Annotated in this window: 414 protein-coding genes, 3 tRNA genes, 1 other RNA gene, 6 pseudogenes and 1 other annotated feature (1 of these 425 only partly in view); of the genes and pseudogenes, 248 read left to right on the forward strand and 176 right to left on the reverse strand. The window is 51.8% G+C overall.

Features of this window, described 5'->3' with window-relative positions; translation table 11 throughout:
- Nucleotides 1–144: 144 nt before the first annotated feature.
- Nucleotides 145–1,233 carry a glycosyltransferase gene (locus tag NC856_RS00005; protein WP_264088354.1) on the reverse strand — a complete coding sequence of 363 codons (1,089 nt, stop codon included), beginning with the start codon at nt 1,231–1,233 and terminating at the stop codon, nt 145–147.
- Between the two features lie 204 nt (nt 1,234–1,437).
- On the opposite strand from NC856_RS00005, the gene NC856_RS00010 reads away from it, so the two are divergent.
- The 5 genes and pseudogenes from NC856_RS00010 (at nt 1,438) to phoH (ending at nt 5,538) form a co-directional block, all read left to right on the forward strand.
- A complete protein-coding gene (locus tag NC856_RS00010) occupies nt 1,438–1,638 on the forward strand; it encodes a hypothetical protein (protein ID WP_264088355.1) in 201 nt (66 codons plus the stop codon).
- Between the two features lie 107 nt (nt 1,639–1,745).
- Nucleotides 1,746–2,671, forward strand: a pseudogene (locus tag NC856_RS00015) (Rpn family recombination-promoting nuclease/putative transposase).
- 242 nt (nt 2,672–2,913) lie between these two features.
- Entirely contained in the window at nt 2,914–3,636 is a 723-nt protein-coding gene (locus NC856_RS00020; protein ID WP_264088356.1) for an RNA polymerase sigma factor FliA, read from the forward strand.
- Between the two features lie 51 nt (nt 3,637–3,687).
- Nucleotides 3,688–4,197 carry a flagella biosynthesis regulatory protein FliZ gene (gene fliZ, locus NC856_RS00025; RefSeq protein WP_264088358.1) on the forward strand — a complete coding sequence of 170 codons (510 nt, stop codon included), beginning with the start codon at nt 3,688–3,690 and terminating at the stop codon, nt 4,195–4,197.
- A 552-nt stretch (nt 4,198–4,749) separates the two neighbouring features.
- Nucleotides 4,750–5,538: a phosphate starvation-inducible protein PhoH gene (gene phoH, locus NC856_RS00030; protein WP_264088359.1), complete on the forward strand. Its 789-nt coding sequence runs from the start codon at nt 4,750–4,752 to the stop codon at nt 5,536–5,538.
- A 78-nt stretch (nt 5,539–5,616) separates the two neighbouring features.
- On the opposite strand, the gene NC856_RS00035 is transcribed toward phoH, so the two are convergent.
- The 3 genes from NC856_RS00035 to NC856_RS00045 form a co-directional block, all read right to left on the reverse strand.
- Nucleotides 5,617–5,706, reverse strand: a tRNA-Ser gene (locus NC856_RS00035).
- 224 nt (nt 5,707–5,930) lie between these two features.
- Nucleotides 5,931–6,569: an RpiB/LacA/LacB family sugar-phosphate isomerase gene (locus NC856_RS00040; RefSeq protein WP_264088360.1), complete on the reverse strand. Its 639-nt coding sequence runs from the start codon at nt 6,567–6,569 to the stop codon at nt 5,931–5,933.
- 237 nt (nt 6,570–6,806) lie between these two features.
- A complete protein-coding gene (locus NC856_RS00045) occupies nt 6,807–8,846 on the reverse strand; it encodes a choline transporter (RefSeq protein WP_264088361.1) in 2,040 nt (679 codons plus the stop codon).
- A gap of 339 nt (nt 8,847–9,185) precedes the next feature.
- Between NC856_RS00045 and betI the strand changes: the two genes are divergently transcribed.
- The 4 genes from betI (at nt 9,186) to NC856_RS00065 (ending at nt 13,770) form a co-directional block, all read left to right on the forward strand.
- Nucleotides 9,186–9,773 carry a transcriptional regulator BetI gene (gene betI, locus NC856_RS00050; RefSeq protein ID WP_264088362.1) on the forward strand — a complete coding sequence of 196 codons (588 nt, stop codon included), beginning with the start codon at nt 9,186–9,188 and terminating at the stop codon, nt 9,771–9,773.
- Between the two features lie 37 nt (nt 9,774–9,810).
- Nucleotides 9,811–11,283 (forward strand): betaine-aldehyde dehydrogenase, encoded by a 1,473-nt coding sequence (betB, locus tag NC856_RS00055; RefSeq protein ID WP_264088363.1) that lies wholly within the window; start codon nt 9,811–9,813, stop codon nt 11,281–11,283.
- 19 nt (nt 11,284–11,302) lie between these two features.
- Nucleotides 11,303–12,970, forward strand: coding sequence for a choline dehydrogenase (betA, locus tag NC856_RS00060; protein WP_264088364.1), 1,668 nt, complete (start codon nt 11,303–11,305; stop codon nt 12,968–12,970).
- A gap of 134 nt (nt 12,971–13,104) precedes the next feature.
- The gene (locus NC856_RS00065; RefSeq protein ID WP_264088365.1) at nt 13,105–13,770 is read left to right on the forward strand and encodes a tellurite resistance TerB family protein; all 666 of its coding nucleotides are present in this window, start codon (nt 13,105–13,107) and stop codon (nt 13,768–13,770) included.
- A 69-nt stretch (nt 13,771–13,839) separates the two neighbouring features.
- Here NC856_RS00065 and fabA read toward each other — a convergent pair whose 3' ends face one another.
- Both fabA and NC856_RS00075 read right to left on the reverse strand, forming a co-directional pair.
- Nucleotides 13,840–14,358 (reverse strand): bifunctional 3-hydroxydecanoyl-ACP dehydratase/trans-2-decenoyl-ACP isomerase, encoded by a 519-nt coding sequence (gene fabA, locus NC856_RS00070; RefSeq protein ID WP_264088366.1) that lies wholly within the window; start codon nt 14,356–14,358, stop codon nt 13,840–13,842.
- A 91-nt stretch (nt 14,359–14,449) separates the two neighbouring features.
- The gene (locus NC856_RS00075; RefSeq protein WP_264088367.1) at nt 14,450–16,177 is read right to left on the reverse strand and encodes a Lon protease family protein; all 1,728 of its coding nucleotides are present in this window, start codon (nt 16,175–16,177) and stop codon (nt 14,450–14,452) included.
- 198 nt (nt 16,178–16,375) lie between these two features.
- Here NC856_RS00075 and matP point away from each other — a divergent pair, with 198 nt between their 5' ends.
- The gene (matP, locus tag NC856_RS00080) at nt 16,376–16,831 is read left to right on the forward strand and encodes a macrodomain Ter protein MatP (RefSeq protein ID WP_264088871.1); all 456 of its coding nucleotides are present in this window, start codon (nt 16,376–16,378) and stop codon (nt 16,829–16,831) included.
- Between the two features lie 75 nt (nt 16,832–16,906).
- Here the strand turns inward: matP and ompA are convergent, their stop codons facing one another.
- On the reverse strand, nt 16,907–17,983 hold the full coding sequence (ompA, locus tag NC856_RS00085; protein WP_264088368.1) for a porin OmpA: 1,077 nt from the start codon (nt 17,981–17,983) through the stop codon (nt 16,907–16,909).
- Nucleotides 17,984–18,350: 367 nt separating this feature from the next.
- Complete coding sequence (gene sulA / locus NC856_RS00090) at nt 18,351–18,857, reverse strand: SOS-induced cell division inhibitor SulA (protein ID WP_264088369.1); 507 nt, start codon at nt 18,855–18,857, stop codon at nt 18,351–18,353.
- A gap of 223 nt (nt 18,858–19,080) precedes the next feature.
- Here sulA and NC856_RS00095 point away from each other — a divergent pair, with 223 nt between their 5' ends.
- The gene (locus NC856_RS00095) at nt 19,081–19,707 is read left to right on the forward strand and encodes a TfoX/Sxy family DNA transformation protein (protein ID WP_264088370.1); all 627 of its coding nucleotides are present in this window, start codon (nt 19,081–19,083) and stop codon (nt 19,705–19,707) included.
- Between the two features lie 18 nt (nt 19,708–19,725).
- Here NC856_RS00095 and yccS read toward each other — a convergent pair whose 3' ends face one another.
- A complete protein-coding gene (yccS, locus tag NC856_RS00100) occupies nt 19,726–21,870 on the reverse strand; it encodes a YccS family putative transporter (protein ID WP_264088371.1) in 2,145 nt (714 codons plus the stop codon).
- Between the two features lie 20 nt (nt 21,871–21,890).
- Entirely contained in the window at nt 21,891–22,337 is a 447-nt protein-coding gene (locus tag NC856_RS00105; RefSeq protein WP_264088372.1) for a YccF domain-containing protein, read from the reverse strand.
- Between the two features lie 167 nt (nt 22,338–22,504).
- Between NC856_RS00105 and helD the strand changes: the two genes are divergently transcribed.
- Nucleotides 22,505–24,562, forward strand: coding sequence for a DNA helicase IV (helD, locus tag NC856_RS00110; protein ID WP_264088373.1), 2,058 nt, complete (start codon nt 22,505–22,507; stop codon nt 24,560–24,562).
- Between the two features lie 53 nt (nt 24,563–24,615).
- Here the strand turns inward: helD and NC856_RS00115 are convergent, their stop codons facing one another.
- The gene (locus tag NC856_RS00115) at nt 24,616–25,074 is read right to left on the reverse strand and encodes a methylglyoxal synthase (RefSeq protein ID WP_264088374.1); all 459 of its coding nucleotides are present in this window, start codon (nt 25,072–25,074) and stop codon (nt 24,616–24,618) included.
- Nucleotides 25,075–25,287: 213 nt separating this feature from the next.
- Here NC856_RS00115 and NC856_RS00120 point away from each other — a divergent pair, with 213 nt between their 5' ends.
- Nucleotides 25,288–25,707, forward strand: a complete 420-nt coding sequence (locus NC856_RS00120) for a CoA-binding protein (protein ID WP_264088872.1) — start codon at nt 25,288–25,290, stop codon at nt 25,705–25,707.
- Nucleotides 25,708–25,788: 81 nt separating this feature from the next.
- Here NC856_RS00120 and hspQ read toward each other — a convergent pair whose 3' ends face one another.
- Nucleotides 25,789–26,097: a heat shock protein HspQ gene (hspQ, locus tag NC856_RS00125; protein ID WP_264088375.1), complete on the reverse strand. Its 309-nt coding sequence runs from the start codon at nt 26,095–26,097 to the stop codon at nt 25,789–25,791.
- 212 nt (nt 26,098–26,309) lie between these two features.
- Here hspQ and yccX point away from each other — a divergent pair, with 212 nt between their 5' ends.
- Entirely contained in the window at nt 26,310–26,588 is a 279-nt protein-coding gene (yccX, locus tag NC856_RS00130) for an acylphosphatase (RefSeq protein ID WP_264088376.1), read from the forward strand.
- Nucleotides 26,589–26,591: 3 nt separating this feature from the next.
- On the opposite strand, the gene tusE is transcribed toward yccX, so the two are convergent.
- Nucleotides 26,592–26,921, reverse strand: coding sequence for a sulfurtransferase TusE (gene tusE / locus NC856_RS00135; RefSeq protein WP_264088873.1), 330 nt, complete (start codon nt 26,919–26,921; stop codon nt 26,592–26,594).
- Between the two features lie 126 nt (nt 26,922–27,047).
- Nucleotides 27,048–27,707, reverse strand: coding sequence for an FtsH protease modulator YccA (gene yccA, locus NC856_RS00140; protein WP_264088377.1), 660 nt, complete (start codon nt 27,705–27,707; stop codon nt 27,048–27,050).
- Nucleotides 27,708–27,932: 225 nt separating this feature from the next.
- On the opposite strand from yccA, the gene NC856_RS00145 reads away from it, so the two are divergent.
- Nucleotides 27,933–28,020 (forward strand) — tRNA-Ser (locus tag NC856_RS00145).
- A gap of 209 nt (nt 28,021–28,229) precedes the next feature.
- Here NC856_RS00145 and NC856_RS00150 read toward each other — a convergent pair.
- Nucleotides 28,230–28,541 carry a hypothetical protein gene (locus NC856_RS00150; protein WP_264088378.1) on the reverse strand — a complete coding sequence of 104 codons (312 nt, stop codon included), beginning with the start codon at nt 28,539–28,541 and terminating at the stop codon, nt 28,230–28,232.
- Nucleotides 28,542–28,813: 272 nt separating this feature from the next.
- Nucleotides 28,814–29,074, reverse strand: a complete 261-nt coding sequence (locus tag NC856_RS00155) for a biofilm development regulator YmgB/AriR family protein (RefSeq protein WP_264088380.1) — start codon at nt 29,072–29,074, stop codon at nt 28,814–28,816.
- Nucleotides 29,075–29,838: 764 nt separating this feature from the next.
- On the opposite strand from NC856_RS00155, the gene NC856_RS00160 reads away from it, so the two are divergent.
- The gene (locus tag NC856_RS00160) at nt 29,839–30,267 is read left to right on the forward strand and encodes a universal stress protein (protein ID WP_264088381.1); all 429 of its coding nucleotides are present in this window, start codon (nt 29,839–29,841) and stop codon (nt 30,265–30,267) included.
- Between the two features lie 45 nt (nt 30,268–30,312).
- Here the strand turns inward: NC856_RS00160 and NC856_RS00165 are convergent, their stop codons facing one another.
- Together NC856_RS00165 and NC856_RS00170 are read right to left on the reverse strand one after the other, a co-directional pair.
- Nucleotides 30,313–30,579, reverse strand: a complete 267-nt coding sequence (locus NC856_RS00165; RefSeq protein ID WP_264088383.1) for a DksA/TraR family C4-type zinc finger protein — start codon at nt 30,577–30,579, stop codon at nt 30,313–30,315.
- Between the two features lie 121 nt (nt 30,580–30,700).
- Nucleotides 30,701–30,886 (reverse strand): GhoT/OrtT family toxin, encoded by a 186-nt coding sequence (locus NC856_RS00170; protein ID WP_264088384.1) that lies wholly within the window; start codon nt 30,884–30,886, stop codon nt 30,701–30,703.
- A gap of 252 nt (nt 30,887–31,138) precedes the next feature.
- Between NC856_RS00170 and NC856_RS00175 the strand changes: the two genes are divergently transcribed.
- The 5 genes from NC856_RS00175 to mdoH all read left to right on the forward strand — a co-directional run bounded on the left by NC856_RS00175 (nt 31,139) and on the right by mdoH (nt 38,747).
- Entirely contained in the window at nt 31,139–31,417 is a 279-nt protein-coding gene (locus NC856_RS00175; protein WP_264088385.1) for a hypothetical protein, read from the forward strand.
- A 152-nt stretch (nt 31,418–31,569) separates the two neighbouring features.
- Nucleotides 31,570–31,839, forward strand: coding sequence for a hypothetical protein (locus tag NC856_RS00180; RefSeq protein ID WP_264088387.1), 270 nt, complete (start codon nt 31,570–31,572; stop codon nt 31,837–31,839).
- Between the two features lie 670 nt (nt 31,840–32,509).
- The gene (locus tag NC856_RS00185) at nt 32,510–34,180 is read left to right on the forward strand and encodes a methyl-accepting chemotaxis protein (protein WP_264088388.1); all 1,671 of its coding nucleotides are present in this window, start codon (nt 32,510–32,512) and stop codon (nt 34,178–34,180) included.
- Nucleotides 34,181–34,696: 516 nt separating this feature from the next.
- A complete protein-coding gene (locus tag NC856_RS00190; protein ID WP_264088874.1) occupies nt 34,697–36,205 on the forward strand; it encodes a glucan biosynthesis protein G in 1,509 nt (502 codons plus the stop codon).
- Entirely contained in the window at nt 36,198–38,747 is a 2,550-nt protein-coding gene (gene mdoH / locus NC856_RS00195) for a glucans biosynthesis glucosyltransferase MdoH (RefSeq protein ID WP_264088389.1), read from the forward strand. Before NC856_RS00190 ends, mdoH begins: the two co-directional genes overlap by 8 nt.
- Nucleotides 38,748–38,808: 61 nt before the next feature.
- Here the strand turns inward: mdoH and mdtG are convergent, their stop codons facing one another.
- From mdtG to NC856_RS00210, 3 genes are all read right to left on the reverse strand, one after another.
- The gene (mdtG, locus tag NC856_RS00200) at nt 38,809–40,035 is read right to left on the reverse strand and encodes a multidrug efflux MFS transporter MdtG (RefSeq protein WP_264088390.1); all 1,227 of its coding nucleotides are present in this window, start codon (nt 40,033–40,035) and stop codon (nt 38,809–38,811) included.
- 212 nt (nt 40,036–40,247) lie between these two features.
- Complete coding sequence (locus NC856_RS00205) at nt 40,248–41,168, reverse strand: Kdo(2)-lipid IV(A) acyltransferase (protein WP_264088391.1); 921 nt, start codon at nt 41,166–41,168, stop codon at nt 40,248–40,250.
- A 358-nt stretch (nt 41,169–41,526) separates the two neighbouring features.
- Nucleotides 41,527–42,621 carry an NADH:flavin oxidoreductase/NADH oxidase gene (locus tag NC856_RS00210; RefSeq protein WP_264088392.1) on the reverse strand — a complete coding sequence of 365 codons (1,095 nt, stop codon included), beginning with the start codon at nt 42,619–42,621 and terminating at the stop codon, nt 41,527–41,529.
- A 228-nt stretch (nt 42,622–42,849) separates the two neighbouring features.
- Here NC856_RS00210 and trhO point away from each other — a divergent pair, with 228 nt between their 5' ends.
- Nucleotides 42,850–43,908, forward strand: a complete 1,059-nt coding sequence (gene trhO, locus NC856_RS00215; RefSeq protein ID WP_264088393.1) for an oxygen-dependent tRNA uridine(34) hydroxylase TrhO — start codon at nt 42,850–42,852, stop codon at nt 43,906–43,908.
- A gap of 71 nt (nt 43,909–43,979) precedes the next feature.
- Here trhO and NC856_RS00220 read toward each other — a convergent pair whose 3' ends face one another.
- The 6 genes from NC856_RS00220 to pyrC form a co-directional block, all read right to left on the reverse strand.
- A complete protein-coding gene (locus NC856_RS00220; RefSeq protein ID WP_264088875.1) occupies nt 43,980–44,558 on the reverse strand; it encodes a YceI family protein in 579 nt (192 codons plus the stop codon).
- A gap of 29 nt (nt 44,559–44,587) precedes the next feature.
- Nucleotides 44,588–45,142, reverse strand: coding sequence for a cytochrome b (locus tag NC856_RS00225; RefSeq protein ID WP_264088394.1), 555 nt, complete (start codon nt 45,140–45,142; stop codon nt 44,588–44,590).
- Nucleotides 45,143–45,588: 446 nt separating this feature from the next.
- The gene (bssS, locus tag NC856_RS00230; RefSeq protein WP_113868045.1) at nt 45,589–45,843 is read right to left on the reverse strand and encodes a biofilm formation regulator BssS; all 255 of its coding nucleotides are present in this window, start codon (nt 45,841–45,843) and stop codon (nt 45,589–45,591) included.
- A 214-nt stretch (nt 45,844–46,057) separates the two neighbouring features.
- On the reverse strand, nt 46,058–46,315 hold the full coding sequence (locus tag NC856_RS00235) for a hypothetical protein (RefSeq protein WP_109053203.1): 258 nt from the start codon (nt 46,313–46,315) through the stop codon (nt 46,058–46,060).
- 200 nt (nt 46,316–46,515) lie between these two features.
- Nucleotides 46,516–46,755: a DNA damage-inducible protein I gene (gene dinI / locus NC856_RS00240; protein WP_264088395.1), complete on the reverse strand. Its 240-nt coding sequence runs from the start codon at nt 46,753–46,755 to the stop codon at nt 46,516–46,518.
- 102 nt (nt 46,756–46,857) lie between these two features.
- A complete protein-coding gene (gene pyrC, locus NC856_RS00245; RefSeq protein ID WP_264088396.1) occupies nt 46,858–47,901 on the reverse strand; it encodes a dihydroorotase in 1,044 nt (347 codons plus the stop codon).
- Between the two features lie 186 nt (nt 47,902–48,087).
- Between pyrC and NC856_RS00250 the strand changes: the two genes are divergently transcribed.
- Entirely contained in the window at nt 48,088–48,375 is a 288-nt protein-coding gene (locus tag NC856_RS00250; protein ID WP_264088397.1) for a putative quinol monooxygenase, read from the forward strand.
- Between the two features lie 68 nt (nt 48,376–48,443).
- Here NC856_RS00250 and rne read toward each other — a convergent pair whose 3' ends face one another.
- The gene (rne, locus tag NC856_RS00255; RefSeq protein WP_264088398.1) at nt 48,444–51,713 is read right to left on the reverse strand and encodes a ribonuclease E; all 3,270 of its coding nucleotides are present in this window, start codon (nt 51,711–51,713) and stop codon (nt 48,444–48,446) included.
- Nucleotides 51,714–52,295: 582 nt separating this feature from the next.
- On the opposite strand from rne, the gene rluC reads away from it, so the two are divergent.
- Nucleotides 52,296–53,255 (forward strand): 23S rRNA pseudouridine(955/2504/2580) synthase RluC, encoded by a 960-nt coding sequence (gene rluC, locus NC856_RS00260; RefSeq protein WP_264088399.1) that lies wholly within the window; start codon nt 52,296–52,298, stop codon nt 53,253–53,255.
- Between the two features lie 45 nt (nt 53,256–53,300).
- Here the strand turns inward: rluC and NC856_RS00265 are convergent, their stop codons facing one another.
- On the reverse strand, nt 53,301–53,888 hold the full coding sequence (locus tag NC856_RS00265; RefSeq protein ID WP_264088400.1) for a Maf family protein: 588 nt from the start codon (nt 53,886–53,888) through the stop codon (nt 53,301–53,303).
- A gap of 140 nt (nt 53,889–54,028) precedes the next feature.
- On the opposite strand from NC856_RS00265, the gene yceD reads away from it, so the two are divergent.
- The 22 genes from yceD to NC856_RS00375 all read left to right on the forward strand — a co-directional run bounded on the left by yceD (nt 54,029) and on the right by NC856_RS00375 (nt 73,124).
- Nucleotides 54,029–54,550, forward strand: coding sequence for a 23S rRNA accumulation protein YceD (yceD, locus tag NC856_RS00270; RefSeq protein ID WP_264088402.1), 522 nt, complete (start codon nt 54,029–54,031; stop codon nt 54,548–54,550).
- Between the two features lie 16 nt (nt 54,551–54,566).
- A complete protein-coding gene (gene rpmF, locus NC856_RS00275) occupies nt 54,567–54,737 on the forward strand; it encodes a 50S ribosomal protein L32 (protein ID WP_009112338.1) in 171 nt (56 codons plus the stop codon).
- Nucleotides 54,738–54,766: 29 nt separating this feature from the next.
- The gene (gene plsX / locus NC856_RS00280; protein ID WP_264088403.1) at nt 54,767–55,813 is read left to right on the forward strand and encodes a phosphate acyltransferase PlsX; all 1,047 of its coding nucleotides are present in this window, start codon (nt 54,767–54,769) and stop codon (nt 55,811–55,813) included.
- A 6-nt stretch (nt 55,814–55,819) separates the two neighbouring features.
- Entirely contained in the window at nt 55,820–56,773 is a 954-nt protein-coding gene (locus NC856_RS00285; protein WP_264088404.1) for a beta-ketoacyl-ACP synthase III, read from the forward strand.
- Nucleotides 56,774–56,790: 17 nt separating this feature from the next.
- Entirely contained in the window at nt 56,791–57,720 is a 930-nt protein-coding gene (gene fabD, locus NC856_RS00290; protein WP_264088405.1) for an ACP S-malonyltransferase, read from the forward strand.
- A gap of 14 nt (nt 57,721–57,734) precedes the next feature.
- Entirely contained in the window at nt 57,735–58,469 is a 735-nt protein-coding gene (gene fabG, locus NC856_RS00295; RefSeq protein ID WP_264088406.1) for a 3-oxoacyl-ACP reductase FabG, read from the forward strand.
- A gap of 153 nt (nt 58,470–58,622) precedes the next feature.
- Nucleotides 58,623–58,859, forward strand: coding sequence for an acyl carrier protein (gene acpP / locus NC856_RS00300; RefSeq protein WP_005970506.1), 237 nt, complete (start codon nt 58,623–58,625; stop codon nt 58,857–58,859).
- An 81-nt stretch (nt 58,860–58,940) separates the two neighbouring features.
- Nucleotides 58,941–60,182: a beta-ketoacyl-ACP synthase II gene (gene fabF, locus NC856_RS00305; RefSeq protein WP_264088407.1), complete on the forward strand. Its 1,242-nt coding sequence runs from the start codon at nt 58,941–58,943 to the stop codon at nt 60,180–60,182.
- 174 nt (nt 60,183–60,356) lie between these two features.
- Nucleotides 60,357–61,154 carry an aminodeoxychorismate lyase gene (pabC, locus tag NC856_RS00310; protein WP_264088408.1) on the forward strand — a complete coding sequence of 266 codons (798 nt, stop codon included), beginning with the start codon at nt 60,357–60,359 and terminating at the stop codon, nt 61,152–61,154.
- Nucleotides 61,155–61,168: 14 nt separating this feature from the next.
- Complete coding sequence (mltG, locus tag NC856_RS00315; RefSeq protein WP_264088409.1) at nt 61,169–62,188, forward strand: endolytic transglycosylase MltG; 1,020 nt, start codon at nt 61,169–61,171, stop codon at nt 62,186–62,188.
- Nucleotides 62,178–62,849: a dTMP kinase gene (gene tmk / locus NC856_RS00320; RefSeq protein WP_264088410.1), complete on the forward strand. Its 672-nt coding sequence runs from the start codon at nt 62,178–62,180 to the stop codon at nt 62,847–62,849. Before mltG ends, tmk begins: the two co-directional genes overlap by 11 nt.
- The gene (gene holB, locus NC856_RS00325; protein ID WP_264088411.1) at nt 62,849–63,862 is read left to right on the forward strand and encodes a DNA polymerase III subunit delta'; all 1,014 of its coding nucleotides are present in this window, start codon (nt 62,849–62,851) and stop codon (nt 63,860–63,862) included. Before tmk ends, holB begins: the two co-directional genes overlap by 1 nt.
- Before the next feature lie 19 nt (nt 63,863–63,881).
- Nucleotides 63,882–64,679 (forward strand): metal-dependent hydrolase, encoded by a 798-nt coding sequence (locus tag NC856_RS00330; RefSeq protein WP_264088412.1) that lies wholly within the window; start codon nt 63,882–63,884, stop codon nt 64,677–64,679.
- A gap of 312 nt (nt 64,680–64,991) precedes the next feature.
- Nucleotides 64,992–66,425 carry a PTS glucose transporter subunit IIBC gene (gene ptsG, locus NC856_RS00335; protein ID WP_264088413.1) on the forward strand — a complete coding sequence of 478 codons (1,434 nt, stop codon included), beginning with the start codon at nt 64,992–64,994 and terminating at the stop codon, nt 66,423–66,425.
- 258 nt (nt 66,426–66,683) lie between these two features.
- Nucleotides 66,684–67,034, forward strand: coding sequence for a purine nucleoside phosphoramidase (gene hinT, locus NC856_RS00340; RefSeq protein ID WP_264088414.1), 351 nt, complete (start codon nt 66,684–66,686; stop codon nt 67,032–67,034).
- Between the two features lie 11 nt (nt 67,035–67,045).
- Nucleotides 67,046–67,429 (forward strand): YcfL family protein, encoded by a 384-nt coding sequence (locus NC856_RS00345; RefSeq protein WP_264088415.1) that lies wholly within the window; start codon nt 67,046–67,048, stop codon nt 67,427–67,429.
- 21 nt (nt 67,430–67,450) lie between these two features.
- Nucleotides 67,451–68,023, forward strand: a complete 573-nt coding sequence (lpoB, locus tag NC856_RS00350) for a penicillin-binding protein activator LpoB (protein ID WP_264088416.1) — start codon at nt 67,451–67,453, stop codon at nt 68,021–68,023.
- Nucleotides 68,004–68,864 carry a thiamine kinase gene (gene thiK / locus NC856_RS00355; protein ID WP_264088417.1) on the forward strand — a complete coding sequence of 287 codons (861 nt, stop codon included), beginning with the start codon at nt 68,004–68,006 and terminating at the stop codon, nt 68,862–68,864. The genes lpoB and thiK overlap by 20 nt, the downstream gene beginning before the upstream one ends.
- Before the next feature lie 72 nt (nt 68,865–68,936).
- Entirely contained in the window at nt 68,937–69,959 is a 1,023-nt protein-coding gene (nagZ, locus tag NC856_RS00360) for a beta-N-acetylhexosaminidase (RefSeq protein WP_264088418.1), read from the forward strand.
- 78 nt (nt 69,960–70,037) lie between these two features.
- Nucleotides 70,038–70,580 carry an alpha/beta hydrolase YcfP gene (gene ycfP, locus NC856_RS00365; protein ID WP_113867995.1) on the forward strand — a complete coding sequence of 181 codons (543 nt, stop codon included), beginning with the start codon at nt 70,038–70,040 and terminating at the stop codon, nt 70,578–70,580.
- A gap of 304 nt (nt 70,581–70,884) precedes the next feature.
- Nucleotides 70,885–72,189 carry an NAD(P)/FAD-dependent oxidoreductase gene (locus NC856_RS00370; protein ID WP_264088419.1) on the forward strand — a complete coding sequence of 435 codons (1,305 nt, stop codon included), beginning with the start codon at nt 70,885–70,887 and terminating at the stop codon, nt 72,187–72,189.
- 395 nt (nt 72,190–72,584) lie between these two features.
- Nucleotides 72,585–73,124, forward strand: a complete 540-nt coding sequence (locus tag NC856_RS00375) for a glycine zipper 2TM domain-containing protein (RefSeq protein WP_264088420.1) — start codon at nt 72,585–72,587, stop codon at nt 73,122–73,124.
- Between the two features lie 110 nt (nt 73,125–73,234).
- Here the strand turns inward: NC856_RS00375 and NC856_RS00380 are convergent, their stop codons facing one another.
- Both NC856_RS00380 and mfd read right to left on the reverse strand, forming a co-directional pair.
- Complete coding sequence (locus NC856_RS00380) at nt 73,235–74,149, reverse strand: glutamate/aspartate ABC transporter substrate-binding protein (RefSeq protein ID WP_264088421.1); 915 nt, start codon at nt 74,147–74,149, stop codon at nt 73,235–73,237.
- A 71-nt stretch (nt 74,150–74,220) separates the two neighbouring features.
- Entirely contained in the window at nt 74,221–77,685 is a 3,465-nt protein-coding gene (gene mfd / locus NC856_RS00385; protein WP_264088423.1) for a transcription-repair coupling factor, read from the reverse strand.
- Nucleotides 77,686–77,822: 137 nt separating this feature from the next.
- Between mfd and lolC the strand changes: the two genes are divergently transcribed.
- The 11 genes from lolC to NC856_RS00440 all read left to right on the forward strand — a co-directional run bounded on the left by lolC (nt 77,823) and on the right by NC856_RS00440 (nt 88,782).
- Complete coding sequence (gene lolC, locus NC856_RS00390) at nt 77,823–79,025, forward strand: lipoprotein-releasing ABC transporter permease subunit LolC (RefSeq protein ID WP_264088425.1); 1,203 nt, start codon at nt 77,823–77,825, stop codon at nt 79,023–79,025.
- Complete coding sequence (gene lolD / locus NC856_RS00395; protein ID WP_264088426.1) at nt 79,018–79,725, forward strand: lipoprotein-releasing ABC transporter ATP-binding protein LolD; 708 nt, start codon at nt 79,018–79,020, stop codon at nt 79,723–79,725. The genes lolC and lolD overlap by 8 nt, the downstream gene beginning before the upstream one ends.
- Nucleotides 79,722–80,969 (forward strand): lipoprotein-releasing ABC transporter permease subunit LolE, encoded by a 1,248-nt coding sequence (lolE, locus tag NC856_RS00400; protein ID WP_264088428.1) that lies wholly within the window; start codon nt 79,722–79,724, stop codon nt 80,967–80,969. Before lolD ends, lolE begins: the two co-directional genes overlap by 4 nt.
- Nucleotides 80,970–81,089: 120 nt before the next feature.
- On the forward strand, nt 81,090–82,004 hold the full coding sequence (gene nagK / locus NC856_RS00405) for an N-acetylglucosamine kinase (protein ID WP_264088429.1): 915 nt from the start codon (nt 81,090–81,092) through the stop codon (nt 82,002–82,004).
- Between the two features lie 11 nt (nt 82,005–82,015).
- The gene (gene cobB, locus NC856_RS00410; protein ID WP_264088430.1) at nt 82,016–82,846 is read left to right on the forward strand and encodes a Sir2 family NAD+-dependent deacetylase; all 831 of its coding nucleotides are present in this window, start codon (nt 82,016–82,018) and stop codon (nt 82,844–82,846) included.
- A 392-nt stretch (nt 82,847–83,238) separates the two neighbouring features.
- On the forward strand, nt 83,239–84,240 hold the full coding sequence (btuC, locus tag NC856_RS00415) for a vitamin B12 ABC transporter permease BtuC (RefSeq protein WP_264088431.1): 1,002 nt from the start codon (nt 83,239–83,241) through the stop codon (nt 84,238–84,240).
- A 59-nt stretch (nt 84,241–84,299) separates the two neighbouring features.
- A complete protein-coding gene (locus NC856_RS00420) occupies nt 84,300–84,851 on the forward strand; it encodes a glutathione peroxidase (RefSeq protein ID WP_264088433.1) in 552 nt (183 codons plus the stop codon).
- Entirely contained in the window at nt 84,852–85,685 is an 834-nt protein-coding gene (gene btuD / locus NC856_RS00425; protein WP_264088434.1) for a vitamin B12 ABC transporter ATP-binding protein BtuD, read from the forward strand.
- Between the two features lie 72 nt (nt 85,686–85,757).
- A complete protein-coding gene (locus NC856_RS00430; RefSeq protein ID WP_264088435.1) occupies nt 85,758–86,228 on the forward strand; it encodes an NlpC/P60 family protein in 471 nt (156 codons plus the stop codon).
- A 271-nt stretch (nt 86,229–86,499) separates the two neighbouring features.
- Nucleotides 86,500–87,222 carry an EAL domain-containing protein gene (locus NC856_RS00435; protein WP_264088436.1) on the forward strand — a complete coding sequence of 241 codons (723 nt, stop codon included), beginning with the start codon at nt 86,500–86,502 and terminating at the stop codon, nt 87,220–87,222.
- A gap of 117 nt (nt 87,223–87,339) precedes the next feature.
- Nucleotides 87,340–88,782, forward strand: coding sequence for a protein adenylyltransferase SelO (locus NC856_RS00440; protein WP_264088876.1), 1,443 nt, complete (start codon nt 87,340–87,342; stop codon nt 88,780–88,782).
- 10 nt (nt 88,783–88,792) lie between these two features.
- On the opposite strand, the gene NC856_RS00445 is transcribed toward NC856_RS00440, so the two are convergent.
- The 5 genes from NC856_RS00445 to ppsR all read right to left on the reverse strand — a co-directional run bounded on the left by NC856_RS00445 (nt 88,793) and on the right by ppsR (nt 93,462).
- Nucleotides 88,793–89,593 carry a heme ABC transporter ATP-binding protein gene (locus NC856_RS00445; protein WP_264088437.1) on the reverse strand — a complete coding sequence of 267 codons (801 nt, stop codon included), beginning with the start codon at nt 89,591–89,593 and terminating at the stop codon, nt 88,793–88,795.
- On the reverse strand, nt 89,586–90,590 hold the full coding sequence (locus NC856_RS00450; RefSeq protein ID WP_264088438.1) for a FecCD family ABC transporter permease: 1,005 nt from the start codon (nt 90,588–90,590) through the stop codon (nt 89,586–89,588). Before NC856_RS00450 ends, NC856_RS00445 begins: the two co-directional genes overlap by 8 nt.
- Entirely contained in the window at nt 90,587–91,405 is an 819-nt protein-coding gene (locus tag NC856_RS00455) for a heme/hemin ABC transporter substrate-binding protein (protein WP_264088439.1), read from the reverse strand. The genes NC856_RS00450 and NC856_RS00455 overlap by 4 nt, the downstream gene beginning before the upstream one ends.
- Nucleotides 91,402–92,454 (reverse strand): hemin-degrading factor, encoded by a 1,053-nt coding sequence (locus NC856_RS00460; protein WP_264088440.1) that lies wholly within the window; start codon nt 92,452–92,454, stop codon nt 91,402–91,404. Before NC856_RS00460 ends, NC856_RS00455 begins: the two co-directional genes overlap by 4 nt.
- A gap of 186 nt (nt 92,455–92,640) precedes the next feature.
- Nucleotides 92,641–93,462 (reverse strand): posphoenolpyruvate synthetase regulatory kinase/phosphorylase PpsR, encoded by an 822-nt coding sequence (gene ppsR, locus NC856_RS00465; protein WP_113866306.1) that lies wholly within the window; start codon nt 93,460–93,462, stop codon nt 92,641–92,643.
- 316 nt (nt 93,463–93,778) lie between these two features.
- On the opposite strand from ppsR, the gene ppsA reads away from it, so the two are divergent.
- Nucleotides 93,779–96,157 carry a phosphoenolpyruvate synthase gene (gene ppsA, locus NC856_RS00470; protein ID WP_264088441.1) on the forward strand — a complete coding sequence of 793 codons (2,379 nt, stop codon included), beginning with the start codon at nt 93,779–93,781 and terminating at the stop codon, nt 96,155–96,157.
- An 88-nt stretch (nt 96,158–96,245) separates the two neighbouring features.
- Here the strand turns inward: ppsA and apbE are convergent, their stop codons facing one another.
- The 3 genes from apbE to ydiK all read right to left on the reverse strand — a co-directional run bounded on the left by apbE (nt 96,246) and on the right by ydiK (nt 98,937).
- Nucleotides 96,246–97,289 (reverse strand): FAD:protein FMN transferase ApbE, encoded by a 1,044-nt coding sequence (apbE, locus tag NC856_RS00475; RefSeq protein ID WP_264088442.1) that lies wholly within the window; start codon nt 97,287–97,289, stop codon nt 96,246–96,248.
- A gap of 188 nt (nt 97,290–97,477) precedes the next feature.
- Nucleotides 97,478–97,584: antisense sRNA RprA (rprA, locus tag NC856_RS00480), an RNA gene on the reverse strand.
- 243 nt (nt 97,585–97,827) lie between these two features.
- Nucleotides 97,828–98,937 (reverse strand): AI-2E family transporter YdiK, encoded by a 1,110-nt coding sequence (ydiK, locus tag NC856_RS00485; RefSeq protein WP_264088443.1) that lies wholly within the window; start codon nt 98,935–98,937, stop codon nt 97,828–97,830.
- Between the two features lie 349 nt (nt 98,938–99,286).
- Between ydiK and ydiJ the strand changes: the two genes are divergently transcribed.
- Nucleotides 99,287–102,340 carry a D-2-hydroxyglutarate dehydrogenase YdiJ gene (gene ydiJ / locus NC856_RS00490; protein WP_264088444.1) on the forward strand — a complete coding sequence of 1,018 codons (3,054 nt, stop codon included), beginning with the start codon at nt 99,287–99,289 and terminating at the stop codon, nt 102,338–102,340.
- The gene (gene menI / locus NC856_RS00495) at nt 102,340–102,756 is read left to right on the forward strand and encodes a 1,4-dihydroxy-2-naphthoyl-CoA hydrolase (protein WP_264088445.1); all 417 of its coding nucleotides are present in this window, start codon (nt 102,340–102,342) and stop codon (nt 102,754–102,756) included. Before ydiJ ends, menI begins: the two co-directional genes overlap by 1 nt.
- Nucleotides 102,757–102,812: 56 nt before the next feature.
- Here the strand turns inward: menI and NC856_RS00500 are convergent, their stop codons facing one another.
- Nucleotides 102,813–103,214: a hypothetical protein gene (locus NC856_RS00500; protein ID WP_264088446.1), complete on the reverse strand. Its 402-nt coding sequence runs from the start codon at nt 103,212–103,214 to the stop codon at nt 102,813–102,815.
- A gap of 423 nt (nt 103,215–103,637) precedes the next feature.
- Here NC856_RS00500 and sufA point away from each other — a divergent pair, with 423 nt between their 5' ends.
- From sufA to NC856_RS00535, 7 genes are all read left to right on the forward strand, one after another.
- Nucleotides 103,638–104,009, forward strand: a complete 372-nt coding sequence (gene sufA / locus NC856_RS00505) for a Fe-S cluster assembly scaffold SufA (protein ID WP_264088447.1) — start codon at nt 103,638–103,640, stop codon at nt 104,007–104,009.
- A 13-nt stretch (nt 104,010–104,022) separates the two neighbouring features.
- Nucleotides 104,023–105,519: a Fe-S cluster assembly protein SufB gene (gene sufB, locus NC856_RS00510; protein ID WP_264088448.1), complete on the forward strand. Its 1,497-nt coding sequence runs from the start codon at nt 104,023–104,025 to the stop codon at nt 105,517–105,519.
- Nucleotides 105,520–105,610: 91 nt separating this feature from the next.
- Nucleotides 105,611–106,357 carry a Fe-S cluster assembly ATPase SufC gene (gene sufC, locus NC856_RS00515; protein ID WP_113866324.1) on the forward strand — a complete coding sequence of 249 codons (747 nt, stop codon included), beginning with the start codon at nt 105,611–105,613 and terminating at the stop codon, nt 106,355–106,357.
- Nucleotides 106,332–107,663: a Fe-S cluster assembly protein SufD gene (sufD, locus tag NC856_RS00520; RefSeq protein ID WP_264088449.1), complete on the forward strand. Its 1,332-nt coding sequence runs from the start codon at nt 106,332–106,334 to the stop codon at nt 107,661–107,663. The genes sufC and sufD overlap by 26 nt, the downstream gene beginning before the upstream one ends.
- Nucleotides 107,660–108,883, forward strand: a complete 1,224-nt coding sequence (gene sufS / locus NC856_RS00525) for a cysteine desulfurase SufS (protein ID WP_264088450.1) — start codon at nt 107,660–107,662, stop codon at nt 108,881–108,883. The genes sufD and sufS overlap by 4 nt, the downstream gene beginning before the upstream one ends.
- A 31-nt stretch (nt 108,884–108,914) precedes the next feature.
- Nucleotides 108,915–109,334 (forward strand): cysteine desulfuration protein SufE, encoded by a 420-nt coding sequence (gene sufE, locus NC856_RS00530; protein WP_264088451.1) that lies wholly within the window; start codon nt 108,915–108,917, stop codon nt 109,332–109,334.
- A 358-nt stretch (nt 109,335–109,692) separates the two neighbouring features.
- Nucleotides 109,693–110,721 carry a L,D-transpeptidase family protein gene (locus tag NC856_RS00535; RefSeq protein ID WP_264088452.1) on the forward strand — a complete coding sequence of 343 codons (1,029 nt, stop codon included), beginning with the start codon at nt 109,693–109,695 and terminating at the stop codon, nt 110,719–110,721.
- A gap of 191 nt (nt 110,722–110,912) precedes the next feature.
- Here the strand turns inward: NC856_RS00535 and NC856_RS00540 are convergent, their stop codons facing one another.
- Nucleotides 110,913–111,149, reverse strand: a complete 237-nt coding sequence (locus NC856_RS00540; protein WP_005970385.1) for a major outer membrane lipoprotein — start codon at nt 111,147–111,149, stop codon at nt 110,913–110,915.
- Nucleotides 111,150–111,466: 317 nt separating this feature from the next.
- Nucleotides 111,467–112,879 carry a pyruvate kinase PykF gene (gene pykF, locus NC856_RS00545; protein WP_264088453.1) on the reverse strand — a complete coding sequence of 471 codons (1,413 nt, stop codon included), beginning with the start codon at nt 112,877–112,879 and terminating at the stop codon, nt 111,467–111,469.
- Nucleotides 112,880–113,506: 627 nt separating this feature from the next.
- Between pykF and licT (NC856_RS00550) the strand changes: the two genes are divergently transcribed.
- From licT (NC856_RS00550) to NC856_RS00585, 8 genes and pseudogenes are all read left to right on the forward strand, one after another.
- Nucleotides 113,507–114,370, forward strand: a complete 864-nt coding sequence (gene licT, locus NC856_RS00550; RefSeq protein ID WP_264088454.1) for a BglG family transcription antiterminator LicT — start codon at nt 113,507–113,509, stop codon at nt 114,368–114,370.
- A 272-nt stretch (nt 114,371–114,642) separates the two neighbouring features.
- Nucleotides 114,643–116,535 (forward strand): PTS beta-glucoside transporter subunit IIABC, encoded by a 1,893-nt coding sequence (gene bglF / locus NC856_RS00555; RefSeq protein WP_264088455.1) that lies wholly within the window; start codon nt 114,643–114,645, stop codon nt 116,533–116,535.
- A 40-nt stretch (nt 116,536–116,575) separates the two neighbouring features.
- Nucleotides 116,576–117,976, forward strand: a complete 1,401-nt coding sequence (ascB, locus tag NC856_RS00560) for a 6-phospho-beta-glucosidase (protein WP_264088456.1) — start codon at nt 116,576–116,578, stop codon at nt 117,974–117,976.
- A 77-nt stretch (nt 117,977–118,053) separates the two neighbouring features.
- Nucleotides 118,054–119,739, forward strand: a complete 1,686-nt coding sequence (locus tag NC856_RS00565) for an alpha-L-rhamnosidase-related protein (protein WP_264088457.1) — start codon at nt 118,054–118,056, stop codon at nt 119,737–119,739.
- Nucleotides 119,740–119,875: 136 nt separating this feature from the next.
- The gene (locus tag NC856_RS00570) at nt 119,876–121,534 is read left to right on the forward strand and encodes a carbohydrate porin (RefSeq protein WP_264088458.1); all 1,659 of its coding nucleotides are present in this window, start codon (nt 119,876–119,878) and stop codon (nt 121,532–121,534) included.
- Nucleotides 121,535–121,684: 150 nt separating this feature from the next.
- Nucleotides 121,685–122,713 carry a nucleoside hydrolase gene (locus NC856_RS00575; RefSeq protein ID WP_264088459.1) on the forward strand — a complete coding sequence of 343 codons (1,029 nt, stop codon included), beginning with the start codon at nt 121,685–121,687 and terminating at the stop codon, nt 122,711–122,713.
- Between the two features lie 124 nt (nt 122,714–122,837).
- A pseudogene (locus NC856_RS00580) lies at nt 122,838–122,981 on the forward strand (beta-galactosidase); the annotation flags it as partial.
- A gap of 200 nt (nt 122,982–123,181) precedes the next feature.
- Nucleotides 123,182–123,419: pseudogene (locus NC856_RS00585) on the forward strand (contractile injection system protein, VgrG/Pvc8 family); the annotation flags it as partial.
- Nucleotides 123,420–123,541: 122 nt separating this feature from the next.
- Here the strand turns inward: NC856_RS00585 and NC856_RS00590 are convergent.
- From NC856_RS00590 to NC856_RS00625, 8 genes are all read right to left on the reverse strand, one after another.
- Entirely contained in the window at nt 123,542–125,194 is a 1,653-nt protein-coding gene (locus tag NC856_RS00590; protein ID WP_264088461.1) for an alpha,alpha-trehalase, read from the reverse strand.
- Nucleotides 125,195–125,493: 299 nt separating this feature from the next.
- Nucleotides 125,494–126,918: an alpha,alpha-trehalose-phosphate synthase gene (gene otsA, locus NC856_RS00595; protein ID WP_264088462.1), complete on the reverse strand. Its 1,425-nt coding sequence runs from the start codon at nt 126,916–126,918 to the stop codon at nt 125,494–125,496.
- Complete coding sequence (gene otsB, locus NC856_RS00600) at nt 126,915–127,715, reverse strand: trehalose-phosphatase (RefSeq protein WP_264088463.1); 801 nt, start codon at nt 127,713–127,715, stop codon at nt 126,915–126,917. Before otsB ends, otsA begins: the two co-directional genes overlap by 4 nt.
- A gap of 546 nt (nt 127,716–128,261) precedes the next feature.
- Nucleotides 128,262–128,338, reverse strand: a tRNA-Val gene (locus NC856_RS00605).
- A gap of 203 nt (nt 128,339–128,541) precedes the next feature.
- Complete coding sequence (licT, locus tag NC856_RS00610; protein ID WP_264088877.1) at nt 128,542–129,378, reverse strand: BglG family transcription antiterminator LicT; 837 nt, start codon at nt 129,376–129,378, stop codon at nt 128,542–128,544.
- A gap of 218 nt (nt 129,379–129,596) precedes the next feature.
- Nucleotides 129,597–130,631, reverse strand: a complete 1,035-nt coding sequence (locus tag NC856_RS00615) for a Gfo/Idh/MocA family oxidoreductase (RefSeq protein ID WP_264088464.1) — start codon at nt 130,629–130,631, stop codon at nt 129,597–129,599.
- 2 nt (nt 130,632–130,633) lie between these two features.
- The gene (locus NC856_RS00620) at nt 130,634–131,599 is read right to left on the reverse strand and encodes a Gfo/Idh/MocA family protein (protein ID WP_264088466.1); all 966 of its coding nucleotides are present in this window, start codon (nt 131,597–131,599) and stop codon (nt 130,634–130,636) included.
- A 39-nt stretch (nt 131,600–131,638) separates the two neighbouring features.
- Nucleotides 131,639–133,030, reverse strand: a complete 1,392-nt coding sequence (locus NC856_RS00625; protein ID WP_264088467.1) for a PTS transporter subunit EIIC — start codon at nt 133,028–133,030, stop codon at nt 131,639–131,641.
- Nucleotides 133,031–133,287: 257 nt separating this feature from the next.
- Between NC856_RS00625 and NC856_RS00630 the strand changes: the two genes are divergently transcribed.
- Together NC856_RS00630 and NC856_RS00635 are read left to right on the forward strand one after the other, a co-directional pair.
- The gene (locus NC856_RS00630) at nt 133,288–134,208 is read left to right on the forward strand and encodes a LysR family transcriptional regulator (RefSeq protein WP_264088468.1); all 921 of its coding nucleotides are present in this window, start codon (nt 133,288–133,290) and stop codon (nt 134,206–134,208) included.
- A 120-nt stretch (nt 134,209–134,328) separates the two neighbouring features.
- On the forward strand, nt 134,329–134,526 hold the full coding sequence (locus NC856_RS00635; protein WP_264088469.1) for a tautomerase family protein: 198 nt from the start codon (nt 134,329–134,331) through the stop codon (nt 134,524–134,526).
- Nucleotides 134,527–134,625: 99 nt separating this feature from the next.
- Here the strand turns inward: NC856_RS00635 and NC856_RS00640 are convergent, their stop codons facing one another.
- Both NC856_RS00640 and NC856_RS00645 read right to left on the reverse strand, forming a co-directional pair.
- Complete coding sequence (locus tag NC856_RS00640) at nt 134,626–135,543, reverse strand: LysR family transcriptional regulator (protein WP_264088470.1); 918 nt, start codon at nt 135,541–135,543, stop codon at nt 134,626–134,628.
- Nucleotides 135,544–135,684: 141 nt separating this feature from the next.
- Nucleotides 135,685–136,371: a TetR/AcrR family transcriptional regulator gene (locus NC856_RS00645; RefSeq protein WP_264088471.1), complete on the reverse strand. Its 687-nt coding sequence runs from the start codon at nt 136,369–136,371 to the stop codon at nt 135,685–135,687.
- Between the two features lie 365 nt (nt 136,372–136,736).
- Here NC856_RS00645 and NC856_RS00650 point away from each other — a divergent pair, with 365 nt between their 5' ends.
- Together NC856_RS00650 and ygjG are read left to right on the forward strand one after the other, a co-directional pair.
- Complete coding sequence (locus NC856_RS00650; protein WP_264088472.1) at nt 136,737–137,534, forward strand: MipA/OmpV family protein; 798 nt, start codon at nt 136,737–136,739, stop codon at nt 137,532–137,534.
- A gap of 373 nt (nt 137,535–137,907) precedes the next feature.
- The gene (ygjG, locus tag NC856_RS00655) at nt 137,908–139,314 is read left to right on the forward strand and encodes a putrescine aminotransferase (RefSeq protein WP_264088473.1); all 1,407 of its coding nucleotides are present in this window, start codon (nt 137,908–137,910) and stop codon (nt 139,312–139,314) included.
- A gap of 167 nt (nt 139,315–139,481) precedes the next feature.
- Here ygjG and NC856_RS00660 read toward each other — a convergent pair whose 3' ends face one another.
- The 8 genes from NC856_RS00660 to NC856_RS00695 form a co-directional block, all read right to left on the reverse strand.
- On the reverse strand, nt 139,482–140,414 hold the full coding sequence (locus tag NC856_RS00660) for an ABC transporter substrate-binding protein (RefSeq protein ID WP_264088474.1): 933 nt from the start codon (nt 140,412–140,414) through the stop codon (nt 139,482–139,484).
- A gap of 10 nt (nt 140,415–140,424) precedes the next feature.
- Nucleotides 140,425–141,459, reverse strand: coding sequence for a FecCD family ABC transporter permease (locus tag NC856_RS00665; protein WP_264088475.1), 1,035 nt, complete (start codon nt 141,457–141,459; stop codon nt 140,425–140,427).
- Complete coding sequence (locus tag NC856_RS00670; protein WP_264088476.1) at nt 141,456–142,448, reverse strand: FecCD family ABC transporter permease; 993 nt, start codon at nt 142,446–142,448, stop codon at nt 141,456–141,458. The genes NC856_RS00665 and NC856_RS00670 overlap by 4 nt, the downstream gene beginning before the upstream one ends.
- Nucleotides 142,445–143,284 (reverse strand): ABC transporter ATP-binding protein, encoded by an 840-nt coding sequence (locus NC856_RS00675; RefSeq protein WP_264088477.1) that lies wholly within the window; start codon nt 143,282–143,284, stop codon nt 142,445–142,447. Before NC856_RS00675 ends, NC856_RS00670 begins: the two co-directional genes overlap by 4 nt.
- A 31-nt stretch (nt 143,285–143,315) precedes the next feature.
- The gene (locus tag NC856_RS00680) at nt 143,316–145,679 is read right to left on the reverse strand and encodes a TonB-dependent siderophore receptor (RefSeq protein ID WP_264088478.1); all 2,364 of its coding nucleotides are present in this window, start codon (nt 145,677–145,679) and stop codon (nt 143,316–143,318) included.
- Between the two features lie 154 nt (nt 145,680–145,833).
- Entirely contained in the window at nt 145,834–146,862 is a 1,029-nt protein-coding gene (locus NC856_RS00685) for a FecR family protein (RefSeq protein WP_264088480.1), read from the reverse strand.
- Nucleotides 146,863–146,878: 16 nt separating this feature from the next.
- A complete protein-coding gene (locus NC856_RS00690; RefSeq protein ID WP_264088481.1) occupies nt 146,879–147,391 on the reverse strand; it encodes a sigma-70 family RNA polymerase sigma factor in 513 nt (170 codons plus the stop codon).
- 282 nt (nt 147,392–147,673) lie between these two features.
- On the reverse strand, nt 147,674–148,573 hold the full coding sequence (locus tag NC856_RS00695; RefSeq protein WP_264088482.1) for an AEC family transporter: 900 nt from the start codon (nt 148,571–148,573) through the stop codon (nt 147,674–147,676).
- A 186-nt stretch (nt 148,574–148,759) separates the two neighbouring features.
- Between NC856_RS00695 and NC856_RS00700 the strand changes: the two genes are divergently transcribed.
- From NC856_RS00700 to NC856_RS00730, 7 genes are all read left to right on the forward strand, one after another.
- On the forward strand, nt 148,760–149,680 hold the full coding sequence (locus tag NC856_RS00700) for a LysR family transcriptional regulator (RefSeq protein WP_264088483.1): 921 nt from the start codon (nt 148,760–148,762) through the stop codon (nt 149,678–149,680).
- Nucleotides 149,681–149,830: 150 nt separating this feature from the next.
- The gene (locus tag NC856_RS00705) at nt 149,831–150,754 is read left to right on the forward strand and encodes an N-carbamoyl-D-amino-acid hydrolase (protein WP_264088484.1); all 924 of its coding nucleotides are present in this window, start codon (nt 149,831–149,833) and stop codon (nt 150,752–150,754) included.
- Nucleotides 150,755–150,865: 111 nt separating this feature from the next.
- A complete protein-coding gene (locus NC856_RS00710) occupies nt 150,866–152,464 on the forward strand; it encodes an ABC transporter substrate-binding protein (protein WP_264088485.1) in 1,599 nt (532 codons plus the stop codon).
- Between the two features lie 32 nt (nt 152,465–152,496).
- The gene (locus NC856_RS00715) at nt 152,497–153,438 is read left to right on the forward strand and encodes an ABC transporter permease (protein ID WP_264088486.1); all 942 of its coding nucleotides are present in this window, start codon (nt 152,497–152,499) and stop codon (nt 153,436–153,438) included.
- 10 nt (nt 153,439–153,448) lie between these two features.
- Complete coding sequence (locus NC856_RS00720) at nt 153,449–154,327, forward strand: ABC transporter permease (protein ID WP_264088487.1); 879 nt, start codon at nt 153,449–153,451, stop codon at nt 154,325–154,327.
- Nucleotides 154,324–155,967: an ABC transporter ATP-binding protein gene (locus tag NC856_RS00725; RefSeq protein ID WP_264088488.1), complete on the forward strand. Its 1,644-nt coding sequence runs from the start codon at nt 154,324–154,326 to the stop codon at nt 155,965–155,967. Before NC856_RS00720 ends, NC856_RS00725 begins: the two co-directional genes overlap by 4 nt.
- 2 nt (nt 155,968–155,969) lie before the next feature.
- Nucleotides 155,970–157,418: an N-acyl-D-amino-acid deacylase family protein gene (locus NC856_RS00730; RefSeq protein WP_264088489.1), complete on the forward strand. Its 1,449-nt coding sequence runs from the start codon at nt 155,970–155,972 to the stop codon at nt 157,416–157,418.
- Nucleotides 157,419–157,469: 51 nt separating this feature from the next.
- Here NC856_RS00730 and NC856_RS00735 read toward each other — a convergent pair whose 3' ends face one another.
- Nucleotides 157,470–158,843, reverse strand: coding sequence for an MATE family efflux transporter (locus NC856_RS00735; RefSeq protein ID WP_264088490.1), 1,374 nt, complete (start codon nt 158,841–158,843; stop codon nt 157,470–157,472).
- Nucleotides 158,844–159,136: 293 nt separating this feature from the next.
- On the opposite strand from NC856_RS00735, the gene NC856_RS00740 reads away from it, so the two are divergent.
- Nucleotides 159,137–159,772, forward strand: a complete 636-nt coding sequence (locus NC856_RS00740) for a riboflavin synthase subunit alpha (RefSeq protein ID WP_264088491.1) — start codon at nt 159,137–159,139, stop codon at nt 159,770–159,772.
- Between the two features lie 51 nt (nt 159,773–159,823).
- Here the strand turns inward: NC856_RS00740 and cfa are convergent, their stop codons facing one another.
- Both cfa and purR read right to left on the reverse strand, forming a co-directional pair.
- On the reverse strand, nt 159,824–160,975 hold the full coding sequence (gene cfa / locus NC856_RS00745; RefSeq protein WP_264088492.1) for a cyclopropane fatty acyl phospholipid synthase: 1,152 nt from the start codon (nt 160,973–160,975) through the stop codon (nt 159,824–159,826).
- Nucleotides 160,976–161,328: 353 nt separating this feature from the next.
- On the reverse strand, nt 161,329–162,360 hold the full coding sequence (gene purR / locus NC856_RS00750) for an HTH-type transcriptional repressor PurR (protein ID WP_264088493.1): 1,032 nt from the start codon (nt 162,358–162,360) through the stop codon (nt 161,329–161,331).
- A 386-nt stretch (nt 162,361–162,746) separates the two neighbouring features.
- On the opposite strand from purR, the gene cydH reads away from it, so the two are divergent.
- Nucleotides 162,747–162,836: a cytochrome bd-I oxidase subunit CydH gene (cydH, locus tag NC856_RS00755; protein WP_264088494.1), complete on the forward strand. Its 90-nt coding sequence runs from the start codon at nt 162,747–162,749 to the stop codon at nt 162,834–162,836.
- A gap of 130 nt (nt 162,837–162,966) precedes the next feature.
- On the opposite strand, the gene NC856_RS00760 is transcribed toward cydH, so the two are convergent.
- Nucleotides 162,967–163,755 (reverse strand): C40 family peptidase, encoded by a 789-nt coding sequence (locus NC856_RS00760; protein ID WP_264088495.1) that lies wholly within the window; start codon nt 163,753–163,755, stop codon nt 162,967–162,969.
- Nucleotides 163,756–164,108: 353 nt separating this feature from the next.
- On the opposite strand from NC856_RS00760, the gene NC856_RS00765 reads away from it, so the two are divergent.
- Nucleotides 164,109–164,459, forward strand: a complete 351-nt coding sequence (locus NC856_RS00765; protein ID WP_264088496.1) for a Grx4 family monothiol glutaredoxin — start codon at nt 164,109–164,111, stop codon at nt 164,457–164,459.
- Nucleotides 164,460–164,528: 69 nt separating this feature from the next.
- On the opposite strand, the gene rnt is transcribed toward NC856_RS00765, so the two are convergent.
- Nucleotides 164,529–165,200 carry a ribonuclease T gene (gene rnt / locus NC856_RS00770; RefSeq protein WP_264088497.1) on the reverse strand — a complete coding sequence of 224 codons (672 nt, stop codon included), beginning with the start codon at nt 165,198–165,200 and terminating at the stop codon, nt 164,529–164,531.
- Nucleotides 165,201–165,377: 177 nt separating this feature from the next.
- On the reverse strand, nt 165,378–165,785 hold the full coding sequence (gene gloA / locus NC856_RS00775; protein ID WP_264088498.1) for a lactoylglutathione lyase: 408 nt from the start codon (nt 165,783–165,785) through the stop codon (nt 165,378–165,380).
- Between the two features lie 401 nt (nt 165,786–166,186).
- On the opposite strand from gloA, the gene NC856_RS00780 reads away from it, so the two are divergent.
- Both NC856_RS00780 and slyA read left to right on the forward strand, forming a co-directional pair.
- Nucleotides 166,187–166,426, forward strand: a complete 240-nt coding sequence (locus NC856_RS00780; RefSeq protein WP_264088499.1) for a DUF1289 domain-containing protein — start codon at nt 166,187–166,189, stop codon at nt 166,424–166,426.
- Between the two features lie 174 nt (nt 166,427–166,600).
- Nucleotides 166,601–167,041, forward strand: coding sequence for a transcriptional regulator SlyA (gene slyA, locus NC856_RS00785; protein WP_264088500.1), 441 nt, complete (start codon nt 166,601–166,603; stop codon nt 167,039–167,041).
- Between the two features lie 122 nt (nt 167,042–167,163).
- On the opposite strand, the gene NC856_RS00790 is transcribed toward slyA, so the two are convergent.
- Entirely contained in the window at nt 167,164–167,631 is a 468-nt protein-coding gene (locus NC856_RS00790) for an outer membrane lipoprotein (RefSeq protein ID WP_264088501.1), read from the reverse strand.
- 232 nt (nt 167,632–167,863) lie between these two features.
- Here NC856_RS00790 and anmK point away from each other — a divergent pair, with 232 nt between their 5' ends.
- From anmK to pdxY, 5 genes are all read left to right on the forward strand, one after another.
- Nucleotides 167,864–168,976 carry an anhydro-N-acetylmuramic acid kinase gene (gene anmK / locus NC856_RS00795; RefSeq protein WP_264088502.1) on the forward strand — a complete coding sequence of 371 codons (1,113 nt, stop codon included), beginning with the start codon at nt 167,864–167,866 and terminating at the stop codon, nt 168,974–168,976.
- A 114-nt stretch (nt 168,977–169,090) separates the two neighbouring features.
- Nucleotides 169,091–169,399, forward strand: coding sequence for an MliC family protein (locus NC856_RS00800; RefSeq protein WP_264088503.1), 309 nt, complete (start codon nt 169,091–169,093; stop codon nt 169,397–169,399).
- Nucleotides 169,400–169,512: 113 nt separating this feature from the next.
- Nucleotides 169,513–170,196, forward strand: a complete 684-nt coding sequence (pdxH, locus tag NC856_RS00805; protein ID WP_264088504.1) for a pyridoxamine 5'-phosphate oxidase — start codon at nt 169,513–169,515, stop codon at nt 170,194–170,196.
- Nucleotides 170,197–170,421: 225 nt separating this feature from the next.
- Nucleotides 170,422–171,699, forward strand: coding sequence for a tyrosine--tRNA ligase (gene tyrS / locus NC856_RS00810; RefSeq protein ID WP_264088505.1), 1,278 nt, complete (start codon nt 170,422–170,424; stop codon nt 171,697–171,699).
- A 90-nt stretch (nt 171,700–171,789) separates the two neighbouring features.
- A complete protein-coding gene (gene pdxY, locus NC856_RS00815; RefSeq protein WP_264088506.1) occupies nt 171,790–172,647 on the forward strand; it encodes a pyridoxal kinase PdxY in 858 nt (285 codons plus the stop codon).
- 49 nt (nt 172,648–172,696) lie between these two features.
- Here pdxY and gstA read toward each other — a convergent pair whose 3' ends face one another.
- Nucleotides 172,697–173,305: a glutathione transferase GstA gene (gstA, locus tag NC856_RS00820; protein ID WP_264088508.1), complete on the reverse strand. Its 609-nt coding sequence runs from the start codon at nt 173,303–173,305 to the stop codon at nt 172,697–172,699.
- Between the two features lie 463 nt (nt 173,306–173,768).
- Here gstA and acnA point away from each other — a divergent pair, with 463 nt between their 5' ends.
- Together acnA and NC856_RS00830 are read left to right on the forward strand one after the other, a co-directional pair.
- On the forward strand, nt 173,769–176,441 hold the full coding sequence (gene acnA, locus NC856_RS00825; RefSeq protein WP_264088509.1) for an aconitate hydratase AcnA: 2,673 nt from the start codon (nt 173,769–173,771) through the stop codon (nt 176,439–176,441).
- A gap of 133 nt (nt 176,442–176,574) precedes the next feature.
- Entirely contained in the window at nt 176,575–178,215 is a 1,641-nt protein-coding gene (locus tag NC856_RS00830; RefSeq protein WP_264088511.1) for an ABC transporter substrate-binding protein, read from the forward strand.
- A 46-nt stretch (nt 178,216–178,261) separates the two neighbouring features.
- Here the strand turns inward: NC856_RS00830 and ribA are convergent, their stop codons facing one another.
- Nucleotides 178,262–178,855, reverse strand: coding sequence for a GTP cyclohydrolase II (gene ribA, locus NC856_RS00835; protein WP_264088512.1), 594 nt, complete (start codon nt 178,853–178,855; stop codon nt 178,262–178,264).
- A gap of 203 nt (nt 178,856–179,058) precedes the next feature.
- Here ribA and pgpB point away from each other — a divergent pair, with 203 nt between their 5' ends.
- The 5 genes from pgpB (at nt 179,059) to yciH (ending at nt 183,056) form a co-directional block, all read left to right on the forward strand.
- The gene (gene pgpB, locus NC856_RS00840) at nt 179,059–179,826 is read left to right on the forward strand and encodes a phosphatidylglycerophosphatase B (protein ID WP_264088513.1); all 768 of its coding nucleotides are present in this window, start codon (nt 179,059–179,061) and stop codon (nt 179,824–179,826) included.
- A gap of 374 nt (nt 179,827–180,200) precedes the next feature.
- The gene (locus tag NC856_RS00845) at nt 180,201–180,509 is read left to right on the forward strand and encodes a LapA family protein (RefSeq protein ID WP_264088514.1); all 309 of its coding nucleotides are present in this window, start codon (nt 180,201–180,203) and stop codon (nt 180,507–180,509) included.
- A gap of 13 nt (nt 180,510–180,522) precedes the next feature.
- Complete coding sequence (gene lapB, locus NC856_RS00850; RefSeq protein ID WP_264088515.1) at nt 180,523–181,692, forward strand: lipopolysaccharide assembly protein LapB; 1,170 nt, start codon at nt 180,523–180,525, stop codon at nt 181,690–181,692.
- A gap of 294 nt (nt 181,693–181,986) precedes the next feature.
- Nucleotides 181,987–182,730, forward strand: coding sequence for an orotidine-5'-phosphate decarboxylase (gene pyrF / locus NC856_RS00855; protein ID WP_264088516.1), 744 nt, complete (start codon nt 181,987–181,989; stop codon nt 182,728–182,730).
- Nucleotides 182,727–183,056: a stress response translation initiation inhibitor YciH gene (gene yciH, locus NC856_RS00860; protein WP_264088517.1), complete on the forward strand. Its 330-nt coding sequence runs from the start codon at nt 182,727–182,729 to the stop codon at nt 183,054–183,056. The genes pyrF and yciH overlap by 4 nt, the downstream gene beginning before the upstream one ends.
- Nucleotides 183,057–183,104: 48 nt before the next feature.
- Here the strand turns inward: yciH and osmB are convergent, their stop codons facing one another.
- Nucleotides 183,105–183,317, reverse strand: a complete 213-nt coding sequence (gene osmB, locus NC856_RS00865) for an osmotically-inducible lipoprotein OsmB (RefSeq protein ID WP_039359270.1) — start codon at nt 183,315–183,317, stop codon at nt 183,105–183,107.
- A gap of 340 nt (nt 183,318–183,657) precedes the next feature.
- On the opposite strand from osmB, the gene araD reads away from it, so the two are divergent.
- On the forward strand, nt 183,658–184,353 hold the full coding sequence (gene araD, locus NC856_RS00870) for an L-ribulose-5-phosphate 4-epimerase (protein ID WP_264088518.1): 696 nt from the start codon (nt 183,658–183,660) through the stop codon (nt 184,351–184,353).
- Between the two features lie 82 nt (nt 184,354–184,435).
- On the opposite strand, the gene NC856_RS00875 is transcribed toward araD, so the two are convergent.
- Together NC856_RS00875 and NC856_RS00880 are read right to left on the reverse strand one after the other, a co-directional pair.
- A complete protein-coding gene (locus NC856_RS00875) occupies nt 184,436–186,502 on the reverse strand; it encodes a carbon starvation CstA family protein (protein WP_264088519.1) in 2,067 nt (688 codons plus the stop codon).
- A gap of 222 nt (nt 186,503–186,724) precedes the next feature.
- Nucleotides 186,725–188,659 carry an exoribonuclease II gene (locus NC856_RS00880; RefSeq protein WP_264088520.1) on the reverse strand — a complete coding sequence of 645 codons (1,935 nt, stop codon included), beginning with the start codon at nt 188,657–188,659 and terminating at the stop codon, nt 186,725–186,727.
- A 506-nt stretch (nt 188,660–189,165) separates the two neighbouring features.
- Here NC856_RS00880 and NC856_RS00885 point away from each other — a divergent pair.
- Nucleotides 189,166–192,006, forward strand: a complete 2,841-nt coding sequence (locus NC856_RS00885) for a flavocytochrome c (RefSeq protein ID WP_264088521.1) — start codon at nt 189,166–189,168, stop codon at nt 192,004–192,006.
- A gap of 93 nt (nt 192,007–192,099) precedes the next feature.
- Nucleotides 192,100–193,080, forward strand: a complete 981-nt coding sequence (locus NC856_RS00890) for an FAD:protein FMN transferase (protein ID WP_264088523.1) — start codon at nt 192,100–192,102, stop codon at nt 193,078–193,080.
- Nucleotides 193,081–193,134: 54 nt separating this feature from the next.
- On the opposite strand, the gene fabI is transcribed toward NC856_RS00890, so the two are convergent.
- The 6 genes from fabI to sapA form a co-directional block, all read right to left on the reverse strand.
- Nucleotides 193,135–193,923 carry an enoyl-ACP reductase FabI gene (fabI, locus tag NC856_RS00895; RefSeq protein ID WP_264088524.1) on the reverse strand — a complete coding sequence of 263 codons (789 nt, stop codon included), beginning with the start codon at nt 193,921–193,923 and terminating at the stop codon, nt 193,135–193,137.
- 166 nt (nt 193,924–194,089) lie between these two features.
- Nucleotides 194,090–194,905 carry a putrescine export ABC transporter ATP-binding protein SapF gene (gene sapF / locus NC856_RS00900; RefSeq protein WP_264088525.1) on the reverse strand — a complete coding sequence of 272 codons (816 nt, stop codon included), beginning with the start codon at nt 194,903–194,905 and terminating at the stop codon, nt 194,090–194,092.
- Nucleotides 194,905–195,897 carry a putrescine export ABC transporter ATP-binding protein SapD gene (gene sapD / locus NC856_RS00905; protein WP_264088526.1) on the reverse strand — a complete coding sequence of 331 codons (993 nt, stop codon included), beginning with the start codon at nt 195,895–195,897 and terminating at the stop codon, nt 194,905–194,907. The genes sapF and sapD overlap by 1 nt, the downstream gene beginning before the upstream one ends.
- Before the next feature lie 16 nt (nt 195,898–195,913).
- On the reverse strand, nt 195,914–196,804 hold the full coding sequence (sapC, locus tag NC856_RS00910; protein ID WP_264088527.1) for a putrescine export ABC transporter permease SapC: 891 nt from the start codon (nt 196,802–196,804) through the stop codon (nt 195,914–195,916).
- Nucleotides 196,791–197,756 carry a putrescine export ABC transporter permease SapB gene (gene sapB, locus NC856_RS00915; protein WP_264088528.1) on the reverse strand — a complete coding sequence of 322 codons (966 nt, stop codon included), beginning with the start codon at nt 197,754–197,756 and terminating at the stop codon, nt 196,791–196,793. Before sapB ends, sapC begins: the two co-directional genes overlap by 14 nt.
- Nucleotides 197,753–199,432, reverse strand: a complete 1,680-nt coding sequence (gene sapA, locus NC856_RS00920) for an ABC transporter substrate-binding protein SapA (RefSeq protein ID WP_264088529.1) — start codon at nt 199,430–199,432, stop codon at nt 197,753–197,755. Before sapA ends, sapB begins: the two co-directional genes overlap by 4 nt.
- Before the next feature lie 411 nt (nt 199,433–199,843).
- Here sapA and NC856_RS00925 point away from each other — a divergent pair, with 411 nt between their 5' ends.
- The 3 genes from NC856_RS00925 (at nt 199,844) to NC856_RS00935 (ending at nt 204,175) form a co-directional block, all read left to right on the forward strand.
- Nucleotides 199,844–201,013 (forward strand): iron-containing alcohol dehydrogenase, encoded by a 1,170-nt coding sequence (locus NC856_RS00925; protein WP_404802299.1) that lies wholly within the window; start codon nt 199,844–199,846, stop codon nt 201,011–201,013.
- A 343-nt stretch (nt 201,014–201,356) separates the two neighbouring features.
- Nucleotides 201,357–202,229 carry a hypothetical protein gene (locus NC856_RS00930; RefSeq protein ID WP_264088532.1) on the forward strand — a complete coding sequence of 291 codons (873 nt, stop codon included), beginning with the start codon at nt 201,357–201,359 and terminating at the stop codon, nt 202,227–202,229.
- A gap of 395 nt (nt 202,230–202,624) precedes the next feature.
- Nucleotides 202,625–204,175, forward strand: coding sequence for a cellulase family glycosylhydrolase (locus tag NC856_RS00935; RefSeq protein WP_264088533.1), 1,551 nt, complete (start codon nt 202,625–202,627; stop codon nt 204,173–204,175).
- Nucleotides 204,176–204,255: 80 nt separating this feature from the next.
- Here NC856_RS00935 and pspF read toward each other — a convergent pair whose 3' ends face one another.
- On the reverse strand, nt 204,256–205,248 hold the full coding sequence (gene pspF / locus NC856_RS00940; RefSeq protein WP_264088534.1) for a phage shock protein operon transcriptional activator: 993 nt from the start codon (nt 205,246–205,248) through the stop codon (nt 204,256–204,258).
- Nucleotides 205,249–205,469: 221 nt separating this feature from the next.
- Between pspF and pspA the strand changes: the two genes are divergently transcribed.
- The 6 genes from pspA to tyrR all read left to right on the forward strand — a co-directional run bounded on the left by pspA (nt 205,470) and on the right by tyrR (nt 211,299).
- A complete protein-coding gene (gene pspA, locus NC856_RS00945) occupies nt 205,470–206,135 on the forward strand; it encodes a phage shock protein PspA (protein WP_264088535.1) in 666 nt (221 codons plus the stop codon).
- Between the two features lie 71 nt (nt 206,136–206,206).
- The gene (gene pspB / locus NC856_RS00950) at nt 206,207–206,434 is read left to right on the forward strand and encodes an envelope stress response membrane protein PspB (protein WP_137713526.1); all 228 of its coding nucleotides are present in this window, start codon (nt 206,207–206,209) and stop codon (nt 206,432–206,434) included.
- On the forward strand, nt 206,434–206,799 hold the full coding sequence (pspC, locus tag NC856_RS00955) for an envelope stress response membrane protein PspC (RefSeq protein WP_264088536.1): 366 nt from the start codon (nt 206,434–206,436) through the stop codon (nt 206,797–206,799). The genes pspB and pspC overlap by 1 nt, the downstream gene beginning before the upstream one ends.
- 362 nt (nt 206,800–207,161) lie before the next feature.
- Nucleotides 207,162–208,559: a YcjX family GTP-binding protein gene (locus NC856_RS00960; RefSeq protein WP_264088537.1), complete on the forward strand. Its 1,398-nt coding sequence runs from the start codon at nt 207,162–207,164 to the stop codon at nt 208,557–208,559.
- Complete coding sequence (locus tag NC856_RS00965) at nt 208,556–209,599, forward strand: YcjF family protein (protein WP_264088538.1); 1,044 nt, start codon at nt 208,556–208,558, stop codon at nt 209,597–209,599. The genes NC856_RS00960 and NC856_RS00965 overlap by 4 nt, the downstream gene beginning before the upstream one ends.
- A 131-nt stretch (nt 209,600–209,730) precedes the next feature.
- A complete protein-coding gene (gene tyrR / locus NC856_RS00970; RefSeq protein WP_264088539.1) occupies nt 209,731–211,299 on the forward strand; it encodes a transcriptional regulator TyrR in 1,569 nt (522 codons plus the stop codon).
- 34 nt (nt 211,300–211,333) lie between these two features.
- Here the strand turns inward: tyrR and tpx are convergent, their stop codons facing one another.
- Nucleotides 211,334–211,837, reverse strand: a complete 504-nt coding sequence (gene tpx, locus NC856_RS00975; protein ID WP_264088540.1) for a thiol peroxidase — start codon at nt 211,835–211,837, stop codon at nt 211,334–211,336.
- Nucleotides 211,838–212,228: 391 nt separating this feature from the next.
- Here tpx and NC856_RS00980 point away from each other — a divergent pair, with 391 nt between their 5' ends.
- Both NC856_RS00980 and zntB read left to right on the forward strand, forming a co-directional pair.
- The gene (locus NC856_RS00980; protein WP_404802295.1) at nt 212,229–213,848 is read left to right on the forward strand and encodes a peptide ABC transporter substrate-binding protein; all 1,620 of its coding nucleotides are present in this window, start codon (nt 212,229–212,231) and stop codon (nt 213,846–213,848) included.
- 7 nt (nt 213,849–213,855) lie between these two features.
- Entirely contained in the window at nt 213,856–214,839 is a 984-nt protein-coding gene (zntB, locus tag NC856_RS00985; RefSeq protein WP_264088541.1) for a zinc transporter ZntB, read from the forward strand.
- A gap of 276 nt (nt 214,840–215,115) precedes the next feature.
- Here zntB and ttcA read toward each other — a convergent pair whose 3' ends face one another.
- Nucleotides 215,116–216,051, reverse strand: a complete 936-nt coding sequence (gene ttcA, locus NC856_RS00990) for a tRNA 2-thiocytidine(32) synthetase TtcA (RefSeq protein ID WP_264088542.1) — start codon at nt 216,049–216,051, stop codon at nt 215,116–215,118.
- 255 nt (nt 216,052–216,306) lie between these two features.
- Here ttcA and NC856_RS00995 point away from each other — a divergent pair, with 255 nt between their 5' ends.
- Together NC856_RS00995 and NC856_RS01000 are read left to right on the forward strand one after the other, a co-directional pair.
- Nucleotides 216,307–216,852 (forward strand): flavin reductase family protein, encoded by a 546-nt coding sequence (locus NC856_RS00995; RefSeq protein ID WP_264088543.1) that lies wholly within the window; start codon nt 216,307–216,309, stop codon nt 216,850–216,852.
- Between the two features lie 183 nt (nt 216,853–217,035).
- On the forward strand, nt 217,036–217,320 hold the full coding sequence (locus tag NC856_RS01000) for a putative hemolysin (protein ID WP_113868318.1): 285 nt from the start codon (nt 217,036–217,038) through the stop codon (nt 217,318–217,320).
- Between the two features lie 36 nt (nt 217,321–217,356).
- Here NC856_RS01000 and NC856_RS01005 read toward each other — a convergent pair whose 3' ends face one another.
- Together NC856_RS01005 and NC856_RS01010 are read right to left on the reverse strand one after the other, a co-directional pair.
- Nucleotides 217,357–218,349: a 2-hydroxyacid dehydrogenase gene (locus NC856_RS01005; RefSeq protein WP_264088544.1), complete on the reverse strand. Its 993-nt coding sequence runs from the start codon at nt 218,347–218,349 to the stop codon at nt 217,357–217,359.
- Nucleotides 218,350–218,455: 106 nt separating this feature from the next.
- Complete coding sequence (locus NC856_RS01010) at nt 218,456–220,009, reverse strand: methyl-accepting chemotaxis protein (RefSeq protein ID WP_264088545.1); 1,554 nt, start codon at nt 220,007–220,009, stop codon at nt 218,456–218,458.
- A gap of 461 nt (nt 220,010–220,470) precedes the next feature.
- Here NC856_RS01010 and NC856_RS01015 point away from each other — a divergent pair, with 461 nt between their 5' ends.
- Both NC856_RS01015 and NC856_RS01020 read left to right on the forward strand, forming a co-directional pair.
- Nucleotides 220,471–223,059, forward strand: coding sequence for a YdbH family protein (locus NC856_RS01015; RefSeq protein ID WP_264088546.1), 2,589 nt, complete (start codon nt 220,471–220,473; stop codon nt 223,057–223,059).
- Nucleotides 223,060–223,074: 15 nt separating this feature from the next.
- Nucleotides 223,075–223,308: a YnbE family lipoprotein gene (locus NC856_RS01020; protein ID WP_264088548.1), complete on the forward strand. Its 234-nt coding sequence runs from the start codon at nt 223,075–223,077 to the stop codon at nt 223,306–223,308.
- Nucleotides 223,309–223,373: 65 nt separating this feature from the next.
- On the opposite strand, the gene azoR is transcribed toward NC856_RS01020, so the two are convergent.
- Nucleotides 223,374–223,979 carry an FMN-dependent NADH-azoreductase gene (azoR, locus tag NC856_RS01025; RefSeq protein WP_264088549.1) on the reverse strand — a complete coding sequence of 202 codons (606 nt, stop codon included), beginning with the start codon at nt 223,977–223,979 and terminating at the stop codon, nt 223,374–223,376.
- 265 nt (nt 223,980–224,244) lie between these two features.
- Between azoR and hrpA the strand changes: the two genes are divergently transcribed.
- Entirely contained in the window at nt 224,245–228,132 is a 3,888-nt protein-coding gene (gene hrpA, locus NC856_RS01030; protein WP_264088550.1) for an ATP-dependent RNA helicase HrpA, read from the forward strand.
- Between the two features lie 84 nt (nt 228,133–228,216).
- Here the strand turns inward: hrpA and NC856_RS01035 are convergent, their stop codons facing one another.
- The 6 genes from NC856_RS01035 to NC856_RS01060 all read right to left on the reverse strand — a co-directional run bounded on the left by NC856_RS01035 (nt 228,217) and on the right by NC856_RS01060 (nt 236,234).
- A complete protein-coding gene (locus NC856_RS01035) occupies nt 228,217–229,044 on the reverse strand; it encodes an EcsC family protein (RefSeq protein ID WP_264088551.1) in 828 nt (275 codons plus the stop codon).
- Between the two features lie 92 nt (nt 229,045–229,136).
- Complete coding sequence (locus NC856_RS01040) at nt 229,137–230,906, reverse strand: sensor domain-containing phosphodiesterase (RefSeq protein ID WP_264088552.1); 1,770 nt, start codon at nt 230,904–230,906, stop codon at nt 229,137–229,139.
- Nucleotides 230,907–231,139: 233 nt separating this feature from the next.
- On the reverse strand, nt 231,140–231,967 hold the full coding sequence (locus NC856_RS01045; RefSeq protein WP_264088553.1) for a trypsin-like serine peptidase: 828 nt from the start codon (nt 231,965–231,967) through the stop codon (nt 231,140–231,142).
- A 282-nt stretch (nt 231,968–232,249) separates the two neighbouring features.
- The gene (gene asr, locus NC856_RS01050) at nt 232,250–232,501 is read right to left on the reverse strand and encodes an acid resistance repetitive basic protein Asr (protein ID WP_264088554.1); all 252 of its coding nucleotides are present in this window, start codon (nt 232,499–232,501) and stop codon (nt 232,250–232,252) included.
- 215 nt (nt 232,502–232,716) lie between these two features.
- Nucleotides 232,717–234,843 carry an alpha-galactosidase gene (locus NC856_RS01055; RefSeq protein WP_264088555.1) on the reverse strand — a complete coding sequence of 709 codons (2,127 nt, stop codon included), beginning with the start codon at nt 234,841–234,843 and terminating at the stop codon, nt 232,717–232,719.
- A 92-nt stretch (nt 234,844–234,935) separates the two neighbouring features.
- A complete protein-coding gene (locus NC856_RS01060; protein ID WP_264088556.1) occupies nt 234,936–236,234 on the reverse strand; it encodes an MFS transporter in 1,299 nt (432 codons plus the stop codon).
- Between the two features lie 437 nt (nt 236,235–236,671).
- On the opposite strand from NC856_RS01060, the gene NC856_RS01065 reads away from it, so the two are divergent.
- Nucleotides 236,672–237,682, forward strand: coding sequence for a LacI family DNA-binding transcriptional regulator (locus NC856_RS01065; RefSeq protein ID WP_264088557.1), 1,011 nt, complete (start codon nt 236,672–236,674; stop codon nt 237,680–237,682).
- Here NC856_RS01065 and rstB read toward each other — a convergent pair.
- Both rstB and rstA read right to left on the reverse strand, forming a co-directional pair.
- Nucleotides 237,625–238,998 (reverse strand): two-component system sensor histidine kinase RstB, encoded by a 1,374-nt coding sequence (gene rstB, locus NC856_RS01070; RefSeq protein WP_264088558.1) that lies wholly within the window; start codon nt 238,996–238,998, stop codon nt 237,625–237,627. The genes NC856_RS01065 and rstB overlap by 58 nt on opposite strands.
- Nucleotides 238,995–239,729: a two-component system response regulator RstA gene (gene rstA, locus NC856_RS01075; protein WP_264088559.1), complete on the reverse strand. Its 735-nt coding sequence runs from the start codon at nt 239,727–239,729 to the stop codon at nt 238,995–238,997. Before rstA ends, rstB begins: the two co-directional genes overlap by 4 nt.
- Nucleotides 239,730–239,988: 259 nt before the next feature.
- Here rstA and NC856_RS01080 point away from each other — a divergent pair, with 259 nt between their 5' ends.
- Complete coding sequence (locus NC856_RS01080) at nt 239,989–240,408, forward strand: hypothetical protein (protein ID WP_264088560.1); 420 nt, start codon at nt 239,989–239,991, stop codon at nt 240,406–240,408.
- 52 nt (nt 240,409–240,460) lie between these two features.
- On the opposite strand, the gene dauA is transcribed toward NC856_RS01080, so the two are convergent.
- From dauA to NC856_RS01095, 3 genes are all read right to left on the reverse strand, one after another.
- Nucleotides 240,461–242,179 (reverse strand): C4-dicarboxylic acid transporter DauA, encoded by a 1,719-nt coding sequence (dauA, locus tag NC856_RS01085; RefSeq protein WP_264088561.1) that lies wholly within the window; start codon nt 242,177–242,179, stop codon nt 240,461–240,463.
- 164 nt (nt 242,180–242,343) lie between these two features.
- Nucleotides 242,344–243,438 carry a sodium-potassium/proton antiporter ChaA gene (gene chaA, locus NC856_RS01090; RefSeq protein WP_264088562.1) on the reverse strand — a complete coding sequence of 365 codons (1,095 nt, stop codon included), beginning with the start codon at nt 243,436–243,438 and terminating at the stop codon, nt 242,344–242,346.
- Nucleotides 243,439–243,690: 252 nt separating this feature from the next.
- Nucleotides 243,691–244,524 carry a siderophore-interacting protein gene (locus tag NC856_RS01095; RefSeq protein ID WP_264088563.1) on the reverse strand — a complete coding sequence of 278 codons (834 nt, stop codon included), beginning with the start codon at nt 244,522–244,524 and terminating at the stop codon, nt 243,691–243,693.
- A gap of 281 nt (nt 244,525–244,805) precedes the next feature.
- Between NC856_RS01095 and NC856_RS01100 the strand changes: the two genes are divergently transcribed.
- Nucleotides 244,806–245,474, forward strand: coding sequence for a gamma-glutamylcyclotransferase (locus tag NC856_RS01100; RefSeq protein WP_264088564.1), 669 nt, complete (start codon nt 244,806–244,808; stop codon nt 245,472–245,474).
- A 97-nt stretch (nt 245,475–245,571) separates the two neighbouring features.
- Here the strand turns inward: NC856_RS01100 and NC856_RS01105 are convergent, their stop codons facing one another.
- Together NC856_RS01105 and NC856_RS01110 are read right to left on the reverse strand one after the other, a co-directional pair.
- Nucleotides 245,572–246,615, reverse strand: coding sequence for a DUF481 domain-containing protein (locus NC856_RS01105; protein WP_264088565.1), 1,044 nt, complete (start codon nt 246,613–246,615; stop codon nt 245,572–245,574).
- 283 nt (nt 246,616–246,898) lie between these two features.
- Nucleotides 246,899–248,179, reverse strand: coding sequence for an acyltransferase family protein (locus NC856_RS01110; protein WP_264088566.1), 1,281 nt, complete (start codon nt 248,177–248,179; stop codon nt 246,899–246,901).
- Between the two features lie 321 nt (nt 248,180–248,500).
- Between NC856_RS01110 and umuD the strand changes: the two genes are divergently transcribed.
- From umuD to NC856_RS01130, 4 genes are all read left to right on the forward strand, one after another.
- Complete coding sequence (gene umuD, locus NC856_RS01115; RefSeq protein WP_264088567.1) at nt 248,501–248,920, forward strand: translesion error-prone DNA polymerase V autoproteolytic subunit; 420 nt, start codon at nt 248,501–248,503, stop codon at nt 248,918–248,920.
- Nucleotides 248,920–250,185 (forward strand): translesion error-prone DNA polymerase V subunit UmuC, encoded by a 1,266-nt coding sequence (umuC, locus tag NC856_RS01120; RefSeq protein WP_264088568.1) that lies wholly within the window; start codon nt 248,920–248,922, stop codon nt 250,183–250,185. The genes umuD and umuC overlap by 1 nt, the downstream gene beginning before the upstream one ends.
- Nucleotides 250,182–251,027, forward strand: a complete 846-nt coding sequence (gene cho, locus NC856_RS01125; RefSeq protein WP_264088569.1) for an excinuclease Cho — start codon at nt 250,182–250,184, stop codon at nt 251,025–251,027. Before umuC ends, cho begins: the two co-directional genes overlap by 4 nt.
- 154 nt (nt 251,028–251,181) lie before the next feature.
- Nucleotides 251,182–251,430, forward strand: coding sequence for a GlsB/YeaQ/YmgE family stress response membrane protein (locus NC856_RS01130; protein WP_264088570.1), 249 nt, complete (start codon nt 251,182–251,184; stop codon nt 251,428–251,430).
- Nucleotides 251,431–251,478: 48 nt separating this feature from the next.
- Here the strand turns inward: NC856_RS01130 and NC856_RS01135 are convergent, their stop codons facing one another.
- Together NC856_RS01135 and pdxR are read right to left on the reverse strand one after the other, a co-directional pair.
- Nucleotides 251,479–252,573: an ABC transporter ATP-binding protein gene (locus NC856_RS01135; protein WP_264088571.1), complete on the reverse strand. Its 1,095-nt coding sequence runs from the start codon at nt 252,571–252,573 to the stop codon at nt 251,479–251,481.
- Between the two features lie 159 nt (nt 252,574–252,732).
- The gene (gene pdxR, locus NC856_RS01140) at nt 252,733–254,232 is read right to left on the reverse strand and encodes a MocR-like pyridoxine biosynthesis transcription factor PdxR (RefSeq protein WP_264088572.1); all 1,500 of its coding nucleotides are present in this window, start codon (nt 254,230–254,232) and stop codon (nt 252,733–252,735) included.
- A 167-nt stretch (nt 254,233–254,399) separates the two neighbouring features.
- Here pdxR and NC856_RS01145 point away from each other — a divergent pair, with 167 nt between their 5' ends.
- The 8 genes from NC856_RS01145 (at nt 254,400) to NC856_RS01180 (ending at nt 264,227) form a co-directional block, all read left to right on the forward strand.
- The gene (locus NC856_RS01145; protein ID WP_264088573.1) at nt 254,400–255,665 is read left to right on the forward strand and encodes a 4-aminobutyrate--2-oxoglutarate transaminase; all 1,266 of its coding nucleotides are present in this window, start codon (nt 254,400–254,402) and stop codon (nt 255,663–255,665) included.
- Between the two features lie 10 nt (nt 255,666–255,675).
- Entirely contained in the window at nt 255,676–257,130 is a 1,455-nt protein-coding gene (locus NC856_RS01150) for an NAD-dependent succinate-semialdehyde dehydrogenase (RefSeq protein ID WP_264088574.1), read from the forward strand.
- 342 nt (nt 257,131–257,472) lie between these two features.
- Nucleotides 257,473–258,519 (forward strand): ABC transporter substrate-binding protein, encoded by a 1,047-nt coding sequence (locus tag NC856_RS01155; protein ID WP_264088575.1) that lies wholly within the window; start codon nt 257,473–257,475, stop codon nt 258,517–258,519.
- A 278-nt stretch (nt 258,520–258,797) separates the two neighbouring features.
- Nucleotides 258,798–260,069, forward strand: coding sequence for an ABC transporter permease (locus NC856_RS01160; RefSeq protein WP_264088576.1), 1,272 nt, complete (start codon nt 258,798–258,800; stop codon nt 260,067–260,069).
- Nucleotides 260,070–260,164: 95 nt separating this feature from the next.
- Nucleotides 260,165–260,983 carry an ABC transporter permease gene (locus NC856_RS01165; protein ID WP_113865260.1) on the forward strand — a complete coding sequence of 273 codons (819 nt, stop codon included), beginning with the start codon at nt 260,165–260,167 and terminating at the stop codon, nt 260,981–260,983.
- 151 nt (nt 260,984–261,134) lie between these two features.
- Nucleotides 261,135–261,869 (forward strand): SDR family NAD(P)-dependent oxidoreductase, encoded by a 735-nt coding sequence (locus tag NC856_RS01170; RefSeq protein WP_264088577.1) that lies wholly within the window; start codon nt 261,135–261,137, stop codon nt 261,867–261,869.
- Nucleotides 261,862–262,944, forward strand: a complete 1,083-nt coding sequence (locus NC856_RS01175; RefSeq protein WP_264088578.1) for a phosphotransferase — start codon at nt 261,862–261,864, stop codon at nt 262,942–262,944. Before NC856_RS01170 ends, NC856_RS01175 begins: the two co-directional genes overlap by 8 nt.
- On the forward strand, nt 262,941–264,227 hold the full coding sequence (locus NC856_RS01180; RefSeq protein ID WP_264088580.1) for an aspartate aminotransferase family protein: 1,287 nt from the start codon (nt 262,941–262,943) through the stop codon (nt 264,225–264,227). The genes NC856_RS01175 and NC856_RS01180 overlap by 4 nt, the downstream gene beginning before the upstream one ends.
- Before the next feature lie 29 nt (nt 264,228–264,256).
- On the opposite strand, the gene sctU is transcribed toward NC856_RS01180, so the two are convergent.
- Genes sctU through sctW form a run of 11 tightly spaced genes read right to left on the reverse strand, consistent with a single transcriptional unit; the run spans nt 264,257 to nt 274,708 of the window.
- Complete coding sequence (sctU, locus tag NC856_RS01185; RefSeq protein WP_264088581.1) at nt 264,257–265,336, reverse strand: type III secretion system export apparatus subunit SctU; 1,080 nt, start codon at nt 265,334–265,336, stop codon at nt 264,257–264,259.
- A 14-nt stretch (nt 265,337–265,350) separates the two neighbouring features.
- Nucleotides 265,351–266,151, reverse strand: coding sequence for a type III secretion system export apparatus subunit SctT (gene sctT, locus NC856_RS01190; protein WP_264088582.1), 801 nt, complete (start codon nt 266,149–266,151; stop codon nt 265,351–265,353).
- A 9-nt stretch (nt 266,152–266,160) separates the two neighbouring features.
- On the reverse strand, nt 266,161–266,421 hold the full coding sequence (gene sctS, locus NC856_RS01195) for a type III secretion system export apparatus subunit SctS (protein ID WP_264088583.1): 261 nt from the start codon (nt 266,419–266,421) through the stop codon (nt 266,161–266,163).
- Nucleotides 266,422–266,428: 7 nt separating this feature from the next.
- On the reverse strand, nt 266,429–267,082 hold the full coding sequence (gene sctR, locus NC856_RS01200; protein WP_264088584.1) for a type III secretion system export apparatus subunit SctR: 654 nt from the start codon (nt 267,080–267,082) through the stop codon (nt 266,429–266,431).
- Nucleotides 267,079–268,191, reverse strand: coding sequence for a type III secretion system cytoplasmic ring protein SctQ (gene sctQ / locus NC856_RS01205; RefSeq protein WP_264088585.1), 1,113 nt, complete (start codon nt 268,189–268,191; stop codon nt 267,079–267,081). Before sctQ ends, sctR begins: the two co-directional genes overlap by 4 nt.
- Nucleotides 268,188–268,688 carry a type III secretion system HrpP C-terminal domain-containing protein gene (locus NC856_RS01210; RefSeq protein WP_264088586.1) on the reverse strand — a complete coding sequence of 167 codons (501 nt, stop codon included), beginning with the start codon at nt 268,686–268,688 and terminating at the stop codon, nt 268,188–268,190. Before NC856_RS01210 ends, sctQ begins: the two co-directional genes overlap by 4 nt.
- The gene (locus tag NC856_RS01215; protein ID WP_264088587.1) at nt 268,685–269,122 is read right to left on the reverse strand and encodes a type III secretion protein; all 438 of its coding nucleotides are present in this window, start codon (nt 269,120–269,122) and stop codon (nt 268,685–268,687) included. The genes NC856_RS01210 and NC856_RS01215 overlap by 4 nt, the downstream gene beginning before the upstream one ends.
- Nucleotides 269,112–270,482 (reverse strand): type III secretion system ATPase SctN, encoded by a 1,371-nt coding sequence (gene sctN / locus NC856_RS01220; protein WP_264088588.1) that lies wholly within the window; start codon nt 270,480–270,482, stop codon nt 269,112–269,114. Before sctN ends, NC856_RS01215 begins: the two co-directional genes overlap by 11 nt.
- On the reverse strand, nt 270,483–271,451 hold the full coding sequence (locus NC856_RS01225) for an FHA domain-containing protein (RefSeq protein ID WP_264088589.1): 969 nt from the start codon (nt 271,449–271,451) through the stop codon (nt 270,483–270,485).
- Between the two features lie 9 nt (nt 271,452–271,460).
- Nucleotides 271,461–273,563: a type III secretion system export apparatus subunit SctV gene (gene sctV / locus NC856_RS01230; RefSeq protein WP_264088590.1), complete on the reverse strand. Its 2,103-nt coding sequence runs from the start codon at nt 273,561–273,563 to the stop codon at nt 271,461–271,463.
- Nucleotides 273,560–274,708, reverse strand: coding sequence for a type III secretion system gatekeeper subunit SctW (gene sctW, locus NC856_RS01235; protein ID WP_264088591.1), 1,149 nt, complete (start codon nt 274,706–274,708; stop codon nt 273,560–273,562). Before sctW ends, sctV begins: the two co-directional genes overlap by 4 nt.
- Nucleotides 274,709–275,009: 301 nt before the next feature.
- Between sctW and NC856_RS01240 the strand changes: the two genes are divergently transcribed.
- From NC856_RS01240 to NC856_RS01310, 15 genes are all read left to right on the forward strand, one after another.
- Entirely contained in the window at nt 275,010–275,555 is a 546-nt protein-coding gene (locus NC856_RS01240; RefSeq protein WP_264088592.1) for an RNA polymerase sigma factor, read from the forward strand.
- A gap of 147 nt (nt 275,556–275,702) precedes the next feature.
- A complete protein-coding gene (locus tag NC856_RS01245; RefSeq protein WP_264088593.1) occupies nt 275,703–277,229 on the forward strand; it encodes a PAS domain-containing sensor histidine kinase in 1,527 nt (508 codons plus the stop codon).
- Nucleotides 277,208–277,849, forward strand: a complete 642-nt coding sequence (locus NC856_RS01250; RefSeq protein ID WP_264088594.1) for a response regulator — start codon at nt 277,208–277,210, stop codon at nt 277,847–277,849. The genes NC856_RS01245 and NC856_RS01250 overlap by 22 nt, the downstream gene beginning before the upstream one ends.
- 620 nt (nt 277,850–278,469) lie before the next feature.
- A complete protein-coding gene (locus NC856_RS01255; RefSeq protein ID WP_264088596.1) occupies nt 278,470–279,420 on the forward strand; it encodes a sigma 54-interacting transcriptional regulator in 951 nt (316 codons plus the stop codon).
- A 153-nt stretch (nt 279,421–279,573) separates the two neighbouring features.
- Nucleotides 279,574–279,780 (forward strand): hypothetical protein, encoded by a 207-nt coding sequence (locus tag NC856_RS01260; protein WP_264088597.1) that lies wholly within the window; start codon nt 279,574–279,576, stop codon nt 279,778–279,780.
- A gap of 69 nt (nt 279,781–279,849) precedes the next feature.
- Nucleotides 279,850–280,221 (forward strand): EscI/YscI/HrpB family type III secretion system inner rod protein, encoded by a 372-nt coding sequence (locus NC856_RS01265; RefSeq protein ID WP_264088598.1) that lies wholly within the window; start codon nt 279,850–279,852, stop codon nt 280,219–280,221.
- Between the two features lie 6 nt (nt 280,222–280,227).
- The gene (gene sctJ / locus NC856_RS01270) at nt 280,228–280,998 is read left to right on the forward strand and encodes a type III secretion system inner membrane ring lipoprotein SctJ (RefSeq protein ID WP_264088599.1); all 771 of its coding nucleotides are present in this window, start codon (nt 280,228–280,230) and stop codon (nt 280,996–280,998) included.
- A gap of 51 nt (nt 280,999–281,049) precedes the next feature.
- Nucleotides 281,050–281,634: a type III secretion protein gene (locus tag NC856_RS01275; protein ID WP_264088600.1), complete on the forward strand. Its 585-nt coding sequence runs from the start codon at nt 281,050–281,052 to the stop codon at nt 281,632–281,634.
- 9 nt (nt 281,635–281,643) lie between these two features.
- Nucleotides 281,644–282,261: a type III secretion system stator protein SctL gene (gene sctL, locus NC856_RS01280; protein WP_264088601.1), complete on the forward strand. Its 618-nt coding sequence runs from the start codon at nt 281,644–281,646 to the stop codon at nt 282,259–282,261.
- 58 nt (nt 282,262–282,319) lie between these two features.
- On the forward strand, nt 282,320–282,544 hold the full coding sequence (locus tag NC856_RS01285) for a type III secretion protein HrpF (protein WP_113865238.1): 225 nt from the start codon (nt 282,320–282,322) through the stop codon (nt 282,542–282,544).
- Nucleotides 282,531–282,965 carry a type III secretion system chaperone gene (locus NC856_RS01290; RefSeq protein ID WP_264088602.1) on the forward strand — a complete coding sequence of 145 codons (435 nt, stop codon included), beginning with the start codon at nt 282,531–282,533 and terminating at the stop codon, nt 282,963–282,965. Before NC856_RS01285 ends, NC856_RS01290 begins: the two co-directional genes overlap by 14 nt.
- Nucleotides 282,958–284,994, forward strand: coding sequence for a type III secretion system outer membrane ring subunit SctC (gene sctC, locus NC856_RS01295; RefSeq protein ID WP_264088603.1), 2,037 nt, complete (start codon nt 282,958–282,960; stop codon nt 284,992–284,994). Before NC856_RS01290 ends, sctC begins: the two co-directional genes overlap by 8 nt.
- 30 nt (nt 284,995–285,024) lie before the next feature.
- On the forward strand, nt 285,025–285,261 hold the full coding sequence (gene hrpT, locus NC856_RS01300; RefSeq protein ID WP_404802296.1) for an HrpT family type III secretion system protein: 237 nt from the start codon (nt 285,025–285,027) through the stop codon (nt 285,259–285,261).
- Entirely contained in the window at nt 285,254–285,607 is a 354-nt protein-coding gene (locus NC856_RS01305) for a type III secretion protein (protein WP_264088604.1), read from the forward strand. The genes hrpT and NC856_RS01305 overlap by 8 nt, the downstream gene beginning before the upstream one ends.
- Nucleotides 285,608–285,779: 172 nt before the next feature.
- Nucleotides 285,780–287,153 (forward strand): harpin HrpZ family protein, encoded by a 1,374-nt coding sequence (locus NC856_RS01310; protein ID WP_264088605.1) that lies wholly within the window; start codon nt 285,780–285,782, stop codon nt 287,151–287,153.
- 59 nt (nt 287,154–287,212) lie between these two features.
- Here the strand turns inward: NC856_RS01310 and NC856_RS01315 are convergent, their stop codons facing one another.
- Complete coding sequence (locus NC856_RS01315; RefSeq protein ID WP_264088606.1) at nt 287,213–288,433, reverse strand: LacI family DNA-binding transcriptional regulator; 1,221 nt, start codon at nt 288,431–288,433, stop codon at nt 287,213–287,215.
- 267 nt (nt 288,434–288,700) lie between these two features.
- On the opposite strand from NC856_RS01315, the gene NC856_RS01320 reads away from it, so the two are divergent.
- Genes NC856_RS01320 through NC856_RS01330 form a run of 3 tightly spaced genes read left to right on the forward strand, consistent with a single transcriptional unit; the run spans nt 288,701 to nt 290,728 of the window.
- Nucleotides 288,701–289,144 carry a PTS sugar transporter subunit IIA gene (locus tag NC856_RS01320; protein ID WP_264088607.1) on the forward strand — a complete coding sequence of 148 codons (444 nt, stop codon included), beginning with the start codon at nt 288,701–288,703 and terminating at the stop codon, nt 289,142–289,144.
- A 22-nt stretch (nt 289,145–289,166) separates the two neighbouring features.
- Nucleotides 289,167–289,466 carry a PTS sugar transporter subunit IIB gene (locus NC856_RS01325; protein WP_264088608.1) on the forward strand — a complete coding sequence of 100 codons (300 nt, stop codon included), beginning with the start codon at nt 289,167–289,169 and terminating at the stop codon, nt 289,464–289,466.
- Between the two features lie 2 nt (nt 289,467–289,468).
- Nucleotides 289,469–290,728, forward strand: a complete 1,260-nt coding sequence (locus NC856_RS01330; protein ID WP_264088609.1) for a PTS ascorbate transporter subunit IIC — start codon at nt 289,469–289,471, stop codon at nt 290,726–290,728.
- A 59-nt stretch (nt 290,729–290,787) separates the two neighbouring features.
- On the opposite strand, the gene NC856_RS01335 is transcribed toward NC856_RS01330, so the two are convergent.
- The gene (locus NC856_RS01335) at nt 290,788–291,132 is read right to left on the reverse strand and encodes a DNA-binding protein (protein ID WP_264088610.1); all 345 of its coding nucleotides are present in this window, start codon (nt 291,130–291,132) and stop codon (nt 290,788–290,790) included.
- A 1-nt stretch (nt 291,133) separates the two neighbouring features.
- Nucleotides 291,134–292,648: a pectate lyase gene (locus NC856_RS01340; RefSeq protein WP_264088611.1), complete on the reverse strand. Its 1,515-nt coding sequence runs from the start codon at nt 292,646–292,648 to the stop codon at nt 291,134–291,136.
- Between the two features lie 284 nt (nt 292,649–292,932).
- On the opposite strand from NC856_RS01340, the gene NC856_RS01345 reads away from it, so the two are divergent.
- Both NC856_RS01345 and NC856_RS01350 read left to right on the forward strand, forming a co-directional pair.
- Nucleotides 292,933–298,086 carry an AvrE-family type 3 secretion system effector gene (locus NC856_RS01345; RefSeq protein ID WP_264088612.1) on the forward strand — a complete coding sequence of 1,718 codons (5,154 nt, stop codon included), beginning with the start codon at nt 292,933–292,935 and terminating at the stop codon, nt 298,084–298,086.
- 22 nt (nt 298,087–298,108) lie between these two features.
- Nucleotides 298,109–298,531, forward strand: a complete 423-nt coding sequence (locus tag NC856_RS01350) for a type III secretion system chaperone (protein WP_264088882.1) — start codon at nt 298,109–298,111, stop codon at nt 298,529–298,531.
- Between the two features lie 63 nt (nt 298,532–298,594).
- Here the strand turns inward: NC856_RS01350 and NC856_RS01355 are convergent, their stop codons facing one another.
- Entirely contained in the window at nt 298,595–299,266 is a 672-nt protein-coding gene (locus tag NC856_RS01355; protein ID WP_264088614.1) for a GntR family transcriptional regulator, read from the reverse strand.
- Between the two features lie 957 nt (nt 299,267–300,223).
- Between NC856_RS01355 and NC856_RS01360 the strand changes: the two genes are divergently transcribed.
- Nucleotides 300,224–301,108: a LysR family transcriptional regulator gene (locus NC856_RS01360; protein WP_264088615.1), complete on the forward strand. Its 885-nt coding sequence runs from the start codon at nt 300,224–300,226 to the stop codon at nt 301,106–301,108.
- Nucleotides 301,109–301,193: 85 nt separating this feature from the next.
- On the opposite strand, the pseudogene NC856_RS01365 reads toward NC856_RS01360, so the two are convergent.
- Nucleotides 301,194–301,304 (reverse strand): annotated as a pseudogene (locus NC856_RS01365) (IS5/IS1182 family transposase); the annotation flags it as partial.
- A gap of 334 nt (nt 301,305–301,638) precedes the next feature.
- Here NC856_RS01365 and NC856_RS01370 point away from each other — a divergent pair.
- The 12 genes from NC856_RS01370 to NC856_RS01425 all read left to right on the forward strand — a co-directional run bounded on the left by NC856_RS01370 (nt 301,639) and on the right by NC856_RS01425 (nt 313,762).
- The gene (locus tag NC856_RS01370; RefSeq protein WP_264088616.1) at nt 301,639–303,042 is read left to right on the forward strand and encodes an MFS transporter; all 1,404 of its coding nucleotides are present in this window, start codon (nt 301,639–301,641) and stop codon (nt 303,040–303,042) included.
- A 23-nt stretch (nt 303,043–303,065) separates the two neighbouring features.
- On the forward strand, nt 303,066–303,428 hold the full coding sequence (locus NC856_RS01375) for a 5-carboxymethyl-2-hydroxymuconate Delta-isomerase (protein ID WP_264088618.1): 363 nt from the start codon (nt 303,066–303,068) through the stop codon (nt 303,426–303,428).
- A 24-nt stretch (nt 303,429–303,452) separates the two neighbouring features.
- Nucleotides 303,453–304,169, forward strand: a complete 717-nt coding sequence (locus NC856_RS01380) for an SDR family oxidoreductase (RefSeq protein ID WP_264088619.1) — start codon at nt 303,453–303,455, stop codon at nt 304,167–304,169.
- Nucleotides 304,170–304,235: 66 nt separating this feature from the next.
- The gene (locus tag NC856_RS01385; RefSeq protein ID WP_264088620.1) at nt 304,236–305,222 is read left to right on the forward strand and encodes an aldo/keto reductase; all 987 of its coding nucleotides are present in this window, start codon (nt 304,236–304,238) and stop codon (nt 305,220–305,222) included.
- Nucleotides 305,223–305,267: 45 nt separating this feature from the next.
- Nucleotides 305,268–306,938, forward strand: a complete 1,671-nt coding sequence (locus tag NC856_RS01390) for a GH3 auxin-responsive promoter family protein (protein WP_264088621.1) — start codon at nt 305,268–305,270, stop codon at nt 306,936–306,938.
- 23 nt (nt 306,939–306,961) lie between these two features.
- Nucleotides 306,962–307,813: a lysophospholipase gene (locus tag NC856_RS01395; RefSeq protein ID WP_264088622.1), complete on the forward strand. Its 852-nt coding sequence runs from the start codon at nt 306,962–306,964 to the stop codon at nt 307,811–307,813.
- Nucleotides 307,806–308,978 carry an enolase C-terminal domain-like protein gene (locus NC856_RS01400; protein ID WP_264088623.1) on the forward strand — a complete coding sequence of 391 codons (1,173 nt, stop codon included), beginning with the start codon at nt 307,806–307,808 and terminating at the stop codon, nt 308,976–308,978. Before NC856_RS01395 ends, NC856_RS01400 begins: the two co-directional genes overlap by 8 nt.
- A 7-nt stretch (nt 308,979–308,985) precedes the next feature.
- On the forward strand, nt 308,986–310,713 hold the full coding sequence (locus NC856_RS01405) for a thiamine pyrophosphate-binding protein (RefSeq protein ID WP_264088624.1): 1,728 nt from the start codon (nt 308,986–308,988) through the stop codon (nt 310,711–310,713).
- Nucleotides 310,714–310,730: 17 nt separating this feature from the next.
- The gene (locus NC856_RS01410) at nt 310,731–311,624 is read left to right on the forward strand and encodes a hypothetical protein (protein ID WP_264088625.1); all 894 of its coding nucleotides are present in this window, start codon (nt 310,731–310,733) and stop codon (nt 311,622–311,624) included.
- Nucleotides 311,621–312,886 carry a phthiocerol/phthiodiolone dimycocerosyl transferase family protein gene (locus tag NC856_RS01415; protein WP_264088626.1) on the forward strand — a complete coding sequence of 422 codons (1,266 nt, stop codon included), beginning with the start codon at nt 311,621–311,623 and terminating at the stop codon, nt 312,884–312,886. The genes NC856_RS01410 and NC856_RS01415 overlap by 4 nt, the downstream gene beginning before the upstream one ends.
- 23 nt (nt 312,887–312,909) lie before the next feature.
- Complete coding sequence (locus NC856_RS01420) at nt 312,910–313,455, forward strand: TetR/AcrR family transcriptional regulator (protein ID WP_264088627.1); 546 nt, start codon at nt 312,910–312,912, stop codon at nt 313,453–313,455.
- Nucleotides 313,456–313,474: 19 nt separating this feature from the next.
- Nucleotides 313,475–313,762, forward strand: coding sequence for a chorismate mutase (locus tag NC856_RS01425; RefSeq protein WP_264088628.1), 288 nt, complete (start codon nt 313,475–313,477; stop codon nt 313,760–313,762).
- Nucleotides 313,763–313,904: 142 nt separating this feature from the next.
- Here NC856_RS01425 and NC856_RS01430 read toward each other — a convergent pair whose 3' ends face one another.
- From NC856_RS01430 to NC856_RS01440, 3 genes are all read right to left on the reverse strand, one after another.
- Nucleotides 313,905–314,528, reverse strand: a complete 624-nt coding sequence (locus tag NC856_RS01430) for an AvrPphF family type III effector (protein ID WP_264088629.1) — start codon at nt 314,526–314,528, stop codon at nt 313,905–313,907.
- Nucleotides 314,521–314,928, reverse strand: coding sequence for a CesT family type III secretion system chaperone (locus NC856_RS01435; protein WP_264088630.1), 408 nt, complete (start codon nt 314,926–314,928; stop codon nt 314,521–314,523). Before NC856_RS01435 ends, NC856_RS01430 begins: the two co-directional genes overlap by 8 nt.
- A 130-nt stretch (nt 314,929–315,058) precedes the next feature.
- Nucleotides 315,059–315,235: a hypothetical protein gene (locus NC856_RS01440; protein ID WP_264088631.1), complete on the reverse strand. Its 177-nt coding sequence runs from the start codon at nt 315,233–315,235 to the stop codon at nt 315,059–315,061.
- Nucleotides 315,236–315,569: 334 nt separating this feature from the next.
- Here NC856_RS01440 and atzF point away from each other — a divergent pair, with 334 nt between their 5' ends.
- The 12 genes from atzF (at nt 315,570) to NC856_RS01500 (ending at nt 331,803) form a co-directional block, all read left to right on the forward strand.
- The gene (atzF, locus tag NC856_RS01445) at nt 315,570–317,372 is read left to right on the forward strand and encodes an allophanate hydrolase (RefSeq protein ID WP_264088632.1); all 1,803 of its coding nucleotides are present in this window, start codon (nt 315,570–315,572) and stop codon (nt 317,370–317,372) included.
- Nucleotides 317,365–320,979, forward strand: a complete 3,615-nt coding sequence (uca, locus tag NC856_RS01450) for an urea carboxylase (protein ID WP_264088633.1) — start codon at nt 317,365–317,367, stop codon at nt 320,977–320,979. The genes atzF and uca overlap by 8 nt, the downstream gene beginning before the upstream one ends.
- Before the next feature lie 54 nt (nt 320,980–321,033).
- Nucleotides 321,034–322,302, forward strand: coding sequence for an urea ABC transporter substrate-binding protein (urtA, locus tag NC856_RS01455; protein WP_264088634.1), 1,269 nt, complete (start codon nt 321,034–321,036; stop codon nt 322,300–322,302).
- Between the two features lie 81 nt (nt 322,303–322,383).
- Nucleotides 322,384–323,958 carry an urea ABC transporter permease subunit UrtB gene (gene urtB / locus NC856_RS01460; protein ID WP_264088635.1) on the forward strand — a complete coding sequence of 525 codons (1,575 nt, stop codon included), beginning with the start codon at nt 322,384–322,386 and terminating at the stop codon, nt 323,956–323,958.
- On the forward strand, nt 323,958–325,034 hold the full coding sequence (urtC, locus tag NC856_RS01465) for an urea ABC transporter permease subunit UrtC (RefSeq protein ID WP_264088637.1): 1,077 nt from the start codon (nt 323,958–323,960) through the stop codon (nt 325,032–325,034). Before urtB ends, urtC begins: the two co-directional genes overlap by 1 nt.
- Nucleotides 325,027–325,818 carry an urea ABC transporter ATP-binding protein UrtD gene (urtD, locus tag NC856_RS01470; RefSeq protein ID WP_264088638.1) on the forward strand — a complete coding sequence of 264 codons (792 nt, stop codon included), beginning with the start codon at nt 325,027–325,029 and terminating at the stop codon, nt 325,816–325,818. Before urtC ends, urtD begins: the two co-directional genes overlap by 8 nt.
- 1 nt (nt 325,819) lies before the next feature.
- Nucleotides 325,820–326,518, forward strand: coding sequence for an urea ABC transporter ATP-binding subunit UrtE (urtE, locus tag NC856_RS01475; protein WP_264088639.1), 699 nt, complete (start codon nt 325,820–325,822; stop codon nt 326,516–326,518).
- A 324-nt stretch (nt 326,519–326,842) separates the two neighbouring features.
- Nucleotides 326,843–327,727, forward strand: coding sequence for a nitrogenase iron protein (gene nifH, locus NC856_RS01480; RefSeq protein ID WP_113865220.1), 885 nt, complete (start codon nt 326,843–326,845; stop codon nt 327,725–327,727).
- A gap of 11 nt (nt 327,728–327,738) precedes the next feature.
- Entirely contained in the window at nt 327,739–329,193 is a 1,455-nt protein-coding gene (gene nifD / locus NC856_RS01485; RefSeq protein WP_264088640.1) for a nitrogenase molybdenum-iron protein alpha chain, read from the forward strand.
- Between the two features lie 53 nt (nt 329,194–329,246).
- Nucleotides 329,247–330,812 (forward strand): nitrogenase molybdenum-iron protein subunit beta, encoded by a 1,566-nt coding sequence (gene nifK / locus NC856_RS01490; RefSeq protein WP_264088641.1) that lies wholly within the window; start codon nt 329,247–329,249, stop codon nt 330,810–330,812.
- Nucleotides 330,813–330,870: 58 nt separating this feature from the next.
- Nucleotides 330,871–331,086, forward strand: coding sequence for a putative nitrogen fixation protein NifT (gene nifT, locus NC856_RS01495; RefSeq protein ID WP_113865217.1), 216 nt, complete (start codon nt 330,871–330,873; stop codon nt 331,084–331,086).
- 45 nt (nt 331,087–331,131) lie between these two features.
- Complete coding sequence (locus NC856_RS01500; RefSeq protein WP_404802297.1) at nt 331,132–331,803, forward strand: NifB/NifX family molybdenum-iron cluster-binding protein; 672 nt, start codon at nt 331,132–331,134, stop codon at nt 331,801–331,803.
- 447 nt (nt 331,804–332,250) lie between these two features.
- Here NC856_RS01500 and NC856_RS01505 read toward each other — a convergent pair whose 3' ends face one another.
- Nucleotides 332,251–332,799 carry an E3 ubiquitin--protein ligase gene (locus NC856_RS01505; protein WP_264088642.1) on the reverse strand — a complete coding sequence of 183 codons (549 nt, stop codon included), beginning with the start codon at nt 332,797–332,799 and terminating at the stop codon, nt 332,251–332,253.
- Nucleotides 332,800–333,087: 288 nt separating this feature from the next.
- On the opposite strand from NC856_RS01505, the gene nifE reads away from it, so the two are divergent.
- From nifE to nifM, 10 genes are all read left to right on the forward strand, one after another.
- Nucleotides 333,088–334,464 (forward strand): nitrogenase iron-molybdenum cofactor biosynthesis protein NifE, encoded by a 1,377-nt coding sequence (nifE, locus tag NC856_RS01510; protein ID WP_264088643.1) that lies wholly within the window; start codon nt 333,088–333,090, stop codon nt 334,462–334,464.
- A gap of 15 nt (nt 334,465–334,479) precedes the next feature.
- A complete protein-coding gene (gene nifN / locus NC856_RS01515; RefSeq protein WP_264088644.1) occupies nt 334,480–335,868 on the forward strand; it encodes a nitrogenase iron-molybdenum cofactor biosynthesis protein NifN in 1,389 nt (462 codons plus the stop codon).
- Nucleotides 335,865–336,323, forward strand: coding sequence for a NifB/NifX family molybdenum-iron cluster-binding protein (locus NC856_RS01520; RefSeq protein WP_264088645.1), 459 nt, complete (start codon nt 335,865–335,867; stop codon nt 336,321–336,323). Before nifN ends, NC856_RS01520 begins: the two co-directional genes overlap by 4 nt.
- Before the next feature lie 161 nt (nt 336,324–336,484).
- Nucleotides 336,485–336,802 (forward strand): hypothetical protein, encoded by a 318-nt coding sequence (locus NC856_RS01525; protein WP_264088646.1) that lies wholly within the window; start codon nt 336,485–336,487, stop codon nt 336,800–336,802.
- Nucleotides 336,803–336,827: 25 nt separating this feature from the next.
- Nucleotides 336,828–337,697 carry a Fe-S cluster assembly protein NifU gene (gene nifU, locus NC856_RS01530; protein ID WP_264088647.1) on the forward strand — a complete coding sequence of 290 codons (870 nt, stop codon included), beginning with the start codon at nt 336,828–336,830 and terminating at the stop codon, nt 337,695–337,697.
- 11 nt (nt 337,698–337,708) lie between these two features.
- Entirely contained in the window at nt 337,709–338,899 is a 1,191-nt protein-coding gene (gene nifS / locus NC856_RS01535) for a cysteine desulfurase NifS (protein WP_264088648.1), read from the forward strand.
- A gap of 17 nt (nt 338,900–338,916) precedes the next feature.
- Entirely contained in the window at nt 338,917–340,062 is a 1,146-nt protein-coding gene (nifV, locus tag NC856_RS01540) for a homocitrate synthase (RefSeq protein ID WP_264088649.1), read from the forward strand.
- Between the two features lie 28 nt (nt 340,063–340,090).
- Complete coding sequence (locus NC856_RS01545) at nt 340,091–340,438, forward strand: nitrogenase-stabilizing/protective protein NifW (protein ID WP_264088650.1); 348 nt, start codon at nt 340,091–340,093, stop codon at nt 340,436–340,438.
- Nucleotides 340,435–340,887: a nitrogen fixation protein NifZ gene (locus NC856_RS01550; protein ID WP_264088651.1), complete on the forward strand. Its 453-nt coding sequence runs from the start codon at nt 340,435–340,437 to the stop codon at nt 340,885–340,887. The genes NC856_RS01545 and NC856_RS01550 overlap by 4 nt, the downstream gene beginning before the upstream one ends.
- Nucleotides 340,868–341,725, forward strand: a complete 858-nt coding sequence (gene nifM, locus NC856_RS01555; RefSeq protein WP_264088653.1) for a nitrogen fixation protein NifM — start codon at nt 340,868–340,870, stop codon at nt 341,723–341,725. Before NC856_RS01550 ends, nifM begins: the two co-directional genes overlap by 20 nt.
- 17 nt (nt 341,726–341,742) lie before the next feature.
- Here nifM and NC856_RS01560 read toward each other — a convergent pair whose 3' ends face one another.
- Genes NC856_RS01560 through NC856_RS01585 form a run of 6 tightly spaced genes read right to left on the reverse strand, consistent with a single transcriptional unit; the run spans nt 341,743 to nt 346,928 of the window.
- Nucleotides 341,743–342,393, reverse strand: a complete 651-nt coding sequence (locus NC856_RS01560; RefSeq protein WP_264088654.1) for an HAD family hydrolase — start codon at nt 342,391–342,393, stop codon at nt 341,743–341,745.
- On the reverse strand, nt 342,390–343,382 hold the full coding sequence (locus NC856_RS01565; RefSeq protein WP_264088655.1) for an ABC transporter ATP-binding protein: 993 nt from the start codon (nt 343,380–343,382) through the stop codon (nt 342,390–342,392). The genes NC856_RS01560 and NC856_RS01565 overlap by 4 nt, the downstream gene beginning before the upstream one ends.
- A 4-nt stretch (nt 343,383–343,386) precedes the next feature.
- Nucleotides 343,387–344,172: an ABC transporter permease gene (locus NC856_RS01570; RefSeq protein ID WP_264088656.1), complete on the reverse strand. Its 786-nt coding sequence runs from the start codon at nt 344,170–344,172 to the stop codon at nt 343,387–343,389.
- 42 nt (nt 344,173–344,214) lie between these two features.
- Nucleotides 344,215–345,054, reverse strand: a complete 840-nt coding sequence (locus NC856_RS01575) for an ABC transporter permease (protein WP_264088657.1) — start codon at nt 345,052–345,054, stop codon at nt 344,215–344,217.
- A complete protein-coding gene (locus NC856_RS01580) occupies nt 345,051–345,848 on the reverse strand; it encodes an alkaline phosphatase family protein (RefSeq protein ID WP_264088658.1) in 798 nt (265 codons plus the stop codon). The genes NC856_RS01575 and NC856_RS01580 overlap by 4 nt, the downstream gene beginning before the upstream one ends.
- 15 nt (nt 345,849–345,863) lie before the next feature.
- Nucleotides 345,864–346,928, reverse strand: a complete 1,065-nt coding sequence (locus NC856_RS01585; protein ID WP_264088659.1) for an ABC transporter substrate-binding protein — start codon at nt 346,926–346,928, stop codon at nt 345,864–345,866.
- Nucleotides 346,929–347,119: 191 nt separating this feature from the next.
- On the opposite strand from NC856_RS01585, the gene NC856_RS01590 reads away from it, so the two are divergent.
- Nucleotides 347,120–347,860, forward strand: coding sequence for a UTRA domain-containing protein (locus NC856_RS01590; RefSeq protein WP_404802300.1), 741 nt, complete (start codon nt 347,120–347,122; stop codon nt 347,858–347,860).
- Nucleotides 347,861–347,913: 53 nt separating this feature from the next.
- Here the strand turns inward: NC856_RS01590 and NC856_RS01595 are convergent, their stop codons facing one another.
- From NC856_RS01595 to rsxA (NC856_RS01630), 8 genes are read right to left on the reverse strand one after another with little or no spacing between them, the layout of a single operon-like run.
- The gene (locus tag NC856_RS01595) at nt 347,914–348,441 is read right to left on the reverse strand and encodes a flavodoxin (protein ID WP_264088660.1); all 528 of its coding nucleotides are present in this window, start codon (nt 348,439–348,441) and stop codon (nt 347,914–347,916) included.
- A 43-nt stretch (nt 348,442–348,484) separates the two neighbouring features.
- Nucleotides 348,485–348,748, reverse strand: a complete 264-nt coding sequence (locus tag NC856_RS01600) for an RnfH family protein (protein ID WP_264088661.1) — start codon at nt 348,746–348,748, stop codon at nt 348,485–348,487.
- Nucleotides 348,748–349,479, reverse strand: a complete 732-nt coding sequence (locus NC856_RS01605) for an electron transport complex subunit E (protein ID WP_264088662.1) — start codon at nt 349,477–349,479, stop codon at nt 348,748–348,750. Before NC856_RS01605 ends, NC856_RS01600 begins: the two co-directional genes overlap by 1 nt.
- Entirely contained in the window at nt 349,472–350,122 is a 651-nt protein-coding gene (gene rsxG, locus NC856_RS01610) for an electron transport complex subunit RsxG (protein ID WP_264088663.1), read from the reverse strand. The genes NC856_RS01605 and rsxG (NC856_RS01610) overlap by 8 nt, the downstream gene beginning before the upstream one ends.
- Before the next feature lies 1 nt (nt 350,123).
- Complete coding sequence (locus tag NC856_RS01615) at nt 350,124–351,095, reverse strand: RnfABCDGE type electron transport complex subunit D (RefSeq protein WP_264088664.1); 972 nt, start codon at nt 351,093–351,095, stop codon at nt 350,124–350,126.
- Nucleotides 351,089–352,537, reverse strand: a complete 1,449-nt coding sequence (rsxC, locus tag NC856_RS01620) for an electron transport complex subunit RsxC (RefSeq protein WP_264088665.1) — start codon at nt 352,535–352,537, stop codon at nt 351,089–351,091. The genes NC856_RS01615 and rsxC (NC856_RS01620) overlap by 7 nt, the downstream gene beginning before the upstream one ends.
- Nucleotides 352,530–353,072: an RnfABCDGE type electron transport complex subunit B gene (locus tag NC856_RS01625; protein ID WP_264088666.1), complete on the reverse strand. Its 543-nt coding sequence runs from the start codon at nt 353,070–353,072 to the stop codon at nt 352,530–352,532. Before NC856_RS01625 ends, rsxC (NC856_RS01620) begins: the two co-directional genes overlap by 8 nt.
- Nucleotides 353,073–353,081: 9 nt before the next feature.
- Nucleotides 353,082–353,660: an electron transport complex subunit RsxA gene (rsxA, locus tag NC856_RS01630; RefSeq protein ID WP_264088668.1), complete on the reverse strand. Its 579-nt coding sequence runs from the start codon at nt 353,658–353,660 to the stop codon at nt 353,082–353,084.
- A gap of 331 nt (nt 353,661–353,991) precedes the next feature.
- On the opposite strand from rsxA (NC856_RS01630), the gene nifL reads away from it, so the two are divergent.
- The 5 genes from nifL (at nt 353,992) to NC856_RS01655 (ending at nt 359,997) form a co-directional block, all read left to right on the forward strand.
- The gene (gene nifL, locus NC856_RS01635; protein ID WP_264088669.1) at nt 353,992–355,476 is read left to right on the forward strand and encodes a nitrogen fixation negative regulator NifL; all 1,485 of its coding nucleotides are present in this window, start codon (nt 353,992–353,994) and stop codon (nt 355,474–355,476) included.
- The gene (gene nifA, locus NC856_RS01640) at nt 355,477–357,066 is read left to right on the forward strand and encodes a nif-specific transcriptional activator NifA (protein WP_264088670.1); all 1,590 of its coding nucleotides are present in this window, start codon (nt 355,477–355,479) and stop codon (nt 357,064–357,066) included. It begins immediately after the preceding gene.
- Between the two features lie 353 nt (nt 357,067–357,419).
- Nucleotides 357,420–357,842 carry a hypothetical protein gene (locus NC856_RS01645; RefSeq protein ID WP_264088671.1) on the forward strand — a complete coding sequence of 141 codons (423 nt, stop codon included), beginning with the start codon at nt 357,420–357,422 and terminating at the stop codon, nt 357,840–357,842.
- A gap of 233 nt (nt 357,843–358,075) precedes the next feature.
- Nucleotides 358,076–359,473 (forward strand): nitrogenase cofactor biosynthesis protein NifB, encoded by a 1,398-nt coding sequence (gene nifB / locus NC856_RS01650; RefSeq protein WP_264088672.1) that lies wholly within the window; start codon nt 358,076–358,078, stop codon nt 359,471–359,473.
- Entirely contained in the window at nt 359,473–359,997 is a 525-nt protein-coding gene (locus NC856_RS01655; RefSeq protein WP_264088885.1) for a nitrogen fixation protein NifQ, read from the forward strand. The genes nifB and NC856_RS01655 overlap by 1 nt, the downstream gene beginning before the upstream one ends.
- Before the next feature lie 21 nt (nt 359,998–360,018).
- Here the strand turns inward: NC856_RS01655 and NC856_RS01660 are convergent, their stop codons facing one another.
- Complete coding sequence (locus tag NC856_RS01660) at nt 360,019–360,939, reverse strand: LysR family transcriptional regulator (protein ID WP_264088673.1); 921 nt, start codon at nt 360,937–360,939, stop codon at nt 360,019–360,021.
- Nucleotides 360,940–361,076: 137 nt separating this feature from the next.
- Here NC856_RS01660 and NC856_RS01665 point away from each other — a divergent pair, with 137 nt between their 5' ends.
- Nucleotides 361,077–362,084 carry a zinc-binding alcohol dehydrogenase family protein gene (locus NC856_RS01665; RefSeq protein WP_264088674.1) on the forward strand — a complete coding sequence of 336 codons (1,008 nt, stop codon included), beginning with the start codon at nt 361,077–361,079 and terminating at the stop codon, nt 362,082–362,084.
- A 115-nt stretch (nt 362,085–362,199) separates the two neighbouring features.
- Complete coding sequence (locus NC856_RS01670; protein ID WP_264088675.1) at nt 362,200–362,796, forward strand: hypothetical protein; 597 nt, start codon at nt 362,200–362,202, stop codon at nt 362,794–362,796.
- A gap of 209 nt (nt 362,797–363,005) precedes the next feature.
- Here the strand turns inward: NC856_RS01670 and ychF are convergent, their stop codons facing one another.
- Together ychF and pth are read right to left on the reverse strand one after the other, a co-directional pair.
- Nucleotides 363,006–364,097 (reverse strand): redox-regulated ATPase YchF, encoded by a 1,092-nt coding sequence (ychF, locus tag NC856_RS01675; protein WP_264088676.1) that lies wholly within the window; start codon nt 364,095–364,097, stop codon nt 363,006–363,008.
- Between the two features lie 130 nt (nt 364,098–364,227).
- A complete protein-coding gene (pth, locus tag NC856_RS01680; protein WP_264088677.1) occupies nt 364,228–364,866 on the reverse strand; it encodes an aminoacyl-tRNA hydrolase in 639 nt (212 codons plus the stop codon).
- A 244-nt stretch (nt 364,867–365,110) separates the two neighbouring features.
- Here pth and ychH point away from each other — a divergent pair, with 244 nt between their 5' ends.
- The gene (ychH, locus tag NC856_RS01685; RefSeq protein ID WP_264088678.1) at nt 365,111–365,380 is read left to right on the forward strand and encodes a stress-induced protein YchH; all 270 of its coding nucleotides are present in this window, start codon (nt 365,111–365,113) and stop codon (nt 365,378–365,380) included.
- 178 nt (nt 365,381–365,558) lie between these two features.
- On the opposite strand, the gene prs is transcribed toward ychH, so the two are convergent.
- The 3 genes from prs to lolB all read right to left on the reverse strand — a co-directional run bounded on the left by prs (nt 365,559) and on the right by lolB (nt 368,164).
- Entirely contained in the window at nt 365,559–366,506 is a 948-nt protein-coding gene (gene prs / locus NC856_RS01690; RefSeq protein ID WP_264088679.1) for a ribose-phosphate diphosphokinase, read from the reverse strand.
- A 146-nt stretch (nt 366,507–366,652) separates the two neighbouring features.
- Nucleotides 366,653–367,537: a 4-(cytidine 5'-diphospho)-2-C-methyl-D-erythritol kinase gene (gene ispE, locus NC856_RS01695; RefSeq protein ID WP_264088680.1), complete on the reverse strand. Its 885-nt coding sequence runs from the start codon at nt 367,535–367,537 to the stop codon at nt 366,653–366,655.
- A gap of 3 nt (nt 367,538–367,540) precedes the next feature.
- Complete coding sequence (gene lolB / locus NC856_RS01700) at nt 367,541–368,164, reverse strand: lipoprotein insertase outer membrane protein LolB (RefSeq protein ID WP_264088681.1); 624 nt, start codon at nt 368,162–368,164, stop codon at nt 367,541–367,543.
- A gap of 233 nt (nt 368,165–368,397) precedes the next feature.
- On the opposite strand from lolB, the gene hemA reads away from it, so the two are divergent.
- The 7 genes from hemA to NC856_RS01735 all read left to right on the forward strand — a co-directional run bounded on the left by hemA (nt 368,398) and on the right by NC856_RS01735 (nt 376,153).
- Nucleotides 368,398–369,654 (forward strand): glutamyl-tRNA reductase, encoded by a 1,257-nt coding sequence (gene hemA / locus NC856_RS01705; protein WP_264088682.1) that lies wholly within the window; start codon nt 368,398–368,400, stop codon nt 369,652–369,654.
- A 34-nt stretch (nt 369,655–369,688) separates the two neighbouring features.
- The gene (gene prfA, locus NC856_RS01710) at nt 369,689–370,771 is read left to right on the forward strand and encodes a peptide chain release factor 1 (RefSeq protein WP_264088683.1); all 1,083 of its coding nucleotides are present in this window, start codon (nt 369,689–369,691) and stop codon (nt 370,769–370,771) included.
- Nucleotides 370,771–371,616 carry a peptide chain release factor N(5)-glutamine methyltransferase gene (prmC, locus tag NC856_RS01715; RefSeq protein WP_264088684.1) on the forward strand — a complete coding sequence of 282 codons (846 nt, stop codon included), beginning with the start codon at nt 370,771–370,773 and terminating at the stop codon, nt 371,614–371,616. The genes prfA and prmC overlap by 1 nt, the downstream gene beginning before the upstream one ends.
- A gap of 269 nt (nt 371,617–371,885) precedes the next feature.
- Nucleotides 371,886–372,695: an invasion regulator SirB1 gene (gene sirB1 / locus NC856_RS01720; protein ID WP_264088685.1), complete on the forward strand. Its 810-nt coding sequence runs from the start codon at nt 371,886–371,888 to the stop codon at nt 372,693–372,695.
- Between the two features lie 62 nt (nt 372,696–372,757).
- Nucleotides 372,758–373,612: a 3-deoxy-8-phosphooctulonate synthase gene (gene kdsA, locus NC856_RS01725; protein WP_264088686.1), complete on the forward strand. Its 855-nt coding sequence runs from the start codon at nt 372,758–372,760 to the stop codon at nt 373,610–373,612.
- Nucleotides 373,613–374,046: 434 nt separating this feature from the next.
- Nucleotides 374,047–375,543, forward strand: coding sequence for a catalase (locus NC856_RS01730; RefSeq protein WP_264088887.1), 1,497 nt, complete (start codon nt 374,047–374,049; stop codon nt 375,541–375,543).
- 67 nt (nt 375,544–375,610) lie between these two features.
- Nucleotides 375,611–376,153: an ankyrin repeat domain-containing protein gene (locus tag NC856_RS01735; protein WP_264088687.1), complete on the forward strand. Its 543-nt coding sequence runs from the start codon at nt 375,611–375,613 to the stop codon at nt 376,151–376,153.
- A gap of 74 nt (nt 376,154–376,227) precedes the next feature.
- On the opposite strand, the gene ydgH is transcribed toward NC856_RS01735, so the two are convergent.
- Complete coding sequence (gene ydgH / locus NC856_RS01740) at nt 376,228–377,178, reverse strand: DUF1471 family protein YdgH (protein ID WP_264088688.1); 951 nt, start codon at nt 377,176–377,178, stop codon at nt 376,228–376,230.
- 577 nt (nt 377,179–377,755) lie between these two features.
- Here ydgH and pntA point away from each other — a divergent pair.
- Both pntA and pntB read left to right on the forward strand, forming a co-directional pair.
- Nucleotides 377,756–379,285 (forward strand): Re/Si-specific NAD(P)(+) transhydrogenase subunit alpha, encoded by a 1,530-nt coding sequence (gene pntA / locus NC856_RS01745; protein WP_264088689.1) that lies wholly within the window; start codon nt 377,756–377,758, stop codon nt 379,283–379,285.
- 10 nt (nt 379,286–379,295) lie between these two features.
- Nucleotides 379,296–380,684, forward strand: a complete 1,389-nt coding sequence (gene pntB / locus NC856_RS01750; RefSeq protein WP_264088690.1) for a Re/Si-specific NAD(P)(+) transhydrogenase subunit beta — start codon at nt 379,296–379,298, stop codon at nt 380,682–380,684.
- A gap of 96 nt (nt 380,685–380,780) precedes the next feature.
- Here the strand turns inward: pntB and uspE are convergent, their stop codons facing one another.
- The 9 genes from uspE to NC856_RS01795 all read right to left on the reverse strand — a co-directional run bounded on the left by uspE (nt 380,781) and on the right by NC856_RS01795 (nt 392,569).
- Nucleotides 380,781–381,737, reverse strand: coding sequence for a universal stress protein UspE (gene uspE / locus NC856_RS01755; protein WP_264088691.1), 957 nt, complete (start codon nt 381,735–381,737; stop codon nt 380,781–380,783).
- A gap of 123 nt (nt 381,738–381,860) precedes the next feature.
- On the reverse strand, nt 381,861–382,613 hold the full coding sequence (gene fnr, locus NC856_RS01760) for a fumarate/nitrate reduction transcriptional regulator Fnr (protein WP_113865170.1): 753 nt from the start codon (nt 382,611–382,613) through the stop codon (nt 381,861–381,863).
- A 172-nt stretch (nt 382,614–382,785) separates the two neighbouring features.
- Entirely contained in the window at nt 382,786–383,319 is a 534-nt protein-coding gene (gene ogt, locus NC856_RS01765) for a methylated-DNA--[protein]-cysteine S-methyltransferase (RefSeq protein WP_264088692.1), read from the reverse strand.
- A gap of 226 nt (nt 383,320–383,545) precedes the next feature.
- Nucleotides 383,546–384,070: a superoxide dismutase [Cu-Zn] SodC gene (gene sodC / locus NC856_RS01770; RefSeq protein ID WP_264088693.1), complete on the reverse strand. Its 525-nt coding sequence runs from the start codon at nt 384,068–384,070 to the stop codon at nt 383,546–383,548.
- Nucleotides 384,071–384,279: 209 nt separating this feature from the next.
- Nucleotides 384,280–386,751 (reverse strand): putative virulence factor, encoded by a 2,472-nt coding sequence (locus NC856_RS01775; protein ID WP_264088694.1) that lies wholly within the window; start codon nt 386,749–386,751, stop codon nt 384,280–384,282.
- Nucleotides 386,748–389,735, reverse strand: coding sequence for a virulence factor SrfB (locus tag NC856_RS01780; protein ID WP_264088695.1), 2,988 nt, complete (start codon nt 389,733–389,735; stop codon nt 386,748–386,750). The genes NC856_RS01775 and NC856_RS01780 overlap by 4 nt, the downstream gene beginning before the upstream one ends.
- Nucleotides 389,735–391,132, reverse strand: a complete 1,398-nt coding sequence (locus tag NC856_RS01785) for an SrfA family protein (protein ID WP_264088696.1) — start codon at nt 391,130–391,132, stop codon at nt 389,735–389,737. Before NC856_RS01785 ends, NC856_RS01780 begins: the two co-directional genes overlap by 1 nt.
- A 326-nt stretch (nt 391,133–391,458) precedes the next feature.
- Nucleotides 391,459–391,725: a DUF3811 domain-containing protein gene (locus NC856_RS01790; protein ID WP_264088697.1), complete on the reverse strand. Its 267-nt coding sequence runs from the start codon at nt 391,723–391,725 to the stop codon at nt 391,459–391,461.
- A gap of 154 nt (nt 391,726–391,879) precedes the next feature.
- A complete protein-coding gene (locus NC856_RS01795) occupies nt 391,880–392,569 on the reverse strand; it encodes an expansin EXLX1 family cellulose-binding protein (RefSeq protein ID WP_264088698.1) in 690 nt (229 codons plus the stop codon).
- A gap of 407 nt (nt 392,570–392,976) precedes the next feature.
- On the opposite strand from NC856_RS01795, the pseudogene NC856_RS01800 reads away from it, so the two are divergent.
- A pseudogene (locus NC856_RS01800) lies at nt 392,977–393,078 on the forward strand (DUF1493 family protein); the annotation flags it as partial.
- Nucleotides 393,079–393,192: 114 nt separating this feature from the next.
- On the opposite strand, the gene NC856_RS01805 reads toward NC856_RS01800, so the two are convergent.
- From NC856_RS01805 to pdxK, 3 genes are all read right to left on the reverse strand, one after another.
- Nucleotides 393,193–393,654 carry an RES family NAD+ phosphorylase gene (locus NC856_RS01805; protein ID WP_264088699.1) on the reverse strand — a complete coding sequence of 154 codons (462 nt, stop codon included), beginning with the start codon at nt 393,652–393,654 and terminating at the stop codon, nt 393,193–393,195.
- A complete protein-coding gene (gene parS, locus NC856_RS01810; RefSeq protein ID WP_264088700.1) occupies nt 393,651–394,094 on the reverse strand; it encodes a type II RES/Xre toxin-antitoxin system antitoxin in 444 nt (147 codons plus the stop codon). The genes NC856_RS01805 and parS overlap by 4 nt, the downstream gene beginning before the upstream one ends.
- A gap of 140 nt (nt 394,095–394,234) precedes the next feature.
- Nucleotides 394,235–395,095, reverse strand: a complete 861-nt coding sequence (gene pdxK, locus NC856_RS01815) for a pyridoxine/pyridoxal/pyridoxamine kinase (protein WP_264088701.1) — start codon at nt 395,093–395,095, stop codon at nt 394,235–394,237.
- Nucleotides 395,096–395,409: 314 nt separating this feature from the next.
- On the opposite strand from pdxK, the gene NC856_RS01820 reads away from it, so the two are divergent.
- From NC856_RS01820 to NC856_RS01840, 5 genes are all read left to right on the forward strand, one after another.
- Entirely contained in the window at nt 395,410–396,255 is an 846-nt protein-coding gene (locus NC856_RS01820; RefSeq protein WP_264088702.1) for a mannosyl-3-phosphoglycerate phosphatase-related protein, read from the forward strand.
- Nucleotides 396,256–396,277: 22 nt separating this feature from the next.
- Complete coding sequence (locus NC856_RS01825) at nt 396,278–397,495, forward strand: glycosyltransferase family protein (RefSeq protein ID WP_264088703.1); 1,218 nt, start codon at nt 396,278–396,280, stop codon at nt 397,493–397,495.
- A gap of 86 nt (nt 397,496–397,581) precedes the next feature.
- On the forward strand, nt 397,582–398,331 hold the full coding sequence (gene ydfG, locus NC856_RS01830; RefSeq protein WP_264088704.1) for a bifunctional NADP-dependent 3-hydroxy acid dehydrogenase/3-hydroxypropionate dehydrogenase YdfG: 750 nt from the start codon (nt 397,582–397,584) through the stop codon (nt 398,329–398,331).
- A gap of 158 nt (nt 398,332–398,489) precedes the next feature.
- Nucleotides 398,490–398,840: a DUF1283 family protein gene (locus tag NC856_RS01835; RefSeq protein WP_264088705.1), complete on the forward strand. Its 351-nt coding sequence runs from the start codon at nt 398,490–398,492 to the stop codon at nt 398,838–398,840.
- Between the two features lie 95 nt (nt 398,841–398,935).
- Complete coding sequence (locus NC856_RS01840; RefSeq protein ID WP_264088706.1) at nt 398,936–399,238, forward strand: DUF1161 domain-containing protein; 303 nt, start codon at nt 398,936–398,938, stop codon at nt 399,236–399,238.
- Nucleotides 399,239–399,321: 83 nt separating this feature from the next.
- On the opposite strand, the gene bioD is transcribed toward NC856_RS01840, so the two are convergent.
- The 3 genes from bioD to NC856_RS01855 all read right to left on the reverse strand — a co-directional run bounded on the left by bioD (nt 399,322) and on the right by NC856_RS01855 (nt 402,477).
- A complete protein-coding gene (bioD, locus tag NC856_RS01845) occupies nt 399,322–399,987 on the reverse strand; it encodes a dethiobiotin synthase (RefSeq protein ID WP_264088707.1) in 666 nt (221 codons plus the stop codon).
- Nucleotides 399,988–400,167: 180 nt separating this feature from the next.
- A complete protein-coding gene (gene mlc / locus NC856_RS01850; RefSeq protein ID WP_264088708.1) occupies nt 400,168–401,385 on the reverse strand; it encodes a sugar metabolism global transcriptional regulator Mlc in 1,218 nt (405 codons plus the stop codon).
- Nucleotides 401,386–401,580: 195 nt separating this feature from the next.
- Complete coding sequence (locus NC856_RS01855; protein ID WP_264088709.1) at nt 401,581–402,477, reverse strand: LysR family transcriptional regulator; 897 nt, start codon at nt 402,475–402,477, stop codon at nt 401,581–401,583.
- 108 nt (nt 402,478–402,585) lie between these two features.
- Between NC856_RS01855 and NC856_RS01860 the strand changes: the two genes are divergently transcribed.
- Nucleotides 402,586–403,848: an MFS transporter gene (locus NC856_RS01860; RefSeq protein WP_264088889.1), complete on the forward strand. Its 1,263-nt coding sequence runs from the start codon at nt 402,586–402,588 to the stop codon at nt 403,846–403,848.
- 43 nt (nt 403,849–403,891) lie between these two features.
- Here NC856_RS01860 and NC856_RS01865 read toward each other — a convergent pair whose 3' ends face one another.
- Together NC856_RS01865 and fumC are read right to left on the reverse strand one after the other, a co-directional pair.
- Nucleotides 403,892–404,548, reverse strand: a complete 657-nt coding sequence (locus NC856_RS01865; protein ID WP_264088710.1) for a YopT-type cysteine protease domain-containing protein — start codon at nt 404,546–404,548, stop codon at nt 403,892–403,894.
- Nucleotides 404,549–404,774: 226 nt separating this feature from the next.
- Nucleotides 404,775–406,172 carry a class II fumarate hydratase gene (fumC, locus tag NC856_RS01870; RefSeq protein ID WP_264088711.1) on the reverse strand — a complete coding sequence of 466 codons (1,398 nt, stop codon included), beginning with the start codon at nt 406,170–406,172 and terminating at the stop codon, nt 404,775–404,777.
- Nucleotides 406,173–406,343: 171 nt separating this feature from the next.
- Here fumC and manA point away from each other — a divergent pair, with 171 nt between their 5' ends.
- From manA to add, 4 genes are all read left to right on the forward strand, one after another.
- A complete protein-coding gene (gene manA, locus NC856_RS01875; RefSeq protein WP_264088712.1) occupies nt 406,344–407,513 on the forward strand; it encodes a mannose-6-phosphate isomerase in 1,170 nt (389 codons plus the stop codon).
- Nucleotides 407,514–407,639: 126 nt separating this feature from the next.
- Nucleotides 407,640–409,187, forward strand: coding sequence for a YdgA family protein (locus NC856_RS01880; RefSeq protein ID WP_264088713.1), 1,548 nt, complete (start codon nt 407,640–407,642; stop codon nt 409,185–409,187).
- A 100-nt stretch (nt 409,188–409,287) separates the two neighbouring features.
- Nucleotides 409,288–410,262, forward strand: coding sequence for an arsenic resistance protein (locus NC856_RS01885; RefSeq protein WP_264088714.1), 975 nt, complete (start codon nt 409,288–409,290; stop codon nt 410,260–410,262).
- A gap of 133 nt (nt 410,263–410,395) precedes the next feature.
- Nucleotides 410,396–411,412, forward strand: a complete 1,017-nt coding sequence (gene add / locus NC856_RS01890) for an adenosine deaminase (protein WP_264088715.1) — start codon at nt 410,396–410,398, stop codon at nt 411,410–411,412.
- A gap of 72 nt (nt 411,413–411,484) precedes the next feature.
- On the opposite strand, the gene NC856_RS01895 is transcribed toward add, so the two are convergent.
- Both NC856_RS01895 and NC856_RS01900 read right to left on the reverse strand, forming a co-directional pair.
- Complete coding sequence (locus tag NC856_RS01895; protein ID WP_264088716.1) at nt 411,485–412,807, reverse strand: 6-phospho-alpha-glucosidase; 1,323 nt, start codon at nt 412,805–412,807, stop codon at nt 411,485–411,487.
- Nucleotides 412,804–414,387: an alpha-glucoside-specific PTS transporter subunit IIBC gene (locus tag NC856_RS01900; protein WP_264088717.1), complete on the reverse strand. Its 1,584-nt coding sequence runs from the start codon at nt 414,385–414,387 to the stop codon at nt 412,804–412,806. Before NC856_RS01900 ends, NC856_RS01895 begins: the two co-directional genes overlap by 4 nt.
- 303 nt (nt 414,388–414,690) lie before the next feature.
- Here NC856_RS01900 and NC856_RS01905 point away from each other — a divergent pair, with 303 nt between their 5' ends.
- Nucleotides 414,691–415,401, forward strand: a complete 711-nt coding sequence (locus NC856_RS01905; protein WP_264088718.1) for a GntR family transcriptional regulator — start codon at nt 414,691–414,693, stop codon at nt 415,399–415,401.
- A gap of 91 nt (nt 415,402–415,492) precedes the next feature.
- Here NC856_RS01905 and NC856_RS01910 read toward each other — a convergent pair whose 3' ends face one another.
- The 6 genes from NC856_RS01910 to NC856_RS01935 all read right to left on the reverse strand — a co-directional run bounded on the left by NC856_RS01910 (nt 415,493) and on the right by NC856_RS01935 (nt 423,538).
- A complete protein-coding gene (locus tag NC856_RS01910; protein ID WP_264088890.1) occupies nt 415,493–417,193 on the reverse strand; it encodes a glycoside hydrolase family 13 protein in 1,701 nt (566 codons plus the stop codon).
- A gap of 610 nt (nt 417,194–417,803) precedes the next feature.
- Nucleotides 417,804–418,850: an oxidoreductase gene (locus NC856_RS01915; protein ID WP_264088719.1), complete on the reverse strand. Its 1,047-nt coding sequence runs from the start codon at nt 418,848–418,850 to the stop codon at nt 417,804–417,806.
- A 100-nt stretch (nt 418,851–418,950) separates the two neighbouring features.
- The gene (gene araC / locus NC856_RS01920; RefSeq protein WP_264088720.1) at nt 418,951–419,886 is read right to left on the reverse strand and encodes an arabinose operon transcriptional regulator AraC; all 936 of its coding nucleotides are present in this window, start codon (nt 419,884–419,886) and stop codon (nt 418,951–418,953) included.
- A 24-nt stretch (nt 419,887–419,910) separates the two neighbouring features.
- Nucleotides 419,911–420,897 carry an L-arabinose ABC transporter permease AraH gene (gene araH, locus NC856_RS01925; protein ID WP_264088721.1) on the reverse strand — a complete coding sequence of 329 codons (987 nt, stop codon included), beginning with the start codon at nt 420,895–420,897 and terminating at the stop codon, nt 419,911–419,913.
- 18 nt (nt 420,898–420,915) lie between these two features.
- Nucleotides 420,916–422,439 (reverse strand): L-arabinose ABC transporter ATP-binding protein AraG, encoded by a 1,524-nt coding sequence (gene araG / locus NC856_RS01930; RefSeq protein WP_264088722.1) that lies wholly within the window; start codon nt 422,437–422,439, stop codon nt 420,916–420,918.
- Nucleotides 422,440–422,554: 115 nt separating this feature from the next.
- Nucleotides 422,555–423,538 carry an arabinose ABC transporter substrate-binding protein gene (locus tag NC856_RS01935; RefSeq protein WP_264088723.1) on the reverse strand — a complete coding sequence of 328 codons (984 nt, stop codon included), beginning with the start codon at nt 423,536–423,538 and terminating at the stop codon, nt 422,555–422,557.
- 374 nt (nt 423,539–423,912) lie between these two features.
- Here NC856_RS01935 and NC856_RS01940 point away from each other — a divergent pair, with 374 nt between their 5' ends.
- From NC856_RS01940 to nth, 10 genes are all read left to right on the forward strand, one after another.
- The gene (locus NC856_RS01940; RefSeq protein WP_264088725.1) at nt 423,913–425,598 is read left to right on the forward strand and encodes a ribulokinase; all 1,686 of its coding nucleotides are present in this window, start codon (nt 423,913–423,915) and stop codon (nt 425,596–425,598) included.
- A 47-nt stretch (nt 425,599–425,645) separates the two neighbouring features.
- Nucleotides 425,646–427,151 carry an L-arabinose isomerase gene (gene araA / locus NC856_RS01945; protein WP_264088726.1) on the forward strand — a complete coding sequence of 502 codons (1,506 nt, stop codon included), beginning with the start codon at nt 425,646–425,648 and terminating at the stop codon, nt 427,149–427,151.
- A gap of 163 nt (nt 427,152–427,314) precedes the next feature.
- The gene (ydgT, locus tag NC856_RS01950; RefSeq protein ID WP_113867250.1) at nt 427,315–427,530 is read left to right on the forward strand and encodes a transcription modulator YdgT; all 216 of its coding nucleotides are present in this window, start codon (nt 427,315–427,317) and stop codon (nt 427,528–427,530) included.
- Nucleotides 427,531–427,747: 217 nt separating this feature from the next.
- Entirely contained in the window at nt 427,748–428,329 is a 582-nt protein-coding gene (rsxA, locus tag NC856_RS01955) for an electron transport complex subunit RsxA (RefSeq protein ID WP_264088727.1), read from the forward strand.
- A complete protein-coding gene (gene rsxB / locus NC856_RS01960; RefSeq protein ID WP_264088728.1) occupies nt 428,329–428,907 on the forward strand; it encodes an electron transport complex subunit RsxB in 579 nt (192 codons plus the stop codon). The genes rsxA (NC856_RS01955) and rsxB overlap by 1 nt, the downstream gene beginning before the upstream one ends.
- A complete protein-coding gene (rsxC, locus tag NC856_RS01965) occupies nt 428,900–430,939 on the forward strand; it encodes an electron transport complex subunit RsxC (RefSeq protein WP_264088729.1) in 2,040 nt (679 codons plus the stop codon). Before rsxB ends, rsxC (NC856_RS01965) begins: the two co-directional genes overlap by 8 nt.
- Complete coding sequence (gene rsxD, locus NC856_RS01970) at nt 430,940–431,995, forward strand: electron transport complex subunit RsxD (protein ID WP_264088730.1); 1,056 nt, start codon at nt 430,940–430,942, stop codon at nt 431,993–431,995.
- 9 nt (nt 431,996–432,004) lie between these two features.
- On the forward strand, nt 432,005–432,634 hold the full coding sequence (rsxG, locus tag NC856_RS01975; protein WP_264088731.1) for an electron transport complex subunit RsxG: 630 nt from the start codon (nt 432,005–432,007) through the stop codon (nt 432,632–432,634).
- On the forward strand, nt 432,631–433,332 hold the full coding sequence (locus tag NC856_RS01980) for an electron transport complex subunit E (RefSeq protein ID WP_264088732.1): 702 nt from the start codon (nt 432,631–432,633) through the stop codon (nt 433,330–433,332). Before rsxG (NC856_RS01975) ends, NC856_RS01980 begins: the two co-directional genes overlap by 4 nt.
- A complete protein-coding gene (nth, locus tag NC856_RS01985; RefSeq protein WP_264088733.1) occupies nt 433,329–433,964 on the forward strand; it encodes an endonuclease III in 636 nt (211 codons plus the stop codon). Before NC856_RS01980 ends, nth begins: the two co-directional genes overlap by 4 nt.
- A 94-nt stretch (nt 433,965–434,058) precedes the next feature.
- Here nth and cysB read toward each other — a convergent pair whose 3' ends face one another.
- Together cysB and topA are read right to left on the reverse strand one after the other, a co-directional pair.
- On the reverse strand, nt 434,059–435,033 hold the full coding sequence (gene cysB / locus NC856_RS01990) for an HTH-type transcriptional regulator CysB (protein WP_264088735.1): 975 nt from the start codon (nt 435,031–435,033) through the stop codon (nt 434,059–434,061).
- Nucleotides 435,034–435,359: 326 nt separating this feature from the next.
- Nucleotides 435,360–437,957: a type I DNA topoisomerase gene (gene topA, locus NC856_RS01995; protein ID WP_264088736.1), complete on the reverse strand. Its 2,598-nt coding sequence runs from the start codon at nt 437,955–437,957 to the stop codon at nt 435,360–435,362.
- Between the two features lie 525 nt (nt 437,958–438,482).
- Here topA and NC856_RS02000 point away from each other — a divergent pair.
- The gene (locus NC856_RS02000) at nt 438,483–438,752 is read left to right on the forward strand and encodes a YciN family protein (protein ID WP_264088737.1); all 270 of its coding nucleotides are present in this window, start codon (nt 438,483–438,485) and stop codon (nt 438,750–438,752) included.
- Nucleotides 438,753–438,806: 54 nt separating this feature from the next.
- Here NC856_RS02000 and sohB read toward each other — a convergent pair whose 3' ends face one another.
- Nucleotides 438,807–439,853: a protease SohB gene (sohB, locus tag NC856_RS02005; RefSeq protein WP_264088738.1), complete on the reverse strand. Its 1,047-nt coding sequence runs from the start codon at nt 439,851–439,853 to the stop codon at nt 438,807–438,809.
- A 371-nt stretch (nt 439,854–440,224) separates the two neighbouring features.
- Between sohB and NC856_RS02010 the strand changes: the two genes are divergently transcribed.
- Nucleotides 440,225–440,986 (forward strand): YciK family oxidoreductase, encoded by a 762-nt coding sequence (locus NC856_RS02010; RefSeq protein WP_264088739.1) that lies wholly within the window; start codon nt 440,225–440,227, stop codon nt 440,984–440,986.
- A 17-nt stretch (nt 440,987–441,003) separates the two neighbouring features.
- Nucleotides 441,004–441,594, forward strand: a complete 591-nt coding sequence (gene cobO, locus NC856_RS02015) for a cob(I)yrinic acid a,c-diamide adenosyltransferase (RefSeq protein ID WP_264088740.1) — start codon at nt 441,004–441,006, stop codon at nt 441,592–441,594.
- 57 nt (nt 441,595–441,651) lie between these two features.
- Here cobO and rluB read toward each other — a convergent pair whose 3' ends face one another.
- The 3 genes from rluB to rnm all read right to left on the reverse strand — a co-directional run bounded on the left by rluB (nt 441,652) and on the right by rnm (nt 444,280).
- Complete coding sequence (rluB, locus tag NC856_RS02020; protein WP_264088741.1) at nt 441,652–442,536, reverse strand: 23S rRNA pseudouridine(2605) synthase RluB; 885 nt, start codon at nt 442,534–442,536, stop codon at nt 441,652–441,654.
- Between the two features lie 186 nt (nt 442,537–442,722).
- On the reverse strand, nt 442,723–443,343 hold the full coding sequence (locus tag NC856_RS02025; RefSeq protein ID WP_264088742.1) for an L-threonylcarbamoyladenylate synthase: 621 nt from the start codon (nt 443,341–443,343) through the stop codon (nt 442,723–442,725).
- Nucleotides 443,344–443,368: 25 nt separating this feature from the next.
- A complete protein-coding gene (gene rnm, locus NC856_RS02030; protein ID WP_404802301.1) occupies nt 443,369–444,280 on the reverse strand; it encodes an RNase RNM in 912 nt (303 codons plus the stop codon).
- Nucleotides 444,281–444,482: 202 nt separating this feature from the next.
- Nucleotides 444,483–444,587: a sequence feature (Trp leader region), on the forward strand.
- Nucleotides 444,588–444,622: 35 nt separating this feature from the next.
- Between rnm and NC856_RS02035 the strand changes: the two genes are divergently transcribed.
- The 5 genes and pseudogenes from NC856_RS02035 to trpA all read left to right on the forward strand — a co-directional run bounded on the left by NC856_RS02035 (nt 444,623) and on the right by trpA (nt 451,239).
- Entirely contained in the window at nt 444,623–446,185 is a 1,563-nt protein-coding gene (locus tag NC856_RS02035) for an anthranilate synthase component 1 (RefSeq protein ID WP_264088743.1), read from the forward strand.
- Nucleotides 446,185–447,809: pseudogene (gene trpD, locus NC856_RS02040) on the forward strand (bifunctional anthranilate synthase glutamate amidotransferase component TrpG/anthranilate phosphoribosyltransferase TrpD). Before NC856_RS02035 ends, trpD begins: the two are co-directional and overlap by 1 nt.
- A 22-nt stretch (nt 447,810–447,831) precedes the next feature.
- Entirely contained in the window at nt 447,832–449,193 is a 1,362-nt protein-coding gene (gene trpCF / locus NC856_RS02045) for a bifunctional indole-3-glycerol-phosphate synthase TrpC/phosphoribosylanthranilate isomerase TrpF (protein ID WP_264088893.1), read from the forward strand.
- Between the two features lie 43 nt (nt 449,194–449,236).
- Nucleotides 449,237–450,430 (forward strand): tryptophan synthase subunit beta, encoded by a 1,194-nt coding sequence (gene trpB, locus NC856_RS02050; protein WP_264088896.1) that lies wholly within the window; start codon nt 449,237–449,239, stop codon nt 450,428–450,430.
- A complete protein-coding gene (gene trpA / locus NC856_RS02055; RefSeq protein ID WP_264088744.1) occupies nt 450,430–451,239 on the forward strand; it encodes a tryptophan synthase subunit alpha in 810 nt (269 codons plus the stop codon). Before trpB ends, trpA begins: the two co-directional genes overlap by 1 nt.
- 63 nt (nt 451,240–451,302) lie before the next feature.
- Here the strand turns inward: trpA and ompW are convergent, their stop codons facing one another.
- Nucleotides 451,303–451,935 carry an outer membrane protein OmpW gene (gene ompW / locus NC856_RS02060; RefSeq protein ID WP_264088745.1) on the reverse strand — a complete coding sequence of 211 codons (633 nt, stop codon included), beginning with the start codon at nt 451,933–451,935 and terminating at the stop codon, nt 451,303–451,305.
- A 283-nt stretch (nt 451,936–452,218) separates the two neighbouring features.
- Here ompW and NC856_RS02065 point away from each other — a divergent pair, with 283 nt between their 5' ends.
- The 4 genes from NC856_RS02065 (at nt 452,219) to yciA (ending at nt 454,690) form a co-directional block, all read left to right on the forward strand.
- Nucleotides 452,219–452,599: a YkgJ family cysteine cluster protein gene (locus NC856_RS02065; RefSeq protein ID WP_264088746.1), complete on the forward strand. Its 381-nt coding sequence runs from the start codon at nt 452,219–452,221 to the stop codon at nt 452,597–452,599.
- 94 nt (nt 452,600–452,693) lie between these two features.
- Nucleotides 452,694–453,443, forward strand: a complete 750-nt coding sequence (locus NC856_RS02070) for a YciC family protein (RefSeq protein ID WP_264088747.1) — start codon at nt 452,694–452,696, stop codon at nt 453,441–453,443.
- A 192-nt stretch (nt 453,444–453,635) separates the two neighbouring features.
- The gene (locus tag NC856_RS02075) at nt 453,636–454,196 is read left to right on the forward strand and encodes a septation protein A (protein ID WP_264088748.1); all 561 of its coding nucleotides are present in this window, start codon (nt 453,636–453,638) and stop codon (nt 454,194–454,196) included.
- 68 nt (nt 454,197–454,264) lie between these two features.
- A complete protein-coding gene (yciA, locus tag NC856_RS02080; RefSeq protein ID WP_264088749.1) occupies nt 454,265–454,690 on the forward strand; it encodes an acyl-CoA thioester hydrolase YciA in 426 nt (141 codons plus the stop codon).
- Nucleotides 454,691–454,785: 95 nt separating this feature from the next.
- On the opposite strand, the gene tonB is transcribed toward yciA, so the two are convergent.
- Nucleotides 454,786–455,556, reverse strand: a complete 771-nt coding sequence (tonB, locus tag NC856_RS02085) for a TonB system transport protein TonB (RefSeq protein ID WP_264088750.1) — start codon at nt 455,554–455,556, stop codon at nt 454,786–454,788.
- A gap of 205 nt (nt 455,557–455,761) precedes the next feature.
- On the opposite strand from tonB, the gene NC856_RS02090 reads away from it, so the two are divergent.
- On the forward strand, nt 455,762–456,058 hold the full coding sequence (locus tag NC856_RS02090; protein ID WP_264088751.1) for a YciI family protein: 297 nt from the start codon (nt 455,762–455,764) through the stop codon (nt 456,056–456,058).
- A gap of 141 nt (nt 456,059–456,199) precedes the next feature.
- Complete coding sequence (locus tag NC856_RS02095; protein ID WP_264088752.1) at nt 456,200–457,861, forward strand: methyl-accepting chemotaxis protein; 1,662 nt, start codon at nt 456,200–456,202, stop codon at nt 457,859–457,861.
- Nucleotides 457,862–457,873: 12 nt separating this feature from the next.
- On the opposite strand, the gene NC856_RS02100 is transcribed toward NC856_RS02095, so the two are convergent.
- Entirely contained in the window at nt 457,874–458,050 is a 177-nt protein-coding gene (locus NC856_RS02100) for a YciY family protein (protein ID WP_264088753.1), read from the reverse strand.
- Nucleotides 458,051–458,245: 195 nt separating this feature from the next.
- Here NC856_RS02100 and cls point away from each other — a divergent pair, with 195 nt between their 5' ends.
- Entirely contained in the window at nt 458,246–459,706 is a 1,461-nt protein-coding gene (gene cls, locus NC856_RS02105; protein WP_264088755.1) for a cardiolipin synthase, read from the forward strand.
- A gap of 56 nt (nt 459,707–459,762) precedes the next feature.
- Nucleotides 459,763–460,086, forward strand: coding sequence for an HI1450 family dsDNA-mimic protein (locus NC856_RS02110; RefSeq protein WP_264088756.1), 324 nt, complete (start codon nt 459,763–459,765; stop codon nt 460,084–460,086).
- Nucleotides 460,087–460,155: 69 nt separating this feature from the next.
- On the opposite strand, the gene oppF is transcribed toward NC856_RS02110, so the two are convergent.
- Together oppF and oppD are read right to left on the reverse strand one after the other, a co-directional pair.
- Nucleotides 460,156–461,184: a murein tripeptide/oligopeptide ABC transporter ATP binding protein OppF gene (gene oppF / locus NC856_RS02115; protein ID WP_264088757.1), complete on the reverse strand. Its 1,029-nt coding sequence runs from the start codon at nt 461,182–461,184 to the stop codon at nt 460,156–460,158.
- Nucleotides 461,181–461,373 carry the end of an ABC transporter ATP-binding protein gene (gene oppD / locus NC856_RS02120; RefSeq protein WP_264088758.1) on the reverse strand. 803 nt of this gene lie beyond the right edge of the window, so 193 of the gene's 996 nt are visible here — the last part of the coding sequence; its start codon lies beyond the right edge, outside the window — the gene reads right to left on this strand; it ends in the stop codon at nt 461,181–461,183. Before oppD ends, oppF begins: the two co-directional genes overlap by 4 nt.

The following is a 461,373-nucleotide window of genomic DNA, read 5'->3' on the forward strand; positions in this document are numbered from 1 at the left end:
TTTATTATTGAGTTCGGTGACCGCCTGAGCGCTCACCTTTAATACGATGGCAGTTACACAGAATTACGGACAGGCTCCTCAAGTCTGAGCTTGTATTTTCGCCATGATACTTAAAATGATGCCATCACTGATAGTTGAGTGATATTATCGAACACGATTTATTCCCTCAAGCGCAAGTTTATAATTTCCGCATTTCTGATAATACTCTAATGCCTCAGGCTTCATGCCAAAACACTCGAGTATTACTGCTATATTATAATTAGCCTTGTAGGTATTAACTCCTTTTTTACGACCCGATTCCATTCTTGTACATAATTGAAACGTATCTATGGCATTCTGGAAGTCAGCATTGTTCATAAGTATTAATGCCTTTAAGAATATGAAATCAGTAGAAGTGCAAAAGTCTTCATATTTTAAAATTTCTAACGCTTTTTCATATTGTGCTGTGTTAATCAGACAATAGCCATAACACTCTATTAGCACTTCATTATAGTCATGATAGCGATCTTTCTGTAAGTGAAGAGATGTCTCAAAGCTTTTTTCTGCCAATGCATAATTCTTGTCTAAATAGTAACTTTTCCCTAACTGGTAATAAAGATAAGGATCATCTTTTGATTCATCTATGGCCCGTTGAAGTAACGTAATATTTCGGCTAATCTTATTTTTACTCTCTATTATATCTTTTATGTAACCGCTGTGTATAAATGAGAGTGGTGCGTCAAAACGCCCATCGGGTACTTCGTCGGTTTTTTTACATATCTGTTCGTGAATAATACCAACGAATTCATAGTGAGATTTATCAAAAAGGCGACTGATGCGTTCTTTGATAAAATCTTTTTCACTTGTACTTTCATCGTTGGTGATGCTAACGATCTCTATCGTACCTATGTTAGTTGGATAGCTGCTGATTTGTTCTGAAAGCATAGCGTTATCTATCTTATCGAGTACTTCATCTGCATCAACAACCAACACCCAATCATATTTTGCAAATTGCAGGGAGTAATTTCTTGCTGCGGAGAAATCGGCTATCCATTGAAAATCATAAATTTTATTAGTGAAACGGCTGGCGATTTCCTTCGAGTCGTCGATTGAACCGGTATCAACAACAACAATGTCATCGAAATATTGCGCAAGGGAGCGGAGAGAATTCTCCAGATGCTGCGCTTCATCTTTAACGATCATACAGACGGATATCATTAAAGGTGCGTTGACGGTTTTTTTAGGATTTTGCATATCGGGCATAACCATACATTAGGGTGACGTTGGAGAAGCAGTCTATGCATAAGCTGCTACGTACTATACTATTAGCAAGCTAATCCCCCCAAGCTTTAATTCATCTATCATATCGTAAATTCTGGCAAGAATGCTATTCTTGATTTGAAATGTTCTGTATTTCCTCTTAACCAAAATCGCTGCTTTTTTATAAGTGATTGTTATTTGTCCTTAGTATACAAATTAGGTGCTGGTGCAGGAAAATCAGGTGCCGGAGACAGTGTCGGCGTTATTGCAGCGATGATAAAATATTATAATGAGAATTACTTTATTTTAAATGCCGAGGATATGAATAGTCTCTTCTTTGTTTGGTATTCGCCGGTTGAGATTAATAAAGATAAATCATCAGCAATGGACTTTCAGTAACACATATAATTTTCTGCGAGACGCTTCCACACTTTTCATCCTACCGCTTTCCTGATATTGCCAATCCGCTAAGGTATCTGGCGACTATCATCACAGGGAAGCGGGCCATGCAATCGCACGATGCGATCTTCAAACAATTCCTCGGCATATTGCTATCGCACGGGATTTTCTCTCCATCCATCTGCCGTCGGATATTCAGGCGCACTGTGATTTCAATACGCTGAAACGGGAATCCGCTTCATTTGTGGATGAAAAACTGCGTTCCCGTGTATCGGATATGCTTTATTCGCTGCATACCACACAGGGGAAAGGCTATATTTATTGCGTAATTGAGCATCAGAGCAAACCGGATAAACTGATGGCGTTTCGGTTGTTGCGTTATGCGCTGGCGGCGATGCAGCAACATCTTTCACAGGGAAACGGAACCCTGCCGCTGGTGGTGCCGCTGCTGTTTTATCATGGCGAGCGTCTTCCGTATCCTTACAGCCTGAACTGGCTGGAAAGTTTCAGCGATCCGGCGCTGGCGCGACAACTGTATACCACTGGGTTCCCCTTAGTGGATTTAACCGTGATCCCGGATGAAGAGATCAAAACCCATCGCCGGGTAGCGCTGCTGGAACTGGTGCAAAAGCATATTCGCACGCGTGATATGTTGGAATTGGCGCGGTATATTGGGATGTTGATGGAATTGTGGTCATTGCCCTTGACGCAACAGCGGGCGTTGATGTTTTATATCATGCAAGCAGGGCAGACAGCCGATTTATCATCGTTTATTGAAACGCTGGAAACGTATCCGGGAGGGGAGCAAATGGCAACGATTGCACAGGAGTTATTTGAGAAAGGCGTGCGACACGGAAAAGAAAAGTGGCTGGCTGAAGGGTTGGAGCAAGGCTTAGAACAGGGCATGAAAGCCAGTGCGTTACGCATTGCCCGTCAGTTACTGAAAAACGGGATGACGCCGCAACAGGTACAGCAGATGACGGACCTGTCCGATGATGATATGCGGACAGTGATATCCTCGGTAAAAGAGTAATTTTCTGCGCGACACTGCCACACTTTTAACCACGCCGCTTTGAGCCTAAGGCATCGCCATAGACAAGCGGCGCGTGGCAACCTCATGACAAATTGGATGAGAAAATGGATACTGTCTTTTAAATCTGACAGGCTTCCCGTATCCTAAATAACCCCTCTTTTACGTCCCTATTCATGCAATTGGTAACTCTACGCAAAAGCATAATAGTGTCGATAACATTATTATCGTAGGTATTTGTCACTGTGAGCGATCTGTATACCGCCGAAGGCACAATGGATAAGAACTCCCTTTGGAAGCGCTATGTTCCGTTAGTGCGCCATGAGGCATTGCGTTTACAGGTTCGTCTCCCCGCGAGCGTTGAGTTGGATGATTTACTTCAGGCTGGCGGTATCGGCTTACTCAGCGCCGTTGAGCGTTATGATTCGTTACAGGGTACGGCGTTTACGACGTATGCGGTGCAACGAATTCGTGGCTCAATGTTGGATGAATTGCGTAGTCGCGACTGGGCTCCACGGAGCGTGCGGCGTAATGCGCGGGAAGTGGCACAGGCGATGCAACGGGCTGAACAGCAGCTTGGCAGAACGCCCACCGAGCAGGAAGTGGCGCAGTCTTTGGATATCACGTTAGAAGAATATCGTCAGATTTTGTTGGATACGAACAATAGCCAACTCTTTTCTTATGATGAATGGCGTGAAGAACACGGCGATAGCGCGGAAGCCCTGCTGGAAGGCAATGAAGATGCCAATCCGTTGCACCAACTGATGGAAGGTAATTTGCGTCATCGGGTTATGGATGCGATAGAAAACCTGCCTGAACGCGAAAAGTTGGTGCTGACGCTTTACTACCAGGAAGAACTGAACTTGAAAGAGATCGGTGCGGTTTTGGAAGTAGGGGAGTCACGCGTGAGTCAGTTGCATAGCCAGGCGATAAAGCGCCTGCGCGTAAAATTAATGAATGATGTTTAATTTAGCTGCGTAGGAATATTGTTATACAATATATTTTCATGGAATGGATTCATGCCTCAATCAATTCGGAAGAAACAGCTTCTCAGCCGTTATCTGAAAGATTTCAAACATAAACAAACACATTGCTCTCACTGTAATAAAGAACTCGACCGCGTTTCATTGGTTTTACGTAATCAATTGATTAATAAAAAATCTATTGGCAGTATTGATCGGCTAATTGATAACGAAGTCTGGGCAGATTTACAACAGGAGCTAATACCCCTCTGTCGCTTTTGTAGCGAAATATTATGCAATACGCAGACTAGCTATTTCAATATTCGAGCCTTCACCCAATACCTTATTGAGCAAACGGAAGTTAGACATAGCACGATGCGTGAATATGTCATTCGCCTGCGCCGTTTAGACGAGTTGTTAGTGGTTAAAAAATATCCAATCGATACGTTCGCCAAAGACAATGTACAACAGTGTATTTGTGATTTTTTTCCCGATCTTGAACAAAACATTTATCGCAGCGCATTGAGAAAATATGATCAGTATTTGGCCTGGCAGAAACATTACTGATCAGATTTATGCGTTTTTCGATAATGCATGTTGTGAAATTGTCGCGTGCCGACTATACGTAAATGTTATGACAGTGTAAAAAAGCTTGCAAAGTAGAGGCAAACTATTGCACTGTCATACTACTGAAATCATTTGGTTCTAATTTCTGGTTGATGATTAACAGTGGTTCTTAATACGGTCAATCATTATTCATCGGAATAGTCGTTGTCACAGTGAGGAACGCGAATGGTAATGTCCTTATCGGGACTAAATAGTCGAAACCAACATTCTGGTCTTCTGACTCGCCGATGCGAGGGGTTTCTTTCCCACTTATTTCCTGCTCTGTGTTTCTTATCGTTCTCTCCCTTTTCCAACCTTTCTTTTCTGTCCGAACGTTTCTCATCGGTTCTACCCTTCAGCGTGTTTTCGTTTGGCGCGATGGGGAACGTAATCTATTTTATTAATCCACACTGGTTCTTTATCGGCTTAATAAGGAAGCCAACCTCGTTTGTGAGTGAAGCGTCACGCGCTGTTCGGCAGCGCGGTAAGTGAAACAAACTGTAAGGTGCCGCTATGGGAAGACAAAAAGCAGTGATCAAAGCTCGTCGTGAAGCGAAACGCGTTATACGTCGTGAATCACGTAGTCACCGTCAACGTGAGGAAGAGTCGGTCACTTCTCTGGTTCATATGGGTGGGATTGAATCAATAGGTATGGCGCGGGAGAACCGCGACACGTCTGTGATTGAAGCCCGTACAACAGCCCAGGAGCATTACTTGTCTGCAATAGAGAATAAACAGTTGATTTTCGCCACAGGAGAAGCAGGGTGTGGCAAAACGTTTCTGAGTGCGGCTAAGGCTGCGGAAGCACTCATTCATAAAGAGGTTGAACGTATTATTGTAACAAGACCGGTATTACAGGCTGATGAGGATCTCGGTTTTTTACCGGGCGATATTGCCGAAAAATTCGCCCCTTATTTCCGCCCGGTATATGACGTATTGTTGCGGAGATTGGGGGCATCATTCATGCAGTATTGTTTACGACCGGAAATAGCCAAAGTAGAGATTGCGCCGTTTGCCTATATGCGCGGGCGGACTTTTGAGAATGCGGTGGTTATTCTGGATGAAGCGCAAAACGTGACGGTGAACCAAATGAAAATGTTCCTGACGCGTTTGGGAGAGAATGTGACGGTAATTGTGAATGGCGATGTCACACAATGTGATTTGCCCTCAGGGGTTAAATCCGGGTTACGCGACGCCCTTGAGCGGTTTGCCGAAGATGATTTAATCGGTATCGTCTCTTTTGGTAAGCAGGATTGTGTTCGCTCTGAACTGTGTCAGCGGACGCTTAATGCCTATGATTAACCACTAGCGGGATCCCCGCGCCGGCGGGATAACAAAAAAACGCCCCTGACTTGCGTCAAGGGCGTTTTTTTATCTATATGGCGGTGAGGGAGGGATTCGAACCCTCGATACGTTTTCACGTATACACACTTTCCAGGCGTGCTCCTTCAGCCTCTCGGACACCTCACCGGATTGTTGCCGTGTAGACGGCAACGGGGCGCTACTATAGGGAGTCGCTCTACTTCGGTCAAGTAGTATTTATCTGTTTTGGAACATCTGGTTAAGCATTGAACGTTGACGAGAGGGCAATAATCAGAAAGCAGGAAAAGTCACCATGAAAACACAGGGAAGAAGGCAATAAAAAAGTCACAAGCGCTCTTGTTTGTGACTTTTTGCATGCTAAGTGAGCTTAGTTAAGCCAACAGACTTTTGATGAAGCGGGTCAGGACTTCATCCTTGCTGTTTGCGAAGAAATATTCCTGAAATTTAGGGCCTGCGATGGTGCCTTTTACCAGATCCTGATCCAAATTTTTCAGGATAGTAATCAAATCGTTAAAGGCGACGGCTTTCACGGCATCAAGAATCTTTTTGTTGCGCTGTTGCGGCGCAACGCGATCGCTGGGGTAGCCTTTACCGCCTTCTTCTTTGAACAACTGGGTGAACAAGTTTTCCAGATTCAATTCCGCGCCCCAGCCGAAACCTTTGGCATACGGCAGAGATATCGCGTTGCCGTTGTTGATCTGGGAGAACAGGTAAGCATCAGAAGGGTCAACAGCCAGCCCGCAAAGTACGCCAGGGAATGCATTACAGGCCAACATTGCGCCCTGACCAGTACCACAACCAGTTACCACGAAATCAGCGGCGCCGGCATTGAGCAGGATGGCGGCCAGAATGCCGTTCTGAATGTAGGTAAGCTGTGCGGCGTCTTCTACCGTGTATTGACCGTAGTTGTATACAGTGTGGCCCAGAGGTTCAACGGCTTTGCTCAGTGCTGCGGCAATAATCGCGTTTTTAGCGGCTTGACTGTTCTCGTTAATCAATGCAATTTTCATGTTCGTTCCTTTTTTATGACGGACAAGTACATTTTTTAAAACTGTATTTCAATTTAATTTAATCAGTATACCGTTTCAAAAATAAAGCGCAAACCGTCACGTCAAAGAATGAGTCGTGACGCGTAGAATGCGATGAAATTGCTGTCAGCGAGAATAAAAAAGAAGGAAAACGTTCGAAGTAATTAATTGATAATATTGTATTTATGGCGCTGTATCACAGCGCCATATCAGCAAGGGTCAGGCGTCGGGGAACGTCAGGGTGTTGCCGGGCGATTCCCGGTTGATATGCAGGAAGTTCAGGTGACGTTCGTACTGATCCAGAATGTCATTAATAACCTGCTCCTTGCTGTAGTCCATCAAATCATTCCCTTGACTTCCTTCCAGCAAGAACGTTTCCAGACGATAGTAATGTGATTTTCCAGAGCGTGCCCGATAGGTGAACGCCGGGATGCTATAGCGTTGAGGCCAGATTTGATACAGAAAGTTCTGCTCATCGCCTAAATCGACCAGAAGTTCAAGATGGTTAAGCCGTTCGTCTTCAACCGGAGGAAGTTCGTTAACCTGCACATGGGCGCCGCGCAACGTCAATTCATGAGCAACATCCTGCATGGCGGGGGCACAGACATTATCCAGCATTTTCTGGGTATAGGTCGTACCGGGAAAATTCATCACGCGTGAAATTCGTTGTTTCCAGTTCAGGCGATCATCGCCCGATATAGGCATCGGTGCGAAGGATTGCAAGGCGCTGGCTTTGCGATAATCTTCTACCCGCAGCGATTTATATAAACCCGCCATGATGAAGAAAATAACGAAGCTGAAAGGTAACCCCATAATCACGGTGGTGTTCTGTAACGCGGACACGCCATTGGTCATCAGCATGGCCAGCGTCAGCAGACCGATAGCGACAGACCAGAAAATACGCAGCCAGTTTGGTGCATCATTATTAATGTCGGCCAAACGAGAAGTAAAGTTGCCCAACACCAGCGAACCGGAATCTGCCGACGTAACATAAAACAATAGCCCGGTAATGGTAGCGACGGAAGCGCTCAGGCTAAAAGCGGGATACTGCGCCAGCAGACTATAGAATCCGCGTTCTGGATATTGAATCACCTCGTTGGCAAAATCGAGATTGCCATGAATGACCTGATACAGCGCGCTGTTGCCAAAAATGGACAACCACAACAGGGTGAACACAAACGGGATAATCAGGGTGCCGACAACGAATTGTCGAATGGTGCGGCCACGTGAAATACGCGCCAGAAACAGGCCGACGAACGGCGCCCAGGCGACCCACCAGGCCCAGAAAAACAGCGTCCAGCTATTCATCCATTCCGTTGGACGATCAAACGCAAAACTATTCAACGTCATTCCGGTGAATCGGTTGATATAGTCACCCACGTTCAGCACCAGCGCATTGAGCAAAAACGCGGTATCACCCCAGAACAGCAGAAAAAGTATTAATCCCAACGCGAGAAGCACATTCAATTCCGATAGGAAACGAATGCCGCGGTTGACCCCGGAGGTAACGGAGACCGTCGCCATGATAACCGAAAGTAGGATCAACGACGCCTGTACCGTGAGGTTTTCCGGGATCTGGAATAGTACCTTTAAACCATAATTAAGCTGTACCACGCCAATGCCCAGGGTGGTGGCGATACCGAAAATGGTGCCGAGTACGGCTGCGATATCCACGCTGTGTCCGATCGGGCCGTTAATGCGTTTACCAAAAATGGGGTAGAGCGCCGAGCGGATTGTCAGTGGTAGATTATAGCGATAGCTGAAGTAACCCAGCGCGATGCCCATCAGCGCATACATCGACCAACCGGTCAGTCCGTAGTGAAATAGCGTCCATACCATCGCCTGTCGAGCAGCTTCCAGCGTTTGTCCCTGTCCTTCTGGCGGCATCATGTACTGGGTAATGGGCTCGGCGACGGAAAAAAACATCAGGTCAATGCCGATCCCCGCCGCGAACAACATGGCGGCCCAGCTTAACAGACTAAATTCGGGTTTGGACTGTTCCGGCCCAAGTTTGATCGTACCAAAACGGGATGACGCAATAAAAATCACAAAGACGATATAGAGCGTAGCGGCCAGCAGATAGTACCACCCGAATGTGGCGGATACCCAGTTGAGGGTGCGAGTAATCCATATATTGGCGATGTCGTTAAAAAAAATGGTCATCAGCGAGAAAGTAAGGATTAACCCCGCTGATGTATAGAACACGACAGGATTAAGGCGATCCTGAGTGGATTTGGTCGTGATATCGGATGCTGGCATGGTTATCCCCTGCGTTACGCTTTACGAACCTCCAGTCAATTTCTTCAGCAAAGCGTGCTTAGCGCATATCAAGATAGCTTGCGCAGGACATCCGCTGAGTACGCTTACCTGTGAAAATGACGGCAGAATAAAAATTCAAATTTTGACTTTAAATGAGATTTATCACCTGCAAATCAAATGCTTTCGACTATAAGTAATACAAACATTTAACGTTTTGACAATAAAATATATTCATTTTTAATTGAACGTTCAATCAAAAATAAGTTTAATGAATGGCGATGGATCATAAAAAATAGCCTCTGATGATGATTTGCGACACAAAAATCCAGGAGTCGTGCCATGCCTAAAATTGGAATGCAGCCTATCCGACGAAGACAACTTATTGAGGCGACGCTGTCCACGATCAATGAAGTCGGGATGCATGATGCGTCCATCGCGCAGATAGCCCGTCGCGCTGGCGTATCGAACGGCATCATCAGCCATTATTTCCGTGACAAGAACGGCCTGCTGGAAGCCACTATGCGCTATCTGATTAATCACCTGGGTTTGGCGGTCAAACGGAGAATGCAGGCACTTGAGCAGCACACGCCGTGCGAACGTTTACGGGCCATTGCCGCAGGTAATTTTGATGACAGCCAAATCAACAGCGCGGCCATGAAAACCTGGTTGGCGTTTTGGGCGTGCAGTATGCATTCCCCGATGCTTTATCGTTTGCAACAGGTGAACAGTCGGCGACTGTATTCCAACTTGTGCGTCGAATTTGGCCGTTGCATGGCGCGGGAGAGGGCGCGTATAGCAGCCAAAGGCTTGGCTGGGTTGATTGATGGACTATGGTTACGTAGCGCGCTCAGTGGGGAGAAATTCAACCGGGATGAGGCATTGCACATTACTTATCAATACATCGAACAACAACTGGCTGGCGCTTGAACCTGGCGGCCAGGACCGCAATCAGACGGGAGTAGTTATGTCACATTATGGTTTACAGCGGCTCTATATTAATGGGGCCTATGTCGATAGCACCGGCAATGATCGATTGGATGCAATAAATCCCGCCAATGGCGACGTTATCGCTCAGATTCAGGCAGCGACAAGCGAAGATGTGGATCGGGCGGTCACCGCGGCTACCGCAGGGCAAAAAGTCTGGGGCGCGATGACGGCAATGGCGCGTTCACGCATTTTGATGCGTGCGGTAGCTATTTTGCGCGAACGTAATGATGAACTGGCATTGATTGAAACGCATGATACGGGCAAGCCGCTGTCAGAAACCCGTGCTGTCGATATCGTGACCGGCGCGGACGTGCTGGAGTATTACGCTGGATTAATCCCCATGCTCGAAGGCCAGCAGATCCCGCTGCGTGAAAACGCATTTGTCTATACTCGTCGAGAACCTCTGGGCGTAGTGGCTGGCATTGGCGCATGGAATTATCCCATCCAGATAGCGCTGTGGAAATCGGCGCCGGCGCTGGCGGCGGGCAACGCCATGATATTCAAGCCAAGTGAAGTCACCTCGCTGACGGCGTTGAAGCTGGCGGAAATATATACGCAGGCCGGGTTGCCGGATGGTGTCTTCAACGTACTGACCGGAACGGGAAAATCCGTCGGACAGGCGCTGACTACCCATCCCGGTATTGCCAAAGTTTCATTCACCGGCGGCGTTGCCAGCGGAAAACGCGTGATGGCGGATGCGGCAGGCTCGACGCTGAAAGAGGTGACGATGGAGCTTGGCGGCAAATCACCGCTGATTATTTTTGATGATGCCGATCTGGATAAAGCAGCGGATATCGCAATGATGGCGAACTTTTTCAGTTCGGGACAGGTATGCACCAACGGTACGCGAGTGTTTATCCCTCATGCGTTAAAAGCGTCATTCGAACAAAAAATCCTGGCGCGCGTGCAGCGTATGCGGATTGGCGATCCAACCGATAACGCCGTGAATTTTGGTCCGTTGGTCAGCTTTACCCATCGGGAATCCGTCCTACGTTATATCGAGGCAGGCAAGCGCGCGGGCGCGCGGGTGCTTACCGGTGGATACGCTCTTAGCGAACCCGCCTATGCGCAAGGCGCGTATGTCGCACCCACCGTGTTTACCGATTGTCAGGATGATATGCAGATCGTCCGCGAGGAAATCTTCGGCCCTGTCATGAGTATTTTGAGCTATGGCGATGAAGAAGAGGCTATTCGCCGGGCCAATGCGTCCGAATATGGTCTGGCGGCGGGGATAGTGACCCGCGATCTGAATCGTGCTCATCGGAGCATCCATCAACTACAAGCCGGCATCTGCTGGATTAATACATGGGGCGAGTCACCGGCTGAAATGCCTGTGGGCGGTTACAAACATTCCGGTGTCGGGCGTGAAAATGGCGTCACAACGTTGGAACACTATACGCAAATCAAATCAATACAGATTGAACTGGGTGAATTTAGCTCGGTATTTTAAGCGTAGAAGAGGAGAGCCAATGGAATATGATTACATTATTATCGGGGCGGGCTCGGCGGGTAACGTACTGGCGACCCGTTTAACGGAAGATCGCGATGTCACCGTATTGCTGCTTGAGGCAGGCGGGCCTGATTACCGGCTGGATTTTCGTACACAGATGCCGGCGGCGCTGGCTTACCCGCTACAGGGCCGCCGTTATAACTGGGCCTATGAAACCGATCCCGAACCGCATATGAATAATCGCCGTATGGAGTGCGGCCGCGGAAAAGGATTGGGCGGATCATCGCTGATTAACGGCATGTGTTATATCCGGGGCAATGCGATGGATTTCGACAACTGGGCGACGATGCCTGGTTTGGCCGACTGGAGTTATCTGGATTGCCTGCCTTATTTCCGTAAAGCAGAAACGCGTGATATTGGCGCGAATGAGTATCATGGCGAAGAAGGGCCTGTCAGCGTCACCACGCCAAAAACCGGCAATAATGAACTGTTTCACGCGATGGTGGAGGCGGGGGTTCAGGCGGGTTACCCGCAAACCGATGATCTCAATGGCTACCAGCAGGAAGGATTTGGCCCGATGGATCGCACTGTCACACCCAATGGGCGTCGAGCGAGTACCGCGAGAGGCTATCTTGATCAGGCGCGTGATCGTCAGAATCTGACGATTGTGACACATGCGCTAACCGATATCATTATCTTTGAAGGTAAACGGGCTGTGGGCGTCAATTACTTTAAAGGTAATAGCACTGATATTCAGACAGCGCACGCGCGCCGTGAAGTATTACTGTGTGCGGGAGCTATCGCGTCACCACAAATCCTGCAACGTTCGGGCGTTGGGCCGGCGGAATGGCTGAACAGATTGGCTATTCCTGTCGTGCATGATTTACCAGGCGTGGGTGAGAATCTGCAAGATCATTTGGAGATGTATCTGCAATACGCCTGTAAAGAACCGGTATCGCTTTATCCGGCGCTCCAGTGGTTCAACCAGCCGATGATTGGTGCTGAGTGGTTGTTCAAAGGAACGGGGATTGGCGCCAGTAACCAGTTTGAGGCGGGGGGCTTTATTCGTAGCAGCGAAGCGTTCGCCTGGCCAAACATTCAATATCATTTTCTACCAGTCGCCATTAATTACAACGGCAGCAATGCAGTAAAAGAACATGGCTTTCAGGCGCATGTTGGATCGATGCGTTCTCCGAGTCGCGGGCGCATTCGGGTGAAATCCAGACATGCGCATGATCACCCGAGTATTTTATTCAATTATATGTCGACTGAGCAGGACTGGCGAGAGTTCCGCGATGCGATCCGCATCACGCGCGAAATCATGTCGCAACCTGCATTGGATAAATACCGTGGTCGTGAAATCAGTCCCGGCGACAGCGTGCAAACCGATGAGGAGCTTGATGCGTTCATTCGTGCTCATGCCGAAACAGCATTCCATCCATCCTGCTCGTGCAAGATGGGAGAAGATGAGATGGCGGTGGTGGATGGACAAGGCCGCGTCCATGGCGTCGAAGCCTTACGGGTGGTTGATGCATCCATCATGCCGCAAATTATCACTGGCAATCTGAATGCAACGACCATCATGATGGCGGAAAAGATTGCCGATCGAATTCGTGGTCGTCAACCTTTGCCCCGTAGTCAGGTTGCTTATTATGTCGCGGGTGAAGCGCCGGTAAGACGCCTTTAGTCATGCGGCGCCGACTGGATTGCTGATTTGCGCTTATACTTTTCATTGATATACACAACCTGACAAAAAATGTCTTCAGGGCTATTACTATGGGGCAGGTATAAAATCGGCCCCCCATTTCCTGAGGTAGAAAAATGAACAACTGGATGCAACAGATTCAAAATTTATTGAACTCCGGTAGCAATAAGAAAGGCGGCCTTCAAGGTCGCAGCAATGGTAATTTGGGCGATATGTTGAAACCCGCCGCATTTGGTGGGTTGGCAGGCGTTCTGCTGTCGAACAAATCGGCCCGGAAAATGATGGGGTCGTTGGGAAAAAATGCGTTGATTATCGGCGGCAGCGCCGCGGCAGGCGTTGTGCTGTGGAATCAGTATAAGAAGCGTGTGCGCGACACGCATCAGGATGATCCGCAATTTGGCGTACAGGCATCGCCCGAAAATGTGCGGGCGCGTCGTCTGATTCAGGCATTAGTCTTTGCCGCCAAGAGCGATGGTCACATTGACGATATCGAGAAACAGCGTATTGATGAAAATATCCAGCAACTGCAACTGGGCCAAGAGGCGCAGCAATGGGTGCAGGAAGCTATCGCGCAGCCGTTGGATCCTGAATTGTTGGCCAGGGACGTGAAAAATGAGGAAGAAGCGCTGGAAGTGTATTTCCTCAGCAGCGCGGTGATCGATGTTGATCATTTCATGGAGAAAAGCTATCTGGATGCGCTGGCAACATCGCTGAAGATCCCTCAGGATGTGCGTCAGTCCATCGCCGATGAAATGAACAACCAAATAAACCACCAGAAGTAAACGAATTTGCCACAAGATGGCGAGAATAAGACAACGGGCGAAACAGGAATGTGTCGCCCGTTATGGCGATCAGAAGGCGCTGGTATCTTTGAATAACCCGACTTTGAGCTCATTCGCGGTATAGATTAACTGACCATCTACCAAGACTTCGCCATCAGCAATCCCCATGACCAGACGACGATTAATAACGCGCTTGAAGTGGATACGATAAGTCACTTTTTTCGCTGTCGGCAATACCTGCCCGGTGAACTTCACTTCACCCACGCCCAGCGCGCGTCCTTTACCTTCGCCGCCCAGCCAGCCCAAATAGAAGCCGACTAACTGCCACATGGCATCCAGACCCAGGCAGCCCGGCATAACGGGATCGCCAATGAAATGACAGCCAAAAAACCACAGATCAGGGGTGATATCCAGTTCGGCTTCCACATAGCCTTTGCCATGGTGACCGCCATCTTCGGTCATTTTTACCACCCGATCCATCATCAACATGTTCGGGGCTGGTAACTGTGGTCCTTGTGGGCCAAACAGTTCACCGCGGCTGGAGGCAAGAAGATCTTCTTTTGTATAGGATTCGCGTTTATCTACCATGTTCTCTGTAAGCCTTATTTTATTGAAGCACGCAGGTTAGCGTACACCTGTACGCCGGGCAAGTCCGTTACGTCTGGTTAAACCAGTTCAGTTAGCGGAAAAACCAGGGGAAGCGTCGCCGTTCCTGAGGATTTAACTGGCCGATTCGCTCCCGAATGGCTGCCAGTAAACTTGGCTGGTGTTCGTCATCGTAAGCGACATTCGTCAGTAACGATATCGCTTCTGATGCCATTTCTACCGGGTAAAGGTGGAAATGCCCATCACGAACGGCGGCAACCACATCCTGCTGCAAACACAAATGACGCCGATTCGCCGCAGGCAGGATTACACCTTGCTGACCGGTCAGACCACGGCGTTGACAAACTTCAAAGAAACCTTCGATTTTTTCATTTATCCCGCCAATTGGTTGTACATGACCAAACTGATCGACCGAACCGGTTACGGCAATCTGTTGATTAATCGGTTGCAAGGAAAGCGCACTGATAAAAGCGCTGAGTTCCGCCAGTGAAGCGCTGTCTCCATCAACTTCGCCATAGGATTGTTCAAACACCATGGATGCGGATAAAGGGAATTGCTGATCAAGTTGAAGTTCGGCAATCAAAAATGCCTGCATAATCATCATGCCTTTGGCATGCAGATTGCCGCCAAGCTCTGCTTTTCGCTCAACGTCGGTAAATTCACCGTCGCCAGGATGAACCACACAACTAATGCGCGTCGGCTCACCAAACATAATGGGATAGCCGGGATATTCCAGTACGGAAAGACCGTTGACCTGTCCGACAACATATCCTTCGGTTTCGATCAAAATCTGGCCCAGTTCTATCTCATCCTGCATACGCTCGTAGAGATAACCCTCGCGCCAGCGACGGGCTGCTACCGCGTTAATCAGTGTCTGAGCGCTGATTTCCTGATCTTGAGCGTAGAGTGCGACATATTTTAGCTGATGCGTCAGCCATAGCGGACACAACGGCAGGCAACTCTGGTCACCACTATAGCGCACGGACAGATTGACGAATTCAGGCCATGCATCAGCCGATAACAAAGGCAGTTGATTTTCCTGACACAGTGAATTGATGTAGGCACACCAACGTTCCATATCATCGGCATCAATAAGCTGCAACTGTGCTTCAAACTCGCCATAAACCGCCAGGCTGCCTAGCTCTGGCTCCATGTCGTGAATGTCACCCAGGCTTTCCCGATCGCCCAGGATAATCAAACGAACGTTCAATGGCATTGGCGGTATATCGACAGGCAACGGTTTTCGCTCATCCGGCGATTGCCAACGATATATTCCTTCAGTGATGGTCTGTTTCAGACGCAACCACATTAATGGCTGAGCCAGCAATGATCTGGCAGACAGTATCAATGTGCCGCCATTGACCTGATGAATCAATCCAGGATGAAGTGTGATCTCATCCTGAAAATACCGAACACAACCAAATAACTGCTCTGGCTCAATCCATTCCTGATAACAGCAGGCGTGCTGTGCGGCAAAATTATCATCGGCTTGCGTTGCTGGTTCAACACGGACGTGGCGGCCCTCAACCACGTATCGACTGCCGTACAATTCGCTGGCCTCTGACCTGATGGCATTCACCGCATTGGCTATCAGCGCCATATACTCGCTATTTTCCTGTGCTTTTAGCAGCATGAAGCGAGAGGGCGCACGAGAATGGCAAAAAAGCGTCAAACTGTCAGCCAGACGAGGTTGAATGGCGGAGAATTCAGCAGGCGCAAGTTGTGCTGCCTGAGTGAACAATGTTTGATAAGGCGTGTTGTCGGGCAGTAAATGCTGCCATGCAAGTCGGTTACTGGTCAAAGTATCAAATTTAGTCGTCTGAAGGAAAAGCGTGATTATACAAGAATAATGCGGGCTGCACAGAAGGAGAGTCGCCCTATCAAGAATGAAGGCTTGAGTTGTATAAGAAATAGCCTTAAAAAGAAGGTGAAGAAGGTCTACTTTGTCAAAAAACTGTTATTCTATGTAGAACGTTACACGGTCACTGAAGAATTTAATATGAAATATCAACAATTAGAAAATCTTGAGTGTGGGTGGAAATGGAAATATCTGGTGAAAAAACACCGCGAAGGTGAGGAAATCACCCGTTTTATGGAACAAAGCGCGGCAGATGAAGCGGTAAATTTACTGTTGAAAATGGAAAATCAACCTGTGAAGGTGCAGGAGTGGATTGAGCAGTGTATGAATCCGGCATTGGAAAACCGCATGAAGCAAACGATTCGTGCGAGGCGTAAACGCCATTTCAATGCCGAACATCAGCATACCCGCAAGAAATCAATTGATCTGGAGTATCTGGTCTGGCAGAGGTTGGCGGGATTAGCGCAGCGGCGTGGGAATACGTTATCGGAAACGATAGTTCAACTGATAGAAGACGCGGAGCATAAAGAAAAGTATGCCAGTCAGATGTCATCATTAAAGCAAGGGCTTGAAGCCATGCTGAATAAAGAAAGGTAATCTTTAGTGGTATTGATGTTCATGAGACGTTAAACAAAAAAACCTCGCCGAAGCGAGGTTTTTTTCGTCAATAACTTAAGCCTGAGGCTGAGTTACCACGTCTTTGATGCCCTTAACTTCGATCTCTACGCGACGATCCGGAGCCAGACACTCGATCAGTGCAGCACGCGGTTTCACGTTGTCACAAGTAGAACCGGTAACCGGGTTGGATTCACCGTGACCACGAGCAGAGATTTTATTCGCTGGGATACCTTTAGCGATCAGGTAATCAACTACGCTCTGAGCACGTTTTTCAGACAGGCCCTGGTTGTATTGTTCTGAACCTAAACGGTCAGTGAAGCCCAGAACCACAACGGAACCATCTTTAGGATCCATAGAGCTCAACTGAGAGTACAGTTGATCCAGAGATTGCTGGCCTTCTGGTTTCAGCGTTGCTTTGTTGAAGTTGAACAGAACGTCAGATTTCAGCGTGAAACGTTTGGTTTCAACAACTGGAGCCGGAGCCGGGGCTGGTGCCGGAGCGACATAAGCGTCATCCTGACCGAAACGGTAAGAAACACCAACGCTCATCAGCAGGTTGTCAGGACGAGCGCCGACTGTACCTGCGTCACCGATGTTGCTGACCCACTGGTAATCCACACGGGCAGCCCAGTTTCTGTCGAATGCGTATTCAACACCGATTGCCGCCAACGGAGAAACGCCGGTATCGTCGTTGTTACGGTCAAAGCCGCCTTGTGCGGCATGGCTGTCAGTACGCCATACCATACCACCTAAACGGGTATAAACGTCCAGATCAGACATAACCGGGTAGCTCAGTTTGGCAGCCAGTTGAATACCCTGTGCTTTGAAGCTTGCACTGTCAGTGTTTGACGTTGAGGAACCGGCATATTTCAGACGGCCCAGCCAATCATAGCCCATTTCAAAACCCAGGTAAGGGTTGGCCTGATAACCAACGAAAGCACCTGCGCCTAATTTGCTTTTGATAGGGTTGTTGTTAATACCTTCATAACCGTTTCCGTAGAAACCGGTGTCGTGGAATTGAGATACACCCAGTTTACCACCTACATACCAGGTATTATCTTTCGGAGCGGCCTGCGCTACGGTAGCGAAGCCAGCCAGTGCCACTGCAATTGCGATAGCTGTTTTTTTCATTTTGTACGCCTCATTTATCATCCAAATCGGCTATTAACTCGGTTAAGCTAATTGACCTTTGGTTAAAATCCTTTAATAGGAATTTTTTGCTCTTATTTTATGACTCACTGTCAGTCAACTGACGTTATAAAAGAGCAACTCCAGCGAGTTAAAGTCTACAACGTGATGGAAAAGTTACAAGTATGATGTGACTCGCATCATGTAAAAACGAGCAATTCATTCACACTTGCTAACAAATAGTAGATGATTTTGACAGATAATATGAATTTTTTGTTTTGCTTGATCCGTACCGACGCCTCTGGAATAAGGCTGTGCCGGGGTAAACGGCATTTAACCCTGAAAATGACTAAGAAATTTCTTAATTTACTTAATGATACAATGTTGAGTGAATTTTTAGGCTCGGAAAGAGTCTATAGGGGCCGCGATTCGGGGTTTCCGGTCGCATAATGAAGCCATACGTATTGCCAACTTGTGCCGCCTGACGCAACCTGACCCTTTCTTCTTCTGTCAAATCATCTGTTAACCAGCATAGTACGGCACTGTAATTGCCTGTCAGCAACGCTTTTTCCATTGCATCTACCGTCAGTATAGGACTGATATGATGCAATTGAACGATTTTATCCAGCGGCAACCCCGATTGTTGTAACCAGGGACGACTCAGTTTTTGTTGTGGTGATAGCCAAAGCAGCCAACGTGACTGTGCGCCTAATTGCTGTAACAAAGGTAGTAATAAATGCGTAACAATTGGCTGTTCGGCGTTATAAACGATTTCACTGATTATTCCCCCACAGGATGCAGATGAATCCGCAGGACGAGGGTTATTCGCAAGCCTTGATTGTTGTGCGTTGTAAACGCTGAGCGGTTGAGTACGCATAATGAGTTCTACCCATAGTGTTACTGTATGCATATACAGTAACTGCTGTATAAATGAAAATCAACCTGATTTTTTTCAAAGCGCTTCGCATATTCCAAATGCAACATCCGGCAAGTTCATTTTGTGTTTGAAGCCACGTGTACCCTGTGTTTAATTACTTGTTCCTGTTATTGATATTCCAATTTAACAGGGACAGGTTATTTCAATACTAAGGGTTACAGTAATGAAACATTTATGCGAAAAAAGGATTTTGCAATCTAAGCGTTACTTTGCGTCTTTGGGAGATATAACTTCCCGTTCTCAGTTTGGTGGCTACAGCATTGCAGCAAATAAAATAATCTTTGGGGTTGTATTAGCAGGCGAGCTGTACCTGCGAGCAAGTAAAAAAGACATAGCACTTTTCCATGAGCGCAATATGCCGCATCTGGTGTATACCAAGCGTGGCATACCCATTGAGTTGAATTACTATCTGGTCGATGAATCGCTCTGGAGAAATCATTTGCAACTGTTGCAGTTTGCCAGAATGTCGTTAGCGGGCGCCCAGTATGATAAAGCCGCTAAAAACAGTAGTGGACGTTTAAAGGATTTACCTAACTTGAACCACGATCTTGAGCGCTTACTATGGAAGGCTGGCATCAGGAATATTGATGAACTACAGCAGTGCGGCGCCAAAACAAGTTATCTGAAACTGCGTGCCGTCAGCGCCAATCTCAGCGTAAATATACTCCTGGCGCTGGCTGGGGCGATATGTGGAACGCATCAGGCCGCCCTCCCGATCAGGATACGTAATGAATTACTGGAATGGTATGAGCGCAATGCCGAGTCTTTTTTCAAAGGGCATAAGCACTGAGCAAGTGGCATTTTTATGCTAACTATTTTGCAACTTAATCATGCGGTTTTTTAGTTGAGTAAGTTCGGGTAATAGTTCAACAAGTAGCCCAACCTGTTGAAGAATCAATAATTCTTTACTGCCAGGCTCTGCGGACAGGGATTGAATGCGGCTCATCATGGCATTCAGCCCCTGGTTGATGCGCGGGATTTCTGTCTCATCATGATGCAATGCGTCATCCACATAGCGAACCACGTCATCCAGTAATTGTAGAATTTCTGGAGAGGTGATTTTTTCCCGGTGTGCGCCCAGCGTAGAGATATAGCTCAGCAACGTGTGATTCAGACACATAAAGCGAAAAGCGCTATCCAATTTGTTTCTGATGGCGTGGGGTTCTGATGACATATTGGAAACCACTGAGGCTAATTCTGCATCACAGTTGTGGGCATCGCGGCGCGCAATACGGTAGTCCAGGCTATTATCTTTCCCCTCACGGTATTGCAGCATAATGGCATTAAGATAGCGGCCATTGGCAAGCAGTGTTTTATTGATAACCGCTGGCAGCCCGCGAAAACACCAATCCGGCCAGATAAAACTGACCGCTGCCCAGGCAATGGCGCAGCCCAGCAACGTATCAATGACACGCGGCGCGGCGACTTCATATCCTTCACCCAACAGATTAAAACACAACAATACCAATAGGGTAATAAACATGGTGGCATGTGCATATTGTACGTTTCGGAAGGCAAAAAACAGTACGCCGCTGATAACGATCAAGATCAGTTGTCCCTCCAGCGAAGGCACAAAGTACAAAATGGGCAAGCCGAGCAGAATACCTGTCAATGTACCGATGATTCTCAACGCCAGCCTGCGCCGCGTCGCATTGTAGTTAGGTTGGCAGACAAACAGGCTGGTCAGCAGGATCCAGTAACCATGCTCCATACCGGTGACCTGAATAAAGGCATAACCGCTACAGAGCAATACCGACATGCGGATGGCATGACGAAACAGCGCTGACTGTGGTGTCAGATGGCGACTGATCCTCAGGCGAATATCGCTCCAGCTGGTGATTTTGTCATCCGCTAAGGTATTCTCAGGATTACTTTCCCGTTCGATTGCCTGTTCTGATTCTATCGTTGAAAGCTGCGCATCAATCGCCCGTAGATTGTTCAGCAAGTACTGCAAGGCCTTTATTTGCGAGGTATCGGTACTTTGGCTTTCCGAGGCGCGCTTAACTGCGGATTCAAGATGCACGAAAGCCCGTTCTATCCGGCTATCATGTTGATACTTATCGCGTAATAAAATGGATTGCGCCAGTTGCTGACAGGCGCGGGCCTGCATGGAAAGCAGGCGTTGGAAACGGAACAGGAGATCGCTGTAGCGAAATTTTTCTCGCAGTTGCGGATAGTACACATGGGATGAACTGGCACGCTCATGGATGTCCTGAGCCACGAAATAATAATGTAACGTCCGTCGCGTCCCTCGCTGACCGCGGTCTCCGCGCAGTCGGGTAAGTAGCGATGATTTTGTTTGATTCAATGTGGCGACCAACTGGCTATTTACCATGGCGACGTCAATGAGCGGCTGATCGGTTTTGTCCTCAATATCTGGATCAAACAAATTGGCTTTCGCGTCCAGATATCGAGCCAGTTGTTGATAACACTGCGCCAGATTATCTTGCAAAGGGCGGATAGGAAAAATCAGATGCCCAAGCAGGGTAAGCAGATTATACCAGGAAGCGCCGATCAGCAGCATGATGGGTTGCTGATACCAGGTGCTGTAGAGTGATATCCCCAGCATGGTATAGACCGCGATGAGTAACGCGCCAAAGGCGATGGTGGCATAACGTTGCCCTAATGCCCCAAGCAAAATAAAACCGCAGGTTGATAACGCCAGCCCCAGACCAAATAGCCAGGGGTAAGGGAAGAGAAGCTCTATGGAAACCGAAGCAATAAAAAAACAGGTCAGCGTAATAAACAGATTACGCAGACGTCCTGTCAGACGATCGTCCAGATCCGCCAGGGCCGCTGCCACCACGCCCAGCGTTAACGGGATAGTGGCGGTTGGTTGATCAAACCACCAGGGAACGGCGGCCGCACCGGTAAAGGCAATAAGAATGCGGATGTTATATAGCCAATTGCTGTTATAGGTATAGCGGCGGATACCAGACGAAAAAGTGAGCAACGGTCTATCCTCTGGTATGATTAACGAAACTGGCGCCGCGCGTTTTCTTCACGTGCCGCCTGCGCTACTTCAACGGACACCACGCGACGTCCAACGGGCCATAACGCGATGGCGGCGATTTTAAAATTGGCGATGCCCACAGGAATGCCAATGATAGTGATACATTGCGTAATACCGGTAACGATATGTGACAGACACAACCACCAGCCAAAGAAAATAAACCAGAAGATATTCAGCAACGAACCGCCCGCATTGAGAACCGGATTTTTCTCTTCCGGGCGCAGTTCATTGATGTGAATGGCCTCGTTGCCGTAAGGCAGCAATGATAGTTTGGTGATTTCCCAGCACGAGCGGGTTAGCGGTAGCGTAAAGATCAATAGAACACTCACCACTGTCGCCAGCAGCCAGCATAGTGTGGTGAAAAAACCTCCCAGTACGAAATTCAGAATGTTCAATACTGTGCGCATAATCTCTCCTGCATTTCCAGGGTAACCAAAGCCTATGATGATAAAAGAATTATCACATCAAGTGTCAGGATATCCCAACCTGTTTTTAAGGGTAGAGCGTAAATACCGATAACAGGTAGACTACGGTGATAGCGAGTAACATCTCATAATTTTATGGCGCAAACATAATGGAACTTAAATCTACCTCTTTAGGTAAACATTTGGCGCAGCATCCTTATAACCGGGTGAGGCTGCTTAATGCCGGCGTCGAGGTGAGTGGTGACAGGCATGAATACATTATCCCCTTTAATCAACTTATTAACATTCACTGTAAACGCGGGTTGGTATGGGGAGAACTGGAGTTTGAACTGCCCGAGCATAAAGTGGTGCGATTGCACGGAACGGAGTGGCAGGAAACACAGGCGTTCTTTCGTTATTTATTGAAATCCTGGCAAGACTGGAGCAAGGAAATGAGCCAGGTAAGCGCAGGCGTGCTGCAAAAGCAGGCGCATGATATTCATGTGCTGACCCAGCAGGATGGCTGGTTCAGCCGCAAGGCGCTTGCCCGTTTACAGGAAGATATTCACAGCACTTTTGCCTCGCTGCCGCTTCCCGTCGTCCGTCTGGACGAATTTGATGATTGTCGCGATAACTACCGGCTTTGCCTGCAATGGTTGGATCACGGAAACCAGGAGCGGACGAAATGTAATCAGGCGTGGATGGCGCGAGTGCTGGTGGAGCAACAGGCATTCTTCCAGTCGGTGGAAACCACGCCGTTGAATCGCGCCCAGTGTATGGCGGTCATCAATGGTGAAGAGGCCGTGTTGGTGCTTGCTGGCGCCGGTAGTGGCAAAACCTCCGTGCTGGTCGCTCGTGCCGCCTGGTTGCTGCATCGTGGGGAAGCAACGCCCGATCAAATTCTGCTGTTGGCATTTGGCCGCAAAGCAGCGGAAGAAATGAATGAACGTATTCAGTCACGTTTGCATACGGAAGAGATTCAAGCCAAGACCTTCCATGCGCTGGCGTTGCATATTATCCAGCAGAGCAGCCGGAAAGCACCGATGATCAGTCAACTGGAAAGCGACAGTAAAAAGCGACGTGAGTTGCTGATAAAAAACTGGCAGCAACAGTGTACCGAGAAAAAAACACAGGCGAAGGGCTGGCGGCAATGGCTCACGGAAGAACTGGCGTGGGACCTGCCCGACGGTGATTTCTGGCATGATCGCGCATTGGCTGAACGGCTTGCGGGGCGCCTGGAGCGCTGGCTGGGATTGATGCGCATGCATGGCGGCAGTCAGGCTGAAATGATTGAACAGGCTTCAGAAGATATTCGGCCATTGTTTCAACAGCGGGTTCGGCTGATGGCGCCGTTGTTAAAAGCCTGGAAAAAAGCGTTGAAAGATGAAAATGCCGTCGATTTTTCCGGTTTGATTCATCAGGCCGTTAATCTGTTGGACAAAGGCCGGTTTGTCAGCCCGTGGAAACATGTTCTGGTTGATGAGTTTCAGGACATTTCCCCGCAACGAGCCCGCCTACTGGCGGCATTAAGGCGACAGAACAGCAGAACGAGTCTGTTTGCTGTCGGTGATGACTGGCAGGCTATCTATCGTTTCAGCGGGGCCGAACTGACGCTGACAACGGCGTTCGAGCAAAATTTCGGCATCAGCGAGCAGTGCGCGCTGGACACCACCTATCGCTTTAATGAACGTATCGGTGAAGTGGCGAATCAGTTTATACAGCAGAATCCTCATCAACTCAAAAAGCCGCTGAACAGCCTTACCAAAGGTGATAAAAAGGCGGTAACCATCTTGCCGCTTGAGCAACTGGAGGCCTTGCTGGATAAATTAAGCGGCTTTGTGAAACCCGATGAGCGTATTTTGATATTGGCGCGATATCACCATTTGCGGCCCGATATATTGCAGAAAGCCGCGACAAAATGGCCGAATTTGTCTATCGACTTTATGACCGTACACGCCAGTAAGGGCCAACAGGCTGAGTATGTGATTATTGTGGGTATGCATGATGGTAAAGACGGTTTTCCCGCACCGGCGCGGGAATCGGTGCTTGAAGCGGTATTATTGCCTGAAACAGAGGATTTCCCGGATGCTGAAGAGCGGCGTTTACTCTACGTCGCGTTGACCAGAGCCAGGCATCGGGTTTGGTTATTACAGGATACTAAAAATCCATCAGTATTTATTTCACAGCTTCAGCAATTGGGCGTGCCGATACAACGTAAACCGGGATAAACCGATGAAAAAAGCCGACTTGGTATTGTCGGCCTTAATATCGGGATCGGGGCTTATTTCAAGCGATCCTGCAAGTAACGCTGATAATCGGGAATGGAAATTTGTACCGGATTTCTAAACAATTCTGAGTTGATCAGAAAATCGGCTGTTGAACGATTGGTGGCGACCGGGATATTCCAGACGGTGGCCAATCTCAGCAACGCCTTGACGTCTGGATCGTGAGGGACGGCATTCAGTGGATCCCAAAAGAAAATCATCATATCAATTTTGCCCTCGGAGATCAGGGCGCCAACCTGCTGGTCTCCTCCCATCGGGCCGCTCAGCATACTTTTTACGGGCAGGCCGGTATGCAACTGAATCAAATTACCGGTGGTTCCTGTAGCATAAAGCTTATGATCGGCAAGTTGCGTCATGTTGGTCGTAACCCAGTCAAGAAGGGCTTGTTTACAGTGATCGTGGGCAACCAAAGCAATATGTTTGTGTGCGGCAATGGTGCGGGTGGTGAACTCCATGGTTACATCCTTCAATCGGTATGCTAAAGCTAATGGGTTGTACCAACAGATTACGGAAGCGGGGTTTCCGTGCAAAGAGATAAAAAGGAAAAAATGCGAACCGTCGTCAAAAATCCGGCATGAATGCATGGAAAATCGCCACGATGGTGCCATGGTCCTCTACGCTAAAACACGAGGTGTTAAAATGCGAGATATAAAGAGAGGCAGGTCATGATCAAAGATCACGAAATTGAAACTGTACTAAAAACGGTAAAAACCATCGCACTTGTCGGTGCCAGCGAGAAAACAACCCGCCCAAGTTATGGTGTGATGGCATACTTGCTTGAGCAGGGTTATGACGTTATACCAGTCAGTCCAAAGTTGGCCGGACAAAAGTTATTGGGACAACAGGTTTATGCCAGCCTGGAAGACATCCCGCAGCGCATCGATATGGTGGATGTATTCCGTCAACCGGAGGCGGCTTATGAAATTGCTCAACAGGCGATAGCCATCGGTGCAAAAGTTTTATGGTTACAGATCGGCGTCATTAATGAACCGGCGGCTATTCTGGCAAGAGAGGCGGGATTGGCGGTGGTGATGGATCGATGCCCAAAAATTGAAATTCCGCGTTTAAGATTAGAGAAAAAGCCATGAGCCGTTTACCGGTTTGGTTATTTGAACCGGTAAACATTGCGGATGGTCGTTGACGGATAACATCTCTCAGCCAATCTCAACTTAGTGACGAAGTTGCGGGGCTTTGCGTTGAATAACTTCCGCGAGCTCATTTAATGAAGGATGGACATTCGGGTTAACTTCTTCCTGTATCAACTGAGCCTCTGCCAGATAGGTATGAATCGGCTGGCCGTTATCATCTTCCATCACTACGTGATACCAGGGGGCGTTACGCAGTGTGTCATGAGCCTTGATCTCCTCCCATGCCGGGGATTCCAATGAATATTCAGGATCGATATCAATAACGACACCTGGATACCCCAGAAGTTTATGACGGATCTGTTGTCCGATACCAAATTTACAGATAATCATATAATCTCCTGAGCAAACAGTGACACTTTCTACATGGGGGCTTAACGCTTTTTTTCAAGTCGGTTGCAGCGAATTACTATGGATTTTATAAAGTATTCCTCTGCTGACCATCATACTTAGGGTATGGTTTAAATCTGGCGAGGAGACCGTCTGGTGAATAGAATGTCGCTTAGCGGAAACGAGCAGCATGCTGGTAGAAGAGGAGAGTGCGGATGGCAACGTTATCAATCGCCGTCAGTGTTTACGGGGTCGTTCAGGGCGTGGGTTTTCGTTACAGTACCCAGCGCCGTGCCGTCGAACTCGGTGTCAGCGGTTATGTCCGCAATAACGATGACGGGAGTGTGGAGGTTGTCGCTTGTGGTGAGCGGCGCAAGGTTGAACAATTGATTGACTGGTTGAAGAAAGGTGGTCCGCGCAGCGCCAGTGTGGAAAAGGTATTGATCGAACCGTGTGGGATAACCGAATACGATGGTTTTAAAATTCGCTATTAGCGGTCAGATACATTTGACGGGTTTTGGCAAGCCCGCAATCTTGGTCGCTTGTTTCGCCGGCCCTTTCGGGAACAGACGATACAGATAACGACTATTGCCCTTCTCCTCGCCGTATTTTTGCGCCATCGCTTTTACCAGCATACGGATTGCTGGTGAAGTATTGAATTCTAAATAGAATGCCCGGACGAAGCGCACCACTTCCCAATGCGCATCAGTAAGTTGAATGCTCTCTTGCTCTGCCAACCGCAACGCCAGCGTTTCATTCCAGTCAGCGCTGTCCATCAGATATCCCTGTGCATCGGTTTTAATGATACGGCCTTCAAACTCCAAAATAATTCCCCGGATGTAATACGATTGTGCCGAAGTTTAGCAAACTTTTTTCAGGCCAAGAACCTTTGGTTTAGACGAAAAAAAGCTCCAACAGTGTGGAGCTTTTTGAATTTATACCACTAAGGCGAATTAATCGTTACGCATAATGCCCAGAATACTTAACAGGCTGACGAAGATATTGTAGATCGAAACATACAGGCTAACGGTCGCACGAATATAGTTGGTTTCACCGCCGTGGATGATATTACTGGTTTCCCAGAGGATCGCGCCCGCAGAGAACAGGATGAACAGAGTGCTTATTGCCAGATGCAAGGCGGGGATTTGCAGGAACAGATTGGCAATGACTGCCACAATCAATACGACAAAACCTGCCATTAGCATGCCGGACAGAAAAGACATGTCTTTGCGGGTGGTCAAAACATAGGCTGAGCAGCAGAAAAATACCAAGGCCGTGCCGCCCAGAGCCAACATCACGATATCACCTGCGCCAGATGAGATCAGCGTGCTTAAGATGGGACCAAGCGTATATCCCATAAAACCCGTCAACGCAAAAGCTGCCAGAATGCCGGCCGGACTATTTGCCAGTTTGTGGGTCAGGAACATCAAACCATAAAAACCCACCAGCATTAACAGTAAGCCGGGAGCCGGTAAATTAAGTACAGTGCTTGCGGTTGCGGTGACAGCAGAGAAGCCCAGAGTCAGCGACAGCAAAAAATAGGTGTTACGCAACACTTTATGTGTGCTGAGTAGGGCGCTTTCACGTGTAGAGGAAACAACAATACGATCCATATTAGCGACTCTCTCTTTAAGGGGGTCATTATTCAATAGCAAAGAATAAATAGTTACAGATCGTTATTAAAGATGTTTTACCCTTCTTTACGCTATAAATCGCTAAATTTATGAGCGTTATGGCGATTTTACATGCGTTTAGAACCGGGTAGGTTATTTTTCAGGCGATTGAGCGCAATGATACTTTACAAGGTCCGGCACTCTGTTTATAGTGCGCCTCATTGCGGAGGAGTGGCCGAGTGGTTGAAGGCACCGGTCTTGAAAACCGGCGACGCGAAAGCGTTCTAGAGTTCGAATCTCTACTCCTCCGCCAAAAAATTCAACGGGTTAGCTTAGGCTAGCCCGTTTTTTTTTTGCCCTGAAATAGGCCGAAAACGATCTGACCATCTCCCGGTTGGTATCAGGAAATCAGCCTGCTACCGCAGCACCAGGCGGTGTTGTTCAAGATGTTTAGCCTGATGGACGTGGTCAGTACGGATATTGTTCTTATCTATATAGTTCATTTGTATGGTCCATTTGTATTTACAACGGATGTATACCCTGTACTTCATGCTGAAAAACGTAAGGATCGGACAAAAGGCAAAACTTATCATCTTCAGGGTAGGTCACAGCGATATGATAATCCTCACCAGCAAAAGCCTTCACTGCATCAATGTCGGTCCAGTAAGTTGCAAGGAAAAAATGCTCCCAGTCCCCCTGGGCTACTCGTTTGACAAAAGCGCCCTGATTACCTTTGATGCCTTGTGAATGCTTGACACCTGTTAATTGAAGGTGAGTTGCAAAGCCTTCTGCATGCTCCTGTGGCACACACCCATGCCATGTTCTTACTATCATTGTCCGGCTCCAGTCGTAGTAAAACCAATAAATTAACCGAATGAACTAATAACAGGAAGATGTTATCTCTGTTGCGTGCCGGGTATGTAACATTTGATGGGCCGGTGTATGCTGGCAAACCGCGTTGTCATTATTACTCTTATTCAATGTAACAAAAGATGTATATGATAAATAAACTGTCTATTTGTATTAAGAGTTGTCTATATCAGGACAATGAAAGTATATCATCATTGATGAGGCTATTGTTTTTAATTTAAATAACATAAAAATAATTAAATAACAAAGTCATCCTGTGTTTTATGGACGATCTGTTCCAGTAAAGTGCGATATCTGTCTAAAATGATGGGATCTGTCTCAGTATCAATCCTGTGGAGCAACTTGGAAATAATTGCTTTATTTGTCACAGCATCACCGTACTGGATTATTTCATCAACAATATGACCCAGCATTGTAATGTCATTCATTTGATTTTCCGTATTCAAATAGTCTGATATTAGTCTATCGGCTTCTGTTTGAAATGTATTTTCACGCATAAATTATCCTCCAGAATGAACCCGTATTACCTTGGCTGGCATCTGACTCTAAGGACCATCGGAAAAAGGCAAGCCCAAAAAAACGGCCAGCCTGTGATGAGATGACTAAATTAACTTTAGCGTATATAGGGTATAATCCCAAATATTTTTAAAATTAAATTTTTTTAAAGAGATAACAATTGGCTAATGATAATAATAAAATACCAGTTCAATAACCAGGTTGTTGTTTTTTATGTAAATATTTCTATTGGTTGGATTTTTCAGCCAGTCTGATTCAATTCAAGAGATTGGAAAATATTATGGTAAGAATATAAATCAATAAAGATAACTTAACATTTATTATTGTATAAAAACCAGCATAGCCGATTAAATAATGTTGTTGCATGATAGATGTTGCCCAACCGCTCATATCGTTTGATAACGGGATGAATCAATTTATCTTATAACAAACTTGGCGGAGGACATTTTTTCCTAGATGACGACAGCTTCAAAATAAAGTGTTTTATCAGCATGATATGGTTCATGATACAGAAGTCAACGGCGATCTGATCAAAATTATCGACGTAAAACAACTCAGAAAATCCTGGTTATGGGGGGGCATACATTGACGACAATGTGAACGGATCGGCGCGGTTTGGTTTTCAACGGCTGATGGAGCGCAGTTTATTCTATGACAGGAAGTTCACAAAGGTGAACAAGATCATATTTCTCACACATAAGGCAAGCTACGCTTTTTATGTGAAAGGTCATAGTGAGGGGTTGCCATGTATAGCGCTATTTTAGTTCCCGTTGATATTACCGAAGAACAGTTAACCCGTAATGCACTTACCCATGCGGTAAGGTTAGCGAAAATGTCCAACGCTACTATTCATCTTTTTCATGCTCTTCCAGATGCATCCGCTTTTTTATCCGCCTATTCTTTCGGGATGAAGGAATTTGAGAATGAAGCTGTCGTCAAGGCGAATGATAAGCTGAAAGCGCTGGCAAAAAGTATTGATCTTCCGGCATCTCACGTATCGTTCAGTGTGAGTTTCGGTACGCCGCGAGATGAAGCGTTGCAATTGGCGGAAGAGTTAAATGCTGATCTTATCGTGATAGGATCGCGCCGACCTGACGTAAAAACATATCTTCTTGGCTCAAATGCGGCTGCCATTGTGCGACATGCGAAAACGTCGGTACTGGTGATCCGTTAGCACGCAATCGGCTTGTTCAGATTGGCTGAGCAAGCCGAAGTGTTGCTATCTCAGTTGACTGTCTTTACTGCCTCGCCGGTTATAGCCGCTGTTTTGCGTCTGTTTTTTATCAAATTGTTCCTGACACTGGATGCAGTAGCGAACGCCGGGCAACGCATTACGCCGTGCTTCAGGGATCAGCACGCCGCATTCTTCGCAGTGCCGGGCGCTTTGACCATGATTCAACTGACTACGTGCGCGGGCTATCGCATCATCTACCGTCGCATCAATTTGCTCCTGAACGGAACCATCACCTGACCAGCCGCTCGCCATTACTACCTCCTCTGCGTCGAGTCTCTCTATCCTCTCAGTATTGGGGAGATTTTAAGCGATTCAAGCGAACGCCTTGGATTTTTCCAGGATAGAAAAAACGGCCTTCTTTTCCTGACAACCTTTAGAAAATAGAGAAGAGCAACACAACAGGGAAACTTAATGGCCACGTCAGCCCGATTAGCAACGCGGCGAGTAATCGTATGGACCAGGATTTGTCTTTGCTCAGCCGTAAAGTAACCAGCAGCGAAATCGCAAAACCGATGAAGTAAACGAGCTTAATGATTTCCCACACAGAGGAATGTGGCACGGATATTTCCTTTTGTCTTTAACGCTCCCGTATTCTATGCTGTTAATATTTCATGATCAATTTTTAACGCTGTGAATTTATAGACAATAATAAGCAAACAAACGTTTAGGGTTTGCCTGCGGGATAAAGTTTGGCGGATGAGAGAGTCGTCACATTTTATCTGTGACAGAAATATTAATTTTTTGTTTCAATATGGACTTTATTTTAAGACTGTCATAGTTTGATTCTTTATCACACGAGAAAGGTAATAAAATGAGTGAGATATCTAGCCTGTCGTTGAAAATCCCAATGGATTTGAAAGAGAAGATTAAAGCAGCTGCTCTTGAGAAGAATGTCTCCATCAGTGCTGAAGTCTGCGCACGACTACTTAAAAGCTTTGATGAGAGTGAGATTTCATCTGTACCTTCGGCGGAATCTGTTGATAATCAGAGCACCGTAGAAGTGTCCGAGTCGCCACTAACGCAGAAAGAAATCAAAAAAATCAGAGAATTACTGAAGGGCAGGTCAAAGCATTCTTCAAAGAAAAAATAATTCATTATTGTGCGGCACGCTCTGACTCTGCTCTCACTCAGGGTGACAGCGTGCTATTTATTATAAGAAAAATCATTTTTTGCGAGATAGATCAATAAGGTTTACTTTTTTTTGCCGATAAACGCTAATCATTGGATTAGTGGGAGGCAATTATGTTAATGGGAACACTGAAAGAAACCTTGGTTTTCAAGCAAGATGATAATGTGGGTTCCCATAGGTATGAGATCTACAAGAATGACAGTAAAGGCGGTTATTTTGCTGTTATCTACATGCAAAAGAATGTGATTGCGGACGGTTCTTTTTTTATTACCTGGGTAATCGAAAATTCACATCATGATCTTAGATCACATTATATTCCCAATGCCAGGATGGAATGTGAGTCTCACTGGAAAGATAATTACCTTGCCGTGAAGTTATTATAAATTAAGCATCTAATAGAAATAGACGTTTTATTTTTTTCATAAACTGACGTTATTAATAATATCGGTTTGCTATCATGATAAATTCTTCATGAAGAAATGTTATAAATTATTTCAATTTTCACTGGTACATGTTGTTATTCCAACAACTGAGAATAACCCCATTTATCTCATAAACGGGTAAATTATTGATAATTGATCGATTAAATAGATATATAAGTTAAGTTTTTAAAATAAATAAAATATAAAGAATAGTGACTTTGCGCCGATACCACTCACGGTGCATAAAGGAGTTGGTGGGTTCTCCATTTCTTTACCAGCATGATTAATTAATATTTATCACTAAAAGTTACTAATGGGGTTTTATGATCTGCTGTGAGCGCTTTGTTTAATCATTAAGTGGAATTTATGATATTTATCAGTTGATTAGGCTTAATGAGCGCCTTTTTCGCCGTTGGCGATGATATTAATGATATTGTCTCCTGGCGTTTAATTCTGCTTATCACCAAGTTTAATACATGCCAAGCCCGGTATTCAGGGGTTTTTAATATAAAAAGTACATTGAAATTATATATAGGCACTGACCAATAACAGCATCTCATCTGGTTTCTGTAATCAATGATGTGCGTTGGTTTTGGTGCAGATAGATAAAGGATGAATAAAGGAGATTGATATGAGTTTATCCAACTGGCGTATAGGGTATCGACTGGGGGCTGGTTTTTCTTTTTTGCTATTGATGCTGTTGATGGTCGGTGGTATTACGATTTCTAAATTGACTGATTTTCAAAACAAAATGGATAGTATCGTTTCTCAAAGTTATCCGCTGACGCAGAAGGGTAACCAGCTTATTAATGAGTTGAGCAGATTTCTCAATAATCAGCAATTGCTTTTATTGCTCAAATCTCAAACAGAGATCAACCAGCAATTAGTATTGACCAAAGAGAGTTCATCCATAATATCCGGGCTGATGGATGACCTGCAAGAATCGGTCAGTGATGAGAAGTCGCGCGTGATTTTGCAGAGTATCGCGGAGATACGGCGTGACTTTCTTGGTTCGGCGAATAAACTCACCGCCTTTATCCTGGCCGGAAACACTGATGAAGCATCAGCGGAATATTTCAATGTTACCCGTATAAGCCAGCAAAGATACATAGATAAGGTCACTGAGTTTATTGATGTGCAGGATGACAACATGGACATCGCCGCACAAGAAGTGGAGGTCAGCTACCGTGAGACATTAATTCTGCTGACTATCATCATTATCGCCAGTGTGATTATCGGCTTGATCATCGCCACTCTGATTACCCGCAGCGTGACGCATCCTATAAAAGAAGCGCTGGTGGTAGCGGAAAATGTCGCACAAGGCGATTTGACGTCAGAAATTCGTATCAACCGTAAAGATGAAACCGGCATGCTGTTGACGGCGTTGCATCATATGAACATTAGTCTGCGGCAGATTGTCAGCCAAGTCCGGGATGGCGCTGAAACCATTTCGAGCGCGGCGTCACAGATTGCGGCGGGTAATCAGGATCTTTCCGCCAGAACGGAGGAGCAGGCGAGTTCACTGGAGGAAACCGCATCGTCAATGGAGCAATTGACATCCACCATCAAAAATACGGCTGATAACACCGCTCAGGCTACCTCGCTGGCGGCGAACACATCAGAAACGGTACAAAAAAGCGGCGATATGATGTCCAGAGTGACGCAAGAAATGCGCGGCATCAGAGACTCCTCGCAGCGGATGTCAGAAATTATCGGTGTGATTGACGGTATCGCTTTTCAGACCAATATTCTGGCGCTGAATGCTGCTGTGGAGGCGGCCCGTGCGGGCGAGCAGGGCCGGGGGTTTGCAGTCGTCGCCAGCGAAGTCCGTGCGCTGGCGCAACGCAGCGCAACGGCGGCCAAAGAGATCAAAGAGCTAATCGATGATTCTTTTCAAAAGGTTCAGGCGGGTATGGGGCTGGTGGAGGAAACTGGCGTTACGATGAATTCTCTGGTGACGAATGTGCAGGGGGTCAACGGCATCATCAGTGAGATAGCTCAGGCCAGCCGCGAGCAAAGTGATGGCATTAATCAAATCAATTTGGCGGTCGGACAGATCGACACGACCACCCAGCAGAATGCGGCATTGGTCGAAGAATCCGCCGCTGCTGCGCTCTCGTTGCAGGATCAGGCGCATAACCTGACCCAGACAGTCAGTCTTTTCAAACTCGGCGCAGGTTTCACCGGCCCGGCTAGCGGACAAAAGCCGGAGACAGCGGTACTGCTTGCCGCCAAAAGTGCGACGACTACGGGCGAGAAAGAGAAAAAAATCGGGGAGTCAGCAGACTGGACATCGTTCTAATCTGTTTTAACGTAAATTTACCAGACCGCCACTGAATCATTCAATGGCGGTTTTTTCTTATCCATTTCATCAATTCCTCAAAGCGCTGAACAATAAAATCAATCGTCATGTGGGGATTAAATAAGGATTAAGATTTTTCCCATCAGGCGTTTGCCAAAAAAGAATTTTCAGATTGTTCGGACAGCCGATTTTTTGCTGACATATACTGATGAAGAATCGCTGAGACGGTGTATAGTCTGCGATGACAAGCGTTTGAGCGGATTATCAGTCCGGTGGTATTCTTAATGTTGACGGCAATAGGGAATATTTGTTTTCTATTTTTCTGTCTGAAGTGCGCTTTTTTGAGTGCTCTAGTTGTTTAAACGCTGACCTATTATGATGAACCAAGTTGTCGAAAAGCTAACTTATCCTTTAATATGGATTTTAGTTGATTGAAGCACACGTATAGGGGGAGTTGTGCTGGTTAATAAATCTGGAATTAAACAGCGGGTTGTCGGCCTTCGCTGGCTTTCGGCGATGGTTATGTTGTCTTTAAGCGCAACACCGGCTTGGGCATTTTCTATTGACGATGTTGCAAAAGAGGCAGAAAAGCTGGCGGCTAAGAGTTTTGAAGCGCCGAAAAGTAATCTTCCGGCGCAATTTCGGGATATGAAATTTGCGGATTATCAGCAGATTCTTTTTAACAACGAAAAATCATACTGGAACACGTTACAGACGCCATTCAAACTTCAGTTCTACCATCAGGGTATGTATTTTGATACGCCGGTCAAAATTAATGAAGTGACGGCGACGACAGTCAAGGAGATTAAATATTCAACAGATTATTTTAATTTCGGCCCTGTCAAACATGATCCTGAGACGGTGAAGAACCTTGGCTTCGCTGGCTTCAAAATTCTTTATCCCATCAATAAAGCGGATAAGGATGATGAAATCGTCAGTATGCTGGGCGCGAGCTATTTCCGGGTGGTCGGGAAAGGTCAGATCTATGGATTGTCCGCGCGCGGTCTGGCTATCGATACGGCGTTGCCTTCCGGCGAGGAATTTCCTCGTTTCCGTGAATTTTGGATTGAGCGTCCGAAACCGAATGACAAACATCTGGTGATTTTCGCTCTGCTGGATTCGCCGCGTGCGACGGGCGCATACCGCTTCATCGTCTATCCGGGAAGCGATAGTGTGGTCGATGTTCAGTCTAAAGTGTTCTTGCGTGACAACGTCGGCAAACTGGGCGTGGCTCCGCTGACCAGTATGTTCCTGTTTGGGCCGAATCAGCCTTCCCCGACGCTCAACTATCGCCCGGCGCTGCATGACTCCAATGGTCTGTCGATCCATGCCGGTAATGGCGAATGGATTTGGCGTCCGTTGAATAATCCCAAACACTTGTCCGTTAGCACGTATGCGGTAGAAAATCCGAAAGGGTTCGGCCTGTTGCAACGTGGACGTGATTTCTCCGCTTACGAAGATCTGGATGATCGTTATGATCTGCGCCCAAGCGGATGGATCGAGCCGAGAGGCGAATGGGGCAAAGGTAAAGTCGAACTGGTAGAGATTCCGACGGCTGATGAAACCAACGACAATATCGTTGCGTTCTGGACGCCGGATGTGTTGCCTGAAACCGGTAAACCGTTGGAAATGCGTTATCGCCTGCATTTCACCCTTAATGAAGACCAGTTGCATTCGCCGGAAATCGCCTATGTTCAGCAAACCCGTCGTTCTACCGGGGATGTGAAGCAGTCGAATCTGATCCGTCAACCAGATGGTTCCATCGCTTTCCTGGTGGATTTCGTCGGTCCGCAGATGAAGGAGATGGATGAGGCGACGCCTGTCACTTCTCAGGTCAGCATTGGCGACAATGGTGAAATTGTCGAGAACAACGTTCGTTATAACCCGGTGACTAAGGGTTGGCGTCTGACATTGCGTTTACGTGTGAAAGACAACAAGCAGCCGACAGAAATGAGGGCGGCGTTGGTTAATGGTGAAACGACATTGACTGAAACCTGGAGCTATCAGCTACCTGCTAATGAATAAGTCAACTTCTCCTCTCGATTATATTGAAAAATTGCCCTTGTCTGCCGAGCAGACAAGGGTTCTGCATGAAAAGCTCGCGGCATCAGATAACATCGAACAGTCTGTGTTGCATCAGGTTTTGTCCGAAGGCGAACAGGTCAATATTCAGTCAGAAGACGACGCGGCGCTGAAGTCGGTTAAGGCCCGTCTGGAAATGGCCTGGCCTGATGGGTTAAACGGCGGTAAGCAACTGGGTAAAGACAGGGAAGGGCGGACAGCATTGAAGGCTATGCCGACAATTACCCGCTCTTCCATGTTTCCTGATATCTGGCGCACCAATCCGTTGGTACGTTGGTGGGAAAGTCTGCTGGGGCGTTCAGCACCGCCTCGTCGTCATTCCAGCCCGGAAGAAAGAATTGCTGAAAACCGCTGGCGTATGGTCGGTACGATGCGTCGCTATGTTCTGTTGATCCTGACGCTTTTCCAGACGGCGATCGCCACGTGGTACATGAAGACTATCCTGCCTTATCAGGGCTGGGCGCTGATTGACCCGTTCGAAATGGCCGGTCAGCCCTTGACGCGTTCACTGATGCAGATCCTGCCCTATATTCTGCAAAGTGGTATTTTAGTCCTGTTCGCCGTGTTGTTCTGTTGGGTCTCCGCTGGGTTCTGGACGGCCCTGATGGGCTTTTTGCAACTGTTGATCGGACGCGACAAATACAGTATTTCGTCGACTACGGTGGGGGATGAGCCACTCAACCCGGATCATTGCACCGCCCTGATCATGCCTATCTGCAACGAGGATGTTGAGCGCGTGTTCGCGGGGTTGCGTGCTACGTATGAATCGGTGGAAGCGACCGGCATGCTCGATCACTTCGATATCTATGTACTGAGCGACAGCGACGACCCGGATACGTGTATTGCGGAACAAAAAGCCTGGATGGAACTTTGCCGCGATGTTGGCGGCGCAGGGCGTATTTTTTACCGCCGCCGTCGCCGCCGTGTGAAACGTAAGAGTGGCAATATTGATGATTTTTGCCGTCGTTGGGGCAATCAATACAGTTACATGGTGATCCTCGACGCCGACAGTGTCATGAGCGGCGAATGTCTGACATCACTCGTCAGACTGATGGAAGCGAACCCGAACGCAGGGATTATCCAATCTTCGCCGAAAGCGTCGGGCATGGATACTCTCTACGCGCGTTGCCAGCAGTTCGCCACCCGTGTTTATGGGCCGCTGTTCACCGCCGGGCTGCATTTCTGGCAATTGGGTGAATCCCATTACTGGGGACATAACGCCATCATCCGGGTGAAGCCGTTTATTGAACATTGTGCGCTGGCCCCGTTGCCAGGCGAAGGTTCATTTGCCGGCGCTATCCTCTCGCACGACTTTGTTGAAGCGGCGTTGATGCGTCGTGCGGGGTGGGGAGTCTGGATTGCGTATGATTTGCCGGGAAGCTATGAAGAGTTGCCGCCGAACCTGCTGGACGAATTGAAGCGCGACCGCCGTTGGTGTCATGGTAACCTCATGAACTTCCGTCTGTTTCTGGTCAAAGGGATGCATCCGGTACACCGGGCTGTATTCCTTACCGGGGTAATGTCTTATCTGTCAGCGCCGCTATGGTTCATGTTCCTGATGTTATCGACGGCTTTGCAGGTGGTGCATACCTTGATGGAGCCGCAATACTTCCTGCAACCAAGGCAGCTATTTCCTGTCTGGCCGCAATGGAGACCGGAACTCGCCATCGCACTATTCTCAACAACGTTGGTGCTGTTGTTTCTGCCAAAATTGTTAAGTGTCATTTTGATTTGCGCGAAAGGCGCGAAAGCTTATGGCGGCGTGTTCCGTTTATTCGTTTCGTTATGGATAGAAATGTTGTTTTCGGTGCTTCTGGCGCCAGTCAGAATGCTGTTCCATACCGTGTTTGTGGTTAGCGCGTTCCTTGGATGGTCTGTTCAATGGAAGTCGCCGCAGCGTGATGACGACGCCACACCTTGGGGAGAAGCCTTTGTTCGTCACGGTTCCCAATTGGCGTTGGGGCTGGTTTGGGCCATCGGCATGGCGTGGCTGGATCTGCGTTTTCTGTGGTGGCTTGCGCCGATCGTATTCTCATTGATCCTGTCGCCGTTTGTCTCGGTTTACTCCAGCCGTGCCTCATTGGGGCTGGCTTGTAAACGTGCCAAATTATTGCTGATCCCGGAAGAATACGAACCGCCGCGTGAGCTTGTCGCGACGGATAAATATTGCCAGTTGAATCGCCAACGTAAATTGGAGAATGGTTTCATGCAGGCGGTGTTTGATCCTTCCATCAATGCCCTTGCCAGCGCGATGGCTACAGCGCGTCATCGTTTTAGTCTGGCGATTGAGGAGGTGCGTGAGCAGCGTGTTCGTGATGCGCTGAGCCGCAAACCCGAAGATGTTGATAACAAGCAGCGTTTGGCGCTGCTCAGTGATCCGGTGATGATTTCCCGCCTGCATTACCATGTATGGCAGAAACCGGAAGAATATGCGGCCTGGTCTGATGATTACCGGAAACTTCCGGCACCCTTGATCAAAGGCTGAACTTTCCTCAAGCAATAGGTAAAAAGCAACGGCTTGGGCTGTTGCTTTTTTATTTTGTTTTTTATTCTCCCGGCAATTCAACTCTGGATGTGCGGCGTTGCAGGCTGCGCCAGGAATAGATGACATTGATGAAAACGATTAGCGCCGTCACCATAAATACCGCACGGAAGCCATAATTGGCCGAAATTGTCGCGCCGATGATTGGTCCGGTGACATTGCCAATGTCACGGAATGATTGGTTATAGCTGAATATTCTGCCGGCAACCTGATGAGAAGAGTGATAAATCAACAGTGTTTGCACCGCTGGCAGCAATGCGCCGTCTGCTGCGCCCAATAAAAACCGCAGTACGCCCAGTTGCCATGGCGTTTGAACAAATGCCATGGGAATAAGCAGCAGAACAGACAGCATCAACATGGCGATGAGAATACGTTCCGGGCCTATTTTATCGCCCAACCTGCCGAGTCTGGGGGCGCTGAGCAGCGCCGACACGCCGGGGATCGCGGCGATCATGCCGCTGATAAAAGCCAGATTCTGTGTGGTGCCAGCCAGATCGCGAACAAACAGCGTGAGAATGGGCGCGACCGAGCCCGTCGCAACCTGAATAATCAGCGTCGTGATGAATAGGCTCAAAATCAGCCTGGGATTCTTCAGGGACGTCATCACCTGACGCCCGCTGAGCATGTCTTTTTTACGTACTGTGGTAAAGCGTTCCTGCACGAATAACCACGTAATCAGAAAACAGATAAACAGCACGCTGGCAGTGATGAAAAAGACGGGGCGTAACCCGTAGGTATCCGCCAGATAGCCGCCGATCAACGGACCGATTAATGCGCCGCTCACCGCGCCGGTCGATAGCGTTCCCAATGCCCATCCACTCTTATTGCGCGGCACCTGCGTGGCGATCAAGGCATTTGCATTGGGAACAAATCCACCCAGAATGCCAAGCACTGCCCGCAAGAACAAAAACTGCCAGATGTTTTGGGCTAATCCCATCAGGATCATGACGATACACATTCCCAGCGCCGAACGTAGCAGCATCAGTTTGCGGCCTTTGCGATCGGCAAGTCGTCCCCAGAAGGGAGCGGCGATAGCGGAAAAGAGAAATGTGATACTGAAAACAAGCCCTGACCATATGTTTAGCGCGCTATGGCCCGTGATACCGAGTTGTTCGACATACAGGGGGAGGAATGGCATGACAAGGCTGAATGCAACACCGGTGAAAAAGCAACCCAGCCAAGTAACATAAAGGTTACGTTTCCAATCAATCGGTTCCGTTTCTGGCGTCATAATTTTCCGGGCATGTTATGGTTATTTTTGGGTGAAGGGCGAGCGGCAAAGCAAAAATATTACATAGCAGGCAATGGAATGAGTATGAACCGCTTACCGGATATCGGCAAGGTGATCATGCCAGCCTAGCAAAAATGTTTTAATTTTTCAGGTAGATGACGCTGAGACGCTTATCCCTCCACGACGTTGTCGTGGAGGGATAAGCGGAACGATTAATAGAGTGAAGGCTCACCTGCCGGGCGCGTTTTAAAACGACGGTGCAGCCACATGTATTGGTCGGGTGCCAGCATAATATTCTGTTCAACGATTTTGTTCATCCATGCCGCGGTGACGGTTTCGTTTTCCACTGGAATATCCAATTCCGCTGGTTGGATCAGCAATTCGTATCCGCGCCCGTTCGGTAAACGCCGGGGAACAAAAGGCACGATGGCCGGATGTGCTGCTTTGGCCAGCATATAGCTTCCTACTGTCGTCGCCGCTTTATCCACCGCAAACAGGGGAACGAATACGCTACTGCGCGGGCCATAGTCGTGATCCGGCGCGTACCAGATGATTTCCCCTTGCTTTAGCGCCCGAATCATCCCTTTCAGATCTTTACGATCCAGCATGGTTTTATTCGACCGTAGTCTGCCCCAGGTCTGGAGCCAATCAATCAATTTATTATCGTTGGGGCGATAGACACCGATTCCCGCGTTTTTCATGCCGAAGATACGCGCGCCCAGTTCCAGCGTCAGAAAATGCAGACCGATCAGCAGAATGCCGCGATTTTGTTCCCGCAGCGGCTGTATATGCTCAAAACCCTTGACGCTGAACCAACGTTCAATACGCCAGTCGGGCCAGAACCAGGCCATACCGGTTTCAAGCAGGCCCATCCCGACGGCCTCGAAATTCTTTTTGACCAACTCATGGCGTTCCGCCAGTGGCATATCGGGGAAGCAAAGTTCAATATTCCTGGTGGTAATTTCAACACGCCGTGGCAATAAACGCATGGACAGCCGTCCCAGTCGAGTGCCGAACCAATACAGCAAGGGATAAGGCAATAGCACGATGAGATAAAGCATGCCGATACCTAACCAGGTTACCCAGTAACGCGGGTGCAACAGTGAACGATTAAAATAAGGGATTTGTGTCATGGCCTTAGTATCAACATTTTGGTGCGTATCAGCACACATACCGTTAAAAAGAATGAGTATATCCACCATCTTTCAGGTCTGGGGCTACCTTTTCGTCTGCTCACATCGTTGACTATGAGACAAGTAAGCGAGCAGCCGTTTTCGGCGCCTTGAAATCTGTTGGCTATAAAGTGTTACTCAGCAGGGTAAAGTATTGCGGCAGTTTCATAAGAAAACAAATTGGCAACGTGTTTCAGCCTGATTTTTATACAAAAAACGGAGCGGACGTAATGATATCATTTCCTGATGCCGATTTTTAACCTTTGGTGGTATTAAGGCAAGAAAGAACCGGCAACCCATCAGGATTGGCGGTCATGCATTACTGCTTAAATATATCTTTGGCATAACGAGGTTCACTGCGCCAGTATTGCGGCGGCGCAGTGACTTGAACGCCTAGCTTGATCGCCGCATGCCACGGCCAGCGCGGGTTGAACAGCATGGCGCGAGCCAACCCGACAGCATCGGCCTCACCCGTTGCAACAATGGCTTCAGCCTGTTCAGGTTCGGTGATCAACCCGACTGCAATCGTAGTAATGCCGACTTCCTGTTTGATTCGCTGAGCGTAAGGCACCTGATAGTTCGGCGCCGGGTGAATCTGCTGTTTTGCAGACATTCCGCCGCTGGAGACATGAATAAAATCGCAGCCTGATTCATGCAACACTTTACTAAGTTCAAGGGATTGCGCTAAATCCCAGCCCCCATCAACGCCGTCAGTTGCTGAGATTCGCACACCTACCGCTTTATGGGCTGGAAAGACATCACGAACCGCCTGGTAAACTTCCAGCAGCAAACGCAGACGGTTCTGCAATGAGCCGCCATATTCGTCCGTGCGCTGATTGGCCAATGGAGATAGGAACTGATGCAGTAAGTACCCATGAGCGGCGTGAAGTTCTACCAAATCAAAACCGAGACGATCCGCTCGCCTGGCCGATTCAACAAAAGCAGTGATCAACTCGCGAATCTGCTGCTGCGACATCGCGAGCGGCGCATCGTCCGTTTCATCGTAAGGGATGGCCGAGGGCGCCACCGTCTGCCAGCCGCCTTGCTCTGCGCGCAGAAATGCGCGATTGCCCCACGGAACATCTGTTGACGCTTTGCGGCCAGCATGTGCCAGTTGTATACCCAATGGCATGTCTGAGTAGCGCTTTACTGCCTGGATCACTGGCGCGAGCGCCTGTTCAGTCACGTCATCCCATAATCCCAGATCTCTGGGCGAGATGCGTCCTTCCGGTACGACCGCCGTTGCTTCTATGATGAGCAGCCCCGCGCCGGAATGCGAAAGATTTCCCAGATGCATGGTATGCCACGCGGTTGCTTTGCCTTCATCCGCAGAGTATTGGCACATTGGCGCAATGATGATTCGGTTCGGTAGCGTAAGTTGACCAAGCGAAACGGGAGAGAATAGCTGACTCATAGTGACGACCTTAGATTGTGGTTTACCCATTAGATTTGGAGAACACACCCCAGATTAACAGTATGACGTCCTGCGTATAATGCGATTACTATTTCATACTCTCTCTACAATTGCACACACTGACAGTCGTCGCGTGATCAGGTATGATGCGGGCGATTTTGTCCGCCAGAGCGAATTCTGGCGGCGAAAAGCACTCATTTACCTCAATGCAGACAGGAAAAGTACACCATGCCAGTGTTACATAACCGGGTTTCCAATGAGGAACTGAAAGCGCGTATGCTTGCGGAAACCGAGCCGCGCACCACAGTTTCCTTTTATAAATATTTTACGATTGATGAGCCGCAAGCATTTCGCGATCGTCTGTATATTCAATTCGAGCAGTTACAGGTCTTTGGCCGCGTCTACATTGCGTCTGAAGGTATCAATGCGCAAATCAGTGTTCCCAGTAATCAGTTTGAGGCGTTTAAATTGACGCTGTTCAATATGCATCCCGCTCTCGACCAAATTCGGTTGAATATTGCGCTGGACGATGACGGTAAATCATTCTGGGTATTGCGTATGAAGGTGCGCAATCGTATTGTTGCGGATGGCATTGACGACCCCACCTTTAACCCGGCGAATGTTGGCCAGTATCTGCAAGCTGAGCAGGTCAACGCGATGGCGGAGGACCCGAACACGCTATTTGTTGATATGCGTAATCACTATGAATACGAAGTCGGGCATTTTGAAAATGCGCTGGAAGTTCCCTCCGATACGTTTCGTGAACAACTGCCCATGGCGGTAGAAATGCTCAATGATGCGCGTGACAAAAATATCGTCATGTATTGCACCGGGGGCATTCGTTGCGAGAAGGCGAGTGCCTATATGCTGCATCATGGTTTTAAAAATGTTTATCACGTTGAAGGCGGCATTATCGAGTACGCGCGTCAGGCTAAAGCAAAAGGGTTGCCGTTGAAGTTTATTGGTAAAAACTTCGTTTTTGATGAGCGCATGGGAGAGCGTATTTCTGATGATGTGATCGCCCATTGTCATCAGTGCGGCGCGCCCAGCGATAGTCACACCAACTGCCGTAACGAAGGTTGTCATTTGCTGTTTATTCAGTGTCCGGCGTGTGCTGAAAAATACCAGGGATGTTGTAGTCTCAACTGTCAGGAAGAGATGAAGCTTCCACTGGAAGAGCAGCGGGCAAGGCGTAGCGGGCGTGAAAACGGGATGAAGATCTTTAATAAATCGAAAGGATTATTGAAGTCAGCTTTGCGTATTCCCGGCCCATCATTCGATGAGTAGATGAAGCCAGTTTGAAACAAGCCCTTTTATCATAAAAGGGCTTGTCAGGTATTACAGTGGCTACGGCAAACTTATTTCTGACGAACACCTTCGACAGAAATAATCAATTCCACTTCCTGCGATGCGGGACCCAGATCAGTGGTAATATTGAAATCCTTCAGCTTGATAGTGCCTTCAGCTTCAAAACCGGCACGATAACCGCCCCAGGGATCATCACCTTGACCCATCAGTTTCGCTTCCAGTTTCACTGGCTTAGTGACGCCATTCAGCGTCAGATTACCCGTGATATCAAACTCATCATCACCGTCTTTTTTCACTTCAGTAGATGTAAAGGTTGCTTGCGGAAATTTCGTCACATTTAAGAAATCAGCACTGCGAATATGCTTGTCGCGCTCAGCGTGATTGGTATCGACACTGTTGGTATTGATGGTGACATTCACTTTATCTGCCGCAGGGTTCTTTTCATCAAAAGTAAAAGAACCATCGAAATCATTAAAACCACCATAGATCCAGCTGTAGCCGAGATGTTTGATGCGAAATTGAACAAAGGCGTGCTGGCCTTCTTTATCAAATTTGTACTCCGCAGCCAGTGCGGAACTAGCGGAAGCAAGTAAAGAAAAGGCTGTCAGACCCAATAATGTTTTCTTCAGCATTGTTTTTTCTCCATAAATCCAGAAAGTTAAGAGATGTTGCGACCCAACATCCGTTTCAACGTGGTGTCACCATCAATAAAATGGTGCTTTAATGCGGCTAAACCGTGCAGTACTGAGAGCACAACCACCGCCCAGGCAAGATAAAGATGCACGGTGCCTGCGATATCGGCTTGGTCCGTCAAACCGCTTAATGTGGCTGGTACAGAGAACCAGCCAAAAACTGAAATAGGTTGTCCTTCGGCGGTGGAGATCAGATAACCGCTGATTAAAATGCCCAACAGCACGACATACAGAGCGATATGCGCTAGCGTGGCGCCGATGCGTGTAAGAGTGGAATAGCTGCTTAATGGCGCCGGCGGCGGGGAGATGAAGCGCCAGACGATGCGAAAGATGATCAGCGCGAACAGTAGAATGCCGATACTTTTATGAATTTCAGGCGCCAGATGATACCAATCATTATAGTATCCCAATGTTACCATCCATAGCCCTAATGCAAACATGCCATAAATAGTTAGCGCTGATATCCAATGAAGAAGAATGCTGACATGCCCGTAACGGGACGAGGTATTACGCCAAAGCATGGTGATAGCTCCTTGTTACATAGATAACATGATCAACCTGGCAAAAATTAAACATGAAAAAAAACAAATGCAAAATAAAATTTCAAAAAAAATACATTATTGTAACTTTGAGCAAATTTTTTGAATTTAAATTTGAACCTCATTCAATGTAATCAACGTAGATGATAAGGGTATTAAGTTTTTATCAGTTCACGTTTCAATACAGATAAGACAAATCATAGTATCTCAGCATTAAACTCTCCACTTGATCATTTGTCTATTCGCTGAATAATGATGCAGTCCGTGATTATTTATTATGCAGCTTTGAGGAAAATTACGGTGGGGTGATATTAGGATATGACGCTTTGTATTAAAAATAACAACGCCGCCAATAAAGGCGGTGTTGTTATTATAGCCAGGTGATGAGATAAATCCGTACTCAAAAAATTAACGAGCGATATCAACAACTAATGTTTACGGTAGTCACTGGACTGACAATCCGTGGATTCAATCTTTGCAATGCCAGCTTCAAGAATGTATATCAATTGTCTGGCTACATCTGTTGTTAACCATAGCGTGCGGTCAACTTGCGCTTCGTCAGGTGCTTGATCCGAGGTGGACAAGTAGTGTAAACGGATCATCATGGCATCATAACTGTCAACGGTGCTGATGTCCCAACCTACAAGAGGATGTGTCTGAATAACTTCATTTTTTCTATCCATAATTACCCCTTATTGACTAGTTACTAACATGAGTGACTAACGAGGTTTAGGCGGCTCCTTATTTACCAGAGCAACTTAAGTATATCCTTGCATATTTAGTTTATGGAAAATATTTTCAAATTTTTTGCAAAAAAAAATACCAACATAAATTAAAACGCATGAGACAAATATCCATTTACTCCAAATGATAGGCAAGCAGAAAAGGATGAAAAAACTATTCGGTATTTAAACCAGCATTTTTCTCTAGTGTGGCGGCAAACCGGGCAAGATGCTTTTTCATCACTGGATCACGGTTTTCGTTTTGTGATTCCAGCTTCAAGTTGTGAATCATCAGCTGATTTGATTTTTCATCAAGACAGAAGACCAGAGACGAAAAAGCAAGCTCCAGAACGTCGATTTTTCGCTGTTGTTCAGCGATTAACTCCAGCAGTTCCCCGAATGTCATTGCTTCTTCTGGCTTCTCAACTGTCATAATCGGTATCCTCCGTCATACCATAATTATCGTCACATCATCGTCATGACACAAGGGCGAAAGACTTGTATCAATTCACTGTACATAATTTATCATTCATACGCGATTTTCAACAGATAGAACACCGCGCTGGCGACTAAAGCATAGGGCGAAATTGCGTAAACCTTATACTGAGACATACATATTCAGTTTTTTCTTAATCATTCCGACATAAACCAATCATCGGCACTTTCCCAGGTTTCTTGCAGGATTTCAGAGATACGATCTTTATCATCTTTGTTCGCTCCCATGACAGACAGATTATTGGCTCCGGCATAGCGAACCAGAATCGGGGTATCAGGATAATGTTTGTGGATGCGCTGCTCCAGTTCATGCTGAAGCGCTTCTAACGCGCCCGTGGGTAATGGGGATGACTTTGACAGGGTAATTTCTACACGCATGATTGCCTCCGTTTTAACTGTTTATTTATACAGTTGTTGTTGGGAAAGCGCAAGCCGTGCAGGAAATTTTGCCCATCATCCGCAGGATGATGGGCTGTGTGATTAGCGAACCGACCAGTTCAGGCTTTGTCCGGCCAGAAAAGGAACCAATGACTCACTCTCCATGGGAATTTCCTGCGGGAAAGTCACCGGCTCGCGGTAAAGCTCGATCCAGTCTTCATTGACCGGTAAACCGTAGAAACGTGGGCCGTTCAGGGAGCAGAAGGCTTCAAGCTTGCTCAACGCGCCCATTTCATCGAAAACGGTGGCGTAGGCGCTTAATGCGGCTTGGGCGTTAAAGACTCCCGCACAGCCGCAACTGGATTCTTTTCTGTGTCTGCCATGCGGCGCCGAGTCTGTGCCGAGGAACAACCGTTCGCAACCACCGGCCACAGCTTCGCGCAACGCCCGCTGGTGGATATCTCTTTTGAGAATCGGCAGACAATACAGGTGTGGATGTATTCCGCCAACCAACATGTGATTACGATTGAACATTAAATGTTGAGGTGTAATGGTCGCCGCAAGATATTGGTTACCAGAGACAACATATTGTACTGCTTCTTTGGTCGTAATGTGCTCAAGGACGATTTTCAGTTCCGGGAACTGCTGCCGTAATGGATCCAGAATCGATTCAATAAATCTGGCTTCACGATCAAAAATATCAACCGACGGCTCCGTCACTTCACCATGGATCAGTAGCGGCATGCCAATCGCCTGCATCTTTTCCAGAACAGACGCAATATGGGTAATGTTTGTGACGCCGTGGCTGGAGTTGGTGGTGGCATTGGCCGGGTATAATTTGGCTGCGGTAAATACGCCTTGCTCAAAGCCGTTTGCGATCTCAGCGACATCCAGTGAGTCCGTTAAATAACAGGTCATCAAGGGCTGAAAATTATCGCCTTCCGGGATCGCCGCCAGAATGCGTTCTCGATAGGCCGTAGCGCTTGCTACGCTGGTGACGGGCGGCGTCAAATTAGGCATGACGATTGCACGACCGAAAAAGCGACTGGTATAGGGCAGAACCGTTTTCAGCATCAGATCGTCACGTAAGTGAATGTGCCAATCGTCAGGGCGGCGAATTTTTAGCATAGTGGGCTGTGCGGTCATGAAATAACGCTCCGGCGGTCAGTAAAAACATCATCTGTCTGTTGAATATGGGACTGATACGGCGGGGAATAAGAATAAGCGCAAAGCATGGTGAATGCATCCGTTTGTTGATGAATGCTTGAAATTAAGTCGCAATTGGCCTCTCATAGACAGACCTTTTAATCAATCCATAAAGTAAGGATTACCATGGAAATTCGTATCGTTGCCAGTTTGCAAGCGAAAGCCGAGTTTTTAGATGATGTCGCCGCGGCGGTAAAAAGGGTGGTCGAACCCAGCCGTCAGGAGCCAGGTAACCTACAGTATGATCTCCACGAAGAGATCGACGCCCCTGGATCTTTTGTCTTTTTTGAACGTTGGAAAAGTCAGGCGATACTGGACGAACATGATCAAAGCGCACACTTTAAACGCCTAATTGCCGAACTGGACGGTAAAACGGAAAGGATGGAGATAAAGTTGCTTAAATCCCTGGGATAAGCGGGGTAGAGATAAAAAAACACCCGCCAAACGGCGGGTGTTGTATTTTGCAATGAAGCAAATCGGTTTTATTCGCTGATTGCCGTTGGTTTGGTTGCGGGAGCCGTTGCTTTGTTAACTGCGGCATGACCACCTGCGGAGCCTTTTCCGGCAAACTGATACTCAGGACGAACCCAATCGCTATGACGAGCAGGTTCCGGCTGATAATCCGGTGCCGGCGCTTTAGTCATGGGCGCTGTGGCAAGGTGCTTGTAAGCCGGTTTTTCAACGCCAGCGGATGCCGATGGTATCCCCGGTTGAGCGGCAACAATAACCGGTTCCGCATCATGTTTCACCGCAGCCTGAGCAATGTTGTCATCAGCCGCCGGTTCTTCTGACTGGTTGATGGCTTCTGCCGGTTGTTCTTCCGGTATCGCGGCGGTGGCTTCCTCTGCGTGCGTGGAAACGTCTGCAACGGTATCGACGAGATCCTGCACGATGGGTGCGTGCTCTATCTCTTCAGATTCCGCGACAGCGGTTTCTGCCACTGCTGCTTCCATGGCAGGTTTTTCTGCTGTCTCAACAGTCGTAACCGTTTGAACATCCACCGCTTGCGCGGTGCTCTCTTCTGGTTCCTGAGGTACGGACTCAGGCACTTGTTCAGTCGCGATCGCTTGCGCTTGCTCGGCAATTTCCGTGGCGGCTGATGCGCTGGAAGCGGTTTCGCTAATTGTCTGAATGGGAGCATTCTGCACGACGCTTTCAGCGTTCGGCGCGACATCATCGACAATCACCGGCAGAAGTGGCGTGGTTAGCGCCGCCATTTCACTCTCTTGCGAAGCTGAATCAGTCTGGGTCTGCGCGACAGGGTAGCTTACCCACACTTTTCCAGACGCCATTTCCGGCGATGAGGCCGCATATTCCAACGGCATAGGAGATTGCGTCGGATAACGCTCGTCACGATAACGACGACGGCGTTGTCCGCTGACGCGTAAATGACGCGGTGAACGACGCGAACGACGTGGCATACCGCCATTCTCCGCATTCGCACGGTTGGTATCCGTCGATTGATCATTATCGGTTTCGATGTTATCTGCCGCGTTAACGGGTTCGACAGCCGCTTTGACCGGCGCTGGCACAGCCTCCACCGCGACGGCAGGCATCGCATCGACGGCATTCAGTTCGCTTTCGGATTGAACGCGAATTTTTTGCGTCAACTGACGACGTTGACGGCGTTGCATAACCGGAGCGGATTTTTCCTGTTCGCCGCTGTTGTCATCCGTCTCGGCAACGCTCACATTCTGTGCTTTGATTTCCTGCTGTGGCTGACGTTTGTCATCCTGACGACGACGCTGACGTTCTGCGCGTGGTTCACGACGAGGCTGCTCATCCGACGAGATTTTTTCGTCGCCAGTAACCGGCGCTTCAGCAAGGTTCTCCGGGGCCGGACGTTTGTTGCGGCGCTGTTCTTCGCGTGGTTCACGATTATCGCGAGGACCACGATCGCGACGATTGTTACCCTGGCGACGAGAATGACGACGCTCCTGACGCTGGCCTTCGCCGGGGGCGGCGGATGTTGACTTTTGCTCGTCAGTCGCGGCGGTTGCCTCAGCCGGGGTCTCTGCGGCAAAAATACCTTTTAGTGCGCCAAGAACACGGCTGATGAAGCCAGGTTGCGCCGCCGTGGTTGAAGTTGCCGTCGGCGCGGTTTTTGCCGTCTCCGATGCGCGCTCTTCGGCAACCGTTGGCATATCCGGCATGGTAAAGGTTGCCAGCGCCGGTTGTTCCGGCAGCTTGCGCTCAATGGTCTGTTCTTCCTGCAACTGTTGCGCTTCGGTTTCCAGTCGCTGTGGCAACAGGTAGCTGAGCGTCGTTTTTTCTTCGCCTTTACGCACGCGCACCACCGAGTAGTGCGGTGTCTGCATGCCATCGTGTGGAACGATAATGGCGCGAACGCCGCCTTGACGTTTCTCTATCGCATTAACGGCGTCACGTTTCTCATTCAATAGATAGGAAGCGATAGGCACGGGAACAATGGCGTGAACTTCTTTGGTGTTCTCTTTGAGCGCTTCTTCTTCGATCAGCCGCAGAATAGACAACGAGAGCGATTCATTATCACGTACAGTCCCAGTGCCGCTGCAACGAGGGCAAACGTGATGGCTTGACTCGCCCAACGACGGACTCAGGCGCTGACGAGACATTTCCAGCAAACCGAAACGTGAAATGCGGCCAATCTGAATACGAGCGCGATCCTGACGCACCGAATCACGCAAACGGTTCTCAACTTCACGCTGGTGGCGTACCGGCGTCATGTCGATGAAATCGATGACGATCAGTCCGCCCAGATCGCGTAAACGCAACTGGCGGGCAATTTCATCAGCGGCTTCCAGATTGGTATTGAAAGCTGTTTCTTCAATATCGCCGCCGCGGGTGGCGCGGGCGGAGTTGATATCGATGGCCGTCAGCGCCTCCGTGGTATCAATGACGATAGAGCCGCCGGATGGCAGACGCACTTCGCGCTGGAAAGCCGACTCAATCTGGGATTCGATTTGATAATGGCTGAACAGGGGAATTTCACCACTGTACAATTTGATTTTGCTGCTGAAATCGGGACGACCAAGCGCGGAAATGTGCTCTTTGGCCAGATCGAGAATTTTAGGGTTGTCGATCAGGATTTCACCGATATCAGGACGCAGATAGTCGCGGAATGCGCGTACAATGACGTTGCTTTCCTGGTGGATCAGGAACGGCGCAGGGCGCCCTTCCGCCGCTTTTTTGATGGCTTCCCAGTGTTTCAGACGGAAAGCCAAATCCCATTGCAGCGCTTCGGCGGATTTGCCCACGCCAGCGGTACGAACAATCAATCCCATACCGTCCGGCAACTGCAATGAACCTAAGGCTTCTTTCAGTTCCGTGCGGTCATCGCCTTCGATCCGGCGAGAAATTCCGCCAGCGCGCGGGTTGTTCGGCATCAGCACCAAATAGCTGCCGGCCAGACTGATAAACGTTGTCAGTGCTGCGCCTTTGTTGCCTCGCTCTTCCTTATCGACCTGAACAATAACTTCCTGACCTTCGCGCAAGACATCTTTGATGTTGGGACGGCCATGAGAAGCATAGTTATTGGGGAAATATTCGCGAGCGATTTCTTTGAGAGGGAGAAAACCATGTCTTTCAGCGCCATAATCAACAAAAGCGGCTTCAAGGCTGGGTTCAATACGCGTGATTTTACCTTTGTAGATATTTGCTTTCTTTTGCTCATGACCGGGACTTTCGATATCCAGATCATACAGCCGTTGACCATCAACCAAGGCAACACGCAACTCTTCTTGCTGAGTCGCGTTAATCAACATTCTCTTCATCTTTAACTTACTCGTTATTTTTACTTGCATTATTGATAGAGCTGCGGACAAAAGACCCGCATGACCGGAGTGAACCGATGGCCTCGTGGCTTATCGCAGGGACGTCAACCTCCCGGTTGTCGCCTGCATAGAGACGCATGTTTCGGTAGCCTGTGTTTCCTGATGGAAAACAGCGCATTTATTGAGGGAACAGCTTCTGAATAATGTCGCCAGATCTGATTCCATTGGCCGGCCAAGCTGCAACCCGCAGCCCGCTAACTGCTTGATTACACATTACGTCTTACGCCATTGCTGCGTGTTTGTGTTATCAGGCAAACTTAATAATTCCGCAATTTCCCTTGTTTTAATGGAAATCAGCACGGAAAACGCAAAAGCATTATTCCATTGCTGACACTGTTATAGCAAGGTGACTTTGCCTGTCAGTATCAAGATAGTTGTGCTGTCATCACCCAAACTGATAGTGGTTGAGACTAAAATCAGCCAAACCTGTTGGTATAACAATTATCTTCATAAGTCAGACACACAGTTAAGCACAGAAAAAGAAGTGGCGCTATCTGGCTGCTCTATTTAGAATCGCGCATCATGAAAACAGACAATCCTTCAGTACAATTTGTAACGATTTCCGCTGATGAGGCGGGACAGCGCATTGATAACTTTTTGCATACCCGGTTAAAAGGCGTGCCGAAAAGTATGGTTTACCGCATCTTGCGAAAGGGGGAGGTGCGGGTAAATAAAAAGCGGATAAAGCCAGAATATAAATTACTGGCCGGAGATGAAATCCGTATTCCGCCGGTCAGACAAGCGGAACGTGATGAAACGCCGGTTTCCGCCAGCCTTGGTAAAGTCGCGGCGCTGGCTGATTGCATCCTCTATGAAGATGATTATCTGCTGGTGTTGAACAAACCATCCGGTACGGCGGTGCATGGCGGCAGTGGATTGAGTTTCGGCGTGATCGAAGGATTGCGGGCGTTACGTCCCGAAGCGCGCTTTCTGGAACTGGTGCATCGCCTCGACCGTGATACATCCGGTGTGCTGCTGGTAGCCAAAAAGCGTTCGGCGCTGCGTTCGTTGCATGAGCAATTGCGTCTCAAAGGGATGCAGAAGGATTATCTGGCGCTGGTTCGCGGACAGTGGCAGTCGCACTGTAAAGTCGTGCAGGCGCCGCTGCTGAAAAACATTCTTCAAAGCGGCGAGCGTATCGTGCGTGTTAATAGTGAAGGCAAGCCCTCGGAAACGCGCTTTAAGGTGGAAGAGCGCTTTGATGATTTGGCGACATTGGTTCGCGCCAGCCCGATAACCGGTCGGACTCATCAGATTCGCGTGCATACGCAATATGCCGGACACCCCATCGCATTTGACGATCGTTATGGCGAGCGGGAATTCGATCAGCAACTGGCGGGGACGGGGCTGAAACGTCTCTTCCTGCATGCGCAGGCGTTACGTTTTGCGCACCCTGATACCGGGGAGACGCTCAGAATCGAAGCGCCGCTGGATGAACAGTTGCGTCGCTGTCTGCACGTATTGCGTAAAACAAAAACGTAATCTCTCAATCCTGTCGGCCTCCCCTGACCAGGGGAGGCCGACGAGTTAGTCTCTGGACAGCGGGTTCACCCCTTCTTTTTTCAACATCGCGTTCAGCGCTATCAACGGTAAGCCGATCAGCGTATTGGGATCGCGTCCCGATAAGCGGTCGAACAAGGCGATGCCCAATCCTTCGCTTTTAAAACTGCCGGCACAGTGCCAGGGCCGTTCTTTTTCCAGATAGCCGTCAATTTCATCATCCGTCAGCGTCCTGAAATGGACGTCGAACGGTTCAACCACGCTTTGCATGCGTTGTTGCGCACTGTTGAAAAGCGCTAAACCGGTAAAAAAAGAGACGCATTGACCGCTTGCCTGTTGTAATTGGCGCACGGCATTGGGTTTATTGTGCGGCTTGCCGGTAATCTCATCTCCCAGCACACACACCTGATCGGAACCAATAATAAGATGGTTGGGATAGTGCGCCGCTAATGCGCTGGCTTTGCTTTGCGCCAGTCGCGCCACTAATGCCTTCGCATCTTCGCCGGGATACGGGGTTTCATTAATCTCCGGGGCGGCGCAGATAAAAGGAATGCCCAGCTTTTCCAGCAGCATTTTTCGATAAGGTGAGGTGGAAGCGAGAACGATCTGATGCATAATTTTTTTATAAACCGTAGCGTAATGATGAAAGGCATTTTAAACTGTGCGCCGCTCTGGAAGCGAATATTGGTGAAAGGTTGTGCTTCACAGCCTTTTTCTTTGACTCTATGTCGTTACGACGTTAATATGCGCGCCCTATGCAAAAGGTAAAATTACCCTTAACCGTTGATGCGGTTCGCACTGCTCAAAAGCGTTTGGATTATGTTGGTATCTATACGGCTGAACAAGTAATGCGCGTTGCTGCGTCAGTGGTGAGTGTGGACAGTGATGTTCAGGCTTCTTTGTCTTTCCATATTGATAATCAGCGCCTGGCGGTGATTGACGGTAGCGCGGATGTGACGGTGACATTAATGTGCCAACGCTGCGGAAAGCCATTTGAGCATCAGGTTCATGCGACATTTTGTTTTAGCCCGGTCATCAATGATGAACAGGCCGAAGCTTTACCGGAAGCGTATGAACCGATCGACGTTGATGAATTTGGCGAAGTCGATCTGCTGGCAATGATTGAAGATGAAATCATCCTGACGTTGCCTATCGCCCCGGTACATGATTCTGAACACTGTGAAGTGTCCGAAGCGGACATGGTGTTCGGCAAGTTGCCTGAAGAGGCGGAAAAGCCGAATCCGTTTGCCGTATTAGCCAGTTTAAAGCGTAAGTAATTAAGGAGTAAGGTCCATGGCCGTACAACAGAACAAACCTAGCCGTTCCAAACGTGGTATGCGTCGTGCTCACGATGCGCTGACTACCTCTTCTGTATCCGTAGATAAAGTTTCCGGCGAAACTCACCTGCGTCACCACATCACTGCGGACGGTTACTACCGCGGTCGCAAGGTTATTGCCAAGTAATTCTTGCGAATTATTAGCAAGGCAATACTTTGACACGCCTAACTCTGGCGTTAGATGCGATGGGCGGGGACTTCGGTCCCCGCGTAACAGTGCCTGCTGCATTGCAGGCGCTGGCTTCTAATTCTGCTCTCAATCTTTTATTAGTTGGCGATCCCGCTGCGATTACGCCATTACTTGCCAAAGTCGATTCTGAACGATTATCCCGGTTAGAGATTATTCCGGCTGAATCGGTTATTGCCAGTGATGCAAGACCGTCGCAGGCTATCCGGGCCAGTCGCGGAACCTCAATGCGTGTCGCACTTGAACTGATTAAAGACGGAAGAGCGCAAGCTTGCGTCAGTGCGGGCAATACCGGCGCGCTGATGGGGCTGGCGAAGCTTTTGATCAAACCTATCGAGGGGATTGAGCGCCCGGCGCTGGTTTCCATTTTGCCTCATCAGCGGCATGGCAAAACAGTGGTGCTGGATCTGGGCGCCAATGTGGACTGCGACAGCACGATGTTGGTTCAGTTTGCCGTGATGGGCTCTGTGATGGCGGAAGTCGTGCTGGATCTGGACAATCCGCGGGTTGCTTTGCTGAATATTGGCGAAGAAGAGAGTAAAGGTCTCAGTAACATCCGCGATGCGGCAAGCCAATTGAGACATACGCCGTCGATTAACTATATCGGTTATCTTGAAGGCAATGAATTGTTGACAGGAAAGACGGATGTCATGGTTTGTGACGGTTTTGTCGGTAATGTTACCTTGAAGACCATGGAAGGCGTAGTAAGGATGTTTCTATCGCTGCTGAAATCCTCTTCTTCGGGTACTGAGCATAAGTCAACACAGTCCTGGTGGTTGAAGTGGTTGGGTCGTTTGTTACAAAAACGATTGTCAAAGCGTTTCGGTCATTTGAATCCTGACCAATATAATGGCGCATGTCTGTTAGGATTGCGGGGAACCGTAATCAAAAGCCATGGCGCAGCGAATCAGAGAGCGTTTGCCGTTGCCATTGAACAGGCAATGCAGACGGTACGGCGGCAACTGCCAGAGCGAATTGCCGCCCGTCTAGAAGCTGTATTACCCAAGAGTGACTGAGCGTACATGTATACAAAAATAATCGGAACGGGCAGTTATTTGCCTGAGCAAATCAGGACGAACGCTGATTTAGAGAAGATGGTGGAGACGTCTGACGAATGGATCGTGACACGTACCGGCATTCGTGAACGCCGCATTGCCGCGCCAGACGAAAATGTCGCGACCATGGGATGCCATGCCGCGAAAAACGCGCTGGACATGGCGGGCATTGATAAGTCGAAAGTTGGTTTACTGATCGTTGCGACGACATCATCAAACTATGCATTCCCAAGTTCAGCCTGTCAGATCCAGCAATTGCTCGATATAAAAGATACGATCGCCTTTGATTTGGCTGCGGCCTGCGCCGGTTTTACCTATGCTTTAAGCGTAGCCGATCAATATATCAAAAACGGTGCGGTGGATTATGCTTTGGTTATCGGTTCCGATACCTTATCCCGCACGCTGGATCCTGAAGATCGCGGTACGCTTATTCTGTTTGGCGATGGCGCTGGCGCCGTCGTATTGGCGGCATCGGAACAACCGGGCATTCTTACCACCCATCTGCACGCGGATGGTCGCTACGGCGAGTTGCTGACATTGCCGCATCAGGATCGTCACCATCGTGAAACGCCAGCCTACCTGACCATGGCGGGCAATGAAGTCTTTAAAGTGGCGGTGACCGAACTGGCGCATATCGTTGAGGAAACGTTACAGGCTGCTCAGTTGGAGAAAAGCGAATTAGATTGGTTGGTTCCGCATCAGGCTAATTTGCGTATTATCAACGCGACGGCGAAAAAATTAGGGATGGGGATGGATAAAGTGGTTGTGACGCTGGAACGTCATGGCAACACGTCCGCGGCCTCTGTACCCTCCGCTTTGGATGAAGCTGTGCGCGACGGGCGTATCAAGCCTGGCCAACTGGTATTGCTCGAAGCCTTTGGCGGCGGCTTTACCTGGGGTTCCGCACTGATTCGTTTTTGATTAAACAGGATTTTTATATGACGCAATTTGCAATGGTTTTTCCGGGGCAGGGGTCTCAAACTATCGGTATGCTGGCTGAACTGGCCGCGGTCTATCCGGTTGTCGCCGAAACTTTTGCTCAGGCTTCCGACGCGTTGGGTTATGACCTGTGGCAGCTTACCCAACAAGGGCCGGCTGAGGAATTAAATAAAACCTGGCAGACCCAGCCTGCGTTATTGGCCTCTTCCGTGGCGATCTGGCGTGTCTGGCGGCAGCAGGGCGGTAAACGGCCTGCGCTGATGTCCGGTCATAGTCTGGGCGAGTATTCAGCGCTGGTTTGTGCGGGCGTGCTGGATTTCCAACAGGCTGTCCGTCTGGTTGAATTGCGTGGCAAATTTATGCAGGAAGCAGTGCCGGAAGGCACAGGCGCCATGTATGCGATCATCGGTCTTGATAATGAAGCGATCGTCAAAGCGTGCGAAGCGTCCGCACAGGGACAGGTGGTGTCACCCGTAAACTTCAACTCGCCGGGACAGGTTGTTATCGCCGGCAACAAAGAAGCGGTAGAGCGTGCTGGCGTTGCTTGTAAAGCGGCGGGCGCCAAACGCGCCTTGCCGTTGCCCGTCAGCGTACCGTCTCACTGTGCATTGATGGAACCCGCAGCGCAAAGACTGGCAGCGGCGCTTGAGTCCATCGCGTTCCAGACTCCTTCAATTCCTGTGGTCAATAATGTTGACGCGCGTATTGAAACGACGCCGGAAGCGATCCGCAGCGCGCTGGTGCGCCAACTCTATAGCCCGGTTCGCTGGACCGAGTGTGTCGAGTTCATGGCGTCAGAAGGCGTTGAATCACTGCTGGAAGTAGGGCCTGGCAAAGTTCTGACCGGGTTGACGAAACGAATCATCGATACCCTGACAGCCGCTGCGGTGAATGATCCTGCGTCGTTGTCAGCGGCACTTGAAAAATAAGGACGGAGAAAGCAATGAGCTTTGAGGGAAAAGTTGCGCTGGTAACTGGAGCAAGCCGCGGCATAGGTCGCGCGATTGCTGAAACATTGGTTGCCAGGGGCGCGAAAGTCATTGGAACCGCAACCAGCGAAAAAGGGGCTGAAGCCATCAGCGCCTGGCTGGGTGAAAACGGTAAAGGTTTTATGCTGAATGTCGCCGATGCGACGTCAGTCGATAACGTACTGGCGGATATTCGCGCTGAATTCGGTGAAATCGACATTTTGATCAATAACGCCGGAATTACGCGCGATAACCTGTTGATGCGCATGAAAGATGACGAATGGCAGGATATTCTGGATACGAATCTGACATCCGTGTTCCGACTGTCCAAAGCGGTCATGCGTGCTATGATGAAAAAACGTTTTGGCCGCATTATTACTATCGGTTCCGTTGTGGGTTCGATGGGGAACGCGGGGCAGGCAAACTACGCGGCGGCGAAGGCTGGGCTGATTGGTTTCAGCAAATCTCTCGCTCGTGAAGTGGCCTCTCGTGGTATTACGGTAAACGTTGTCGCGCCGGGTTTTATTGAAACTGATATGACTCAGACGTTGACAGAAGAACAGCGCGCAGGCATTTTGAGCCAGGTTCCAGCCAACCGGCTTGGTGATGCTAAAGAAATAGCCAGTGCTGTGGTATTTTTAGCCTCTGACGAGGCGGGTTACATTACCGGTGAAACATTGCATGTCAATGGCGGCCTGTATATGATCTAAAAAATACGAAACTATTTGCGTTATTTGCGGTGATGACCGCAAAATAGCACAAAATCGTGGTTCGACCAGCCGGGATTTTGTTGCATCTTTTTCAACATTTTATACACTACGAAAACCATCGCGAAAGCGAGTTTTGATAGGAAATTTAAGAGTATGAGCACTATCGAAGAACGCGTTAAGAAAATCATCGTTGAACAGCTTGGTGTTAAGCAGGAAGAAGTCGTAAACAATGCTTCTTTCGTTGATGACCTCGGCGCTGATTCTCTTGACACTGTTGAGCTGGTAATGGCCCTGGAAGAAGAATTTGATACTGAAATTCCAGACGAAGAAGCCGAAAAAATCACGACTGTTCAGGCAGCCATTGATTTCATTCAGGCTAACCAGCAGTAAGCGAACATATCTAGGCGGTCACTCGACCGCCTAAGTTTTTTGTCCCGCAGTGTAATTTTTTTCCCTCCCTGGAGGACAAGCGTGTCTAAGCGTCGAGTTGTTGTGACCGGATTGGGCATGTTATCTCCTGTCGGCAATACAGTTGAGTCTACCTGGAGTGCTCTTCTTGCCGGTCAGAGTGGTATCAGCCTGATGGACCATTTCGATACTAGTGCCTACGCAACGCGTTTTGCCGGCTTAGTAAAAGGTTTTAACTATGAGGAATTCATTTCGCGTAAAGAAGCACGCAAAATGGATGCCTTTATCCAATACGGGATCGTGGCGGGTATTCAAGCCATGAAAGATTCCGGTATTGAAGTAACGCAAGAGAACGCATCGCGTATCGGTGCCGCGATTGGCTCAGGCATCGGTGGCCTGGGTTTGATTGAAGAGAACCATAGCTCGCTGGTGAACGGCGGGCCGCGTAAAATCAGTCCGTTCTTCGTGCCTTCAACCATCGTCAATATGGTGGCGGGGCATCTTACCATTATGTACGGTTTGCGTGGCCCCAGCATCTCTATCGCCACGGCTTGTACGTCTGGTGTGCATAACATCGGTCATGCCGCCCGTATCATCGCTTATAACGATGCGGACGTTATGGTGGCGGGGGGCGCGGAAAAAGCCAGTACGCCATTGGGCGTGGGCGGCTTTGGCGCCGCGCGCGCGTTGTCAACCCGCAACGATAACCCGCAGGCGGCAAGCCGACCGTGGGATAAAGACCGTGATGGTTTCGTGCTGGGCGATGGCGCCGGTATGTTGGTGCTGGAAGAGTATGAGCACGCCAAAAAACGCGGCGCTAAAATCTATGCGGAACTGGTCGGCTTTGGTATGAGCAGCGATGCCTACCATATGACGTCTCCGCCGGAAAATGGCGCAGGCGCAGCGCTGGCGATGGAAAATGCGTTGCTTGACGCTGGGATTTCAACCTCTCAGATTGGTTATATCAACGCGCATGGCACTTCAACGCCCGCGGGTGATAAAGCCGAAACGCAGGCCGTCAAGTCGGTGTTTGGCGCAGATGCCAAGCGTGTATTGGTCAGTTCGACGAAATCGATGACCGGTCACTTGCTGGGAGCGGCAGGCGCAATTGAGTCGATTTTCAGTATTCTTGCGCTGCGCGATCAGGCGGTACCGCCCACGATCAATCTGGATAATCCAGATGAAGGTTGCGATCTTGATTTTGTGCCTCATGAAGCACGCCAGGTCAGCAATATGGAATATACGCTGTGTAACTCCTTTGGTTTCGGTGGAACCAACGGTTCACTGGTATTCCGTAAGGCTTGAACATCGTTATCTCGTTAAAAAAACCCGGTCTCCGGGTTTTTTTTTGTCGCCAGCCAACCCCTCTGCGGGCCGACGGTGCGCGTTTTTTGACCCGTCTAAAATCGGATATGGCTGCTTGCCGGGCGGTTTGGTCTACTGGCAATCTGATGACTTTTGGCTGAAAGGAAGAAAGGCATGCGTTGGATAAATGGTCAGCAGCAGGAAATGTTGCCGGTTTCAGACCGTGCCACCCAGTTCGGCGATGGCTGCTTTACCACGGCCAGAGTTGACGAGGGGCGGATTATCTGGCTTGAACGTCATATCGCGCGCTTGCAATATGCGGCTGAACGTCTGATGTTGCCGCTTATTGACTGGACGCAGCTGAGCGCGGAAATGATACAGGCCGCGCAGGGATGTCGGCAAGGCGTGGTAAAAGTCATGCTGACGCGAGGTCAGGGGGGCAGGGGATACGGTGCTCAGGGGGGTACGCAGCCGACGCGCATTGTTATGCAGGCTGACTTTCCCGCGCATTATATCCGCTGGCGTGAGCAGGGCATTAGTTTGAACCTGAGTCCTGTTGCGTTGGCAAAAAATCCACTGCTGGCCGGCATTAAGCATCTCAATCGGCTGGAACAGGTTTTAATTCGACTGCATCTTGATCAGACATCCGCCGATGAGACGCTGGTACTTGACACTTCCGGCGCGCTGGTGGAATGCTGTGCGGCTAATTTATTCTGGCGTAAGGGAAATCAGGTTTATACGCCGGATTTATCCTGTGCCGGGGTTGATGGCGTAGCCCGACAGCATATTCTTTCGCTGCTGGCCGTCGCTGATTTTGAGGTACACATTGTCACTGAACCGTTGGGCACACTCGAAGATGCAGATGAGGTTTTAGTCTGTAATGCATTAATGCCCGTTATTCCCGTAAACCAGGCGCACGTCTGGTGTTATCGCTCCAGAGATCTCTACCGGTTTCTGAGCCCTAACTGTTAGACGATGGTTGATTTATGAAGAGAAAGAAGATTGGTGTACTGGTAGTTGCTTTGCTGCTGTTGGCGAGTCTGCTTCTGTGGCAGAAACTTCAGCGGTTTGCCGGTTCGCCACTTGCGATTGGACAAGAAACGATTTTTACGCTGCCAGCGGGGACGGGGCGTGAAGGGTTGGAAATGTTATTACTGGATCAGAAAATCATAACCGAAGGAACCTTCTTTCCCTGGTTGCTGCGTACCGAGCCGGAACTGGCAAAGTTTAAGGCCGGAACATACCGCTTTACCACTGGCATGACAGTCCGTGAGATGCTGGCGTTGTTAGCCAGCGGAAAAGAAGCACAGTTTTCTATTCGGTTTGTTGAAGGATCGCGACTGAGAGATTGGCTCGAAACCCTGCGTCAATCGCCCTATATTAAACATGAACTGCATGATAAAAGCATGCAGGAAGTGGCGATTGATCTTGGTATAAAAGATAAACCCAACCCGGAAGGATGGTTTTACCCGGATACGTATCTGTATACGGCGAACACTACCGATCGGGCGCTGTTGCAACGTGCTCATCAGCGGATGAAGAACACTGTCGATGAAGTATGGCAGGGTAAAGAAGACGGTTTGCCTTACAAAACGCCGGATGAGTTACTTACTATGGCCTCGATCATTGAGAAAGAAACGGCGGTGAGCGAGGAGCGGTCTCAGGTGGCCTCGGTTTTTGTTAACCGTCTGCGTATCGGCATGCGTTTACAAACCGATCCAACGGTTATTTATGGCATGGGAGAGGCGTACACTGGAACGATCACCCGTAAGGCGCTGGATACGTCAACGCCTTACAATACGTATATCATCTCCGGTCTACCGCCAACGCCGATTGCCATGCCAGGCAGAGCGTCGCTGGAAGCCGCCGCGCATCCGGCTAAAACGTCATATCTCTATTTTGTGGCTGACGGCAAAGGCGGGCACCGTTTCACCACTAACCTTGCCGATCATAACCGTGCTGTAAGGGTATATCGCTCAGCGCTAAAGGAACGGGATGAACAGTAAATTTATTGTTATTGAAGGTTTGGAAGGCGCAGGGAAAACCACCGCCCGTGAGATTGTTGTCGAGACGTTGCGGACATACGGTATACAGGACGTTATTTTCACGCGTGAGCCTGGCGGTACGCCGCTGGCCGAGAAGTTGCGGGAATTGATCAAGCAGGGTATGGCGGATGAAAAGGTGACGGACAAAGCAGAAGTGCTGATGTTGTACGCCGCCAGAGTGCAATTGGTCGATAATGTCATCAAGCCCGCGTTAGCCAACGGTCGGTGGGTGATTGGCGATCGACATGATCTCTCTTCGCAGGCTTATCAGGGTGGAGGTCGCGGCATTGATCCGAAATTGTTGCTGTCATTGCGCGATACCGTGCTGGGCGACTTTCGGCCAGATCTGACGCTTTATCTTGATTTGCCGCCCGCCATCGGGCTGCAACGGGCGCGGGCGCGTGGGGAACTGGATCGTATCGAACAGGAGTCGTTGGCGTTCTTTGAACGTACACGCGCACGCTATCAGGCGTTGGCCGCGCAAGAGCCTGACATCGTCACCATTGATGCATCCCAATCGCTGGAAAACGTCAGTGCGGCTATTCAGGCAACCTTGCGGGAATGGCTGCAACAGCAGGGATTACCTCAACAGCCCGTTGCGCTTTCTCAGGATCGTGACTAATGGATTGGTATCCGTGGCTTAACGCGCCTTACCGTCAGTTGATCGCGCAATATCAGGCGGGGAGAGGACATCATGCCATTTTGCTGCACGCGCTGGCTGGCATGGGCGATGACGCATTGGTCTATGCCTTAAGTCGCTGGCTGATGTGTCAACATCCCGCTGGTATGAAAAGCTGCGGCAAGTGCCACGCCTGTCATTTGATGATCGCGGGGACACACCCTGACTGGTATATGCTCAGCCCGGAAAAAGGGAAGCAGAGCCTGGGCGTTGATGCCGTACGTGACGTGCTGGATAAACTTTATCAGCATTCACGACAAGGCGGCGCTAAAGTGATTTGGCTGCCCTCTGCCGAGCTTTTGACCGAAGCCGCGGCCAATGCGTTGCTGAAGACATTGGAAGAGCCGCCGCAAAGCACCTATTTTCTGTTTGGCTGCCGCGAACCGTCGCGTCTGTTGGCGACGATGCGCAGCCGTTGTCTGTATCAGTATCTGGCGCCACCAGACGAAACCCAGAGCGTGCTATGGTTGAATACGCGTCATAGCAACGATACGCAGGCGATACGCACCGCGCTAAGGCTACAGGCGGGCGCGCCGCTGGCCGCCGAGTCGTTGTTGCGGCCGGAGCGCTGGAAACAACGTGGCGCGTTGTGCCAGGGGGTGTTTGCCTCGCTGGTATCTCGCGATCTGCTTTCGCTAATTTCTCTGCTAAATCATGATGATGTCGATGAGCGTATTCATTGGCTGAGTTCACTGCTGCTGGATGCGATAAAATGGCAGCAAGGCGCGGGTGAACATCGGGTTAATCAGGATCAGGCAATACTGGTTGAACGTTTAGCGCATGAGTCCGCCAACGCCCAATTACAGTATGAACTGCGCCAATGGTTGGTTTGCCGACAAAAGTTATTGACGGTAACCGGTGTTAACCGTGAACTGCTGTTGACGGAACGGCTGCTTGATGCTGAACAGAGCCTGTCCGCCACGGTTCAGCGACATTTTCATCCATTCTCTGCTTAATCTATTTTGGGTAAATATCATGTTGTTAGTTGATTCCCACTGCCACCTTGACGGACTGGATTATCAGTCGTTACATAAAGATGTGTCTGATGTGCTTGAGAAGGCGAAAAGCCGCGAGGTCGGCTTCATTCTGGCGGTAGCGACGACGTTGCCGGGTTTCCGCGCCATGACGGAACAGATCGGCATGCGGGATAACGTGGCGTTTTCCTGCGGTGTCCATCCTTTGAATCAGAATGAACCCTATGACTATGCCGAACTGCGTCAGTTGGCCGCTTCCAGCCAGGTGGTGGCGATGGGAGAAACGGGGCTGGATTATTATTATCAGCAGGAAACCAAAGCGCAGCAGCAGGCGTCTTTTCGCGAACACATTCGTATTGGCAATGATTTGCATAAGCCTGTTATCGTCCATACCCGCGCGGCGCGGGAAGATACTCTCGCCATTCTGAAGGAAGAGCAGGCAGAGAAGTGCGGCGGCGTGCTGCATTGTTTTACCGAAGATCTGGCTACGGCCTGCACACTGCTGGATATGGGGTTCTATATTTCCTTTTCCGGGATTATCACGTTTCGAACTGCGGAAGCACTGCGTGAGGTTGCCCGCTACGTGCCGTTGGATCGCATGCTGATTGAAACCGATTCTCCCTGGTTGGCGCCGGTCCCTTACCGCGGACAGGAAAACCAGCCTGCCTATGTTCGTGATGTGGCGGAATATTTGGCGGTGCTGAAAGGGACGACGCTGGAAACGCTGGCGGCGGTCACGACAGATAACTTTTCCCGGTTGTTCCACATTGATCCCGCACGGTTGACCATTACGCGCTAGTGATCGAAAATAGCGGACTTTTTTTTATCTGTGTAATTAATCATGACTCATAGCGATCCTGACCTGATATTTTCTCGTCAGGATTGGCCATTTTTTAGCTAAATATCACAAACAAGCTTAATTTATGCGCTATTTTGACCTGTCTACTCATGGAAACGTGATAGTAATCAAACATTGAGCATGCTATTTATTTTACTCTGCGTAAAAATTAAAGGGGGCTAAGACACCCCAACATGCAAAGGATTATTTCCTCGCCTTTGCCGATATGCAGTATCAGCAGTAAAGCACTATTACTCAGGAGCACTCTCAATTATGTTTAAGAATGCATTCGCAAACCTACAGAAAGTAGGTAAGTCGTTAATGCTGCCCGTTTCCGTATTGCCTATCGCAGGTATTCTGCTGGGTGTCGGCGCGGCCAATTTTAGCTGGTTACCAGCGGTGGTATCCCACGTTATGGCGGAGGCGGGTGGGTCCGTTTTCGCCAATATGCCGTTAATCTTCGCTATCGGTGTTGCTCTGGGATTTACCAATAACGATGGCGTTTCCGCACTGGCGGCGGTCGTTGCCTACGGCATTATGGTCAAGACCATGGCGGTGGTGGCGCCTCTGGTTCTGCATTTGCCGGCGGCTGAAATTGAAGCTCAGCGGCTGGCGGATACCGGCGTATTGGGCGGGATTATCGCCGGTTCTATCGCCGCGTATATGTTTAACCGCTTTTATCGCATTAAATTGCCGGAATACCTCGGCTTCTTCGCGGGCAAACGCTTTGTTCCGATTATTTCGGGTTTGTTCGCCATTGTGCTTGGTATCGCGCTGTCCTTTATTTGGCCGCCGGTCGGTCGCGCTATTCAGGCATTCTCCCAATGGGGCGCGTATCAGAACCCGGTGCTGGCATTTGGTCTGTATGGTCTGGTAGAACGTTCTTTGGTGCCGTTTGGCTTGCATCATATCTGGAACGTGCCTTTCCAGATGCAGATTGGCGAGTTCACCAACGCAGCCGGTCAGGTGTTCCACGGCGATATTCCGCGTTATATGGCGGGTGACCCGACGGCGGGCAAACTGTCGGGCGGCTTTTTGTTCAAAATGTACGGTCTGCCGGCAGCGGCTATCGCTATCTGGCATTCCGCCAAACCGGAAAACCGCGCCAAAGTCGGCGGTATCATGATTTCCGCGGCATTGACCGCGTTCCTGACCGGTATTACCGAGCCTATCGAGTTCTCTTTCCTGTTCGTGGCGCCGATCCTGTATGTCATCCACGCGATCCTGGCTGGTCTGGCTTTCCCGATCTGTATCCTGTTGGGCATGCGTGACGGCACAAGTTTCTCGCATGGTTTGATCGACTTCGTCGTGTTGAGCGGCAATGGCAGCAAATTGTGGCTGTTCCCTATTGTCGGGCTGGGCTATGCGCTGATTTACTACACGATTTTCCGTGTACTGATCGTCAAGCTGAACCTGAAAACGCCTGGTCGTGAAGACTCGTCTTCGGAGCAGGCCGCTCAGAATGGCTCGGAGATGGCGGCGGCGCTGGTCAGCGCTTTCGGTGGTAAAGACAATATCACCAATCTGGATGCGTGCATTACGCGTCTGCGTGTTAGCGTGGGTGATGTATCAAAAGTGGATCAGGCTGGTTTGAAACAACTGGGGGCTGCCGGGGTGGTGATCGCCGGTTCCGGGGTTCAGGCCATTTTTGGTACCAAATCCGATAACCTGAAAACCGACATGGATGATTACATCCGTCAACACTGATCGGTTGTTGGGAAATATCAGGGGCGTAAGCCCCTTTTTTCATGGTTGCCGTCAGCACGCTTTTGCAGCCAGGGGATTGAACATCTGCGGGGGAATAGCATCCCGCCGGGAGGGAAAGAGAAAAATAGCGTGTGTCAGACCTGTCGTATTTTAATCATCCGCGTCAGAAATAGACGAAGAAGGTTGAAAGAAATGGAATATGTCACTCATACTGCCTACACGACTTTGATCTGCGTTTGTTTAAAAAGGAAATCAATCATGGCTGAAGAAACCATTTTTAGTAAAATCATCCGCCGGGAAATTCCTGCCGATATCGTGTATCAGGACGAACTGGTAACCGCATTTCGTGATATTGCGCCACGCACGCCCACCCATATTCTGATCGTTCCTAATGTACTCATTCCAACCGTCAATGAAGCCAGCGCTGAGCACGAAGCCGCGCTGGGACGCATGATCACCGTCGCCGGAAAGATTGCCCGTCAGGAAGGCATTTCGGATGACGGCTATCGTCTGATTATCAACTGCAACCGTCATGGCGGGCAGGAAGTCTATCATATTCATATGCACCTGCTGGGAGGTCATCCATTGGGGCCTTTGTTGGCTGACTAATGGAGTTTGCGATGCGTAATCCGATGATGCGGTGTTTGTCGCTTTTGTTGATGGCGGGCCTACTGGCGGCGTGCAGCACGCCAAAAGTGCTGACAATCAATGAACGGCAAACGTTGGTAATGGATGCGCCGCTGTTATCTGCCGGTGTTATCGCCGACGCGCCTTCCCTTGGTCTGGAAAACGGTAAACGCCGCGCATCATCCGTGCTCAGCAACGATGCGCAACAGCCTGTCACTGTGCATTACCGTTTCTATTGGTATGATGGCAATGGGCTGGATATTTTGCCGTATGACGATGTACAAACGCTTGTGCTCCCGCCTCAGACGGAAATAACAATTTCTTCAGCGCGCAGCAATCCTGATGTGCGTCAGATCCGCCTTCATCTATTTTTATAATGGTGTGTTGAGAGAGGAAACATGAAAAAGTATCTAGGGGTAGCGCTGGCCGTGTTGGTATTGACGGGGTGTCCGAGTCGTCCGCCGGAGCCTGTTGAACCGCCCGCGACCATTGAGCCTGTCGAACCGCCTGTTCCGGCGACGCCGCCTGGCGAGCAAGTTCCGTCTCCGCCAAAAATTCAAACATTAAACTGGGAAGCCAGCATCAACCCGCTGGTTGCGCAAATGTTGAAAGCGGATGGCGTGACGCAAGGCAGTATCTTGTTGCTGGATAGCGTGAAAAACAACACCAACGGATCGCTGCAAACGGCAAAAGCCAATAGCGCGTTGTATAACGCTTTGTCATCCGGCAATACCTTCGCGCTAGTGCCGCGTGAGCAGTTAGCGGTGGCGAAGCAGACGCTGGGATTATCCGTGGATGACAGTTTAGGTTCGCGCAGCAAGGCCATTGGGCTGGCGCGTTATGTCGGCGCGCAATATGTGCTGTACAGCGACGTGAGCGGCGATGTGAGATCGCCGACGATCGATATGCAGTTGATGCTGGTGCAGACGGGCGAAATTATTTGGTCAGGCAATGAAAGCGTTCAACAGTAAACAGCAACTTACTGAGCTTGTGCGGCACTATTTTCCGGCGGTTGATACCGCCGGTTTTCATTTCGAACCTATCAGCGGTCTCAGCAGTGAAAGCTGGCGTATCTCCGGGCCGGATATCGAATGGTTGGCGCGTCCGCAATCGACATGGGGCCGGCAGACCGGCACTGATCGTCAGCGCGAGTTTCATCTGTTGCGTCAGATGGGCGCCGTTGGATTAGCGCCGCGCCCGCTGCTCTGGCGACGCGGCTGGTTGATCATTGAATGGGTGCCAGGGCGTATCGCCACGGCGGACGAGTTTGCCGATTTGCTGGCCAATGGCGCGTTGGCGAGTATTCTGTCCCGAATTCATCAGCAGCCGTGCAGCGGTTGCCCGTTGGAACTCAGAGCATTGTTTGCCCGACACTGGCAACAGATGGATGCGCGCCGTCGCTCGCCGGCGTTGCTGCGTCTGCATCAGCATTTCCAACGCTCGCCCTGGCCGACGCCATTGGCTTATGCGCCGTTGCACCTGGATGTTCATGCTGAAAATCTGTTGATAACCGAACAGGGTGTGATGCTTATCGATTGGGAATATGCTTCGGACGGAGATATCGCTTTTGAGATGGCTTTTATCTTTCGTGCGAATCAGATGGATACGCCAGCGCAGCTTGATTTTTTAGCGACATATCAGCGGTATCGCCCCGGATTGTCTGCCAGACGGCTCTATCGGCATGTTATGCAATGGTTGCCCTGGGTCGATTATCTGGTCTTGATGTGGTTCGAAGTCCGTTGGCGGCAAACGCGGCAGGACAGATTTTTGCGAGCGCTCCCAGCCTTGCGCCGACAACTGGGGTTAAATTGAATCCCATGCCGGGCAAATGACAAGGGGCGTTTTTTTAATGGGCGTAATTAAACAGCAAAGAATGAGGTTGGTGTGGGTCCGGTAATGTTAGATGTTGCCAGCTATCAGCTGGACGCGGAAGATCGTGAAGTATTGGCGCATCCGCTGGTCGGCGGCGTGATTTTATTTACCCGCAATTTTCATGATGCGGAACAATTGCGCGAACTGGTGCGTCAGATCCGCGCTGCCACGCACACGCGTCTGGTGGTGTCGGTCGATCAGGAGGGGGGACGTGTTCAGCGTTTTCGTGACGGGTTTACCCGGTTACCGGCAGCGCAGGCGTTTGCTGCGTTGAATACGGAAACCGAAGCGCAACGGCTGGCGCAGGAAGCTGGCTGGCTGATGGCGGCAGAGATGATTGCAATGGATATCGATATCAGTTTCGCGCCAGTGCTGGATATTGGTCACCAGAGTGCGGCCATTGGCGAGCGCTCCTTCCATGCCGAACCGCACAAGGCGCTGATGATGGCGCAAAACTTTATTCGTGGTATGCATAATGCGGGAATGAAGGTGACGGGCAAGCATTTCCCCGGTCACGGCGCCGTAAGCGCGGATTCTCATAAGGAAACGCCACACGATCCGCGCCCGCTGGAGACGATCCGTGCGCACGATATGTTTATTTTCAGCCAGTTGATTCAGCAACAGCAACTGGACGCCATCATGCCCGCTCATGTGATTTATACCGAGGCCGATCCGCGTCCGGCCAGCGGCTCAGCGTTCTGGTTAAAACACGTATTGCGTCAGGAGCTCAATTTCAATGGCGTTATTTTTTCCGACGATCTGTCAATGGAAGGTGCGGCGGTGATGGGGGGGTATCCTGAACGCGCTCAGGCTTCGCTGGATGCGGGATGTGACATGATTCTGGTTTGCAATAACCGCGATGGCGCCGTCAGCGTGCTGGATAATCTGTCCCCGGTCAAAGCGCAGCGGTTAGCCAATTTATATCATCAGGGAAAGTATTCCCGCAGGCAGTTGCTGGATTCGCCACGCTGGAAGCTGGCGAATCAGGCACTGACGGCGCTCAGCGAACGCTGGGAAGCGCATAAATCTGCCTGATTACGGGGTAACAAGGCTACACTTTATGCGTGTAGGTGTAAGCCACGGCGTGTGTGTAAAACAGTGGTGAGGATAGCGATGATTATTTATTTACATGGTTTTGACTCAAACAGCCCCGGCAACCACGAAAAAGTGTTACAGCTACAGTTTATCGATGAGGATGTTCAGTTGCTTAGTTATAGCACGTTGCATCCGCGTCATGACATGCAGCACCTGTTGAAACAGGTGGATAAAATGATTCAGCATGCCAACGATGAACGTCCACTGATATGCGGGGTAGGGCTTGGCGGTTTTTGGGCTGAGCGGGTGGGGTTCCTGTGTGATATTCGGCAGGTGATATTCAACCCTAACCTGTTTCCGCAGGAAAACATGATCGGCAAAATCGATCGCCCGGAAGAGTATCTGGATATCGCCACCAAGTGTGTGGCGAATTTCCGTGAGAAGAACCGAGATCGTTGTCTGGTGGTGCTGTCGCGTCAGGACGAAATGCTGGATAGTCAGCGTAGCGCGCAGGTATTAGGTAACTACTATGAAATCGTCTGGGATGAGGTTCAGTCACATAAGTTCAAAAGCATTTCGCCACACCTGCAACGGATGAAGGCGTTTAAGACGCTGGGGTGATGATTTGAATCCATATCCTGTCTCTGTGCTGCAATAGAAGAAAATCCTGCGCTTCCGTGCAGCCGTTTGGCTGGCAACAGTCCATTTTCTTGCGGCACATGATCGGCTAATCGACTGAAAGGCTGATAGGTTTCAGCTTGTGCCTGAAAATAAATTGATATATATCAATTTTGGTATGACCAAATGACCTGCCGTGATATTCTTGCCGAAGATACCAAGTTTAACTTACGCGAACCCTATGTAATATAAGGATATTATTTATTTACCCTTTATTAACTATTGGTTCACATTTTAGGGGGTCATTTTGACATCACCAATCAAAAAAATCGTTATTGTCGGCGGGGGAGCCGGCGGACTTGAACTGGCTACCAGCCTGGGTCATAAGTTAGGCCGCAAGAAGAAAGCGGAAGTGACGCTGGTTGATCGTAATCATAGCCATCTGTGGAAACCGTTGCTGCACGAAGTGGCAACCGGATCGCTGGATGACGATATGGATGCGCTGAGCTATCTGGCCCATGCTCGTCATCACTTCTTCCAGTTCCAGCTTGGCATGTTAACGGATATCGATCGCGAGCAGAAGAACATTCAACTGGCGGAAATCTGCGACGAGCAGGGCGAACTGCTGGTGCCCGCACGCAAAATTCCTTACGACATTCTGGTGATCGCATTAGGCAGTACCTCGAACGACTTTGGTACGCCAGGGGTAAAAGATCACTGTATCTTCCTGGATAACCCCAAACAGGCCCGGCGTTTCCACAACGAAATGCTGAATCTGTTCCTGAAGTTCACGGCCAGGACGGATGAAAAAGAGCAGGTGAATATCGCTATCGTCGGTGGCGGCGCGACCGGCGTTGAACTGTCCGCTGAATTGCATAATGCGGTGAAGCAGCTACACAGCTACGGTTTTGATGGGTTGGGTAAGGAAACGCTGAATGTGACGCTGGTTGAGGCCGGTGAGCGTATCTTGCCTGCATTGCCTGCGCGTATTTCAGCGGCGGCGCATCAGGAACTGACGAATATCGGCGTCCGTGTTCTTACCAAAACCATGGTGACCAGCGCCGAGGCTGGCGGTCTGAATACCAAAGACGGCGAGTTTATTGAGGCTGACCTAATGGTATGGGCCGCCGGGATTAAAGCACCGGATGCAATGAAAGAGATTGCCGGTCTGGAAACCAACCGCATCAACCAACTGGTGGTTGAACCGACATTGCAGACCACTCGTGATCCTGACATTTTCGCCATTGGCGACTGTGCTTCCTGCCCGCAGGAAGGCGGCGGTTTTGTGCCGCCGCGCGCGCAGGCCGCGCACCAGATGGCTTCACGCTGCCATAGCAATATCGTGGCGTTGTTGAACGGGCAAGCGCTGAAGCCGTATGTATATAAAGACCACGGCTCGCTGGTATCGCTGTCCAAGTTCAGTACGGTAGGGAGCTTGATGGGTAACCTGATGCGTGGTTCGGTGATGGTGGAAGGACGCATAGCGCGTTTTGTTTACATTTCCTTATACCGTATGCATCAGATTGCGCTGCATGGTTATGTGAAGACTGGTCTGATGATGCTGGTTGGCGGTATTAACCGGGTGATCCGTCCACGTCTTAAACTGCACTAATTCTCTGATATCGCAGTACCGGGTCAGCGTTTATCGAGCGCCCTTCAATGTCTGTCCTGTCGTTCGAGACAGGACAGACGGTTGTCCCTACGTTTTTCCTCAGAATAAAATAGCGCTTATTACCTATTCACGTTAAGACAATTCTCAAATGATGGTTTTATGTTACGAAAGAGACATTTTTGGTTAATTAGTCTTATTGCGAGGTTAATAAACATTGTGCAGACTTCCCACTGTTTACAGACGGCGTAGCGCGCACGCCGCAAATCCTGAATGACAGTCATTTGGGAGGCGCCATCGGTTCCATCGCGTATCACGCGAGGCGTAATAAAGATAAAGCATCGTTATTACAGGATTGTGGATGGGGAATGCGCGGAAATATATTCGGGAGGTATCCTGTGAACAAATCAATGTTAGCGGGTGTAGGTATCGGTGTCGCTGCGGCATTGGGTGTGGCGGCCGTGGCGAGTATGGATGTTTTCTCATCGAAACCGCAGTATGCGCAGGTACTGACGGCAACACCAATTAAAGAAACGGTGAAAACGCCTCGTCAGGAGTGTCGTAATGTTTCAGTAACCAATCGTCGTCCCGTTCAGGATGAAAACCAGATTGCCGGTTCTGTTCTGGGGGCGGTGGCGGGGGGCGTACTGGGCCACCAGTTCGGCGGCGGACGCGGTAAAGATGTGGCGACGGTTGCGGGCGCGTTAGCGGGCGGCTATGCCGGTAACCGCGTACAAAGCAGCATGCAGGAAAACGATACGTATACGACCACGCAGCAACGTTGCCAGACGGTATACGATAAATCGCAGAAAGTGCTGGGCTATGACGTGACTTATAAAATTGGCGACCAGCAGGGCAAAATCCGCATGGATCGTGATCCTGGAACACAGATTCCAGTGGATAGAAACGGTCAGTTGATTTTGAATCAACAGAGTTAACACCCAGTACGGCTTTTCTTTATGCCGCCCAGATAGCATTTGTTATCCAGGCGGCGTTTTCTTTTATCACGCGCTTGTCGCGCGATATCTGTCTGAAACCATATCGTCGCCTACAGGATACGATCATTCGGTGCTTTGAACAGCGCTTTCATCTCATCCGACATAGTAAAATTCATGTTAATGTTTTTGGGCGGGATCGGCTGAGTAAACCAGCGCTGATACCATTTTTCCGCTTCGCCAGATGTTTGCGCTTCGGCGATAGTCTCATCCATTAGCTTCTTAAAGGCAGGATCGTTCTTGCGCAACATACAGCCATAGGCTTCATTGGATTGCGGCGTCCCAACGATTTCCCATTGATCGGGTTTCTTCGCCTTGGCGCGCTCACCGGCCAGCAACGGATCATCCATGTAAAAGGCCACCGCCCGTCCACTTTCCAGCGTGCGGAAGGCGTCGCTGTGATCCTTGGACGATATGATGCGCATCTTCATGTTGTTTTTATCATTCAACTGGTTGAGCAGAATTTCGTTGGTAGTGCCGGAAGTCGTGGTGACGGGTTTTCCTGACAGATCCTGAAAATCGTTGATGCCGCTGCCTTTTTTAACCAGCAACTTTCCGCCGACGATAAAGATGGAGTTGGAGAAAGCTACCTGCTGCTGACGCTCCGCATTGTTGGTGGTGGAGCCGCATTCAAAATCAATCGTGCCGTTTTGCAGCAGCGGAATCCGCGCCTGTGAGGTAATTGGCACCATTTTTACCGTCAGATTGGGCATAGCCAGTTGTTTTTTTACCGCCTCGACAATCGCATTCGAGTATTCCTGAGAGTAACCGACGACCTTTTGGTTATTGTCATAGTAGGAAAAGGGAACGGAGGATTCACGGTGTCCGACGACGATGGTTCCGGTATCCCTGATTTTTTTGAGCGTATCGCTCTGCGTCATCCCCTGTTCGGCGTTGGCGTCTGCGGCATAGGCGGCATTGGAAGCGATCCCGATCAGCAGTAATGGAACCAGTGTTTGTACTTTCATTGTGTACTCCATTATTATGTGGGAATGCCGCATGAGAACGATTGCTCAGGCGCGCTTCCCAGTCCCCTAGTCTATGCCGCCAACGTATGTTGCGCCATGTTGTTCAATAGCGATCCGATAAATTCAATACGTAGCGGACGGGCGCTGAGGTCTTTAATAAACTTCAGACGCGTCGGGCCATCCAGCCGGTAGGTTCCTGGATCGCGTTGCAGCAAGCCGATCAGATGGGACGGGTCTACGCGATTCTTTTCGCTGAACTCGATAAAACCGCCTTTTTCGTTGCCTTCAATGCGTTTGATGCCCAGTGATTGTGCCTGCTGACGCAGCGCTGCAACCTGCAACAGTTGGCGTGCGGCATCCGGCAGCATGCCGAAACGATCGATAAGCTCGACTTTGAGTTCGTCCAGTTCCGCCGCTGTTTTTGCACTGGCAATACGCTTGTAAAAGGACAACCGGGTGTTGACGTCGGGGATGAAATCCTCAGGCAACAACGCCGGTAAACGCAGTTCAACGTCGGTCTGGCTGCTGATCAGATCTTCCAGCGAGGGTTCGCGTCCGGCTTTCAGCGCATCAACAGCGCTTTCCAGCAACTCCATATATAACGAGAAGCCGACGCTGGTCATTTGTCCGCTCTGATCTTCACCCAGCAATTCCCCGGCGCCGCGAATTTCCAGATCGTGCGTCGCGAGCGCAAAGCCTGCGCCCAGGTCTTCCAGCGAGGCGATCGCTTCCAGACGTTTATGCGCGTCGCTACTCATGGCTTTGGGGTTGGGCGTCAACAGGTATGCATATGCCTGATGATGTGAACGTCCGACGCGGCCACGCAACTGATGCAACTGCGCCAGCCCGAAGTGATCGGCGCGTTCGATGATAATGGTATTGGCGCTGGGAATATCAATCCCGGTTTCGATGATGGTGGTACACACCAGCACATTGAAACGCTGGTGGTGGAAGTCATTCATTACCCGTTCCAGATCACGTTCGCGCATCTGACCGTGACCGATGGCGATACGCGCTTCCGGCACCAGTTCCGCCAGCCGTTGGGCGGCCTTGTCGATATTCTCCACATCGTTATAGAGATAATAGACCTGACCGCCACGCAGCACTTCACGCAGGATAGCTTCGCGAACCACCAGATTATCGTATTCGCGCACGAAGGTTTTCACCGCCAGACGGCGCGCCGGCGGCGTGGCGATAATAGACAGATCGCGCATACCGCTCATGGCCATGTTCAGCGTCCGCGGGATCGGGGTGGCGGTGAGCGTCAGAATATCCACGTTGGCCCGCATCGCTTTGATGCGCTCCTTATGGCGCACGCCGAAACGGTGCTCTTCATCCACAATCAGCAGGCCGAGATCGCGCCAGTTGACGTCGCTCTGCAACAGCTTATGGGTGCCGATCAGGATATCGACTTTACCCTGCTGCGTTTCTTCCAGAATCTGCGTTTGCTCGCGTGCGCTGCGGAAGCGGGAAATCATTTCGATCTTTACCGGCCAGTTGGCAAAGCGATCGCGGAAGTTATCGTAATGCTGTTGCGCCAGCAGGGTGGTGGGCACCAAAACAGCCACTTGTTTATGATTTTCCACCGCCAGAAACGCGGCGCGCATCGCTACTTCGGTTTTACCAAAACCTACATCGCCGCACACCAGACGATCCATTGCCAGCGGTTGACACATATCGCTTAACACGGCGTTGATGGCTTGCGCCTGATCCGGCGTCGTCTCAAAGGGGAAGCTTTCGCAGAAAAGTTGATACTGCGTTTTATCATGTCTGAAGGCAAAACCGCTTTTGGCGGCGCGTTGTGCATAAATATCCAGCAGTTCGGCGGCGACATCCCGCACTTTTTCCGCCGCTTTCTGCCGGGCGCGCGACCAGGCATCGCCGCCGAGTTTATGCAGCGGAGCGCTCTCGTCAGCCCCCCCCGCATAGCGGCTGATGAGATGCAACGAGGATACCGGAACATACAGCTTGTCTTCTCCGACGTAGGTCAGAATCAGGTATTCGGCTTTAATGCCGCCAGCTTCCAGCGTCGTCAATCCGGCATAGCGACCAACCCCGTGTTCAAGGTGCACGACCGGTTGACCGGGGCGAAGCTCCGCCAAATTGCGAATCAAGGTATCAGTATTGATGGTTCGCCGGTTATCCTGACGGCGGCGGCTTACCCGCTCGCCCAACAGGTCGCTTTCGCAGATCAACGCTCGCTGACGCAAGGTATCGATAAAACCATGCTCACTGGCGCCAATGAGCAGACTGGTGGCGCGGCGTTGCGCTTGACTGATGCTGGTAATCGGCGTGGGGCTGAGCTTGATGCGCGCCAGCAAATCCTGCAGGGTTTCCCGCCGGCCTTCACTCTCAACGGAAAAAATCACTTGTCCGTCATGTTGCTCATGAAAAAATTGTTCGATAAAACGACGCAGCGTATCCAGCGGGGCTTTTTGCTGGTGCTGAATCGCCAGATCCGGCAACGGCAGGTAGCCAAGGTTCACGTGGGCCGCTTTTTCCGGCAAGGTATTGGTTCGCAGTTGGATGCGCGGCCAGTTTTTTAACTCGGAAAACAGTTTATCAACCTGCAACCACAGCGTCTCAGGCGCCAGCAGCGGTCGCATCGGGTCAACCCGCCGGCTTTCAAAGCGTTGGCCGATATCCTGCCAGAAGCGTTCCGCGCTCTGCTGAATATCTCCGGTGTTGATGAGCAGCGCATTTTCCGGGAAGTAACTGAACAATGCAGGTAATGGTTGAGTGAAAAATAAGGGTTGCCAGTATTCAATACCGGCGGGCCAAATATTTTTGCTGACCTGTTGGTAAATATGTTCGGCGTCACGGCGTACTTCAAACTGTTCGCGCCACTGACTGCGGAAGCATTCAATCGCGGTTTTATCGGTGGGAAATTCGTGAGCAGGCAACAGCTTGATTTGCGGCACTTCATTTAACGTGCGTTGTGTATCCACATCGAACAGACGCAGGCTGTCGATTTCATCGTCAAAAAAATCAATGCGATAAGGTTCTTCACTTCCCATCGGGAAGAGATCCAGCAGTGCGCCGCGGGTAGCGTATTCGCCGTGCTCCATCACCTGATCGACGCTGCGGTAGCCCGCCTGTTCCAACTGGGTACGCAGTTTATCGCGTGATAAAGGCTGACCTTTTTTCAGCATCAGTGCGTGACCGTGCAGAAACGCATGCGGACATACGCGCTGCATCAGCGTATTGACCGGCAGAACCAGAATGCCGCGCGTCATGTGCGGCAGTTGGTACAAGGTCGAGAGTCGGTTGGAAATGATTTCCTGATGGGGAGAGAAACTATCGTAAGGCAGCGTTTCCCAATCGGCTAAGGTTATTACGCTTTGCTGAGTGAATTGTTGTATTTCATCGCGTAAGCGCAGCGCATTTTGCATATCCGGGGTGATAAGAACCACCAGTCCGTTATGGCGGTCAATGATCTCGGCGCACTCGACGGCGCAAGCCGCACCAGTTAGCTGACCGAGAAGGCGTTGCTCACCCGCTTTGATCGGCAACGTATAACGATATTTTTCAGGCATAATCTGATTATCAGGTCTCGACCCCGACATCCGCTAAGAAAAAGCCGGAGAGTGAGGGTGTTAGGGTTCCATAAAGCAGTACTACCCTTTATTATCCTTGAACACTTTGCTTTGGCAACCTTATCCAGACGGATTTCATGTATCAACCTGTCGCATTATTTATTGGCCTGCGCTACATGCGTGGGCGAGCATCAGACCGCTTCGGGCGGTTTGTCTCCTGGTTATCGGCAATTGGCATCACCCTTGGCGTGATGGCGCTGGTTACCGTTCTTTCCGTCATGAATGGGTTTGAGCGTGAACTGGAGAACAATATTCTGGGGCTGATGCCGCAGGCGTTGATCACAGCCCCACAGGGATCGCTCAATCCTCAGTCCATACCTTCTTCCGCATTAAGCTCGCTTGAGGGCGTGCGTAGAATTGCGCCGTTAACCACCGGCGAGGTGGTGCTGCAAAGCGCCCGCAGCGTATCCGTCGGCGTAATGCTGGGCATAAACCCTGGGGAGCGGGAGCCGTTGTTCCGTTATCTGGTCAACGTGAAGCCGCAAGTGCTGCAATCAGGGAAATATCAGGCGATTGTGGGGGAGCAACTGGCCGCGCAACTGGGCGTCAGGCGCGGTGATCAACTGCGTCTGATGGTGCCGAGCGCCAGCCAGTTGACGCCGATGGGCCGCATTCCCAGCCAACGGATTTTCACGGTGGCCGGGACATTTGCCGCCAACAGCGAAGTGGACGGCTATCAGTTGCTGGTCAATCAGCAGGATGCTTCACGCCTGATGCGTTATCCGGCGGGCAATATTACCGGTTGGCGTCTGTGGCTGGATAAACCGCTGGCGGTGGATGTGTTGAGTACGCAGACGCTGCCAACTGGCGCCGTCTGGAAAGACTGGCGAGAACGGAAAGGCGAGCTTTTTCAGGCCGTCCGTATGGAAAAGAATATGATGGGCTTGTTGCTGAGTCTGATTATTGCGGTGGCGGCGTTCAATATTATTACCTCACTGGGTTTGCTGGTGATGGAAAAGCAAGGAGAGGTCGCTATTCTGCAAACGCAAGGGCTGACCCAACGTCAGATAATGATGGTGTTTATGGTGCAGGGCGGGAGCGCCGGCATTGTTGGGGCATTGCTGGGCGCGATATTGGGCGCATTATTGGCTAGTCAACTTAATACGCTGATGCCCATGTTGGGATTATTGCTTGACGGTGCGGCGTTGCCCGTGGCGATAGATCCGATGCAGGTCGTCACGATTGCGTTGAGCGCCATGCTGATCGCCTTGTTATCCACGTTGTATCCGTCCTGGCGCGCCGCCGCCGTTCACCCCGCTGAGGCTTTACGTTATGAGTGATTTACTGTTATTGCAGTGCAATAACCTGTGCAAACGCTATCAGGAAGGCAAATTGTCAACGGATGTGCTGCGCAATGTCTCTTTTGAGATGCGCGGCGGCGAAATGATGGCGATTGTTGGCAGTTCCGGTTCCGGTAAAAGTACGCTATTGCACCTGTTGGGCGGGTTGGACTCGCCAACGTCCGGCGAGGTGATTTTCAAAGGCCAATCGCTGAGCAAAATGTCGGCAGCCGCCAAATCCGAACTGCGTAACCGCGAACTGGGCTTTATTTATCAGTTTCACCATCTGTTGCCGGATTTTACCGCGCTGGAAAATGTGGCGATGCCGTTGCTGATTGGTCATGTTCCGACGGCGCAGGCGCAGGACAAAGCGCGGGAAATGCTGGCGGCGGTGGGGTTGGAAGCGCGCAGCCATCATCGTTCTTCCGAATTGTCCGGCGGGGAACGTCAGCGCGTCGCCATCGCCAGAGCTTTGGTTAACAGCCCGTCGCTGGTGCTGGCGGATGAACCGACCGGAAACCTTGACCAACGTACCGCCGATACTATCTTTGAACTGCTGGGCGAGTTGAATGTTCGTCAGGGGACGGCGTTTCTGGTTGTGACGCATGATTTGCAACTGGCGGGACGCCTGAGCCGCCAGCTTGAAATGCGGGATGGTCAGTTGCAACAGGCGTTGACGCTGATGGGAGCCAGGCAATGACATTACCTCCGCTTTCCCTGCTGATTGGTCTGCGTTTCAGTCGTGGTCGTCGGCGCGGTGGCATGGTTTCATTGATTTCGGTGATTTCGACCATGGGGATCGCGCTGGGCGTGGCGGTGCTGATCGTCGGACTGAGCGCTATGAACGGTTTTGAGCGCGAGTTGAATAACCGCATTCTGGCGGTGGTGCCGCATGGTGAAATCGAACCCGTCAATCAGCCGTTCGACGGCTGGCAGGCGCTGTTGCCTAAAATCGAACAAGTGCCGGGGGTCGCGGCGGCGGCGCCGTATATTCATTTTACCGGCTTGCTGGAAAACGGCGCTAATTTGCGCGCGATTCAGGTGAAAGGGGTCGATCCGCGGCAAGAGAGCAGTCTGAGCGCGTTGCCGTCGTTTGTGATGAATGGCGCCTGGCAACGTTTTCAGGCTGGTGAGCAGCAGGTGATCATTGGTCAGGGAGTGGCGCAGGCGCTGAATGTGCGGGAAGGCGATTGGGTTACGGTGATGATCCCTAATAGCGATCCCGCGATGAAGCTGATGCAACCCAGGCGCATCCGTCTGCATGTCAGCGGGATTTTGCAATTGAGCGGCCAGCTTGATCACAGTATGGCGTTGATCCCGCTGGCGGATGCGCAGCACTATCTGGATATGGGTGACAGCGTCACGGGAATCGCCATCAAGTCCAAAGATGCGTTTTCCGCCAACAAACTGGTGCGCGAGGCGGGCGAAGTGACGAACGCCTATGTCTCCATTCGTAGTTGGATCGGCACCTATGGCTATATGTATCGTGATATCCAGATGATCCGAACCATCATGTATCTGGCTATGGTGCTGGTGATTAGCGTGGCCTGTTTTAACATTGTGTCTACGCTGGTGATGGCGGTGAAGGATAAAAGCGGCGATATCGCGGTGCTGCGCACGCTGGGCGCCACGGATGGGCTGATCCGGGCTATATTTGTCTGGTATGGCTTGCTGGCCGGTTTGCTGGGAAGTGTCAGCGGCGTGGCGGTGGGCGTGGTGGCGACATTGCAGCTTACCAATATCATCAGTGCGATTGAATCGCTGATCGGTCATCGATTCTTGTCTGGCGATATCTATTTCATTGATTTTTTGCCATCGGAATTGCATGTGACTGATGTGATAAGCGTCCTGGTGACGGCGCTGTTGCTGAGTCTGGTTGCCAGTTGGTATCCGGCGCGGCGCGCCAGCCGGATCGATCCGGCCAGGGTGTTGAGCGGGCAGTAACGATTTATGACGGGCTATTGCCGCCCGTCACTCTTGTCGCCGCCTAAAAATTACGCCCGGAAATTTTTAGGCAGACCGACTTGCTGAGCAGGTATTTCATCATCCATTTAAGGGGCAGTCATGTATTACGGTCTTGACATGGGCGGCACAAAAATCGAATTGGGTGTGTTTGATGCCGAGCTCAACAAAGTATGGCAAAAGCGCGTAAGTACGCCGCGCGACAGTTATGACAATTTGCTGAATACGCTGGTATCGCTGGTCAGAGAAGCCGATGCGCAGACCGGGATGGCGGGTCATGTCGGTATCGGTGTGCCGGGCATGCAAACGGGCGACAACGGCGAGTTGTTTACCGCCAATTTGCCGGCCACGATGGGACGTCCGCTGGGCGCGGATCTGAGCACGCGCTTGCAGCGCGACATTCGCATCAACAACGATGCCAATTGTTTTGTGTTGTCGGAGGCCTGGAATGCCGAATTCCGTTCCTACCCGGTGGTGTTGGGAATGATCCTTGGCACCGGCGTCGGCGGCGGACTGGTGGTCAACGGGCGTCCGATTGACGGGCGCAACGGCATCACCGGCGAGTTCGGGCATTTACGGCTGCCGTTAGATGCGCTGGATGTCATTGGCGTCGATATTCCGCGTGTGAAGTGCGGCTGCGGTCAGTCCGGTTGTATGGAAAACTATATTTCCGGGCGGGGCTTTGAATGGCTATATTCGCATTTCTATCAGGCGTCGTTGCCAGCCGTCACCATCATCAGGCACTATCGCGCGGGCGACGAGAACGCGCTGGCGTTTGTCGATCGCTTCATGGATTTACTGGCGGTCTGTTTGGGCAATTTATTGACTATCTTCGATCCGAACCTGCTGGTGCTGGGGGGCGGGTTATCAAATTTCGACGAGATTTATCAGATATTACCCGCCCGCCTGCCAGCCCGACTGTTGCCGATCGCCAAACTGCCACGAATAGAAAAAGCGCGACATGGCGATGCTGGCGGCGTTCGCGGCGCGGCTTTGTTACACTTAATGGATAATTAGCAGGAGCTTATATGCACACGCATCAACGATTAGGACGTTTTCACAAAGGGAAGCGGATGCGTCAGCAGCGCCTGCGCGCACGTATTTTTCACCGGGATTATATGGCGGCGAGCGAAGTGAAAAAACCACGCGTTGTTGTGTTGACCGGGGCGGGTATTTCCGCCGAATCAGGCATCCGTACGTTTCGTGCGGCCGATGGCCTATGGGAAGAACATCGGGTTGAAGACGTCGCCACACCGGAAGGATTCGAGCGCGATCCGCAACGGGTGCAGGCATTTTACAATGCGCGTCGGCGCCAGCTACAGCAACCGGAGATTGTGCCGAATGCGGCGCATCTGGCATTGGCTAATATGGAAGCCCTGCTGGGCGATAACTTTCTGTTGATTACGCAAAATATCGATAACCTGCATGAACGCGCCGGGAGTCAGCGTGTGATCCATATGCACGGTGAATTGCTGAAAGCGCGTTGTTGCCAGAGCGGGCAGGTGGTTGACTGGAGCGGCGATCTCACGGCGGACGAACGCTGCCACTGCTGTCAGTTTCCTGCGCCTTTGCGTCCGCATATCGTATGGTTTGGCGAAATGCCGCTGTACATGGACAAAATTTATCAGGCGCTGTCACAGGCGGATTACTTTATCGCCATCGGCACATCCGGCCATGTTTATCCCGCCGCGGGCTTTGTGCATGAGGCTCATGCGCACGGCGCCTATACGCTGGAACTGAACCTTGAACCGAGCCAGGTGGAAAGCCAGTTTGACGAAAAAATCTACGGCCCGGCCAGTGTGGTGGTGCCTGAGTTCGTCGGGGGCTGGCTGACACGGCGCAACAGCATCAAGTTTTAATCGTTCGGGTTGGCTGGCCGGGCGATTTTTCGTCGTGTCGTAAACCGTCGTCATGGCACTCATTGACCTGATCGAAAGGCAAGGTAGCGGAGTGATTAAAGAAACAAAATTCACTCTCGCGGCAGTAGCCATGCCTTTCTGCTGGCGTCGTGGGTTTCGATGGCGAATGCGCGGCCCATGTCATGAATTGTCGCAAAATGGTCAACATAGCGTTACCCTCGCGCAGCGTGGAAAACAGGTATTATTCGCACTTTTTAAGCGTAGCCGATATCTGACGGTTCGCCGAAAGATCAATAGCAGATCATGTTTCATAACAGATCATGTACTGATAATCCGTGCCGTACCGAACTCTGCATCGGTATTCGGCGCGGTTGTTTTATTGCTGGTGGATGATGCGACCATTAAATCCGGGGTATAGCCAATTAACACGACAACAGCGCCTTCAGGATCGCTGGCGGCTGGTTATTCTGTTGTCTGTGACCATCGGGATCATGATTGTCAGCCTTTGTGCCGGGGATCGCTGGATTTGGCCGATCGCCTGGCTGGATGATGAGCAGCGGATTTTTATCTGGCAATTGCGTTTGCCCAGAACGCTGGCGGTGATGCTGGTTGGCGCGAGTCTGGCGATGGCGGGCGCGGTGATGCAGGCGATATTCGATAATCCGCTGGCGGAGCCTGGCTTATTGGGCGTCGCCAATGGCGCGGGGGTCGCGCTGGTGCTGACGGTATTGCTGGGGCGGGGACAGTTGCCGGTCTGGATGCTAAGTCTGAGCGCCATTGCCGGTGCATTACTCATCACCTTTCTGCTGCTGCGCTTTGCGCGTCTGCATATTTCTAATGCCCGTCTGTTATTGATTGGTGTGGCGCTGGGCATTATCTGTAGCGCCATTATGACCTGGGCGGTCTATTTCAGTACCAGTCTGGATTTACGCCAACTGATGTACTGGATGATGGGCGGATTCAGCGGCATCGACTGGCGTCATGGCTGGCTGATTGCGGCGCTTTTCCCTTTTCTGGCGTGGCTGAGCCGACAAGGGGCGGTGCTCAACTGGTTGGCATTAGGCGAAATACAGGCGCGCCAGTTAGGGGTTTCCGTCTATCGTTGGCGCAATATTCTGGTGTTGATTATTGGCGCGTTGGTGGGGTTGAGCGTCGCGCTGGCGGGCGTTATCGGCTTTGTCGGCTTGATTATTCCGCATATGCTGCGTCTGCGTGGTTTGACCGATCATCGTTACCTGCTGACCGGCTGCGCACTGGCTGGCGGGGCGATATTGATGCTGGCGGATGCGCTGGCGCGTATCGCGCTGGTTTCCGCAGAGTTGCCGATTGGGGTGGTTACCGCTACGCTGGGATCGCCGTGGTTTATTTGGTTGCTGTTACGGAACCGGCTTTAGTCCCGTGTACCGAACAGCCTGACGGCGTTGATGCATCACAGGATAAAAGGATCAAGATGATGAGTAACGAAATCTATACTATTCCGCTCAAAACGATCACTGGGGAAGAAACCACGCTTGAAGCCTATCAAGGCAAGGTCGCGTTAATCGTCAATGTTGCTTCGCAATGTGGTTTGACCAAGCAATATGACGCACTGGAAAAGATTTACGAAACCTACCGTGATCAGGGGTTTGTGGTGCTGGGGTTCCCCTCGAATGAATTTGCCGGGCAAGAGCCTGGCAGCGACGAAGAGATTCAGGCGTTTTGCCGCGCGACGTTTGGCGTACAATTCCCCATGTTCAGCAAAATCGAAGTCAACGGCGCCAACCGCCATCCGTTGTATCAGGTATTAATCCGCGAACAACCCAAAGCAACCGGTTCGATGTTGAGCGGTTTTTATGCCCGCCTGGTTAATAAAGGCCGCAAACCTGCTCATCCAGAAGATATTTTATGGAATTTTGAAAAATTCCTGATCAATCGTCAGGGGCAGGTTATTCAGCGTTTCTCACCCGACCTGACGCCTGATGATGCAACCATCATCAAAGCGATAGAAGAGGCGTTGGCAAAGTAATTGGCACGGAAAGAAGCGCCGTTATTACGATTGCGACAGGTTGGCGCGCTGACGCGCCTTTCTGCGGTTGATGCCGAATGCGCCGCAGGTGAATTGCTGCATATTATCGGGCCGAATGGCGCCGGTAAAAGTACGTTGCTGGCGCGGGTGGCCGGATTGCTGGCCGGCGAAGGCGAGATCGACCTGTACGGTTTGCCGCTTGCGCGGTTGTCCGCTCAGGATCTGGCGCTTCAGCGCGCTTATCTGGCGCAACAACAACCGCCAATGGCGCTGATGCCGGTATTTCAGTATTTGCGCCTGCACCAACCGCCAACCGCCAGCGCCGCGCGTGTCGAGGAAGTGGTGCATTTTCTTGTGGAACGGCTGGCGCTGGTTGATAAGCTGGCCCGCCCGTTAACCCGGCTCTCCGGCGGCGAGTGGCAGCGGGTTCGGCTGACCGCGGCGCTATTGCAGATTTGGCCGACGCTGAATCCGCATGCCCGCTTGCTATTGCTGGATGAGCCGGCCAATAGTCTGGACGTTGCTCAGCAGGTGGCGCTGGATGAACTATTGCAACAACTTTGCCAGGCCGGTATCACGGTTATTCTTTGCGCCCACGATCTGAATCACAGTCTTCACCATGCCGATCGCGTCTGGTTGCTCGCCGCCGGACGGCTTATTGCGCAGGGAACGGCGGAGGAGGTGATGGCGCCCGCATTGTTATCGCCGGTATTTGGCGTGAGTTTTCAGCGCCACGTTGTCGATGGTCGTCACTGGATTATCCCGCACGGCGCATGCTCAAAATCGGAACAATCGTCTTTACTTGCCAGTTATCCCCGTTCAACGCTAAATTAAGCAAATATATCATTCTGATAGCTAACACTTGCCGGATGTGATCGGCATCGGCGGTTTTTTCAGGTAACGAGCATGATACGGTTAAGACATCTGTTGATATTGGCAAGCCTGATCGTGGTGGGGTGCAGCAGTCATAAAAGCCCGCCGCCAAACGCACGTCTGAGTGATCCCATTATGGTGATCGCGCAGTTAAACGATCAACTCAGTGAATGGTATCGAACGCCTTATCGTTATGGCGGTTTGGATCGCAATGGCGTGGATTGTTCTGGTTTTGTTTACCGGACGTTCCGCGATCGGTTTGGCCTGCAATTACCACGTACCACAGAAGCGCAGACCGAACTGGGTGAGCGGGTCGATCGTGACAGCCTGTTGCCAGGCGATCTGGTTTTTTTCAAAACCGGCAGCCGCGGCAGCGGATTGCATGTGGGCATTTACGATAAAGACGATCAATTTATTCATGCTTCCACCAGTCAGGGCGTCATTCGTTCATCGCTGGATAATGTTTACTGGAAACGGGCATACTGGCAGGCTCGCCGTATCTGATTTTATGCTTACCTGATTTTGCCCAGGTTATTTTTTCGGGGCTGATAACAAAGTTAATAATTAATCAGAAAGTGGAGAAGAGGCTTTTTTTACTCTATAACGTAATAGCGATATGTTTAATCGTTGAGCTATCCGTTGGTTCTTCTTTTTTAAATCACGGGAACGTGATTATCGCCATTCACTGTTTCTATTGTTGGCTGACATCCAAAAGTCATAATAGATATCAATAAATTACCGCCACATTACGATCATTTTACGTTGACAATATTCTATGATTATTCATCTGGACGTCGATTATGTCAGTGACTATGTTTTCTGGCCGGTTTATCGCCTGGACGGTCGGCTTATTGCTGTTGAAATGGTAAGTAGATTTAATGGTTTTTCAGGTAATTTGAGTATGCCGTCAGATATTCTTTTTACTTTATTAAATAAAGAACAACGATATGATTTTATTAATGAACATATTTTATTTATTGAAGATAAAGCCAGTTGGTTTAGCGAAAATAACATTCTTTTAGTGCTACGAACTGATTATGAAATAGCAGATTTATTTATGCAATCCGCGAAGCTTTGTGATTCACTGAGACGCTTTGGCTTCGTTCGATTGGCGATCAATGAGGATTTCCCTGGTTTATCACAAGGAAGAGAGAACGCGGTGATAGTCAGGATGAGTCAGACATTTAATCTCTGGTTGGATAACTTCGGTGGCGGAAAAAGTAATCTAAAGTCGTTGCATGATGGGTTACTGAGCGGCGTTAAAATGGATCAACATTTTGTGGAGCATTTATTATCACGTTCCCCTAATACGCTTATCATAGAACCCTTGTTACGTAATATTAAGTCCTATTATCAAGGCGTAATGATTATCGTCAAAGGCATCAACACCGCTGGATATTTTCATAACGTTAAACAGTTAAATATTGATGCCGTACAAGGTGACTTATGGCCCGCGGTTCACTTTGATGAATTGAAAAAACAGATCAAACTGCCCTGATTTCTCTCCGCTGGCTTTACATAAAACGCGATTGGCGAATACCCTTAATTTCTCTCCGTGTTAATTCTCCTGCCTGCACTCTACACTTTCAATTACAGGAGAAAAAATATGTCGCAAATGCCACAGTTCGTTAATCATTACTTTCAGCAGTTGCCAGGGTTTTACACTGCGCTAAAACCCACGCCGCTTCAGGGCGCCCGTTTGATTTATCACAGCACCGGGCTGGCAAATGAACTGGGGCTCTCTCCGGCCTGGTTTACGCCGGAGAAGCAGGCTATCTGGAGTGGAGAAACGCTACTGCCGGGGATGGCGCCGCTGGCGCAGGTTTATAGCGGACATCAGTTCGGCCTGTGGGCCGGACAGTTAGGCGATGGGCGCGGCATTCTGCTTGGTGAACAACAACTGGCTGATGGCCGCACGCTGGACTGGCATCTCAAGGGCGCCGGACTGACCCCTTATTCGCGTATGGGTGATGGACGCGCAGTATTACGCTCCGTTATCCGCGAATTTCTGGCGTCTGAGGCCATGCACCATTTGGGTATTCCGACGACGCGCGCGCTGACCATCGTCACCAGCGAACAACGCGTGCAGCGAGAGCGGGAAGAACCGGGCGCGATGTTGATGCGCGTGGCGGAAAGTCATGTGCGTTTCGGACATTTCGAGCATTTTTATTATCGCCGGGAACCGGAAAAGGTGCGCCAGTTGGCGGATTATGTCATCGCCCGTCATTGGCCTGCGTGGAAGGATGATGGGCAGCGATACGCCCTGTGGTTCGGCGATGTCGTCGAACGAACCGCGCGCCTGATAGCGCATTGGCAGACGGTCGGTTTTGCGCACGGCGTTATGAATACGGACAACATGTCGATCCTGGGTTTGACGATAGACTACGGCCCTTATGGTTTTCTGGATGACTATCAGCCGGATTATATCTGCAACCATTCTGATCATCAGGGACGTTATGCTTTCGACAATCAGCCAGCCGTCGGGCTGTGGAACCTTCAGCGTCTGGCTCAGGCGCTGTCCGGGTTAATGAGCGTCGATGCGCTGGAGCAGGCATTGGCGCGCTATGAACCCGCGCTGATGCGACAGTATGGTTCGCTGATGCGCGCTAAGCTGGGGTTGTTTACCGCCGACAGTCAGGATAACGACATTCTGGTCGGGTTGTTGCGTTTGCTGCAACAGGAGCGGCGCGACTATACCCGCACCTTCCGCTTATTGGCGGAAAGTGAGAAGCATGCGGCGCTTTCGCCTTTGCGTGATGAGTTTATCGATCGTCAGGCGTTTGATCACTGGTTTAGCCGTTATCGCACACGGTTGATGCGGGAAGAACAGGATGACGCCGAGCGACGGCAACGCATGAAGGCGGCTAATCCGCAATATATTCTGCGCAACTATCTGGCGCAGAACGCCATCGACCGGGCGGAAAAAGACGATATCAGCGTACTGGCGCGTTTGCATCAGGCGTTGTGCCATCCGTATGACGATTTGCCTGAGATGGACGATCTGGCGGCGTTACCGCCAGCGTGGGGTAAGCATCTGATCGTCTCTTGCTCCAGTTGAAACTGACCGCTTACCGGCGCAGGTAAACCTGCGGGATGGGGTATTCCGGGTGCGGGCTGACGTTAAGATCGGCCTGATACCAGCGGGTGAGCACATCGGCTTGCAGTACCTGTTCCGGCGTGCCTTGCGCCACCAACTGACCTTCATGCAGCAGCAGAATTCTGTCGGCGTACAGTGCGGCCAGATTAAGATCGTGCAGGACACAGCACACCGCCAGCGGCTGCTGACGCGTCAGTTGTTTCAACAGACGCAACAGATGCTGCTGATGATACAAATCCAGCGCCGACGTAGGTTCATCCAGAAACAACCAGCCGGGCGTCGGCTGCGGGTGCCAGAGTTGCGCCAGCACGCGGGCCAATTGAACGCGTTGTTGTTCGCCGCCGGACAGATGCCGGTAATCCCTGTCGGCCAACGCCAGACAGCCGGTCTGTTCCATCACCTGCCTGGCCACAGCCTCGTGGTGCTGAGCGCGACCATGCGGCGAGCGTCCCATTAACACCACATCCTGCGCGCTGAAGGCAAATTCCATGCCGCTGTGCTGACGCATCACCGCGCGGGTTTTCGCCAGCGCATTAGGTTGCCATTGGGCAAAGGATTTGCCCGCCAACAGGCACTCGCCCTGTTGCGGCGTCAAATAACCGGTCAATAGCCGCAATAGTGTCGATTTTCCCGCCCCGTTGGGGCCGATAATCGCCACGATTTCACCGCAGTCAACCTCAAGCGAAACATCCTTGATAAGATAACGAACATCTGTGTGAAAACGGAGGCGGCGAGCAATCAGCGACGTTTGGAGAGCAGTAGCGTCAGGCATTGCCGCGTCCTTTATGCTGAACAATCAACCATAAGAAGTAGGGGCCGCCGATCAGACTGCTCAACAAGCCAACGGGTAATTCCGCCGGTGACAGTATCGTGCGAGCCAGCGTATCGGCCACCAGCAACAGACAGGCTCCGCCTAAGGCGGAACCCGGTATCAGCCAGCGGTGATCGGCGCCCAAATGCATGCGGATCAGATGCGGGATAATCAATCCGATAAAACTGATAACGCCGCTGACGGCAACGGCGACGCCGACCAGCAGAGAGCTTAGCAACAGCAAACTGTGTTTGGCGCGCTTCACGTTGACGCCGAGGTAATGAGCTTCCTCATCGCCCAACTGTAACAGATTTAACAGTCGCGCCTGATACAGCGTAATGATAATGGCCGGGATCACCAACGAGCCGGCGATGAGCAGCATCGGCCATTGCGCCTGCCCCAGACTGCCCATGCCCCACAGCGAGAACTGACGCAACTGTTGATCGGTGCTGATGTAAGTCAGGATACCAATGGCGGCGATGCATAACGCGTTCAGCGCGATACCCGCCAGCAATAGCCGCGTGACACCGCCCTGTTCGCAACGATTAAGCATGAAAATGATCACGGTGATCGCCAGACTACCGGCAAAAGCGGCCAGCATTGGGCTGTAAAGCGCCAGCAGCGGAGGCAAACTCAGCGGCAGCACGATGGTCAGCGCCACACACAACGCCGCGCCGCTACTGATCCCCAGCAGGCCGGGATCGGCCAACGGGTTACGAAACAATCCCTGCATGATGGCCCCGGAACAGGCCAGCGCCGCGCCGACCAGTACAGCCAGCAAGACGCGGGGAAGGCGAATATTCAGCCAGATATGCCAGAGCGGATCGTTATATGGCGTTTGCCATAGCATTTTAAACGACAGCGTCAGCGCGCCCAGATTCGACGCGCCGACCATCAGTATCAACAGCAACAGCAATAACGCGGCCAGCCAATAGCGGGGATGAAACCGGCGAATCATTTAATTTTTTCTGCGGTCTGACGCAATTTCGCCATTAATGCCGGCGTATCCAGCGTAAAGCCCAGCATCGCCATATCATCGACGACTAGCAGACGATTGTTTTTACCCGCAGGCGTCAGCGCCAGTCCGGGCAGTTTCCAGACTTGCGCTTCGCCGCCCAGACTTTTCAGCCCCTGAGACGAGATCAAAATCAGATCCGGCGCACTGGCGATCACGCCTTCCTGCGACAGCGGTTGATAACGTTCGACGTTTTGCATGGCGTTTTTCAGGCCGACGCTGCGAATAATGGTATCCGCTGGCGTGTTCTTTCCGGCTGCCATCGCCGTCATACCGCCGTGGCTGAGAACGAACAGGACATTAACCGGCAACGGCGTCTTTGCGACGGCGGCCAGTTGTTGCTGGTAGTTTTCCGCCAGCTTTTTGCCCTCGGCATCCTTGTGCAACGCCTGTGAAATAACGCTGATTTTTTGCGGTACGGTTTCCAGCGCGGGGGCAGCCGGCACTTGGATAACCTGCGTGCCGCTATCCGCAACCTGCTGTAAAACCCGTGACGGTTGAGACAGTTCGCTGGCAAGCACCAGCGACGGCTTCATAGCCAGAATCCCTTCAGTATTGAGCTGGCGCAGGTAACCGACATCCGGCAAGGCGGTGGCGGCTGCGGGGTGCAGACTGGTGCTGTCGCGCGCCACCAGATTTTGCTCCGCGCCCAGCGCATAAATAATCTCGGTGACATCCCCGCCGATGGATACCAGCCGTTCGGCGGCGAACGTACTCAGCGGTAGCGCGATTAATAACGGAAATAACCAGTTTTTCATGCCGCAAGCTCCTTAAGTGGTTTCAGCGCATTAATCTGTTTACGCCAAGATTGCTGTTCCGCGGTGCCTTCGGTGCGTTGTCCGAATAGTTGCGCAATCTGCGTGCCGTCAGCGGCGTACAGTTCCAGGCTGGTGACGATCCCGTCCGCCGTCGGTTTGCGAGTCACCCAGCTTTCGGCGATAGCGTTTTCAATCAGATGCAGGGTGAAATCCTGATTAAAGACGTTAATCCATTCGGCGTGTTGCGCCATGCGTTCTACACGTTCGATCTCGCCGGTGAAAATCTGCACGCAACCGCGGTTGCCGACAAAGACCATGATTTCGTTTTTCGTTTCCTGGGCGGCAAACAGGATCTGTGACAGCGCATCGTTACTCACACGGTAGGCCAACTCATCGCTGACGGAGCGGAAAGCCTGCTGACGGGTGAGATTATAGCGTTTCAGCAGCATGAAGAATTGATGTACATCGGTCATGGCGCGCCAGTCTGCCTCCAATTGCGGATGGGCTGTTGCGGCGGCGTTTGCCATCGGCTCGCCAGTCACCGGGCGGATCGCCAGCGTCGGATTGTCTGTACTGACAAACGTTTCGATAAACTGCCGCCAGGCTGACATCTCGGTGGTTTCGGTGGCATAGACCTTCAGGATGGCATCGCCCTGATGATCAAAGAACTGAATGCTCTGGCGTTCACCGCGAGGCGTCGTCTCGCATAAGGCGAAAGCGAAGGCCCATTGATGCAGGAACAAACGTAAATCCAATCCGCGCGGATTCAGGATCAGCCCCGCGTGACCATCCAGCGACTGATTCTGGTAATAACCAACGTGTTCATGCACCGCATAATGATTACGCGTGATCGACTTGGTATTACCAACCTGTTCCAGTGCGTTCAGCCAGCTTTTGGCACCGCCTTGTAAGCGCTGGGCATCCTGTCCGACGCGCGCGTGCGTCAGTTCCGCTTCGCTGATGCCGAGCAGCGCCGCCAGATCGCGGGCATACTTGCGGGGGTGGGCAATTTTAGCCTGGAGATATTGTTGGTAAATTGAAGTCTGCATTCTCGCTTTCCTATCTTTGGTCTTGGTATCATTTGGAAATGAATGAGAATCATTTTCATGTAACAAAAAAGTTAATCAAGTGAAATTTTCTTAATACGTTCTTAATGCGTTTGTGCGGCGGGACGCGCTGCGGCTCATCTAACTAAATGGCGCACATGTCAGCCACACCGCGAAAATCCACGATGACTAGTACATTCTCCGGCTCATGCCCAGGATATCGATGATTTTGGCGGAAATTTCCTCAACGGAATAATTGGTGGTATTGAGATATTTTATCTGGTGTTTGCGAAACAGCGCCTCAACTTCACTGAGCTCCATTCGGCATTGACGCAGAGACGCATAGCGACTGTTGCCCCGGCGCTCTTCACGGATCGCCGCCAGCCGCTCGGCATCAATAGTCAGACCGAACAGTTTATGTTGATGCGGTTTCAGGGCGTCGGGCAAACGCAGGTTGTCCATATCGTCGGCGATAAAGGGATAATTGGCGGCACGAATACCGAATTGCATTGCCAGATACAAGCTGGTGGGGGTTTTGCCGCAGCGCGACACGCCCAGCAGGATAACCTGCGCCTGATCGAGATTGCGCAACGAAATACCGTCATCATGGGCCAGCGTATAATCGATGGCGGCGATTCGCGCATCATACTTGCTCAGATTATTGGCCGTCAGCCCGTGGGTACGATTGGCGATAGGAGTGGGGGGAACATTCAGTTCTTCCTGCAACGGCGCAACCAGCGCCTGCACGATGTCCTGACAAAATCCTTCGCTGCTAGTGATAATGTCACGCACCGTGGGGGTCACAATCGAGTAAAAAACCAGGGGACGTAAACCGCTTTGTTGGTAGGACACATTGATCTGTTCACAAACCGCTTTGGCGCGTGTTTCACTTTCCACAAAGGGTAAAGTGTAACTCACCGTATTCACCGGAAACTGCGAAAGAACTGCGTGACCCAATACCTCGGCTGTAATGGCGGTACCGTCGGAGACATAAAATACGCTTCTTTCCACATGAACCTCTTGGGGGCTGGTCTTAAGTCAAAACATGTCTTTAGTGACAATAGGAAAAGTCGGGAAAAAAGGCGTTTTCACAATATTTCTTTTAAAACGCCATTTCATTATCTACATGATAAAAGTAGCAATCTTTTACGTTATTGGATTTTTGCCTCGTTAAGCAATAGCTGACGATGAAATCAGTTTTTTTTCCTAGGTTGATCGATTCACCTTTCCATACTTTGTAAAGCGCTATGTTACCCTCAGTAGGGTGAGACGTGTCCTCACAGAACTCTTTCATACCCTATATTGTATGCAGAAAGGATGATTTCCGATGTCCAATAACGGCCCTGATTTGCGTAATGTCCTCTGGTATAACCAGCTTGGTATGCACGACGTTGAACGGGTAGGAGGCAAAAACGCCTCTCTGGGTGAGATGATCACCAACCTTTCAGAACTTGGCGTTGCAGTCCCGAATGGCTTTGCGACAACAGCACAGGCGTTTAATGATTTTCTCAATCAAAGCGGTATCAATCAGCGTATTTATGAATTGCTGGATCACACGGATATTGACGATGTGAATCAACTGGCGAAAGCCGGTACGCAAATTCGTCAGTGGATTATTGATACGCCATTCCAGCCAGCGCTTGAAGCGGCGATCCGCGAGGCGTATCAGCAACTGGCTGATGGCGAGAAGGAGGCCTCTTTTGCCGTGCGCTCTTCCGCGACCGCGGAGGATATGCCGGATGCGTCGTTTGCCGGACAACAAGAAACCTTCCTGAATGTTCAGGGTATTGATGCGGTGATGGTGGCGGTGAAGCATGTGTTTGCCTCGCTGTTCAATGACCGCGCGATTTCTTACCGCGTGCATCAGGGATATGACCATCGCGGCGTGGCGTTATCGGCGGGCGTGCAGCGTATGGTGCGTTCCGATCTGGCGGCGGCGGGCGTCATGTTCACCATTGATACTGAGTCCGGCTTCGATCAGGTGGTATTCATTACCTCGGCGTATGGTCTGGGTGAGATGGTGGTGCAAGGCGCGGTCAACCCGGATGAGTTTTATGTGCACAAACCCACGCTGCTCAATGACAAGCCGGCAATCGTTCGTCGCAATATGGGGTCGAAAAAAATTCGCATGGTGTATGCGGCCAGCCAGGAGCACGGCAAGCAGGTGCGCATCGAAGATGTTCCCGAACAGCAACGTGTCCGCTTTAGTCTGACGGATGACGAAGTGCAGGCGCTGGCGCATCAGGCGCTGTTGATCGAGAAACATTATGGCCGCCCGATGGATATCGAATGGGCGAAAGATGGTCACACGGGCAAACTGTATATTGTGCAGGCACGTCCGGAAACGGTGCGTTCCAACGGTCAGGTGATGGAACGTTATCATCTGCCGAACAGCGGCAAGGTGCTGGCGGAAGGACGCGCGATCGGCCATCGCATTGGCGCCGGTGAAGTCAAAGTGATTCAGGACATCAGCGAAATGCATCTTATCAATGCGGGCGATGTGCTGGTGACGGATATGACCGACCCGGATTGGGAACCGATCATGAAGAAAGCCGCCGCGATTGTCACCAATCGCGGCGGTCGTACCTGTCACGCGGCGATTATTGCGCGTGAACTGGGTATCCCGGCGGTGGTGGGTTGCGGCGATGCCACCGAGCGTCTGCGCAATGGTCAGAAAGTCACCGTCTCTTGTGCGGAAGGCGATACCGGCTATGTTTATCAGGATCTGCTGGACTTCTCCGTCAAGAGTTCGCAGATTGATGAAATGCCCAACCTGCCGCTGAAAATCATGATGAATGTCGGCAACCCCGATCGGGCATTTGATTTCGCCTGTCTGCCAAACGATGGCGTCGGTCTGGCGCGTCTGGAGTTCATCATCAACCGCATGATTGGCGTGCATCCGCGCGCATTGCTGGAATTCGATCAGCAAACGCCGGAACTGCAACGTGAGATCACGGCGCTGATGAATGGCTATGACGATCCGGTGGAGTTCTATGTTGGCCGGCTGACGGAAGGGATTGCAACGCTGGCCGCCGCATTCTGGCCTAAACGGGTTATCGTGCGTTTATCCGATTTTAAATCGAATGAATATGCCAACCTGTTGGGCGGCGAGCGTTATGAACCGGAAGAAGAAAACCCGATGCTGGGCTTCCGTGGCGCAGGCCGCTATGTTTCCCCGGACTTCAAAGCCTGCTTTGCGCTGGAATGCGCAGCGGTAAAACGCGTGCGTAATGATATGGGTCTGAAAAACCTGGAGATCATGATCCCGTTTGTTCGTACCGTCGCCCAGGCGCAAGCGGTTATCGAAGAACTGGCTCGTCAAGGCTTACGGCGTGGTGAAGATGGCCTCAAAATCATCATGATGTGCGAGATCCCCTCCAATGCGTTGCTGGCGGAAGAATTCCTGCAACATTTTGACGGCTTCTCCATCGGTTCGAACGATATGACGCAGTTGGCGTTGGGGTTGGATCGGGATTCCGGCGTGGTCTCCGAACTGTTTGACGAGCGCAATGATGCGGTCAAGGCCCTGCTGTCAATGGCGATCAAAGCCGCCAAAAAACAGGGTAAATATGTCGGCATCTGCGGTCAGGGGCCTTCGGATCATGAGGACTTCGCCATCTGGCTGATGGAGCAGGGGATTGACAGTCTGTCCCTGAACCCGGATACCGTGGTGCAAACCTGGCTGAATCTGGCGGAACATCAGTAATCTTTTGATAAACTGAACCAACGCCCGCTAGCGATAAAGCCACTAGCGGGCGTTTTTTTTCGCCGTCACCGCTATTAATATAATCGTGTTACTGGTTAATCAGGAATGATTTGAACTGTGGCGTCATCACGGCGCTGAAGCCATCGCCTTTCCTGGTGATTAAATAAACCGCCAATCCTTGTTGTTCCGCCAGTTTTAAGGCTTTCTCCGTACCCAGCACCATCAACCCGGTATCCCAGCCATCAGCTTCCAGCGCCGTCGGCGCGATAACCGTGGCGGAAACCAGTTGATGCGTAATCGGTCGCCCGGTGGCGGGGTCGATAACATGGGAGTAACGTTTTCCCTCCAGTTCAAAATAATTACGGTAACTGCCGGAGGTGCTGATGGCGTAGCCCTGTAAATTCACGGCGGCCTGCATCGCATTTTCCTGATCGGTCGGTTTCTGGATGGCCACCCGCCACGGCTTGCCTTCCGCATTGATCCCGCGGCTGGAGATCGCGCCGCCCACAGAAACCAGATAATTGGTAATCCCTTTACGCGCCATCAGTTGCGCCAGCACATCGGCCCCATAGCCTTCGCCCAGCGTGGAGAGATCCACATATAAATCAGGCAGGTCTTTTTGCAGCCATTCGCCGCGTGAATTACTGAGTAACGTCAGGTGCTTCAGTCCCACCTTTTGCTTCGCCAGATCGATCTGTTGCTGGGAAGGGATGGTGACGGGCTGTTTTTGCGGCCCGAATCCCCACAGATTGACCAGCGGCCCAACGGTAATGTCCATCGCGTCATCCGTCGCTCTGCCGATACGCTGTGCCGCCAGAATAATATCCGCCATGCCGTTGCTGATAGGTTGAGGGTCGGTGCCGTGATATTGATTAAATCGTGATAACGTTGAGTGTTGACGGTAGGTGGAGATTTCATCATTGGCCTGTTCCAGCAAGCGTTCAATTTCCTGCTGTAATTGCGTTTTACTCTCAGCCAGATCTCCGCTGATTTTTACACTGTAAAACGTCCCCATCGTCTTACCCTCAATCGTCAGCAAGGGACGCGGCGACGTTTGGGTTGCATTATCACAGGCGGTAAGCAGGCTGAACAGGCAGCCCAGTATTAATCCCTTAACGGCGAGATTGGTCATGAAAACTCCCGGAAATAAAGCGGCACACGGTAACCAATAAAGTAAAGCGGATGAAATGCCAATAACAGATTAACAAAAACAGGATTAACCGCAATTTTCGGTGGGGAATGTCCACCCGCATTGGGTATCGAAACTCGGTTTTGCCCAGGATAAAGAACGAAAGAGAACAGATGAGATTGATAAGCGGGATAAAAAAAAGCCCATCTCAGGGGATGGGCAAAGACTACACACAGCAATTCGTTACTAACTCTGACGAGGAGGAAACCTTATTGACAAACAGTAGGTTGAAAACCAACGCTTGTATTCAGGTTAGGGATTCTGCGGTGTTTAGTCATTAAGAATCATCCTAATGGTTAATTGTTTTTTAACAGTGCGGTGCTGGCAGGCCAGCTACAGTGAGAGAAGTTAGCGTGATAATCGAAAAAACATCACTTCATTAGGAATAATCCCTGATTTAAGCGGTGACACATTAAGGTTTCTTACTGTTAAGTATGAATAATTACGTGGGTGGTTCGACCACCCACATGGACGATGAGCATCAATCTTTGCCGGGATTGTCTGGCGGGGCAACGGCAATGATATTTTCCGGTTCGGGGACTTCTCTCATCCAGGCGAACAGCAGTCGGTAGGAAACCGCCAGTACGACCGGACCAATAAACAAACCGATCATGCCAAAGGCCAGTAAACCGCCGATGACGCCGCAAAGGATCAATAGCATGGGCAGGTCGGCCCCCATGCGGATTAATATGGGACGCAGCACGTTGTCAATTGTGCCGACGATACAACTCCAGACCAGCAGAACCGTACCCCAGGTGGTGTCGCCGCTCCAGTAAAGCCAGATAATGGCCGGGATCAGCACCGGCAGCGGCCCCAACTGGGCAAGGCAGAACAGAAACATCAGGACAGTCAGTAAGATAGTATAGGGAATGCCGGATATCCCCAGCCCGATGCCTCCCAACAATGACTGTACAATGGCGGTGACGACCACGCCCAACGCCACGGCGCGGATTGACTGAGCCGCCAGGATCACCGCGGTATCGCCGCGCTCTTGCCCCAGACGGATGGCAAAATGGCGCACGGATTTGGCGACGGCTTCGCCTTTATAATACAGCAGGGCGCTGAATATCAGCATCAGCCCACAGTGCATCAGGAAGCGGCCCACATGCGCGGCTTGCGCCACCAGCCAGGTAGCGGTTTTGCCAAAGTAAGGCTGAACCTTGGTGAAGATACCGCTGCCGCCGCTTTGCAGCAGCAATTGCCAGCTACTAAAAAGCTTATCGCCAACCAGTGGAATGGCGGTCAGCCAGTCCATTGACGGCGGCCCGATTTTCTCCTGATTAGCACCCCAGTTCATCAAGGCGGAACTGTTGTCCACCACGCTGTTGACCAGGATGGCTATCGGCATGACGAACAGCAGGATCAGCAGTAAGGTCATTACCAGAACCGCCAGTGAACGGCGGCCCCACAGTAGCGCCTGAAGTTTAATCAGCAGTGGCCAGGTGGCGATCACGACCATACACGCCCAGGCAAACCCCAAAATAAAAGGCTGCACCACCCAAAAACAGGCAATAATCATGAAGGTGACAAATAGCAGGCTGAATAATATTCTGGCTAAGTCGAAACGTTGTGGTTGAGAGTGCTTTATCAATTAATGTACCTCATTAAGACTCGAAAACTGTGCCTTCAAACACGACGCCGCTTTTCCAGAGCGATGTAAGCGGCGACAATTTATCATGGGATATTTCCGGGCTTTTTGACAGCCTGTTGAACGTTTTGTTGGTGAAACAGAGGAAACCCGGCATGCTGTAGGTTTTTGCCGATCAAGTTGCGCATCCTTTGCTGAAATATGATATATCCTTCATCCTTCACGTTGCCGGGAGGCGTATTGGCTAGCCTGAACACCATTAGGCGTTGCGCTATCGCCGCCTTCCCGCGCCTTGAAATCAATAATGACATCATTGGCAAATATTACTTTGTACAGACAGGGTCAAACGATAATGATCCCACAGATCTCTCAGTCACCCGGCCTCGTTCAGCCGGTGCTTAATTTTTTGGAAGCCTTGAAGCAAAATGGATTTACTGGCGATACGGCGACAGACTACGCCGATCGGCTGACAATGGCGACAGATAACAGTATCTATCAACTTTTGCCGGATGCGGTGGTTTTTCCCCGTTCCAGCGCGGATGTGGCTATTCTGGCGCGTCTGGCGGGCGAAGCGCGTTTTCTTGGTCTGACATTCACCCCGCGCGGCGGGGGAACCGGCACCAATGGTCAGGCGTTGAATCGCGGCATTGTGGTGGATATGTCCCGCTACATGAACCGTATTCTGGAAATGAATCCTGAGCAAGGGTGGGTGCGGGTCGAAGCCGGCGTGATCAAAGACCAGCTTAACCAATATCTCAAACCCTTTGGCTATTTCTTTGCACCGGAACTTTCCACCAGCAACCGCGCCACGCTGGGCGGGATGATCAATACCGATGCATCGGGGCAGGGTTCGCTGGTTTACGGCAAAACCTCCGATCACGTACTGGGACTACGCGCGTTGCTGCTGGGAGGCGAGATGCTGGATACACAGGCAATGCCGGTGGAACTGGCCGAGCAGTTGGCGCAGGAAGCGTCCGCCGTCGGACGTATTTACCACACGGTGTTGCATCGTTGCCGTGAACAACGGCAACTGATCCTCGATAAATTCCCGCAATTAAATCGTTTCCTCACCGGCTACGATTTACGCCATGTTTTCAGTGATGATTTAAAAACGTTTGATCTAACCCGCATTTTGACCGGTTCGGAAGGGACGCTGGCGTTTATTACCGAAGCGAAACTCGATATCACGCCGTTGCCGAAAGTACGGCGGCTGGTGAATATCAAATATGACTCCTTCAACTCGGCGTTGCGTAATGCGCCGTTCATGGTGGAAGCGCAGGCGTTGTCGGTGGAAACCGTCGATTCAAAAGTGTTGAATCTGGCGCGTGAAGATATTGTCTGGCACTCCGTCAGCGAACTGATTACCGATGTCCCGAATCAGGAGATGCTGGGGCTGAATATCGTTGAGTTTGCCGGGGATGATGAAACCCTGATCGACGGCCAAGTCAAAACCCTGTGCGCACGCCTTGATGAATTGCTGGCCGCGGGTGAAGCCGGGGTGATCGGTTATCAGACCTGCAACGATCTGGCGGGCATTGAGCGTATTTACGGCATGCGTAAGAAAGCGGTCGGTTTGCTGGGCAACAGTAAAGGGCAGGCAAAGCCGATCCCGTTTGCTGAAGATACCTGCGTACCGCCGCAGCATCTGGCGGATTATATCGAAGAGTTTCGCGAGCTTCTGGACCGCCATAATCTGACCTACGGTATGTTTGGTCATGTAGACGCCGGGGTTTTGCATGTTCGTCCGGCGCTGGATATGTGCGATCCGCAGCAGGAAATGCTGATGAAGCAGCTTTCCGATCACGTCGTCGCGCTGACGGCGAAATACGGCGGCCTGCTGTGGGGGGAACACGGCAAAGGCTTCCGCGCCGAATACAGCCCGGCGTTTTTTGGCGCCGAACTGTATGCGGAATTGCGCCGCATCAAGGCGGCATTCGATCCTGATAACCGTCTCAACCCGGGGAAAATCTGTGCGCCGCTGGAAGTCGATGCGCCGATGATGAAAGTTGATGCGGTCAAGCGCGGCACTTACGATCGCACCATCCCGCTGACGGTGCGCACCGCTTTCCGGGGCGCGATGGATTGTAATGGCAACGGGCTATGCTTCAATTTTGATGCCCGCAGCCCGATGTGTCCTTCCATGAAGATCACTGGGAACCGCATCCATTCGCCGAAAGGCCGGGCGACGCTGGTGCGTGAATGGCTGCGGCTGCTGGCGGAGCAAGGCGTCGATCCGTTGGCGCTGGAGAAAATGCTGCCGCGGCAGAAGTTCAGCCTGCGCCTGTTGATTCGAAAAACCCGCAACACTTTGCAAGCGCGTCAGGGCGAGTATGATTTTTCCCATGAAGTGAAAGAGGCGATGTCAGGCTGCCTGGCGTGCAAAGCTTGCTCGACGCAATGTCCGATAAAAATCGACGTGCCGAGCTTCCGTTCCCGCTTTCTTCAGTTGTATCACACCCGTTACTTGCGTCCGATGCGCGATTATCTGGTCGCTGGGGTCGAAAGCTATGCGCCGTTGATGGCGCGCAGTCCCAGGATTTTCAATTTCTTTCTCAACATGCCGTCGGTCAATGCTATGAGTCGCCGACAGATCGGCATGGTGGATTTGCCGTTGCTTTCCTCGCCGTCACTGCGTCAGCAGTTTGCCGGTCACCGTGCGACACAAACTACGTTGGAGCGACTGGAGCAATTGTCCGATGCAGAACGGCAACACTATGTGCTGATCGTGCAGGACCCGTTCACCAGCTATTATGACGCGCAGGTGGTAGCCGATTTTATTCATCTGGCGGAGAAACTGAATTTAAAGCCGGTGCTGCTGCCGTTCTCGCCGAATGGCAAAGCGCAGCACATTAAAGGTTTCCTGCAACGCTTTGCGAAGACGGCGGCCAGAACTTCGGATTTCCTTAATCGAGTGGCGAAACTGGGTATGCCGATGGTGGGCGTCGATCCGGCGCTGGTGCTCTGCTATCGTGATGAATACCGTGAAATTCTGGGTGACAAACGCGGCGATTTTCAGGTGCAACTGGTGCATGAATGGTTGGTGACTGTGCTGGAAGAATATGCGCCCCAGGCGATGACGGGCGAATCGTGGTATCTGTTCGGGCATTGTACGGAAACCACGGCGTTGCCCGCCAGTACCCGGCAGTGGGCCGATATCTTCGCGCGTTTTGGCGCCAGACTGGAAAACGTCAGCGTAGGTTGCTGCGGCATGGCTGGCACCTATGGTCATGAAAGTAAAAATCTGGCGAACTCGCGGGGCATTTATGCGCTGTCCTGGCAACAGGCATTACAGACATTGCCGCAGCAACGTTGCCTGACTACCGGTTATTCCTGCCGTAGCCAGGTCAAGCGCATGGAAGGCCGTGGGTTACGTCATCCGTTACAGGCTTTGTTGGAGATTATTTAATGCTGTGGAAACGACACGTTACGCTCGACCAACTTAATCAGCAAAGTCAGGGCTGCATGATTGGTTTTCTTGGCATCCGCTACACACGCATAGCGGATGATCAGCTTGAAGCGGTAATGCCGGTGGATCCCCGTACTCGCCAGCCGTTTGGTTTGTTGCATGGCGGCGCGTCGGTGGTGCTGGCGGAGTCGCTCGGTTCGGTGGCCGGTTATCTGTGTACCCAAGGGGAGCAACAGGTGGTGGGGATGGAGGTCAATGCCAATCATCTGCGGGCGGTGGTCGACGGCGAGGTGCGCGGCGTGTGTCGCGCATTGCACGCCGGGAGGCGCAATCAGGTCTGGCAGATCGATATTTTCGACAGTCAGGATCGTTTGTGCTGCACATCACGGCTGACTACCGCCGTGATTACGCCATAGCGGTTCAATCCGGCGCCGACCGGGACATCTGACGACGTCCTGGTCGGTTTTACGCGTCAAGGTAGGAAAGGCACGCGTTTGACAAAGTCGGTCTGGAACGCGGTGGCTTTATCCCATGAGCCAAGCATGCTTAACTGATGACAAATCGATTTGAGCGTATTGCGGGCAAAATAGTAACTCTGAACGCGAAAGAGATGGCAGCGCTTCTCATTATTGATCTCTTTAATTAGCCGGTTATGGAGTTTTACCAGCGCATGCAAATAGCTGTCGTCGTCGCCATTGCGCAGACACAGATCGACCATATCCATACAGGCGTTGTGATAACGCCGTAAATGATCAATATTGCTTCCTGGACGATTCAGACGCGCTTCCGCCATATAAAAGTCGACAGTGAGGTCACGGATCTGAAATTTATACTCGTCGATCTGATGCTGTAGCCAGGCATTCATCGAAAGCATGGTTATCAACCCTAAATATTAAATGATAATCATTATCATATTTATAAAAATAGTCGGGATCAATGGGAAAAATGGACTTTTCCCGGCAAAATTTATCCGCAATAGGACAAAATCTTTATTTAGTTTCCCTGTTTTATAAATAGGCATTCGCTATGAATGTTATACTAATGATAATGAATTGATAATATTTGAACGCGAACGGAAATGGCGAAAGGGTGATTTAATCCTTGTTTTTCATGTGGTTAGTTCGCTATGGATCATGTTTTTTCGCATGGCGAATGCGATGCACGGGCATGTGTGCCGTCATCAAAAAACAGCGGTTGGCAATAGCCCTGCGAAACAAGAGGTTGAAGCAAGTTTCATTATCACTAACATTAGAGGAAACCAGCCTGAAACTGGTCGACACGTAATGAGGTATTCGTGATGCAAACGGAAAATGTAGGGACGTTTTCGCTGGAGGAAAACGTCTGGAAAGGATTGACGCTGACCGATAGCGCGGCGAAACAAATCAAGAATTTGATGCAGCAGGATGCTGCAATGCAAGGTTTGCGGCTGGGTGTAAAACAATCCGGCTGCGCCGGATTTGGTTATGTGTTGGATCTGGTTCGTGAATCCGATACGGATGACTTACTGTTCGAACGCGACGGCGCAAAGCTGTATGTGCCGCTAAAAGCGATGCCTTTTATTGATGGCACCGAACTCGATTTTGTCCGTGAGGGGCTGAATCAGGTATTTAAGTTTAATAATCCCAACGCTCAGCATGCCTGTGGATGTGGCGAGAGCTTCGGCATTTAAGTGATGACAAATTATGGCACGTAGCACAGTAGATGTACCTGATGATGTCCAGATCTGGATGGGTGATGGACGCTATAAAGAAGGCTTCTTCACCGAACTGGCAACTGATCAATTGGCGCACGGCATCAACGAGGATGTCGTGCGGGCGATTTCCGCAAAACGCAATGAGCCTGAATGGATGCTGGAGTTCCGCCTGAATGCGTATCGGGCGTGGCTGGAAATGGAAGAACCTCACTGGCTGAAAGCGCATTACGATAAGCTCGACTATCAGGATTATAGCTATTATTCCGCGCCGTCTTGCGGCAGTTGTGATGACACCTGTGGTTCGCAACCGGGCGCGACCCAGCAATCCAGCATTGCGGACGTGAATAATTACCTGACCAGCGAAGTGGAAAATGCCTTCAATCAGCTTGGCGTCCCAGTGCGTGAAGGGAAATCCGTGGCGGTAGACGCCATTTTTGACTCCGTTTCCGTCGCCACTACTTATCGCCATGAACTGGCGGAGCAGGGAATTATTTTCTGTTCCTTCAGCGAAGCCATTCAGGAGCACCCCGATTTAGTGCGTCAGTATCTCGGTACGGTCGTGCCGGCGAATGACAACTTTTTTGCCGCGTTGAATGCGGCGGTCGCGTCTGACGGCACGTTTGTCTATGTACCGAAAGGCGTGCGCTGTCCGATGGAGCTATCCACCTATTTCCGCATTAACGCGGCGAAAACCGGTCAGTTCGAGCGCACCATCCTGATTGCCGACGATGACAGCTACGTCAGTTACATTGAAGGGTGTTCGGCGCCGGTACGTGACTCTTATCAGTTGCATGCGGCGGTGGTGGAAGTCATCGTCAATAAAAACGCGGAAGTGAAATATTCCACGGTGCAGAACTGGTTTTCCGGTAAAGACGCCGAAGGCGGCATTCTGAACTTCGTCACCAAACGCGCGCTGTGTGCGGGCGACTATGCCAAAATGTCCTGGACGCAATCGGAAACCGGTTCGGCCATTACCTGGAAATACCCAAGCGTAGTGTTGCGCGGCGACCATTCGGTTGGCGAGTTCTTCTCTGTCGCGCTGACCAATGGGCGTCAGCAAGCCGATACCGGCACCAAGATGATTCATATCGGCAAGAACACCCGATCAACCATTATCTCCAAAGGGATTTCCGCCGGACACAGCGAGAACACCTATCGCGGTCTGGTGAAGATTATGCCGAGCGCCACCAATGCGCGTAACTTTACCCAGTGCGACTCGATGCTGATTGGCAGCGACAGCGGCGCACATACGTTCCCGTATGTGGAAGTGCGCAATAACACGGCGCAACTGGAGCATGAGGCAACCACTTCGAAGATTGGCGACGATCAACTCTTTTACTGTTTGCAACGTGGTATCAGCGAAGATGACGCGATCTCCATGATCGTTAACGGGTTCTGTAAAGACGTGTTTTCTGAACTGCCGTTGGAATTTGCCGTGGAAGCCCAGAAGTTATTGGCGATTAGCCTGGAACACAGCGTGGGTTGATGCGCGGTTACCGGGGATCTCTCAACAGGGAATAGCATCGGTTACAAAAATGATGAGCGTCGCCAAACAGCCGACGCCGGAAGGATAGAGCATGTTAAGTATTGAAAATTTAAAAGTCAGCGTAGAAGGCAAAGAGATTATTAAAGGGCTGAATCTCGTTGTTAAGCCGGGCGAAGTGCACGCGATTATGGGACCGAACGGTTCAGGGAAAAGCACGCTATCCGCTACGCTGGCTGGTCGTGAAGAATATGAAGTGACTGACGGTACAGTCAGTTTTAACGGGAAGGATTTATTGGCGCTGGCGCCTGAAGATCGCGCTGGCGAAGGCATCTTCATGGCATTTCAGTATCCGGTGGAAATCCCCGGCGTTAGCAACCAGTTCTTTTTGCAAACCGCGGTGAACGCGGTGCGTAAGTACCGTGAGCAGGAGCCGCTGGATCGCTTTGATTTTGCCGATTTTATCGAAGATAAAATCAAACTGCTGAAAATGCCGGAAGATTTGCTGACCCGCTCCGTCAACGTGGGCTTCTCCGGCGGCGAGAAGAAGCGGAATGATATTCTGCAAATGGCGGCCCTTGAACCGGATTTATGCATTCTGGATGAAACCGACTCCGGTCTGGACATTGATGCGCTGAAAATTGTCGCCAACGGCGTGAACGCTCTGCGTAACGAACAGCGCGCTTTTATTATCGTCACGCACTATCAGCGTATTCTGGATTACATCAAACCCGATCATGTACATGTTCTCTATCAGGGACAAATTGTGAAATCCGGGGATTTCTCTCTGGTGAAACAGTTGGAGGAGCAAGGCTATGGCTGGCTTACCGACCAACAATAAAACCAGCGCCAAAGCAGGCATTGAGCAGAAACAGCAACAGGCCCTGCAACAGTGGCACGGTCTGTTTGACAGCGTAACGTCACGTTCATCGGATGCGCACCGGCACTGGCAGGAAGTGCTGCGTCTGGGCTTGCCGCACCGTAAGCACGAGCATTGGAAATATACGCCGCTGGATGGACTGCTGGCGCATGAGTTCGTTGCGTCGCGGCTATCGTCCGTCGCACAGGATACGCGGGATGCGCTGACGCTGCCTATTGATGCCTGGCGTCTGGTGTTTATCGATGGCGTGTTCAGCGAGGCGCTCAGCGACACGCAGTGGGGGCCTTATCAGGTTGAGATTAAATCCGCCCGGACGCCTGGGGAATTTCCCGCCGCCGTCCAGCCGGAAGTTTTCCTGCACCTGACGGAAAGCCTGGCCGCGCAGAGCACGTTGATTCGTCTGGCGGCCAATCGGCAGGCGGAAAAACCCGTGTATCTGCTGCATATCAGCAGCAGCCAGGGCGCGGCGCTGAATACGGTTCATCATCGTCATCACTTGCAGGTTGAACGCGGCGCCAGCGCGAGGATCATTGAACATTACGTCAGTCTGGAGCCGCATGCGCACTTTACCGGCGCGCGCCTGACGATCAGCGCAGATGAAAACAGCCGCGTCAGCCACTACAAACTGGCTTTCGAAGCTGCGGCCAGCTACCACTTTGCGCATAACGATCTGGTGCTGTCCCGTGATGCACAGGTTCGCAGCCACAGTTTCCTGCTGGGCGCGGGGCTGACCCGTCATAACACCAGCGCGCAACTGAATGGCGAAGGCACGAATCTGGTGATCAACAGCCTTATCCTGCCTGTCGGCAGTGAGGTGTGCGACACGCGCACTTATCTGGAACATAACCAGGGGTACGGTGAAAGCCGTCAGTTGCATAAGACCATCGTCAGCGACCGCGCCAAAGCGGTATTCAACGGTATGATCAAAGTCGCGCCCCATGCCCTGAAAACCGACGGACAGATGACCAACAACAACCTGCTGTTGGGACGGCTCGCTGAAGTCGATACCAAACCGCAACTCGAAATTTATGCCGATGATGTGAAGTGCAGCCACGGTGCGACGATAGGGCGCATGGATGAAGAACAACTGTTCTATCTGCGTTCACGCGGCATCACGCAACAGGATGCGCAACAAATGATCATTTTTGCCTTCGCCGCCGAATTGACGGAAGCGATTGAGGATGAGTCGCTGCGCGGTGTGATATTGGAACGTATCGCCCAGCGTTTGCCTGCCACAGCTTTTGCCTCAGAAAAGGCGGCATTATGAGTTATCCCATTGAACAGGTTCGCGCCGATTTTCCACTCCTGGCCCGTGAGGTCAACGGACAACCGTTGGCTTATCTGGACAGCGCCGCCAGCGCGCAGAAACCGCAGGCGGTGATTGAGCGCGAAACGGCTTTCTATCGACATGAATATGCCGCTGTGCACCGCGGCATCCACACACTGAGCGCGCAGGCGACATCGGCGATGGAAGCGGTGCGCGAGCAGGTGGCGGGCTTTATCAATGCGGCCTCGGCAGAAGAGATCGTTTTTGTGCGGGGGACGACGGAAGCCATCAATCTGGTCGCCAACAGTTACGGCCATACTTTTCTGCAAGCGGGCGACAATCTTATCATTACGGAAATGGAACATCATGCCAACATAGTGCCCTGGCAAATGCTGGCCGAGGCGCGGGGAGTGGAGCTCCGCGTGATCCCGTTGGCCTCGGACGGGACGCTGGATCTTGCGTACTTGCCCGCATTGCTTGATGAGCGTACCCGCTTGCTGGCGGTAACGCACATTTCCAACGTGCTTGGCACGTTAAACCCGGTCAAAGATATTATTGCGCAGGCCAAAGCCGCTGGCGCGGTGGTGCTGGTTGATGGCGCCCAGTCGATTATGCATCAGACCATTGATGTCCAGGATCTGGACTGCGACTTCTTTGTCTTTTCGGGACACAAGATCTATGGGCCTTCCGGTATCGGCGTGCTGTACGGCAAACGTGAGCGGTTAGCGGCAATGCCGCCGTGGGAAGGCGGCGGCGCGATGATCCGTCAGGTGAGCCTGCGTAGCGGAACCACTTACGCGGATGCGCCGTGGCGCTTTGAGGCTGGTTCGCCCAATACCGCGGGGATCATGGGATTAGGCGCGGCATTGAATTATGTCGTCGCGTTGGGACGTGATGCGATTCAGCGCTATGAATCCGCGCTGATGCGCTATGCGTTGGAAGCGTTGGTTCAGGTGCCGGATTTAACCCTGTACGGTCCGGCAGAGCGGCATGGCGTGATTGCGTTCAATCTGGGGCAACATCACGCCTACGATGTCGGCAGTTTCCTTGATCAGTATGGCATTGCGATCCGCACCGGCCACCACTGCGCGATGCCCTTGATGGAACACTATGCGGTTCCGAGTATGTGCCGCGCTTCGCTGGCGGTTTATACTACGCGCGAAGAAATAGACCGGCTGGTCGCCGGGTTGCAACGTATCCATCGATTGCTGGGCAACTGAGCCTTGCGCCAGGTTGTCTGGGGAGGAAAAAATGGCAAGTCTGCCGGATGCGCAGAAATTAATCCGTAATTTTTCGCGCTGCCATAACTGGGAAGAAAAGTATCTCTATATTATTGAATTGGGTGCCAGGCTTGAACCATTGCCAGACGCGTGGCGTCAGGCTGAAAACCTGATTGCCGGTTGTCAGAGTCAGGTGTGGATTGTGATGCGTCATGACGAGCAAGGGGTTATCGCCCTGCATGGCGACAGCGATGCCGCTATTGTGAAGGGATTGATCGCCGTGGTGTTCAGTCTTTATCAAGGTCTGACCGCGCAGGAGATTGTTGCGCTGGATGTTCGCCCTTTCTTTGAGGAACTGGCGCTGAATCAACATCTAACGCCATCGCGTTCGCAAGGGCTGGAAGCAATGTTGCGGGCGATCCGCGCCCAGGCCGCGTTGCATATTCAGTAAATTCACCAGGCTGTGAGTCGTAAAGGTGTCAGCCATTTGAAAAAAGAAAATGGCTGATATATATAATTTTTTCTGAGCATGGTTTTATTTATAACAAGCGCCAGTACGTTCCGTCTGGTGCTTTTTATTTTTGGCTTCCTCGTTACACTCTGATATTTCAGAATGTATCCATAGACTTATCTCGACATGAATTTTACGCTACAGTCGGTTTTGTAAAGATTTGCATATCAATGCGTTGATTTATAAATAAAATATGATTTTATTTTGGCAATGCTAATATAGCGGGATACTGGTTGCGATAAAAAGAACCAGAAATCGTTTATTAACTGGCAATTGAGCCTTGATGTAGGGACTTTGTATGAAACGCGCGTTAACTTTACTTGGTATGGTCTTTGCGACATATCTGGCGGGCACCAGCATTGCCAGTGCGACGGAGTATCCATTACCACCACCGAATAGCCGTCTTATCGGTGAAAATATCGCTTACACCGTTCCCCATAATGGTCATTCGCTGGAAGATATTGCGGCGAAATTCAAGATCGGCATGCTGGGGATGCTGGAAGCGAACCCAGGCACTGATCCCTATCTGCCGACGCCAGGTTCCACTCTGACTATTCCCACCCAAATGTTGCTGCCTGATACGCCGCGTGAGGGGATCGTCGTCAATCTGGCGGAACTTCGTTTGTACTACTATCCCAAAGGCAAAAACACCGTCATTGTTTACCCTATCGGAATTGGTCAACAGGGACGCAACACCCCATTGATGACCACCTCGATCAGTGATAAACGCGCCAACCCGACCTGGACGCCGACGGCCAATATTCGTAAACGCTATCTTGAAGAGGAAGGGATCACTCTGCCCGCCGTCGTCCCCGCCGGACCGGATAATCCAATGGGGCGGCACGCCTTGCGGCTTGCCGCGCACGGCGGGGTGTATCTGCTGCATGGCACCAATGCCAATTTCGGCATCGGAATGCGCGTCAGTTCGGGTTGCATCCGTTTGAGAGCGGAAGATATCAAGGCGTTGTTTGATACAGTGCCGGTCGGCACGCGCGTCCAAATCATCAATGACGCTATCAAGACCTCGGTTGAACCAGACGGTAAACGTTATGTCGAGGTGCATCAACCGTTGTCGAAGTCTGATAAAGACGATCCGCAAACCATGCCGATCACCATTACCGCTAAAACCCAGAAATTCATTGAAGCGGGTGATACCGACGCCAAAGCCGTCGCGGATGCTATCGTCCGGCGTTCAGGGATGCCGATTCTGGTGAGCGTGGGGCAGGATATCAATACCTATGAGCCGCCAGTGCAATCCGTGACGGATGACGACGCGAAAACGCCTCAGGCGGCGCCGATTACCGTGATCAATGCTTCCGCGCCTTAATACGAAGAAAACTTGCTGGCGGGCGTTCAGCGCATCAGCAGGTGATGTAGAAGCGGCGATTAATGGCAGGATGTGACTGACAGACGCATCCTGTCACTAAAAAGGGAAGACAGCACAGCGTATTTCTTCAGAAAAAAGCAAAAAAAAATGGCGCACAATGTGCGCCATTTTCACGACTTAAACCAGTTCGATTACTTCTTGTAAGTACGAACTTGGTTATCCAGACGCTGGTTAGCACGAGCTGCGTCATCTTTAGCAGCCTGTACGTCAGAGCGGATTGCGTTCACGTCGTTGCTCAGTTGATCAACTTTAGCGTTCAGAGTCTGAACGTCAGAAGACAGTTGGTCAATTTTAGCATTGCTGGAGCAACCTGCCAGCAGAGTAGAACCCAGAATTACCGCGCCCAGTACCAGTTTAGTACGATTCATTATTAATACCCTCTAGATTGAGTTAATCTCCATGTAGCGTTACAAGTATTACACAAACTTTTTTCTAATGAGAATAAATTTTTGATGAGAACATGCTTAATTTTGATCGTTCGCTCAAAGAAACAGCGAGTTTTACAAAATCATTAAAAAAGTAAGGAAAACAGCGTTATTTTTATCAGACAAGTCTGAGGTATCCGGCAATTAAAATTAGGTTTAGCTGGCGTCATTAATTTGACAAGCGGGTGAGGTTGATAACAACAAAATATAAAAAAGCGCCAACCAAGGCGCTTTTTTAATATGTGTGGACCGTTAACGGTTTACAGGCGGTGTACGGACGCCGTATTGGTGGTGCCGCTTGGCACCAACGCGCCGGAAACCATCACCACAACGTCGCCAGCCTGGGCGAAGCCGCTGTTTAACGCCGCTTCTTTACCGATGCGGTAGAAATCATCGGTAGAGGCGATTTCTTTCACCAGCAACGTATCCACGCCTTTGCTCAGCAATAACTGACGAGCAGTCACTTCGTTGGTGGTCAGCGCCAGGATCCGTGCATTTGGGAAGTACTTACGGATAGACTTCGCTGATTTACCGCCGCTGGTGGCTACGACGATCAACGGTGCATCGAGTTTCTCCGCAGTTTCCACCGCGCCACGGCACACGGCCTCGGTGATCCGCAGTCTACCCAAGGTTTTGATGGTATCCAGACGAGCCTTCATCACCGTATCGGTACGCTGGCAGATGGTCGCCATAATTTTTACCGATTCTAGCGGGTATTTCCCTTTGGCGCTTTCCCCCGACAGCATGACGGCATCGGTGCCATCAATGATGGCGTTCGCCACGTCGCCGGCTTCAGCGCGAGTGGGACGCGGGTTTTTGATCATCGAATCCAGCATTTGCGTAGCGGTGATAACCACTTTCCGTGCCTGATTGCATTTTTCGATCATCATTTTCTGCGCGAAAATAACTTCTTCCACCGGGATTTCAACGCCCAGGTCGCCGCGGGCAACCATAATGCCGTCAGACGCTTCGAGGATTTCGTCGAAATTGTTCAAACCTTCCTGGTTTTCAATTTTGGAAATGATTTGAATGTGCTCGCCGCCGTGCTGTTTCAGGTGCGCGCGAATTTCTTCAACGTCAGAGCGCTTACGGATAAAGGACGCCGCCACAAAATCGACGCCTTGTTCGCAACCGAAAATCAGATCACGTTTGTCTTTTTCAGCCAATGCCGGTAACTGGATGGAAACGCCAGGCAGGTTAACGCCTTTATTTTCACCCAAATCGCCGTTGTTCAACACGATGCAAACCACTTCATTACCATTAATGGCGGTAACTTGCATACCGATCAGACCATCGTCCACCAGCACGGTGTTGCCGACGCTCAGGTCTTGCGTGAAACCGGCATATGTCACGGCAACGCGATCTTTGTTGCCGACGACACCCTGATCGGTGGTGAAAGTGAATGTCTGACCGGCGGTCAGGGATACATCCGCGCCGTTTTCCAGCTTCATGGTACGGATTTCCGGGCCTTTGGTATCCAACAGGATCGCCGCCTGTTTACCGGTTTTCGCTATAACGGCACGCAGATTTTTGATGCGTTGGCCATGCTCTTCATAATCCCCGTGAGAAAAATTCAGGCGCATAACATTCATGCCGGCAGCCAGCATGTTGCTCAGCATCTCTTCTGACTCTGTTTTTGGCCCGATGGTACAAACAATTTTTGTCTTTTTCATACAATAGCTTCTACAAGTTGTGATGGATAAAAAAACCAAGACTCCGATGACAGTCGCAGAGCCGTCCGCGGAGGGAATGCATTGGGAAACAATGTGGATGAGACAGGTTCTTAAAGAGGTAAGTATAGATGGTTGCAGCGAACTGATGAAAGCGTAACCGATCGTCGCGTATAATTAGCGGAAGAACGATAGGCGATGCCATTGAAAGTAGAGTTATTGATAGTGACACGCGGGTTAGCTGAAACCATTCAGTGAAACAACGTTTCGTATTATAATTATTACGCGCTGATAAACAAGCTGCTTAAAGGTAGTAAAGTGAATATTTTGCCGTGTTGACGCAAAAAAACCGACGATTTGTTATTTTTACCGACCTTTGTTGCGCAACTGCCCAGGAAAATAGGCTGCAAACGTACAATGTTGGTGGCTTATTTCTGAATGAAAAAAGTAGATGTAAATAAAATGTTTTTTCTCTCGATCTGTATCACGTTTTTAAGCCATTGGTATTGAGAAGATGGCCGCAAGTGATAGTTTATCCCACATTATGGATTGTTACTGCGTAAGCAGGCAAAACCAGACGTTCGTTTCCTTAAACGAGTGTCTGGTTTTTTTGTTTCCAGGGCTTGAATGATGAAGATTGCCAAGATACTCAATAACAACGTTGTGACCGTGATTGACGAAAACAATAATGAGTCGGTTGTCATGGGCTGCGGGCTGGGTTTCAAAAAGCATACTGGCGATCAGTTGGATGAGTCGCTGATTGAACGTGTGTTTGTCATGAAAAGCGGTGAATTGACATCTCGGTTGCGCGAACTGCTCTCGGAAATTCCGCTGGCGGTGATAACCACAGCGGACAAAATCATTTTGCTGGCGAAGGCGCGCTTGCCGGGCAAGTTACAAAACAGCGTCTATATTTCGCTGACGGATCACTGTCATTTTGCTATTGAACGCCACAAACAGGGCGTGAATATTCGTAATGTGTTGTTGTGGGAGATCAAGCGGCTCTATCCAAAAGAGTTCGGCGTAGGTCTGGAGGCGCTGGATATCATTGAGCAGCGCTTAGCGGTACGTTTACCGGAAGACGAGGCCGGTTTTATTGCTTTGCATCTGGTTAATGCGCAGCTTGACAGTGAAATGCCCGAAGTATTGCAGATTACCAAAATAATGCAGGAAATCCTGAATATTGTTAAATATCAGTTAAAGCTGGATTATGATGAACAGGTATTAAGTTATCATCGGTTTGTCACGCATTTGAAGTTTTTTGCGCAGCGGCTAATTGGACACAATACGGTTTTCAGCGATGATGAGTCCTTACACGATGTGGTCAAGGAAAAATATCTGTTGTCCTATCGTTGTGCGGAAAAAATACAACTGCATATAGAACAACAATATCATTATACTTTGACCAAAGAAGAGTTGATGTTTCTGACTATTCATATTGAGCGAGTCCGAACGGAGTTGCTGGAAAAAAGGGGGGAGGGTGATGAAAAATAAATCTGCTGTTCATCACATAATTTTATCTTTCGTGGATAAAATACTTGCTTGTTTTTCGACTTAGGTAATAAGCTTCATACAAGATTTTTCAGAAAATCAGGATTGTTACTGTTAACAAGTCATTCTTGTTCACAGGCAAAACCTAAATCATTTTTTTCTCCGTTATGTAGCGGCGAGGAAAATGATTTGGGTTTTTTTTATCTAAAAAATAACGTTGCCATTCTGGTAATGTGATGATTTTAATATGTATTTATCAGTTTTAAGGATGGGCGATGAAATACAAGACATTAGCCAATGATATACTCGAAGGGGTCGGGGGACGCAGCAATGTGAATAGTGTATTGCATTGCGCGACACGACTACGTTTTAAATTAAAGGATAGCAAGAAGGCAAATATTTCTGAGCTTAAAGATAACCCAGGCATTATTATGGTGCTTGAAAGCGGCGGCCAGTTTCAGGTTGTGGTGGGTAATCATGTGAGTGAAGTTTATCAGGATTTTCTTGATGTTTCGGGTATAAGCGAATCTTCTAATGCCGATTCAGGTGATCAGGATAGCGATCGTAAGGAAAATATATTTTCCCGCTTTATTGATATTATCGCCGGCATCTTTACCCCATTAATGGGCGTGATGGCGGCTTCCGGGATATTAAAAGGTTTTCTGGCATTAAGCCTGGCTTGTGGTTGGTTAGTGGAAAGCAGCGGAACGTATAAACTTTTATTTGCCGCCAGTGATGCATTGTTTTATTTTTTCCCGATTATTCTTGGTTATACCGCCGGTAAGAAATTTGGCGGTAATACCTTTGTGACCATGGCGATAGGCGGCGCACTGGTGCATCCGACCATGATCGCTGAATTTAACGCCATGGCGACGGCGGATTATCAGCCATTACATTTCTTCGGTATTCCCATTACATTTATCAACTACAGCTCATCGGTTATTCCGATTATTTTCGCCGCATGGGTTTCCTGCAAGCTGGAAAAACCATTGAACGGCCTTCTGCACGTCAATATCCGTAACTTCCTCACGCCAGCCCTGTGCCTGCTCATCACCGTGCCGCTGACGTTTTTAGCCATCGGTCCGGTGACCACCTGGCTAAGCTATCAATTGGCGCATGGCTATCAGTTGATCTATGGCGCTAATCAAACCATCGCCGGCGGTTTTATGGGCGGTCTGTGGCAGATATTCGTCATGTTTGGTCTGCACTGGGGATTCGTACCGCTGATGATCAACAACTTCAGCGCCTTAGGCTATGACACCCTGATCGCGGTGTTGACGCCCGCGGTGCTGGCGCAGGCTGGCTCGGCGCTTGGCGTGTCCCTGCGCGCCAGAGACGCAAAGCTGAAAGGCATCGCTGGTTCTGCGTTTCCGGCGGCGATCTTCGGTATTACCGAACCGGCTATCTATGGCGTCAACCTGCCTTTGCGTCGTCCGTTTATCTTTGGTTGTGTCGGTGGGGCGCTTGGCGGTGCGATCGCCGGTTATTTCGGCACGACACAATATTCTTTCGGCCTACCCAGTATTTTCGCTTTTACGCAAATCATCCCGTCTTCTGGAATGGATATCACCGTCTGGGGCGGCATCATCGGTACGGCTATCGCCTTTGCGTTCGCTACGTTGGCCAGCTATCTGTTTGGGATAAAAGCAGAAGAAAGCGCGCCGCAAGCCCCGGCGGTCGAAGCCAGCCCGGAAGAACGCGCCGCGCCGGTACGTCAGCAATCCATCAGCAGCCCGATCAGCGGGGAAACGCTTCCCTTGGCGCAGGTGAGCGATCAAACGTTTGCCAGTGGCTTGATGGGCAAAGGGATTGCCATCAAGCCGCAGTCCGGTCGAGTGGTTTCGCCGGTCAACGGTACGATCGCATCATTGTTCAAAACCAACCATGCGATTGGCCTGGAGTCGGATGATGGCGCTGAAATATTGATTCACGTCGGCATAGATACCGTAAAATTGAATGGACAGTATTTTACCGCCCACATTAAGACCGGCGATGTGGTGAAACAAGGCGATCTGCTGGTGGAGTTTGATTATCAGGCTATTGAGGCGGCGGGCTATGAAACAACCACCCCGGTGATTATTACCAACAGCGACGATTACATTGATGTGCTGCCGGTAGCGGAAAATCCGGTAGCGGAACAGGCGCCGTTGTTAACGTTAGTTCGCTGATTTAAAACCTTTAACACCCGAATTGGGAAGGAGATTAGAAATGAGTCATCGTTTTCCTGACAGTTTTTTATGGGGCGGCGCGGTTGCGGCCAATCAGGTGGAGGGCGCTTACCTGACGGACGGTAAAGGGTTATCCACCTCCGATTTACAACCACAGGGCGTCTTTGGCGAAATCGTGGAAAGAACTGCGGGCGACAGCGGAATAAAGGATATCGCGATCGATTTTTATCATCGTTATCCAGAAGATATCGCGCTGTTTGCGGAAATGGGCTTCAAGTGTCTGCGCACTTCAATCGCCTGGACGCGCATTTTCCCGCAAGGCGATGAGGAGACGCCGAATGAAGCAGGGCTGGCATTTTATGATCGTCTGTTCGACGAAATGGCCAAACACCACATCCAACCGTTAGTGACGTTGTCACATTATGAAATGCCATATGGTCTGGTAAAAAACTATGGCGGCTGGGGCAACCGTCAGGTTATTGCATTCTTTGAACGCTATGCGCGCACGGTATTTCAGCGCTTTCAACACAAAGTGAAATACTGGCTGACATTCAATGAGATCAATATGTCGCTGCATGCGCCTTTTACCGGCGTCGGCTTGCCGGAGGACAGCAGTAAACAGGCGATATACCAGGCGATTCACCACCAGTTGGTCGCCAGCGCGAAAGCGGTGAAAGCCTGCCATGAAATTATTCCCGATGCGAAAATCGGCAACATGTTGCTGGGAGGCTTGTTGTATCCGTTGACCTGTAAACCGGCGGATGTGCTGGAAACCTTGCAGCAGAACCGGGAATGGATGTTTTTTGGCGATGTACAGGCACGCGGCGCTTACCCTGCCTATATGAAGCGTTTCTTTAAACAGCAGGCTATCGAGTTGCAGGTAACGGATGACGATCGGGATGCGCTAAAAGAAACCGTTGATTTCATTTCCTTTAGCTATTACATGAGCGGTTGTGTGACCACGGATGAAGATCTGAATCAGAAAGCTCGCGCCAATATTCTTAACATGGTGCCGAATCCACATTTGCAAAGTTCGGAATGGGGCTGGCAAATCGACCCCGAAGGCCTGCGCATCCTGTTGAATATGCTGTACGACCGTTATCAGAAACCGCTGTTTATCGTCGAAAACGGCCTGGGCGCCAAAGATGTGATTGAAAGTGACGGCAGTATCAATGATGACTACCGCATTCAATACCTGAACGATCATCTGGTTCAGGTTGCTGAAGCGCTGGAGGATGGTGTCGAGGTGCTGGGGTATACCAGTTGGGGGCCGATCGATTTGGTCAGTGCTTCCACAGCGCAACTGTCTAAACGTTACGGCTTTATTTATGTCGATCGCGACGACCAGGGCAATGGCACGTTGGCGCGTAAGCGCAAAAAAAGTTTTTACTGGTATCGCGAGGTAATTAACAGCAACGGCGCGGCCCTGAAACAGGGTTAACGCTTGCGCATTACCGGTCGGAGTGTTGCCGTGCCGACCGCCAGTTTTACGTTTTATCACTGTTGAACGGTATAAACATGAATAGACGGGAATTACTGGTAAAAGCCGCCGTGATTGCTTCATGTATCAAAGCATGGCCTGTGCGCAGCGCACAGACCGGCGAGGCGTCATCGGTGCGCGCGGGCGTCGTATCGACGCCCGCCCAGCGCTATCTGCAACTGGCTGAAGCGTTAACCCCCGCTTTGCCGGAGATGTCTTATCCGGCGCTGGCGGTCGTGGAGGCGAAGGCGGACAAAAGTCACAGGCTGGGGTACGTCATGCGCAAAACCGCCGGCGTGGAAGCATTAACCCAGCGTACTTTTAAAACTGGAGATAGTTTGATTGTCGATTTCGGCAATCATTACACTGGATTTCTGACATTCTTGTTAGGCTGGAAAGGCGTTTCCTGTGATTCGCCGGCGCGTTTGCGTTTGACCTTTGGTGAAGTGGTCACTGATGTCGCGGAGTCTCTTTATCCTTATAACGGCTGGATTAGCGCCGCCTGGCTACCGGAAGAGATTATTAATGTCGATTTTCTTCCCACGCCGGTCAGGATCGCCCGCCGCCACGCTTTTCGCTATGTGAAAATCGATGTGATGGTGACCTCCTCCAACTTCAGCGTCACATTCGATGATCTTCAGGTTCAGGCGGTGTCATCGGCAGGCGAAGACCAGCACCTTCCGGCGCAGTATGACAGTCCTTTGTGGCGAGATATCGATCAGGCCAGTATTCGGACGCTGCACGAATGTATGCAGACCGTTTTCGAAGATGGCCCGAAGCGCGACCGTCGGTTATGGTTGGGCGATTTGCGCCTACAGGCATTAGTAAATTACATCAGTTTCAACAACACGGATTTAGTGCGCCGTTGCCTTTATTTGTTTGCGGGTCTGCAACGTGATGACGGTTATGTCACGGCATGTGTTTATGAAAAACCCGAACCGAGAACCGGCGAGGTGGTGTTGCTTGATTATGCTGCGCTATTCGGTTGTGTGCTGCTGGATTATTTCCATGCCAGTCAGGATAAAGCAACCGTTGTTGACCTGTGGCCGCTGGCGAAAAAACAAATTGAGTTGCTGTTACAACATGTTAATCAGCAAGGCATCTTTGTTGTGCCGGAAAAAGATTATGTTTTTATTGACTGGAATAGTGGAGAAAATCAGGAGGCGGCAACACAAGGGATAGACAAGCAGGCCGCCATGCAGGGTTTGCTGATTTATAGTTGCCAGCGCGTAGTTGAATTAGGAAAGATCATTCACCCGACAGAGAATATGGATGGGTTGATTGAAAAAATAAGTCAAATGACCGTCGCGGCCAGAAAAGTATTTTACGATCCCTCGCTACAGTTATTTATTAGCGGGGAGAATCGTCAAATATCCTGGGCATCACAAATATGGATGGCCTTAGCTAAGGTATTACCACAGAAAGAAGCCGCAATTTCTTTACAGAAAGTGATGGTGACGTCAGAGGCAATTCGACCGCTGACTCCCTATTTATATCATCATATGGTCGATGCGCTGGTGCAGAGTGGATTAATAGCAGAAGCAAAAAAATTGATCGAAAATTATTGGGGGGGAATGATAAAAGCGGGCGCGGATACCTTTTGGGAAGCGTTTGATCCTGATAATCCTCAGGCTTCACCTTATGGTAGTAAACAAATTAATAGCTATTGTCATGCATGGAGTTGTACACCAAGCTATTTCATTCGCAACCGATTTAAAAAATAGAAAAATACTGATGTTAAACAAGTGCGACTAACGCACGAAAACGCTGTATTGATGAATAGTCGCCAACAGGTACTAAAAATAGTATCAGAAATTCCTTTGTCTTTATTTTATTTATGTACTCTACCTGGAAAATATTATGCGTAATAAACATTACCCTTTAAAGCTTATTGTATTATTAATATCATCAGCTATTTTATCTAATAGTGCGATGGCGGCGACATTAACGATAGAGCAAAGATTAGCGTTATTGGAAAAGGAATTAGCGGAAAATAAACAGGAACTGCAATCGACGAGAAATGAGTTACGGGAATATAAAGCCATTGCCGAGCGCCAGCAAGCACCGATGGCGATAAATAGTAGTAAACCTACGGGTGAAGAACGAATAGTGGTGCAATCCTCCTCGGCCACACAGCCAAAATCAACGGATAAATCATTGACGGCGGCAACAACGACGCCTTCTTCCGGCACCACAGAAAACCGATCGCTGACGCTGTCTGAAATCAGTAAATATGTGAAAGAGGATATCGGGTTTTCTTATACCGGTTATTTCAGGTCAGGCTGGGCGACGGGAACCAACGGTTCACCCAAATCTTACGCGATCGGATCGCTCGGACGCTTCGGTAATGAACATACTGGCTGGTACGATCTTATTTTCAGTCAGCGAGTCTACAACAACGATGGCAAGACCGCGCATGCTGTTGTCAGGCTTGATGGTAATGTAGGGCAGCAATACAGTAGCGCCTGGTTTGGCGATACCAATGGAGAAGACGTGCTCCAGTTTTCTGATATGTACCTGACGACAAAAGGATTCCTTCCTTTTGCGCCGGAAGCGGATTTCTGGGTGGGGAAACATGTCCTGCCGGTGTATGAAATTCAGATGCTGGACTGGAAAAGCGACCGTATATTTGCCAGTGCTGGCGTAGGGATAGAAAACCTGAATGCCGGACCCGGCAAGCTCGATTTTTCATTGACGCGGGAAGATATTGATGTCTATGCAAGGGAATATGAAAATCCCAATATCGGCAGCAATGCGGACAAAACCCAGATGAATACCAATACGTTGGAATTCAGGTATAAAGATATTCCTTTATGGGAGAATGGCGCGTTAACATTCATCGGTAAATATGTCATGGCCAATAAAACCGATGGTCAAAAAGTCAATGAAAATAATGATACCTTCTTTAAAATGAGAGATACGTATCTGGCAACCGCCATATTAAAGCAGGATCTTGATCGCGGTGGATTTAATGAATTCACGCTCCAGTCAGCAAATAATTCCATCGCCAGCGGCTTTGCCCGTTATGATGATTCCAACCCGTCAATCGGACAAGGCGGCAATTATTACGGCGATCATACCGGTGGCAAAGCGTACCGCCTGATTTCTCAAGGAGAAGTATATTTACATGACAAGGTTATTATGGCCAACGCCTTAGTATATTCATGGGGCAACGATATATATAGCTATGAAACCGGCGCCAACAGTGATTTTGACAGCATTCGCACGGTTATTCGTCCTGCCTACATCTGGGATACTTATAATCAGACTGGCGTGGAGTTAGGCTGGTTTACGCAGAAAAACAAGGATAAGAGCGGTGTCAGTTACCGGGAATCCGGTTACAAGACCACCTTGTATCATGCACTGAAAGTCGATACCAGCCTGCTGAATTCCCGGCCTGAAATACGGTTTTACGGCACCTATTTAAAAGTGCTGGATAACGAGCTTTCGTCATTCGAATTCCCGGATAGTAAAAAAGATCAGTTTACCGTTGGCGTTCAGGCCGAGGTCTGGTGGTAACTCCGTTTTCAATCCCGGTATCGTGCTGACGATACCGGTTTTTATCCGTCATCCGGCAAGCGTTTCGCTTGCCGCTACGTTCTCTTTGCCTTGTCATCATGTCAGTTAATGGTACGACAACATATCGACTTACTATTTAAGGAAACGAACATGATTCTGGTTATTCACCGTCGCTGTTCTTTTTGGCTCCGCCGTCTGGCGCTAGGGATGTTGGCATGCAGCGCTTTTTCTGTCGCGGCGGCGCCGCAAGATCTGCCTTTTGATGTGGCGCCGTATAAACAGATACGCGTCATCATCAGCGCCGATGCCAAAAATGAGGCCGACGACGATTTTGCCGTGGCGCATGCCGTACTGACGCCCACCATGAAAGTAAAAGGGCTGATTGCCGCTCACTATGCGCGAACCGCGCCGATGATGCAGCGAGATGGGCAAAACAGCATGCTCGAAAGCTACAACGAGCTGCGGCATTTGATGAAAGTCATGGGGAAAACGTCAATTCCAGTTTATCGCGGCGCGACGCAGGCAATGCAAAAAGGCGAAGCCTCCGCTGCGTTAAGCGAAGGCGCGAAAATGTTGATTGAGGAAGCGCTGAAGACCGACAGCACACCGCTGTTTGTACTGGTCATGGGACCGGTTACCGACATTGCCGCCGCGTTGCGGGCGGAACCGCGCATTGCATCCAAAATGACGGTTGTCTGGATCGGCGGCATGCCTTACCCACAAGGCGGATGGGAATACAATATGTTCAATGATCCCATTGCCGCTAATGAAGTCTTCAAATCATCGGTTCCGTTGTGGCAAGTGCCGCACAATGTTTATATGTCGATGCGCGTCTCACTGGCGGAATTGGCCGCACGCGTTAAACCGCAAGGTGAAGTCGGGGCGTACTTATGGCAGCAACTGATTGATTTCAACAAGATGATTTCCGCTATTGTTAAAGATGTTCCCTGGCCGAAAAGCGAGGTGTGGGTTTTGGGCGATAATCCATCGGTGGCTTTGTTGCTTGATGATCATGAATACCATTACACCTTGCGTGACGCGCCGCTGCTGAATGACGATCTGACCTACGCTCCCCAACCCGGCGCGCGTCAGATACGCGTTTATCATGCCGTTGACGCTCGTTTTACGCTGGAGGATTTTTACGCCAAGTTGATGCTGAGCTATGGGGGTAAAAAATAAGAAAGTCCCTGCGTCACATCATGAAATACAGCGTTCTGGCCTGTGGCGTGTGTCCATTGCTGGGCAGCGCGCAGAATAAACCGGTCGACAATCTGTTGCTCTATGGGGGGCTTACTACGACGAGTACGTGCCCAATGATCGCCTCAATGAAGATATCAGGATGATGAAAGCGGTGGAGATGAATGTGGAGCGTGTCGCGGCGTTCACCTGGAACTCGCTGGAAGTTGAAGAGGGCGTGTTTGATTTCAGCCATATTGATCGGTTTTGAATGCGATGAAGAAAGCCGGAATCAACGTCATCGCCGGAACGCCAACCTATGTCGTACCCAGTTGGCTGGTAAAAAATACCCGGACATTCTGGCGATGACGTCCGCAGGACAATACAAATCCGGCCCGCGCCAGAATATGGATATCATCAATCCTCGTGCTGAGATAGCCGCAAATAAGCGGCACATTCAAGCGAGTGTAAGCGCTTAACCAGCCGTTTGCCTTGTCCTGTCGCTGAACCTGGTCAGCCCCTTGCCGGGTATCGACGTTGGCGCTGTACTGGAACCGCCGTGCGAACTTCTGGTGTGTGGTACGAGAGCGAGCTCAAGCGCCGCGTCAGCGTGATAGTCAGCGCTTTCGCCCAAGAAGGCGACACCGGTTTTCGCCGCACCCGCTATCAGGCGGAAGTGCGTCCCGCGCTGTGGCGCTTAGGCTTAAAACTGCTTAGAGAGAGGGATGGATGGGCACTCGGCTTTGAGTGAGTGCCTGGTGGAAGAATGGCACTGGCAATGACGAGCCGAAAATCATCATTAGAGAAAAACACCGTCAAAGAAGAACATCCTCAGAAATGTTCTCCGTACAGGCCAATCAAGCGGCGCACAACGCCATTCGTCCAGCCGAAACCATCCTGAAGCGGGTATTCGCCCCCGCCGCCTTCACGCGGCATACCGCCAGCGATATGGTATTTTTCAATCAGCTTATGGTGTTGCCGGTAAAAAAGGTTCACCGTGGTTAGCCAACTGCGCGCAATTTCATCGCCAAGTGCATCATTGCCGTACAGTTTAAAGCCCTGAACCGCCATCCATTGCAGCGGCGCCCAACCGTTGGGTTTATCCCATTGTTCACCGGTTTCATACTCGGTTGCCATGAGTCCCCCTGGCGTGAGCAGGCGTGCGCGCACCGCTTCCGCCAATCTGTCGGCCTGTTCGTGGGTGGCGAGCCCCACATAGAGCGGCACGATGCTGGCGGCGGAAAAGAGCGCGATCTGCTGGCGCCGCCAGTCATAGTCGCGAAAACACCCATCCTGCGCATCCCATAGATAACGAGTGACCGCCGTGCGCCGATCTTCCGCTTTCTGGCGAAATAGCGCCTCTGTTTCTCTGTCTCCTTTCAATACAGAGATATTGGCGATGGCGCTCTCCAGCTTGTAAAGAAACGCATTGAGATCCACCGGAATGAACTGTGTCGTGCGAATGCTGGCGAGACGATGGGCATCACGCAGCCAGCGCGACGAGTAGTCCCACCCTGACGCCGCTCCCGCTCGCAGATCCCGATAAACCTCATTCGCCGGTCGACCGGACAGTTTGGCGGTTTCCACATCTTCCAGCCAGGATTCGTCACGCGGGGTGTCTCTGTCATCCCAATAGCGGTTTAGCAGCGCGCCGTCCGGCATCCGCACAACGTGGCGATAAGCCTGATTTGGCGCCAGAGATTCAGCGCCGTCCATCCAGAAAGCATACTCTTTCATCAGATGATCCAGATAGCGCCGGGCGCCGCGCACGCCATCTTCTTCAAATAACTCCACCATCAGCGCGAATACCGGCGGTTGTGAGCGGCTGAGGTAATAGGTGCGATTCCCGTTGGGAATATGACCGTAAGTTTCAATCATCCAGGCGAAATTATCCGCCATACAGCGCAGCAGATCGTTGCGCCCGCTTTCCGCCAACCCCAGCATGGTAAAGTAGGAGTCCCAGTAATAGGTCTCGCTGAAACGGCCACCCGGCACGATATAAGCTTGCGGCAGCGGCAGCAGCGACGACCACGGAATATGATCCTGAGGTTCGCGCGTCAATACGACCCACAGATTATCGATATGCTCTTTGAGGGAATTATCGGGATTGGAGACATACTCATTATCATAGCTTTCCGGTAGCCAGAAATGTTGTTCGACAAATTGCCTCAGATCAAAATCAGGTTCCCTTTTCATCCGGCGGTAGCGCAAGAGAATATCCAGCGGATCGATTTTTGGCGCGCAGTCGGGGAAAGTCTTACTGTCGGCAAAAATACGCGATGACTGCACCTGTGCGAACAGTTCCAGATAGCGATCGGCGGGCGTCAGCGCATCGGATGGCGGCAACCCTTCGATCATTTCTGGTTCGGGTTCCGCTTCGAGCATGCTATCCAGTGTTAACTCGACGGGTTCCGGTTGGTATTGGCGATTTTTGTCGCCATCGGATCCCTCTGATTCAGTAACGTGTAATTTCTGGTTAAACATCTGCTAAGAACCTCAGTATTGCGTTGTAAAAATAGGGATGTCTCTCTATTAAATGTCTCTCTATTAAGTGTAGACAGTTGTTTCATCAGTCATGGCGAAAAGTGTGCTTCCCGTCACATTTTATGATTATCAGCAAAGGCCGGAAAAATAGATAACGTATTATTTATAAAAAGGAAAATAATAACCATCTCCCAATGCGCCACAATAAAATTCGGTTGCAACAATTTATTAATGGCCCCGGTTAACGGGGCAGGAAAGAGAAGGGGTAATCGATGATGGCGGCTGAAACCAGCATGGCGTTACAAGCTTGTCATGCCGGTGGCTGGGCCATGTTCGGCACTGCGTGGCTGGATAGTTCGCAGGTCTTGCAGATAACTTTCACGCCAATGGGTGATATCATTTTTACGCAGTACCGCCATCATGTCGTTATAACGTGTGAGGCGCTCGGCCAGCGGCATGGTTAGCGCTTTATCCAGCGCCGCCGCCACATCATCCCGATCGTAAGGGTTGACGATAAGCGCGGCGGTCAGTTCATTGGCCGCGCCAGCAAAGCGCGATAACACCAGTACGCCCGGATCTTCAGGATCCTGTGCCGCCACATACTCTTTCGCCACCAGATTCATGCCATCACGCAGCGGCGTGACCAGCCCGACATCGGTCAGACGAAATATTTTCATTAGCAGCCGACGGTCGAAATGCTGGTTGAGATAGTAGAGCGGTGTGCGATTCAGGGTGCCGTATTTGCCGTTAATCCGCCCGACTTCCATCTCCAGTTGATGGCGGATATCCTGATAAGCCTGCACATCTCCGCGTGAAGTCGGCGCGATTTGCGAATAGCGAACCTTGCCGCGATGTTGCGGGTAGTGCTCAAGCAACGCTTCATACGCCAGAAAGCGTTCCGGCAGCCCTTTGGTATAATCCAGTCGCTCGCAGGAAATAATGTTTTGCGCATCGCCAAGCTCGCGTTTCATCTCCGCCATTTTGGGCGGCAGCGGCCCTTCCGCCATTTCTTTGATGCTGTCCGGCTCTATGCCTATCGGATAAACTTCCGTCATAAACGTATTCCCGAACGCGCAATAGCTGTCGTTCCCGGACTGCTGCAACGTGGTCAGTTGCCTGAGATTGTCGAGAAACGCGCTCCGGTCGCTTTCCGTCTGGAAGCCGAGCAAATCATATTCGCACATCATTTTCAGCAGTGCTTCGTGCGTGGGCAGCGCGTTGAATATTTCCGGCGTGGGGAAGGGAATATGCAGGAAGAACCCGATACGGTTATTCACGCCAATTTTGCGCAACGCGGCGGCAAACGGCAGTAAATGATAATCATGGATCCACAGAATATCATCCGGCTTGATCAACGGCTGTAACCGCTTCGCCAGCAATTCATTAACCCGACAGTAACCGTCCCAGGCTTCGCGTTGAAACTGCACCAGATCGATACGGTAATGGAATGCCGGCCAGATGACGGCATTGGAGAACTGACAGTAATAAAGATCGTAATCATTTTGGTTGAGCGGAACCGAGGCATAAGTGATGCCGTCGTTTTCGGTCAGACTCAAATCATCCTCTTCTTCCCCGGATATTTCACTTATTTCTCCGTTCCAGCCAAACCATACACCCCCGGTGGTTTTCAATGCATCCAGAATACCTACGGCCAGTCCGCCAGCGCTTGACTTCGACCTGTCAGGAATAGCGATACGGTTAGATACGACAACCAGACGACTCATAACCTTAACTCCTTACCGACGTTATCTTGCTTTAGTTGTAAGAGTAATTGTTCAAGCCAGCCATGAACGTCCGCTACCTGTTTGAGGCGGTAGCGGGCATGGCCTGAACCGTCTCCGACCTTAACGGAAACGCCCTGCATGGCGTTTACTGCCAGAAATCCTCTCTCATCCGTCAGATCATCGCCAACAAAAACCGGAATGCGCCCGGCGAAAGGGGCTTCTTGCATAAAGGCGTCAATCGCCGCGCCTTTATCTATTCCTCGCGGTTTTATCTCCACCACGCACTTACCCGGCTGTAGCGTGAGTTGAGGAAATCGGGCTACGGCGGATTGCGCCAGAGCCAGCACCTGCCGCTGATACTTTCGCGCCTGACGATAGTGCAGTGCGAAGGCCATGCCTTTGGCTTCCAGCAAGGTATCCGGCATGCTGGCCATTCCATGCTCCAGCATCCGCCGCAGGGATTCTGTTACTTCCACCGGCAACATGACGCGATGCAGATCCCCGTCGGCGTCACGCCGTTCGGCGCCGTGTACTCCCGCCAGCGGAAACCTGAGCGGGGCGATCAGTTTATCAAGCTGGTCGATGGGTCGGCCAGATACCAGCGCCAACGCGCCGTAACACGCAACCGACAGCGCTTGCAAATTATTGCGAACAGCGCCAGGGATGACAACCGCTTCCGGTTCTGGTTGAATCTCCGCCAGCGTACCGTCCACATCGAAAAAGAACGCGTATCGTCCACCGCCCAGTACCGGGGGGGAAGGGATCTCTGAGGTGTTTTCCGTGGCAATGGTGGTCAAACCGATTCTCCTGTCTGCAGGCTGTTAGGCGATTTATGGTTGCGATACCGTGGCGCGAGTCAAGTGATGTTTCTGAATCGTCATCGCTTGAAGAGTGTCTGATGCCACGATGAAGAAGGAAAGCGCCGCAACCGAAATAACATGAAGTGAGTTGGCAGGATAAAAAAGCTTATTTTTTGATAAATCCGTTGATATACACGCGACAATTGAATAAACACAAGCCAAAACAGCAACCTGATTGTGAACATCATTATGGTTCAGTATAGACGCCGGCGGATATTTTTCCAGAACATCTAGCCGATCTCAGATCGAACGGTAGCAGCCTAATGACCATTTTTTAGTTCGGCATGATGTTAGCCGCGGATTAAACAGGCGGTCATTTGAATTATATTGTTATTATTTATCAATATGTTAGTGATAAGTATGCCGAATGCTGCTGTTGCGTCTCTATAAGGATGAACAACGCCATAGCGAGAGGTAGGGATAAGTTCTAGGACTTGTGGCTACAGTTATTAAGTTAGCCAGGGACGGCGACAGGACATGAATTGGTACGACCGAGTGGACTCGAACCACCGACCCCCACCATGTCAAGGTGGTGCTCTAACCAACTGAGCTACGGTCGTACAGGATATGTTGGTTCTTATGACAGATAGCCAATGAACTAACATTTTGATTTCAAACGCTTCTTTCTTTCCAGTAACTGGAATGGGCATCATTATGGCGTCGTCCGGGATGGATGGCAAGCCTTTTATCTACCATGATCGGTCAATTGCCGAATGTTTCATCAGATGAGGGCGGGGCAGAACATTACGTGAACAAAACCGGTTTAAATCTGACCATCTTTACGGATCCGTTCGATATGAATGGCAAGAAACATCACTTCTTCTGTTGTTAATTCATACTGATAGTGATTCAGTAGATGCGTTTGAATCGTTTCCGCACAATGCCACGCCTGACCATAATTGATTTTAATCGCAGCGTGTAAATCGGTATCGTCATCCTGAACCGTAGCGCGATTCAACATTCGCTGGGCAAAGAACTTCAGATGCGTAACAAAGCGATGGTAACTTAAGTTATCCTCTTTATATTCCAATTTGAGTTGAAATTTAGTGATATCCAGAACTTCATTAACTATTTGAGTAATATGGATTACCTCAGGCATTTCATTACCGAGTTGTGCCGTGACCAGATGTAATGCGATGAAGCCGGCTTCATCTTCAGTCATTCTGACGCCCAGACGGTTGTCAATAATATCAAGCGCTTCAAGACCCAGTTGATATTCTTTTGGATAAAGGCGCTTTATCTCCCATAACAATACGTTTCTGATATTTATGCCTTTCTTATGACGTTCAAGCGCAAAGTAGCAGTGATCGGTCAGTGAGATATAAATATTTTCCTGCAATTCCCCCAGTTTTTGCTTGGATAAATTGATAATACGATCGCAGGTCGTCATGACGTCAATAGGGATCTGGCCGAGTAGTTCGCTTAATCTGGATGTGATTTCATCGTTTTTTAAAGCAAATACTTTTTCAATTTTGCTGACATCAAGGATATCGCTGGCTTTTTTCTGAAAACCGATACCAAGCCCCATAACGACTTGCTCTCGATGGTTTTCGTCCAAGACCACAACAATATTGTTGTTAATGACTTTGGCAATTTTCATCATAACCTCGAAAAACCTGAAAAAAATCAGATTTTACCTGCCGATGAAGTAACAAATATGCGTGATAAATTAGCACTTTATTCGTTTAAATTCAACATGAAGCAATATTTGGGGTTTTGATTAAAGTGAGAGGGATAATTAGCGTAAACGCAGGATGGAAAAATAACGGTAAGAGCGGGAATGAAGTACAAAAAGCCCCATCATTCCCACGATCACGATTATTTCAGTTGAGCCGTTCCTTCCTCCAGGAAGGATATTTGCAATATCGTCTGCTCATCAGAAACAAATTTTTCTTTACCATTAACGATGGATTCATAAAGCGCATCATGAAAACGTCCATAATCGCCTACTTCGGAAATGACTTTCTCTTCATGATAAGTCCCTTCAGCATCATAATAAATAATGGTTCCGTAATCACTGGGATTATCAATGCCAAAATCAGCGTGATCAGGAAAGTAAAAGAGTTTTAAATGTTCTTCCTGTCGATCTTTTTTCTCTTTAATGAACATCCCGCGTTTACCATAGACGACGAAGCTAGGACGTTCTTTTACTCTGAAGAAGCTGGATTTCACCGATACTTTAACGATGCCATAATATAAATCCAGGTCAAAATAATCATTCATTCTGCCTTCGCCAAGCAACTGGCGAACATCATAATGAATATGATCAGGATTACCAAAATAAGACAATACCTGATCTAAGGTATGACAACCATGACCATATAAGTAGGTATCAACCTGCACATACTTTTTACACTGTTCCGGGACGTAAGGCCGATAATAGTCATAATGCATTTCTACTTCTAACAGATCGCCTAATTTTCCAGATTCAATAACTTTCTGAACCGTGAGGAAATCGCTGTCAAATCTTCTGTTTTGATAGCATTGGATCACCAGATTCTTATTTTTCGCCAATTCGAATAATTCTTTTGCCTGGCTGGTGGTGTGAGTGAAGGGTTTCTCTACCAGACAATGCTTATTGGCATTAAGAACCTGCTTTGCCAGTTCATAATGGGTGACGGCAGGCGTACAGACCACGATCAGATCAATATCGGGATCGTTTAACAGAACATTGATATCGTTTGTGTATATAACATCAGGGATCGCATCCCAGTCTTTTTTCCCTTTACTTGGGGAGTAAATGGTTTTTACGTGAAACTTTTCTTTTCTCTGTAATACAAAAGGTAAATGGTATCTATTGGTGCTTTTACCATTTCCGATATAACCAACGGTAAGTATTTTATCACTTTTCATTTTTAACAACCTCCTTTATTGACTCTCGCGGAATCAATAATATCCAAAGCCATCAGACTGATGTTCAACATAGCATGAGCGCGCTCATAATCCAAATTATCTATGATGTGAGAAAACGCGTTGAACTCATAATATAGCCGGTGTTTATTGTCGTTCCCATCAATTAATTCCGATTCACCCGTATTTTTATTGAACGTGAACGCTTTCAGAATATTCATAGAGCTTTCTATGACAATGTTACCTTCAGTCCCTTGAATCGATATCATAATCGGCGCTTTGCAATCCTTTGCGCCGATACTGGATACTTTGAATTGGCCATAATCTAAATAGAGAATACCACTGGTATCGACTCCTTTTTCAACATTCGCAAAGTATTGCGATGATTTTGGTGAACCAAACAATCCAATAATGGAATGTATGTTATAAATATTCAAATCCATCAATGCACCGCCGTATTTTTTCGGATCGAATGCAGGATGAATGATACCTTGCTTAAAATCCGCATATCTTGATGAATACTGACTGTAATTAAATTGGGCGATTTTTATTTCACCTAGCGCCTTGATTTTTTCTTTCAGTAACGCAAAAGCAGGCAGGTAATGAATATTCATTGCCTCAAGAATTATCAGGTTGTTAGCCTGAGCGATCTGTTGCAATTCAATAAGCTCGGATTTATAAGGAACAATCGGTTTTTCTATAATGACGTGCTTGCCTTTTTCAAGGGCTTTTTTTGCAAAAGAAAAATGTAAATGATTCGGTAGCGCGATATAGATGGTATCAACATCGCTTTGCAGCAGACGGTCATAGTCAACAAAAACGTGGCGGATCCCATAGGTGGCGCTTAATTTATGACCTTCTTCTACGGTGGCTTCTGTTGCCAAAATAGCGACTAACTTGATATCCAGATCGTTGATCGTGGTAAGTAAATCATGAACGATCATTCCGGTACCGATAATTCCAATTTTCATAGATTATCTCTACTTATTTAAGGGTATAATTGATTTTCATTAATCTTTAGGATCATCCCATCCTAAAATTAACGTCATGATAAAGCATAGTATGAAAGATATTATCACTGCGGCAACCGCATAAATTAAATTAGCGTACTCACTGCTTTTCATAAACATTAATATCGCTACCAGAGAAGGCACGCCAAATGAATAGGCTTTAAGCGAAACCATACCGATAAAGACGCCCGTTATACCTGACCCAATCATCGTCGCAATAAAGGGCTTGCGAAGTTTTAATGCCACGCCGTAAATGACAGGTTCGGTTATGCCGGATATCGCCGCGGTGATGAAACCGGAGATAGAAATGGCTTTCAGATTGGTATTTTTGGTTTTCCAGGCAACGGCGGCACTGGCTGCGGAAAATCCGATATTCACCGCCAACATACAAGGCAATACGATGGATTCATGTCCGGTCGTGCCCAATGAACTAATCATATAGGGCACCATCGCCCAATGCATACCTGTAACGATCAAAAATGGCAATATTGCTGAAAAGATACCTAATGTTAACCAGCTAAAACTTCCCTGACTGGCCGAAATAATTATCGACGCGATCCCTGAACCAATAATATTTCCCAATGGCGCCAGCAGAATCAATGAAATAGGAACACAAATCAGTAATATCAACATAGGTTTGAAAATTGTTTTAGCCCATCCTGAAATATACTTATCGGTGATCGGTTCTATTACGGATAAAAAATAGACAATAAGGAAAGCGGGAATGACAGATGAAGCATAATGTGAAGCTACAACAGGCACGGTCAAGAATGACGAATTCCCTTGTGTAAACATCGCAATAAGATCAGGATGAATGAGAATACTGACGATGACGACCGATAACATCGGGCTACATTTCATCTTTATTGCTGCTGAATAAGCCACCATGATGGGCATAAAGTAAAAAGCGGCATCGCTGATTATGCCGAGCAGTTTGATGGTGGGATATTCCGTCGATACATTGAATAGCTCTAAAACCAAGAGAAGTATCTTAATCATCCCGCCGCCAATAAGCACTGGCAGCAGGGAACTCATGGTTCCGGTAATAACATCAAGGATTGAATTTCCGATTTCTTTTATTGAAAAAGTTTTACTGGGTGCTAATTGATTCTCTTTTGGTTCGGCTGACGGGCCGATATTATCATCTACTGCTATCAGTTTCATCAAATCAGTGTAAAAGCGGGATACATCCGTCCCAACGATTACCTGATATTGTCCACCTCGACGCGAGATCCCTATTACGCCGGTGATACTTTTGATGCGCTCATCATCAATTGTATCGTCTTTTTTCAATACAAACCTTAAACGCGTCATGCAATGGGATAGCGAAACAATGTTTTCCACTCCACCTATTTCACGCAGTATGGCTGATGCTGAGTCTACTGTTGTCATAATACAAATCCACCTTGATTTTAGGGGAAAAAAAAACCTGATTTGGCGAAATTTCTATTGAAACGGAAATTTCGCCAAATCAGGTTTTGCCTGCTGTGCAGTCACAATCCACGCACATAGTTTAATAAAAAACTGACGTTGACAATCTCATCAACACAATATTGTGATGAGTATCTCATCACTAACTGAATTACTGTTGCTGCGGATTATGGTAGGCTGCAATGCTTACCTGAAATATTCTTCTTGAGCGTTGAATTATGACCCCTGTACTGCTTGCAGATACGCTGAAAGAAATAACGTATTTTGTCGCGGCGGCAAGTGCGCAAAGTTTCACCGCCGCCGCGGAAGAATTGGGAATAACCAAATCCGCCATTGGCAAAAGTATCCGTCGCCTTGAAGAAAAGCTTGGCACCCCGCTTTTTCATCGCACCACCCGCAAGATAAGTCTGACCACCGAAGGCGCAGCCTATCTGACGAGTTGTCTCAGCGCGCTGGACACACTCAACGCGGCTGAACTGGCGTTACGCTCTAAACTCACAGAACCTTGCGGCACGGTCCGCATTGATATGCCAGCCGCATTCGGCCGTTCCATTATGATGCCTATTTTGTTGGGAATGACCGAACGTTATCCACATCTGAAGCTGACGGTGACTTTCAATGACAAGGTGATTGATCCACTGGATGCGGGATTCGACCTGGCCATACGGTTTGGCGCGATGAAAGATCACCCGGATTTGGTGGCGCGCCAACTTAATAAACAGCATTTGATCCTCTGCGCTTCCCCCGGATATCTGGCTCGCCACGGCGTTCCTCAAACGCTGGAGGATCTTGCTCAACACCGGTGTGTGATGGCATGGCGGGGCGGTTCGCCGCTGAGTTGGTTGATACAAGGCGCGGACGGTCGGGATGTCAAATTCAACCCGACGCCTTTCCATCAGATCAGTGATGGTGATGCCATGATTGAAGCGTGTATTACGGGCGCCGGGATCGTGCAGTTTCCTGAGTTATTGCTGCGACCTTTTATTGAACAACAGACGTTGACACCTATACTGTCGGCGCTTGCGCCATCGCCCACTGAACTGAACGTTATCTGGCCGCGCTCCCGTCACTTATTGCCGGGCGTGCGCTTTATCGTTGATGAGTTGCTGAGATTGTCTGCGCAAAACGCCTTTACCTGATTGTAGAATAATATTCTACTCTGCGTCATCCACTGATATGTTTATCAACTATCGCTGTGAGACTATGCTTCTTCACAATGTCAGCTAAACTGATAAATCAGACCGTAAAGGAGAAATATCATGCCGGTAGTTAATATTCAGATGTTCGATGGTCGTGATAGCGCAAAGGCCGCTATTGCCAAAGACGTGACGGAATCCATTGCCAAACACGCGAATGTCGATCCGCAATATGTGTATGTCATTTTCAATGACGTAAAAACCGAAAACTGGGCGATTTCTGGTGAGATTTTTGCGGAAACATTGAAAAAATCAGGCTGAAAATAGGGTTTGCCTGATGTGTCTATCCTGTCTTTAAATACCGGGCCGTTGTCACCCTCTCAACGACCCGGTATTACTAAGCCGAGCCCGGCGTGGTGACTATTTATTACGTTTACCAAATTCCTCCTTATGACGGTTACCAAATTCCGCCGTCACAAAATCGAGAAAACTTCGTAATTTAGGGGTGAGCCTGCGATCAGGCGCATAGAGCGCATGCAACGGTCGGCTGGGGACATTATAGCCCGCTAATACTCGCACCAGTTCTCCTGTCGCTAGCAAAGGATTAACCAATTCCACGGGTTGCATCATGACTCCCATGCCTGATAACGCCGCGCGAGTCATTGCTTCGCCGCTGTCGATAAGCAAGCGTCCCGTCACCGGGACTTGTACGATGCCGGATGCCGTTTCATATACCCACTGCGTTCTGAGGGTGGTATGGGTAAAGATGAGGCACTCATGGTTTACTAAATCTTGTGGTTGCGTCAGCGGCGGCGCGCTGGCGAGATAGGCTGGCGATGCGCAGGTGACAAGCTGATAAGGAGCAAGTTTTTTAGCCATCAGGCCACTGTCAATTAGTTCTCCGACGCGAAAAACCATATCGTAACCCTCATCGATCAAGTCAACCATACGATTTGACAACGTCAGTTCAATAGAGATATCCGGGTAGGCCTTGAGATAGCGCGGCAGCAACGGGGACAGGGCATTGATGCCGAAAGTCACCGGCGCATTAATGCGCAAGCGTCCGCTGGGTATCGCTCTGGCCTGCGCAGCAAAGGACTCCGCGGCTTCCACTTCGGCGAGGATTATCTTACAGCGTTCGTAAAAATGGCGACCGGACTCCGTTAGGCTGTGTTGCCGGGTGGTGCGATTAATCAGCCGCACGCCCAGATGTTGTTCCAGCATGGAGACATGTTTTCCCACCAATTGCGGTGACATGGTCAACACTTCAGCGGCAGCAGTGAAGGAGCCGGTTTCAACCGCCCGGACAAAGACGCTCATACTGGTCAGTCTATCCATTCCAAACTCGCTGTTTCAAATGTACGCGCAATATCGCTATTTAACCCAATAAGCGTACAGAATAGCGTTATCTGTTATGAAACACACTCAGAACCATGAAAGGACAGCCGCTGTGATGGATAGCGATAATCGGGGGTGTTTTCACTGTGGAAATTCGCGCGCATAAGCGCGCATAAAAACCGTTACCGAACGTGAGGCGATCGCCTTGATTTGCTCGTCGCTCAGTTGGGTTATCACATTGTGTAAACCCGCTTCACTTACCTCTGACTCCAGCAAACCGAAATAATGACAAGCAACCACATGGGGATCGGCGCTGTGAAAATATCCCTTATCAATCAGTGGACTAAAATATTGTTCAAGATGTTTTATGACACGGGACGGGCCTTGCTCGTAGAACTGTCTGCCGATCTCTGGATGCGTCGCTGCCGCGGCAATCATCATACGCCGCACCGCCAGGGTCTGCGGCGTATGAAAATGCGTGAGAATGTACTGGCCGAATTGAGTCAGCGCGTCTTTACAGTCGGCTTCATGGCTGGGGAAAATAAGCGAATCAACGGCATTTTCCGTACTGTTGCCGGTTTGCGGGCCATTTCCGCTGCGGTATAGAAAATTGATGATTTCGTTGTCATGCCCCTGAGACGCTTTAATGATCAACGCGGAAAACAAGGCTTCTTTCGAGTCAAAATAGCGATAGAGGGTGGATTTCGCTCTGCCTGATCTTGCCGCTATCGCATCCATCGTCGACTGTTCAAACCCCGCCTCAAGGAATACCTCAATAGCGGCCTTCAAAAAAGCGTTGCGCACGCTTTCTGTTTTGCTTCTGGACATCAGTGCTCCGTCAAGTTCCTTGCTGCGAAAAAGGGATAATCATTACGAAACGATGCAGTATCGTTCTGGCGTTGTCAAGAAACCGTGCCGGTTGCGCACTAGAGAAAAAATGAGCGGCGCCGCATTTTAATTATTTGATTAAAAAGTATTTATTTTTATTGGCAACCCATTGGAAGTAACAATAGTGAAAGATTAAAGACGTTAAATTGTGGATTGACAATAACAAAACGAAACAGTATCGTTTCGTTTTGTTGGTTAATATAATGTTGCGTATAAACGCAATGGTCAGAGCGATGGATGTGTTTTTCCAGATTTCCGGGGCCCGACGCCCTTGAATGCCTCCTCACGTTAAAAAGGACTATGAAATGAAGCATCACCCCCATTCTTTCAAGCTGGTCGGCGGTTCTGTCTCTGCGGCAATGGCGTTCGCCGTCGCGCTTTCCTGGATGCCGACGGCAGTGGCGCAAACCACGAGCACGGGCGAGGGGCAATCCTCACAATGGGGGCTGGGCGCTGGCGTCGCTGTCGTTCAGAAACCTTATCGTGATATGGATACGGATGTGCTTCCTCTGCCTCTGCTTTCTTATGAAAACCGGTGGATTAGCGCCGCCGTGCCACGGCTGGATCTGAAGCTCAACTCCAGCGAAGCCTTTTCTCTGCGGCTGCGGGCCAAATACGCCGGGGACGGCTACGATGCGGATGACTCTCCGTATCTTTCCGGCATGGAGGATCGCAAGGGCGGCGTCTGGGCAGGGGGCGCAATGATCTGGAAGACCGGTATCGTCGATCTTTCAGCAGAGGTGCTCGGCGACGTTTCCGGCGAGAGTAAAGGCACCCGCGCCAAATTACTGGCGGAACGACGCTTTGCGTCCGGCGCTTTCGGCATCACGCCGCGGATGGGCGTCGAATGGGTCGATAGCAAATTTGTTGATTACTACTATGGTGTGAAAACATCGGAAGTGCGCGCAGACCGCGCTTTCTATGAAGGCGAATCCACCGCCAATGTCGAGGTCGGGGTGCGTATGGACTATACTCTGGCGCGTCGTCATACCCTGTTTCTTGATGCGAGCGCCACCCGGTTCGGCAGCGGCATCAAAGATAGCCCGCTGGTTGATAGTTCCAGCCAAACCGCGCTCAGCGTCGGCTATATTTATCGTTTCTAACGGCAATGTTCATTGCTCATGACGCCGGAACGCCATGAGCAATCATGTTTCCCAGTGGTTGCAACCTTTTCCCCAGGCGTTATATCCCGTCAATCAGGCGCCCCGTTTTGCGTTCGGTTTACCGTGCCTCGTTATCAGGCAATTTGCCCTTTTACGGTGCACATGCTTTGTCGGTGTGCACGTTCGATGCCAGATAACGGATTACATGGGTGAAGATGCTGAGGTTTAAAATGCTGCAAAGAAGCTAAAAAAAATTATTTTGCCCGCAAGAAACAAATTTATCTGCCAAAGTGACATTTTCCGCTGCATATTGGCGTGTTTTGTGCATTAATTAAGCTGATATCATGTGATATCAGTTTCGAAGGAGCATACTTTGTCCAGATTGCACGCAAAACTTAACCCGCTAGAGTGTTCTCAGCAGGCATTGGAATGGATCAATAAAGATACGTTAACGCATGATGAAATGGCTTCACTAAACCGGGAAGTGTTGAACAATTTCCGGGAATATGTCAATCCGGGGTTTCTAGAGTACAGAAAGTCCGTCACCTCAGGGGGCGATTACGGCGCGGTCGAATGGCGTGCCAGCGGTCCCAACACCTTGGTCGATACGCAGGGCAATGAGTACCTTGATTGTCTGGGCGGCTTCGGTATTTTCAGCGTCGGTCATCGTAATCCCACGGTGGTAGAGGCGGTGGAGAAGCAACTGCGTAAACAACCCTTGCATAGTCAGGAATTACTCGATCCCTTGCGATCGATGCTGGCTAAAACGCTGGCGGCGCTCACGCCAGGTAACCTGAAATACAGTTTCTTCAGCAACAGCGGCACCGAGTCCGTTGAAGCGGCGTTGAAACTGGCAAAAGCCTACCAGTCGCCGCGGGGTAAATATACCTTCATCGCCGCGACGGGCGCGTTCCACGGAAAATCGCTGGGGGCGTTGTCCGCGACGGCCAAGTCTGAATTCCGTAAACCTTTTATGCCGTTGATTCCCGGTTTTCACCATGTTCCTTTCGGCGATATTGACGCGATGAGGAAGCAGGTTCATCAATGCCAGAAGACGGGGGACGATGTTGCCGCAATTATCCTTGAGCCAATTCAGGGAGAAGGCGGCGTCATCATCCCGCCGGAAAATTATTTGCCTGAGGTCAGAGCCTTGTGCGATGAAGTGGGGGCATTGCTGATTCTGGATGAGGTGCAAACCGGGATGGGACGTACCGGCAAGATGTTTGCCTGCGAGCATTACGGCGTACAGCCCGACATCCTGTGTCTGGCGAAAGCGCTGGGCGGCGGGGTGATGCCGGTCGGGGCGACGGTGGCGACGGAGAAGGTGTTTTCCGTGCTGTTCGACAACCCGTTTCTGCACACCACCACCTTTGGCGGCAATCCGCTGGCTTGTACCGCGGCGCTGGCGACCATCAAGGTATTGCTGAGCGAAAAATTGCCGGAGAACGCCGCGCATCAAGGGGGATTCTTACTTGACGGTTTTCGTCGTCTGGCCGCCGACTATTCCGATCTGATCGTTGATGTTCGCGGTATGGGGTTGTTGCAGGCGATTGAATTCAGAAAGAATGAGATCGGGTATGCCTTCTCCAGCGAAATGTTCCATAACTACATTTTGGTGGCGGGAACATTGAACAACGCCAAGTCGGTACGGATTGAACCGCCGTTAACCATCACCCGCGAGCAATGCGCGCATGTTCTGCAACAGGCGGAAAATGTGTTGCGGAGGCTAAGAAAGGAAGCCTATTCCGCTCGCCATGAGCGGGAATATGAAGCGGGATAATCCTTGACCCGTCATGCACTTTTATTGACTGCTGAAAGCCAATCGATATCTCGATTGGCTTTTTTTATGCCGCATGTTATGGCGAATTTTGTACAGATAAAGTCAATGCTGGCGGTAATATCCGCACGTGAAAACATGCGTTGCGCATCTTATCCGCTCAGAACGGACTACCTGGCGGCGATGGCGGATTCGACGTTTTTCAGCGTCATTTCCAGCCCTTTAAAGCTCGGTGGATAGACTTCATAGCGCGAAAAACGGAGTACACGTTGATTAACGAACGCCTGCAAAAAATCGCGCGCCCCCGGCGCAATCCGATCGAAATCCCGATCGATGCTCTGTGCGTCTTCGCCCTGATCCGGCAAATACGAGGTAACGATATAGTCCGCGTCAATAGCCTCGATAAGCTCCGCGCCGATGGTCATCCGATCGGTCCCCGCGGGGATGGTATCGATAATCGGCATGCGGCGCAGACCAAGATCGTCCATGACCGTAGTCAGCGCGCCATATTCTTTGAGGATCTGTATCGTCCCGTCGCGGCCATTAACCAGCAACGCCACATAGGTGCCGGGGACAGTCAGCCGCTCGCGCAGCGCGGTCGCCTGCGCAGTGTAACGCTGCTTTAACACATCAAATTCCGCCGTCTTGCCGAGCCAGTCGGCCAGATCCTGATAAAGATCGAGCATTGGGCGGCCCTGTTCCGGGTTAAACAGTAGCGTTGGCGCGATGCTCGACAGTGGCGATCTCAGCGCGGCGTAATCACCGGTGTTGGCGAGAATGAGATCTGGCTTGAGCGCCCGCAGCCGCTCCAAATCCAGTTTCCCATGTATGGACGCCAGCGCGATCTGCGAAAAATCCAGCCCGAACAGCTCGCGTGCGCCGCGCATATACTGGCTGCCGTCGGCGGCAAGCCGCCCGGTACTCGCAATCAGCGGCGCGCCCAGTTCATGCGTCATCACAGTGAGCGTCCAGTCGTGCAGAGAGACGATGCGCAGCGGCTCATCGGGTATATTGACGATATTGCCCGAATGGTCGGTCACGGTGCGCGCCAGGGAGAGCGGCACAGCAAAACAGCAGGCGATAAACAGCAGGATACGCAACATCGTTTTTCTCTTATGTTTGTTTTGCGGTGGCTTTGGCGAAGGCCAGAAAGCCGATGACGCCGACAATGGATACGATCAGGCCCGCCGGGATAATAACTGGTAAAAACAGCGTCCGGCCCGCGATATCCGCCAGCAGTAACAACAGCGCGCCGATCAGCATCGCGACAGGCAACGTCTCGCCGGGGCGATCGGCGACCAGACGCCGCGCGGTGTGCGCGGCAATCAGGCCAACGAAGGCGATCGGGCCCGTCAGCGAAACGATGGGCGCGACCAGCGCGGTCGCCAGCAGAACCAGTAATGGACGCGACCAACGCGGCGCGGCGCCGATAGCGCAGGCTTGCTCGGTGCCCAGCATAAGCGGCGCCATAAGCCGTGGCGCGGCGACCAGCAGAGCGCCAAGCGCGGCAGCCCATTGCGCCAGTCTGCCTGCATCGGCGAATGATACGGCGGTCAGAGAACCGTGGGACCAGGTGATATAGCGGGAAAATTGCGTGATGCCGCCGCTGACCATGACGATCTCGATCAGCGCGCCCAGTGTAACGCTAACGGCCAGCCCAATCAGAATCAGCCCGTTAGCGGCCCGCAGGTTGAATGCCAGGGCCAACACCAGCGCGCCGGTCATCAGCCCGCCAATCAAACCGGTTGCCGCCAGCCATTCGGCTGGAATACCGAACAGCATCGAGCCTAGCAAAATCGACACGCTGACGCCCGGTGAAATGCCAATCAGTCCAGGATCGGCCAGCCCATTGCCGGAAACGACCTGCAACAGGTAACCGGAGGCGGCGACCATCGCGCCGCCGAGCAGGGCGACGATAACGCGCGGCGCGCGGAGTTGCATCAGCGCGTCGGTTTCTGCGTCGCTCTGCGTAACCGGCGACAATAGCCAGCGCAGGATCGCCATCGGTGAGGTATCGGCGGTGCCGAGGCACAGCGCCGCGCCGGACAACAACACCATCACGCCCGCCAGCGCCGCCGTCACGATAATGAAACGACGCGAGAAGGGGAGATGAACTGCGCCCAGCCGAAGAAAGTACCTATGACTCATGCCGTTCGTCTCCGCAATACCATCAGGGTGATGAGCAGAAACGCGATCCCGCCGACCAGCGCCATGATGGTGCCGACGTTGAGCAGTCGGGGAGCCAACAGTATACGCGCCAGAATGTCCGCGCCGGTCAGCAGCGCGCTGCCGAGCAACATGGCCACGGCGAGCGGCAGGCGTCCGCTTTCGCCGACAAACAGCCTGGCGATATGCGGCACGATCAACCCGACAAAACCGATCGGGCCTGCGACAGTCACCGCCAGAACAGGCAGTACTACCGCGGCGGCAAGCGCCAGCCCTTGTATCCATTGCGGATTCACGCCCAGCGCGGCGGCTTGTTCCGCGCCGATCCCCAGTACGTCAAGCGGACGCGACAGGAGAAAAAGCACGACCAGCGCCAGCAGGCCGAACGGCCAGAACACCATCAGCGTCTGGTAGTCGAAAATACCGATATCACCCACCAGCCAGCCTAACATATTGCCGAAGGCGTCCGGGTCGAGCGACAGGATAAAGGCGGTGGCCGATGAAAACAATGTGGCGCTCATGGCGCCGCCAAGAACCAGATTGAGCGGTTCGCGGCGATGCCGCCCCAGCAGATCGGCGGCAAAAAAAGCGAAAATCAATGCGCTAATACCGCCTGCCAGAGCGGGCCAGAGCAAATTCGTACCGGACAGGCCGAGGAAATAGATGCCGCCGACGGAAAAGGCCGCCGCGCCGCTGTTGATGCCGAGCGTTGACGGCGAGACAAGATCATTACGCAGCAGCTTTTGCAGCGTATAGCCCGACGCCGCCAGCATCGCGCCGATGCCGAGCGCCACGACAAGACGCGACAACCGTTGTTTAATGACGACGATATGTGAATAGTTTCGCGGATCGTAATCAAACAGCGCCGCCATCACCACCGTGGGGCTGAGCGGTCGGGCGCCGATGCACAGGTGCAATACCGACAGCATCACCAGACCGAGCGCCGCGGCGGACAGTAGCAGCGCTTTCATAACCTTCTCTCCGCCGATGGTTCCCCGGGAGACACTCTGCTTGCCGACAATGCTGTTGCGGGAATATGGATAACCGCATTACCGATATTTATCGCCTCGGTGCGGATACCATAGACTTTCTCTATCGCCGGGATGGTCAACACCGCCTGCGGCGTGCCGCTGGCCGCTACGTATCCTTGATCCATCAGCACCAGCCGGTCCGCATAAAGACTCGCCTGAGTCAGATCATGCAGCACGGCAACCACGGCGCGGCCATTGCGTGATTCCGCGCGCGCAATGTCGAGCAGCGCGTACTGATGTTTCAGGTCAAGATGATTGGTGGGTTCGTCAAGCAACAGGATCGGCGTATCCTGCGCGAGCGTCATCGCCATACGTACCCGTTGAAGCTGACCGCCGGAAAGCTCGCCGAGGCGTCGCTGCGCGAGATCGGTTACCGCCATTTTTTCCATCGCCAGCGCCACCTGTTCACGATCCTGCGGTGTCTGACGGCGCAGCCAGGATTCATGCGTGTAACGCCCCATGCCGACCAGATCGGCGACGGTCATACCCGCCGGGGCGTCGCCCGACTGAGCGAGCATGGCAAGCTGCGTCGCCAATTGCCGCCGGCTGTAATCGGCTATTGGTTGTCTGTCGATCAGCACCCGGCCTTGCGCGGCGTTCAACAGGCCGGCCAGCACCTTAAGCGCGGTACTTTTGCCGCATCCGTTCGGGCCGATAATCGCCAGAAACTCACCCCGGCGCGCTTCAAGCGTCACCTCGCGCAGCACGGCACGCGTGCCGTAGCTGAAAGAGACGGCCTCCAGCCGCGCGGCGACCGGCAAAACAGCGTTTTCCATTACATTATCCGTATCAAATACATTATCCGTATCAAAACGTGGCCTTGACCGTGGCAAAGACACTACGCGGCGCGCCGGGATGATTTTCGGTGCGGCTGACCGGTGTGGCAATGTACGCCTGGTCGGTCAGGTTGCGGCCAACCAACGAAAACTCCAGGTTTTTATTGAGCTTGTAGGAAACCATGGCGTCCAGCCGGTAGTAACCCGCGACGGAGAAGCTGTTATCGAGATCGCCTTTTCTGGCGCCGACCGCCTGTAGGCCGGAGCCAAATTTCAGGCCGGACAGCGCGCCGCGTTGCAATTCATAGGTTGTCCACAAGCTGCCGCTCCATAGCGGTACGCCGGTCAAGCGATTACCCGCTTCATAATCCTGATCGTGGGTGATGCGCGCATCCAGATAGGCGCTGGAGGCGATAACCCGCCAGCCGGGGGTGATTTCACCGGTAAGGTCGATTTCCACGCCGCGAACGCGCTGTTCGCCGGTGGTTACCGCATAGTCGGAATCCAGTGGGTCGCTGGCTTTAACGTTGGTTTTGGTGATCTGGAACACGGCGGTGGTGAGTGAAAGCCGGTCTGGGATCAGATCGATTTTTACGCCGCTTTCAACCTGCCAACCCTCTTCCGGCGCCAGCGCCAGACCATCACGGGTCTGACCGCTTTGCGGGGCGAAACTTTCCGCATAGCTGGCATACAGCGAAACCGGATTAATCGGTTGATAGACCAGCCCCAGCCGTGTGGTCAGCGCACCGTCATTGATATCCGGCTCGCCATCGCCGATTTTCTGATCCATTTCCTGCCAGACGCGATCGTAGCGTAGTCCCGCCAGCGCCTTCCACTGCGGTGAAAATTCAATCTGATCCTGAAGAAACACCGACGCCATTTTAATATTTTCAACGAAATCCGAGTTTAAACGCGTTGTCGGCATGGCTGCGCCGTAAACCGGATCATAAATATCGATGGGGTCGATATTGGCGCGGTAGGCGGTAAAGTCCATGCGTGAGCGGCTGTACTGCACGCCGCTGAGCAAGGTATGGTCGATAGTGCCGGTGTAGAGTTTCAGTTGCGCTTCCAGTTGGGCGTCAATATTGCGCGAATCTTCTACCCGATCGCTATAGCGGCGGTTAAGCGTGCGGCCATCGTCTTCCAGCGCGCGATAATCTATACCGGTATCATTAACACGGGCATCGTCGTAACGCAGCGAACCGCGTAATGTGAGTTGGTCATTCACGTTATGCTCGGCGCCCAGCGAAATGCGCGTCTTATGCGCGTTGATTTCCGACCATTTCTCGCCAAGAAAACGTTCTGGCGGCAGGCTGACCTGATTGTCTTCACCGACGATCAAACCACGGTCAAAGGGCAGCGTCTGGTTGGTGTAGTCGAGGCCGAAGGTGAAACGCGTCGCGTCGGTCGGCTCCCAGCGCAAGGCGGTGCTGATGAACTGGCGGCTGCTGCGTGAACGGGCATCCTGGAATCCGTCTTCAGTCTGGAGCGCGCCTGACAAGCGGCCGGAAAGCGTTTTAGCGTCATTCAGCGGGCCGTTCACCGTTCCTTCGCCGCGCCAGAAGCCGAAACTCCCGGTTTGCAGCGAGGCATCCCCGCCAAATGTATAACTTGGCTGGCGCGTGACGATATTGATGAGGCCGCCCGGTTGTCCGCGACCGTATAATGCGGAAGCCGGTCCCTTCAATACCTCGATACGCTCCACGTTGGCCAGGTCGAGAAAGGTTTCGGGACGATCGCCTACCGGGTTGAGCATGACGCCGTCGATGGCGTAGGACGGCGATGAAAAACCGCGCACCATAAAGGTTTCCGCCCGGTTGCCGGACGTGCCGCTTTGCTGCACGCCGGAGACGTTCTGTAACGCTTCGCTCAGGCTGGTAGTCTGCCGGTCGGTAATGACAGCACGCGGCACCACCTGAATCGATTGCGGAATATCACGCAACGCGGTATCGGTTTTGGTGCCGGTTGCCGAGCGGGTGGCGCGATAGCCGTTGACCGGGCCGGTTGCGGTTTCCGCCACGGCGGTGACGGTCACGACATCCGATGTTGTGACGTTGTCACTATCCGGTCTGACGATCAATACCGTCGCGGGAGAAATAAACTGGTAGCTTAATCCGGTGCCGGCAAGCAGTCGCGCAACCGCGGCTTGCGGCGTCATGGTTCCCGCCACGCCGGGAGAGAATTGTCCCTGCATGACGGCAGCATCGGCAGAGGTTTGCGTCCCGGTCTGCTGACTGAACAGGAGTAGCGCGTTCTGGAGCGTCTGCGGCGCGATATTTACTGTTTTTAGCTCGCCGATGTTGGCGGGGATAGACGAAACCGCTTGTTGCGCGGTTGCCGATGTGCTGACGCCGAATGTAAGCATCACCGCGCTGATAATCTCTTTTCCTGCCATCCCCTTTTTTCTCATTCTCCAACCCTTGTCGTTTATGCCGTTGAAAAGACGATACGCCGCTATCGCCATGACTCTGATTAAAGAACGAAATAGCGGTGGGATTTTTCAGTGAAAAATGACGTTTTGTGGAAAAATAGTGGAAAGTTAATTTTTATCAACGTGTTGAGATAACGGTAACCCACGGGCTAATTTGCCGTGCGTTGCCGCCGTGCGCCTGGGCGACGGCTCTGAGGGCATCTACTGGCGCGTTAAGATCATAAGCCCCGGTGACTCGCTGTTGCGCCAGCGAACTGTCAGTCAGAAGGATAGCGCCGCGATAATGGCGGCGGATTTCATCCACCACATCCGCAATGGGACGATCTTTGACGATCAACATGCCGGCGCGCCAGCCGCCGACGAATTCCGGCGCATCCTTGCCGCGCTCGACCTGTCCGTTTTTGGCGATACGCACCCAATCACCCGCTTGCAGCGGCGCGCCAATACGCGGCTGGGCCTGCGGCGCGGCGACGGCGACGCGTCCGTGATTCACCGCCACCATTACGCTATCGGTCATTAGCCTGACATCAAAGGCGGTGCCGAGCACGGTCGTGTCCACCGTTCCTGCCGCCACGCGGAAAGGACGCGCCGTATCAGGTTGTACATCGAAATAGGCTTCGCCGGATAGCAGCGTTACCTGCCGCGAGCTGGGTTCGAGCGTCACCTTGATGGCGCTGTCGGCGCCGAGATAGACGGTGCTGCCGTCATCCAGCCGAATCTGACGGGTTTCCGCGATCCCGGTGGCGTAGTCTGCGGCCAGCCATTGGTTGATGGTGGGTTGCAGCAGCACCGCAAGACAGACCACGACCGCCGCCGCCGATAGCGTCAGACGGCGGGAAGCGCCGCGCCAGCGTTGAGACGCAGCCGGATGTTGTGGTGGCGTAAATCGTGCGGCGCGAGTGTGTAGATTCGGCATGTTGCGCGTTTCATCCAGCAGGTTCCAGACATGCTGCGCTTCAAGCCATGCCCGCTCATTTTCCGTGCTGCTGTCGCGCCAGGCGTTGAATCGCGCCATAACATCCGTATCGTTCGGATCTTCCTGTAACGCAATCAGCCAGCCGATAGCATCCTGCTGCGCCTGTTTTTCTTTTTCGTTCGATTGAATGAGATTGCTTCCTATGGAATTGACGGCTTGCCAATAAGCCACTCACATAAATAACGAATCAGCTTGCTGTTTTTTCAGCAAGACGCCGACGACAGTGCGCCAGCCCTTCATAAATCAGCGAATGCGCCAGCGTGACGGAAATATTGAGGTGGGCGGCGATCTCTTTCAATTTGCAGCCATTGAAACGGTGCATTTCAAGCGCGATACGCGTCCGTTCCGGCAGTTCGGCGATGGCTTCCATGATAATACCTAATTCGCGCCGATGCGCGATGATCTCTTCCAGCGACGGCTGTTCTTCGGCGACCGTCTCCATATCCGCATCCGTGTCGAACCGGCGCTTTTCGACTCTGGCGCGCCGGATCCAGTCGATGGCGAGATTACGTATCATACGGCGAAAATAGCCTACCGGTTCATCAAAAGGGCGGTCCGCCGCGGTTGATTTCAGGCGGATAAACGCTTCCTGCACCACGTCTTCACCGTGCGAGCGATCGCCGATGATAGTCGTCGCATAGTCAACAAACTCGGCCCGGTGCGCGAGATAGGTGTTCAGGTTTTTCTCGGTATAGCCCAACGGTTGTTACCTTAATCCCGAAAACGAGAAGACGATGTAGAGATTGGTTGCATTGCCAGACCCGAGTCTATCCGGTCAGGTTCGCGGCGCAGATGCCTGTATTTTATGATTAAACACGCGCCCCCCATCAGGATGGCGGCACGGCGTACTTACGGTGCGGGATTATACTTGATAACAATTATCATTCAATAGATGGTTGATTTCGCCGGGATCGTTCCCGTGGATGCCAGACGCATTACCAGACTGGCGTCACGGCTACACTGGATTGAATGACGGCGTAGCTTAAAGCAGGCTGATTGCCCACATCCATAATGGGAGAGTAGCTATCGACAGCAGCGTGGAAAGACAAATCGCCGAACTGGTGGTCTGACTGTCCTCCCGCGAGCGCGCAAAGCCCAGCACGTTGAGGCCGGAGGGATTGGCAGCCATCAGCACCAGTACGCTGCGTGGCATGCCGCCGATATTCAACAACAGGCAGGTCAGCAGCACCAGCAAAGGCATGGCGAGCAGTTTGGCGACAGTGATGCCGACGACAAGCGCGCTGGGACGCAGACGATAGCCGGAGAGATTGGCGCCGAGCACGATAAGCGCGCAGGGCAGCGCCGCCTGAGCTAACCAGGTCGCCAGCTTCGTGCTCCAGTTCGGCAGCATCAGGTTCGACAGATTGACCGCCGTTCCCAACAGCAGGCCGACAATCATAGGATTGGCGAGGCTGGCGACCAGAATGCCGGGTTTGAACGGTTCGCTGCCTGCGAAGCTGTCGTAGACGCTTTGAGCACTGAACAGCAGCAGACTGTGTACGGCCAGGACGATGAACAACAGCACCAGTCCGTCGTTGCCATACAGCCCTGCTACTATCGCCAGGCCGATCAAGGCATTGTTGGCGAAGGAGGCGGTCAGGCCGAATGGGGTGGAATGGCCCTGCCTGCGATGGACGAACAGGTTGACCACCGCGAAAATGAGTAATGCAGGAATGAAATACGCGATCAGGATCTGGATGTTCAGGCCATTATGCAGCGGCGCGTTGATCATTCCGGTGAACAGCGCCATCGGCATGAACAGTTTGAAAGCAAGGCCGCCTAGTACCTTGTTGGCGTGGGGATCAAGAACGCCACGGCGGGCCAGAGCATAACCGAGCATGATCAGCAGGAAGATAGGCAGGATCGTTTGTGACACGGCCACGGCGGTAACCTCCTAAAAAAGTGGGCTAAATCCTATTATTACCGTGGTGTTTCGCTGCTGTCAGCGCAATATTCGGCCTGTTTATGTCGTTGGCATACTAATTGCTTACTAATTGCTATAGTCACATAACCTGTTGTTAAGCGTTCGGCGGTAGGCGACGCCATCAATTTCACAGAGGTAGGTCGAATGCAATCGCTCAATCTGCGTCAGATCGAGGTCTTTCGGGCCGTTATGATCACCGGTTCGATCAACGGCGCCGCGCAACTTCTATATGTGTCTCAACCTGCGGTCAGCCGGATGCTCTCCCATACCGAGGCGCGTATTGGCTTTCAACTGTTCGAACGGGTTAAGGGACGGTTATACCCTTCCCCAGAAGCGCGTTCTCTCTTCAACGATGTTGAATTGGTCTATCGCGATATTCAGCGCGTCAACACGACATTGCACAATCTGGTTCAGCAGCGCCATGGCGTACTACGCATCGCCAGCAGCCCCAGTCTGGGGCATCAACTGGTGCCGGATGCCATCGCTGCTTTCCGACGGTGCAACGAAGCGATCCTCGTCAGCCTGGAATGTCTGCGCCATGCCTTGTTGCGCGAGCGTCTGCTCGACCGGCAGGCCGACTTCGGGATTTCCCTGTTTCCGATCGATCATCCCAATCTGCGCGCCATTCCTCTGAGTTATATCCGGGTTCTGGTGATATGTCCTGCGGATCATCCGTTGACTCGCGTTCCGGCAAATGATCTGCCAGAAGCGCTGGCGGATGCTGCGTTTATCGGCTATGCCGCGGATACCCCGTTTCACAGTTTCATGAATCAGACGTTCGAACGCGTGGGGCTTCCCTATCGGCCCAGCATTGATGTCGATTCTCCCCACCATGCCTGCGCCCTGGTTAAAAACGGCATCGGTTTTTCCGTCGTCGATGAAATATCCTACCGGGCGTCGGGTTCGGAGCGTATGGCGGTGTTGCCGCTCCTTGATGAAGAACGCCTGACCATCAGCCTGGTGCACCTGCGGCGTGAACCTCTGGCGCAATTTGCGCAGGTATTCGTCGAACATTTGCGCAGCACGCTGGAGGAGGGCGGTTTTCACCTGTTCAAGCTCGATTGACATCAGGTTGGATTAACATCAGTTTCGATTAACATCAGGTTAATCAACACCGACATATTGGCATACGACAGATAAGCTCCTCTTCTCCACAATGACCCTACGCACTGCAACGGTTTGCCGACACCGAGTCGGTCTTGTGGAGGATATGGCATGCGCGAAATCGTTATCGGCGGCGCCCAACTGGGGGCGATCCAAAAAAGCGACTCAAGAGAAAGCGTGGTCCAGCGCATGCTGGCGTTATTGGAACAGGCCCGGCAGCAAGCGTGCGAACTCGTGGTCTTTCCCGAACTGGCCCTGACCACCTTCTTTCCACGGTGGTATATGGAAGATCAGCGGGAAGTTGATACCTGGTTCGAGCGTGAAATGCCGAATGCGGTGACGCGTCCGTTGTTTGATTTTTCCCGCGAGCACGGTATCGCCATCACTTTCGGTTACGCTGAACTAACCCCGGATGGCCATCATTACAACACCTCGATCCTGACCAATCGCCAGGGCGAGATCATAGGGAAATACCGCAAGGTGCATCTGCCGGGGCATGTTGAGTTCGATATTCATCGGGATTTTCAGCACCTGGAAAAGCGCTATTTCGAACCGGGCGACCTGGGTTTCCCGACCTGGGAAAGCCAGAATGCCATAATGGGTATGTGCATCTGCAATGATCGCCGCTGGCCGGAGACTTATCGCGTCATGGGGCTGCAAGGGGTGGAACTGATCACGCTGGGATACAACACGCCGTCGGTAAACGCGCAGAATCGCGGTGAAGATGAAGCGCCGCGGCTGTTTCATTCCGAATTGTGCATGCAGGCCGGCGCGTACCAGAACGCCACATGGGTGGTCGGCGTCGCCAAGGCCGGGATCGAAGACGGTTTTCCACTGATGGGCGGCAGCGTGATCGTCGATCCCAACGGTTTCGTGGTCGCCAAGGCCAAAGGGCAGGATGACGAACTCATCGTCCACCGCTGCGACATGGATCTGTGTCAGTTTGGTAAGAGCACCATCTTCGACTTCGCGCGCCACAGACGTATCGAACATTACGGCATCATTACCCGTCAGACTGGCGTTAAACGCCCCTGAGCCTGAGACCACAAGCCACGCGCCGGCTGCAAACCACGGTCTTGGATATCCGGCGTTGCTTCACACAGCAAGTCCCGACATCAAACATTGCCATTTTGAGGAGTCTTAAGAATGAAAATGTATCCATCCCGTTGTCTGATCGCCAGTCTGTTGTTGCCGTTCGGCATGAGCGCCGCCTTGTTCGCCTCATCCTCCCTGGCTGCGGAGAAAACCCTGTATGCGGTGATGTCGTCATCCTTGCGCGTGCTTGATCCGATCGCGACGACGGCGCAGATCACCCGTAACCACGGTTACATGATTTACGATACCTTGATCGGGATGAACGAGAACTTTGAGCCCAAGCCGCAAATGGCCGACTGGAGCGTTTCGCCAGACGGTCTGACCTACACTTTTACGTTGCGTGACGGTCTGCTTTGGCATGACGGCAAGCCGGTCACCGCCGCGGATTGCGTCGCCTCTATTAAGCGCTGGGCGCGGTACGACGTCGGCGGTCAGTTAATGATGAAGTACACCGCCGCAATTACCGCCACCAACGACAAAACCATCACCCTGACGCTGGCCAAACCTTTCGGCTATGTTCTGCAACTGCTGGCCAAACCTTCGTCAGTCGCGGCATTCATGATGCCGGAGCGGGTTGCCAACACGCCTGACGGCAAAATGATTACCGATTACACCGGTTCCGGCCCGTATAAATTTGTCGCCGGTGAGTTCGATCCCGGTAATCGCGTGGTTTACGAGAAATTCCAGCAATATGTGCCGCGCCAGGAGCCGGCGAGCGGCACCGTGGGCGGTAAAGTGGTCAAAGTCGATCGCGTGGAATGGATCAACATGCCGGACCGTATGACGGCGATTAATGCGTTGTCCTCCGGCGACATCGATTTCATCGAACAGTTGCCGATCGATCTGTTGCCGATGGTGCAAGCCAATCCTGAACTCAAGTCCGGGGTGCTGAGCAAACTGGGAGCGATGACCGGCGGACGGATGAACTTCCTGTATCCGCCGTTCGATAACCCGGACATTCGTCGCGCCGCACTGCTGGCGATGAACCAGAAAGACGTGCTCGATGCATTGGTGGGCAACCCGGAATACTTCAAGCTGTGCGCCTCGGTATTCGGTTGCGGCACGACTCTGGAAACGCAGGCGGGCGGCGAGTCGCTGCTTAACGGCGGCGATCTGGAAGCGGCTAAAGCGCTATTGAAGAAGGCTGGTTATGACGGCACGCCGGTGGTGATCATGCAGCCGACCGACGTGCCGAGTCAGGCGCCGCAACCGGTGGTGGTGGCTCAGGCTTTGCGCAAGGCGGGCTTCAAGGTTGATTTGCAACCAATGGACTGGCAGACGTTGGTATCGCGCCGGGCCAACCAGAATCCGCCGTCACAGGGCGGCTGGAACCTGTTCTTCACTTACTGGAACGCGGAAACCATCTGGAATCCGGTGGTCAATCCGATGCTTGATGGCGGCGGACGTCAGGGCGCCTGGTTTGGCTGGCCGACTGACCCGACGATGAACGAACTGCGGGTGGATTTCGCCACCGCCACCGATCCGGTCAGGCAGAAAACGATTGCGGTGGAGATCCAAAAACGCGCGATGGATCAGGTCAGTTACATCCCGTTAGGCCAGTTTTATGACGTGGCGGTCTGGAACAACCGTATCAGTCACCTGATGGCCGGGCCGTCCACGGTGTTCTGGAACGTCGAGAAAAGCGACTGATTGCGATGTGAATAATGTCTTCGGAGGTCCCTATGCTTGGTTACTTTTTTCGCCGCGTGCTGGCGGCGATCCCGGTGATGTTGGTCGTCGCGTTGTTTGTCTTCCTGTTGTTGCGGCTGTCACCCGGCGACCCGGCGGCGATCATCGCCGGCGATATGGCGACCCCGCAGCAACTGGAGGCCATTCGTGAAAGCCTGGGCCTGAACCAGCCGTTATACCAACAGTTTTTCATGTGGATCTGGCAGTTATTGCAAGGGGACTTCAGCACTTCCCTTATGGCCGATACGCCGGTATTGACCATGATTGGTCAGCGGCTGGAACCCACCCTGAGTCTGGCGCTGGTGGCGATTGTCTTCACCATTGTGATTTCGGTGCCGCTGGGCGTATTGGCGGCCTGGAAGCACGGCACTTGGATCGACAATCTGGTGATGTCTTCGTCGGTGCTGGGTTTCTCCGTGCCGGTATTCGTGATCGGTTATGTGCTGATCTCGGTGTTCGCCATCGAACTGAAGTGGTTGCCGGTTCAGGGATTTAGCAGCATCAGCGCCGGCGTCTGGCCGTTCGCGCAACGTATCGTGTTGCCGGCATTGACCTTATCTTCGGTGTATATCGCGCTGGTGGCCCGCATGACGCGGGCCAGCGTGCTGGAGGTATTGGGCGAAGACTTCATCCGTACCGCCCGCGCCAAGGGACTGTCAGAGATCCATGTGCTGTTCCGTCACGCGCTGCGCAACGCGATGATCCCGATCCTGACGGTGATCGGCACTGGCTTCGCGCTGATGATTTCCGGGGTTGTGGTGACCGAAAGCGTGTTTAACATCCCCGGTTTGGGGCGCTTAATTGTGGATGCGGTGCTGGCCAGGGATTACCCGGTGATTCAGGGGATGATCTTGCTGACCAGCGGGGTGTACGTCGTCATCAATCTGTTGATCGATTTGTCGTATGCGATCAGCGATCCGCGCATTCGTTACTGAGGACATGGCTATGCGTAAACCCGTTTCTCAGTCCTTGCCTGCGTCACGACTTCGACTGATCAAACTGCCGCGTTTGCCGCTGACGTCGGCCATCGCGCTGGTCATGTTGGCGTTGATCGTGACGATGGCGATCTTCGCGCCCTGGATCGCCAATTATGATCCAGTGACACTGTCACCGGGGTTTCGCCTGAAACCGCCCAGCGCCGAATTCTGGCTTGGCACCGACGCTTATGGTCGCGATCTGTTTTCACGCATTGTCTATGGCGCGCGTATCTCACTGATTGTGGGCCTGGGGGTAACGCTGATGAGCGTGCTTATCGGGCTGCCGTTAGGGTTGCTGGCGGGCTATTTCAGGGGGATCGATGCTTTGCTGATGCGGGTGATGGACGGCCTGATGGCGATCCCCGGCATCCTGCTGGCGATCGCCATCGTTTCGCTGAGCAGCGCCGGTATCTGGACCGTCATGATCGCCATCATGGTGCCGGAAATACCGCAGGTGGTGCGTCTGGTGCGCTCCAGAGTGCTGTCGGCCCGCGAAGAACCGTATGTAGAAGCCGCGGTGCTGATGGGCACCTCCAGTTTCAAGATCCTCACCCGGCACCTGATGCCCAATACGCTGGCGCCGCTGATTGTGCAGAGTACCTATATCTGCGCATCGGCGATCCTGACTGAAGCGATTTTGTCGTTTCTCGGCGCGGGCATCGGCACGGAAATTCCGACCTGGGGCAACATCATCGCCGAGGGCCGCGTGTACTTCCAACTCAAGCCTTCGCTGGTGTTGTGGGCGGGGCTGGCTTTGTCGCTGTGTATTTTGTCGATCAATCTGTTGGGCGACACGGTGAGCGACGCCCTTGACCCGCGCCTGAAGAATAAGAAGGGGGCTGCATGAGCGACCGTCAAAACAACATTCTGCGTGTGGAACGCTTATGCGTGAATACCGCGCAAGGCGTTCCGATCCTCCAGGATATCTCATTCGAAATTCATGCCGGGGAGACGGTATGTCTGGTGGGCGAGAGCGGTTCGGGCAAGTCGGTCACGTCGCTGACCACGCTCGGTTTGCTGCCGAAAGATGCGCTCACGGCGGTAAGCGGACGCATTTTGCTGGACGGAGAAGATGTCTTGCAAGTCAGCGCCGGACGGCTCAAGGCGTTACGCGGCAGTCGCATGGCGATGATTTTCCAGGAACCCATGACGGCCCTCAACCCCGTACTCACGGTTGGGCGTCAGATTGACGAAGTGTTGCAAACGCATACCGATCTGAGCGCTTCGGATCGGTATGCGCGGGTAATGGAAGCGTTGGCGCAGGTGCATCTGCCGGACATCAAGCGCATCCATAACGCCTATCCGCATCAGCTTAGCGGCGGTCAGCGCCAGCGCATCATGATCGCGATGGCGCTGGTGCTTGAACCTCGCCTGTTGATTGCCGATGAGCCGACCACGGCGCTTGACGTGACGACTCAGCAACAGATCCTCAAATTGATCCGCGAACTACAGGAAAAGCACGGTACCGCGGTGCTCTTCATCACCCACGACATGGGCGTGGTGGTGGATATCGCCCATCGCGTCTGCGTGATGCGCCGGGGACACATTGTTGAGTCCGGCGCCGTGCGGCAGGTACTGTCTCAACCGCGAGAGGATTATACCAAGTCGCTGCTGGCCGCGGTTCCGAGTCTCATGCCCAGACCGGCGCGTGGTGAGACGGCCCGTGGGCAAGTGGTGCTTGATGTCGTTGAACTGGGTAAAACCTATCCGGCCTCCGGCGGCGCATGGTTCGGGTTGCGCAAACGACGCGAAGGCACGCGTGCGCTGCATGACGTGACCTTTATGCTCAAACGTGGCCGAACGCTGGGTATCGTTGGTGAAAGCGGTTCCGGCAAGTCAACGTTGGCCCGCTGCGTGATGCGTTTGCTGACACCGACGAACGGTGCGGTTCGCATCACCGGCAAGGATATTTCCGAGCTTACCGCAGCCGGATTAAAACCCCATCGTAAACGCATTCAGATGATCTTTCAGGATCCTAACCGGTCGCTCAATCCGCGCATGACCATTGGCCGCAGTCTGGTGGAAGGCCCGATGAACTACGGCGTGTCGTTCGCCCAGGCCTGGGCTCGTGGTCAGGAACTGCTGGAACTGGTCGGATTGCCGGCTGACGCCATTGACCGTTATCCGCATCAGTTTTCCGGGGGACAGCGACAACGCATCGCTATCGCCCGTGCGTTGGCGATGGAACCGGATGTGATCGTCGCCGACGAAGCGGTATCGGCGCTCGACGTCTCTGTACAGTCGCAAGTGCTGCAACTGCTTGACGATATTCAACGGCGCATGCAGATCGCCATTTTGTTCATCACCCACGATTTACGGGTGGCGGCGCAGGTCTGTGATGATGTGCTGGTGATGCAGCGCGGCCAGATCATCGAATACGGTCCGGCGGCCAGCGTACTGGTCAGTCCGCAACAGCCTTACACCCAACAATTGATGGATGCGGTTCCAGGAAAAGGTTGGGACTTCTCGATAGGGCGGAGGATGTGAATATGACGTTTGATGTACTGTTTCGCGATGTCACCGTGGTCGATGGCGTCGGCGCCGCCCCCTATAACGCCGACGTTGCGATCCGCGGCGACCGGATTGCCGCCATCGGCAAGCTTGGCGATGGCATTGCGCAGCGGATTATTGCGGGGGCCGGGCGTTGTCTGATGCCGGGCTTTATTGACGTGCATACGCATGACGACATCAACGTTATTCGTACCCCGGACATGCTGGCCAAGATTTCTCAGGGCGTGACCACAGTGATTGTCGGCAACTGCGGGATCAGCGCCTCGCCGGTAACCCTGACAGGCGCGCCGCCGGACCCGATGAACCTGCTGGGCGTGCAGGATGAATTTGTTTATCCGACCTTCGGCGCCTATGCGGACGCCGTTGAGCATGCACATCCGAGCGTCAACGTCGCGGCATTGATCGGTCATACCGCACTGCGGGCCAACGTGATGGCGCAATTCGATCGTCCGGCGGCGGAGCATGAACTGCAACAGATGCGCGCCGCGCTGGACGCCGCCCTCAACGCCGGAGCCATTGGTCTCAGTTCCGGGTTGGCTTACACCAATGCCAGACAAGCGCCAGCAACTGAAATGCAACGTCTGGTGGATATCGTCGGCGCGCATGGCGCGCTGTATACCACGCACATGCGCAACGAACACGACGGGCTGCTGGATTCGCTGCAAGAGTCGTTCAGTACCGCGCGTCAGGCTGGCGCGGACCTGGTGATCTCTCATCTCAAGTGCGCTGGCGCGGGCAATTGGGGACGAGCGCCGCAAGCCCTGGCCGCGCTGGAAAAAGCCGCCCGCGAGCAGCCGTGCAATTGCGATTGCTATCCCTACGCGGCCAGTTCCACCACACTGGATGCCTGGCGCGTCGATGGCAAGATGGACATCTTTATCACCTGGTCTGAACCGCATCCTGAGATGGCCAGACAGACGCTGAAAGACATTGCCGAACAGTGGGGCATCGACCAATGGCAGGCCACTGAGCGCCTGCGTCCGGCCGGGGCGATCTACCATATGATGAGCGAAGACGATGTACGCATGATTTTGGCGCATCCGCTATCAATGGTGGGTTCAGACGGTTTACCCAACGATCCGAATCCTCATCCGCGGCTTTGGGGGACATTCCCCAGAGTGCTGGCTCACTATTGCCGCGATCTGCAACTGTTCGATGTGGCTGAAGCCGTGCGCAAGATGACGGGGCTGTCGGCTGCACGTTTCCGCCTTCAGGATCGTGGCGTGGTGCGCGAAGGCGCATTCGCCGATCTGACGCTGGTCGACATGAGCAGGATTCAGGACGTCGCCACCTATCGCGACCCCTGCCGACAAGCGCCGGGGATCGATCTGGTGATGGTCAATGGTGTGGTCAGTTATCAGGGCGGGCGCGTGACAGGACGTCAGGGGCGCTTGTTGAAGCGCCAGTCTGCCGCTGGCGTGATGTAAAGGTGCGTGATTTCGCCGCATCACTCGCTAACACAATACCGCGACAAGCCGTTAGCGGGCCGCGCGCGCCAGAATGTCGGCTGGCGGTTGGCGTTGAATCCAGCGAATGCGCGTCACCATCATGATTGCGGCGGCGGTTAACCCGATAATGAATCCACACCAGAAACCTGCCGGTCCCATACGGGGAACGATATGATCGGTTAACGCCAGCACATAACCGCTCGGTAGCCCCAGAACCCAATAGGCGGTAAATGTAATATAAAAGATTGAGCGGGTATCTTTGTATCCGCGCAATACGCCGCTGCCGATCACCTGTACGGCATCGGAGATTTGGTAGATGGCCGCCAGCAACATCAGGTACGACGCCATTGCAACCACGTCAGGATCCTGATTGTAGAGCAAGGCGATAGGTTCGCGCAGCAGCGTGGTGAATATCGCCGTGCAGGTGGCCATGACCACCCCCGTCGCCAGGCCGGTATAGGCTGCGACATACGCAAGCCTGGTGGCGCCTTCGCCCAGCCGGTGGCCGACACGGATCGTGGTGGCTATGCCAATTGACAACGGCAGCACGAACATCAATGAACTAAAGTTCAGGGCTATCTGGTGACCCGCCACATCCACTACCCCCAGGGGAAGCACCAGCAGCGCGACCACGGCAAAGAGCGAGACTTCAAAGAGCAGCGCCAGCGCAATAGGTAAACCGAGCGAGAACAGACGATTCAGCGTTTGCCAGTCTGGTCGGAAGCGCGATTTCTGCAATTTGATGTCGCGCAACCAGACGGCTTTTCTGATATAGGCCATCATCAACAGCATCATGATCCAATACACCACCACCGACGCCACCCCACAGCCAACGCCGCCTAATGCCGGCATGCCGAATTTACCGTAGATAAAGATGTAGTTGATGGGAATATTAATGAGCAGTCCGATAAAACCAATCACCATGCCCGGTTGGGTTTTCGATAGCCCTTCACACTGGCAGCGTAACACCTGATAGAACAGGTAGCCGGGCACGCCCCACAACAGCGCATGCAGGTAGCCGATGGCTTTTTCCGCCAGTTCCGGCGAGCCGTTACTCATCAGGTTGATGATATATTCGCCCTGATATAGCACCGTCATGATAAGCAATGAGATCAGCAGCGCCAGAAAGAAAGATTGTTGAACCTGATGGGCGATGCGCTCCCGGCGGCCAGAACCATTCAACTGCGCCACCACCGGTGTTAACGCCAGCAATAATCCATGACCGAAAAGAATGGCGGGCAGCCAGATGGAGGTTCCGACAGCAACGGCAGCCATATCCGTCGCGCCGTAGGAACCTGCCATGATGGTATCAACTACCCCGATGGAAGTCTGAGAGACTTGCGCAATAATGACAGGGAACGCGAGTGCTAATAATTTGCGCGCCTCTGACAGATAATTCGGCACGAACACCTTCCTTGAATTGACTAACAAAATAACGGGATAATTAAACGCAGATAAACACGATAAATGTCGCCTGATGTGACAAGAGCGTTATTGTAGCGACTTGTCAGAAGTAAACTAGTGTATAGCGACCTAAATTCACAAATTTTTAACGACTGGCAAGGCGTCTGAGGATTAGATTATGGGCCACGAGGTTTGGTTTTCATCGAAAAATCGTGCACACTGCTTGACAGGCATGACTATTCTTCATCTTCATTCCGCATTCTATTTATATCCTTTTTCATGAGGCAAACCGTATGTTTACCGGTATTGTTCAAGGCACCGCGCCGGTGGTGTCCATTGTCGAGAAATCAAATTTTCGCACGCATGTGATCAAACTTTCTCCCGAATTGCTGCCGGGGCTGACGCCAGGCGCGTCAGTGGCGCACAACGGTTGCTGCCTGACAGTGACTTCGGTTGAGGGCGATTGCGTCAGTTTTGATTTAATGAAAGAAACATTGCGGTTGACCAATCTCGGCGACGTGAAGGCGGGCGACTTCGTTAATGTTGAACGCGCGGCGAAAATGGGCGATGAAATTGGCGGGCATGTGATGTCCGGTCATATCATCTGTACAGCGGAAGTGGTGAAAATTCTGGTATCGGAAAATAATCACCAGATTTGGTTCCGTCTGGCCGATGAGTCGCTGATGAAGTATGTGCTGCATAAAGGTTTTATCGGTATTGACGGGATTAGCCTGACAATTGGTGAAGTCACCCGTAGCCGTTTCTGTGTGCATTTGATCCCGGAAACGCTCAACCGCACCACGCTTGGGCAGAAGCGTCTGGGACACCGCGTAAACATTGAAATCGACCCGCAAACCCAGGCGGTGGTGGATACCGTAGAGCGCGTGTTAGCCAGCCAACAGATAAAAGAAGCCGTCAGCGAAGACTAAGACGAAATAAGCCGCGCGGGAATGCTTCCCGGCGGCTTTCTGCGCATTGAATTAGCGCGGCACGCGCAATTCGCCTTCAAAACCATTGGGACTGAAAAGCACCTGCCAAAGCTGGATGTTTCGCGCCCGGAAAGCACCAGCGCAGGAATTCAGGTAGTAACTGAACATACGACGGAAACGCGCGGAATAGCGATCAGAAAGCTGCGGCCAGCTTTGCTGGAAACGTTCATGCCATGCCATTAATGTGCGATCATAATCGGTGCCGAAGTTATGCCAGTCTTCCATAATCATGTGGGGCTCGCTGGCCTGTGCAATATGACGCACGGAAGGCACGCAACCATTGGGGAAGATGTATTTATTCGTCCAGGGATCGACCTGTAAATCGGTTTTATTCGCACCAATGGTGTGCAGTAGAAACAGGCCGTCAGGCTTAAGATTGCGGCTGACGACCCGGAAGTAGGTGTCGTAGTTACGTGGACCGACGTGTTCAAACATCCCGACCGACACCACACGATCAAACTCGTGGTTCAGATCGCGATAATCCTGCAACAAAATAGTGACATCCAGATCCTTGCATCGCTGCTGCGCTAATCTCTGCTGCTCAAGGGAAATCGTTACACCGCAGACGGATACGCCATAACGACGTGCGGCAAACTCCGCCAGACCGCCCCAGCCGCAGCCGATATCCAGCAATGTCATGCCGGGCCGGAGTTGCAGTTTTTCGCAGATCATCTCCAGTTTGTCTTCCTGTGCCTGCTCCAGCGTTTGCGCTTTTTTCCAGTAAGCGCAGGAATACTGCATACAAGGATCGAGCATCATTGAAAACAGATCGTTGCCTAAATCGTAGTGCTCTTTACCAACAATCCATGCGCGCCTTTTCGATTGGAGATTTATCAGGCGGGCCGCGGCGATGCGTAAGATATCTTTCAGGTGGCGGGGAAGCTTTTCATCCAGTCTGGCGCGAAGCACGCGGTGGAAAAACATATCCAGCCGTTCGCATTCCCACCAGCCATCCATATAACTTTCACCCAGCCCTAGTGAGCCTTCGCGCAAGACACGTTTATAGAAATCCGGGTTTTTTACGGTGATATCAAACGGACGTGAACCATTGATTTTGATATCGGCTATACTCAGCATTTCATGCACAATATGGAACCAGGATCCATTAGGGCTATCCAGTTCCTCTACATACGATGAACTCATACCTTACTCCCTACCTTGCCGTCGATAACCTGTCACAAGGAAAACATAGACAATTTTTACCCATAGAGTCGTGGTGGGATATCCCCATCGTCTAGGCTCTGAGCGGTCAGAGAAAAATGAAGAAGCAAAGCCGGTACGCAGATACGTAGTGGCACTCATCCTTAAGGTAAACCCGCGCTATCCGTTGGCACGTAAAATTTAAGGATAGTGAAGAAAAATAAAAATATTCAATTTATGTTGAAGGGTACGGCGATCAGTGTATGACTGCTTCAGCCGATGGACAAGCATAAATTGGCTGAAGCGGCATCAGTAAACATCAGGTAGTTGGCGTGATATAAGTAAATCGTCTGTTATCAGGCGTAACGACGATAATCGCGAAACGGGCCATCGGCCACAGAACGACGTTCAATCAGCGTCGGGTGGACTTCGATGACTTGCGCATCTTCGCGTTTGCTGGTGATACGGTCCAGCAACATTGCGAACGCGGATTGCCCCAGCCGTTCTTTGGGCTGGTGGATGGTGGTCAGCGCCGGGGTGAAAAAGCGGGAATGACGCACATTATCGTAGCCAATGACTGAAATATCCTGCGGCACGCGCAGCCCCAATTCATCAGCGGCACAGATTGCGCCCATCGCCATGATATCGCCGCCGCAGAAAACCGCGGTGGGGCGGTGTTTTTGCGACAAAATCCGGTGCATTGCCTTATAACCGGATTCCGGTTCGAAATCGCCCTGAACCATCCACGCCTCGCGCACGGCGATGTCCGCTTCGCGCAATGCTTTCAAAAAGCCCAGATAACGACCGCTCCCGGTGTTGCGTTCCTGAATCCCCGGGATCGCGCCGATATCCCGATGACCACGCTCGATAAGATAGCGTCCCGCCATATAACCACCCTCAAAGGCGTTGTCGATAATGGTATCGGTAAAATCGCTGTGCGCCTGGCCCCAATCCATGACTACCATCGGAATGCCGCGATACTCTTTCAGCATCGCGAGTAATTCAGGCGGATATTCCGCGCACATGACCAATAAGCCGTCCACGCGTTTTTGCGCCAGCATGGAAAGATAGGCGCGTTGTTTATCGAGGTTGTTGTGCGAGTTGCACAAAATCAGCGTATAACCTTTGGCGTAGCAGCTATTTTCAACGGCTTCAATAATCTCCGCAAAGTAGGGCGCTTCACTTGAGGTTGCCAGCAGCCCGATAGACTTGGTGTGATTGACTTTCAGACTACGGGCGACGGCGCTGGGTGAATAATGCAGTTCTTTAATCGCTGCTCTCACGGCGGCCCTGGTCTCTTCGGCGACGAAACGTGTTTTATTTATCACGTGCGATACGGTTGTGGTCGAAACGCCAGCACGTTTTGCCACATCTTTGATCGTTGCCATCTAAAAATGACTCCTGAACTTAGCTGCTATAGCCGTAAGTATATTGTTAATCGTTTGCTTGCGTGTAATGTGCTTCCCCTTGACGAAAAAACAGGATTTCAGAAAGGGGGTGCCGAATATTATACCTGAAGGGGACAGGGGTGACGTATTTCGACCAGAGCGCAACGCTAGCATAAACAGCGAATTTTGTCCGATTTGCCACGAAAGTGAAAGCGGTAATTTATACTGTTAGTGAGGCACGGCAACGAGATTTTTTATTTAAACTATGGAAAAATCGTTACCGTCCTGTCATTTGACGTATTAAGCCACTTTTCGGGGCTTTCAATCCCAAATGATGATCAGCCGTTAATTCCCATGATTTCAATGCCAAACAAAAGGAGAGACTTATGGATACAGATCTGAAGCTGTCACTGCTGGCAACGGTTGGCGCACTGGTAATGATTATAGTATTCAGCTTTACCGCGGTATTGAACTGACGGGGCTTCGCCTCCCCTTTGTTTTATCGGTATCTGTTCAGACACAGGCTGGCGCGTTCAAACTGTGTCTGAACCGGTTTTCTGTCCAAAGCTATTGCCGAGCGTAAGAAGCGCGGCACCGGCAAAGACGTTAACGCATTGTTTGCGGGGTAACCATCCGGCGTGCGCCGAGATAATGTTCCTGCCAGTAATCTTCATTCAACTTACTAATGCGTATATCCGCTCCGGTGCGTGGCGACTGAATAAATTTGCCATCGCCCAGATAAACCCCGACATGATCCGCCGTTCCGCGACTATTAATGCGAAAGAACACCAAATCGCCGCTTTCCAGTTCATTTTTCTTGATCGGGGCCGCGTCCCGCAAGTGGTACATTGCGTTAGCCGTGCGGGGGATGGGGATGTTAACCACGTCTTTGTAGGCGAAATAAACCAGTCCGCTACAGTCAAAACCGGTCAATGGCGATGAACCTCCCCAGCGATACGGCTTTCCCACCTGACTCATCAATTTGTTTATCGCAGTCAATCTGGCATGTTGATAACGTTTTTTATGCGCGGCGCTCAGGGGTAAACCTTTATTATCCGGCTTTTCTGTTTTCCCCGCGCCCATTTTGTTTTTTAACCCTGACGTTAACCGGATGCGGGGGGATACCTGTTTTATATTACTGACGGCGTGCGACTTTTTGAGCCCTTTTCTAACCAATGCCGGCGTAGAATGTTGGGTTCTTGACGATGTTTTTTTTATTGGCGTTGATGATGATTTTTTACGCTTCGCCGATTTGCTTTTCTTATGATCGCTCTCAATGACGCTTTTCACACTGGTTTTGCGCGGCGTTGAATTGGGGATATCGGGGGCTGCCTGCGACTGACTTAGGAATAGAGGACTAAAAAACAGAATAAAAAGCGTAATAAATAAGCGCATGATAAAGATGACCGAATATAAACCTTGATCGCTCAATCGATACAGTATTCCCGAAAGTGGCGTGATAAAAAAGTGGGAATGGTGAGTTTATTAATACAAAATAATGAAAAAACGTTAATAGTTATTTTTTTGGTGGAATTATCATCTTTGCTGGCGCAAATTTCATCAATGCGGATTATCGCTTGAGGCTGGCGCCACAAGATAAAACCCTACAAAAAATGGCGTTTTTTTGTGGCTACGGCCCTCGGTACAATATAAATTGAGTAGATCGCGTTGTAATGGCTCATCTGACAGAAGCCCGTGGTTAATGCACATGATGTTAGCCATCCTATAAGATTTAAGGAAGCAAGAGAATGACGACAACAACAATTGAAAAGATTCAGCGTCAGATCGCTGAAAACCCGATCCTGCTGTATATGAAAGGTTCGCCCAAGTTGCCGAGTTGCGGCTTCTCCGCGCAAGCAGTACAGGCGTTGTCGGCGTGTGGCGAACGTTTTGCTTATGTCGATATTTTACAGAACCCGGATATTCGCGCTGAACTGCCTAAATACGCCAACTGGCCGACTTTCCCACAATTGTGGGTTGACGGTGAACTGGTCGGGGGCTGCGACATCGTGATTGAAATGTATCAGCGCGGCGAGCTCCAGCAGTTGATTAAAGAAACGGCTGAAAAGCATAAGCCTCAGGCGGAAGATCAGGCATAAAGGCAACGGGTGCAATCGCGCACCCGTTATTTTTTATGGCGGATGTTCTGCCCGCGCCGCGTTTTTTCTTTAACTTGCTTCAGATTCCGCCTCTGACGAGTTCTCACCAAGCGCGATGGGCCATCCGCCCAGACGCTTCCAGCGATTCACCAGTTCACAAAACAGTAATGCCGTCTGATGGGTGTCGTAGAGCGCCGAGTGTGCCTGGCTTGAGTCAAATTCAATCCCCGCGGTAAGGCAGGCCTTCGCCAGAACCGTCTGTCCCAGCACCAACCCGCTCAGTGCTGCGGTATCAAAAGTGGCGAAAGGGTGGAACGGGTTACGTTTCAGGCTACAGCGCTCGGCTGCCGCCATCAGAAAACCGTGATCGAATGTGGCATTGTGCGCGACGATAATCGCCCGGTTGCAACCCTGATCTTTTATCCCTTTGCGCACCACCTTAAAAATTTCATGCAAAGCATCATATTCACTGACCGCACCGCGTAAGGGATTGGAGGGATCAATACCATTGAACGCCAACGCTGCGGGTTCGAGAATCGCGCCCTCAAAAGGCTCAACGTGGAAATGCAACGTCTCATCCGGCTGTAACCAACCATCCGTATCCATTTTTAATGTTATCGCGGCGATTTCCAGCAATGCATCGGTTTTGGCATTAAACCCGGCGGTTTCGACATCAATCACAACCGGATAGAACCCACGGAAACGTCCACTCAGGGCGTTCAGGTCATTTTTATCAGCCATTAGTCTCTTAATCTTTAGCAAAATGCAGCGCACATTATGGCAAATTTTGGTGAGAGATGCAGTAGCCCTGCTTATTTGACAGGATTTTGGCGGGCGGCGGGATGCGGCGGGATAATGTACGGCGAGGAAGGAAGACAGGCGTCAGCCTGCCTGATGCCTGTCGTTGTGTTAAATGACTTAGCTGCCAAGGCCCTGACCAGAGTGTGAATTTTCGATCAGTTCGATTTTATATCCATCGGGATCTTCAACGAAGGCGATAATCGTGGTGCCGCCTTTTACCGGGCCAGCCTCACGCGTAACATTGCCGCCTGCCTGACGGATACGCTCGCATGTGGCGGCGACATCATCGACACCCAATGCAACATGGCCGAAGGCATTTCCCATATCGTAGTGATCGACGCCCCAGTTATACGTTAATTCAATGACCGCGCCTTCGCTTTCATCGGTATAACCGACAAAAGCCAGATTATATTTGTATTCGGTGTTTTCGCTGGTGCGCAGCAGACGCATGCCCAGAACCTTGGTGTAAAAATCGACAGCGCGTTGTAGATCGCCAACACGCAGCATGGTATGAAGTAAGCGCATATTTTCCTCGATTGGCTACTGTGGTTGACCGCAACATTGCGGGTGAAAAAAATCGGCAAGAAAGGAAGTATAGCGTTGCGGGTATGTTGAGTCCAAGCCATTAGCCGGATAGATAAATGAAAACGAATATAGGACATTTAGGACTTCATTGCGCTGGTCGAACGTGAGATATTCGGTGTAGTGTGGCGATGGGCGAGGGCGTCAGTGGTTGTCATGAGTGACGATGCGCATTTAAAAAACAGGGGAGAATGCCGGTAAAAAGGCGTTCAGAACCTATCAGCGTGAAAAAAATCGTCAAATATAACAACGCCTACCTGATTTTTTTTATGGTTACTGATAGCTAAGGCTTGCCAGCCGGAGAGAACAACGCTTCAATAAATAGTGTTGTGGAGGGAGGTTCAGTGCCAGAGCAACTGGAACTTTTTGTTGTCCCCAACCCTTGTCGTGGTGTTTGCCAGTCCGATGAACGTGGATATTGCCGCGGTTGCTTGCGCAGCCGCAACGAGCGTTTTAGTTGGGGGCAAATGAGTGATACGCAAAAACAGGAGGTATTGCGTCTTTGCCGACAGAGAATGAAACGTCTGCAACGTACAGAAAAAACGGCGCCGCCAGTGGAACCGCAGCAGCCATCTTTATTCTGAACTTTAACGCTGGCCAATGTTCAGATAATAAAATAAGTCTGAGACCATTTTTTAGGACTTTTATTTGGTAGAATTGTTTTCACCATAATAATAAAAGCTGTTTTCCATTGTTATAAATCAGAGTTGATTGCAATCCAGGGATATAACTTAGTTCGCTAATTATAAGGAGAGGTGATGGAATTGCCATTAGGATCTGATTTAGCTCGTCTGGTGCGCGTTTGGCGTGCTCTGGTCGATCATCGACTTAAACCGCTGGAATTGACACAAACGCATTGGGTGACGCTACATAATATATATCACCTGCCGCCTGGTCAGTCGCAGATTCAACTGGCTAAAGCGATAGGTATTGAACAGCCGTCATTAGTCAGGACATTAGATCAACTGGAAGATAAGGGATTGATTACCAGACATGTTTGCCCACACGATCGCCGCGCTAAGCGCATTATGCTTACCGAGGCCGCCGAGCCGATTATTCAGGCCGTCAATGACGTAATTAGTCATACTCGTAATGAAGTGTTATTTGGCATCACGCCTGAACAGGTCGATGAATTGGCCTTGCTGATTGCGCGACTGGAAAAGAACATATTGGCTTTGCATGAGAGCCAGGTTCAATAGATTTGCCATAAACCGCAAAAAATAAAAATCCCGCAATGATTATCAAGATTATTATTGATTGTTTTGGCGGGGCTTGATAATTGACGGCAATCGCCGCTTAACGTGGTGATTGCCGTTATATATTAGCGCGGGGAGACGGTAATGCTACGGCCATTGCTTGCCATAGCGACGCGTTGACCTACGCTGAATTTCGTGTCGCCTTGTTTCTGAACGACCATGATGGTATTGCCGTCATCCCTGCGAATTTCCAGTTCAATACCCTGAGCTCGGTTCATGGCGCCGGTCGCGCTTTGACCTGCTACGCCACCTGCCACTGCGCCTGCCGCAGTCGCCAGGCTACGACCAGAACCGCCGCCAATGGTGTTACCCAGAAAGCCACCCAGAACCGCGCCGCCAAGCGCGCCGATGACATTGGAATCTTCACCTGCCTGAATTTGTACCGGACGGGTTGAGACAATAGTACCGTAAGTGACAGTCTGCACCTGTTTGGCTTCGGAGGCGCTATAGACATCTCCCGAAAGCGTACTGGTATTGGCGCAGCCAGCCAGTGTGACACCAGCCAGCGTAACCACAAGCAAACGCTTCATCATAATAAAGACTCCTGTAATGGCGAATATGTCGGGAAGGCAGCGCCTTGGCCGACGAATGTTATACCTGTAAATTATGGTATGGCTTAACATCACATTCCACTCTTTTTACGCTTTTTTGCAGACTATGATAGTGTGCGTAAACCGATGATAAACCAAGCGTGAAATTTTATTGCATCGGCTTTTCTTTGTCGTAATCATCCTTCTTTTTATCCTGCGGGAAAAAGGTTATGAAATGAGATCAGGCAGATACATTGGTGTAATGTCCGGGACCAGTCTTGACGGTGTCGATGTCGTATTGGCGGCTATTGATGAACATACTGTCGCGCAGCAGGCCAGTTATTGCCATCCGATACCCCAGGAGATCAAAAAAGCGGTGCTGGATATGTGTCAGGGGCAAAGGGTAACCCTCGCTGCGCTGGGGCAGTTGGATACTCGTCTGGGATTGCTTTTCGCCGATGCCGTGCAAGCATTGCTCCGGGAAACCGGGCTGAATCCACAGGATGTGACCGCCATTGGTTGCCATGGGCAGACCGTCTGGCATGAGCCGAATGGTGACGCGCCTTGTACCTTACAGATAGGCGATAACAATCGCATCGCCGCGATGACCGGGATTACCACCGTGGGAGATTTTCGTCGCCGTGATCTGGCCTATGGCGGGCAGGGCGCGCCACTGGTTCCTGCTTTCCATCACGCGCTGTTATCGCACCCGAGCGAGCGCCGCATCGTGCTCAATATCGGCGGTATTGCGAATATATCGTTGCTGGTGCCGGGCGCGGCGGTTCGCGGTTATGACACCGGGCCGGGGAATATGCTGCTGGATGCCTGGATCTGGCGTCATTGCGCCAGACCTTATGATAAAGACGCGCAATGGGCTCAGTCAGGACAGGTTAACATATTGTTATTGCAACGATTTCTTTCAGATCCCTATTTTTCTCAACCGGCGCCGAAAAGCACTGGCCGTGAATATTTCAATATGGGGTGGCTGGAGAGAAAACTGGCGGGGCTACCACCAATCGCGCCGCAGGATGTGCAGGCCACGCTGACGGAGTTGACTGCCGTGAGTATCGCCGATCAGGTACTGTTGACCGGCGGTTGCGAGCGTCTTTTGGTGTGCGGCGGCGGCGCCAGAAACCCGCAGACCCTCTTTCGCCTTTCTGCGCTGTTGCCAGGAATTGAAGTCAGCACCACCGATGAATTCGGTGTGAGCGTTGATGATATGGAAGCGCTGGCTTTTGCCTGGCTTGCTTCTCGTACCTTATCCGGGTTGCCGGGTAATCTGCCTTCGGTAACTGGAGCGAGTCAGGAAACGCTGCTTGGCGCCATTTATCCGGTCATAAGAGATTAATCGGATTTTGCTGAGATCTCAGGCGATCGCCTATTGTTAAACTGATGCCATAAAAATGAGATGTTACCGCTTGGTATGCATTTTTCGCACGCCAAAAACAACAGGAGATAAGTCATGCAACGAGTGTTGACGGGGATGGCGCTGGTTCTGTTAAGCGGATGCAGTTACTTCGCCGCTAAACCGACAGTGGAAACGCTGCATTATCAATGTGGAACGATGCCGTTGACGGTCACGATGCTGCCCGGCGAGACGTCGTCGCAGGTGAGTTTCCTGCTGGATGGCGAGCGTCATGTTTTACCTCAGGTGGTATCCGCTTCGGGAGCAAAATACAGCGACGGCACATACACCTTTTGGAGCAAAGGCAATCAGGCCTTTGTACAACGGGGGGAGCGTGTCATCGTTGATGACTGTACTTTGAATTAATCGGAACGTGACGTCATGAGGCAAGCACGCTGCTGATTGAGATTTCCGGGGGACAGGCGCAAAATGAGAGTCACTATGCATTTCTGAATCCGATATTGCCACAGCAGGACATTATGACACAGCAAAGTACACCTTCCGATAAAACACCGCTGATTCAGGACGCCGATATTGCCGACCTGCGCCGTGAATATACGCGCGGAGGCTTGCGTCGCAGCGATCTGACCGATAATCCGCTGGACTTGTTTGAGCGCTGGCTGAGACAGGCTTGCGATGCAAGACTGGCTGACCCGACGGCTATGTCGGTGGCGACCGTCGACGAACAGGGACAACCCTATCAACGTATCGTGTTATTAAAGCATTACGATGAAAAAGGCATGGTGTTTTACACCAATCTTGGCAGCCGTAAAGCGCTTCACCTGGCACACAATTCTCGAATCAGTTTGCTTTTTCCCTGGCATATGCTGGAGCGGCAGGTGATGGTGCTGGGCCGCGCCGAAAAACTGCCGCCGCTGGACGTGCTCAAGTATTTCCACAGTCGCCCCAAGGACAGTCAGATTGGCGCCTGGGTTTCAAAGCAGTCCAGTCGGATTTCGACACGCGGCGTGCTGGAAAGCAAATTCCTTGAGCTGAAACAGAAATTTAAAAATGGCGAGGTGCCGCTCCCCAGTTTCTGGGGCGGTTTTCGCGTCACCATCGATTCAATGGAATTCTGGCAGGGTGGCGAACATCGTCTGCATGATCGGTTTTTCTATCAGCGGCAGGGTGATGGCTGGCAAGTTGATCGTTTAGCGCCCTGATCTTTAAATATCCTCGTTAAACTCTGGCGCTCCTGTCGTGAGCGCTTTATCCTATGGGGTTTCGCGCCAACTGCGTATTTTTTGCCGGAATGGGCGATTAACCCGATGTTTCAGCCCAGAATTTGAACGGGATGATGATAACCAAAGTAAGGTGCGTGGCGGCCGACGAGCAGGCGTCATGCCTTGCATGTCACACTATATTTTTGCATAAAAATGGAGTTATCGATGGCGAGTAGTAACCTGATTAAACAACTGCAAGAGCGGGGCCTGATTGCCCAGGTGACGGACGAGGAAGCGTTGGCGGAGCGACTGGCGCAAGGGCCGGTTGCACTGTATTGCGGCTTCGATCCTACCGCCGACAGCTTGCATTTGGGGCATCTGGTGCCACTGCTTTGCCTGAAGCGCTTCCAGTTAGCGGGACACAAACCCGTAGCGTTGGTCGGCGGGGCGACAGGGTTGATTGGCGACCCAAGCTTCAAAGCGACGGAGCGTAAGCTGAATACGGTGGATACCGTGAGTGAGTGGGTTGAGAAAATCCGCCGTCAGGTGTCGCCGTTTCTGGATTTTGACTGCGGTGAAAACAGCGCGATCGCCGCTAACAACTATGACTGGTTCGGCAGTATGAATGTGCTCGATTTCCTGCGCGATATCGGCAAGCATTTTTCTGTTAACCAGATGATTAATAAAGAAGCCGTCAAACAGCGTTTGAACCGTGACGATGTGGGGATCTCGTTTACCGAGTTCTCCTACAACTTGCTTCAGGGCTATGATTTCGCCTGCCTGAATAAGCAATATCAGGTTGAACTGCAAATTGGCGGCTCCGATCAGTGGGGCAACATTACGTCGGGTATTGATTTGACCCGCCGGATGAATCAGAAGCAGGTCTTTGGTATGACTGTCCCGTTGATCACCAAGTCAGACGGCACCAAATTCGGTAAAACGGAAGGCGGCGCAATCTGGTTGGATGCCAGCAAAACCAGCCCTTACAAATTCTATCAATTCTGGATTAACACCGCGGATGCGGATGTTTACCGTTTCCTGAAATTTTTCACGTTCATGAGTTTGGAAGCGATCAACGCGCTGGAAGAAGAAGACAACAACAGCGGCAAAGCACCGCGCGCGCAGTATGTGCTGGCCGAAGAGGTAACCCGCATGGTTCACGGTGAGGCCGGCTTGTCCGCTGCACGCCGTATCACCCAAAGCCTGTTCTCTGGTTCATTGCAGGATATGACGCAGGATGATTTCGCGCAGTTGGCGCAGGATGGCATGCCGATAATTGAATTGGCGCGCGATGCCGATTTGCAGCAGGCGTTGGTCAGTGCGGCGTTGGTGCCGTCGCGCGGTCAGGCTCGTACCATGATTTCCTCTAACGCGGTGACGATTAACGGTGAAAAACAGGCTAACCCTGAATATATCTTCAGTGAATCCGATCGTCTGTTTGCGCGCTATACGTTGTTGCGTCGAGGCAAAAAGCACTATTGTCTGATCTGCTGGAAAGCATAAGAAAAACCAATAAGGGAGCGTCGGCTCCCTTAATTTTGTCGGTCGGTTATTAACGCGCTGATGCGCAGGCAAGGATTTGAGTCGTTCCTAATGAAAAACATACTTTCCATTCAATCACACGTTGTTTTTGGTCACGCGGGGAATAGCGCCGCCGAGTTTCCGATGCGTCGGATGGGCGCAAACGTTTGGCCGCTGAATACCGTGCAATTTTCCAACCATACGCAATATGGGCGCTGGACCGGTTGTGTGATGCCCGCCAGCCATTTGACGGACATTGTGCAAGGGATGGCGGATATCGACCGTCTGAAAGATTGTGATGCGGTGCTGAGCGGCTATATTGGCTCAGCGGAACAGGGTGAGCATATTTTAGGCATTGTGCGTCAGGTAAAGGCGGCCAATCCAGCGGCGGTATATTTTTGTGATCCGGTAATGGGGACGCCCGAAAAAGGATGCATTGTTGCGCCGGGGGTGGCTGAATTTCACTGCCGCCAGTCGTTACAGGCCGCCGATATGATTGCCCCTAATCTGCCTGAATTGGAACTGCTCGGCGGTAACCGCGTGCATAACGTAGCGCAAGCGGTTGAAACGGCGCGAACACTGTGCTCGCAAGGGCCGAAAATTGTGCTGGTGAAACACCTCAGCCGTGCTGCTTATCGAGATGATAGTTTTGAAATGTTGCTGGTGACGCCGGATGATGCCTGGCATATCAGTCGTCCTCTGGTGGCGTTTGATCGTCAGCCGGTGGGGGTGGGCGACCTGACCAGCGGATTATTGCTGGTGAATTTACTAAAAGGCGTCGCGCTGGACAAAGCGCTGGAACATACCACCGCGGCGGTCTATGAAGTGATGTTGATGACGAAAGAGATGAATGAATACGAATTGCAACTGGTGGCGGCCCAGGACGGCATCGCCAATCCCCGCCATCATTTCCAGGCGGTTCGCGTGTAAAGCTGAGCAAGCCCCGTTTATGGCGGCGGCATAAACGGGGCGACGATTTTTATCCTTTCAGGCGTTCAATTTTGAGCGCCATCGCCACTGACGGACGTTCGGCGATATGGTCGAGATAGGCCGCCAGCGCGGGATAGCGGAACATATCCAGTTTTAATGACTGCGCCCAGCGCATTACGGTAAACAAATAGGCATCCGCAACACTAAAGCGGTTGGCAACCAGATAATTCTGCTCGCTCAATACCAGATTGATATAGCGGAATTTTACCTGCAAGTATTCCACTAATAGTTCTTTGTAGGTTTCCGGGGTGCTGGGACGGAAGATCGGGGTGAAAGTTTTGTGCAGTTCGGCCGCGATATAGTTCAGCCATTCAATGGTGTGATAGCGGGCCACGCTGCCCACCGGTGCAATCAGGTTACAGTGTGGAACCAGATCCGCCACGTATTGGGCGATAGCGACGCCTTCGGTCAGCATGGTGCCATCATCAAGTTGTAGGGCCGGTACGAGTCCTTTCGGGTTGAATTGTAAAAAATCCATGCCATGTTCGGTTTTTTTGGCGCGCAGATCCACCTTTTCAAGTTTGAATTCTAATTTGGATTCCAGCAGCACAATGTGAGTAAAGAGAGAACTGCTTCCGGCTTTGTAAAACAGTTTCATGCAAACCCCTTGATATTATTATTTTATCGATAAGATGATGGCTAAAACGTTTATTCAATAAACATATTATGTGCTTTTACGACAGAACAGTTTTACTGCAAACGGTTTTACTACAAACAGTTCTACTACAGATAATAGGTTGAGGCTGTGAAGCAATTAACTAAACGCAAGTAGTAGATCAACACATCCAGATGAAAGTAAGCGTTAACGTTAAATATATCGTCCAGGACGTTACTATCTTTACTTAATTTATCAGCAACGAAAGTTTTTTTTCCATTTTTATAGGCTCCCTCGCAATAGCATTTTTCAATAGTAAATGGCTATCACTGCATTCATCTCACTTTGTTACGAAAACGTTATGTTTTGTTTGTGTTATCTTTAAGCAAGACCATATGTTCAAGCCGGTTATTAAAGGACTGGCTAACACAGAATAACAATTCGCCACGTCACTTTGGGAGGAAGCATGTCAGTTCATTTTCGCGATACGTGTCTGGATTCTCTGACAGTTCGGCAGCAACCCTACCTTTATTACAGCTTACCTTTGGCCGCCCGGCAGTTGGGTTCACTGGATAGCCTGCCCAAGTCTTTGAAGGTTCTACTGGAAAATCTGTTGCGTCATCTGGATGGGAATACCGTCCAGCTGGCCGATCTACAGGCCGTCGTTTCCTGGCTGAAAACCGGGCATGTCGAGCGGGAAATCGCTTATCGTCCGGCACGAGTGCTGATGCAGGACTTCACCGGCGTACCCGCGGTGGTCGATCTGGCCGCCATGCGCGCCGCGGTGCAACGTCTGGGGGGCGATGTGAAAAAAGTCAATCCGCTGTCGCCCGTGGATCTGGTGATTGACCACTCAGTGACGGTTGACCACTTTGGCGATAAGCAGGCGATGGTGGATAACACGCAACTGGAAATGGTGCGCAACCATGAGCGCTATCAGTTTCTGCGCTGGGGGCAAAAGGCTTTCAGCCACTTTCGAGTGGTGCCGCCGGGAACGGGGATCTGTCATCAGGTGAATCTGGAATATCTGGCTAAGGCGGTCTGGTATGAAACACGCGGCGACAAGGTGATCGCTTATCCCGATACGCTGGTCGGCACTGACTCCCACACCACCATGATTAATGGTCTTGGCGTATTGGGTTGGGGCGTTGGCGGCATTGAAGCCGAGGCAGCCATGCTGGGACAACCGATCTCCATGCTGGTGCCTGATGTCGTTGGCGTCAAACTGAGCGGAAAAATGCGCGAAGGCATTACCGCAACCGATCTGGTGCTGACGGTAACGCAAATGTTGCGAAAACAGGGGGTGGTGGGCAAATTCGTCGAGTTTTATGGTGATGGGCTGGATTATTTACCGCTGGCGGATCGCGCGACTATCGCGAATATGGCGCCGGAATATGGCGCGACCTGCGGTTTTTTTCCGATTGACCAAATCACACTGGACTATATGCGGTTAACCAACCGCAGCGATGAGCAAATCGCCCTGGTGGAAGCCTACAGCAAGCGGCAAGGGTTGTGGCGCAATTCGGGTGACGAACCGGTGTTTACCAGTCAATTGGCATTGGATTTGGGAGACGTGGAAACCAGTCTGGCCGGCCCGAAGCGGCCTCAGGATCGGGTAGCGCTGGCTGATGTGCCGAAGGCGTTCAACGCCAGTAAAGAACTCGACGTGAATACCATAAAAGATCGCCCGGACTATGAAACCTTCGCCCTGGATGGCGAAACGCACCGACTTTATCAGGGCGCGGTCGTCATCGCGGCCATCACGTCCTGTACCAACACCTCCAACCCCAGCGTGTTAATGACCGCGGGGTTGCTGGCGAAGAATGCCGTTAAACGCGGGCTGAAGAAAAAACCGTGGGTGAAAACCTCGCTAGCGCCCGGTTCACGCGTGGTAACCGATTATTATGACAAAGCCGGACTGACGCCTTACCTTGATATGCTGGGATTTAATCTGGTGGGGTATGGCTGCACCACCTGTATCGGCAATTCCGGGCCGTTGCCGGACAGCATTGAGATGGCGATTAAAAAAGGCGACTTAACGGTGGGCGCGGTGCTGTCAGGAAACCGTAACTTTGAGGGGCGTATTCATCCGCTGGTCAAAACCAACTGGTTGGCGTCTCCGCCGCTGGTGGTGGCTTATGCGTTGGCGGGCAACATGAATATCGATCTTACGCGTGAACCGCTGGGCGAAGATCCGCAGGGGAACCCGGTCTACATGCGCGATATCTGGCCTTCCGCGCAGGAAGTGGCCGCCGCCGTATTGAATGTCAGCGCCGATATGTTTCACAAACAGTATTCAGCCGTGTTCGAAGGCACTCAGGAGTGGAAAGATATCGAGGTGGATGACAACCCGACTTATCAATGGCCGCAGGATTCGACTTACATCCGTCAGACGCCTTTCTTCCTTGAAATGGGTAAAACGCCTGAGCCGATAGAAGACATTCATCACGCGCGCATTCTGGCCATTCTGGGCGACTCCGTGACCACCGACCATATCTCTCCCGCCGGAAACATCAAGCGCGACAGCCCGGCTGGACGCTACCTGCTGGAACGCGGCGTAGAAACCAATGAATTCAATTCATATGGTTCACGTCGCGGCAATCATGAAGTGATGATGCGTGGGACGTTCGCCAATATTCGTATCCGTAACGAAATGGTGCCCGGTACCGAGGGGGGGTATACACGTCATGTGCCTTCGCAAAATGAGATGACCATTTACGATGCGGCGATGCGTTATCAGCAGGAAAAGGTGCCATTGGCGTTGTTCGCCGGCAAGGAATATGGCTCTGGTTCCAGTCGTGACTGGGCGGCGAAAGGGCCTCGTTTGCTGGGCGTGCGCGTGGTGATTGCCGAATCGTTTGAGCGTATCCACCGTTCGAACCTGATTGGGATGGGCATTCTACCGCTGGAATTCGAACAGGGCGTCACGCGGAAAACCTTGCGCTTGACCGGGGATGAGCAGATATCCATCACCGGCCTGAACCAGTTGACGCCGGGCGCCACGGTTGATGTCGTTCTTAAGGACAGCGCGGGAAATCGCTCGGTGATAAAAACCCGTTGCCGGATTGATACGCACAATGAACTGACGTATTACCAGAATGACGGCATTCTGCACTATGTGATCCGCAATATGCTGTAACCCGCCTCACTGACGCAGGTTCCCGCCTGCGTCAATTCCTTATATAAGTTATCGTCTTCGGGCAGCGATTCTGGTTATGCTGTGATTGAAGCAAAAAAACGCGATTCATCGTCCAATTATAACAGGAGGTTATATGTCTGATGTCATCAGAAAGCCATTTAGAATATCGTTGCTGCTTTCCTCGCTGGCAATGTGCGCCGTGGCGCCGGTGACGAGTGTGTTTGCGGCAACGGTTCCTGCCGGTGTAACGCTGGCGGCAAAACAGGAACTGGTGCGTGGAAACGGGTCGGAACCGGCGTCGCTCGATCCCCACAAGGTGGAGAGTGATGTGGAAGGACACATCATTAACGATTTTTTTGACAACCTGGTGCGCATCAATGACGACGGCACTGTGCAGCCACGATTGGCGGAGCGTTGGGATAATCAGGATAACACCGTCTGGACGTTCCATCTGCGGCGAGACGCAAAATGGTCGGACGGCACGCCCATCACCGCCGATGATGTGGTTTACAGTTGGCGGCGTCTGAGCGATCCCAAAACACTCTCACCCTACAGTAGTTATGTAGCCGGCATGCATGTAAAAAACGCGGCGGATATTCTGGCCGGGCGGAAAACGCCCGACACGCTGGGTGTTAAAGCGCTGGACAGCCACACGTTTCAGGTAACGCTGGATCGGCCTATCTCCTACTTTCTGGCGATGTCGGCGTTCTACGTGTTGGTGCCGCTGCCGAAGGCGGTTATCGAAAAATATTCCGCGAACTGGACTCAGGTGGGAAACTTTGTCAGCAGCGGGCCTTATACGCTCAGTGAGTGGGTGGTGAATGAGCGCATTGTCGGTAAGCGGAATCGCCAGTATTGGGATGATGCGCGTACCGTGATTGATAAAGTAACCTATCTGCCGATCAGTTCGCCGACGGCGGAGTTAAATCGCTATAAAGCCGGCGAAATCGATATTACCAACACCTTGTCGCCGATTCAGTTTTCCGCATTGCAAAAAGAATTACCGCAAGAAGTTAAGATATCGCCGCTATTAGGCACCTATTTCTATCAGTTCAATACCCAAAAGCCGCCATTCAATGATGCGCGCGTGCGGCGGGCGTTGGATCTCAGCCTGGATAAAACGGTGATTGCCGAAAAAGTGCTGGGCATGGGGCAGAAACCGGCTTATACCCTGCTGCCCCAAAACACCGGCGGTTATACGCGGCAGGCGCCGGAATGGGCGACCTGGACTCAGGCGCAGCGTAACGCGGAAGCGAAAAAATTGATGGAGCAGGCCGGGTTCAACGCGAAAAATCCATTACGTTTCAGTTTGCTCTACAACACCTCCGAAGCCCATCTGCGCGTGGCCATCGCCGCCAGTTCCATGTGGAAGAAAAATCTGGGTGTGGACGTCACGCTACAGAATCAGGAGTGGAAAACCATGCTGGATACGATTCGTTCAGGCAACTACGCGATGGTGAGATACTCCTGGATAGGCGATTACAATGAACCAAGTACCTTCCTGGATATTTTGCAGTCCCATAACAGCAACAATAATTCCAAGTTCAGTAATGCGGATTATGACGCCTTGCTACAACAAGCGCTGACTGAAAACAGCAGGCAGTCGAAACAGGCGATTTATCAACAGGCGCTGACGATCCTGAACCAGCAGATGCCGCTATTGCCGCTCTACTATTATGTTCAATCGCAGATGGTGAAACCTTACATTGGCGGTTTTTCGACCACCATTCGCGGGGAATACTATACGCAGGATATGTATGTGATTAAACATTAAGGGAAAGATCATCGGCGCAACGCGCCGATGCTACCTGAACAGCGGGTTATTTGCTATCCAGCAGGTGGCCCATCTTGGCGGCCTTGGTTGCCAGATAGTGTTCGTTTTTCGGATTGCGACCAACCTGCAATGGCACGCGCTCCACAATATTGATCCCCGCTTCATTAAGAATTTTGACCTTCTGCGGGTTATTGGTCAGTAAACGCACCTCGTTGACGTCCAGTAGTTTGAACATATCCGCGCACAAGGTGAAATCACGCTCGTCGGCGGCAAAACCCAACTGATGATTGGCTTCCACCGTATCGGCGCCCAAATCCTGCAAGGCATAAGCCCGAATTTTATTCAGCAGGCCGATATTGCGTCCTTCCTGACGATGGTATAACAACACGCCACGGCCTTCTTCAGCAATGTGGCTTAGCGCCGCTTCAAGCTGGAAACCGCAATCACAACGCAGGCTAAACAAGGCATCGCCGGTCAGACACTCGGAATGCACTCTGGCCAGTACCGGCGTCGGGTCTGAAATATCGCCATAAACCAATGCAAGATGATCGTGTCCGGTGGCAATTTCTTCAAATCCTACCATCAGGAAATCGCCCCAGGGGGTGGGTAACTTGGCCTCTGCCACCCGTTTTAGCTGCATGTTATTCTCCAAAAAACAAAAATGCTGACGCGCATCCTACTGCCGGATCAGGGGATTGACCAGCAGGAAATGATGGGGCAATCGCTCGCTCATTGACAGAACTGAGAGCTATTTTACGCCATACTGACAGTGCATGTCAGTTTTTCTGATAGTATTGTAAAAAAAATGTTTCCCGGCATCACGCTGAATTATAGGAAGAAAAGATGTTTGAAATCGCCAGAAGAACCACTATCGGTGCGGGGCTGCTGCTTATCATCCCCTGTATTATTTGGATGAGCGGATGGCAATGGCAGCCGGAATATGATGGTTGGTGGGTAAAAGCATTGTTCTGGTCAACCGAAACCGTCACCTCGCCGTGGGGGACGTTGACCAGCGCGGTATTAAGCGTCTGGTTTTTATGGTGTCTGCGTTTCCGGTTAAAGCCCGCGCTGGGGGTGCTGGTGATCATGGTGATTACGGTGCTCATTGGGCAAGGGGTAAAATCCGGGATTAAGGAATGGGTGAAGGAGTCGCGGCCTTTCGTGGTCTGGCTGGAAGAAAAGCATCAGATTGACGATCGCTATTTCTACTCCTTACCGCGCAAAGAGCGCGGCGAACTGGTGCGATCCCAACTGGAAAGCGAACAACAGATCCCGACCTGGTTGCGGCAACACTGGCAGTTTGAAACCGGTTTTGCTTTTCCTTCCGGGCATACTATGTTCGCTGCAACCTGGGCGCTGCTGGCGGTCGGGCTATTGTGGGCGCGGCGGCATTACAAAACCGTCGTGGCGCTGATGATATGGGCCAACGCGGTGATGGTAAGCCGTTTGATTTTAGGTATGCATTGGCCGCGCGATCTGATTGTCGCCACCCTTATCAGTTGGCTGCTGGTGGTGGTCGCCTGCTGGCTGGCTCAGCGCTGGTGCGGTCCGCTGTCATTACAGCGGGAAGAGATCAGTGAGCAGGCCGCCGAGGATAAGGCAGACAACTAACCGTTATCCACCATGGCGCGTGATACAAATGACTGAGATAAATGGAGTGACTCAGCCATTTCTGCTTGTCTCATCCCTTCGCTATAATAAAGCGTAGCGATCTTGACTAATAATCGCTGCTCATCCTGTTTTGACCTGTTTTCCCTCCTGCTGACGCACGATGTCATTTTTATTCAGCCTGGAATAAATAACAAACACAGGCGGCGACGGTGGCGGATATCGTGCAAACGGTATGCCTGGCGGCGGCACGGGGGTTAAGGGAACAAGCGGAAGCGCGAATTTCCCAGTCTGGGTGGGAAATGGTAATTTAATGGGGTTTAGCGCCGAAATTTGGCATAATTCATTTGGTTAATGCGATATCACAGGAAAAGAACGTGAAATATTTGCTGATTTTTTTACTCGTGCTGGCGATATTCATCATTTCTGTCACACTGGGCGCGCATAACGATCAGGTCGTTACGTTTAATTATTTGCTGGCGCAAGGGGATTATCGCGTATCGACGCTGCTTGCCACGCTGTTTGCGCTGGGTTTTGTCCTTGGCTGGGTAATCTGTGGTCTGTTTTATCTGCGTCAACGCATTGCGCTGGGCCGCGCACAACGTAGAATCAAGCGTCTGGAGCAACAACTTTCCGACTCGAACCAGGAAAATGTGACGCCAGCAGCACAGCCTGCCACCCACTAAGGAATTATTTTCTATGTTAGAACTGCTGTTTCTGTTGCTGCCTGTGGCCGCCGCTTACGGCTGGTACATGGGCCGCAGAGGTGCGCAGCAGGATAAAGATCAGGAATCTAACCGTCTGTCGCGTGAGTACGTGACCGGCGTGAACTTCCTGCTCTCTAATCAGCAGGACAAAGCTGTCGAACTTTTCCTGGATATGCTTAAAGACGACAGCAATACCTTTGAGGCTCACCTTACGCTGGGCAATCTGTTCCGTTCTCGCGGTGAAGTGGATCGCGCTATCCGCATTCATCAGGCGTTGACCGAAAGCGCCTCTCTTACGTTTGAACAACGGTTGCTGGCGGTGCAACAGCTTGGGCGGGATTACGTGGCTGCGGGATTGTACGACCGTGCGGAAGAGATTTTCAACCAATTGGTTGATGAAGAGGATTTTCGCCGCAGCGCATTGCAGCAGCTATTGCAGATTCACCAGTCAACCAGTGATTGGCTTAATGCCATCGACGTTGCCGAAAAACTGGTGAAAATGGGTAAAGATGCGCTTCGGGTGGAAATCGCGCATTTTTACTGTGAACTGGCGCTGCTGGCCATGAGCAGCGACGATTTGGATAAGGCGCTGTCGCTGCTGAAAAAAGGCGCGGCGGCGGACAAACAGTGCGCGCGCGCTTCCATCATGATGGGCCGTATTTATATGGCCCGGCAGGACTATGCGCATGCGGTGGATTCGCTGCAACAGGTTCTTGATCAGGATAAAGAACTGGTCAGTGAAACCTTGCCGATTTTGCAAGAGTGCTACCAGCACCTGCAACAACCGCAGAATTGGTCCGATTTTCTCAAGCGTTGCGTTGAGGAGAATACGGGGGCGACCGCCGAACTAATGCTGGCCGATATCCTTGAGCAAGAGCAGGGCGCAGAAGCGGCGCAGCTTTATATCAACCGCCAGCTTCAACGCCATCCCACCATGCGTGTGTTTCATCGACTGATGGATTTTCATTTGCACGAAGCCGAAGACGGCAGAGCGAAAGAGAGCCTGGTGGTGTTACGTGATATGGTTGGCGAGCAGATCCGCACCAAGCCGCGTTATAGCTGCCGCAAATGTGGTTTTACCTCGCAGTCGTTATACTGGCACTGTCCTTCCTGCCGTACCTGGGCAAGCATCAAACCGATCCGTGGATTGGACGGTCAATAAGCCCGGTGCGCCCATCATCACCTTCCCTTGTTGTGCAAAAGACAGTGACGTTTTTTCTTTTTTAGTTACAACATACTGATCACAACATAACATCACCATTCCAGAAGGTACGCGTTAATATCCGCTTAACAGCGGCGGTTCCGGTTCAAATCAGGTAGCCGCAGTAAAAGGGCTGTCATCATGCGAAAGAGGAACAACCGCAACAGGCGGCTGGGATTTCAGGGGCTGGAGATGTAGAATGCGGCGGGGAATTTTTGGCGCGATTAATGGTTTTGCTCAATCAAGAGGTGACATGTGACACACAACAATCTGCAAGGACATAGTCTGACTTCTTCATCCCCGATCATTGTGGCGCTGGACTACGCCGATCAGCAGGCTGCATTGTCATTTGTTGATCGCATCGATCCTCAGGATTGCCGTCTAAAGGTGGGCAAAGAGATGTTTACATTGTTTGGCCCACAGTTTGTGCAGGCGCTGCATCAGCGCGGTTTTGATGTTTTTCTCGATCTGAAATTCCACGATATTCCCAATACGGCGGCGCATGCGGTCGCGGCGGCAGCCGAACTGGGCGTGTGGATGGTGAATGTCCATGCCAGCGGCGGGGCGAGAATGATGAAGGCGGCGAAAGAGGCGTTATTGCCTTATGGCGGCGATGCGCCGTTATTGATTGCCGTGACGGTGCTGACCAGCATGGAAATGGATGATCTGCGAGAATTGGGGATCACCGTCAGTCCGGCGGAGCAGGCGGAAAGGTTGGCGCGACTGACCTCTCATTGTGGTCTTGATGGCGTGGTCTGCTCCGCGCACGAAGCACAGCGTCTGAAAGAGATATGTGGCGATCAATTCAAACTGGTGACGCCGGGCATTCGTCCGGCGGGCAGCGAGGCTGGCGATCAACGCCGTATCATGACGCCGGTTCAGGCTCAGGATGCGGGGGTGGATTATATGGTGATTGGTCGTCCGATTACTCAGTCCAGCGATCCGGCTCAAACGCTGCGGGATATCCGTGCTTCGCTGCGAAGCGAGGTGGCGTCATGAGCAGCAGCGATAACAGCCGTCTGGTGTATTCCACTGAAACTGGACGTATCAAACCGGAAGAAGAGCGAGTAGTTCGTGCGCCAGGCGACGGCATTGTTCGCATTCAGCGGCAGACCAGCGGACGCAAGGGAAAAGGCGTTTGTGTCATCAGCGGTATCGATCTGGATGATGACGCCCTGGGCAAGCTGGCCGCGGAATTAAAGAAAAAATGCGGTTGCGGCGGCGCCGTTAAAGATGGCGTAATTGAGATTCAGGGCGATAAACGCGATTTACTGAAGCAATTGCTTGAAGCCAAAGGAATGAAAGTCAAACTGGCGGGTGGATAAGCATGAATAACAGCAGGCTCGTAAATCAGCCTGCTGTCAGAGAATTCGTTAGTCTACCTGACGGCCAATCAAACCACCGATCGCCGCGCCACCCAATGTACCCAGTGTTCCGCCATCGGTTAAGATGGCACCGCCTACGGCGCCGGCGCCAGCGCCAATTGCTGTGTTACGATCGCGTTTAGACATATTTGAACAGCCAGCCAGAGTAACCGCCAAAGTAATGGCTAATGCAGCAGTAGCAAAACGTTTGTTTAACTTCATGTATTTCCCCTTCTGATTCCTGGCCTCACGCATTTTAAGTGAGGAAAATATCGAAAAATAACTTTTTCACGGTATTAAATAATAACGTGCCGCCATCCTTTGCTTAAAGCGTAGTATATTCATCGGAAAATGGCGTAACAGGTAAAAACTCTTAATTCCCACACATCAATTTATAGATAGCAAGAATTGGTAAAAAACAGAGACTTTTGGCAATGCGCAGCAGGTATTAAATCCTGCGTTGCAGCAGAACGTCACCGGATCTTTAGCGATTTCACCCATAGCGAGGCATGAGCGTGACCGCGAGAATGGCATAATAGTCCTGTCGCTGGTGGAGACCTGCATGTTGGAAGCGCTAAAAAAACAGGTGTTGGATGCTAATCTGGCATTACCTCGGCATCATTTGGTGACATTTACCTGGGGAAATGTCAGCGCGGTGGATCGTCAGCAAGGTCTGATGGTGATCAAGCCATCAGGGGTTGAATATGCGGCGATGACGGTAGACGACATGGCGGTGGTGGATCTGGCAAGCGGGGAAGTCGTGGAAGGCGGAAAAAAACCCTCTTCGGATACTGATACCCACCGTGTGCTGTATCTGGCGTTTGCCGATATTGGCGGTATTGTACACACCCATTCCCGTCATGCCACGATCTGGGCGCAGGCTGGAAAAGATATTCCTGCCTGGGGAACCACCCATGCTGATTATTTCTATGGCGGCATTCCCTGCACGCGCCGGATGACGGACGAAGAGATCAACGGACGTTATGAATGGGAAACAGGCAACGTGATTGTTGAAACCTTCCAGACTCGCCAGCTTTCACCGGCGGATGTGCCTGCGGTTTTAGTCAACTCGCATGGCCCGTTTGCCTGGGGTAAGGATGCCGATCACGCGGTACATAACGCCGTCGTGCTGGAAGAAATCGCTTATATGGGGATTTTTTCGCGTCAGTTGACGCCAGAACTGCGTGATATGCAACAAACCTTGCTGGATAAACACTATCTGCGTAAACACGGTAAAAATGCTTATTACGGACAGTAATTTATAAGCGATTCACGCCGGTAAGCAATCCCTCCGGCGGAGGGATTGCTTTGCAGGATAAATTATGTTGCCGTTGAAATTCTTAACCGTGACCAGACTCTTCACGCAACACAACGGCGGTTTCTTTCGCGGTTGGTTCAGTACTGTTTAATGCCCGACGGATAATAAAGAACGCTGAAATCAGCATCGTGACGGCGACCAGCATAAAGAAACCGCATAGCGCCGCGTTTATCTGGTTGCTGAACACGATGGTTTCCATGTCCTTAATACTTTTGGCGGGCGCGATCAACATGCCTTGTTCAATACCGGCGGCAAAGCGTTTTGCCTGCGCCAGAAAACCGATACTGGGGTTTTCGTGGAAAATCTTCTGCCACCCTGCTGTTATTGAGGTGATGAACAACCATACCGTCGGCAGGATAGTGGCCCACGCATAGCGCTGTTTCTTCATCTTGAACAACACCACCGTACCGAGGATCAACGCCATTGAAGCCAGTATCTGGTTACCGATACCGAACAGCGGCCAGAGTGTATTGATGCCGCCAAGCGGATCGATAACGCCCTGATAGACGAAGAATCCCCAGCCAGCGACAGCAACGGTTGTTCCCGCCAGATTTCCCAGCCATGAGTGGCTGTTCGCCAGACGCGGGATTGCGACGCCCACCAGATCCTGCACCATAAAACGGCAGGCCCGCGTACCGGCATCAACCGCCGTCAGAATAAACAGCGCTTCAAACAGAATAGCGAAGTGATACCAGAACGCCATCATCGCTCGACTGTTGAAAATCTCGGTGATGATATACGCCATGCCGACCGCAAAGGTTGGCGCACCGCCCGCACGGGATAGCACAGAGGCTTCACCAACATCACGCGCGATTGTCGTCAGTTCTTGCGGGGTGATCACGAAGCCCCAACTGTTGATGACTTGCGCGGCGTTTTCCACCGTCGTCCCGATCAGCGCAGCCGGGGCGTTCATGGCGAAATAAATTCCCGGCTCGATGACCGAAGCACAGATCAACGCCATGATCGCGACGAAAGATTCCATCAACATGGCGCCGTAGCCAATAAAACGGATATGGCTTTCACGTTCAACCAGTTTGGGCGTGGTTCCGCTCGATACCAGCGCGTGGAAACCGGAAATCGCGCCACAGGCGATGGTAATAAACAGGAAGGGGAACAGACTGCCTGAGAACACCGGCCCGCTGCCGTCAATAAATCGTGACACCGCCGGCATTTTCATTTCCGGCATGGCAAAGACAATACCGACCGCCAGACCGACGATGACGCCGATTTTCAGGAACGTTGACAGGTAATCACGCGGCGCCAGCAGCAACCAGACCGGGAGCACTGAAGCGATAAAACCGTAGATCACCAGAATCAAGGTTAATGTGGTGCCTTTCAGGGTGAAGAACGGCCCCCAATAAGGATGCGCGGCGACATTGCCGCCATAAACGATCGCCAGCATCATCAGTACAAAGCCAATTAACGAGACTTCCGCGATTTTGCCAGGACGCAGAAAACGCATATACACACCCATAAAGAGCGCGATAGGAATAGTGGCGGCAATGGTGAACACGCCCCACGGACTTTCAGCCAACGCTTTGACTACCACCAACGCCAGCGCGGAGAGAATGATGATCATCACGCCCAGCGCCCCCAGCATGGTAATGATACCGGCGAAAGCGCCTAGTTCCTGTTTGGCCATTTCGCCTAAGGAACGTCCGTCACGGCGTGTCGAGATAAACAGCACCAGAAAATCCTGTACCGCGCCCGCCAGCATCACGCCGACCAGAATCCAGATGGTGCCGGGCAGGAAACCCATTTGCGCCGCCAGAATCGGGCCCACCAGCGGGCCAGCGCCGGCAATAGCCGCAAAATGGTGACCGAACAACACCCATTTATTGGTCGGGACGTAATCGAGTCCATCATTATGTCGCTCGGCTGGCGTCAAACGACGGTCATCCAGTTCAAAGACTTTTTTGGCGATAAATAAACTGTAAAAACGATAAGCAATGCTGTAACACGCCACGGAAGCAACCACCAACCACACGGCATTGACCGGTTCACCACGGCTTAAGGCCAGCATAGCGAAAGCAACGGCTCCCACAATACCGACCAACAGCCAGATCACGATGCTCTTGACATTATTCATAACCACGGCTCCTTCGTATTCAGGAAGAGAGATAGCGCGAATGTTAATGCAATTTAACAATAGTGGGTTTAATGGCGAAGAGAAGAGCAGGGCTGTGAAAATGTGAGCAACAATAAGTTTTTGTAAATAAAATTAAATACAGAGGCAGAGGATAACAGGGTGTTAACCCGCACCTGATACCGATAGCGCAAACTAACGGTATCAGGCGCGGGAGAAGGGGCGTTATGCGGCGGGTTTTGCCAGAATGCTGCGGGTTTCCAGCCGGACTTCCGCGATCATGACATCAAGCGTATCGCCCTGACGGTACACGACGTCGCCTTTGACGGAGACGGTGCCCATCTCCTGGCTGCAAACCAGTTCATCGCGCACGGCGTGGATAAAGGAGGAGGGGATAAACGTCATCGCGCCATTGTCCAGCAGGCGAACGCGCAGACCGCCGCGCGTCACATCCGCGATTTCGGCGGCGAAGCGGGTATCTGTTCCGGCCTTGTCCTTCAGGAAACGGGCATACAACCAGTCGCCGACGTCACGTTCCGCCATACGGTTCAGGCGGCGACGCTCAGCCAATTGAATGGTCACGTCATCGTGCGGTTTTTCCACTGACTGCTGGGTGATCACCGCTTTCAGCAGGCGATGGTTAACCATGTCGCCGTACTTGCGAATCGGTGAGGTCCAGGTGGCATAAGCTTCCAGACCCAGGCCAAAATGCGGCCCCGGCGTGGTGCTGACTTCGGCGAAAGACTGGAAGCGGCGGATACGGCTGTCAAGAAACGACGTGGGTTGAGCATCCAGTTCACGACGCAGCGCACAGAAGCCTTCCAACGTCAGCAACGCCTGCGCGTCGGCTTTGATGCCGTGGGTTTCCAGTACGCTAACCGCCTGTTCGACCGAAGCCGGATCAAATCCGTTGTGAATATTGTAAATGCCGAAACCCAGCTTATCGCGCAGCACCAGCGCCGCGCAGACGTTGGCTGCGATCATCGCTTCTTCTACGATGCGGTTGGCGATGCGGCGCGGTTCAACCACGATATCCAGCACTTCGCCTTTTTCTCCCAGCAGGAAGCGGTAATCCGGGCGATCTTTAAACACCAGCGCATAAGTATTACGCCATTCGTTGCGCGCCAGACAAATGCGTTGCAACAGGCGAATTTGTTCAGCAATAGCGTCGCTGGACGGCTGCCATGCGCCTTTTTCTTCCAGCCAGTCGGAAACCTCGTCATAAACCAGCTTGGCTTTGGATTCGATCCAGGCGGCGAAGAAATGGATATCGTCGCCCAGCGCGCCATCGGCGCCAATAGTCACGCGGCAAGCCAGAACCGGGCGTCGCTCATTTGGCCGCAGCGAGCAGATATCGTCTGACAGCGGACGCGGCAACATCGGAATATTGAAGCCAGGCAGATAGTTGGTGAAAGCCCGCCGACGGGCGATATCATCCAGTTCGCTGCCAGCGGCGACATAGGCGGTCGGATCAGCGATCGCAATAGTCAGTTGCAGCGAACCATCACCATTATCCTGAGCGAACAGGGCATCATCCATATCTTCGGTGCTGGCGCTATCGATGGTGACAAAACTTAGCGCGGTCAGATCTTCACGTATCAGTTCGCCGTCATGACGTTCCGTCGCTTCCGCTTCCGGCGCGGCGCGCTCCAGATTGTGACGTGACAACGTCACCCACCACGGTGCTAACGGATCATCGCCAGTGGTAATGTATTGGGTCAGTTCGGCGTGGAATCCCCGATCGCCTTTCAGCGGATGGCGGCGCATTTCCGCTACCGCCCAGTCACCATCCTGAAACGAATGACTGACATCACGCGCGGCACGGCACGGGATTGCATCCTTCAGCAACGGATGATCGGGGACAATGGACAGACGATCGTCTTTTTTCTGTACACGCCCGACAAAGCGGGTCAGAAATGGTTCGATCAGGGATTCCGGTTCGGCAATCTCACGCTCTTTTTCGGTATGCAGCGTGGCGGTGATGCGATCGCCGTGCATCACCTTTTTCATGTGCGGAGGCGGGATGAAATAACTTTTTTGCGCATCAGCTTCAAGAAAACCAAAGCCTTTGTCAGTGCCTTTGACGACACCTTCAACCCGTGGCGTCTGCGAATGAAGTTGCTGTTTTAGCTGTGCAAGCAGCGGATTATCTTGAAACATAGCGTCCAGAAATACGGTTGTCAGTAGCTCGATTAGCGGCTGACAGTTTTACGCGAATCACGTGCTGGCGGCAAGCATTCCATGTGGTCTGCATCATGCGGATAGAGAGTATTTATCGACGGTTAAAATGTGACTGAGTGCTTTACGCCGTTCGGCACAGGAAAAGGTGCTTTTTAGGTGACAAGCGCTAAATAATGTCAGCCGACGATTAATTCCCTTTTTTGTTACATAAAACGTAAATATTTATGGTTTAATTTCTTTCGAAGATGCAAATATGTTAATAAAAATAGCGTGTATTAACGTTGACAAAAATAATCGCCAATAACCCTACTAAATGTATTTATATGTAGCAGTTAAAATATTAAAAAAACGTTTTATAACATTAAAAAAAACCCATACTTAGTAATTAATAACATTATTAGCCAGCCGAACAAATAACGAAAAAACCATGGCTTTATTGTGCTCTTTTTAAGCGAAATTTTTTATTTTAAAGTGGAGTGTTCACCATGACGGATATTAACCTTGAATTGTTAAAATCTTTCACATTACCCAACGGCGTTACGCTCAAAAATAGAGTGCTTATGGCGCCGATGACCACCTGTAGTGGATTTTTTGATGGGAGTGTTACAAAAGAATTAATCGAATATTATGAGCAGCGGGCCGGCAGTATCGGCACGGTGATTGTGGAATGTTGTTTTGTTGATGATAAGGGGCTGGCTTTCCCCGGCGCGATAGGGATCGATAAAGACGATAAAATCGACGGGCTGGCTAAGATCGCCACGGCAATTAAAGCCAGAGGCTCGAAAGCGGTGCTTCAGATTTACCACGGCGGTCGCATGGTGGAACCACGGTTTATCGGCGGCGCGACGCCGGTGGCGCCCAGCGCGCTGGCAGCGCCCAGAGCGGGTGCGGCGACGCCTGTCGCCTTGACCGGCGATGAAGTGGAGGAAATGGTCGGGAAGTTCGGCGATGCGGTATACCGGGCCATTCAAGCGGGGTTCGACGGCGTGGAAATTCATGGCGCCAACACCTATCTGATCCAGCAATTTTACTCCCCCAATTCCAATCAACGCACCGATAAATGGGGCGGCAGCAGAGATAAACGCGCGCAATTTCCTTTAGCCATTCTGAATATTACTCATGAAATGGTAAATAAATATGCGGATCGTTCATTTATTATCGGTTATCGCTTTTCGCCCGAAGAAATAGAAGAACCCGGCATTCGTTTTGACGACACGTTATATTTGTTAGAGAAACTGGCGGAAAAAGGCCTGGATTATGTCCACTTTTCCATGGGGAATATTTTACGTCCGTCACTGAACGATATTGATGATCCCACGCCGTTGATTAAAAAATATGTCGCCCGGCGCTCCGCCAAACTTGCCGAAATTCCGGTTATCGGCGTCGGCGAAATTGTGAATAAAACGGACGCCGAAACTGCGCTGGAAAATGGTTATGACCTGATCGCGGTGGGCAGAGGGTGTATCGCTTATCCTGATTGGACTGATCGAATTGCCGACGCGCAAAATATCGAGCTTTATATCAATAGCGATAAACGTGAAGCGTTAATGATCCCGGAACCCTTATGGCGTTTCTCCCTGGTGGAAGCGATGATTCGGGATGTGAATCTAACCGGCAAGAAATTCAAAGCCGGGGTATATCAGGAAAAAGTACAGGATGAAAGCGGCGAACTGAAGGTGAATGTCAGCTTTGAACCTGATCGAATAAAAAATATTGAACTGGCGGATAACGCCGGGATCGATGAATCGTTGCTGATCAGTTTCGACGTGATCAGAAGCCGGATTCTGGACACCAACAGTCCGCATGTCGATGCGGTAACCGGCGCGACGGCGCAAAGTGAAGCGATTAAGAAAGCGGTAACCAAAGCGATGGTGAAATCCTGCAAGGAAGCCATTCTTGAGGAGGGCGGCAACCCCGATGAGCAGCAGGAAGTCGATGTTGTGGTGATCGGCAGTGGCGGGGCGGGACTGGCGGCGGCGATCCAGGCTAGCGAAGCGGGCGCCAGCGTCATCATCATCGAAAAAATGCCGGTTATCGGCGGTAATACCATCAAGGCATCAGCCGGTATGAATGCCGCTGAAACGGTTTTCCAGAAAATCAAAGGTATTGATGATAGCCGGACGCTGTTCTACAACGAGACGTTGAAAAGCGGCCAACACAAAAACAATCCGACGCTGGTGAAATATTTTGTCGAGCATGCCGCCAACGCGATCGACTGGCTTGCCGATCACGATATCGAACTGAGCGATATCACCACCACTGGCGGGATGAGCATCGACAGAACGCATCGGCCCGCCAGCGGCGCGGCGGTCGGCGGCTATTTGATCAGCGGTCTGGTGAAAAACATCAACAAGCGCAATATTGATGTCATGCTGGATACCACGGTGACGGAAATCCTTCAGGAACATGGCCGGGTAAGCGGTGTGCGCATCCTTGATGATGAGAATGAAGAGAAAATCATTGCAACCAAAGCCGTTATTGTGGCGACAGGCGGTTTCAGCGCTAATTCGTCGATGGTGGTTAACTATCGCCCTGATTTGGATGGGTTTGTGACAACCAACCATAAAGGGGCGACCGGCGGCGGTATTCGTCTGTTGCAGCAAATGGGCGCCGACACCGTTGATATGGGCGAAATCCAAACGCATCCGACGGTGGAGCAAACGACTTCTTATCTGATATCGGAATCGATTCGCGGCGGCGGCGCAATCCTGGTTTCACAGCGCGGCGAAAGGTTTTTCAATGAACTGGAAACCCGCGACAAGGTTTCCGCGGCTATTGTCGGTCTGCCGGAAAAATTCGCCTATATTCTGTTCGATGAGCAGGTGAGAAAGCGTAATATGGCGGTCGAGGAATATGTTTCGCAAGGGTTGAGCGTGAGTGGACAAAGCATTGCTGAACTGGCGGAAAAACTGGATATTGATCTGGCGACGTTGCAAGCGACCATCAACCGCTACAATGTGTTTGTCAATAACAAGCATGACGACGATTTCGGCAGAACGACCGGTATGCGCGACCCGCTCGATAGCGCGCCCTTCTATGCCATCAGAGTCGCGCCCGGCGTTCACCATACTATGGGCGGCGTGGTGATCAATGCCGATACAGAAGTGCTCAATAGCGGCAAACAGGCTATCCCCGGCGTCTATGCCGCCGGAGAAGTGGTCGGCGGTATTCATGGCGCCAACCGCATTGGCGGCAATGCCGTGGCGGATATCATTATTTTCGGTATTCGCTCCGGTATGCAGGCCGCCGTCTATGCGAAATCATCGGATAACGTGACGCAGGTGGATTTTGAAGGAGCGGATGTTCCATTAAAAGCTGTTTCATAAACGTTTGAATGAGTTAATTGCAAGACAGGGAGTGCGTCCGTCAGGACGCCTCTCTTTGTTTATTCCGCCACCTCATCCGCCGACCTGTCTATCATGAAATCTGTCAGTGAAATCTATTCCTATACCGCTCATCTAATGGGCAGCCCGATAGTGTTGAAAATGTTTGTGCATGATGAAACGCTGGTTAAACAGGTATTTCACCATATCAGGCAGCTTGAAGATCGTCTGACCGTCAATCGGTCGCAGTCGGAGGTGATGAGCGTCAATTACGCGGCGGGGCAACATTTCGTAACGGTCAGCCCCCTGGTTTTCAGCCTCATCAAACAAGCGAAAGCCGCCAGCCTGATAAACGGCAGTTGCTTTAATCTCGCCATTGGCCCGGTAGTGAAACTATGGAAAATAGGATTTAACGGTTGCGCCGTGCCTGATGCGAAAAAAATAGCTAGCGCACTGGCATTGACCAATCCTGAGCATGTGATGCTGAATGAGGAAGACCGCGCTGTTTTTCTGGCGCAGGCAGGGATGGAAATCGATTTAGGCGCGATCGCCAAAGGATATATTGCGGATCGCATCAGAAGTTTGCTGTACCAGTGTGGGGTTTATCACGCGGTAATCAATCTTGGCGGTAATGTCCTTGCCATTGGCCGCTCATTGACGCAAGGGTACTGGAGCGTCGGGCTGCAAAGGCCGTTCGCGCAGCGGGATGATTTGCTGGGGGTGATCCGGGTGATTAATAAGTCGGTGGTGACGTCTGGCGTTTATGAGCGTTTTTTTACCATTGATGACCAGGTGTACCACCACATCTTAAATCCCGTCACTGGCTACCCGCTGGATAATGAACTGCATAGCGTCACCATTATCTCGGACAACTCTATTGACGGCGATATTTATTCTACGTTGCTCTATGGCATGGGCGTCGATGACGGTATCGCGTATTTACGCACCAGACCGGATATTGAAGCCATTTTCGTGACCAAAAATAAACAGATAATTCTTTCTTCTCAACAACATTTCGAGTTTGAACGGCTAAACGCCGGGTACTCGCTTATCAGGGGGAGCAGGCAGGAAATATAAAAATGCCCCAACAGTGTGGGGCAGAGGACATCGTATTGCTAGCGAAATGGAATGTTAATCCAATTCTAACTCACTCATCGCGGTGATGTTGAAACCACCATCGACGTGCAGCACTTCACCGGAAATACCGGCAGCCAGATCGGAGCACAGGAAGGCGGCTGAGTTACCGACATCCTCAATGGTCACCACCCGGCGGATTGGCGTAACCGCTTCACAGTGAGACAGCATCTTCTTGAAGTTTTTAATGCCAGAGGCAGCCAGTGTACGGATCGGGCCGGCTGAGATGGCGTTGACGCGCACGCCCTGCGCACCCATGGCGTTTGCCATATAACGCACGTTCGCTTCCAGAGAGGCTTTTGCCAGACCCATCACGTTGTAGTTAGGAATGGCGCGTTCTGCGCCCAGATAGGACAGCGTGACCAGCGCAGAATGAGGATTCAGCATTTTACGACAGGCTTTGGCCATCGCGACAAAGCTATAAGAACTGATATCGTGCGCAACGCCGAAACCTTCGCGGGTTACGGCATCAATATAGTCGCCGTCAAGCTGATCGCCCGGCGCATAAGCAATGGAGTGAACGAAGCCATCAAAGTTTGGCCATACGTTAGCCAATTCAGCAAACAGCGCTTCAATACTTGCATCTTCCGCGACATCACAGGGCAGAACAATGCTTGATCCCAGTTCGCTGGCAAAGTCTTCAACGCGAGATTTCAGTTTATCGTTTTGATACGTGAACGCCAGTTCAGCACCTTCACGGTGCATCGCCTGCGCGATACCGAATGCAATGGAACGGTTACTGGCAACACCAGTTACCAGAATGCGCTTACCGGTAAGAAAACCCATAGCAGTAATCCTTGTGATCATTGTTGCAGCGATCATCAGCGATTACGTAATCAGTTAATGATGATCGAAGTGAATAAACCGGGCGATTCTACCATGCCTGAGGCCGATAAGGGTACTCCGAGCAGTATCGACCTTTTTTGTCTGTTTCTTCAGCATCAAAACGCGCTTAAAGCTGAGCGCCGTCACGCCGCCAGGCATCGGCGCTCAGCGCTTCACCAAAGTGGCTGGCGATCAGGCGCTTGGTCAGATCGTGCAGCGGCGAGGCCAGCACTTCGGCGGTACTGCCGCGTTCGACCACCTCTCCGGCGTGCATCACCAGAATCTGATCGCTGATATGTTTCATCATTCCCAGATGCTGCGTCACGTAAATATAAGAGATGCCGTGTTTTTCCTGAAGTTCCAGCATCAGGTTGATGATTTGTGAGCGCATGGACATATCCAGCGAGGCCAGCGCTTCATCCGCCACAATGACTTTAGGTTGCAGGATCAGGGCGCGCGCCAGACCGACACGCTGTTTCTGACCGGGAGCCAGCGCATGGGGATAGTAGTAAGCGTGATCGGGGCGCAGACCGACCTGTTGCAGCGTCTGGTTAATGGCTTTTTCACGCGCCTGAGGCGTGAGATCGGTATTAAGCCGCAGCGGTACATCCAGCAACTGCCCGATGCGCTGGCGCGGATTGAGCGCATTGCCCGCATCCTGAAAGATCATACGGATTCGCTGGCTGCGGTAACGATAATCACCATAATGCAAAGGATGATCGTCGATCAGCAATTCGCCTGAGGTCGGTGCCACCATGCCGGACAACATTTTCGCCAGCGTGGATTTTCCTGAACCGTTTTCTCCGATGATCGCCAACGTCTGGCGTTCACGTAAGGTAAAGCTGACGGACTTCACGGCCTCAACATGTTGCCGACGAAACAATCCGGTTCGATAGCGGAATGTTTTGGTCAGATTACGGGCTTCCAGCAAAGTTTCAACCATCAGGATTCCTCCATGTTGAGCGGAAAGTGGCAGGCGTACCAATGGTTTTTCACCGGGAGCAGCAGCGGGGTTTGCATGCATTGTTTCTGCGAATAAGGGCAGCGAGGCCCCAGACGGCATCCCACAGGCAAATGCTCCAGTGATGGGATCGCGCCCGGCAGCGTGTTCAGCCGACTCTTATGCGGCAACGAACGGCCAAAATCCGGCATCGCCCGAATCAATGCCTGGGTGTAAGGGTGGTGCGGCGCGCTAATCAGATCTTCGCTGGTCGCGCTTTCCACCGTCTGACCGCAGTAAAGTACATTGATTCTATCGGCCCATTTGCTCATGGTTTGCAGGTCATGGCTAATCAGCAAAATGGTCGTGTTGTTATTCTGATTCAGACGCGACAGCAGACGAAAAATCTGCGCCTGAGTCGTCGATTCCATCGCGTTGGTGGGTTCATCGGCAATGAGCAGACGCGGTTGGTTCGCCAGTGCAATGGCGATCATCACTTTCTGGCATTCTCCGTCGCTCAGTTCGTAGGGATAGCTGCCCATGATGTCTTTATGATCTTTGATGCCGACGCGGTGCAGCAACTCGATAGCCCGGCGTTTGCGCCAGTTGAGGCGCTGCCACCAATGGCCTTTGTAGGTCCAGCCGGGGATGGCCTGCATCAGTTGTCGCCCAATGCTTTCGGATGGATCGAGACAGGACTGCGGTTCCTGAAAAATCATGGAGACATTGTGTCCCACCAGTTTGCGTCGCTCGCGTGACGACAGTCGCAGCAAGTCGATATCGTCAAAACGGAAGCGATCGGCGGTTACCCGCCAGTTATCTTTGGTGATCCCACAAATGGCTTTGGCAATCAGACTTTTACCAGAGCCTGATTCCCCCACCAGCCCGCGAATTTCCCCTTCGTTTAACGTCATGCTGACCCGATCTACGGCTTTGATCGCGCCATCAGGGGTTAGAAATTCAATGGTCAGATTACGAATATCAAGGAGTGGCATAATTTCGTCTCCGCCATTATTCCGTTTCAGCGATCAGGGCGCGGCGGATGCCATCGCCCAGCAGGTTGACGATCAGCACGCTCAGGGTAATGGCGGCGCCGGGCAACATGACGGTCCACGGCGCGGCATACACCAGTTCCAACGAGTTGCCGAGCATGGCTCCCCATTCGGTGGTGGGAAGCTGCGCGCCCAGATCGAGAAAACCTAACGCGGCAATGTCCAAAATGGCGATGGACAAGGCGCGGGTGAACTCGGAAACCAACAAGGCGGCAATATTCGGCAAGACCACATACCAGATGATATAACGAGTTGAAGCGCCATCAAGCCGGGCGGCGATGACATACTCTTTGTTCATCTCATCATGCACCGCGCTGTAGATGGTTCGCACCATGCGAGGCAACAGCGCCAGCCATACCGCCAACATCGCGTGTTCGAGTTTGGGGCCGATGAATGCAATCACCACAATCGCCAGCAGCAACGACGGAATGGATAACAACGTATCAAGAATATGATTGAGCATCGCGGAGCGCAGGCCATGCGTCACGCCAGCCATTACCCCCAGCACAATGCCGAACAATGCGGCGGCATAGGTGACGATCAGCGCCGATCCCACCGTGGGCGCCGCGCCGCTGAGCACACGACTGAGCAGATCGCGCCCCAGATCGTCAGTGCCGAGGAAGAAAGAGACTTCCCCATAATGCGACCAGGACGGCGGCAACAGTTGATAACCGAGAAATTGCTGATCCACGGCATACGGCGTCAGCAATTTTCCAAACAGGCACAGACCGAGCAGAATGAGAAAGCTATAAAAGCCGATCATCGCCAGCGTATCCTGATGGAATACCCGCCACGTATCCGCCAGTCGGCTGGGTAAGCGTTTTTCGCTGTAAACGTTATCGAAGGGCATACCATTCCTTATGCTTCAGCGGGTTCGTCATCGCACCCCAAATATCAGACAGCACGTTAACTGTGATCACCATAGCGCCAACCACCATGACCCCCGCCGAGATAGCCGCGTAATCCTGTTGGCGAATGGCATTGACCAGCCAGCGCCCTAGCCCCGGCCAGCTAAACACCACTTCGGTAATAATGGTGAGCGTCAGCATGGTGGAGAACTGTAACCCCAGCTTAGGCATAATCGGCGGCAGCGCGTTATGCAGCACATGACGGCGGATGATGGTCAGCTTGGACAAGCCGCGGGTGGCGGCGGCTTTGATGTAGTTTTTGCCAATTACCTCGGTGGTGCTGATACGCATCAGGCGGATCACCTCGGTAGTCGGGCCCACAGCAAGAACGGTGATGGGCAGGATCAGATGACGGAGCGCGCTGATCATCATTTCACCGCGATAGGGCGAATCAGACAGCCAGGCGTCAATCAGCGCAAATCCGGTGACGGGCTCGACCTGATAGAGCAAATCAAAGCGACCGGAAACCGGCAGCCAGCCGAGGTGAAGCGAAAAAAACAGGGTCAGCAGCAACGCCAGCCAGAAAACCGGTATCGAAAAACCGATGAGCGCCAGCGTACTGATCACGATATCCGGGCCGCGATTCTGCATCACGCCCGCGGTGATGCCCAGCGGGATACCGATCAGCAACGACAGCATAAACGTCAGCACGCAAAGCTCGATCGTGGCGGGGAAAACCTCTTTCAACTGTTCGCTGATCGCCTGACCATTAATGCTGGATCGACCGAAATCGCCCTGTAGCAGGCCGGAAAGATAAAAATGATAAGCGTCGAACAGCGCCGCGCCATTGAGCGGCGCATGCGGCGTGTAGTAGCTCAGACTGAATCCTACCAGCGTCAGCAGGCACAGCGTCACCAGCAGCAACACCAGCCGACGCAGAGTAAAGATAATCACGGCAGATCTCCTTCAACTTCAAGCGTTTCCTGTGAAGAAGGCGTCACGGGCTGGGACGTTTCTCGAAACACGCCCGCGAAAGAGGCGTTACCGAACGGACTAAGCACCAGACCTTTCATATCATAACGATAAGCCAGCAAACGCAATGAGGACGCCAGCGGCAACACGGGAAGCTGTTGCGCCAGGATCTTTTGCGCCTGTTGATAATATTCAATACGATTAGAAAGTTGCTGTGAAGACAAGGCGTTTTGCAACACCTCGTCAAACGTTGGGTCACACCAGTGAGCATAGTTGGTTTGCGAACGGATCGCCGCGCAACTGAGCAGCGGACGGAAAAAACTATCCGGGTCATTACTGTCGGTGGCCCAGCCTGCCAGCGTCAAATCGTGACTTTGCCCCATCAGCTTTGCTTCCTGATAACGGCCTTCCACCGGCACAATCGTTACCTGGATGCCCACTTGCGCCAGATCCGCCTGAATCAGTTCTGCGGTTTTCAGCGGGCTTGGATTGTAGGGTTGCGAGGCGCTAGGCACCCACAAACGCAAGCTGAGGTTCGTCATGCCCAGTTCCTGCAATAACTGACGGGATTTGGCTGGATTGTATTCGGTTATCTGCGCGTCATGGTCATAGGCCCAGGATGCTCGCGGCAGGATCGATGCGGCGGTTTCCGCCGTGCCGTAATAAATGGATTGCATGAGTCGGTCATTGTTTATCGCCAGCGCGATCGCTTCCCGAACCTGGCGGTTATCCAGCGGCGGCTTGCGCACGTTGAACGCGAGATAAGCGACATTCATACCGGGACGCAACGATAAGCGTAAGCGGGGATCGTTACGCAAGATGGTCAGTTGGTTGGCGGCGGGGTAGGCAAGCACGTCACATTCGCCGGTCAGCAGCTTGGATAAACGGCCCGTCCCGCCGGAGCCTAAATCAACGACCACCTGCGCCATGCGGGGCAACCCGCGCCAGTAGGCTTCATTACGCGTCAAGCGAATGTATTGTCCGTTACGATATTCGTTGAGTCGATAAGGGCCGGTGCCGACCGGCTGCCGGTCAATCAATGCCTGTTTTTCCTCGGTTGTCAGTTTCTGAGCATATTCGGCGGAGAGAATGGGCGCGTAATGCGTCGCCAGATGCCACAGAAAAGAGGCATCCGGGCTGTTGAGCCGGATCTCAACCGTGTATTCGCCCAGCTTACGTATACTTTGCACCGCATCGGCAAACTGGAGACTGTCGAAATAGGGGTAATCGCCGCCGTTGACATCATGATAGGGATGCTTCTCATCCAGCATGCGTTGAAAGCTGAACAGCACGTCGTCGGCGTTCATATTGCGGGTCGGTCGGAACCAGTCCGTGGTCTGAAAGGGGACGTCGCGACGTAGATAGAAGCGGTAGGCGGCGCCGTTGTCCAGCACTTCCCAGCGTTGGGCAAGTTCCGGCATCAGGCGGTAAGTATAAGGATCGACATCCAGCAGGCGATCATAAAGTTGCGCCGCCAGCGTATCGATGGTGATACCGCTGCGCGCCATCTGCGGATTAAACGTGTTCAGCACGTCATTCACACAATAAACGAAACCGCTTTGGCGGATAGACGTCTGCTGCGTTGCCGGCGAAGGCGCCGCCAATGCGGGCAACGCTACCCAAACGAATGCCAGTGCGAAACAAAATTTTCCAGACATACGGTTTTTTCAGTCAAGGCGTAATACACAGAGTGTACCGCACTCTCGCCATCCTCCCCACTGTGTTGTGCGCGTCTGGCGATTTTCCCATCATTTGCGCGCCAGAACCGCCTGTTTTCATGGTGGCGCCGCTTTCCTCGTCTGGGCCCTTTATCGCGCGAGATCCCGGAGTACCGGATGCCCGATGCTATACCCAAATTTTGTGAGTTACTTCACAATCATTCTTTTATTTTCATAGAGTAACTTCAGATTTTATCTATGATTAACACGGGATCGATACCCTAACGTTATGTTCAGATTCAAGGAGGATAGCGGTATTTTCTTTAGTTTTTTATTCCATTTTTTATTCTTATTTTGATTGTTGAAATGAATTAATGGACACATTGTGAAGACTTGTTCATAAGAGGAAATATTATGCCAAATTATTATTTTTTACCGACACGAAATGTTTTCGGAGAAGGCAGTGTACAAGAGGCCGGGGTGTTGGCAAAAACGTTAAAAGTTAAAAAAGCGCTTATCGTTACTGATAAATTTCTTGCTCAGAACGGTATGGCGGAGAAGGTTGCCGAAATTTTTAACAAGGCTGGGATTGATACATATATTTTTGGTGGCGCGGAACCTAATCCGACAGATAAAAATGTGGCGGACGGAATTAAAGCCTATCGGGAAAATGATTGTAATGCGATAGTCTCTCTTGGCGGCGGTTCTTCACATGACTGTGCCAAAGGTATTGGGCTTATTGCCTCCAATGGCGGGGATATAAGAGATTATGAAGGTCTGGATAAATCCGATAATGACATGATCCCGTTAATGGCTATTAATACCACGGCGGGGACGGCTTCCGAAATCACTCGCTTTTGTATTATTACGGATACCGAACGTAAAGTTAAGATGGCGATTGTGGACTGGCGTGTTACGCCTCAAATTTCGATTAATGATCCTGAATTAATGGTGGGTATGCCGCCGTCATTGACCGCCGCGACAGGAATGGATGCGTTAACCCATGCAATTGAAGCCTATGTGTCAACAATGGCAAACCCGCTCACCGATGCGGCGGCATTAAAAGCCATTCAAATGATCACCCAATATTTACCTAAAGCCGTAGCCAATGGCGAGTACATGAAAGCCAGAGACAATATGGCTTATGCCCAATATTTAGCCGGGATTGCATTTAATAATGCCTCTTTAGGCTATGTGCATGCTATGGCTCACCAACTTGGCGGTTTCTATAATTTACCGCATGGTGTTTGTAATGCCATTCTCCTTCCTTATGTTGAATCGTTTAACTTAATGAGTAATCTTAACCGCTTCAGGGATATTGCCGAAGCAATGGGAGAAAATGTCGTCGGGATTTCCACGGATGAAGCGGCGATTAAAGCAATAAAATCTATTCAAAGATTAAGTAAACAGGTTGGTATTCCGGCTGATCTGAAAAGTCTCGGCGTTAAGCCGGAAGATTTTGCTATCATGGCTGAAAATGCCAAAAAAGATGTTTGCCAACTGACTAATCCTCGTAAAGCCACTAAAGAAGAGGTGATCGAATTATACAGAAAAGCGTATGAAGGCGAGTCAGCTATATAGTTTTTATAAAGTTGGCAATTTTATAAATTATTTCCGGGCGTATTCGATGTTTGTATTGAATACGCCTGTTTTTATTCGCTATCACATTAATATTGCCGAAAAATAGCGGATTGAAATGCTGTCCAGTTGCGTTTCCAACGGGGCGAGTAAGTCGTACCGCTAATAATTCCACCACGTCAACGATGATGGATACGGGGACTTAATCCGTATTACGGTGGTGTATTGTTGTCGTAGATCATGTTAATAGTGATTTCTCACTGCAATGGTGATTTTTTTCTAAATACCAGTCCCATCCATGCCGTTAATAATCCAGATTCGTACCTGAAAAATGGAGTAATTCTTGATGGACGGTATTACCTTTTATAAAATTTCCCCTTCATTATCGTCATATACAACGGAAGACACAGCGCAAAGTTCAAACGTATTAAACGCAGATGCTTCGCTAGCCAATTTTGAAGTGATCCAGCTTTCGGAAGCGGGACTGGCTCGCAGCAAAGAGCATACTGAACAACATGATCAATATCCCTTAAGTCCACTGACTGAAGAACAAATTAAAGCGCAGGATGAGGCGGTTAAACAGCTTAGAGATCAATTGATTGCCGCTCAGTTAAATCGCATTCCGAATCTGGCCTCCCCACTGTTTAGCGATCCGGTTACGGCGGCTGACGCCTTCGACTTTTCTTCATGGTTTGTGATGACGCAGGAAGGGACGACATCGTCAACCGTCAGGTTAACCGCAGCGCTGCATGAGGCGCTGTCCAGCCCGCTTAACGGCGTCATGACGGACACCACGCTGGCGTTTGATATTGCAGCGAAAAAAGAGAAACTCACGTTTATTAACGATCATTTTATTGCCGAGGGATATCGATCCCAGGCTTCAGGCGTTATCAATCGCTACATTGATAAGCTGGTGAAGCGCCGGGATAATTTATTGCTGGGGCAGGCTGAGGCTGAGCTAGCGCTGAGTATTGATTTCGCTGACGCTAAACGAACCGAGGCCGCGCAATCCGATATTGAGACATTCAAAGCGGGTACGCATCGCACTCAGAGAGAAATGGTGCAGACGCTTTCCATCGCAGATAACGCACGGAGTTTTGCCGATATGCTCGATCAGTTTGAAATGATGGTCAGAAATAATGGAAGTTCGGTGGTGGAATTGCAGAATATTAGCCAAATTGCTGATCATTGGGAAGATTTTATACAAAAATATGCCTGAATATGATTAAAAAACAACCAAAAAATCATGTTGGCAGAGCAATCGCGATGCGTTAAGAACCCCATACTTTATATGGAAATGAGAAATATTCTCAACAAACCGCTTTACAGATGATACTGATAACTATTATCATTACTCCCGCGCTTCAGCAGTTGCTTCTTCGCAGGCACTGAAGGAGAGCACGACATTGCTCACATTGCTTCCAGTATTATTTTAGCCAGCCCACGTGCTGGCTTTTTTTTTGGCCAAAATAGTTCGACATTATTCTTTTTCAGAAAAAATAATTAATAAAATCAAGTATTTTAAGATGATTCTTAATTTTTCGTCAGATACATAAATCATCAGTATTATGCAATAACCCAATTAGCTGGGTGTTCACAATGGAGATAAGGAATATGCGGATAAATACGAAGTGGATAAGGAGCGTAAGGATATTAACGTCAGGCGCCGTCAGCGCATTACTGGGCGTCGCGTTGATTTTTTCGTCGTCAGCGGCGGCGGCCACGCCGGTAGAGCAATATGGGCAGTTGTCGATTGCCAACGGCAAACTGGTCGGCGCCGGTGGTAAGGCGGTGCAACTGAAAGGGATCAGTTCGCATGGTTTGCAGTGGTACGGCAACTATGTCAATAAGGATACAATGCAGTGGCTGCGTGATGACTGGGGAATATCAGTCTTCCGAGTGGCAATGTACACTGAGGCGGGGGGCTACATTTCCAATCCTTCTCTGATTAATAAGGTTAAAGAGGCGGTCGCGGCGGCGCAGAGTCTTGGGGTGTACATTATCGTCGACTGGCATATTCTTTCAGATGGCAACCCAAATACTTATAAAGCGCAGGCAAAAACTTTCTTCAACGAAATGGCCGAACTTTATGGCAACTCGCCTAACATCATCTATGAAATTGCCAATGAACCCAACGGCGGCGTGACCTGGAATGCGCAGATCCGGCCTTATGCGTTAGAAGTCACACAAACTATCCGCGCCAAAGATCCAGACAACATCATTATCGTGGGAACCGGCACCTGGAGTCAGGATATTCACGATGCGGCGGATTCTCCGTTGCCTGACGCCAATACCATGTACGCGCTACATTTCTATGCGGGTACGCATGGGCAATCCTTACGCGATCGGATAGATTACGCGCAAAGCCGGGGTGCGGCGATTTTTGTCAGCGAGTGGGGCACCAGTGACGCGTCCGGCAATGGCGGCCCGTACCTGCCGGAATCTCAGACCTGGATCGATTTTTTGAATAATCGTGGCATCAGTTGGGTTAACTGGTCTTTAACGGATAAAGCGGAGGCATCCGCAGCGCTGGCGCCTGGCGCCAGCACCAGCGGCGGCTGGACAGCGCAGGCGCTGTCGACATCAGGCCGGTTTGTCAGAGAGCAGATCCGGGCGGGGGCTGAACCGATAACCGACGTCGTTACGCCGCCAACTACGCCGACGCCAACGCCGACACCGACACCGACGCCGGAGAATCCTGACACCGGAACGGGAACAATCTTGCTGCAACATCGCACTCTCGACAGCACCCCTGATAATAATGTCATGAATCTGGTGTTCAATCTTAAAAATACCGGCAATCGCGAGGTTAAGCTCAGTGATGTGAAAGTCCGCTATTACTTCAACGATGATGGTCGTTCGGATGCTCAGATATTCATCGATTGGGCGATGATCGGCGCCAGTAATGTCATCGCCAGCACTGAACCGCTGACCGGAACGGACAAGGCAAACCGCTATGTCGTCCTCTCTTTCAACGATGAGGCAGGTACTATCCCCGCTGGCGGCGAGAGCGGCGATGTGCAGGTGCGGATTCATCCGCTAGATTGGAGTAACTACGATGAAACCAACGACTATTCCTATAATGGCAAAAACGCTGTCTTTACCGACTGGGATCGCATGACGGTCTATGATAAAGGGCAACTGGTATGGGGAATTGAGCCTTAATTACAGGTAAAAGCCAGCGGCGGATGCGCGCCTGCTGGTTTTTACCCCTCACCCCTCCTCGTTCATCGGGGAGGGTGAAACTATTCATTAACGGCGATAGCGTGCTTTTTCAACAGACCACGTAACTGGTGATAGGTTAGCCTTAGCAATTCCGCCGCCTTACGCTGATTGAAACGCGTCTGATCCAGCGCGCGCTCGATAAGCGCACGTTCCTGAGCCAGTTGCCATTGCTTCATATCCAGCGGTAAATCGGGTAATTCATCCGCAAGGCGGGTAGGCGGAACCAGGTCAGCCGATCCCGATTTCTGAAACGGGTTGAGAATAATGGTATCCAGCATCGTATCGCTGCCGCCATGACGGTAAACCGAACGTTCCACGACATTCTTCAGTTCCCGGATATTACCAGGCCAGCCATAGTTCAGCAGCGTTTCGCGGGCGTGTGACGTGAAACCGGGGAAGAGCGGCAACCGCAGTTCGCGGCACATCTGAATCGCAAAATGTTCCGCCAGCAACATGATATCTTGTTGACGCTCACGTAGCGGCGGCAACTGAACCACATCAAACGCCAGCCGATCCAACAGGTCGGCGCGGAATTTTCCGCTGGCGGCCAACGCAGGCAGATCATCGTTGGTGGCGCACACCAGCCGCACATCGACCTGCAACGCCTGTCCGCCGCCGACGCGTTCCAGCACGCCATATTCGATCACCCGTAATAGTTTTTCCTGCACCAGCATTGGCGCGGTCGCCAATTCATCCAGAAACAGCGTACCGCCATCAGCGCGCTCGAAGCGGCCCAGATGACGCTTTTGCGCCCCGGTAAACGCGCCGGCTTCATGACCGAACAGTTCGGAATCCAGCAAGTTTTCATTTAAGGCCGCGCAGTTCAGCGAAATAAAAGGCCCTTGCCAACGGGGAGAAAGATAGTGCAACCGGCTGGCGATCAACTCCTTACCGGTGCCGCGCTCGCCGATCACCAGAACGGGTTTAGCAAGTTGCGCCAGTTGTGAAACCTGTTCCAGCACTTCAAGAAAGCTGTTGGCTTCCCCCAGTAAGTTCTCTTTTTCATGCGCCATTGCGTTGCATCCTGTGATTTTTACTAACAGTTAGCGTATTTGACTAATTTAGCGGGTAATGAAAAATAGTCAAAATTCTTCTTGCTTTATTTTTCAATAAGTTATCTTTAATTAAAAGTTGGCATGCTTATTGATATATCTACCATGCAATCGGCTGATGACCGGTCGCGATCATAAATCAGGCGTAATCAGGCGCTGGAAATCATGAAGAGGATATGATTATGGGTATTTTTTCTCGTTTTGCCGACATCGTGAACGCCAACATCAATTCATTACTGGATAAAGCGGAAGATCCGCAGAAGTTGGTCCGGCTGATGATTCAGGAAATGGAAGATACATTGGTTGAGGTTCGGTCTACCTCCGCACGGGCGCTGGCAGAAAAGAAACAGATTGCCCGCCGTATTGAACAGGCGTTGTCTCAGCAGGCGCAGTGGCAGGAAAAGGCTGAGTTGGCGCTGAGAAAAGACAAAGACGATCTGGCGCGTGCCGCGCTGATTGAGAAACAGAAACTGACCGATTTGATCGTGACGTTGCAGCATGAAGCGGAAAGCATTGATGAAACGCTGGAACGCATGAAACGAGAAATCGGCGAGTTGGAAAACAAACTGACGGAAACCCGTGCGCGTCAGCAGGCGTTGACGCTACGCCATCAGGCTGCCTCTTCCTCGCGTGATGTACGCCGTCAACTGGACAGCGGCAAGCTGGATGAAGCGATGGCGCGCTTTGAGCAGTTCGAACGACGGATCGATACGATGGAAGCCGAAGCGGAAAGTATCGGGCTGGGCAAGCACAAATCGCTGGATCAGCAGTTCTCCGAATTGAAAGCGGATGATGAAATCAGTGCGCAATTGGCTGAGCTTAAAGCTAAAGTTAAATCAGCCGAATAACCGGGCCGGCTATCGTCACGGTTGGCGATAGCCTTAGCAAAACCGGCGAACATAATGATTAAGGAGACACGATGAGTGCTTTGTTTCTTGCCATACCGCTGACCATTTTCATGCTGTTTGTGGCACCGATATGGCTTTGGCTACATTACAGTCAGCGTAAGCAAAACAATGCTCAACTAGGACAAAGCGATATGCAGCGTCTGACGCAATTAACGGAAGACGCCCGCCGCATGCGCGAGCGAATTCAGACACTGGAAGAAATTCTGGATGCGGAACACCCGGACTGGAGAAAATCGTAATGAAGAAAACATGGTCAGGTAAAACATTATATCGCATACCGGAAGAAGGCATGTTCAAAGGCGTCTGTGCTGGGCTGGCTCGCTACTTTGACGTACCGGTGAAACTGGTGCGGGCCATCGTGGTGTTATCGATGATTTTCGGGCTGTTCTTTTTCACTATCGTCGCTTATTTCGTACTCAGCTTTGTGCTTGACCCCGCGCCAGCGGCGAGCTACCGCGAACAAGACGTTGCATTTCGCACGCCAGGGCAATTACTGAACGACGCTGACGCGACCTTGATGGCCAGCGAACAGCGACTGCGCAATATTGAGCGCTATGTCACCTCAGAGACATTTGGCGTGCAGAGCCGCTTTCGCCAACTGTAAACATCATCATATCCACGGCGTTGCTGTTATCCGGTCATCTTCTTGCGGGACAGCCCGGTAACATCGACGCCGTCAATAACAAAATCGTGCCACTTTGCTTTTATCTGGATGATTCTGTACTAGATTTGCAATCAAGTAGCGAATTTGTGCGTCGTCGTTATTTCCTGTAAAACCACATCACTTATTTCACTGATGAGTAATAAGATGCTTCATTATCAATTAAGCGGTCTGAATGGCGGGCTGTTCGTTGAACGGTGAAGCATTTACGTTCAATAAATTTATACGTTCGATAAGTTCAGCCATGATCGCCAAGAAGACGCCACGCAGCAAGTCTTTACGCTAAAAGGAGCTTGGTTCATCCAATGAAGCGATTACAAAACGAATTAAACTCACTGGTTAACCGCAGTGTGGATCGTCATCTGCGGTTAGCCGTTACCGGGTTGAGCCGCAGTGGTAAAACCGCCTTTATTACCGCGTTTGTCAATCAATTGCTGAACGTCCACAGCGGGGCGCATCTGCCCCTGTTTTCCGCGGTGCGCGAAGGGCGGTTGCTGGGCGCCAAACGTGTGCCGCAGCGTGATCTTGGCATTCCTCGTTTTGCCTATGATGAGGGCATGGCGGCGCTTTATGGTTCGCCACCAGACTGGCCCCGGCCTACGCGCGGCGTCAGTGAGATTCGTCTGGCGCTGCGTTATCGTTCCAATGATTCGTTGTTGCGCCATTTTAAGGACACCTCGACGCTGTATCTGGAAATTGTGGACTATCCGGGGGAATGGCTGCTGGATTTGCCGTTGCTGGAACAAACCTATCTCAGTTGGTCACGTCAGATGGCCGGGTTGCTGCAAGGCGATCGCATCGCATGGGCCAGGCCCTGGCTGTCGCTGTGTGAGGCGCTTGACCCGCTGGCGCCAGCCGATGAAAATCAATTAGCGGCCATTGCGCAGGCGTACACCGATTATCTAATGCGTTGCAAACAGGAAGGGCTGCATTTCATTCAGCCAGGGCGCTTTGTGCTGCCGGGCGATCTGGCCGGCGCGCCGGTGTTGCAGTTTTTCCCGTGGCCGCAAGTTGATAAATGGGGTGAAGCCAAGCTGATGCAGGCTGATGTAAAAACCAATATCGGGATGCTGCGTCAGCGCTTCGATTATTATTGTCAGTCGGTGGTGAAAGGCTTTTATAAACATCACTTTATCCGTTTTGATCGCCAGATTGTGCTGGTGGATTGCCTGCAACCGCTGAACAGCGGACTGCATGCTTTTAACGATATGCGGCTGGCGTTGACCCAACTGATGCAAAGCTTTCACTACGGCAAGCGCACGCTATTCCGCCGTCTGTTCTCGCCATGTATCGATAAACTGATGTTCGCCGCCAGTAAATCCGATCACATTACCGCCGATCAACATGCCAATCTGGTTTCCCTGTTGCAGCAACTGGTGCAGGAAGCCTGGCAGAACGCCGCGTTTGAGGGGATCAGCATGGATTGCGCAGGTATTGCATCGATTCAGTCCACCCAAAGCGGCATTGTTGACCATCAGGGACAAAAAATTCCGGCGTTGAAGGGTAATCGCTTGAGTGATGGTCAGCCGCTGACGGTCTATCCGGGGGAAGTGCCGCCAAGGTTGCCGGGCGCCGCATTCTGGCAGGAACAGGGATTTCATTTTGATGAGTTTCGGCCACGCGAAATGACGGTGGACACCCCGTTGCCGCACATTCGGCTGGATACGGTAATGGAGTTTTTATTGGGAGATAAATTGCGATGAACGAACCATTGAAACCGCGAATGACGTTTGACAAAGCCTCGCCAGCGGAACCTCAGCCGCAATTACGCGCCAATGTATCGTTTGACGAACAGGAAGCCGCACGTTTTGCGCCTGTCAGTCGGGAACAGGAAGTACCGGAAGAAGGCGTGGCCGAGGAAGTGGTCAGCGCGGCGCTGCGGCCTAAACGCAGCCTGTGGCGGCGGATGGTCATGGCGGGATTGACGCTGTTTGGCGTCAGCGCCGTGGCGCAGGGGGTGCAATCGCTGCATAACGCCTGGTTACAGCAGGATTGGATCGCGCTGGGCGGCATCGCGGCTGGCAGCCTGATTGTGGCGGCGGGTGTCGGATCGCTGGCGGTCGAGTGGCGACGCCTTTACCGCTTGCGCGAGCGGGCGGAAGAACGCGATGTGGCGCGTGATTTGCTGCATAGCCACGGTGTGGGGAAAGGGCGTGAGTTTTGTGAAAAACTGGCGCGCCAGGCCGGGCTGGATAAGGGGCATCCGGCGATGCAACGTTGGCAGGCCTCTCTGCATGAAACCCATAACGATCGTGAAGTGCTGGAACTGTACGCCCGGTTGGTGCAACCGGTGCTGGATAGTCAGGCACGGCGGGAAATCAGCCGTTCGGCGGCGGAATCCACATTGATGATTGCCGTCAGTCCGCTGGCGCTGGTGGATATGGCGTTTATCGCCTGGCGCAATCTGCGGCTGATCAACCGAATTGCGGCGCTCTACGGCATTGAATTAGGCTATTTCAGTCGTATTCGTCTGTTTCGTCTGGTGTTGCTCAACATTGCGTTCGCCGGCGCATCTGAACTGGTGCGGGAAATTGGTATGGACTGGATGTCGCAGGATTTAGCCGCGCGTCTTTCCGCCCGTGCAGCGCAGGGCATTGGCGCGGGCCTGCTTACCGCGCGTTTGGGCATCAAGGCAATGGAACTGTGCCGACCGTTGCCCTGGTTGGATGATAAGCCGCGTCTGGGCGATTTCCGCCATGAATTGATCGGACAGGTAAAAGCAACTTTGCAGAAAACCCGTTGATCCGGCGGCGCAATACGGAAAATATTCCATGACTGTCAACTTTTGCTGCCACTTCGCTTCATCCGTGCCTGCCGAAAGGGTATTATCATTGCCTGTTAGCCTGTCGCACCTGTTGAAGAAGGTAGTCGTTGATGCGTCTGGAAGTTTTTTGTGAAGACCGTATCGGTCTGACCCGCGAATTATTGGATCTTCTGGCGTCGCGCAATCTTGATTTGCGAGGCATCGAGATTGTGTCTATTGGCCGTATTTATCTTAATTTCGCTTCGCTGGATTTTGAGGCTTTTCGCATGTTGATGGCGGAAATTCGCCGCATTGACGGCGTCAGCGATGTTCGCTCGGTGGCCTTTATGCCGTCGGAACGGGAACACCGCGCGGTGACCGCTTTGCTGGAATCCATGCCGGAGCCCGTGCTTTCGCTTGACAAGCGCGGCAAGATAGAACTGTTTAATCCGTCCGCGCTGACGCTGTTTAATCAGTCCGCTGAGAGCATCTGTAATCTGACTATCGATGCGTTGATACCGGGGTATAACGTTACGGCGTGGCTGGATCGCAACAGCATGACGGTGACGGCGCGCGTGGTGATCCGCGGACAGGATTTCCTGTTGGAGATGACGCCCATTCATCTGGACGATGATGAAGGCAAAATGACCACGGCGGGCGCGTTGGTGATGCTGAAATCCGCAGTGCGCATGGGGCGGCAATTACAAGATCTGTCAGTAAATGATGATAATGAGTTTGCGCATATCGTGGCGGTCAGCCCCAATATGCGGCAAGTGGTTGAGCAGGCGCGCAAGCTGGCGATGCTCGATGCGCCGCTGTTGATTGTTGGTGATACCGGTACCGGCAAAGATATGCTGGCCCGCGCCTGTCATTTACGCGGTCCGCGCGGCAAACAACCTTTTCTGGCGTTGAACTGCGCCGCCTTACCTGACGACGTGATGGAAAGTGAACTGTACGGTCACGCGCCCGGCGCTTATCTCAATGCGCTGGAAGGTAAGAAAGGCTTTTTCGAGCAGGCGAACGGCGGATCGGTGTTGCTGGATGAAGTGGGCGAAATGTCCGCACAGATGCAAACCAAACTGCTGCGCTTCCTGAACGACGGCACCTTTCGTCGGGTAGGCGAAGATCATGAAATGCACGTGGATGTCCGGGTGATATGCGCAACGCAAAAAAACCTCTTGGAAATGGTGCAGCGCGGCGAATTCAGGGAAGATCTCTATTACCGCCTCAATGTGCTGACGCTTACACTACCGCCGCTACGTGAGCGTCCGGCTGATATCATGCCGTTGACCGAATTGTTCGTCGCACGTTTTGCTGATGAGCAGGGCATTCCGCGACCCAAACTGGCTGCCGATTTGCGACAGTTTTTGCCGCAATACGGATGGCCGGGCAATGTGCGTCAATTGAAAAACACCATCTATCGGGCCTTGACGCAGTTGGAAGGCCATGAGTTGCAAATGCAGGATATCGATCTGCCGGCTTTCACGTTTGATGTTCCCCAAAGTGAGGAAATGCTGGCAGGATCGCTGGATGACATCAGTAAACGTTTTGAGCGCGCCGTGTTAACCCGCCTGTACCAGAGCTACCCCAGCACACGTAAACTGGCTAAACGCCTTGGCGTATCACATACGGCGATTGCCAATAAATTGCGGGAATATGGGTTGAGTCAGCGCAAGACGGCAGGCGAGGATGAGGAGTAAAACCAACGGCTGCGCGCGCAGCCGTTGTTGTTGATTACTTCAGTACGGCCAGCGCCGCGTCGTAATCGGGTTCGGTGGTGATTTCGTTCACCAACTCGCTATACAGCACGTTGTCGTTCTCATCCAGAACAACCACTGCACGGGCGCTCAAACCTTTCAATGGGCCATCAGCAATGGCGACGCCATAGGTTTCTTTGAACTCGGCGCCACGCAATGTAGACAGCACAACGACGTTGTTCAGACCTTCTGATCCGCAAAAGCGGGATTGCGCAAACGGCAGGTCGGAAGAGATACACAGAACAACGGTGTTATCCAGTTCAGAACCCAGTTGGTTGAATTTACGCACAGAGGTGGCGCAAACGCCAGTATCGATGCTTGGGAAGATATTCAGAATTTTGCGTTTACCCGCATAGTTACTGAGTGCGACATCTGACAGGTCTTTGCCAACCAGTGTAAAAGCGGGGGCTTTGCTTCCCTTGGCGGGAAATGTTCCAGCCAGCGATACCGGGTTGCCTTGAAAATGTACGTTCTGTGACATGTATGCGTCCTTAATTACAGGTTGTTAACACGCGGTCAGTTTAGGACAACATTAGCAACATTGATACAGAAAATGCGGCGCGTTTTACAATAGCGCGTCCGCGATGTCCCGTGATGAAAATCCGCGGCTCATGAAAAGAGACAACCCAGGCCGGGTTAAGTTTCGTGATCAATTCACCCTGCGCTTTGGTTTCCAGCGCTGATATAGCGCGTGGCAAGGACTGCGGTTACAAGTAGATGCTTTAGCGGTTTATTGGCTATTATGTTTTTCAGTTATTTCATTACTATTCGTCATCTTCGTCATCAATCGGTTTTCGGGACGGCACCCGACCGAGGTATCCGAACATTATTCAATCGCACGCGCCAGCGTTTTAATCGGTAAGGGTCAAATCATGATAAAAAAGGGTCATTCCACTCGCTATGCGGCGTTGTTTGCGATATTGACAGGCAGTGTTGGCGCGGCGCAGGTTCCCCCCGGAACCGTATTAGCCGAGAAACAGGAAGTTGTGCGTCATATCAAAGATGAACCCGCCTCGTTGGATCCGATAAAAGCGGTTGGTTTGCCAGAAGCGCAGGTCGCGCGCGATTTGTTTGAAGGGTTGGTCAATCAGGACGCCAACGGCAATATTGTGCCTGGCGTCGCTCTGCGCTGGCAAACCAACGATAACCGTACATTCACTTTTATTCTGCGTGAAGATGCCCGCTGGTCAAATGGCGATCCGGTGACTGCCAGGGATTTTGTCTATAGCTGGCGGCGTCTGGTTTCACCGGAAAACTCATCGCCTTTTGCCTGGTTTGCCCGTCTTGCCGGGATAGTGAACGCCGGGCAGATTATCGATGGTAAAATGCCGGCGGAGAAACTCGGCGTCACGGCGATTAATGATCACACGCTCAGTGTGCAACTTGGCAAACCCGTGCCTTACTTTGTTAGTCTGTTGGCGAACTTCAGCCTGTTTCCGGTTCATCAGGCAACGGTAGAGAAGTACGGCAATGACTGGACCAAACCAGGTAATCTGGTGGGTAACGGCGCTTTCAAGCTACAACGGCGGGTCGTCAATGAAAAACTGGTGATGACGCCAAACGAGTATTATTGGGATCATGCCAATACCCAGTTAACTAAAGTTACATTTGTGCCGATCAATCAGGAATCGAATGCGACAAAGCGCTACCTGTCCGGGGATATCGACATCACCGAATCGTTTCCCAAAAATCAGTATCATAAACTGTTGCAAGATCTGCCCGGTCAGGTCTATACCCCTGAGCAACTGGGAACGTATTACTATGCTTTTAATACCCAGCGCGCGCCAACCAATGATGCGCGCGTTCGCAAAGCCTTGTCTTATACCATCGACCGGAAAATCATTGCGGAAAAAGTGCTGGGAACCGGCGAGAAACCCGCCTATCACTTCACGCCGGATGTCACCGCCGGATTTACGCCGACCGAAAGCGAGTTACAGCAATATACTCAGGCCGAGTTGGATGCGCAGGCGAAAGCATTGCTGGCGGCGGCAGGCTACGGCCCCGGTAAACCCCTGACATTATCCCTGCTGTATAACACATCGGAAAACCATCAGAAGATTGCCATCGCCATTGCTTCCATGTGGAAGACCAAGCTGGGCGTGAACGTGCGTTTATCCAATCAGGAGTGGCAAACGTATATCGACAGCCGCAACAGCGGTAATTTCGATGTGGTCAGAGCATCCTGGGTGGGTGATTACAATGAAGCATCCACATTCCTGTCGTTATTAACGTCGCGGCACAGCGGAAATATCGCCCGGTTTAACCACGCTGATTATGATCGTTTGCTGGAGGAGGCGGGCAACCAAACCGACGCTAAACGGTTGAATGACGATTACGACCGGGCGGAGAAAATCCTGATGGAGGAGGCGCCCATCGCCCCGATCTATCAATATACCAACGGACGTTTGATCAAACCGTGGGTCAAGGGCTATCCCATCACCAATCCTGAGGATGTCGCTTACAGCCATATGCTCTATATCGTGAAACATTGAGGCAAGCATGGAATCATTTGAAGGAGATGTGTTGCAACATACCGGCGCGGTTTATGCTTATCAATTAGATGGACAAGGCGGTGTGGTTTCTATCGGCGATAAAGATGTGACTAACAGCGTCCGGCCTTGCTGGTTGCATCTGGATTCGACGCTGCCAATCAGCGCCCATTGGTTGAGCGATACCCACCTGGTGCCGGACAGCGTGCGTGACGCGCTATCCGGCGAGAGCGTTCGTCCCAGAGTAACCCGGTTGGGTGATGGCACGATGATTACGCTGCGCAGCATCAACCTGAATGCGGATGCTCGTCCTGACCAACTGGTCGCGATCCGGGTTTTTATTACCGATAAGCTTATTATTTCGACGCGGCGGCGCAAAGTGCTGGCTATTGATGAAGTGCTGACCGAACTCAAAGAAGGGAACGGGCCGACCGACAGCGGAAGCTGGCTGGTATCGATTGCCGAATCGATCACCGACCATACCAGTGAGTTTATTGATGATTTACATGAAAAAATCATCGATCTGGAAGAGAGTTTGCTGGAGCAAAAAATCATACCGCGCGGAGAACTGGCGCTGATTCGCAAGCAGTTGATTGTATTACGACGCTATATGACGCCACAGCGCGATGTTTTTTCGCGTCTTTCCGGTGAGAAGTTGCCCTGGATGCAGGATGACGATCGGCGGCGAATGCAGGAAATCGCCGACAGGCTGGGGCGTGGGCTGGAAGATCTGGATGCAAGTATTGCGCGTACCGCTGTGTTGTCGGATGAAATTACCGCACAGATAACGGAGGCGTTGAGTCGCAGAACCTACACCATGTCGCTGCTGGCGATGGTTTTCCTGCCGACCACGTTTCTGACCGGGCTATTTGGCGTCAATCTGGGGGGGATTCCGGGGGGCGATTCCCGATTTGGCTTCGCTACGTTCTGTCTGATGTTGGTACTATTGGTTTGCGGCGTTGCATGGTGGTTAAAACGTAGTAAATGGTTATGAGTGTCAACGAATAGTTATTGTGCGTATTATCACACGGTTTACCGGTTAGCGGAAAAGTCACGGCTAACTTGAGCAATATCAACATTTTTTACATAACAGTACGGCACTATCCTTCATGCAGGTGAATGCAACGTCAAGCGATGGGCGTTGCGCTCCATATTGTCTTACTTCCTTTTTTGAATTACTGCATAGCACAATTGATTCACACCATGCCGACGATTTCGTCGGCATTTTTTTGGGCTTTCCACCTCAGCACCCGTTCTGCTTTTCCATTCTTTATTTGATTTCCAGTACATTGAGCCTGGTCTGAGACGGGATATCCTCGTCATCTTCCGGTTGCCAGCCAACCGGCTGCATTGGCAACGTTTCGCGATCAAACGCCAGATCGCCGCCGTCAATCACTTCGCCGCCGTGTTGAATGCTTTTAAAATCAAACAGCGTATGGTCGGCGAGATGAGAAGGCACCACATTCTGCATTGCGCTGAACATGGTTTCGATACGGCCAGGATAACGTTTATCCCAGTCCCGCAGCATATCCTTGATCACCTGACGTTGCAGATTAGGCTGTGAACCACAGAGATTACACGGAATGATCGGATACTGGCGCGCATCGGCAAAACGTTCGATGTCTTTCTCACGACAGTAGGCCAGTGGACGGATCACCACATGCTTGCCGTCGTCACTCATCAGTTTCGGCGGCATACCTTTCAATTTTCCGCCGTAGAACATATTCAGAAACAGCGTTTGCAGAATATCGTCACGGTGGTGGCCCAGCGCGATTTTGGTCGCGCCTAATTCGCTGGCCGTGCGATACAGAATACCGCGGCGCAGACGCGAGCACAGTGAGCAGGTGGTTTTCCCTTCTGGAATTTTCTCTTTCACAATGCCATAGGTATTTTCTTCGACGATCTTGTATTCAACGCCGACATGCTCAAGGTATTGCGGCAACACATGTTCAGGAAAACCGGGCTGCTTCTGGTCCAGATTGACGGCGACCAGTGAAAAATTAACCGGCGCGCTCTGTTGCAGGTTGCGCAGAATTTCCAACATGGTGAAGCTGTCTTTGCCGCCGGACAGACAAACCATGATACGGTCACCTTCTTCAATCATATTGAAGTCTGCGATGGCTTCCCCGACGTTACGACGCAGACGCTTCTGAAGTTTGTTGAGATTGTATTGTTGTTTTGGTGTAATTTCTTGTTTTTCTTGCATTTTACATATGCTCTTTGGCAAGGGGCATTATTGCGGCAAAATAATTCACGGCATGCATTGGATGATATCTGCATAAGTATGGCGTGTATGGTACGGATTACGACGACGAATGCCAGTTCGTTTTAGACGCTATTGGGTCATCGCCTGATGACGCATGCGCCTTACTGATATCGGGTTCTCATTTTTGCTTGCGGTGACGTCTATACTAGACCACAAGCTAAAATGATGACCACGGGCTAAAAGGAGGATGAAATCATGCAAAGTTTTCCGCTTGAGAAAGCGTTTACATTGATTGAGCCGGGGCCGGTTGTTCTGGTGACGACGAACAATGGTCAGCAGGATAACGTGATGACCATCACATGGACAATGGTTCTTGATTTTTCAGCTACTTTCGCCATAACCACGGGGCCGTGGAACTATTCTTATACCGCACTTCAGACCTTCAGGGAGTGCGTCATTGCCATTCCCACCGTCGATATGATCGATACGGTGATTGGCATTGGCATATGCTCCGGGCAGGACACCGATAAGTTTCACCAGTTTGATCTTACCCCGCTGCGGAGTAAGCATGTTCGGGCGCCCCTCATCAAGGAGTGCCTGGCCAATATTGAGTGTCGGGTTGTCGATATTATCGAACGGCACGGTATCCTGGTGCTGGAAGGCCTCGCTGCCTATTTCGATGATACGCGCGTCGAGCAGCGCATGCTTCATGCCGTTGGCGACGGCACGTTTATCACCACGGATGGCGGAAGGATTGATCGAAAGGAGATGATGCGTTCCAAGCTGCCGGACAGCGTATAGTCTTTTACGGCAGATTGCTTTTCCCGCGCATCACGTCCGGTTTTTCATCGTCGCGGGGCATTTATTGATGTGACGGCGAATAAGGTGTGGTAAATATATTCTTCATCCTAGGATTTATCCGATATTACTTGATGCAATGCCTTGCGTCAGGTGATGTCATCCACACGATTTGGAGCCAAGACAATGAAAGGGTATCAATGGCTGGTTACTGTGGCCGCACTGGTATTGGCGGGGTGCAGCGGTGGCGAAAAAGCCGCGGCTGTCGATAAACGGGATCCCGCATTAGATGAAAATTCGGTTGTATTGCTGAAAAGCAGCACCCCGTTGGATGTTAACTGTACATTGATTGGCGGAACGATGGCCCTCTCCCGTCAATTGGATGGCGCCAGCGTAGGCACCTGCCAATTGGCGAATGGCAAACGTTGCGACGAACGCGCGGTGATGAACGGAACGTGTCCCGCAGGCTGAGCATGGCGGCAGCCTGAGACTGCCGCAGGTTGGCGCTCAGGGGTTCAGCAGATTCTCGCACGGTTCATTCTGACTGATTTGTTTCAGGTTTTGCAGCGTTGTCTGGGAGATGCTGGTCAGGGCTTCCTCGGTCAGAAAGGCTTGATGGCCGGTAAACAGCACATTGTGACAAGCGGATAAGCGGCGGAAAACATCGTCCTGAATGACGTCGTTCGATTTATCGGTAAAGAACAAATCCCGTTCATTCTCATAAACATCCATGCCCAGCGCCCCGATTTTCTGCTGTTTTAGCGCATCAATCGCCGCCTGCGAGTCAATTAATCCGCCACGGCTGGTGTTGATAATCATCACGCCGTCTTTCATCTGTGAAAATGCGTTACGATCGAGCAGATGGTGGTTTTCCGGCGTGAGCGGGCAGTGCAGCGAAATCACATCGGCGCGGGCATAAAGTGCTTTCAGATCGACATATTCCGCCCCCAGTTCCAGCGCCTGAGGATTAGGGTAGGGATCAAACGCCAGCAGGCGCATACCGAAACCTTTCAGAATGCGCATGGCGGCAATGCCGATTTTCCCCGTACCGATAATGCCGGCGGTACGGTTGTGCATGTTGAAACCAATCAACCCTTCAAGGGAGAAGTTAGCGTCACGGGTGCGCTGGTAAGCGCGATGGATGCGGCGGTTAAGGCACAGCATCAAGCCAACGGCGTGCTCAGCCACTGCTTCCGGTGAATACGCCGGAACACGCGCCACCTTGATGCCCAATTCTCTGGCCGCTTCCAGATCGACATTATTGAAACCGGCACAACGCAGCGCCAGGGTTTTAACGCCCAGTTGCGCCAGTTCCGTCAATACTTCGCGGCTGCCATCGTCATTGACGAAAATACATACCGCCTGACAGCCCGCCGCGGTTTTGGCCGTGCGCGATGTCAGCATGAAATCAAAAAATTCCAACTGATAGCCAAATTGTTGATTCACCTGCTCTAAATATTTACGGTCGTATTGCTTGGTGCTGTAGATTGCCAGTTTCATCGCATCTTTCTCCCAAAAATTCTCTGTTTAAGCTATCAGAAAAGAGTCAGGGGACATACCGTTACCTCACAAAAGCATAACGGTCCGTGACAGGAGAACACAGCAATTAGCGGGGGATGCTGAAGACGGAGACCGCTTCCGACATGGTGTTGATTTGTTGTTCCAGGCTGCTGATTGCGGCGCTGGAATGGCTGGCCAGTATCGTGTTCTGGCGGGTCAGTTCGTCGATGTTGTTAACCGCATCGTTAATTTGTCCCAGCCCTTGCGATTGTTCATGGGTCGCCAGACTGATTTGGTTCACCAACTGCGTTACCTGCTGAACCTGCGTCAGAATATTATTCATCGACTCGCTGGTATGGTTTACCAGTTTGTCGCTGGTATTGATGTTGTCAATGGTGGTTTCGATAATGGTGGCGATGTCTTTTGCCGCCTGTGCGCTGCGCTGCGCCAGAATACGAACTTCACTCGCAACCACGGCAAAGCTCTTGCCTTGTTCACCGGCATGGGCGGCTTCAACGGCGGCGTTCAGCGCGAGGATGTTGGTCTGGAAGGACAGGTTATTCAACACATTGATAATATCGGTAATCTCTTTGCTGGAGCGAGTCATGGCCACCATGGTATCGGTAACCTGATTGACGGCGCAGTCGCCGGCCTCGACCGCGACATTGGCGTCTTCCGCGCAGCGTGTCGCCAACTGCGAGGCGGAGGCATTGCTTTTGATGGTCGCGGTCAATTGTTCCATTGATGAGGCGGTATTTTGCAGACTTTGAGCGGTATCATCACAGCGTTGGCTGAGCGTATGGTTGCCAGCCGCAATCTCGCGACAGGCGCAGTTTAGTTCGGCCAGTTTGCTATTCACATCATCCACAAAGGTACGGAAGTTCATGCCGGACTGATTAACCGCCCGTAATAGCATGCCGACCTCATCCACGCGATCAAGCTGGAAGTTATTATCAGCCTGCCCGGAGGCGGAATTGACGGCCTGATGCAGAATTTTTTCCAGCGGTTTTGCCAGATGCATAACCAGTAATTCGCCGGTTATCAATGCGCCGCCGGATATTGCCAGCGCAAACATTAATACCGGCAAACTCCAGGGAAACAGCGTCAGCAGAATAGATAACGTAAATAGAATAAAAAAATAAATGTAACTTCTAATCCGCCAGCGAACCGGGATTATTTTGAACAGGCTAAGGAATTTCAGCGGGCCTTTATAAATCAGCAGGCCCTGATATAAACGCTGATGCTTGAGTTTATTCTCGTTTATTTTATGGTAAAGCGTTGCCGCTTGCTGGATTTCCTGTTGGGAAACCTGGGTTCGAACCGACATATACCCGGTGACCTTGCCTTCTTTCATCAATGGCGTGGTGCTGGCTTTAACCCAGTAGTAATCGCCGTTTTTCCGGCGGTTTTTTACCATGCCCGTCCAGATCCTGCCTGCGTTCAGGGTAGTCCACATATCGGCGAAAGCGTCTGGCGGCATGTCGGGATGACGCACGATGTTATGTGGCTGACAGAGGAGTTCGTCGAATGTGTAGCCGCTGGCATGAATAAAGTCGTTATTCGCATAGGTGATGTGACTGTCTGTTGTCGTTACTGACATCAGCTTGGCTTTCTCATCTAATAAATATTGAATATCACTGACGGGATAATTTTTACGCATCGATTAATCCTTAAATATAAGCAAGTATGAACGTGATATTTTTAATCAATTGATTAACGGTAAAATAAAACGTTCATCGTTAATTAACGGCTAATTTCACAAAATAGTTAACTAATCAACGTATAAAAATAACTTGCCAATAGCTCAAAGCAGTTTAATTTGTGACATAGATCACCTGGATGCTTTTGATTGGTCATGGGAATGACAAGATTAATAATCTTTATCTGACTATAGCTTAAATTTAGTAGGTGGTTATCTGGGATGCGGCGTGATCGGTCTATCAATGCGGACAGTCTATAATACTTGCCCGGATGGTGGCATATCCGGGTGGCGAATTATATGATGCCAGGTGTGAGCCGGGGGCTTATTGGTTAAGATAATGCGCGTCGATTGTATAAAAAACAAACTTCCGATCATGGCGCAGGTTTTTATGGATTCTACCGGATACTTAATCTCTACGAATGATTAAAAAATACGCGTTACCCGGCATGGCGCTGTTACTGCTGCTGTTGTTCGTATCGTGGCAGACTATGCCGCAATGGTTACCTCGCATCGCCGGGATCTGGTTACCTGCGGAAATGTCGTTGACGTTGCGTTCAACGCCAGTTTGGTCTCATGGGGAGTTGCAAAGTGATGGCATCAGACTCGCCGTGGGCGAATGTACGCTGCTTGATGTGGGGAATATGGCGCTGCAACGGCAATCCGGGCGATGGAAGGTCGATATCGATGCCGTTACGCTGAATAGCGATTGCCTGCCGCAGTTGGCATCTGATAGCGAGGCGACGCCGGCACGTCTTTCCCTGTGGCAACGGCGTTTACCGGCAGGCGATATCACGATTGGAACATTTACATTGCAACCCTGGCGCGATTATGCCGGACGCGTGCGGTTCAGCACCGATGGCGATCGACAGCAGACGTTGCATTATCAAGGTGATCAGTTGGCGTTTCAGGCCGCGCTGAGCCAACAGCATCTGAGTTTACGCGATGGCATGCTGGCAACGTCGGCGGGCTACATTCGCTTGCAATTGAGCGGTGAGCTCGATCTGGCTGATACGCTGACGCAAGCGCCGGTACAGGGTGAGCTTAGCGGTCAGTTTGACGGCGCTCAAACGCCGGAGCCTGTTTCCATGCGGCTAAGCTGGCAGCGCCAGCAGGGGGAATTGTCACTGCGGGCGAGGGGCGATAACGAGCCGCTGGTCTCGCTGCCGTGGCGCTTATCCGCCGAGCAGATCCAGGTGAGCAACGGCGTCTGGCGCTGGCCTTATGCCGCACAACCGCTGTCGGGACGAATTTCGCTCACGTTGCAAAACTGGCGGCAAGGGTTGGAAAAAACGCGCATCGACGCGCGAATGAATATGCTGACGCAAGGACATAACGGTAAAGCCAACGCGGTTCTGGTGCTGGGGCCGGGCCATTTGGGGCTGATTGACAGTGAGTTGCGTTTTCAGTTAACCGGTCAGGCCAATCTGTCAGACTTATCATTAACCGCATCGCTGCCGGGCATACTGCAAGGTGCTTTATTAAACCCGGAATTGTCGATTTTACCCGGCGGGCTACTGCGCGCCTGGGGCGCGCTGGGGCCACAGGCACGGCTTGAGGAAGCGCGCTGGCCATTGGCCGGCGTGCGGATCAGCGCCAGCGGAGTGAATGGACGGTTGCAGGCCATCGTCAAGGCCCATCATACCTATTGGGGGCGGTTCAACCTGCATCTGGACGGTCAAGCGCAGGATTTCTGGCCTGATCGAGGGCGCTGGCAGTGGCGCTATTGGGGCAGCGGACAATTGCCGCCGCTAAAAGCAAATTGGGACGTCGCGGGGCATGGTCGCTGGCAGGATACGCTGATTGAAGTGAGTCAGCTGTCGAGCGGATTGAATCAGCTTGGCTACGGCCTGGTGACGGTTCACCAGCCGCGACTAACCATCGTCGAACCGGTGCGCTGGCAGCGCGCCCGAACGGGCGCACATTTTCAGGGCGCGTTGCAACTGGCGTCACAACAAGTGAATTTCAGCAATGGCGGTTATCTTCCGCCCACATTGATGAGTTTGAGTATGCAGGGCAATGATCCCAATGACTTTCTAATGAAAGGCGCGTTACAGGCGCGGAACATTGGCCCGGTAACGCTGCGCGGACGCTGGGACGGCGAGCGGTTGCGCGGCAATGCCTGGTGGCCGCGTCAGCCTCTGACGGTGTTTCAGCCCTTGCTTTCAGAAAAACTGAAAATGAATATTCGCGCCGGACAATTCTATGCGCAGGCGGCATTTTCCGCCGCGCAAGGACAAGGGTTCCGCGCCGGGGGACATTGGGCGGTGCAGAACGGCGGACTCTGGTTGCAGGACGGCGAAGTGGGCGGCGTTAACTTTGTGCTGCCTTACCGTCTGGAGGATCAGCGTTGGGAATTCGGCATCAAACAACCGGCGACATTACGGATCGCCATGCTCGACAACCTGTTTCGCATGACGGATATTCGCCTTGATCTGCAAGGCTTCTATCCTTACAGCGAAAAACAGCCGTTGATAATATCGCAAACCGCAATGGATGCGTTAGGCGGACACATCAGCTTGTCGGCCTTGCGCTGGCCGCAGCGGGAAGACGCGTTGTTTACGGTGAAAAGCGTGGAGCTGAGCGAACTGATTACCGCGTTGAAACTGAAACAGTTTGCGATGTCGGGGCGAATCAGTGGCGTGCTGCCGCTGAATTTTAACCATCCTGACAAGCTGATTCAGGGCGGGCGGTTTACTAATGATCGTTTCCTGACGCTGCGGATGGATAAAACGTTGGCCGATGAATTGGAGAGCAAAAACATGGTCACCGGCGCGGTGATTAACTGGGTGCGTTATCTGGAAATCGACCAATCCTATGCCACAGTGGATTTGAGCAATCAAGGCGAACTGTTGCTGATTTCGCAAATTCAGGGGAAAAACCCGCTGTTAAGTGCGGATCGGCAAGTCATTCTCAACTATCGTCATCAGGAAAATATTTTCCAGCTATGGCGGAGTTTACGTTTTGGCGATAATTTGCAGGATACGTTGGAGCAACAGGCAAATGAATAAATTCGGTATAGCGCCATGAAGTATAACGGTAGCATTCAGGTCGCGGCCTGCGCGGTATTTCTACTGACAGGCTGTGTGCCGCGTATTGAAGTGGCCGCGCCGAAAGAGCCGATCACGATTAACATGAATGTGAAGATTGCGCATGAAATCCACATCAGCGCGGATAAAGAGGCCACGCAGTTATTGGAAAAATCGGATAACGCCGTGAGTGAAAAGGTAAAAAAAAGCGCGCCTGAAGGCGCGCAATAAAACAGCCAGAACACAACACTAATGATAGGTAATTTAATGACAGAGTCGTTAATAATGAAACAGGGTTACGCCGCGGCAAACTGAGACAGTTGCGCTTTCGCCTCTGCTGCCGCTTTTTGGGCGACATCCGGGCCGTAAGCGATACCTTCAGCGAAAACAAATTCAATATCGGTCATGCCGATGAAGCCCAGGAACACGCGCAGATAGGGCTCCAGCAAATCGGTCGGCGTACCTTTATGGATACCGCCGCGGCTAGTCAGCACGATGGCGCGTTTACCTTTCACCAAACCTTCAGGGCCTTGCTCGGTATAGCGGAATGTCACGCCAGCGCGGGCGATCAGGTCAAAATAGTTTTTCAATTGCGTCGGGATGTTGAAGTTATACATCGGTGCGGCAATCACGATAACATCATGGGCCTGCAATTCGGCAATCAACTCGTCAGACAGCGTTAAGGCGTCTTGTTGACGCGGCGTTAACGGCGCATCGGAAGGACGCAGGGCGCCAACCAGTTCGCCATCCAGCACCGGAACCGGTTGAGCGGCTAAATCACGCACGGTAATGGTGTCAGCAGGATGCGCGGCTTGCCACTGGGCGCTAAAGTAGTCTGCCAGTTGGTTGGACTGAGAAAAATCCGCCAGGATACTTGATTTGAGAATCAATACTTTGCTCATTGCCAATTCCTTACGTTGATTGAGGTCGGACACCGTGCGGCGTCCTTTGCTGCGCTTCATCTTAGGCGGGCGTCATCGTGGTTGAAAGTGCAAATATTCGAGCGCATTGTTCGATTTTATTGAATAAGCATGTATTCGCATGGTTAGAGCCGTCGGCGGTGATGTGCTACCATGCATGCCGGAAAATGTTCCGGTTTAAGTGACTGGGAACAGGGCGTAAATATGGCCCGTAACAGGCAAGAAAAAGTATTAAGGAGTCCGCAACGTGAAATCACCGCTCAGCGCATTATCTACGCAGTTAAGTGAGGTAATGCTCCGCGATCAGCAACGCCTGCGCCGTCGTATACAGGGTGCGGCAAAGGTCGGCAATCCCCAGGCGCAGGCGGCGATTGTTCAGGAAATTGAGGGGGAGATCGTTGCCGCGCGGCACAAGGTGAACAATCGACGGGCGGGCTGTCCGGCCATTCATTATCCCGAACTATTGCCGGTCAGCCAGAAGAAAGATGTGATCTTGAACGCATTGCGCGAACATCAGGTCATCATTGTGGCGGGGGAAACCGGTTCGGGGAAAACCACCCAGCTTCCGAAGATTTGCCTTGAACTGGGACGCGGCGTGCGCGGCTTGATCGGCCATACCCAGCCCCGGCGTCTGGCGGCCAGAACCGTGGCCGATCGTATTGCCGCCGAACTGGAAACGCCGCTTGGCGGTTGCGTGGGCTATAAAGTCCGTTTTAACGATCAGGTGGGCGATAATACCCTGGTTAAGCTGATGACGGACGGGATATTGCTGGCTGAAATTCAACAGGATCGGCTGTTAACGCAGTATGACACGCTGATCATCGATGAAGCGCACGAGCGCAGCCTGAATATTGATTTTATTCTGGGTTATTTGCGTCAGCTTCTGCCCAAACGTCCTGATTTAAAAATCATCATTACCTCCGCGACCATCGATCCGCAGCGCTTTTCCCGCCATTTTGACCATGCGCCGATCATTGAAGTGTCCGGTCGCACCTATCCGGTGGAGGTACGCTATCGCCCGGTGGTGGAAGAGGCTGAAGACAGCGATCGCGATCAGTTGCAGGCTATCTTTGATGCGGTAAATGAGTTGAGCCGGGAAGGGCCGGGCGACATCCTGATCTTTATGAGCGGAGAGCGGGAAATCCGCGATACCGCCGATGCGCTGGCGCGGCTGAATTTGCCGCATACCGAAATCCTGCCGCTGTATGCCCGGTTGTCCAATCAAGAGCAGAACCGGGTTTTCCAGTCGCATCACGGCAGACGCATTGTGCTGGCGACCAATGTGGCGGAAACCTCGCTGACGGTGCCGGGTATCCGCTATGTGATTGATCCCGGCACGGCGCGTATCAGCCGTTACAGCTTGCGCACCAAAGTCCAGCGTTTGCCGATTGAGGCCATTTCCCAGGCGTCGGCCAACCAGCGTAAAGGACGGTGTGGCCGCGTCGCCGCCGGCATCTGTATCCGTCTCTATGCTGAACAGGATTTTTTGTCCCGTCCGGCCTTCACCGATCCAGAAATTCTGCGCACCAATCTGGCCTCGGTTATTTTGCAAATGACCGCGCTGGGGCTGGGGGATATCGCGGCGTTTCCGTTTGTTGAAGCGCCGGATAAACGTAACATTCAGGATGGCGTGCGCTTACTGGAAGAATTGGGCGCAATCCAACTGGCGGAAAATGGCCACTATCATCTGACGCCGCAAGGACGTCAGTTGGCGCAACTGCCCATCGATCCCCGTTTGGCGCGCATGGTGCTGGAAGCCCGCGTCACGGGCTGCGTGCGTGAAGTGATGATCATTACCGCCGCGCTGTCCATTCAGGACCCGCGCGAACGTCCGCTGGATAAAAAGCAGGCGTCGGATGAAAAACATCGCCGTTTCGTCGATAAAGACTCCGATTTTCTGGCGTTCGTCAATTTGTGGAACTACCTGCGGGAACAGCAAAAAGCGTTATCTTCCAGCCAGTTCCGTCGGCTGTGCCGTAGCGATTACCTCAACTATCTGCGAGTGCGTGAGTGGCAGGATATCTACACGCAATTGCGTCAGGTGGTGAAAGAACTAGGATTACCGATAAACAGCGAACCTGCCGATTACCGCAGCGTTCACTGCGCGTTGTTGACGGGGCTGCTGTCGCATATTGGTCAAAAAGATATCGACAAGCAGGCGTTCAGCGGCGCGCGCAACACACGTTTCGCTATTTTTCCCGGTTCAGGCCTGTTCAAAAAACCGCCGAAATGGACGATGGTGGCCGAACTGGTGGAAACCAGTCGTTTGTGGGGACGGATCGCCGCCCGCATTGAACCGGAATGGATCGAGCCGCTGGCCCAGCACCTGATCAAGCGCAGCTACAGCGATCCGCACTGGGAAAAAGCGCAAGGCACCGTGATGGCGCAGGAAAAAGTCACGTTGTTCGGCTTACCGATTGTGGCGGCGCGTAAAGTGAATTACAGCCAGATCGATCCTGTTCTGGCGCGTGAGTTATTTATTCGTCACGCGCTGGTGGAAGGGGACTGGCAGACGCGGCATGCGTTTTTCCGCGCTAACCTGAAGTTACTGGCCGAAGTCGAGGAACTGGAGAATAAATCACGCCGCCGCGACATTCTGGTGGACGATGAAACGCTGTTTGCCTTTTACGATCAGCGGTTGCCGCACGATATCATTTCCGCCCGTCATTTTGACCAGTGGTGGAAAACGGCCAGCCATGAGAATGCGGATCTGCTGAACTTTGAAAAAAGCATGCTGATCAAAGAAGGCGCGGACAACATAAGCGCGCTGGACTATCCGAATTTCTGGCATCAGGGCAACCTGAAGCTGCGCTTGTCTTATCAGTTTGAGCCGGGAACGGATGCCGATGGCGTGACGGTGCATATCCCGTTGCCTATCCTCAATCAGGTGCGCGATGAAGGGTTTGAGTGGCAAATTCCCGGCGTGCGCCGCGAACTGGTTATCGCGCTGATCAAATCGTTGCCGAAACCGATACGCCGCAATTTTGTACCAGCGCCCAATTACGCCGATGCGTTTCTGGCGCGTGCCACGCCGCTGGAAAAAAGTCTGCTGGAGGCGTTGGAACGTGAATTACGGCTGATGACGGGCGTGAGCGTACCGCGCGAAGAATGGCAATGGGAACAGGTGCCCGATCATCTTAAAGTGACGTTCCGCGTGGTGGACGAGAAAAATCGCGCCCTGCGGGAAGGGAAAGATCTGAATGCGTTGAAGGAACAATTGAAAGATAAAGTCCAGCAGACGCTCTCCGCTGTAGCGGATGACGGGCTGGAACAAGGCAACTTGCATGTCTGGAGTTTTGGTTCGCTGCCGGACTGCTACGAGCAAAAACGCGGCGGTTATTCGGTAAAAGCTTACCCTGCATTGGTGGATGAAAAAGACAGTGTGGCGATCCGTTTATTTGATACGCCGCATCAACAGCAGCAGATGATGCGTAAAGGGTTGCGGCGCTTGCTGTTGCTGAATATTCCTTCGCCAATCAAATACCTGCATGAGAAGTTACCCAACAAGGCAAAGCTGGGGTTGTATTTCAATCCTTACGGCAAAGTGCTCGATCTGATCGACGACTGTATTGCCTGCGCCGTCGATAAGTTGATTAGCGAGTTTGGCGGCCCGGTATGGCAGGAAGAGGCGTTCCGGCAACTGCATGAAAAAGTGCGAGCGGAACTTAACGAGACGGTGGTGGATATCGCCCGGCAGGTGGAGCAGATACTGACGACGGTATTCGCCATCAACAAACGCCTGAAAGGGCGCATTGATATGACGCTGGCGCTGGCGCTGAGCGACATCAAAAATCAGATCAACGGTCTGGTGTTTCGTGGTTTCGTTACCGCCAATGGCTGGCGCCGCTTGCCGGATGTGCTGCGTTATCTACAGGCAATCGAGCGTCGGCTGGAAAAACTGGCCCAGGATGTCCACCGCGATCGGGCGCAGATGCTGAAAGTTGAACAGGTGCAACAGGTGTGGCAACAGTGGTGGAATAAACTGCCCGCCGAACGGCGCGAGGATGATGACGTAAAAGCCATCCGCTGGATGATTGAGGAACTCCGGGTCAGCTATTTTGCCCAGCAATTAGGAACGCCGTTTCCTATTTCGGACAAGCGAATATTACAGGCGATGGAGCAGATAGCGTTGTAGACAATTTAGTTCGGCGCCAATCTTGGTATTTGGCGCCTGGACTACCATACGATCAATAAACTCCAGAGAAAATCCCTGCCTATTTTAGTTTTTCAACCGCACATAGGCCGATTTGATTTCCGCTTCGCCATATTTTTCCTCCAGCCGTTTGATGATGAAATGGCCGCGTGCCATGTTCTGATAATGGTGAATGAACAGGGTATTAATTGCCGCGCCGCTGGCGGCGCCGATGACCGGCACGATTTGGGCGGCCATTTTTTCGGTGATGGTGATGCCCAGCCGTGTCGCGACGGCATCGATCACTCTGGCCAATGTTCTGCCCGCCTGTGAGGTGGTGATTCTGGCCGAAGCTTTTTCCATGCCTTTCTTGCTGGCGAGATCAACCAATTCGCGGGTGGCGTGTTTCGTGATATCGGCAAGAGCGGCGCGTGATGCATAGTAGGCGGAATCTGCGGCGTCATCGTTTTTACTGTTGCCTCCCAACGCGAATACTTCCACACAGGCGGCCTTAACGGAAAAATCGGTCAGCGAGAATCCTTCGCTGCGTGCGATATCGGCGACGGAACGCATCATGATGGTGGTGCTGACGGGCAGTTCGACCAGCAAACCCGCGGCGCCGAAAAAACCACTGACCGCGCCGGAGGTTGCCGCGACCAGTTTATGGGTTTTCGGCGATGAGGCGCGTTTGGGGGCATCATCCAGTGTAAACAGGGCGGCATCGACGGATTTATGCAGTGCGGTGTGAACCACATCCTGAACTTTGTTTTTTACCACGGCAGGCAGTTTAGACAGGCTCCATTCAATCGGACCGCCCACCAGATTAGCTAACTGAATGGTGATCGAGGGCGCTTCCAGCAGGGCAAGGGCTTGTCGAATGTCATCCAGATCCTGCTGATTATCAAAAATGCTCATAAGGTGTTCAAAATCCTGATTGTCGCGGCATATATTTTTATGTATGGCATGAACCACGCGATCTGACAAGGTCTCCTCTGTCAGGATAGATGTCAGCGGGCTTCGTGACGAGTTAACCAGGTGGTGAAGTCTTCCGGTAAAATTGGCGGGGAAAAATAGTAACCCTGACCTTCATCGCAACCGAATTGCGCCAGATAATCGAGTGTTTGCTTATTCTCAATCCCCTCGGCCAGCACCCGATAATTGAGTTTATGCAACATATTGATAATGGACTCGACAATAATCCGACTCTTCAGATCGGTTTTAATATCTTTGATGAGTGATTTATCCAGTTTGATAATCGTTGCCGGAATATTTCTCAGATAGTTTAAATTGCTGTATCCCGCGCCGAAATCATCCAAAGCAATAATAAATCCAAGCTGTTTTAACGCCTGAATGGTGGAAAGCGTTTCCGAGCTTTCGATTATTTTCTGGGTTTCCAGACATTCAATTTGAATATCGCGTGGCGTTAAGCCGTCGCGATCGAGGATATTTAATAAACGTTCAATAAACTTCTCTTCAGCAAAATTGCTGGCGGCAACGTTGATGGATATCGGAAATAAAATTCCCGCCTGGCGCCAGATTTTTATCTGTTTGGCGGTTTGTTTTATTACCCACTCCGTCAGCGGGCGCATCAGCGTCGTGCCTTCCGCCAGCGGAATAAATTGGTCAGGATAAATTTCACCTAACGTGGGATGATGCCAGCGGAGCAGCGCCTCCACGCCAATCACTTTCTTATCCACAATATTCAGTTTAGGCTGATAAACCAGATAAAGACCGGGCTTGTTGTTTTTTAATACGTCAGACAGTTCATTGAGTAAAGTGAATGCCTGTTGTTGAATGTTATCGCTCTGCGCGTTATAGGCGCTGTAACGAACATTGTTGGTGATGGCATCATGCAACGCGCTCATGGTTTCACGCAGGATACGCTGCGGATCATCCACTGGGATCTGGAACTCGGTATAGCCGACAAACAGTTCCAGTTTCAGGGGAACATGGCTGGTTATGCTCTCCTGAATACGGGCTGAACAGGAAACCAATGCTTCAAGTACCTGTGCTTTCATGTCGGCTTTCACCAACAAGGCAAAACGCCCCACCGCGACGCTGTAGACGCTCTCCTGAGCATGAAAAGTCAGGCGCAGAAACATACCGATATCTCTCAATATGCTTTCAACGGTCGGCATACCGAGTGAACGGCCCATTTCATAGGCATAAGAGATATCAATGCTATCAATCAGTATCAGCAGGTAGTTTTCATGGATATCGGTTATGTGGCTGATATCCTCTATCAACCGTTGTCGGTTTGGCAACATGGTTATCGCATCAACCAGCCCGATTGCGTTGCGATATCCAATCAGTGCCATCACCACCGCGGCCAAGTCATTGAGCATGCGCAACTGGATTTTGCTGAAAGCCCGCGGAATATAATCAATTATGCAGAGCGTGCCGATGGAATAACCCTGTGTCGTAATGAGGGGGACTCCCGCGTAAGCGCGGATATGCGGCGCATTAACCACATAGGGGTTATTTTTAAATCGCTCATCCTGCAAGGCGTTCTGACAAACAAGCATTTCGCCGGTCTGCACCACAAAGTGGTCAAATGAGTGGAGCTTTTCCATCTCGGCTGAGGCGAAATTAGTTTTGGCTTTAATATGTTGCTTTTGGGTTCCGCTCAAGGTGACTAATGCTGTTGGTATTTTTAGTAACCGACAAGTCAGATCAGTCACTTTAGTAAGAATATTATCTTGAGAATAATCAAGATTTTTAAGTGCATCGAGGGTCTGCATGCGTTCTTCTTCATCATGGCTCAAATGCTTTAACATGCCGCCTCTCTTTTTGGTAATTAATAGTTCGTATTACTGAATTCATTACATATAGACCAGACAACATAAGATTATAAAAAATAATATCGTTTATTGTTAGGAATTGATCCTCTGTTTTTCATATCGATGCATCATTGAAATATCAGGCGGGTTTGTTGTAAGTTTATGAATTGGTTTATTTTTTTCCTTATTTCATCATCGTCTTTATTTTTCATATCATCAAACGCACAACATCAGCGCGCACGCCTGACCTCTTCCGCCAACATTTTCAGTTGCTGGCGGATAGCCGTTACCGAAACGGCCCGATTATCGGCCCGGTCACGATCGCCGGGAGCCGGCGCCGAGCTTTGAATAGCGATTAATAACCAGCCTGATACCGTGCGCAGCATAAGCGGGGAACCGCTGTCGCCGGGCAGTGTGTCGCATTGGTGTGACAATATCGCAGGCTGAACCCAGCCGGTAACCCGGCAATCCTGATGACGGTACAGCATGGTCGGATGATCTTCCGGGTAACCCGCTTGCGTCACTCGCTGCTGGTTTTGATGCAACGCCACAATTAGCGACTGACGATCACCCGACCACATCGGGAGAGGAACGATGCCTGGCGGCGTCTGTTTTAACCGGATTAGCGCATAGTCCCGCGGCGCGGCACGAGAAGGCACACTCCAACCTTCGCCATCGGCTTGCAGTTGTTTGCTGAGCGTCTTATTCACCAGCGCTTCAATTTCTTTGGTTTCATAGCCCCAGCCATTTTCTGTTGCCAGAAAGCGCAGGGCGACGGGTTTATCGGTTTTGCCTTGCGGGGGCGTTAAAACGCAATGTCCGGCGGTCAGGGCAAGATGAGGGGAAATCAACGTGGCGGTACATAAATTGCCGCTGGCGGTTTCCAACTGACCGATGGCTTGCCACGGCCACGTCGAGGTATCAGCCACGCGATCTCTATCGTCATGATTGAAAAATAAAATCTGTTGCTGTTTTTCTGTGTCGGCGGCGGACATCTCCGCCCAGCCGGGCGTTGCGACAAGGATGAATAAACATAACAATCCGACAGAGATACGCATGTAATAGTGTGCCTGATGTTAAAAACGAATTTGAACTAACGGTATTTGAACTAACTATAGATGCATTTTGCCGGGCGCGATTAGATACGAACGAAGGTTTTCAGCGTAAAACGCGGGTTTGATCTAACGGGTTACAGAAAAAAGAGCAAGGTAATGAATCCACCGAGCAGTATGAGGGATAACATGATTTCAAATGAGTAACGACGCAGCATCGTCCGATATCCCAGGAAATAAACACCCGGAAGCGACCGGGTGTTTGACCGTTGTCTGACGCGTTTATTATCAAGCTGCTGGCGGGGTTGTCGCGGGTTTGGCCGTTTTCGCTTTTTTCACCTGTTTTTTGGCTGCCTGCGCTTTTTGTAGCGCGGGCTTGGCTTTTTTCACATGTTTTTTAACATGGGAGGCTTTAGCAGGCGCCGTTGTCGCCGCCGGAGCAGATGTTTGCGCCGGGCCGCTGGTAGCGGTATCCGCTGCAAATGCCACAGAGGACAGACCCATAACCGCGCCGGCAATCATCACTATTACTTTATTCATCATCATTTCCTCTTTGTTCCATTCACATGTCGTGACCCGGATTGGGGTCGGTGAAGTGAGCATAAGGAAAAAAGAGTCTGGCTTCCGTGAGTGATTGGTTTCGGCGTGTAACCGAATGTACAACTAGTCGAACGTACAACCAGCCGAACGTACAACCAGATCAGCAAGCTGCTATTGGTCGCGCTGTTGTTGCGCGGCCAATGGCGCATCATCGGTTAGTTCACTGCGGTAAAGCGCAGCAGGATAGCCGCCTCTGGGTCGAGAATCGGTAGCGCGATGCCGACGTTCTCAAGCCAGTCGCCGCTCAAGGTTATGGACTGTTTAAGCCAGTCTGGATAGCGTTTCATGGTGTTGTTTCGGGGTTGACGCATGCTGTCGGGCATGTCCAGAACTTCAAGGCGATAGGGCGTGTCGGGTTGCAAACCGGGGATACGCAGGTTGCCGCACAAGGCGTATTCCGGTAGTGCAAGCTGGCTTATCAGGACCACCGCTTGCTGTTGATCCTGTGCGATAACGGCATTGATCAAGGTGGTGTTATCGAGATGATCGATGCGCACTTGAGTACCGGTGTGCAATACGGGCCGCAACTGCTTATGCAAAGCGATATAACGGGCGAAAGCCTGTTGCTCGGACTGCGGCTCGCAGACGGGATCGAGTTCCACCCCCATATGCCCGAACAGCGCCGTGAGTCCGCGAAAATTAATGCTGTGTCTGCGGGATGTGGTGTGGCATGGGGTGCCGCCAATGTGAGCGCCCATCACTTCTGGCGGAAAGAAGTAACTCATGCCTCGCTGGATCTGTTGACGGTCAAGCGCATCATTACTGTCAGACGGCCAGAAACGGTGACAACGTTTCAGTATTTCATAATCAATCCGACCGCCGCCCGATGCGCAGGACTCAAACTCAACGGCGGGAAACCGGCTATTCAGTTGGTCAAAGAGCCGGTACAACTGTTCGGTCTGCCGTATCTGACTGGCATGGCCCAGATGAGCGGGTTGCACCATTTCACGGTTAAAATCCCATTTGACATAATCGATCGAATGCTCACTCAGCAACCAGTTCAAACGTTCCAGCAGGTAGTCATATACCTGTGGATTCGACAGATCCAGCAGCAACTGATGGCGACCTTCCCGCATTGGGTAGTTATCCAGTTTCAGCACCCAATCCGGGTGATGGCGATACAATTCAGAATCCTGATTGATCATTTCTGGCTCAACCCAGATACCAAATTCCATACCGTGATTTTTTACTGCATCGATCACGGGTTTTAGTCCTTGCGGGTATTTTTCTGCGTCAATGTACCAGTCGCCCAGCGAACTGAGATCGCTGTTGCGTCCTTTAAACCAGCCGTCATCAATGATGAAACGTTCAATGCCGATTTTGGCCGCCTTCTCTGCCATACGGATGATGTAGTCAGGATCATGCCTGAAGTAGATGCCTTCCCAGGTATTGAGATGCACCGGACGTGGTTTATCCGCCAGCGATGGCGTGATGTGCTGACGCACATAGTGATGAAAATTGCGGCTCATGCCATTCAAACCGTTAGCGGAGTAGGTGGCATAAACCCAGGGCGTACTGATGCTTTGTCCGGTATCCAGCGAAATTTCGCCAGAGAAATAGAGCGCTTCGGCCTGAATCTGACGACGGCCATCGCTTTTACAATCAGCGCGTAAACGGTGATTACCACTCCAGGCCAGGTGTAACCCCCAGACTTCGCCTTGTTGCTCGCTGAAACCGGCGTTGCCTGCCATCATCCCCGGAAAGTATTCGTGTGATGTTCTGCCGCGCCGGTTTTCCTGTATATAACCGCCGTGTTCCAGTCTGAGCGAGTGTCGTTGGAACTCTTTTATCCAGCGGCCATGAAACGCCATGATTTCATTGGCCCGTTCGGGTAAGGGCAGCGTGACGGCGAGCCGATCGACCTGATAGCGGCCCGATTTAATATTGGTCAGCGTATTTCGGGTTTTAAGTACGCCGCTGTTGGGACACAACTGCAACACGCTTACCAGGCGAAGACCTGCGATCGCATCCTCGCTGACAATCGTCAGCGTATTATTTGCGACTGAATGACTCTGCGGCGTGAAGACGGGAGACCAGTCCAGACCATGACGGTTTCCTTCCATTCCGGGCGCGCTGAACAAGCCGCGGCCATTCTCAGGACATAGCGTCAACGGGACATCATCGTCCAGACGGCTATTGGCCACCGGGCGGTTTAATGCCGCGATCATTTCCGGTTGATAGTCCCGTAGCGATTTGCCCCAATAAATCATTTCCGCATAGGGATAACAACGAATGATAAGGTCAGCGTGACGGCTGGATAACCGGACAACGTTATTGTTCATAATCTCTCCCAACAAAATCCAATAATTTGCCAATGCGCCTGAAAATATTTTCCTGAGAACGAGACGCCGATAACGGCATTGCGGTATTGATCTTAAAGCGGCGGTTTTTCCGCCATTGGTTTACCGCCTTTTAACCAGACGCGAAGACTTTCCACCACGCCATGACCTGAGAGGGTAAAAGCCGATATCACCGTGAACGTTAATACGATACTTCCCAACACCATGTAGGTATTTTGGAACCCCATACTGTCATACATACGACCGGCAAATACCGACATGAAAATCATGGATAATTGTTTGCTGAAGCAGAAGCCAATCAGGTAGACCGTGGCGGAAAAGCGGACTTCAAATACCTGGGTGATATATTTAAAAGAACCAACCAACAGGAATGGCACTTCGAACATATGTAATATTTTCAGCAAGACGACTTCGATAGCGGTCGTTGCAAATGCGGAACCGATAATACGCACCGACATAATCGCGCCCGCGAGCAATAACGCATTTTTGCTGCCGATACGCGCAATAATGACCGGCGCAAAAAACATGATTGTTGCATTCAGCAATTCGCCGCCAGTGGTAACGAAACCAAATATTTCAGTGCCTTGTTGTTTGGTGGCGAAGAATGAGGTAAAAAAGTTGGCGAACTGTTGATCGAAAACATCATAAATACAGGCTACGCCGACGATATAAAGAATGAAGAACCATAGCGCCGGTTTTTTCAGCAATTCAAGGGCGTTTTTCAGATTGAATGGCGGCTTATTGGCGCCCAGTTTATCGACGACATAAACGGTGGATTGCTGATCCGGCCTGGATAGAAATAACAATACAGCCAGTACCAGCGCACAACCTGAAGCCATCCAGAATATCAGTGCATTGTTGATGGTATACAACATACCGACCACACTGGCGCATAATGCCCAGCCAATACAGCCAAACATTCTGGTGCGACCGTACTCGAAATTGCTATGACGACTGACCTTCTCAATATAGGCTTCAATAGCGTGCGAGCCGCCGGTGAAAACAAATCCCAGATAGCATCCGCCGATCAGCGCGCCAATAAAAATATTGAATTTCAGCAGCGGACTGAAAACATAAATAAAGAATGGCGCAAAGAGCACCAATAACCCGACGATAATCCACATCAGGTGCTTTTTTACGCCGAGCTTATCGGACAACGGCCCCATCATTGGCTGAAAAGCCAGCGCAAATAATGAAATGCTGCCAAATACAATACCAGTATCGGTTTTACTTAAATTATTAATATCATGCAGCCATATCGGGAAAAATGGATAGTAGGAAGCCATGATAAAAAAATAGAAGAAAAAAAAGAGCCCGAACAACCAGAAATTACGGTTTCCCCAATAGGATTTTTCTTCTGTTGCTTCGTTCATAAACACCTCATCACAGATAACGCAAAAGTAGAAGTACCGACGTTTCTCATGGTTTTGGCGTGAGAGCGGCATCAGACGCCTGTCTGTTTTTTGATGGTGTACTCACAGGCTATCATCGAAACGCTTGGCATAAACATAGATCCGAAACGTTTAGGATTGGAATCTAAACGTTTCGGATCTGTGATGTGTTTAAAAGTTATGCTCTGAGATTGATCGAGACGAAAGCGGGCGGTCAATAACGTGATAAAATTGGCAAGTGGTGCGTTTTCATTTCCGCAAGGAATGGAATAGGGGGCGCGGGTTGGTTGTCAGTAGCGTAAATTCAATGGGTTGACCGGCGCACTGTCTGCTGGTTGCACGATAACGGGAGAATGCCGCGCTTCCGTTAAACGGTGGATCACGGGTGACGATGTCATTAAAAAAATGGTCATTAAAAAATGTCATTAAAAAAAATCGCTAATGAACTGGGACTGTCTTCCACCACGGTCAGCCGTGCGTTGAATGGATACGATGATGTGGCGGCAGAGACACGCGAGCGTATCGTTGCGGCCGCCAGACGATTGGGTTATCAACCAAATTCGTTGGCCCGGCGACTGAAAATGGGGAAAACCGATGCGGTCGCGCTGGCCTATCCTTCACGCCCGCGGGTGCTGAACAACTCGACATTTCTGGAGATGATCAGTTGGATCAGCATTGAGTTGGCGAAATTTGGCATCGATTTGTTGTTGATCCCCGATGAACCTGATGAAACGCATCAGTCCCTTATTCATCTGGTGGAAACGCGCCGAGTGGATGCCCTGTTGGTTGCTCATACACAGCCAGAAGATCACCGGCTGAAATACCTGCAAAAACAGAAGTTCCCCTTTCTGGCGCTGGGGCGCAGCAATTTATCACAACCTTACGCCTGGTTTGATTTTGATAACTACGCCGGTTCTTCTTTGGCGGTGAAACGGCTGGCCGGGTTGGGGCATCAGCGAATCGCTTTTCTCAGCACCAATGCGCGACTTTCGTATGTCGAGCAACGGCTGCAAGGGTATTGCGATACCTTGTCGCTATGTGGATTGCCGCAGCCCGAAGGATACGTACAGCAGGCTGAGCCCGATCGTCCTGGAGGTTACCACGCGACCCGGCGATTGCTGGAACTTGACGTTCCCCCTACGGCGATTATCACCGATTGCAATATGCTGGGCGATGGCGCGGCCAGCGCGCTTCAGCAAGCGGGGCTGCTGGGCGGAGAAGGCATATCGCTGATTGCGTATGATGGGTTGCCGGATGACAGCCTGATTGATGTCGCTGTGACGCCTATTGTGCAGAATACCCGCGCCAGCGTGGGTAAACAGATTGCAGCCATGATTCATGATTTACTGCAAGGCGTCGAACCGCAGCGGGTTCAGGTTCTATGGCAGCCGGAGCTTGGCGTGGGCGATACCGATTGCGCGCCTGTCTGAAATAAGTGAGAGCGCGGCAACAGCGCGGCAGTGGCGGCGGTTTTTATCGGCCAGCAAAAGCGAAAACTGGCGCCCCCAAGCGGGCTGCGGTCAACCGTAATCGCGCCGGCATAAGCCCGTGCAATGGCGTGTACAATCGCCAGCCCCAATCCGCAGCCGCCGCTGCTGTTTTCTATTCCGGCGGCAAGACGAACAAAAGGCTCAAAAATAGCGTCGCGATTTTCCGGCGCGATACCGGGGCCATCATCCTCAACCTGTAAACACGCCGTTTGATCCGCGTTCAGCCACAGGCTGATATGCAGCCGACGTCGGCAAAACCGCAGGCCGTTATTGACAAGGTTGTTCAGTACCCGCTCCATCAGTCGCAGATCCAGCGCGCCCACGCTTTCTGGCCGGGGAATATCCAGTGTAATGGTTTTATCCGGTTGGATCAGCCGGAAGTCGTCAACTTTGGTTTGCAACCAAACGGGAAAATCGATCTCGGTGAGATGCAGGGTGACTTGAGCACGATCCAGTCGCGCATAGGTAAGTAGTTCATCAATCAACGCTTCAAGCTGTCCGATATCCCGGTTTAGCGCCTGCTGCTCTTCCTCTGTCAGATTCTCGCTCATGGCGAGTCGATAGCGCAGGCGTACCAGCGGCGTACGCAGTTCATGGGCAACATTATCGATCAGCTGTTTTTTGCTGGTGATCAACTGATTCAGGTTATCCGCCATCCGGTTAAAGGCGACGCCGAACCGAAACAGGCTGGAGGTATTATCGAAATGAATGCGTTCTTCAAGATGGCCGTCCCCTAGTCGTTGGGCCGCGTTTTCCAGTTTCAGCATCGATTTCCAGTGCGGGCGCATCCACAAAAAGACCGGCAAAGCCAGCGACAAACCGATGAGCAGCACCAGCAACAGATCCAGTAAGCGCATTTCGTGCAGGAAAAACAGATACGGAATGGGGCCGACGGCCAGGACATAGTGGCTGCGCGGAATGCGCTGGATAAACGTATATTCATTATCCAGCGCCACGATCTCGCCCTGCTTCAGTCGTTGTCTGGTTTGGGCGGGCAGCGAGTATTTATCCAGCGGCTCAATTTGCAGCTTGAACGACAGGTTTAAATCCAACTGATTGATGGTTTTATGCCAATCGCGGGGGGGGATGGTTCTCAGTTCATTACGGATCAAATAGAGCGAGCTTTTCATCAAGTCGTCCATGGATTGCCGCCCGGCACGTTCTGCCGTCACCTTGTACACCAACCCAACCAGCAGCGTCATCACCACGAAGCAGGCAAACAGTAACAAAAAAAACTGGATGAACAACTTTTTCATAGCGCGGCCTCCTCCCAGGCGCTAGGCGCGAACAGGTAGCCCTTGTTGCGTACTGTTTTGATACGTGCTGGTTCCTGCGGGTTGTCGTACAGTTTTTTGCGTAGCCGCGAAACGGCAACGTCAATGCTGCGATCCATACCGTCGTAGCTGACGCCGCGCAGATTTTTCAGCAGCGCGTCGCGATCCATGACATGACCGGCATGGGTGGCTAATTGCCAGAGCAGATCAAAGTCGGCGGTGGACAGCACAATATTCTCGTCGCCCAGCGTCACTTCGCGGTTTACCGGATCGATACACAGCAGGCCAAAATGCAACGGTTTATGCACCAGGAGTGATGGCGGCGGGTTTTCCGCCCCGGATTGTGGGGACGCGGCATACTGACGGAAGTGCAGACGCAGACGGGCAAGCAACACGGCGGGCGGCGTGGTTTTCAGAATATAATCGTCGGCGCCCATCTCCAGCGCCAGAATATGGTTCATGTCACTGTCCAATGAGGTGAGCAACACGATCGGACCGTGGTATTGGGGCCGCAACTCACGGCAAATCGTCATGCCGTCTTTACCGGGCAACATGATATCCAACAGCACCAAATCAGGTTGTTGCTGCGCGATAAATGTCAACGCGTTATCGCCGCGAGGTTCCACCTGAACATCAATGTCATGTTTGCCCAGATAAGCGGCAATCAGCTTACCGACTTCCCCATCATCTTCTACAAAAACAATCTTGTGCATGGTATCCGCATGGTGACGAAAACATTCGCTCTAGCATAGCTCCAGGTATGAACTGGCTCTAGCGATGAAGCGTAAACGAGTGTTAAGGCGCGGAACGCCGATGATTAATCGCGTAATGAAAGAAAATCCCCTCTGCCGCCGCAGACTGTAAAATTACCGTGAACCGTGCCACTATAATAAGTAAGCCATCAGATGAGTCATGCTGTTAGCGCTGAAACTGTGTGATGCAGCCACTGGTGTTGTAGAGGAGCAAAGGGGAATGAAGAAGGATGACCCTGAATCTGTAGGTTCCAGTGAAAAAATCTGTATCGATTACACAGATTGTCTGGCCGCGTTGTGCAATAAACGCTGGCGTTTTATGGATGCCATGTATGGCGTGTTGCCGATTTTCGGCATGGTGACCAAACGATCGCTGTCCCAGCCGGTTGCCACGAAAGAGCGCTTGAAAATGCTGGCGTTACAGGTGCTCTCCACCCAGGTCAGCGATGAAACGAATATTGTGAGATTGATTACTCTGGCGCAACAGCAAGGGCTGACCGCATTGGATATTCAGTTGCCGTATCCCTTAACCAATGAGCAATTAGTCACGATAGGCGAGGAGTGCAGCGACACGATGGCGCTGAGTCAACAGAATGAACGGCTTTCCATTCACCTTAAGTCGCCCGCGCCGACGAAATAGATTATTCGCCGCCAACGGGCAGCGCGCTTCTGCCCGTTGGCGGCGACGCCTTTTATTCAGTGATCGCGCCAGGTTGGTTTTCGGCAATCGCTTCCAGCGCCTGTGATAGCGAACCATAGAAACTGAGGCGGCCTTCAATGGGATGAACATTGGCGCGCGCCAGCGTTTTTAATGGCTGGAACGGGATGTCGGTGATAATCAGCCGTTTCCCCGCCGGCAACATTTCACTGAAACGCAGGAAAGCATTCAATCCCCCGGCGTCCAGTACCGGCACCGCATCCCATTGCAGAATAATGGTCTGATACGCTTCGCTGCGTTGCATCAGATCATTGAAGATACGTTCAGCCGCGGCGAAAAATAGCGGGCCGTTGACGCGTAACACCAGATGGTCCGGTATTTTCGTATCCGGCAATTCACTCAGTTTGGTCATCTGTGCGATGCGCCGCATAAAGAGCAATGACGCCAGCACAATCCCGACAGTGATGGCAATCACCATATCGAACAGCACGGTCAGCGACATACACAGCAGCATGACGATGATGTCGTCTTTGGGGCCGTGACGCAGCAGATCGACGACTTTGTGCGCTTCGCTCATATTCCAGGCGACCATCAGCAGTAATGACGCCATCGCCGCCAGCGGCAGATATGAAAGCCAGGGCGCGAGAACCAATAGCGCCAGTAACACCAGCAAGGCATGAACCACGGCGGAGATTGGCGATGTGGCGCCCGCGCGCACGTTGGCCGCGGAGCGGGCAATGGCGGCGGTGGCGGTGATGCCGCCAAAGAACGGGGCGATGATATTGCCAAAGCCCTGTCCCATCAGTTCCGCGTTCGAGTGGTGTTTCTTGCCTGTCATCCCATCCAGCACCACGGCACAGAGCAAAGACTCGATCGCGCCGAGCATCGCCATGGAGAAGGCGGCGGGCAGCAGGGCGGAAATGCTTTGCCAGTCCAGTTTCATCGCTTCCGCGCCTGGGGCGGCAATATCCCAGGGCAGCACCAAATGCGGCAGAATCGGCGGAATGCCTTGTCCCTGAGAGCCATCGTCCAGCAGATAACTGAAGCGGGAACCGATGGTCGCCACCTCTGTGCCGAACAGCGACACGATCCCCATTACCGCCATTCCCGCCAGCAGCGCGGGAAGATGGCCCGGCAGACGGATCCCCAGTTTGGGCCAGACAATCAAGACCAGCAGCGTGGTGACGCCAATCAGCATATCGCCGGGCTGTAACGTGGGCATGGCGAATGCAAGCTCGGCCACCTTGTCAACATAGTGTTCAGGAACCGTCACCATATGCAAGCCAAAGAAATCTTTGATTTGCATAGTGGCGATGGTAATGGCAATCCCGGAGGTAAATCCCAGCGTGACGGACAGCGGAATATATTCAATCAGCCGTCCCAGCCGGCAGACGCCCATTAACAGCAGAAAGACGCCGGAAAGCAGTGTCGCGACCAACAAACCGGACAGACCGAATTGTTGGGAAACCGGATATAAAATAACCACAAAGGCCGCTGTTGGGCCGGAAACACTGTAGCGGGAACCTCCGCTGACAGCGATGATAATCCCGGCAATCGCGGAGGTATAAAGACCATATTGCGGCGGCACGCCGCTGGCAATCGCCAACGCCATCGCCAGTGGTATGGCGATGATCCCAACGGTAACCCCGGCAATAATGTCTTGAATAAAGCGATGTAGCGTATATTTTTCGCGCCAGCACGCTTCAATAAGCGCGCTGAACGGTTTGATACCGTTAATTCCGTGCGTTTTCATCTAAGAAAGAACCAATAAAGAAACAAAGAATGGCGGGCCGGTTTGGTCCGTCGTAGACAAGCGTGATATACGATACGCCTGATGCTCTTCACAGATCCAGATATACATCAAGAGATGTCGATTAGGCGGTGATGCCGCAGATGCGGCATCGATAAGACGAGCGCTTACAGCATGATGGTCATCAGGTAGGCGGCGAACAAGGCAAGGTGCGCGCTGCCGCTGAGTACGTTGGTTCTGCCGGTCGAAAACGTAATGTGGCACAGGATCAGCACCGACAGCATGACGACGATATGCGGCATATCCAGCCCGAAGTTCAGCGAACGACCGGTCACCATGGCGATGATCGTCACAGTGGGCACCGTCAGGGAGATAGTCGCCAGTACGGAACCGAAAAACAGGTTCATAGCGCGTTGCACCTGATTTTTCAGAACCGCCCGAATCGCGCCTAATCCTTCCGGCGACAAGATCAGCAATGCGACCAGGAAGCCGGTAAACTGTGTGGGCGCGTTCATTTCCGTCAGCAGTGTTTCCAGCGGCATGGAATTCATTTTGGTTACGCTGATAACCGCAATCAGGTGGATCAGCAACCACACGGTATGCCAGAGCGAACTGTGCGCCGACGGCTTGCCGTGATGGTCGTCATCGCCCTCATCCTCATGCTCGTACACAAACAGACTTTGGTGAGTTCGGGTTTGAATCAACAGAAATACGCCGTACATCACGGCGGAGATTAGTGCGATGATCAGCGACTGACCGATGCTGAAATTACCATCGGGTAAGGCGCTGGGGAACACCAGCACCAGTACCGCCAGCGGGAAAATCGCCATCAGATACTGTTTGATCCCGCTCAGGTTAACGTACTGCGTCGCAAATTTGCGTCCGCCCAGCAGCAGTGCGAAACCCACCAGACCGCCGGTGACAATTACGATGATGGAATAGAGTGTGTCGCGCATCAGATCCGGGCCGGCATCGCCTGTCGCCATTAAAGCCGAGATCAGGCTGACTTCAAGGATCACCACCGACAGACTGAGAATCAGCGAACCATAAGGTTCGCCCAGCCGATGGGCCAGCACATCGGCATGACGCACAACGCTAAACGCGCTGAAAAGGATACCGGTCAACGCCAGCAGATTAATGCCCAGAATAGCGGAGAAATCGTGCGTGCTCCCCCACAGGGACAGGACGATCAAGGCAATAATGGGAAGAATAAGTGAATATTCCTGATGGCGAGTTTTGACAACCTCGGTGTGAGACTTCATTACGGGGGGTTCTCCTTATCCAGAGGAAATAGACTCAGACGCAAAAATAGTACGTCATCAAAGGCGGCTTTTCTGCAAAAACGTTACTAAAAAGTAGTTATAGCGTAAAAACGCATGATGTAGATTAACAGATTCTCGGTTGCGTGCTGGATTTTTTTACGGATTTTTACGCTTTGCCGGGAAATTAAAATGAAAAGGGAGAATGTCATTATCTTCTCCCTATACTAATAATATTAAATGATTTTTTTAAGTCTAATCATCAGGATTATCCATGATATCGTGGCGTTTATGGTGATAATCCTCTTCATTTAACCCTTCTCGCCAGTAAGGTATGGCATAAAGCTGATTCCGTTCACATTTACGCTCTTTGCGCACATAACGGCGCAACTGAACCACCAGTCGATCTTCCCCAGCCAGCCAGTAGAATGCATGCGCGGCGTATTCCTCATGCGATAAGGCGCGAAAGCGGCTGATCACCTCGTCCGTGACTTCGGTTCCGCCGACTATCCAATGCAGATTAATTCGGGCGGGCCGGGCTAAATCGAGAATGTCCGCATTGCTGTCGACCCGAATAACGGCTTCTCCCTGAGCATCATCCGGTAAATTTTCCAGCAGGGCGGCAATAGCCGGTAATGAGGAGGGATCGCCCGCCAGATAGTAGGCATGTGCGGGCGGCAACATCGGATGCGGGCCGCCGGGGGATGAAATGCCAAGGTAATCGCCGGGTTGCGCATGACGAGCGAAGCTTACCGCCGGACCAGCATGCTCATGCATGGCAAACACGATATCCAGTTCCGCCGCTTCCTGACGGACTGCGCGCAGCGTATAGGTTCGAACGATAGGGCGCGTCTCACCTTCCGGCCACACCGGGCCGCGTTCGCTGAACGTGGGCAAGGTCGGGATCTGCTGTCCCGGCGGCGGAATGAACAACTTGATATGCGCACCGTGACGATCAGCCGGATAATGACGTAACGCTTCGGCGTGAAACGTCACACAGCGTAAATGCGGGGAAATATCACGAACATATTTAACTTGAATCAGAGTTGGATGGGGTGAGCGTTTGCCCGCAACCGCAGGATTTGCCATTCATTGTCTCCCTGAGAGGATCACTGGACGTTGAATTATCCATTCTAACATAGAAGTGATAATGCTTATCATTTGTTGGCTATAGCGCGGTAAATGTTAACGATAGATGTTTTTGGGCTTTTTGTGATCAATATCAAACTTGATTGCTGAACCAGAAATGAATAATCTCAACTCAATGGTTGTTGTAAAAGTAACCAAGCGAAAACCAGTGGATTTTAAGATTGGCGACAATAAACCAGATAGGCGGAAAAAATAGTATGACCGGCCGGGGGTTGTAAGTAGTGTTAACACGCGATTTTTTGCAGAAAGCAGATTGTAGAACGTCTTTTGGTTGTATAGAGGAAACTTTATTACTCACGCCGCAGCAGCGTGCGGCTTCTCTTGAAAAAACCCTGGCGTGCCGACCGGACGACAGCCCGGTCTGGATCTTCGGTTATGGTTCGCTGATGTGGAATCCGGTGTTTGATGCGGAAGAAACCTGTCTGGCGACATTGTACGGCTGGCATCGTGCGTTTTGCTTACGACTGACTGCCGGACGAGGAACCGTGAACTTGCCTGGCCGGATGCTGGCGTTAAAACCCGGCGGCAAAACCACCGGACTGGCGTTTCGCTTGCCGGAAGCTTCGCTGCGCGAAGATTTGGAGTTGCTGTGGAAACGTGAAATGCTCACGGGCTGTTATCGTCCGCTTTGGTGTGAACTGCATCAGCAACATGGTGACACTGTCACTGCATTGGTGTTTGTTTCCGAGTCTGAGCATCCGCTGATTGAACAGGACACCTGCATTCAGAAAATTGCGCCGTTGATTGCCCAGGCCAGCGGCCCGTTAGGAACGAACGCGCAGTACCTGTTTGCGTTGGAGCAAGTGTTGCATAACCACGGTATGGCGGATAAAGACTTAAGCGAGTTGGCTCAGCGAGTGCGAACGCTACAACAGCAGTGCGGCCAATAGCTGTTGTTTGGCTATGCGGCTAATAGCAGCGAAACGTTCGGCAGCGGCGTCAGCGAGCGCTATTACGGCCACGCTCGCTGACTTCCTCTTCCGGCTTTTACCAGCCTACGCCGATACCCAGGGTGTACAAGGTATCATTGACGTTGCCCTGATCACTTTCGATACGGGTACGGGCTACTCTCATACTCATTGAAGACCAGTCGGTCAGTTTGAAACGCAGACCGGCTTCTGCTTTCAGATACAGCGGCGCGGTGGCGTCAAAGGAGCGGCCCAATTCGCCGTTGGTGAAGGCTTCGATGGTTTTGCTGAACAGATAGCGGTTATACGCCCATTTCATACCGCCTGAGTAGAAGTTATCTTCGCCGATATCGCGGTAAACAAAGGTCTGGAAGTTGACCAGCGAAGTCAGCGAGAATGCACCAAGATCGTTATCCCAGAACTGATAACCCGGACCAAGACCGAACGAGCGGTTGATTTTGATACTTTCAATCCAGTCGCGTTTGTACTGATAACGGCCTTGCCAGAACCAGTGTTCGTCCACGAATTTATCCAGCGCGTATTCACCCGCCGCATTCTTGGTGCTCTCAACGTTATCTTCTTTCGCCAGATGGTAGCTGGCGTCAATGTTATGACGCCAGGTGCCATGACGTGCCTGGGTGCTCAGGCTGGCATCATAGTTGTCGGTTTCGGTCGAGCTTTTCTTATGCGCCATTCCCGCATCGATATTGCCTTTCCAGACGAAATCTTTCACCAACGGCTTTTGCACCACGATAGCGGTAATATCGGAAAGTTGCAGCGTCTGTGGTTCCGTGGCTTGGTTGGAGATAGATGGCGTGGCGACGATAGCCCGATTTTCGCCCGCTTTAATCGCCGGATAGAGCACGCCTTCCTGGTAACGCGCCTCCTGAATGATCAACGCCTGATCGGTTTCAAAGGTTTTCACCTTATCCCAGGAAACGGCGATGGAACCGGCATAATCCGTCGTGATAAATAATTTTCCGCCGTCGAGCAGTGTAATTTTACCGCTGAGTTGGTCGCCGTTGGTCAACCAGATGGTATCCGCCCGGCTTTGGGCAATACCGGTGGTTGCAAGCGCGATAACCAAACTCAGGGAAGATATTGCGTATTTGGATAGTGTCATTTTGCCAGTAAACAGTGGTGACCAGTGTGTTGAACGACGTCATTCGAGACGTACAGCCGATGAATAATGAACCGGTTTTATCCCGGAACGGCAAACATTAGCAGGAATCAAAGTAAGGCTCTAGCCAAAAACGAAGATTGGTTAGAATGTAAATAGTTATAAAAGTTACCCTTGATGATGAACGGCTATAATGAGATGTCTATCACATTTTGAAATCATTGTGACGGCGTTTTTATCGCCCCGAACCGCGGGTTTGAACCAGCGATTCGGGGGAGGAATTCACTTATGACGAGGTCTGGGGGCGTGAAGATGCGGTTTGCTGCGTCAGGAACCGTGAGGTCAGGAACTGGCGAACGCGTAACACGATACGCTCCTGGAACAGCACGCACAGGGTGACGGTTAATATCAGGAAGATGAGATATCCCATTATGGATAACTGTACCTGTCCGGCAGCGGCAACGCACTGATTCCAGTCGGTAAAGCAGGCCAGCGGATTGCCTCGCACCAATTGTTCCAGCGTACGAAACAGATTGAACAGCGGTACGTGCAGGGCGAATATCGACAATGAAGCCGCGCCCAGTCGCGGCGACCAGTGCCGCAGCCATTCGCTATCCGGTTCACGCGCCAGGGCGCAGAGGCAGACCAGCCCAACCTGAGCAGGCAGCAGCAGACCGTTATGCAGCAGAAAATACCAGTATGCCTCGCCTTTGGTGAATAACCAGGTGGCGACCAGAAAATTGACCAGAATAAACAGTGTTGCGGCGTAACCCTGGCCAGTGGTCAGCGGCGAACGATTTTGCTGACGATAGCGGCGGAAAAGAGCATAACCCAATATACCGGCCAGGAATTCCGGCAGGCGGAAAATCGGGCCGCGTTGCAACAGCCCAGTATACGGCATGCCGTATTGCTGTTGCCAAATCACCCAAACAGGCGGCAGCAGGTAGAGCAGGCAGATGATCCCCATCCACAGCCAGGGATGACGACTGTTCAGCAGACGTGGCGCCAGCAGCGGAAAGGTCAGATAGAAAAAGAACAAGGTGGACAACGACCACAGCGGCGCATTGAAGGTCAGGAAATACGGGTTCCACGCCTGCAACATCAGCACTTGCAGCAGCGCATTAAACGCCAGTTGCGCGTTGCTCATGTAATGGCGTAGCGTTTGCGGATCTGCGGCTGGATCGTTGGTGTCATAAATCACGAACCGGGCGCTGGCGACCTGGCCTTCCGGCGGTACTGCCAGCCATTGCATCAATGTCACCACGGCGATCGATGCGATCAGCGCGATAATATGAATGGGATAAAGATTGAAGAAACGTTTGGCCCAGAACTGTCGTGCGGGTTCACGTAAACGGCCATCTTTGATGTAAACATGCGCCAATAAAAAACCAGATAATACAAAAAATGTGCTGGTAGCAAAAAATCCCATACTGGTGAGCTCGCTCAGGAATGGCACGCGCGCTCGTTGGGGATAAATATGTACTGTGTGATAGATCATCACGTAGCAACCGAGCAAGAATCGCAGCCACTCCAGCCCGATAAATCGCTCTTTACTGACTTTTTTCATGTCGTTCCTCAACGTTAAGTCTGTTGATACCGCCAAAGCGCGCTGTAATCGCCTAGTTTAAACGAGAGCCGTATCCCATTAATTAGGATTATGGCTATAAATGCGGTATTTGTTTCGCGTGTGTTTGTTTTTTGTAACTCTACGTTAAATTTCAGACGACGGAAAGGGCCGACGATGACGCTGATAATGATGGAGCAGACCGGGGATGACAAGCGAAATGACATGATACGAGCACGGGATAGAACCGTTTAAGGAAATCATGGATTGCGTTGTGCATACCCTGTACTTATACTGTATAAAAATACAGTTGCATTGCGAGCTATGAAACGATTTATTCCTGAACCTCACCCGGAAATACTGTCCCTCAATCTTTATGCTGAAGCGGTAGCCGCCGGATTTCCCAGTCCGGCCAATGATTATGTCGAACAGCGAATCGATCTGAATGAGGTGTGCGTTCGCCATCCGGCGGCAACCTACTTTGTTCGGGTATCCGGCCAGTCAATGGTGGATGGCGGCATCCACGATGGCGATCTGGTTGTGGTTGATAGCGCATTGCAGGCGCGACACGATGATATCGTTATCGCCGCGCTTGACGGCGAGTTTACCATCAAACGGTTACAGGTCAGGCCGACGCTGGCGCTGATGCCGATGAACGCCGCCTATGCGCCCATCCCCATTTCCGACAGCGCCAGCCTGGATATCTTCGGGGTAGTGACTTACGTTATACATGCGACCCGCTAATGTACGCTTTAGTCGATGTCAATGCGTTTTACGCCAGTTGTGAAAAAGTGTTCAGGCCGGATCTGGTCGGGAAGCCGGTGATTGTGCTTAGCAACAACGATGGCTGTGTGATTGCGCGATCCAGCGAGGTCAAGCCGCTGGGAATAAAAATGGGCGCGCCGTTTTTTCAAATCGGCGAACTGATCAAAAAGCATAATGTCGCCGTTTTCTCCTCTAATTACGCCTTGTACGCGGATATGTCCGCTCGCGTGATGAGCATTCTGGAAGAAATGGCGCCGGCGGTGGAAATCTACAGCATCGACGAAGCCTTTCTTGATCTGTCCGGCGTCAGCCATTGTATGGCGATGGAGTCGTTTGCGCGGCAAATTAAGCGGCGGATAAAGCGCGAGGCGCATCTGAGTGTCGGCGTAGGCATCGCGCCCACCAAAACGCTGGCTAAATTGGCTAATCATGCAGCGAAAACCTGGACGAAAACCGGCGGCATTGTGGACTTATCCAGTCCGGCGCGACAAGCGAAACTTCTGGCGATTACGCCCGTTGACGATATCTGGGGGATCGGACGGCGACTGGCGCGTAAGCTGGGGGCAACTGGCATCACCACCGCGCTGAAGCTGGCGCAAAGCGATCTTGCCTATATAAGAAAAACCTTCAGCGTGGTGGTGGAGAGAACCGTCAGAGAATTGCGTGGTCAGCCCTGTCTGGACGTAGAGGAACTGACGCCGGTAAAGCAACAAATCCTCTGCTCTCGTTCGTTCAGTTCACGCATCACCGAGTATGCGCACTTGCGTCAGGCGGTTTGCCGCTATGCGGAACGGGCGGCGGAAAAACTGAGACATGAACGCCAGTACTGCCGCCAGGTGTCCGTCTTTATCCGCACCAGTCCGCATGTGGAGCGTGAAGCGTATTATGGCAATCAGGCCACCCGCATGACGCATGTTCCAACCAATGATACCAGGGATATCATTTCACTGGCGATTGACGCGTTGGATCACGTCTGGTCGCAGGGATATCGTTATATCAAGGCGGGGGTGGTGTTATCCGATTTTTATGGTCACGGCGTGGCGCAGTTGGATATGTTTGACGCGCGTAAACCGCAGGTAAACAGTGAATCACTGATGTCGGCGATTGACCGGATTAATCATTCAGGCAAGGGAAAAATCTGGTTCGCCGGGCAGGGGATTAACCCTATCTGGTCGATGAAGAGAGAAATGTTGTCTCCGGCGTATACAACACGTATCGATGATGTGAGAGTCGTTAAGTTATGATCAGGCATGAAAAGATACCCGATATTTACCAATACCCGGCGCATCTGCGCGAGGCGCTGACGGCACTGCCGAGTGCGCCGGGCGTGTATGTTTTTCATGGCGGCAGCGACATTCTGCCGCTGTATATTGGTAAAAGCGTCAATATCCGCGCACGGGTCATGTCGCACATGCGCGCGCGCAACGAGGCAAAACTGCTCAGGCAGACCCAACGCATCACCTTTATTGAAACAGCGGGAGAAATAGGCGCGCTGTTGCTGGAAGCGCAAATGATCAAACAGCATGCGCCGCTCTTCAATAAACGGCTGCGGAAATCCCGCCAACTGTGCTCCATCCATTTTGACGGCGCACATGTGGATATTGTTTATGCAAAGACGGTGAATTTTTCCGTCACGCCGCATTTGCACGGGATATTTAGCAACAGAATGTCCGCGCTGAATACCCTCAAAGCAATCGCCGATGAACAACAGCTTTGTCTGAGCGTGTTGGGGCTGGAGCGCGTACCGGCAGGCAGACCTTGTTTTCGTCACTCACTCAGAAAATGCGCCGGCGCATGTTGCGCAAAAGAATCGCTGGCAAACCACCATCAGCGATTGAGCGCCCGACTGGAGGCATTACGGTTGATCTGCTGGACCTTTCCGGGGCGGATCGCCATAAAAGAGAGCCGAACGGAGATGACGAGTTATCACATCATTCATCATTGGTTATATTTGGGAACCGTCACGCGCTTGTCCGATGCCGACAAACTGCAACAGGTTGCCGCGCATTTCGATAACGACAGTTATAAAATTTTGTGCAAACCGATTGTCAGCAATCGTGTGGATATTATCCTGCTTGAAAAATAGTACCTTTGCGGAAAAGAGTACCTTTGCGAAAAAGAGTGCGTTTCCTGTAATCTCGCTACGGTTTTCTCAATCTTTGTCTATACTTGGAATCGCACTTTATCTATCGATTATTGATAACGGTAAAGGCGTATGGAACTAAAAAAGCGAGGTGGTTATGGGAATTTTATCCTGGGTTATTTTTGGCTTAATTGCAGGTATTCTGGCGAAATGGATTATGCCCGGCAAAGATGGCGGTGGTTTTTTCCTGACGATCGTACTTGGTATTATAGGGGCGGTTGTCGGTGGTTATATCAGCACGTTCTTTGGTTTTGGCCGGGTGGATGGATTCAACTTCGGCAGCTTTGTTGTCGCGGTAATCGGCGCCATCGTGGTGCTGTGGATATATCGTAAGATTCGGCGTTAATCAATTAGCGGCTCCTCTGCTTATCCGGCAGAGGAAGCCGTATCTAAATCAGTGGGTGACCATCACATCCAGCGCCCGCAGATGTTCAGGCTGCCAGGATAGCGTCACTTCAGAGCCGATTTTCCAGTCCGGTTGAATCTCGCTGGCGGGCAGTTTCACCATAAACTGCGGTTGACCGGCCACTTCGGTCATCATACGCACATGGTCGCCCAGATAAATGAACTGTTGGATCCGGGCATTGATCTGCTGATCATTGCTGTCAACGTTGGTCGCATTAATGCGAATCCGCTCAGGGCGGATACACAAGGCGATTTTTTTACCCGGTGAGCTAGGACGCACTTTCAGCGCCCGTAATGGCGTGCCGTCATCCAGCGTCGCACGATAGAAAGCGCCGTCCGCGCCAGCTTGTGTGGCGATCAGGGTATTATTTTCCCCGATAAACTGGGCAACGAACGTATTTTCCGGTTTTTCATAAATTTCGCTGGGGCTGGCCATCTGCTGAATGATGCCGTCATTGAAGACCGCCACCCGGTTGGACATGGTCATGGCTTCACTCTGATCATGGGTGACATACACCACCGTCAGTCCCAACGCTTCATGCAATTCTTTGATTTCCAACTGCATATGTTCACGCAATTGCTTATCCAGCGCGCCCAGCGGTTCATCCATCAACACCAGTTTGGGTTCAAAGACCAACGCGCGCGCCAGCGCTACCCGCTGTTGCTGTCCGCCGGACATTTGTGCCGGATAACGATCCGCCAGATTGGTCAGTTTTACCCGATCGAGCACCCTGTCGACCTTTTCTTTAATATCGGTACGATTCATGCGGCGGATGGATAACGGAAACGCCAGATTTTCCGCCACCGTCATATGCGGGAATAACGCGTAATTTTGAAACACCATGCCGATGCCGCGCTGATGCGGGGGCAGGTGGTGCAGTGGCGTATCGCGCAGCAGAATCTCACCCTGAGTCGGCGTTTCAAATCCAGCCAGCATCATCAGGCTGGTGGTTTTTCCTGAACCTGATGGTCCGAGCAGGGTCAGAAATTCGCCTTCTTGGATATCCAGATTCAGATTTTTGACCACCAGACGATCGCCATCGTAGGTTTTCTGGATATTCTTGAAGCTGACATAATTTCTCATTGTTCCATTCTCTCGCATTGGCTGTATCTTAAAATATAAGAATGCATAAAGCGTGCCGATTTTTATAAAAGCGAGAATAACGAGAGGGTTAACCCCCTAAAGAGGAAAACCCCGACAATCTGATTGCGCCATTATGGTGAGGCTTATTTTAGCGAGGCACTATAACGGTGCGCGGCGGGTGGTTTTTTCTACGGCCAAAATACAGGTCGTAATCACGGAAAAAGCCTGCATCATATTCTCTTCTTCAACTGCGGCGTAGCCCAACAATAAACCCCGTTGTTGAGTGGGACGCAAATAGTAGCTGGACAGCGGTTTCACCGTTACGCCGCGTTGCTGAATCTGTGCGCTGAGCAACACGTCATCAATGGTCGACGGTAACCGCAGCAGCATGTGCAGCCCGGCATTGCTATTGTCGCCGACATATTCAGGCCCCAGTTGTTGCTCGATCAGTTCCGTCAGCATGGCGCGACGTTTGGCGTACAGCAGACGCATACGGCGGATGTGCGCGGCGTAGTGACCTTCGCGAATGAATTGACTGAGCGTGATCTGAGTCAGCCAGTGACCGCCACGATAGAGTTCCGAATGCGCCATTTTCAGATCGCTTGCCAGCGGCGGCGGCAAAACCATGTAGCTGACGCGCAAACCGGGATAGAGCGTTTTACTGAATGTGCCGATGTAAATCACCGGCGATTGGGCCTGCAACCCTTGCAGCGAGGGGATTGGGTTGCCGGAGAAGCGGAATTCGCTGTCATAGTCATCTTCCACCACCCAGCAGCCTTGCTCCTGAGCCAGCGCCAGCAACCGCTGGCGGCGGGCCAGACTCATGACGGCGCCCAGCGGATACTGATGCGAAGGCGTCACGCAGATTAACCGTGGTATGGATGGCGGCGTCACGGTCTCTGGCGGCGCCATTCCCTGCTCATCCACTTCAACGGGCGCAACACGCAGACCGTTAATCGTCAGAACGTTGCGCGTTCCCCAATAGCAAGGATCTTCCACCCAAACTAAATCACCGGGATTGCACAGCATCTTCGCCAGCAAATCCATCGCCTGATGGGTTCCTTCCGTAATCAGAATCTGTTCCGGCGTGCATTCCACTGAGCGGGAGACGCGCAGATAGTCCACCAGCGCCAGTTGCAGTTCAGGACAGCCGCCGACCGGCGAATAGGAGAGTTGTTCCGGCTTGACGCGCCGAGTGAGCCGGGTCTGGATTCGGCGCCACAGATCATGAGGAAAACCGGCGATGTCGGGAATACCCGGCATGAACGCGCCCCATTGCCGCGGCGAGGCGCCCGCATAACCCAACAGATGTCGGCCCCGGTTCGATAGCTCCTGCACCGGCACGCGGGCCGCCGTGTGGTTCTCATTACGCACCGGCGTCATATTGCCGTCGGGCAACTGTTGCGTCACATAGCTTCCGCTGCCGGTGCGGGTTTCAATATAGCCTTCGGCTAAAAGTTGCTCGTAGGCCGCCAGCACCGTATTACGCGAGAGCGATAGCTGCTGGGCCAGATCGCGCGAAGAGGGTAGCCGACTGCCAGCGGTAATGGCGCCATCAAGGATAGACAGACGAATGCTGTCGTACAACCGCTTGTTCAGCGTGCCTTCCTGTTGGTTGCTCAAACGCTGCAACAGCAAATCGGTGAGAAGCGAGCGCAAAAGTGGATCCTTCAAATATTAAAAACTGGTTCTGGATTATAGAACCATCTGGCGCCTATAAATAGCAACAGAAAGATGTGAGACGGTGAATCACATCACGGCGCTTTCGACACCAATGAAGGGTCGTCATCAATAAACGTGGGTGTATCTTGTAATCGGAGCAGAGAATGAAGAATAGCGAATTGAATCAACGCCGTCTGGCGGCCACGCCGCGCGGCGTAGGTGTGATGTGTGATTTCTACGCGGCCCGGGCGGAAAACGCCACGCTGTGGGACGAGGAAGGCCGCGAGTTTATCGATTTCGCTGGCGGCATCGCTGTACTGAATACCGGGCATCGTCATCCGAAAATTTTAGCGGCGGTGCGTGAGCAACTGGAATGCTTCACCCATACCGCGTACCAGATTGTACCTTACGGTAGCTACGTGCGTCTGGCTGAGCGTATTAATGCGCTAGCGCCGATTGACGGCCCGGCGAAGACCACATTTTTTACCACTGGCGCGGAAGCGGTGGAAAATGCGGTGAAAATTGCCCGTTGTTATACGCGTCGTCCCGGCGTGATTGCGTTTGGCGCGGCGTTCCATGGTCGTACTCTGTTAACCATGACGCTAACCGGCAAGGTGACGCCTTACTCCAACGGTTTCGGCCCTTTCCCCGGCTCCATCTTCCATGCGCTGTATCCCAATGAACAATTGGGCATTACGGTGGAACAGTCGCTGGCCAGTATCGATCATCTGTTGCATGCGGATATCGGGGCTGATCAGGTTGCCGCCATCGTGCTGGAACCCGTACAGGGCGAAGGCGGTTTCAACGTGGCGCCGCCCGCCTTTATCAGCGCGTTGCGCAAGCTGTGCGATAAGCACGGCATGTTATTAATCGCCGATGAAGTGCAGACCGGTTTTGCCCGTACCGGCAAGTTGTTCGCTATGGAGCACTATAGCGATCACGCCGATCTGATCACCATGGCGAAAAGTCTGGGCGGCGGTTTCCCGATTTCCGGCGTGGTTGGCCGTGCAGACGTGATGGACGCCCCAGCGCCGGGCGGATTGGGCGGCACTTATGCCGGCAACCCGTTGGCGGTAGCGTCCGCGCTGGCGGTTCTGGACGTGATTGAAGAAGAAAAACTGTGCCAACGCTCTCAGTATCTGGGGGCGGCATTGGTGGAAACGCTGGAAAAAGTGAAACAACAGTGTCCGGCGTTAGTGGCGATCCGCTCGCAGGGTTCTATGGTGGCCGCGGAGTTCAATGATCCGCAAACCGGTAAACCATCGGCTGAGATTACCCGTAAATTCCAGCAGGAAGCGCTGAAAGAAGGTCTGCTGCTGTTGACCTGCGGTGTACATGGCAACGTAATTCGCTTCCTGTATCCGCTGACCATCCCCGATGATCAGTTCAGCCAGGCAATGACCATTCTGACCCGTGTGCTAACCAAGTAAAAGAGATGCTATGCAACTGAAACAAAAAGATTTATTTCGTCAGCACTGTCTGATTGACGGCGAATGGTGCGAAAGCCGGGATCAGGCGCGTCTGGATGTGACCAACCCGGCGACAGGCGAGGTGCTGGGAACCGTTCCTTTGGTGACGCCGCAACAAACGGAACAGGCGATTGCGGCGGCTGAAATGGCGCTGACAAGCTGGCGTCAGCGTACCGGCAAAGAACGCGCCGCAGCGCTGCAAGCCTGGGCGCGTCTGATTATGGACAATCAGGACGATCTGGCCGCGCTGCTGACGGCGGAACAAGGCAAACCGCTGGCGGAAGCGCGCGGGGAAATTGCTTACGCCACGTCGTTTATTGAATGGTTCGCGGAAGAAGCCAAGCGCATCGAAGGCAGTGTGCTGCAATCACCGCAAGGGCATCAGCGTCTGCTGGTGATCAAACAGCCGATCGGCGTGTGCGCGGCGATTACGCCGTGGAATTTCCCGGCGGCGATGATTACCCGCAAAGTGGCGCCGGCGCTGGCGGCAGGTTGCGCCATGATTGTCAAACCGGCTGAGCAGACGCCGTTTACCGCGCTGGCGTTGGCGGAATTATCCCAGCAGGCTGGCATTCCGCGCGGGGTGTTGCAGGTGATTACCGGCGATGCCAAATCCGTTGGCAAAGTGCTGTGCGACAGCCCGGTGGTGCGTAAGCTGAGTTTTACCGGTTCGACGGAAGTAGGGCGGATCCTGATGGCGCAAAGCGCGCCGACGGTGAAAAAATTGTCGCTGGAACTGGGCGGCAACGCGCCATTCATCGTGTTTGACGATGCCGATCTGGATCTGGCGATAAAAGGTATTCTGGCCTCTAAATTCCGTAACAGCGGGCAAACCTGCGTATGCGCCAACCGTATTTATGTGCAGAAAGGGATTTATCCCGCGTTGGTGGAAAAGCTGGTCGCGGAAGTCGCAAAACTGAATGTGGGTGACGGCAGTCAACCTGGCGTGACGCAAGGGCCGCTGATTGACGCCGATGCGATCGAAAAAGTTCAGTCGCATATCGAGGATGCGCTGTCCAAAGGCGCGACGCTGTTGTTGGGCGGTAAACCGCATGAACTGGGCGGCACGTTCTTTATGCCGACCATCGTCGGCGAGGTCACCCAATCGATGCGCTTTGCCCGCGAAGAAACCTTTGGTCCGGTCGCTCCGCTGTTCCAGTTCAGCGAAGAAGACGAAGTGATTGCGATGGCGAACGATACCGAATTTGGTCTGGCGGCGTATGTTTATACCCGCGATGCCCTGCGTCAGTGGACTGTTCCTGAAGCATTGGAGTATGGGATGGTTGGTCTTAACACCGGGCTGATTTCCAACGAAGTCGCGCCATTCGGCGGCGTCAAGCAATCAGGTCTGGGGCGAGAAGGCTCACGTTTCGGTATCGAAGATTATCTGGAAATGAAATATATCTGCGTTGATCTTTCCCGGTAGTTTTTTGTGATCCGCCGTAGCGGAAATTCGGGCGTCGCAGTCGTTGGGCGGCGCCCGGCAGATGAAAACCTTATGCGTCTGAATGGTGCGCTTAAATAATGGGGTGCACTATTAAAAGGCAAAAGGGCAGCAAAATAGCAACAGAAAAACAGTGCGGACGTTTGGCCAATCATCACTACGCGTTGTATCGCTGTTCCCACCCGTCAGGATGACGAAACATTAATAAAATTGCTGAAATGGCACGATTTATGCTTGTGTATGATACATGATGCATCAAAAAAGGCTTGATGTGCAATTGCCGTTTTTTCGTTGACTAACACAACACTCTCCAGGAGCCAAACCATGTTTAAAAGCAAAACGAGGTTGAAAAAAATTGCGGTATCCGCGTTTCTTGTCGCGATGGCCAGTCAGGTTCAGGCGGAAACCGTTACTGTCATCTCCTTTGGCGGTCTGAACAAGGACGCGCAGGATAAAGCGTTTTACAAACCGTTTGCCGCTGCCGGTAAAGGCACGGTCGAAGCTGGCGAGTACAACGGCGAAATGGCGCGTATTCGCGCGATGGTGGAAACCGGTCAGGTTGGCTGGGATGTGGTGGAAGTTGAAGGCCCGGAACTGATGCGCGGTTGTAATGAAGGGCTGTTTGAACCGCTCGACTGGTCGAAACTGGGCGATCAATCCCAGTTTGTCAAAGGCGCGGTTTCAGAATGCGGCGCGGGTATTTTCCTGTGGTCGACGGCGCTGACTTACAATGCGAAAAAATTGTCGCAGGCGCCGAAAGGTTGGGCGGATTTTTGGGATGTCAAAACTTACCCAGGAAAACGCGCACTGCGTAAAAGCGCCAAATTTACGCTGGAAATCGCATTGCTGGCCGATGGCGTGAAACGTGAAGACTTGTACAGCGTGTTGGCGACGCCAGCCGGCGTTGATCGCGCGTTCAAAAAACTGGATCAGATCAAACCGAATATTCAATGGTGGGAATCCGGCGCGCAGCCTGTTCAATGGCTGGTTTCCGGCGATGTGGTGATGACGTCCGCCTACAATGGCCGGGTAGCGTCGGCGCAGAAAGAAGGGCATGACTTCAGGATCGTCTGGTCTGACAGTATCTACGATCTGGATAGCTGGGCCATCGTTAAAGGTTCCAAACACAAGGAACTGGCAGAGCAATTCATCGCGTTCGCCAACCTGCCGGAAAATCAGAAAGTCTTTGCGGAAAACATCCCTTACGGCCCGACGCACGTAAAAGCCATCACTATGCTGGCGCCTGACGTGGCCAAGGATCTACCGACTGCGCCAGAAAACCTGGCAAACGCTTTGCAGGTGGATACTGAGTTCTGGATTGACCACGGTGAAGAGTTGGAACAGCGTTTTAACGCCTGGGCCGCTCAGTAACGCATCGGCGATTGTGCCGATATCGCGGGGGATGAGAAATTTACCGCAACGTAAAATTATCTCCCCCGCATCTTGCCGGAACACGCTTTCTGGCAACTACGCGATCAAAAACCGCGATCAAAAACGCGATAAGACGATGTTTGATACCCGATAAATCCGCCGGAAGCTGGTTTGCGCGCTGCTTGCAGCGCCCCCGAAGGGCGCGGCCCATGGATGTGACCGGTGGTAACGTGAAAAAAGACGACGGGTATACCGTAAGTATGATGGAGATAAAGCCTATGTCCCAGAGCGAAATGTTGGCCGCCGCGCCACCATCCAGCGAGAAAGAAGGGAATTCCCAACTGAAGCAGCAATTGCGCGCTGCGCAAGTCGTTTATAAAAGACGCTCAATGTTGCTGATTGCGCCACTGTTTCTCTTCATTGTGGTGAGTTTCCTCTTCCCCATTATCTCGATTCTGGGAAAAAGCGTCTCAAACCCTGAACTGCGCGACAACATGCCAGCCACCATTGCGGCGATGAGCGACTGGTCTGGCGACGATATCCCGGATGAGTCGGTCTTCAAGGCGGTGATAAGCGATTTACGTGAAGCGCGCAGCAGTGGAAAACTGCCTGCCATCACTAAACGTTTGGGTTACGAAGGTTCCGAATACCGGACGTTGATTACCCGCACGCTACGCAAATTGCCGCCGGATGGCAGTACGGATATTCGCGGACACTTGATTAGCGAACAGCCCTTGTGGGGCGAACTCTCAACCTGGCGGACGCTGGAGCGCGCGTCGCGCCCATTTACCAGTTATTACCTGCTTGCGGTCTTTGATCATAAAGTCGATGCCAAAACGCAGAATATTGTCGCCCAGCCGCCTCAACAGGCGCTGTATGTCGATGTTTTGTTACGCACTTTGCTGATGGCGGGAATTGTGACTTTGCTGTGCGTCGGGCTGGGCTATCCCCTGGCTTACTGGCTGGCGAAGCAGCCCGCCAATCGCGCCAATTTGCTGTTGATTCTGGTGCTTCTGCCGTTCTGGACATCGCTGATCGTCCGCACCGCCAGTTGGATTGTGTTATTACAGTCCGGCGGCTTGATCAACCGCTCGCTAATGAGTATCGGCATTATCGATGAGCCGCTGGTATTGGTGTTTAACCGGGTCGGCGTCTACATTTCGATGACGCACATTTTGTTGCCGTTCTTTATTCTGCCGCTTTATGCGGTCATGAAAGGCATTTCGCCTAACTATGTCCGTGCGGCGGTATCGCTGGGCGCGCATCCCTTTATCGCGTTCTGGCGTGTGTATGTGCCGCAAACTTATGCGGGCGTCACGGCTGGCGCGCTGTTGGTCTTCATGATGGCGATTGGTTACTACATTACCCCCGCGCTGCTGGGAGGACCGAGCGACCAGATGTTGAGTTATTTCGTGGCCTTCTTCACCAATACGACGATGAACTGGGGAATGGCGGCGGCGCTGGGAACGCAATTGCTGGTCATTGTTACGCTGCTGTACATCGTGTACATCCGCGTCACACGCACCAATGTGGAAAACGCAGCGCGTTAACCCGTCATCTATTGATGGTCGGACGCAAAAAATTTCAGACGGCGCGCACTGCGGCCAGCCGTCTGAAAAGTAAAGAATAAACAAGGGGAAACGAAATGAGACAGCAGGGTGAAGTGGTTATCCGCTTGTGGAATACCTTTTTTAATTTTTATGGCGCGGCGATGTTGTTATTCCTGGTTGTGCCGGTACTGGTGATCGTGCCGCTTTCTTTTAACGCGGGGTCATTTCTCAGTTATCCGTTGACCGGATTTTCCCTGCGCTGGTATCACGAATTTTTCAACTCCAGCGCCTGGCTGGGCGCGCTGGGCAACAGCCTGCTGATTGCGCCGCTGGCGACGTTGTTGGCGACGGTGCTTGGCGTGCTGGCTTCGGTAGGGCTGGTGCGTGGCGAGTTTCGCGGGAAATCGCTGGTGATGGCGGTGCTGATATCGCCCATGATTGCGCCGGTGGTGATTGTGGCGGTTGGGATGTTCTTCTTCTTCGCCAAGTTATCGCTGCTGAACAGCTATCTTGGTCTGGTGCTGGCTCACGCCATGCTGGGCGTGCCGTTTGTGGTGATTACGGTGACGGCGGTACTGAAAAATTACGATCAGAATCTGACGCGCGCCGCCGCCAGTCTGGGTGCGCCGCCATTGCTGGCTTTTCGTAAAGTGACGTTCCCGCTGATTGCGCCCGGTGTTTTCTCCGGCGCGTTGTTCGCGTTCGCCACCTCGTTTGATGAAGTGATCGTCACGCTGTTTCTCGCCAGTCCGCGCCAGCGTACCTTGCCGTTGCAGATGTTCGCCGGTATCCGTGAGAATCTGGATCCGACCATCGCGGCAGCGGCATCAATGATGGTGGGCGCGGCATTGATTTTATTGATTGTAATGGAGATCCTGCGTCGTCGCTCCGAGCGCCTGCGCAGCGGACGCTGATGTGATTGAGGATGTTATTCGTATAGACATATCACCAGCCTCCCGCTGATCAGCGGGAGGCGCCAGGTAGCTGAGTTTTCTCAGCTTTTTTTAACTGTTTTTTTATGATGCATCAAACACCAAATGCATCGAATATCCGGGAGGTCATGCTATGACAGAGCAAAAGACATTACTGTTGACCGGCGCCAGCCGCGGAATTGGGCATGCCACCGTAAAACATTTCCATGCCGCAGGCTGGCGGATATTCACGGCTTCGCGCCAGAACTGGGTTGATGATTGTCCGTGGGCGGAAGGACTGTTGAATCATATTCATCTTGATTTGGAAGATATCGAGAGCCTGCAACAAACATTGCCATTGATTAAGGAAAAACTGGGTGGACGGCTTGACGCGCTGGTGGATAACGCCGGAATTTCGCCGAAGGGCGCGAACGGCCGTCGTCTTGGCGTGAGGGACACCGATTACGCGACCTGGCTGCGGGTATTTAACGTGAATCTGTTTTCCTGCGCGCTGCTGGCGAATGGTTTGTTTGATGAACTGAAGGCGTCGCAAGGGAGCGTTATTAACGTGACATCGATTGCCGGTTCCCGCGTGCATCCGTTCGCAGGGGCGGCCTATGCCACCTCCAAAGCCGCGCTGTCTGCGTTGACACGGGAAATGGCCTTTGATTTTGGTCAGCACGGGGTGCGGGTCAATGCCATTGCGCCGGGTGAAATTGAAACCTCGATCCTCTCTCCCGGCACGGGCGAAATCATTGAACGGCAAGTGCCGATGCAGCGCCTGGGTAAACCGGAGGAAGTCGCCAGCCTGATCTATTTCCTGTGTACCGCCGGGGCATCCTACGTCAACGGCGCGGAAATTCACGTCAATGGGGGTCAGCATGTCTAATCCGCAACCGCTGTCGTCGCGTGATGCGCGGTTTATCGACGATGATCTGATGACGCAATCTGTCCCGCAAGTCGCCTGCCGGCAGGCGGCGGATATCGCGTGGCAACAGTATGGTTTGCGCGGCGAGATCAGGCTGTTGCAGGGCGAACGCGATCTGAACTTCTGTCTGACGGTGTCGCCTGCGCAGCGCTACATGCTGAAAGTGATTAATGCGGCGGAGTCGGCACAGGTGAGCCATTTTCAGACCTCGTTGTTGCAACATATTGCACAGCAGGCGCCGGATTTGCCGATCCCCAGGGTGGTTATGACGCGTGACCGACAGGCGGAATCCATTGTCGAGATTGTAGGGGTGCCGCTGAGAGTCCGTCTGGTCAGTTACCTTGAGGGTACGCCGCAGCATCTGGCTTTTCCGTCCGTGGCGTTGATGCATCATCTGGGGGATACGCTGGCACGGCTGGATCGGGCGCTGGCCAACTTTACTCATCCGGCGGCGAATCGTTCACTGTTATGGGATATCAGCCGGGCGGAGCAGGCGCGGTCTTACCTGGCATTCATACAGGATGCGCAGCAACGCCAGCGCATCATCCCTATTTTCGAACGCTACGACGAATTTATTGCGCCTGCGTTGATCGCGTTGCGCCGCCAGACTATTCATAACGATCTCAACCCGCATAACGTGCTGGTTAATACACAGTATCCGACGCAGGTGGCGGGAGTGATTGATTTTGGCGATGCGTTGCATGCGCCGTTGGTGTGCGAACTGGCGACGGCGCTGGCGTATCAGATAAGCGATAGTGCCGATCCGTTTGAATACGTGGTGCCGTTTGTTGCCGCCTACCACCGGCAATTGCCGTTGAGCAGCAAAGAAATCGCGTTGTTGCCGGATCTGATCGCCACGCGAATGGCGTTGGCGATGACCATTTCGCAATGGCGAGCGTCGCGCTATCCCGCCAATCAGGATTATCTGCTGCGCAACCTGTCACGCTGCTGGCGCGGCCTGAACCAAATAATGAATTATTCCAACGAGCAGTGTATCTCAAGGCTGCGACAGGCCTGCTATCAGGAGGAAACATGAGTAAAGTGACGCTGTCACAAAAAACGACCAACAAAAACGACTTATTGTTCCGTCGCCAGCGCGTGCTGGGCAGCGGATACCGCCTGTTTTACGAGCAGCCGTTGCAGGTGGCGCGTGGTGAAGGCGTCTGGCTATTTGATCATCTGGGTAATCGCTATCTGGATGTGTACAACAACGTAGCGTCTGTCGGTCACTGTCATCCGGCGGTGGTCGAGGCGATAGCCAGACAAAGCGCCACTTTGAATACCCATACCCGCTATCTGCATGAGGCCATCGTCGAGTTTGCCGAAGAGCTACTGAGGGAATTTCCGCCTGAACTAAACAATGTGATGTTTACCTGCACCGGCAGCGAAGCCAACGATTTAGCGTTGCGCGTGGCCCGGCATGTAACTGGCGGCAGCGGCGTGTTGGTTACCCGCTGGGCCTACCACGGCGTGACCAGCGCGTTAGCCGAACTTTCCCCGTCGCTGGGCGGCGGCGTACCGCGCGGCAAGCACGTCAGATTGATTGCCGCGCCCGATCAATATCGTCACCCTGGCGAGTTTATCGCCAGCATCCGGGCGGCGCTCGCGGAAATGGAACAGGAAGGCATCCGGCCTGCGGCGCTGTTGATGGATACCATTTTTTCCAGCGACGGCGTGTTCTGTGCGCCGCAAGGGGAGATGGCGCAGGCCGCCGCGCTTATTCGTCAGGCCGGAGGACTGTTTATCGCCGATGAGGTGCAGCCCGGTTTTGGTCGTACCGGGGAAACCATGTGGGGCTTCGCCCGGCATGGCGTCGTCCCCGATTTGGTGAGTCTGGGGAAACCGATGGGCAATGGTCATCCCATCGCGGGGCTGGTCGGGCGCTCGGCGCTGTTCGACGAATTTGGCCGCGATGTGCGCTACTTCAACACCTTCGGCGGCAACCCGGTTTCCTGTCAGGCGGCGCACGCCGTGTTGCGGGTGATCCGGGAAGAACAGCTACGACAGAATGCGCAGCGGGTCGGCGATTATCTGCATCAGGGGTTAACGCAACTGGCGCGGGAGTTTTCGCTGCTGGGGGATATCCGTGCTTACGGGTTATTTATCGGGGTGGAACTGGTGACGGATCGGGTGCAAAAAATCCCCGCCGGGACGCAAGCGGCAAACGTGGTGAATGAGATGCGGCGGCGCGGCGTGTTGATCAGCGCCACCGGTCCCGCCGCCAATATCCTGAAAATTCGTCCACCGCTGGTATTTAAAGAAGAACATGCCGATGTGTTTCTGAATACGTTGAGCGATGTGCTGAAGCTGCTGCGTTAGGCCGGAAAATGGGATGGCGTGTACGGACGTTACTCCATCTCGATAATGTCCCTTTTCTGATCGGCCTCCAACTGACGCAAAACCCGATATACCTGCGCCACCGCTTGCAGCGTCTCGCGTGGGATGTAATGGCCTTCCGGCGTGCTGCGATAAAGCGTTCGGGTCAGCCAGATGAAACGGATAATCGGGATCTCGGCTTTTTGGGCCTGAGCGATAAATTGTCGGGCCTCCTTATCCTCGGCTTTACAGACAATGCGCGGCAATGGCGTTTTTCCCGGCCGATAGTAAAGCGCTACCGCATAATGCGTGGGGTTGACCAACAGCAGATCCGCATCTTCCACCTGTCCTTTGGGTTTTTCCTCCGCGGGTTGGTTAGCCATCTCGTTCGCCAGGGCTTTCCGGTGGCTTTTCATATGCGGATCGCCTTCAGAATCCTTGTGCTCGTTGCGCAGATCCTGATGGCTCATGCGCTGTTGTTTAAGGAAAAAGTATTTTTGCAGACCGAAATCCATCACTGAGAGAACCAGCAGCGCGGTGAGCGTGGTGCGGGCGATCCGGGTCAGCAGCGCTTTCACCCCTTGCCAGAATCCGTTCAGATCACCGTAAGCCAGTTCCACCAACGCTTCCAGTTCCGGCATCACGACTTTGTAAAACACCGTGCCGATGACGGCTGCTTTCAGGATGTTGGTCAACATTTCCGTCAGCTTGCGCATGGAAAACATCTGTTTGATGTGATTAATCGGATTTAACCGGTTCAGATCGAGCTTTAATGCTTCGGTGGCGAACAGCGGACCGTACTGGAGCCAGCCGCCGGCCACACGCAGCAGCACGGCAACCGCCGCCGCCAGTATGCAAAACATCGCCGTAAGCATGGCGGCTTCATGAAATACCTCTTTTGCCGCCAGACCGAAGGGCGTATCCAGCCGCTGAAGCGGGAGCGCGATCAACGCCTGCAACTTTCCCATTGTGCTATCAGCCAACGCCAGCACGGACTCGATCAGCCCCACGCAGATCAGTAGTTTGGGTACGTCCTGGCTTTGCCCGACTTCGCCTTTGCGTCGTGCGTCATCAAGCTTTTTCTGGGTGGGTTTTTCCGTTTTTTCACTCATTGATGATTACTCGGTTAGTTTCCCGGTTGGCGGAAAATAAGCGGCAGCAGATGTTTCAAATCCGGCAGCGTCAATATCTTCTGCTCGCCCAGATAGTGCAGAACCGGCAGATAAATGACGAAAAACGCCATTCCTACCAGACACTTGGCTGGCATGGACAACACGAACACCTGTAGTTGCGGGCTGTAGAGGCTGAGCAGCGAAATACTGAACTCCAGCAGCAGCAGCAGCGCGACCAGCGGACCGGCATACAGCACCAGATGGGTAAAGGTTTCGGTCAGCAATTTCAGGTAGACTTCAAAACCGATTTCGCCGGGAGCGGGCAGCCAGGCGAGCGCGGGCCACAGACGGTAGCTGTCCCACAGCAGTTGCGTCAGTCCGCTAATACCAAAGGTAATGACCAGCAGCAGGATAATCAGTTGCTTAAGCAGGTGACCGAGCGGCGTACTGTCGGAGCCCAGCGCCGGGTTAAGTTGTCCGCCCATCAACGCGCCGCGCTGGTTATCGAACAGCGCGCCCACGGATTCAAACAACCAAAACGGCATCGCCAGTATCAGGGCGAGCAGCAGCCCGACAATCAACTCCTTGAGCAACAGCGCGGGCAGCATCGGCCAGGAGAGCGGCGCTTGCAGCAACTGCTGCTGGATAACCGGCGCGGGTAACAGCGTCAGGGAGATCACCGCCGCGCTGCGCAGCATCCCTTTCAGCACATTGAGCGAGAACGCCGGAACCAGAATAAAGCACGGATAAATCCGTGCGATCCCCAGCGTAATGGCAATAATGAAATCATAGACATACTGAATGGTGGTGATCATAAACGCGTCTCAGACTCCGGTATATTGGATCATATTGAAGGCGGCGATCGCCAACTGCATCAGTTCCACGCCAATCCAGCGGCCGGAGAGCGCCAGCGCCAGCCCGACGGAAACCAGCTTGATGGCAAACGGCAGCGTCTGATCCTGCAATTGCATAACGGCCTGCAACAGCGAGATCAGGACGCCGACAATCACCGCGACCAGCAACGGCGGCGCGGAGAGCATCACCACCAGCACCATCGCCTGTCGGAAAAGGGTAATAATCTCCATGATGTCCTCACAGATAGCTGTAAAAAAGGCCGTCGAGCAAACGTGTCCAGCCGTTGACCAGTACGAACAGCAATAGCTTCAGTGGCAGAGAAAGCGTCGTCGGGGCGACCATTTGCATACCCAGCGCCAACAAGACATTCGACACAATCAGGTCGATAACAATGAACGGGATGTAAATCAGAAAGCCTATTTTGAAACCAGCTTGCAGTTCGGACAGCACAAACGCCGGGATCACCAGCAGCAGGTTTTGCGTATTGACGTTCTCCGACAACGACGCCGGCCACATGCGCAAACTGTTTTCATGCAAATGGGTAAGAATGTCTGGATCGGTATTGCGCGACATAAATGTTTGTAGTGGCGTCAGCACGTAGTTAGCGCTTTCCTGTAGCGCCGTGATATCGCTCAGATCCAGCGGTTTTTCCTGCACCCGAGTGCTGATGTCCTGAAAGATCGGCGCCATGACGAAAATCGTGGCGGCGAGGGCGATACCATATAGCGCCATATTCGGCGGCACCTGCTGCACGCCGATGGCGTTACGCGTGATCAATAGCACCACCGCAATCTTCAAAAAGCAGGTGCAGACCACCATCATCAACGGGATCAGCGATAACGCGCCTAAAAACAGCGCGAACATGATCGGATCGAATCCCCCGGAAGTCATGATTGCTGCTCCTGCGAGGCGCGCGCGACATCCAGCCCGGTCAATAGCCGGGTGATCTGTAATCCGAGTTTGCCTTCCACATCCACCAGTTCACCTTGCGCCAGCGGCAAGTCAGCGTGATAGAGCCAGGCCTCGCCCGGCGTCGTATGGTTTAACGTCAGCACCGTGCCGCTGGTCAGACGCTGTAACGTCGGCAAGGGGACGGTGACATTACCGCAGCGGATATGCAGCGTGATCGGCAGCGGCGGCAACGGGGCGGACTCGGCGTGTTCAGCGGGTTCTTTAGTGACGTTGTCACTATCGATATCAGTATCAGTATCAGTATCAGTATCAATATCAGTATTGGTATGATTCTCGGGTGTCAGCGCGTCAAAATCGGTGTTCACGGGGATATTCTCCAGGTCGGTGACCGTAAAGTAATAAGGGGCCAGCCCAGCCAGTTGCAGCGTGCCGTGCAGACGCCACGGCGTCAGCACCAGCGTTCCCTGGCCTGAGGGCAAAAAATAAGGGCGGTTCGGCACAATCAGGTCGCCGGGGCGAATATCGCGCAGCGCGGCGGCGGTCAGCACCACATCCGCCAGCACCAGCGGCGCGGTGACGGTGAATTGTGGCGCGATGGCGCGATGTACATGTCGCCAGCCGGGGTTGTCGAGCAGCGACAGCCAGGTGGCCGATGGCGCGACCATCAGACTGCGGGCGCGGATATCGCCCCAATCAACCGTCAGCCAGCCGGTAAGCGCATCCTCATCGATTCGCGGCGTGTCGTCCGGCTGAATGTCGCCCAGCAGCGTCTGTATTGACGGGCTGAGCGACTGGTTATAGAGCGTCCAGTACCACGCCTGGGATGATTCGCTGGGATTATCGAGCGGCAGCAGCGGACAATCGGCCAGCAGGCTCAGCACCGGCGAAGGATTGGTCAGCGCAAAAGCGCCATGATCGCAGCGCCAGCCGTGGGTGGCCGCATGCGGCTGGCCCTTTGCCAGATGCAGATGCAGCGTGCCGGCCTGATCTTCACGGGAAAAAGGCAGCATCACGCCAGCCGCCAGCCGCTGTCTGATCTGGGCTTGCCCGACGCTCATGGTTGGCAGCGTCAGTGGCTGGATACTCATCGGTAGGACTCCCTGACGTCGAAACGCAGGTTCACCGGGCAGTCCAACGCATCCGACAGGGCGCGCCGACAGGATTCACGCCGATCTTTCAGGTTCTGATAGCTTTCCCGACTGAATCGCAACGCGATGTCCCAACCTCGCGGCGCCAGCGTCGCCAGACGTGCATCGATATCGCCCAATTGCGGGAGTTGCAGGCTGAATGAAAACGGCGGATAGCTGATGTTATCCAGCGCTTCCAGCAACTCGGTCTGTAAGGATGACCACTGTACCGGCGTGGCTGCTGGAGAGGGTTCGGCATTGTCGCTGGCGCTGACGGGGCTGAAGGGCGTCAGGGGAACGAACGGCACGGCCTGTTCCACCGCCTGTTCAAAGCCATCGAAAAAAGCGAACTCTTCCCAAAAGCTATCATCGACCAGGGGCGTGGATTTGCCATGTTGGGCGCTAAGGGGCAGGCGGCCAGACAAAGTGTCTGGCGAGGACGTCAGTCGGTTGTTCATGCGCTCTCCTGAGGCAGCGTTAGCAGAAATTCCAGTTTCTCGACGGCCTTCTGACACTGACGCGTCGTTTGCCGGGCGGTTTCAACCTGGTGTTGTTGATTTTGATGTTGTTGCTGGCTGGCCTCGCACTGCTGGATTTCGGCGCCGATGGCTTGCAGAAGGCGCTGTTCATCCGCCAACTGTTTTTTCAGGTCGTCCAGCGATTGCTGACGGCCTTGCACCTGTTGGACGAATTCGGAACGCTGCTGCTGGCAATCCTGACGCAAGGTCGCCAATTGCTGTTGATGCGCCTGATGCTGTTCTTCAATGCGGAGCAGCATCTGCTCTTCCTGATGTTGTTGCCGTTCGCTGCGGCTCAGGCGCTGACGGCGTATCGGCAACAACAGGTTAAGCGTGGCCTGCAATTCGTTGGGTTCGGCCTGATCATGAGGCATAGGCGCTGACTCCGGTTAACTGTTGCTGGATAACGTCATACGGCATGGGATCGCGCATCGACTGACGCAAAAACTGGGTGATTTCCGGGTAGGCGTTAACCGCCGCATCGGTCAGGGCATCGTGGCCGGGCTGGTATTCCCCCAGCCGGATCAGCATTTCGACCTGTTTATACGCGGCCATTAGACGGCGCAGCGCGTTGGCATGCTGCTGATGCGTCGAGTCCACCACGTTGCTCATGGTTCGGCTCAGGCTGGCCAGTACGTCGATGGCGGGATAATGCCCTTGCTCCGCCAGTCGTCGAGTCAGCACAATGTGGCCGTCAATCAGGGAACGCACTTCATCCGCTACTGGATCATTCATGGAATCCTGCTCGATCAGCACCGAATAGAGCGCGGTGATGGCGCCCTCCTGCGTTTGTCCGGCGCGCTCCACCAGTCGGGGCAGCAGGGTATATACCGAGGGCGGCAGCCCGCCGCGTCCCTGAGGCTCGCCGAGCGCCAGACCGATTTCACGTTGGGCGCGGGCGAAGCGGGTCAGCGAGTCGAGAATCAACAGGACTTGTTTTCCGGCGGCGCGGTAGGCTTCGGCGATAGCGGTGGCGGTAAACGCCGCGCGCGCGCGTTCCATACTGCTGCGATCGGAGGTGGAGCACACCAGCACGGTGCGGCTGCGCAAGGCATCATCCAGTTCGTGGTCGAGAAATTCACGCAGTTCACGACCACGTTCGCCGATCAGACCAAAAACAATGGCGTCGCATGGCGTATTGCGCGCCAGTTCCGCCAGCAACGTGGTTTTCCCGCAGCCCGCGCCCGCAAAAATGCCGACGCGCTGGCCCTGACCGATGGTCAGCAGACCATCCACCGCCCGCAATCCGGTGGGCAGCGGCGCGCTGATGCGGGGACGGGCGGTGGGCGGCGGCGCATCGCCCAATACCGGCATGACGTTATCTTGCCGGGAACCGGGTTCGACAAACGCGCTTACGCCGCCATCTTCCAGCGCCCGACCGAAACCATCCAGCACGCTGCCAAGCAGCGCGTCGGAAACCTGAATGCAGTGAGGCTGATACAAGGGCGTGACAATCGCGCCTTGCGCAATGCCATCGAGCGCCCCCAGCGCGGATAAAAAGGTGTTCTCCGGGCTGAAACCGACCACTTCCGCCATCATCTGGCTGCCATCTTTACGGGCGACCAGACACAGATCGCCGATCCGCGCCTGCGGTAAACCGCACTCCAGCAGGATGCCGCTGACAGCCAGCACACGTCCTTTCAGATCGACAGGCGCGTAACCGGACAAGTGGCGCTGCTGTTGCGCAACCCATTGGTTAATCAGTGGAAAGGGCGTGATTGTTTGCGTTTGCATTTACCAACTCACCTTTATCTGCTGTTTGCCGCTAAATTCAATTTGATTCTCGTTGATACTCATCAGACGCAAATTGTCGATTTCATCCCCGACAAAAAAACGTCTGCCGTCAGCGGTGACCACATTGGCGCGCGCGCCGCCGGTGACCTGTACAATCTGAAACGGCAATTGCGTCGTTCTCAACTGGGTGCGGTTATCGATGGATAGCGCGGTTCTATAACGTTGGTGGAGTTGAACCAGCATCCGTTCCAGTTTTTTTTGCGCCTCTGGCGTTAAATGTCCTGTCAGGGTCATGCGATCCTGGCTGGAGGCCAGTTTCACCACATCGTCCAATTCCCGCTCGCGCAACATAGTGCGCAGCACGCTGTTCAGTTGCGGCAGCGTACCCAGCGCAAGACGGGTATCCTGGGGCGAGGGCGCGGAAGGCATGGCGACGCTCTCCTGTAATTGCCAGCTACCCACCATTACCAGCAGCAGCAAACTGAGCAGCAGGTAACAACCCTTGGCCCACAGCGGCAGGCGCGTGGGCGCGGGCGGCGGCGGGTTAGAGATGGGATCGTCAGCGCCGAGGCTCTGCTCAGCGGCAACCGGTTCCTCCTCCGGCGTCTCTTCGGTTTCGACGGCGGATAACGGCGCGGGATCGGGATCGTCGTCCTGCCAGGGCGTATCGGCGGCGACCACGCACAGCCAGATCTGACCAACGGCAAAAGGCGTTCCGGGCGGCAGGACGTCAATCCCGGTGACCGCATGTCCTTCCGCGTTGCACAATGCGCCCTCGCGTGCGCAGAGTGACCAGACCGCCTCGGTGGTATCCGACAGGGTCATGGTCAACTGACAGTGATAGGACTTGATGCCCGGATCGTAGAGCACCAGGTCGGCGTCGTCCGCGGCGCCCACCAACCAGGATGAACCGCTCAGGGGCAGCGCGGCGCCACGATGTAAACCACTCAGCACGCGTAACTCAAACATATCTTTTTCCTATGCGCTAAAGGGATCGTTGGTTTCGTACAAATCAAGCCGTCCGATGACGTTGATCGACAGATTGGATTCCAGTTCGGTAAATGACAGTACCGGGACATGGTGAAATTCGTCCTGCAACAGCGTGCGCAACGGGCTTCTAAGATCTTGCGCGACCAGCACCAGCCCGGACAGCAATGAAAAAGGCGGAAACGCCCGTCGCAACTGCTCCTGTAACGTGGCGGCATAGTCCTGGGCCAGCGCGAAGAAGGTTTCGTTTTGCGTCTGGCGCAGCGCGTCACGCAATAATTCTTCGCTTTCCGGCGTGAGCAGCCAGACGTGCAGGTTGTTTTGCTGGCTGTACTGGTGGCAGATTTGCGATTTCAGGGCCAGACGCACGTAATCGGTTAACACATGGGTATCGCGTTCGTGCTGACCCACTTCGATCAAGGCTTCGGCGATCGGACGCACGGAACGTAGCGGGACGCGTTCGGCCGCCAGCCGCTGCAAGACGCTGGCGAAACGCGAGAGCGGCATGATCCGTTGTAGCTCCTGCGCCAGTTCCGGCTGTTCGCTGTCCAGCCAGGACATAATGGATTTGGTTTCCTGTAACCCGATGAATTGCGCGCCGGTGCGGTGAATGGTGTTTTCCATGCGGGTAAGAATGAGTTGCGCCGCCGACTGGCCAACCTGTTCTTCCTGCTGTAATGCCGGGTGCGACGCCGGCAGCCACAACCAGTGGTGTTCTTCGCGTAATACTGAGCCGGGTTGATATTCGCCGCGCGTTTGCTCATCAGCCGAAGTAACCGGAATGGCCCGTAGATCGGGGGCAAACGTGGCTTTGATATAGGGAATTTCATAGACGCAGAATTGAAATTCGTCCTCCGGCAGTTGATCGCTGTAATCAATATCAAAGGAAGGCAGCGTGAAGCCAAACTGGAAGACCAGCCGATTGCGCAGACGGCGAATATCCTGGATCAAGGCCTGCGCGTCAGCCTTTTCCTCCCAGACGGGGTGAAAAAGCAGTAAATAAGTACGCGTGGGGTTGAAACGCCGTAAATCCTGATAGCCGTTTTGTTCTGGCGGCAGGTTGTCGGCTTCCAATTGGCTCTCATCCATTAATCCTTGTTGTTTGATCCGCCAAAGCTGAAACAGACCGCTACCCAGCGAGGCGAGGCTGATGATGGCAAACACCGCGGTTGGCATACCGGGCAGCAGGGCAAAGCCGAACATCCCGACGGCGGAAATAATCCAGGCTTTGGGCTGGCTGGTCAGCTGCTCGGCGATTTCCCGGCCAATATTGGCTTCAACCTTTTGTCCGTCCGCCGAGACGCGGGTGATGATCATCCCCGCCGTCAGGGAGATCAGCAACGCGGGGATCTGGGCGATCAGTCCGTCGCCGATGGTGAGCACCGAATAGACATGCATGGCGTCCGCCGCAGCCATACCATGCTGCAATACGCCAATGGCAAAGCCGCCAATCATGTTGATAAACACAATCACCAGTGAGGCAATGGCATCGCCTTTGACGAATTTCATCGCCCCGTCCATCGCGCCGAACAACTGACTTTCCTTAGCCAGATTTTCACGCCGTTGCCGCGCCTGGCGAGCTTCAATCAGTCCGGCACGTAGATCGCTGTCGATAGACATCTGTTTACCGGGCATGGCATCCAGGGTAAAACGCGCCGCGACTTCCGCCACGCGTTCGGAACCTTTGGTAATGACCATAAAGTTCACTACGGTCAGGATCAGGAAGATCACCAGCCCCACCGCCAGATTACCGCCGACCACGAAATTACCGAACGCCTCCACAATGTGTCCGCCGTCTTGTTGCAGCAGGATCTGGCGCGTGGTGGAAATAGACAGCGCCAACCGGAACATCGTGGTCAGCAGCAGTACCGCCGGGAAAGTGGAGAATGCCAGCGGTTTGGGCAGATACATCGCCAGCACAATCAGCAGCGAAGAAATACAGATGTTGAAGGCGATAAACACGTCGATCAGGGCGGTCGGCAACGGAATAATCATCATGAACACAATCGACATGACGATGACGGCGCCCACGACTTCAGAGCGTTGCATCGCGCTCAGGGCGATACGGTTAAGCCAGACGATCAGCAGATTCATGCCGTCCCCTTACCTTGTGATTGTCCCGCCTGATGTTTTTCATACAGCGCAATCTCGCCAATCAGTCCGCGAATCAATTGCAGCGCGGTTTGCCGGTTTTTAGCGTCACGCCATAGCGGTTGAGGCAATTCGTTGACCAACGGTAACAGCGCATTGAAAAATAGCGATTGATGGTGGAGTTGCGAACCTGCGACTTCCCGTCCGAGGTTGTGTAAATCGCGGGCATAGGCGCCGTTGGCGCTCAAGCCGATCAATCTGCGGGTCAAATCAACCGCACCCATCGTAAATTCGGGGAGTTTGGACGCCAGGCGGCTGAGCATGGCCTGACTGGATGACAACGTATGGCTAAGGTGTCTGGCGTCATGCAGGTTGCTGAGCATTTTGTTTAATACCGGTTTGGAAATGGACGGCGCCAGCGAAGCGATATCCGCCGCCAGCGCCCGCTGCATGGTTCTCAAACCCACCGAAAAAGAGGCGGCGTCAAAACGCTCCAGCAACGCATCCAGCAGGGAACTGGCCGACTGTTGATGCACAATTTTCTGGTAGTAGAGTTCGCGCATCGCCTGCTTTTGTTCCGGCTGCGTGCTGAACAATGAAATCGCGGCCGCGGTGTTCAATCCCGCCCGGACTTCCGGGCCTTTTTCCGCATGCAACTGTTGCAACGCCTGTTCTGCCGCCGCCGACACCTCAGGCGTGTTTTGCGCCGATTGACTGTGCAGATGACGCAGCAGAATGTCGCCGCGCGCCGGGTCATTGCCAGCCGCGCTCAGAATAGCGTTCAGATCCGGCGGCGTTTCTTGCATCAGCAGGCTGCGCATCCGGCCAATCTGTTGATCCAACGTATTCTGCGATGAATTTTCCAGCATGCGGAACAATTCAGTCAGTTTTTCAATGCGCTCTACGTTGGCGCTGGCACGTACGTCCGGTTGAGAGATATGACGACGATTCAGCGATTTACTTCTGCGTTCGGCCTGTTCGCCGAACGCCATGGCGATCTCCTCCATGGACGTCGAGAGCGCCGGCGCCGCTGATGCGTGATGTGGCGAGGTTTTCTGCGGCGCTATTGGGGCGGCAGGGCCATCATCCAGCGTAACGGGACTGGGTATTGACGTATTGGCAGGCATGGCGCCTGAAATTTTTATCATGGTGGTGTCCTGCATGGATCAACAAAAGTGTTGTTGTGTGGCAGGAAGACATCATGGGTTCCACTCTGGGACGTTATTCGGTGAGAGAATGGGGATAAGCTAAATAATATAAATGAAATACTATTTTAGTTATTGCAAGAACTTGCAAAAAACCAAGATTTCCGCTGGCAAAAACCGGCGTAAAAATTTAGTGCCTTGAAAATAATTTATTTAAAATCAATAAGATAAAATTAATTCATATCTGGCATATCGCTTGCTCTACCGTTTGCGCCAATAGGGGCTAATCAACGGAGAGTAAGAAATGGAAATGTTCAATCTGACAACGACGGAACACAATCATGCGACCAACCCGGCTGTGACGGTTGACTGGGAGCAGGTGTTCCGGCAACACGGAAAGAAATTGCATAATTTCATCCGTAAGCGTGTCAGCAATCATGATGATGTCGAGGATTTAAAACAAATGACCTATCTGGAAGTTCTTAAACACAAAGATAAATTCGCGGGCGCCTCACGCCCGGAGACCTGGGTGTTCGGTATCGCTCTCAATCTGGTGCGCAACTATTTCAAGCAGGCGCGCCAGCGGGCGAACGAAATGGGTGATGAATTACTGGAGCATGTCGCGGTAGATGCCGATCCCGGTATTATCACCGAAAGTCAGCGTGCGCTGAAACGTGCCGTTGAAGCTATGTCGCATTTACCCGATGACACATATCAGATGCTGTTGCAGCTTCTTGATTCAGACGCCAGTTATCAGGATCTGGCGATACAACTGAATATCCCGATCGGCACCGTGCGCTCCCGGTTATCGCGCGCCAGAGGGGTTATTCGTCAGGCGGTAGACGCCTGATTGTATTTTCACGACAGATAAACGCATAAATCCGATGAGATCGGTGCATCGTTGCGGTTTTTTTTCTGTCCATATTCCTGTGAAGTTTCGCAAACGCCTGTATAGAGGATGCTATGCGGGCGAGTTAACTCAACAAGGGGATGGCCAATGATGTTTACCCAGTCTTTTCAATCGGATTTTCAATCGCATGTTCCCGAACTTGATCTGGTGGACTTTGCTTTCAGTCGCATAAAGGACGCGATTTTTATCGTGAATGAAGATGAACGCTTTTGCTATGTCAATGAAGCGGCCTGCCAGACATTGGGCTATAGCTCTGCGGAGCTAATGTTATTGAGCGTGACGGATATTGATCCCGGCTGGCGTCAGCGACGCAGTATGACGTCGTGGTTGCGGGAATACGAATCCGATATGTGTATTACCTTTGAAACCCAGCATACAACCCGTTATGGCGTCACTATTCCGGTGGAAGCCAACATAACGCATTTCAGACATAAAGGACGTGGCTACAGCATGTGTGTAGTAAGAGATATCAGGGAACGTAAACACATTGAACAGATGGCTTATGCGCGGGAACAGGAGTTCCGCGCACTGGTTGAAAATACGCCCGATCTAATTATTCGATTCGATCCGCAGATGAATTGCCTATACGCCAATTCCGCAACGCTTCGTCACCTGGATTTTACCATCGAGCAATTGCGTGGCCGGATGATCACCGATCTGATGCCAGGGGCAGGATGCGCGGTGCGCATGGAGCAACTGGTGAAACTGGTGGTGGATTCGCGCAGCAGTGCCGAAGGCGAAGTCGTGGAGGATGAGGGGAAGGGGGATAATCAGCATCAATCGATTCATCATATTCGTTGCGTACCTGAATTTGATCAAGACGGGGTGCTGGTATCCATCCTGACTGTCGGACGAAATATTACCGATATTCGTTTTGCGGAGAAAAAGCTGGAAGCCTCGCATATGCAGTTGCGGTTGCTGGCGCGTCAACGCGAGATTTCCCGCGAAGAAGAGCGCAAACATATTGCGCAGGAGATCCATGATGAACTGGGGCAACACCTCACCACCATCCGCATGAGCCTGTCGCTGATGCGGATGCGTTTCGCCAAAGAGAACCCGATGATGCAGGAACAGTTGCAGAGTTTGATGCAACTAGCCGATCAAACCATCCAGGTAGTGCGTAATGTTTCCACCCGACTGCGGCCCAATGTGTTGAACATGGGATTGACGCCGGCGCTGGAATGGCTGTGTGATGAATTCAACCGGCACTATAACGCGCTTTGTCAGTTGAAAACGGTTGGCGCGCGGGTGATCCTCAATGATGAAAGCGCTACGGCGGCGTTTCGCGTGGTTCAGGAGTCGTTGACCAACGTGGCGCGTTATGCCGAGGCTTCTCAGGTTCTGGTCACGCTGGAGAATCAGAAAAATCGGATAGTGATTAACATTAAGGATAATGGCAAGGGCTTTGATGCGAATATGAACAGTAAAAACGCATTTGGCCTGATGAGCATGAAAGAAAGAGGCCGCATGCTTGGGGGGGATGTCGTCATTGAAAGTCAGCCGGGACTGGGAACATTGGTGCAACTCGTGTTTCCCAAAGGGTCGGGTGACCACCAGGATAAAAGTAAAAAAAGCAAAGCAAGGAGTAAAAAATGTGCAAACAGATACGCCTGATGATTGCTGATGATCACGTCATTATGCGTGAAGGGCTCAAACAAATTTTTGCATTGGACGACAAACTGGTCGTGGTCGCGGAGGCAGGTAACGGGAATCAGGTATTGAGTCAGTTGCGCGGTCATATCATTGATGTTTTGTTGCTGGATATGAGCATGCCGGGGATCAGCGGCGAAGCGCTGATCTTGCGTATCGTCTCGCAGTATCCGCAATTACCGATTCTGGTTCTCAGTATGTACAGCGAAGCGCAAATCGCGCAGCACGCGCTTAAAAGCGGCGCCAGAGGTTATATCACCAAAGATAAAGACCCGGAAGCGTTACTGTTCGCGATCCGGCGCGTGGCGCAAGGCGCACGGTATATTGATTCAACTATTGCCGAGCAACTGGTTTTTTCCAACTATGGCGAATATGAACGCGCAGATCACCATATTCTTACCCCGCGAGAGCGGCAGATAATGCTGATGTTTGCGCAAGGAATGGGCGTCAACGCCATTGCCAACGAACTGGTTATCAGCAATAAGACAGTCAGTACGCACAAAGCCCGCCTGATGGAGAAAATGCGCTTCAACACTAATGCGGAAATTGTGAAATATGTGCTCAGTAAAGGATTGATAGCTTAGCCGCGATTTATCGATAACCAGCATATTATCGATAACGGCATACCTAAGCCTGGTGCGGTTTTGTGCGCGGGGATGGCGCAACTTTCTTCAGCAAAGTCGCATACGTCCGCGCCAGGCACGTTCAAACGCCAGGTGCCTTATCCGGCGGCCTGGCCTCTGTGATACCGTCGGCTTGAATGGGGCGTAAAAAGCCTGTCTTCACCAGAATAAAATTGCCAGCCTGCTTTCCTCTTCGATTCTCATACTACAAAAAATGAAAAGTATGATTTACGCGTAACTTACAGAGGTTTTACGATTCATTTTACCTATCATTACAATTTCATTTAACGAATATTTTTTTTAATATCTTGTTTTAACGATATTTTATCCCGATAAGGTAAGATTTTCCCTACGACATGCTCTGTAATTCCTACTTGATGTTCAGAGATGGCTGATGGTTTCATTATTAATTAACAGTAATGTTTGTCACCGTGCCATTACCGATAACCGGAGATGAGAAAACAACCCGGCATCGCAGGGACAGGATGGCAATAAACCATAAGCAATTTACGGAAGGTAGATACCAAGGCTGATCGTAAGACAGCGGTATAATATTAGCCCGGATAGGCGCAGGAGCAGGCATGATTCAGGATTCTCAAGGCAGATTTTTCTACTCAACGTCAGGATTCACTTCCAGTTATACCGACGATATTCATGCAACATTATCCCCACTTATCGATGTGATTGCCCCGCTGAATGTCGATATTGTGTTAGAAGGGGAAACCGGCACTGGGAAGGATACTCTGGCGCATCGCATTCATCAGCGTTCAAAGTGCAGTGGTCCGTTGGTAGCGGTGAACTGTGCCGCTATTCCTGATACGTTGGCTGAAAGCGAACTGTTTGGCGTGGTGTCGGGCGCGTATACTGGCGCCAGTCGTTCTCGCGCTGGTTATTTGGAAAGTGCGGATAAAGGTATCCTCTTTCTGGATGAGATTGACAGTATGCCGATGACGTTGCAGGCGAAAATGCTGCGTGTGTTGGAAAGCCGCGGCGTCAAGCGGCTAGGTAGTACCCAGTTTACCCCCGTCGATATGCGGGTCATTGTGGCGACGCAGACGCCGTTGCTGCAACTAGTGGAGCGCGGGTTATTTCGGCGCGATCTCTATTTTCGGCTCGATACGGTAAAAATACAATTGCCGACGCTGCGTTCGCGCAGTGATTTGATTCTCCCGCTGTTTCAACGTTTCAGTGATGAAGCGGCGGATCGTCTGAAAAGGTCCGCGCCGCTGGTTTCGGCGGATATTCATGAACGGCTGTTGACGCATGACTGGCCGGGCAATATTCGTGAACTGAAAGCGGCGGCGGAACGCTGGGTTCTGGGGATCCCGCCGTTGGCCATGTCGTTGGCTGAGCGGCATCAGCCCTTGCAACTCAAAGATCGTTTAAAGCGCATTGAAAGGTATCTGATTCAGGATGCGCTGCAACGGCACGACCACTGTATCGACGATGTGGTCAGCGAGTTGGGGATCCCGAAACGTACGCTTTATCATCGTCTTAAAGTGCTGAATGTGATGCGGCGTTTTTCAACGTAATGTCGAGAGAGCAGGTCGTGCATGTTCGCCACAAAAAAATTCGTCTGCGGTGGAACTCATGATGGCGCTTTCCCACTTAATGAATGAACAAGATGACTGTAGTCACAGTATGACAGTTCACTACCATAAACTTTCATTATTTGGAGATATATCATGGCTTACGGACTTTCCCAGGTTGCTTCTCAGAACGCTTCTCAAACGCTGGACAGCGCAATGGCGAGTTCATTGTCTCGTGCAGCTGGTGCTCAGTCGCAGAAAATTGCCCTGGATACCGAAAACTCCGTTCTGGATGGTCAGATGGATTCTGCCTCTAAATCACTGAACTCTGGACAGAAAGCGGCAAAAGCCATTCAGTTCTGATTGTTAGTGCATAACCGGGGAGTCATTCCCCGGTTTACTCTAGTTTGGTCCTCTATGGAATTCACTACCATGAAAATTACCCATGTGGATGACCTTGCCTCATCCGGCGGTCAGTTTGGCGACGAGCAATTTTCCGCCAACAGTCTGTCCGTCAATAGTCAGGATGTGTCCTGGTTCAGCGCGGCGCTGGAACCTAAACCGGCGACCTCGGTTGAAGGCAACAGCCAATGGATAAGCGCCCTGGCGGAAAAATCGCAAGGGCTGGGTTCGGTATTCAAAAGCGCGGAGCGTGGCGTCATTCAATCCATTCGCACCAATGATCCGAAAGATGTGCTGGATGCTACCCGGACATTATCTTCTTTCTATCTCGAAAGCCTGCTGAGCGCCAAGCTGGTGGCGAAGAGCGTGCAGAGTCTGGAAAAACTCACCAACTTACAGTAACGGCCTATGAAAACGCACAAGCGAGCGATATTCCTGTTGTTAGCGCTGTTGCTCACTGGCTGTGAGAAGCAGATTGAGCTTAATCGCGGTCTGTCGGAAAACGATGCCAATGAAACCATCGCCGCGCTCGGACGTTATCAAATTGCCGCTGAAAAGCGGGTGGATAAAACGGGGGTGACGTTGGTGATCGAGGCGCAGGACATGGAAAGGGCGGTCAATATTCTTAATGCCGCCGGTTTGCCGCGCCAGTCGCGGACTAATCTGGGCGAGGTTTTCCAGAAAAGCGGCGTGATCTCAACGCCGCTGGAAGAGCGCGCCCGTTATATTTATGCCTTATCGCAGGAAGTGGAATCCACGCTGACGCAGATCGATGGCGTACTGGTCGCCCGCGTGCATGTGGTATTGCCGGAGCGAATTGCGCCAGGTGAACCGGTTCAGCCCGCCTCGGCCGCGGTGTTTATCAAATACCGGGCGGAACTGGAGCCAGACAGCATGGAGCAGCGTATTCGCCGGATGGTAGCCAGCAGCATTCCCGGTCTGTCGGGAAAAAGCGATAAGGATTTGGCGATCGTCTTCGTTCCGGCGGAGCCGTTCCAGGATAAGGTGCCGGTAGTAACGCTGGGGCCTTTTACCTTTACGCCCGAAGAAATGCAGCGCTGGCAATGGAGCATTGCGCTGTTCGGCATCATGCTGATGGGTTTGCTGGGATGGCGGGTAGGTAAACCTTATCTCCAGCAGCGGCGGCAGAAACGGACGCTGGAGCCGCAGAAGTCGTAAACGCGCGCGGTCATCATGAGTGTCACGTAAAACAGCAATCACGGAACCAACATGAATACGGAAATAACACGCCTCGACTGGTTGACGTGGTGGACGAGCGGTTGTGTGTCGCAAGCGGATGACAGTTGGGGCGTCGAGGCCCTGTATCCCGCACCGCCGCAGAGAAAACGGGCGTTCATGCATGCCAATATTCCGCTGCTGAGCCGACATTTCGATTTACCGATACAGTTGCCGCCGGAACCGAATGCGTCCCTGATGCAGATCGGGACGCTCAGTGCGTTTCAGCGCGAGCAGGTGCTGAACCTGATGGCGGCGGTATGCCAGCCGCAAGCGTCATCAGCCATATTGACCGACGAACAGGTCACCTGGTGTCGGCGGTTGGCGAAAGCGCTGAGGCCGGGGTTGTGGTTGCCGCCGCATCTCACGTTTGCTGAGCGTCAGGCTGACGCTCTGACGCTATTGCGCGCCCGTTACGGTGAAACCTGCTGGCCGCGTTTGCGGCTTTTGTTTCCTCAATCCTGGGTAACGCGCAGCCGTGAACCGGCCAGCGCGCTGCCCGCCGGCCGGTTAACCGCGCTGTGCGACGCGCTGATCTGGAAGGTAGCCGCGATCACGCAGGATGAACCCACAGCATAAGGAGTAATGATGTTAGCCAAAAGAACGTTTGCGACCTTACCCGGCGCGACAAGCGATGAAACGGTGATTATCCCGGCGGCGCAGGTCGCGGAACATCAACGTAGCCGATCGCTATGGGACGATGCCAATGCACGAGCGGAAACGCTGTTGCAGCAGGCGCGCGAACAGGCGCAGCAAGAAACCCGGCAAACACTGGGGCAGGCGGAAGCCGATTTTTGGCAACAGGCCGATAGTTTGTTGCAAGGCGTGGCTCACGAAAGGGAAAATCTTGAGCAGGTGCTGGTGGCGCAGGCGGGGCGACTGCTGCGCGATGCGCTAAGTCGGATACTGGCGGAGGTGCCTGCTCAAGAGCGGCATACCGCGTTGTTGAAGCAATTATTGAAACAGCAACAGAACGACGCCAAAGGGACGCTGTACTGTCACCCCGGTCAGTTGGCGGAGGTGGATCGCTGGTTGAAGGCGCATCCGCATCTGGAGTGGCGTCTGGCCAGTGACGAAGCGCTGGAAGAGGACGCCATGAAACTGATTACCCCCCACGGCGTGATGTCGCTGAACTGGCAGCGGGCCATCGCCCAGTTGCTGCCCCCTGAGACGCCGGATACCCATGAGGCGCTGAGCCAAAAATAATGGAACTGCCGCTGTGAGTTGACCACTTAACATCAGGTCAATCACAGGAGAGTTCTTTATGTCTATTAATCCTACCCAGCGTCGCCTGGATACGCATTTGGTCGACGCGCAGCAAAAGCTGGATGACATTGCGCTGAACGTTGCCGATGGCGGCGCGAGCCAGGCAGACAGCTTTGCCTTTTTTGAAGCCAGTATGGACTATTCCAACGCGAGTTGGGCGGTGGGACAACTGCTGAGCGTCAAGCACGGTTTGGCGAAGGCCATCATCAATGACTTCAATTGATTTAACCACAGTACTGGAAGACTGGCTGAATAGCGGCGACGCCATGCTGCGACTGGATATTGATAATGGGGCGGTCGCGCTGGTGCGGCACGCGTGCGGAATTGCCTGCCGCGCCGCCATCCCGCTCTCTTCACAAGCGGACGAACGCGTGCTGGAGCACGCGCTGCAATTGGCCGAAGGCGCTCAACTTCAGTTTCAGGAAGAAACCGCCATGCTATCGCTATCACCGGAAGATGAAACGCTATGGCTATGGATGCGGCATGAACCCGACGATGTTTTTCAATTGTCCAGATGTCTGGAATCGCTGCTGAATCAACGTGATATCTGGCTAGGCTTGCTAACGCCCTCGCTTAGAACGGCTATGTCGGCGCCACTTAACTTAAATACGCTGGTTTTTTTGCAAGGAGAACAACATGCGTAAGGCGTTATATGGATTTTTACTGGTGCTATACCGCTGGTTTTGTTGGTCGCTGGTGCTGATTGGCATGATCCCGATAGCGCATGCCGCGACGCCGCCGGAGTGGAACAAAGGGGCTTATGCCTATTCCGCCGAACAGACGCCGCTGTCCACTATCCTGACCGATTTCGCCAACAGCCACGGCGTGGATCTGATGTTGGGAAACATTAATGACAGTGATGTTACCGCCAAAGTTCGCGCCGATTCAGCGGTCGCTTTTCTGGATCGTCTGGCGCTGGAGTATCGTTTTCAATGGTTTGTGTACAACAACGCGCTGTATATCAGTCCGAAGGATGAACAGGGTTCGGTGCGTCTGGAAATATCGGAAGAGGCGGCGCCGGATCTGAAACAGGCGCTTAGCGGCATCGGCCTGCTGGATCCGCGTTTCGGCTGGGGCGAGTTGCCGGACGAGGGCGTGGTGCTGGTGACCGGGCCGCAGGCGTATATCGATTTAATCCGCAATTTCAGCCAGCAGCGTGAGAAAAAAGAAGAGCGGCGCAAGGTGATGATATTCCCGCTGCGCTATGCCTCGGTATCCGATCGCACGCTGCAATATCGTGATCAACGCGTGGTGATCCCCGGCGTGGCGACCATTCTCAATGAACTGATGGATGGTCAGCGCAGCACGCCTGTCGGCGCAACCGGCCCGGTATCGGCGCCAACGGATGCCAGCATGGATATGATGCGTGAAAACACCAGGGCGATGATGGTCAAACTGGCGACGCGCAACAACCCGGAACGCGCCGGTGAAGCGGGGAGGCGGCAGTCGCTGAGCGGCAAGATCTCGGCGGATGTCCGCAACAATGCCTTGCTGATCCGTGATGATGAGAAACGGCGCGCCGAATATCAGCAACTGGTCGAACATATCGATGTACCGCAAAATCTGGTGAACATTGACGCCATCATTCTGGACGTTGATCGCTCCGCGCTGTCCCGTCTGGAAGCGAACTGGCAGGCGCAACTGGGTAACGTCAGCACAGGCAGCACCATGATGATGGGGCGCAGCACCCTGTTTGTCAGTGATTTCAAACGATTTTTCGCAGATATTCAGGCGTTGGAGGGGGAAGGCACCGCGTCGATTGTCGCCAATCCTTCCGTGTTGACGCTGGAAAATCAGCCCGCCATCGTGGATTTCAGCCGAACCGCGTTTATTACCGCCACCGGCGAACGGGTGGCCGAGATCCAGCCGGTAACGGCAGGCACCAGTTTGCAGGTTACGCCGCGCGTAGTGGGGCAAGGTTCGCAGCGCAGTATCCAGTTGGTTATTGATATTGAAGATGGTCAGGTTGAAACCGCCAGCGACGGCGCCGCCTCCGGCGTGAAACGCGGCACGGTCAGCACTCAGGCGCTGATTGGCGAAAACCGGGCGCTGGTATTGGGGGGCTTTCATGTGGAGGAGAGCGGCGATCGCGATCGGCGTATCCCTATCCTGGGCGATATCCCGATTCTGGGGAAACTGTTCACCTCAACACGGCATGAGGTTTCCCGGCGTGAGCGGCTGTTTATTTTGACGCCGCATTTGATTGGCGATCAAACCGATCCGACGCGCTATGTGTCCGCTGAAAACCGGCATCAGTTGAACGGCGTCATGAACCGTGTCGCTCAGCGTAATGGTAAAACCGATTTATACAGTCTGGTGGAAAACGCATTGCGCGATCTGGCCGACAAACAATTTCCCGCCGGGTTTCAGCAGGAGAACCAGGGAACACGGCTGAGCGAAGTGTGTCGCTCTCAGCCCGGCCTGGTGTATGACAGTCGACGCAATCAGTGGTATGGCAATGGTCAGGTGAAATTGAGCGTAGGCGTGGTGCGCAATAGCGGCACGATACCACAACGTATGGATGAGGCCGCCTGTGCTGGCAACCGGACGCTGGCGGTCGCGATCTGGCCGAAAACCACGCTGGCGCCGGGTGAATCCAGCGAAGTCTTTCTGGCGTTACAACCTGCCGCCGCGCTTCAGCCTGCCCGACGTTCTTTACTAACGGCGCAATAACTCAGGAAAAGCCTTATGTGGAAAAATGCGATGAGTAAACAATTTTCAGGCGCCACGCCGCCTCGTAACAAAAACGGGTGGAATAAATACCTGTTGCCCCTGCTGGCGGTGATGTTGCTAAGCGCCTGTTCCAGTTCCCGCACGGTCGCTAATTGCACGTCGGTAACCTGTCGCCCGCAACCTGACGGTCGCCAACTTGTTATCTGGTGGCAGCCCGATTTGCGTAATGGTCCCGCGGATTTCAGCCGGGTGTCAGTCAATGATTGAATGTGCTGACACTTTCACCCGGCAGCAGGATTTTATTGCTGCGATGGCGCATCTACCTGATGGAATGTGGATGGTTAGTGACGGTGTCACGCTGTATTTCCAGCGTCTTCCCGTTTCGTCGGAGATCGCATTGTGTCTGACGTTGCCATCTGGCCGACGTTTTGCCGAGCGGATACGCCAGATGTTGCAGCAGCGTTTCCAGCAGTCGGAAACGCTGGGAAGGTGCTATCTGAGTATGGATGCGCAGCAGCGATTGATCGTGCGCCACACGTTACCGATAGCGGAAGGATCCGTTGCGCAGACCATCACCAACCTGCTGCAACTGGCGGGGCTGCCGTCGGCATAGAGCGTTAATCCTGATAACGGAAAATAGTTGAAATAGCTGTTTTTCAGGTATGGATGCGGGAACTGAATTGGTAGCGGAATCACTTAAATAAGGAGCGCCAATATCATGCAGGTCGTCCTTATCGGCAAACAGGATGGCGCTGTTCACAAACCCATTAATTTAAGGAAATATTATGATTACTTCTCTTGGTGGCGGTACTTCATTGCAGGTTACCATCAAAACCAGCGGTAACAACGGCTTGTCGTCAGCCCATAACCACTCGCATGGTGGCAGTTTATTACAGAAGGCGATGAGCAGTGCGCTAAACACCAATAAAATGGCGGAACAACTCGCCGATATGATGACCTCAATGCTGTTCATGGGCGGCATGAATGGCGCAGGCATGCTGGGCGGCGCGATGGGCGGTCTTGGCGGCGGCTTGGCCGGTGGTCTGGCGAGCGGTCTTGGCGGCGGCTTGGCCGGTGGTCTGGCGAGCGGTCTTGGCGGTGGTTTGGCAAACGGTCTGGGTAGTGGCTTGGGTTTGGCCGGCGGTCTGGCGAGCGGTCTTGGCGGTGGTTTGGCAAACGGTCTGGGCAGTGGCCTGGGTTTGGCTGGCGGTCTGGCGAGCAGCCTCGGCGGAGGTTTGGCAAACGGTCTGGGCAGTGGGCTGGGTTTGGCCGGCGGTTTGGCGAGTAGTCTCGGCGGCGGTTTGGCTGGCGGTTTGGCGAGTGGTCTCGGCGGCGGTCTGGCTGGTGGGTTGGCGAGCGGGTTGGGCGGCAATCTGGTCGGCGGTCTGGCAAATGGACTGGGCGGCGCGCTAAGCACCGGTATGAATGCCATGAGCGCCATGAACCCAAGTATGATGATGGGTAATCTGATGCTTCAGGTATTGGATGATATGTTAGGCGGCCTGTCGCAACTGCAAAATGGTATGCAAAATGGCATGGGTGGGTTATTCGGCAACAATATGCCATCTTCCCCGGAAATTTCGGCTTACACGCAGGGCGCCAAAGATATGTTGTCCGCCATCAGCAGCGGCGGTTTGAGCCAGGTAAGGGGTTCACAAACGCCATTGCAGTTGGGCAATAATGGTTTGCAAGGGCTGAGCGGCGCTAATTCATTTAATCAGCTTGGCAGTACGATGGGATTGAACGTCGGGCAAAAAGCCGGTTTGCAGGAGCTGAACAATATCAGCACGCACAACGACAGTCCAACGCGTTATTTCGTTGATAAAGAAGATCGCAAGATGGCGAAGGAAATTGGTCAATTTATGGATCAATATCCTGAAATTTTTGGTAAACCTGCATACCAAAAAGATGGCTGGGCAACGGCGAAGCAGGATGATAAATCCTGGGCGAAAGCGCTCAGCAAGCCGGATGACGATGGCATGACTAAAGGCAGCATGGATCAATTCATGAAAGCGGTGGGTATGGTCAAGAGCGCTGTGGCGGGGGATACCAGCAACACCAACTTGCAAGCCCGCGGTAATGGCGGTGCGTCGCTGGGGATCGATGCCTCTATGATTGGCGATCGTATCGTTAACATGGGATTGCAAAGAATGTCCTGATAACAGCAGGTTATCGGTTTTTAGTGAGAAGAAACAGGGCGAATGCCCTGTTTCTTCTTTCAACAACTGGCGCGGGGTTCAAAGATGAATTTCATGGTTTCTATGGCGGGCAGGGGGCTATCGCCGTTGATCAGCGCCAGCACCAGACGTCCCACTTGCGCGCCCAGGGTTTCATAATCGAACCGCATCGCGGTCAATGTCGGAAAGGTATGATCGCATTGCGTCGAGCCATCCAGACAGGCCAGCGCCAGATCGTAAGGGACTTTTATCAGACGACGCTGGCATTCAAATAACGCGCCGTAAGCAATCTCCTCATGACTACAGATAATCGCGTCCAGTTCCGGCTGATTTTGCAGCAATTCGGTCATGGCATAGCGACCAAATTGCAGACTGGGCGCTTCCGGTATTGTGATTTTCAAATCCGCGTTTTGGTAGTGGGCAAGCATGGCCTTGTTCCAGCCGTTCAACTGCCGCTTTTGCAAACGGTTATCCGTATTAGCGCCAATATAGGCGATCTTTTGATACCCTTTTTCCAGCAGCGAGCGCGTCAATTGCTCTGCCGCTTCTGCCAGCGCGAGATCCATATTGATGTGATTGTCTAACGGTTCAGCCCCCGCCACGTTCACCGTCGTAATCTTACTGGCCTGTAGCAATTCGCAGGTACGGCGTGAAAGTTGGCCGCCGAACAGCACCAACGCGGTTGGCCGATGCTGCAACAGCTTTTCAACCATCTCCGCTTCGGCATGCTGGCGGTATTCATGGCAAGCCATAATCAAGCGGACGTTATGCTTGCCGACCGCCTGCTGTAATGCCTGCATAAAGCGCATGCTGGCGCGATCCTGTTGAAACGGATAAAGCACGGCGATGGTGGGTTGGTATGCCGACGCCAATGCGCCAGCCGCCCGATTAGGCACATAGCCCAGCGCCTTGATCGCGTCATTGATTTTCTTCTTCGCCTCGTCTGACACCAGCGCCGGATCTCTCAGCGCGCGGGAAACCGTCATGGCGCCGACCCCGGCATGACGGGCGACATCCTGTAACGTCACCCGGCTGACGTGCTCCAACTGGGTATTGTCGTGCCTGGCGCCCGTAACCAGCAGGCAGGCGTCCTGATTCGGTTCATAACCGAGCGCTGAGGCCGCCAGTTCAACCTTTCGCCGTAGCTTATCGGAAACCTGATCCACTTTGCGCATAACGCGCGAGACGGTCATAACTCCTACGCCCGCGTAGTCGGCGACATCCTGTAGCGTAACCTTACCGGTACTGCGACGCTTACGCATGTTCACTTCTCTCCCTCTGTCATTTTGCCCACCGCCGACAACGATAAAAGCATGCTGTCCCGATTGATTTCAAGCGGCCTTGCGGTTATGTCAGGCGATCATTGTGCCTGTATCGACGCGAGTGAACAATTGACGCTTCCGCTTGTGATAAGCCGGTCACACTTAATGATATCTATATCAGTTAGCGATACCTTTTTAGATATCCATCACATCAATTCGCGCTTAAGCACACTACGCTGGCAGGGTAATGCTACAGAGGTGATCTCAATGCTTAACACTTTACTAACACCAGCAGTCATTCAAATTGTTCCTGCCTGTGAGGATTGGCGCGAGGCTATCGCTTTGTCTTGTCAACCGTTATTGGATAACGGCGCGATTAACCCCAGCTATGTTGATGCGATCTATCGTTCGCATGACGCTATCGGCCCGTACTATGTGGTCGGGCCGGGGATTGCCATGCCGCATGCCCGCCCGGAGGAGGGCGTGAATAAGCTTGCGGTCAGCCTGACGTTGATCCGCGAAGGGGTGGTTTTTCATTCCGCAGGCAACGATCCAGTATATTTACTCATCGTTCTGGCCGCCACAGACAGCAACAGCCATATTGATATTATTTCCCAACTCGCACAATTGTTCGATACGCCTGAGGATGTCGCGGCATTGCGTCGTGCGACTACGGTTGAACAGATACTTTCCGTTATTTCCCGTTATTGATCGTCACCAGAGGATACAGATTATGAAAATTACAGTCGTATGCGGTAATGGGCTTGGCACCAGCCTGATGATGGAAATGAGCATTAAAAACATCATCAAGGAACTTGGCGTCATTGCCGAGGTGGATCATGTGGATTTAGGTTCGGCCAAAGGAACGGCAAGCGATATTTTTGTCGGCACCAACGATATTGCCGAACAACTGGCGGCGCAGTCCGTGGGCGGAAAGATCGTCTCGCTGAATAACATGATCGATAAAACGGCGATGAAAGAGCGCCTGTCGGTCGCGCTGATTGAACTTGGCGCATTGAAAACAGGAGACTAAAAATGGAATTTTTCCGTTTTTTAATGAGTGATGTCCTGGCCGAACCGTCGATTCTGGTCGGACTGATTGCGCTTATTGGCCTGATTGCTCAAAAGAAGCCGGCCACGGAGTGTATCAAAGGCACAGTGAAGACCGTCATGGGTTTCCTGATCCTTGGCGCCGGCGCCAGCTTGATTGTGTCATCGCTGGGGGATTTCGCCAGAATTTTTCATCATGCGTTCGGCATCGCCGGCGTCGTGCCTAACAACGAAGCCATTGTCGCCGTCGCACAGAAAAACTTCGGCACTGAGATGGCGATGATCATGTTTTTCGCCATGGTTATCAATATCGCGATTGCCCGTTTTACGCCGTGGAAATATATTTTCCTGACTGGTCACCATACGCTGTTTATGTCGATGATGGTCGCCGTCATTCTGGCGACCGCCGGTATCAGCGGTTGGTTGCTGATTGCGGTGGGATCGCTGGTGGTCGGGGTTTCCATGGTGCTGTTTCCTGCCATTATTCATCCGTATATGAAACAGGTTACCGGATCGGATGATGTCGCTTTCGGTCATTTCTCGGCGGTTTCACAATTGTTGTCGGCGTTTATCGGCAGCAAATTTGGCGATAAAGAGAAATCGACCGAGGATATGGACGTACCGAAAAGCCTGTTGTTCCTGCGCGACACGCCGGTTGCCATCGCTTTCACCATGTTTTTTATCTTTTTATTCACCTGTCTGTTTGCCGGTCCCGCAGCGGTTAAAGAAATGAATGCCGACGGCAAAAACTGGTTCATGTTCTCTCTGATCCAATCCATTACTTTTGCAGCGGGCGTGTATATCGTGCTGCAAGGCGTGCGGATGGTAATTGCGGAAATCGTTCCGGCCTTTAAAGGGATTTCAGACAAGTTGGTGCCGGATGCCAAACCCGCGCTGGATTGCCCGGTGGTATTCCCCTATGCGCCGAATGCGGTGCTGGTCGGCTTTCTGAGCAGTTTTGTCGCCGGGGTGATCGGTATGTTCCTGCTCTACATGCTCAATATGACCGTCATTATTCCCGGCGTCGTGCCGCACTTCTTCGTTGGCGCGGCTGCGGGGGTTTTCGGCAACGCGACCGGCGGACGCCGCGGGGCGATTCTGGGCGCATTCGCCAATGGCATACTGATTACCTTCCTGCCGGTGTTCCTGATGCCGGTGCTCGGCAGTATCGGGCTGGAAAATACCACCTTCAGCGATCCTGATTTCGGCGTGGTAGGGATTTTATTGGGCCTTATCGTGCGTTAACGAGGTGTGATCCTGAGAAAAGCCACCTGTTGGGCAGGTGGCGAAACTAACCTAATGATTTATTTGAATAATGTCGCCGCCTGACGCGCGGTGATCAGTTGATCGGCCATCTTGCGGATTATCCAGAATGCGGTTTGCGCGACATCGCTGTGCAAACCGTTTTCCGTATACAGATCCGCATGGCGCAAAAAATCCTGTTCCAGCAAATCCACAAAGGCATCAAACTCAAAGGCTCCCCGCCGGGGCGCGTCTTTCTGGGTTAATACCTCGTTCAGGCATTGGGTGACCTGATGAATAGCCCGTTCGAACGCCTGGCGTTGTTCCGGCGACAGGTATCCGCCTTGTCTGGCCAGATCCGCCCAGCGTGTGGGCGAGTTATGTGTATCAATCATGGTATTGTGCATATTAATTCACCTGTAGGTTAGCGGATTGCGGCACTTTGTAATGATTGTTGACGTTGGTCAGGTTGAGGTTGCTGCCTGTTACATTCAACCCCGCACTGTCGCTTTTCACAAACGAGAACTTGCCGTTTTCAGCGTCAATATTGCTCAGGTTGAGGTTCCAGTTACCCTGTTGGCCGCCATTGGTGCGTACAAAAGTACCGAAATCTTTCGCTTTAAAGTTATCAATAGTCAGATTGGCATCGGCGTTCAACTGGAAGATTTTGTCTGAGGCGCCTTGTGCGCTGCTATTGGTGATTTCAACGTTAGCGGGTTTACCGTTATTGGATTTCACGGTCAGCGCATCTTCACCGACATTGGTCCAATGCACATTGTCGATTTTCGCATCGCCACGGACATGAACGCCGTCGGCGGCATTATCGCCAAACACCACATTTTTCAGGGTGGCGCCTTCAGCCAGTTCAAATATCGGTTTCTGTCCTTCAGCCTGGCTGCCGTTACCTAATTTATTGCCTGCGACAAAAGTCTTACCGCCACCGTCAAAGACCTCGCCGGGGCCGACTTTAATGGTGTCATTCACCGTGGTGACGTCCTTGCCAGCGGTAGGGAAATTCACTGCGCCAGCCTTTCCGGTCTCCGTGGTGGGATTATTGGCCCCGCTCTGGGGGGCGGTCGATGGTGAGGTGCCGGGTGTGGAGGATGGCGGTGTCGGGCTGGTCATCGATGGATTAGTCGTGGATGGACTGGTCATCGACGGATTAGTCATGGACGGACTGGTCATCGACGGATTAGTCATGGACGGACTGGTCATCGACGGATTAGTCATGGATGGACTGGTCATCGACGGATTAGTCGTGGATGGACTGGTCATCGACGGATTATTGAATGAGGGGGAACTCATCGAGGGGCTGGTGGGTGATGCGCCGTTTTGTGACGCCCCATTTTGTGGCTGACCAAACTCGCCTTGTTGCATATCCATCAGATTGGCAATTAACTCCATCAGCGCTTTGAGCAACATATTACCGCTGATCTGACCGCCGCCATCGGCGGTTGGGCTGATGGCATTATTGAGCGCGTTGCCGGCGGCATCCTGCAATAGAGACCGTCCCAGATTTTCAGGATTTTGCGCGCCGTTGGCGCCAGTCGCGCCTGAGAGCGGCGATGTACCGTTATTGCTGCCGGGGAACCCCCCCTGATAGCCCGCGCCCTGCGCATTATTGGACGGCATCAGCGTTTCGAGCATTTTCATCAGCATTTCAGCGGGATTGCCGTTTTGTCCGGTTGTATTGCCTGCTCCCGATGCTTGACCTAGGGGCGAGTTATTGGATGGCGATTGACCATTACCCAGCAGATTCGGCAGCAATGCGGTAAGCAGTACGCCCAACGCTTCCATTAACTGGCTGTCCTGTAGCGGCGATCGCGAAGATGCGCCATTGCGATCGCCAGACAGGGAATTGGAGTCCACAGGAGAAAAACCTGTTCCGGGTTGTATATTAAGCGAGATATTGATTTCAGCCATAATTGATCCTTTTGGTTGAAGTTAGATGGATATTCAATGCGGGTGAACAGTTTTTCATCTGTTTGGTGTTAAGTGAGGGAAGGAGGAAACCGGTTCCTGATGAAAATAAATAAAACCTAAAGGAAAATAAATAAACCATGAGGAGGGAACCGGGTGGCCGGAGCAATCACTCAGCACTTAACAGCCACTCGTTAATTCCGGTACCCATCATGCATAGAATTAATCATGTCAATTCAAGTCAGCCTCTTGCCGAAATTAGTCCGTCTCACTCACGATCATCATCCTTGACGCAGGGCGCTGGCAGCAGTGCGCGTCAACAAAATGTACAGTCGCTGATCCAGCAAGGCATCCATGATAAAAATAAGCAGCCGATGTTAGAGCAGGGTTCAGGCAGCGGGGTGAAAAACCAGAGTTCGCGTCTGAAGGATCTGCGCTCGCCGCTGTCATCAGGCAGCATGATCCAGAGTTTGCCGCGCACATTGCGCGACTCATTGTCTTCCGGTGGCCCGATTCAAAGCGTACCTCGTTCCATGCGTGAGTCATTGTCATCAGGCGGGCCGATTCAGAGCTTGCCGCGTTCCATGCCTGAGTCCCGGCCCGTTGCTGATATGCCGAAGCAAACATCGCGGACATTGCGCGAATTGCTGGCGGAGGATAACTCGGCTAAAGGCGCGTCACATCGCAGCGCACCAGCGTTGCCAGCGATGCAAGAGCAGGACGCAAGCAGCGAGTCCGGTAGTGTGAGCGGGCGCAGCGATGAGTTCTACACCCCGCCGACCTCGCCCCGGGCAAGCGATGCTGAAAGTGATTCACCTCATAGTACCCCAGGCTCATCACGGCGAGAGGATTCAATCGGTTCACGGCCCAGGATCATGGAGCAAGGCGAGAGCAGTCAGGCGCCGATAGCCAGAGCAAAAGCGCAACAAAATTTACGGACATCGTTGGCATCCGGCGGGCCGATACAGAGTATGGCGCGTGTCGCGCCTGAACCGACATTCGGTCTTAAGATCAATGATCACGGAAAACTTCAGTTTGGTAAGGGATTGCCGGATACGCTAACCACGCTGTTGCAACAGACATTGGGGAAAAACCATCAGCCGTTTGTGTCCCATAATGAAAGTCAGGATGGTCGTCAGCAGATGTTGCTGGATAAGTCCGGTCGTCAGTTCATGATCCAGAGTGAAGGAAATAGCCATGTCGCGCTGCATAGCAGCGGACGCGGCGCGATCCCCGACGCGCCGTTGGCCGGGCGCATGAATCACGAACTGTTGACCGGCGTCTACCAACAACCCGCCTCGTCATCCGCCGCGGGTGAGCAACTGCGGATTCATGACGGCAAACTGTTTTCACTCAATCCCGAGTTCGGCGTGTGGCAGAAAACCGACGACGCGCCGCACCGTCAGTTATCCCGGCAGGGAGATGATCAACTGTATGCGATTAAGAGTGATCGCGCGTTGGTCAATCTTTCCGCAGGGCCTGGAATGGCGGTGTTCAGCGATAAAGTCAGCGCCTTTTCCGTCAATCAGCGCGGGCAGGTGGCCGTGCTGACCGAAAAGGACCATATGGCGCAACTGCATCTGTCGCCTTCGTTCGGCTCCGCTTCGAAGGCAATCGAAATGAAACGGGAGGATAATGGACCGGTTCACGCAAGTGCAGTTGCCATTACCAAGCAAAACCTGCTGATAGCCGATAATGAGGGCAAGCTTTTTCATACGCCATTGCCTAAGCCGGGCGAGCAGAGTGTGACGCTGGAGTCTTTTGAAACCCCGGAACTGGATGGGGCGCTGGGGGCCGATCACCGCATTACCGGGTTTACGCATGATGAGCAGGGGCAAACGCATGTGCTGGCTACCGATCGTCAGGGACAAAAACATGTGGCGTCATTGGGTGAGAATTCCTTGTCGCCGACGCCCGGCTGGAACCTGAGCGATAGTCTGGTGGTGGATGATACGCTCGGATTGAAGCTGCCGACGCCTGAAACCAAGGATACCGTGGATCTGGGCCACCAGGGTAAGCTGGCGCTTCAGGATGGAAAAGTTCATTTTTACAACGGAAACGCCCAGAGTTGGGAGGCATCCGACGTCGAGGCCGGCGATCTTAAGCGGGGACTGGACAACCGGGCCTATATCCTTAAAGACGGCGAAGTCAAGCCATTATCACTCAATATGAAATCAGCCGCGTTTCCCCACGGGGATAATAACGTTTTCGCGCTGGCGCAGGTGCGTCCGACGCCCTCCGCTGGCACGGCGTTGCCCGGCATCAGCAAAGAAGACGGCACGTCGACCATTGCCTTAATCAACCGCAATAAATTTGTCGCTGTCAATCAGCAAGGCGACCTGCATTTCCACCACATCAAACACGGTACAGAAAAACTGGCTTCACCGCCACTGCCTCTGCCCAAAGAGGGGTTGACCGGCGATATCCGCAACATCACGCTGGATAGCCAGCAGAACCTTTTTGCGCTGAATGATGCCGGCAAACTCTTTCAGTTGCCCAAAAACGACTGGCAAAACGCGACTAATCACGGCGAAGCGCAGTGGCAGCCGGTGAATACGCCGATAGACGGTAAAATAACCTCACTTGGCACCGATGCGCAGAATCGTGTGCAGATTGCGCATGATGAGCATCAACTGCATACCATGCAATCGGGATCGTGGAAAACCGAGGTGCCGAAAGGCAATGGGGCGCCAAACGGCAACACGCGTGCGGCGGAAGACTTATTCAATACGCTGAACACGGCCACGAAAGGGAAGCGTATGCCGCTGACCGGCCTGAACGCCAAAGCCGATTTTCAGGCATTGGGAAAAACCGGTGAGGAATCGCAGAAGGTTAAAAGTAAACTCTCTGATCTGGTACGGGCGCATATCGTCAACTTCTCGCTGGAGGTGCCGCGTCCGCTAAAAACCTTTGCCGACCATGTACAGCATCAGGTCAAAGGGCGTGAAGGGCTGAAGGCGGTTTATGAAACGCAGAGTACGTTGCTCAACAAGCTGGAAACGGCGACCAGCGGCGGCCCGCGTGAATCGGCGCCGGATCTGGCGAGCAAGATAAAAGATCTGGATCTGGGTAAAAAAGGGCAGCCGTTAGTCAATCTGTTAAAACAGTTCCATAGCGAACTGGAAAGCAGTTCGGCTAAAGCCGCGATGCTTATCGGCAAGCAGTCAGGCGTGATGAATGACCGGGATATGATCAACACGAACATCAAACCCCCTTCTCAAAACGGCATACTTAACTTTGGCGGGCGGCAGCGTCAGGAAAAAGATTTGGCGCCCATGCTGCTGGCCGCAATGAAGGCGACCCCGCCATCCCAGGAAAGTACGGCGGCTACGCTGATACAGGCGTTTGTGGATAGTAAGACGCCTATTAATCAGAAATTGAATGCCGATGCGTCCGGCGTACAACGGGATACGCATGATCCAATGTCACTGGCGAAATCCCGATTGGTGCTGGATACGTTGATGCTGGGTCAGGTGCATCAGTTGACTGATCGGCTCAGCGAGTTATCCGGCACCTCGCCGAACGAAGCGGCGCTGGCGCCGTTAATGAAAGAACTCAATTCGCTGCGACAGGGAGAATACGGGGCGAATCCGGTGAAAAGCCTTACTGACATGGGCTTTACCAACCATAAGGTGCTGGAAGCGGATTATGATGCCGTTAAAACCTTTATGAAGGCGTTCAGAAAAGAGGACGCCGCCCTCAGCGTCACCTCAAAAACCGTGATGCATGCCGGCAATCAGACCGACCTGGCCGATAAGATGAAAGCGACGCTGACGTCAATGGCTGAAGGCGACAGCATTACCTTCAGCCGGTCTTATGGCGCCGCCGCGTCTGCGGCGTTTGTCGTAACCTCAACTTCATTGCCTTTCCCGCCCGTACCGGGGGCTGGCGTCAATGGAGACAGGGGCTACAGCATGAATTTCACACGCCTGGAAAATACCACCTATGTCGCCTTTGAACGCAGCGGCGGCATTACGGGGAAACTGAGCTTCGGCAGCGGCTATGACGTGAGCGAATATCTGGTAGGGACAACCTCGGCAAAAATGACGCAGCAGATCGCCGGCAAACACAATTTTGCCCCGGATACGCGTTTTTCCGCCACTATCACGGCGGGATTGCAGGTGGCGCAGCAGAACGCGTTGTACTTTGCGCTGCCAGACGAGGAAATCCCAGCGTTTGTTGATGGTTTGACCAGCGGCACGCTGAACCCGCTGACGGTGATGGGCAAAGGGGCGGAGCACAGCGTGAAGGCGGGCAGAACGGTCGCCTTCAATCTGGAAGGGAATGCCGCGCTGGAGTTGCGCGGCACGATAGACCTGACCAATGCTGGCGCGTCTCCCACCAGCGTCCTGACGCGCGGCACCGTCGGGGTGACGGCGGCTGGCAACTTTTTGAGCGCCAACAAAGAAAGAAGCGTCACTGAGGGTGAAAAAATGACGCTCTATGCGGCTACCGATAACCGGATGCGCGTTATGAATCAGGCGGTGCTGGGTGCAAATGCCGCGCTTACTGTGGGTATGCTTGTAGAGGCGGGAGGGTTGATCCCGGTGTTCCCGGCGGTGAGCATCGGCGGAAACCTGACTGTGGATTCACGCACCAGCCAGTCGGTCAACCTGGTCATGACAAAAGCGGATCCGGTGGAGAAAAAAGACATTAACACGCTCATTGACTCGCTCTCTGCGGCCTTTACCGATCCGGCCAGTAAGCTGCTGATCGATGGCGTGAAAAAAATGTCGCAGCCGGATGAGCAACTGACGATCCTGAGTGAGCACTTTACTGGTAAAGCCGCGAAGACGGATGCACAGCATCAGGGATTGACGGCATTGAAGCGTCTGGATGTACGTCAGGATGTGACCCAACGTGACGGCGCCATTCTGTCCAGCGTGCTGCACATGACGACATACACCAACCTGAAAAATCTGACGGAAAATGGACTGTTTCATGTGCTGGGCAACCACCTGTTTTCCACGCTTGCGCCCAGTAATGCCGAGCGTATTACGCCGCTGATTGCGGAGAACCCGGCGTTAAAGGATATCGTTAGTCAGCTTCAGAAGAACGATAAAGCTTCGGTCATTGTGACGCTGGAACTCAAGGACGATGTGCGGGAAAAAATTGAACAGGGTTTGCAGAATCAAACTATCGGAAAAGATGATGTGATCAAGATGATCAAAGACCGCAACAATCTGCGGCTGGCCAATATTGACGTGAATCAAACAGTGAAAAAGAGCGAAGGATTCACTACCCCGGCGGTGATCGTGAATGCGACAAGCAGCGCGGGCGTGACGATGAGCAAGCTGCTTGGCGGCGTCGATTTCAAATATGGCAAGGATCAAATGATGCCGCAAAGTTACCAGCTGCGCGGGGATATTGCGAAAGCCAATCCGTCCACCGCCAGCGCTATGCAACAATTGCACCAAGATGGTTTGCAACTAAAAGGATAATTCCATGAATGAGAAGACACAAATGACACCCGCACAACAACAGGTGACCCGGTTACTGCAACATTACGGCCAGACGCACCATACTTCGCTAAGTTTGCAAGATGGCGTCTGCGTGATGAACGGGCCTGATGGACAGGAAGCCGCCGTGCTGGAAGTTCCCCGAAACAGCGATGCCTTGTTGCTGCACTGTCAGTTGGTAAGCTTTCAGCACTATGACCATGCCGGGATTTATCATCTGATGCTGTTGCTGAATTTTGAAATGGCGGCGATGAAGGGATGTTGGCTGGCCCTGGATGAAAATGACAACCTGCGTTTGTGTACGCAACAGACATTGGAGACGCTGACTGAACCGAGTTTCAACGCTTTACTGTCGGCGTTTATCAGTCAGGTGGGGGAAACCCGGTTGTTTATCAACGATCTGCTTGCTCAGGTTGAAGCGGCCTGACGTTGAAACGACACAGCGCGATTAGCGCGCTGTGTCGTAGCCTGTTTATCAGCGGATTGCCAGTTATTCCTGCTGCTCGACCGCAATAAACGCCAGCATGGTTTCACTGCCGTCAAGAATGTCTTCCTGAATGGATTGTCTCGCCGCCTGACCATCTCGCTTACGCAACGCGTTGAGCACGTCGTAATGATGTTCAATCGCCATTTTTAATGAGAAGTGTGCATAAGCCTGGGCGATTAACGGCCCGGTTCGCATCCATAAACTACCGATAAACTGGTTCAGCAACGGCATCTGCGCCGTTTGCGCCAACAGCAAATGAAACTCGCTATTTAAGCGTAACGCGTCACTCAGATTGTTTTGGTCGATCGCCAGCCGGTTTTGCTGAATATTCTCCGTGATGCGCGCCATATCCTGCGGCGATATCCGTTGGGCCGCGAGTTCCGCGCCGGTGCCTTCCAGTGATAGACGCAGCGTGCGGATCTCTCTGAACTGTTCCTCGGTTAATTGCGGCACGCGAATGTCCCGTGGGGTTTTAAGCACCAGGGCCTGCTCTTTAGCCAATTGCAAAATGGCATCTCGTACCGGCGTCACACTGGTGCCGACCTGAGCCGCCAGTTCACGGATCCGCAGACGATCATCTGGTTTGAGCCGGCCCACAATCAGCGCTTCACGCAGCATAGCGTAGACGCTGGACCCCAGATAACTATGATTGATTTGTCCAATTGGATAGTTCACGCATTTCCCCAGTGAAGGGCGTCGGCAGCGCCCGGACGCTCAATATACAATATGATGCATCAAAAATGCCATGTAACCAGCCATACGTTTACCCTATTGCCTGAATGCGCCTGGTGGAATTAATGCCAATGCTGCAGCCGCCGCGTATCTATCTTCTTTTAGCCAGCGAAGGAAATAGGCCATGTAATATTTCTGTAATTATTAGCTTTTGCAATATTTTATATTGAGTTAAGTTAAATTAATTGCTGTGAAATTATATGTCATGAAATATATTGAGCTTGATAATTAACGGTTCTACTGTGCCAGCAAATATTAATAACAACAGGAATGAAAACCATGCGGGCTTTTATCAAGCCGCTTTTTATGCTGCCGGTTTTTTACCTTATTGCGTATTATCCGCGCCACTTAATCCGGCAGAACGAAATGAAATACAGCAACGTCAGACGGAAGTCATTGAGCAGGCCCGGCAGCAACACCAATCCTTATTACAACTGTGGAAAAATTTTGGGCAGTAATAGAATTTACCTGACTCAATAAAAGTCATCGTAAAAATCCCGGCCCCTAAAACAGGGCGGGATTTTTTTGCGTCACTCAGCCACAACACGGATCAGCAGTAACTGTGCATGCTAATCTTATAAAAAAGAATTCTTGAATATTGCTAAGGAAAGTCTTAACGAGAGAATTGATTTAATTAATTGAAATGTAAGTATTTACACATTTTTTTAACATATGAATTGATTTGAATTGATTTGAATATTGACCTAATATTTTATGTGTGCTAAGTATTTGTGACAGTAGTTTTAAACCCTGGTGATTAATTGACGATTTGAACTGAAATAAAAATACTAAAAGTTGGAAGAATGCTGTGGAACTAATTATGAACAAGATAGATAGAAAAGTGCTAAAAGTTCAAATGCACTAATTTAATAAAGGGATGTAAATTTAGCAGGAGGCACAGTGAGCAATTTAGAAAGTATGAAAGTTTTCGTTACAGTCACTGAAGTAGGGAGTTTTAGTGCTGCAAGCAGCTTATTAAATATCTCACCAGTTATGGTAGGAAAGCATATTAAGTATCTGGAAAAAAAACTTAAAGTACGATTGATAAATAGAACCACACGTAAGCAAAGTCTAACTGAAGCTGGAAGATTATATTTGAATGACTGCAAGGATATACTTGAAAAGATAAAGTTATCAGAAACAATTGCAGAGCGGTTGGATAATGCCCCTCGGGGGAAAATAAGAATTACAGCGCCGAATACATTGGGTTCAACTTTAGTAACGCAAGCTTTGGTGGAGTTCATAGAGCGATTTAGAGGTACTGAAATTGAACTGTTATTAGACGATAATGTAAGTAATATAATTGAAGAAGGGATCGATGTCGCGATTAGAATAGGTGATCTTCAGACATCGAGTTATTTAGTAGCCAAGCAGTTAAAGCATTACAGTATGAGAATATGTGCGTCTCCACAATACGTTAAGGAGAACGGTATTCCAAGCAGTCCTGCTGAATTGAAGAATCATAATTGCTTGACTCATCTTTTATGGAATGAAAATACAGGATGGGAAAGCTTATTTGATAGCAGGCAGCGTACTAACATTGAGAAAGGTAATTTTTCGACAAACAATGGCTTAGCGTTAAGGAAAGCCGCGCTTGCAGGTGCAGGTCTGGTGATGCTGCCAAATGTATTAATGGCGCAGGACATAGAAAACGGCAGATTAGTCAGTATGTTAGATGATTTTTTGCCCCCCCCCCGAAAAGTACATTTACTGTATCCATATCAAAATAATCCACTGCCAAAGATTCGAAGTTTAGTCGATTTTCTAGTGAAGAAGCTCGGCTAGGCTGTGTCCCTTAATTGCATAATCTTCTGTAAAACAAACGGATAAAACCCAGTTTCGGTAGCTGTCAACTTCGTTGACAGCTACCGATCATACGATGCTCTGCCCATGGGCGTCCGGCCTCTGGAGAGGCAGGCTCAACAGGTAATAAGGGCTGGATGATGGTCCATGCTTCATCGGGAAGGGCGTAGCGATTCATAGCTCAATATGTTGTAAAAACAGATAGTTACTATAGCTCAGGCAATTAAGGGACACAGCCTAATGACTCATAAGGCTTGCTGTCTTGCTTAGAAACTGGGCAGCAGAGTATATGTCCTAATTCATCATGCTATTAAAAGAACAATTGCCTACATCAATAGGAAGTGTAAAGAAAGTGAGATTGCTAAGTCACACTTAACATTGCCTAAACTAAAATAGTATTTAAAAATCTAGATCTGCGGCATAGCATGGCGATCAATACAAAGCCTACTTTCATAGATTGCATGATGATATGCAAAACAAAAAAGTGGCTATTTCTTATTGTAGGATAAGCTATGACAACTAAAAGTGAAGTTTTTTGGACGATATTTACTACATGTTTAGCATTTGTAATCATCCAACTTGATGTAACCATAGTAAACATTGCATTGCCATCAATAGGGGCATCCTTAGGAAGTTCTCTAGCTGGATTACAATGGATTATCGATGCGTACACGTTAGTTTTGGCAATTGTTTTATTAACGGCAGGTATATTAGGGGATAGGCTTGGGAGCAAACGAATTTTTATAGCCGGTTTTGCCATTTTTGGCTTGGCTTCATTTGCATGCGGTCTTTCAAGCTCTACGAGTATGTTAATAATTTCACGCGCATTTCAAGGTTTGGGTGGTGCATTAGTATTACCAACTTCATTAGCTTTAATCGCGCATGCATGCAAAGGCGATAATGTATTAAGAGCTAAAGCGGTAAGTATCTGGGCAGCATCAGGTGCATTAGCTACGGCGTTAGGGCCTGTGCTTGGTGGAGTACTTGTTACGTATCCAGGTTGGCAATGGATATTCTTTGTGAATATACCTATTTGCTTATGTGCCATTGCCATTACATTCAAAGTGGTGACAGAAACGACAAAAAGTGTTGAAGGTCGGTTCGATCTGTTAGGACAAATACTTATCAGCCTGAGTTTGTTAGCATTAATTAACAGTTTCATTAGAGTCGGAAGAGACGGTTGGGATCAGAATGTTATTTTAGGAATAGTGTTATTTGCCGTTCTCTTTGGCGCTTTCTTAATTAGGCAAGCTTTTTCTAGAAATCCTTTAGTACCACTGTCGATTTTTAAAATCATGCCTTTTTCATCATCAGTCCTTTCCGCATCTTTATTAAGCTTAACTTTTTATGGTTTGATATTTGTATTAACACTCTATTTTCACAAAGTTTTAGGTTACAGCCCAGCGGCATCTGGAGTTTCATTCCTTCCATTGACAGGAGTGATTATGATAGCAAATCTAAATAGTGTTAGGTTAGTAAAAAAGATCGGATATAGAGCCGCTATTTCTGTTGGTCTAGGTGTTGCGGCAATAGGTTATGGGTGGCTAGCATTACTTCCAGCGTATACAGGGATCATTGCAATGATTCCTGGAATGATGTTGGTTACGTTAGGTATGGGGACAGCTATTCCATTGACAACAACGGTAGTGATTGGAAGCGTAGATAAAACCATCTCAGGTACAGCATCAGCAATCTTAAATACCGGCAGGCAATTTGCAGGAGCGATTGGAGTAGCATTGTTTGGGACTATGGTTTCGGATAATGTTGAAAGTATTGCCGAAAATATTAATTACGTATATTTAGTTTCTGCTGTGTTACTCATTGCAGCAATGGTAAAGTCAATTATCTACGTCAAGCGAGATATAGTGTCAGAACCATTATCTTCAACAAACAAAAGTATTAAAACAATAACATAATTAAACATCAAAGGATAAGCCAAATGCCGCATATTGTATTGGAATATAGTGACAATATTGCAGAAGATTTTGAAGTGAAGGAAATGTTTTTCGAGTTACACAATGCGCTAATGAAATTGTGGGCATTTAAAAAGCAGGATTTTAAAAGTAGAGCTATTGAATACAATACTTATTTTATTGGTGATGGTGAGGAAAAAAACGCATTTGCCGCGCTGCAGATACAAATAATGTCAGGGAAGACAGATGAGGAAAAGATGGATATTAGTAAAGCTTCTTTAGAGATTTTGAAGAAGTATTGTAAAAATACATTACTTGAGAAAGAAGCAAGCATTTCTGTTCAAATTCTAGAAATTGATAAAAAGAATTATTCGAGGATTCAATCGTAATATTAAACTTTAAAGGAGTTGCTTATGTATGAGTTTGAAGGGAAACATGTGCTTGTGGTCGGTGGAAGCTCTGGTGTTGGTTTCGAAACTGCGCGTCAATTTATTAATTACGGAGCTCATGTAACTATTGCTTCAAGAAATAAAAAGAAGCTTGAGGATGCTAATTTAGAGCTTAATAATAAAGCAAAAATCAGCATTCTAGATTTTACTAACGACTCAAGCCTTTCAAGTTTTTTTGAAAAAGCTCAGAAGTGGGATCATGTGGTTATAACTGCAGCAGTGACACCAATGGGAAGCATAAAAGAGCTTACCCTCGACAATGCAAAAGCAGCGATGGAAAGTAAGTTCTGGGGAGCATATCGTATTGCCCGTGAAGTTAAAATTAATGCTGGCGGATCTTTAACTTTAGTATCTGGTTATTTGGCATCGCGACCGAAGAAAAATACAGTTTTACAGGGTGCAATTAACGCAGCTATTGATGGACTTGCTCGTGGCCTTGCTTTAGAAATGGCACCGGTGAGAGTCAACTCAGTTTCGCCTGGTTTAGTCATGACGCCGTTATGGGATAATATTGAAAGTAATAAAAGAAATGAAATGTATAGTTCAGCTAAGGATCGTCTTCCCGTTGCGCGTGTAGGTAAACCCAGCGATGTTGCTAAAGCAGTATTATTTTTAGCAGATAACGAATATACCACTGGTTCATCTCTTTTAATCGATGGGGGAGGAACCATAGCTAATTGATTTTTTTAGGGGGGAAATATATAGAACGTTCTATCTAATTCAATTTGTCAAAATCAGGATAATAATATGTTAAACAAGCGTAAGTTAGGTAATGAGGGTTTAGTCGTATCTGAAATCGGTTTGGGTTGCATGGGAATGAGTCAGTTTTATGGAGAAAGCGATGAACAGGAATCGATTGCAACACTGTTAAGTGCTGTAGATCTTGGGGTGACATACTTTGATACTGCGGAGAATTACGGACCATTTTTGAACGAGGAGCTATTAGGTAAAGCGTTTAAAGGTGTGCGCGAAAAGGTCACTATCGGGACAAAATTTGGCTTCTTATTTCAGGATGGAAAAGTTACGGGTGTTAACAGTAAGCCAGCCCATATAAGAAACGTTGTAGAAGGATCGCTGAAGCGTTTAGGCACTGACTATATAGATGTGTTATACCAACATCGCGTAGATCCTGAAGTCCCTATTGAAGACGTTATCGGTGAGATGGGACGTTTAGTCAAAGAAGGAAAAGTAAAATATCTCGGTTTATGTGAAGCAGGTGTTAGCATCATTAAACGTGCACATGCAGTACATCCCTTGTCAGTAATACAAAGTGAATATTCAATTTGGGAGCGTAACCTTGATGAAAACATTCGTCCACTTTTAGAAAGTCTAAATATCGGCTTGGTGACATTTTGCCCTTTAGGTCGTGGTTTTTTAACTGGGAAGGTAAAACCAGCCGAAGATTATGGAAGTGATGATTTTCGCTCATTAGACCCGCGTTTCAAGTATGAGAATTTTGAGCATAATCATAAAATTACTTCAACAGTAACTGAGATTGCCAATTCTATCGGGGTATCAGCATCACAATTATGCTTGAGTTGGATTCTATCTCAATCAGATAACATCGTTCCAATCCCAGGTACTAAGCGTAAAAAATATCTAGAAGAAAATGTGGCAGCCTCAAGAGTTGTTCTTCCGGATCATATTAAAACAGAGTTGGATAACTTGTTGCAAAACCTAAGTGTTGCCGGGCCGCGGTACGAAAACAAAATGATGGCTCTAATTAATCGCTAAAAATATAAAATATTTAATTAATTTGAGGATGCTAATGTGAAACTAATGAAACAACAAGAAAGTTGGGAACTAGATTGGCATAAACGTAAAGCCTCATTTATCGAAGAGTGTAATAGTGAATATAGTAACTTCCTTGATTGCCTAAATGATCCAGATAAAACACAATCCGATGTAATTGCTAATCTGGTCCAAGTTAGTGAACGTTCATTATTATGGAAAGAAGAAGGGTATATCGTTTCGCCTACTAATGCAGACACCTTTCGCAAGGCTTTGCCAATTCGGAGGTATCACGAATTTGCACCTTATATTGAACGGGATCTGGTCATAAAGGGTGGAGTGCTGTCATGTAGCCCAACGTTACGTTGGCTTAAAACAAGTGGGACTACTGGAAACTCTAAAAAAATCCCCTACACGCTTAACTGGCTGACACGTTACCGTATCCCGGCAATGAAAGCGATGTGGGCAACCTACCTCAAGCACTGCCCTGAAATGCTGGATAATCCGTATTCAGTGCTCGATATGCAGACGGTTAAGGAAGAACCAAGCGAATACATAAACGGCATTCCATATCAAAGTATTAGTAATCGGCATCCCCGACTAGATGCAGGGGACTGGTGTCCTCCATGGCTCGATGCGCCTTGGTTTACAGCAGATATGCCTCAAATACATGAAGAAAAAATGTATTACAGAGCTCGGTATTTAGTGGGGCGTCCTTTACATTTCATTAGTACTATCAATCCGAGTACGCTGATATCGATGCGTGACATCATGCATAACCAACGTAATCGTTTGATAGAAGATGTAAGAAATGGGACGTTGAATGGCGAAGAAAAGTTCGAAAAAGCACCACTATTAGCTGATCAATTAGACGTTATTTTATCTGAACCTAATTTTTCTTTCGTTGATATCTGGCCTAACTTGCAACTTTTTAGTTGCTGGGCTTCTGCTTCAGCGAGACTGTATAAAAGTCGATTAAACCAGCTATTACCTGGAGTTAAACAAATCCCATTTATGACGTGTGGAACTGAAGGCGTAGTAACGATTCCAATAGATGATAGCTTAGCCAGTCAACCACTTGCAATAAACCAAGCTTTTTACGAGTTTATTCCAAGTTACGTAAATCTTGATGAAATGCTTGATAACAACGAAGATGTGGAAACACTTCTTTTCAATGAGCTTGAAGAAGGAAAAGAATATCATTTGATTATGTCTCAGGCTAATGGCTTATGCCGCATGTCTACGGGTGATATTTTTCGTGTTGAAGGGTACATCGGACAGGTCCCAAGACTAAATTTTGTAGCGCGAGCAGGAATTTATCACTCATTTACTGGCGAGAAATTAACAGAAAACCATATTACTGAAGCTCTTGCTAGCTTTGCTAAGCAGAATGATTTAGAGCTTGGTTTATATATGTGTGGACCGAAATGGAAAGAAATTCCGGGCTATGTGCTTTTACTTGATGCCCCGTTAGATTTGTTAAAAACGAGTGATGAACTGTCTGAGCATTTGGACAAAGCGCTGCAAGAAGTTAACATAGAGTATGCCTCTAAACGAGAAAGTAATCGTTTAGATAGAATCGAAGTTATTCCAGTCTTCAACAATGCTTTATCAAAATACATTGATCTCAAACGCACGGCAGCTAATGCTGCACAATATAAATATAAGCCATTCTGTCAAGATGTACTATTTGTAGATGAAGTCCTTAGTTTGCAATAATAATCTTAATGCTAGGAGGAATTATGACAATTAGTAAGGAAGTCGATTTTTTTAATACTGAACAACATAAACTAGCAATTCACAAATGGTTACCTGATGATATCCGTGGAATTATTTACTATTTTCATGGGCTACAAAGTCATGGAGGTTGGCTTTGGGAGGCGGGTAGAGTATTCGCATCAAAGGGAATTGCTTTCGTATGTATTGATCGTCCCGGTAGCGGATTAAGCAGTGGTGACAGGAGTTCATTTCCTAATTCGTCAATTCTTCTTCAGGCGTATAATCAAGCTCTTAAGCATTGCCATGAAGAAATGCCATCAAATGTGCCGGTGTGTCTATTCGGGCACTGTTTAGGTGGTTCAGTATTGGCTGCTTTGCTGGCTGAAAATCACTTATCTTTTGACTATGACAAAGTTGTATTTTGTTCAACATGGTTAAGTAAGTTACATACGACACTTGATAAGGACGCACTTTCTTCAATAGCGTCTGAAGAAAGTGAAGAATTATGGGATGCCGAATTAAAAGCAGAAGATTTCACATCTGATAAAAAATACATCGATTTTATCGAAAACGATGCATTAGCGATAAGGAAAATAACAAAGAATAGTCGTAAGTATATTTTGGATTTGGAAAAGAAATATCATAACATTCAGATTCCAAATTCCGAAAACATGTACTATATCGCAGGATGCGAAGATAAAGTTATTAATCTCCCATTGGCGCTTAAATCATTTAAACTCTTATCAAAAGGAAACGGTACTATTTTACAGTTACCAACTGATAAGCACTACCTTTTTTTTACAAAATCTAAATGCACCTTAATTAGTTGGGTTTCCTCTCTCATTATTGATGAGAAGGAGGAGTATTTTGCTTAGAGCATTTATCTATAATGTAGACCAGGAAATGGAAACTTCTTTCGGTCATGCCGCCAAAATCAGACGTAATGCAGAAAGCGTTATACTTAAACTCGAAATGGAAGACCTTAGAGGCTTAGGTGAGTGTGCGCCAAGAAAGTATGTAACCGGCGAAACCTGTCAATCTGTAATCAAAGCTGCGGAGTACGTAAACCTTCATCATATTCACCTGTTGCTGATGAATTTGGATTCATATGAATTGGTGCGTTTCCTTTATGAAAATGGTACGGCTAACGTTTTGAAACTACCGCCAGGTAAAAACGTAGAGTGCTTATTTGAATTGGCTTTTTTGGATTTACTGGCGCAAAAAGAGAAAGTTTCTGTTAGTCAGTTAATACACAAAGCACTTAATAAATTTGATGAGCCGCTCGCTTGTAAAACAGTAAAATTTACAAAAGTGATTGATTTTACCTGTGTCGATAAAAGTAATTTAGGAGATCTGAAAGAGGCATCAGTTATCAAGATAAAAGTTGACAATGACATTAACCGGACAGTTAACTTGGTGAAACAGCTTCGTGAGGAGGTGGGGCCTGAAACTATTATTATCATTGATGCCAATATGAGTTGGTCTAGATCACTAGCCTTATTACATATGGATGCATTAAAGAATGACCATGGCATTATCTATGAAGAGCCTATCAAAAAGGGCGATTTTGAGGGATTGATGGCATTACGCCAACGAACTGGCTCGAAGGTAATGCTCGATGAGTCTTTAACCGGCATTGATGACGCAATCGCCAGTCTAGCTAACAAATCTTGTGAATTGTTTAATATTAGGCTGGCTAAATGTGGTGGTATTTTATCTGCATTGCGGCTCATTGAATTTGCTCGCAAACATAATTATCAGTATCAAATAGGCGTTCAAGTAGCGGAAGTTGGACCGCTTATCGCTGCTGAAAGACAGTTAGCTTTGTTGTGTAGTGACTTTATAACCATGGAAGCAGGGCAGTATGATCTATTTTTCAAAGATATGATTATTTGCCCAATTCCTTTAATTGATCGTGCCAGCTTGAGTATTCAACTGACATCTTTATGTAAAGGATTCGGTGTCGTACCGTCGAAGGAATTAACGCGGTTTACCTTCAAAGCTATCACAAACCCTAATTTAAATAACGAATTTGCGTGAGATAATTATGAAATACTTTTCAGATTTAGTAGTTAGTTTCCTTGTTCAACAGGGAATTGAATATGTTTCTTTCAACCCTGGCGCTTCTTTCAGAGGCATACACGACTCTTTAGTTGCCATGAGAGAGAAGCCCGGAACTCCACAGATATTGGTTTCATGTCATGAAGAAATTTCTGTGGCAATTGCTCATGGCTACTTCAAAGCATGTGGCAAGCACATGGCTGTGATTGTTCATGCTAACATTGGGTTACAACATGCTAGCATGGCTATATTCAATGCCTGGTGTGATCGCGTGCCACTTTTGGTTTTAGGAGGGAATGGGCCTATTGATGCAAGTAAGCGCCGTCCTTGGATAGACTGGATACATACCTCCCAATCTATTGACTCCATTATCAAAGACTACGTTAAGTGGAGTGATATGCCAATGAGCCAAAAGGCTGCGTTGGAATCTTTATATCGGGGCGCCTATCTAATGAATTCAGAAGCTAAGGCGCCCGTTTTCATTGCATTAGATTCAGAAATTCAAGAGGAAACGCTGCATCGCGGTTTGCAGCTCTACCCAGTTAATGCAAGTCAAGCTGCTCAATTGCCTGGTTTAGATAACCTGATATTAAGTAATCTGGTTACCCAAATGCTTTCCGCACAAAACCCTGTAATCATTACGGACCTTTCAGGAAAAGAACCTGAGACTGTTCCTTTGTTAATTCAATTAGCAGAAACGTTAGGTTGCGCAGTAATTGATAAAGGGGGGCGCTACAACTTTCCTAATACTCATGATTTATCTCTTAATGATGCTGCTCATGACATCATTCTAGACAGCGACATGATCTTAGCTTTTGAAGTACAAGACTTATGGGGTGCATTACAGCCTCTTGTCGAGAGCGGATATGATAATTTACCAACCATCATCAGTATTGGGACGAACAATTTGCTAATAAGCGATTGGGCAGCAGATTACCAACGTCTTTTACCGGTTAGCCAAATGTTACAAGCGAACATTGCTAGGAGTCTTGAGCAAATTTTAGCTTCGCTTGAGCTTCGTATTGAAGAGGTCGATACTGAAAAGCGCAAAGCACGATTGAAACAGATCAGTGAAAGGCATGTCTCAACACGCAATAGCTGGCAAGAACAAGCATTAAGCCATTCGGACGACAAAATTGTTCATGTAACCTCAGCCTTGCTGACAATTCATGATGCTCTTGAAAAGCATGACTGGATGGTCACAAACACGGGTAGTGTTACTATTAATGAGTGGGTCAAGCGCCTATGGAATCTGGATAAACCGGGATGTTATATAGGCTTAAGTGGCGGAGCAGGTTTGGGCTACGGACTCGGTGCTTCAATTGGAGCGGCATTGGCTCATAAGGGCAGCGATAAAGTCTGTATCAATCTGCAATCAGATGGGGATTTCCTCTATACGCCGAGCGCACTGTGGACTCTTTCACAATATGAAATCCCTCTATTAACGATTGTCATGAATAATAGCTTGTATTTAAATTCAAAACAGCACGCTGAAATCATTGCTGGTAATAGGCAGCGCAATGTATCCGATGCTGATATTGGCACGAGCTTTTACGAAAACCCTGTTGATTTCATTTCATTAGCTCAATCTTTCAATATTCATACTTCTGGGAGAGCGAGTACGCTTGCAGAACTCAAAAATTCTTTAGAAGAAGCGATTGATTATATCCTCAAAGAGCGTAAGCCTGCGCTTGTCGAACTTATAATGCAATAAAGTATTTAGGAGCTGTTATGAAAGGGATCGTTAGCTTTGCAGAATATGAATGCAAGGGGCAGCGTCAGTTAGCTTTGATTGATATTAATGGAGTTGAAATTCACTTCAAAACTGAAAATAATATTTATCTGTTGTTGAATGAGAGTAGATTAACCTCAGAAAATATATTTTCTTACATTAATACCTCTTTTGAAAAGGTCGAACCACCACCATTAGGCGCTAAGGTAACCTATTGTTTGCCTGCGCAGCCTTGTTCTTCATCACAAGGCATGGTTAGTGGTTTTGGCTTAGCTCATTTAAATAAAGTTTCTCCTGATAAGCTAAATGATGCTGGTAAACTTGATGGTTATCCCTCATGGTTTTTTAAAGGATTTGCAAATAGTCTAAAGATGAATGATGAGGTTATAAAATTAAGTGAAGCTGCGGTTTCTGTCTGTGAGGAGGCCGAGATTGTACTCATTTATTATATCAATGCTGAATCACTTCCTATATATTTAGGCTTCACGTTTGGTAACGACCTTACTGATATAGGACAGATTCGCGGAAACCCTTCGCATTTATCATACGGGAAGCTTGCCGATAGCGCTATTCATCCGTTTATTTTTCTGGCTCCGCCACCAGCAAAAATTATAGGAGACGTCAGTATATATCGTGATAATGAAAAAATTTGGTCTCGGGATATTATAAATGGTAGCGAGGTATTAGCTTATCCCGTGGAAAAAATGATGTCGAAACTCTGGATGCATCATAGTTTGTGCGTCCCAGGTATGGTGCATTATGTCTATATTGGTGCTGATAAAAACAGTATAGATTTTGGAGTCAAAATTAAAAATAACGACAAAGTCAATATCGAATTTCCTGATTATAATGTTTTAATAAGTAATTCTATAGCTTTGCATGGGGGAGCATGATGACTTTTTCTAACTCAGCGCAAGAACTGTTACCCAACGACATAAAACTAATACGTAAATTAACCGCAACAGAGGCAGGTTTCGCTTATCTGCATTCGCTGGCGAAAGGAACCAGCCAGGTTTTGTCACATATAGAACTTAACAAATTACTTCAATATGAAAAATTAGTTTGTGCTGCCCGTAAATTATTTTATTATCACCAAATTCTACGAACTTGTATCCATGAGTTAGGCGATGAATTATGGTTCAATGAATTCTCGGAATTTGAGAGAATCAATATCTCTTACACAGTTGCCAGTAAAGCAGATGAACTCGATAGCATCTTTAACACTGAGTTATCTGAAAGTTTAAATTCATCCATCTCTCTATGGCGTTTACACTTAGTGAATGTAATTGGTGACCAAGTTTCTTACATTATCTTTTCACGAAATCATGTTGTATCCGATGGGTTTACAACTTCCTTGTTCTTTGAGTTACTTTTGAAAAACTTGGATGGATTTATCTTCGAGCAAGACAAATTTGAAAGCCTTCCTTCATTTTCGACGGCCAGTTTAACCCCCAAAGGGTTTATTCAATCTAGCAAGCTTGCTCCTCCTTTTACTTTCAATAAGTTTATTAAATTAGAGGAAAGAAAGCCGCTGTTTTTGGATTTAAATATTAGCAAGCAGCAAAGTTCTAAATTAATATCATTTGCTAAATCAAACGGGTTGACAATAACGCAACTGTTGTCTGCGTTGTTTGTTAAGGTTTTTTGTCTTACCATGAATAAAGAATCTTGCAATTTATACACTGCTGTTTCTTTACGATCTAATATGTCGGATTCTATGCAAGCGCTTTGCATGGGATGTCATATCTCAGTAGTTCACACAGTGCCAAATGTCAACGAAAATAACCTCGTTAGCCTTGCTAAAGACTGTGGCCTAAAGCTGAATGATGCGATAAATAATTGGAAACCTTCCACGCACTCTCATGCATTTATCAGGCAATCTGTTTTACAGCTTGTTCAAGCTAAAAGCGCAAATGGTATAGCTATTACGAACGTGGGCAACATCAGTAGTACGCGTTTCCCAGATAGACTACAACCTACCAGTATGCGCACAGTGGTTAACCGGCTCTGTGGTAATTACGCTGTCGTTCTTCATGTCCTCAGCCTTAACGGTCATTTAGGAGCAGCATTTTCATGGTCCAACATCGCTATGAATGAAGACGATGCTGTCAAACTGCATAAGAATTTCTTAAAACTTATGGAAGAGTGTGATTAATATACTGGTTGTTTTTTATTGCTATGATAAATAAAAGAGAAGTAATTCTTAAGTCTGCTTTACAGCTCTTTAGAAAAAAAGGGTTTCATGCTGTTGGTGTCGATGAAATTATTGAAGTGGCTGGCGTTGCACGCATGACACTTTATAACCATTTCGGCTCCAAGGATAACTTAATCGTTACCTTGTTACAGGAAAGAGGGGAGTATCTGATGCTTGCCTTAAATGAAAATATTTTGAAGGAGGAATCTTTAAAATCAAAGATAATTTCCATATTTGATTGGCATTCTTCCATGTCTTATTCTTGCTGTCATGCTACTAATATTTTTACTATGGCAATGTCAGAATATCATTGCATTGATGGTTGTGTGCGAAAGGTTATTGATGATTTTAAGTCCAGTAAGTATCGTCTCATCAGAGATTTACTTTTGGAGGAGTTTTGCTACGCGGAGGCCGAGCGAAAGGCTTTGGTTATATTTTCTTTGCTAGAAGGTGCTTTTATTACGTCTTTAACTCTTGGAAAGCGCGAATCTTTCAAATTTGCACGCGAACATGTAATAAACAACTTCTAATTATTATTAAGGTAAACAAATGACTGACATGATAGTAGAATTACGTAAACAAGTTGTGGATCTAGATCGTGAACTTATCAAATTATTATCTGAACGATTCAAATTAACTCGCTCCATCGGCTCTCTGAAACATGCTGCGGGTTTGCCTGCTGTTGATGATGCAAGAGTCATTGATTTTCTTCGTCGATGGGAAGATGTAGCAAGTGAACATGACGTTCCTGCTCGGTTTATCACAAGTATTGCATCTCATATTCATAACTTAGTTGTAGAGGATCATAAGCAACGTTTTCCCGTAGATCATCGGTAGCTATATTTTGCAACCAACGTCCCACGACCAGCAGACGTGGGATCTGGTAACGACCCTGGCATGATGGGGCTGGCGACTGACCCTATCGGCCAGTCAGCATTATGAGATAAGACAGACATTGCGCGTAGCGCATAGTTCCTGGCTAGTCGATGATGTTCGCCGGCACTTTTTTCCCTTTGGGCAGCGTGACGATTAGCGCGTGGGCGGTATCGTCATCGGCGGAAAAGGAGGAAACATCCTTGTAAACTTTGCCGCCGCGTTCAAGAAAATCGCCCAGCCGCATTTCGACAGTCACATATCGGGACGTCTGAGCATAGGTTCGCGTTGCTTCAAGCGCATTGCTGCCGTACATGACGTTTAGCGATGGCGTACCGAGGTCTTGGGCCCGTGATTCTTTGGGAATATACGCATATGCCGTGCCTATCGGTACGTTCATCCTCTGACGGCTCAAATAGTTAGGATTTAATTGTTCGTGAAGAAATATTCTCGCGCTGGATTTTGGGTTGCCCGCTATCATCCCGTTTTTGACAAATTCTCTGGGCGTGGTGCGGTATACCGAAGACTCGCTGTTCAAGCCCGGAATCGAACGCATGGGGTCATACTCATTCAAAAAACGTTCCCTCTCAGGCGAGCTCAATTGCCTGATCGATGTTAATTCTTCGCCTGACTGGGTTCTGGCATTGACGCGAACCGGCGAAGCGCTAGGGGAAGACGCATTGGATGAATCATAGCGGCTGCTGGAGCCGGATATACACATATTACCCATTGCTGACTCCTGACTGGAGGTTAAAATGTCCTTTTAATCGTGCTGATGTATCGACAAAGTTTTCGAAGTACTCTACCAGCCGTACTTTATTCAATTGTTGAACGGGAAAGCGGCTATGCAGAGTCACCTGTTCGTCGTTTCTATTAACGCCTAAGACCAACAATGGTTGTTTGACGTTTATGTCGTTAAAATAGGCAATATCCCTATACAATTTATCGGGCGCCAACGTTGAGACGCCAAGATTAATTACCAAATGCAGCCAGTCGTCTTTATCTTGAAATAGGGCTACCTCATCGCTTCCACCTATTTTTATTGCATACACTTCGCCGTCTTGGGGGCTTAGCGTCGAACGATCAACCCGGTAATAGTCCAGCAGGTCTTTTATAATGTCATTCCGCATAAAACCACATCCTATAAATAATGAATTACGTAGGGAGTATGTGGTGACAGGAGGCAAAAAGTTCACTTGGGAGCGTTTTTCGTGTCTGAAAAGGCCGCAATCATGGCGACCTTTCCGGTTGCATGCCATCTCAAAGCTCGAAACCCGGCGCGACCTCTTTCACCGGTTTCCGGCATTCAGCCGGTTTGGGGGTTCCCGCCGGCAGATTTTTGCAGTCGGGCGCGAAAGGATTGAGCGCATCACGGTTGAGGTAAAGGATAAATACTATCAGGATGATCAGCGGGATCAGGATTCGTTTTTTCTTCATCTTTAAATTTCTTGTTGTGATAGAGCAGACAACGTTGAATGGATGATCAATTTTTGATAAGACCATGATCATTAACGTTGCAAACCTGGTGTGAATGTTAAGTTAAAAATCGACTGGATTTTAACTTTTTATTGTTCATCTGTCTTTAAGTCGTTCACCATTTGTTTTGCCTTAAGGTCATGACACCGCGCACTATGATGGCGCAATGTTGCCCGTTGGTTGTGCATGTTAGTCACGCTTATTTAAATAAAAAACATTAAAATCAATAAATTAAAATCTGGCACGGTTTTCGCTAATTAGAATTCAATCTTGTATACTAGATGGGATTCAAATTATGCCGCCAAAGACAGGACTTACCCTTGGGGAATGGAAACAGCATTATCAGCAATATGCCGGTGCAATAAATGAGACGCTGGAAACGCTGCTTGCCAGCCTCTCTATTGACGACCCGGCGTGGATCTATCTGGCGACGCCTGAACAGTTGCGGCAACAGATTGCGACGTTACACGCCAGACAAGGCGAGCACCCGGACGCATTGCCGCTGTTCGGCGTGCCTTTTGCGGTAAAAGACAATATCGATGTGGCGGGTTGGCCGACCAGCGCGGCTTGTCCGGCATTTACTTATCAGGCGGAACATGACGCCACGGCGGTGGCGAAGCTGAAAGCGGCGGGCGCGATCGTGATAGGTAAAACCAACCTCGATCAGTTCGCTACCGGGTTGGTAGGCACCCGCTCGCCGTTTGGCGCGGTGCCTAACACCTTTAATCCGGCTTATATCAGCGGCGGCTCCAGTTCCGGTTCCGCCTCCGTGCTGGCGCGCGGTCTGGTGGGCTTCTCGCTGGGTACGGATACGGCGGGATCGGGGCGCGTTCCCGCCGGGTTTAACAATATTGTCGGCCTGAAACCGACCAAAGGTTGGTTATCCGCCAGCGGCGTGGTGCCTGCCTGTCGCCTGAATGACACCTTGTCGATATTCGCCCTGACCGTCGAAGATGCCTTTACGGTGGCGGAACTGGCCGGGGGTTTTGATGCCACGGACGCCTATTCGCGCCGCAATCCGGGACGAGCGCCAGCGGCGCTGCCGAAAGCGCCGCGGTTTGCTATTCCGGCAACGCCGACCTTCTTTGATGATCCGCAGGCGCTAGCGGCGTGGGAAAACGCGCTGGAGGGGCTGAAAAACAGCGGAGCGACGCTGCACCCCATCGATTTCAGCCTATTTAACCAGCTAGCCGAACAGTTGTACCAAGGGCCGTGGGTAGCCGAGCGCACCGTGGCCGTCGGCGATATGTTGCGGCATGCCGACCAGATGGATTCGGTGGTGCAGGGGATTGTCGCCAGCGGTGAACGCTTCAGCGCGGTGGAGGCGTTTAAGGCGGAATATCTGCGTGCGGAATTGAGCCGTCAGATCCAGCAGACGCTGGCGGCGTTTGATGCGCTGGTGGTGCCGACCTCGCCGACCATTCATACGCTGGAAGCGATGAAGCAGGAACCGGTACGTTATAACTCGCAGTTAGGTACTTACACCAACTTCACCAATCTGGCGGATTTGTCGGCGCTGGCGCTGCCCGCGCCGTTGCGTGCAGATGGTTTGCCCGCCGGTATCACGCTGCTGGCCCCGGCATGGCACGATCGCGCGTTGGCGACTTTCGGCCTGCGCTGGCAGACGCAACTGGCGCTCGAACTGGGGGCAACCGGCAAGTCTGCGCCTTCTCATTTCGCCGTTTTACCGCCTTCTTCTCTGCACGTCCGGCTGGCGGTGGTCGGCGCGCATCTGACCGGCATGCCGCTCAATCATCAACTCACCAGCCGTGATGCCGTGTGGGTGGAAGAAACTCAAACTGCCGATACTTACCGTCTCTATGCGCTGGCGAATACGCAACCCGCGAAGCCTGGTCTGGCAAAAAGCAGCGACGGCGCGGCGATTATCGTCGAACTGTGGGATATCCCGCTGGCGCGTTTTGGCGAATTCGTTGCGGAGATCCCCGCGCCATTGGGGATTGGCACTTTGACGCTGGCCGACGGACGGCAGGTTAAAGGCTTTATTTGCGAACCCGCCGCACTGAGCGATGCCCTCGATATCACCGAATTCGGCGGCTGGCGCAACTGGCTCGCCCGCAAGGAGGCCAGCGATGTTTAATACAGTATTAATCGCCAACCGGGGCGAAATTGCGTGCCGTGCAATCCGTACCCTGAAGCGTTTGGGGGTGACCAGCGTAGCGATTTACTCCGACGCCGATAAAAACGCGCAGCATGTCAAAGCGGCCGATATCGCGCTGCCGATCGGCGGCGAGAAGGCCAGCGACAGCTATCTGTGTATCGATAAAGTGATCGCCGCCGCGCAGCAGTCCGGGGCGCAGGCGATTTGGCCGGGATACGGTTTTCTATCAGAAAGCCTGCCGTTTGCCGCTGCCTGCGAACAAGCCGGGATCGCGTTCGTCGGGCCGACCGCCCGGCAAATCGGCGAGTTCGGCCTGAAGCATCGCGCGCGTGAACTTGCGGCGCAGGCGGGGGTTCCGATGACGCCGGGGACGCCGCTGCTCTCGTCGCTGGAGGCGGCGCTGTCGGCGGCGGAAAACATTGGCTACCCGGTGATGTTGAAAAGCACCGCGGGCGGCGGCGGCATCGGCCTGACCCGCTGTGCGGATGCCGCCGCATTACGGGCCGCCTGGGAAAGCGTGCGTCGTTTGGGCGAGCAATTCTTCAGCGATGCCGGTGTGTTTCTTGAACGCTGTATTGATCGCGCCCGCCATGTGGAAGTGCAGATTTTTGGCGATGGCAAAGGCCGGGTGGTGGCGCTGGGCGAACGCGACTGTTCGTTGCAGCGGCGCAATCAGAAAGTCGTGGAGGAAACCCCAGCGCCGCATCTGCCTGCTGCAACGCGGGCGGCATTACTGGCTTCGGCGATCAAGCTAGGCGAATGCGTGAATTACCGCAGCGCGGGAACGGTGGAATACATCTACGACGCCGAACATGATGAATTCTTTTTTCTTGAAGTGAATACCCGTTTGCAGGTTGAACACCCGGTGACGGAGTGCGTGACCGGGCTCGATTTGGTGGAGTGCATGTTGCAGGTGGCGGCGGATGAACCGCTGGACTGGTCGCGTCTGACCGCCGCGCCGCAGGGCGCGGCCATCGAAGTGCGTATCTATGCCGAAGATCCGCTGAAAAACTTCCAGCCAAGTCCCGGCGTATTGACGGAAGCGGCTTTCCCGGCGGATGTGCGGGTGGATGGCTGGGTCAGTACCGGCACCGAGGTTTCGGCGTATTACGATCCGATGATCGCCAAACTGATCGTGCACGCGGCTACCCGCGATCAGGCGCTGGAAAAAATGCGCCGGGCGCTGAATGAAACGCGGCTGCATGGTATCGCCACCAATCTTGACTATCTGCGCCAGATCATCGCCACTGACGCGTTTCGCAACGGTAAGGTGTGGACGCGACTGCTCGACGGCTTCACCCCGGCGGCGTCGGTTATCGAAGTGGTGCAGCCCGGCACCTGGAGCAGCGTGCAGGACTATCCTGGTCGTCTGGGGTATTGGGATATCGGCGTACCGCCATCCGGCCCGATGGATGATTTCGCGTTCCGGCTGGCAAACCGCGTTGTGGGTAATGACGCATCGGCGGCGGGACTGGAGTTCACGCTGCAAGGGCCGATATTGCGCTTTCACTGTGATGCCGTGATCGCCCTGACGGGAGCGGTATGTCCCGCCGAACTTGACGGGCAGGCTGTCGGCTACTGGCGGCCTGTCACGGTGAAAGCCGGACAAACGCTGACGCTGGGGCGGGCGCAGTCCGGCTGCCGCACCTATCTGGCGGTGCGCAACGGTATTGATGTGCCGCGCTATCTTGGCAGTCGTTCGACCTTTGCGCTGGGAGAATTTGGCGGTCATGCAGGCCGCACGCTGCGGGTGGCGGATATGTTGGCGATTTCCCAACCCGATTTACCGGCCTGCGCTACGCCCGCGCCGGTTAGCGCACCGCAGGCCGTCGATACGGCACTGATCCCGGCTTACGGCGACGAGTGGCGCATTGGCGTGCTTTACGGGCCGCACGGCGCGCCGGATTTCTTTACCCACGAAGCGATTGACGAATTTTTTGCCGCCGAATGGCAGGTGCACTACAACTCCAATCGGCTGGGGGTGCGGCTGGTCGGCCCGAAACCAAGCTGGACCCGCGCCAACGGCGGTGAGGCCGGTTTGCACCCCTCCAACGTACATGATTGCGAATACGCGATCGGCGCGGTGAATTTTACCGGCGATTTCCCGGTTATTCTCACCCGCGACGGGCCGAGTCTCGGCGGTTTTGTTTGCCCGGTCACCATCGCCAAAGCGGAACTGTGGAAAGTCGGGCAGGTGAAACCGGGCGATCGCATCCGTTTCCATCCCATCAGCGCCGAGGAAGCGCTGGCGCGGGAACAGGCGCAGGCGGAAAGCGTCAGAACGTTGTCAACCACGCCTAAGCCTGTTTTTGCGGCGCCGTCGCTGACCGCGACCGAACTGGGCTCCGCCACGCTGCTGGCGGTGACGCAAGCCACGGCCAGCACGCCGACGGCGGCCTATCGTCAGGCGGGAGATAACTACATCCTCATTGAATATGGCGATAATGTGCTGGATCTGGCGTTGCGTCTGCGAGTGCATTTGCTGATGACCGCCATCCGCGAATCCGGCATGCCGGGCGTGGAGGAGCTATCGCCGGGGGTGCGCTCGCTACAGATCCGCTATGACAGCCAGGTTATCAGCCAACGGGCATTGCTGGATGGTTTGCTTGATCTGGAAACGCGTCTTGGCGATGTCAGCCAGATGAAAGTGCCGTCGCGCATTGTGCATTTGCCGATGGCGTTCGAGGACAGCGCGACGCTCGGCGCGGTCGAACGCTACCGGGAAACGGTACGCGCCAATGCGCCCTGGTTGCCGAATAATGTCGATTTCATTCAACGCATCAACGGGCTGCCCGACCGCGAGGCGGTGCGCGACATTATTTTCGACGCCAGCTATTTGATCCTCGGTCTGGGCGATGTCTACCTCGGCGCGCCCTGCGCGGTGCCGGTCGATCCGCGTCACCGGCTGCTGAGTTCCAAATACAACCCGGCGCGCACCTTTACCGCCGAAGGCACCGTCGGCATCGGCGGGATGTACATGTGCATCTACGGCATGGACTCACCCGGCGGTTATCAACTGGTGGGGCGCACGCTGCCTATCTGGAACAAGTTTCTCAAAAACAGTCAGTTCGCCGCGGGCGAGCCCTGGCTGCTGCGCTTTTTCGATCAGGTTCGTTTCTATCCGGTCAGTGAAGAACAACTGACGGCGCTGCGCGATGATTTCCGTGAAGGGCGCGCCAGCATCAGGATTGAGGACACGGAGTTCGATTTTGCCGCCCACACCCATTTTCTAGCGGAGCAGGCAGCGGATATCGCCGCATTCCGCCAACGGCAGTCAGCGGCGTTTGAAACCGAAGTGGCGCTGTGGCGGCAGGAAGAGGCCGATACGCCTACCGACCTCGCCCCGGCGTTGCCGGTGGAAAGCGATGATGACGCGCAGCCGGTCTGCGCCGATATGAACGGCAATATCTGGAAAGTGCTGGTGAACGTGGGAGACGACGTGGCGGCCGGTCAGCCGTTGATTATCGTCGAGGCGATGAAAATGGAGCTCGCCATCACATCACCGCAAGCTGGTCGTATCAAACGCATCGGCTGCCAGCCTGGACGACCAGTCAGCCCTGGAGAGACGCTGCTGTGGCTGGAGTAATACCCACACCCACGTCACACGGCGTGTCATTCAACATGATGAAGGATTAACAAGATGAAAAGACGTTCATTGCTAAAAGTATTCGCGCTTTCCGCAACGGCTGTCAGTATGGGGCTGTCATGGCACGTACAGGCGGCGGAGACGATCAAGGTCGGTATTATGCATTCCCTTTCCGGCACGATGGCGATTTCCGAAACGCCGCTGAAGGATGTGGCGCTGATGACCATCGACGAGATTAACGCCAAAGGCGGGGTGCTGGGCAAGAAACTGGAACCGGTGGTGGTTGACCCGGCCTCCAACTGGCCGTTGTTTGCCGAAAAAGCCCGTCAGTTGCTGACGCAGGACAAGGTGGCCGTGGTGTTCGGCAGTTGGACGTCCGTATCGCGCAAATCCGTGTTGCCGGTGTTTGAGGAACTAAACGGTCTGCTGTTCTATCCGGTGCAGTACGAAGGGGAAGAGATGTCGCCGAACGTGTTCTACACCGGCGCAGCGCCCAATCAGCAGGCGATCCCGGCGGTGGAATACCTGATGAGCGAAGACGGCGGCGAGGCGAAGCGCTTCTTCCTGCTAGGTACTGACTATGTTTATCCGCGGACCACCAATAAGATCCTGCGGGCTTTCCTGCAGACAAAAGGCGTTCAGGATAAAGATATCGCGGAAGTCTATACCCCGTTCGGTCACAGCGATTACCAGACTATCGTTTCCGATATCAAAAAGTTCTCCGCCGGGGGCAAGACCGCAGTGGTGTCCACTATCAATGGCGACTCCAACGTGCCTTTCTATAAAGAATTGGCCAATCAGGGCATCAAAGCGACCGATGTGCCGGTGGTGGCTTTCTCGGTGGGGGAAGAAGAACTGCGCGGCATTGATACCAAACCGCTGGTGGGACATTTAGCGGCGTGGAACTACTTCCAATCGGTGGAGAACCCGACCAACACCGCCTTTGTCGCCGCCTACAAAGCCTATGCCAAAGCGCGCAATCTGCCGAATGCGGATTCTGTGGTGACCAATGATCCGATGGAAGCCACCTATGTCGGGATGCATATGTGGGCGCAGGCGGTGGAGAAAGCGGGCAGCACCGAGGTGGATAAAGTGCGCGCGGCGATGGCGGGGCAAACGTTCGCCGCGCCAAGCGGTTTTACGCTGACGATGGATAACACCAACCATCATCTGCATAAGCCGGTGATGATTGGCGAAATTGAAGAGAATGGCCAGTTCAACGTGGTTTGGCAGACCGAACAACCGGTGCGTGCTCAGCCGTGGAGTCCGTATATCGCCGGTAATGACAAAAAGCCCGACTATCCGGTGAAAGCCGCGCAGTAACGGATTTCCTTCAGTTTCCTGCGTTCCCTGCGCCGTGCGCGGCGCAGGGATAACCCCTTTTTTGCTATGACGGACATTGCGATGATTATTCGTCAATTAGGTAACTTACTGCTGTCGCTGTGTCTGGTGATCCCTGCCATCGCGCACGCGGGGCCGGCGACGGAGTTTGCCGCCGCCAACCGTAGTCAGCAGGCGGATCTGCTCCAGCGGTGGGCGGCTGCGCCACAAGCTGAGCGTTTGCCGCTGTTGCAGGCGCTGCGCAGCGAATCGATTGTCGTCGATGAAAAAAAACAGCCGTTCATCGATGTTCAAGGCGCGCTGACGCCGCTGGAGGGCGATGCCAGACCGGTAGGCGGCACCCGCAAACTGTTTATGAATAACCGTCTGCGGGTACTGGCCGCCACCGCGCTGGCGTCCCATCAACTGGTCAGCGAAGATGCCGCGACGCGCTTGCAGGCGGCGCGGATGTTGCAGCGCGATAGCGCAGGCGAACAACTGCCGCTGTTGATGCAGCGTCTTGTGGTGGAAAAAGATCGCGAGGTGCATGACGCGTTGACGATTGCCGTCGCCGCCCGGCAACTGACCGACGCCGATGCGCAGGTGCGCCTTGCGGCGGTGAAACGACTGGGACAAACCGGCGATCCGCAAATGCAGGCGCGATTGCAGCAGTTGACCCAGCCGCAGTATGAAGCGGATACCGGGGTGCGGGCGGCGGCGCAGGCGAGTCTGGAGCAGATCAAACAACGCCTGATGTTGGGGGAATGGCTGGGACAGGCGTTCAGCGGCCTATCGCTCGGTTCCATTCTGTTGCTAGCCGCGCTGGGGCTGGCTATCACCTACGGTCTGCTGGGGGTGATCAACATGGCGCACGGTGAAATGCTGATGCTGGGGGCGTATTCCACCTGGCTGGTGCAGTCGCTGTTTCAACGTTTCGCCCCGGAGTGGCTGGCTTATTACCCGTTGCTGGCGCTGCCGGTCGCGTTCTTTATCACCGCCGCGCTGGGGATGGCGCTGGAGCGAACGGTGATCCGTCATCTCTATGGCCGTCCACTGGAAACGCTGCTGGCGACCTGGGGGATCAGCCTGATGTTGATCCAACTGGTGCGCATGTTGTTTGGCACTCAGAATCTGGAAGTGGCGAATCCGGCCTGGCTGTCCGGCGGGTTACGTGTCCTGCCGAATCTGGTGCTGCCTTATAACCGTATTGCCGTGATCCTGTTTGTGATGGGGGTGTTGCTGCTGACCTGGCTGCTGCTGAATAAAACCCGGCTTGGTATGAACGTGCGGGCGGTTACGCAAAACCGCGCGATGGCGGATTGCTGCGGGGTGCCGACCGGACGCGTCGATATGCTGGCTTTCGGGCTGGGTTCCGGCATCGCCGGACTGGGCGGCGTGGCGTTGTCGCAGATAGGCAATGTCGGCCCGGAATTGGGGCAAGGTTATATCATCGACTCCTTTCTGGTGGTGGTGCTGGGCGGTGTCGGTCAACTGGCGGGAACGGTGGTCGCCGCGTTTGGACTGGGCATTCTCAACAAGATTCTGGAGCCGCAGATCGGCGCGGTGCTGGGAAAAATTCTGATTCTGGCGCTGATCGTGTTGTTTATTCAGAAACGGCCACAAGGCTTGTTTGCATTAAAAGGACGGGTGATTGACTGATGACACAACCAATAGCGTTAACCCTGACGAAAAAAGCCCCGCGGCTGACGCTCGGTATTGGCGCCGTCGTGTTGCTGGCGCTGCTGATATTGCCGTTTTGCGCGCTGCTGCCGCCGGATCATCCGCTGGCGCTTTCAACCTATACCCTGACGCTGATCGGCAAAATCCTGTGCTATGCGATTGTCGCCGTGGCGCTGGATCTGGTGTGGGGCTACGCCGGATTGTTGTCGCTCGGCCACGGTTTGTTCTTTGCGCTGGGCGGCTATGCGATGGGCATGTATCTGATGCGTCAGGTGGCTGGAGACGGCTTGCCGGCGTTTATGTCGTTTCTGTCGTGGAGTGAACTGCCGTGGTTCTGGGCGGGCACCCAGCACTTTGCCTGGGCGCTGTGCCTGATTGTGCTGGCGCCGGGGATACTGGCGCTGATCTTCGGTTGGTTCGCCTTCCGCTCGAAAATCAAAGGCGTCTATTTTTCGATCATGACTCAGGCGCTGACCTATGCCGGCATGCTACTGTTTTTCCGTAACGAAACCGGCTTCGGCGGCAACAATGGCTTTACCGGTTTCACTACCCTGATGGGATTCCCGATCACAGCGACAGGGACGCGCATCGCGCTGTTTGTCGCCACGGTCTTGCTGCTGATTATCAGTCTGGCGATTGGTTTCGCGTTGGCGCGCAGCAAGTTTGGCCGGGTGTTGACCGCCGTGCGTGACGCGGAAAATCGCCTGATGTTCTGCGGCTATGATCCGAAAGGTTTCAAGTTGTTCGTCTGGACGCTCTCCGCCGTGCTGTGCGGACTGGCCGGCGCGCTGTATGTGCCGCAGGTGGGCATTATCAACCCCAGCGAAATGTCGCCCACCAATTCGATCGAAGCCGCCATCTGGGTTGCGCTCGGCGGGCGGGGGACGCTGGTCGGCCCGTTGCTGGGCGCCGGGATTGTCAACGGCGCGAAAAGCTGGTTTACCGTGGCTTTCCCGGAATACTGGCTGTTCTTTCTGGGATTGATGTTCATTCTTGTTACGCTGTTTCTGCCGCGTGGCGTCATTGGTTTGCTTAACCGGAGGAAACATGACTGAGCCGTTATTCGCGCAAACGCACCCCGCGGATCGTCGCCGCCATCAGACTGACCCGGTGCTGCAACTGGATAACATTAACGTCAGCTTTGATGGTTTTCGCGCGCTGACCGATTTGTCATTACACATCGGCGTGGGTGAACTGCGTTGCATTATCGGTCCGAACGGCGCGGGCAAAACCACGTTGATGGATGTGATCACCGGCAAAACCCGACCGGATAACGGCACGGTGTTCTACGATCAGCACACCGACCTGACTACGCTTTCACCGGTAGAGATCGCCCGCGTCGGAATAGGTCGAAAATTTCAGAAGCCGACGGTATTTGAGGCGCTGACGGTATTCGAGAATCTTGAGATCGCGCTGAAAACCGATAAGTCAGTATGGGCCTGCCTGCGTGCGCGGCTTGACAGCGAGCAGCGCGACCGGATTGACGATGTATTGACGTTGTTGCGGCTGGGCGATGAGCGCCGGCGTCCTGCCGGCTTATTATCACATGGTCAAAAACAGTTTCTGGAAATCGGCATGCTGCTGGTGCAGGAGCCGCACCTGTTGCTGCTTGACGAGCCAGCCGCCGGGATGACCGATGCCGAAACCGATTACACCGCCGAACTGTTTCGCCGTCTGGCGGGCAAACATTCATTGATGGTGGTGGAGCATGACATGGGATTTGTGGAAACCATTGCCGATCATGTGACGGTACTGCATCAGGGGCAGGTGCTGGCGGAAGGTTCGCTGCGCGAGGTGCAGGCCGATGAGCAGGTTATCGATGTTTATCTGGGGCGCTGACATGTTGCAGATCACTGAACTTAATCAATATTACGGCGGCAGCCATATTTTGCGCGGGCTGTCTTTTGAGGCCAATCCCGGCGAAATCACCTGTTTGCTGGGGCGTAACGGCGTTGGCAAGACCACGTTGCTGAAGTGTTTGATGGGATTGATCCCCGCGAAATCAGGGACTATTCGCTGGCAAGGGGAGGTGATCAATACCCGTAAACCGCACCAGCGCGTGCAGGCGGGGATCGCTTATGTTCCGCAGGGACGGGAAATTTTTCCGCGTCTGACGGTGGAGGAGAATCTGCTGATGGGGTTGTCGCGCTTTCCGGGCGCGCAGGCCAGGCAGGTGCCTGATGAGATTTACCGGTTGTTTCCGGTGCTGGATGAAATGAAGCAGCGACGCGGCGGCGATTTGTCCGGTGGTCAGCAACAGCAATTAGCCATCGGGCGGGCGCTGGCTGGCCGGCCGCAACTGTTGATCCTTGATGAGCCGACCGAAGGGATTCAGCCTTCGGTGATTAAAGAGATCGGCGCGGTGATCCGTCAACTGGCGCAGCGCGGCGACATGGCTATCCTGCTGGTGGAACAGTTTTATGATTTTGCCGCGGAACTGGCCGATAGCTATCTGGTGATGTCGCGCGGTGAAATCGTGCAACGGGGGCGCGGCGCGGACATGGCGCGCGACGGCGTGCGAGAATTAGTGGCGATTTAGTTTTACGTCCCGGCGCGCGCCTTGTCAGGCGCGTGCCGCTTTGCGGCATGGCAACACCGTGCCTTTCGCGCACAACATTGCGCTGAACTGATCTGTGTCGTTTCCATACCACGCAGTTTGTCAATGCATCACATTGCTCCTCATTATCCCTGTCGTTTTTGTCTCCTTTACAACAATTGGTCACGTTATTGTTCCTAATCATGCGCGCCCCCTAAAATAAATTTTATTTTTTATTTTTAATAATCATTTGCTTAACGTCTTTTCCGAGACTGGTACGCCCCCTGCAACATAAACCGGACATTCACTGTGAAAGAGGAAGACATTATGGCAATCCGTCAGTGTGCCATTTATGGCAAGGGGGGGATCGGCAAATCCACCACCACCCAGAATCTGGTGGCGGCGCTCGCCGAACTGGGTAAGAAAGTCATGATTATCGGCTGCGATCCGAAAGCGGACTCAACGCGCCTGATTCTGCATGCCAAAGCGCAGAACACCATTATGGAAATGGCCGCCGAAGTTGGCTCCGTCGAAGATCTGGAGTTGGAGGACGTACTGCAAATCGGTTACGGCGGCGTGCGTTGCGCCGAGTCGGGCGGGCCGGAGCCGGGCGTTGGCTGCGCCGGTCGCGGCGTCATTACCGCCATCAATTTTCTGGAAGAAGAGGGCGCGTATGAAGACGATCTGGATTTCGTGTTTTATGACGTGCTGGGCGACGTGGTGTGCGGCGGATTCGCCATGCCGATCCGGGAAAACAAGGCACAGGAAATCTACATTGTGTGCTCCGGCGAAATGATGGCGATGTATGCGGCCAACAATATCAGCAAAGGGATCGTGAAATACGCGAAATCCGGCAAGGTTCGTCTGGGCGGATTGATTTGCAACTCGCGTCAGACTGATCGCGAAGATGAGTTAATCATCGCGCTGGCCGACAAACTGGGTACGCAGATGATTCACTTCGTGCCGCGCGACAACATTGTTCAGCGCGCCGAAATCCGCCGTATGACGGTGATTGAATACGATCCGACCTGCGCGCAGGCGGATGAATATCGCACTCTGGCCAATAAGATCGTCAACAACACCAAGATGGTGGTGCCGACGCCCGTCACCATGGATGAATTGGAAGCCTTATTGATGGAATTCGGCATTCTGGATGAAGAAGACGAAGCCATTATCGGTAAAACCGCGGCGGAAGAAGCCACATCCGCCTGAGGAGTCATGCCATGACAGACACCATTACGCAACAAAATCAGGCGCTGATTCAGGAAGTGCTGGAAGTCTTTCCCGATAAAGCCCGCAAAGAGCGCGCCAAACACATCATGACGGTGGACGCCGGGATGGAATCGGTAGGGAAATGCATGACGTCCAACCGCAAATCCCAGCCTGGGGTCATGACGGTACGCGGCTGCGCCTATGCCGGTTCCAAAGGGGTGGTGTTCGGCCCGATCAAAGATATGGTTCATATCTCACACGGGCCGATTGGCTGCGGACAATACTCCCGCGCCGGACGCCGCAACTACTACACCGGCACCAGCGGCGTCGACAGCTTCGGCACCCTAAATTTCACCTCCGATTTTCAGGAGAAGGACATCGTGTTCGGCGGCGATAAAAAGCTACGCAAACTGATCGATGAACTCGAACTGCTGTTTCCGCTGAGCAAGGGGATCAGCGTACAGTCGGAATGCCCGGTAGGGTTGATTGGCGACGATATCGAAGCCGTGGCGCGTTCAGCCAAAGAGGAAATCGGCAAGCCGATCGTACCGGTGCGCTGCGAAGGTTTTCGCGGCGTATCGCAATCGCTGGGGCATCATATCGCCAACGATGTGATCCGCGACTGGGTGCTGCCAGCCCGTGAAGATCAGGCGTTTGCCGCCACGCCGTATGACGTCGCCATTATTGGTGACTACAACATCGGCGGCGATGCCTGGTCATCCCGTATTCTGCTGGAAGAGATGGGCCTGCGGGTGGTCGCCCAATGGTCGGGCGACGGCACGCTGGTGGAAATGGAGAATACGCCCAAAGTTAAACTCAATCTGGTGCATTGCTATCGTTCGATGAATTACATCTCACGTCACATGGAGGAGAAGTACGGCATTCCCTGGATGGAGTACAACTTCTTCGGGCCGACGCAGATCGCCGCGTCGCTGCGCAAGATTGCCGCGCTGTTCGACAGTACCATCCAGGCGAACGCGGAAGCGGTGATTGCTCGCTATCAGGCGCAGACGGAGGCGGTCATCGCCAAATACCGTCCGCGTCTGGAAGGGAAAAACGTGCTGTTGTACGTCGGCGGTTTACGTCCCCGTCATGTAATTGGCGCCTATGAAGATCTCGGTATGGAGATCATGGCCGCCGGTTACGAATTTGCCCATAACGACGACTATGACCGCACGTTGCCGGCGTTGAAGCAGGGAACGTTGTTGTTTGACGACCTCAGCACCTATGAACTCGAAGCGTTCGTCAAACGCCTGAAACCGGATCTGGTGGGGTCGGGGATCAAAGAGAAATATGTGTTCCAGAAGATGGGGATGCCGTTTAGACAAATCCACTCCTGGGATTATTCCGGCCCTTATCACGGTTACGACGGTTTTGCGATCTTCGCCCGCGATATGGATATGACGCTGAATAACCCCTGCTGGAAACAACTGAATGCGCCCTGGCTGAAATCCGCTGAGGCCTGACGACCCGTTTATCCCGTTAGTTCACCGATTTGTGGCGCGGGAGGAGTAATACGATGAGCCAGAATACTGAGAAAGTCACTCCCTGTTATCCGTTGTTTGAACAACCGGAATATCAGGCGCTGTTCGCCAGCAAAAGCGAGTTGGAAGAGTCATACAGCAAGGAGCGCGTACAGGACGTTTTTCAATGGACCACCACGCCGGAATATGAGGCGTTGAATTTTCAGCGTGAAGCGCTGACGATCGATCCGGCGAAAGCCTGCCAGCCATTGGGCGCGGTGCTATGTTCGCTGGGTTTTGAGAAAACGTTGCCGTATGTCCACGGTTCTCAGGGGTGCGTCGCCTATTTTCGTACCTATTTCAACCGTCATTTTAAAGAGCCGGTGGCCTGCGTATCCGATTCGATGACGGAAGATGCGGCGGTGTTCGGCGGTAATAACAACCTGAATCAGGGATTGCAGAACGCCAGCGCGTTGTACAAGCCGGAAGTGATTGCCGTGTCCACCACCTGCATGGCGGAAGTGATCGGGGATGACTTGCAGGCTTTCATCAGCAACGCCAAAAAAGATGGCTTTGTGGATGAGTCCACGCCAGTGCCTTACGCCCATACCCCCAGTTTTATCGGCAGCCACATTACCGGCTGGGACAATATGTTTGAAGGCTTTGCCCGCACCTTTACTCAAAGCGCGGAAAACTATCAGGTCGGCAGCAACGCTAAGATCAACCTGGTAACAGGCTTTGAAACCTATCTCGGCAACTACCGGGTAATGAAGCGGATGATGGCGCAGATGGCGGTGCCGTGTTCGCTGCTTTCCGATCCGTCAGAGATATTGGATACCCCGGCAGACGGTCATTATCGTCTCTATTCCGGCGGCACGACGCAGGATGAAATGCGCGACGCGCCTAACGCGATCGATACGCTGTTGTTGCAGCCCTGGCATTTAACCAAAACCAAAAAAGTGGTGAAAGAGGACTGGGGCCAGCCGGGAACGGAGATCAGCGTACCGATGGGGTTGGCAGGCACCGATGATTTTCTGATGACCGTCAGCCAACTGACCGGCAAACCGATCCCCGAATCGCTGGCGCTCGAACGCGGGCGGCTGGTGGACATGATGCTGGATTCCCATACCTGGCTGCACGGCAAACGCTTTGGTATTTATGGCGATCCCGATTTCCTGATGGGGCTGACGCGTTTCCTGCTGGAGTTGGGCTGTGAACCGGCGGTGATCCTCTGTCATAACGGCAACAAGCGCTGGCAGAAAGGCATGAAAAAACTGCTGGCGTCGTCACCCTATGGCAGCGACAGCGAAGTGTTCATCAACTGTGATCTGTGGCATTTCCGCTCGCTGATGTTCACGCGTCAGCCGGATTTCATGATCGGCAACTCTTACGGAAAGTTTATCCAGCGTGATACCAGAGCCAAGGGCGAGCAGTTCGAGGTTCCGCTGATCCGCATCGGGTTCCCGATCTTCGATCGTCACCACTTGCACCGGGCGACCACCTGGGGCTATGAGGGCGCGATGGCGATGTTGACCACGCTGGTGAACGCCATCCTGGAGAAACTCGACAGCGACACGATGGCGCTGGGTAAAACCGATTACGGTTATGACCTGATCCGCTAACGCGAAAGCCTTCCGGCATCGCGATGCCGGAAGGCTTGCCCGCTTCACAGGAGGACGCATGGCCAATATTATTTTCCGCCAGCTTACCGACGGTATGCACTGTTATATCGCTAAAAAGGATCTGGAAGCCAGAGTCACGTTTCTTGAGTTCGATCAGACAGACAACTGGGGGGGCCGGATTGAACTGGAGGGCGGGCAGACGTGGTTTGTCGCGCCATTAACGGCAAGACCCGCATTTCCCGTGACGTTACGGGCGAAAAAATGTGAAAGCTGATTATCGGCCACCACTTTTCCACCACGACCACTACCGGAGACGCTCATGAGCCTGACTCGGGATGATTTACTTTTCTGGCGGCTGTTTGCGTTGGCGCAACTGTTGCCGGAAATTACCCCCGCCACATTGATTAAATGGCTGGAAACGACCTGTAATGAAGCGCTGACGCTGGAGCGCCTGTCGTCACTGTCGCTGGATGAACTTTCCCGCCACGCGCCATTGGGTAAAGCTGCCTTGAGCGTGGCGCGCTGGCAGCAAATTATGGATTGTCTGAACGGCAATCTGCCCGCGCATCTGACGGAACAGTCGGAGCGCTGTCACGGACAGCCGTTGCGAGTGGCGTTTGCTTCCAGCAACGGATTGACGGTAAACGGCCATTTCGGTCAATGCCGTCTGTTTTTCATTTACGCCTGGGATAAACAAGGGCCGTTCCTGAGCGCGATGCGCCGTTATCAGCCACAGGAAAGCGAAGACGGCAACGAAGGACGGTTACGGTTGCTGACGGATTGCCATTTGTTGTTTTGCGAATCAATCGGCGGCCCGGCGGCGGCGAAAGTGATTCGGCATAATATCCACCCGATCAAAGTCCCTGCCGCCACGGCCATTGATGAACAGCTTCAAACACTACAAGGCATGATCGACGAACATATGCCGCCGTGGTTGGCGAAACGTCTGGGCAAGGTCAACCCGCTGCATCAGCGGCGATTTGGGCTGTAATACACCGCCAGACCAGAAAAAAAGGCCGTCGGTTCGGCGGCCTCATACTACGGATAGGCCACTGATAGCCTGTATATTTCACGGTTTTGTCCCCTCAAGGCGTAAAGAATGATGCTGAGGTGGGCATGACCGGCGAGTGAGCGACAGGACGTCGCGAAAGCCAGTGCCGCGTCGGGAACGCGTCACTGGCGGCTTCGAATAGCGGGCATGAACGCCGAGGGCACCGCGTCAGCGGCATAATTCCCGCCAAAAGCCCGGGTTCTCAGGGCGCTGGCGACGGAGCGCCCTGAGTCGTGCGTGGCGCGAGAGTCACAGAAAAATGCCGCTTATTGATCACGCACGAAACCGTCTCCGTTCTTTGCATAATAGAGAATTATTTCGTGACGTGAATGTTAGTCATCAAACTCAAGCCGTCGGTTCGGCGGCCTTCATCATGATGAAGCGTAATCATTGATTGACGGGCGCGGCGGGCGTCGGTTCCGCTTCGGTGATCGGCGCCGGCTGGGTGGCGTCCGGCGTCGTCGTCTGTTGCGGCGTCGCTGCTGGCGCGTCCTGATGCATACTGTCCTTGATCGCCTGCGTCTGTTTCTGGGCGTCGGCGGAAAGCGTCTGCGCGCCGCTGATGGCGCGATCCTTGATATCTTTCGCCTGCTCAACAATCTGATCGCTCTGTTGCTTGGCCTGCTCCTTGATGACGCCCGCCTGCGCTTTGGCCTCATCCGTCAGGGTGCTGGCGCGTTGTTCTGCGTCTTTTTTAATCACTTCCGCTTCTGATTTCAGTTGATCGACTTGCGTCGATGCTTCTTTCTTCAGCGCATCGGCCTGTTGTTTGGCCGCATCGGTGAGTTGATCAGCTTTGTTGTCGGCGGCTTCTTTGATTTGATTGGCGTTATCCTTTGCCTTATCCAGTTGCGTATCCACTTTGGATGCATCATCACAGCCCGCGAGGGCTAACCCGATCAGCGAAGCCAACAGCACTTTATTCCATACTTTCATGATTCATGTTCCTGAAAATTAATGGGATGTTAAAAATACATAGTGTAATCATTATTTTATACAGCAAAAGCATAGTACAAATTTTGATATTTGCCGCATTGCGACAGGCGGCGTTGTTCAACGATTTTGCTGGCCGGTTTTCCGTAATCCGGTCAGAGGTGCTGACAATCATTGTTGGCTTTGTCGCACAAGCTACAATGATAATTTTTTAAAAATCAGATAAATAGACTATGGCGCGCCAATTGCAACATGACTTGCGGAGTCACACTAACTGTGCCGAGGTGAGTAATGAGAAATAGCGATATCGTGGCGTTAATGGATCAACCGGCCTGCGATCATAATGGCGGCCAGAAATCCGGTTGTAGCGCGCCTCAGCCTGGTACGGCGGCAGGAGGATGCGCCTTCGACGGCGCGCAGATTACGTTGTTGCCGATAGCCGATGTCGCGCATCTGGTTCACGGCCCCATCGGATGTGCGGGCAGTTCCTGGGATAACCGCGGCAGTCACAGTTCCGGGCCGCAGATAAACCGGTTGGGTTTTACCACCGATATGAGTGAGCAGGACGTGATCATGGGACACGGCGAACGCCGTCTGTTTCATGCGATCCGGCACATTGTCGAACGCTATAACCCGGCGGCGGTATTTATCTATAACACCTGCGTGCCGGCGATGGAGGGGGATGATATTGAGGCAGTGTGCCGGGCGGCGGAACAGGTCAATCATGTCCCGGTCATCGCCATCGACGCCGCCGGGTTTTACGGCAGCAAGAATCTGGGTAACCGCATCGCGGGCGAGATCATGGCGAAAAAGGTGGTTGGTCAGCGGGAACCCGCGCCCTGGCCGGCTGAGTTCGCCATTCCCGCAGAGCAAGGCCACAGCATCGGCCTGATTGGTGAATTCAATATCGCGGGCGAGTTCTGGCATGTGTTGCCGTTGCTGGATCAATTGGGCATTCGCGTATTAGGCAGTTTGTCCGGCGATGCCCGCTTTGCCGAGCTTCAGACCTTGCACCGCGCCGAAGCCAACATGCTGGTGTGTTCGCGGGCATTGATTAATGTCGCGCGCTATCTGGAGTTGCATTACGGCACGCCCTGGTTCGAGGGCAGCTTTTACGGGATCAGGGAAATGTCCGCCTCCTTGCGCACGCTGGTTGGGCTGCTCAGGGACGATGATTTGCAGGCGCGCGCGGAACGGCTGATCCAACAGGAGACGCGGGCGGCGAATCAGGCGCTGGCGCCCTATCGTCAGCGCCTGAAAGGTAAACGCGCGCTGCTGTACACCGGCGGGGTGAAATCCTGGTCGGTGGTGTCGGCGTTGCAGGATCTGGGGTTGGATGTGGTCGCCACTGGTACGAAAAAATCGACGGAAGAGGACAAATTCCGCATTCGCGAACTGATGGGCGAAGACGCGATAATGCTGGATGACGGCAATGCCCGTCTGCTGCTGGATACCGCCTACCGCTACAACGCCGACATCATGATTGCCGGCGGACGCAACATGTACACCGCCTATAAAGCCCGTCTGCCGTTTCTGGATATCAATCAGGAACGAGAACACGCTTTTGCCGGGTATCAGGGCATTGTGGCGCTCGCCCGTCAGCTTTGTCTCACGCTGGAAAGCCCTATCTGGTCACAAGTCAGTCGCCGGGCTCCCTGGCAACACTGAGTAAGGAGAAATTCAATGGCTCAGATCCTCAAGTCAGTCAAACCTCTGGCGACCAGCCCGATTAAAAGCGGGCAACCTCTGGGCGCCATTTTAGCCAGTATGGGGCTGGAAGGTTGTATTCCGCTGGTGCACGGCGCTCAGGGATGCAGCGCCTTTGCGAAAGTCTTTTTTATCCAGCATTTCCATGAACCTATCCCGCTGCAAACCACGGCGATGGACCCCATTACCACCATTATGGGATCGAATAACAATGTGTTGACGGCGCTGTCGGTACTGTGTGAGCGCCATAATCCGCGCATTATCGTGATATTAAGCACCGGATTGTCTGAAGCGCAGGGCACCGATCTGGCGTTGGCGTTGCGACAGTTCCGCGAAGAACACCCCAAATACCAGTCGGTGATGATAATTACCGCCAATTCGCCGGATTTTTATGGCTCGATGGAAAATGGTTACGCCGCGGTGCTGGAGGGCGTGATTGAACAGTGTGTGCCAGCCACGATGCCGAAAGGGATACGCAAAAAGCGGGTGAACCTGCTGCTGGGGCATATGTTGACGCCGGGTGATCATGAGCAAATCCGTCGTTATGTGGAAGCCTTTGGCCTGCAACCGGTGATGTTGCCGGATTTGGCCGGCTCGCTGGACGGACATCTGACCGACGGGGATTTTTCAGCGCTCACTCAGGGCGGAACCTCGGTACGTGAACTGGAACAGATGGGACAGAGCGTTTCCACCATAGCCATCGGCGTATCGCTTCAGCGGGCGGCGCGGTTGCTGGAAAACCGCTGTCAGACGCCGTCGTTCTGGATACCGCATCTGATGACGATGGAACAATGCGACAACGTCATCCAGCATCTGCAAATGATCGCCGGACGTGAGGTGCCGGCCTGGATCGAGCGCCAGCGCGGACAGTTGCAGGATGCGATGATCGATACCCATGTCTGGTTGCAGGATAAACGGCTGATCATCGCGGCGGAAGGCGATCTGTTGGCGGCCTGGCTGGATTTTGCCATCAGTCAGGGCATCCGGCCTCAATATGTGGTCGCCCCGACAAATCAACCGGGGCTGTCGTCATTGCCGGTCGCGGAAGTGCAGATCGGCGATCTGGAGGATGTGGAAGATAAGCTGCGTATTCAACCGGCGGATATGCTGTGTGCGAATTCTCATGGCGCGCTGCTGGCGGAAAAATACCATCTGCCGCTGATCCGCATCGGTTTCCCGCTGTTTGACCGCATCGGCGAGTTCCGCCGTTTGCGGCAGGGATACAGCGGTATGCGCGACACTTTGTTCGAACTGGCGAACGCCATGCGGCAGACGCACCACGAGATGCCGGTTTATCACTCGCCCTTGAAACAGGACTTTTCACTGGCGCCTGGTCAGGAACCCTTCATGGAGGCAAGACCATGAAGCATTTAGCCCGTCAATTAGCCGTTCCCTCCGCCGACAGATGGGTGATCCGCATTGCGTTCGCCAGCGTCGATCTGCGCGTGGTCGATCAGCATTTTGGTTCGTCGCCCCGGCTGGCGATTTATGGCGTGCGCAGCGAAGAAGCGCAACTGCTGGAAGTCGCCGATTTTACGGTCTGTCAGGGGCATAACGAAGATAAGCTCCTCAGCCGCATCAATGCGTTGGAAGGGTGTTTCACCTTGTATTGCACCGCCATCGGGGATACGGCTTTCCGGCAGTTGCTCGGCATCGGAGTACGAGCGGTCAATGTGCAGAGAAATACGCCGATCGCCATGCTGCTGGCGGATGCGCAAGCGTTATGCGATGACGGACGCATCAGAAAATCCCCGCGCCAGAAAGACCGCCACCGCTTCAATGTCATGATGCAGGAGAGCGGATGGTATGAGCGGGAATAACTGAAATATCCCCCTTGTCGACTGTGCGACAAACCCGACAATTACTGTGGTTTATGTCGCAGAGGAACACGCTTTTTTGACGCTATCTTGCTGATAAAACTCATTTTCGTGACTGGTATCACATTTGCAAAATGATAAATGACAGCTACAGGAGCGAAACCATGATCCATATCGATGCAGTGACGCTAAATCAACTCCGTCTGCGTCAGCAACGGCGCGGACAACCCACGGCAGGGCTGGCGCTGGTGGTCGGCGGCGATGCCTGTCGGGGCTGGTCGGTGCGCATGGTATGGCGTTCCCAGGCATTACCCGATGATGAATGCCGTGAAATCGCCGGATTGCGCTTATTGGCATCAAAGCTGCACTGGCGACAGTTGGCGCAGGCCCGTATCCGTTCGGATACGCAGGGGATCTGGGTCGAGTTTCAGCCTTTGGGATGCCGGTGTGACAGTGGTGAATGCGCCGTATCAACATCATAAGTCGTTTACAACGGGAGGAGAGAGCATGTGGAATTATTCTGAGAAGGTAAAAGAACATTTCTTTAATCCGCGCAACGCTCATGTTGTCGAGCAGGCCAATGCGGTGGGCGATGTCGGTTCTCTCAGTTGTGGTGATGCTCTGCGATTGATGTTGCGGGTGGAGCCCGTCAGCGAAGTCATTCAGGAAGCGGGATTCCAGACCTTTGGCTGCGGCAGCGCCATCGCCTCGTCATCGGCGCTGACTGAACTGATTATCGGTAAAACGCTGGCAGAGGCGGCGCAAGTCACCAACAAGGACATTGCCGATTATCTGGATGGTCTGCCGCCGGAAAAAATGCACTGTTCCGTGATGGGGCAGGAAGCGCTGCGGGTAGCGATCGCCAACTACCGGGGCGAAACGCTGGATGACGATCATGAAGAGGGCGCCTTGATCTGTAAATGTTTTGCCGTTGATGAAGGGCAGATCAAGCGGGCGGTATTGACCAATGGGCTGACGACGCTGGAAGAAGTGATCCAGTACACCAAAGCGGGGGGCGGATGTACCGCCTGCCATGAAAAAATCGAGCAGGCGCTGAGCGCCATTCTGAGCGCCGCAGCAACCCAACCGCCGGTTGAGCGCGTAAAAGAGAAAAGCCAGCAGTGGCTGGTCGTGGAAGAGGTGATTGCCGGATTACGGCCACATATTCAGATGGATGGCGGCGATATCACCTTGCTGGCGGTGACGGATAACGAAGTGCGGGTCGCCCTGTCGGGAAGTTGCAATGGCTGCATGATGACCGATATGACGCTGGGGTGGTTGCAGCAAAAACTGCTGGAGCGGCTGGGCTATTTTATCCGTGTGGTGGTGGATACGCCCGCGACTGCCGGCGTCATTCTCCAGACTTCAGATATATAAGGAATGCGCATATGAAACCCATCTATCTGGATAACAATGCCACCACCCGAATTGATCCAATGGTGCTGGAAGCCATGTTGCCATTTTTGCAGGATCACTATGGCAATCCGTCATCCATCCATGACTTCGGCGAACCTTGTCGGCGGGCCTTGGCGCGTGCGCGGGAGCAGGTCGCCAGTCTGCTGGGCGCGCGTTATGACAGCGAGGTAATTTTTACCTCCTGCGCAACGGAAGCTACCTCTACCGCCATTCTTTCCGCGGTGGAAGCGTTTCCCACCCGGCGCGAAATCATTACCACCGCCGTGGAGCACCCGGCAACGTTGGCGGTGTGTGAACATCTGGAACGGCAGGGTTATAAAATTCACCGCTTGGGGGTGAACGGACAGGGCGCGCTTGATCTGGCGGCGTACCAGGCCTTACTGCATGACGGCGTGGCGCTGGCGACGGTCATGTGGGCGAATAACGAAACCGGCGTCCTGTTCCCGATTGAGCGCATGGCGCAACTCGCCCATGAACACGGCGTTCTGTTTCACTGCGATGCGGTGCAGGCCATTGGCAAAGTGCCGGTTGCCGTCGCGGATTCAGGCATCGATATGCTCTCCTGCTCGGCGCACAAAATTCACGGGCCAAAAGGCGCCGGATGTCTGTGGCTGCGGCGCGGCACCCGCTTTCGTCCGTTACTGCGCGGCGGGCATCAGGAGCGAGGCCGCCGGGCTGGAACCGAGAATATTGCCGGTATTGTCGGCATGGGCATGGCCAGTGAGTTGGCTGCGCTGCATCTGCCCATGATGGCGGCCAGTATTGCGCCGCTGCGTGATCGGCTGGAGGCCGGACTGCACGCCATCGCCGGAACGCGCGTGATGGGCGGGGAGCAACCGCGCACGCCGAATACGCTTAACATCGCCTTTGCGTTTATCGAGGGTGAAGCCATTTTACTGATGCTCAATCAGGTGGGCATCGCCGCTTCCAGCGGTAGCGCCTGCACCTCCGGTTCGCTGGAACCCTCCCATGTGATGCGGGCGATGGACATCCCTTATACCGCCGCCCACGGCAGCATTCGCTTTTCACTGTCGCGTTATACGCGCGAGCGGGAAATTGACTATGTGCTGGCGCAACTGCCGCCGGTTATTGATCGGCTGCGGGCGCTGTCTCCTTACTGGCAGCAGGATAAGCCCGCCACATTCACACCGGCCTGGGGTTAATCAGGGAGGTTGCGTTGATGCAAACCATCGTCATTAATGACACTACGCTGCGTGATGGCGAACAAAGCCCCGGTGTGGCGTTCAGCGCGGATGAAAAGCTGGCGATCGCATGCTCGCTGGTCAGGGCGGGCGTGCCGGAACTGGAAGTCGGCACGCCGGCGATGGGCGTGGAGGAGTGCGCGCGCATTTATCGTATTCGCCAGACCTTGCCGGACGTTACCCTGATGGCCTGGTGCCGCCTGAATGAAGACGACATTCGCCAGGCCGCGCGATTGGGCGTGAACTGGGTAGATATCTCGCTGCCCGTTTCTGCGTGTTTACGGCAGTACAAGCTCGGTTTGCCGTGGCCGGAGATGCTGCAACGTCTGGGGGATCTCACCCGCTTGGCGTTATCGCTGGGGTTGAAGGTGTGTATCGGCGGCGAAGATGCCTCGCGCGCCAGTGAAGAGGATTTGGCGGCGGTTGCGCAGATCGCCCGGCGGACAGGGGCGCAACGGATGCGTTTTGCCGATACGCTGGGGTTGCTCGAACCATTCTCCGCCACGCAGCAAATTCAGCAACTGCGGCGCTATTGGTCTGGCGAACTGGAAATCCACGCGCATAACGATTTTGGCATGGCGACGGCAAATTCGCTGGCCGCGGTGCGTGCTGGCGCGACGCACATCAGCACTACCGTATCAGGGTTGGGCGAGCGTGCGGGCAACGCGGCGCTGGAACAGGTGGCGCTGGCGTTGTCGCACACGCAATTGGGCGAAACGCACATTGACGCCAGACAATTACCGGCGCTGTGTCAGCAGGTGGCCGCCGCCGCCGGCGAAACGATCCCTTGTCGCCAGCCGTTGGTCGGCGAACGGGTATTCACCCATGAATCCGGGGTGCATGTCGCCAGCCTGTTGAAAGATGTCGTCAGTTACCAAAGCATCGCCCCGGAAATACTGGGCCGCCAACATCAACTGGTGCTGGGCAAGCACTCCGGGCGACGGGCGCTGGAAGCGGTGTTTGCGCAACTTGGCCTGATGGTGAGCGATACGCAAATCCCGTTGATTCAACAGGCGCTACGGACATTTGCGGAAACTGATAAGCGCAGTCCGACGCCGGACGAGCTTTGTCATCTTTATCAGCGGTTGTCAGAAAGGCCGGCGTCGGCGCTTAACCTGATCTGAACGATGCCGACGGATAAGAGGATGAATTATGACCTGGTTTGATGAATTGCCTGGCGTGAGTCAACTGGAAAGCGCCGAGGACTTTCTGCGTTTTTTCGCCGTGCCGTTCGATGCACAGCAGGTGCGAGTGCGGCATCTGCATATCCTGCATGCTTTTAGCCGTCGTTTGCGGCAATACCGTCCCGCCGAGGAGCCTGCGCTGACGCCGCAACAGCGTCAGCAGTGGCGGCAACAACAGGTACAGGCCATGTTGCGGGAAAGCTATCTTCATGTGGTCGGCGGCGAATTGCGCCAACGCTCGGAACTGAAAGTGTACCAGCGTACCGTGCGTTGTTTCATACCCTGGCTATTACTGGATGAAGGAGAGGCGACATGAATCCCCGGTTTTCGTTTGGCGAGGCGGTGCGGGTAATCAGGTCCGTGCGTAATGACGGCACGTTTCCCAATAAAGCGCGTGGCGAGTTGCTGGTTCGGCGCGGCGCTATTGGTTATGTGCGTGAGTGGGGCACGTTTTTGCAGGATAACATCATCTATCAGGTTCATTTTATGGATGATGATCGCATCGTCGGCTGTCGTGAGAATGAGTTGATCCCCGCTGGCGCGCCGTGGGTGGATGGCGCGTTTCAATACGGCGACTGGGTTTCTGCTGCGATGATCCTGACGACCGATCACCATATCCGCGTGCAGGCCGGCGACGTCGGGCAGGTGATGGGGGTGGCGCGCGACACGCAGCCTTTGCAGTTCATCGTTCTGTTCGGTGGCACGCTGTTGCAGGTGCCGGAACATGCGCTGGAGGCGATTGATCATGACCGTCTGTCATGTTGAAACGCTCGCCATGTGGCAACGCTATTCCCGCCTGAAACTCTCCTTATCGTTGTATCAATGCCTGCCGTGGCAGCAAACGTCTGCACAGCAGAGCCAGTTCGCCGCTCAACTGGCGCGGCAATGGCAACTTGAACACGCTATCCGCGAACAGGCGGCGCAACGCGGCATCCGCGCGGATGAAAACGGCAGGATGAGCGCGCAATATGTTTTGCGCACCTTTTTCGATGATGAACCCGCCTGGCTGACAGCGTTGCAACAAGCGGGGCTTGATGACGCAGGGCTACGCCAGGCGCTGGCGCATGAGGCGACCCTAACCGCTGTGCTGGATGCCGTTGCCGGGCAAACGCCGCCGGTCGGCGACAGTGAGGTCGAAGTCTGGTATCAGCAGCACCGGCCGCTTTTTCAGCAACCGGAAAAGCGGCTGGCGCACCATTTGCTGCTGGTGATTGACGATGAGCAGGCGGATTCGACGCGTGACATCGTGGCTGAACGCATGGCTACACTGCAACGTCGGTTGCAGATAGATCCCCGCCGTTTCGCTCGGCTGGCGACGCGCTTTTCCGCATGCCCGACGGCGCTGGCGGGCGGCAAGCTGGGGTGGATAACGCGCGGTATGTTGTACCCGGAATTAAACGCGATGCTTTTTTCTATGGAAGCGGGGACGTTCAGCCCCAGCGTGGAAACGACAATGGGGCTGCATATTTTGTGGTGTGAGGCCATTCGACCCGCGGGCGAGACGCCAAAAGCGCTGGCGCTGGCGCAAATCCGCGAACAGTGGCAGGAAACCCGGCGTCGGCAGTACCAGCGCCAGTGGCTGGCGGCTATCAGCGCGCGTTAAACGCGCCTTGTGGCTGTTCACCAATGCAATATCGGCCAGCCAGCCTGTTGCGCCTGCTGCAACAAGCGATCGTCGGGATTGACGACGTGCGGCAACCCCACTTGTTGCAGCAACGGCAGATCGTTGATGGAATCGGAATAGAAACTGGCCCGATCCAGGGCGTGTGTCTCCTCTCCCAGCAACTGATGCAGGCGGGCGACTTTCCCCGCGCCGAAGGTCAGAATGCCCTGTGTCTGGCCGGTATAACAGCCATCCCGCACCTCAAGATCGATACACAGCGTTTCATGGATGCCAAAACAGCGGGCGATCGGTTCCACCAGATGCGCGCCGGAGGCGGAGATAATGATCAGGCGATCGCCGCGCTCGCGATGGCCCTGAACGCAGCGCAAGGCGGCGGGGCGCAGAATGGGGCGGATCATCGTTGCAATAAATTGCGTCACGCTGTCCGCTACGTCCGCGGCGGGGCGTCCGGCCAAAGGCGTCAGCGTAAAGCGCATGTAGTCATCCATCGACAGCGCGCCGACGGCATATTGGCGCATCATGGCCTGTTCGGTGCGCAGAAACGCCGGATCGTTCACCCAGCCTTGCTCGCACATGTATTGACTCCATAAACTGGCGCAATCGCCATCAATCAGGGTTTCATCCAAATCAAACAACGCCAGACTCATGCGACCTCACATAATGTAGACATATCAAGTTGCAGCCCAATCCGGCTGCCGTCAGGCCGGAGATCGGCGGTAGAGCGGTTCAGCACATCCACCCACAATTCAATCTCCAGTACCTGTACCCGGTAACGGATCACATTGCCCAGCAAGCTATGGCTGACGATGGTGGCCGCGATGCCCTGACCTTCGGGCAGCAGGATGATGGACTCCGGGCGCACCGCCACCTGAGCGTGATAATGTCCGCCGGTGAGTTGCGCGGCTTGCCCGGCGCTCAACAGATTATAACTCCCGATAAAACCGGCAGCGAAGGCGTTCACCGGGCGGGCATACAGGGTTTCCGCCGGCCCGTTCTGTACGATCTTGCCCTGATTCATCAACACCACGCGATCCGACAGGGTTAGCGCTTCCTCCTGATCATGGGTCACAAAAATGGCGGTCAGATTCAGTTCCCGCTGAATATGCCTGATCTGCTCGCGCAAATGTTTACGAATGCGCGCATCCAGCGCCGATAGCGGTTCGTCCAGCAACAGCAAGCGGGGACGCGTGACCAGCGAGCGCGCCAACGCCACCCGCTGACATTGGCCGCCCGACAGTTGATGGGGATAGCGCTGGGCAAAGGCGCGCAGTTCCACCAGTTCCAGCGCCTGATCCACCCGCGTTTGGATGTCCTGCGCCGACACCTTTTGCATCTTCAAGCCGAAGGCCACATTGCCCGCCACCGTCATATTGGGAAACAGGGCATAACTCTGGAACACCATGCCGATATCGCGCTGCTGAGGCGGCAGAGGCGTCAGATCCGTGCCGCGCAACAGGATCTGTCCGCTATCCACGTCGGTGAGTCCGGCCAGACAGCGCAATAGCGTGGACTTGCCGCAACCGCTGGGGCCGAGCAGGGTAACGAATTCGCCTTCCTCGGCGCTGAAATTAATGTTTTCGAATATCTGCGTCGGGCCGTAATGTTTATTCAACTGTTGAACGTTCAGATAAGGCATATGGTTACTCTTTGTCCCGGTTAAGGGCGTTGGCGGCCAATGTCAGCGCCAACACCACGACAAAATAGGAAATCACCAATGCGCTGGTGAAGTGACCGCTCTGATTGCGCATGTTGTAGAGATAGACTTGCAGGGTTTCGAAACGGCTCCCCACCAGCATATTGGCGAAGACAAACTCGCCAATCAGGAAGGAGAACGACAGCAGCAGCGCCACCATGCAGCCTTTGCGCAGATTGGGCAACACCACGCACAACGCCGCCCGCGCGGGGCTGGCGCCGAGTAATTGCGCGGCGTCCATCAAATCGCGCAAGTGGATGGCCTGCATATTGTTGGTCACGGCGCGATAAATAAAAGGCAGGGCGATGGTGAAATAACAGCCGATCAGGATCCAGGGCGTACCGGCCAGCGGCAACGGCCCGTCAGCATAAATCTGCAACAGGCCGACTGACGAAACAATGGGCGGCACGGCGAACGGCAACAGGATCAGGATATTCATCAGGGCGTCGAGGCGAGGGAAGTAGTAGGCGATGACGAATATCAGCGGCAACACCAGCAGCAACGCCAATAATAACGCGCCCGCGCAAATCAACAGCGAACGGGCAAGGGCGGACAGAAAACGCGTATCCTGCCATAGCTGTATCATCCATTGCAGGCTGAAGCCATCGGGCAGGATGGTGGCTCCCCACTGGCTGGAAAGGGCATAGACCAGCGTGGCGGCTAGCGGCAGCAGTAAAATCAGCCACAACAGGCTGGTCATCAACTGGTGATAACGGCGTTCTGTTCGGGTCATGGTGTGTTTTCCTCTCTGATTACGCTTGGTCGCGGTCTGGCGTCAGGCGCGCGCATGGCGATAGCCGCGGCGGAGGATCCATTGATGCGCCACGGTAATCAATGCCATCAGCGCCACCAGCAGCATGCCCAGTGCGCTGGCCATATTGGGATCGAGGAACAGATCGCCCGCCACCAGCGACGAAATGCGAATCGGCACCGCGTTGAAATTACCGCCGGTCAGCGCATACAGCGTGGCATAGGCGCCAAGCGCATTGGCCAGCAGGATCACGAAAGTACCGAGCAGCGCGGGCATCAGCACCGGCAAGCCAATGTAGCGCCAATAGCGGGCGGTATTGGCGCCCAGCAGAGCGGCGGACTCGCGCCACTCCTCGCGCAGAGTGTCGAAAGCGGGATAGAGCAGCATCACGCCGAGCGGGATCTGAAAATAGGTATAGATCAACACCAGACCATTTTTTGAATACAGGGAAAAATCCCCCAGCAAACCCGCCTGACGCAGCAGCAACGTGACGCAGCCATTGGCCCCCAACAGGATGATGAACGCGAAAGCCAGCGGGACGCCGCTAAAGTTGCTGCTCATGTTGGTAAACGACAGTACCAGATCGTGTAATCGGCCTTTGCCCAGACGATGCAGCGAATAACTGCCGACCAGGGCGATCAGCAGACCGAACACGCTGGACCACAAGGTGATGTGCAGTGAAAATTCGATGGATTGCAGATAGAACGGCGAGGTCAGGATCTCACGATAATTGCCGATGCCCCAGCCTTCCATCTCATGATTAAAGCTGTAAATTCCCATCCATAACAGCGGCGCTATCTGGAAGGCGAAAAAAATCAGCGCAAACGGCAACATCACCAGTACGGCGACAAGTTTTCTTTTCATTTCAACAGATCCCGGCAAACGGGTTTGTCATGCGCCACGCCCAGCAGTTCGCATATTGTTCCGCACAGTTCGGTCTGTTGCGGCGCAGCCGGTTGCAGACTGAATGCCTGACCGAAGACGAATAACGGCACCTGACGTTCTTCTTTGAGCACGCCGCCGTGACTGTGATCATCGTTCATGCCGTGATCGGCGGTGACCAGCACCTGCCATCCCTCCGCCAGCCAGCCGGGTAAATAGTGGGATAGCAGACCGTCCGCACTGCGGGCGCTGTTGCGGTATTGGCGGGACGACAGCCCCCAACGGTGGCCTGCGTCATCAATATTCATCGGATGGATCAACAGGAAGTCCGGCTGGTGGCGCAGCCGCAGACTTTCCGCATCCTCGAACAGATGCGAATCAGGATAGTGGTCGGCGTGGTAAAAATGACCGTACTGAATCGGCAGATCCGGCGTCACGCTGTGCCGGTCCCGCACCGGTTCGAACGGCGTGCGGTTATAAAGCTCGGAAACCCAGTGATACGCCGCCGCCGCGGTGGTCAGATCGGCGGCGCGGGCATAATGAAAGATGCTGCGCTGGCTGGATAAGCGGTTGACGCCGTTGTGCACAATGCCGCTGCGTACCGGCGGGATGCCGGTGAGAATACATTCATACAATGGACGGGACAGCGAAGGCAGTTCACAGCTTACCTGATACATCCGGCCCCGACCTTGCGCACATTCACCCAACAAATAGCCCATCGCGATCTCGGCGACCGGGAAACTCAGTCCATCCAGCACAACCAGCACCGTTTTCATTATGTCGTTCCTGTTTTACTGTTTCATCGCCATCATCACGGTTTCTTGCCACAGGCGCGGCAGCGTTTTGGCGCTGTTCTCCCAAGCGGTCGGATCGGCGATCGGACGGGCGTTCTTATATTGTTCAATCGGCAGCAGTTTGGCTTTCACATCTTCCGGCAGCGTCAGTTGCTCCACGCGGATCGGGCGGGCATAGCCACGCGCCAGATTAAGCTGTCCGGCGTCGGAAAAGATGTATTCGCGCGTCAGTTTGGCGGCATTGGGGTGTTTGGCGTATTTGTTGATGATGGTGGTGTAGCCGGAGGTGATGGAGCCGTCGGCGGGGATCAAAACCTCGAAGCGATTCGGATCAATCTGGTCGCGGTAGTTAAGACCGTTGAAATCCCAGATGATCCCCACTTCAATCTCGCCTTTCTCCAGCGTGGCGATGGTCGGATTGGTCAACCCCAGACGGCCTGCGGCGGCCAGTTTCTGGAAGAAATCCAGACCGGGCTTAAGGTTTTTTTCATCGCCGCCCATCGCGTAGGTAGCGGCCAGCACGCCGTTGACAGCTTGCGCGGCAGTGCCGACGTCGCCGACGTTCACCCGGTAGCTGCCGGTGAGCAGGTCGGCCCAACTGCGTGGAATGTCTTTTACGATATCTTTGTTAACGATAAAGGCGATAGTGCCGGTGTAGGCCAGCGCCCAGTGACCGTCTTTATCTTTCGCCCAATCCGGCACCTGTTCCCAGGTGGTGGGCTTGTAAGGCTGAGTGACGCCCTGCGTTACCGCCACCGGGCCGAACGAGGCGCCCACGTCGCCAATGTCCGCGCTGGCATTGTTTCTTTCCGCCCGGAACTTGGCGATTTCCTGCGCGGAACTCATATCGGTATCGCTGTGCTTCAGACCGTATTTTTCCGCCAGATCGCGCCAGGTATCCTTCCAGTTGGCCCAGCTATCGGGCATGCCCACGCTATTGACCTGACCTTCCTGACGGGCGGCCTGTTCCAGCGCCGCCAGATCGCTTTCCGTCGTCGCCAACGCCGGCTGCGTAGCCAGCATGATGGCGGTGGTTAATACAGAGACAAACACTCGTTTCATGGTATGCACACTCCGATCAATGGGAGAAAAATCACTGCTGGTCTAGTCCAGCAATATTTGCGCCAATTTATCGGAAGAATATGAATCTATTATGGCAGTACAATCTGCGTGCGTTTTTTTGTTAAGTTCGGTAGAAATTCACTGGGATCACCATCAACCGGCGCACTATGACCAAGCAAATCCTCAACGACATGCCCCACAGCAATGCAACTCCAGACGGACAACTTACCCGCAGCACGATGGTCACGGCCATTTGCCAGGCCATTGTCTCTTTGCTGGATGAAGGGGAATTGAGATACAACGACCGTTTGCCCGCCGAGCGTATCCTCAGCGCCCGCTTCGCCACCACCCGCATTACCCTGCGTGAAGCGCTCGGTCAGCTTGAGGCGCAGGGAAAGATTTACCGTCTGGAGCGCCGCGGCTGGTTCGTCAGCCCGCCGCGGCTTGACTACAATCCGCTCAACCGCAGTCATTTTCATGCCATCGTGCGCGAGCAGGGCCGACGTCCCGATACCTATGTGCTGGATGTGAATGAAATCGGCGCGCCTGCGGCGGTGAGCCGTCATCTCGGACTGGCGACCGGCGAGCAAGTTTATTGCATTCGGCGGGTCAGGCATATCGACGGTAGGGCGGTATTGTATGTGGAGCACTATCTGAACCCGGCGTTTTTTCCCGGCATTTTGCAGGAAGATCTGACGCAGTCGCTCACGGAACTGTACCTGAAACGTTATGGCATTCGTTATGGCAAAGTCTGGTTCGGCATGTTGCCGACCATCTTTCCGCCATCCGCTACGCTGGCGTTGAAAACCAGCGAAAACAGTCCGGCGTTGTTCATCACTCGTATCAACCGCAATCAACACGACCAGATTATCGATTGCGATTTGGAATACTGGCGCTACGACACACTGCATATCAGCGTCGAAGCGCAGTAAACTTGCCGCCCGCGTGCGCAGGCGCGTGAGAAATCACCATCAGTAAGGGATAATCAGATCGCCGCCTGAAGCTGGCTGACCCACTGCGAAACGCGCTCTTCCGTCAAATCCTGCTGATTATCCTGATCCAGCACCAGCCCGACGAAGTTGCCGCTTTCCAGCGCCGAGGAATCGGTAAAGTCATAGCCCGCAACTGACCACGCGCCGATGATGTTGGCGCCGGTTTCACTGACGATGTCGTAAAGTTCGCCGAGCGCATTCACAAACGCATCCGGGTAGGCAACCTGATCGCCGAGTCCGAATAACGCCACGGTTTTGCCGCTGAGATCGGCATTCGCCAGATCATCGGCGAACTCAGCCCAGGATTCGCTCATGCATTCGGCCTCCAGACCGGGAAGCTGACCGTCGCCCAGCGTCGGCGTGCCGAGGATCAGCACATCGTAAGCCAGCAGATCGTCAATGGAGGCGCGATTGATATTCACCGGCTCATCGGCCTGTTCCCCCAGTTTTTGCTTGATCAGTTTGGCGACCTTACGGGTTTTGCCGGTATCGGTGCCGAAAAAAATGCCGATAGTGCTCATGGTTTATATTCTCCTAAACAGGACTCTGAAAAAGGATGGTTAATTACGCTTCATCGTCGTCGTCCGCTTGGCGGGCGGCGCGTTGGATCGGCAGATAGATTTCCACCCGATCGCCTTCATGGACTTCAGTGTCTGCGGCGCACAGGCGTCCAAAGACGCCCATGCGATGCGTATCCGGGTCGAGCCAGGGAAACAGCGCGGGCAACGGGGAGGCCAAAAACGCTTCGCGCAAGGTGATGGGCGCGGGCAGATCCATCTCGACGCAACGGCTTTGGTCGCCATTGACATGGGCGATAGTGAATTTCATCAGCGGCAGCCTCCGCAGCCCGCGCCGCAGCCGGCGCTAGTCTCTTTCTTCAGTACGTCGGTGCCGTAGCGCAGCACTTTAATGCCGCGAATTCCCGCCAGAACAAACCCCATCACTACAAACCCGCCGGGCGGCAACAGCATCAGAATAAAGCCGTCATAATTGGGCAACAGATGCATTTCCAGAAAACGAAACGCCGGTCCCAGCAATTGTTCCGCGCCGCTGAACAGCGTTCCGCTGCCGATAATTTCGCGGATCGCGCCCATGGAGGTCAGGCCCAGGGTAAAGCCTAACCCAGTTGCAATGCCGTCCAGCGTGGCGGCGATCGGCGGGTTGTGGGCGGCAAAGGATTCCGCGCGCCCCAGCAGGGCGCAGTTCGCCACGATCAGCGGAATAAACAGGCCGAGGATTTTGTGCAGATCATGCATCCAGGCATTCATCGTCAGATCGAGTACCGTCACCAGGCTGGAGATGATCAGAATATAAACCGGAATGCGGATCTGATTGGGCGTCAGGCGGCGCAGCAGCGATACCAGTAAATTAGCGCCCCCCAGTACCGCCGTGGTCATGATGCCCATCCCGAAACCGTTGGTGGCGGTGGTGGTCACGGCCATCAGCGGACAGAGTCCGAGGATCTGCACGTAGGTGATGTTATTGGTCCAGATCCCGCGGACCAGAATATCGCGGTAGGCGGGACGATCGACCGGCGCGGTGGCGGTAATCTCACTCATTGGCTTTCTCCTGCGTTAAACCCAGCAATTGAGCACGATGGCGTTGGAACAGTTGCAGTGTCCGGTGCACGCCCTTTACCACAGCGCGCGGGGTAATGGTGGCCCCGGTGAAGGCATCGAAATCGCCGCCGTCTTTTTTGACATGCCACTGTTTTTCCGTGGTGTTTTGCAGCGACTTGCCGTTAAACCCCAATATCCAGTCGCTGCGGTTTACTTCGATTTTGTCGCCCAGGCCCGGTGTTTCCGTGTGGGAGATAACCCGCACGCCGGTCAGTTCGCCATGGGCGTCAATACCGATCAGCAAGTTGATGATGCCGCTGTAACCTTTCTCGCCGCCAAACATCACCACGCCGCTTGGCTGGCCTTGCAGGGTTGCCCGATAAACCCGCACCGGCGCGCCATCCAGCGTAAATATCACTTCGCTGTCGCTGAGCAGGTTGTCATGCAGTTCATCGGGGAAGACCGCCGCCAACTGGCGCTGGGTATCTTCCTGATGGCGCAATTCAATCTCGGCGTAGGTTGACCACCAGGTGCCGGCAATCATCAGGCTGATGAGCAGAGTAAAGGTGCCGAGCAACAAGCTCAGGTTGACGGGGTGACTGCGTGGCGGCCAGCGCAGTTTGGTATCTGAAGTGGCAGCCATGTTATTTCTCCTTTTGCGTCTGGTAGCCATAGGCCCGCGGACGCGTCCAGCTATCGATCAACGGGGTGATGGCGTTCACCAGCAGAATGGCAAAGGCCACGCCTTCGGGATAATGGCCAAAACTGCGGATGGCCCAGACCAGAAAGCCCGCCAGCGCGCCGTAATACAGGCGGCCACGCGGACTACCGGGGCCGGTGACCGGATCGGTAATGATAAATACGGCGCCCAGCATCAACCCGCCGGTAGTGAGTTGCGCCAGCGGCGGTAAAATGGATTGCGGCGCAATAAACCATTGGATCATCCCTGGCAACAGGCAGCCGACCAGCATGGCGACCGGGGCATGCCAACTGAAAACCCGCTGTTGCAATAACCACAGGCCGCTTAGCGCGAGCAATAAGGTGGAGGTTTCGCCGAAGCTGCCGTTATGGGTGCCCAGCAGCGCGTTTTCCCAAGAGAACGAGGCCGATGACTGTTCACGAAACGCGCCGAGTAAGGTGGCGCTGGTGGCGCCATCGGTATGCAAGGAGTAGACCGCGCCGTTCCAGAACTCGGTCGGCACTACCCACTGCGTCATTTGCACCGGGAAAGCGATCAGCACCACTACCCGCGCCAGCATCGCCGGATTGAACAGGTTTTGTCCCAGCCCGCCGTAAATATGTTTACCCAGCAGGATGGCGACGGCGGAGCCAAACGCGCCCAACCACAGCGGAGCATGGGGCGGCAGACTCAGGGCGAACAGCAGGGCTGTCAGCAAGGCGCTGCCGTCGAACACATGACCGAGCGAAACCGGGTTGGCCCGCAGGCACAAGGCTTCGCACAGCAAGGCGGTGATAATACAGGTGACCATCAGCATCAACGCCGGGGCGCCAAACTGGACAATCCCCAGCATAACCACCGGCATCAACGCCAGATTCACTTTATACATCAGGTTTTGGGTACTTAGCCCCTGATGAACATGAGGTGATGTCAACATGCGGAACCCTCCACCGGCGCATCCGGCGCAATGTTACGGCGGCGCGACGGTCTGGCCGCTTTCGCCGAAGCTTTTTCGGCGGCTTCACGGGCTAGCCGTTCCTGCCGCCGCAGACTATTGGCGCCGGCGCGTTGCATTTTGTTGTCCCGGCGTTGTTCCAGCCGTAATTGTTGTTGTCCCCAGTCGAAGAACTGAGTCAGCGGCAGTACGGCGGGGCAAACCCATGAACAGGAACCGCACAATAAACAGCTATTCAACCCCAGATCGCGGGCGTTATTCAGTTGGTCAATCTTCAACTCGGCCAGCATTGCCAGCGGCGGCAACCCCATCGGGCAGGCATCCACACAGCGGCCGCAACGCAAACAGGCGCTGCTGTGCGGCTGGGGAATTTCATCTTCGGTCAGCAGCAGCAATCCGCTGGTGCCTTTGGTGATGGGGGCGTTGAGATCGGTGGTCGCGCGGCCCATCATCGGCCCGCCGAGGATCATCCGCGCCGGTGTGCTTTTCAGCCCGCCGCAGGCGGCAATAATGGTGTTGATCGGCGTTCCGATCGGCACCAGCAGATTACCGGGTTCTTCAATCGCCCGGCCGCTGACGGTAATCACCCGGTGAGTCAAGGGCTGACGGAAACGAATAGCCTGGAAGATAGCGATACAGGTGCCGACGTTCTGAACCAGTACACCCATTTCCGGCGAACGTTTGTTGTGTGGGATCTGCTGTCCGGTCACCGCTTCTATCAACTGCTTGGCGGAGCCCATTGGATAGAGCGACGGCAACGCCACCACCTCGATATCGGGTTCATCCTGACACAGCCTGTCAAGACGCAGAATGGCCGCGCGTTTGTTGTCTTCAATCCCGATATAGACCTGACGCGCGTTGGTAAGCTGTTGCAGATAGCGGATGCCGCCAATCAGAAATTCGGCCTGTTCCTGCATCATGCGTTCGTCGGCGGTGATGTAGGGTTCGCACTCGCCGCCATTGATGATCAGGTAGTTAATGTCATGGCGCATCGCCAGACGGATTTTATCCGCCGCCGGGAACATGGCGCCGCCCATGCCGACAATCCCGGCCTGCGCGATAAGCGACAGCATGCGCTCCACGCTGCTGTCTTCGGTGGTGCTCAGGCGAGAAACATGCGTGGTGGCGGGTTGCGTGCGCAGTTGAATATAGCCGGCGTCGCCGGTCACGATTTCCGTCACGAGCGCATCGGTCGGACTGTGTATCGGCGCGGACATTCGGCCAAATGGCTGGGCCAGGCATTGACCTTTCGTGACAGCGTCACCAATTGTCGCCACTGGAATAGCAGCAGCGCCGGTATGCTGGCGCAACGGCAGCACCAGTTTTTCCGGTGTGGGCAACGTTCGAATCGCCCGCTCGCGGGTTAAGGATTTATGGCTATAAGGACGAATGCCGCCGTGGGGCGTCGTGAGGGCTTTAAGCATAGTTGGGCTCCTGACGCTGCGCTAAAGCAGGTTTGGCGACGGTGGGGGTAAGTTGCGGATCGGCATAAAGATGGATGCTGTCTTGCGGACAGATATCGACACAGGAACCGCAGCCGGTACAGTCTTCGCTGAGTACGCCATGTAATTGACGTGTAGCGCCGATAATCGCATCAAAGGCGCACTGTTTGAGGCAACGACCGCAACCATCGCACCTTTCAGGGTTGATCATCGCCACCATCGGCCCTTGCGTCTCGCTGTCATCCAGACTGACGCCCATCAGGGCGGCGATGCGCTGCGCCACCGCGTTGCCGCCAGGGGCGCAGATGGTAACGGCGGCTTCTCCGCTGGCCATGGCGACCGCAGCCTGACGGCAGCCGGGATAGCCGCACTGACCGCATTGGCCGCTTGGCAATAACGCCGTAATGCTATCGACCATCGGGTCGCTTTCTATTTTCAGGTAGATGGCGGCGTAACCGAGCAATGCGCCGATTATCGCGGAGATAAGCGGCAGGGCGAGTAAAGTCAGTATCAACATCTCACCCCCTCATGATGACAATCCGGCAAAGCCGGTAAAGGCCAGCGCCAGAATACTGGCGGTAATAAAATTGAGCGGCGTCCCTTTGAATAACAACGGCGGCAGCGCGCTGGCCTGCCGTTCACGCAGTCCGGCAAAAATAATCATCACCAGCGAATACCCCAGTGAGGCGCTAAAGCCAAAAAATACGCTGTGGGTAAAATTCAGCCGATCCTGAAGCACCAGTAACGCCACGCCCAGCACGGCGCAGTTGGTGGTAATCAGCGGAAGAAAAATGCCCAGTGAGCGGTAGAGGGGCGGACTGTATTTGGCGATCACCATTTCAATCAACTGAACCAGCGAGGCAATGAGCAGAATGACCGAGAGCAAACGCAGGTAAACCAGATCGAGCGGGGCCAGGATCCAGTATTCAACCAACCAACCTAATGCCGAACCCAGTGTAATCACCACCGTGGTCGCAATAGATATCCCTATCGCCGCCTTGACCTGATGGGTGACGCCCATAAAGGAACAGAGTCCCAAAAAGCGCGCCAGCACCACATTGTTGACCAGAATATTAGCCAGCATGATTAACAATATCTCTTTCATTTCTCCCCCAGAGGTCAAGATTCCCTGAGGGGTATTGCGAAAGGCGTGCCAGCTTCAACTGGTTAATAAATGTTCAAACAAGGTGCAGAAATATGCGCTAAAAGCGGGCAACGTAGCGACAGAAAATGGCGTGACAGCGATCACAGATGACGGAAATCGGCATATAGCGGCAAAAACCCACATCCTGATCAAGGTTTTTGCGGTTTTTTCGCGGAGGGGAATAAATCTTGCACTGTAAATAGGGGTATTTCATGTCGTTCGATGTCTGTTCCGTAATCTGACAATTTGTCATGAAGCCGACAGACTCGCTATGCAAACCGGAGGGGCCGGGATGAGTTCATCGTTAGTCTTGGATGATGTGCAGTTGATTACATCATCGCTGGGAGGAAAAGGGCTGCACGCGACGCTCTTTCATACGGCTGTCGAACAATCTTCAGTGGCGATTTCGATTACCGATCCACAGGCCAATATTGTGTATGCCAACCCCGCTTTCTGTGAATTGAGCGGTTACGCGCTGCATACATTAATGGGCGCCAATCATAATCTGCTTTCCAGTCACCAGACGCCCGCTTCGGTATACCAGTCGTTATGGGCGACGATTACCGCCGGCAATTCGTGGAGCGGTCAGCTTATCAATCAGCGCAAGGATATGTCGCTCTATCTGGCGGAAATCACCATTTCCCCGATCGTCAATGCGCAAGGAGAAATTGAATATTATCTCGGCATGCATAAAGACATCAGCGAACGCTACGCGCTGGCGCAGCGGGTGCGTAACCAAATGACGCTGATTTCCGCGGTGTTGAATAATATTCCGGCGGCGGTGGTGGTAGTGGAAGGAGAGCAAAAGATCGTGATGGACAATCTGGCCTACAAAACGCTCAGCGCCGATTGTGACGGCCAGGAACCGCTGGCGTTGCTGGATTGCCTGAATGGTAACGAGAATTCCGCCATGACGCCGTTGACCATTCGCGGCGTACAGCGTTGGTTTGCGGTAAGTTGCTGGCCGCTGCACGCGGTCAATGAGGAAGCCAGTCTCTATTTCACCGACAACGCGCTGCCGCGACAGTTGGTGGTGATTGTCGATTGCACCGAGCAGCAACGACAAATGACGCAGGATCGCCGGGCGCAACTTGAGCGCCAGATTAGCGTCAATAAAATGATGGCGGCGATCCGCGAAACGCTGGACGCCGCGTTAATTCAGCTCAGTTGCCCGTTAAACATGCTGTCCGCCGCGCTGCGTCTGAATCCCGATATCGATAATGTCGCGCTGCGCACCGCCTGGAATGAAGGAAAAGACGCGATCGCCCGTCTGACGGCATGTCGTCCTCCATTACAGCAGGAACCGCAAGAGCGCGTTCCCGTCAGCGCGATGATGACGGATCTGGCCGATATCTATCGGTATCGTATGGGGCCGTCCGGCAAGCTGGTATGGTCTTGTTCCTCACCGGATCTCAGCCTGCGCGGTCAGAGAACGTTGATTCTGACCGCCTTGAGCCTGTGGCTTGATCGCTGCCTGGCATTGGCGGGGAAAATACGGGATGAGATGTTGATCGTCATTCAGGTCAGGCAGCAATGCCAGCGACTGTGCTTTGTCGTCACCGATAACCTTCCGTCCTGCATGCAGGAGGCGGCTCACCCGATGAACGAAATATTGGCGACCGGTCAATGCATGGAATTGCGTTTGATACAGATGCTCATGTCGCAGCTGCGAGGCTCAGTTACCACCGAACAAACGGCATCAGACGGCACCTTGATGATGCTCATGCTGCCAGTTGATAGCTTCTGCCTCACCGATATTGAAGCTTTGGGAGGATAAATGGCACATTTCCCCACGACAGAACGACTTTCCCGACGCCTCGATTCACAGCAACAGGTGGTGGCGTTGCATAAAATCAGTGTGGCGTTGAGCCATTCTTTGGATGTGCAGCACACGCTGCAAGAGATGATCCAGGCGCTGCACGATCATGCATTTATGCAATACGGCATGGTGTGTCTGTTTGATAAGGATCGTGCCTCGCTGTTTATTGAAGCGTTGCAAGGCGCGGACACACAGGTGGTCAAAGGCGGGCGCGGCGTGCGTTATCGGGTTGGCGAAGGCATTCTGGGCACCGTGATGAGCCAGCGGACATCGCTGGTGCTGCCGCGGGTATCGGACGATCCGCGTTTTCTCGATCGCCTCAATCTCTATGATTATGCGCTGCCGTTTATCTGCGTACCGATCCCCGGCCCGGATGCGATGCCGCTTGGCGTGCTGGCGGCCCAGCCGATGGAACTGCATGAAGACAGATTGCCTTCCAGCACTCGTTTTCTGGAAATGGTGGCTAACCTGATTGCGCAAACCGTACGCTTAATCGGGCATGCCAAAGGAGAAAGCGAAGCGCTGCGCAGTGAACGCGACAGCCTGCGGCGAAAAGTTCAGCAGCAGTATGGTTTTGACAATATCGTCGGTAAAAGTCAGCCGATGCGACATATCTTTGACCTGATGCGTCAGGTATCGCGCTGGGACACCACGGTGCTGATCCGGGGAGAAAGTGGCACAGGTAAAGAGATGATCGCCAACGCCATTCACTACAACTCCCCGCGTGCCGGTACGCCGTTTGTGAAATTCAACTGTGCGGCGTTGCCCGATTCACTGCTTGAAAGCGAACTGTTCGGCCATGAAAAAGGGGCCTTTACCGGGGCGGTCAAGCAGCGCAAAGGGCGTTTTGAACTGGCGGATGGCGGCACATTGTTTCTGGATGAAATCGGCGAGAGCAGCGCGTCGTTTCAGACCAGGTTACTGCGTATTTTGCAGGAAGGCGAAATGGAGCGTGTCGGCGGCGATGAGACGCTGAGGGTGGATGTGCGCATCATCGCGGCAACCAACCGCAACCTGGAAGATGAAGTCAGAGCCGGGAATTTTCGTGAAGATCTCTATTACCGACTGAATGTGATGCCGATTTTTTTGCCGCCGTTACGTGAACGGCTTGAGGATGTACAGGATCTGGCGCAGTTTCTGATCGCCAAGCTCAGCAAGCGGCAAGGTCGGGAACTGCATATCAGCGACGGCGCGATACGCTTGCTGATGAGCTATGACTGGCCGGGTAATGTACGCGAACTGGAAAACTGTCTGGAGCGAGCCGCGGTGATGGCGGAGGACGGGTTAATTGACCGGGATGTTATTCTGTTCAACTACAAAGAGAATTCGCTGGCGCCGTTTAACCGCAACAAAATCGCCAATGATGTTGGTACAAATATGAATCATGAACCTGACATTGAAAATATTCAGGATGAGCGGCAGCGTTTAATCGCCGCGCTGGAACGCACTGGCTGGGTACAAGCCAAAGCCGCCCGTTTGTTGGGAATGACGCCGCGCCAGGTGGCGTATCGTATTCAGATTATGAATATTAATATGCAGCGTATGTGAGGTGCGTTATGAGTAAAGGGGATGTCGGATAATGCAAAAATTAAGGACAATAAAAATAATTTTATTTTTAATTATTTTTATTAAATTAATTCTCTTATGTACACTATTTGGATGGCTGTTAAATAAACGATAAAAATAATAAGTTCTTTAATATTTTAGAGTGAATGTGATATGGGTAACATCTAAAAATAAAATAACCTTCAGTATATTGATAGAGGGGAAACCGCTATGATTGCTGCGACGCATAATAATATAGATTATTTCATTGAGTACATAAGGAATAATCGTGAACTTGCCAGAGGGGAGTTGGCAAGAGGAAGAATTAACTATTTGAATAATAATAGGGGGAATTGATGAATTTTATGGTTTTTTCGGCCTTATTTATTTCGCTTGTCTCCTTTTCTTCATATGCCAAGACATATAATAATTATTTAGAGGAAAGTGAAAATGGTATATGTAAAGCGTTGATTGAAAAAGAAGGACATTATGCGATATATCGTTGCGGATCTTTGATGGTTGATGACTCCCAAAAAAAATTGATAAAAAGGATGTCAGAGATAAATAAAGCGCTAAAAAAGATAAACAATAATGAGATAACTAATGCGTTTATGCGCGACCAACTGTCCTGGGAAGCTTATAAAAGAGAACGGTGTGCTTATATTACGTTAGGTATAGATAAAGAGAGCAGCGAGTATCAATTTAATTTAGATATATGTAATGCTGTTGAAAATTACCGAAGGATAGAAACTCTGGAAGGAGAACCCTCTTTTCCCTAGCTGTGTACCTCAAACACCATGGATGTACATGAGTTGCAATTGGGCTTCTGGCCCTTGGTATGCCGTCCGTCGACCATACCAATGTCGCATTCAATACATTGTCAGACAATGTCAGTTATGAAGCAGTAAAGTTAATCGCTAACTCTCTATAAAATAAACGTTTTCTCTTCGTGATTGTCCGGCATGCCGTTTGCACCAAAGAGATGAGGTCGCTCATTATTGAGGTTAAGCATATGACAGACAACGCATCTCTTTCAGGCAAACGATCATGCGGGCCGATGAATACGGCGCATTTTACCCCTTTACAGGCGGATAAAGTGTCTCGCCACCCTTGTTACTCGCCGCTGGCCCATCATCGCTACGCCCGAATGCATCTGGCGGTGGCGCCTGCCTGCAATCTGCAATGCAACTATTGCAACCGCAAGTACGATTGCAGCAATGAATCCCGTCCCGGCGTTGTCTCGGAACTTTTATCGCCAGAGCAAGGGATCGCCAAAGCGAAATATGTCGCATCGCAGATCCCGCAATTGTCGGTGATTGGCATTGCCGGGCCGGGCGATCCGCTGGCTAACATTGCCCGTACCTTTAAAACGCTGGAAGGTCTGAGGGCGGCGTTGCCGGACATTAAATTGTGCCTGTCGACCAATGGCCTGATGCTGCCGGATGTCATCGATCGATTGGTGGATATCGGCGTCGATCATGTCACCGTTACGGTGAATGCCATCGATGCCGTGATTGCCGAAAAAATCTATGACGGCTTGTGGTATGAAGGCGACAAACTGAACGGGCGTATCGCCGCCGATTTGCTGATTGAACGACAGGGTGAAGGCATTCGCAAACTGGCGGAACATGGCATTATGGTGAAAGTGAACTCTGTTCTGATCCCGGAAATCAATGCCGCGCATCTCAGTGAGGTCAGCTTGCAGGCGCGCCAATGGGGAGCCGTGCTGCATAATGTGATGCCGCTGATTGCCAGGCCGGAGCATGGCACCCGGTTTGGTCTGGAAGGCGTGCGCGAGCCGGATGTGGAAATGCTGGGCGAGGTGCGCAGCCAGTGCGGACGACATATGCCGCAAATGGCGCATTGCCAACAGTGCCGCGCCGATGCGATAGGGATGCTGGGCGAAGATCGCAGCCAGGCGTTTCCGCTGGCGTCATTGCCCGATCGCCAGGAATCGTGGCTGCCAGCATTGTTCCGGCGGGCAAGCATTCAGGCCAGCATCGCGTCACAGGGAGAATCGGAAGAAGCCGATGCCTGTCTGGTGGCCGTCGCAAGCGGACAAGGCGAGGTGATCGATCAACATTTTGGTCAGGTGGATCGCTTTCATATTTTCAGTATCTCCCGTGCAGGCATTCTCCCGTTGGGCGAGCGTTTCACCCCGCGCTACTGTAAGAGTCCGACGGAGTGCGAGGAAGGCGAATCAGAAGATCGGCTGGAGCAGGTTATGGCGTTGCTGGCGGATGTCAAAGCCGTATTTTGCGCCCGTATCGGGATGACGCCCTGGCAGCGCCTGGAAGCGGAGGGTATCGAACCCTGTGTCAACGGCGCATGGCAACCGGTTCGCAAAACGCTGGAACAATGGTGGATGCAACGTGCTCAGGTGGAGGTCAGTCGGCAGGGGGTGGCATGATGACAATCTTACCCACGCCGCTGGCATGGCTGTGTTATCTGGTCGATAATCACTTGCAAGGGCTGGCGCGTTTCCCCGCCCAGATGCATCTGAATGACGACGACTGGCAACGGCTGTTGCGGCGAGTGGGACGCGAGACGCCAGCGCGTCCCGCACCGCTGGCGCAGCAGGATGCCTTGTTGAGTATGTTGCTGCGGCCACGCCAGCAGGAATGCGAGCAGTTGGCGAATTGGCTGCTGCAATATATGGATGAAGACGCGGCGCCGATGCACTGGTTAATCGCCAGCGCTTCAATGAGTTTCAATCATCTGTGGCAGGATTTGGGGCTGGCGTCACGTGGCGAACTACGTGAATTGATGACCGTCTGCTTTGCGCCGCTGGTTGAAATGAATGCGCAGAACATGCGCTGGAAAAAATTTTTCTATCGTCAGTTATGTCTGTCGGCGGAGGGGGAACTGATCTGCCGTTCGCCATCCTGTGAAAGCTGTAGTGAAGTTGCCGTCTGTTTTGCGCCGGAGGTTTGATTACGCCGGCAAAATTGTTTTTCAAACGCCGAGCTCTCGCATCAGCGCTGTACGCTCAAATAAATGTTCCCGCAGCCTGGTTAGCAATAGCCTTATCGCCGGGGAGAACTGTTTGCGATGGGGACAAATTAAATGTAACGGCGCGGCTTCTCCCTGTTGTTCGGGGAGCAATACTTCCAGCCTGCCGGCGACTACGTCCGCGCATACATCAATCCAGGATTTATAGGCGATCCCCAAACCCTCCAGCGCCCAGCGGCGCGCGACGTCGGCGTCATCGCACTGGAGGCGGCCATTGACCGCCACATAGCGGCGAACGCCATTTTCCTGAAATATCCACTTATCATAAACGCGGCCATTCAATGAATAGAGCAGACAACGGTGTGTGACGAGATCCTCCAGTTTACGCGGGTATCCCGCTTTTTCCAGATAGCGGGGGGACGCCACCAGTACCCGGCGATTGTCTTCTGCCAGCGGTAAGGCCACATAGCTGCCGTTTTCCGCGATACCGTAGCGAATGGCGATATCCACCGGATCCCGAAAGACATCACTGACGTGATCGGAAAGAAACAGGCGAAGCGTCAGTTTCGGGTATGCGTCACAAAATTCGGTGATCAACGGCAACAGCACATTACGCCCGATATCGGAAGGGAGCGCAATTTTCAGTTCGCCCTGAATGTCATGTGTTTCGCCATACAGCGCTTCCTGACTGGTCTTCAGTATTTCCAGCATTTCGTACGCGAACGGCAGATATTTTTCCCCTTCGGCGGTCAGGCGCAGGCTGCGTGTGGAACGGGCGAAAAGTCGTATGTCCAGTTCCCGTTCAAGACGTTGAATAGCGGCGCTGACCTGTCCCGGCAGTAAATTGGCCTCCCGCGCGGCATTGGAAAAACTGCCTAGCGCAGCGGAACGAACGAAAAGGGTGAGATCTTCAAGACGAATCATTTTCACTCCTGGCGTTAAAGTCTTAATCTAATATACCTATTTTTAGAAAAATTAACCCGACGTAAGCTGTACGCCGCAGTCGTGACAAATGACGATCCTTATCTTTTCTTTCAAATGATTGCCCGGAGAAAACAAGAATGAAAGCTGTTGTCTATAGCCAACATGGTTTACCAATACAAAACCCTGACGCCTTGTATGACACCGAGATGGCGAAACCGGAACCCGGCCCGCATGATTTGCTGGTGAAAATCCGCGCTATTGCCGTCAATCCGGTGGATACCAAAGTCCGCACTCATTCACCGACCGATCAGCCGCGTATTCTGGGATGGGATGCGGTGGGCGCGGTGGAAGCCGTGGGTAATGCGGTCACGCTGTTTAAACCCGGTGATGAGGTGTTCTACGCCGGTTCAATTATTCGTCCCGGTTCCTATGCGCAATACGGTGTGGTTGATGAGCGTATTGCCAGCCATAAACCAACTTCGCTGAATGATGCGGACGCGGCGGCGCTGCCCTTGACTTCCCTGACCGCATGGGAGTTGCTGTTCGACCGGTTGGGCGTGGAAGAAGGGGGCGGGGAAGGCGATGCTCTGCTGATTATCGGCGCGGCAGGCGGCGTCGGCTCGATTATGACGCAACTGGCGCGTCAACTGACCGGACTGCGTGTGATTGGCACGGCTTCGCGGCCTGAGACGACCGAATGGGTACGCAACCTGGGGGCGCATGATGTGATCGATCATTCCCGTCCGCTGACGGAGGAATTGAATAAGATCGGTGTTTCTCAGGTTCGCTATGTCGCCAGCCTGACCCAGACTGACAAACATTATGCGCAAATCATTGAAGCACTGGCGCCGCAGGGAAGATTCGGGGTTATCGACGACCCCGCGACGCTTGATGCGATGCCGCTGAAGCGCAAGTCTATCTCATTGCACTGGGAGGTGATGTTCACGCGTTCTCTGTTCGAAACCGAGGATATGATTCGCCAGCACGAGATACTGGAACGGGTGCGTGACTTGGTGGATAACGGTACGATCCGCACCACGCTGGGCAATCATTTCGGCACGATTAATGCCGAAAACCTGCGCCGTGCTCATGAACTGATTGAAAGTGGCCGGTCGCTGGGCAAGATTGTTCTTGAGGGTTTTTAGGTCGTCATTCGCCAACAACACGCTGTGATACAACGCATGCCGTATACAAAAAAGGCTATCCTATCCTAATCTTATAGCGATAGGTGGTCTTAAAAATCAGTCACGGGAGAACGACATGAGGAACGGTGTGATAAAGAAAGGGATTTGCGGCCTGTTGTTGGCGCTGCCGCTGTGTGCGCTGGCAGATAGCGGCGATGCTGACCGGATAGCGGGTTATACCTCGCAAGATCTGGTCGCCGCATTTCCTGAAAAAGTATTGAATATGACGCAACGCGAGGTGGTGGTTGATGCGCCAAATCACGCATTGCAAGCGGAGTATATCGATAATCTCTCCAGTAATAAGGCGTTGGTGACGCTTTATACGTTACCGCCTGACAAAAACGGCAAGGTGCCGGAAGCTTCGCTGGACAGCGATCTGGACCGGGTTATCGCCAGTACGGAAAAAGAGATGCTGCTCCAGCGCATTCGACCGGACAAGCGGGATGTGCCTGTTGACGGGACGACGCGGTTCCGTTGTTTACAGACCACGCTGAACAATAAAGTGTTGCATTCCCTGTGTTCCATGCTGGTCAAAGGACGAGTGCTGGAAATTCAGGCGATTAATATGCTGGATAATGTTCAGAATGAGGCGGGCAATCAGGCGGTGATCAGCCAGCAGGATAAGTTTGTGGCAGCCATGGGCAACGCGCTGTTGTCGTTCAAAAAGCCCTGAAGCTGGGAAAACCCACTCTGCGCTGACGCCAGCGAAGGATATTCAGGACGCGGCAGGAAGGCCGTCTGGTAAAGATAAGGGGCAACGAAACGTGGATATTGGCGCGTAGTTTGAAAAAAGTTTTACTTCATTATAAAAAATCCACGCAGGCGCGTGGATTTTAAGTGTGCTATTTAGCCGCTACGCTATTGTAGCGACAGGAAATATGATTAGACGTTGAACAAGAAATTCATCACATCGCCATCTTTTACAATGTAATCTTTGCCTTCCGAGCGCATTTTTCCGGCTTCTTTCGCGCCTTGTTCACCTTTATAGGTGATGAAGTCTTCATAGGAGATAGTTTGCGCGCGGATAAAGCCTTTCTCGAAGTCGGTGTGGATCTTGCCGGCCGCTTGTGGGGCGGTGGCGCCGACAGGGATAGTCCAGGCGCGAACTTCTTTCACGCCAGCGGTGAAGTAGGTTTGCAGATTCAGCAGTTCATAGCCGGCACGAATAACCCGGTTCAACCCCGGTTCTTCCAGACCTAACTCAGCCATAAATTCCGCGCGATCGGCATCGTCCAGTTCCGCAATGTCGGATTCGACGGCGGCGCACACCGCTACGACGACGGAACCTTCTTTCGCCGCGATTTCGCGAACTTTATCAAGGTAGGGGTTATTCTCGAAACCGTCTTCGTTAACGTTGGCGATATACATGGTTGGCTTGAGCGTCAGGAAGCTCAGATAGCGGATGGCGGCTTTGTCTTCTTCCGTCAGATCCAACGAACGCAGCATACCTGCGTTTTCCAGATGCGGCAGACATTTTTCCAGCGCGGCTAATTCAGCTTTGGCGTCTTTATCTCCGCCTTTGGCTTTTTTCTGTACGCGGTGTATCGCACGTTCGCAGGTGTCAAGGTCAGACAACGCCAGTTCGGTGTTGATGACGTCAATGTCGTCCGCCGGATCGACTTTATTATTCACATGGATAATGTTGTCGTTTTCAAAACAACGCACCACATGACCGATGGCTTCCGTTTCACGAATGTTGGTCAGGAACTGGTTACCCAGACCTTCACCTTTGGACGCCCCTTTTACCAGGCCGGCGATATCAACAAACTCCATTGTGGTGGGGAGAATACGCTGTGGCTTGACGATTTCAGCCAGTTTGTCCAGACGCGGATCCGGCATCGGCACCACGCCGGTATTCGGCTCAATGGTACAAAACGGGAAGTTGGCCGCTTCGATACCGGCTTTGGTCAGCGCATTGAACAGAGTGGATTTACCGACGTTAGGCAGCCCGACGATACCGCATTTGAATCCCATGTTTATATCACCTTAAATAACTTATTTATCAGGCAATTACTTTCGTGTGCCTGTCAGAATGGAAATATTCCGGCCGATTATACACGGAATGATGATTTATCTCGAACCGCCATCGGCATCGGTGAGTGAATTATGCCGCTTTGAACGCGTGTAAACGGTTCATCGCCTTCACCATGTCTTCTTTCAACAGGATTTCCGTGCAGCGAACCGCTTCTTCAATCACACTATCGATCAACGTCTGTTCGCTGGTTGGCGGTTTGCCTAATACAAAACCGGTCACCTTGCTTTTATCGCCCGGATGCCCAATACCGATACGCAAACGATGAAAGTTGGGGTTATTACCCAACTTGCTGATAATGTCTTTCAGGCCGTTGTGACCGCCGTGACCGCCGCCTAACTTGAGTTTGGCAACGCCGGGCAATAAGTCCAGTTCATCATGGGCGACCAGAATTTCATCCGGTTGAATACGGTAGAACGTCGCCATCGCCGCCACAGCTTTGCCGCTGAGGTTCATAAAAGTGGTGGGAACCAGTAAACGGATGTCATGTTCGGCCAGCGTGAAACGAGAGGTATAGCCGAAGAACTTGCTTTCTTCTTTGAGCGGTTGACGGTAAGCGTCCGCCAGACGGTCAACGTACCAGGCGCCCGCGTTATGGCGGGTTGCGGCATATTCGGCGCCGGGATTAGCCAGACCGACAATTAATTTAATGCTGCTCACGGTAATATTCCAACTACACAGTATTGATGCGGTGTTCACGGAACATCGCATGATGCAAATAAGTCATGAAGGCGCTAGTTTACACACAGGGTAGGTTGAACGCCAAACCCCCAGTAATTAATACCTCTTAGTGACTATTCAGACTTTTGTCTATTTATTTGTTTTAAACGTAAAAAAATATTAATTTCTCCTTGTATCTGTGATCTTGCACCCAATCATTCGATTGTTTCCTTGTCTATAATTACATCAATAGTAGCAATCGTATTCATCCACAGATGTTATCTGGAGGTGACAGATGAAACGCAAGAACGCAATACTCTTGGGTAATGCCCTGATGGGGATTGGTATGGTATTGATGATTGGCGGTATCGGTTATTCCATCATCAGCCAGTTGCCTGAATTTAATGTACCTAATTTTATGACTTACATTGATTTGGTGGGGATTTTTGCCGGCGCTATTTTCTGGCTGGTTGGCGCGCGTATTAGTGGTCGTGAACAGGTGGCGGATCGTTATTGGTGGGTTAAGCACTTTGATAAACGTTGCCGCCGTCAGCGCCATTCCTGAACCGAATTTTAAAACCCGCTATGGCTGTCCGGTTGTAGCTGGTTTTCGTTTTTAAATTTTCCCGCCGTCACAATCGTGGTTGTACCACGGATGATCTCTCTTCATCATAATAGCAAAGCCGCCGTTTTACCGGCGGCTTTGCTTATCGTCACAAACCGATAGATTGGTTCAAAAACGATTAATGTTCAAACATGGCGGAGATGGATTCTTCGTTGCTGATGCGACGAATTGCCTCGGCCAACATGCCTGACAACGTCAGCGTACGAACATTCGGCAAGGATTTAATGTGATCCGTGAGTGGAATGGTATCGCAAACAATCACTTCATCAATGACGGAGTTTTTGATGTTGTCATACGCATTGCCTGAGAAGATCGGATGCGTCGCGTAGGCAAATACGCGTTTGGCGCCACGCTCTTTCAAGGCTTCCGCGGCTTTGCACAAGGTGCCGCCGGTATCGATCATATCATCCACCAGAATACAGTCACGACCGGCAACGTCGCCGATGATATGCATAACCTGAGACACGTTGGCACGTGGACGACGCTTATCAATGATTGCCATATCGGTATCATTCAGCAGCTTGGCGATGGCGCGGGCGCGGACGACGCCGCCAATATCCGGGGAAACCACAATCGGGTTCTCCAGATTTTGTTGCAGCATATCCTCCAGTAGGATAGGGCTACCGAAAACGTTATCAACTGGAACGTCAAAGAAGCCTTGAATCTGTTCTGCGTGCAGATCGACCGTTAAAACGCGGTCAACACCTACGCTGGACAGGAAGTCGGCAACCACTTTGGCGGTGATTGGCACACGGGCGGAACGAACCCGACGATCCTGACGAGCATAACCAAAATAAGGAATAACCGCGGTAATACGCCCCGCGGAAGCGCGACGTAGTGCATCGACCATAACGACCAGTTCCATCAGGTTGTCATTGGTGGGTGCGCAGGTGGACTGGATGATGAAAATATCACCACCGCGTACATTTTCATTGATTTGCACGCTGACTTCGCCATCACTAAAACGACCGACTGCGGCGTCGCCAAGGCTGGTGTACAAACGGTTGGCAATACGTTGTGCTAGTTCCGGGATGGCGTTACCAGCAAAAAGCTTCATATCAGGCACGAGAAGAACCTCAGGCTTGCGTCCAGAGAAATATTGTACCTGCTTGCCATTGGGAGCAGGGCGCAATAACAGGCACAATATGCATACGGGTGTATGAATCAGGCCTGATAAAACACGTTTAACGACAAAACGGGTGTTATCAGCACCTAAAGTTGCCCGGAAAGTGTACGTTGCAACGCAGAGACATTAGCGCCTCGCGCGACAAAACCATTCAACCATTCCGGGGCCTGGTCAAGCACCTGGCGGGCTTCGGACTCGGTGTCGAACTCTGCGAACACACAAGCCCCCGTTCCAGTCAGGCGCGCCGGGGCGTATTCTAACAGCCATGAAAGTAGCTGTTCAACCTCACGAAAACGTTTTCTTGCGATAGCTTCACAATCATTGACGAAGGTCTGTTTTAATAACCTCTCCAGAGGGCGCACTGGCGAATCGCGTTTTAGCTGCGGATCGCCAAAAATCAGCGGGGTGGGAATGCTGATCCCTGGGTGAGCGACCAGATACCACTTCTCCGGCGGGGATGCGGGCGTCAGCTTTTCGCCGATGCCTTGCGCAAATGCGGCGTGGCCCCGAACAAACACCGGCACATCGGCGCCAAGCTGTAAACCCAGTCCTGCCAGCGTATCCGTATCCAACCCGCAATGCCACAAATGATTCAGTGCAACCAACACTGTGGCCGCATTAGATGAACCACCGCCAAGTCCGCCGCCCATCGGCAGACGTTTATCAATACGGATATCCGCGCCAAACCGGACGGGGCGAATGCCGTGACGCACGCAGTGCTGTTGTAACAGCCGGGCGGCGCGCACAACCAGATTCTTCTCGTCCTCAACGCCTTTCAGCGGCGTAAGTAGATTAATACGATCGTCCTGACGCGGCGTAATGGTCAGCGTGTCGCCATAATCAAGAAACTGAAACAGTGTTTGCAGCAGGTGATAGCCGTCCGCCCGTTGGCCGGTAATATAAAGGAACAGATTCAGTTTGGCGGGCGAAGGCCACGTTTCAATGCAATGTTCAATGCCATCGGGTTGCATGAGTTATTTAACTATCCAGTTATTCATTTTCAACTTGATGCGCTGTTCGCCCTGAACCAGTTCCAGACTTACCGGCATCGGCGGATTAACCTCAGTGTTGTAGCGCTGATAATCCACGTTCCAGCTTTGGTTGCCCTGACGATAGGTAATAGTCTTCAAAAGAGAGCGGTCATCCAGCGTAAACTCGCTGGCATCTCCTGGCAGGCCGATAATCCACTGACGTAAATTGTTCAGCGGGATCGCCATACCGGTCAGTTGCTGAATCATGTCTTCGGCGTCTTTACCTTCATAGCGCTTGCCTTGATTATCGGTGATTTGTACGCCATCCGGCTGGGCGCGAAGATCCAGTTCCGTACTGCCTAACGGATTGGTCAGCAGTAAACGGTAGCGTTGCGGCGGCGTGTCCTGCCAGAAAAAATTGGCTGATACTCTTTTCCTATCGGAGATATAGGCAAAAGAACCGCGCGTCTGATATTGGCTCAATTGCCGTACTTGTTGCTGATGCTGTTGCCACGCCGGGGAGGTCTGACTTTTCCCCGGACCAGTGGGTTGATTGAGGCTACAGGCAGTGAGTAACAGACTGGCTAACGGTAGTAACCGCAGGCAACGGACGGAATTTATCGGCATGTCGCGTGATCCTATCAATCGAATTTACGTACCACAGGGAGTGTCACGCTAACGGGCTTGATGCGCATCGTCAACGTTTGTTATTTCCCGGCGAGGTGGGTTATTTCGTGCCATAGAGTATATACCTCATGAGTAAGCATCGCGCGCCGTCGCTTTTCTTGCTTCCCCGCATCAAGTAGAATGCCTTGCAAACGAAACCCATACTAACACCGGTATTACTCAAGAATTGCTCAATGACCCTGCTTGCGCTTGGTATTAATCACAAAACTGCTCCTGTTTCTTTGCGGGAACGTGTCGCTTTCTCGCCAGATACGCTGGGGCAGGCTCTCGACAGCTTGTTACAGCAACCGCTGGTGCAGGGCGGCGTGCTGTTGTCGACGTGTAACCGTACCGAACTTTATCTGAGTGTGGAAGAGCAGGAAAATCAACTTGAGCAACTTATTGACTGGCTATGTCGATATCATCATCTTGAACCGAACGACGTGCGCAACAGCCTCTACTGGCATCATGATAATGCAGCCGTCAGCCATCTGATGCGGGTTGCCAGCGGGCTGGATTCCCTGGTGCTGGGCGAACCGCAGATTTTGGGACAGGTGAAGAAAGCCTTTGCCGAATCACAACGCGAACAGTCGCTTTCCGGCGAACTGGAGCGGTTGTTCCAGAAGTCTTTTACCGTGGCCAAGCGAGTGCGCACGGAAACCGATATCGGCGCCAGCGCGGTGTCGGTGGCCTTTGCCGCTTGTACGTTGGCGCGACAGATTTTTGAATCGCTGGCGGAGGTTAACGTACTGCTGGTGGGCGCGGGAGAAACCATTGAACTGGTTGCCCGTCATCTGCGGGAGCATCAGGTTCGGCGCATGGTCATTGCCAACCGTACCCGCGAGCGAGCTCAGGCGCTGGCGACGGAAGTTGGGGCGGATGTCATCACGTTGGCCGAACTTGATGAGCAACTCGTTCATGCCGATATTGTCATCAGTTCGACGGCCAGTACATTGCCAATTATCGGGAAAGGGATGATGGAAAGGACGCTGAAGGCCAGACGCAACCAGCCAATGTTAATGGTGGATATCGCGGTTCCGCGTGATATTGAGCCGGAAGTAGGCAAACTGCCTAACGTTTATCTTTATAGCGTTGACGATTTACACGCCATTATTCAGCATAATCTGGCACAGCGTAAAGCCGCGGCGATTCAGGCGGAATCCATTGTTCAGCAGGAAAGCGCCGATTTCATGGCCTGGCTGCGCTCGCAATCCGCAGTGGAAACGATCCGTGATTACCGGGCGCAAGCCGATGACTTGCGCGCGGAAATGACCGCCAAAGCGCTGGCCGCCATTCAGCAGGGCAACGATGTTGAGACGGTGATCCAGGAACTGACGCACCGGTTAACCAATCGCTTGATCCATGCTCCTACCAAATCTCTTCAGCAAGCCGCCCGCGATGGCGATTTGCAGCGTTTACAAATTTTACGAGACAGCCTTGGGCTGGACTAGCATTCATTTCTCTTAACAGGATTTAACCGCCCGCATGAAGCCTTCTATCGTTGCTAAACTGGAAGCGTTACAAGAACGCCATGAAGAAGTTCAGGCGTTACTCGGTGAGCCCAGCGTTATTGCTGATATGGACCGTTTTCGCGCTTTATCACGTGAATACGCGCAACTGACCGATATTACTCGTTGTTTCCAACAATGGCAGCAGGTGCAGGAAGATATCCTGACCGCGGAACTGATGTTGGATGATGCGGAAATGCGTGAAATGGCGCAGGATGAGCTAAAGCAGGCCAAAACCGCCAATGAAGCGTTAGAACAGCAACTTCAGGTGTTGCTGTTGCCGAAAGATCCTGATGATGAGCGCGGCTGTTTTCTGGAGGTGCGCGCCGGCACCGGCGGGGATGAAGCCGCGATCTTCGCCGGCGATCTTTTCCGCATGTATAGCCGTTACGCCGAGGCTCGCCGTTGGCGGGTTGAGGTTATGAGCGCCAGCGAGGGCGAACATGGCGGCTACAAAGAAGTGATCGCCAAAGTGTCCGGCGATGGCGTTTACGGTCAGCTTAAGTTTGAATCAGGCGGTCATCGCGTTCAGCGTGTACCGGCAACCGAATCTCAAGGCCGTATCCATACCTCAGCCTGTACCGTCGCCGTCATGCCGGAAATTCCTGAAGCCGAAATGCCGGACATCAGTCCAGCCGACTTGCGTATTGATACTTTCCGCTCCTCAGGGGCCGGTGGTCAGCACGTCAACACCACCGATTCCGCGATCCGTATCACCCACCTGCCGACCGGTATTGTGGTGGAGTGTCAGGATGAACGTTCACAGCACAAAAACAAGGCCAAAGCGCTATCGGTACTGGGCGCCCGTATCCGGGCGGCGGAAATGCAAAAACGTCAGCAGGAAGAGGCCTCTACACGCCGTAATCTGCTGGGCAGCGGCGATCGTTCAGATCGTATCAGAACGTACAATTTCCCACAGGGAAGGGTGACCGATCATCGTATTAACCTGACGTTGTACCGTCTGGACGAAGTTATGGAAGGAAAGTTGGATATGCTGATCCAGCCGGTGGTGCAGGAATATCAGGCCGATCAGCTTGCGGCGTTGTCTGAGCAGGAATAATGAATTATCAAGCCTGGTTAACCTCAGCGGCGGCGCGTCTTGCCGCCGGAGAAAGCCCGAAGCGCGATGCTGAAGTGTTGCTGGGGTTCGTTACGGGCAAAGCGCGCACGTTTCTGCTGGCGTTTGGTGAAACCATGCTGACCGAAACGCAGCTACGGCAGTTGGAGTCATTGCTGACGCGGCGCATTGCGGGTGAACCTGTCGCCTATCTGACCGGCGAGCGTGAATTCTGGTCGCTGTCACTGGCGGTATCGTCCGCGACACTGATTCCCCGACCAGATACCGAATGTTTGGTCGAGCAGGCATTGTTTCGATTGCCGGCCGGCGCCGCCAGCGTGCTGGACTTAGGGACTGGCACCGGCGCGATTGCCTTATCCATCGCCAGCGAACGCCCGGACTGTCAGGTCACCGGCATCGACGTTCAACCGGCGGCGGTGGCGTTGGCGCAACATAACGCCGCCCGGTTGAACATAAAGAATGTTTGTTTCCTGCAAGGCAATTGGTTTTCGCCGCTGTCGTCGACACGTTTTTCTCTGATTGTCAGTAACCCGCCTTACATTGACGCGGCAGATAGTCATCTTTGTCAGGGCGATGTGCGCTTTGAACCTGCCAGCGCCTTGATCGCCGCGGAGGATGGGCTGGCCGATTTACGTTTTATCATTGAAAATGCAATGAATTATCTGCAATCAAGCGGTTGGCTGTTGCTGGAGCATGGCTGGCGGCAAGGGGCGGCGGTACGGCAACTATTGCGGCAGAACGGGTTTGCACAGATTACAACCTGTCAGGATTACGGTGGTAATGATCGCGTTTCGCTTGGGCAATGGACGAAAACCATCGCCACTTGACGCGATGTTGCTGCTGGTCAGTGCAGGAAGTTTGATTTTCATTAATCCTAATTTATCCGTTTACTGCCGAACAAAGCTGGCTGACGGGAAAACGGTTTGGCGTTATTATTTAACTTCTGCATTATTTAACTTCTGCGTGGCCCGATTGCTTTGGAAAAACGCCCACGCAGCCAGAAGGTTTGCTGGCCGGCGTTTATTTTCGCCTCGGCGGGCGTCTATCCGGTGATACGGATTTCGCGTGCCAGGTTACTGTTGCTGATGGAATAACTATGAGTTCTATTGCTGATTTTGAATTCAACCGTTCACAGTTAAGTGAAGGTATCGTATTAGTGTCACAGGCTATTCGCCGTGACTTCCCCGCTCAGGATGTGCGGCAAAATCTGCAACGACTGGCTGATGAAGCCCGTTCTGTTATCGCTGATGATCTCGAACAGGATCTGCAACTTGAGAAACTGATTGAGCTTTTTTTTCACACCTGGGGATTTGGCGGTGCCAGTGGGGTCTACCGGCTTTCGGATGTGTTGTGGCTGGATAAAGTGCTTGAGTCGCGTCAGGGGATGCCTGTTTCTTTAGGGATTATCTTTCTGCATGTCGCCCATGAGCTCGGCCTGCCGCTGATGCCGGTGATTTTCCCGACCCAGTTGATTCTCCGGGCGGACTGGCTGGATGAAGAGATGTGGCTGATTAACCCGCTAAATGGCGACACCCTGAGCGAGCACGTTCTGGAAGTATGGCTGAAAGGCAATATTGGCCCATCGTCACAGTTGATGGATGAAGATCTGGATGAAGCGGAGAACGTGCTTATTGTGCGCAAGATGCTTGATACGCTGAAGGTCGCCCTGATGGAAGAAAAACAGATGGAACTGGCCCTGAGAGCCAGTGAAGCGGTATTACAATTTGACCCGGAAGATCCGTATGAAATCCGCGATCGCGGGCTGATCTACGCGCAACTGGATTGTGATCACATCGCGTTGTCCGACCTGAATTATTTTGTTGAGCAATGCCCGGAAGATCCAGTGAGTGAAATGATCAAAGTTCAGATTCATTCCATCGAGCAAAAGAACGTTATTTTGCATTGATGTTTTATGCGCGCGCATTTTTATTTATTCAATTTCGAGTTATCCGACATTAAGGTAAAAGTATGAAGAACAAAGTGGTCAAGGTAGGGGATATCCCGGTTGCCAACGATTTGCCTTTTGTATTGTTTGGCGGCATGAATGTACTTGAATCACGCGATTTGGCGATGCGTGTCTGTGAACACTATGTCACGGTAACTCAGAAGCTGGGCATCCCCTACGTGTTTAAGGCTTCATTCGACAAGGCTAACCGTTCCTCAATTCATTCTTATCGTGGGCCTGGTCTGGAAGAGGGCATGAAAATCTTCCAGGAGCTAAAACAGGCTTTCGGCGTAAAAGTGATTACGGATGTGCATGAATCCCATCAGGCACAGCCGGTGGCGGATGTGGTGGACGTCATTCAGTTACCGGCGTTTCTGGCGCGTCAGACCGATCTGGTGGAGGCCATGGCGAAAACGGGTGCGGTAATCAATGTGAAGAAACCCCAGTTTGTCAGCCCCGGACAGATGGGAAACATCGTCGATAAATTTATCGAAGGCGGCAACGATCAGGTGATCCTGTGTGACCGCGGCAGCAATTTTGGTTACGACAATCTGGTGGTGGACATGTTGGGTTTCAATGTGATGAAACAGGTTTCCAACGGTTCACCGGTGATTTTTGATGTAACCCATGCGCTGCAATGTCGTGATCCATTTGGCGCAGCGTCTGGCGGCCGTCGTGCGCAAGTAACAGAACTGGCGCGGGCGGGGATGGCAGTCGGTCTGGCCGGTTTATTTATAGAAGCGCACCCTGATCCGGCCAACGCCAAGTGTGATGGTCCTTCCGCGCTGTCCTTAGCTAAGCTGGAGCCATTCCTGCAACAGATCAAAGCCATTGATGAGTTGGTGAAAAGCTTCCCGGCGCTGGATACCAGCAACTAAGTAGTCTCTTGCTTCACCTGCGTGCTTGCAAGCGCGCAGGTTATTTATAAATATTTTTTATCAATGGCTGTATTGATGAAAAATAGGAAAATGTGATCCACATCAAATAAAACCATCTGTTTTCCCGCTCACTAACAACGCCGCCATCCTTATTTCAAGGGACATTTACCTTATATAAAGTAAGGAATTAAGGAACTGGCTATTAATGTAATAGGTTAGATGCTCTTACGAATCCGTCATCATATGAGTAAGGTTATGCGCATTCAGGCTGAAAGCCTGAATAACCCTGAAAGTAGAGGCAAGAAGATCCTTGTCTTCACCAGGCTGCGATTGCTAACACTTCAGGGTAATGGACTTTACGACAAATAAACGAGGATATCGTTATGAGCAACAGCCCTGTGAGCAGCGTTTACCCCCTTAAAAAAAGTGCGGCGATGGTGTTAATCGCACTTTTCATCAGCCCGGTAAGCCTTGCCGATACCCTGACGCGAGATAATGGCGCGCCGGTCGGCGATAATCAGAATTCACAAACGGCGGGTGACGACGGCCCGGTGTTACTACAAGATGTGCAATTACTGCAAAAATTACAGCGTTTTAACCGTGAACGAATCCCGGAGCGGGTGGTTCATGCCCGCGGCACCGGGGCTTACGGAGAATTTACCGCAACAGCGGATATCTCCGATTTGACGATGGCCCAGGTATTTAAGGCCGGCAGCAAAACGCCGGTTTTTGTGCGTTTTTCCAGTGTGGTGCACGGTAATCATTCACCGGAAACATTACGCGATCCGCGAGGTTTCGCCACCAAGTTCTATACCACGGAAGGTAACTGGGATCTGGTGGGAAACAACTTCCCGACCTTTTTTATCCGCGATGCGATCAAATTCCCGGATATGGTTCACGCCTTTAAACCTGATCCCAGAACCAACCTGGACGATGACGCTCGCCGCTTCGACTTTTTTTCCCACGTACCTGAGTCCATCCGCACCCTGACATTGCTCTATTCCAACGAAGGGACGCCAGCCACCTACCGGAATATGGATGGCAATAGCGTACATGCGTATAAATTTGTCAACAGCAAGGGTGAAGTTCACTACGTGAAATTTCGCTGGAAAACACGGCAAGGAATAAAAAATCTTGATCCTCAAGAAGTTGAGAAGGTGCAGGGCAAAGATTACAGCCATATGTCGAACGATTTGGTGTCGGCAATCAACCGTGGCGACTTCCCAAAATGGGATCTCTATATCCAGGTGCTGACGCCGGAATCGCTGAAAACATTTGATTTCGATCCGCTGGACGCCACCAAAATCTGGCCGAATGTGCCGGAGCGTAAAATTGGGCAGATGGTGCTGAATAAAAATCCTGACAACATCTTCCAGGAAACCGAACAGGTTGCGATGGCGCCATCCAATCTGGTGCCGGGTATCGAACCGTCTGAAGATAAGTTGCTTCAGGGACGTCTTTTTGCTTATGCCGACACCCAAATGTACCGTATTGGCGCAAATGGTCTGAGCCTGCCGATCAATGCGCCGCGCAATAAGGTCAACAACGGCAATCAGGACGGCGGCATGAACAGCGGAAAAACACAGGATAAAGGCGTAAATTATCAGCCGAGCCGTTTGTATCCGCGTGAAGAACTGACGTCTGCTCGTTACAGCCACCTGCCGTTACAGGGAACGACAACACAGAGCAAAATCCAGCGTGAGCAGAACTTTAAGCAAACCGGCGAGTTGTATCGCTCCTATAGCGAAAAAGATCGCACAGATTTGGTAAACAGTCTGGGATCAGCCCTGGCGACGGCAGATGTGAAAAGCCGCGATATTATGCTGTCGTATTTTTACAAAGCCGACCAGGAGTATGGTACGCGCCTGACCTCAGTAGCCAAAGCCGACCTGTCGACAGTACAAAAACTGGCAGAGAAGCTGTCTGATTAATCGTTATACCTTTATTGTCCGCGCCATGAACCGGCGCGGGCTATAAAGCGACCAGGAGGGAACAACGATGAAATCGTTATTGCTAACGCTATGTCTTTTGGCGACAGGCTTTTCTGTGGCTCAGGCCGCCGAAAAGATTCAGAATGAACGCGCGCTAAAGCAATCGCTGGATACCTATTTATGGAACGCGGCCAGAGAGGGCGATCTTACTATTCTCGACACCTTCATTACAGCCAAATACAATCTCAATGTCGCGGATGAAAAGGGTTATACGGCGGTGATCCTGGCCGCGTATCACGGGCATGACGCGGCGGTTGAGAAGTTATTGCAGGCTGGCGCCGATCCTTGTTTACGCGACAAGCGCGGCAATAGCGCCCTGATGGGCGCCGTATTCAAAGGCGAAGTTAAAATCGCACGGCGGTTAATCGCGGCAGAGTGTAATCCTGATGAGCGCAATAATGCCGGACAAACTGCCGCCATGTTCGCCTCGCTATTCCAGCGTGAAGAGTTGCTGAACGCGCTAAAAGCGAAAGGAGCGGATATGCAGGCGGTTGATGTGAATGGCAACAGCGTGCAGAGGTTAAAGAAAGGCGAGTTTGTTACGCATTGATGTTTTTTAGGCCTGACGTGATCTTAAGCTTAAAAAAACCCGCATCGCATGCGGGTTTTTGCGTTTGAGCACGTTTATTTATACAGGTCGGCGCTGATGGTCATGTTGTTGCCTTTGCCTTCCCACTGCCGGGTGATGTGGTAGTACTTGGCACCTTTCTGGGCGGCGCGTTTGGCGACGGCTTCGGAAACGGCGGTCATATTGGTGTAGTTGCCACGGAACTGGATGGAATCAAATGGCGCCATTTGTGCGGCTGTTGCGTTATTCAGTTCCTGAATTTTGGTACCGTCCGCCAAAGTGACAGTGTAGCGCCCGCCTTTTGACGACTGCGTTTCAAAGAAGTTGCCGATGTTGCGGCTTGGGCTGCCAGAGGTGGCGACGCCGGGAATTTCCACTTTGGCCGCCTGCTCACCGCCGGCTGCCAGCGCCGCACGTCCGGCATCAGAATCCGCCGGGATCGTATCCGTACTTTGAATCTGACGTTTTGGCGCATCGGCTTTATAAATGTAGGCGGTGACTTTCTGATTAGCGCCGCTGGAGTTCACATCCACCTGGCGCACAATATAGAAAGCATCGGCATCTTTCTGTTTTGCTGCTTTGGCGATGGCGTCATTGAGATCCGGCTGGCTGCGGAAAAAGCCGCTAACCGTGACCGTATCGAATGGCTCCAGACCATAAGCGACATCTTTTGGCAGTTCTTTCACGCCGTTAAACCGACGGTACTCAATCTCTTTACTCACTTTTGGCGCGTCTTTATGGTAAAGATCGACCGTTACCTTCCAGTTACCACGAGAGTTCAGGTCGCTCGTGCTCTGAACATAAAACGAATCGGCGCCTAACTTATCAGCACGTTTCGAGGCGGCGGCGACGGCTTCGTGTATCGCATTAAAACGCCCGATAAAAGAAATGCGCTCAAAGGGTTGCAGAGATTCAGCCTGCTCTGGCGTGAGTTCTTGCGCTGCGTGCGCTGAAAATGCAGATAATGAAAGTAACGTGGACGCAATAATAGTAGTCTTCAGCTTCATAAAAAATCCTTTCGCCTGACGCATTGGGTTTACAACGTGCTTAGCAATCAAGATGTAACAGAACAGTCGCCGATTATCGCACGGAATAAACCGGTACGCTTCAGCATTTTAAGCGGCATTCGGGGTTATTTTCGTCTCAACAAAAGAGAGAAAAGCACTAATAATATCGGTTAATGATTGTTTTATCATCATAAGGGATATTTATACAAACTTTCGTATTAACAACCGCGTAACACATCATTTTTGTGAAATAACACCGAACAATAGTTTAATAATAATGCTACAAAAGAAGCCGATAAACGTGTTTTATGACCAAAAAAAGCGGTCGCGCCCGGTAGTAACTCGACTTTTCTGTGAACTTCGTTTTATGTATGGATCAGCAATCACATTTTCAGTAGGTTATATACACTTAATAATTCGAGTGGCAGGAAAGTCAGCGTATCTGCAACCTGAAGTATGACGGGTATGGGTGAATTTGCTCAAGAAATATAGGGGGCGATAAGTCTCGGCTGGTTCATTGTACAGATGCATTGAAAATAACAACCTTCGTTACAAATAAGCGAAAAAGGGAATCAGTATGCGTATTGGTGTACCAAGAGAACGGTTGACCAATGAAGCACGGGTTGCAGCAACGCCGAAAACGGTGGAACAGTTGCTGAAACTTGGCTTTGAGGTCGCGATAGAAAGTGGGGCGGGAAAACTGGCCAGCTTTGACGATGCGGCATATCAGCAAGTTGGCGCATCGATTGTCGGCACGCCTGAAGTCTGGCAATCAGATATTGTTCTGAAGGTGAATGCGCCGCAGGATGATGAAATTGAACTGACCCGCGCGGGAAGTACTATCGTCAGTTTTATCTGGCCTGCTCAGAACCCTGAACTGCTGGAAAAACTGGCTGCCCGCGAGGTGACGGTGCTGGCAATGGACTCGGTGCCGCGCATTTCCCGCGCCCAGTCTATGGATGCGCTCAGTTCGATGGCCAACATCGCCGGTTATCGCGCGATTGTTGAAGCCGCCCATGAATTTGGCCGCTTTTTCACCGGGCAAATCACCGCCGCCGGTAAAGTTCCGCCCGCTAAGGTGATGATTATCGGCGCGGGCGTGGCAGGGTTGGCCGCTATTGGCGCAGCCGGAAGCCTCGGCGCGATTGTACGTGCTTTTGATACTCGTCCTGAAGTGAAGGAGCAGGTCAAAAGTATGGGCGCCGAATTCCTTGAACTCGACTTTGAGGAAGAAGCCGGCAGCGGCGACGGCTATGCGAAAGTGATGTCCGAAGCTTTTATCAAAGCGGAAATGGAACTGTTTGCGGCGCAGGCGAAAGAGGTAGACATCATTGTCACTACCGCGCTGATCCCCGGTAAACCGGCTCCGCGTCTGATTACTAAAGAGATGGTGCTGAGCATGAAGCCCGGCAGCGTGGTGGTTGATCTGGCGGCGCAGACGGGCGGTAATTGTGAGTTGACCGTCGCCGATCAGGTCACGGTAACGGAAAACGGCGTTAAGATTATCGGTTATACCGATTTGCCAAGCCGCCTGCCCACCCAGTCTTCTCAGCTTTACGGCACCAACCTGGTTAACCTGCTGAAACTGTTGTGTAAAGAGAAAAACGGCGAGATTGACGTCGATTTTGAAGACAATGTCATTCGTGGCGTCACCGTCATCAAAAATGGCGAAGTCACCTGGCCGGCGCCGCCGATTCAGGTTTCCGCTCAGCCGCAACAGGCCAAGCCCGCCGCCTCGGTGGTAAAAGAAGAAGCCAAACCTTCGTCGCCCTGGAGGAAATATGCTTTCCTCGCATTGGCGATCCTGTTGTTTGGCTGGCTGGCTAACGTGGCGCCGAAAGAGTTTTTGTCGCACTTCACCGTTTTCGCGCTGGCTTGCGTCGTGGGGTATTACGTGGTGTGGAACGTCAGTCATGCGCTGCACACGCCATTGATGTCGGTTACCAATGCGATTTCCGGCATTATCGTTGTAGGGGCATTGTTGCAAATCGGTCACGGCGGATGGGTGTCTTTCTTTTCCTTCATCGCCGTATTGATTGCCAGCATCAATATTTTCGGTGGTTTCACCGTTACTCAGCGCATGCTGAAAATGTTCCGCAAAAATTAAGGGGTAGCACATGTCTGGAGGATTAGTTACCGCTGCATACATTGTTGCCGCGATTTTATTCATTTTCAGTTTGGCTGGGTTATCCAAGCACGAAACATCCCGTCAGGGGAATGTTTTCGGCATCACCGGGATGGCGATTGCCCTGCTTGCCACCATCCTGGGGCCTGATGCCGGTAATGTCGGCTGGATTATCGTGGCGATGGTAATTGGTGGTTCGATCGGTGTTTATCTGGCGCGTAAAGTTGAAATGACGGAAATGCCGGAACTGGTCGCCATTCTTCACAGCTTTGTGGGCCTGGCGGCGGTGCTGGTTGGATTTAACAGCTTCCTCGATCACGGTGAAATCACCGATCCGGTGCTAGTGAATATCCATTTAACGGAGGTTTTCCTGGGTATCTTCATCGGTGCGGTGACCTTTACCGGTTCCGTCGTCGCGTTTGGCAAACTGCGCGGGTTGATCTCTTCCAAACCACTGATGCTGCCGCACCGCCATAAGATGAATCTGGCGGCGCTGATTGTGTCTTTCCTGTTGTTGTTGGCCTTCGTCAACACGGGTAGCGTGGCATTGCAGGTTATCGCGTTGCTGCTGATGACGGCGATCGCGCTGGCGTTTGGCTGGCATCTGGTGGCGTCTATCGGCGGAGCGGATATGCCGGTCGTGGTTTCCATGTTGAACTCGTACTCTGGTTGGGCCGCCGCCGCCGCCGGTTTCATGTTGAGCAACGATCTGCTGATCGTAACCGGTGCGCTGGTTGGTTCCTCCGGCGCGATTCTGTCCTACATCATGTGTAAAGCGATGAATCGCTCCTTTATCAGCGTGATCGCCGGCGGCTTCGGCACTGACGGGTCTTCCACGGGTGAAAGCGAGGAGTTGGGCGAATATCGTGAAGCGTCTGCGGAAGAGGTCGCTGAATTGCTCAGGAACTCTAGTTCAGTGATCATCACGCCTGGATACGGAATGGCGGTGGCGCAGGCGCAATATCCCGTGCACGATATTACGGCCAAACTGCGTGCTCGCGGTATTAACGTCCGCTTTGGTATTCATCCGGTTGCGGGGCGTCTGCCCGGTCACATGAACGTGCTGCTGGCTGAAGCCAAAGTCCCTTATGATATCGTGCTGGAAATGGATGAGATCAATGATGATTTCTCCGATACCGATACGGTACTGGTTATCGGCGCCAACGATACGGTTAACCCGGCGGCTCAGGAAGATCCCCATAGCCCCATCGCCGGGATGCCGGTGCTGGAAGTGTGGAAAGCGCAGAACGTTATCGTGTTCAAACGTTCCATGAATACCGGTTATGCCGGCGTTCAAAACCCGCTGTTCTTTAAAGAAAATACCCAGATGCTGTTTGGCGATGCCAAAGAGAGTGTAGAGGCGATTCTGAAAGCGCTGTAAGCGTGTGATTCATTATTGTTTTAACAAAAGCAAAAGGGGCGTGATAATCGCCCCTTTTTACTTTTTATCGATTTATCTCGATTTAATCAGTCCGCGCTATTCCTCATCGTTTTCTTCATCCTCAAGCGTCATCGGCGAAACAAAGTCATCGGGCTTGATCGCCAGCAGGTCGCATTTCAGATGATCGATAACATGTTCCACCGTATTACCGATAAAGGCCGCCGATAACCCGGTTCTGCCAAGTGAACCCAATACCACGACACCGGCCTGTAAATGTTCCGCCAGATCGGGGATGACTTCTTCCGGCAAACCTTTTTCCACATGAGTTACACGTTCGTCCAGCCCAAACTTTTGCCGTAATGCTTTCATGGCTATCAGATGCTGACCACGAATGGCATCGTTGTATACGCCGGGATCAAAGTCCGGCAGTTCGATGGCAATGTTGATAGGCGTAACCGGATAAGCGCCGACCAGATGGACTTCGGTTTGATTCACCTGTTTTGCCAGTTCCAGGGTTTCAGAAACCAGCTTGATGTTGAGCGGATCATGATAGGGATCTTCACTGGCTAAATTGACGGCAACCAATGCGCGTCCTTCTTCTGGCCAGGGTTGATCTTTCACCATCCACACCGGGCAAGGGCATTTACGCAATAACTGCCAGTCGGTCGGGGTGAAGATGACGGCTTCCAACCGATCATGCTGGTGCGTCATTTTTAACAGCAGGTCATGTTGCCCGGCAATCACTTCGCGGATAATGGCTTCATACGGTTTATTGTGCCAGACCACTTTAATCTCAATGGGAACGCCTGCATCAAGATAATATTTGCATTGTTCCGCAATCCAATCGGTACGCTGCTGAATGACGCCTTGCCGCATTTCTGTTCGTTCGTCGGGAGATAGCAGGGTAGTCATTTCATAAGAAAAATCATAGATGGGCAAAAAAGCCTTGATTCGGCCGCCAAGCCGCTGAACCAGGTATACCGCCCGACGCAGTGCTGGCTGGTCATCCTGGTTTGGGTCAATAGCTACAAGTAAGTTCTGATACTTTGCCATAGGTCCTCCAAACAGCTGCTGGTCACAGCCTGTAAATTAAGAGTACCCTAAGGGAATCGTTTTGGACAACAGATGATGTGGGTCGGATCAATAAAATAGAATATTCACTGATCCGCCAATCGGTTAGGCTTTGTTACGCGCTGTCCCCGCCAGTTCGGAAAGCGCGTCAATTTTCTCAATGGTGATGTATTTGCCTTTTACCGCCAGGATGCCGCTCTTCTGGAAACGCCCCAACAGACGACTGATAGTTTCAACGGTTAATCCCAGGTAGTTGCCGATATCGCCGCGGGTCATGGTCAGACGGAATTCACGAGGAGAAAAACCACGTTGGGCGAAACGGCGCGACAGATTATAAACAAACGCCGCCAGACGTTCTTCCGCGTTTTTCTTCGATAACAGCAGGATCATATCCTGATCGCCCCGGATTTCACCGCTCATCAGGCGCATCATTTGCTGACGCAGATTGGGCATCTTGCCGGAGAGGTCATCCAACGTTTCGAAGGGGATTTCACATACCATGGACGTTTCCAGCGCCTGTGCGAAGCTTGGATGCTGCGCATTGCCGATCGCGTCAAAACCTACCAGGTCGCCCGCCAGGTGGAAGCCAGTAATTTGCTCATCACCTTGTTCAGTGATGGTATAGCTTTTAATGGTGCCTGAACGGATAGCGTACAACGACTTTAACTCATCGCCCGCTTTGAATAGCGCTTGTCCTTTCTGAATGGGTTTTTTCCTTTCAATAATATTATCAAGCTGATCAAGCTCGTGTTCATTTAAGGTAAAAGGAATACATAACTGGCTGATGCTGCAATCCTGGCAGTGGATAGCACAACCGCCAGACTGAATGCGTCGAATAATTCGCTTTTCCGGGATCATAGACTTTGCTCAGGCGATAATTGATATCGGTCAATTTTAACAGCTTTTATCGTCGCTGATAAGACTGCTCATCCCCAGAAAAGGGCAGTAAATAGTGAGCTCACTATAAATTCGGACTAATAGTTAGCGGAATAAGTGTTAGCGATCAAAATCTTGTCATGGAAAATATTCTTTATGACGGCAATAAATCCGGCTGTGGAAAATATCCCTCATGAGTTAACAGCCACTGTTTTCGGTGTACGCCGCCAGCATAGCCAGTCAATGTACCGTTGGCGCCAATAACCCGATGGCAAGGCACCACGATGCTGATTGGATTCGAGCCGTTCGCCATACCGACAGCACGTGATGCGGCGGGGCGGTTCAATCGTGCAGCCAGCGAGCCGTAAGTCATTATTTTTCCAGCTGGAATCTGGCGTAATGCTCCCCATACCTGCTGTTGAAATTCGGTGCCTGCCGATGCAACCGGCAATGATTCGATAGCGGTTAATTCTCCTGCGAAATAGCGTTGCAGGCTTTCCGTCAGTCCGCCGGGATTATGGCGTGGTTGCAATGAGAAAGGGGTATGGCGATGAGTGCGATTGAGCAAACGATATAATCTTTCTTCATATTCGCTCCATTCAACTGCCTGAAGGTGATTATTTTCATCCGCAACAATCATTAATTCGCCAATTGGGGTCAACATTTTATCCAGAAAGAAAACCTGCATCGCTATTCCTTATCTATAACCGTCATTATTCGCTATTAAAAATAAAATGCGACAACTAGCAATTAATAACAAGGAAAAAGAGAAATACAGCACGTATTTTATCGGAAAATATGGGAGATAGATCACATTAAAATTTTTATTAATTGTTTCGTCCACTAAAAAAGTGGCAGGAAGACCTTGAAAATCCGATGCCGTATCGGGTTTTGCTACGGCATCAGCAGGTGAATTACTTGATCACGCCACACGTCATACGAGCACCGCCGCCGCCCAGTTTTTCCGGACTATCGGCATAGTTATCGCCACCGGCATGCACCATTAATGCATGATCTTTCACTTCTGACAGCGATTTGATGCGCGGAGCCAGAACCGGGTAGGTTGAGGTGCCGTCAGCTTGCACCACCAACCCCGGCAGATCGCCAAGATGCCCGCTGTTATCATAAGGGCCGAGGTGTTTACCGGATTTGTCAGGATCAAGATGGCCGCCGGCAGCCAGCGCCGGGACAGCTTTACCATCCTGTTGTGCGGGTTCACAACTGCCTTTTTCATGAATGTGGAAACCATGAATACCAGGCGGCAATCCTGTCAGATTTGGTGTCAGTAACAGGCCGTAGGGTGTTTCAGTCAAGGTTACCTCGCCAACGCCATTACCCTCACCAGTCGGTAACGCTTCATTCAGGGTTACCGTTGTGCTGGCTGCGAATGCGGAACAGGAAAAGAACATGCCTGTCAGTATAAATGCCTTCAGTTTCATCGTCTTTACCTCGCGGATGAATCTGCTTGCGCAGGGATAACGCCTCATATTGGAATGAATGTATTGGAATGAAAGGATAGTTGAGTCAGCCGGTGCGTCAAATTAACGCATTGGAAATACAGAATGATACCGGGGAAAGAGCAGGGTAAAAACAGATACTGTTTAACGACCGCGCACAAAAATACAGCGATTTTTGTGCGCGGAGTTGATTATTTTTCCACCGGTTTAATCAGCGCCAGAATAGCGGCTAACTGCTCGCGCTGTTTAGCGCTCACTTCCCTTGCGGCGGAATAGCCCGCATTCTGAATAATGGTTTCATTCAAACCGACCAGCCAGTCATAGATATAAAAAGCGGTATTGTTGGTGGGCGTTAACGCCAGTTTGGTCAGGCGCTGAGATGCACCGAAATTGACGGTCTGTTTTTCCGGCTTGGCAAAAATCTTGTAGCCACGATTGATACGGCTGGCAGGACGCAATTCTTCCGCTATTTGCTGGAAGCCCAGCCAGGCCACGAAGTCACCCAGCACTGTCAGCACGCGGGATACCTGACGATCCGCTTTGTTTTCACGGTGTACCCCCAGTTGCTCCGAATCGACCAGCATGCCCACCAGCGAATTCTCGATATTCAGGCGAATGCTGGCGGTGATGAGCTCTTTCACCAGCATTTCAACCGTGGCTTTTGTCACGCCTAATAGTTCAATTAATGGCGCGTTGTCGGGCAGGTTGCGTAGATGGTTGATCCAGTAGCGATAGACATGATGCGCATACCCGGCTTCATAACCGTGATCCAATGCCTGAACCGGGGAAGGCGGCTGCGGTTCAGGTTCGATCGGATCGTCGGCGAACAGATCGATGTCGATCCCGACACCAAAAGGATCGATGCTGACGGCTGGCGTGCCTGCTTCTTCAATTTCAGCATGGTACGGACCATATTCCGGTTGATCTTGCTGTTTCAGATAGAGACGGCGCAGTTCGTCGCGGGAAGGCAGCAGGCGCTCCAGTAGTTCACCGTGTACGCCGGTGCGCGTCTGCAATGATTTAAGTAATGTCTCCGCGACGCGTTGTTTCTCCGCTGGATCATCGGTGCCAGCGGGGTGATACCAGTTCCCCAACAGGTTGTCACTCAATTCGCGTTGAATTTCGCTGAGTTGTTCGCTGATACGGCCAAGTTTTACTTCCCGGTGCACTTCAGTTCCCAGCCAGGTCGCCATGCGGGTTACGCCGCGTTTATCCATCGCCAGCATGGTTCCCCAGGCATCGCCGGGATTGCCGACGTAGCGCTGTACGGCGGCGTCATGGTTCTGGCCGTGGGTAATGCGGCGATCGAATTTGGTAACCGCCCAGATCAGGCCCGGTTTGCGTCGGCTGCGGATCTGGGCGTTTTCGCCTTGCGTTTGCCGTACCCAGTAATCCAGGGCTTTGCCTACGGTTTTGACATCTTCGCGCTTACCAGCCGCGGTGCAGACCATCAGGACGTTCATTTCCTGATTATCGGTATAACGTTCCAACAGGTAGGCGCGTTTGGCGCGCAGCAGTATTTGCGCCAGCGGGTGGCTGTCATTGCTGGTTTCCGCCGTTTGCGCATCGTCAGTGGCTTCGGCGATATCGCCAAAGCCGGGAAAATCCAGAATATCGACTTGTTCAAATAAGGATTCGCGGGTAGGTGAATGCAGCGGGATCAGGAGTTCAACCGCCAACATGGTTAACTCCGCCAGCGATATCTCGGCGGTTTTTCCCGCACGACCATTGATCACCGGCCTTACCAATACGCCGGGGTCTGATGGGGTGTTAAGACGCTTCAGTGTCGCACCGTTAATAATGCCGTTGGCGGGTTGCTGGTTTTCATCGACCAGAATTCTGAGCGGCGCCAGTACCTTGCTTGTACCGGAAAGGTGTTGCAAGGTATGACCGAAATGACGATAGGCGTCGGTTAAGGTTTTGAGATCGCCCCATAACACGGAAAACAACCGGGCGCGATCGTCAATGCCGAGGTAAGGCGCCAACTCCACGGCGACAGGCCAGTAGTGCGTTTCCAACTGTTTTTGCCGCTTGGCGTCGTGACGGGCCAGATAATCCCACAATTCGACCACTTCATCGCGGGTCATTCCTTCCACCGGCTCCGGCTGACGGTGTCTCAGCAGGGTTTTCAGGTGTTCGGCAATATAATGCTCATCTAACTCCTCGAACGACGTTTGCTGATTGAGATCATGCAGGAAGGCATGCGCCATAATCTTGCCGATGTCTACTTCGCTGAGCAGCAACAATTGCACCGGGAAGGATTTGTTTTTTACGCCAGCCTGACGGCTAAAACGCGTGACCAGCGCCGTGGTCTGATGCGCCGGATTAATCTGTGCCAGAAAATCGAACTGTTGTCCTTCCAATGATGTTTCCAGCTTGCCATTTTCGCCGCATGCCAGCGAAGAAATCAGATAAGATTTCCCCGCCTGCGACAGACCAAAGAAACCAATGGCGATATCCTTGAGCGATACGTCAGCCAGATGTTTTGCTTTGTTGCGGTGGTGACGCAGCTTGACAACCAGCCGGTCTGCTTCCATATCCAGTCGCGGCGCATTCTGGCGCGTGTTTTCAATCCAGTCGATAGCCTGATCAACGCCCTCGGTGACAGCTTGTAACTGGTTGTTGAGTCGGCTTGAGAGTTGTTTGGGCGTTAAGGGTCTCATTTTCTAAATACACTCCCACTATCGATCCAGTAGTGCGTGGCGCCGGTGCCGTTAGCGGTCAAGGTGTTCAACTTAAGCCGTAAATACTGTACGGGAACATGCGCGCCATCTTCCAGAACGGCATCCGCGATTTCAAACCGTTCCGGGCTATCCTGACCGTCGCCTTTCGTCACCGCCAGTTTGACGCGCAGGACGCTGTCGCCAACCACTTTTCTCGCCAGTTCCTGATCGACGATCGACAGGGTATACAGCGAAGATGCGGGCCAGCGTTCGTTATCAAGCTGACGGAAGCCCAGGCATAGGGAACCGCGTACCTGAAAACTCGCTTCCGGGTCCAGTTTGAAATCGGCTTCATCCAGATCGATATCGCTGTAATACACGTTATCCGTGGTCAGCGCATTGTTGCTATCCATCATGCCGAGATAGCGGATGGTGGAATAGGGCTGAAAATCGCCGACTTTGAAATAGAAGCCTGGCAGACGCAGATCGAGCGCCAGGAGACACAACATGGCGCCTACCGCCGCGGTCGATTTCGGGTTATCAATACGGCCACGTTTATTGAACGGATACCAGTCATTGGTATGGTAACCGTCCAGCGACAACATGCGATTAATCGGCAAGGGCTGTAAATGCCGGAACAACGCCTGAATGCCGGGGAAACGCGAAGGACGACCGGTTAGCAATAAAATATCGCAGGCATAGAGCGATACAACCTCGGACATTAAACGCAGATTCTGCGTAATGTTCATGCGGTTGGACAAAAATTCGCCGTGCAGCTTGCTCAATTTGAGAATCAGCGGTACTTGCAGAATATCAAACGGGTTGTCATCTACCGGCAATTCGCGCTGTACTTCGTTGTTGATGTATTCCAGCACTTTCTGTGTCGGATGTTGCGTCAGTAACTCGCCGAAAGTCGATTCGATTTCGGCACTGGCGTCCAGCGGATCGAAGCTTTCATAGGCCTCCAGGATCGCGCGGCCAATTGGGATGAAGATCTGTAACGTCACCTGCTGACGCAGGGTGAGTTGCCCGTCCATCCTGCCTTCATTGCCAAACAATTTCGCCATTAGCGTGTCCGGGCTGGCTAGGCCGACATCTTTTAATGCCGACTGAAGCGCCGGTAAAACATAAAGCTGGATCACATCAAGCAGAATATCGTCGCCCGCGACCTTGAAACCTTCGCGGAACAACAGGCGTGGAATGATTTTGACATTGTTGCCGACGCCGTCATCCAGCAAATACTGGGTAATCGCCAGATCGGTGGTGCCGCCGCCGATATCTATCGACGCGATACGCAATGTTTTACCGGCTGGCTCACCTTCGGCCAGTTCTTTATCCGGGCGTACCATACTGGCAAAAAAGTCTTCGGCGCGGCCACCGAAATTCACCTGGGCCTCGTTATACAAATAGACCATTTGTCCGCAAGTGGCTTCGTCCCATTCGATCTGCACATCCGGCACGGGTACGCGGCTTTTTTGCTTGTCCGCGGTCGTAGTGAAGTCATCATCCAGCGGATGCCAGCCGACAGCTTTCCATACCAGCGCGATCGCTTCATGCATCCGGCGACGGAAAATTTCACGTTCGGGCTTGGGCATGGCCGAGGGCAGCGTCAGAATAATGTTGCGCAACTGACGCGGCGCGGCACTGTGGATCATTTTCAGCCGTTGCGCCGCGCTGTTCATCTGCATCATCGCCTGAAGCAGTAATTCGGATAGCATAAATGTCATGATGGCACTGCGGCTGTAGTGCGCGGAGAATACGGGCAATCGCTCGTCCAACGGTTGGTTGTACAGCGGCTGACCTTCATCATTGAGCAGGATGGTCAGCGGCATGGCCGTCGCCAGCGGCTCATTTTGCGAATGCGCATCGGGCTGGCTGAAACGCCAGCCAGGGGCATAGCTCTCTTCATCCCACAGATAACGACGCGGGCTGGAAATCCCCGTTGAACCCTCTGTACCCTGACGCAACAGCGCCATCCGGCTCGCCTCACGACCGACACGGACGATTGACGGCCAGAGGAAAGCATCATCGCGACCGCTTTCCACGGAGAAGTTTTGCTTACCGAATTTCGCCTGAGCAAATTCAACACGGCTCTCAAACAGTTCGTTATACAGGTAATGCGGTTCGCTCAGATCACGCAGTTGTAATTCGTAGGTCTGTTTCAGGCCATTGCTTTCATCCGCATGGTCTTCAACCAGAATACCGCAAGTGTGCGAGTTACCGACATCAAGGATCAGATCCACATTGACGGCGGGTTCTTGTAACGTTTTGGTATTAATGCGAATTTCTGGCACGGACAGTTGATTGCCCAACATGTCCAGCAGGTTCATGAAGTGCGCCTGATATTCAAATCCTCTGAGCGCGGCCTTGATATCACGGGCATCCCGATTTTCCTGCCGGGTGGCCTGCTGAACGAATACTTCCCTCAACCAGCCGTCAACCCAGGTTTGATCAAGAAACTCCCCCAGTTCATCACTGTGGTAAGCCAGGGCAAAGCTGCCGCCGGTTTTGATGTCATTCTCATTGGGCGCCAGCGCTTCATAGGGATGTCCTTCAGGATACACTTTGGTATCAAAAGCCAGGCAGATGCGGTGAGTATTACCGTCCTGATCCGGCTTATCCAGCGCGAGGATTTGCATCCGCGCCCAGTTATCCGGCCCGCCCATAAAGGTACGCGGCGGATTGAAGCGTAAAAAAGGCAGCGGCAGCCAGATTTTTTCCAGCAACTTCAGCGATTGCTCAAGCGGAATACTCAGTTCCGGCTTGACCACCTCCGGCAGCGCGCCGATGGGCGAGGGCAGCAAATACTTGTCTGTCTGTTCATCATAAATCAGGCGCAGTAGCGGCCCGTTGGCGCTTTTACGGACATATTTATTTGGAAAATCAATGCTTGCTTCCGGTTTCAGTGCGAAATCCAGAAACTGGATCCCGCTGTCCTGAATAAGCGTAATTCGTTGTTTATAATCAGTAATCGTTGCCAGCATTAGGATTTACTCTCGCGCGTTACCGTCATAGGGAAGACCGAATCGGCGTTGTAGCGACCAATACACTCCGCCGCGCCAGCCGCGCTTTGTTTACACACGATTTCCGGCATCTGGAATCTGGAGTTATCACTGCACCGCGCTCTGGAACGGCTGTTAATAATCAGATTACCGGAGCTCATCAATCCGGCTTCAATATTCGCACGACAAGTGACGCCATCACCGTGCGTAATCCTTGCGGTGCCTCGACCATCCTTGATTTGGTATCTCAGGCTCGGCGGGCGACCGGTGATCGGCGGTGTTTTGGCATCAACCGCAACACGCCAGGTCCCATTAAGGAATTTGATGGAACCGATACGCACCGCATCCGCAGGCATCACCAGATCGTCTTTCCCGGCGGGAACCACCGGCGGCGCGGGCTCAGGAAGCGGGGCTGGCGGCGCTGCAATGTCTTTGGGTTCACTGGCGGCCGGCGGTTTGACGGCGGGTGTTTCCGCCACCGGTGCGGCTATCGTCGTTTCAGGGGGCGCGGTTTCAGCCGGCGGCGCTTTTTCGACGACGGGTTCGGCGGGTGTGGTTTCAGCCGGAGCAGGCGCGTTATTGACCGGCGGCTGCGGGGCGGAAGAAGGCAGGACGCGTTTTTGCGGCGTACTGGCTGATGCTAATCGATCCGTCTCGGAAGCGGCGCTCTGTTCCGACACGCATCCACGAATTTGCAACGTCAATACCGTCGCCAACGCCGCCGCCGGGAGTAGCCACCACATCCGCATCCAGGGACTGCGGACAGCAACGGCGGGTTGGGGGGCGGGAACAGGCTCCGGCGTGACGACAGGTTTGGGTGCGGGCGCAACAGCGGGGGCCGCGGGAGGCTGCGCATAAGCGGATGTGGGCACCGTAAACAGCGGCTCACTCTCTTTTTCTGCCGGGCGCAGGCAATCAAGCGCATCGGTGCGGGATTTCTTATCCAGATTGACGAAGCCCCAGAAGGTCAGTACTGGATTTCCATCAACCAGATAGACATGGTTCGGCCCCGGAAACTGGATAGCTTTCGCCAGCAGAACGCCAAACAGCTTTTGACCGGCTTTCTCCGCATTTTGCGCACGCTGGCTGATTTCAGCAACAGTAGCCTGATAATTTTCCAATCGTTTTAGCGCAACATTGCGTTCTTCTTCGCTAGCAGCAATCCATGAGGTAATTTTGCCTTCGACTGGCGAATACCAGTCAATTCGGTCGCCATTTTCATTAGGCTGGGGGATCGCCAGACAGTCTGCAATCTGCTGTTGTTTTCGCAGACGTAATGTTTCCCGTAACTGAAGTGCTGATGCATAAACCGGCTGCCCATTTTCGCCTAGCGCCAGAAAATCATCCAAACTTCCACTACGTAAAAATAATTTTGCCACGCAAAAGAGACCTTTTGTAATAGATGCCTAAAGCAGAAAATAGAATGTAATCTGCGACAGGGTATACTTTAGTGCTAATGATGGCGAATCAAACGCTTAAAGAAGTGACAAAACAGACAAATATTTAAGCTATAGATGGTATTGAAACCGCAAATACCGGGGCAAAATCGCGGTTGTTTTGTCTGGCAGATAAAAATCAGCGTTCCCCCCCATCAAGATTTGATGAAAAAATAGCCAATAGAGATCAATCGCAGTGATTGAGAGGTTATGTTATTGGCAGGAGTCGAGCCTGCCGCTTAAAATTTTCGTCACGTTAATTCTTGTGTTTAGCGTCGGCCTCGGAGATTGGTATTGGCAGACCACTCATAGGTTGTTGAAATATCAGGTTTGAACTTGTCCTTTTTCCTCTGAGCCTGGGCCTTTTTCACGACGGCCTCACGTTCTTTGGTTAACTTATCAATGTAATCGTCTTTGATGTGGTTATTTTCGGAATTAGTCAGCACGCGACCGCGTTTTTTTCTTTCCTGATCGAGCAAGGTTTTCAACTGACGTTGCTCACTTTCGGTCATATCTTTCTGCGTTAATCGGGACATAGCGGTTCGCCAGGTAGAGGAAGATATTTCATTGTAGAGGAAAAGGGCGGCAGGGTCATCGCGAACGGGAAAAATAGTTAACCTCGATAAATTTTATGAAGGCGAGAGCCATTATCCAACAACAGCAATAACTCTCGACCTTGAAAGAGGGTTATTACAGTTGTACGTTCCCCGTGATCAAATAGGCTGATGATGTGCTTTGCAACATGGGCGGCAGCGTATCACGCAGCGTGTTGCCTTTTATATCGGTGAATTCGATAGCAATATTATTATTGCCAACATGCTCTAAAATGAAATGGTTATAATCGGTTTTCGGCGCAGAAATCCATTGATTATCCCGCATGTATTTCATTTCAATTACCGGATATTTCACATTTCTGAATTGTACAGCGGCCCAGTAAGGGTTTGAGCCTTCTTTTATTCTGTAAACGACATTGCCATTGACCGGAGCTTCGATCAAAACCCAATTGATATCTATTTTCCCATCTTTTAAATCGCCGATTTTTTCAAACGCATTAAATGATAAATCCAATGCGCAGTCGCCGCCTTCGGGATATAAATCAGTCACGTATACGACTGTACTTCCGTTAGGCCCGCTTACTTGCAAATATGCCCCGGCCAACGCAGCCTTTACGCCGCGATAATCCAGTTGATTCCGGTTTAATGCGGTGATTTCCATATCCTGGGGAATGGGATCCAACAGAAGTGCGCCGCCGGAATATCCCGAACCAGTCGCAGTGGCATAGCCGTAGCATATGTCACCCAATTCCCATTTTGCATGAGCCGTATTGACGAGAGGAGTAACTAATAATGCAGATATTAGTAAAGAGGTTATTTTATTCATGTTCACATCCCATATGATTAAAGATTAATAAAATACTCCATAACCGAAATAGATTTCGAATCCGCCTCGGTATTTTGGAATATACTACTTTTGCTTTCAAAAGGGAAATGTTTATATTTTTAGTACGGAGCAGCATTAAGGAGTGTGCGGGAGGAGGTTCAAAGAAAAATTAATATAAAACTTTTAAGTACAAGAGTTTTTATGCATAAACATCAGGCCAGATAATCATAACGTAATGATAATCATGATATTAACAATAACAAACAGTTAGTCACAAAATAACATCGTAACCTGGTGATCTTAATAAAAACTAACATGGCAAGAAGTATGTTTTAAATAAATACTTCCCAGGCACACATTAATATGTGAGTTATATACCTATTAGATGTGAAACGTAGGGACTAAATTTACTCAATCCGTTCCGTAAAAATGATATTCCTCAGGTGCCTGATTTTACTATCGCGATGCTAATTGAGTCCGCTAAAGCGGGCCGTTGGCTATATGACTGAGAGGAGGATTAATACTGGGGGGCTGCTATTTTTCGCTCTTCGTTATCTTAGTGCGCATAATGTATATTATGTTAAATTTAATCTCTACCAACCATAGCCGGTTGCACTCTTTATCTATATAAGTAAACGCCGATCAAACAAAAACGGTATCTCCTCCACTGTGCCAAAGTGATTTTTAAATGCTGGATGCTCTGGATTCAGTATCGCATTACTTTCTCTTGGAATGATGCTGGATGGCACGACAAGCGCCATCCCTTCAGCGGATTGCAGCCAACCGGTTCCTACATCCATCGTTGAAACCGGTGCGGGATCTTGCCGCCAGTTATCAGGTAAAAAATCCGGCGCAAGATATGTCACTTCATCATCAGGAATTTCAATGCTAAACAGAGAATATTGTTCAAGTATCGCGTCTTTAGATACATGAACCAGCACTTCCAGTACTGCGAGTGAAATTGACGTTGCAACGTATACCGCTGAATACCCTTTGTGGTTCCAGCGGCCACCATATTGTTTGGCGCCATATCCTGTCCAGGCATCTGAAGCATAGGCCGTTTTTATCAGACGATAAAAAATCATGAAAAAACGCCATGCTCCAGTCTGCCAATCAGATCTAATACTGCCAATGCCCCGCTTTCCGTGGTCATCAGTGAAACGGGCGCGACGTAGCCTAGTCCTTTCACCGGTTGATTGAGCCAGTGATAAGCATCTGATTTGTTACCGCCAAAAAGCTGTACCGCCGCATCCATAACACGCACGAAACGGGCAACCCGCTCACTTTCATCCTGCGATAGACTTTTCCCGGCGCTTTTACGACGAGCAACATTGCGCTCGTTGATGCCAGTGACTCGCATGATGTCCGCTTTGGACATTGAAGACCAGAGGCGAATATCATCCAACACATCAACAGGTAAACCCGCTTTTAGCACCAAAGTAAGTTCTACTCCGCGCGCGGGTAAACCGGCATGGCGCCAGAGCGCATTATCACAGGGTTTCTCAACAGGGATATATGTTCTCATAACGCTCTCCTTACTGACATTTGTCATATATAAATGTAGACAATTGTCAGGTTGGTATCAAGAGATTCCATTAAGACCGGCTTTATGACTTGTGGTACAAGGATGTCTGAGCACAATGTCACGCATATTCAATAAGTCTTTTAAATCGCGGCAATACAGAGTTCTTCGCTTTCTTCCAATTGAGTTTTCAGTACGGATTGCTCAACCTGACGACAGGCCCGTTCAGTGGCTTCCGTCAATGAATAACCTTTTAAAAGCCAAGCCGTTAGCTCTGCGCAAAACAGATCCCCCGTCCCTTTTGGCGAGATAGGCAACCTGGCGTGATTGATGACGACCGCATCATCGCGGGTAACGCATATGACTTGAATGTTTTTTGTATCCGATGTGCCAGCCGCGCTGGTTACCACCACCCATTCGATATTTCCCTGGAGCAAGGATTTCGCGGCGGTGACGGTGTCTTCCGCGCTGTGAATTGTTTTTCCGCACAAACATTCCAGTTCAAATGCATTCGGTGTCAGTCCGGTTGCCATCGGCAGTAAATATTGACGGTAATACTCGTTGATTTCTTCGCTGACGTAATAACCACAGTCAGTATCGCCCATTACCGGATCAAGGATAATCTGGATATTTTGGTTGATATCACGCACGGTTTTCAGCCATTGTGCGAGTGGCTGCACCAGTGTCGGCGTGCCGATATAGCCAATGACAATGGCACTGACGTGTTTTAATCCATCCCTTTCGAGCAGCCCTTTAAGAAAGCCTTCAAACCACTCAACGGGGACTTTGCCGCCATAACAGGTTGGGTAGTGAGGCGTGTTGCTCAATATGACCGTCGGCACAAATGAAACCCGTAAACCATGCTGCATTAACGCGGGAACTGCGATACTGTTTCCCACACAACCATAAATGACTTGTGATTGAATAGAGATAACATCATATCTTGCCGGACTTGCGCTATAGCCGTTGTGGTCGGGGTTTGGCGTTATTGGTACGTATTTCAATATGGTTCCTTATTGCTTACTGTGCGGCTTTGAACAGATCAATGATTTAGTTCACCACATTTTTTCCTGCGCTGTGTAGCATTTTATTTATTCCCACAAAGAAGAGCGATGTGTTTGCCCTATCCGTCAATGGCGAAGCGCGAGCAAAGGATACGTAAATTTGCGTAAACACCGATTTCCGCATACAGTTAGGTATGGTGATTCACATCACACTTTATCCGCATTATCAGGTTGATATCTCAACCAGCTTGGACACAACGTCTTATACGCCCATCGTTATCATCTGTTTATTTCCGATTAATTATGGAGAAGCAATGCCTGTATTGAGCGCCAACCTGATGATTTTCAGCGATCTTGACGGCTCGCTGCTGGATCATGATACCTACCGTTGGGAACCCGCTCGTCCGTGGCTGGCACGTCTGAGGCAATGGCAGATCCCCGTCATTATCACGACCAGTAAAACGGCGGCGGAAGTTGAGCAACTGCAAAACGAACTGGGGTTAAGTCACCTGCCTTATATTGCGGAAAATGGTGCGTTGATTGTGTTGCCGCCAGCGTGGTGCGCACACTCGGATTATCCACGTAAGATTTTTGATGCTGACTATCCGGCTATCTGCGCCCGGCTGCATCAGATACGGGAACGGGAATCTTTTCAATTCAAAGGGTTTGCCGATATGGATAACGAGGCGGTTGCCAGCGTAACGGGGCTGTCACTGCAAGATGCAGGTTTGGCTCGTCGACGGGAAGCGTCCGAACCGCTGCTATGGCTGGATGACGCCACGGCGTTAGCTCGCTTTCGTCAATGTCTGGCTGAATATGGGTTGTCGCTAACGCAAGGCGGTCGCTTTTATCATGTAATGGGACAACAAGTTAGTAAGGGACAGGCGGCAGGCTGGATAAAAAAGCAGTACGTCGATAAAAACGGAACCCAGGTCACCACATTTGGTTTGGGCGATGGCCCGAACGACGTCTCTTTGTTAACTGCTATGGACTACGCGATTTTGATTAAAGGGAAAGACAATCAATTAGTTGAACTGCCACCAGATTATGCTGGCAAGCTGTATCGCACACAGGCTATGGGGCCTGTGGGTTGGTGTGAAGGATTGACGCACTTCATTGGCGATGATTTTTCATCGATAAAACCGGCGTATAAAGCATAAACGCAACCTGAGGGAGAATGCGATGAGTGAATTTTATCAGGATGGGATCATTACCAATTTCCATAATCTGACCCAGCGTAAAGTGGAAGAACTGGAATACGAGCTACAGGTCTTTTCCGGCCAGAACAGCATGGGGCTGATCCTTCCCTCGCTTTATTCGGAGCTTGAAGGTCCCGCGTTGGGAAATATTGTCGAAATGCTATCGCAGGTAACCTATCTCGGTGAAATCGTGATTGGTCTTGATCGCGCTGATGAGGCGCAATTTAAGTATGCCCGCGAGTTCTTTTCCCGCTTGCCGCAACGTCACCGCATCTTGTGGAATGACGGGCCTCGCCTGAAAGCGCTCAGTGAGGAACTGGCGGATAAATCGCTGGCGCCAGTGGAACCGGGTAAAGGCCGCAACGTGTGGTTTTGTGTCGGTTATACACTGGCCTCGCGTCGATCCGCCTGCGTAGCGCTGCATGATTGTGACATTGTCACGTATAATCGAAATATGTTGGCGCGTTTGCTTTATCCTGTGGCAAATCCACATTTTCATTATGATTTTTGTAAAGGTTATTATGCACGTGTAGCGGATGGCAAACTCAATGGACGTGTGGGCCGTTTGCTGGTTTTTCCGCTGCTGAAATCGCTGCAAAAGGTTTATGGCAATTCAGACTACCTGGATTACATGCGCAGTTATCGTTATCCCCTGTCGGGCGAGTTCGCAATGCGTACGCATATTCTGAATAACCTGAGGATTCCCAGTGACTGGGGGCTGGAGATTGGCGTGTTGTCGGAAATACACCGGGGAACGGCAACCAGTCGCATTTGTCAGGTGGATATAGCCGATAATTATGATCACAAGCATCAGCCGATGTCGGAAGATGATCCTCATTCCGGTCTGCAACGTATGGCAAGCGATATCACTAAGGCACTGTATCGTAAGCTGGCGATATTGGGCGTAAATATCACAACAGATTCGTTTCGGGTTTTGCGCGCCACATATTACCGCACCGCGCTGGATATGATTGATGCATTTGAGCACGATGCGCGTATGAACGGCCTGCACTTCGATCGGCATACTGAAGAATCTGCCGTGGAACTGTTCTCGGATGTCATTACCCATGCCGGTCAGGTTTACAGCGAAAGTCCGGGCGATAAACCCTTCGTGCCAAGCTGGAACCGGGTACAATCAGCGTTTCCTGATATCCTTGAGCGTTTGTACAGCGCTGTAGAAGCCGATAATCAGGACGACTGATACCATTTGCCTGAAATATTCTGCGGCGATCTTTCGCATCTGCATCGTTTGTTTGCAAATCATGAACACTGTCAGAGGAAAATAGCATGATTATTTTTGTTACCGGTGCAACCGCCGGATTTGGCGAGTCAATTACCCGTAAATTTATCAAAGAAGGCCATAAAGTTATCGCAACGGGACGTCGCCAGGCGCGTTTGGATGCACTAAAAGCGGAACTGGGCGATGCGCTGTACACGTTAACGCTGGATGTCCGTGATCGTAAGGCAATCGAAAACGCTGTCGCCACCCTGCCCGCTGATTGGCGCGCGATTGATGTGCTGGTGAATAATGCAGGGCTGGCACTGGGGTTGGAGCCTGCTCACAAAGCCTCGGCGGATGACTGGGAAACCATGATTGACACCAATAACAAAGGGCTGGTCTTTATGACTCGCGCTCTGTTGCCGGACATGGTCAAACGTCATCGCGGACATGTGATCAACATCGGTTCAACGGCTGGCAACTGGCCGTATGCCGGTGGAAACGTCTATGGCGCGAGTAAAGCTTTTGTCCGTCAGTTCAGTCTGGGGTTGCGGGCTGACCTGTTTGGTACGCCGATTCGCGTGACGAATATCGAGCCGGGACTGGTCGGCGGCACCGAGTTCTCCAACGTGCGCTTTAAGGGTAATGAAGATCAAGTGAGTCAGACCTATGGCAATACTCAGCCACTGACACCGGATGATGTGACAGAGGCCGTATTCTGGGTGGCGACGTTGCCTGCTCATGTCAATATCAATACATTGGAAATGATGCCGGTTAGCCAATCCTTCGCGGGGCTGAGCGTGCATCGCGAGAGTTAATCGCAGCTTGTCTGAACACTGCGGCTGTAATGGCCGCTTTTTATCCTTTTTCGCCCTGATCCGGTTGTAGTGCTATTGAGATGAAGAATGGTAAGCTACCTTTTGTTATATCATCGTCGTGGCGTTTGTATTAATCATTTGTTCTGTCAAGGTGAAACATGAACCAACATTCCTTTGCTTCTCTGATTCGGGCGTTGATCCCGCTCTCTCTGGTCGTGATGGCTGCGGCTTGGCAACCCGTCGCGCTGGCGGATACCCGCCATGTTGTGATTGAATCTGGCGACAGCACCTTATCCAAAGAAGCCGCTCGTCAGAGCAGCGAACAGTGGGATTCCACCCGTTCTCTGCGTAATAAAGTCAATTCCCGTACTGAAAAAGAATTCGATAAAATTGAAAAAGCGATCGATGGACGTGAAAAGTGTAATGCCAGCTATAACGTGAATGCTTATTGGGAAGCCAATACAGATCGTTGTCTTGATCGTCGTACCGGTCGTCCGGTCACGCCTTGATTTTTAGTCTACGCTTTTATAATCATCGTCATCTGTCTGATAAGTTGAAACATCAGACGGATGACATGATTTAATCCAAATAAAAGGGTGACAATATGAAAAAAATCATCATTTTTAGCGCGGCTTTATGTGTCATTGCGCCTCTGGTGGCGCAAGCGTCTTGCGAAAGTGTCAAAGCTGATATCTCACAGAAAATCATCAATAATGGGGTGCCTGAGTCCGGTTTTTCACTGGAAATCGTGCCTAATGATCAAGTGAGCCAGGTTGGTGGTCAGGTAGTCGGTCATTGTGAGAATGATTCACAAAAGATTGTTTATACTCGTCACACTGACGATGATATGGGGACGGACAGTCCGATGGCGCCATCAGAAAGTGAACCGGCGCCACCGGCGCAGTAACCGCGTTGTCGGCGGCCCTCCCTCTGGTTAGGGGGGAGGCATGCTTTTATCTGGCGGCTTCAATGTCTGATGCGAATAGCGGCTTAGTTCATAATGGCGGAGAGATCGATATAGGGTGATAAATCACGCTGTTCAGCACGAGGCAGATAAGGTAACTCGCCCAACTGAGGCGCGGGGATTTTTTTACGCAGTACGGTGATAATTTCCGCATAGTTTGCCAGGCCGGGATTAATACGGTTAGCGACCCAACCTGCCAACGGTAAACCGTCATTAAGAATAGCCTGAGCGGTTAACAGCGCGTGACTAATACAACCCAGTTTGATGCCGACGACCAACACGACGGGAAGCTGTTCCTGAATAACCCATTCGGAATAAGGCCGCAGATCATTCATTAGCGTCCGCCACCCGCCGCTGCCCTCCACCACCACCATATCAGCGTGTTCACTCAGATACTGCAATCCTTGCGTCATCAAACTGTAATTAATCGAGTATTCACTGGCGCTGATTTCATCTTCCGGCAACGCGATGGGATTTACTTGTTCATAAGTTAACTCAAGAGTAGACGCCGACTGTAACAGTTGCGCATCGTGGTTTCTCAGCCCTTCTTCTGTTTCCCTGCACCCTTTTGCAATGGGTTTATAGCCTGCCACGGATTTGCCACTGATGGTCAATTTTTGCAATAGCGCTCTGGAAACCACCGTTTTTCCAACGGCGGTATCAGTACCTGTGACAAATATACGTTTCAACATGAGCTAACTCCGGGCCACCTGAATAACAAGCACAACAAAATGCTTTCCAATAGTGAAAGTCTAGGCGATGAACTGTTCAGGCGGCTTGCGTTAGCTCAATGTTTTGTTTCTCAGGACTTTCGTCCTGAAGATAGAGAAGAAAAAAACAGAAGTTTTAAACAGTGCGACAGAAAATATATTTTAACCTTGCAGCAACTTCACCAATAGCGAACCGTTGTACAGCGCGTCTTTCACTAATGCCGCGCCGGGCATCGTCCCCTGATTATAGAAGTGCGTCGCTTCAACCTGAATGTTATGGCTGTATGGCGGGAAAGACTGCTGACGGATGCATCCTAAAATCGCCGGATATAAAATGCCGGCCGCCTTATTCAGCGGAGAACCGACCAAAATTTTATCCGGGTTGAACAAGTTCACCATGATGGCGACAATACGACCAATATTACTACCGACATCCTGAATAATATCTTTTGCCAACGCGTCGCCTTTGAGCGCAGCGTCGCACAGACTATCTACGGTGAGCGGTGAACTGTGCAGAATGGAACTCATGGAGGCGCTCATTCGCTGCTGAGCCAGTTCCAACATGCTTTCCGTACCGGCAACGGTTTCGAGGCAACCATGATTACCGCAATAGCAGCGTTTACCATAAGGATCGACCTGGGTATGGCCAATTTCAACCAGATTACGGCTGCCTGCATGTAGAATATGGCCGCCGGTAATGACGCCGGCGCCCACATTGTGATCGATAACAACTTGAATAACGTTCTGCGAGTCGCGTGACGCGCCGTATAACGCTTCCGCCATCGTCCAGGCGCAGATATCATGTTGCAGATAGATCGGCAGCCCGGTTCGTTGCTCCAGCGCCGGGCCGATAGCCATCTCTTCAACATGATAAAACGGCATGCGATGGATGATACCGGCTGCGGCATCAATAATGCCCGGCGCAGTGATGGCGATAGCCGTCAGACGTTCCAGCTTTTTTTGGTGGCGAATGAAGAAATTATCAATTTCACTCAAAATGCGATCCAGCAAAGGCTGAGCATGTTCGGCTGGCAGTGGAACATTGTCTTCGACCACCAGTTTACTGCTCAAATCACGCAGCGCCAGGGTCATCGAAAGGCGGCCAATGCGAACGGAAAGGAAGTGCCAGGCCTGAGTATCAAGGATCACGCCGATTGCCGGACGCCCTCTGCTGCCGATATCCTGATATTCCGTTTCCTGAACCAGATGAGCTTCCAGCAGTTCGCGTACAATTTTGGTGATACTTGCGGGCGCCAGTTGAGCGCGTTTTGACAGTTCGATACGTGATATCGGGCCATATTTGTCGATCAGTCGGTAAACCGCACCGGCATTCATTTGTTTAATTTGATCGATATGACCTGGTTGACCATCGGCAATCACAAACCTGGCTCCTACTTTTCATTGCGATACGGCGGCTGGGGATCTGTTTTCTACTGTCCTGACGGTTAAAGCCTGCGACGATATGCGCTTTATTTTTCACGCTGCAAAATAAAAAACTGCGGGTATGGTGGAGCTTTTCACTAAAGCCGTCAAATATTTGATTCGTTATGTGATTTACCGCACATATTGCATGGATTATCGTCCCAATATCAGCGCAATCAGCGTTTGTGCCGCCGCACTCAGCGGCAAGTGTCGGGCCGTAACCAGCCACACTTCCGTTGTGGCATCGCTTTCGGCCAGCGACAAATATTTCACGCCATCCACTCGGATGCGGGTAAAAGAGGCGGGCAATATGGAAACGCCAAGTCCTGACGAAACCAGCCCGACAATCGTCATCGCCTCGCCTACTTCCTGCGTAATGTACGGGCTGATGTCGTATCGCTTGAGTATGGTCAGCGTTTCGTCGTATAGCGCCGTGCCCACTGCGCGCGAGAAAAAGACAAAGGGTTCCTGCGCCAGTTGTCTGATACTGATGGTATTGTCCGTGGCGTGCTTGACCAACGGATGTTCTTCGTGCAAAACCGCGACCAGCGCTTCATGGAGCAACAACTGATGATCAAGCGTATCGGGCAACGGGTTATTGCGCATCACCCCAATATCCAGCTTGCCATTCAACAGCGGTTCGATTTGCTGTTTGGTGTTCAGTTCCATCATCTGAATGTGCACTTCCGGGTAGGACTGACGAAAATGCAGCAGGCTACGTGATACGGTTTTGATAAAGGGGGCCGACGAAGTAAATCCAATAGTCAGTTCCCCTATTTCACCGCGCTGAATACGTGATGCGCGTTCCGCCGCTTGATCAACCTGATCAATGATGGCCCAGGCTTCTTTCAGAAACATGGCGCCAGCTGGCGTCAACTGTACCTTGCGGTTATTACGTTCCAGCAGGCGGGCGCCAACCTGTTCTTCCAGAATCTGAATTTGCTGGCTCAATGGCGGTTGAGAAATGTTCAGTCTTTCCGCGGCGCGGCCAAAATGAAGTTCTTCTGCCACCGCGATGAAGTAGCGCAGATGTCGAAGCTCGATATTCATATGTTAAACATCTTAATTATGATTATTAATATATTATACAAAACAATTGTCCCCTTCTATGATCTCATCCTGTTTTGTTTACATGATTACCTTGTACGGTAAGGATTTATCTTGAGTATCCCGTCATCTTCCGCATCTGTCTCTGTTATTGATGATGCGCAAGCGCTTCCCAATGTTCCCGGTTCCCACGTTAAAACGCCTTATATCAAACGCGGTACGCCGCAATTCATGCGTGTCACGCTGGCGCTGTTTTCTGCCGGCCTTGCCACCTTTGCATTGCTTTACTGTGTACAGCCTTTGTTGCCGGTACTCTCGCAAGACTTTTCCATTTCACCGGCGGCCAGTAGCCTTGCGCTTTCCGTTTCAACCATGATGCTGGCGATTGGCTTGCTGTTTACCGGCCCGTTGTCTGACACCATTGGGCGCAAAAACGTCATGGTCGTCTCACTGATGCTGGCCGCGATTTGTACGTTGATTTGTGCCTTCATGACCAGTTGGCAAGGCGTACTGATCATGCGGGCGATGATCGGGTTATCGCTCAGTGGCGTTGCCGCGGTTGCGATGAGTTATCTGAGTGAAGAGATGCATCCCAGTGTGTTGGCTTTCTCTATGGGGTTGTATATCAGCGGAAACTCGATTGGCGGCATGAGCGGACGTTTGGTTAGCGGCGTGCTGACCGATTATTTTCCCTGGCGCATCGCCATTAGCGTGATTGGTGTGCTGGCGCTGATAGCGGCGCTGACTTTCTGGCGTATTTTGCCTGAATCACGTCATTTCCGGCCTGGCTCTTTGCGCCCAAAAACGTTGTTATTGAATGCAAAATTGCATTTTCACGATGCGGGATTACCGTTGCTGTTTTTACAAGGCTTCCTGCTGATGGGATCGTTCGTGACGCTGTTCAATTATATCGGCTATCGATTACTGGCGGCGCCGTATTTGCTGAGTCAGGCCGTTGTAGGATTACTGTCCATTGTTTACCTGACCGGTAGCTACAGTTCACCGAAAGCAGGCACCTTGACCTACCGCTTCGGACGCGGGCCGGTATTAAGTATTTCGGTGCTTTTGATGTTGCTCGGTTTGGGACTGATCGCCCTGAACAGCCTGTTATTTATTTTTGTCGGCATGATGCTGTTCGCCGGCGGCTTCTTTGCCGCTCACTCGGTTAGCAGCGGCTGGGTTGGTCAGCGGGCTAGGCGGGCAAAAGGGCTGGCGTCTTCCATGTATCTGTTTTCCTATTATTTCGGCTCCAGCCTTGCTGGAACATTAGGCGGCGTGTTCTGGCATATGTTCGGCTGGTCAGGTATTACCCTCTTTTTAAGTATTTTGCTGTTGCTCTCCCTGCTGATTAGTTTGCGCTTGAAAAAACGTTGAACAGCGCTAGCCACAGAGGTGATGGGATGTCTGTGGCTGCGAGTCAAGTTGCTCTAAGCAGATGAACTTCAGGCACGGGGACTCGATACGAATAGTTCTGAATGATATTTCTTAGCGTGCTTTTAACCGTCGATTCTCTCGAATTGACGGTGGATTCACCTTCATTGGGATCGAATATATAGAGTTTTCCTGCTTCCTGATGAGTGGCGATGGCATGATGGTCGCCATTCGTTCTGATGAGAACCAAAACGTGGGATTCTCCCGGTTCGCTGAGATAATTAGCCAGGTTTCTCATTGCCCCGTCTTCGTTGCCGATGACGTTCATGAAACCGCGATTGGTCAGATTCAGATCGAACCGCTGAAATGTCGGTTGAAACAGATTTTCAAATGAACTACCTCTGTTGTTCACCTCTCTGTTTCGATAACTTCTCTGTAAAGTATCGACAGTTTGCAAAACCTCAACGCGACGAAGATAGTTCATTCGAGAATCGGCTTCGCCATTATAATTTTTTATCCTATCAAGCCAGGCGGCACTGAATACGACGCAGCCACTTCGTAAATCGCCTACTCTCGATAATTCGCTCGTTTGGTCGAACGGCGCGTTTCTAACCTCGCGCGATTGCGATGTCGTACAGCCACCTACGGTTTCCTGAGGCGTATAGCTATTAGCGTCAACGTTATTGAGTCTGTTTATATACATAATAGAAATCAGAAGTTAAGCATTTAAATTATTTCAATTTGGTATCCACCTAATCAAAACGTTAAGATGTCACTCTATTTTGAGTGGCGTTACCTGGCGTCGGGTTCCTTTTTTCTCTCAAGCCGCGCCATTACGTTTGCTTATTCCTCGTTTGCACCTTGATACCGATATTTTATAAATCGAAGCGAGAAAGCCTGCTGGTGGACGCCAACAGGCTTACCGCAATTTACGCTTTCAAACTGCCAACCATATCCTGCGGACGAACCCATTCATCAAATTCGGCATCGGTCAGGTAACCGAGTTTCAGTGCCGACCCTTTTAATGTCAGCCCATCTTTATGGGCTTTTTTGGCTATCTCCGCCGCTTTGTCATAACCGATATGCGTATTCAACGCCGTCACCAGCATCAGCGACTCATTCAACAGTTGATCGATTCGCTCACGATTCGGCTCAATGCCAACCGCACAATGCTCATTAAAGCTTTTCATGCCGTCGGCCAGTAAACGAATAGATTGCAAGAAATTGTGGATCACCATCGGGCGATACACATTGAGTTCGAAATTACCGGAAGCGCCACCCATATTAACGGCCACATCATTTCCCATCACCTGACAGCACAACATGGTCATGGCTTCACACTGCGTTGGATTCACTTTACCCGGCATGATGGAGCTACCCGGCTCGTTTTCAGGAATACTTAACTCGCCAATCCCGCAGCGCGGCCCGGAAGCCAGCCAGCGAACATCGTTGGCGATCTTCATCAGTGAAGCGGCCAGCCCTTTCAGCGCGCCATGTCCGTGCACCAGCGCATCACAGGTGCCTAGTGCTTCGAATTTGTTCGGCGCGGTGACAAACGGCTGGCCGGTCAGTTTCGCCAACTCCGCCGCGACTCGTACCGCATATTCAGGATGCGTATTCAGACCGGTTCCTACCGCCGTGCCGCCCAGCGCCAGTTCGCAAAGATGCGGCACGCTGTTTTCAATGTGATTCAGGTTATGTTGCAACATCGCCGCCCAGCCAGAAATTTCCTGTCCCAGCGTCAACGGCGTCGCATCCTGTAAATGGGTTCGCCCGATCTTCACAATATCTTTGAACTGCTCCGCTTTCGCAGTCAGCGTCTGGTGCAATGCTTTCAGTTCCGGGATGAGGTGTTGGTTAATGGCGATAACCGCCGCAACATGCATCGCGGTAGGAAAAACATCATTGGAGCTTTGGCTTTTATTCACATCATCGTTAGGATGAACCCGTCTGCCGTTCCCGCGCTCTCCGCCTAATAATTCACTGGCGCGGTTAGCCAGGACTTCGTTCATGTTCATGTTGCTCTGCGTGCCGGAACCGGTTTGCCAAATGGCCAGAGGGAATTCGTCAGCATGTTTTCCCGCCAGGACTTCATCGGCGGCCTGAACGATGGCATTGCCCCGCTCGGCGGGCAACAGTTTTAAATCCATATTGACGCTGGCTGCTGCTCGTTTCGTCTGCGCCAGCGCATAAATCAATGTACGCGGCATTTTTTCTTCGGAAATACGGAAATGTTCCAGTGAGCGTTGCGTCTGAGCCCCCCACAAGCGATCAGCGGGGACATCAATCGGCCCCATTGAGTCTTTTTCAATACGCGTTGTTGTCATGACCTTTTCTCCTTAACATGCTGAATAGGAATAGCCTTAGTTTCACTCTCTGGAATAGTGGCACACAAAACATTACCATGATGTGAACCGATACAGTGTATTCATCACCGGTTGGTTTATTAAGTATTTTAGCCATTTAATTAATAACGTATGCAATTGCAGGGAGCCAACATGCAAAAGATGCTCAATCGTGTCCAGCATTATGCCTGGGGAAGCAAACACGCGTTGAATGAGCTTTATGGCATTGATAACCCTAATAATTTACCAATGGCAGAGTTGTGGATGGGCGCCCATCCGAAAAGTAGTTCTCTGATTGTGGATGAACAAGGCCGTGAATACAGCCTGCGAGATTTGATTGCCGATGATTTATCGGGCCATCTGGGTGAGTCGGTTGCGCAGCGTTTTGGCGAACTCCCTTTCCTGTTTAAAGTCCTGTGTGCGGAGCAGCCGCTGTCTATTCAGGTTCACCCCAGTAAATCAGCCGCAGAACAAGGTTTCGCCAGAGAAAACTCCGCTGGCGTCGCACTGGATGCGCCAGAAAGAAACTATAAAGACGCCAACCATAAGCCCGAATTGGTTTTCGCGCTCACGCCGTTTCAGGCTATGAATGGTTTTAGAGAATTATTTGAAATTGTTGAATTACTTCAGCCGGTCGCCAGTGCGCATCCGTCCATCAGCGCGTTTTTACAACAGCCGGACAGTAAGACGCTCGCCATGCTGTTTGCCAATCTGCTGAGTATGGATGGCGAGCAAAAAAGCCGGGCGCTGGGCGTCTTGAAAGCGGCATTAAATAGCCAGCAAGAACAGCCCTGGGCCACCATCCGCGAAATCACGCGCTTTTACCCGGATGACAGCGGTCTGTTTTCTCCGCTGCTGCTGAATGTCATTACGCTTCAGCCAGGACAGGCGATGTTTTTATACGCGCAAACCCCCCACGCGTACCTGAAAGGCGTGGCGCTGGAAGTGATGGCCAACTCGGATAACGTATTGCGTGCCGGATTAACCCCGAAGTACATTGATATCCCAGAACTGCTGGATAATGTTAAATTTGAAGCAAAACCAGCCACGAAATTGCTGACCGCTCCCATCGAACAGGGAAATGAACTAAGCTTTCCTATTCCTGTTGATGATTTTGCCTTCTCACTGCATTCCCTGAGCGAGACGCCACAAACGCTTGAGCAAAATAGCGCCGCGATTGTGTTCTGCGTTGAGGGTAATGCGCTTCTGCAAAAAGACGATCAGCAACTCAGGCTCACGGCGGGAGAATCCTGTTTTATTTCCGCCAGTGAGTCGCCGGTAAGCGTGCGTGGCCAAGGGCGTATCGCCCGCGTATTTAATTGATCTATCCCATTGAATTTCGAGGTGCGGGCAATACGCCTGCGGCTTGAAAGATAATGGGGATAAAACCGATCATTCCGTGACGCCCTCAAGATAGAGGGCGAATTTTTTAATAAAGGATAAATTATAATGAAGAAGTCGTTAGTTGCCGCAGGCGTGATTATCGCCTTGGGCGCCGTCTGGACCGGCGCTTCCTGGTATACCGGTAAGCAATTGGCTCAACAGATTGATGGTTTTACCGATACCCTTAATACACAGTTGAAAAAAAATTACCCTGATGCCGGCATCAAGATCGTCTATCGTGATTATCAGGGAGGAATCTTCTCCAGTAAATTATCGTATGTACTGCAATCTGATGGCACGGCGAAAGAAGCGCCGCTGCTGGCGCCGGGCCAGGAAGTCGTGCTTAATGAAACCGTTTCTCACGGCCCTTTCCCACTGGCGGAGATCAAGCGATTCAACCTGCTTCCGTCCATGGCGTCCGTACACAGCGAACTGGCCAATACCGATGCGGTTAAGGCGCTGTTTGCGTTGACCAAAGATAAGCCCTTCTTCTCCGCGCAAACACGGGTTACTTATGGCGGCGATACTCAGTCTGTCGTTACATTGCTCCCGCTTGAATTTCAGAATGACGTGCAGAAATTCGCCTTCAGCGGCACCACGGCTCAGGTGGATGTTGGTCGCGATTTACGCGATAGCAGGCTGGAAGGTACCATCAGCAACCTGATGAGTGAAAAGAAAAACCCGTGGGGTGAAACCGAAAAACTGGTCGTAAACGATTTCACGCTAAAGGGGAATAACCACAAAGGCAAGTTTGAACTCAATTTAGGTGATGCGGATCTTTCCATTAAATCTGTTACTTTTTCCGTTGAAAACGGTGACCCTGTCACTTTAAACAATATCTCTGTGCAAACCCAACTGACCGAAGATGAAACAGATCTGGCGGGAAAAATGGCGCTGGCGCTCGAATCGATGACCATCGCTGAACGCAACCTCGGCTCCGGTGCGATGCATATCGTGTTCTCACGGTTTGATGGAAAAGGCGCCAAAGCGTTCGCTACGGCTTATCAGCAGAATGTGGAACAAATGCTGTATAAGCCGGAAATCATCACCCCGGAAGCTTATCAGCATGAGTTAACAATGACGTTTCTGCAATATCTGCCTCAGTTGCTGAAAAGCAATCCCAACGTCACAATTTCGCCCATCAGTTGGAAAAACAGCAAAGGCGAAGGGACATTCACCCTCGCGCTGGATATGACCGACCCGTTGCAAAACAGTGCGAAAGCAACCGATCCCAACGCCACTGATGAAGAAAAGATCATTTTGCAATCGGTGAAAAAGCTGGATGTTAAATTGAATGTGCCGCTGGCTATGCTGACGGAGTTGATGGTTCAGGCCGGGCCGCAAGGCAAAACGGATGAAGAGAAGAAACAAGCCGTAGCGATGGCGCAACAGCAGGCGCAGATGATGGCAGGTATCGGACAGATGAACCAGATTTCTGTCACCAGGGACAATGCCATCACCAGTTCGCTGCAATATGCCGATGGCCAGGTTGATTTCAACGGCAATAAAATGACGCTGGGCGAGTTTATCGCGCCATTTATCAGTCTGCCGAGCGAAGATAAAGATGAAGCTCAGCCTGATACTGATAGCCAACAGGAACCGGTTGCGCCGTAATTGTTAACGTTCGTTTGAACCGTTGTGGCGGCCCTGCTCTGCTACAACGGTTTAGTTTTCCCTACCGCCCGTAACGACTTTTCCCGCCGCGAGACGCAATATGCACGGATTCAGAACCTTTATGGAAACCCATCAAACGGCGTTCTATTTTATCGCCGTGGTGCTTGCCGCGCTGACCACCCAAATATTTCCCGATGCCGCCTCGTTGGATGTCGCCATCACACCAGCGCTAGCGTTGATGTTATTTGTCACTTTTCTCCAGTTGCCGATGACCGGGCTTGGGAAAAGCTTTCGCCAATTACGATTTCTTGCCGCGCTGTTGTGCGCGAATTTTATCGTTATCCCGTTATTTATTTTTGGCTTGCTGCCTTTTTTACCAGACAATCCGTTAATCCGCTTCGGTATGCTGTTAGTCTTGCTTGCGCCCTGCATTGATTATGTCGTGACATTCTCTCAGATTGGTCGCGCCGATGCTCCGCGACTGCTGGCGGCCACGCCCGTCCTATTGCTGGTTCAAATGCTGGCGCTTCCGCTGTACCTTGGTCTTTTTCTCAATCAGGACGCCGCCGCCGCCGTTCATCTCGCGCCGTTTTTACAGGCGTTTATCTCGCTGATCGCTATTCCATTACTGATGGCCGCTATGATTCAGTGGGGAAGCTCACGCTATCAACCGGTGAAAAAAATGTCGGTTGCCCTGTCGTTCCTGCCTGTTCCGGCAACGGCGCTGGTGTTGTTTATCGTTGTGGCCGCCGTCACGCCGCAACTTCAGCATGCATGGCGCACACTATTCGCGGTGCTGCCATTCTATGTGCTTTTTGCTATCGTCGCGCCGACACTGGGCTGGTTGACCGGCAAGTTGTTCCGGCTGGACTCCCCCGGCGGTCGGGCGGTGGCCTTTAGCGCCGGAACGAGGAATTCGCTGGTTGTGCTGCCGCTAGCGCTGGCCATGCCGGACGCCAGCGGCATATTGCCGGCCATCATCGTCAGCCAGACATTGGTGGAACTACTCAGTGAACTGATTTATATCCGAACGATCCCCCGGCTTAATGTCAGTCCGGTACAGAATAAAGGTTAATCATTATCCCTATTAACGCTCCTCAGCCGAAATAAAAGCGCCTTTTTCAGTAACAATTGGCTATTTTCCGCCATTTGTTTTTATACTTTCTGGCACTTAACGAACAACTATCAGCTTTCGCAAAGAGTACATCATGATTGATTCATTACTCCCGCTAACGGATATCCATCGTCATCTGGATGGCAATATCCGGGCGCAAAGTATTCTGGAACTGGGCAGACAATTCAATATCGCATTGCCAGCCAATGATCTGGCGGCACTACGCCCACATGTTCAAATCACCAAAAATGAACCGGATTTGCTGAGTTTTCTGCAAAAACTGGATTGGGGCGTCGCCGTTTTGGGGTCGCTGGACGCCTGCCGAAGAGTGGCTTATGAGAACGTTGAAGATGCGGTCAACGCCGGGTTGGATTACGCGGAATTGCGTTTCTCTCCCTATTACATGGCGATGAATCATAAACTCCCGATTGCGGGCGTGGTCGAAGCGGTTATTGACGGCGTGCAGGCCGGTTGCCGCGATCATGATATTGATATTCGCTTGATTGGAATCATGAGCCGCACATTCGGCACCGATGCCTGCCAACAGGAACTGGATGGTTTGCTGGCTTATCGCGACCAGATCACGGCGCTGGATCTGGCCGGCAACGAATTGGGCTATCCCGGCGATCTTTTTGTCTCACATTTCCGTCAGGCGCGTGATGCCGGCTGGCACATTACCGTACATGCCGGCGAAGCGACCGGCCCGGAAAGTATCTGGCAGGCGATTAACACATTGCAAGCCGAACGCATTGGGCATGGCGTAACCGCGATTATCGATCCCTCGCTCATGGTATACATGGCCGAACACGGTATCGGCATCGAATCCTGTCTGACCTCCAATATCCAGACCAGTACCGTCGAATCACTGGACAAGCACCCACTGCTCCATTTCCTGCGCTACGGCATCCCCGCCACAATCAATACTGACGATCCGGCTGTTCAGGGAATAGAAATTCGACATGAATATGAAGTCGCGGCGCCGCTGGCGGGCCTAAGCGCGAAGGAAACCCGTCAGGCCCAGGAGAATGGGTTGAATATCGCGTTTCTGAGTGAACAGGAAAAGCAACAATTACGTGAGAAAGTGCGGCGCTTGCGCGGAACGTCGGCTTGATAAAAAATCCCCGGCGATGATGCCAGGGATTTATGTAAAAGAGACAGCCGCTGGACGGAGGAAAAACGGTGATTATTTCAGTTCAGGCCAGTAGTCGCGGTTCGCCTCAATCAACTCATCAAGAATGGCTTTCGCTACGCTGGCGCTAGGAACCGTTTTCGACAAGCTGATAGCCTGCCACAGTTTCTGGTAGGAGCGCTCCACCCAGGCTTCAACCACCAGCTTTTCCACCGCCACCTGCTGGCTCATCAATCCTTTCTGGAAGGTAGGGATAGTGCCGACCTGCAACGGCTCCGGCCCATGACTGCCGACCAGACAGGGAATTTCCACCATGGCGTCGTCATCAAAGTTATTGATCGCGCCGTTGTTCTCTACGATCAGTAACATTCTCTCCTGCGTATTAAAGGCGATGGCGCGCGCCAGGTCGACGATATAGGATGCGTGTTCATCAATTTCAAGATCGCCGGCAGCCCCGGACTGAGCATTGATAATCGCGTTGCAAGCGCCGAAAACGTGTTTCTCTCGACCGGCCATCACCTCATTGGCGCGGGTATATTCAGGGTTGGAATGCGCAACGACATAGTCGGGGAAGAAATAGTATTTCAGGTAAGTATTTGGCAGCGTTTCCGGGTCGAGCGCACAAACATCTTTTGCCTTGGCGAAAGTATCGTTCCAGCTTGGTTCGTTATTGTTGACGCCTGTTTGCGGAATATAACCATATTTCGCCACGTGTTCACGAATGGCCGGCAGTAGCTGGTTACCGTCCTGGTCCTGAATGGAAGTCCACCAGCCAAAATGATTCAGGCCGTAATAGCGGACGTTCATTTCTTTGCGTGATTTCAGGCCGATGATTTCCGCCATCCGTCCTTCGATACCGATAGGCATATCGCAAATATTGAGGATCTTGGACTGCGGACGAAGTTTCCGCGTGGCTTCCGCGACAATCGCCGCCGGATTGGAATAGTTTAGCATCCAGGCCTGCGGCGAATATTTTTCCATGAAATCCACCAGTTCCAGCACCCCGCCGATAGAACGCATCCCATAAGCGATACCGCCGGGACCACAGGTTTCCTGGCCGACCACGCCGTGACGTAACGGGATTTTTTCATCCCGTTCACGCATCGGATATTTTCCGACACGGATATGCGCCATAACAAAGTCTACGCCGGTAAAAGCTTCCTCTGGGTCTGTGGTGTAGCTGAACGCGATTTCTGGCGCCTGTTCTTTCAGCAGGATCTTACAGGCTTCGGCGATGGTTTCCTGTCTTGCACCGTCATTGTCATAAAACTTCAGCGTAGCGATAGGAAAACGATCGCGGTTTTGTAGCAGCATCAGAACAATCCCTGGGGTGAACGTGCTGCCGCCGCCGGCGATAACGATTGAGAATTTTTTCATGAGTGAGCCTCCGTATAGCGTGAATGTTGCATCAAATTTTCCAGACGATCGCGAACCTGTGGAACCGACAGGCCGACGATGATTTGAATGGCGTTGTCCTTATGCACCACGCCGTGAGCGCCGAGTTGACGGAATATGTCGTCGGACTGCATCAGCGCGGGATCGGCAAGCGTGATACGTAAACGTGTGGCGCAATTGGTCAGGTTGACGATATTTGCTGCGCCGCCAAGTGCATCCAGATAGGCCTGGGCCTGTTCGAGTTGGCCTGTCGGCATGAGGGTTTTCTTGCTACGCAGGTCGTTTTTGGTGTACAGCTTGATCTCGCTGTCTTCCCTACCCGGCGTTTTGACGTCGAAGCGTAAAATGATGGAACGGAAGACAAAGAAGTAGATGAATGAAAACGCGACGCCGACGCCGATTTGGATCACCATGTTCATCGCGTGATGGTGGAACATCGGCAACCAGTTTTGCGTGGCAATTTCAATCAACCCGCCCCCCATGTTGCCGACCACGCCCAGTAGGTACATGACCGTCGCCATGGTAGCGGCCAGCAGTGCGTGAACGGCGAACAGATATGGCGCGATGAACAGGAAGGTGAATTCCAGCGGTTCGGTTATTCCTACCAGTACCGCGGTCAGCGTCGCCGGAATCAACAGACCGGCGACCTTGGCCTTATTCTCCGTGCTTGCTGTCGCGTAAATGGCCGCCGCGATACCAACCGAGCCGAACATTTTTGCATTACCGAACAGTGCAAACCCACCCAGGGGAAACAGGTCTTTTAACGGCAAGGCCGACTGGCTGAAGGATTGAATATTTTCAATCCAGTTAACCTGAATACCGCCTTCCATCGCTACCGGGCCAAAGATGAAAGGTCCGTAAACAAAATGGTGCAGGCCCGTCGGGATCAGAATTCGTTCTAAAAAGGTATAGATCCATACGCCGAAGGCACCTGACGCCAACATTAAATCTTGCAGCGAAGAAATACCTGTTTGAATTTTTGGCCAAATTAACAGTGTCAACCAGGCGGCTGGAAGCATAATGAAAAAACTGATAATAACGACATATGCCGTTCCCTGAAATATACCGATATAAACAGGTAACGTTTTATCATAAAACCGGTTATGAATCGCAGTAATTAAACCGGAAATAGCAATGGCGCCAATAATATTGGTATCCAACGTTTTTATTCCGGCAATCATGGTTAATCCGCTTACCCCGCCGATATCGGCGGTAAAGTCAACATTAAAATAGCCACCCCATTGCGTCGCCATGGCCTGAATCAGATAATTAAACGTAAGGTAAGATACCAGTGCGGCCAGGCATGCTCTAGCGGGAGCCTGATGAGCAAGGCCGATTGGCAGACTGATGGCGAATACCAATGGCATATTGCGAAATATCGTCCATGCGCCCTCTTCAATAATATTAATAATCTGAAAAAATAAACTATCCGGGTTCGCTAGTTCGCCAACAAACATTGGATTAGACAACATAATAGCCAGGCCGACGATAATGCCGGCGAACGGAAATAGCAGTACGGGAGTAAACATCGCTCCACCAAATCGTTGGATTTGACTTAGCATAGTGTTTTCCTTCATTTTAAATTTTGTAGGAAGAAGCTATTTTTTGTACGACTTAATATTTTGTTATGAATTAATAATATGGGGACTGAATAATCCGGGTAGCTATTTAACCAAAGATATGTGAACTTACTCATAATTTAGTGATAGCCCAAGAGGTATGCTTTTTAAGCTTTTCGCAGACATCTTAGCGAACCAGGTTGCCAATGTTGTAGCTGTATATTTATATCATAATGATAATTAAACGAATTAAATTACTATGGGTGAAAAAATGAGACATCGCTATAGTGCATAAGAGGTCTAAAAGTGATCTATAAATCTATCGCGGAACAGATCCGGTCGCGTATCAATTCAAACGAATTACGTATTGGCGAAGCACTGCCGTCAGAAAAAAGTCTGGCGGCTGAGTTTTCGGTTTCGCGGATGACGATCCGCAGAGCTATAGAACAGTTGATTAAGGAGGGATTACTGCAACGTCGCCATGGTAGCGGAACCTATATCTTGCAGAAAGATGTTCAGCATGAAGGCCATGCGTTGAACAGTTTCGCCGAACATATGCGGCTGATTGGTCGCACGACCAGCAATGAGGTGGTTGAGTTTCGAACCATGCCCGCTCCGCCTGCCATTGCCCGCCAACTGCGATTACGCACCGACGAAAGAATTTACTTTGCCCGCCGTGTACGCTATGTGGATGGCAAGGCTTGCATGCTGGAAGACAGTTATTTACCCATCGCGCTTTTTCCCGATCTCTCCATTAAACATTTACAGGGCTCGAAGTTCGCTTACATTGAAGATGAAAAGCACATTGAGATTGCCGGTTGTTATGAGATTTTTTCCCCAATTTTGGCGGACAGCGTAGTTGCCGGATTATTGAAGGTTAATGAAGGCACGCCGTTATTGCAGATGACATCGCTGACGAAAACGGTGGGCGGTGAATGTATTGATTTTTCCATCATGACGAATGCTCATGACTATCAGGTGAGCTTTTATATGCAACGCAAAAAACTCACTTTATAAGCGTCTTGTAAGCCGCCGTCACCAGATTAATGTAAAACCGGACAGCCTTTAAAGGCCATCCGGTGACTTACTACGCTGACTTGATGCCGGATTAATTCAGTTGATAAATACCTGACTGCCATGGCTGCAGTTCAAGCCTGGTGGCGCCGGGCTGTACGTGCGTTTTCATACCGCTTTCCAGCAGAGTCTTCTTAATCGGGGATGCGTCAGGCAGAGAATAGCTGATGGGCTGTTCCCTGAAATTCACTACGATCAGATATTTCTCGCCTTTCAGAGTACGGGTATAGGCATAAACGTCATTATTATTAGGATCAAGATCCTGATAAGCGCCATAGGTTAATGCCGGGGTTGCCTGTCTGATCGCAATCAGTTGACGATAGAAATTGTACACGGAATCGGGATCTTTGATCTGATCCGTCGCGTTGATTTCCTTGTAGTTCGGGTTAATGCGTAGCCACGGCGTACCTGCGGTGAAACCGGCGTTGTCGGCGTTGCTCCACTGGAATGGCGTGCGGCTATTGTCGCGGCTGGTTTGTTTAACATTAGCCAGAAACTCATCCGCCTTCACTTTTCCGGTTTTAACAAAGTCCTGCCAGAAACCTTTTACTTCGATATCATCGAAATCATCAATCTTTTGGAAAGGATAGTTGGTCATTGCCAATTCATCCCCTTGATAGATAAAGGGAGTGGCCCGTTGGGTTAACGCGATGGTGGCTAGCGCTTTGGCCGAAAGGACGCGCCACTGCGGGCGGTCGTCGCCAAAATGTGAGACGGCGCGCGGGTTATCGTGGTTGCTGAGGAAGAAGGTATTCCAGCCGTACTGACCTGCCATATCAACAAGCCGATTGTTGATCTGACGGAATTGAGACAGCGTCCAGTCATTACTGCGCCATCTCTCCTCAACCGAGCGGTCGAGACGAATAAGATCAAAAGAGAACGCCATATCCAACTCTTTACGACGCTGGTCAATAAACGGCGCGGCCTCTTCCAGTGGTACGCCAAAGATTTCCCCCGCTGACACCACATCATATTTCGACAGTACCTTCTGATTCATTTCCCGAAGGTAGCGGTGAAGGTTCGGTCCCTGAGTATAGGTGTAGGCGAAGTTTTTAAGTTGTTCGGTCGTGAGATCAGGAAAAGCCGGGTTTTTCGAGAATGTCGCGACGGTATCCACCCGCAGGCCGGATACCCCTTTATTAATCCAGAAGCGCATCATATCGTAAACCTCTTCACGCACTTTAGGATTATCCCAGTTCAGGTCAGGCTGATTCACGCCGAAATAATGCAGATAATACTGATCTGTGGCACTGTCCTTCTGCCAGGCCGATCCGCCAAAAAAGGAGGGGTAGTTATTCGGCGGATTGTTGTTTTTGCCATCACGCCAGATGTAGTAATCACGATAAGGATTATCTTTCGATTTTCTACTTTCAACAAACCATTGATTCTGATCGCTGCTGTGATTGGCGACAACATCAATCATCAGTCGCATATCGCGTTTTTTCATTTCAGAAATAAGGCGATCGAAATCGTCCATATTTCCATACTCTTTCATTATCTTCCGGTAATCACGAATATCGTAGCCATTATCCTTATTTGGCGAATCATAATGCGGATTAATCCAAATAGCATTAATACCGAGATTTTTTAAATAATCCAGTTTCTCGGTGATCCCCTGCAAGTCGCCGATGCCATCTCCATTGCTATCTTTAAATGACCGAGGGTAAACCTGATAAAATACGGCTTCTTTCCACCATGCAGGCTGATCTGAAACGCCATCATTAATTGCCACAATAGATGAATCATCCGTTTTATCCACTTGCGGCAACGCATTGCATAATCCAGAAAAAGTCAATCCTGACAGCAAGATAGCACTAAATTTTAAATATTTTCTCACTATAAGCATACAATCATTCCATCCATAAATAATTACTTTTAAGTTTAAATTAATAAACTTCGTTTCTTTTTTTCCATGTAGGATATCAGTGCCGAGTTAAGCATGTATGTTCTATGAATATACTGCGACCTGAATAAGTCATATATATTGACTTTGGTCGCTTACTTTACTGCGTAATCAATGATGGTCAACTTATAGTTCACAAGATAATTTTTATGTGCTTATGTTTTTGCAGTATTGATATATTACATATAAAATAAAGGCGAAAAAATATTCCCCAATAAAATTAGCATAATTATAACATTAATTATTTTTTTTAACGAAAATAGAAAGTCCAGGCTGAAAGCAACGATTTTGAACGCTAAAAATCTATTTGGTTAGCAAGCCCAGGCAGCGTCGGGTTACCAGAATTTGGAGTCATCGTGAAACAAAAAACCCCGGCGATAAAACCAGGGATGGGTGTATATGTATAAGAGACAGCCCTACCGGGAAGATCGAAAGGTCAAACCTAGCTATTTTTTACCGTCATGGTTTTTTTCTGTTGATAAGAGAGCAGCCCCAGTTCGATCAATTCCATCACCTGAATGGCCTGATGCACGCTGACCGGGTTATCCCCTTTGCCGGTTAACGCGTTGCGGATAGCGGCATAGTAAGCAGGATAGTCGCCGGGTATGGTTGTGACGGCCTGCTCTACCATCATGCCGTCACGGTGCAGCGTCAGCAGGCCATCTTGCTTATCCTGTCCCCAGTTCGCCGACGGCGGACGTTGCCCGGCTTTGAGATGATCTTCCTGCGGATCAACGCCGAACTTCACAAAACTGCCTCGCGTACCGTGAACGATATATCGCGCCGTAGGCGCCGCCGCCAGCATACTCGCGTGTAACGCCACGCGGCGCTGGGGATAAATCAAGGTGGCATGGAAATAATCGACCGCTTTGCTGCCGGGCCTTAATTGCGCCATATCAACCTGGATCGCCACCGGTAAACCAAATAGCTGCAATACCTGGTCGATCAAGTGCGGCCCCAGATCGTACCAGATGCCGCTCCCTTCGCTGCCATCTTCACGCCAGCGCTGACGGACTTCAGGACGGAAACGGTCGAAGTGGGATTCCATATACACCACATCGCCTAACGCGCCGCTGTGCAGCAGATTTTTCAGCGTAAGGAAATCGCTGTCCCAGCGACGGTTGTGAAACACCGACAGCAGTTTGCCTTTATGCTCCGCCGCCGCGCCGAGTTCGTGCGCCTGCGACAGGGTGACGGTAAAGGGCTTATCGACCACCACATGTTTCCCTGCCTCCAGCGCCTGGCGAGCCAGAGGAAAGTGCGTGTCATTCGGCGTGGGAATAACAATCAGATCAATATTCGGATCGTTAAACAGCGTTTGCGGATCACGTTCAATACGCAGGGTTGCCCAATCTGCATGAACCTTATCCGCATCGCTGCTGGACACCGCGGCCAGTTCCATTCCCGGCGTACCGGCAATAAGCGGTGCATGAAACGTTTTGCTGGCATAACCATAACCCAGTAATCCAACACGGACGGTGTTACTCATGAAGATTCCCCTTAATGCGTTTACCCAATGTGAATGTCAGTATAGCACCGGGACAACCCCCTATTTTTAGCTATTTTGCCGCTTTTGCCGTTCGTCTCGTTCAGATGCCAACCACGCCAGTGGTTTGATTGTCCCAGCGCGAAGCCTCGCGCGTTTTAGCTGGCGGGTAGTTGATTTCACTACTGCGCCGCCGGAAATCACTGGGACTGACGCCCACGCGTTTTCGGAATACTCTGGAGAAATAAAGCTGATCATCATAGCCGACCACTCTGCCGATATTGGCGATCGACTCCTGTGTGGTCTGCAACAACAGCTTGGCCCGAATAACCCGCTGCTCTTCACGCCAGCGCAGAATATTGATGCCCACCTGCTCACGGAACAGATGCGCCAGACGCGATGGCGACAAACAAACATGGCGCGCCACGTCCTCAATCCGCAACTCCCCTGCCAGGTTGCCGGTAATGAACTGGCAAGCTTCAATCACCCGCGGGTCCATGATTTTCTGCGGACTTAGAGGATCTTCCTCCATTGCTCTCAGCAGCAGGCGCTCCAGCAGGTTCATCCCCAGTTCTTCCGAAAAGCGCCGCCCGGAGCGCTGCGTCTGTTCGATATTGGCAAACAGCCGATCAAACTCCAGTAAAAGCGGATTCGTCGTCAGGCTCAGACGTCCCACGCCACAATGTTGACAATGCCACTCCAGCCAATCCGCCCAGTAACCGCGCGGTCGGAAATAGACCCAGCGGTGATACCAGCAATCACTGTCAGGCGAGCGTCCATAGAAATGTTTCGATTTAGGGGGAAACAACAGCAAATCCCCTGGGTTGCAATAGAATGCATCATCGCCATCAAAAACCTGTCCTTGTCCTTTAATGGTGAGATTAATGATGTAGCCTTTCATGCCGTCAGGACGATCGATAAAGAAATCAAGCGGCCCCTCGGCCAGAATGGGCGTCAACCCGGCGACCAGATACGCGTTGAACGAATACCCCGGCAGCAACGGATTAGACTGGGATTGATGCGCCATGCGGTGATACATCGGACCTCCAGGCTCAATAATCGTTTATATGGTCTTCTTCGACAGTTGTTTGTAACGGTCAAAAATCACCGCCGCCAACAGGATCAACCCACGAACCACATATTGGGCAAACGGCGAGATATTCAGCAGGTTCATCGCGTTTTCCACCGTCCCCAGGATCAGCACCCCGGCAACCACATAGGAAATCTTGCCGATCCCGCCTTTCAACGATACCCCGCCCAGTACGCAAGCCGAAATGACGATAAGCTCATAACCGATGGAGGTCATCGGCTGCCCGCTGGTCATGCGCGACGCCAGAATGATGCCCGCCGCCGCAGAAACCAGCCCGGAAAGCGCGAAGATGATAATTCTGGTGCGCACCACGGGAACCCCCGCCAGACGCGCCGCTTCTTCGTTGCCGCCAATCGCCAGCGTATTCCGGCCAAAAGTAGTTTTATTCAGCAGCAACCCAAACAGGATCATACATCCCACGGTGATCCAGATCGGCGCGGGCAATCCCAGCCAGTTGGCATATCCCAATTCAAAGAAACGTTCATCCTCAATCCCAACCGCTTTACCATCGGAAATGATATAAGCCAGACCACGGGCAATCTGCATGGTGGCAAGCGTGGTGATCAGCGCGTTGATTTTGAGTCTGGCAATGACGAAGCCGTTCAGCAGACCAAATGCCACGCCTAGCAGCAGGCCCGCGCCGATACCAATCCACAGGCTTTCGCTGATATTGATGACCACCGCGGTCGTTACGCCCGCACAGGCGATGATCGACGCCACTGACAGGTCAAAATCGCCGGAAGCCAGGCAGAATAACATACCGCAAGCCACCATGCCGGACATGGAGATTGCCAGCCCCAATCCTTTCATATTAATAAAACTGGCGAAATTAGGCACAAAGATCGCACATGCGATAAACAGCACGGCAAAAACCACCAGCATGCCGTAGTTGTCCCAAATGCGTGACATCCCCAGCGCGTTTTTCTTTTTTGCCGGCGTAGCAGATGTAACCGTTGACATTATTTGGCTCCTTCGCGGTCAGGCAACCGCGGATTCGATATCAGGGGTTTGTAACATTGCCAGACTCAGCACCTTCTGCTCCGTGGCTTCATCATGGGAGAGTTCACCGGAAACGGCGCCTTCGCGCATCACCAGGATACGGTCAGCCAGCCCAAGCACTTCGGGTAGATCACTGGACGCGAACAACACGGCAATCCCTTGTTTCGCCAGCGCATAAATCACATGGTAAATCTCATGTCTGGCGCCCACATCAATGCCGCGGGTGGGTTCATCCAGCAAAATGACTTTCATCTCTTCCGACAGCCAGCGTCCGAGGATCGCCTTCTGCTGGTTTCCCCCGGAAAGATTCATGATCAGTTGATCCCCCGACGGCGTTTTGATGTTCAGCGCGTCAATGCGGCGGGCCGCGTTATCCTCCTCCCACTGTTTATCGATAATGAAACCGGCTTTTAAGCTTTTGCGTCGTGCGCTGATATTGATGTTGTCACGCACAGAATGCACAGGAATGATGCCATCGGCCTTGCGATCCTCAGGGCATAACATCACGCCCTGACGGATCGCATCGATCGGCGAGTTTACCGTCAACGGTTTGCCGTCCAGCAATACCTGGCCTGACGTAATCCGCGTTGCGCCGAATAATCCTCTCAACAATTCGCTGCGGCCCGCGCCGACCAAGCCAAACAGCCCGACAATTTCGCCTTGCCGGACATGCAGCGAAACCGTCGATTTTACCCCCGGCGCTTTCACCTCTTTCAGCGTCAATCGCTCGTCGCCGAGCGGACGCGGCTGATAGCCATAGATATCGCCCAGATCGCGTCCCACCATAGCTTGTACCAGCAGTTCATGATTTACCTGCCGCCGATCGTCAAACGTGCGCACATAGCGACCATCTTTAAACACGGTAATCGCATCACTCAGTGCGAAAATTTCTTCCATACGGTGCGAAACATACATAATGACCCGCCCTTCGGCGCGCAACTCTTTAATCACGCGGAATAGCTGTTCGATTTCACGGGCCGAGAGCGAACTGGTGGGTTCGTCGAAAGCAATGATTTTAGCGTTACGGGCCAGCGCTTTGGCGATCTCCACCATTTGCCATTGTCCGATAGACAGGTATTTCAACGGGGTATCCGGGTCGAGATCCAACCCCAGATGTTCGAGTTGTAATTGGGTCTCATAACGCAGCAACGAATAATTAACCATGCCGTATTTATGCGGCAACTGGCCAAGATAGATATTCTCAGCGACCGTCATTTCCGGCACCAGATGCAGTTCCTGATAGATAATCGCTACCCCGGCATTCAGGGCGTCCATCGTGTTATTGAACTGAACCGGCCTGCCCTGAATATGAATTTCCCCCGTCGAGGGCGCATAGTTACCACTCAGAATTTTCAATAAGGTGGATTTACCCGCCCCATTTTCCCCCATCAAGGCATGGATCTGTCCGGCCTGGCAGGAGAAACTGATATCCGCAAGCGCCTTGACGCCGGGAAACGTTTTACCAATGCCATGAAACGACAAATAGGGTGACTGTGCTGTCATGTCCGTTTCCTCACGGTTAACCGCTGACCACCACGTCAGCGAACCTTACGTCAGCCGCATATCGGCTGGCTGAATAACGTTTAGGGCAGACGTGGACTGCCTTTCCCCACCCGCCTCACATCAGGCCCTTTTTCGCCAGTTCGACCTTGAAGTTTTCACGCGTGATCAGCACCACATCCGTCACCTCTGTAAATTTTTGCGGTTCAACCCCGTTGGTAACCCAGTCGTTCAACATCTGGATACTTTTATAGCCATGTACGTCCGGGCTGGGCAGCAACGAGCCATAGAAACCGGTCGCCTGACCTTTGGACAGTTCACTCACCGCATCCACGCCGTTGATGCCAATGCCAATCACATTCGCGGCTTTAAAGCCCTGTCCTTCGGTGGCGCGAACGCCCCCCAGCACGGTGTTGTCGTTCATACCGACGATCAGCCAGTTTTTCACTTTCGGGTGCTGCACGAGCATGGAGTTGGCGGCATCAAACGCGCCGGGGATATCGTTGGATTTAGTGGGTACCTGATAGATTTGCTGTGCCGGGAAACCGGACGCTTTCAACGCTTCCATCGAACCGCTGGTACGGCGACGCGCGGTATCCAGTTCGTTGGCGGTAATCGCCATGACTGCGGTTTCATCCACCTTCCAGCCACGTTTGTGCATTTCTTTCCACAGTTCCTGTCCCTGACGCTCGCCGATTTTGGTTGCCGCCATCATGACCAGCGGCACGGTATCCATCGGCTCGCCTTTGGCATTGACAAACTGATCATCCACTGCGATGACTTTCAAATCATAACTGCGTGCTTTGGCGACAATCGCCGCGCCCAGTTTGGGATCGGGCGTACAGATAACAAAGCCTTTCGCGCCGCTGGCCGCCAGACTATCAATGGCATTCAGGGTTTTCTCTCCATCGGGAACCGCAATTTTAATCACATCAAAACCGAGATCCTTTCCTGCCTTATCCGCAAACCGCCATTCGGTCTGAAACCAGGGTTCTTCCGGTTGTTTAACCAGAAACCCCAGTTTTAATGTTTCGGCGATAGCCGATTGTGACATAACGGCAGCCAGCCCGATTGTTGCCAGCGCCTTAGTGAATTTATGCATGATGTTCTCCGCTATGGTTATTTTTTTATTCCCCGGTCAGACCGGTATATATCATGGTTCCTGGTACGCCATTTCAGACTTGAATAAAGGAAAAACACAGGCTTAGCACCATTCTTTCATTTATAGGCATTCAGACGCCCTAAGTTTTAGCCGCTATTTTCATCAAGAATATAGAGCGCTATCACATCCCGGAATAACGACAGGTTTGTGCATATATTTAGCAAATTTAACCAGTCGTTAACTTTTGACGACCATCACAAAATGACTGCCGATGACAGAAAAATACATACTTCCAGCTAACGGCTCCTCACGCCCTCGCCTATCCCTTGTCTATCGTTGACCACAATAAAAACGGAATGAACAGGAGCGGAGCAATGCGTGCGGGTGCGATTACGATTGGCCTCGATTTTGGCAGTGATTCGGTGCGCGCCCTGGCCGTTGAGTGCCATTCCGGGCGGGAATTGGAAACAGAAGTGGTCTATTACCCGCGCTGGCGTGAAGGCAAGTATTGCCAACCGGCCAATAACCAATTCCGGCATCATCCTCTGGATTACATTGAATCAATGGAACAGGCTATCCGGTTAGTGATGACACGCTTGACAGCCAGACAGCGTCAACAGGTTATCGGCATCGGCGTGGACGCGACAGGCTCGACGCCAGCGCCGATTGATGAACGCGGACAGGTGCTGGCGTTGCGTCCTGAATTCGCCGATAACCCCAACGCGATGTTTGTGTTGTGGAAAGATCACACGGCGATAGAGGAAGCGGACGCAATCACTATGTTGTGCCGTAGCGGACAATTCCCGGATTACACTCGCTATATTGGCGGCGTCTACTCCTCAGAATGGTTCTGGGCAAAAATTCTGCATATTTCGCGTGAAGACGCCGATGTCCGCCGGCATGCCGTCTCCTGGATCGAATTATGTGATTGGGTGCCGGCGTTGCTTTCCGGTACGCTCGCGCCTGAGCAAATCAAACGCGGACGCTGTAGCGCCGGACACAAATCCCTGTGGCATCCTCACTGGGGCGGTTTGCCGCCCCAGGCTTTCCTGCACGCGCTCGATCCCTGTCTGACCGAACGATTGCAATATCCGATGTTTAGCGAAACCTGGACGGCCAATCGGCCCGTTGGCAACCTCACCGTCGAGTGGACGCAACGGCTGGGGTTACCTGATGGCGTGACGATTGCGGGCGGCGCATTCGACTGTCATGTCGGCGCCGTTGGCGCAGGCGCACAGCCATATACGCTGGTTAAAGTCATCGGCACCTCCACCTGCGACATTTTGATCGCTGATGAGGCGCGGATTGCCGATCGCACGATCGCCGGGATCTGCGGACAAGTGGATGGCAGCGTGATGCCCGGTTACATCGGGCTGGAAGCCGGACAATCCGCTTTCGGTGATATGTATGCCTGGTTCGGTCGGCTGTTGAATTGGTCTTTGCGGCAAGCCATGCAGGATTACCCGCAACTCAATGCGCAGCTACAGGCAACGGAAAGTCAATTGCTTGAACGGCTCACGCAAGCGTGGGCCGCCAATCCCACGTTGGATCATTTGCCGGTGGTGCTCGACTGGTTTAACGGACGCAGAACACCGTTTGCGAATCAACGTTTGCAAGGCGTGATCGCCGATCTCAATCTCGGTACCGACGCGCCAACGTTGTTTGGCGGATTTATCGCGGCAACCGCTTTCGGCGCGCGCGCCATCATGGAGTGTTTTGAAAATCAGGGCGTCCCGGTTGAAAACATTCTGGCGTTGGGCGGTATCGCCCGTAAATCCCCGACCATTATGCAGGTTTGCGCCGATGTCATGAATCGTCCGTTGCAAATCGTCGCTTCCGACCAATGCTGCGCGTTGGGCGCCGCTATTTTCGCCGCCGTCGCCGCGGGCGAGCATGCCGATATTCCGACCGCGCAGCGGCATATGGCCAGCCCCATCGAACGCACGCTGACGCCGAAGCGTCAGGGCGTTGCGCGCTATCAACAGCTTTACCAACGTTACCAGCAGTGGTGCCATCTGGCCGAACCCGCTTACCGCCCGACAGCCAGATCGGACACTTGAACCGATTATTTTCTTCCCCCACAGGGAAAAGCGAAACAGGAGTCATCATGGATCACTTTAAGCAGCTTGAAGTCTGGTTTGTCATCGGCAGCCAACACCTGTACGGCCCGGAAACCTTACGTCAGGTAAAAGAGAATGGGGAAAATGTCGTCGCCGGGCTGAATCAGGAAGGCGGACTGCCGGTAAAACTGGTGCTGAAACCGCTGGTGAAAACCCCGGATGAAATCACCGCCCTGTGCCGCGACGCGAACTATCAGGATAGCTGCATCGGGGTGCTCCTCTGGTTGCACACCTTCTCTCCGGCCAAAATGTGGATTGGCGGACTGCGTATTCTTCATAAACCGCTGCTGCAATTCCATACCCAGTTCAACGCCGAAATTCCGTGGAACACCATGGATATGGATTTTATGAACCTGAATCAAACGGCGCACGGCGGCCGAGAGTTCGGGTTTATTGGCGCGCGGATGCATCAGGCGCATCAGGTGGTGGTCGGTCACTGGCAGGATAAAAGCGCGCATCAGCGCATTGCCAAATGGATGCGCGTCGCCGCGGCGATTCAGGAAAGCAAACATCTGAAACTGGCGCGCTTTGGCGACAACATGCGCGAAGTGGCGGTCACTGAAGGCGATAAAGTCGGGGCGCAGATCCAGTTCGGCTACGCCGTCAGCGCCTGGGGACTAGGCGATTTAGCGGCTGTCGTCGATGCGGTCTCCAAAGGGGATATCGACACGTTGATCGAAGAATACGAAGCCAGTTATCAACTGACGGATGCGGTTAAACTGCATGGCCCGAATCGTCAGAATCTGTTGGATGCGGCCCAGATTGAACTGGGTATGAAACGCTTTCTGCAACAAGGCGGCTATAGCGCTTTCACCACGGATTTTGAGAACCTCCACGGACTAAAACAGTTGCCGGGACTGGCGGTACAGCGTCTGATGCAACAAGGTTACGGTTTTGGCGGCGAGGGCGACTGGAAAACGGCGGCCCTGCTACGCATTATGAAAGTGATGGCGAACGGATTGCCGGGCGGCACATCGTTTATGGAGGACTACACCTATAACTTCGAGCATAACAATAATCTGGTTGTCGGTTCCCACATGCTGGAAGTCTGTCCCAGCATCGCCAAAGAGCAGAAACCGCTGCTGGATGTTCAGCCTCTGGGGATTGGCGGTAAGGCTGACCCTGCCCGCCTGATTTTCTCCGTACCGGCAGGTCTTTCGCTCAATGCCAGCGTGATCGATATGGGCGATCGTTTTCGCATGTTGGTTAATGTGGTGGATACCATAGAACAGCCGCATCCCTTACCCAAACTGCCCGTCGCGCGGGCGATCTGGAAAGCCCAACCCTCGCTGGCCCTGGCTGCCGAAACCTGGATCCTGGCGGGCGGCGCCCACCATACGGTATTCAGTCAGGCGCTGGATCTGGACTTTATGCGGTTGTATGCCGAAATGCAGAATATTGAACTGCTGGTCATTGATAACGATACCCGCCTTCCCGCATTTAAAGACGCGCTGCGTTGGAATGAACTCTATTACAAGCTTTATTCGCACTAGTATCGCCAATGGAGGGGGGTTTTTATCACCTTCCATTGCGTTTTATTCTCTGTTATCAAAAATCCGATTTTTCTATTTTCTTTTCCCATTCAACGCTGGACAGCGTTTATCTGTTGCATATACTTAATCATCTCAATTACATAACTATCTATGTTCATTTACTATGACCGTTCATGACTACTTGCTTAAATTCAGAAAAGTAAGCACCACGGAAAGTCTGGAAAAACTGTTCGACCACCTCAATTATTCTCTGACGGATAATCAGGAAATCATCAATATGTACCGTGCTGCCGACCATCGTCGGGCAGAATTGGCGGCTGGCGGAAAGTTATTTGATTTAGGCTGCGTGCCTAAATCAATATGGCATTATGTGATATAACACTGCGGTGTTATTATTTTCTCTTGTCGAATAGTTATGCATTCACACCAATTTATGGCTATCACATTTTTTTACGATGGATAGCCTCTGCATTCCCGAAAAGAGAGATACAAAGCGGCTATTTCCTGTGGTTTCGCCCATAACCCTACAGTGGGTATGTTGTCGAAAGCCCGACAATGCCCGATAATATGCGGGTTTTGTTTTTTTAGGCACCGTAATGACCGAATACGCTTTATTATTTGTCAGCATCCTCCTGGTGAACAATTTCGTTCTGGTGAAATTCCTGGGGTTATGTCCGTTCATGGGCGTGTCCAGAAAACTGGAAACGGCCATTGGCCTGGGGCTGGCAACCACCTTCGTCATGACACTGGGCTCCATGTTTTCCTGGTTGATCAATGCGTTCATTTTGCAGCCGCTGGATATCCTTTATCTGCGGACTATGGCGTTTATTCTGGTTTTGGCGTTTGTGGTGCAGTTTTCCGAAATGTTTGTGCGTAAAGCCAGCCCTGATCTCTATCGTTTGCTGGGAATTTTCCTGCCGTTGATTACCACCAATTGCGCGGTACTGGGCGTGGTATTGCTTAATGTGAATATGGCGCACGGTTTTCTTCAGTCAACCATATACGGGTTTGGCGGCGCAGTGGGCTTCTCTTTGGTCATGGTGCTGTTTGCCGCGATCCGCGAACGTATTGCGGTGTCTGATGTTCCCGCGCCATTCAGGGGGAGCGCCATCGCCTTGATCACCGCCGGACTAATGTCGCTGGCCTTTATGGGTTTTACCGGCCTGGTGAAATTCTGATGACCGCGATTTGGATTGCCATTACAGCGCTCAGCGCGCTCGCCTTGTGCTTCGGCCTCATTCTTGGCTATGCTTCCCGACGCTTTCAAGTTGAAAGCGATCCGGTGGTCGAACAGGTCGAGGCCATGTTGCCACAGAGCCAATGCGGTCAGTGCGGTTACCCTGGTTGCCGCCCTTATGCGGAAGCGGTGTGTCTGAATGGCGAAAGCATCAACAAATGCGGGCCGGGTGGCGAAGCGATGATGCTCAAGTTGGCTGAAAAACTGAATATCGAACCCCAGCCGCTCGATGGAGACAGCGCTGTGCTGAATCCCGAACGCAAAGTGGCGTGGATCGATGAGAGCAATTGTATCGGCTGCACCAAATGCATTCAGGCCTGTCCGGTGGATGCCATCGTCGGCAGCACCAAAGCCGTGCACACCGTGGTCAGTGATTTATGTACCGGTTGCGACCTGTGCGTATCGCCCTGCCCGACAGACTGTATTGAGTTGCGTTCCATTGCGCCGACGCCCGCCAACTGGAAGTGGGATCTCGATACGATCCCGGTTCGCGTTATTCAAGTAGAACAACATGCTTAAGCTGTTATCCGCCTTTAAAAAAGACAAGATTTGGGATTTCGCTGGCGGTATCCATCCACCGGAAATGAAAACGCAATCCAGCCGGGTTCCGTTACGCCACATTTCTTTGCCTGATCAGCTTATTATTCCGTTGAAACAACATCTGGGCCCAGAAGGGGAATTATGCGTCAACGTGGGCGAACACGTACTGCGCGGTCAGCCGTTGACCATCGGCAAAGGACGAACCCTCCCGGTTCATGCCCCGACCTCCGGCACGATCCACGCCATTCGTCAACACATGACGGCACACCCTTCCGCGTTGCCGGAATTAAGCGTTATCCTCATCCCCGACGGAGAAGATCGCTGGTGTGAACGTCCTACGCTGGTCGATTACCGCACTCAGTCCGCCGCTACGCTGCTGGCCCATCTTCATCAGGCGGGGATTGCCGGTCTTGGCGGCGCGGGCTTCCCTACCGCTGCAAAATTACAAGGCGGCCTGCGTGGGATCGAAACGCTGATCATTAATGCGGCAGAGTGCGAACCTTACATCACGGCGGATGACCGGCTGATGCAGGAGTGTGCCGATGAAATTGTACAAGGCATCGATATTCTTGCTTTTCTGCTGCAACCGCAGCGCCTGCTGATCGGGATTGAAGATAACAAACCCGAAGCTATTGACGCCCTGCGTCATGCATTAAGTCAGCGCGACGATATACAACTACGTGTGATCCCGACTAAATATCCGTCCGGGGGCGCCAAGCAACTCACTAAAATTCTGACCGGCAAAGAAGTGCCGTTTGGCAAGCACTCCGCATCCATTGGCGTGCTGATGCAGAACGTGGGAACCATCTTTGCCATTAAACGCGCTGTAATCGATGGCGAACCCATGACCGAACGCGTGGTGACGCTGACCGGGGAAGCATTGCGCCAGCCCGGTAATGTTTGGGCGCGGCTGGGTACGCCGGTGCGTCATTTACTCAAACACGCCGGTTTCCAGGCTAATAAACAACCGATGGTGATTATGGGCGGGCCGCTGATGGGCTTTACATTGCCGTCACTGGATGTGCCGATAGTCAAAATCAGTAACTGTCTGCTGGCGCCTTCTCATACCGAGATCGAACCCGTCGCCGACGAGCAATCGTGCATACGTTGCAGCCAATGCGCTGATGCTTGCCCTGCCGGACTATTGCCGCAACAGTTATATTGGTTCAGCCGTGGGCAGGAACATGAAAAGGCCCGCGATCATCATTTATTCGACTGCATTGAGTGCGGCGCCTGCGCTTACGTTTGTCCAAGCAATATCCCGCTGGTGCAATATTACCGGCAGGAAAAAGCCGAAATTCGCGCCATTGATGAAGAGACGCAACGTGCCGCGCAAGCCAAACTGCGCTTTGAAGCGAAGCAGGCGCGTCTTGAGCGTGAAAAACTGGCGCGTGAATTACGACATAAGCAGGCTGCCGCCGGCGTTTCCACCAGCGATAAGCAAGCAGTTCAGGCTGCGCTGGAACGCGTTCGCCAGAAAAAGAGCGCCGATGCAGCTTCAGTCATTAATGTCGTATCCGGCCAGCAACCGGATAACAGTGAAGTCATTGCAGCTCGCGCCGCGCGCAAAGCACAAGCACGGGAAAATCAAGCGATGGCGAAAACTATTGCGGCTGATAGCGCAGACACGCCGGCGCTTGAAAGTGATCCTCGCAAGGCGGCGGTGGCCGCCGCGCTCGCCCGCGTGAAAGCGCGTAAAGCCGCGCAAGCGGCTGGCGATACTACAGCGTTAGCTGAACCCGCCGCACCGGAACGCGACAATAACACCAATGACGACTCCGCCGATCCGCGTAAAGCCGCTGTCGCCGCGGCAATTGCCCGCGTGAAAGCGCGTAAAGCCGCGCAAGCGGCTGGCGATACTATAGCGTTAGCTGAACCCGCCGCACCGGAACGCGACAACAACACCAATGACGACTCCGCCGATCCGCGTAAAGCCGCTGTCGCCGCGGCAATTGCTCGCGTGAAAGCGCGTAAGGCCGCGCAAGCGGCATCGACGTTTCAAGAGGAATAAATGGCTTTCAAAATCGCGAGTTCGCCCTTTACTCATAATCAGCAACGCACTCAGCACATTATGCTGTTGGTTATCATGGCATGTATCCCTGGCATGCTGGCGCAGTATTATTTTTTCGGCTACGGCAACCTGATTCAAGTTGGCCTGGCCGCAGCGACCGCGCTGATCGCCGAAGCGGTGACAGTGTCACTAAGAAAATTTAATGTACGTGCGGCGCTGGCGGATAATTCGGCGCTGCTGACCGCGATCCTGCTTGGCATCAGCCTGCCTCCGCTGGCGCCGTGGTGGATGATTGTCATAGGAACCGCCTTCGCTATCGTAATAGCTAAACAACTGTATGGCGGACTAGGCCAGAACCCATTCAACCCGGCGATGATCGGCTACGTTGTTCTGCTTATCTCCTTTCCGGTACAGATGACCAGTTGGTTGCCCCCCGGCCCGCTTCAGGTTATGCCGATTGGTTTCTACGATTCGCTGATCGCCATTCTGTCTGGGCATACGCCGTCCGGTCATTCGGTGCAACAGTTGATGCAGACAGTCGATGGCGTCAGTCAGGCGACGCCGCTGGACACCTTCAAAACCGCTTTGCGCTCAGGTCAACAACCGCAGGATATTTTCCAGCAGCCACTCTTTGCAACCGCGATGGCCGGTATCGGCTGGCAGTGGGTCAACATCGGCTTTCTGATCGGTGGGGTATTCCTGTTGGCGCGCGGAACCATTCGCTGGCATATTCCGGTCAGTTTTTTGCTTAGTCTGACGCTATGTGCGACGCTGAGTTGGTGGCTGGCGCCGGAAAAATATGCCCCGCCCCTCCTGCATCTGCTTTCGGGCGCCACCATGTTGGGCGCATTCTTTATTGCTACCGACCCGGTCACCGCTTCAACCACCAACCAGGGACGTTTGATTTTTGGCGCGTTGATTGGCTTGTTAGTCTGGTTGATCAGAACGTATGGCGGTTATCCTGATGGCGTGGCCTTTGCTGTTTTGCTGGCGAACATTACTGTGCCATTGATTGACTATTACACTAAGCCGCGTGCTTACGGCCATCATCGCTAAGGAATCGCCATGTTTACCACTATGCGCCGCCATGCGACGACTCTGGCGCTGTTTGCCGCCTTTACCACTGCGTTGAGCGCGATGGTAAACAGCCTGACTGCGCCAACCATTTCAAGGCAGGCGTTACTGCAACAAAAAACACTATTGGATCAGGTGGTGCCGACTGACCGCTATAACAATGATATGCAGCAGGAATGTTACATTGTTATTGATTCGGCGCTGGGATCAACCTCCCCCCATCGACTGTTCGTTGCCCGTAAAGACGGCGTTCCCGTCGCGGCAGCGGTGGAAAGCACTGCGCCGGATGGTTATTCCGGCGCCATACAACTGCTGATTGGCGCCGACTTCACAGGCAATGTGCTGGGGACGCGGGTCACGGCGCACCGGGAAACGCCCGGATTAGGGGATAAAATCGAAATCCGTATTTCTGATTGGATCACCCGTTTTAGCGGTCAGACGGTACAAGGCAGTGACGATGCGCGCTGGGCGGTAAAAAAAGAAGGTGGTATGTTTGACCAGTTTACCGGGGCGACCATTACGCCGCGCGCGGTAATCAACAGCGTAAAACGCAGCACGCTGTATCTGCAAACGCTGCCGTCACAACTCAATACCCTGCCGGTTTGTGGAGAGAATAAATGAGTACGGCCAAACATCTGCTGATTCAGGGATTATGGAAAAACAACTCGGCGCTGGTGCAATTACTCGGCTTGTGTCCGCTGTTGGCGGTATCCTCCACCGTCACCAACGCGCTGGGATTAGGGCTGGCCACCACGCTGGTGCTGACCTGCACCAATGTCGCCGTCTCCCTGCTTAGACGCTGGGTTCCGGCTGAAATCCGCATTCCGATTTACGTCATGATTATCGCCTCTGTGGTAAGCGTGGTACAGATGTTGATCAACGCTTATGCCTATGGGTTATATCAATCTCTGGGGATTTTTATTCCACTGATTGTGACCAACTGCATTGTTATTGGCCGGGCAGAAGCCTTTGCTTCGAAGAACCCTGTCGGACTTTCGGCCATTGATGGTCTGGCTATGGGGCTGGGCGCCACCTGCGCGCTGGTTGTCCTGGGTTCGCTGCGCGAAATACTGGGCAACGGGACCTTATTCGACGGTGCGGACCTGCTGTTGGGCGATTGGGCCAAAGCGTTGCGCATTGAGGTGGTTCACCTGGATTCGCCATTCCTGCTGGCCATGTTGCCCCCCGGCGCCTTTATCGGTTTAGGGCTGATGCTGGCAGGGAAATACCTGATTGATGAAAAGATGAAACAGCGTCGGGAACGCGTTGCTCAGGCGGCAAAATCGTCCGCGACCAAGGTAGCTGGAGAAGCACGATGAACAAGGAAAAGCGGCTTGAGATCTTACGCAGATTACGCGCTAACGATCCTCATCCCACCACGGAACTGAAGTTCAATACGCCTTTTGAATTGTTGATTGCGGTTTTGCTCTCCGCGCAGGCAACCGACGTCAGCGTCAATAAGGCCACCGCCAGACTCTATCCGGTCGCGAATACCCCGCAAGCCATGCTCGCATTAGGCGTTGATGGCATCAAGCCGTACATCAAAACCATCGGCCTGTTTAACAGCAAGGCTGAGAACATCATCAAAACCTGTCGTATTCTGATTGATAAACATCACGGCCAGGTGCCTGAAGATCGCGTGGCGCTGGAAGCCTTGCCTGGCGTGGGCCGCAAAACCGCTAACGTGGTATTGAATACCGCTTTCGGTTGGCCGACGATTGCCGTGGATACCCACATTTTCCGCGTCAGTAACCGCACGGGCTTCGCGCCCGGCAAAAACGTCGAACAAGTTGAAGAAAAGCTGCTGAAAGTCGTTCCCGCTGAGTTTAAAGTCGATTGCCATCACTGGCTTATCCTGCATGGCCGTTACACTTGCGTCGCCCGAAAACCGCGTTGCGGCGCCTGCCTGATTGAAGATCTCTGCGAGTTCAAGGAAAAAGTTTACGCCTAGCCATATCCGGGAGCATTTGACCTTCCCGCCTTTGCACATAAAAAAGGCCAGACAATCTGGCCCTCTTTAATACCACAGCGATACCACGGCGGCTTCACTTCACTGGCAGCGTAATGTCTTTAAACATCGTTTCGATTTCATCATTCGATCGCAGCGCAACAGCGGCATCCACCACATCACGGGTAAGATGCGGGGCAAAACGCTGGATGAAATCATACATATAGCTTCTTAGGAAAGTGCTGCGACGGAAGCCGATTTTAGTGGTGCTGTAACTGAAAATACGGTTGGCGTTGATTGTCACCAAATCGGTTTCAATTTGTGGATCCACCGCCATGTTTGCAATCACGCCGACACCCAATCCCAGCCGGACATAGGTTTTAATCACATCGGCATCGGTCGCCGTAAAGACAATGCGCGGGGTCAGCCCGGCCCGATTAAACGCCGTGTCCAGTTCGGAACGGCCAGTAAAACCAAAGGTATAAGTGACGATCGGATAGGCCGCCAACTCTTCAATGGTAATGTCTTGTCTGGATGCCAGCGGATGATCGGGCGTCACCACCACTGCCCGGTTCCAGTGATAGCATGGCAACATGATCAAATCGTCATACAGATGCAGCGCTTCTGTAGCAATGGCGAAATCCGCCGTTCCCTTAGCCACCGCTTCCGCAATCTGGGTCGGCGAGCCTTGATGCATATGCAGCGAAACACGCGGGTAGCGCTCAATGAATCCTTTGATCACGCCGGGCAGCGCATAACGGGCTTGCGTATGCGTCGTCGCAACATACAGGGAACCTTTATCGGGATAAGTATGCTCGCCTGCGACAGCTTTGATGGCATCGACTTTGGAAAGGACTTCACGCGCAATACGAATGACTTCCTGTCCTGCGGGAGTAACCTGCGTCAGATGTTTTCCGCTACGGGCGAAAATCTGAATCCCCAGTTCATCCTCTAACATTCTGACTTGTTTACTGATCCCTGGCTGAGAGGTGTACAAACCCTCGGCGGTAGAAGAAACATTCAGATTGTGATTAACAACTTCAACAATATAACGAAGCTGTTGCAGTTTCATAGTTTATCCCATTCCCAATTGAGTTATGCGTGTGGCATCTAAGGTCAAATTTGATTTTATTGACGAAAATAGGCTTTGTAAGCCTATACGCTGGCGCAACTTTCATCATTTAATGTCATTTAATCATAAAAATAGTTTTTATATAACTATGATTGCATACTGTGCGCCAAGAGACGCCATGCGTCAGGCTGTATCAGCCTGAGAAATGCAGGGTAGCTCAACGGATAATTATTCTCTCAGCTAAATAACCATCCTCTTACCCAGATCAAAAAAACCAGCCTAAAAAGGCTGGCTCAGGTTAATCCGCGGCATTATCAGGCATTGGCTTACTTCTTGCCTTCCACCCATTTGCCCTCAACATAGAACGCTGTCCAGCCGGTAGCCTTGCCGTCTTTTTCCGAAGAGACATATTGTTGCTTGGTCTTACGGCTAAAGCGCACCTGAGTTTTGTTGCCGTCTTTATCCACTGCCGGGGCATCGGCCAGATAACGCAGTTTTTCAGGCAGCCGATCTTTGAAGCGTTGTAATTCTTCAACCAGCGGCGCACGCGTCTCACGGGATTTCGGGAACGTATTGGCAGCCAGGAATACGCCTGCGGCGCCATCCCGTAATACGAAATAGGCATCCGATTTTTCGCATGGCAGTTCAGGCAACGGCACCGGATCTTCTTTCGGCGGCGCGACGTCGCCATTGCGTAAAATTTTACGTGTGTTGCTGCAAGTGTCATTGGTGCAGGCCATATACTTGCCGAAACGTCCCATTTTGAGATGCATTTCCGAACCGCATTTTTCGCACTCGACAACCGGGCCGTCATAACCTTTGATACGGAATTCGCCCTCTTCAATGTCATAGCCATCGCAAGCCGGGTTATTACCGCATACATGCAGCTTGCGTTGATTATCGATCAGGTAGCTGTCCATCGCGGTGCCGCATTTCGCACAACGGCGGCGAGCGCGCAAGGCATTGGTTTCGGCCTCATCCCCTTCCAGCACATTCAGCACTTCGGCTTCCGGGATCAGGTTAATGGTGGTTTTGCAGCGTTCTTTCGGCGGCAGCGCATAGCCGGAACAACCAAGGAATACCCCGGTACTGGCAGTACGTATCCCCATTTGGCGTCCGCAAGTCGGGCAGTCGATGCTGGTCATCACCATCTGGTTTGGCCGCATACCGCCCGCTTCCGGGTCCTGCTCCGCGGTTTCCAACTGCTTGCTGAATTCGGCAAAAAATTCATCCAGAACCGCTTTCCATTCCGCCTGATTATTTGCCACCTGATCGAGGCTGCTTTCCATCCGTGCGGTGAAATCATAATTCATCAGTTCGCGGAAGTTCTCTTCCAGACGATCGGTAACAATTTCGCCCATTTTTTCGGCGTAAAAACGACGGTTTTCTACCCGTACATAACCACGATCCTGAATGGTTGAAATGATGGAGGCATACGTGGACGGTCGTCCAATCCCACGTTTTTCCAGTTCTTTTACCAATGAAGCGTCGCTGTAACGCGCTGGCGGCTTGGTAAAGTGCTGACCGGGCAACAGTTTCTGCAATGCAAGCGATTCGCCCACCGCCACGGTCGGCAAAGTCCGATCCTCATCGTTTTTACGCAGCGCGGGCATGACTTTCGTCCAGCCGTCAAAGCGTAAAGTTCGGCCTCTGGCTCGCAGTTGGTAGCCTGCGGCTTCAACAATCAGGGTTGTGGAGTCATATTGCGCGGGCGTCATCTGACAGGCGACAAACTGACGCCAAATCAGTTGATACAGTTTCTGCGCATCGGCTTCCATGTCTTTCAGGTTATCCGCCAACACTTTCACATCGGAAGGACGGATCGCTTCGTGCGCTTCCTGTGAATTCTCTTTACTGCTGTAGTGATTCGCCGCCTCAGGCAGATAGCGCTTACCGAATTCATCGCTGATGTACTCGCGCGCCATAGTTAACGCATCCAGACTCAGGTTGGTCGAGTCAGTACGCATATAGGTGATGTAGCCCGCTTCATACAAGCGCTGCGCCATCATCATGGTTTTTTTCACGCCAAAACCAAGACGAGTGCTGGCGGCCTGCTGTAGCGTCGAGGTAATGAACGGCGCGCCGGGTTTACTGCTGGTGGGTTTATCCTCACGCTCAGCGACCACATAGCTGGCTTTTTCCAACAGGCTGACGGCGGCCTCGGTCTGCGCCTTGTTAACCGGCTTAAACGGCTTGCCGCTGTAATGCGTGACCTGCATTTGTAGTTGGGCGGCATTGCCTGACAATAAATCCGCATGCAATTCCCAATATTCTTCCGGCACAAAGGCTTTGATTTCGCGTTCACGCTCCACGATCAGGCGCACTGCCACAGACTGTACGCGCCCGGCTGACAAGCCGCGGGCGATCTTTTTCCACAGCAGCGGCGAAACCATGTACCCCACCACGCGATCCATAAAACGGCGCGCCTGCTGTGCATTCACACGATCGATATTCAACTTGTCCGGTTTTTGGAACGCTTGCTGAATGGCATTTTTGGTGATTTCGTTGAACACCACGCGGCTGAAGCGCTTGTCGTCACCGCCAATGATTTCCCGCAGGTGCCAGGCAATGGCTTCCCCTTCGCGATCAAGGTCGGTTGCGAGATAGATATGTTCGGCGTTTTCAGCCAACGTTTTCAGTTCGGAAACGACTTTTTCCTTACCAGGCAGAATCTCATAATGGGCTTTCCAGTCATGATAAGGATCGACGCCCATACGGTTGACCAAGGCGGATTTTTCATCCTTTTTAACCGTTTTTTTCGTTTTGTCTTTGGTTGAGTCCGCGCTCTTTTTACTGACAGAGCCACTGGTCGGCAAATCGCGCACATGACCGACGCTGGATTTAACCACATAGTCATTGCCAAGATACTTATTAATTGTTTTGGCTTTTGCCGGGGACTCGACGATTACGAGAGCTTTTCCCATATGTCCTATTACCTGCTTGATTCTTCTGAAAATCAGATAGCTTTTGGGGGCATTCGCCGGAAAAACCAAGGCGGATGCTCGATTAATGACGGATTACGGCGTTGCGTATTTATCCTGCGTGGGTGAGTCTTTTTTTCAACGCGACGCCCGTAACCCTCTATTCCGTATGAATATTAACGTTCTCTGCCGCTACATTAAATCAGTGCAGACAGCCATGACGTAAAGAAATTATTCCACTCATGGCAGAAAATCCCACACTCTACCTGATAAATAACGCCACGCAACCTAATTAGCATGGAAACGTCGTTTTAGCCAATTCAGACTGAAAGCGCCATCGACAGGCAAGTGTTTAAAACCTGGCGCATTTGCGATGCCATCACGTCGCGCAGTACAATCGTCCCATCATGAAAAACATCACCATCGTTCTGAATGTTTTGCACCGTCGATATCCCGTTCTCTCAGGCCTTGACGATTGTACTGGCGTAAAAAACGATGATTAAGTTTCAATGCAGGAGTAGGTAATCCATGACAGATGCATCTCAGGTACATGAAGAAAAATCCCCGATTGACCGTCAACGCTTGCTGGCGGAGGCTAACGGCATTATTCAAAATCACGACGATTACCTGCACGGCATGATCGCCGACAGTGTAGAACAAAAAAATGGCGTACTGGTTTTCCGCGGCGAGTTTTTCCTTGATGACAATGGGTTGCCAACGCTGAAAACCACCGCGGTTTTCAACATGTTTAAACATCTGGCCCATGTGCTGTCAGAAAAATATTATCTGACCGATTAAAAGCAAATCGTCCGCGTTGATTCGCGGGCGACGGCGGCAGATGCGATCAACGCTTTACAGCAGCGGGTTGTTTCCACGCTGCCACCAGCGCAGCATCAAACGCGCCGTGGTTTCCCCCGCACTCCCCATCAGACGATCAATCAGACGTTTACGCCGCGTGTAACGGACACTGAGTACCTCGTGGTTCTCCAGTTCGGCAATCAGTAAATCATCACTGGTGCCGATCGCGTCAACCAGCCCCAGGTCTTTGGCCTGAGAACCAAACCAGTGCTCGCCGGTTGCGACGGCGTCAATATCCAGAGCAGGACGCATATCCTGTACAAACTGCTTGAATAGCTGGTGCGTAACGTTCAAATCCGCCTGAAATTTCTCCCGTCCGGCTTCGGTGTTTTCACCAAACAGGGTCAACGTACGTTTGAACTCGCCCGCGGTATGCAATTCAACATCAATATCCTTGTTCTTCAATAAGCGATTGAAGTTGGGAATTTGCGCGACCACGCCAATCGAACCCAGAATGGCAAAGGGTGCGGCTACAATGCGATCGGCCACACACGCCATCATATAGCCACCGCTGGCGGCCACTTTATCGACCGCGACCGTCAGGCGCACGCCGCCCTGACGCAAGCGTTGCAGTTGTGATGCGGCCAGCCCATAGCCATGCACCACGCCCCCCGGACTTTCCAGACGCAGCAGCACTTCATCCTGAGGTTTCGCCACCGCCAGCACAGCGGAGATCTCCTCACGTAACGAGCTCACCTCGCCGGCATCCATACTGCCGTTGAAATCCAGTACATAGAGGCAAGGTTTGACGCTTTTCCCCTCACCTCGCTTCGCGCGCTGTTTATCCTGTCTGGCGGACGCTTTTCCTTTCTTTTTTTCCTGTTTGAATAACAGTTTACGCTCAGCGTCATTCATACAGGCCGCTTGCATTTCCCGTTGCATATCCCGGTACTGTTCGCTCAGGTTAACCACCTGCAATTCACCTTTCTGCTGGCGCTTGCGCTGCGACAGACCAAATGCCAGAACCACCAGCGCGCCGAACGTCGCCACGATGGTGAGCGCTTTAGCCAGGAATAAACCATACTGAGAAAGTAATTCCACAAATACCGCCCTCATTAACGGAGTGTTGAATAGGATGTTGATTATGCCAACCAACTACGACGTCAGCGTTGTGCGCTAAACCGTTAAGCTAACTGATGGCGCGCCATAAGGCGATGTTATTCACACCGTTTGCGCGCTTTCCGCTGTTTTTTGCCGCACCCGCCATAAGAAATGGCGCCACTCTCATTGAAAACGCGTGTTATTTAAGGCATAACTCCCTCATTCTCATTTCTCATCCTGATTGGATATCTTTTTTAAGTTTCAGCCGGATACCGTGCAGTAGCGCGATGGCACACCGCTCAGTCAAGGTATCTGGCAGGTTTGTCATCTGAAACGCGGCATTCTTATCGCTGCGGTAAGAGGAATTTTCCGTGCACTATCAACCTAAAAACGACCTGCTGCAAGATCGCATCATTCTGGTCACCGGCGCAGGCGACGGTATCGGTCGCGAAGCGGCCCTGACCTATGCCCGCTTTGGCGCACGTCTTGTACTGTTTGGCCGAACAGAAAGCAAACTTCAGGCCGTGAAACAGCAAATCTCGCAGACGCCTGGCGCAGAACCCCACATCATTGTCTGCGACATGTTGACCACCGATTCAGAACAGTTTTTCCACATCGCCGACCAACTGGCGCAGGCGATCCCGCATCTGGATGGCGTGCTGCACAACGCCGGCTTGCTTGGCGACATCGCCCTGATGACGGAACAATCCGTCGATACCTGGCATCAAGTCATGCAGGTCAACGTCAATGCGACGTTTATGCTGACCCAGGCGTTGTTGCCGTTATTATTGAAATCACCCAGCGCGTCGCTGATTTTCACCAGTTCCAGCGTCGGGCGTCAGGGACGTGCCGGCTGGGGCGCTTATTCAGTATCAAAATTCGCAACCGAAGGCATGATGCAGGTGCTGGCGGAAGAATATCGTCACAGTCCTCTGCGCGTGAACTGCATCAACCCCGGCGGTACGCGCACCGCCATGCGCGCCAGCGCTTTCCCGGAAGAAGACCCGGATAAACTGAAAACGCCGGCGGATATCATGCCGCTATACCTTTATTTGATGGGTGACGACAGCCGCCGGAAAACCGGTATAAGCTTTGACGCCCAACCCGGCAGAAAAGCCGGGGCCGCCGAATAACCAAACGAGAACATCAGATGAGCGATGAACGTCACCAACAACGTCAACAACGCATTAAAGAACGCGTGGACGCCCGTATTGCCGCCGCCAGTAAAATCCGCGGCATCCTGATTATCTTTACAGGAAACGGAAAAGGAAAAACCACCGCCGCCTTTGGTACGGTGACCCGCGCTATCGGTCACGATTTGCGCGCAGGCGTGATTCAGTTTATCAAAGGCGACTGGCCGAACGGCGAAAAGAACCTGTTGCAGAAGCACGGCGTGGAGTTTCAGGTCATGGCTACCGGTTTTACCTGGGAAACCCAGAACCGCCAGACAGATACCGCGGCGGCGTTGAGCGTCTGGCAACACGGCAAGCGTATGCTGGCTGATTCGCAATTGGATCTGGTGGTGCTTGATGAACTGACTTACATGGTAAGTTATGGCTATCTGGAACTGGATGAGGTGGTTGATGCCTTGAACCAGCGCCCTGCCGGACAAACCGTGATTATCACCGGACGCGGCTGTCATCGAGATTTACTGGACATGGCCGATACCGTGACCGAGATGCGTCCGGTCAAACATGCATTTGATGCGGGAATCAAAGCTCAGCAGGGAATTGACTGGTGAACTCAGCCGTTGAGCGTGATCGCCGAACCAGCGGAAATCACGCGCAACGTCAGAAGATTAAGCGTTACGCCTGGATTTTGGCGAGGCGCGTCTGGTCGGCGCCGAACTAATCTTGCTATGGCGTTTAACCGCCCGACGAATTTGATTGGCTTTTACCCGGCGACGTTCCCGCTCAACAGGCAGTTTGGTCACGGTTTCCGGCGGCAACTGCACCAGTTTACGCAGGTAGTTGACGTCATCGAGCTTCATTTCCGTCCAACCGCCGCGCGGCAAACCTTTAGGCAATTGAATGTCGCCATAACGCACGCGGATCAAGCGGCTAACCTGAACGTCCACCGCTTCCCACAGACGACGAACTTCACGGTTACGCCCTTCTGTCAGCGTCACGTTATACCACTGGTTAAGCCCTTCGCCGCCTTGATAACGGATGGTGCGAAATGATGCTGGGCCGTCTTCCAACTGCACGCCGCGGCTGAGTTGTTTGATCTTCTCATCGTTGATTTCGCCAAATACCCGCACCGCGTATTCACGCTCGACTTCATGGCTGGGGTGCATCAGACGATTGGCCAGTTCGCCATCCGTGGTAAATAACAGTAAGCCGGACGTGTTCACGTCCAGACGCCCTACCGCCACCCAGCGAGAGCCCTGAATTTTCGGTAACCGATCAAATACGGTAGGACGACCATCTGGATCGCTGCGCGTACACAGTTCGCCTTCCGGTTTGTAATAGATCAGCACGCGGCAAACCGTTTCCTCGGTTTCCTTAACGGAAACCACGTGGCCGTCAATACGAATTTTGGTGGCTTTCGTCACTTCAACACGATCACCCAGCGTGGCGATTTTGCCGTCAACGCTAACGCGTCCCGCCTGGATAATACCTTCAATTTCACGACGCGAACCGTGACCTGCGCGCGCCAGAACTTTCTGTAGCTTTTCGCTCATTGAGCAACCTCTAAGTGTCGCCTTCCCAGGCGTCGGGGGGAATAACAAAACGCTGTTATAATTCAGTGAATTACGTAGAAATCATGCGTTATAAAAAAGACTGGCGCGATTATACAGCGATTCGCGCCGTTTGTATGCCAATTCATTTGCAGACTGATGGTTGCTGTTGTCTGGATAGCGCCGCACTTACAGGAATGGCGTGATATCGCCCGTGCCTTCGCGAGTAATTTTCGGCGACGACTCGGTTAAATCAATCACGGTGGTTGGCTGTTGCCCAAGAAAACCGCCATGAATGATCAAATCCACCTGTTTGCCCAGCGTTTCCTGAATTTCCTCTGGATCGGATTCGGCAAAGTCATTGCCCGGCAGCATCAAAGTCGTGGACATCATCGGTTCATTCAATACCGCCAGCAACGATAAGGCGATGGGATTGGACGGCACGCGCAATCCTATCGTCTTGCGCTTTTCATTCATTAGCCGACGAGGAACTTCTTTGGTCGCTTTCAGAATAAAGGTGTAATTGCCCGGCGTATTGTTTTTAATCAGACGAAAGGCGGTGTTATCAACATATGCATACGTGGACAGTTCGGACAGATCGCGACACATCAGCGTAAAGTTGTGATTGCTGTCCAACGAGCGAATACGACAGATACGCGCCATGGCGTTTTTGTCGCCCAGCATGCATCCCAACGCATAACCGGAATCAGTGGGATAGACAATCACGCCGCCTTTATGCAGAAAGTCCACGGATTGCGTAATCAATCGCAATTGTGGATTCTGCGGATGAATATAGAAAAACTGACTCATGAGATGACCTATTTCAATATGTTTTTCATATGTGGCCGCCATGTCCGCTTTGCGTCAACGCCGGATGTCGCCAGACAGGTTCAACATCGGCAGGCAGCCACAATTTCCGGCCTAACTCAATCCAGGCGCAAGGCTGATGGAAGTCCGATCCCTGCGATCCCAACAGGTGCAAATCGCGGGCATAACGCGCAAGCTGAGTACGCTCATCAGGCGCTTGCTGACATTGGGCGACTTCCATCGCCCGCCCGCCGTCTTCGGCAAACGCGGCTAGCAGGCGTTTCAGCCATTTGGCGGTCAAATCGTAACGTCCTGGGTGGGCCAAAACTGAAACACCGCCAGATTGATGAATAGCATCAATCGCTTGCTTTATTGTACACCACTGTGGCGGAACGTAACCGGTTTTCCCCTTCGCCAGATATTTCTTGAATACCTGACTGATATTCGCGGCAACGCCAAGTTCAACCAGATAACGGGCAAAATGCGCGCGGGTGATCTGACCGCCTGACGCCAGACCGCTCGCGCCGGCCAGCGCATCCGGGATGCGGGCTTTCTCCAGCCGGACAGCGATTTGCTCCGCCCGTGCCTGGCGGGATTGCGCCTGTTGTTGCAACAGGGCGCGCAAAGCGGGATGTTCAATATCCATTCCCAGCCCCACTATGTGAATTTCGTGATTTTCCCAGCAAGTGGAAATCTCTACGCCAGACACCAGCTGTAGCGGTAATTGCTGATGTTCAATCGTATGGCGGGCTTCCGCCAGCCCACTGGTGGTATCGTGATCGGTAATAGCGAGCACGCTCACCCGCATTTCCACCGCACGGGCGACCAGTTCGGCTGGCGTCAAGAAACCGTCCGATGCGCGGGTATGGCTATGCAGGTCATAGAGTGGAAACGACGACAACATTGATTGAGATTCTTCCGGCACAAAGGTATCCAACATGAAGGCTACGCATAGATAAGGCGGCATGATGCCACTAATGCATGTTAAATGGTAATTTCATACCTGATGGCCGCATTCGTCCGTTCAATAAAATAATGTTATTCCTGTTGTTGACTTTTGAATCATGAACTAGTTAACTAGTACGAAAGCTTGATTCACCCATCGTGAGATGATGATAATGACTATGCAACAGATGATGACATTTGGCTGGTGGCGCTCTTCCCTGTCGCGGGTGGAGTAATCACGCATAGCGTTTATCACAACATGCAAATATTCCCAGGCCCGCTTATTCAGCGGGCTTTTTTATGGATTCAATGATACGGAATGATACAGGTCGCAATAATGCAAACAACAAAACCAAAACTGGAACTGCTGCGTATCGAGGCCGTCTATCGCAACGACCCAAGCGCGATTTTCCATCAATTGTGCGGGGCCAGACCAGCGACGCTGCTGCTGGAATCCGCGGAGATAGACAGCAAAGCCAACCTGCAAAGTCTGTTGATCGTCGATAGCGCCTTACGCATTACCGCGCTGGGCCAGCAGGTTTCCGTACAAGCGCTGACGGCAAACGGCGCGGCATTGCTCCCGTTACTCGATGCCGCGCTGCCGGAAGCGGTACTCAATGAACATCGCCCGAACGGACGTGAGCTTACATTCCCAGACACGGATACGCTTCAGGATGAAGACGCACGCCTGCGCGCCTTGTCCGTCTTTGATGCCTTACGTCAGATTCTGATATTGGTCGACAGCCCGAAAGACGAACGTGAAGCCATGTTTCTCGGCGGGCTGTTCGCCTACGATCTGGTTGCCGGTTTCGAATCGCTGCCCGCACTGAGTCAACAACAACGCTGCCCGGATTTCTGCTTCTATCTGGCGGAAACCTTATTGATTCTCGATCATCAAAAACAGGTCTCCAGACTACAGGCAAGCCTGTTTACCCCGGACAATGCCGAACGGCACCGCCTGCAACATAGACTGGAACAGTTGCAGCAGCAATTGACCCATCCGGCGCCGGCGTTGCCGCATCAGTCAATCGAAAAGATGACGTTACGCTGTAATCAGAGCGACGAAGCCTTCGGTGAAGTGGTCAGCCAGATGCAACAGGCGATCCGCATCGGCGAAATCTTTCAGGTGGTGCCTTCGCGCCGCTTCTCATTACCCTGCCCGTCGCCGCTGGCCGCCTATCACACGCTGAAAGCGCATAATCCCAGCCCCTATATGTTTTTCATGCAGGATCAGGATTTCACCCTGTTCGGCGCTTCGCCGGAAAGCTCGTTGAAATACGATGCCGACAGCCGTCAGATTGAAATTTATCCGATTGCCGGCACGCGTCCTCGCGGTCGGCGGGCGGATGGTTCCCTGGATCGCGATCTTGACAGCCGTATTGAACTGGAAATGCGCACCGACCATAAAGAATTGGCTGAGCATCTGATGCTGGTCGATCTGGCGCGTAACGATCTGGCGCGCATTTGTGAACCGGGCAGCCGTTATGTCGCCGACCTGACCAAAGTAGACCGTTATTCCTTCGTCATGCATCTGGTTTCGCGCGTGGTTGGGACGTTGCGCGCGGATCTGGACGTGTTGCACGCCTACCGCGCCTGTATGAACATGGGCACGCTGAGCGGCGCGCCGAAAGTCCGCGCCATGCAGTTGATCGCCGACAGCGAGAAAACGCGGCGCGGCAGCTACGGCGGCGCGGTGGGGTATTTTACGGCCCACGGCGATCTGGATACCTGTATTGTTATCCGCTCCGCTTACGTCGAGGATGGCATCGCCACCGTTCAGGCAGGCGCAGGCGTGGTGCTGGACTCGATCCCACAGGCGGAAGCCGATGAAACACGCAATAAAGCCAGGGCGGTACTGCGGGCCATCGCCAGTGCGCACCATGCCAGGGAGATATTCTAATGGCCGATATCCTACTGATTGATAATGTCGATTCTTTCACCTACAACCTGGTGGATCAGTTGCGAGCCAGTCAGCACAACGTGGTGATTTACCGTAATCAGATACCTGCCGATGCGATTATTGAACGCTTGCAGCAGATGGAAAAACCGGTTCTGATGCTTTCCCCCGGTCCCGGCACCCCGGCAAATGCCGGTTGCATGCCGCAACTACTGCAACGTCTGCGTGGCCGCTTGCCGATTATCGGCATCTGCCTCGGCCATCAGGCGATTGTCGAAGCCTACGGCGGTCATGTCGGTCAGGCGGGCGAAATCCTGCACGGCAAAGCCTCGGTCATTGAACATGATGGGCTGGGCATGTTCAACGGATTACCCTCGCCGCTGCCGGTCGCCCGTTACCATTCGCTGGTTGGCAGCAATATTCCCGCCTCGCTGACCGTCAATGCGCGCTTTAATGACATGGTCATGGCGGTGCGCAATGACGCAGACCGCGTTTGTGGTTTCCAATTTCACCCTGAATCAATTTTAACCACTCACGGTGCGCGTTTGCTGGAGCAAACGCTGGACTGGGCTTTGGCTTAAGGATGGACTCGATCATGCAAAATACATCTTCCTTACAATCTAATTCCTTACAACCCACGCTGGAAAAATTATACCGCGCTGAAAACATCAGCCGACAGGAAAGCCAGGATCTGTTTACCGCGATTATTCACGGCGAACTGGAAGCCAGCCAATTGGCGGCGGCGCTGATCAGCATGAAAGTGCGTGGCGAACACCCTGATGAGATCGCGGGCGCGGCGGCGGCATTATTGGCGGACGCCCAGCCGTTTCCCCGACCGGATTATCTGTTTGCCGACATCGTCGGCACCGGCGGCGACGGCACCAATAGCATCAATATTTCGACAGCCAGCGCTTTCGTCGCGGCCTGTTGCGGTCTGAAAGTGGCCAAACACGGTAATCGCAGCGTCTCCAGCCGTTCAGGTTCATCCGATTTGTTGTCCGCGTTTGGCATCAAACTCGACATGTCGGCGCAAGTAGCGCGTCAGGCGCTGGATGATCTGGGCGTCTGTTTTCTATTCGCGCCGCACTATCATCTGGGCTTCCGCCATGCCATGCCGGTGCGTCAGCAATTGAAAACCCGCACGCTGTTCAATGTGCTGGGGCCGTTGGTCAACCCCGCCCGCCCGCCGCTAGCGCTGATCGGCGTCTACAGCCCGGATTTGTTGCGTCCCATCGCCGAAGCGTTGCGAATGCTCGGCTATCAGCGCGCCGCCGTGGTGCATGGCGGCGGTATGGATGAAGTCGCCATTCATGCGCCGACGCAGGTTGCGGAACTGAATGACGGCAAAATCGAAACATACCAACTGACGCACCGCGATTTCGGTCTGGACAGCTATTCACTATCGTCATTGCAGGGCGGAACGCCGGAAGAAAATCGTGATATTCTGACGGCGCTGCTGCAAGGTCAGGGCGAACGCGCGCATGGCGCCGCCGTCGCCGCCAACGTTGCGTTGCTGATGCGGTTGTTCGGGCAGGAGCATCTGCGGCAGAATGCGCAACAGGCGCTGGAAGTCATACACAGCGGACAGGCTTATCAACGCGTTATTGACCTGTCGGCCAGAGGATAACAACGTGATACAGGAAACCGTTCTGAATAAAACGATTCTGGGGAAAATCGTGCGTGATAAAGCCCTGTGGGTTGAAGAACGCCAGCAAAAGCAGCCGCTGTCTACCTTTCAACATGAGATCGCGCCAAGCCAGCGTGATTTCTATCAGGCGCTGCGACAGAATAAACCCGCATTTATTCTGGAGTGCAAAAAGGCCTCGCCATCAAAGGGATTGATTCGTGATGATTTCGATCCCGTCGCCATCGCGCAGGTTTACCAGGACTATGCCTCCGCCATTTCAGTCCTGACCGATGAAAAATATTTTCAGGGTGATTTTGCGTTTCTGCCACGCGTTAGCGCCGCGGTGCCGCAACCCGTCCTGTGCAAGGATTTCATCATTTCGCCCTACCAGATCTATCTGGCGCGTTACTATCAGGCCGATGCAATTCTGCTGATGCTCTCGGTGCTTGATGATGAGCAATATCGGCAGTTGTCCGATATCGCCCATAGCCTGAAGCTGGGCGTACTGACCGAAGTCAGTAATGAAGAGGAATTGCAGCGGGCGATCCAGCTTGAAGCGCGGGTGGTGGGGATCAACAACCGGGATTTGCGCGATCTGTCCATCGATCTCAACCGTACCCGAACGCTGGCGCCGCGTCTGCCCGATGACGTGACGGTGATCAGCGAATCCGGCATTAATCGTTATGCGCAAATACGCGAGTTGAGCCAGTTCGCCAGTGGTTTTTTGATTGGCAGTTCTTTAATGTCCGAACCCGATCTGAGCATGGCGGTGCGCCGTATCATTCTGGGAGAGAACAAAGTCTGCGGGCTTACCCGGCCTGAAGACGCGCAGGCTGCCTATCGCAACGGTGCGATCTTCGGCGGCTTGATTTTTGTGGCTGCTTCTGCGCGCCATGTTGATCTTGCACAAGCGAAAAACGTGATTACCGGCGCCCCGCTGCGCTATGTCGGCGTATTCCGCGATGCGCCGATTGACGAAATTATCGCTATCGCCGAACAACTTAAATTAGCCGCGGTTCAGCTACACGGACAGGAAGAGCAGCAAACTATTTCACAGCTTCGTCAGCAGTTGCCCGCCTCTTGCCAGATCTGGAAAGCGCTGAGTATTCAGGGAGAACTGCCTGCCCGCAATCTGCAAGATGTTGATCGCTATTTACTGGATAACGCGCAGGGCGGCAGCGGTCAAACATTTGACTGGTCGCTGCTCGACGACGAGTCGCTGGACAACGTCATGTTGGCTGGCGGATTGAATGCCGAAAACGTGGCGCAGGCGGCGCAGTTCGGCACGCTGGGGCTGGATTTTAATTCCGGCGTTGAAAGTCAACCCGGCCAAAAAGATCCGCATAAAATCGCGGCGGTTTTCAAGTCATTACGCACGCTGTAAACCGACCGCATGGCACCCGATTCGACAAATAAAAGACAGGAATATTATGACGTTACTTAATCCTTACTTTGGTGAATTCGGCGGGCAGTATGTCCCGCAGATCCTCATCCCGGCGTTACGCCAACTGGAAGAAGCCTTTGTCAGCGCTCAACAGGATCCTACTTTTCAGGCTGAATTTTTTGATCTGCTGAAGAACTACGCCGGTCGCCCAACCGCGCTGACCTTGTGTAAAAACCTGACCGCCGGCACGCGCACTAAGCTGTACCTGAAACGTGAAGATCTGCTGCACGGCGGCGCGCACAAAACCAACCAGGTGCTGGGTCAGGCGTTGCTGGCCAAACGTATGGGCAAAAGCGAAATCATCGCCGAAACCGGCGCGGGACAGCATGGCGTCGCTACCGCGTTGGCTTGTGCTTTGCTGGGATTGAAATGCCGCATTTACATGGGCGCCAAAGACGTCGAGCGTCAATCACCCAACGTTTTCCGTATGCGTTTGATGGGCGCGGAAGTGATCCCCGTGCACAGCGGTTCCGCCACCCTGAAAGATGCCTGTAACGAAGCGCTGCGCGACTGGTCAGGCAGCTATGATAATGCTCATTACCTGTTGGGAACCGCGGCTGGCCCGCATCCCTTTCCGACCATTGTGCGTGAGTTCCAACGGATGATCGGTGAAGAAATCAAAGCCCAGTTGCAGGAAAAAGAGGGCCGTCTGCCAGACGCGATGCTGGCCTGTGTGGGCGGCGGCTCTAACGCCATTGGCATGTTCGCCGACTTTATTGACGAGACGTCGGTACGGCTGATTGGCGTCGAACCTGCCGGTTTGGGCATTGAAACAGGACAACACGGCGCGCCGTTGAAACATGGCCGCGTGGGGATCTACTTCGGTATGAAATCGCCCATGATGCAAACCGCCGACGGACAGATTGAAGAATCCTACTCTTTATCCGCCGGTCTGGATTTCCCTTCCGTCGGGCCGCAGCACGCTTACCTGAACAGTATTGGCCGCGCCGATTATGTTTCCATCACCGATGATGAAGCCCTGGACGCCTTTAAAGCGCTTTCCCGTCACGAAGGGATTATTCCGGCGCTGGAATCGTCTCATGCGCTGGCCTACGCGCTCAAGATGATTAAAGAAGAACCAGAGAAAGAGCAGATACTGGTGGTCAACCTGTCTGGTCGGGGAGATAAAGACATATTTACCGTTCACGATATTCTGAAAGATCGGGGAGAAATCTGATGGAGCGTTATCAACAGCTATTCAAACGTCTGGCGGATAAAAAAGAAGGCGCGTTTGTTCCTTTTGTCACGCTGGGCGATCCTTCTCCCGAACAATCGCTGAAGATTATCGATACATTGATTGCCGCGGGCGCCGATGCATTGGAACTGGGTATCCCCTTCTCGGACCCGCTGGCGGATGGCCCAACCATTCAGGATGCCACATTACGCGCTTTTGCGGCGGGCGTGACGCCAGGCCACTGCTTTGAGATGCTGGCCGCTATCCGGCAGAAATACCCGGAGACGCCTATCGGTCTGTTGATGTACGCCAATCTGGTGTTCAGCAATGGTATTGATGCGTTTTATCAACGTTGCGCTGAAGTGGGTGTTGACTCGGTGCTGATTGCCGATGTCCCGGTAGAGGAATCCGCGCCTTTCCGGGCGGCGGCGCAACGCCATGCTATCGCGCCGATCTTTATCTGCCCGCCGAATGCCGATGATGAGTTGCTGCGCGAAATTGCGTCCTATGGCCGGGGTTATACTTATCTGTTGTCACGCGCCGGGGTGACCGGTACGGAAAAACGGGCGCAACTGCCGCTTCATCATCTGGTCGCCAAATTGCAGGAGTATCATGCCGCCCCGCCGCTCCAGGGATTCGGCATTTCTGAGCCGGCTCAGGTGCGTGAATCGCTCGCCGCGGGCGCCGCAGGCGCGATCTCCGGCTCTGCCATTGTGCGTATTATTGAAAAAAATCAGCATCAACCGGCTGAAATGTTGTCCCAGTTACACGCTTTTGTCAGCGAGATGAAAGCCGCGACGCGTTCGCAATAGTGATGTGTTAGTTACTGGCGATAAAACGGCGGGTAGTATCCGCCGTTTTTTTTATTGCGTGCTTCAGAACCGATATCCGACGCCAAACATAAAGGTCCACGGATCTAGCCGGGTTTTGATGGTTTGCTGATCATTACCGGCTCTGAATTTCACGTCCGTATCAATATCCATCCACCACAGGGAAGCATTAATCAGCCAGTTTTTATCCAGGTTGTAATCCAATCCGGCTTGTGCGGCAAGCCCCCAGGAGTTCTTCAGACTCAGATCGCTCAGCCCGGCGTCTTTCCCGCGCTGATTGAACTTCTCATCGAAGAACATGGTGTAGTTCAGCCCCACGCCAAGATAAGGACGCAGCTTATCCGCTTTTTCACCGAAGTAATATTGCGCAACCAGCGACGGCGGTAGATGCTTGACTTCAGCGATAGTCCCTACGCCATTCAACCCGACTTTATGGTTGAAAGGCGTGGCCGCCAGCAACTCTACGCCAATGTTGTCAGTCACCATATAACTGAATGTCAAACCAAGCTGGGTACTGTTATCAACTTTAAACGATCCCAGTCCCAACACGTTATCAGAGCCCTCTACCGGACGCACGGTCGCAGATCCCGCACGGACGATGAAATCACCGGCCTGATGCGCTTGTACGAATGATGGCACCAGTGCCGCTGCCAGTAATAAGAAAGACGCCTTTTTCATTACCCACTCCCTTTTTATGGTTTAAATTTCGAGCGAAATATACCTTGCTGTGGCTATTGTTGTTTTAAGCCAGATCACATCTTTTAAAGGTTTTTTGCAAAAAGCGAAGCACATCAATTCATGCTAAATCATTAAAAATGAAAGAATTGATCTACATCAAAAACAGACATAAATGCATAAAATGCGCATCAGGAAATTTCCTCGCCCCATCGTCCGAATTAGGCGGTAGATTTTCATTCCTGCTAATGTTGATTCAATGCTCCACGGGCGGTGGTTAAATCAAATGAGTGATAACATCTGTATGCGTTGCGGCGCTTGTTGCGCTTATTTCAGGGTGTCGTTTTACTGGGCTGAAGCCGATGACGGCGGCGGTTGCGTTCCCGCGCAACTCACCGAGCCACTCTCTCCTTTTCTTCGCTGCATGGCCGGAACCAACAGTAAAAAACCTCGTTGTAGCGCCCTGGAGGGAAAAATTGGCGGTTCCGTTAGCTGCTCTATTTATATCAATCGCCCTTCACCGTGTCGTGAGTTCGTACAATCAAGGGTGAAGGAATTCGGGGTGAACGGTCAGATCACTGATGCCTGCAGCCGGGCGCGAGCGTATTACGGATTACCGCCGCTGGCGACAACAACGGCGGATCAGAACGGGGAAGTTAATAAATAACGCCGTCGCAAAGCACACAGGGTGCCACACTGAAGCGTAACAGGTTACAATCACCGGTTAAGTCTGATTGATTATTTTACTTCAAGGAGTTTGCATGCCTATCACGGCTAACACTTTGTACCGTGACACAATGAACTTTACCCGTAATCAGTTCCTCAGCATTTTACTGATGGCACTGCTGACGGCGCTCATTACTGTCATACTGAATCATGCCATGTCGCCCAGTAGTGAGGATTTACAGATATTGCAAAACGCGGACAGCGATTTATCTTCTGTTGAACTGGGGATGATGGACTTGATCCAGCAAATGACGCCGGAACAGCAAACGGTATTATTGAAAATGTCGGCGGCTGGCTCATTTTCAGCTTTGATTGGCAACGCCCTGCTTACTGGCGGCATTCTGATGTTGATTCAGATGGTTTCCGCAGGACATCGCACCAGTGCGTTGCGGGCGATAGGCGCCTCCGCGCCGGTATTACACCGCTTGTTTCTGTTGATCCTGCTATGCACGCTATTGATCCAGTTGGGTATGCTGTTTTTAGTCATCCCCGGCGTGCTGCTGGCCATCGCGTTAAGTATGTCGCCGATTATTGTTGTAATCGAGAAGCGTGGCGTCTTCTACGCCATAAAAACCAGCGCCCGGTTAGCCTACCGTAATTTTAAAATCACAGCGCCGGCGATCATCCTTTGGTTATTGACTAAAATCGCCATTTTGCTGCTGGTGACAAAACTGACCATGTTTTCTCCCACCATAACGGCGGTGATCCTGAATGGGCTGAGCAATCTGGTTTCCGCCATTATGCTGATTTACCTGTTCCGCCTTTATATGCTGCTGCGCTCCTGATATCACGGCGTGCTGTAGCACTGCGGCACGCCTTTCCCCCAGATCCCTCTGGCCGCGAGAATGCCTAATCGTAATTTTCTGCAAATTATTACAATATCTCGGGAACAGCGCGCCACAATAAAGGATAATGACTGAGTTATCAGATGACGGTTTGGTCATCATCAATACATTCTTGAGTGACGGATTGACATAATGAAGCAACTTCTTGATTTTCTTCCGCTGGTCGTTTTTTTTGTGGTTTACAAACTGTACGACATCTACATCGCTTCAGGCGCGTTGATTGCCGCAACCGCGCTGGCGCTGGCGGTAACCTGGTTTGTGTACCGCAAGGTAGAAAAAATGATGCTGGTCACCTTTTTGATGGTCGCCATTTTTGGGACGCTGACCCTAGTATTCCATAACGATCAGTTCATTAAATGGAAGGTTACCATTATCTATGGCCTGTTTGCCATCGCCCTGTTGGTAAGCCAGTTTGTCATGAAAAAAACGCTGATCCAGAGAATGCTGGGGAAAGAGTTAACATTGCCGCAAGCCGTGTGGGGCAAGCTTAACGTCTCCTGGGCAATGTTCTTTCTGGCGTGCGGATTAGTAAACATTTACATTGCTTTCTGGATGCCACAAAGTGTATGGGTAAATTTTAAAGTCTTTGGTCTGACCGGATTTACCTTGCTGTTCACGTTGCTGTGCGGCATTTATATTTACCGGCACTTGCCCGGCGACAATGAAAAGTCAGAGGAAGAAAACAAGCAATGACGCAGGGCGCAGTGCCTGCTGAAAACACGCATTAACTTGATAATTCAACTACATTGATTGATACCATAATGAGCAAACAAGACGTGTTACCACATGGCGAAATGGTACTTCGCACACTGGCGATGCCAGCAGACACCAATGCGAATGGGGATATTTTTGGCGGCTGGTTGATGTCGCAGATGGATATCGGTGGCGCTATTTTGGCTAAAGAAATTGCGGAAGGCCGTGTGGTGACCGTCCGGGTGGACGGCATGTCGTTTCTAAAGCCAGTAGCGGTTGGCGATGTGGTGTGTTGCTACGCGCGCTGTCAGCATACCGGGCGCAGTTCCATTAACATCAATATTGAAGTCTGGGTGAAAAAAGTGTCATCGGAGCCCATTGGTCAGCGTTATCGGGCAACGGAAGCACTATTTACCTATGTCGCCGTTGATGAAGAAGGTCGTCCGCGCGAACTGCCCGTTGGCAAAAGCAACTTTAATCCAGGTGAAGCATAAATCCGGGTGAAACGCAGATGTATTTCCCCGCGAATAACAGATGACAAAAGAGCCGCAATTGCGGCTCTTTTCCCAACCACCGCACCTGCGTGGCATTATTCCATGGCCGCCCCGCCATCAATTTTAAAGACAATCGTGACCACCAGATCTTTACCAGGCTTGTTGGTTTCATAGCGCCATTTGCGCATCGCCTGTCGGATATCTCGCTCGAACATATTACGCGGCTCTGCGGAAAGTACGCGAATGTTATCAACCCGGCCAGAACTGTCGACGTCGAATTGCATTTTAACCCGGCCTTCTACCCGCAATGCAAAAGCACGCGCCGGATATTGCGGCTGAGTCCGATTCAGCGGACGAGGCCCGCTCGACTGCGTATTCGCTGAAGGCGCCTGCTGAACTGGCGCATTGTTGACACTGCGGGTTGGCGTTTCGCTGGTGAACGGAGACGGTGGTTGTTTGTTGACGGCGGGCTCGCGTTTCACCGGTTTCGATTCCTCAACCTTTTTCACCGGCTTAGGCTTAGGCTTGGGCTTTGGTTTCGGCTGAGGTTTGGGTTCCGGCAGCGGTACAGGAACCGGCTCAGGGATCGGTTCGGGTATTGGTTCCGGTTCAGGTAAAGGTTCCGGTTCAGGCTGTTTTACCGGTTCAGGTTCGGTTTCAGTGGGCGCGGACTTTTCCGCAGGCGCCGCTTCAAACGCAGCAGGATTCACCATCACCACACTGATCGGTTTCGCTTCCTGAGGCAGTTCAATCGCATTATTGAATGATGCGTACAGCAAGCCGGCAATCAGCGAACCGTGGATACCCACTGAAAGTATAAATGGCCATGAATAACGGCGGGTAATGAGAAACGTTGTATGCGGCATTGTATGTCTTTATCCTCTTATGCCGCCCAAGTTTAAATGCAAATAGCAATCATATTCAATAACAACCCGATTAATTGTTAAAAAAAACCAATCCCGGTTGAACGAGCGCGGTTGCGCTGTCTGAATCACAGGATGCTTGTTCTGACATTTTCATCACGTATGATGGTTTATCCCTTTGTTTCATGTCTTTATTTGTGAGGTTTTTATGCTGTATGTCATTTATGCCGAGGATAGTGCCGATTCGCTGGAAAAACGGCTGGCGGTAAGGCCAGACCACCTCGCCCGCCTGAATCAATTACATGATCAGGGCCGGTTGCTCACCGCGGGGCCGACACCAGCCGTGGACAGTGAAAATCCAGGCAACGCCGGTTTTACGGGTTCCGTTGTCATCGCTGAGTTTGAGTCTCTGGAGGAGGCAAACGCATGGGCGCAGGCTGACCCTTACATGATGGCCGGTGTTTATCGTCAGGTAACGGTCAAACCTTTCAAGAAAGTTTTTTAGTCTCCTTCCATTACCATGGTCACCTTGCTGGTGGTGACCATGAAGTCGAACGTCCAAGCCTGTCTCTCGCGGAAAAGCTGAAATATTTTAGTCATTTAACCATGCTAGCCTGGATACTCTTCATGAGTAGAGAGTCACGACATGTTAACGTCCATTATTTCTCGCTTTGGCCTCTTAACGAAAAACCGCCACTATCGGTTGGGCATCCTTTCCGGGTTACTGCTGATCATCGGATTATTTTCTTTCTTGCAGTTGATTTCGATCGGCATCATTTCTCAAACCATGACGCAGGTAAAATTAGCGATTTCCGCCAATGATAACCTGATCCACCAGCAGGCGCTGATGGATAAAACCAGAATGGCCGTCATGAATGCCAGCGACAAGTTAAACCGCGCAGGCATTTACCTGCTGGTCGATAAGGAAACGGGTTCGGAAGGCAGTTGGCACAGCCTGATGGATGAGGCCGAAGCCTCACTGGAACAAGCCAGGATCAATTATCAGTTACTGGAAAAATCCGCCACCGATCTGAGCGACGAACAGTCGCTGAATAATCTGAAACAGAGTTATCACCAGTTATACAACGGGCTGATTGAACTGGCGCAAGGCATCAAAGCTACCAACGGAATTGATATTTTCTTCGCCATCCCCATTCAGGCGTATCAAAACGACTTTACCCAGAAATATGCGCGCTATCTGCAAAGCAACAGTGCGTTACAGAAACAACACGGACAACAATTTCTCGCCTCTCTCGACCTCACCCAACTGATATTCATGATTGTGCTGGGCGTATTGCTGGCGCTATCCCTTGCCGTTGGGTTAGGCGTTAACCGTATAATTATCCGTCCGCTGACGCGGATTATTCAGCATCTACAACGCATCGCCGCAGGCGACCTGTCGCGGTCGCTCCATCTGGAACACTCGGCCATGCAAGAAATCAACCTGTTGCACGGCAACGTGATCCAGATGCAGAACGGACTGGTGGCTCTGGTGAATCGCGTCCGCCAAAGCGTCGACAATATGATCTTCCAGGTTGATAAAGTCGCTCAGGATAACCAGATGCTTTCCGAACAGGCCAGCAAACAGTCTCATGAGTTAAAGGCGACCACCGAACATATTATGCAGTTGGGCCAGCATCTCGAACAAAATGCCGGACACACTCGGCAGGCCAGCCTGTACGCCACCGACGCCAGCAATATTGCGATGCAAGGCGAAATGATGATGGATGAAGTCAAAGAAGCCATGTCGGACATCACCGGCAGAACACGGGAAATGACAGAGGCCATCGGCATGATTGAAAACGTGGCGTTTCAAACACACATTTTGTCCTTGAATGCGGCGATAGAAGCCGCCCACGCGGGGGAAATGGGGCGAGGGTTTTCCGTCGTCGCCCGTGAAGTGGGTTCGCTGGCGTCACAAAGCAGCCATTCTGCGCAAAATATTAACGCGTTAATCCGGGATTCAGATCACAGTGTTGAAACCGGCGCCCTGCTGGTGCAAAAACTGAATGACAGCTTGCAAGAAATCATCCATGCGGCAAAAGGCACCAGCACATTTTTAAGCGAAATATCTGAAATATCTCATCAGCAAAATGAGAGCATTCAGCAAGTGACCAATCGTATCAGCACGCTGAATGACAGCGTTCGACAGAATGCGGATCAGGTTGAAACGTCAGCGTTAACATTCTCATCCCTGTTGCAACAAACCGAACAACTCAATGCGACCGTTTCCCTGTTTCAGTTGCCTGCCGATGAAAAGACGCTCACCCATATGACCGGTAACACACTTATACCCGCGTTATCCTGATATCCGGGCGCGTTACCATTCATGCGTCACCGCAAATAACAACGCGCGCCGTTGGTGCTTTTGTTGCAAATAGCGCGCATAGTGAATATGGCGATAGGTGCGGGACTGGGCCTCCAGCCAGCGGCTTCTTCGACGCTGAACCTGACGTAACATGCGCCAACGGCTTACTTCATTGCGACTGCGTTTCATGCGTGTCACTCTTCTCTCAGCAACAGGTGACGAACATTATAGAAGCTTCCGATGGCGATCCAAGCAATGTTTAAATTTGTCTGAACTGAAAACCGTCAACCACCCTATACTATTCTGACCAAAGGCGTTTCCCCTTTCATAAAACTATGCGTACACTTTACTGATATTTTACCGCAGGGAATCTGTCTCGCCTCTATGACAACATTTTATACCGTAATGAGTTGGTTGCTTGTTTTCAGTTACTGGTTGCTGATCGCGGGGGTCACGCTGCGTATTCTGATGAAACGTCGGGCGGTGCCGTCGGCTATGGCCTGGTTGCTGGTCATTTATATCCTGCCACTTGTCGGTATTGTTGCTTATCTCTCTTTTGGCGAATTGCATTTAGGTAAACGCCGAGCCGAACGCGCCAGTAAAATGTGGCCTTCCACGGCCAAATGGCTGCGCGAGTTGAAAGAATATCGGCGGATTTTTGCCACCGAAAACAGCGAAGTCGCCAGCGCGCTATTCCAACTTTGCGAGCGACGTCAAGGGATTGGTGGCGTCAAAGGCAACCAATTGCAATTGCTCACCACTTTCGAAGATACCATTAAGGCACTATTGCGTGATATCAATCTCGCCCGTAATAACATCGAGATGGTGTTTTACATCTGGCAACCCGGCGGATTGGTGGAGCCGATTACCAGTGCGTTGATTGCCGCCGCGCGCCGTGGCGTACATTGCCGTATTTTGCTCGACTCGGCAGGCAGCGTTCGTTTCTTCCGCAATCAGCATCCCGAACTGATGCGCACCGCCGGGATCGAAGTCATCGAGGCACTAAAGGTCAACCTGTTCCGTGCCTTTCTGCGACGTATGGATTTACGCCAGCATCGTAAAATTGTTCTGATCGACAATCGCATCGCTTATACCGGCAGTATGAATATGGTCGATCCGCGTTACTTTAAGCAGGATGCTGGCGTCGGACAATGGATTGATCTGATGGCGCGGGTTGAAGGCCCGGTGGCGACCACGCTGGGGATTATCTATTGCTGCGACTGGGAAATGGAGACCGGCAAACGCCTTTTGCCGCCGCCGCCGGATGTCAACGTGATGCCCTTTGAACAGGAGAGCGGCCACACCATTCAGGTAATAGCGTCCGGGCCGGGGTATCCAGAAGAAATGATCCATCAGGCGCTGTTGACCGCAGTCTATTCCGCCCGTAAGCAGTTGATCATGACGACGCCCTATTTTGTCCCCAGCGACGATCTGCTGCATGCCATCTGCACCGCCGCCCAACGCGGCGTGGATGTCAGCATCATTGTGCCGTACAAAAATGACTCGATGTTGGTGGGCTGGGCCTGCCGCGCCTTCTTTACTGAACTGTTGGATGCCGGCGTGAAGATTTACCAGTTCAAAGACGGGTTGCTGCACACCAAGAGCGTTTTGGTCGATGGACAGTTGAGTCTGGTCGGCACCGTCAATCTCGATATGCGCAGCCTGTGGCTGAACTTTGAAATTACGCTGGTCATTGACGATGCGGGGTTTGGCAGCGATTTGTCTTGTGTGCAGGAGGACTATATCGCACGTTCCGCTTTGCTGGAGCCGTCTCAATGGCAAAACCGACCTTACTGGCAGCGAATTGTTGAGCGGTTATTTTACTTTTTCAGTCCCCTGCTATAAATACCGCTTTCAGCATGTTTTAATAACGCCCTTTATGCATTAACAGGAATTGCGCTATGGATTTGAATAACCGCCTGACCGAAGATGAAGCGCTGGAACAGGCTTACGACATCTTTCTGGAACTGGCCGCCGATAATCTCGATCCGGCAGATATTCTGCTGTTCAATCTGCAATTCGAGGAGCGTGGCGGCGCCGAGCTATTCGATCCGGCGCAAGACTGGGCCGAGCATGTTGATTTCGATCTGAACCCTGACTTTTTTGCCGAAGTGGTGATTGGACTTGGGGAACAGGACGGTGGGGAAATCACGGATATTTTCGCCCGCGTGCTGATTTGCCGGGAAAAAGATCACAAGCTTTGCCATATTCTGTGGAAAGAATAAGTGCCTGTGAAAAAAATACGTTCTCCCGCCCGATAAAGACGTCCCCGCCACGGGACGTCTGATAGCGATTCAAAGCTCCGCTTCTACCGGCAGCAGTGCCTGCGGGTCCACTTTCAAACAGGATACCGCATGATTAAAACTCCCTTCCATCACCGGTCTGGTTTTGCTGCACTCCGGCCCGACAATCGGACAGCGGGTGCAGAATACGCACCCCGATGGCGGATTGATCGGAGAAGGCAGTTCCCCTGTCAGCAACTGGATCGGTTTGTTTCTTTCTTTATCAGGATCCGGGATTGGCACCGCGGACATCAGCGCGCGCGTATAGGGGTGCAGAGGATGACGATAAATCTGCTCATAGGTTCCCAACTCCACCGCATGTCCCAGATACATCACCAATACCCGATCGGAAATATGCTTCACCACCGATAAATCATGGGCGATAAAAATCAGCGACAGCCGCATTTCACGCTGTAACTGTCTCAGCAGATTTACCACCTGCGCTTGAATGGAGACATCAAGCGCGGAAACCGGCTCATCACAGATGATCAGTTTCGGCTCCAGGATCAGCGCCCGCGCGATACCGATACGCTGACACTGCCCGCCCGAAAACTCATGCGGATAGCGGTTAATCAGATTCGGCAGTAAGCCGACTTTCAGCATCATGCTTTTAACGCGATCTTTTACCTCCTGACGTGTGAGTTCAGGGTGATACGTTTTCAACGGTTCAGCGATGATTTCTCCGATGGTCATCCGCGGATTCAGCGAGGCCAGCGGATCCTGAAAAATCATCTGAATATCGCTGCGCGCTTTACGCCATTCTCCATCATCCATCCCCAGCAAATCTTTACCCAACCAGGTGACTTTCCCGCTGGTCGCTTTGACCAGGCCGATAATCGCTCTGGCCAGGGTGGACTTGCCGCAACCGGACTCCCCCACCACGCCCAGCGTTTCGCCTTCATACAACCGAAACGTAACGCCATCCAACGCTTTCAATGTTTTCGCTGGTTGCCAGAACCATTGCTTTTCATCTCTGAAATCAAAATGTATTTTCAGATCGACGACTTCCAGCAATACCGTTTTTTCCGTTGTACGATTCATAGCACCTCCTCAACCGCTCTGAAGCAAGCGCGCATACGTCCGTTATTGAAAGACGTTAACGCTGGCGTGTTATGGCAAACATCCATCGCATAAGGACAACGTGGCTGGAACGGGCAACCTTTGGGTAAGCGCAGTAAATTGGGTGGATTGCCGGCGATAGTCGCCAGCGTTTCATCTTCCGCATCCAGG

Source organism: Brenneria izbisi, from assembly GCF_025840185.1.
Lineage (GTDB): Bacteria > Pseudomonadota > Gammaproteobacteria > Enterobacterales > Enterobacteriaceae > Brenneria > Brenneria izbisi.

Excerpts from the sequence above, each read along its gene's own strand:
- NC856_RS00005 (WP_264088354.1), bottom strand. The coding sequence starts at position 1,233 with ATGCAAAATCCTAAAAAAACCGTCAACGCACCTTTAATGATATCCGTC.
- fliZ (WP_264088358.1), top strand. The coding sequence starts at position 3,688 with ATGCCTCAATCAATTCGGAAGAAACAGCTTCTCAGCCGTTATCTGAAA.
- phoH (WP_264088359.1), top strand. The coding sequence starts at position 4,750 with ATGGGAAGACAAAAAGCAGTGATCAAAGCTCGTCGTGAAGCGAAACGC.
- NC856_RS00040 (WP_264088360.1), bottom strand. The coding sequence starts at position 6,569 with ATGAAAATTGCATTGATTAACGAGAACAGTCAAGCCGCTAAAAACGCG.
- NC856_RS00045 (WP_264088361.1), bottom strand. The coding sequence starts at position 8,846 with ATGCCAGCATCCGATATCACGACCAAATCCACTCAGGATCGCCTTAAT.
- betI (WP_264088362.1), top strand. The coding sequence starts at position 9,186 with ATGCCTAAAATTGGAATGCAGCCTATCCGACGAAGACAACTTATTGAG.
- betB (WP_264088363.1), top strand. The coding sequence starts at position 9,811 with ATGTCACATTATGGTTTACAGCGGCTCTATATTAATGGGGCCTATGTC.
- betA (WP_264088364.1), top strand. The coding sequence starts at position 11,303 with ATGGAATATGATTACATTATTATCGGGGCGGGCTCGGCGGGTAACGTA.
- NC856_RS00065 (WP_264088365.1), top strand. The coding sequence starts at position 13,105 with ATGAACAACTGGATGCAACAGATTCAAAATTTATTGAACTCCGGTAGC.
- fabA (WP_264088366.1), bottom strand. The coding sequence starts at position 14,358 with ATGGTAGATAAACGCGAATCCTATACAAAAGAAGATCTTCTTGCCTCC.
- matP (WP_264088871.1), top strand. The coding sequence starts at position 16,376 with ATGAAATATCAACAATTAGAAAATCTTGAGTGTGGGTGGAAATGGAAA.
- ompA (WP_264088368.1), bottom strand. The coding sequence starts at position 17,983 with ATGAAAAAAACAGCTATCGCAATTGCAGTGGCACTGGCTGGCTTCGCT.
- sulA (WP_264088369.1), bottom strand. The coding sequence starts at position 18,857 with ATGCGTACTCAACCGCTCAGCGTTTACAACGCACAACAATCAAGGCTT.
- NC856_RS00095 (WP_264088370.1), top strand. The coding sequence starts at position 19,081 with ATGAAACATTTATGCGAAAAAAGGATTTTGCAATCTAAGCGTTACTTT.
- NC856_RS00105 (WP_264088372.1), bottom strand. The coding sequence starts at position 22,337 with ATGCGCACAGTATTGAACATTCTGAATTTCGTACTGGGAGGTTTTTTC.
- helD (WP_264088373.1), top strand. The coding sequence starts at position 22,505 with ATGGAACTTAAATCTACCTCTTTAGGTAAACATTTGGCGCAGCATCCT.
- NC856_RS00115 (WP_264088374.1), bottom strand. The coding sequence starts at position 25,074 with ATGGAGTTCACCACCCGCACCATTGCCGCACACAAACATATTGCTTTG.
- hspQ (WP_264088375.1), bottom strand. The coding sequence starts at position 26,097 with ATGATTATCTGTAAATTTGGTATCGGACAACAGATCCGTCATAAACTT.
- yccX (WP_264088376.1), top strand. The coding sequence starts at position 26,310 with ATGGCAACGTTATCAATCGCCGTCAGTGTTTACGGGGTCGTTCAGGGC.
- yccA (WP_264088377.1), bottom strand. The coding sequence starts at position 27,707 with ATGGATCGTATTGTTGTTTCCTCTACACGTGAAAGCGCCCTACTCAGC.
- NC856_RS00150 (WP_264088378.1), bottom strand. The coding sequence starts at position 28,541 with ATGATAGTAAGAACATGGCATGGGTGTGTGCCACAGGAGCATGCAGAA.
- NC856_RS00155 (WP_264088380.1), bottom strand. The coding sequence starts at position 29,074 with ATGCGTGAAAATACATTTCAAACAGAAGCCGATAGACTAATATCAGAC.
- NC856_RS00160 (WP_264088381.1), top strand. The coding sequence starts at position 29,839 with ATGTATAGCGCTATTTTAGTTCCCGTTGATATTACCGAAGAACAGTTA.
- NC856_RS00165 (WP_264088383.1), bottom strand. The coding sequence starts at position 30,579 with ATGGCGAGCGGCTGGTCAGGTGATGGTTCCGTTCAGGAGCAAATTGAT.
- NC856_RS00175 (WP_264088385.1), top strand. The coding sequence starts at position 31,139 with ATGAGTGAGATATCTAGCCTGTCGTTGAAAATCCCAATGGATTTGAAA.
- NC856_RS00180 (WP_264088387.1), top strand. The coding sequence starts at position 31,570 with ATGTTAATGGGAACACTGAAAGAAACCTTGGTTTTCAAGCAAGATGAT.
- NC856_RS00185 (WP_264088388.1), top strand. The coding sequence starts at position 32,510 with ATGAGTTTATCCAACTGGCGTATAGGGTATCGACTGGGGGCTGGTTTT.
- NC856_RS00190 (WP_264088874.1), top strand. The coding sequence starts at position 34,697 with ATGGTTATGTTGTCTTTAAGCGCAACACCGGCTTGGGCATTTTCTATT.
- mdoH (WP_264088389.1), top strand. The coding sequence starts at position 36,198 with ATGAATAAGTCAACTTCTCCTCTCGATTATATTGAAAAATTGCCCTTG.
- mdtG (WP_264088390.1), bottom strand. The coding sequence starts at position 40,035 with ATGACGCCAGAAACGGAACCGATTGATTGGAAACGTAACCTTTATGTT.
- NC856_RS00205 (WP_264088391.1), bottom strand. The coding sequence starts at position 41,168 with ATGACACAAATCCCTTATTTTAATCGTTCACTGTTGCACCCGCGTTAC.
- NC856_RS00210 (WP_264088392.1), bottom strand. The coding sequence starts at position 42,621 with ATGAGTCAGCTATTCTCTCCCGTTTCGCTTGGTCAACTTACGCTACCG.
- trhO (WP_264088393.1), top strand. The coding sequence starts at position 42,850 with ATGCCAGTGTTACATAACCGGGTTTCCAATGAGGAACTGAAAGCGCGT.
- NC856_RS00225 (WP_264088394.1), bottom strand. The coding sequence starts at position 45,142 with ATGCTTTGGCGTAATACCTCGTCCCGTTACGGGCATGTCAGCATTCTT.
- bssS (WP_113868045.1), bottom strand. The coding sequence starts at position 45,843 with ATGGATAGAAAAAATGAAGTTATTCAGACACATCCTCTTGTAGGTTGG.
- NC856_RS00235 (WP_109053203.1), bottom strand. The coding sequence starts at position 46,315 with ATGACAGTTGAGAAGCCAGAAGAAGCAATGACATTCGGGGAACTGCTG.
- dinI (WP_264088395.1), bottom strand. The coding sequence starts at position 46,755 with ATGCGTGTAGAAATTACCCTGTCAAAGTCATCCCCATTACCCACGGGC.
- pyrC (WP_264088396.1), bottom strand. The coding sequence starts at position 47,901 with ATGACCGCACAGCCCACTATGCTAAAAATTCGCCGCCCTGACGATTGG.
- NC856_RS00250 (WP_264088397.1), top strand. The coding sequence starts at position 48,088 with ATGGAAATTCGTATCGTTGCCAGTTTGCAAGCGAAAGCCGAGTTTTTA.
- rne (WP_264088398.1), bottom strand. The coding sequence starts at position 51,713 with ATGAAGAGAATGTTGATTAACGCGACTCAGCAAGAAGAGTTGCGTGTT.
- rluC (WP_264088399.1), top strand. The coding sequence starts at position 52,296 with ATGAAAACAGACAATCCTTCAGTACAATTTGTAACGATTTCCGCTGAT.
- NC856_RS00265 (WP_264088400.1), bottom strand. The coding sequence starts at position 53,888 with ATGCATCAGATCGTTCTCGCTTCCACCTCACCTTATCGAAAAATGCTG.
- yceD (WP_264088402.1), top strand. The coding sequence starts at position 54,029 with ATGCAAAAGGTAAAATTACCCTTAACCGTTGATGCGGTTCGCACTGCT.
- rpmF (WP_009112338.1), top strand. The coding sequence starts at position 54,567 with ATGGCCGTACAACAGAACAAACCTAGCCGTTCCAAACGTGGTATGCGT.
- NC856_RS00285 (WP_264088404.1), top strand. The coding sequence starts at position 55,820 with ATGTATACAAAAATAATCGGAACGGGCAGTTATTTGCCTGAGCAAATC.
- fabD (WP_264088405.1), top strand. The coding sequence starts at position 56,791 with ATGACGCAATTTGCAATGGTTTTTCCGGGGCAGGGGTCTCAAACTATC.
- fabG (WP_264088406.1), top strand. The coding sequence starts at position 57,735 with ATGAGCTTTGAGGGAAAAGTTGCGCTGGTAACTGGAGCAAGCCGCGGC.
- acpP (WP_005970506.1), top strand. The coding sequence starts at position 58,623 with ATGAGCACTATCGAAGAACGCGTTAAGAAAATCATCGTTGAACAGCTT.
- pabC (WP_264088408.1), top strand. The coding sequence starts at position 60,357 with ATGCGTTGGATAAATGGTCAGCAGCAGGAAATGTTGCCGGTTTCAGAC.
- mltG (WP_264088409.1), top strand. The coding sequence starts at position 61,169 with ATGAAGAGAAAGAAGATTGGTGTACTGGTAGTTGCTTTGCTGCTGTTG.
- tmk (WP_264088410.1), top strand. The coding sequence starts at position 62,178 with ATGAACAGTAAATTTATTGTTATTGAAGGTTTGGAAGGCGCAGGGAAA.
- holB (WP_264088411.1), top strand. The coding sequence starts at position 62,849 with ATGGATTGGTATCCGTGGCTTAACGCGCCTTACCGTCAGTTGATCGCG.
- NC856_RS00330 (WP_264088412.1), top strand. The coding sequence starts at position 63,882 with ATGTTGTTAGTTGATTCCCACTGCCACCTTGACGGACTGGATTATCAG.
- ptsG (WP_264088413.1), top strand. The coding sequence starts at position 64,992 with ATGTTTAAGAATGCATTCGCAAACCTACAGAAAGTAGGTAAGTCGTTA.
- hinT (WP_264088414.1), top strand. The coding sequence starts at position 66,684 with ATGGCTGAAGAAACCATTTTTAGTAAAATCATCCGCCGGGAAATTCCT.
- NC856_RS00345 (WP_264088415.1), top strand. The coding sequence starts at position 67,046 with ATGCGTAATCCGATGATGCGGTGTTTGTCGCTTTTGTTGATGGCGGGC.
- lpoB (WP_264088416.1), top strand. The coding sequence starts at position 67,451 with ATGAAAAAGTATCTAGGGGTAGCGCTGGCCGTGTTGGTATTGACGGGG.
- thiK (WP_264088417.1), top strand. The coding sequence starts at position 68,004 with ATGAAAGCGTTCAACAGTAAACAGCAACTTACTGAGCTTGTGCGGCAC.
- ycfP (WP_113867995.1), top strand. The coding sequence starts at position 70,038 with ATGATTATTTATTTACATGGTTTTGACTCAAACAGCCCCGGCAACCAC.
- NC856_RS00380 (WP_264088421.1), bottom strand. The coding sequence starts at position 74,149 with ATGAAAGTACAAACACTGGTTCCATTACTGCTGATCGGGATCGCTTCC.
- mfd (WP_264088423.1), bottom strand. The coding sequence starts at position 77,685 with ATGCCTGAAAAATATCGTTATACGTTGCCGATCAAAGCGGGTGAGCAA.
- lolC (WP_264088425.1), top strand. The coding sequence starts at position 77,823 with ATGTATCAACCTGTCGCATTATTTATTGGCCTGCGCTACATGCGTGGG.
- lolD (WP_264088426.1), top strand. The coding sequence starts at position 79,018 with ATGAGTGATTTACTGTTATTGCAGTGCAATAACCTGTGCAAACGCTAT.
- lolE (WP_264088428.1), top strand. The coding sequence starts at position 79,722 with ATGACATTACCTCCGCTTTCCCTGCTGATTGGTCTGCGTTTCAGTCGT.
- nagK (WP_264088429.1), top strand. The coding sequence starts at position 81,090 with ATGTATTACGGTCTTGACATGGGCGGCACAAAAATCGAATTGGGTGTG.
- cobB (WP_264088430.1), top strand. The coding sequence starts at position 82,016 with ATGCACACGCATCAACGATTAGGACGTTTTCACAAAGGGAAGCGGATG.
- btuC (WP_264088431.1), top strand. The coding sequence starts at position 83,239 with ATGCGACCATTAAATCCGGGGTATAGCCAATTAACACGACAACAGCGC.
- NC856_RS00420 (WP_264088433.1), top strand. The coding sequence starts at position 84,300 with ATGAGTAACGAAATCTATACTATTCCGCTCAAAACGATCACTGGGGAA.
- NC856_RS00430 (WP_264088435.1), top strand. The coding sequence starts at position 85,758 with ATGATACGGTTAAGACATCTGTTGATATTGGCAAGCCTGATCGTGGTG.
- NC856_RS00435 (WP_264088436.1), top strand. The coding sequence starts at position 86,500 with ATGATTATTCATCTGGACGTCGATTATGTCAGTGACTATGTTTTCTGG.
- NC856_RS00440 (WP_264088876.1), top strand. The coding sequence starts at position 87,340 with ATGCCACAGTTCGTTAATCATTACTTTCAGCAGTTGCCAGGGTTTTAC.
- NC856_RS00445 (WP_264088437.1), bottom strand. The coding sequence starts at position 89,593 with ATGCCTGACGCTACTGCTCTCCAAACGTCGCTGATTGCTCGCCGCCTC.
- NC856_RS00450 (WP_264088438.1), bottom strand. The coding sequence starts at position 90,590 with ATGATTCGCCGGTTTCATCCCCGCTATTGGCTGGCCGCGTTATTGCTG.
- NC856_RS00455 (WP_264088439.1), bottom strand. The coding sequence starts at position 91,405 with ATGAAAAACTGGTTATTTCCGTTATTAATCGCGCTACCGCTGAGTACG.
- NC856_RS00460 (WP_264088440.1), bottom strand. The coding sequence starts at position 92,454 with ATGCAGACTTCAATTTACCAACAATATCTCCAGGCTAAAATTGCCCAC.
- ppsA (WP_264088441.1), top strand. The coding sequence starts at position 93,779 with ATGTCCAATAACGGCCCTGATTTGCGTAATGTCCTCTGGTATAACCAG.
- apbE (WP_264088442.1), bottom strand. The coding sequence starts at position 97,289 with ATGACCAATCTCGCCGTTAAGGGATTAATACTGGGCTGCCTGTTCAGC.
- ydiJ (WP_264088444.1), top strand. The coding sequence starts at position 99,287 with ATGATCCCACAGATCTCTCAGTCACCCGGCCTCGTTCAGCCGGTGCTT.
- menI (WP_264088445.1), top strand. The coding sequence starts at position 102,340 with ATGCTGTGGAAACGACACGTTACGCTCGACCAACTTAATCAGCAAAGT.
- NC856_RS00500 (WP_264088446.1), bottom strand. The coding sequence starts at position 103,214 with ATGCTTTCGATGAATGCCTGGCTACAGCATCAGATCGACGAGTATAAA.
- sufA (WP_264088447.1), top strand. The coding sequence starts at position 103,638 with ATGCAAACGGAAAATGTAGGGACGTTTTCGCTGGAGGAAAACGTCTGG.
- sufB (WP_264088448.1), top strand. The coding sequence starts at position 104,023 with ATGGCACGTAGCACAGTAGATGTACCTGATGATGTCCAGATCTGGATG.
- sufC (WP_113866324.1), top strand. The coding sequence starts at position 105,611 with ATGTTAAGTATTGAAAATTTAAAAGTCAGCGTAGAAGGCAAAGAGATT.
- sufD (WP_264088449.1), top strand. The coding sequence starts at position 106,332 with ATGGCTGGCTTACCGACCAACAATAAAACCAGCGCCAAAGCAGGCATT.
- sufS (WP_264088450.1), top strand. The coding sequence starts at position 107,660 with ATGAGTTATCCCATTGAACAGGTTCGCGCCGATTTTCCACTCCTGGCC.
- sufE (WP_264088451.1), top strand. The coding sequence starts at position 108,915 with ATGGCAAGTCTGCCGGATGCGCAGAAATTAATCCGTAATTTTTCGCGC.
- NC856_RS00535 (WP_264088452.1), top strand. The coding sequence starts at position 109,693 with ATGAAACGCGCGTTAACTTTACTTGGTATGGTCTTTGCGACATATCTG.
- NC856_RS00540 (WP_005970385.1), bottom strand. The coding sequence starts at position 111,149 with ATGAATCGTACTAAACTGGTACTGGGCGCGGTAATTCTGGGTTCTACT.
- pykF (WP_264088453.1), bottom strand. The coding sequence starts at position 112,879 with ATGAAAAAGACAAAAATTGTTTGTACCATCGGGCCAAAAACAGAGTCA.
- licT (WP_264088454.1), top strand. The coding sequence starts at position 113,507 with ATGAAGATTGCCAAGATACTCAATAACAACGTTGTGACCGTGATTGAC.
- bglF (WP_264088455.1), top strand. The coding sequence starts at position 114,643 with ATGAAATACAAGACATTAGCCAATGATATACTCGAAGGGGTCGGGGGA.
- ascB (WP_264088456.1), top strand. The coding sequence starts at position 116,576 with ATGAGTCATCGTTTTCCTGACAGTTTTTTATGGGGCGGCGCGGTTGCG.
- NC856_RS00565 (WP_264088457.1), top strand. The coding sequence starts at position 118,054 with ATGAATAGACGGGAATTACTGGTAAAAGCCGCCGTGATTGCTTCATGT.
- NC856_RS00570 (WP_264088458.1), top strand. The coding sequence starts at position 119,876 with ATGCGTAATAAACATTACCCTTTAAAGCTTATTGTATTATTAATATCA.
- NC856_RS00575 (WP_264088459.1), top strand. The coding sequence starts at position 121,685 with ATGATTCTGGTTATTCACCGTCGCTGTTCTTTTTGGCTCCGCCGTCTG.
- NC856_RS00590 (WP_264088461.1), bottom strand. The coding sequence starts at position 125,194 with ATGTTTAACCAGAAATTACACGTTACTGAATCAGAGGGATCCGATGGC.
- otsA (WP_264088462.1), bottom strand. The coding sequence starts at position 126,918 with ATGAGTCGTCTGGTTGTCGTATCTAACCGTATCGCTATTCCTGACAGG.
- licT (WP_264088877.1), bottom strand. The coding sequence starts at position 129,378 with ATGAAAATTGCCAAAGTCATTAACAACAATATTGTTGTGGTCTTGGAC.
- NC856_RS00615 (WP_264088464.1), bottom strand. The coding sequence starts at position 130,631 with ATGAAAAGTGATAAAATACTTACCGTTGGTTATATCGGAAATGGTAAA.
- NC856_RS00620 (WP_264088466.1), bottom strand. The coding sequence starts at position 131,599 with ATGAAAATTGGAATTATCGGTACCGGAATGATCGTTCATGATTTACTT.
- NC856_RS00625 (WP_264088467.1), bottom strand. The coding sequence starts at position 133,030 with ATGACAACAGTAGACTCAGCATCAGCCATACTGCGTGAAATAGGTGGA.
- NC856_RS00630 (WP_264088468.1), top strand. The coding sequence starts at position 133,288 with ATGACCCCTGTACTGCTTGCAGATACGCTGAAAGAAATAACGTATTTT.
- NC856_RS00635 (WP_264088469.1), top strand. The coding sequence starts at position 134,329 with ATGCCGGTAGTTAATATTCAGATGTTCGATGGTCGTGATAGCGCAAAG.
- NC856_RS00640 (WP_264088470.1), bottom strand. The coding sequence starts at position 135,543 with ATGGATAGACTGACCAGTATGAGCGTCTTTGTCCGGGCGGTTGAAACC.
- NC856_RS00645 (WP_264088471.1), bottom strand. The coding sequence starts at position 136,371 with ATGTCCAGAAGCAAAACAGAAAGCGTGCGCAACGCTTTTTTGAAGGCC.
- NC856_RS00650 (WP_264088472.1), top strand. The coding sequence starts at position 136,737 with ATGAAGCATCACCCCCATTCTTTCAAGCTGGTCGGCGGTTCTGTCTCT.
- NC856_RS00660 (WP_264088474.1), bottom strand. The coding sequence starts at position 140,414 with ATGTTGCGTATCCTGCTGTTTATCGCCTGCTGTTTTGCTGTGCCGCTC.
- NC856_RS00665 (WP_264088475.1), bottom strand. The coding sequence starts at position 141,459 with ATGAGTCATAGGTACTTTCTTCGGCTGGGCGCAGTTCATCTCCCCTTC.
- NC856_RS00670 (WP_264088476.1), bottom strand. The coding sequence starts at position 142,448 with ATGAAAGCGCTGCTACTGTCCGCCGCGGCGCTCGGTCTGGTGATGCTG.
- NC856_RS00675 (WP_264088477.1), bottom strand. The coding sequence starts at position 143,284 with ATGGAAAACGCTGTTTTGCCGGTCGCCGCGCGGCTGGAGGCCGTCTCT.
- NC856_RS00680 (WP_264088478.1), bottom strand. The coding sequence starts at position 145,679 with ATGGCAGGAAAAGAGATTATCAGCGCGGTGATGCTTACATTCGGCGTC.
- NC856_RS00700 (WP_264088483.1), top strand. The coding sequence starts at position 148,760 with ATGCAATCGCTCAATCTGCGTCAGATCGAGGTCTTTCGGGCCGTTATG.
- NC856_RS00705 (WP_264088484.1), top strand. The coding sequence starts at position 149,831 with ATGCGCGAAATCGTTATCGGCGGCGCCCAACTGGGGGCGATCCAAAAA.
- NC856_RS00710 (WP_264088485.1), top strand. The coding sequence starts at position 150,866 with ATGAAAATGTATCCATCCCGTTGTCTGATCGCCAGTCTGTTGTTGCCG.
- NC856_RS00715 (WP_264088486.1), top strand. The coding sequence starts at position 152,497 with ATGCTTGGTTACTTTTTTCGCCGCGTGCTGGCGGCGATCCCGGTGATG.
- NC856_RS00720 (WP_264088487.1), top strand. The coding sequence starts at position 153,449 with ATGCGTAAACCCGTTTCTCAGTCCTTGCCTGCGTCACGACTTCGACTG.
- NC856_RS00725 (WP_264088488.1), top strand. The coding sequence starts at position 154,324 with ATGAGCGACCGTCAAAACAACATTCTGCGTGTGGAACGCTTATGCGTG.
- NC856_RS00730 (WP_264088489.1), top strand. The coding sequence starts at position 155,970 with ATGACGTTTGATGTACTGTTTCGCGATGTCACCGTGGTCGATGGCGTC.
- NC856_RS00740 (WP_264088491.1), top strand. The coding sequence starts at position 159,137 with ATGTTTACCGGTATTGTTCAAGGCACCGCGCCGGTGGTGTCCATTGTC.
- cfa (WP_264088492.1), bottom strand. The coding sequence starts at position 160,975 with ATGAGTTCATCGTATGTAGAGGAACTGGATAGCCCTAATGGATCCTGG.
- purR (WP_264088493.1), bottom strand. The coding sequence starts at position 162,360 with ATGGCAACGATCAAAGATGTGGCAAAACGTGCTGGCGTTTCGACCACA.
- cydH (WP_264088494.1), top strand. The coding sequence starts at position 162,747 with ATGGATACAGATCTGAAGCTGTCACTGCTGGCAACGGTTGGCGCACTG.
- NC856_RS00760 (WP_264088495.1), bottom strand. The coding sequence starts at position 163,755 with ATGCGCTTATTTATTACGCTTTTTATTCTGTTTTTTAGTCCTCTATTC.
- NC856_RS00765 (WP_264088496.1), top strand. The coding sequence starts at position 164,109 with ATGACGACAACAACAATTGAAAAGATTCAGCGTCAGATCGCTGAAAAC.
- rnt (WP_264088497.1), bottom strand. The coding sequence starts at position 165,200 with ATGGCTGATAAAAATGACCTGAACGCCCTGAGTGGACGTTTCCGTGGG.
- gloA (WP_264088498.1), bottom strand. The coding sequence starts at position 165,785 with ATGCGCTTACTTCATACCATGCTGCGTGTTGGCGATCTACAACGCGCT.
- slyA (WP_264088500.1), top strand. The coding sequence starts at position 166,601 with ATGGAATTGCCATTAGGATCTGATTTAGCTCGTCTGGTGCGCGTTTGG.
- NC856_RS00790 (WP_264088501.1), bottom strand. The coding sequence starts at position 167,631 with ATGATGAAGCGTTTGCTTGTGGTTACGCTGGCTGGTGTCACACTGGCT.
- anmK (WP_264088502.1), top strand. The coding sequence starts at position 167,864 with ATGAGATCAGGCAGATACATTGGTGTAATGTCCGGGACCAGTCTTGAC.
- NC856_RS00800 (WP_264088503.1), top strand. The coding sequence starts at position 169,091 with ATGCAACGAGTGTTGACGGGGATGGCGCTGGTTCTGTTAAGCGGATGC.
- pdxH (WP_264088504.1), top strand. The coding sequence starts at position 169,513 with ATGACACAGCAAAGTACACCTTCCGATAAAACACCGCTGATTCAGGAC.
- tyrS (WP_264088505.1), top strand. The coding sequence starts at position 170,422 with ATGGCGAGTAGTAACCTGATTAAACAACTGCAAGAGCGGGGCCTGATT.
- pdxY (WP_264088506.1), top strand. The coding sequence starts at position 171,790 with ATGAAAAACATACTTTCCATTCAATCACACGTTGTTTTTGGTCACGCG.
- gstA (WP_264088508.1), bottom strand. The coding sequence starts at position 173,305 with ATGAAACTGTTTTACAAAGCCGGAAGCAGTTCTCTCTTTACTCACATT.
- acnA (WP_264088509.1), top strand. The coding sequence starts at position 173,769 with ATGTCAGTTCATTTTCGCGATACGTGTCTGGATTCTCTGACAGTTCGG.
- NC856_RS00830 (WP_264088511.1), top strand. The coding sequence starts at position 176,575 with ATGTCTGATGTCATCAGAAAGCCATTTAGAATATCGTTGCTGCTTTCC.
- ribA (WP_264088512.1), bottom strand. The coding sequence starts at position 178,855 with ATGCAGCTAAAACGGGTGGCAGAGGCCAAGTTACCCACCCCCTGGGGC.
- pgpB (WP_264088513.1), top strand. The coding sequence starts at position 179,059 with ATGTTTGAAATCGCCAGAAGAACCACTATCGGTGCGGGGCTGCTGCTT.
- lapB (WP_264088515.1), top strand. The coding sequence starts at position 180,523 with ATGTTAGAACTGCTGTTTCTGTTGCTGCCTGTGGCCGCCGCTTACGGC.
- yciH (WP_264088517.1), top strand. The coding sequence starts at position 182,727 with ATGAGCAGCAGCGATAACAGCCGTCTGGTGTATTCCACTGAAACTGGA.
- osmB (WP_039359270.1), bottom strand. The coding sequence starts at position 183,317 with ATGAAGTTAAACAAACGTTTTGCTACTGCTGCATTAGCCATTACTTTG.
- araD (WP_264088518.1), top strand. The coding sequence starts at position 183,658 with ATGTTGGAAGCGCTAAAAAAACAGGTGTTGGATGCTAATCTGGCATTA.
- NC856_RS00875 (WP_264088519.1), bottom strand. The coding sequence starts at position 186,502 with ATGAATAATGTCAAGAGCATCGTGATCTGGCTGTTGGTCGGTATTGTG.
- NC856_RS00880 (WP_264088520.1), bottom strand. The coding sequence starts at position 188,659 with ATGTTTCAAGATAATCCGCTGCTTGCACAGCTAAAACAGCAACTTCAT.
- NC856_RS00885 (WP_264088521.1), top strand. The coding sequence starts at position 189,166 with ATGACGGATATTAACCTTGAATTGTTAAAATCTTTCACATTACCCAAC.
- NC856_RS00890 (WP_264088523.1), top strand. The coding sequence starts at position 192,100 with ATGAAATCTGTCAGTGAAATCTATTCCTATACCGCTCATCTAATGGGC.
- fabI (WP_264088524.1), bottom strand. The coding sequence starts at position 193,923 with ATGGGTTTTCTTACCGGTAAGCGCATTCTGGTAACTGGTGTTGCCAGT.
- sapF (WP_264088525.1), bottom strand. The coding sequence starts at position 194,905 with ATGGTTGAAACTTTGCTGGAAGCCCGTAATCTGACCAAAACATTCCGC.
- sapD (WP_264088526.1), bottom strand. The coding sequence starts at position 195,897 with ATGCCACTCCTTGATATTCGTAATCTGACCATTGAATTTCTAACCCCT.
- sapC (WP_264088527.1), bottom strand. The coding sequence starts at position 196,804 with ATGCCCTTCGATAACGTTTACAGCGAAAAACGCTTACCCAGCCGACTG.
- sapA (WP_264088529.1), bottom strand. The coding sequence starts at position 199,432 with ATGTCTGGAAAATTTTGTTTCGCACTGGCATTCGTTTGGGTAGCGTTG.
- NC856_RS00930 (WP_264088532.1), top strand. The coding sequence starts at position 201,357 with ATGGACGGTATTACCTTTTATAAAATTTCCCCTTCATTATCGTCATAT.
- NC856_RS00935 (WP_264088533.1), top strand. The coding sequence starts at position 202,625 with ATGCGGATAAATACGAAGTGGATAAGGAGCGTAAGGATATTAACGTCA.
- pspF (WP_264088534.1), bottom strand. The coding sequence starts at position 205,248 with ATGGCGCATGAAAAAGAGAACTTACTGGGGGAAGCCAACAGCTTTCTT.
- pspA (WP_264088535.1), top strand. The coding sequence starts at position 205,470 with ATGGGTATTTTTTCTCGTTTTGCCGACATCGTGAACGCCAACATCAAT.
- pspB (WP_137713526.1), top strand. The coding sequence starts at position 206,207 with ATGAGTGCTTTGTTTCTTGCCATACCGCTGACCATTTTCATGCTGTTT.
- pspC (WP_264088536.1), top strand. The coding sequence starts at position 206,434 with ATGAAGAAAACATGGTCAGGTAAAACATTATATCGCATACCGGAAGAA.
- NC856_RS00960 (WP_264088537.1), top strand. The coding sequence starts at position 207,162 with ATGAAGCGATTACAAAACGAATTAAACTCACTGGTTAACCGCAGTGTG.
- NC856_RS00965 (WP_264088538.1), top strand. The coding sequence starts at position 208,556 with ATGAACGAACCATTGAAACCGCGAATGACGTTTGACAAAGCCTCGCCA.
- tyrR (WP_264088539.1), top strand. The coding sequence starts at position 209,731 with ATGCGTCTGGAAGTTTTTTGTGAAGACCGTATCGGTCTGACCCGCGAA.
- tpx (WP_264088540.1), bottom strand. The coding sequence starts at position 211,837 with ATGTCACAGAACGTACATTTTCAAGGCAACCCGGTATCGCTGGCTGGA.
- NC856_RS00980 (WP_404802295.1), top strand. The coding sequence starts at position 212,229 with ATGATAAAAAAGGGTCATTCCACTCGCTATGCGGCGTTGTTTGCGATA.
- zntB (WP_264088541.1), top strand. The coding sequence starts at position 213,856 with ATGGAATCATTTGAAGGAGATGTGTTGCAACATACCGGCGCGGTTTAT.
- ttcA (WP_264088542.1), bottom strand. The coding sequence starts at position 216,051 with ATGCAAGAAAAACAAGAAATTACACCAAAACAACAATACAATCTCAAC.
- NC856_RS00995 (WP_264088543.1), top strand. The coding sequence starts at position 216,307 with ATGCAAAGTTTTCCGCTTGAGAAAGCGTTTACATTGATTGAGCCGGGG.
- NC856_RS01000 (WP_113868318.1), top strand. The coding sequence starts at position 217,036 with ATGAAAGGGTATCAATGGCTGGTTACTGTGGCCGCACTGGTATTGGCG.
- NC856_RS01005 (WP_264088544.1), bottom strand. The coding sequence starts at position 218,349 with ATGAAACTGGCAATCTACAGCACCAAGCAATACGACCGTAAATATTTA.
- NC856_RS01010 (WP_264088545.1), bottom strand. The coding sequence starts at position 220,009 with ATGCGTAAAAATTATCCCGTCAGTGATATTCAATATTTATTAGATGAG.
- NC856_RS01015 (WP_264088546.1), top strand. The coding sequence starts at position 220,471 with ATGATTAAAAAATACGCGTTACCCGGCATGGCGCTGTTACTGCTGCTG.
- NC856_RS01020 (WP_264088548.1), top strand. The coding sequence starts at position 223,075 with ATGAAGTATAACGGTAGCATTCAGGTCGCGGCCTGCGCGGTATTTCTA.
- azoR (WP_264088549.1), bottom strand. The coding sequence starts at position 223,979 with ATGAGCAAAGTATTGATTCTCAAATCAAGTATCCTGGCGGATTTTTCT.
- NC856_RS01035 (WP_264088551.1), bottom strand. The coding sequence starts at position 229,044 with ATGAGCATTTTTGATAATCAGCAGGATCTGGATGACATTCGACAAGCC.
- NC856_RS01040 (WP_264088552.1), bottom strand. The coding sequence starts at position 230,906 with ATGTTAAAGCATTTGAGCCATGATGAAGAAGAACGCATGCAGACCCTC.
- NC856_RS01045 (WP_264088553.1), bottom strand. The coding sequence starts at position 231,967 with ATGCGTATCTCTGTCGGATTGTTATGTTTATTCATCCTTGTCGCAACG.
- asr (WP_264088554.1), bottom strand. The coding sequence starts at position 232,501 with ATGAATAAAGTAATAGTGATGATTGCCGGCGCGGTTATGGGTCTGTCC.
- NC856_RS01055 (WP_264088555.1), bottom strand. The coding sequence starts at position 234,843 with ATGAACAATAACGTTGTCCGGTTATCCAGCCGTCACGCTGACCTTATC.
- NC856_RS01060 (WP_264088556.1), bottom strand. The coding sequence starts at position 236,234 with ATGAACGAAGCAACAGAAGAAAAATCCTATTGGGGAAACCGTAATTTC.
- NC856_RS01065 (WP_264088557.1), top strand. The coding sequence starts at position 236,672 with ATGTCATTAAAAAAAATCGCTAATGAACTGGGACTGTCTTCCACCACG.
- rstB (WP_264088558.1), bottom strand. The coding sequence starts at position 238,998 with ATGAAAAAGTTGTTCATCCAGTTTTTTTTGTTACTGTTTGCCTGCTTC.
- rstA (WP_264088559.1), bottom strand. The coding sequence starts at position 239,729 with ATGCACAAGATTGTTTTTGTAGAAGATGATGGGGAAGTCGGTAAGCTG.
- NC856_RS01080 (WP_264088560.1), top strand. The coding sequence starts at position 239,989 with ATGAAGAAGGATGACCCTGAATCTGTAGGTTCCAGTGAAAAAATCTGT.
- dauA (WP_264088561.1), bottom strand. The coding sequence starts at position 242,179 with ATGAAAACGCACGGAATTAACGGTATCAAACCGTTCAGCGCGCTTATT.
- chaA (WP_264088562.1), bottom strand. The coding sequence starts at position 243,438 with ATGAAGTCTCACACCGAGGTTGTCAAAACTCGCCATCAGGAATATTCA.
- NC856_RS01095 (WP_264088563.1), bottom strand. The coding sequence starts at position 244,524 with ATGGCAAATCCTGCGGTTGCGGGCAAACGCTCACCCCATCCAACTCTG.
- NC856_RS01105 (WP_264088565.1), bottom strand. The coding sequence starts at position 246,615 with ATGACACTATCCAAATACGCAATATCTTCCCTGAGTTTGGTTATCGCG.
- NC856_RS01110 (WP_264088566.1), bottom strand. The coding sequence starts at position 248,179 with ATGAAAAAAGTCAGTAAAGAGCGATTTATCGGGCTGGAGTGGCTGCGA.
- umuD (WP_264088567.1), top strand. The coding sequence starts at position 248,501 with ATGAAACGATTTATTCCTGAACCTCACCCGGAAATACTGTCCCTCAAT.
- umuC (WP_264088568.1), top strand. The coding sequence starts at position 248,920 with ATGTACGCTTTAGTCGATGTCAATGCGTTTTACGCCAGTTGTGAAAAA.
- cho (WP_264088569.1), top strand. The coding sequence starts at position 250,182 with ATGATCAGGCATGAAAAGATACCCGATATTTACCAATACCCGGCGCAT.
- NC856_RS01130 (WP_264088570.1), top strand. The coding sequence starts at position 251,182 with ATGGGAATTTTATCCTGGGTTATTTTTGGCTTAATTGCAGGTATTCTG.
- NC856_RS01135 (WP_264088571.1), bottom strand. The coding sequence starts at position 252,573 with ATGAGAAATTATGTCAGCTTCAAGAATATCCAGAAAACCTACGATGGC.
- NC856_RS01145 (WP_264088573.1), top strand. The coding sequence starts at position 254,400 with ATGAAGAATAGCGAATTGAATCAACGCCGTCTGGCGGCCACGCCGCGC.
- NC856_RS01150 (WP_264088574.1), top strand. The coding sequence starts at position 255,676 with ATGCAACTGAAACAAAAAGATTTATTTCGTCAGCACTGTCTGATTGAC.
- NC856_RS01155 (WP_264088575.1), top strand. The coding sequence starts at position 257,473 with ATGTTTAAAAGCAAAACGAGGTTGAAAAAAATTGCGGTATCCGCGTTT.
- NC856_RS01160 (WP_264088576.1), top strand. The coding sequence starts at position 258,798 with ATGTCCCAGAGCGAAATGTTGGCCGCCGCGCCACCATCCAGCGAGAAA.
- NC856_RS01165 (WP_113865260.1), top strand. The coding sequence starts at position 260,165 with ATGAGACAGCAGGGTGAAGTGGTTATCCGCTTGTGGAATACCTTTTTT.
- NC856_RS01170 (WP_264088577.1), top strand. The coding sequence starts at position 261,135 with ATGACAGAGCAAAAGACATTACTGTTGACCGGCGCCAGCCGCGGAATT.
- NC856_RS01175 (WP_264088578.1), top strand. The coding sequence starts at position 261,862 with ATGTCTAATCCGCAACCGCTGTCGTCGCGTGATGCGCGGTTTATCGAC.
- NC856_RS01180 (WP_264088580.1), top strand. The coding sequence starts at position 262,941 with ATGAGTAAAGTGACGCTGTCACAAAAAACGACCAACAAAAACGACTTA.
- sctU (WP_264088581.1), bottom strand. The coding sequence starts at position 265,336 with ATGAGTGAAAAAACGGAAAAACCCACCCAGAAAAAGCTTGATGACGCA.
- sctT (WP_264088582.1), bottom strand. The coding sequence starts at position 266,151 with ATGATCACCACCATTCAGTATGTCTATGATTTCATTATTGCCATTACG.
- sctS (WP_264088583.1), bottom strand. The coding sequence starts at position 266,421 with ATGGAGATTATTACCCTTTTCCGACAGGCGATGGTGCTGGTGGTGATG.
- sctR (WP_264088584.1), bottom strand. The coding sequence starts at position 267,082 with ATGACTTCCGGGGGATTCGATCCGATCATGTTCGCGCTGTTTTTAGGC.
- sctQ (WP_264088585.1), bottom strand. The coding sequence starts at position 268,191 with ATGAGTATCCAGCCACTGACGCTGCCAACCATGAGCGTCGGGCAAGCC.
- NC856_RS01210 (WP_264088586.1), bottom strand. The coding sequence starts at position 268,688 with ATGAACAACCGACTGACGTCCTCGCCAGACACTTTGTCTGGCCGCCTG.
- NC856_RS01215 (WP_264088587.1), bottom strand. The coding sequence starts at position 269,122 with ATGCCTCATGATCAGGCCGAACCCAACGAATTGCAGGCCACGCTTAAC.
- sctN (WP_264088588.1), bottom strand. The coding sequence starts at position 270,482 with ATGCAAACGCAAACAATCACGCCCTTTCCACTGATTAACCAATGGGTT.
- NC856_RS01225 (WP_264088589.1), bottom strand. The coding sequence starts at position 271,451 with ATGTTTGAGTTACGCGTGCTGAGTGGTTTACATCGTGGCGCCGCGCTG.
- sctV (WP_264088590.1), bottom strand. The coding sequence starts at position 273,563 with ATGAATCTGCTGATCGTCTGGCTTAACCGTATCGCCCTGAGCGCGATG.
- sctW (WP_264088591.1), bottom strand. The coding sequence starts at position 274,708 with ATGATAAAAATTTCAGGCGCCATGCCTGCCAATACGTCAATACCCAGT.
- NC856_RS01240 (WP_264088592.1), top strand. The coding sequence starts at position 275,010 with ATGGAAATGTTCAATCTGACAACGACGGAACACAATCATGCGACCAAC.
- NC856_RS01245 (WP_264088593.1), top strand. The coding sequence starts at position 275,703 with ATGATGTTTACCCAGTCTTTTCAATCGGATTTTCAATCGCATGTTCCC.
- NC856_RS01250 (WP_264088594.1), top strand. The coding sequence starts at position 277,208 with ATGTGCAAACAGATACGCCTGATGATTGCTGATGATCACGTCATTATG.
- NC856_RS01255 (WP_264088596.1), top strand. The coding sequence starts at position 278,470 with ATGATTCAGGATTCTCAAGGCAGATTTTTCTACTCAACGTCAGGATTC.
- NC856_RS01260 (WP_264088597.1), top strand. The coding sequence starts at position 279,574 with ATGGCTTACGGACTTTCCCAGGTTGCTTCTCAGAACGCTTCTCAAACG.
- NC856_RS01265 (WP_264088598.1), top strand. The coding sequence starts at position 279,850 with ATGAAAATTACCCATGTGGATGACCTTGCCTCATCCGGCGGTCAGTTT.
- sctJ (WP_264088599.1), top strand. The coding sequence starts at position 280,228 with ATGAAAACGCACAAGCGAGCGATATTCCTGTTGTTAGCGCTGTTGCTC.
- NC856_RS01275 (WP_264088600.1), top strand. The coding sequence starts at position 281,050 with ATGAATACGGAAATAACACGCCTCGACTGGTTGACGTGGTGGACGAGC.
- sctL (WP_264088601.1), top strand. The coding sequence starts at position 281,644 with ATGTTAGCCAAAAGAACGTTTGCGACCTTACCCGGCGCGACAAGCGAT.
- NC856_RS01285 (WP_113865238.1), top strand. The coding sequence starts at position 282,320 with ATGTCTATTAATCCTACCCAGCGTCGCCTGGATACGCATTTGGTCGAC.
- NC856_RS01290 (WP_264088602.1), top strand. The coding sequence starts at position 282,531 with ATGACTTCAATTGATTTAACCACAGTACTGGAAGACTGGCTGAATAGC.
- sctC (WP_264088603.1), top strand. The coding sequence starts at position 282,958 with ATGCGTAAGGCGTTATATGGATTTTTACTGGTGCTATACCGCTGGTTT.
- hrpT (WP_404802296.1), top strand. The coding sequence starts at position 285,025 with ATGAGTAAACAATTTTCAGGCGCCACGCCGCCTCGTAACAAAAACGGG.
- NC856_RS01305 (WP_264088604.1), top strand. The coding sequence starts at position 285,254 with ATGATTGAATGTGCTGACACTTTCACCCGGCAGCAGGATTTTATTGCT.
- NC856_RS01310 (WP_264088605.1), top strand. The coding sequence starts at position 285,780 with ATGATTACTTCTCTTGGTGGCGGTACTTCATTGCAGGTTACCATCAAA.
- NC856_RS01315 (WP_264088606.1), bottom strand. The coding sequence starts at position 288,433 with ATGCGTAAGCGTCGCAGTACCGGTAAGGTTACGCTACAGGATGTCGCC.
- NC856_RS01320 (WP_264088607.1), top strand. The coding sequence starts at position 288,701 with ATGCTTAACACTTTACTAACACCAGCAGTCATTCAAATTGTTCCTGCC.
- NC856_RS01325 (WP_264088608.1), top strand. The coding sequence starts at position 289,167 with ATGAAAATTACAGTCGTATGCGGTAATGGGCTTGGCACCAGCCTGATG.
- NC856_RS01330 (WP_264088609.1), top strand. The coding sequence starts at position 289,469 with ATGGAATTTTTCCGTTTTTTAATGAGTGATGTCCTGGCCGAACCGTCG.
- NC856_RS01335 (WP_264088610.1), bottom strand. The coding sequence starts at position 291,132 with ATGCACAATACCATGATTGATACACATAACTCGCCCACACGCTGGGCG.
- NC856_RS01340 (WP_264088611.1), bottom strand. The coding sequence starts at position 292,648 with ATGGCTGAAATCAATATCTCGCTTAATATACAACCCGGAACAGGTTTT.
- NC856_RS01350 (WP_264088882.1), top strand. The coding sequence starts at position 298,109 with ATGACACCCGCACAACAACAGGTGACCCGGTTACTGCAACATTACGGC.
- NC856_RS01370 (WP_264088616.1), top strand. The coding sequence starts at position 301,639 with ATGACAACTAAAAGTGAAGTTTTTTGGACGATATTTACTACATGTTTA.
- NC856_RS01375 (WP_264088618.1), top strand. The coding sequence starts at position 303,066 with ATGCCGCATATTGTATTGGAATATAGTGACAATATTGCAGAAGATTTT.
- NC856_RS01380 (WP_264088619.1), top strand. The coding sequence starts at position 303,453 with ATGTATGAGTTTGAAGGGAAACATGTGCTTGTGGTCGGTGGAAGCTCT.
- NC856_RS01385 (WP_264088620.1), top strand. The coding sequence starts at position 304,236 with ATGTTAAACAAGCGTAAGTTAGGTAATGAGGGTTTAGTCGTATCTGAA.
- NC856_RS01390 (WP_264088621.1), top strand. The coding sequence starts at position 305,268 with ATGAAACAACAAGAAAGTTGGGAACTAGATTGGCATAAACGTAAAGCC.
- NC856_RS01395 (WP_264088622.1), top strand. The coding sequence starts at position 306,962 with ATGACAATTAGTAAGGAAGTCGATTTTTTTAATACTGAACAACATAAA.
- NC856_RS01405 (WP_264088624.1), top strand. The coding sequence starts at position 308,986 with ATGAAATACTTTTCAGATTTAGTAGTTAGTTTCCTTGTTCAACAGGGA.
- NC856_RS01410 (WP_264088625.1), top strand. The coding sequence starts at position 310,731 with ATGAAAGGGATCGTTAGCTTTGCAGAATATGAATGCAAGGGGCAGCGT.
- NC856_RS01415 (WP_264088626.1), top strand. The coding sequence starts at position 311,621 with ATGATGACTTTTTCTAACTCAGCGCAAGAACTGTTACCCAACGACATA.
- NC856_RS01420 (WP_264088627.1), top strand. The coding sequence starts at position 312,910 with ATGATAAATAAAAGAGAAGTAATTCTTAAGTCTGCTTTACAGCTCTTT.
- NC856_RS01425 (WP_264088628.1), top strand. The coding sequence starts at position 313,475 with ATGACTGACATGATAGTAGAATTACGTAAACAAGTTGTGGATCTAGAT.
- NC856_RS01430 (WP_264088629.1), bottom strand. The coding sequence starts at position 314,528 with ATGGGTAATATGTGTATATCCGGCTCCAGCAGCCGCTATGATTCATCC.
- NC856_RS01435 (WP_264088630.1), bottom strand. The coding sequence starts at position 314,928 with ATGCGGAATGACATTATAAAAGACCTGCTGGACTATTACCGGGTTGAT.
- NC856_RS01440 (WP_264088631.1), bottom strand. The coding sequence starts at position 315,235 with ATGAAGAAAAAACGAATCCTGATCCCGCTGATCATCCTGATAGTATTT.
- atzF (WP_264088632.1), top strand. The coding sequence starts at position 315,570 with ATGCCGCCAAAGACAGGACTTACCCTTGGGGAATGGAAACAGCATTAT.
- uca (WP_264088633.1), top strand. The coding sequence starts at position 317,365 with ATGTTTAATACAGTATTAATCGCCAACCGGGGCGAAATTGCGTGCCGT.
- urtA (WP_264088634.1), top strand. The coding sequence starts at position 321,034 with ATGAAAAGACGTTCATTGCTAAAAGTATTCGCGCTTTCCGCAACGGCT.
- urtB (WP_264088635.1), top strand. The coding sequence starts at position 322,384 with ATGATTATTCGTCAATTAGGTAACTTACTGCTGTCGCTGTGTCTGGTG.
- urtC (WP_264088637.1), top strand. The coding sequence starts at position 323,958 with ATGACACAACCAATAGCGTTAACCCTGACGAAAAAAGCCCCGCGGCTG.
- urtD (WP_264088638.1), top strand. The coding sequence starts at position 325,027 with ATGACTGAGCCGTTATTCGCGCAAACGCACCCCGCGGATCGTCGCCGC.
- urtE (WP_264088639.1), top strand. The coding sequence starts at position 325,820 with ATGTTGCAGATCACTGAACTTAATCAATATTACGGCGGCAGCCATATT.
- nifH (WP_113865220.1), top strand. The coding sequence starts at position 326,843 with ATGGCAATCCGTCAGTGTGCCATTTATGGCAAGGGGGGGATCGGCAAA.
- nifD (WP_264088640.1), top strand. The coding sequence starts at position 327,739 with ATGACAGACACCATTACGCAACAAAATCAGGCGCTGATTCAGGAAGTG.
- nifK (WP_264088641.1), top strand. The coding sequence starts at position 329,247 with ATGAGCCAGAATACTGAGAAAGTCACTCCCTGTTATCCGTTGTTTGAA.
- nifT (WP_113865217.1), top strand. The coding sequence starts at position 330,871 with ATGGCCAATATTATTTTCCGCCAGCTTACCGACGGTATGCACTGTTAT.
- NC856_RS01500 (WP_404802297.1), top strand. The coding sequence starts at position 331,132 with ATGAGCCTGACTCGGGATGATTTACTTTTCTGGCGGCTGTTTGCGTTG.
- NC856_RS01505 (WP_264088642.1), bottom strand. The coding sequence starts at position 332,799 with ATGAAAGTATGGAATAAAGTGCTGTTGGCTTCGCTGATCGGGTTAGCC.
- nifE (WP_264088643.1), top strand. The coding sequence starts at position 333,088 with ATGAGAAATAGCGATATCGTGGCGTTAATGGATCAACCGGCCTGCGAT.
- nifN (WP_264088644.1), top strand. The coding sequence starts at position 334,480 with ATGGCTCAGATCCTCAAGTCAGTCAAACCTCTGGCGACCAGCCCGATT.
- NC856_RS01520 (WP_264088645.1), top strand. The coding sequence starts at position 335,865 with ATGAAGCATTTAGCCCGTCAATTAGCCGTTCCCTCCGCCGACAGATGG.
- NC856_RS01525 (WP_264088646.1), top strand. The coding sequence starts at position 336,485 with ATGATCCATATCGATGCAGTGACGCTAAATCAACTCCGTCTGCGTCAG.
- nifU (WP_264088647.1), top strand. The coding sequence starts at position 336,828 with ATGTGGAATTATTCTGAGAAGGTAAAAGAACATTTCTTTAATCCGCGC.
- nifS (WP_264088648.1), top strand. The coding sequence starts at position 337,709 with ATGAAACCCATCTATCTGGATAACAATGCCACCACCCGAATTGATCCA.
- nifV (WP_264088649.1), top strand. The coding sequence starts at position 338,917 with ATGCAAACCATCGTCATTAATGACACTACGCTGCGTGATGGCGAACAA.
- NC856_RS01545 (WP_264088650.1), top strand. The coding sequence starts at position 340,091 with ATGACCTGGTTTGATGAATTGCCTGGCGTGAGTCAACTGGAAAGCGCC.
- NC856_RS01550 (WP_264088651.1), top strand. The coding sequence starts at position 340,435 with ATGAATCCCCGGTTTTCGTTTGGCGAGGCGGTGCGGGTAATCAGGTCC.
- nifM (WP_264088653.1), top strand. The coding sequence starts at position 340,868 with ATGACCGTCTGTCATGTTGAAACGCTCGCCATGTGGCAACGCTATTCC.
- NC856_RS01560 (WP_264088654.1), bottom strand. The coding sequence starts at position 342,393 with ATGAGTCTGGCGTTGTTTGATTTGGATGAAACCCTGATTGATGGCGAT.
- NC856_RS01565 (WP_264088655.1), bottom strand. The coding sequence starts at position 343,382 with ATGCCTTATCTGAACGTTCAACAGTTGAATAAACATTACGGCCCGACG.
- NC856_RS01570 (WP_264088656.1), bottom strand. The coding sequence starts at position 344,172 with ATGACCCGAACAGAACGCCGTTATCACCAGTTGATGACCAGCCTGTTG.
- NC856_RS01575 (WP_264088657.1), bottom strand. The coding sequence starts at position 345,054 with ATGAAAAGAAAACTTGTCGCCGTACTGGTGATGTTGCCGTTTGCGCTG.
- NC856_RS01580 (WP_264088658.1), bottom strand. The coding sequence starts at position 345,848 with ATGAAAACGGTGCTGGTTGTGCTGGATGGACTGAGTTTCCCGGTCGCC.
- NC856_RS01585 (WP_264088659.1), bottom strand. The coding sequence starts at position 346,928 with ATGAAACGAGTGTTTGTCTCTGTATTAACCACCGCCATCATGCTGGCT.
- NC856_RS01590 (WP_404802300.1), top strand. The coding sequence starts at position 347,120 with ATGCCCCACAGCAATGCAACTCCAGACGGACAACTTACCCGCAGCACG.
- NC856_RS01595 (WP_264088660.1), bottom strand. The coding sequence starts at position 348,441 with ATGAGCACTATCGGCATTTTTTTCGGCACCGATACCGGCAAAACCCGT.
- NC856_RS01600 (WP_264088661.1), bottom strand. The coding sequence starts at position 348,748 with ATGAAATTCACTATCGCCCATGTCAATGGCGACCAAAGCCGTTGCGTC.
- NC856_RS01605 (WP_264088662.1), bottom strand. The coding sequence starts at position 349,479 with ATGAGTGAGATTACCGCCACCGCGCCGGTCGATCGTCCCGCCTACCGC.
- rsxG (WP_264088663.1), bottom strand. The coding sequence starts at position 350,122 with ATGGCTGCCACTTCAGATACCAAACTGCGCTGGCCGCCACGCAGTCAC.
- NC856_RS01615 (WP_264088664.1), bottom strand. The coding sequence starts at position 351,095 with ATGTTGACATCACCTCATGTTCATCAGGGGCTAAGTACCCAAAACCTG.
- rsxC (WP_264088665.1), bottom strand. The coding sequence starts at position 352,537 with ATGCTTAAAGCCCTCACGACGCCCCACGGCGGCATTCGTCCTTATAGC.
- NC856_RS01625 (WP_264088666.1), bottom strand. The coding sequence starts at position 353,072 with ATGTTGATACTGACTTTACTCGCCCTGCCGCTTATCTCCGCGATAATC.
- rsxA (WP_264088668.1), bottom strand. The coding sequence starts at position 353,660 with ATGAAAGAGATATTGTTAATCATGCTGGCTAATATTCTGGTCAACAAT.
- nifL (WP_264088669.1), top strand. The coding sequence starts at position 353,992 with ATGAGTTCATCGTTAGTCTTGGATGATGTGCAGTTGATTACATCATCG.
- nifA (WP_264088670.1), top strand. The coding sequence starts at position 355,477 with ATGGCACATTTCCCCACGACAGAACGACTTTCCCGACGCCTCGATTCA.
- NC856_RS01645 (WP_264088671.1), top strand. The coding sequence starts at position 357,420 with ATGAATTTTATGGTTTTTTCGGCCTTATTTATTTCGCTTGTCTCCTTT.
- nifB (WP_264088672.1), top strand. The coding sequence starts at position 358,076 with ATGACAGACAACGCATCTCTTTCAGGCAAACGATCATGCGGGCCGATG.
- NC856_RS01655 (WP_264088885.1), top strand. The coding sequence starts at position 359,473 with ATGACAATCTTACCCACGCCGCTGGCATGGCTGTGTTATCTGGTCGAT.
- NC856_RS01660 (WP_264088673.1), bottom strand. The coding sequence starts at position 360,939 with ATGATTCGTCTTGAAGATCTCACCCTTTTCGTTCGTTCCGCTGCGCTA.
- NC856_RS01665 (WP_264088674.1), top strand. The coding sequence starts at position 361,077 with ATGAAAGCTGTTGTCTATAGCCAACATGGTTTACCAATACAAAACCCT.
- NC856_RS01670 (WP_264088675.1), top strand. The coding sequence starts at position 362,200 with ATGAGGAACGGTGTGATAAAGAAAGGGATTTGCGGCCTGTTGTTGGCG.
- ychF (WP_264088676.1), bottom strand. The coding sequence starts at position 364,097 with ATGGGATTCAAATGCGGTATCGTCGGGCTGCCTAACGTCGGTAAATCC.
- pth (WP_264088677.1), bottom strand. The coding sequence starts at position 364,866 with ATGCGATGTTCCGTGAACACCGCATCAATACTGTGTAGTTGGAATATT.
- ychH (WP_264088678.1), top strand. The coding sequence starts at position 365,111 with ATGAAACGCAAGAACGCAATACTCTTGGGTAATGCCCTGATGGGGATT.
- ispE (WP_264088680.1), bottom strand. The coding sequence starts at position 367,537 with ATGCAACCCGATGGCATTGAACATTGCATTGAAACGTGGCCTTCGCCC.
- lolB (WP_264088681.1), bottom strand. The coding sequence starts at position 368,164 with ATGCCGATAAATTCCGTCCGTTGCCTGCGGTTACTACCGTTAGCCAGT.
- hemA (WP_264088682.1), top strand. The coding sequence starts at position 368,398 with ATGACCCTGCTTGCGCTTGGTATTAATCACAAAACTGCTCCTGTTTCT.
- prfA (WP_264088683.1), top strand. The coding sequence starts at position 369,689 with ATGAAGCCTTCTATCGTTGCTAAACTGGAAGCGTTACAAGAACGCCAT.
- prmC (WP_264088684.1), top strand. The coding sequence starts at position 370,771 with ATGAATTATCAAGCCTGGTTAACCTCAGCGGCGGCGCGTCTTGCCGCC.
- sirB1 (WP_264088685.1), top strand. The coding sequence starts at position 371,886 with ATGAGTTCTATTGCTGATTTTGAATTCAACCGTTCACAGTTAAGTGAA.
- kdsA (WP_264088686.1), top strand. The coding sequence starts at position 372,758 with ATGAAGAACAAAGTGGTCAAGGTAGGGGATATCCCGGTTGCCAACGAT.
- NC856_RS01730 (WP_264088887.1), top strand. The coding sequence starts at position 374,047 with ATGGTGTTAATCGCACTTTTCATCAGCCCGGTAAGCCTTGCCGATACC.
- NC856_RS01735 (WP_264088687.1), top strand. The coding sequence starts at position 375,611 with ATGAAATCGTTATTGCTAACGCTATGTCTTTTGGCGACAGGCTTTTCT.
- ydgH (WP_264088688.1), bottom strand. The coding sequence starts at position 377,178 with ATGAAGCTGAAGACTACTATTATTGCGTCCACGTTACTTTCATTATCT.
- pntA (WP_264088689.1), top strand. The coding sequence starts at position 377,756 with ATGCGTATTGGTGTACCAAGAGAACGGTTGACCAATGAAGCACGGGTT.
- pntB (WP_264088690.1), top strand. The coding sequence starts at position 379,296 with ATGTCTGGAGGATTAGTTACCGCTGCATACATTGTTGCCGCGATTTTA.
- uspE (WP_264088691.1), bottom strand. The coding sequence starts at position 381,737 with ATGGCAAAGTATCAGAACTTACTTGTAGCTATTGACCCAAACCAGGAT.
- fnr (WP_113865170.1), bottom strand. The coding sequence starts at position 382,613 with ATGATCCCGGAAAAGCGAATTATTCGACGCATTCAGTCTGGCGGTTGT.
- ogt (WP_264088692.1), bottom strand. The coding sequence starts at position 383,319 with ATGCAGGTTTTCTTTCTGGATAAAATGTTGACCCCAATTGGCGAATTA.
- sodC (WP_264088693.1), bottom strand. The coding sequence starts at position 384,070 with ATGAAACTGAAGGCATTTATACTGACAGGCATGTTCTTTTCCTGTTCC.
- NC856_RS01775 (WP_264088694.1), bottom strand. The coding sequence starts at position 386,751 with ATGAGACCCTTAACGCCCAAACAACTCTCAAGCCGACTCAACAACCAG.
- NC856_RS01780 (WP_264088695.1), bottom strand. The coding sequence starts at position 389,735 with ATGCTGGCAACGATTACTGATTATAAACAACGAATTACGCTTATTCAG.
- NC856_RS01790 (WP_264088697.1), bottom strand. The coding sequence starts at position 391,725 with ATGTCCCGATTAACGCAGAAAGATATGACCGAAAGTGAGCAACGTCAG.
- NC856_RS01795 (WP_264088698.1), bottom strand. The coding sequence starts at position 392,569 with ATGAATAAAATAACCTCTTTACTAATATCTGCATTATTAGTTACTCCT.
- NC856_RS01805 (WP_264088699.1), bottom strand. The coding sequence starts at position 393,654 with ATGATTTTTTATCGTCTGATAAAAACGGCCTATGCTTCAGATGCCTGG.
- parS (WP_264088700.1), bottom strand. The coding sequence starts at position 394,094 with ATGAGAACATATATCCCTGTTGAGAAACCCTGTGATAATGCGCTCTGG.
- NC856_RS01820 (WP_264088702.1), top strand. The coding sequence starts at position 395,410 with ATGCCTGTATTGAGCGCCAACCTGATGATTTTCAGCGATCTTGACGGC.
- NC856_RS01825 (WP_264088703.1), top strand. The coding sequence starts at position 396,278 with ATGAGTGAATTTTATCAGGATGGGATCATTACCAATTTCCATAATCTG.
- ydfG (WP_264088704.1), top strand. The coding sequence starts at position 397,582 with ATGATTATTTTTGTTACCGGTGCAACCGCCGGATTTGGCGAGTCAATT.
- NC856_RS01835 (WP_264088705.1), top strand. The coding sequence starts at position 398,490 with ATGAACCAACATTCCTTTGCTTCTCTGATTCGGGCGTTGATCCCGCTC.
- NC856_RS01840 (WP_264088706.1), top strand. The coding sequence starts at position 398,936 with ATGAAAAAAATCATCATTTTTAGCGCGGCTTTATGTGTCATTGCGCCT.
- bioD (WP_264088707.1), bottom strand. The coding sequence starts at position 399,987 with ATGTTGAAACGTATATTTGTCACAGGTACTGATACCGCCGTTGGAAAA.
- NC856_RS01855 (WP_264088709.1), bottom strand. The coding sequence starts at position 402,477 with ATGAATATCGAGCTTCGACATCTGCGCTACTTCATCGCGGTGGCAGAA.
- NC856_RS01865 (WP_264088710.1), bottom strand. The coding sequence starts at position 404,548 with ATGTATATAAACAGACTCAATAACGTTGACGCTAATAGCTATACGCCT.
- fumC (WP_264088711.1), bottom strand. The coding sequence starts at position 406,172 with ATGACAACAACGCGTATTGAAAAAGACTCAATGGGGCCGATTGATGTC.
- manA (WP_264088712.1), top strand. The coding sequence starts at position 406,344 with ATGCAAAAGATGCTCAATCGTGTCCAGCATTATGCCTGGGGAAGCAAA.
- NC856_RS01880 (WP_264088713.1), top strand. The coding sequence starts at position 407,640 with ATGAAGAAGTCGTTAGTTGCCGCAGGCGTGATTATCGCCTTGGGCGCC.
- NC856_RS01885 (WP_264088714.1), top strand. The coding sequence starts at position 409,288 with ATGCACGGATTCAGAACCTTTATGGAAACCCATCAAACGGCGTTCTAT.
- add (WP_264088715.1), top strand. The coding sequence starts at position 410,396 with ATGATTGATTCATTACTCCCGCTAACGGATATCCATCGTCATCTGGAT.
- NC856_RS01895 (WP_264088716.1), bottom strand. The coding sequence starts at position 412,807 with ATGAAAAAATTCTCAATCGTTATCGCCGGCGGCGGCAGCACGTTCACC.
- NC856_RS01900 (WP_264088717.1), bottom strand. The coding sequence starts at position 414,387 with ATGCTAAGTCAAATCCAACGATTTGGTGGAGCGATGTTTACTCCCGTA.
- NC856_RS01915 (WP_264088719.1), bottom strand. The coding sequence starts at position 418,850 with ATGAGTAACACCGTCCGTGTTGGATTACTGGGTTATGGTTATGCCAGC.
- araC (WP_264088720.1), bottom strand. The coding sequence starts at position 419,886 with ATGTATCACCGCATGGCGCATCAATCCCAGTCTAATCCGTTGCTGCCG.
- araH (WP_264088721.1), bottom strand. The coding sequence starts at position 420,897 with ATGTCAACGGTTACATCTGCTACGCCGGCAAAAAAGAAAAACGCGCTG.
- araG (WP_264088722.1), bottom strand. The coding sequence starts at position 422,439 with ATGACAGCACAGTCACCCTATTTGTCGTTTCATGGCATTGGTAAAACG.
- NC856_RS01935 (WP_264088723.1), bottom strand. The coding sequence starts at position 423,538 with ATGCATAAATTCACTAAGGCGCTGGCAACAATCGGGCTGGCTGCCGTT.
- NC856_RS01940 (WP_264088725.1), top strand. The coding sequence starts at position 423,913 with ATGCGTGCGGGTGCGATTACGATTGGCCTCGATTTTGGCAGTGATTCG.
- araA (WP_264088726.1), top strand. The coding sequence starts at position 425,646 with ATGGATCACTTTAAGCAGCTTGAAGTCTGGTTTGTCATCGGCAGCCAA.
- ydgT (WP_113867250.1), top strand. The coding sequence starts at position 427,315 with ATGACCGTTCATGACTACTTGCTTAAATTCAGAAAAGTAAGCACCACG.
- rsxA (WP_264088727.1), top strand. The coding sequence starts at position 427,748 with ATGACCGAATACGCTTTATTATTTGTCAGCATCCTCCTGGTGAACAAT.
- rsxB (WP_264088728.1), top strand. The coding sequence starts at position 428,329 with ATGACCGCGATTTGGATTGCCATTACAGCGCTCAGCGCGCTCGCCTTG.
- rsxC (WP_264088729.1), top strand. The coding sequence starts at position 428,900 with ATGCTTAAGCTGTTATCCGCCTTTAAAAAAGACAAGATTTGGGATTTC.
- rsxD (WP_264088730.1), top strand. The coding sequence starts at position 430,940 with ATGGCTTTCAAAATCGCGAGTTCGCCCTTTACTCATAATCAGCAACGC.
- rsxG (WP_264088731.1), top strand. The coding sequence starts at position 432,005 with ATGTTTACCACTATGCGCCGCCATGCGACGACTCTGGCGCTGTTTGCC.
- NC856_RS01980 (WP_264088732.1), top strand. The coding sequence starts at position 432,631 with ATGAGTACGGCCAAACATCTGCTGATTCAGGGATTATGGAAAAACAAC.
- nth (WP_264088733.1), top strand. The coding sequence starts at position 433,329 with ATGAACAAGGAAAAGCGGCTTGAGATCTTACGCAGATTACGCGCTAAC.
- cysB (WP_264088735.1), bottom strand. The coding sequence starts at position 435,033 with ATGAAACTGCAACAGCTTCGTTATATTGTTGAAGTTGTTAATCACAAT.
- topA (WP_264088736.1), bottom strand. The coding sequence starts at position 437,957 with ATGGGAAAAGCTCTCGTAATCGTCGAGTCCCCGGCAAAAGCCAAAACA.
- NC856_RS02000 (WP_264088737.1), top strand. The coding sequence starts at position 438,483 with ATGACAGATGCATCTCAGGTACATGAAGAAAAATCCCCGATTGACCGT.
- cobO (WP_264088740.1), top strand. The coding sequence starts at position 441,004 with ATGAGCGATGAACGTCACCAACAACGTCAACAACGCATTAAAGAACGC.
- rluB (WP_264088741.1), bottom strand. The coding sequence starts at position 442,536 with ATGAGCGAAAAGCTACAGAAAGTTCTGGCGCGCGCAGGTCACGGTTCG.
- NC856_RS02025 (WP_264088742.1), bottom strand. The coding sequence starts at position 443,343 with ATGAGTCAGTTTTTCTATATTCATCCGCAGAATCCACAATTGCGATTG.
- rnm (WP_404802301.1), bottom strand. The coding sequence starts at position 444,280 with ATGTTGGATACCTTTGTGCCGGAAGAATCTCAATCAATGTTGTCGTCG.
- NC856_RS02035 (WP_264088743.1), top strand. The coding sequence starts at position 444,623 with ATGCAAACAACAAAACCAAAACTGGAACTGCTGCGTATCGAGGCCGTC.
- trpA (WP_264088744.1), top strand. The coding sequence starts at position 450,430 with ATGGAGCGTTATCAACAGCTATTCAAACGTCTGGCGGATAAAAAAGAA.
- ompW (WP_264088745.1), bottom strand. The coding sequence starts at position 451,935 with ATGAAAAAGGCGTCTTTCTTATTACTGGCAGCGGCACTGGTGCCATCA.
- NC856_RS02065 (WP_264088746.1), top strand. The coding sequence starts at position 452,219 with ATGAGTGATAACATCTGTATGCGTTGCGGCGCTTGTTGCGCTTATTTC.
- NC856_RS02070 (WP_264088747.1), top strand. The coding sequence starts at position 452,694 with ATGCCTATCACGGCTAACACTTTGTACCGTGACACAATGAACTTTACC.
- NC856_RS02075 (WP_264088748.1), top strand. The coding sequence starts at position 453,636 with ATGAAGCAACTTCTTGATTTTCTTCCGCTGGTCGTTTTTTTTGTGGTT.
- yciA (WP_264088749.1), top strand. The coding sequence starts at position 454,265 with ATGAGCAAACAAGACGTGTTACCACATGGCGAAATGGTACTTCGCACA.
- tonB (WP_264088750.1), bottom strand. The coding sequence starts at position 455,556 with ATGCCGCATACAACGTTTCTCATTACCCGCCGTTATTCATGGCCATTT.
- NC856_RS02090 (WP_264088751.1), top strand. The coding sequence starts at position 455,762 with ATGCTGTATGTCATTTATGCCGAGGATAGTGCCGATTCGCTGGAAAAA.
- NC856_RS02095 (WP_264088752.1), top strand. The coding sequence starts at position 456,200 with ATGTTAACGTCCATTATTTCTCGCTTTGGCCTCTTAACGAAAAACCGC.
- NC856_RS02100 (WP_264088753.1), bottom strand. The coding sequence starts at position 458,050 with ATGAAACGCAGTCGCAATGAAGTAAGCCGTTGGCGCATGTTACGTCAG.
- cls (WP_264088755.1), top strand. The coding sequence starts at position 458,246 with ATGACAACATTTTATACCGTAATGAGTTGGTTGCTTGTTTTCAGTTAC.
- NC856_RS02110 (WP_264088756.1), top strand. The coding sequence starts at position 459,763 with ATGGATTTGAATAACCGCCTGACCGAAGATGAAGCGCTGGAACAGGCT.
- oppF (WP_264088757.1), bottom strand. The coding sequence starts at position 461,184 with ATGAATCGTACAACGGAAAAAACGGTATTGCTGGAAGTCGTCGATCTG.